Here is a 461,373-nt window from a genome sequence, read left to right as displayed (position 1 = left end):
GTCGATAGCCTGTGCAATCAGCGTACGGCTTTGGATAATATTGGTTACAGTCGGTTCCTAACTGGTTCATACCATCATCTACACGAGCTGCCACAACGGCGTTACCTGCAAGGTTACCCACGCCTATCGCTGTGTTCGCATCAAGTGTATTGTCATCTGGGTCGAGCCCCACAGTGAGCAGCATGGCATCCCAGTCCGAAGCAAATTGTGGCATTAAGCTATTGAGCACTTTATGGCTGGCGTACATGATTGCGATGTTTCTTGCTGAATCACTGTCTCCTGCGTTAAGTCGACCTAAGTCGGAATGTACACCAATCGCGGTATCACTATAAGGTGCAATAGCGTCAAACCAAGCTGCAGTTATTAGTGTGGTCGTTCTTAATATTAGTGGAGCATCACCGGGAGATACCGTTGACAACAATCTTGGCACTGCCGCTTCTATAACCGTTGCGGGTGCGCATATAGGAAAATTCTCCGGGCAGTCAAAGGCATAAGAAACGCCAGAGACTGAAAGCAAGAGGGTGCCGGTGGCTAACTTTAAAGAAAGTGGTTTAAGTTTCATGCTTGATATCCTATCTAATCCAAGTATTGGATGCTTAAAACATCGGGTTAATACTGCGAACTAAAATCCAATCATTATTTTCTTAATATAAATTAGGTTTATTGTTCTAATTTATATGCGATTTAATCCTCCGTTTGGGTAATATAAAATCTATGAATGTCTTATGGCTAAGCAATTAAATCGTAATATGAACGCCTCGATTTCATCCGTTTAATTTTATTTATGGGAGGGTTATCACCAATCTTGAAAGGGTTTCTGGCTCTTTTTGTGGAATTGGATAAGCAATAAAACTGATATCAATCTTAGTAATTAGTTAGTGATTTCTTTTTGTTAAGTGATTGTATAAGCGATATATTTTCATTTTATTGATTTAAATATCAGTAATGAGACGCTTTTTCATAACTATCTCAATGAATTGCTCATACACTTTAAGCGTTTTAAAAACTGTATCACCCCGAATCTATTGTTGGAGCTCGGGTTCCAAGGTAGACAAGTAAATTAGACGATTAAACCTAATTACAGTGACCTGATTAAACTCGAAAATACTGTTTTCCTTATCTTGCCTACTTTAGAAAATGGACGATCTACTTTTTAGCAATATATTGAGGTTTAAGAAGCAGATTATTGTAACTGGATAATAGCTACTCTAAATAAACGTTTAAGTATGAGGAGCTTGGGTGTCTTATTCAATACTCGCAAGTGCTCATGCAAAACGTATGAGGCAACTTGTATGAAAAGTATCGAAAGCGCTAAGGTCGAAGACTTTATAAAACATTTCGGTGGTGAGGCTATTTTACCTGATGATGCGTCTTATGATGAGGTTCGTAAAATTTGGAACGGCATGATAGACCGCAAGCCCGGTATGATCGCTCGCTGTAAATCGGCGGAAGATGTTGTGTTGTCAGTGAATTTCGCTAGAGAAAACAACTTGCTCGTCTCTGTTCGAGGAGGAGGGCACAACATTGCTGGTAATGCCGTGTGTGATGATGGTTTGATGATAGACTTAACTCTTCTTAACGAGGTTCAGGTCTATCCGTCAGCACAAAAGGCGATTGTCGGACCCGGTTGTACCCTTGGTGACATCGATGCGAAGACACAAAATTATGGTCTGGCCACTCCTGTAGGTATTAATTCTACGACGGGTATTGCTGGTTTAACGCTAGGTGGCGGCTTTGGCTGGCTAAGTCGTAAATATGGTATGACGATTGATAGCTTGGTATCTGCGAACGTGGTGACAGCAGATGGGCGTCAATTGCTTGCTAGTGAGACAGAAAATCAAGATTTATTCTGGGCACTTCGGGGGGGCGGTGGTAACTTTGGCATCGTTACTCAGTTTGAGTTCCAGCTTCACCCTGTTGGTCCTGATGTACTTAGCGGCCTGATCGTATTCCCATTTAGTCAAGCCAAGTCCGTCATTAGTCAATTCGCTCAATTCACGAAAACCGCTCCAGAAGAACTCAGTGTTTGGATGGTTAGCCGCAAAGCGCCACCTTTACCTTTTTTGCCTGAAGAGGTTCATGGTAAAGAGGTCGTCGTTCTTGCCATTTGTTATGCGGGAGATCCTTCCGAGGGTGAAAAGCTGATCGAACCGCTTCGGTCGTTTGGTGATGCTCATGGTGAGCACATCGGTGTACAACCTTTTGCCGCATGGCAGCAAGCCTTTGATCCACTTTTAACGCCGGGTGCACGTAATTATTGGAAATCGCATAACTTTACCGAGCTCAGCGAAGGGGTGATAGACGCTGCTATCGAATACGCAGGGAAATTACCGTCACCTCAATGTGAGATTTTTATCGCCTCTCTAGGCTGTGCCGCTTCCCGCCCTGCGCCTGAATCGATGGCGTATTCTTGTCGTGATGCTGAGTACGTTCTTAATGTCCACGGGCGCTGGGATGCCGCGGAGGATGATGAAAAATGCATTACTTGGGCGCGTGATTTCTTCACGAAAACCAGACCTTTTGCCAGTGGCGGTGCTTACATCAACTTCCTGACTCAGGACGAGTCGGAACGCACCGAGTCTGCTTATGGCCCAACGTACGCACGTCTTCAGGAAATAAAGAAAAAGTATGATCCGAATAACTTGTTCAGAATGAATCAGAATATTCCTCCGCAATAATATTTGGTTTCGAATATGTCTAACTCGTTCTGATTCAATGTCCTGATAGCTCAAGGAATTGCGCTATTAGAACCTTGGCTGACTGCAGCGGCACGTCTCATTACTAAAGGTTCCCCCATTACTGTTTATGAATTTATCCAAGTGGTGGGGGACACCACGGCGAGTAAATCGCAATCCAATCCACAGGTTAACTCCTGCACTTAATCACGTCTCAACTCTTCGTTTTTGATGCACTTTATTATTTACTCGGCTCCGTAATTTATTTACTCATCAAACCAGTCATATGCTCTGTGATGCTGTAATTTACACATACAAAAATTTAACAAAATATATTTTTATACATATATATTGCATAAAATACACTTATTGGTAATATTAACGCCCGATGACAATTAATGCGGTATGACAGCATGAGTATTCAGGTTTGCGGGATCAACAAATCCTACGGTGATACACAAGTTCTTCACGATGTCAGTTTTAATTGTGAAAGCGGTGAAACATTGGTGTTATTAGGCCCAAGCGGCGCAGGGAAAAGCTCTCTACTGCGCGTTCTCAACCTTTTAGAAGGTGCAGATAATGGCCAGTTAAACATCGCGAATGACGCTTTCGACTTTTCAACTGAAATTAAAGAAAAGCATGGTTTAGCGCTTCGCCGTAAAGTCGGTATGGTGTTCCAGCAATACAACCTTTGGCCTCATATGACGGTGATGGAGAACTTGATTGAAGCACCAGTCAAAGTCTCTGGCATGGCAAAAGATGAAGCTAAACAGCAGGCGATGCAGATTTTAGCGACCTTACATTTGGCCGATAAAGCGGATGCTTGGCCAATGCAGCTATCCGGTGGTCAACAGCAGCGAGTTGCGATAGCACGTGCTTTGATGATGAAACCAGAAGTTCTTTTGTTTGATGAGCCAACGGCTGCGCTTGATCCTGAGATTACTAACCAAGTAGTTAAGATCATTAAAGATTTAAGTGGCACGGGCATTACTCAGGTTGTGGTGACACACGAAGTGGATTTTGCCAAAAAGATTGCCAGCCATGTTTTGTACCTTGAGAAAGGGCATATTGTTGAGCATGGTACAAACGACGCCTTTACCAATCCGCAGACGACTCAGTTTGCTGATTACTTAAAACACTAAAAATGTATACCCATAAAAGGGTGTAACTATAAACAACCTTCACAGATGAACGGCTGTCATTGCGAGTGTCAGCCCAAGACGTACACACGGAGTATTGCAATGAAAAAGATTTTACTAGCTTCACTAATCGGCCTTATTTCTGCAAATGCAGCAGCTCAAGAAGAAATCAAATTCGCGATGGAAGCGACGTACGCACCATTCGAATACATGGATGAAAATAACCAAATTCAAGGCTTCGATGTGGATCTTGCGAACGCACTTTGTAAAGAAATGGAAACAAAATGTAGCTTCTACAACCAGGCTTTTGACAGCTTGATTCCTGCATTAAAATTCAAACGTTACGATGCGGCTATCTCAGCGATGGACATCACTGATGCGCGTTTAGAGCAAGTAAACTTTTCTGATTCGTACTACGACAACTCAGCTGCATTCGTTTCTGTGAAAGGCAAAGTTGCGGATAAAACTCAGTTAGAAGGCAAGCGTGTCGGTGTACAAAATGGTACAACTCACCAAACATACCTGCTTGAGCAGCTTCCTGGTGTGACTGCGGTTCCTTATGCAAGCTACCAAGACGCATTCATCGATATGAAAAACGGCCGTATTGATTCTGTTTTCGGTGATACAGCCGTTGTCGCTGAATGGTTCAAGAAAGAAGATAACCTAACTTACGTTGGCGAACGTGTAACGAATGCGAAGTACTTCGGTAACGGTTTTGGTATCGCGGTAAACAAAGACAATGAAGAACTTGTAAACAAACTGAATACTGCGCTTAAAACCGTAAAAGCAAACGGTCAATATGACGTGATCTTCAACAAGTACTTCGGTAACTAATATGGTGTTAACGGGTTACTCTTTATCGCTTGTGCAAGCTAGTTGGATGACAGTCCAGTTAGCTTTTACAAGTCTGTTAGTCGGTTTGATTCTGGCAGTGTTATTCGCCAGCGGTGAAATGTCTCGTCGTATATTCGTGAAATGGCCAACAACAGCCTTTGTCACGGTGATTCGCGGATTGCCAGAGCTTCTTGTTGTGTTGTTCATCTATTTTGGCTCAACACAGGTTCTGTTTTTGATCACCGGTGACTTTATTGAAGTTAGCCCGTTTCTGTCTGGTGTGATTGCGCTGTCATTGATCTTCGCCTCTTACGCTTCTCAGACGTTGCGTGGCGCTCTCAAAGCGGTCGGAAAAGGGCAGAGAGAAGCAGCGAGCGCGCTGGGGATCGGTCCGATTCACGCCTTTGTGCGTATTGCTTTGCCCCAAGCGGTAAGGCACGCGCTACCAGGACTCACTAACCAATGGTTGGTGTTGCTCAAAGATACCGCATTGGTTTCTCTGATTGGTGTGACGGACCTTCTTAAGCAAGCTCAGCTTACATCTGCTGCGACACACGAGGCGTTTACTTGGTACGCGACAGCGGCTGCCGTTTATTTGGTGATTACTTTGATAACACAACGAGCGGTGAAGCTAATCGATAATAAGTTTTCGGTTAAAGGAATCAGCATGGGTCAGGAGGCTACCGCATGAACGAACAACACGTTTGGCAATTGCTTGAAGGTCTTGGCACCAGCATCCAACTGACCGCAGCGTCGTTGGTTGTTGGCTGTATCCTTGCGTTATTGATGACACTAACGTTGATTCTGCGTACGCCAGGCTTGCATTGGTTGAGTCGAGGCATCATTACCTTGTTTACGGGAACACCACTGTTGGTACAGATTTTTCTGGTCTACTACGGCCCAGGGCAATTTGATGTCATCAGGGAGAGCTTCTTGTGGTCATGGCTAAGCCAGCCATGGTTCTGTGCCATGTTCGCTTTAGCGTTGAATACCGCGTCATACAGTACTCAGTTGTTTAAAGGTGCTTTCAACGCAATTCCATCAGGCCAGTGGCAAGCTTGTCGTGCGCTCGGCATGAATAAGTCGACTACGTTAAAAGTGTTGCTTCCGTATGCGATTCGCCGCGCGGTTCCGGCATACTCCAATGAAGTGATCTTGGTCTTCAAGGGGACCTCTCTCGCGAGCACCATCACCATCATGGATCTTATGGGGTACGCGCAGCGTATCAACGCTCAAACTTACGATACGCTTACCGTATTTGGTGTTGCTGGTGCATTCTACTTAACGGTCAACGGCATTCTGACGCTGATTTTCCGTCAGGTAGAGAAGAAAGCTTTGGCATTCGAAGCTGCATAACACGCTATTACAAAACGCCATTCAATTTTAAATGCCTCTATTCACGGACTCTCGAATAGGGGCATTTTTTTGTTTCTCATCCTGTAGAAAAACAAATGCTACTTGCCATTTAAAGCGATCGCTTCCCGATGATCTTTAGCTGGGCAATCTTTATTCCTATCCCCAAATTCACTGACTATCATAATAGTTACATGATGTTTTATCGAAAAAACAAAACTGATGTGCCGATTATCATGGACTGAAAAATTTTATACTTATTTATCAAATGTATAGTTAATAAATCAGAAAGCCTTTAATTAATTTGAGGAATAATGATGCAATTACTTGAATCCTTTTTTGGTATTATCGGAGACCTCACATGGGGTTGGGCTCTTGTCCCGTTCCTCGTGATCTTTGGTCTATTCTTTACGATCGTAACTGACTTTGTTCAATTCCGGTTCTTCAAGCGAATGTTTCGCGTATTGCTGACAAAAAACCAGACTTCAGATGAAAAAGCTATCTCTGGTCGTGAAGCACTTTTACTCTCTATTGGTGGACGTGTAGGTGGCGGTAACATCGCTGGTGTTGCTGTTGCAATCACGCTTGGTGGGCCGGGAGCCGTCTTCTGGATGTGGGCGGTGGCATTGGTTGGTATGGCGACCAGTTTGGTCGAATGTTCTCTCGCTCAGCTTTATAAACGAAAGGAAGGCAATGATTTTCGTGGCGGTGCTGCGCGTACGATTATTCATGGTCTTGGTGAGGACTATCGTTGGCTCGCCTACGTTTACGCGGTTTGTCTGATCGCTTCTTTCGCTATCGGATTTAATGCATTTCAGGGCAATACCGTTGCAGGTGCCGCTTCAGACAGCCTTGGCATTGATCGTTTGTACACTGGTGTGTTTCTTTCTATTGCTGTTGGATTCATTATCTATGGTGGTATCCATCGTATTGCGAAAGCGGCCGATGTTATCGTTCCAATCATGGCGGTTGCGTATGTTGCCTTAGCGCTGCTTGTCATCATTATCAACATTGCGGAGCTCCCAGGCGTTATTATGACTATCGTTAAAAATGCTTTCGGTATAGAGGAAGTCGTGGGCGGTGGTATGGGTGCTGCCTTGGCTAACGGTCTACGACGAGGCTTGTTCTCAAATGAAGCGGGTTTAGGTTCAGCGCCTAATGTCGCGGCAACGGCAGATGTATCTCATCCGATAAGTCAGGGTATTACTCAGTCACTATCTGTATTTATCGATACGATTGTTGTATGTAGCTGTACCGCCTTCGTGATTCTACTCGGAGATGTCTATGTGCCGGGAGCCGAAGGTGTTGATGGCGTTGTCCTTACTCAACAGTCTTTGGTGTCTCACCTCGGTCAGTGGTCTCAGTACTATCTAACCGGTGCTATTTTGTTGTTCTCGTTTAGTTCCGTTATCTACAACTACTATCTGGGTGAAAACGCACTAACCTTTATGTCTCAGCGCAAATTGTCGCTGCACATTTTACGTATTGCCGTTATAGCTATCGTATTTGTTGGCGCGGTTGCACCAGGCGCGACTTCAGTATTTTTCTTCTCTGATCCGATGATGGGGATACTCGCCATCGTAAACTTGCTGGCATTGATTATGCTATTCCCAACCGCAATGCGTTTGTTAAAGGATTACAGGAAGAAACTTGCTGCCGGTGCTGAGCATCCGGAATTCAATCCCGATGAGTTCCCTGATTTGGATATTGACCGCACGGCTTGGGTACCTAAAAATAAAAAATAGCAAACGTGGAGCAAACTTCCTTTTCAATCCTGTTGAGATTACTTAGAAGGGGAGATAGCGTTCATCGCGTTTGTCACAGTCACGAGTCAGGGAGCCTATCCCTGACTCTGAAATACCTCATCGATAACTCGATAAGCTAGCTTATTGTCAACGTAGATGCTTTCCATTAGCGCAATTGAATAAACATCAACGTGTTGCGCCTTAACATCGACGTACTTTAGCTGTGTATCGCCAGTATCATGACGAAAAAGCGTAATATGGGGCATATACTTTTTTGCTTCAGTAGCAAAGCCTTGTGCTTTCAGTGCTGTCGTCAATTCTCTTTGTAAATTCATTAATGCGCGATTGCTTGCTATTCCCATCCAAACCAACCGACTTCGTTTTTGGTGAAACGCACCTAAATGATCGATTTGTAGACCATCACATTTTGATTTCAACTGACGCAAGATACGGATTAACTTTTGCTTATGCTCTTGCGTCGCTTCACCGACAAAAGCCAACGTGAGATGGAGGTTCGCTGTACGAGTATGCCGGCCATTTATACCGCTTGAACGCAATAAATTTTGGTACGTCATTAAGTTGCGCTTTGTAGCATCATCAAAGGTCAGTGCAAAAAATAACCGCATAAAACGCCCTCTCAAACCAGAATCGGTGTTTGTGGTCACTGGATTACTTTAAGAATACTATTGATTATACTTTGGGTCTGTTCGTTCATTTTTACAGTAGACGGCAAGCACACGCAGAGTTCTTCTTCTAGTCGTTTGTCTTTCAGTGGCGTAAACGCCAATTCACCATTCATCACTTGTTTTTCAATGTCATACCAAGTCATAAAACTGACTCCGGCACCTTCACGAACCAGGCTAGCAAGCAAATTAAACGAATTGCTTGTGGCAGAAATATCAAAGCTACTGTTCTGTCTCAGGATCTCCGAATAAAGACGCGTATGCACTGATAAGTTTCTGTCAGGAAAGCAAAGTGGCCATTTGAGGCACTCGTGCAATTCTATGGATTTCGTTTTTTCATCGAATAGTTTTGGGAGGTGGACCAGCCCAATCTTAGTCCTGTGCCGCGCTGCAAATTGGATTTTTTCATGTCTGGCGACGTTAAACGCGATAACGAAATCCAATTGATTGTCCAGAAGCAAGTTTGTCAGTGTTTGTGTGTCTCCGGTTGTAAAATGAACACGTAAATTGTCGAATTGAGAGGAAAGCAAATTGTAAAGTTTAGGCAGAACACTGTGGCTTAGGCAATCAACTGCGCCGATACGTAGTTGAATTAAGTTTTGCTGAGCCTCTTCCTTTAAGCTCCGTCGAAAGCGGTTTTCTTCAGTAATCCATTGTTGCGCTTGTTTATAAAGTGCCTGACCTTGCTCCGTTAGATCAATCCCTTTTGGGAGTCTCACAAGTAGTTGGGTACCGAAATCTTCTTCAAGAATATTCATCTGACGGCTCAGCGCTGACGCGGCAATATGCAGCTTTTCTGCGGCTTTACGTAAAGATTTTTCGTGTGCGATGACGACAAACGATCGAATTTCTTTTGTTAATGCAGACATGACTAATATCCGAGAATAAAAATACTGTTCTAAATATTAGCACGCAGTTTTCTAAACGTTCTAGTTTAAACAACGGTTACTCTCTCTTATAGTGTTTTCAGATTCAATAAGGGATTCAAAAACATCAATATATGGAGTTAGTGATGAAATACGACATTGAAAATCTGAAACTCACCATTGAGTTAGCAAAATTGAGTGTGGAAAGTGGGAATCATCCTTTTGGCGCAATGTTGATTGGTCCAGACGGAGAAATACTGATTCGTTCTGGTAACACTTATCAGCAAGATAAGGGAGTCGGTCATGCTGAGTCTAATGTCGCTCGCCTTGCCTCTCGTCAATATCAACCGGAATTTCTAGAGAAGTGTACGTTGGTGACATCAGTAGAGCCTTGTTGTATGTGTGCCGGTTCGATTTACTGGGCTGGTATTGGTAGCGTGGTGTTCGGGCTTACAGAAAAGCGTCTCGCTGAATTAACCGGCGACAACCCTGAAAACTTAACGTTAGATTTAGCCTGCCGGGATGTATTCATGGCAGGACAGCGCAAAGTTGAAGTCCGTGGGCCATACGTTCAGCTAGAGGAAGAGATTGCTGCTGACCATATTGGTTTTTGGTAAGGAGAAATATCAAGAGGCTTCTACCTCTCAGTTCTCTGCATAGCGCGAGCGGAAATCCAAGGCCGACCGCACTACCTGCTATAGTTAAAACGTTTTATCCAACGAGACGGAAAGTCAGCAATGAGTAACATATCCAGGTTAAGGGACTTTATTCACGCCTTCACACATTTGGTCGATAAAGCGGGACAAGATGAAGCGCGTATTATGATGGACGGCAAACGGCTCCTCTCCGAACTTGTCAGCTGCGATGATTGGTTGCCTGATCAGTTCGCTCAACCAAATCCAGAAACGTATCAGCAATACTTATTGTATTGCGACCCATTGGAGCGCTTTTCCGTGGTGAGTTTTGTTTGGGGACCCGGTCAGCAGACGCCAGTGCATGATCACACCGTGTGGGGTATGGTAGGAGTAATGCGAGGTGCTGAGTGTTGTGAAGAGTTTTATTTGGATCCAAAATCGAATAGATTACAACCGAATGGGAAACATCAACTCCAATGTGGTGACATTGACCTAGTATCACCTCGTATCGGAGATATTCATAAGGTATCAAACGCTCACTCAGATCGTACCTCGATCAGCATCCACATCTACGGTGCCAACATTGGGTCTGTGAGTCGACATGTCTATGACTCACAGACAGGGGAGGTAAAGCGTTTTATTTCTGGATATTCAAACAAAGTGCTGCCGAATATTTGGGACCGTTCAACGGAGTAATGAACGATCTGTTGATGAGTATTGACCAATGAGACTAGAAAGGTGCTACGCCGAAGCAGCTGACTTCTTCAACGGTCAATTTCAAGCTCAAGCTTTAGCACGAAGAACATTTCACTTGTACCACGAAAATATCTCTTAATATGTTGCCTCACTTCATTCGTTATTTTGTGCAATAGCGATTAATATTTACCCAACATTCATAAGAATAAGTAGTCTTCGTTTAAAACTAACTCGTAAGCTATTTAAAAATCATGCAGTTTATGGAAGTGAGTGTTTATATAAAGTAGTTGGTCCTGAAATAATACAAAAACTAAGAACTCTTATATCATTATAATTACTATGGACAAATAGTATAAATATTGTCTTCAATAACAGCGGGAATTGTGTACGATCTTCCAACCATTATCTCTGCACTAGCGCCTAGGGTAATAAAATCTTCCTAACTCGGTATCTCATACGCATTAATTAAAATTGCAAAGAACGGTAATCGTTACGCACTAATAAAGGTTGCTGAAATATGTTTAAAAATTAATCTCTGCGCATGGTGCTCAAAAGCTTGGATGAAGCGATTAACGGACGTCGATTTGCGTGTGCATCATGAGCCTATTGAATGAAAGTCTGGTATTTTGTTGTTCTATGCAGCCATTTGTCATGAACGGATTGCCAATGAATCTCTTATGAAAATGATGCAACGTACGTGTAGGAAAATCACTAGTATCCCATTAGTGACTTTATCCATTTAACTCTTCACGTCATTAATTTAGCGGAGTATTATATTTTAAAATAACACCTTTGAATTAAAATCACATTTTGTGCGGTAAATGAATGAAAATTTAAATATTAAAATCATTTAAATATTTTTGATGCGACTAGGCTTTTATTTTGATTTTAAGTGAGATTTTGATGATATTTGAAGTTAAATGTTATCGAATATATTTTTAAAACGACGATTTTATTGAAAGCACTTTGCATTATCTGGCGTGATCTTATCCGCATGTATAGTGTTTCTTGTGTCCATTAATATTGGTTTTAGAGGGTTTATTTAATATAACTACTCTCTGTTTTAAGGAGATAATAAGATTTTTAAACCGTACGCTAGTACGTTTAAATATAAATTTTATCCTCATAAAAACGAAAGTTGACGGTAAAAACACATAGTGATTATCTGGTGTAAATAATGTGGTAGTCATTTTTCTCATACTCAGGAGCTGTATGTACTGTGTTTGAAATAAAAGAGATTTGGTTTGCAGTCTGTAAAATCAAACGATAGCAAACTGTATAAATATAAAAATTTAGATATAAGGGAATATATGAGTAGTCGCTTTAAGCGCAGCAAGATTGCTGTGCATTGTTTAGCGTTATTAGGTGCAAGTATGTCACTATGTACGCAAGCTGAAACGGAATTGGCTGCGGTACAAGGGGGAGCTAAAGGGCTTGAATTCACGTTGATTACTGGCGACAAAGTCAGTGCCGTTGTGAATAATGCCGGTGAACTTGGTGGTATTCGCATGCTGAATAAAGACGGTGTGGAAATTGTTACTTCTGTTTTCAAACGTGGAAACGACACCTACTTGGTGCCAGCCAAAGCACAGCCTTTTGTAGACTCACGTGCCATTGACTTAGAGTTGTTTAATATCAATAAGCTCTATCAGTCAAAGTATGATGACGCGAGCACAGACAATCTTCCTGTGATAATTGAATACGCAGATGGATCGCTTGCAGGTGCGGCAACACCAACTGTAATCGAGGGTACTTCGCTGACCGGTGAAATCGAATTAATCGACAGTGCAGCATTTGGCATCGAAAAAGAGAAAGCCGAAGCTGTATGGGAAAGCCTGACACAGGATGGACGCATTGAAGGAGTTTGGCTTGATGCTGTGATTCATGGTCATAAGCAATCTGTTGGCACCACGTTAACACCTACCGTACCTTTGACAGGCGCGTTGGGCCCTTCAGCCGTCACGTTTAATGGTGAAGGCGTCACAGTAGCGGTATTGGATACTGGCTACGATGTTGAGCATAGTGACTTGAGAGGGCAGGTGATTGGCGCAAAAGACTTTTCATATTCAGCAAACGGTGTTGATGATTTAAATGGTCACGGTACTCACACGGCTTCAACTATTGCAGGTACGGGGTCAGAATCGAATGGGTATTGGGCAGGCATGGCGCCTGGTGCTGATCTTCTCGTTGGTAAAGTTCTGAGCAACAGCGGAGGTGGCAGTACTTACGGTATTATTAATGGCATGATCTGGGCCGTCGAAAATGGCGCAGACATCGTTAATATGTCACTAGGTGGTTCAGCCACAGCCTGTGAAGGCCCGATGGTTGATGTGGTTGAAGCTTTTAGAGATCAAGCTCTGTTTGTTATTTCAGCCGGTAACAGCTTTACCCGTGAAACGGTGGGTTCGCCGGGCTGTGCGCCAAGCGCCTTGACTGTAGCTGCATTGGATCGTGAAAATCAGACGGCTGTGTTCTCTTCGCGTGGTCCATCACCAGATGGTCACTCAGCGAAACCAGATATCGGCTCACAAGGTGTCGATGTCGTGGCTGCTGCATCTGGAGGCGTGGGTAGCAACGCTTACCGCTCTTTGTCGGGGACATCAATGTCGGCACCTCATGTTGCAGGTGGTGCGGCGATTGTATTACAGGCTCGTCCAGATCTATCTCCAGTACAACTCAAACGCGTTTTAACTTCTTCAGTCTTTGATAATGACGCTCATGTGTTAGAGCAGGGCGCAGGCCCAATGGATGTGAACCGCGCAATTACTCAACCAGTTATTGCCGCGCCAAACGTAGAACTAGGTCGCTTTGTTGAAGTGTCATCTGCTGTCAGTGTCGATGCGCATGTGACGCTGACCAATATCAGCAACAGTGATGTAACTTATAAACTGAGCATGGATCTGATCGGCGAAGACGGTATAACGCAATTGCCTGCGACTCTGGCTGGTTTAGGCGTTAAATCAGTGACGGTACCAGCGAATGGTTCAGTCGACGTGCCAGTGTGGATTGAGCCACAAGTGGCGCTGCGCGATGGCGCTTATGGCACCATAACTGGACGTATTAAAGGCGAGGGTACTGGTCAATCGGATGATCAAATTATTGTGCCTGTTTCGTTTTTGATCCAGCCGCCAGAAGTCGAGCTGACATTAAACGCGTACGATAACCGCGGCAAGCCTGCAAACAGTTTCTCTAAAGCCTATATCATTAATGAAGAAGATGACTGGGGGCATGCACTTTCCTTTACCAATGGTCAAGCCAGCATTAGCCTGCCTAAAGGTAACTACAGTGTTATTTCACACATTGTAACTTACGACAATGATTCTGATTTTGGTGGACTACCAGAATCCGCAGCGCAGATGGCCTACCTTGATCACAAAGTCACTTCAGATACGGTACTGACTTTTGATGCTGGTGTGGCAGAAAAAGTGGAGTTTAAAGCGGATAAGCCAATTGATACACAGGGCTTCTCGTTTGGTTTCACCTACGCTCTGGATGACAATAAAGTAGCGAAACTCGCTGCGATTGATTTGATGCCGGATTATGTTGAAAATATGTATCTGTGGTCACAAGGTTACGACAGCCGTTTCCGTGCATTTTTATCTACTCATGCAACCGCTCCTGAAACTGTGCTAACCATGGAAAATGGTCAGCAGTTACATGCCGTCGCACAAGGTCTTGCTGTTGGTTTTGATGGTGAAGGTAGCGCTGAAGTCGTACCTGTTGGTGAAGGTGGTTACAGCACAGATTGGAGCCAATTTGATTTGGCTGGCAAAATTGCTTTGATCCAAAACCCTTACAATGTCACTTCTTACATGGTGAAAGGTGCGCTGGAACAAGGTGCAATTGGTGTACTTTTCTATCGTCCAGGCACTAATGGTCGTTATAAAACAGCCTTTACTGGTATCCCGACTAAGCCGATTGTTGGCTTAAGTGCTGAAGAAGGTGAAATGTTGTTTGCAGAAATCCAAAGTGGTCGCAACAAGGTGAGTTGGTCAGGTACTGCCGTTGATAAGACGCCTTATACTTACCAACTACATCACATCACTGAAGGTCACAACAAAGGTGGCTTAATTCGTGTGCATGATAAAGACATGTATCACATCAGTGCAGCGTACCATGCTCAAGGTGAGGAACGTCCTGTTTTCCGCGACATGATGGCGCAAACCAACAGCACTGGTGAGTTCTATTCAACGGGCAGTCCACAAATGTTAGTGGCGCCGGTTGTGCGTGATGAATATTACACCGCAACCAGCAAAAACACCTGGACCAACATTGTAATGCAAGGCAGCCGCATTCAATCGGATGGCGCCTATTTTGATGGCCCACGAATTATGGAAGCTGGCGCTAAAGAAGATACTACCTGGCTAAGAGGACCAAAAGGCGCAAGCTTGAACACGAGTTCTCATTCTGTTGGTTACCGCGATACCAATTTGATTCGCTGGAACTTCCCGCAGTTTGGGGATGCGTCAGGTCACGATGCTATTGCAGGTTACAATGGTCGAGCAGCCTATGGTTTATGGGTAAATGGTGAGAGCAAGTACATGGACACTGGCACCTTAACCATGCCTGTGGAAAGTGCAGAAGTGCGCCTGGAGCTACGTAATTATAACCGTGGTGTTGCTGAGCGTTCACCGATTGACGACAAGCTAGGTTCGTTTTATCAGGGTATCTTTACCTTTATGACTGACCAAAGCATGCAAGGTGCGCAACCTATTTTGGTACCGAAAATTGATGTTCCAGTCGATATGCACAACAGCCATCCTGCAGGCGAGCCTGCGAAAGTTGTCCTGTCGGGTGAAATGGACAGCAATGAAGATGTGACTCTGGCAGAAGTGACCCTGCAATACGCTTATGGTCAGGAATGTGTAGTGAGCTATGTTTCTGCTTACTCGTACTGTCCGGTTTATGACAAACTGAATGAATCAGATTGGGTCAACGCTCAAGTGGCTTATGAAGATGGCCAGTGGGTTGCGACCGTGCCAAATGACGCTGAAGCAGGTGAATTTGTTCACTTACGTGTAGTAATGAGCGATACAGACTCAAGCTCTGCGCAAGTTACAACATTACGTGCTTACATGCTCAAATAAAGCTCACTTGTGACAGCCACAGTGACAATCTTTGGCACAGTGTGGTTTTCTAAAAAGTAAAAGCCCCGAAAGGGGCTTTTTTATTGTTCCCATTTCCGTATTAGGCAAAGTCTAAGATAACTACAGCAGCACTTTAATGTGAAAGCTCGACATTAAAGATCAGAGATAAATACTTTAGGCCGAATTAATCTACAACGCCTCTAAAATGGTACTGATTTAAAGAATGTTTACTTTGTCATAACTTCTTATCCGACTGATCTAGCAAGACAGAGCTGCTGCTCAATGAATGAACATATCAACACATTTGAACACACTTATCACATATCTAAAAAATAGATAACTTTTAAAAAAACTCTTATTCCCCAGCGCAATATTTTCTGATCTTTATTATTTATCTTATTCTAATTTAAGGGGATTTATCCTTTAAATGCTGAGGTTCTTAGTCGGTGGTGTTACGAATATTGTGTAATATCGGATATTTAACATCACTTAGTAGTGAAATGCTTAAATGTACACAATATCAGCACAAAAATAAGAAACATTCCCATGGAAAAATAGAACGTAGTGAATAGTTAAATGAGAAGTAGGTTATAGTAAAACTACAATCAATTATAAGAGAGGTTATTTTTTTTAATTTAACTATCTGATATATATAGAATAATAATTAAAATTTCTTATGTCTCTTCCATATTGTTTAGATTAAATAAACGTCAATAATCGCACTATACTCTAAGAGTTAAACTTTCAAGAGTTTTAACAAAAAATTAGCAAACTTCCACTTTTGATCACATATAAAACAACACACTATGCAGTTCTGTTAACAGATGTGATACTTATTGCTCCCGCTGTTGTTACATCAATTAACAACAAGTAACCAAAAGAACTACAACTACAACTACAAATACAATTACATAAGTTGATTAATAGTCGACAAGGAGATTTGCCTACCATGTGGAACATTCTTAAAATCGCGAGTGCGTTTATCGGAATTATTGTCGGGGCCGGATTTGCCTCTGGACAGGAAGTATTGCAGTACTTCACAAGCTTTGGACATTGGGGCACAGCAGCCGCGGTGCTGGCAACGGCCCTATTTGCATACCTAGGTATGATGCTGACAATGCTTGGCTCTCAAACCAAGACCATGTCACACAAAAAAGTCATCTACCAAATTAGCGGCCGTTGGGTTGGCGTTATCGTAGACTATGTGATTATCTTCACCTTGTTTGGTGTAGGCGTAGTAATGATTGCCGGAGCTGGTTCCCTTCTAACACAACAATTTGACCTGCCAGGATACGTCGGAAGCGCTCTTCTAACGGTCCTAATCGGCCTGACCGCAATGATGAATGTAAATCGTGTTGTCGCGGTTATTGGTAGTATTACACCATTTTTGATTGTTGCTCTGGTTATTATTTGTGCCTACAGCATCATCACAATGGATCAATCTTTTGATACCTTAGCGCCAATTGCTGAAAGTCTTGAATCAACACTACCTAACTGGTTTATCTCAGCAATCAACTACGTATCTTTCAACCTAGCGGTGGGCGCGGCCATGGCACTGGTTATGGGCGGTGCGGAATCAAACCCTAAAGTTGCAAAACTGGGTGGACTTCTTGGTGGTGCTGGAGTCGGTGTACTAATCGTACTTAGCCACTTAGCACTATTTTCTAAGATTGAAGTGGTCGCAGAATACCCAATGCCACTACTAAAAATCATCGATATGATTTCACCAGCACTGTCAACCTTCATGACATTCATTTTGTTAGGTATGATCTTCAATACCGCAGTGAGCATGTTCTACGCATTTGCAGCTCGCTTTGTACCAATGAAAACGGCTAAAGCGAACAAGTTTATCTTTGCTACCTTGATTGTTGGCTTTGTGGCTAGCTTTGCCGGTTTCACTCAGTTAGTTGCTGTATTCTACCCGCTGATCGGTTACTTAGGTCTGTTCCTTGTTGGTGCACTTATCTATGCTCCAATTAAACTAAGAAAAGACGAAGCACAACTTCAGCAACCAGCTTTTGCTGCCGAATAATGTTGATTAACATTGACTAATAGTAAAAACGGCAGACCGGACCAATCGGGATGCCGTTTTTTATAAGAGTCAGTACATTACCTATCCAAATTTAAAGTTGAAATGGTAATGCCTCCTACCACTCCCAGTAGGATTTTTCTCTACTTTTTCTTGTGTGGTAATCGATCTTTTTCCTAGCCTCTATTCACGTTATCTTTCAATAAACATCTGTGAGAACAATAAGTGTAGGCATTGATGTAAGGGTGATTTTCTATCAGTTGTACGTGTATTTGATGCCCAAATGATGTCGAAATTAATGAATTCTGTTCCCGCAACCTGCATAAATTCTTTACCAAGCACCTTGCTAGGCAACACGTTTGCTACCTTTCTGCTCGTCATTATCTTTAATGCAAAAGAGGCACTGTCAATCTCATGGGCATAGTTGAGATCGATTCCATTGTTATGCAAATGTTCTATAAACTGGAATTTTTGCTCGTTCCAACCAATTGCTCTTTGTTTAATAAAAGGCCAGTGCTTCACTTCATCCCAATGGTACTCACTATGGTGAGCAGCAGACGCGATGATTAATGCGTCATCGCATATATGTTGCTGGTAGACCCCTGAAGATCTTTCAGGGTTGAGAAGGTGAACGCCGAAATCAATTTGTCCTGACACGATTTTATTTTCAGTCTCATCTCCCCAAGAATGAAGAGTGACAGATGTGGAAGGGAACTTTTGCAACAGTTTTTCGTACAACGTGATACCAAACCTTTCTATCACTAAATCAGGCAAGGCAATATGAATAGGATCTGAGTATGTCGATGGTTCAAAGGTGGCTGGTTCGACCGCTTCTTCTAGGTCGCCAATAGCAATTTTTACTTTCGGAATAATGGATTGTGCATAACTGGTCGGTTCAAGCTTACCAGACATTCTAATAAACAGTTCGTCATTAAGTTGCTCTCGAAGGCGAGTCAACTGTTTACTAACCGCACTTTCTGTTAAACCTAAGGTAATCCCCGCTTTTTTCAGGTTTTGCTTTTCGGCAAGCACTAGCAGTGTTTTTAATAGATTGAAGTCGAGGTCAAAGCGCATTGATGGATCCTAATCTCAAGCTAAATTGAAAATTATTCAAGATTGAATTTTCTCACATTCCGGAAATTCCTAATAATATAGCAACAATTAGTTCAAAGGTTCTAATCATCAACTATATTCAATCGGTTGATTAGGTAATTGTTCATATTCTCGGAGAAGAAAATGATTGGTAAAAAACCATTTGTCTCGTTGCTAGTCGCTTCAGCGATGTTAAGCCCTTTTGCTACTCAGTTCGCTTTTGCTAAGCCTATCCCCGATAAGCTAGCTCAAGACGCTTTTATTTATGCTTATTCTATCGATGAAGCTTACAAATTTTTCTACGAAACTGCTGTTGAAACGGATACACCGCTCAATCGTTTTCAGAATATTCGTCATATTGCTGACGACTCATACACTGCACATGTAACCATAAACAATGACACATTACATTTAATGGGGTGGTTAGATGTAGCCGCAGAGCCTGTTGTGGTAAGCGTGCCTGACATGGATGAGGGTCGCTATTGGATTCTACATACTATGGACATGGGTCACTACACTACATCCATGATTGGCTCTCGTTTAAGAGGCAACAAAGGTGGCAGCTTTATGTTTGCTGCCCGTTCGTGGACGGGGGATGTTCCTGCAAGTGTCGATGAAGTTATTTATGTTGATTCCAATATCATTAAGTTAATGGGCCGAATCATGGCTGTGGGCAAAGAAGACGAAAAGGTTGCCCTAAATTATATGGATGATTGGAATATTAGAACGTTATCGGCGTACCTTGGTGTTCCGGGACCTAAAGAGAAAGTCAGAACCTATCCTAAATATGACGAAACGAACTGGTTGCAACGAGTTAATTACGTTCTATGTGACGGTGACATGGGTACCGCTGATAAGAAATGGCTCGATCAATACAAAGACATTGGTTTAGAACCTTGCAAAGAAGACTTTACCAAAGAACAACTCGCCGCCGCCAAAGTGGGTAAAGAGTTAGGGATGAAACATCTTCAAGAACTCGCTCCGCAAATGACCAATGCAGGTAAATTGCTTGGTACCAGAGAGCAATTGGACGATGGTGAACGTGATTTGTTTGCTGAAGGTACATACTTGGGACAGTGGGGATTGCCGCCTGATGAATCTGTTTACCTAAAAGCAGAGACAGGAGGAGATGGCAAGAATATCAACGGCTCAGATGGTAAAAAATACGTGATGCACTTCAAAGCTCCGGATGTGAGTCAGTTCTGGTCGTTCACTGTATATGGGTCTGATAACCGTCTGATGGCTCACAACGAAATTAACCGCCACAGCCGCGGCGACCGTACTCTTAAACCAGATGCGGACGGCATGTATACGATTGAGCTAAGTTCGACTGGAAAAGAAAGTGATACCAATTGGCTGCCAATTCCAGAAAAAGATGCTTACATTATCTTGCGGATGTATGGACCGAGCAAAGAAATACAGCAGGGTGAATATGCATTTCCTACGTTAAAAGTCAGTAAGTAACTCTCAACGACTTATCGAATAAAGCGCCCAGTTTGGGCGCTTTGTTGTTTTGAGGTTTATTGATACAAAAAGTAATCAATTCTACCTGAATTATGGATAATCCCTAACTCAGAGATGCCCCATTCCTTGCCAGTAACCTTCTACCTCACAAATAACAGTGAGGTGGTTTGACCTACTTCTTCTAATCAGCATAGTGTCAATGAAGGTGGGGTCTTACCAACTTAGCCGACTAGTTCGAATAGGCCGTCTTATTTCTATTTTTTAACCTACCGAAGAAACGTGTTCTCTGTTAAAGTCACCGTCAACTACGCTATTGAATAAAGACACCCACAGATCGCATGTCATTGATGGATTTTTATTCACCCTTAGAACTCATTTTAGGAATCCCTAGTGACTAACAACGAAATTTTACGTCGTATCCAACACGCGTTAAACCTTAAAAACGCACAGATAATGAAAGCTTTCGGGCAGGCCGAAGTCACTGTGGCTCACGATAAAGTGGCAAACTGGTTAAAAGATGAAAGCGACAAATCTTGCGTTAAGATGAAGGATCAAGAGTTAGCGGTATTCTTAAATGGCTTTATTAACCTCAAGCGAGGCAAAAAAGACGGCGAGCAACCTAAGCCAGAAGTCGCGTTGACCAACAACATGATTCTCATGAAGCTGCGCATTGCGCTAGACATGAAAGCAGAAGATGTGTTGGACGTATTAGAAGTGGTTGGTATTAGTTTAAGTAAATACGAAATTGGTGCGTATTTCCGCAAGCCAAACAACAAAAACTACAAACAGTGTGAAGACCAACTGCTGTGCGACTTCTTAAATGGTGTGCAGTTTACCAATCGTCCCGATTCTGAAGAGTTTACTGGGTAATTTTTATCTCGAATCGAACGTGGTAATTGATTAAAAAAGCGAGAACCATTTTATTTGGCTACTCGCTTTTATCATGCTAAAGACCGATATTAGAGCTTCACAATCACGTCTACTCTTTGTCTTTCTTCAGTAGATACCTATCAAACCACGCTGAAATCTGGTCGGCTTTTAGAATCAAGACACACACCGCCCCCTATGACCCTACCAAGATAAACCCAAGCTAAAACCTTAAGCCAGTTAGGGGCCACTATTCTGGTCAAGATTACCCAGACATCTTGTAGTGATTAACTAAAACTGGCCACGTATATAGAGTTTTTACATACTTTTGGTAATGCTAAAAGTGGCTATTATACTGCTGGCTATTCACTCCTGATACTGTCTGTTTTCTCGCGCTCTGACTTTAAGCTGATTAGTGAGCCACAACCACTCAACAATACGAGAATACTAAATCATACAATGAAGTGACGAATTCGCATGTGGCTCCTTATTGCGAGTGTATTATTCTTCGTTTAGAGGATTGCTCTTTGGCCCCATAAGAGTGATAGGCCCTAACATAAGAAATATTAGAACTTGTAATTCATACCAACAGACATCAGCAAGCTATCGCTACTATAGAAGTCGATGTTTGAATCATTGATTGTACCGCCAACAAATGAGGTGACACTCCAGTTATCCCAACCTGGGATATTGTTATACTCGTAAGCGAGAAATAGTCGATACACATCATCGCTTCGAGTCTTAGAGAAGATCGGATTTTCCGCCGAAAAGTCTCTTAGTGTATAGCTTCCTGTTAGCACTAGCTGATAGTTGCTTGTTAGGTAGAAATAACTTAGTTCCCCCTTATAGGCATTAAACGATGCAGCGCTGCCATCAGCGTCATGGTCAGTGTAGCTAAAAGCTGTTATGTAGCCTGAGTTGGTGTTAAGCATTGTGCGGTACTGACCTTTAAGGTAATAGGTTTCACTATCTCGTAATAACTCCGCGTGATTAATACCTTCATTGTCAATCTCAGCAGTCGCATATGCCATGTCAAATGACACTCCGCTGTTCCACAGATTCGAGAGTTTCAATCGATATGCGTTGCCTTGGCGATCGGTGGTTTCTCTTTCTTGTCCAGTTAGATATGGGTTTGCCCACACTTCATCGGCGACAACGGTAGGAAGATAGCCGATGTCGAGTCTGGTGCCATTGTGGTAGTCATATTGATAACCAAGTTCAAATGCAAGTGTACCAACGGCCAAATCATCACGCGAAGTACCTAGGTAGACTCGTTGGTTGTTGTTTTCGTTTAGCGCGTAGTAAAGGCTACCTAGGGGCGCGACAAAATTCTGATTAGAACTATCGCCTTTACCTAGGTGATTTATTTGCGCCGAACTATTGGTATCTAAGTTAGAGTTAGTTCTGCTAAAGCCAGAGTTCAAAGACACCTCACCAGAGAAGCGTGAAGTATCAAACGCATTAGCTGAAGCGATAGAAACTGGTAGTAGAGCGAATACAGAAAGTACTATTTTGTTCATTGGTTGTTCTCATCAACATAAGTTAAGCCTTTCCATTTGCGACAAATCCTTAAGTTGGTGAGAAGCTTATATCGAGTTATTCACCCTTGATATGAATTAGAGAAATGCATTTTTGCTATATCTGATTCATTATTGGGGGATCTCCAAGCTATTAAAGTAACTTTGGATGATTTGGTGAAGATGTTGGTTAAGCGGATACCCCCGCTTTGACTGAAGATAGCCACCGCAAACCTTAATTTTCTGCATCTGTGTTGGTAGCTCTGGCAGTGGGTAACTTGCCAGACGATCATCAAGCAAGCTCATGTAACGACTCCCGTACATAATCGCATCTGACGTGCTTAATTTGTTGGTTAGAACTCGAATACTGTGGGTAACCAATGACACTCGGGGTTGAAAACCTTTGGCGAGATAAACTTCTTCAACAGGAGCGCGTTTAGAGTTAATACCGTCAATGATAACTCGCGCAATCGGCAAGTGATGGATAGATGCCCAGTCAGAGGTTTGGTTCAATACTGGATGGTTTTTACGAGCAATGAGACAAAGCTCGACCTCTTGTAACGTATGGTTATAAATCTCTTGTGGTAGGGGATAACCTTCGAAGTGGATCAAATAGTCAATGCCGCCGTTCAACACTTCCGCCAGAGAATGCTCTTGCCAGTAAACTAGACTGAAATTGGCATTTGGAAACTCACGGCGTAGCGTGTCAAAAATTCCCTCCCCGTGTAGCTCCAAGAAGAAAATGTTCATGGCAATTTTGACCTGGCCATTAAATGCTATTGGGTCGAAATTTTGGTAAGACTCTACGACTTTCATGAGCGGCGTTAACATTAAGTCACTCGCCTCGGCTAACTTTTCAGCCAGCTCAGAGGGTTCAACCCCGTGCGCTTTACGAATAAACAGTTGTTCACCAAATACGTCTCGAAGCTTTGCAAGTCCACGGCTAACACTGGTTTGCGAGATACCTAATCTGTCTGCAGCTGCATGTGTGTTGCGTGTTTCTACCACCGCTTTTAAGAGTTTTAATAAGTTTAAGTCGAGATCCTGCAGTCTATTTTTCATGCTAGCTTCACTGAGTTGACAAAGTTTGATTAAAAAAGGTTTGAATCGTTTGATGCAGATACTGACTAAATGGGCTTCCACGTCGTGTTTGTAGGTAGGAACCACCAATATCGAGGACATTGTGTCGCTGGATTGATGGCGGTAGTGGATAGCATTCAAGTTCAGGGGCTATCTGGCAAACGAATCGGCTCGAATAGAGAATGGCATCGCTGTTTTTGACCAATTCAACCGCTGTTCTGACGCTATGAGTGGTCAATAAGAAGTTCGCTTGATAGCCTTGTTTTTCATACAATTGCTCAAGAATCCCTTTTCTTGGGTTAATACCATCGAGATACAGTCGAACTATGGGTAATCGATGAATCGTATCCCAATCACTGCTTTTGGATAGAGAAGGGTGGTTCTTTCTCGCCAGTAAGACATTCTCGATTTTGGCTAGATTTCGACAGAACATATCTTGGGGCATTGAGTAAGACTCAAATTGAATCACGTAGTCAACGCCGCCTTGCAATACATCATAGAGAGAATCTTTTTGCCATTGTGAGATATTGAAACTGGCACTGGGTAAGGCGTAGCGTAGAGCAAGTATTAGACGCGGACCAAAGAACTCGAGTAAAAAGGTGTTGACCAATATGTTGACCTTGCCAGAGTACTTCTTTGGGTCAAAAGCAGAGTAGTCCTCAATGACTTTTTCGATTGGGTGTAGCATATCTACAGAAGCATCAGCCAACATCATTGCCAATTCTGATGGTTCGATCCCGTGAGCTTTGCGAATAAAAAGCTGTTCACCGAAACTCTCTTTGAGTTTGGCTATCGCGCGACTGACACTGGTTTGTGAAATCCCCAATTTTTGCGCCGCAGCGTGTGAGTTTTTAGTTTCAACTATTGCACGCAATACTCGCAGCAAATTTAGGTCTAATTCTCTGATGTTAATAGCTAACTCTCCCTGTAGTCCTTTGCTTAATCCTAGCAAATAACATGTTGCTGTGAGACGTTGATGATCACTTTAGTGCACCTAGCTTGCAAAAATGAATTTCTCTAATTCATACATATCATCAATCAGTTTGTTTATCTTAATGCCATCGAAGCAAGGAGTGCTTTTACATCAAACTGTATAGGTGAAAAAATGAAATCACGTAATCTCTTCCTTACTTTTATCACAACAAGTTTTTTAAGCACTGGCGTCATGGCTACCACCGATAAAGATGCGCTACCTCTCTCAGCACAGCCTGTACCTCTAACCACGGCAGTTAGTCCTGAGTTTTATGAGTTTTCGAAAAACTTTCCGGCAGCTAATGTAGAGGCTCTGCAGAAAAACTTACCCAAAACAGAAAGCGAGTGGCGTGCTTTCGTTGATGCACGTGACACACCAGCCATCGAACGAGCAGAATCGCTAGCTAAGACGCTAGGGGTAACCATTGAAAAAGACTCTATTGGTGGCGTTGATGTATATTGGGTCACGCCAAAGGCGATTACGCCAGAGCTAAAAGACAAGCTCTATGTCGCGGTTCAGGGTGGTGCGTATATGTTGAAGAGTGGTCTAGCATCAACATCAGAAGCCTCTATCATTGCTTCTAAGGTGCAAATTCCAGCACTAGCGATCGACTACACCAAATCGATAGATGCACCCGCACCAGCAAGCCGTAATGATATTGTTAAGGTGTGGAATGCGCTTCTAAAAACGCGCTCTGCAGATTCTATGGTCATGGGGGGGACTTCTGCTGGCGGTGCTCTAACGCTTGCGGTGACACAGGAGCTCAATAAACAGGCTTTACCCGTGCCAAGCGCGCTTTATGTTGGAACGCCGGGTGTGGATATGACCATGACTGGAGACAGCCGTTATGTCAATGAAGGACTAGACCACATATTAGGTAGTTGGCGTGGTATGTCTTCTGCGTTAGTCAATGTCTATGTGGGTGAGCTAGAACTAACAGATCCTATTGTATCGCCAATTAACGGCAGCTTTGAGAACTTTCCGCCAACTTATTTGATCACTGGCACGCGTGACCTGTTATTGAGTGATACTGTACGAGTGCATCGCGAACTTAAGCGTGCAGGGGTTGACGCGGAACTTAATGTCTATGAAGGTCAATCTCATGCCGATTACGCTGTAGCTTTTGGTACCCCTGAATCTGAAGAGCATTATCAGGCACTGAGTAACTTCTTTTACGGGAACTTGGTGAAGTAATGTCACGCTAAGTAGATTAGCAGTTCACACTGCCAAAGCAATAGGTTCAGTTCTGGCGTTGCCACTACCCATACCAAATCGGGCCACTTATGTGGTCCGATTTTTAGTTGCAAACCGAAAGGGTATTGATTGAGGGATATGAGATGAGGGTGATGATGCTACACAGTCAAAACACACGAACTAAATGCAGCGTATTGCGCTATTTTTGCTCAAGCGTAACGGCATTCTTCATAGTACTTATTCTTTCTGATGCTGGCGATTATTAAGCAACAAACGTTACTCATCTGACGATCTGGAGGCTATAAAGGAAGATGTAACATGACAGTGCGTGTACGCCATATTTTTATTAATCCGAGCACTAGAAATTAGAGTAAAAAACCTAAGAAGCTTATGTCCATCTTTGTTTCAGCTTGATCAGTTTCAGCTTGATCGGGCTGAAACATTTCTGCCCCAACTTTTTTAGGTGATAAGTCATCGTCGGTTTTTTACACTGATTATTGGATTAGTTTTTCTCATCATAATGGGTTTAAGTTTTCATATGACTGGCTGGAGATGTACGAGAGCATCATTCACAAGATAGGCTAAGTAATAAGTTAATCAGCCAGTGTACTTTAGGCTCTTTCTCCCTGACCTTGTGCCAATAGAGTTTTATTTGGTAATCCGGTATTGGGAATGGGGGATCGACATAGGCTAATTGCAAAGTATCCGCTAAGGTTTCTATGTATATTTCGGGAATCGCAAGAAAATAATCTGTATTTTTGAGTAAGTAAGGAGCACTAAGAACACTGGGTAATGTAATAGCGACATTTCTTTTCTTGTTTAACTTACCAAGAGTACAGTCAACAATGCCTCTTTGTTCGTTCCAGGGCGTAACGAGCACATGTGGATATTCCAGAAACGCCTCTAGCCCCAGCGATACATTGTTTTTCAGTGCTTCATGTTGGTTGTCCATCGCAATACTGTATTTTCCGCATACCCAGATTTCGTTCCCTATATGACTTGATTGCTCAGTTTCATGATCAAAACCCAGCGAGATATCAATTTCGCCTGACTCAAGTTGCTTGGCTGGTATTTGCTCTCCACTTTGTACAAATCGTACCGTGATATTAGGAAAATACTTGGCGAGATGACCCGTTAACTTCGGCATTAGACACCAAGCACTAAAGTCATATCCGGAAATGACAAAATGGTGCTTACCTACACTAGGATCAAAAGGGGTAGCACTTTTAAGCCCTGAGTACAATAAGTCAATGGCAGGAAGGACGGATTCGGCGAGCAATTCTGCTTGTTGGGTTGGTATCATTCTGCCGCTAATTCGAATAAAAAGTTCGTCATTGAGACGTTCCCGCAATCGAGAAAGGCTGTGGCTACATGCAGATTGGCTGAGGTTAAGTTTTTCAGCCGCTTGGTGAACAGATTGTGTTTTGTAGATGTAGTAGAAGACCTTCATTAAGTTCAGGTCGATATTTTCAAATTTCATTATGAATACTATACAGATTAACAATGCAAACAATGCACTTAAATCATATCAACTCAGTCGGTATACTGCGACCATTACAGTACATAAGGGCCAAAAACATGATGAAAATCAGACCAGCAAATTCTACCGATGCCAGTGTTATTTTGAAATTTATTCGGGAGTTAGCTGAATATGAAGAAGCACTACATTGTGTGAATGCAAGTGAAGAAGATATTGTTTCAAGCCTGTTTAATGAAGATTCTACGGCCAAGGCAATTATTTGTGAGGTTGATAGCTGCCCGATAGGCTACGCCGTATATTTTTTCAATTATTCCACATGGCTGGGAAAAAATGGTCTTTATCTCGAAGACTTGTACGTTACGCCGTCTTTCCGTTCATCAGGGGCGGGGAAATTGCTAATGAAAACACTCGCGAATGAAGCCATTGAAAAAGGGTGTGGGCGCTTTGAATGGTCAGTTTTACACTGGAATCAACCGGCTATAGATTTCTACCATCACATTGGAGCGGAGGAGCAATCTGAGTGGCGAATATATCGCTTAGCCGGAGAAGCCCTGCATAATTTTGCTTTAGAGTCGTGAGCTTATGTTTAGATAACAGTGTTAAAAAGAGTAGGGTAACGTGAAAATGCCCCATTGTGGTTTAGTGTTGAAACTCCAAGTTACGCAGGTAATGCGTATTCGTATTGCCTAAAGTAATCCGAAGAAGTCTAAAAGCCAGCATTTCTAAAGTTATGAACTATCTTGCAATCTAACTTCTCAATCTGTCATTAACCTATTTGACTCTCTCTGGTTGAAGTTCGTCATGAATCTGTGGTTCTGTCTGAGCAAAGGGACACAAAGAGTGGTTTTCAGTATAATTAATGATTATTGAAAATGTATTTATTAATAATTATTGGTTTCTAATTATGCTCAATCCTATTTGGCTTAACACTTTTAAAACATTGGTCGATGTTGGGCACTTCACCAAAACGGCCGAGTTACTCCACATGACGCAACCAGGGGTAAGCCAGCACATAACTAAATTAGAAGCTGCATGCGGTTATCCTCTGATAAAGAGATTTAACAAGAAGTTTGAGTTAACCATCTATGGGCGTAAAGTTTACGATTATGCTGTCAAACACTTTGAAGAAGAGTTTGGGTTATTACAGAACTTGGCACACGATGAACCTTTCCGAGGCCGCTGTACTATTGGCTGTTCGGGAACTTTCGCTTGGTTGATTTATTCAGAATTACTTTCTTTGCAAGCGAGTTATCCAGACTTATCCATTGAGTTAGAAGCAACACCAAACCAACGTATATTTGAGCAGATACTGCAGGGAAAATTGGATATAGGTCTAGTGACAAAAGAGCCTAACCCTAAATATTTCGCGAGCCGTATTGTTGGTGCGGAGTACCTTGCTCTTGTGCTGCCGCTTTCCGCAGACGAAAGCTTGCCGATAAATGAAATGTTAATGGAGTTGGGAGTAGTTCGTCATCCAGATTTGGCTCACTATTTCCAAACTTATGTTGATCAAGCGAATAATGATTTGCTTCGTTTGGTCGATTTAGAGGATGTTTCGACACAAAGCTACATTAACCAAGTGCATCAAATATTGGTTCCTATTGCTAAGGGGATCGGTTTTACGGTGGTGCCTCGATGGTGCGTCAACCTGTTCGCAGACAAAGAACAGCTAAAAATATTCGATATTACCGCTGATATACAAGAGCCTGTTTACTTGATTAGCAAACTTAATTCACCACTTGCTAGGCGTTATGAGCAGATCATTAAAGTTATCGAGAACTCTTTTGAAATAGTTTGATGAGAGTTAAGAGCAATTATTCAGAAGAGATTAGCTTTTTTGGCCTTATATCTGACCTAGGAATGAATACAAAAAAGGTTGGCATCAAAGCCAACCTTTTGCTTTACGTTTTTACTTATTCATAGTCTGAAGCGTAAGTGTCTTCGTAAGAGTGTGAGTAGAACTCAAACAGGTTGCCAAACGGGTCTTCTAGGTAAACCATTTGTGCTTGTTTTAGCTCGTCTTCTGGATGGTAACGCATAATGTCCATACGAACTTTACCGCCATACTCTTCAACACGCTTGATTGCGGTATCAAACTGTTCTTTTGGTAGCTGTAAGCAGAAGTGGAAGATACCTAGGCGAGAGAAGTCTACTTCATGACGTTCTTGACGATCTTTCATCTCAAACAGTTCAACACCGATACCATCTGTTGTTACTAGGTGTGCAATATTGAAGCCTTTGAAGCCCTCACCAAAAACAGCAATACACATGCGCCCAATCGCAGACTCTCGTTCTTCAATCACTTTAGTGTTGTTCATTACAATGCGAAGACCTAGCGCTTTAGTATAGAACTCAACCGCTTTGTCCATATCACCAACCATGATACCTACGTGATTCATTTTCATAATTTGCTCCCAATACCTTTCATTTTGTAACTATCGTTTTGATAGAAAGGAGTATATGGCGGCATTTTTTTAATATAAAATTATCATTATTTATTAAAATAATAATTTTGTATTATAACAAAGGTAAGGTGTTACATATACGACCTCAGTGCGATCTAGGCTTGCACGAAAATGACCAGGGGTATTTCATACATCCCGCCGGACTGCGATCCAAACTGCAACAGTTGTAGTTGATAGCCAGACTTTATGTTGACCAATAGCGCCTATGAGGAGGTCAACATGAGAAAGTTATCTTCCGGAAAATGTAGCGGTATAAAAAGGCCATTTAAGCTTGAAGAAATCTGGCGAATCAGGACCAGGCTTGAGCTTGAGAACGACCTGATGCAGCTTGCTCTGCTAAACCTAGCCATTGATAGTAAGTTGAGAGCGAGTGATTTACTAAAACTGCACGTATACGATGTTTCATCGCAAGGAGTGATTTACGAAAGGGTTCAATGCATCCAGCAAAAAACGGGCACTGATGTACACTATGAAATCACTCCTCGAACACAGCAAAGTATCAGTCGCTGGATCTACTCCGCATCCCTAGAAGCAAGTAGCTTTTTGTTTCCAAGTTGTCGCCGTAAAGGGCAGCCCATTAGCTACTCATTTTATCGTTCGATTATAAGGAACTGGGCTGCAAAACTGGGATTGAATGCTGGCTATTACGGCACTCATTCCATGCGCCGCACCAAAGCCACTTTAATCTATGCCAGAACGAAAAACATCAGGGCCGTACAGATCTTACTTGGACATTCGAAGCTAGATAACACAATTCGATACCTTGGCGTTGAGCTAGAAGACGCTCTGAGGTTGTCTGAGAAAACAGACTGCTGACAGACAGGAGCTGTTACAGGCTTTTCTTCTGAAAAGCCTGTGCCCCATTGTTACTTAGAGTAAATACTCATTCATCATGCGTTAATGCTTTTTCGCAATAAATTTTCTCATTAAGGTGATCTATTATTGGGCTTAACTGTTGTCGATCCTATATATTAAGAATATACGCTTATTGCGATCTAGGTAGCCTTTCACGTTATTCTAATCATCAAGCAATGATTCGACTTTTCTTAGTAGTTGTTTGATTTTTAGCTTGTTATTTTGATCCATTCTTTTACTCTCAGTACTACTACGACGAACGATAAGCTCAACAGGGATATTTATCTGCCTTAATCGCTGATTATTAGGAGAATGTTGATCTTTTAGGTTGATAGCCTCAATGACGGCTTGTTTGCCAATTGCGGTAAAGTCCTGCTTCACGGTAGTAAGGGGAGGAGTAAAATAAGCACTATCAGTAATTCCATCAAATCCAACAACAGCCACTTGGTCAGGAACATCTATCTGTAATTCATCAAGTGCTCGTAATGCGCCTAGGGCCATCTGGTCACTTGCAACTATCACTGCATCAAACGCAACTTGTTTGGCGACTCCCTCTTTTACCGCTAAATAACCGCTGCTCGCCATCCAGTCACCTTGATACTGATAACTTACTACTTTGTTTGCGGCATTTATTTCATGCAGCCAAGTATTCAGCCTGATATTTGATGCGCTAGATTCCGGAGGTCCGGAAATGAGTAAGAATTGTTCGCGTCCACCTTCAACTAAATGTTTTACAACTTCTGCTGATCCGTGCCGGTGCTCGCAGTGGACATAATGAACCGAGGTACCTTCCGGTACGTCAATAAATATTAAGTGTAAGCTCGGAAATTGCTCGTCTAGGTGTTCTGCTTCTTCAGCTGTCAGTGGAACATTAAGAATGACGCAATCAACCTGCTGAGCGATAAGCTCACGCATTGACGCTTGGACATGATTCAGTCCAGGTCCCGCAACAACAGAAAATGCCGTCCCGAGACTTAACTCGTTGGCTTTTCTTCTTACACCATTAGCAATAAGTGCAGCACCATGGAGCGCCATATCAAGCGTTATAAGTCCAATATTGGTTGACTTTGCACGGCTTAACATTTGCGCACCCTTGTTCGGTACGTAGCCGAGTTGTTTAATCGCTTGGTTTACTCTTGCTCGTGTTTTTTCTGCGACATTATCAGATCCGTTGGTCACACGAGAAACGGTTTGAGTTGATACGCCCGCAAGTTTGGCGACATCTTTAAAAGTTACATTCACAGTCATATCCAGTCATTCAGAACCAATCACAATATCATAATGAACTTATCGCTGAATATCTGTGCGATCATTCAAAATTTGTTTCCGAAAACATTTAATTTTGTTTCCGAAAACAGTAGATCTGAAGCATGTTTTAGTACATTAAATCCGTATTTTGATCACATTTACGCGCCATTTTTCTACTAAATTTATACTTATAGAGCAAGATAAGAATCAACTAATGTTTACGAAAACAATATTGGGTTTGCTATGAATAATTTTGTACATCTGCAAAGTAAGAAACACAGTTTAATCATTAAAACAGACAGAGCTCCCGAGCTCCTTCACTGGGGAGCAAAGATTGCACAGATTGATGAAGATCTCCTGCTTGCGACTGAACGTCCAATCTCACAAGCACGTTTAGATGTGGATGTGCCGTTGTCGCTATGTCCTGAATTGGGTAGCGGTCACTTTAATGCGCCCGGGATTGAAGGACATCGTGATGGCTATGACTGGGCTCCGGTATTCAGACTCACTTCGACGCTAGTAAAAGACAACCAAGTGACATTCATGATGAGTGATGATGTTGCTAAGTTGGAACTTATCGTTGAATTGAAGCTAGATTACGACACGGATGTTGTCCAAAAACGCGTAACAGTGAAAAACATCGGCGACAGTAAATACTATCTTGGGAAGTTATCTTCAACATTACCGTTACCAAATCATGCCAATGAGTTAATGACCCTCCATGGCCGTTGGTGTCATGAGTTTCAAACACAGCGTCAGCGTTTTGAACACGGTGGATTCATGCAAGAAAACCGTCGTGGACGTACATCTCATGAGAATTTTCCCGGGTTATTTGTCGGTACGAATGGATTTAGTGAGCAGGTTGGTCAGGTGTGGGGATTCCACCTTGCCTGGAGTGGTAATCACCAAATGCGAGCAGACGTGCGTAGTGATGGTCGCCGTTTTGTTCAAGCGGGCGAGCTTCTACTCTCTGGAGAATCAATTCTTGAAACGGGTAACGAGTATCAAACGCCTTGGCTGTATGGTTGTTACAGTAATTCCGGTTTGAATGGAATATCACAACGTTTTCAGCAATTTGTCCGTAACAACATTGTTAAGTTTCCATTAAATAAACCACGCCCAGTTCATCTGAACACCTGGGAAGGCATCTACTTTGACCACAAGCCAGAGTACATCATGCAAATGGCAACGGAAGCGGCTGAAATGGGTGTTGAACGTTTCATCATTGACGACGGTTGGTTTGTTGGGCGTGATGGCGAGCGTGCTGCTCTGGGGGATTGGTACTTAGACGAGCGAAAATATCCAAATGGTCTAGAGCCTGTTATTGAGCATGTTAACCAACAAGGTATGGAATTTGGGCTGTGGGTTGAGCCAGAAATGGTCAGCGAAGATTCTAACCTTTACCGTAATCACCCAGATTGGGTGCTCGGTCTTCAAGGTTATCATCAGCCATCTGGCCGCTGGCAGTATGTTTTGGATTTACAAAATGAAGATTGCTTTAACTACCTGTTCGGGCGTCTGAATGATCTTCTCACCCGATACAACATTACTTACCTGAAGTGGGACATGAACCGTGAACTTGTGCAGCCGGGTCATCAAGGTCGTCCTGCGGTACATGGTCAGACTCAGGCTCTATATCGTTTAGTGGATGAGCTTAATAAGGTTCATCCGGAAGTAGAGATTGAGTCTTGTTCATCTGGTGGTGGTCGTATTGACTTTGAAATCCTTAAGCGCACACAACGTTTTTGGGCATCAGATTGTAATGATGCGCTTGAGCGTCAAGCTATTCAGAAGGGCATGAGCTACTTCTTCCCGCCAGAAGTAATGGGGGCGCACATTGGCCCTGCTGAGTGCCATTCAACAAATAGACGTCATGCTATCAATATGCGTGGTGTAACTGCTTTGAGCGGTCATATGGGCGTAGAACTTGATCCAGTAAAAGAGCCGAAAGCCGAAAAAGAAGCCTTCTCACGGTATATAGCTCTTCATAAGGAGTACCGTCATCTTCTTCACAGTGGCCGTAGCTTCAGAATCGACCCCGCGGATAAGAATCAGAACATTTATGGGGTCGAGAATGAAAACGAAATGCTCATCACGGTTTGTCAGTTGGCAATGCCAGATCACGCACTGCCTTCTCCTCTTCGTATCAGCTGCTCAGATGTGAATGCAAAGTATCTCGTCAAGCTGGTTGAGATGCCCCAAACCAGTTTCCAATTAATGAAGCAACGTCCTAAATGGTTGGACAAAACTCTAACGCTAGGTGGCGATAACTTGAAAGAAATTGGTTTGAACCTGCCAATTTTAGACCCTGAATCCGCACTGATTGTTCATTTACAAAAAATATAACAAGTGAACAGTAAAACTTAAAAACTATCGGGCAAGGGGCTGTTAATGGCTAACCTGCACCTTTGCCCTGCGAAGCAATAACATTTAAAATCCGAATAGATTAAGGACAACATTATGCCAATGACAATCCTACTGTCGTTCTTTTTCTTCACAGGCTTTGTGGTGTTTTACACCTGGTCACGTGTGAAGAATCAGAAGAATGACTCAAAAGACGGCTTTTTCCTTGGAGGACGGAGCTTAACGGGTGGGCTTATCGCGAGCTCCCTGATTCTGACAAACCTTTCTGCAACGAGTTTTGTAGGGATGAGCGCCTTGTCGTTCAAAGGAAATATGTCTGTGATGGGCTACGAAGTAGCGTCTGGTATTACACTGATCATCATCGCTCTGTTCCTTGTACCACGCTACCTGAAACAAGGCATCACGACGATTCCTGATTTTCTGGAGTCTCGTTATGACCTTTCTGTAAAGCAGTTTGTGACGGTGCTATTCCTATTAAGCTACATCATCAATCTACTACCAAATACCCTTTACGCTGGGGCAATGGTTATTGGCGGTATCTTCGATGTTGAAACAATGTTAGGCATCAATCGCTTCCAGGCTATCCTTCTCATTGCATCTATTATCGGTGTGCTGGGTTTGTTCTATGCAATCTACGGTGGTCTAAAAGCAGTAGTAATTGCAGACACATTAAACGGCGTGGGTCTAATTGTAGGTGGCTTGATGATCCCAATCTTTGGACTGATCGTGCTTGGTGACGGCAGTTTTATGGAAGGATTGGAAGTTATCACAACTAACGCGACAGACAAGCTCCAGGCAGTTGGCGCTGAAGATGATCCAAACGTACCATTCTCAACCATGTTCACTGGTTTACTTCTCGTCAACCTTTACTACTGGGGGACTGACCAGGCCATCATTCAACGTGCGCTTGGGGCGAAGAACCTTAAAGAGGGCCAAAAAGGTGTGATCCTTGCGGGTGCAATCAAAGTTGTTACACCTTTGTTTTTAATCATTCCGGGTATCATCGCATTCCATATGTTTGGTACTGCGGACGCAGCGGGTCAGAGCTATGAAGCTGATACGATGTATACACGCTTAGTTAACGAGGTGTTACCTAAACCACTCGTTGGCTTCTTCCTTGCGGCAATGTTTGGTGCCATTTTGTCTACCTTTAACGGTGTACTGAACTCATCTACAACATTATTTACGCTGAATGTTTATAAACCGTTGTTTGATAAAGAGAACAAGCTTTCTGACGAACAGTTAGTAAATAAAGGCCGAGTATTTGGTCTGTTCATTGCAATCTTATCGGTTGGTATTGCGCCGTTTATTATGTTTGCGCCAAACGGACTGTTCGATCTGTTACAACGTCTAGCGGGCCTGTTCAGTGTGCCAATTTTCACTATCGTGTTCATGGGATATCTCACTAAGCGTTTGCCGGCAATCGCAGCCAAAGTTTCTCTTGCAGTATTTGTCGTGACTTACGGTATTGTCCAGTTTACTCCGGCAACAATGCACGGCTATCTTGGTCCACTAAAGCCATTGGCAGAGTTACACTTCTTCCACCAGTTAGCGGTATTGTTTGTTATCTGTTGTGCGATTATGTACTTCATTGGTAAAGTTCGTCCACGTGACACTGACTACGTTCTGCCAGTGAATGAAGCTATGGATATTAAACCTTGGGAGTTCCGCTTCGAAGCCTCTGCGGTCATTCTCTACATGGTACTTGGGGCATACATTACGTTCTCCGACCTTGGGTTGGTCGCCGGAGATACGTCGTTTATGGTGACGTACGCATTATGTGGCATTGTAATTCTGGGCGGAATTTTTACTCGCATCAAAAAGAAGCAAGCTAAATTGGCGCAATTAGACCCGACACAAGTTTAATGTAGGTAAGTAAAGCTAAATTATGTAATAAAAGAGTAGAGTTTAGCTCTTAAGCAACTCTGCTCTTTTTATTAAGTCATTTCTGACTGAGTTGTTTTACTCTAACTTGGGGTTATTTAAGAATCAAAATACGCTTTTTAAAATCAGTTGAAATGTATCTTATGCTAAAGAGCTTATCCATCAACGCTGGGCATTAGATGCAAGATTTTTCAATAGCTTTAGTAATCCGGATTTAGCTAATTTAGAATAACCATTGGCTCACTTTTGTCCAAACACGTGTTACTTCTCGATGTGCGAACTAAGATGAACCGCTAGCGTTGTTATACAAAAAGTAATGAATTGGAAAACTTAAGCTACGCCGAGCTGATTTACGCACAATATGGTTAAATTCTTCTGCATGTGCCTCCCGGTCGGAATGTAAAAAACAGCAGATTTTGCCCCTTAATACATCACTGGTGGATTGAAGTGTTGGAATGGACAGAGAGGAGAGAGGAACCCCCACGCTCAACCTGACTGACATATCCCATTGAAAGCTGAATACGCTCTACCATCTCAGCTAGAGTTGCGCTTTTAGCCTTACAAAAATCCCGAATCTGGCGCCAATGCGTAGGTTATCGCTATCTACTGTTTCATTTCTTTTTTATTCATATTGTTGGGCTGTAGAACCCGCTCTTATAAATCTCATGAGCCTGAGTTTCAATTCAAGAATTTCATAAGTTCACTTTTGTTGGAAACGGTTATTCATGTATACCGTTTTATAGGTCTTTCTCTCATTGTCTTAAATTCAGGATAGTGTCCAGTTTTTTAGACGGTCATGTGTCCAGCTTTCTGGATATTAGTGAGCAGGGAAGATAATAAATCATTGATTATCAGCTGGTTAAGTGTTTGGCATATATCTTGGATTAGGTTGAGTTACGTTGGATTGGTTCGATTTTTATCCATTCTGAACAACTTAGAAAAACAACAAGACGAGGTTGATATGCAAAGGACTGTTATTTTAACGACTGCCAGCTCACTGGTGCTATCGGGTTGCTTAGGCTCTTCCGACAGCTCAGAAGAAACCACGGATTACAGCGTACTGCCCAGTTATTTTTCTGGTTCGGTTGATGTCATTCAGGTAGATGGTATAAGTGATGATTTGCTCACAGGTATGGCTCTGAATAGCAATACTGGTGCGGTAACACCGGAAACGGTGGGGATAGGTTCTAGCCCGGAACAGATCCGTCGCTACCAGTTAGGAGCCAGCTATAACAGTATGATGGATCCGGTAACGCCCGGTGGCTGGGGGATTCATTGGGGGCCTTTGGTTACAGGAGGGATTAGTTCTCATACGGTAGAGACGTTTACCGGCCAGGTGTCAGGTACGGAATATCAAGCCATTGTGGATGATGGCTCTGGTAAAACCAATGTCAAACTGGTGGTGCAGGTCCCGAGTAGTTTCTCTACCGAGAGCCCTTGTATTATTGCTGGGCCATCATCCGGTTCCCGTGGTGTTTATGGGGCGGCAGGTACGGCAGGTGATGCGGCGTTAAAACGGGGTTGTGCCGTAGCCTATACCGATAAAGGTACCGGTGATGGCGTACACTTTATTGGCAGTCAGCAGGTGATTAATCTGGATGGAAAGGTTGTTGATGCCATCAGTGCAGGCTCCTCTTCTGCATTTACCGCTGAGTTTGCAGAAGGCTTTGCGGATGCTGCTGATCCGCGTACTGCAACAACCAAACACGCTCACTCCCAGCAGAACCCTAGTAAAGACTGGGGCTTGAATACCTTGCAATCCATTGAGTTTGCTTTCTATGCCTTACACCAGGCTTATCCTGATCTGGCTTTTAATCCTGATAATACCACAGTGATTGCAGCCAGTTGGTCCAATGGTGGCCGTTCTGTACTGATGGCTGCAGAGCAGGATACGCAAGGGCTGATTGATGGCGTGGTTGCTGTTGAGCCTAGTACGGCAATGGATCAGCATGATTTTACCATTACTCAGGGGGAGCGCAGCTGGGGGCCTGAATCGGTAGGCTGGAGTTTATACGATATGCATGCCTTTGGTGCGGTGTATCAGCCCTGTGCTAATAACCTGACCGAAAACGACAGTGCCGATCTGGTTAACTCTGCTAAGTCTCCTGAACGTTGTACCCGCCTGCAACAACTAGGTCTGTTAACGTCCTATTCTGCTGATTTGCAGGTACTGGCTCAGGAAGCACAGGATCTGATGAATACTGTCGCGGGGTTCCTGCCTGAGCAAAATCTGGGTATGCCAGCGTTTACTAATATGTTTTCTGAAATCACCAATACTTATGGTAACTCCTACGGTCGTTACAGTATCTCAGACCAGCTGTGTGGTATCAGCTTCGCCAGCTATAATGGCGGGACGAAACAGTTTGAGGTGCTGAGTGATGAAGATAAGGCGCTGCGCTTCCTGGGACAGAATATGATCGCTGGTGGTAGCCGCTGGATTCAACCGGTCAATATGAATTCGTATGATCCTTATGGGGCGACGGCGTTTAACTCCACAGCGGATAAAAATCTGGATGCAGATCTGTGTTTCTTTGCGATGTCCCACTACGGAAAGGCCAAGCTAACTGAGTTGGGTATTCTGGATACTTACAAGGGCAACGGTGATTTTGACCGGGTTCAGGCGGGTATTCAGGAAGCGATAATGAGTGGTGATCTACAGGGTAAACCAGCCATAATTATGCATGGTCGTGCCGATCAGGTGGTTGCACCAAATCATGGTGGTCGCGCTTACTACGCCCGTAATCGTCAGGTCGATGCCCGCGATGATGTCGTGTACTGGGAAATCGAAAATGGCCATCACCTGGAGATGTTTGCCTATCTGTTAGCCCCGAATCTGGGTTTCTATGCCACACCACCTAATATGCAGCACCGTTATGCTTATATTCATCCTTACTTTGAACAGGCGCTGAATCAGATGTTTGCTCATCTGAGCTCAGGCGAGGCGCTGGCTCCGAGTCAGTTGGTTCGCACGACGTCGATGCAGGAAAGCGGTGAAGAGCAGATTACAGATGACATGTTTGGTGAAGTGCTGGCTATGCCGGGTGATGATGCTGTTCGCTGGCAGGATAATACGTTGGTGATTCCTCATTAATCCGCTTCCCTAAAAACAGTACTATTATCGGCTGCCCCGATCAGTTCTCTTGTGCTGGCCGGGGCTTTTTATGTCTACAGGTTAATACGCCTTTTCACCGACTAATTGGGTACGAGTGCCAATGAGTGTTTGCTGTTCATGAGTTCTTTATGTACTGAATATCCAGCTTACGCATCTTTTCATACAAACTTGCACGGGATATGCCCAGCAGCTTAGCGGTTTGTACCTTATGCCCTTGAGTGTAAGCAAGTGCGGTTTCAATAGCTTTACGCTCTGCTCGGGCAATCTGTTCATGCAGTGGTTGTGGTGGAGTGTTGGCTTGAGGCAGAGTGGGGGAAAGTCGGTTAGCTGATGAGAGAGTGTATATAGGCAATCCCGTGTTTGGATCTATTCTCGGTGATATTAGTTGCGTCTGTGCAGCCTGTTGAAACTGTGCTGTTGGAACTAACAGTGACTGAATCAGTTGGACATCAATCTCGGTGTCTTCCTCTGCCATAATCACCGCTCGTTCCAGCAGGTTTTGCAGTTCCCGTACATTGCCCGGCCAAGAGTGCTGACACAGTAGGTTAATGGCATCCGGTGTCAGGTACTTAACTGGCAGATGCAGTCTGATACAGAGCTCATCCAGCAGGCGTTCTGCAATCAGGTCAATGTCTGCCTGACGTTCCCGAAGAGGAGGCAGATGGATCGGCATGGCATTAAGGCGGTAGTAAAGGTCTGCGCGAAACTCGCCGTTTTCCACCATTTTTGGCAGATTACGACTGGTGGCAGCAACGATGCGAATATTGACTTTTTTTACCTTATTGGAACCCAATGGCTCAAACTCTTGCTCCTGGAGGGCGCGCAGCAGTTTACTTTGCAGCTCCAGTGGCATATCGCCAATTTCATCAAGAAACAGGGTGCCGCCATCGGCCAGCTCCAGTTTACCTTTACGCCCCTTGTTGGATGCGCCGGTATAGGCTCCGGGGGCGACACCAAAGAACTCTGCTTCGATCAGGTTATTGGGAATGGCGGCGACATTAAGTGAGACAAAGGCGTTATGGGAGCGGGCTGAGAGTTCATGCAGGGCGTGGGCAAACATCTCCTTGCCGGTGCCCGTTTCGCCGGTCAGTAGAACAGAGATATCAAATCGTGCCGCTTGTCGTATCTGATGTTTGACATTCTGCAGTTGTTCGCTGCGGCCCGTAATCTGAGATAAGCGGTATTTATTTTGTCGTGCCTGATTTAACTCCTGAGTGACATTGTCCAGTTGTTGCTGCATTTGGTTGAAGCGGTTGGCCAGGGAGTGAAAACCTTTGCGTTGCTCCAAAGCAACAAAACCAAAGGCTCCGATCACCTCTCCCTGATCCGATTGCAGAGGAATCACGCTCACCAGTGTCCACTGTTGTTTGACCCATAACAGTTCCAGCAGTACCGGTTCTCCACTGTCGGAGACTCTGGGTAGAAAACTATTATGAATATAACGGGTGATCGGCTCACCTACAGGGTTATGGCTCAGCCCCAGAAACTGACGATAGCCCTTACTTATCCAGGTGATGCGGTGCTGTTGGTCAATAGCGATGGTATTGCTATAAAAGGTGGCAAAGGAATCCGCCAGGGTTTTGAAGGCGGAGTCCTTGAGTGTCGCTGTTGCATGTAGTTCTGTCATAATCAGCTTATTATTTTTTAGAGGCACTCTCTAATTTATATCATGGCCCCGACCATGAGAGAGATCCATGAGAATGACCGGCAGAATCGCCCTGGTGAATGGTATCTTCGGAGTATCGTTATTCATAATCCCTCTTACTCTAGATTTTTGAGTATAAAACTCAAAAGTAACTGAATAAAAAAGATAACATTTCAGTCACAAAAAGAAATAAAATAATTTATATATTTGTAACAACTTTCTTTGTCCCAGGTAACAGAATCTATATTATTTTGGGGTCATGACTCAAAATCGGAAAAGTGGTATTACTGTGTTTTATTGCAGGGTACCATTAGGATTCTTGCGATGAATGCAATTGACTCTCACTTTTCGAATTGAAAAGTTGAGCACCCTGGTAATTGAGTAACGAAGTCAGCGCCCATCAACTTTGACGGCGTGTATACTCCTGCGACTGAATGAGAATTTAATAGGTGTTCAGCAATGGCGAGAGAGCCTGTAACGGTCAGGTCGTAACCATTCGTTGTAAGGATACGTACGGTTTTCTTCATTCCCTCTGCATTTATTGCTTCTCCCCATACATAAGTTTTTGTCTCTCCACGTTGAGCTTCATTAGGTCCTTTTATTTTCTTTCCTATATGAGATTTAAGCAGACTCTGAACCCACTGTGAGCCCAGTAATGGCCGGATTAGATTGGCTCTTTTGGCATTTTTGACCATCTTCTCTGAACTAGGAATATAGACTTCAATATTAGGTATTCCAGTCGTGTGATAGGCTGTTGATACATCTCCCCATGGAATAGTCATTGTCAGCTTTTCGTTATCACCAAAGTCAATTTGGCGTACTTTATAAGCCAATGGTACCGTGACGATGTCACCATCACGACGTATCTTACCGCCTTGTGCTAGTCCCTCAACCGACGTCTTAGCGGTGCCCGGCGAAAACGCAGAACGAGAGTCAAAACCTAAGGCCAGATGAGTTGCATCCGGTAAAGCGGAGCTTAGGGTGGCAGCAACGCAATCCGTCGGAATGACATCAAAACCAACGCCAGGGCAAAGTACGACATTTGTATTTAAAGCGCTTTCTTTTAAAGATTGAGCAAATTCAAATACCGATATTTCGCCTGTGATATCGAGATAGTGCGTGCCTGCATTAATACAAGCTTGCATCATAACCCTAGCAGTGGAAGAAAAAGGTCCGGCGCAATTTAGTACTAGTGAAATATTGGAGAGGTGACTTGCCGTACGTTCTGGATTATCTAGATCAAAAGCAACGGCACGCAAACCTAGTTCATCAGCTAATTCTTGAGTTTTATACTTATCTCTTCCGCCGAGAATTGGGCTAAGTCCCCGTTTCACAGCTTCTCGCGCAATGAGCTCACCAGTGTATCCATAAGCACCATAAATCATCCAATGAGTTAGCTTTGCTGGTTGTTCAGTTTGTGCCATCGCGGTGATTCCTATTTCTTCTTAAGAGAGTAAAAACAACGTATTGTTACGCCACCATAACCTTAAAGATAAGTTTAAGGTCAACCTCAATATTCTTTTGTGCCTGACTCCTAACTGAACACGCAGAATATTCAATAATTTCTCTGTTCAGTATTGACCTTAAACCTTTATTTAACCTTAGAGTTTTTCAATCCGGAAGGTGATGACAGTAATGATTAATCGTCATCTTTTGGGGGAGAAAGAAATCAGCATTTAAATAAAGGTATTCAACATGAGAATAAAACTCACCGTCTTTGCTCTATTGGTGGTTGGCGTTAGTTTGCCAACAATGGCCGAGACAGAAGGTCATAGCCAAATGACAGAGATCAACATCGGCGGTTATCCCGTGCCCGTAAAATCGGGTGGCTTGTACGATCGTTACCGCTCTAACCCGCCACTTTCTGTGATTGCCGATGCGCAACCAGACATCGATTTGAGCTGGTTTAAAACATTGGAGAAAACCAAAGTTGATATCGGTTTTGAATCTTACTCACCTAATTTCTATTACAAAAATGAGCGGATCACCGCGGTGTTTACTGCCGATTTTTCCAAACTTGAGTCATTGATCCCCGCCCAAGTCCTTACTCAAGTTCAGCCACTTCAGATTTGGCCTGACCGTGGGCTTGTTGTACTCACCGCGTATGCCTATCACTATTGTGACAATGACCAATATAACGAGATTGCTTTATCAATCGTGACCAACAAACCCGGAGAGTCAAACTGGGGGCCAGTGACGCTAATTGGACAGTCAATATCAGACGATTACTGGGGCTATGTGCTGAAGCTACCAGTGGATACGGAGTTGGCTCGAGTCCGTGGTGTCGTAGGTTACAACCTTCCTAAATGGCTGACTAAGATTGATTATCAGGGTGACGCAACTTCGGTGACATATACCGTAACAGATAACAAGACGGGAAAGCCTGATCTTACTTTTAGCGCAGATAAACTCACCAATTTATCTCAGGGAGGTGAACTAGTGACTAATAGTTTCACTAACATCAGCCGAGAGGGTGAGCTGACTTATGGTTATGCAGTTTCTCGTCTTATAAGCCATGCCTCAACAACAGATGAACATGCGGTTCGATTAACTTTGGGAGAGGGGAAACTGTCGTCATTCATCAAGTCATTAGATATTGGCTCAATGCTAAAATACGAGTATGTACCCGATTTTCAGAGTGCGCTTTATGCGCCTAAACCGCTTACATCACTCTCTCCTGCTGAGTGATGTAAGAAAATAATAAGCCAGCCCGAGGGCTGGCTTTTTGCTATTGCTGTCTTTCATTCCAAATTGCTTGCAGTCCCTCTTTGAAGGTCGTGACTTTAAACTCCGGGAAACGAGCCTTAAATTTATCAGAGACAAAAATATTTTCAGTTTCATAGCGAGGCAGGAGCTCTGCCGCATCACGAACGGTCTGACTCACTTTACCTGCAAGCCATAATTGCCAGCGTTTAAGCACGCGATATTTGGGTTGAACTTGAAATACCTCTGCTGCTAGCTCGATAAACTGACGGTAATTAAGTCTGTTGTCGTCACATGGCAAGTGCCAGGTCTGCCCGTACGTATCCGGAGTGTTACCGATAAGAGCCATTGCCCGGCTAGCATCTGGCGTATAAATGAGGCTGCGTTTTACATCATCACGCAAAAAGACTTTGGCACTTTTACCTGCAACAAGAGCGTCGATAATGGTCGAGTTCGTAATGCTTTGCGTCTTACCCGGACCATAAAATTCAGGAGCACGACAAATAACAGCTTCGATCGAACCTTGTTTCATCGCATCAAGTAACATGTTAGTGATCTGAGCACGAACTTGTCCTTTACCTCCATTAGGTGCAAAAGGCGCGTTCTCTAATTGAGGTGCATCGGTTTGTGGATACATATAGGTATTGTCGAAATAGACCAGCTTAGTACCATGAGTTTCACATGCCGTGATGACATTTCGCATTAATGTTGGCCACTGTTCAACCCATAACTTGGTATCCATCGGTAACCCTGCCGTTAGGTAAACTATTTCTGATCCTTGTACGGCATCTAAAGTTTGCTGTCGATCGAGAAGGTCTGCCTGGAATAACTCATCAGTGTTGTTTACTTGTTGAGGACGACGGCTGACCAAGCGAATGTCGCTGGTATAGTTTTGTTTGAGGCTGATTGCTAGCTCTCGACCAATCTGCCCGTTGGCACCCAGTATTGTTTGCATAGATTACTTCTCCAGACTTGCGTTTTTCTCTATGAAGCATCCTAAGGTTAAAGCTTGGTTTAAGGTCAAGCAGAAATTGTGCTGCTTTGGTTGGTGGAATATTGCTGGTTGAAGGGCGGAAAGTAATCGCCTTTGAACTGACCTCGCAAGACGACTACTAGAACTAGTTCTAAGTTGTTAGGTTAGGGCTTAGCCTTACTGATCTTCTTTCGTAGAGGATTGGTGAGGCAAAATATCCCAGCCAAATTGAGACATGACTCGTTCGGCGTTGGTTGCGCAATCCATATTTTCTGGTTTTGCTTCAATCTCTTTCAGAACCTTTAGCAACCGAGCTTTATTGCTCGCGATTCTTCGTTCTATCTCTTCCAAATCCGCAACCTTTTGTTTTAGCGTTTTTAGCAAATGATCATGATTCCATTGAGAAAAATCAGCAGGAAGCAATGAGCCTAACTCATCGAGACTGAACCCTGCTTGTTGCCCTGTGGTAATCATTTCTAATACTGCGACTGCTTCAGGAGGATAGGTACGATAACCATTAGATTTACGCTTGACGGTTTTTAACAGGCCAATCTTTTCATAAAATCGGATCTTAGAAGGAGCTAAGCCGGTTTTTTTTGCTAATTCACCAATGTTCATAGTTCTATTAATGGAGTGAAAACACATTTAAACACTACCACACTTTCTATTGATGAATATCACACGATATGAGGTCAACGTGAAAAACTTATCTTTAGTAACGTGTAATGATATTAAAAGGCCATTGAATCTAGAAAGGATCTGGCGAATCAGAACTCCTCTAGAGCTATCACAAGATTTTATGCAGCTTGCACTATTGAACCTAGCCATTGATCTGATCGCAAATTAGAGCGAGTGATTTATAACTTAATGTTTACGTAGTGATGAAAGGAACAATCCCTTTCAGCGCACTATATACTGAAAGGGACGTTAGTCATTAAAACTGTGTGGCTAAAACTCAACTGTCACTGTATCAGAACAGTCACTATTTCCAATGCTGCCAGCGTTACATACGTGATACGTGAATGTGCCCCCACCTTTACCAAGATTGGCGTCAGTATATTCTCCGTTATCAACCACATTTTCGATGAGTGGGCTACCATCCCGGTATATATCTATTCCTTTGCCGTCATCTGTTGCAGTCCATACAAGATCAGCGTACATGGTTCCTCTGACTTTGCGAGGGATAACGGTGAGGTCAATACCATAGTCTGATCCACCACCTGCGTTAGGATCGTCAACCGGAATGTTTTGTGAATAAGTACCTGTTACTCCACCGTCATCAGTTACCGTTAACGTAACAGTGTAGGTACCATAGTCTTGATAGGAGTAACTTGGATTCTGAATAGTCGACGAATTACCATCACCAAAGTTCCAGAACCAACTTCCAATATAACCATCGCTATCATCAGAGACGTCAGTAAAGTTAACGGTTAGCCCGTTAACATCATTACTATCAATCGAATAGGTAAACTCTGCCGTAGGTCCTTGATTAGATCCTTGATCAACTTGAACTAGATTAGGGAACAAGTTACTAACATCCAGTAGCGGCTCTGGATATCCGTCACCCGAATCATCGGTCCAAATATCATTACCTGCAGCTATAACTGCATCATATAAATCATACACATCTGCTGCATTCGAAGGTGGATTAGAGCTCGCCAATAATGCCAAGGCACCGGCCACATGCGGAGAAGCCATGGATGTACCACTAATTGTGCCGTACTCTCCCTGCTCCAGTGGATAGGTAGATCGAATACAGACGCCCGGAGCTGCAATATCAACAGCACTACCCCAGTTACTGAAATCAGCCAGAGTGTCATCTTGATCTGGGCGACAGGTCTGAGAGCCAAAACCTCCAGGCGCACCATCAAAGTCTGCCAGGGCACTTACCGTTAATACGTTATCGAATGCTGCGGGGCTATAATTATTTGCATCATCGCCATCATTACCTGCCGCAACAACAAAAGCGACACCAGCTTCAACGGCTCCTTGAATGGCATCGTATTCAGCCTGGTTGAAACCAGGGCCGCCCAGACTCATATTGGCCACTTCAATATTTCCGTTAGCTGCTATCCAATCGATCCCAGCAACGATCCATGAGGCATAACCGCTGCCTCTGGAATTTAGCACCTTCACTGACCACAGACGGGCTCCGGGGGCAACCCCAACCACACCAATATCGTTATCCAGAGCCGCTATGGTTCCGGCTACATGAGTACCATGATAGTGGTCATCATCACCACCACTACCACAGGTTGTGTTAAATGGCCCTCCAGTTGCACAATTAACGCCTCCAACGACATTCAGATCCGGGTGCTCAAAATCGATGCCGGTATCAAGTACAGCAACATCCACATCTACTCGATAATCATCGTTACTATCAATATCAATGCTAGTATTCGTATCAGCGAAAATTCTTTGGATACCTGTTGGAGGGATCTGAGCTGAAATATAGCGTAGATCATCTGTGGCGACATATTTGACCTTAGGGTTTCTTTCTATAGCCGCAACCGCTTGGGGCGGTACTGTGATAGAAAAGCCTTTCAGGGCGTGCTGGTAGATAAAGCCAATATTGCCGCCAACCTGACGTGATATTTCGTTGGCTGTCGCCGCTGGGTTATCGATATGGTCATGAAAAACGACAATATATCCTCCGGAAGGAGGCGCCGCTATCGTGATTGGTGTAACGCCAATCAACGCTGCCAGCGAGAGTAGCAGAGTAACTAAAATTGGTTTCATCGTAAGTGCTCCAAACTAGGTTAATCTTTTCCAGTGGTAATTAGCTGTCCGGATGATCTTCAATTTAAGCGTAGTAGCTGATAGCGTTATAAATAAACTCAGAAACCATCAAATTTGAGATATATAACTTCAAATAGTTAGCTTTCTGGTTAGAGTAATTGTGATTAAAGGTGAGATATTCTACGCGTTTCTGTCCGATAACAGCCTAGACGCTAAAAGTGAAGTTTGTAATTTCCATCGACTTTGTTGCTTGACTGATTACCGAGGAACATACCGCTAGGACGTTTACACTTAAGTGGAAAATTGCTCTGTGTACACCACAATTAAAGTAGTCAAAAATTAGGGTGGCATCATGGAACGAAGGCATTTTCTAGCTTTATGGACACTACTGTTTGCTCCATCGCTCAAAGCGACGAGTCCAATGAAACCTACACCAGCGCAAACAGAGGGGCCGTTTTATCCGGTTAAGCGAATACCGCTTCGTGAAAACTTGATTTTGCAGCCTGATGGATTAGTGGGTGAGCCCATTGTATTACAGGGTAAGGTCGTGGATACGTCTGGTAATCCAGTCTTTGGTATTAAGGTTGAGATTTGGCAGTGTGACGGTCAGGGCATTTATGACCATCCCAATCAATCGAGCAACGAAAGGTTTGATCCTCACTTTGCTGGCTTTGGTGCCGCTATTACGGACAAAAACGGGCGTTACCTCTTCCAAACCTTATATCCCGTTGCATACGGTTCGCGTCCTCCTCATATACATGTAAAACTGTGGCGAGGAGATAAAGAACTCTTAACCACGCAACTCTATCTGAAAGGCAATACTGGTAACGAGTGGTGGGGCGGTAAAGCGCGCGACTATTTGCAGTTTGAGCCAATAAAAATCGACAATCGCTTAACGGGAGAGTTTACCTTTGTGATTACATAGATAGCAGACTGCTTTTTATTTTACTTAGGCAATACTTTTCTAATTCGACTAGAAATAGCACTGAAGAGGCAACGATCACTATTCGCAGCCATACATCAAACTCCAGTGCTGTCGTTCCAAACAATACCTGCATGAAAGGTAGATAGGTGAAGCAAGCTTGAAAGACGATCAGCACCGCGATCGCTATTAATACGTAGACATTGCCTATTAACCCTTGTCGACAAAAAGCGGTGTCGAGAATAAATCGAGTATTGAACAAATAAAATATTTCAAACATAACCAATGTGTTTACTGCAACGGTACGCGCTCTACTAATGTTTTCTTGCTGTTCCATTTCCCAAACAAACATGCTGAGAGTGCCAAGCATTAATATCAGGGAAACAAATACCACTCGCCAGATCAGGTGTGAAGTTAATAGCGGTGATTTTGCTGAGCGAGGTTTACGTTGCATTAGATTTGGTTCTTTGGGTTCAAAAGCCAAGGCTAAGGCAAGTGTAACGGCCGTGATCATGTTGACCCAAAGAATTTGAATGGGTGTGAGGGGCAAGTCTTTGAACCCCCAAACTACCGCTGCGAGTATAATCAACGCTTCTCCGCCGTTGGTTGGCAGAATAAACAGAATCGCTTTTTTCAGGTTATCGTAGACAGCGCGTCCTTCTTCTACCGCGGCTGTAATCGACGCGAAATTGTCATCGGTGAGCACCATTTCGGCGGCTTCTTTGGCGGAGTCTGTGCCAGTAATACCCATGGCTGTCCCTATGTCAGATCGTTTGAGTGCAGGGGCATCATTCACGCCATCTCCAGTCATCGCAACTATCTGTTGATGTTTTTGTAGCGTGTCGACCAATCGCATTTTATGTTCTGGGCTAACGCGAGCATAAACATCAATGTCTTTGGCAACGGCAAAAAGCTCATCGTCTGTCAGGGCATCGATTTGCTGGCCAGTCAGCGTGTTATGTGAATTGATAAGTCCAATCTGGCTTGCGATTGCTTGTGCCGTAAGCGCATGATCGCCAGTCATCATCTTTACGCGTATTCCAGCATTCTTACACACATTAATTGCGTTGATGGCTTCTTGTCTGGGCGGATCTATAAGGCCAAAAAGCCCAAGCATGATGAGCCCATCTTTGACGTCATCAAAGGTGAGTTCAAGCTGAGTATAATGAGTTGGCCGATATGCAATCGCCAAAACCCGCATCCCTTGTTTGGCCATCATTTCAATCTGCGCGTGCCAGTAATTACGGTCAATTTCAGTGGTCGAACTGTTCGTAGCTGTATCGATATGTTGTTGATTACAGATTTCAATAACTCGTTCTGGTGCACCTTTTATGAAAATAAACGCTTGTCCTTCATGATTATGATGAAGTGTTGCCATAAAGCGGTGTTCCGACTCGAAAGGGATAAGATCAGTTCTTGGAAAGTTTTTCGTCTCTGTCTCAATATCTATGCCCGCTTTCATTCCGGCGATAAGCAGTGCTCCCTCCATCGGGTCACCTTGTATCTGCCACTTTCCATCATGCAGTTGAATGTTGGCATCATTACACAACACCGCAGCTCTGATCGCTTGAATAAGAAAAGGATGCTGCTCAGGGTAAATCGATGTGTTATCAATAGTCACTTCACCATGAGGGTCGAACCCTGTGCCGCCGATTCCGAACTCGCTATTTGTAGTAATGACTTGTTGTACGGTCATTTCATTACGCGTAAGGGTTCCAGTCTTATCGGTGCAGATAACTGAAACCGCCCCTAGCGTTTCTACGGCAGGTAAACGGCGAATAATGGCATTACGTTTGGCCATTCTTTCTACGCCAATAGCAAGCGTGATGGTCATAATTGCGGGTAACCCTTCCGGAATCGCCGCAACCGCTAGGCTGACAGCCGCAAGAAACATATCGGTGATCGGGTAACCTTGAATCAGTAAGCCATAAATGAAGGTAGCAAGGGCCACAATTAAAATCCCAGCGGTTAAAAGTCGACTGAACTGAGCAATTTGCTTAAGGAGTGGGGTGGTGGTGGGTTTTACTCGAGAAACCAGAGAACTGATTTTTCCCAGTTCGGTGTCTATGCCAGTTGCCACAACGACACCTGAGCCTTGTCCGTGAGTAATCATCGTTCCTGAATAAGCCATGCAATAACGGTCTGCTAATTCACTTTCGGGACTGACTGGGTGAGTGGTTTTCTCTATGGTCATTGACTCACCAGTGAGTATCGCTTCAGCCACTTGTAAGCCTTTAGTGCGAACCAAACGAAGATCGGCGGGAACTCGGTCACCTGATTGGAGGATCACAACGTCACCAACAACGAGATCTTCGGCATTGATAGTCGCTTGATGGCCGTTTCGCAGCACTAAAGCGGTTGGAGCAAGCATGGATTGAATAGCATTGAGCGCATTTTCCGCTTTGCCTTCCTGCAGGAACCCAATAATGGCATTAATGATCACTACGCCTGCTATTACTGCTGCATCCACCCAGTGACCAAGCGCAGCGGTGACGACCATAACCACTAACAACACATGAATCAGGACATTGTTAAACTGGCCGAGTAAGCGTTGGAAAATTGAGCGACCATGAGAAGTCGGAAGCTTGTTGGCTCCAAACTTAGCTAGGCGTTGAGATGCCTCTTGAGGCGCTAGGCCGCCTGTTTGGCTTGAGAGCGTAGCAAAGGTATCTTCGATGGATTTATTGTGCCAAAGGTCGCTAATTTTATCCATGAACCTGCCTCTTACTAGTGGCACTTAAGAATATGCTCTTCGTTTTATAATTATAGAATATCGGCTAGATGATGAGATGAGAAAACAGGGGGAGTATCATGACTTAGCTCAGTGATTTTGATTCACTTTATATCAATCAACTTGTGCAAAAAGAGAACTCTATTGAAGTAACGCCTCGCGCGCTACTTTTGGTGTCAGAACGCAACGGGTAACTGTGGACTGCTATAATTTATCTAGGTTCACGTAGCAAGGTTAAGGCTATGAGCTCTCAGCCGAAAAACTCGTCAAAAGCTTCTAAGGCTCCGGTATCTGGTGTGGGCCATTCCATGCCATCAATTCCACTTCTCAATCATATTTCTGTTTGCCCCAAACCGACGCAAACCGTGTGCCCATTTTGCGGTGTAGGGTGTGGGATGCTGCTTTCGTGTAATGAACATGGAAAAGTTTCTGGTATTAGCCCGTTAGAAAGCCATCCTATTAGCGGGGGGAAGCTGTGTGAAAAAGGATGGAGTAGTCTTTATGCCATTTCACCTGAAAACAGAATAACTCAGCCATTAAAGCGCATTAAGGATAAATTTACCCCCATCAGTTGGGACGAGGCGCTAGAGGAAATCAGTTCATCTCTGCTTAGTATTATTGATGAGTTTGGTTCTGACGCGACTGGCGTGATCAGTAGCGCTCGAGCGACCAATGAAGATAACTACGCGGCTCAGAAATTTGCTCGTGCGGTACTAGGTACCAATAACATCGATCATTGCGCCCGTATTTGTCATAGCCCGACTGTCGCAGGCTTACAGCAAGTTCTTGGCTCTGGCGCTATGACCAACAGCATCAAAGATATATTCGAGGCGGAAGTGATCTTGGTGATCGGTGCAGACCCTACGGAAAACCACAGCGTTCTCGGAGGGCAGGTGATGCGTGCCAAACTGGCCGGAGCCAAGTTAATCGTTATTGATCCCCGAGTAACGCGTTTGGCTAAGTTAGCGGATTTGCACTTGCAGCTTACACCGGGCAGTAATATTGCGCTCATTAATGCCATGATTCACGTTATTTTGAGTAATCATTGGCATGATGAGGAATTCATCGCTGGCCGTTGTGAGGGATTTGAATCTTTAGAGAAACACGTTGAAGGAATAACGCCTGAATCCGTGGAGAGTGTTACTGGCGTCGAGGCTAATCTGATTCGGCAGGCCGCCCAATATTATAGTCAATCCGAGCGGGCGATGATTCTGTATGGGATGGGTATCACTCAGTTTGTTAGTGGTACTTCCAGTGTGATTGCGTTGGCGGATTTGGCTCTGATTTGCGGACATATTGGCAAACCGGGCACGGGCATTAATCCGTTACGCGGACAAAATAATGTGCAGGGCGCTTGTGATATGGGCTGTTTACCTAACGTTTATCCGGGATATCAGTCCGTGGAAGACAGTATTGTTCAGCTGCGCTTTTCTGATTACTGGGATTGCGATGTGGCATCGACACCGGGTTTAACATCATTAGGCATGACCAAAGCGGCGTTAGCTGGGCATTTTCGGGCTCAGATTCTTTTTGGTGAAGACCCCGTGGTAACCGATCCGGACCAAAACCACGTTCGACAAGCTTACAAATCTTTGGACTTGCTGGTGGTTGCAGAATTGACCATGACTGAAACAGCAAAACTGGCTGACTATATTCTTCCTGCTGCTTCGTTTGCTGAGAAGTCGGGCACCTTTACCAATTGTGAACGTCGCGTACAGCACATTAACCCCGCGATGACACCTATTGGCGAAGCCATGGCGGATTGGCAGTGGTTGCAAGCTCTGGCAAAGAAAATGGGGAGTGACGCTTTAAATTGGAGTAACAGTGAAGAACTGTTCGATGAGATGGCAGCGATTACCCCTGCTTACCAAGGGATGATCTACGCGAAGCTGGATAAGAACTACGGTCTACAGTGGCCTTGCAACGAAGATGCATCTGAAGGTACCGCGGTGCTTCATGAAAAAGAGTTTCCTATCGGACGGGCTCGTTTGACACCCGTTAAATACATACCGATTGATGAATCCACCGACTCTGACTTTCCACTGCTATTAACCACCAATCGGCTGCATTTTCACTATGGCTGTGGTTCCATGACGCGCAAATCACCGTTGTTGGAACGAGAAATCCCTCCTGGAATTTTGTTCATTAACCCTAAAGATGCTGATCTCCTCGGGATTTCTTTGTATAGCCCGGTCAGTGTTCGATCAAGACGAGGCTATATCGAAACACGAGCGGTGATCACCGATGATGTTGCACCTGGAGTGGTGAGCATGCCTTACCATTTTAAAGAGGCGCCATCGAATCAGCTAACCAATACTGCGCAAGATCCTGTCACTAAAATGCCAGAATTAAAAGCCTGTGCTGTTGAGGTGGAGCTATTGCCTGTTGGGCATAAGCCGCTCGCTCCTTGGGAAAAACCGGGAGAAGGAAAATGACAAAGACTTACCTGTTAGATTCTTTAGATGAACTCCGAATGCATTTACTACAGAGTCGGGCACTGTATCAGGTCGTTGCGAATAGTGAGAATGGGACAGAAGATTATTTTTGGCAACAAGTGCTTGCACAAGACCTACCACCTTTGATCAATCAATTACCGACCCATTCGGCTAAGGGGTTCTTCTTCACTGAAAACGAGCCACTGTACGTATTTGACGGGAAGTTGTTTAAAGAGACACTGCCAAACGTGGAACCGTTTGTTTTGTTTGGTGTGCAAAGTTGTGATTTGGTCGCGATTCGTTATCAAGACGAGTTCTTTGAGCAAGACCCATACTATCAAGCTCGCCGCAAACAAGCGTTGTTGGTCGGTGTGGATTGTACTCACCCATGTAAGCACGGCTTCTGTCCTACCGTTAATGCGGGTCCGAGTGTGCGAGACGAAACCGCGGATTTAGTTATTCATCCTTTAGACGAGGAATCATGGCTATTGGTGGTATTGTCAAAGTTGGGCGAAGAGGCAATACAAGGACTCGATCTTAAAGTGGCGTCGACTCATCATCGGAGCAAGCGCTGGGAAAATATCGCCTATTGTGAGCAGGCTTTCCCCGACGATCGTTATCTTATCGAAGGTATCGAAAAAATAAGTGAAGGCTTAGTGACAGAAGAGTTTTGGCAACACGTGGGCATCCAATGTTTAGGGTGTTCTGGGTGTACGACCCTTTGTCCAACGTGCTCGTGCTTCGGTACTCGTTCAATTACAGAAAAAAATGGTTCTGAAGACCTTCATGCTTCTCAAGGTAACAATGTTTCTCAAGTCAGGTTTTGGGACTCCTGTTTATATGAGGGATTCCAGCGTGAAGCCAGCTTTCACAATCCCTCTAAGGAAGCTGGGAAAAGGGTAGAGCGGTTCTGGTATCACAAATTCAGCATTGATTTTGTACCTGAGTTTGGACGTTATGGCTGTGTGGGCTGCGGACGATGTGAGCAGACATGCCCTGGAGTTATTGGCGTACATTCACTAATGAAAAGGATAGCCGATGATGTTTAACCTCACGCCGGATAGTATCGAAATTATTGATTTTTATGATGATGGCGAAGACACGCGCCATTACCATTTTCGGCTACTCGATTTGGACACAAAATGGATGAAAACCCAAAGTGGTCAGTTTTTCATGCTTTGCGTAGCGGGGAGTGGTGAAGCACCGTTTACCTTTACTCAGCTACCTGACGATAAGGGAAATTTTAGAGCACTGGTACGCAAAATGGGCACTGTCACAACGGCTCTGTTCAGCAAAGAACGTGGGGAAATATTGGGCGCTAGGGGGCCTTTTGGTCATGGGTGGCAAGTAAGTGAACTGGTGGATAAGAAGGTTTTAGTCATAGGTGGTGGGTGTGGCCTAGCGCCTTTGGTTAGCGTTGTTGAACAACTTATCGATCAGCAAAGTTATACTCAGTTGGAAGTGGTTTATGCTGCGCGTAACAAGCAAACTTTGTTACTGAAACCAGAGCGAGAGCGTTGGAAGCACTGCATTCCTATGTTCAACGTTGTTGAAGATCTCACTGGGCTGGATGAGCAAGATTATTATCCCGGTACGGCAATCGGCGTTTTACCGAAAGTTCTGCATTCATTTGGTGAGCAGCCTGATTGTGTACTGGTTGCCGGGCCTGAAGCGATGATGAGTGTGGTGAGCGAATATTTAGTTTCTTACGGTATCGATGCGAAAGACATTTATCTGTCCGTCGAGCGAAGAATGCACTGTGCGGTGGGGTTGTGCGGACATTGTTACCTGAAAAATCATTATGTTTGCACCCATGGCCCAACATTACGTTGGGCCGAGGTGGGTGAATTATTAACTGTATAGTGCTGTTTAAGTTAGCGGTACGGTTTGTTGGCTTGAGAAATTTCCTGTTCCGCTTTGGCTACCACTGTACAGCCTTTGGCGAACGAGTCTGGATTGAGTGAAATTGAATCAATGCCACAAGAGACAAGAAACTCAGCAAATTCCGGGTGATCAGAAGGTGCTTGCCCACAGATACCGACTTTGCATCCTTTGCTGTGTGCGACATGGATGACTTGCTCAATCAGGCTTTTAACCGCGTCATCTCGGGCATCAAACATCGGTTTCAGCTCTGCTGAGTCGCGGTCAATCCCCAACACTAGTTGAGTTAAGTCGTTACTACCGATAGAGAAGCCATCAAATCGCTCTGCAAATCGGTCGGCAAGAATGACATTGGATGGTATCTCGCACATTACATAGACTTGCAGCCCGTTTTCTCCTCGTTTAAGTCCTGCTTGCGCCATTACTTCCAGCACTTTGTCGGCTTCACTGACGGTACGGCAGAACGGGATCATCACGATGATGTTATCGAATCCTATCTCTTCTCTGGCTTTTAAAATCGCCTTACATTCAAGTTGAAATGCTTCTTTGTAACGAGGATGGTAATAGCGAGAAGCTCCGCGTAAACCCAGCATCGGGTTCTCTTCATGAAGTTCAAAGAAATCCCCACCGAGCAGGCCACGATATTCATTTGATTTGAAATCAGACATGCGCACAATGACTGGCCTAGGGTATTGGCTTGCGGCTATTTTACTGACGCCAAGGGCGAGGTTATCGACAAAATAGTCCGCCAGCGTATCAAATCCTTCACACCGTTTTCGAATTTGGTTTTCGACCTCAGGATCGGTGATTTGCTCTGGGTGTAACAGCGCCATCGGGTGCAGCCCTATATGGCTGGATATAATAAATTCGATACGGGTTAAACCAATTCCAGCAGTAGGTAGTTGCCACCAGTGGAAAATACCATCCGGCATGGCGGCGTTGATCATGATTTTCGTTTTAGTCGAAGGCAATGCTTTGAGATCAATCTCTTGCGTGGTGTAACTGACTTCGCCTTCATAAACCTGACCAACTGCACCTTGAGCACAACTCAATGTCACCAGTTGTCCTGATTGGAGTTTCTGTGTCGCGTGTTCGGTGCCGACAATCGCAGGAACTTTAAGCTCGCGGCTGACAATCGCCGCGTGGCTGGTTGGCCCACCTGAGTCGGTGATGATACCAGCCGCTTTACGCATTAACGGCACCCAGTCCGGATCGGTGCGCTCAGTCACCAGAATGGCTCCCTCTGGAAATGAGTCGATATCATCAGGAGACAGCACTGTGTAGGTTTGGCCGATTGCGATGGCACCGCCGACACTGGCGCCTTCAAGCAATACTGGTGCGGAGGTTTTTTCCAGCTTATAGTTGACCAACAGAGCGGCATCTCTATGGGATTCCACAGTTTCTGGCCTTGCCTGAACCATATACAATTGCTGGGTTTGGGTGTCTTTTGCCCACTCCATGTCCATAGGGCAGCCATAATGGCGTTCGATGATCACCGCCCACTTGCTCAGTTGCAATATTTCGTCATCACTTAGTACCAACTGACTGCGTTCTTCGCTACTGGTTGGCAGGGTAATGGTTGGCTGAGTGACGTTTCCTGACTCATTGAACTGCATTTTTTCCAGTTTGTTACCGAGCTGTTTTTCAATGATAGGGCGTTTGTCTGATTGCTCAAGCAGAGGTTTATAAACCATAAAGCGATCCGGCGTGACCGAGCCTTTAACAATGGTTTCACCTAAACCCCAACTACCATTAATCATGACCACATCCGGGAAGCCGTTTTCAGTATCCAAACTGAACATAACCCCTGCGCACTGTGATTCGATCATCTGTTGCACACCAACGGATAAAGCAACTTGTTGGTGCTCGAATCCTTGCTCTTGACGATAAACAATGGCGCGGTCGGTATAAAGGGAAGCGAAACATTGTTTGCAAGCTTCAAGGACTTGTTGATCACCACGAATATTCAGATAACTTTCTTGCTGACCAGCAAAACTGGCTTCAGGGAGATCTTCTGCGGTGGCGGAGCTACGAACGGCAACGGAAGCTGAAGGCACGCCAATTTGTTCGCATAAAGCGTGGTATGCATCTAAGATCGCGTTCTCTTGCTCTGGGGTAAAGCTTGCCTGACTGATTAGGGTGCGTATGTTCCTACCGGCTTCCGCAAGGCTGATCTCTTCACGATTCATCCGGTTGAGAAATTCGCCTATTGGATCGTTCAGTTCATTTTGCGCGAGAAAGTCGCGGAAGAACTGCGCGCTGGTGGCAAAGCCGTCTGGTACCCGAATACCGCTCTCACTGAGTTGGCTGAGCATTTCACCTAAACTGGCATTTTTGCCTCCGACGAGGCTGACATCTGTTTTATGAAGCTGCTGATAGCGATATATCAACGGTTGCGCGTTTTGTGTAGACATAGTCAGCGTCCTTTGTTCTGTTTAAAGGGCTGTCTGCCGTCATTGGCGCGATAGTGCTGCGCCTACTGACACCTTTCTTGCAGATAGCTTTTTAATTGGTTGTAACTGCGTACTTGGGTGTAGTCTCCTTCCGGGATACTAACGCCGGTACTCTTTTTCAGAGACGCGAGGAGATTAAGAAAATCCATCGAATCCAGATCGCACTCTTCGCGCAAATCTTCATCAAGGTCGATTTCGTCCATTTCAATTTCCGGTGCGATGTGTTTTATCGCGTCGGCAATCGTGGTTGGTATATTGATATTGCTCATAAAGCCTCCGGATGTTGAAGTTGCTTCGCCAATGCTTGCAGAAAACGAGCTCCTGTGACGCCGTCACTTACACGATGGTCAGCGGCTAGTGTGACGGTCATGATTTCTCCGACTTCTATTTGATTCTCTCTTATTACTGGAGCCTGACGCTGGCGGCCAAGACCAATGATCGCCACCTGAGGTGGGTAAATCACACCAGTAATACTGTCGGCTCCACGTTCTCCGATACTGGTTACCGTTATGGTGGTCTGGCTAATCTCGGAGCTGCGAAGTCGTCCGCGTCGGCTACGCTCCGCTAAATCGCGTAGTGCATCCATGGTTTGATCCACGGACAACTGGTCCGCATTGAGAATTCCCGGAATAACCAAACCGCCTTCTCGCAGACTGATGGTATTACCGATATTCACCTCCGTAGAAGGGGTGAAGTGACCATCTTGATAAAATCCATTGAGATCAGGGAATTTTACAAGCTGACGGGCGATGGCGTTGAGAATGACAGCTGGTAGTAAAAGCCGTTGCTCTGGTTCACGTTGTTGATTCTGTTCCGCCAGCCAGGTTTGTACTTTAGTCAGGTCAATGTCCAACGCGAGATAATAGTGGGGAATCTCTTTTTTCGAGCGACTCATGGCATCACTAATTGCTTGCCGCATTGGTGATACGTTTTGTCGTACTGATTTTGTTTTGTCAGCAGGTGGCGGTGTTTGTGAATCGGCGTCTTTAGGTAAGTCTCGTAGGAGAACGGCACCATATGGACCACTGCCAGTTAACGTCGAAAGTTCAATGCCTGATAGATGCGCCGTTTTTCTTGCGACTGGCGATGCGTATTGCCGTTGTTGGCTTTCAGAAGGCGAGGTCTCTGAAATGTGTTTTGATAGTTCGGTGTCAGTTACGGTGTCACTTGTTGGTTTTGGCTCATTAACTGAAGTTCGGGTTGTTTTAGGCGCAATGTAAGGTGGCAATTCTTCTGCTTCGGCTACAGGCTGTGATGTATCTGCTGTTGTTGATACTGGTTGTGTGTGCTCAATATCATTGGAAACAGGGGTGTCGCTTGCCATTCGAGCTATAACACTACCAACCGGCAGTTTGATGTCCGGCTCTATCAGAAGCTCAGTGATGGTGCCCGTATAGTAAGACTCCATGTCTATCGCGCCTTTACTGGTCTCAATTATCGCAATGATGTCACCTTTTTCTACATGATCGCCCGGCTTTATTTGCCATTCCATCAGCGTACCATCGCGCATGTCGGCACCAAGTGCAGGCATGGTGATATCAATTAAGGAGCCATCGCGCGTATTGTTTTCCATGAGCTAATACTCCTCATTTATTCTGCCAATCGGGCGACATAAAGGTTGCCTTTGCTGCGCTCACGATTTTTTCCACTTGCGGAATGGCGGCCTGTTCTAAATGGTGAGGGTAAGGTATTGGCACTTCTTGTGTACAAACCCGGCCGACTGGGGCATCGAGTTGCCAAAAGGCGTTTTCCATAATGATTGCGCTGACTTCACCAGCCAGACTTCCGGTATACCAACCTTCATCAATGATGACAGCTCGATGAGTCTTCGAAACACTGGCAATGATGGTGTCGGTATCCAAAGGGCGGAGAGAACGCAAATCAATCACTTCGGCGTCGATGCCTTCGGTTTCTAGCTGATAGGCGGCTTGTAAGGTTTTACCAAGGTTGCCGCCATAGGTAATGAGTGTAACGTCTTTACCATCCCGACGAACCAACGCTTTATCCATTGGCGCATCAGGTGCTTCCGTAATTTGACCTTCTTCATTGAGCAGCATCACATGTTCAAAAATGATTACCGGATCAGGATCGGCCATTGCCTGGTTGAGCATGTAACAAGCATCATTGTGGGTGGCTGGGCTTAACACTTTTAGGCCGGGAACGTGCGCATAGAAATTCTCCCAGCTGTGTGAGTGTTGTGCAGCAAGCTGTTTACCTGCACCACAGGCCATACGAATGACGATAGGAACATTAAACTGACCTCCGGACATATGTTGCAAAGTCGCGGCGGTATTAATGATCTGATCCATGGCGAGCAAGCTAAAGTTAACGGTCATGACTTCTATGATAGGGCGCATGCCACCCAGTGCGGCACCGACACCGACACCGACAAACCCCGACTCACAAAGCGGGGTGTCAATGATTCGGTCAGGACCAAATTGTTCAAGTAATCCTTTGCTGACGGCGTAGCAACCACCATAACGACCGACGTCCTCACCCATTAGGAACGAGCGTGGTTCACTCATTAGAACGTCATTGATCCCAGCACGAAGTGCTTCTCGGTAGGTCATTTTGTCAGGCGCTTGGCTACAAGGTAGAGGTTCTGGTGGTGGCTCGCCTCCCGGACTGTGCACAAAACGGGTAAGTTGTTCGGTGGGTTCTAACTCACCATTTTCTGAGAAAGCGATGGCTTCACTGATTTCTTCGGCAATTTTCGCTTCGATATCAGACAGCTCTTGATCCTGAAAGTGGCTGTTTTTTTGCAGCCAATGGATGAGTTGCTTCACTGGGCCTTTTTCTTCCCACAGGGCGACTTCACTTTTATCCCGATACAATTGCGTATCGAAACTAGAGTGGCCGCGGAATCGGTAGGTCTGACACTCGATAAAATACGGTTTATTCTGCTCGCGGACGTAATCAACCGCTTCACAGGCTGCGGCTTCTACATCAACCACATTCATGCCATCAACTTGAGTAGATTCAATGCCATAACTTCTGGCTTTTTGTGAAATATTGGTGTTTGACTCTGAGAGCGCTAAAGCCGTGCCCATAGCATAACGATTGTTCTCACAAATAAACAAAACCGGAAGATCCCATAGAGCTGCGAGGTTAAGACTTTCATGGAATTCGCCTTCAGCAACAGCCCCTTCACCAAAAAAACACACCGCAATCGCATTTCTCTGCATTTTCTTATTCGCAAGCGCGAGGCCGGTCGCAAGAGGCAGACCACCACCCACGATGGCGTTGCCTCCGTAAAAGTTGTGATTTTTATCAAACAGATGCATCGAACCACCACGGCCACGGCTACAACCATTCGTTCGACCATACATTTCTGCTAAAACACTACCCATGCTCATGCCTCTGGCTAAGGCGTGCCCGTGTTCGCGATAGGTTGCGACGATCTGGTCATCTTTATTAAGTGCAGACATGACACCGGCAGCGATGGCCTCTTCGCCAATATAAAGGTGCAAAAATCCACGAATTTTCTCTAGTGCATAAAGCTCCGCGCATTTTTCTTCAAATCGACGAATTCGTAGCATCTGCTCTAGCTGTTTGAGCAAATGCTCTCGATTGATATGGAGTCTTTTGTTCATTGTTCATCACTCTCCAAAGTCGAAATATCACCTTCAGGCAAGCCCAGCTCTCGTGCTTTAAGTAAGCGGCGCATGATCTTGCCACTGCGTGTTTTTGGCAGGTTGTTACGAAAGACGATTTCTTTCGGTGCGACTGCGGCGCCAAGGCGTTTGCGAGCTAAACCAAGCAGCGATTGCTGAAGTTCTTCATCTGCGGTCACATTTGGTTTAAGTGCGACAAAGGCTTTGACGATTTGACCTGCAACAGGATCGGGTACGCCAATCACACCAGCCTCGGCGACTGCTGGGTGCTCCATGAGGGCACTTTCTACCTCGAAAGGACCAATCAAGTGGCCAGAAGATTTAATAAGGTCATCTTTACGCCCGACGAACCAGAAATAGCCGTCAACATCTTTCATCGCGAGATCGCCGCTGAGGTACCAATCGCCTTTAAAGCAGGACTGATATTTTTCTTCTTGATTTAAATAGCCGCGAAACATAGAAGGCCAGCCGGATTTGAGCGCGAGCTCTCCGACTTGCATTGGCTCGGTTTCTTCACGTAGGGAACCGTCATCGTTTTGATTCACAATGCCAGCTTCAATATCGGGAAGTGGTTTGCCCATTGAACCCGGTTTGACCGGCCTCGAAGGAACATTGGCAATCATGATCCCGCCAGTTTCCGTCTGCCACCAGTTGTCATGAAATGGCATACCAAAGACTTTTTCACCCCATTCAACAGCTTCAGGATTCAGTGGTTCGCCAACGCTGGCCATAAAACGTAAACGAGACAAATCGAATTGCCTAGGCAGCGCTTCACCTATTTTCATCAACATACGAATCGCAGTTGGCGCGGTATACCAAACGGTGACATGTTGATCCTGTAAGATCTGATACCAACGTTCAGCATCAAACTCGGCTTCGTCAATAATCATGGTTACGCCCAAACAGAGTGGGGCGATAATGCCGTAAGTGGTGCCCGTTACCCAACCTGGATCGGCAGTACACCAATAGATGTCATCAGGTTTTAGATCTAACGCGTAAAAGGCCGAATTAATATGATGCTGTACGGCCTGATGAACATGAATGACACCCTTAGGTTTTCCAGTTGTGCCGCTGGTAAAGTGAAGTAGCGCCATATCTTCAGGCTGTGTAGATTCGCAAGGGTGTTCAGGGTTCGTATCAGCCATCATCTCGTGATAGTTGTAGCATCCGGGTTCGCCATCAGCGCCACCATCAATCAGCAATACCGCTTTAATATGATCCAATTCCTGCCACCAGCCTTTGAGTTTTTTCCGGTATAAGCTGCGAGTAGTAATGACGACATTCGCCGAACCAATCTCCATTCTGGAGCGGATAGGCTCGGGGCCAAATGCTGAAAAGAGTGGAGTAAACACACAACCGGCTTTGAGGGTTCCTAACGCCGCAATGTAGAGTTCCGGTCTGCGACCCGCAAGGCTGAACACTCTGCTACCACGAGGTAAATCGAGTGTAGATAATAGATCTGCAAAGCGGTTAGTTTGCTCACTCAGGTCGCGGTAACTGAAATCAATGACCTCGTTGTCTTTACTGAACCAACGAATAGCCAGTTTATTATGTTCCGGTTGGGTAAGGTGTCTATCTAATGCCTCGAAACCTATGTTTAAGCCGCCTTCGCTCAAACCTTTCAGCAAAGGAGGAGAGTGCACTGCGTTACGTGGATCTACTTGCAGGTTGGCATTGTCCGCTAGCGTTTGGTGAAAAATTGTTTTAACCATAATTTGGCATCCCGCACAAAAGTGAACGATTTCCTGATTAGGGAAATAAACCTGCTAAAAGTATGGTTTATCGCAGTAAGTTTGCCACCGAGTAATTAAGTTTTTACTAATGTTTTGAGCTAGCCCAATTCTCTGCGTAATAGGTGTATAAAACTGGGCCAGTTGGCATGCCAATTCCAAATTTAATCTATACTGTGAGGATTCATAAATAACAAAAACATCAATAACGATTCGTGAATTCATGACGCTATCCATCATTCTAATGATTTTTGCTTCCTCACCTTTTTATTAAAGGATTCGGATTATGAAAAAGTTCACAAGAAAGCTGCTGGTTACTGCGTGTGTATTACCATCATTAATGCTCGGTTCTAATGCGCTAGCTTGCAGCGGCGATGGCAACCAACTCCTTGGCAGTATGTGTGCGTTCGCAGGTAATTTTGCTCCGCGCGGTTACACCTTAGCCCATGGTCAGATTTTGTCGATCGCACAAAATACAGCGCTGTTTTCTATCTTGGGTACGACTTATGGCGGTGACGGACGCTCAACGTTTGGTCTACCTGATACTCGTGGCCGTGCACTCATCGGATGGGGAAATGGTCCAGGGTTAACTAACTATCCACTTGGCTCTCGCGGAGGTACTGAGTCAGTCATCCTTTCCGAGGCTCAATTGCCATCTCACTCTCATACAGCATCGACGTTGATGTCTGGTGATATAGATATTGACGGTGTGATCGATCTTCACGCATTTAGTGGCAAGTCAAACACAAAAAGTCCGGCTGGCAATGCACTTTCCGGAACAAAATACGCGACTGAGACTCCGGATGTCGCGATGAGCCCGGATTCGATTTCTTTTAGTTTTGTCGCTGAGAATAACCTGACGGCTTCGACAACAGTATCGAGTGCTGGTGGGAGTCAGTCTCACGAAAATCGCATGCCATATATCGCAATAACCTGGGTCATTGCGCTTCAGGGCATTTATCCATCGAGAAATTAAAGACATGCTAAACGTCACCCTGATACGACTTGCTCTGCTTACCCTAAGCTTGGCTTATCCGTCGTTTTGTGTTGCAGAAAAGCAAGATAAGGAATTGGCACAAGCGTATCAGGCACTCGCCAATGGAGACTATACAGAGTCGTTTGAAATTTTTACTCGCCTGTTAAAAGAAAACTCCGCTGAGGCACATTTTGTCTCAGCCTTGTTTTATAAGCATGGGTGGGGAAAGGTAGAGCAAGATCCTGATAAAGCTTGCGAGTTATTTTTGTATGCTGCTGAAAAAGGAATCCCTGTCGCTCAGCAAGAATATGGCTATTGCGCGATGAATAACGACTCAGACAGTGCAAATGAAAGGCCTGACGATTGGTTTAAGCTGGCGTATGAAAATGGTGTCTATGAAGCAGCCTGTGATATCGGTCGTCTATATTTGGGCACTAGCTGGCAAGAGCAAAATTTGTCACAAGCAATAGAATGGTGTCTGCGTGGAGCGGAGAGAAGTGCAGTCAAAGCTCAGGTAACACTGGGTGATATTTACATCTCCTATTCGGAAGTATTCAATTTAGAGCGAGTCGAATTTTGGTATACGCAGGCAATAAACAACGGCTCCGGGGAGGCTGCTTATAAACTTGGAACTCTCTATCTTAGAGTTGTCGGTCAAAAAGGTGGCGATGACCACGCCAATAATAAAGCCCTTTATTTGATGGAACTCGCCTCATCTCGTCACATCGAAAAAGCCTATGAGCCGACTGCAAAGATGTATTGGAAGAAGTTGCAAAATAGCTCCCATGATAGCTCTAAACTGTTGGCTAAAAGCTATGTATGGGCAAAAGCGGCACACCAAGTTAATCCAACGACTGACACGGCCCGTTTCTTGGGTGAAATTGAAAAGGAGTTACCAAGACAATGGAAGGAGGAGTTAGATTTTCAAGTTGAACAATTTAATGAAAATGTTCCGCAATTTAAGTAGAAACGGCGAAGAGCCGGCGACGTTATGTCACCGACTATTTAGCCAATCAAACCATCAAGATCTTTATGGCTGAGAATGATCTAAATGCGCTCTCAGTACATCAATCACCATGTTGTGGTCTTCTTCTGACGGTAATCCAGATACAGTGATCACACCAACAAGTCCACTTCCTTTGATGCGGACAGGAAAGGCACCTCCATGGGCACAGTATTCTCTCGCATCGATATGAGGCTGACTGTCAAAGTCACGTTGCTTAGATGCATTGTAATGACCAAGATAATGAGAGCTGTGACCAAAGCGCAGAACAGATTGACGCTTGCGCTTTGCCCAGTCTTGCTTGTCTTTGGTGCTGCCTTCCATTGCGTAACTAAACAGCACTTGTTCGAACGCGTACACTTCGATAAAAACGGTAGCAGATCGTCCCTCCGCTGCCGATTTCAATGCGCAGCCGAGTTCCCATGCAGTGCCATGATTAAAATGATTTAACTGTAATTCCGCTTCTTGCTCTAGTAGCTCTGATAAAATGCCTTTACTCATTTCCTTGTTCTCACACATTCTTAATTGGTAATTTTTGACCCAAACGGCTGCTTTCCATCGCTAGTTCAATCAGCTTGATGTTCCATAGCGCATCTTCAGCACTCACTGGTGGAGCCGTTTTATTACGAATTGCGTCCGCCATTTGTAAGAAGTAGTGCTGATAGCCACCCTGTTCGGTTATCACAGGCGCACTGTTATCGGCATTATAAAAGTAGCCATAATTATCAGGAGATTCATCTGCCCAGTCAGGGCTGGTTGGCTCAACACCTTCTATCAGACGTGGTTCCTGAGGGTCTAAGCCTAGCTTTTCGTAGCTACCTTCAGTCCCTTTCAGGGTAAAACGCTTATTTGGTCCGGCACTAAAGAGATCACCATGGACAATAGCTAAGTGACTAGGGTAGTGCATGACAACATCAAAATAATCAACATTTGTCGAGCCTTCACGCATCATCTTACATTCTGCGCTGATGGCATCAGGAAGTCCGAAAAGCTCAAGTGCCTGATCAATTAAATGCGAGCCTAAATCAAACAAAATGCCACCGCCGTCAGTAGCCTGTTCACGCCAACGTTGACGCACTTCAGGTCGGAAGCGGTCAAAGTGTGACTCAAAATGTCGTAGCTCACCAATGCGTTTTTCTTCAATTAATTTCTTAACGGTTAAGAAGTCACCATCCCAACGACGGTTATGATAAACACTTAGAATGAGGCCTTTTTCTTTTGCAAGCGCAATAAGTGCTTCACCATCCGACACATTAGTCACGAATGGCTTTTCAATGATCACGTTTTTGCCGTTTTCAAGGGCTTGCTTAGCGAGATCGAAGTGCACATCGTTTGGTGCGGTAATGATGACCAGTTCTGCATCCGAACTTGAGAGTAAATCTGACGCCGAAGCATAATGCTGTGCGGTAGGCCAGTCTTTGGCTACCACCTCGCCATTACTAGTACTGATGGCAACGAGATCGAATTCAGCTAACGCGCTCACAAATGGGATATGGAAAGTTTTGGCTGAAAATCCGTAGCCGATAACCGCGGTTTTGATTGGTAATAAAGTCATAAATTCAAACTCTCAATTGGTGGATTACATGACGTCCGAGCCGTTTATTCGGAATTACATCACTCGGATGATCTATCACCTTTGGCTACAACATCACATGTACACTACGCGCTAATGCTTATATTCACGTATCAATGCGTATGTAAAACGCGTATGTAAAACACAAATACTGCACGTATACTTACGCACATTCAAGCGTTAAAAGCGATGACCTGCGTATCAATCGCATGGAACCACGTATAAATGTAAGTGATTTTACGCGTATTCAAGTGTTTAACTTCGCGTGAATACGTTACACTCATACAAAACTAAGCAAAGTGTGATTGTAAATGACGCAAGAAGAACGTTTGATAGAGATAGAAGCTCATATAAAAAGCACAGGTAAAGTCACGATAGACGAGATTTGCCTTAAGTATGACATTTCTTACGATTCAGCCCGAAGAGATCTGGTTAAACTCGCTGACCATCCGGGAATATTGCGCATCAGAGGCGGCGCAATTCTGGATGATAAAAAGGTGACGATTTCCTTTAATCAGAGATCGAAATCCAATCCGATTAAACAAAATCTGGCTGCATTTGGAGCATCACTTATCAAAGAGCATGACATCGTATTTTTAGACGCTGGCACCACTTGTGCCGCGCTGGCGTATCATCTCAATGAGCCTTGCAGTGTGATAACAAATTCACTTGAGGCGCTTAGTGAACTTCAGGATAAGGCTGGTATCAAAAAGTGTGTGCTTGGTGGAACGTTTGATGACTTTTCTCACGCCATACTCGGCGATATGACCATTCAACAGATCAGAAAATATCAGGCAAACAAAGCGTTTATTGGTGTGAGTGCTTTATCTGAATCGGGAATCACAACCGACTTAGAGACGGATGCCAACCTAAAGCTGGCGATGGCAGATCAATCTACTCAGGTTATCTGTATTGCGGAAGACAGTAAGTTCAATACCCAACTGATGTTCCAATCCTGTTTGTGGTCAGATATCGACTTTGTCGTGACTAATCGTCGACCTCCCGAGAATATTGCGAAGAAAATGCAAGACCACGATGTCGAACTTATAGTGCTGGATATAGAATCAGAATCTCAATCCGTTACTCTCTAGTTTAAAAAAAAACAATCAGTTAGAGCAGCTTAAGGCAATCAGTGAGCCTGCTCAGGCACGCCGCAATTCACGACTTTTGCTGCAGGTATTGGCTAACTGCGTGCCATATCTGGCTCACCGCAGTGGGTGAGGATCTCTGATCGGGCTTTATCGCGAAGTTCAAGCGCTGCGTTCCAGTCATTACCATTGGGGAAGAGCGGTTCACCAATGGTTACACTGATGTCGCCTCTACGTGGGAAAAGAGAGTTACCTCTGAGTTTAGAGCGCGTGCCACATAAGGTAATCGGGATGACTGGCACTTGTGAGCTTGCGGCAGCAATAAATGCGCCCATATGAAACGGATGAAGGCCAGACATTCGATATAGTGTTCCTTCAGGAAAGACGACCATTGGCTGACAGTCTTCAGCTTCAAAAGCCAGCCTCTTAGCGTCCACAACGCTTTTTTCTACATCAAACCGTTCAACAAACTCCGTGCCGAGTTTGCTTAAGAAAATTCTGGTAAATGGATTATTGAGTAACTCACTTTTTGCCACAAAACGGCAAGGCAATCCTGAAACGGCAACAATCACCAGCCCATCAAGATAACTGCAATGATTCGCGACAAAAATACAGGGGACATTTCCTGCTGGTAAGTGTTCCTTTCCTTCGATGGTGCACTTTGTGCCAGTAAGTCCCATGAGCGCTTTGGCACCAAACTGGGCTATCTTCCAGCACATGGGTTTGTTGGGTAATACGGCAACAAGTAACCAGACGATAGGAGCAAGTATTCCCAATACTAACCACGAATAGGCCGCGTACCCTATGTCTAAAAGGATTCGCATGTATTTACGCAGTTGCGGAATGGCGCCAGCTAAGGCGAGATTCAGGGTTTGTAACCACAAAGCCCGATGCTGCTTCGCAAAGGATCCACGTTCATGCAGATCTTTACACGCACTGCGACGAATTTTCCCACTGGACGTTTTTGGTATGGAGTGAGGCGGGCCGATAATGACATCATCGACGGGATTGCCAAGTAGTTTTAGAGATAGTTTGTTAATTTTACGTTTTAGCTGTTTTACTTTGTCTTTACTGGTTTCTCGGCTTTCCGCCAACACGATCAGTTTCTCCGTACCGGAGTGCGCGTCGTGGCTACCAAACGCGGCCACGCAACCTTTGCGAATACCATCAATACTCCCTACCGCTTGTTCCAGCTCATGGGGATAGATATTACGCCCGGCTTTGATAATGATATCTTTGCTACGTCCGGTGATAAAAAGCTCGCCGCCTAATGTAAACGCGCGGTCCCCTGTTACCAGCCAACCATCATGATATAGCGCTTTGGTTTTTTCTGGGTTTCGATAGTAACCCTGGGTGGCGGACGGGCCCTGAAACTCAAGTGCGCCTTCTTCTCCATCGGGTAATTCTTTGCCCAGATCATCAACGATACGAATTTGATGCTCGGGAAGTGGGTAGCCTAAGCCAATAAACGGAATGGTATCTTCATCTTCCTGTTGGGCGAGCACAGCACGACCAAACTGGCTTAACGATGCTCTTTGGAAATACTCAATACGTGGTTCGCGGATGGTCACTGGGAATGTCAGCCCGACCGAGGATTCCGCTAGCCCATACACAGGCGACATGGTTTCTGGCTTAAATCCATACTTGGCGTATTTTTCAGAGAAGTTTTGGATCGATTGTGGACTCACGGGCTCTGCGCCGTTCCAGGAAAGTCGCCAACTGCTTAAATCGAGCCCTTCGAGATCGCTTTCCTTCACTCGAGAAACACAAAGCTCATAGGCGAAGTTTGGTGCGGGAGAAAGGGTGCCTCGATGATGATGAATCGCCCATAGCCATCGCTGAGGTTTAGTTAAGAAGAGCAAGGGCGACATGATCACCAGTGGGATCGCATGATACAAGCTACCAAGCCATGCTCCAATGAGTCCCATATCGTGGTAGACAGGCAGCCAACTCACAAACACATCGTCCGACTTGGCGTTAATGACTTTACCCATTGCACGGATATTAGCGAGTAAGTTCGCATGGGTAAGGGTCACGCCCTTAGGTACACCCGTACTTCCGGAAGTGTATTGCAAAAAAGCAATATCGTCGGTTTTAGCTTCTCCCATATCTGGGAAGCTGGTGTCTTTTTGCAAATCACTCGCGGTAACGACGGCATCAACAGACGGTACTTGTAATTTAAGTAAGTGGGCGACAGGTTTTGCTTCTGGCACCGTAATCAATAGTTTTGCCTGAGCGTTGTTGAGAATACTGGCGTGACGATTTAAGTGATCTTCGACATGCTCAATTCGGGCTGGTGGATAAATGGGTACTGGCACCGCTCTGGCATAAAGTATCGCAAAAAAGCTGTAGAAGTAGTCGGTACAGGTTGGCAACATGATCGCGACGCAGTCCCCAGCTTCAACTCCCGCATCAATTAGCCCAGCGGAGATTTTGAGTGCTTGTTGTTTTAGTTGTTTATAGCTGACTTCTACCACTTCATCAGCGTTTTGATAAACGTAAAGATGGGGGCGTTCCGGGTGATGTTCCACATGCCAGTCGAGTAGCGCTTGTAGCGTTTTGACCTCAGTTGGTAACTGATGGACTGAGTCGAGTTTGATCGCTTTCGCCGACTCATCTAAGTAGGCTGTTTTATTTGATGATCCTGCCGTTAAAATCTCGCCGATAATATCTTCTGGTGTCGATATGCTGGACAGTGCGTGATCCGGAAGTGACACGTCGAAACGACTTTCTATACGTGTGATTAGCTCAGCACGCGTTAGGCTATCCAAACAAAGGTCATGGTCGAGGTCACTTTTTAAGTGAATAGAAACGGACGAGAGACCTTCGGGGTCTAGTTCAAGTTTTAGGTCCCGAACGATCTCTAACACAGTTTGCGCGATGTTTTCAGAGTCTCTACTTGTAGTGTCATTTTGGTCAGACATGCTGAAGCTTCCTGATCGAAGAAGAGTGCTGCTCGTTTTACTCTGTTATAAACGTTTTCCGTGCTTAAAGCTTAGACCACTCATCAGATGAGGTTACATATTCTGATAATTCGGGCCGCCTCCGCCTTCTGGCGTTTTCCAAGCAATATTTTGGAATGGATCCTTAATATCGCAGGTTTTACAGTGAACACAGTTTGACGAGTTGATCTGAAATGTGGTTTTTCCATCGACTTCAATCACTTCGTAAACCCCAGCGGGACAGTATCGCTGACTCGGTTCATCAAACATCCCAAGGTTCACATCTATCGGAATGTGTGGGAATGTGAGAACGAGATGACATGGTTGATTTTCTTCGTGTTGCGTCCCCGACAAAAAAACGGAAGAGGGCTTATCAAAACTGATTTTTCCGTCCGGTTTAGGGTAGTGAATAGGATGACATTCACTGGTTGGCTTGAGTTGTTCGTGATCATGTGAATTATCTCGAACTTTCCATGGCAATGGCTTGTTAAACAGTGGTCGCCAAACATTATGCTCAAAGCTAGAAAGCGCACCTCCTAGCAGACTGCCAAACTTGTGAATATTTGCGCCGAAGTTGCGTGTCTCGACAAGCTCATCATACAACCATGACCCTTCAAATAGCGTTTGGTAATCAGGCTCAACTGAAGCCATTTGTATCGCTTTGTCGATTGCTTCTGCTGCCAACAAGCCAGATTTCATCGCCGTATGACTGCCTTTGATCTTGGCGACATTCAATGTACCAGCATCACAGCCAATCAAAAGTCCGCCGGGAAATTGTTGTTTAGGAAGCGAAGAAAAGCCGCCTTTCGCCAGTGCTCTGGCTCCGTAGGCAACACGCTGAGCATCTTTGAGGTGCTTTTTAATCGCTGGATGGTGTTTAAAGCGCTGGAACTCATCAAATGGACTTAAGTAGGTATTGTCATAGTTAAGGTCAACGATCAGTCCAACAGCAATTTGATTGTCTTCCATGTGGTAAACAAATCCGCCACCGGTCGTTTTCGTTTCACTCAAAGGCCAGCCAACGGAGTGAATAACTTTCCCTGCTCGTTCCGCATCGCCATCAGGTAATTGCCAAATTTCCTTTATACCCAACGCGTAATGCTGTGGCTGTTTTCCTGAGTCCAAGCCAAACCTACTGATGAGCTCTTTACCTAAATGTCCACGGCAGCCTTCGGAGAATACTGTGTATTTTGCTTTTAATTCGATGCCCGCTTCAAAGTTAGCTTTTTGTTTCCCGTTTTTATCCAGTCCCATATCACCAGTCGTAATGCCTGTAACAGCACCGGATTGGTCGTAATTAATGCTCGCTGCTGCAAAACCCGGAAAAATCTCAACCCCAAGCTCTTCAGCCTGTTTTGCCAACCAACGGCAAAGGTTTCCGAGGCTAATAATGTAGTTGTTTTCATCGTTGTGCATCGGCTTCGGAGTAAGAGCATTAGGTACTTTGACATGGTTAAGTGATGTCGTTAGATAGAGAAAATCATCACTTGTCACGGACGTGGACAGTGGCGCTTCCATAGTTTGCCAATCAGGAAAAAGTTCATCCATAGCACGAGTTTCAAATACGGCCCCTGAGAGAATATGGGCACCGACTTCGGATCCTTTTTCTACCACACAAATAGATAGCGGATTGTCTTGGCGTTGTTGATTCATCTGAGCCAAACGACAAGCGGTACTTAAACCAGCAGGACCGGCACCTACGATCACGACGTCAAACTCCATAATTTCTCGTTCCATATCTCTCTGTCCTTTGATCAATCTGAACTATGTTATTGTCATATAAAGAACTATAGCTCAGTTAACGTAAACGTGATTGAACGTATTTGCTTATGTCAGAACGAACGTGACAGGAAAGACCGGGGGCGGGTTTCTAAGGTGTTTATCAAAAGATAAAACAAAAAAGGCTTCCATCAAGGAAGCCTTTGAGATCATATCAAAGCTAGTTTCCACTTGGCTTTTGCAAATGCTCCGCAAGCACTTTGGTAAACCTTGCCGCTTCGCCACCAGTACATGCACGGTGGTCAAAAGTGATGGATAACGGCATAACTTTAACCGCGACCGCTTTTCCGTTTCTTATCACTACGCGCTCGATGATACGGCCTGCGCCGACAATCGCGACTTGTGGCGGAGAAACGACTGGCGTAGCAAAAATACCGCCGATTGCGCCAAAGTTAGACAAAGTAATCGTGGCGTGTTGTAAATCTTCACGATTGATCTTTCTTTCGCGAATGCCTTCTACAGTTTGGTCGAGCCAGCGACGGACGTCTTTTGACTCATACTCATCGGCATGGCGAAGAACGGGTACGTACAGGCCATGACGACTATCCACAGCAACGCCGAGGTTTACGGTTGTATGAACACAACGCGTCATGGTTTCTTCGTCGAACCAAGCGTTTAGGGCTGGCTCTTCCTGGCAAGCATGAACGATAGCCTGAACAAGACGAATACTGATGTCTTCACCTGAAGCCCAGTTTTCCAACAAGGCTTCTTCGGTGATAGTAACGGCTGCAACATTTTTGTGTGACTCTGCCATAGCAGAAACCATGGTTCGGCGCGCGCCTTTCAGCACCTCGGTGCCCGGACGTTGCTTGCCAGCTTCATCGTAGATATCAGAATCGATTATCAAGCCGTTTGGACCACTGCCAGAAACCGCGTTTAAATCCACACCGAGTTTCTTGGCTAGTAGTCGAGCAGAAGGCAGGGCGGTGATCAAATTGTTATTAGATGTACCGTCGCTACTGCCTACCCAAAAGTCATCGACATTCACGTTTTGAGTTTGGTGCGACACATTACCCACCACAGTAGCCGCATCTGCAGTTTGCCTTTTCTCAGCGGAGACATGATGCTCTGCACCGCTCTCATCGATTTCGAGAAGTAAGGCACCAATGTTGACGATATCGCCTTCTTCACCGTGGCGACTGACTACTCTGCCGGAATAAGGCGCTGGGACATCGACTGTTGCTTTGGCTGTTTCGACAGTAAGGATCACCTGATCAACTTCGACCATGTCACCCACATTCACGTGCCATTTTACAATTTCTGACTCAGCGAGGCCCTCGCCGAGATCGGGTAAGTTAAACGTCTTCATTTCCAATCCTCCACGAGTTCACGCGCTGAGTTCACAATGTCTTCTTCCTGAACCATAAAATAATCTTCGTTACGATAGTAAGGCATGATGGTATCCATTCCGGTAACTCGTTTCGGTGGCGCTTTTAATAAGCACATGGCGTGTTCGGCGGTGCGAGCTAAAAGCTCAGAACCAACACCACAAGTTTTACTTGCTTCGTGCACCACAAGCAGGCGACCGGTTTTCTCCAATGAGCGGAAGATGGTAGTGGTATCAATTGGTTTGATGCTGGCTAAATCCAGTACTTCGACTTCGATACCTTGTTTCGACAATGTTTGAGCTGCTTGCAATGACTCAACAACACAAGCGCCCCACGTAACTAAGGTGATGTCGCGACCTTTGCGTAACGTAAAACAAGTGTCCAGAGGTAATGCTTCACCATTATCGACCACTTCCGATTTTACGGTGCGGTAGATTCTTTTTGGTTCAAAGAACATGACCGGATCATTACTGCGGATAGCAGCAAGTAATAATCCGTAGGCGCGTTGAGGTGATGATGGGACGATGACTTTCAGCCCAGGTGTGTGGGCAAACAATGCTTCCACGCTTTCTGAGTGATGCTCTGGCGCATGAATACCACCACCAAATGGGGCACGGAATACGGCTGGGCAGGTGAGTCGACCGCGAGTTCGGTTTCTCATTCGAGCGGCATGGCACATTAAATGTTCCATCGCCGGGAAGACAAATCCCTGGAATTGAAACTCTGCGACCGGGCGCAACCCTTGTGTTGCCATCCCGACTGCAACGCCACCAATCAAGGCTTCGGCTAATGGCGTATCAATCACTCGCTTCAAACCGAATTTCTGTTTGAGGTTTACCGTAGCTCGGAATACGCCGCCGTTTTCGCCGACGTCTTCTCCCAGCACGACCACGTTTGGATCATGTTCCATTTCATGATGCAGCGCGAGGTTTACTGCTTCAACTAAAGTCAATTCAGCCATGTTTGCCTCCCTGCATGCGCATTGCTTTATTGATGAGTTCATCTCTTTGAGTATGAAGTTCTTGAGGAAGAGACTCATAAAGGTAATCAAACCCTGATTCAGGCGCTTGACTAGGCATATTCAGGTAACGTTTCACTGCTAATTCAACTTGTTGTTTGCACTCTTCGAGCCATTGTTTATCTTGTTCTTCGTTCCAGGCATCTTGGTTGATCAAGAAAGCTTTGAGTCGACGAACAGGCTCAAATTGCCATGCAGTCTGAACATCATCTTCGTTACGATAGCGGGTTGCATCGTCGGCGGTTGTATGGTCGCTGAGGCGATAGCTTACCGCTTCTATAAGTGTTGCACCTTTACCTTTGCGGGCTCTTTCTAGCGCCGTCATAGTGGCGTCGAAGACTGCGACTACGTCATTACCATCGACGGTAATGCCCGGAATACCAGCCCCTTTTGCTTTTTCAGATAAAAACTCAGCGGCACATTGAAGGCTGCGAGGTACGGAAATCGCCCATTGGTTATTGTTAACAACAAACACGAGAGGAATGTTCCAAGCACCAGCACAGTTAATGGACTCGAGGAAATCGCCTTTGGAAGTACCACCGTCACCACACATGACAAGCGCTGCCTCATGGTTGCCCTGAATTTTAAGTGCCGAAGCGACCCCAACGGCGTGGGTACACTGTGTGGCAATTGGGACACAAAATGGCAGATCCCGACTTGGTATCGGGCTACCTTCTGGTGCGAAATCGCTACCGCGTTCATCACCGCCCCAGTATTGCAGGTTCTTTTCCATACCAATACCACGGCACCACATAGCAGGCATGTCGCGATAGTAAGGTACGAAGACGTCATCGGCTTTTAGTGCACGACCGACAGCGATCCCAATAGCTTCAGAGCCAAGATGCGAAGGGTAGGTCCCTAATTTCCCTGTGCGTTGCAAAGCAACAGCTTTATTATCATAGGTACGCGTTAATACCATATCACGGTAAAAACCGACCAATGTTTCTACGTCAGCCCAGTTGGGTAGTTGGCCGACTAGGTTCCCATGATGGTCGATAAACCGATGCATGGGTAATGCCTGAACGTTCATCTCAAGCTCCTTTTGACGCTGCGGGTCTTTTGGACTGCAGCTGTTCATTATCAAACCAAAGTTTGTATGGGTACTCAAACTTTGGCATCAGCGTAAAAGGTTATGCCTCAGGCTGCGTTTGTTTATGACCGTTATAATCCTTTCAGTCATTTATTGATTAACAATGTCGTGTTTGGGTAAAACACAAGGCATTGTTAATACTGATACGTAACGCCTAACCCTTTTAGTCATACCAATCCGAGTAATTGTCTAATCACTGGGTTTGGTAATTCATCTTGGTATAACCAGACACCATAAGTGTAAACAAATTGTTAAAAAATGCTTTATTTTAACAATTATTCAACAGTAAAGTTTTGCTTACACCCCTGATATGCAGAGTAATATGCTGGTTTTTTCGTTCTGTAACGTCGAAACCTGAATCTAATCACTAGTTATTGGGAACTATTTGCAACAAAATTAGGCTGTAAAATTTAACAAACTGGGCCATTATTATTGAATCTCGACGGTTAAGATGATGGGAAAAAGATAATTTCTTCCCTATAGAATGGAATCAAGGTAGTGTTGCGGCACATTGAAGCCGTTTCTATTCCAACCACTTGCGTAAGTAAGTGAGACGATTACTAAGACAGCATTACCTAAACTTAAGGTAGAGTGCATCATGGAGAAGTTATGTATCGCGCCCACGTTTATTTTCCATTGCGACAGCAAGATAAAGCTCAAGCGTTAAATGAGATCATTCGCCAGGAACGTCAGGATGTTCTCAGAGTTTGTCCTTTAGTCGGTCGATTACAAGGCCCACATAAAATGCCGATGTTCGAGATACACCTAGAAACGCTGAGCGAAGAATTTATCGCTTGGTTAGATGTGATTCGCGGTGATTTCTCTGTACTGATCCGTCCGGTGAGTGAGCGAGAGCTACTCGATTACACGGAGCATGCTATTTGGCTTGGTCGAGAGTTAGGTGTATTCGAAGAAAAATTGAATCAATAGTGACTAAGCAAACTGTTGTTCATTGATGAGTAAATAATAATAGGAAGTGCAGTTTACGTTCCAACGCCAAAGGCAGTGAAATCGACAAAATGAAAAGGGGAAGGGTATGCTGACAATACTCCTGGTCGTACTTGCACTGTATATTTTTTGGTTATTGTTTCGTAATGGCCCTGCATTTGACGAGCCAGTTCCTGCCAGAGAGCGAAGTTGGGTTGGCCCGACAGACAACGACGAAGAGTGGCAAGGTTACTGTAACGAAGTATTCCAGCCATTCAGTTCCCAAACCTCCTTTTATGCTATCGCCTATTTCGCTAACTTCGTTGCAGCGGCTAATGCGATTTCCTGGTCAACCGTGTATGAGGGGGAATACCCCTTCATCATCAGCCGATTTGGCAGCTACTTTGCCATTAATACCTACGACTCGTTACTGGTGGCTGGATTTGTGGCGCTGGCCGTCTTTGTGATTAACTGGCAACTTGCGATGCATTGCGCAGGTATTCTCAGCCAATACCTGGTTCGTATTCTGATCATCAATCGAGCCCGCTTTGTGGCGGTAAGTTTGGTGTTCTGTAGCTACTTTGCTTATCTGCTCACCGTGGGCATTTTTTGGCTTTTCCATGATAGCTATTCCATTTGGCATGGGTTAAAGCTGACTCCGGTCTTCTTATTGTTAGCTTTCATTGTCGTTGTCGCTCTGCCATCTGCGAAAAAAGATCCTGAACAAAAACAATAACACGCTGTACAGTAGCAATTCATTCAGTGTTGAGTTAGCATTGCCGACCTTTTTTAGTCAGTGGGAGGATCCATGTTTATCGGCTTTGACTATGGCACTGCAAACTGTTCAGTGGCAAAAATGGAATCAGGTGAGCCAGTATTGCTCAAGCTTGAAGAGAGTAATTATTTCATTCCTTCCACGCTAGCGGCTCCGACGCGTGAATCGGTCTCTGAGCATCTATTTCGACATCGAAATATTAAACCGTTCGACCAGGTCGGAGAGCAAGTACTTCGCCGCGCAATCAACTTAAATCGCGAAGAGAGCATTGAACTGGAACCCGAAGATATCGATTTTGGCCAAGCGGCACTGAATCGCTATTTAGAAGATCCTCGTGACATTTACTATGTTAAATCGCCAAAGTCATTCCTTGGGGCGTCAGGTCTACGTGACGTGCAACTCGCCTTTTTTGAAGACTTGGTTTGCGCCATGATGGATAACATCAAGTCGAAGGCAGAACATGACGCTCAACAAACGATTACGGATGCGGTGATTGGCCGTCCGATTAACTTTCATGGCCGTGGCGGTGAAAAGGCCAATATCCAGGCGGAAGGCATTCTTTTAAAGGCAGCGAAACGCGCTGGATTTAACAATGTAGAGTTTCAATTTGAGCCTGTCGCAGCGGGTTTAGAATACGAAGCGACACTTACCGAAGATAAGACGATCTTGGTGGTCGATATCGGTGGTGGTACCACCGACTGTTCACTGATTCAAATGGGCCCGTCATGGTCTGGTAAAGCAGACAGAACCGCGAGCTTGCTGGCACACAGCGGTCAGCGTGTTGGCGGTAATGATTTGGATATTGCGATTGCGTTTAAGCAACTGATGTTCCCGTTTGGCATGGAAAGCAAAATGGAATCGGGCATCGTGATGCCGACGACTCAGTTCTGGAACCCAATCGCGATTAATAACGTGGAAGCGCAGAATGACTTTTATTCCCGTGACAACCTTGGAGCGTTAAAGCTGCTTCATAAGCAGGCGCAGGAACCGGAAAAGCTTAAGCGTCTGCTTGAGGTTTATCATGAGTCATTAGGCTATAACATTGTTCGTCGTGCTGAAGAGGCTAAAGTCGCGCTTTCTGATGATGCTTCGTATCGCGCAGGCATTAACTTGTTGTCCGAGCTTATCGAAGTGGACGTAAAGCGTGAAGAAATGATTGATGCTATTCAGTCACCAAAAAATAAGATGACCGCATTGGTCACCGAAGCCGTCGAGCAAGCTGGTGTTAAACCGGACGCGATCTTTATGACGGGTGGTTCTGCACGTTCACCTATTTTACGCGAAGCGGTGCAGTCGGTACTGCCTAATATTCCAGTGGTTAGCGGTAATTACTTTGGTTCGGTCACTGCTGGTCTGGCTCGTTGGGCCGAAGTGTGCTTTAAGTAATCGACAATCCGAAAAAAGCCCGACCAATTGGTCGGGCTCTTTGTATTTATAAACCAGTTAGTGATTAATGGTTCATATGCTTTTCCATATGACCTTTATTTTCGACAGCTATCTCTACGTCTACTTTACCTGCGTTTTTAAACGTTAACGTCATCGGGAAGCGGTCACCTTCTTTTAGCGTCTGATTCGGGTTAAAAATCATCAGGTGGAAGCTTCCTGGTTCCAGTGCGACCGTACCTTTTGCTGGTACGCTAATCTCGCTAACCTTCACCATCTTCATCACGCCATCTTCCATAATGTGGTTATGAAGTTCGATGCGCGCCGCAATTGGGCTTTCTGCCGCGATCAATGCGTCTTCTTTTTCACCGTGGTTGTTGAGTTGTAAGAACCCGCCAATAACAGGAGCATTAGGTGGCGCTTCACGGCTCCATGGGTGATCAATATGAATCTGACCCGCTTCATATTCGTGAGCAAGGCTGACTGGGCTCATAACGAGAGCTGCAAAAGTAATAGCAAGGGTTTTAATTTGTTTAAGCATGGGTATTTTTCCTTTTGAATATAGTGACTGCCCTGACCAAACGTAGGTTAGGGATTTTGTTGTTTTTAGCCTGATTCCTTTTTAGGAATTCAGGCAGGAAAAATACAAGGTGGAGATTGTTTTGGGGCGAGATGCTTGTAAACCAATCTTCCGGAGTGCGTAAAGTGATAGGGAATCAGTGCGTGTTTAACACGTCGGAACCAATGGATAGTGCCGAAGTAAAGCCCAATCGCGCACAGCATGAAAAACTGCACGGCTTGAAGCAAAGGACACTCAAACTGAAAACCTTCGTGTAAGTTAAGGTCATGGATAAGTGGTGAAGCTTCGTGGTTATTAGCCGCAATCAGCGTGTTGATGTCAACCCATTTAAAACCGTCCGCAGTACAAAGCAGTACTTTTTCGTTTTGAACTTCGCTTAACCAGTTTGTGTTATGTACATTTCTTGGGTTAAGTACCGCAGTCGAAGCGAGATAGAGTTGAAACAGCACAGCGAAGATGACCGTCAAAGCGGCTGCGCGTTGCGTTCTCTGCGATGTCTGAGTCATTTCCATGTGGCTTTTTTAATTGTTGTCTTTTGGTGCAGGATACTAACAAATATCCCTGAAAATGTAATGGTAAGATAGATAAAAGGTGATTCAACTGTATTTTATTTGTGTCTCGCTGGTGGGGCGAGGGTGTGAATAAGCGTTACCGTTAGCCTAAATCTGTATTTAATCCGTTGTCAGTACAGGGCTTGCGATAATTGGTTGGTGAATTAGCGTGCTGGATTTGCGGGATATCAATTCAAAATGAGCATCTATTCCGCACTTGTTTGCCATTAACGCAAATATGACAGTAATTTAATACAGGATACGGTATTCTCTCCCACCTTTGTTATATCCCTGAGCGTGTCTTAGTAAATTATTGGCCGCGCAATCTTAAGAAATTTCTCCAATGAAATACGAACAACAGATCGAGTTTCGATACCCTAAAGGTCGTTTTGCCATGGTGAGTGTTTACGCATTCACGGGAGCGGCGATATTAGCATCGACCATTTTTTCTCTTTTGCTGTTTTTGTCTATAGACGAAAACCCGATGATGCAGACCTTGTTTGGTGGTCTGGCTATCATATTCGAAGCCGGTAAGTTCTATGCCTGGTATGAGTACGGTGAACGTCGCGCTCACAGAAACTATCCCGGTGCGATTACCGCATTGGTGTTTTACTCTGTGCTCGCTGCTATCTCTATTGGCGGCAGTATCGGTGGCATAAACAGCGCGACCAATAGTGCACAAAGTCATATATTAGTTGAACAAGCAAAAGTAGACGCCTTCAACCGACAGATTGAAGCTATCGACAAACAGATCGAGCTTAACAATATTGCTGCTCAGAAATATATCGAGATGGAACGTATTGCCACAGGTGTTACGCGAATTCAGGAGCAAAACAAAACACTGCGCGAAGAGCAGCAAAAACTGGCTATGGAGCGTGACAGCTTACCGCCAGTAACTCAAGGTTCAGTCATCGGATTGATCGACAGTCTTGCGAAAGCGTTTGGTACGAGCTCTCAGCATGCTCAGCTTGGGCTGGTCGTATTCTTATCCATCCTTCTCGACTTTTTTGCCGCGTTCTTTGTAGGCTTAATTGGTGAAGAACAACGTTTTCGTTACTTCTACCGTCGTTACGATGGGATTAGGCTAGAACGTATTCGAGATATCGAACCAGAGCCTGCGGGCTACCTTCCTCACATTAAAGAAGAACAAGAGCCAGTAGTGCAAGAAGAAAAGGTTGAAGAGCCAAAAGCACCAGAGGAGCCTAAGCCTTTGATAGAACAAGTGAGTGATGCGCTCCGATCGCATCAGATTACTTGCACTAAAAAAGCGGTGGCTAAGGAATTTAGGCTTTCTGCTGAAGAAGTAGACAAGGTGTTTGAAACGCTTGCAGAGCAGGGGCTTGTCGGTAAAAAAGCGAATCACCATTACCACTGGATTGGTGAAAAAGAAGCGGCATAGCGCGCAATCTGAATGGTAAAAAAGAGCGTCAATTGACGCTCTTTTGCTATCTATACTCGAGAGATCTAATCTTTCGTCAACTTTTTAGTCACGTCTTTTACCCTTGTCTTTTCTTTTTCAGGTGTGACCGCATCAACGGCTTTGCCTGCAATCCCGTCATCCGGAACCTTATCAGCTGCTGTATCTTTTAATGCTTCTTTAGGTGTACAGCGCCCACCAACACCAACCACTGCTTTCGTCGCTGCGGCTTTTGCTGCCTTACCAGCGTCACAATCTGGGTCAAGAACACCCGCATAGGTCGCTGTTGAACCGAACAGAAGGATCAGCAGAGCTAAATTACATTTCTTCATCATTGTCACCGTAGGGGTTAAACATACTTAAAGTGTAATTGAGTTATGTGAGTTTGTTAGTCTGGAAAATCGTTATGCGTCTAACATGCAGTGAAACCAGTAAAAACCAGAATTTGAAGTAGACTGAATAGAGCGAAATAGAAACTCAAGGAGTCAGTATGCTTTCATATTTGGTCAGCAGAAGTATTGAAATCGAAAAGTCTCAAAAGGAAATTATCGACTATCTGAAGGATTTTAAGAACTGGCCAGAATGGTCTCCGTGGGTCATTCTTGAACCGAGCTGTGAACTCACTTATCTTGGGGACCAAGGGCATGTAGGAGCGGCGTACGAGTGGAATGGGCAGCGCATAGGTTCTGGCTCTATTGTGTTAGAAAGTACCCAAGAGCACCGATTGGATATGGAGTTGCACTTTTTCCGACCGATGAAAAGTCACGGTAAGGTCACTCTGATAGTGACGCCGTCACAAAAAGGGTGTTTGGTTGAATGGCAATTGCATTCTTCAACTCCGTGGAATCGATTTTTCCTCAAAAGTGTATTTAAGTCGATGCTCGAAATGGATTTTGACCGCGGGCTAAAAATGCTCAAAAGCCAATTAGAAACTGGGAAAGTGTTGTCAGAACTTGTTGAAATAGCTAATCGCAAACAACCAGCCATTCATTACGTTGGCATATCAGGTTCTGGAACGATCCCTGAGTTGGGCGAAATCATCAGCGATCACATGAGTCGATTGAAAGAAATGGTCGCCGTTGAAAACATGTCCGTGAATGGTGCCATGTTTTGTTATTACCTCTCCATGGATATGAAGCTTGGCCGATTCGAGTTTGTCACCTGTTTACCTGTCGACAGTCCAACTTCAGTACCAGAAGGGTTTGTTTCAGGGACAATTCCAGAGTGTGATACTTTTGTCGTTGAGCACTGGGGAGAATATCGACTACTGGGTAATGCCTGGGCGATGGCAATGAACTTAACGCGCAGCAGCGGGGTTAAAGTGAAAAGTAAACCCCTTGGAATCGAGCGTTACTTAAATAGCCCTGATGAGGTTGAGCAAGCGAATTTAAAAACTGAGGTGATACTTTTCGAAAGGTGAGGTTTTACTAACACTTTGATAGATAGAGTGAAGATGTCTTTTATTGTTATCCGTAGGCAATGTTTGCTTCGTTATTTAATGTGATCCAAAGCACAAAGAAAGACTCTATTACCAAAGTTACAACTTACTGTAATAAATATTTAATATAGGTATGAGTTGTAAAAAAACTTTAGTTTAGACATAGTGTTATTAAGTCGTTAAGAAACGGCTTTAAACCGCAAAAAGGAGCTTGCCTATGCACAATGAAATGATTCAACCTTCACACTTCGGCATTATCGGCCGTACTTGCATTGCCTCAATCATCATGATTGCAGGTGTTTTCACTCTTCTTTAACAGAGCTGTAGATTCTAAACTTCTACATAGAAAACGACGCAAAATTCAGGGAATTACCTTAGATGTTTACAAGGTATTCCCCTGAACTCCCACCTAGCTCAACTTCTGTTAGCCAACCAAGCTAAAAATCAAAGCACTCACCGCGACAATACCTGTCACTAAGACAAAGTAAGTAGATAGCTTACCGCGATAATCTTTTAATGATTCAATCTTATACACAGCCATCATTGGCATAATGAATAAAATCATTGCGATAACTGGGCCGGAAAGGGCTTCCATCATACCAAGAATGCTCGGGTTCATGATCGCTGCTATCCAAATCGAAATAAACAGCACAACCACACTAACCTTATCTGCTCGGCGTTGAGGTAGGTTTGAATTTTTCGTCAGTAATCCATTCAGGCTTTCCCTTGCGCCCAAAAAATGGCCTAGGAAAGAGGAAGTGATCGCAACAAAAGCGACCAAAGGCCCCAGCGTTGCAATGAATGGGTTATCAGTCGCATTGGCCAAATAAGACAACACGGATACGTTTTGCGCTTTCGCTTCCGTCAATTGCTGCGGAGAAAGGGACAAAACGCATGAGAAGACAAACAGCAGTACAAACGCGATCAACATGACGCTTGTACGGCGGAGAATGAGCTCGGATTTGAAGTCGGCGTCTTTCCCGTAGTGGCGTCGTTGCACGTTGGCGAAGCTTGATATCGCTGCTGCGTGGCTAAAAGAGAAAATGACCACAGGTACGGCTAACCACATGGTGTTTGCAAACGATCCCATTTCTGGCGCATTTAACTCTGGCATCGTCCAGTTGGGCATCAAATAGAATGATAGGAAAGCAAGGATAGCGACTAACGGGTAAACCATAACCGCAAATGCACGCAACATTACTTTCTCTCCAGCCATCATAATCGCAATCAAGCCAAAAACGAGTACACCAGAAAGAAGAGGACGGGGAATGGACGCCATGCCAGCCTGATTCACCATAAAACTATCAACGGTATTGGTAATGCCTACGCCATAGATCAGTAGAATTGGAAAAATAGACAGAAAATACAGCAATGAAATCGCACGTCCTGCTTTTGCGCCAAAGTGCTCTTCTACCACATCCGTAAAGTCGGCATTTTTAATTTTTGAAGATAAGACAAATCGAGCCAATCCTCGATGGGCAAGATAAGTCATAGGAAAGGCGAGGATCGCCATACTTACTAGCGGCCAAAAGCCACCAATACCTAAGTTGATTGGAAGGAATAAAATACCAGCACCGACAGCAGTGCCAAATAGGCTAAGCACCCAATGTGTATCGTGTTTAGACCATGTTGCTGTGTTTAACTCACTATAACCTAAGGTTTTTTGAGACTCTTTCACTGAGGAATTGCCTTCGTATAAATAATAATGTGGCAGATGGTATATTTTTTAGTGATTGTTATCACATCAGAAAGGTGGTGAATCATACTGTAAAAAAGGTAAATTCATAAATTATCAAACCATGAATATTTTAAAAATGTAGTTTTTTATATAGATCTATGTTTTTAAAATCAGTTGTATATGCCTTTTTTGTTTGTTTTTTTGGAATTTGATTTTGTGCTTTAATTTTGAACATCGAGGAATGATCTGTGGTAATGCCTTCATTTAGAGGATGAGCGTGACGGATAATCTACAACAGCACATCAGTCTAAAACCCGAGAAGTAGACCAGGTTGTGAGCGTATGAGCAATTCTGCACGATAATGAGTGCCATTTGCACTCTATCAGTGCGCAGTAATTTAAAGGATACTTATAAGAAAATCTTCAACGTGTTGTTATTTAAGGCTTTTAAAAGTTGGCACTTAGATTGCAACACTATAAATGTTCATCGTTAACTCGATGCACCGCTCTCCTTAGCAGGCGGAGATGCGGGATAGGGTATTACTTTTGTTAAATGTACTAACAGCGTTTAAGGCAGTGCAGCCTCTCTCGGTTCGAGAGAGGTTTTTTTTTGCTTGTCGCATCGTTCGGTATCATTGCTGACATTGTTATCCGTATCTAATTTGTGAGTGAAACAATCATATATTTGGCGAATTTGCTGAGTAAGCTCGAAAGGTCAACAAACCCTAAGGTATACGTCTAGCATTGATTGTAATGAGAAACGTGGTACAACTACGTTTATTATTTTTAAGACATTAAAAGCCGATAATAAGAGGGAATATGAGCAGTATTTTGGAATGTATCCGCACGGTAGGACGCGGAGAGCGAGGCAGAAAACCTCTGAACTTTGATCAGGCCTTCCAAGTAATGGATGAATACTTAAATGGTGAGTTTGACGATGACCAGATGGCGATGCTTTTGATGCTCATCCGAGTGCAAAACGAAACTCAGCAAGAAATCGCAGGCTTTGTGAAAGCATTTCAGTCTCGTATGCCTGCAATAGGCGCAGATATTGATTGGCCTTGCTACGCAGGCAAACGTCAAGCAGCAGGGCAGCCATGGCACCTTCTATCAGCAAAAATCCTTTCAAATAACGGCTATAAAGTTTTGATGCATGGCTATCATGATCGCCAGTCTGGACGTCGTCATGCAGAAGATTACCTAAACAAGCTTAACATTCAAAAAGCGCAATCAACGGAAGAAGCGAAACGAATCCTAGAGACAGAAAATATTGTCTACCTGCCTTTAAGCGTCTTTGCGCCTCGAGCTGAAAAGATGATTGGCTGGAAAAATCGTTATGGATTGAGAACGCCGATTAACACGGTTGTTCGCGCATTAAACCCTGGTCAAGCGACAATTGGAATTCGTGGCAGTTTCCACCCTGGGTTTCAGCAACTTCATGCAGAAGTCGAGCATGAAATTGGACAGACGCGTCATGCAGTTGTGTCGTTCAAAGGTCAATCTGGTGAATCGGAATATAACCCTAAAGTCAGCCAAACCGTTTGGTTGAGCCAAACCAGTGGCGTCACTTCGCACTACTGGACTGAGCAAATGATTTCTGAAGTGCCTCTGCCATCTTCTTGCCTGTTTGAGACATCAGAGCAAGATTTAACACAAATGGCAAATACGGTGATTGCAACGATGGCGGTCGTACTATTCGCTGAAATGCAAGACCGAGAAAAAGCTTACGAACGAGCTTTTTCGATGTGGGAGAGTTATGTTCAACAAGCGTAACGAATAACGTTTTGCCTGATAGATTAAGCTGATACAAAGATGCGCTATTTTCATAGCGCATCTTCATTATTGCGTTATTGGCTTACAGCGAATCTACCATCAGGCAATCTTAGTCAACCAGTTATGAGTATCTGGTGCTTTACCCCATTGGATATCGTTCAGTGCTTGGCGCAATTTTTTCGCCGCTGGGCCAGCTTCGCCAGTGCCAACTTTAAAATCTTGACCGTTGTGGATAAGCGTACCGACAGAAGTTAGTACCGCTGCAGTGCCTGAAAGCATTGCTTCAACGCCCGGTTTAGCGGCGCGCTCAAGTAGCTCTTCCACAGAGACTTCGCGTTCTGTAACGGTCATACCTAGATCTTTAGCAATCGTTAGGATACTAGAGCGTGTTACACCGTGTAAGAAGCTTGAATCTAGGGCTTTAGTAATGATCTCGTTACCATCAACCAACAGGAAGTTTGCAGCACCTGTTTCTGTAATGTAGCCGTTTGGACAGAAAAGTACTTGGTCTGCCTGGTATTTTGATTTTGCTTCTAACGTTGGTGCTAATGCACTCGCGTAGTTACCACCACTTTTGATCATACCCATGTGTGGCGCACAACGTTGGCCGGTTTCGTCTAGCAGTAGACGTAAGGCGTGGGCACCGCCAGAGAAATAGTCACCTACTGGAGAAAGTAGGATATATAGCATTGATGAGATTGAAGGTGCTGCTGCTTTACCAACGGCTGCCTCTGTACCAATGTGAGTTGGACGAATGTACATTGAGCCTGGAGGCAAAGGCACTTCAGATGAGAACTCAGACACAATATCAACAATCATTTTTGATACTTGTTCTTTATCAATCTCAGGTAGCGAGAGTAGCTGACTACTTTGAGCAAAACGCTCGACGTTTTGATCCATTCGAAAAACGTGTACGCTGCCATCTTCGTGACGGAATGCTTTCAGACCTTCAAAGCAAGTGCTTGAGTAATGCAATACGTGAGCGCCGGGATGAAGTGAAATACTGTCTGATGTAACGATCTGTGTGTCAGACCATTGATTATTTTCAAATGTTGCTAATGCCATCCTAGGCATAAACTCAGTACCAAAAGCCGCCATTATGACTCCTTTCTTATTCAAATTATCAAGCAGATAGCTCTGCCTTGTTCAATATGCGTGTTTGCATTATATGTTTTTCAACTTTGTGCGTTAACAAACAAGTAACGATTGTATGCGTTCTGGAGTGCTAAGACTTAGAGCAGAGTGGCATAAATTAGCATAAAGATAGTTTCAATCAGAATGTTATCTGTATCGCACAAAGTTAGTTTGTAAAACCATGATGAATGGAAAATGTGATAACAGCAAGCAGAATGTCGCATGCGATACGGATAGATATTAAATTACCTCGATCTCGGGTTGATCAAAGCTGAACCACCCAATATTCATACTCTGGTATTGCTTCCTTATCACCCATTCAGGTGATTTTTGAGTGATTGAATTCCTCGTCGCAAGATAAGCTTATTAATAGATCTATAGTTAAGTCGGTTCCCCTATAAAAAGTAAGGAGAAGGCTTATGGGATCGTTTCTCATTTTTAATTTCGACGGAACAGGCAATGAACCGGAAGATGCGAAGCAAGAGGTAAAATATAAAGCGAAACAAGAAGATGACAACATCAGTAATGTTCTCAAGCTTCATTTGATGATGGGAGGTAATCTTTTCCTGAGCGGAGAGCAATATGGACAATGTGATCAAAACACCGTCGATCATTGCTTTTATTATCAGGGTGTTGGCACAAATGGTAGTTGGGTCAAACGCGCAATAAATCAAGGGTTAGCGTTGGAGAGCTGCGATGTGGCTTCGATACTTAACAAAGCCAAAGCCGATTTTAATAAACACTATAAACAAGGCGATATTGTGCTAGCCACTGGGTTTTCTCGCGGGGCGGCATTGGCACGCCGTTTCGTTGGTCTGATAGCGAAAGAGCATCCTAGCGTGACCGATAACACCAAACCATTCGTTTTTCTCTGCGTGTTTGATACGGTCGCAAGCATTGGGTTACCCAACTTGAGTACCGCAAGCAGACCTGACTATGATGTTGTATTTGAATATGGATGCACCTTATCACACATCGTCAAACAAGCGATCCATATGGTTAGCCTGGATGACAAACGTCGGGCATTTCAGCCAACTTTAATGAACCACGATCCGAACAGGATCCATGAAATTTGGTTTGCTGGTGCGCATTCGGACGTTGGTGGCGGCTATTACCGCGACGGTCTGTCGGACATTACGCTAAGTCACGCGATGAAATGGCTTGAGTATATGACCAGATATCATTCTCTCCCTGCAATTCAGTTTAAATTTCCGAGCCAAGCCGATATCGACAGGGCTTGTCCAAAGAGACTAAAAGGGATGATCGGACTTGATGATTTACAGCGAAATCCAAATTCTTTAGGAAAAAACCACCAGCAAGATAGGTGGCCAATCATTGATTGGGTGACTTTAGATGATCGACGTTGTTGCGTGATCGATAGAGATAAAATCAATGATGATTTGTATCCTGTCATTCATTACGCTGTGGCGGAGCGCTTACATCGGGATGATGACTACCGTCCTAAGTCTCTAATGAATAAACGCCATTATCTTTGGTATGACTTTATCAATCCTCCTGTGGACTGCCCTAGCTATACACAGCACATTCATTATGCAGCGGTGAACTGGGAAGAGTTGAGCGTCTCTCAATCGGTTGAGCGTATGATCGACGCTGACCGATTTTACAACTTTACCGGCATAGTGGTTAAACAAGGAGAGGAGTACGAGATTTCGGTTCGAGAAGGAGATAGCTGGCATGATGGAAAAGAGATCAGTTGTGACGGAGATGGTTGGAACTTAAACCATGTACAACTGGGATTAGCTGAGCTGCCGATTCGAGCGATGAAAGGGTTACGTCGAGTGCCGAGTTCTGACTGGTTTACGCTTTGTGCAGTGGTTGATAGTGATGACGATAGCGCAAGAGCGGTTGGACAAAGGGGCGTTTATCGAGTTACCAAAACAGGGGAGTTGCAGTTCTTTGCAAACGACCTGAAGTTTAAGTACGGCAATAACAGTGGCAGCCTTCGAGTTCGAATAGAAAGAATTAAATAAATTATCTGAATTTGTACGCGAAAACGCTATAGGGCTCAGTTGTTTATATTTGATTGGTGGTAAATGAGCCCTATTGCTGATTTTTTAGATCAAAGTATTCAAGTTTGAACAGTTAACATTAACATTAATTTTTTAAATCTTTCACCCCTCTTTATTTATCAGTATGTTGTTGCTTATTTCATGGTAATTACATAGCCGTACAATTAACAATGTGTACTACCAGGTCAGGTATTTTTCTTAAATGAGAAATTAATCATCGTTGGTCAATGCGTTATTTATATGCATTTTTATTTATATAAATATCAACAAGTGGTCTAGAATAGTAGATACCATTTCCTTATTACTTAGTTAAATATATTTAAGCTGTTTACTTTTAAATACATTTCTAGTTAGGTACTAGAGGGTTAATACAATGAAAATTACAGAGTTGTTAACCATTAAAACGCCACTTCCCGTCAGTGAATTAGTTGAAAAACAAGTAGAAGAGTTACAAAAGGCGCTATGTATTCTCGGCTACCCGGTAGGTACAGTCGATGGACTCATAGGGCCTAAAACTCGCAACGCATGGGCCGAGTTCAAAACCGATGAACTACCAGGAAACCCTGGCCTAATCGGCAAGGAGTCGATTGAGCGTTTACAAGTGAGGTTAGATGGTATTACCGCAAATGATACTTATGACTTTACTTGTAGAGAAGGCGTGATAGACGCAATCAAACATGAGTGTAAAGAGCAAGGCTTAGTACTCGACACACAGAAAGCATACGTACTCGCGACAACTCAGTGGGAAACCAATCAAACGTTCATGCCTGTTCGTGAAGCCTATTGGCTTAGCGAAAACTGGCGAAAGAAAAATCTCAGATATTTTCCGTTCTACGGTAGGGGATTTGTACAACTTACTTGGAAGAATAACTACGAGAAGTATTCACAGTTACTGGATATAGATATGACTAATCAACCGGATATTGCCATGCAGCCTAATATTGCTTTATTTGTTCTTATACATGGTTTTAAAACCGGCACCTTCACTGGTAGAAGAATATCTGATTATATTAATGATAATAATACGGACTTTATTGGTGCAAGACGGTGTATTAATGGCTCTGATAGAGCTCATGAAATATCCGAGATTGCAAAGGGATTTCTAAGGAAGTTTTAATTAAACAAATCAAATCGGCAACTTATTGATTGGGCGATGAAATTATTAAAATAAATATTATCGCCCAATTACACTTACTTTGTCAGGTATATTACTTAATTAGTTGAAGTAGTGTTTACCTGTAATTCTGTATATCCGGTGCTTTCATCCATCTCACGGCTAAAGGTGAGTTTAGGGTAACTATGGATGATTAACTCGGCTGTCGTATCAATGATTGTGCCTTCCATTAAGTGTCCACCCCAAACGTGCCCGTCCTCATCGGAAAGCGAAATATGTACATGTTGATGCTCGGGTGTCAACGTCCCCATTACCGATACAATTTCTAAAGGTTCTTGTTTGATTAAAGTTGATTTGGCACCCGCGAGACGAAGCTGGAGTTGTGACACACAGCCAACGCAAGAAGCGATGGAGCCTGCTGTAATGCCTTGTTCCAGCACAATCTGCGCGAGGCTTTGTTTAAGATCCATACCTTTGGTTAGCCTAACTACGATGACGTTTAATGGCATATTATTTCCTTATTAAGGTGAGTAAACACGATAACGCTGTGTCTAAATCGTCATAACGCTTGGCCTTACCAAGTACCCGCATTCCTTGCATATTGTTGAGAATAAAACAGGCTAGTTCTTTTGGTTTGAGCGTTTTAGGAATTAATATTTCCCTTTGTGCGTTTTTTATTGCTTCAGTCATGATTTCGATGAGATGGTCAAACAAAAAGTGCCCCATACGTAATACATCGTTATCTTCACCAGCGTGTTCTACCAACGCATTTTGAACAAAACATCCGTAGCTACTTTTGCGCTGTAGTTGGGCAAAAGACGTCAAAAACGCTTCGATTTCACGCAGGGAAGCGTCATCTTTACTCAAATTCTCCAGAGAGGGTAACGAGACTTTTTTCAGGTATGCGTCTAACGCCTCGTAATAAAGCTGCTGTTTGTCGCCATAGGTATTGTAAAGGCTGAAACGGTTAATGTTCAGTTCGTCTGTGAGATCGGAGATAGAGGTATTTGAAAAACCTTTGCGCCAGAACAGGTTCATGGCGACCAAGAGCTTCTCATCTCGGTCAAAGTTAGCTTTTCTTGCCATATAGGTACCCACTTAAAAATCGTTGCTTTGATAGATTTTTCAATCTTATGAAGTGACGAGTAATTATATTCTTGACTGATCGTTTATAAACTGGCTACAGTATAACCTAACCGAACAGTTAGATAAAGGAATAGGGTGTTACATGAAGCTATATGAAACCGCGATGACGCCAAGTTGCAAGCGCGTTAACATTTTTCTTAAAGAAATCGGTGGAGATGTCGAACGAGTCGCAATAAATGTACGTGACGGCGATAACCTTACGGATTCTTTCAAACAAAAGAGTGTGAATGGAAAAGTTCCGGTTTTAGAGTTCGATGACGGCACCACAATTTGTGAAAGTGTGGCTATTTGTCGCTATTTCGATGAAGAGTTCAGTAACGATCTCAACTTATTTGGTGGAAATCAACGTGAACGTGCTCAGGTTGAAATGTGGCATCGTGTTGTTGAGTTTCAGGGGCTATACGCAGCATTTCAGGCATTCCGTAACATCAGCGCTATCTATAAGGATCGCGAAAACTGCGTAAAAGAGTGGGGCGAGGAGTCAAAATCTCGCGTATTGGAATTTTTACCGGTTTTGGATAAACGTTTAGCGGAAAGTGAGTTTATCGCGACTGATCGATTTACTATTGTAGATATTACTGGTTATCTGTTCGTTGGATTTGCAATTAATGCACTTCAGATTGATGTGCTTTCAACGGCTCCAAATATCGCTCGTTGGTTTGAGAAAATCTCAGCTCGAGAAGCCTTTCAAAGCTAAAATACGCTGATCTTCATCGGGTCATAGAAAGCAGTAAGGATAAAGTGAATCTTGCTGCTTTTGACTTCTATGGTATGAAACACGTTCAAATTGTTGAGTATTTCTCTTCTTTTGTAGTCACTCACCTATAATTAAATGTGTCACTGCTAGATTTGCTTTCTGAACGTATAGAATCCCTTGTTCAGGGGGCGTTGAGCATGGGTTTTATTTGGTAAAGTGCGATAGAGACAAGGAGAGGTTTATGCATATTCAACCTAAAACCATCAATAATGTCCTGATTGCAATGTTGATGATTTCTATCTTCGGATTGATTGCAATGTATAACAACAATACCCAGCAGAATCAGGAGATTGAACAGCTGCGTGGTCAACTGATTGAGAAAGAAAATCAGATTGTTGTCTCTAACGAAGCGTTATCGTATACGCGTTACCAGCATCAATTATTAGCAGAAGATTACAATCGCTATAGAGATGAGCAATCAATGAGTAACGTGTTAAGTCAGTAAACCAAAGGTTCTATTGAGGGGAAGGGGAATCACTTTGGATTGCTGTGGGAGCGTATAACACTTAACTCGTTCTATTGTTTCGCTTAAACATGTCTAACCTGATAAAAAATCTAAAAACCAAGTAAAGCGTTTCTGCTCTACCTGGTTCCTAGCGCTGACGAGCTGTCACTATTTTGATTCTGTTGTTTGTGTTGGAGTAAGCAAAGCTGCCAACTCTTCTTGCGTAAGTAAATCATCAGTTCTGAACATACCGTTTTCGTCATCTAACGACATTTTTGTTCGGCTAATGAGGTACCTTTTCTGAGTTGGCGTTAAATCTTTGAGCGAATCAATAAGCTCTCTAAAGTTGCTGCTGTTCATTGCCATATATCCCCCCGCTTTAAGCCTATACAGATTTGCCATTCATATTGTCTAAGTAAGCAAAAATCTGCTGATTAATCGTTAATAGCTCCCTATTAACTATAGTGATATCTGACACATCTGGTGCAATATTGTTGCGTGTATCCTCTTCAATTTCTTGTAATGCTGTGACGGCGGTGTCTTCGCCGAAGCTTTCAAGTACTCCTTTTAAGCTTTGCGCTAACAAGTGTAGTTCCGGCCAATTTTCATTGTCATATAACTCATTAATGCGTTCCAACCCATTAACGTGTTCTTCTAAATAGGTCGAAAACACGGTGATAATGATCTCTACATCGTTATCCATAGCTTTGTTTAACACGTCAAAATTGATCATTTATTAATCCCTGTAAAGAATACATTGGTTCTATGATGCAGGCAGTCGATTGGTGTAAAAATCCGCGAGATAGCTTTCTAACCAATAAGAACAGTTAGGAGGTATTGCTCGTTGTACTAAGTGTTTGACTCTATGATCGTTTGATGCGTTTGTTACTTCGGCGGTATCAATTGAACTCAGTTTGGGTGTTTTCCCAACTGAATACGTGTGCTTTTTCAGAGTAAAAAGAAGTTTCTGACGCCGCTTCCACGATGATGATTGTTGTTGTGGAATGTTTTGAGCCAACTTAACTGAGGGGTGTTTAAGTATCTTAGCGTCAGAAGATTGAAAGAAAATACGGTATAAACAGGGTAATGCAGAGTCGAGATGAAAAGAGAAGAAAACGAAGCTCCCTTGTGCACTTATTTCACAAGTTGGATTTGATGCCTTTACACCTAATGGGATGAGTTGGTTAACCATCAAAATTGAAGTCGTTAAACGTTGATCAACGACTAACACATTCATCCCATCAAGTGCGACTTCATCCTCAGTCAATGTACGTTTTCCTTGCAGAGTATTACTTTTAAACTAGTAACGCGAATAGATAAATTCAAGGTGGCAAGAGTAAAACAAGATATCGCCCAAACTTTAAGGTCTTTCGTATGGTTAAGCGTAGTTGCTTAATGTGATCTAATAGAAAATTCTAGATTTGGTTTGAATATTCGACGCAACAAGCAGATTTGAGGTGATAAGTCGTCGGTCGTTAAATGGGGTTGTGAAGGCATAGTTCAGGAAGGTTAGCCGAAGCGCTTTTAAAACATTTCGAAGAGCAATTTCTTTTCGTAATACAAAAAAATAGACAAACCGAAGTTTGTCTATTTTGTAGTTTTTTCCAAGTTTTAACTCAGAGATACAACGAAATTAATCTTCGTAGTTCTCAATGCTTGGGCACGAGCAGATTAGGTTACGGTCGCCGTAAACGTTATCTACGCGGTTCACTGTTGGCCAGTATTTCCAAGACTTAGTCGCTTTCGATGGGAAACAGCCTAGCTCACGAGAGTAAGGGCGATCCCATTCTGCTGCTGAAAGATCAACTTGAGTGTGTGGAGCGTTAACTAGAGGGTTGTTCTCTAGTGGCCACTCACCGTTTTTCACTTTTGTCATCTCTTCGCGGATTGCGATCATTGCCTCACAGAAGCGGTCTAGCTCTTCCAAATCTTCTGATTCAGTTGGTTCAACCATCAGTGTACCAGCAACTGGGAATGACATTGTAGGCGCGTGGAAACCGTAGTCCATTAGACGCTTCGCGATGTCTTCTTCGCTGATGCCTGTTTCTTCTTTAAGCGGACGAATATCAACGATACATTCGTGCGCTACACGGCCATTTTTACCACGGTAAAGAATTGGGTAGTGTGGACGCAAACGCTCCATCACGTAGTTGGCGTTAAGAATCGCAACTTTAGTCGCTTCTTGTAGGCCAGCTTCACCCATCATCGCGATGTAAGCCCATGAGATAGGCAGGATAGATGCGCTACCCATATCTGCTGCAGAAACCGCTAGCTCTTTACCTTCAACACCGTTCTCGATGTGACCTGGTAGGAAAGGTGCCAGGTGAGATTTAACACCGATAGGACCCATACCTGGACCACCACCACCGTGAGGGATACAGAAGGTTTTGTGTAGGTTCAAGTGAGAAACGTCAGAGCCGATGAAACCTGGAGAGGTTAGGGCAACCTGTGCGTTCATGTTTGCGCCGTCCAGGTAAACCTGACCACCGGCTGCATGAACCATTTCACATACTTCTTTCACGTGCTCTTCGTATACGCCGTGCGTAGAAGGGTAAGTGATCATGATGCTTGATAGGTTGTCTTTGTGTTTCTCAATTTTCGCTGCTAGGTCAGTCATGTCGATGTTGCCATCTTCATCACATTTCACCACAACGACTTTCATTGATACCATTGACGCTGTCGCTGGGTTAGTACCGTGTGCTGAGCTTGGAATCAAACATACGTTACGGTGACCTTCGCCACGGCTGTCGTGGTAGCGTTGAATCGCGATAAGGCCAGCGTATTCACCAGACGCACCAGAGTTTGGCTGTAGAGAGAAATCATCGTAACCAGTGATTTCACATAGCTTCTCTTTCAGATCTTTCGCTAGCGCAGAGTAACCTGCCGCTTGCTCTAGAGGAGCGAATGGATGGATAGAACCAAACTCAGGCCAAGTAACAGGGATCATCTCTGCTGCTGCGTTCAGTTTCATCGTACAGCTGCCCAGCGGGATCATACCGTGAGTCAGCGAGAAGTCTTTGTTCTCTAGCTGTTTCAGGTAACGCATCATTTGCGTTTCGCTGTGGTGCGTGTTGAATACTGGGTGAGTCAGGTACTTAGACGTACGACGTAGCGCTTCAGGAATAGCAGCAAACTCGTTGGTTGCGATTTCTGAAGACAGAGCGTTAACATCTTGTTGAACACCAAACACTTCAAATAGAGCGTTGATGTCGTCAGTAGTTGTTGTTTCGTCGAAGCTGATACCTAGTTTGCCATTTAGCTTACGCAGGTTGATGTCTGCAGCTTGTGCTTTCGCGTAAAGCTCTTCAGTTTTGCCATCTGTGTTGATCGTGATGGTGTCAAAGAAGCTATTGTGAGCAAGCTCGTAGCCAGACTTAGTCAGACCAGCAGCCAGAATCGCAGTCATGTGGTGAGTGCGACGAGCGATAGTGCGTAGACCTTCTGCGCCGTGGAATACCGCGTAGAAAGATGCCATGTTCGCTAGTAGTGCTTGCGCAGTACAGATGTTTGATGTCGCTTTTTCACGGCGGATGTGCTGTTCACGCGTTTGCATCGCCATACGCAGTGCTTGGTTGCCGTTTACATCGATAGAAACACCGATTACACGACCAGGCATTGTACGCTTATGCTTATCACGAGTTGCCATGAATGCTGCGTGTGGACCGCCGTAACCCATAGGTACGCCGAAACGCTGAGCTGAACCAATAACCACGTCTGCACCCATTTCACCTGCTGGTTTCAGCAGAGTAGAAGCAAGTAGGTCAGTAGCAACCGTTACTAATGTTTTGTTAGCTTGTGCTTTCGCGATGATGTCCGTTAAATCACGTACTTCACCTGTTGTACCTGGGTACTGAACTAGCGCACCAAATACGTCTTGTTCTGGTAGTGATTCAAGTGAACCAACGAGTACTTCAAAGCCAATGTATTTAGCACGAGTTTTTACAACTTCTAGAGTTTGTGGGTGAACATCGTCAGCCACGAAGAATACGTTACTTTTGCTCTTACCCGCACGCTTACATAGCGTCATCGCTTCAGCCGCTGCTGTTGCTTCGTCAAGAAGAGAAGCGTTCGCGATTTCCATACCAGTTAGGTCCATGACCATTTGTTGGTAGTTAAGAAGCGCTTCCAGACGACCTTGAGAGATCTCTGGTTGGTAAGGAGTGTAAGCTGTGTACCAGCCTGGGTTTTCTAGTACGTTACGTAGAATGACATTTGGCGTGAAGGTGTTGTAGTAACCTTGGCCGATGAACGTACGTTTAATTTGGTTTTGGTCAGCGAATTTACGCATCGCAACCAGCATGTCTGCTTCGCTTTTCGCTTCTGCTAATGCTAGTGGCTTTTCTAGGCGAATTTGTGCTGGAACCGTTTCTTCGATAAGTGCGTCAAGGTTAGCAACATTGATCGCATCCAACATTTTTTGTTGGTCAGATTTGTTTGGGCCGTTGTGGCGAGCAACGAACTCATTTTGTGTGCTGAGGCTTTGAAGTAATTCAGTCATTGTCCTTTACCTACTCCATCGTTCGGGTAACGTATCGGGTCGTTACTGATATGGTCCGAACATTGAAAAAAAGCTGCCTTCCAGGCGGGGGCAGCTTTGCAAATCTTCCTAATTACTCTTCTTCAATTGAGTTTAGGTATTCTTCTGCGTCTTTTAGGTTGTCTAGTTCTGATGGGTCAGACATCTTAACTTTAACAATCCAGCCGCCTTCATATGGTTCTTCGTTGATTAGCTCTGGGCTATCTTCAAGCTCTTCGTTGATTTCTACAACTTCACCGCTGATAGGTGCGTAGATATCTGAAGCTGCTTTTACAGACTCAACAAGAGAGAAGCTATCGCCAGCTTCAATTTCGTCTTCCACGTCTGGTAGGTCAACGAATACTACGTCACCAAGCATTTCTTGTGCGTGCTCAGAAATACCGATAGTTACTGTGCCATCGCCATTATCACGTACCCACTCGTGGCTATCTGCAAACTTCAATGTGTTGTCCATTGCTTAATCTCCAAAAAATAACTGCGTTTAAATTGTTTATTGGTAAAGAGGGAATCGGCCGCACAGTGCTTTCACTTCTTTGCGAACGCGCTGTTCTACTTCTGCGTTACCTTCAGGGCTTTCTACTAACCCATCCAATACATCGCCAATCCAATTACCGATGAGCTTGAATTCTTCTGCGCCAAAGCCGCGGCTTGTGCCAGCTGGTGTACCCAAACGGATACCCGATGTAATCATAGGCTTCTCTGAGTCAAATGGGATGCCATTTTTATTACATGTGATTCCCGCACGCTCGAGAGCTTCTTCTGCTTTGTTACCTTTCAAACCCTTAGGACGAAGGTCAACCAGCATTAGGTGAGTATCGGTTCCGCCAGTCACAATGTCGCAACCGCGAGTCTGCAATACTTCAGCTAATACTTTTGCGTTATTGATCACTGAATTGATATAAGTTTTGAACTCAGGGCCAAGCGCTTCACCAAATGCGACGGCTTTTGCAGCAATAACGTGCATTAGCGGGCCACCTTGAAGGCCAGGGAATACCGCTGAGTTGATTTTCTTAATAATGTCTTCGTGGTTGGTTAAGATCATGCCGCCACGTGGACCACGCAATGTTTTGTGCGTTGTTGTTGTTACAACGTGTGCGTGTGGTAGTGGGCTTGGGTGAGCACCAGTCGCGATAAGACCTGCGATGTGCGCCATATCAACCATTAGAATAGCTTCAACTTCGTCTGCAATTTCGCGGAACTTAGCGAAGTCGATAGTACGTGGAATCGCACTGCCACCAGCAATGATCATTTTTGGTTTGTGCTCAAGCGCAAGAGCACGAACATCTTCGTAATTAATTTCTAGTGTTTCGCGGTCAACACCGTACTGAACGGCATTGAACCATTTACCTGATAGAGCAGGGCGTGCGCCGTGAGTAAGGTGGCCACCCGCGTCTAATGACATACCTAAAATGGTGTCGCCTGGCTGAAGAAGAGCCAGTTTTACTGCGCCGTTCGCCTGAGCACCTGAGTGAGGTTGAACGTTTGCGTATTCGCAACTAAAAAGTTTTTTCGCACGTTCGATAGCGATTGCCTCAACCGTATCAACGTGTTCACAACCACCGTAGTAACGACGGCCAGGGTAACCTTCAGCGTATTTATTTGTTAGGCAAGTGCCTTGAGCTTGCATTACCGCTTTAGACACAATGTTCTCAGAAGCGATAAGTTCGATTTGTTCGTTTTGGCGAGCGAATTCCGCCTGAATTCCAGCAAAGACAGCATCATCTGTCGCAGAGAGGTTGGTAGAGAAAAAGTTTTCCAAGCTGTGGTTAGGGTAACTCTTGTTCATGGTAGTTGACCTTCCAAATCTGAAAATGAACCCGCATAGATTGAATTATTGGTTTGCGGTTAGGTTCATTTGTCCTCAAAACAGCTGAACTGCATAGCAGAACAGAGCGAACATCCAGCCCTAAAAGTGGGCAAAAACTCCGTCGAATCGTGCGTTACTAATCCAATCTCTCACGCCTAATCGTTTACGGAAAAGTGCATCTCTACATCTAACAAGGCTGTAACATAACGCTTGGGGCGGGAACAATCAACAAAAAATTTCCTATAGGAAACACGTTTGCGATTTTTGTTAACGAGAGCACACTTTAATTAACCTGGTGGACTTTTATCCATTATAGGGTTCATGCACAATGCATATAGGGAGAGAGATAAGAACAATTACAGAGGGAATTATGGCAGGAAGTATTTATGATGAGTACCCATCGATGACGCTTGCGAAAGACAATCATGATGAGAGTATCGAGCCTTTAAAGCTTGGGCAGCGTATTAAAGATATTCGCTCCAAGCTGGGTATTACACTTGAAGAGGCGAGCCAAAGAACCGGTCTGGCGCGTTCTACACTTAGTAAAATAGAGAACGAGCAGATTTCTCCTACCTTTCAGGCGATGCAAAAATTGGCGCTTGGTTTGCAAATAGATATGCCTCAACTGTTTGAACCACCAAGAAAAAAAGTCGCAACAGGGCGTAGGGATGTTACTCGTAAGAATGAAGGTAAACCTCACCCGACTCAAACCTACGAGCACGAACTACTTGCTACTCAACTTTCCAATAAGAAAATGATGCCCTTCAAAAGCCAGATCCGTGCCCGACACTTTGATGAGTACAAAGACTGGGTTCGTCATGACGGTGAAGAGTTCCTGCTTATCTTATCTGGCGAAGTAAAGTTCTACTCTGAGTTCTATGAACCTGTGGTTCTGTGTGAAGGCGACAGTGTTTACTATGATGCGAACATGGGACACATGTTGACCAGTGTTAGCGAAGAAGATGCACAAATATTGTGGGTCACCGCTAAGTAGTGATAAAAAATTGTAAATTTCCTATAGTGAAAGCAAACGATTGCTATCGGTTGTAAATTCGTTAAAATGGCGCTCAGTTGATGATCTATCACTCAATTGAGCGCTTTTTTTAGCCTTTTGTTGTGATTAAAATGTTAAAAGTCACACTTTTGAAAGCCAACAGTCGTCTTGTTCGTGCAAAATTGGATCAAGCGTGTTTATTATTGGAAACATAGAAAGCGAATGCTGACAGCATTCTCGGGTCTATCTAAATGGAGACGAAAATGACTCAAGAACTTCTGAAAACACCACTGCATGCACTTCATATTGAAGTTGGCGCAAAAATGGTCCCGTTCGCGGGTTACGATATGCCTGTCCAGTACCCACTAGGCGTTAAGAAGGAACACTTACATACGCGTGATGCCGCGGGTCTGTTTGATGTTTCTCACATGGGACAACTTCGTTTGATTGGTGAGGGTGCAGCAGCATTCCTAGAGACATTGGTTCCTGTAGATATCATTGACTTGCCGCAAGGTAACCAACGCTATGCTTTCTTTACCAATGAGCAAGGCGGAATCATGGATGACCTAATGGTAGCAAACCAAGGTGATCATCTGTTCGTTGTGGTTAACGCTGCTTGTAAAGAGCAAGATATTGCTCACCTTAAAGCTCACCTTCCTGCTGATGTTGAACTTGAAATCATCGAAGATCGCGCTCTACTAGCACTTCAAGGTCCAAAAGCGGCTGAAGTACTTAAACGCTTTAATGCTGAAGTAGCAGATATGCTGTTTATGGACGTGAAGAAACTCGAAATTCTTGGCGTTGAATGTATCGTAAGCCGTAGCGGTTACACGGGCGAAGATGGTTATGAAATCTCAGTACCAAACTCTCACGCTGAAGAGCTAGCTCGTAAACTTACAGCGGAAGCTGAAGTTGAGTGGATTGGTCTTGGCGCACGCGATTCACTGCGTTTGGAATGTGGTCTATGCCTGTACGGTCACGACCTAGATACAACGACAACTCCTGTAGAAGCAAGCCTACTTTGGGGTATTCAAAAAGTTCGTCGCATTGGTGGTGAGCGTGAAGGTGGTTTCCCTGGCGCAGACATCATTCTTAAGCAAATTGAGACCAAAGATGTCGCGCGCAAACGTGTTGGCCTAGTTGGTCAAACTAAAGCTCCAGTTCGTGAAGGCGCGGAGCTATTTGATGCTGATGGAAATCAAATCGGTGTAGTGACCAGCGGTACAGCAGGCCCTAACGCGGGTAAACCAGTTTCAATGGGCTATGTGCGTGCAGATTTATCTGCTATTGGTACAGAGTTGTTCGCTGAAGTTCGTGGCAAAATGCTACCGATGACGGTAGAAAAAATGCCGTTTGTTCCTCAGCGTTACTACCGTGGCTAATTAGATTAGATAAAAAAATGCCGGGCTGTTTAGTCCGGCATTTTTTTTACTATTAACGAAGGTTTGAGTTTAATCGCCAGCCAGGGCTGAATTCATTCTTATCCGTCAGCAAATTGTTTAGCTCGCGGCTTCATCAATGTTACAACACATGTCGATAACGATATCTTCCAATCTAGTCGGGTGAAGCATGTCTTCTTTCTTAATGCTGAACTGGCTTGCGATGATCGTGTTGAATAGTTCCCAGTGCTTTAACACCATTTTTTCTCTGTCATCAGCAATTTCTGGCCATGTTTGCTGCATCATTGGTGCTAGTGAAGTTGCACCATGAGCAAACAAGAGCATTTGCCATTTAGATTCCCAGTGATCGACCTGCGCGTCAGGGTATTCGCGGTTGTACTCTTCAAAAATGCCAGAGAAAATCGCGCCAAACTCTTCTTTTGATCGCAAGAAATAATCAAACAGCGCATTGTCATCTTGACGGATAGCATCCGCGATCATTTGTATTGGATGTGGGTTGACTAACGTAAACGCCAACATACGCACCGTAAATAGGTAAATCTTTTTGTTAGAAGGGGTGTCTTCGGGCATTTGGTTGAGCAGTTCGGCCATGTAGTCTTGCAAGTACTCATCCATCGCATCACTAACTGCTTGCCAGATTTTTTCTTTACTGCCGAAATGATGTCGGATCAAGCTATGTGAGACCCCCGCTTTTTCACTGATGTTTCTTAGCGAAACTCGCGAGTAACCAAGTTCGCAAAACATATCTGCAGCAACCTTCAGAATGACACATTTCGTGTGTTCCGCTGCTTCAGCACTTCGTCTGCCTTGCTTTCTCTCATTCATAGTTCGACATTTCCCGAATAATAATCAACGCGTTACTTTTACCAGAAACTTGCCTATTTGACTAATTTATTTACTGCACAAATGGAAAATATGTTGATCTATATCCAAATGAGAATATACTGCACAGCTGTGTAGTAAATTTGAATTTGGAGATAACGGGTGCGTAAACAATATCTAAAACGCATTTTGGTTGGCGCAGTAATGACTATAAGTCTTTCTGGACTGCTGACTGGATGCAATAAAGCCATATCAGAGCCGTCAGAACCTTTGATTAAACCCGTGAAGTTGCTGGCGGTTAAGGATTTGTCTGTGGCTGATTCCGATGCTTTTCTCGCTCAAATAGATGCAACACATCGTGCACAGTTGTCGTTTCAGGTCGGTGGTGAAGTTGAACAGTTGCTAGTCAGAATGGGGCACGATGTCAAAAAGGGCGACGTGTTAGCAACGTTGGATCCGAAAGACCTTCAATTGGCGCTGAATTCCGCCCAAGCACAATTCTCACTTGCACAAACGCAGTGGCAACGAGCTAAGAGTCTATACAAGAAAAAGCTGATCAGTACTGACGAGTACGACCAAAAAGAAACGCAATATAAAGCGGCTTTAGCGAACTTCGAACAGGCAAAAACCGATTTAAGCTATACAAAGATTCATGCACCGTTTGATGGTGTTGTCTCTTATACGTATGTGAAACCTTTTCAGGTTGTAGGTGAGAAACAGGAAATTCTGAATCTGATTGACAACAGTACCTTGGATGTCTCTTTTACATTACCGGTAACTTACGCAGAGTCTGTATCGCTTGCTTCTTTAAAGGAAGCACACATGTGGGTGACGATGGATAGCGAACCGAACAAACGCATTCCGGGTAAATTCAAAGAAATTTCAACTCAACCTAATTCCGATACCAATAGCTATAAAGCGATTGTGACCATCACTCGTCCTTCTGAGCGCAACTTGCTTACAGGTATGACAGGCCAAGTGCATATCGCGAAACAGAATGTCTCTGACTCAGTGATATTACCTCAGTCAGCATGGGTGAGTAAGGGCATTGACCAAGGTGAGGTTTGGGTAATGGACGGTGAAACACAACAAGTAAAAAAGGTGACATTGTCACTTGGCGACAGTGGTAGCGTTGAATCCGGACTAAAAAGTGATGATTACGTTGTTATTGCTGGTGTTGAACACTTAGTCGAAGGTCAGGTAGTTAAAGCTTGGGTTCGAGAGGGAGGTATTTAATGAAAGGTAAGTTGTTTACGGTTTCTGCTATCGCGCTTGCTGTCCTAACTGGTTGCCAAGGCGATACCCAAAAGGCTTCTGAACATTCACTGTATGTTTCATCCGTATCAGTCGGTGCGCCAGTGAAAAGCCAATTCAGAGCTTTTAAAGGGATTGTGGTTCCGGCCGAACAGACTCCAATCGCGTTCCGGCTCGCGGGTGAAATTCAGCATGTTCTCGTAAAAGCGGGTGATGTGGTTAAACAAGGCCAAATGCTCGCCAAGCTTGATGACAGTAAAGAAAAACAAGCAATCAACGATGCGGAAGCTCAATACACGTTAGCCATTCGCCAATTGAAGCGTGGTACAGATTTATATGATCGCCAAATGATTTCAAAAGCGGAACTGGACGAACTGACCGCGAATAAAGAATTAGCAGAAGCCAATTTCTATAGTGCGACCAACCAGTTGAACTACACGCGTCTTTTTGCGCCGTTTTCGGGCAAGGTATCTGATGTTTATAAAGAACGTTTCGAGCAAGTTGGTGCGGGAGAAACGGTACTTAATCTTTATCAAAACAACATGGTGTATGTGCGCATAGAACTCTCAGACAACGTTCTGGCGCTCGTGAATCCGAACACTGAGAATGTGAACTACAAACCTAGTGCGACATTCTCTGGCGATACGAAATCTTACTTGTTGGATTACCTGGAGTATACGAGTGAGCCGAACGCCAATACTCAGACTTATGAAATGTATCTCACGATGTCTCAACCAGAAAAAGAAATCTTACCAGGTACAAGCGTTAGCGTAATGGTTGATATGGTCGAAGCGGGAATCACGTCGATTGATGGTTACAGTATTCCCGTTACGGCGCTGCAAGCAGGCAGTCACAGCAATGAGTTTTTTGTGTGGAAAATGAAGGATGGCAACGTCACTAAGGTGCCTGTTGCTGTTTCACAAGTAAACGGTCAAGGAGCCATTGTCTCATCCGGCGTCAGCAGCGGTGATGTATTGGTTAACTCAAACTTACGTAAATTACGTGAAGGCAAACATGTGGAAGTGGTGGAGAAGGGACAATAATGAACATTGCTGAGTATTCCATAAAAAATAAAGTCATCAGTTGGCTGTTCATTGTTATTCTCGCCATTGGTGGCATCACCTCATTCCTTGAGCTTGGCCGGTTGGAAGATCCGGCGTTCACCATCAAAGAAGCGATGATCATCTCTACTTATCCAGGGGCAACATCGAAGGAAGTGGAAGAAGAACTCACTTATCCGCTGGAAAAAGAGATTCGTAAACTACCGTATATCGACTTTATTACCTCGACGTCGTCGGATGGCATGTCACAAATAATGGTCAGCATGAAGATGGACTATGGTCCAGACGAGCTGCCACAAATTTGGGACGAAATGCGGCGTAAGATTAATGATATGCAACCAAATTTACCGCAAGGGGTGCAATCTCTTCAGATCATTGATGATTTCGGTGACGTGTACGGTGTGATGCTGATGTTAACGGGTGACGACTATAACTATGTCGAACTCAAACGCTATGCTGACCACCTAATCCGTGAATTAGAGTTGATCGAAGGGGTCGGTAAAGTTGATATTAGTGGCGACCAACAGGAGATGTTTTTTGTCGAGATTTCGTTAGATCGCCTTGCGTCTTTAAACATTGATATGAACGTGGTCGCGAACTTGCTGAACCAGCAAAATAGTGTGGTGTCTGCAGGTGAGGTGATGGTTAATGGTGAAAGCCTTATTATCCGTCCGAGCGGTGCACTAAATACCGTAGAAGCTCTGGGAAATCTGATCATTCATGGCCGAGATACTGGCAACCTGATCCGCTTAAAGGATGTCGCGACGATTTCACGTGGCATTCAGGAAAAACCAAGCAACGTGATCTTGTTTAACGGGAAGAAAGCGATCAACATCGCTATCTCTTTTGCGTCCGGTGTCAATGTGGTCGAAGTCGGTGAACGTATTGATGCTGAGCTAAGCAACCTAGAGACCATTAAGCCGGCTGGCATTGATTTGAGCTACTTCTACAATCAGGCACAAGAGGTGGATCAGTCGGTTAAAGCTTTCGTCATTAGTTTGGCCGAAGCGGTTGCGATCGTCATCATCGTTCTGCTGTTTACCATGGGGTTACGTAGCGGTGTCATCATCGGTGCCGTACTTCTATTGACGGTGTTTGGTACGTTTATCCTTATGAACTACTACAACATCGAGCTTCATCGGATTTCTCTCGGTGCTTTGATCATTGCGTTGGGTATGCTGGTTGACAATGCGATTGTTGTTGTTGAAGGTATTCTCGTTGGTCTAAAGAAAGGGCGTTCAAAGGTTCAGTCCGCCGTAGATATTGTAAAGCAGACTCAGTGGCCGCTGTTAGGGGCGACCGTGATCGCCATTACGGCATTCGCACCAATCGGGCTTTCGCAAGATGCGACGGGTGAGTTCATGGGCTCGTTGTTTTGGGTGCTTTGCTTCTCGTTGTTCCTGAGCTGGGTAACGGCTATTACGCTGACTCCGTTTTTAGCCAACCTTTTATTAAAAGAAGAAGATAAAGAAGTCGGTGATGAAGACCAAGACCCTTACAAAGGTTGGTTGTTTGTCGCATTCGGAGCGTTACTCAAAGTTGCTCTGCGTTTTAGGTGGTTGACCGTAGCCGCTATGGTGGCATTACTCGTTGGTGCAGTTGTGGCGTTTGGCAATGTTAAACAGCAATTCTTCCCGCCATCTAACACGCCGATGTTTTACGTGGATATGTGGATGCCTGAAGGCACTGATATTCGCGAAACAACGAAAAAAGCAGAAATAGTTGAAAGTTACATTCAAGAACAAGACGATATAGATTTTGTGTCGGTATCAATTGGTCAAGGTATGCAGCGTTTTGTTCTGACTTACCAGCCCGAGAGAAGCTACGAAGCTTATGCTCAGTTCCAGGTTAGGGCAACGGATCGCGAGAATATGTTCAAGCTTTTGGATACGTTGGATGCCAACTTAGCCAAGAAGTTTAACGAGCCGACATTCCAGTTTAAGTTGATGGAGTTTGGTCCATCCCCAGCGTCTAAAATTGAGGCGAGAATTACTGGCCCAGATCCACAGGTACTTAGAGATTTGGCGGTCAAAGTAGAAGACATTTTACATACCGACCCTGGTGCGAGAAACATTCGTCATGACTGGCGTGAGCGCACTAAAGAGCTCGTTCCGGCATTTAATGAGTCGAAGGCGCGTCGATTGGGAATTTCGAAAGAAGATCTGTCAGGCACATTACAGATGGCATTTGGTGGTCGCGCATTAGGTTATTTACGCGACGGAACACACACTCTACCTATTCTGACCCGACTTCCGGAAGAAGAGCGCGTGGATTTTGAATCTCTGCAAAATGTGAACATTTGGAGCCCATCGCTGCAAACTTACATCCCCGTTGACCAAATCATCGACGGCGTGAAGTTAGATTGGAATGAGCCATTGATTCAACGTCGTGACCGCAAACGTACTCTAACGGTATTGGCTGACCACGATGTTCTGAGTGAAGATACCGCAGCAAGTTTGTTTGCTCGTGTACAACCTAAAGTGATGGCTTTACATCTGCCTGATGGCTACGAAATTACATGGGGTGGGGAATACGAGTCATCGAAAGATGCACAAGATGCCTTGTTCGGCTCACTGCCGATGGGTTATTTGCTGATGTTCATCATTACCATCTTACTGTTTAACTCGGTCAAAAAGCCGCTGGTTATTTGGTTTACGGTGCCGTTATCCATTATTGGTGTGTCATTCGGCTTGTTGGCGACAAATATGCCTTTCAGCTTTACCGCTTTCTTGGGGTTATTAAGTTTGAGCGGGATGATACTGAAAAACGGTATTGTATTGCTTGACCAAATTAACCTTGAATTGGCATCAGGTAAAGATCCTTATCTCGCTATTGTAGATAGTGCGATCAGCCGTGTACGCCCGGTAAGCATGGCGGCTGTGACGACTATTTTAGGTATGATTCCCCTCGTTTTTGATGCCTTCTTTGGCTCAATGGCGATAACGATTATGGCAGGGCTTGGTTTTGCTACTGTACTGACACTGATAGTAGTGCCAGTGATGTTTGCGATTCTTTTTAGGATAAACTCGACCGCTGCATAAGGACTCCTGACTAATATTTAGTCAGACTCCTGCCTAGCCCTGAGAGATTTTCTCAGGGCTTTTTTTGTATCAAAGCCAGATAAAAAAAACGCCTCTCTCAACCGGAACATGAGAGAGGCGTAAGATGCCGGGGGGCTTTAAAAGAATATTAAGCAGTAACTTCTTGCTTTGCTTCTGCTTTGTTTTTTAGGAATGCGTAAGTGAAACCTGTTACCGCAGTACCTGCAGCAATCGCAACCAGGTACATTAGTACTGGAGTGATTGCGTTAGGGATAAGCAGTACAAACAGGCCACCGTGTGGTGCCATAAGTTTTGCACCAAACAGCATAGAAAGTGCACCTGTTAACGCACCACCTGCCATACAAGCAGGGATAACGCGCATTGGATCTTTTGCTGCGAACGGAATAGCACCTTCAGAGATGAAGCATAAGCCCAGTACAAATGATGCTTTACCAGCTTCGCGCTCACTCTCTTCAAATTTGTTCTTAGCAAGGAATGTAGCCAGACCCATACCCAGAGCCGGAACCATACCAGCAGCCATAATTGCCGCCATTGGTGCGTAAGTTTGAGAAGCCAGTAGACCAACACCGAATGCATAAGCTGCTTTGTTTACCGGGCCACCCAAGTCGAAACACATCATTGCGCCAAGGATAATACCTAGCAGAACTGCGCGGTCTGAGCCCATGTTGTTTAGGAATTCAGTCAAACCGTTCATGATCCCTGCAACCGGACCACCAACGATGTAGATCATTACTAAACCAGTAAACAGGGTAGCAACGAAAGGAATGATAAGAATCGGTTTTAGTGCTTCCATAGATTGTGGCAGTGATACTTTATCAGCCAGTAGTTTCGCCGAGTAACCCGCAATGAAACCTGCTGCGATACCGCCTAAGAAACCTGAACCGATAGAACTAGCCAGCATACCGCCAACCAAACCTGGAGCCAGGCCCGGGCGGTCTGCAATTGAGAAGGCAATGAAACCTGCAAGAACCGGAATCATAAGCGCGAACGCAGAACCACCACCGATATTCATCAGTGCAGCGGCCATAGTACCTTCTTCTTTAAAGGCTTCGATACCGAACACGAAGGATAGGGCAATGATCAAACCACCTGCAACTACCACCGGAAGCATGTGCGATACACCTGTCATCAGGTGTTTGTACACGCCTTTTTTCTCTTCCGTTGCAGACTCACTAGAAGAGCCAGAGTGCTGGTAAACCGTCGCCTGTTCAAAGGCTTTGTCCATTTCTTCTGCTGTTTTCTTAAGTGCTGGACCAGTCTTAGTACGGTACATTTTCTTACCGTTAAAGCGATCTAGTGGCACTTCGATATCTGCTGCGATGATTACTAAATCCGCTTCTTCGATCTCTTGCGCGGTTAGCTGGTTTTTAGCACCGACAGAGCCACGAGTTTCCACTTTGATTTGGTGTCCACGACGTTTGCCTTCTTCATCCAGCGCTTCTGCTGCCATAAAGGTATGAGCAACACCTGTCGGACAAGCTGTGATAGCAACAATTTTCTTCACAGAGGACGCGGTGCTTTCTGCTGGCGCTGAAACGGTTGTCGCTTGCTCCAGCACACTTGCGCTCTCTACAGCAGTTTGCAGAAATGCCTCGGCATCTTTTGCTACTGCACCTATCTCGGCTTGATAGACTTTTTTGCCTACGAAACGAGAAGTATCTACCGGCGTATTCGCGGCGATGATGATAGCTTCAGCCTGTTCAATGTCAGCGTCTGTAAGTAAATTAGGTTCGATGATGCTCGATTTACATTCAATCTTTGCATTCCATCCCAGTTTAGTCGCTGCTTGATCGAGTAGTCCTGCTGCCAGGATGCTGTTTGCAACACCACTTGGACAGGCTGTAATAATGGCAATATTCATACTGATAACCTTCTGTTCCTTAGTTATTGTCTAAGTTTGTATTAGAGTTAAGCTCGCTCACTTGAGTTTGTAGCTTAATGTTCTCCAGTTCTTCCTGACTGGTAAGTCCAACGCCCACCTGACTCACTGCTAAAGCAGAAAGTGCTGTGGCGAAGCGTAATAATTCGTTCTTTGGCATGACTTGCATGTGGCCCCAACACAGCCCAGCAACAAGTGTGTCACCTGCGCCTACGGTACTGACCACATTCATTCTCGGTGGTTGTGCGCGTAGCCACTCACCTTGATTGAGCCACATCACACCATTCGCTCCCATAGAAACGACGATGTTTTCAATTCCTTTATCAGCCAGGGATTGTGCCGCTTGTTGACATTGTTCTGGCGTTTCGAGGTGCTGACCAACAAAGTCACTCAGCTCTTCGTCGTTAGGCTTGATAAGCCAAGGGTGCGCATCAATACCCGCACTCAAAGCCGCTTTACTGCTATCAAACAAAACCTTCTTGCCTAGTTGGTGCAGTTTTTCGATCCAAGCGGCGCATAGTTCAGGAGTCACGCCACCCGGAAGGCTACCTGCGAGCACAAAGTAGTCGTGCGTCTCTGCAAGTCGGAAAAGCGTATCTTCGAAACGAGCGATGTCTTCAGCTGTAACCTGAACGCCCGGGAAGTTGATGTCACTGACTTCGCCGTTTGATTCAACGAGTTTTACGTTGATTCGGGTAGAGCCTTCAACTTCGATAAACTCGTCTTTAACGTCAATCTCTGCAAATAGCTGGTGGAAAAGCTCTGGATTATCTTTACCCAAGAATCCGGTTACGGTTACGTCTGCGCCTAAATCACTCAGCACTTTCGCCACGTTCACACCTTTACCGGCAGCATGGAGGTTGCTTTGTTTCACTAGGCTTACTGAGCCCACTTTTAACGCCTCAACCGAGCCTGTAAGGTCAAGCGCTGGATTCAGCGTAATAGTGACGACTTTGTTTGTTTTTGTGCTAGTCATAACCGCCCCTTAACCTTCACCAAGGCCAGATGCAATTGCGTTACCGATTGATTCAAGTGCTTGAGCGGCATCTGGGCCTTCAGCAGAGAACTGAAGCTGGTGGCCGTGTTTCACACCTAAGGCGATAACTTTCATTAAGCTTTTCGCGTTTACTGTTTTTCCGTCACCGTCTAGGTTAGACACCTGAATTTTTGACTCGAATTTTTTAGCTTCTGCAACCAGCATTGCACCTGGACGAGCGTGCAGACCATGCGAGTTTTTGATTTTGAACACTGCTGTGTTTCCGTCTCCGGAAGCAGCAGGCGCCATTTCCTCACCATTAAACAGAGCAAGAACCTGTTCAGCAGATGCGTCGAGTAATTTGCCGTGTTCTTTGTTGAACACAAGCTGAGAAAGCGTATTTAGCATAGGCTGGTGAGCGTTGTTGCAAGCGGCAAAAGCAACCAATGCTCGTACTGGTTGACCTTCGTAGTTACAGTCGTTCGCCGTTGAAACAAAAGAAACGCCTGTACGGGTTACTTGTTTGTTGCTTCCTACTAGCCATAGGCCATTACCAAGGTGAGTTGGCGCTTTAGTTACAAGGTCCGCAACAAATTCTTTGTCCGCACAACCTGTATTTTTAAGTAGTCCGCCAGCGACTGCGCTCATTTGAACCATATCGCTAGCAGGGAAATTGAGCTGAATAAGTGACGCGTCGAAGTCAGCTTCTAGCTGAACATCACCATGAAGTAGGGCAATAATGTCATCTTCGCTTTTTGCTGTGCGCAGGCGTTCTTCGACACCATCAGCACCCAGAACTTTTGTAAGCTGTTTAAGGATACCAAGGTGTTCATCTGACTTGGCAGCGATACCAATAGCAACGAATACGGTATTACCGTCTCCCCATTCAACGCCTTCAGGGAAGTGATGTACCGCGACACCAGTGGTTTTAACCATTGAGCGAGTGTCGGTCGTTCCGTGCGGTATCGCAATGCCATTGCCTAAAAAGGTAGAGTTTTGGTTTTCGCGATTAAGCATGCCTTCTACATAACCTTGCTCAACCAAACCTTTTTCAGTCAGGCTCTGAGCAATGCTTTTGATTGCTTCAAACTTATCTGTTGCAGATTGCGATAGGGTAATGTCGTTCTTACTTAGCTTAAGCATGGTGCTCTCCAGCATTAAGGTGTCAATTTAAAATTCATTTCGGTTGTGCTGCTTTACGTCGTCTTAAAGATGATGGCGTTAGCGCCCAACATTTCTTGTCTAATTTATTTGTTTTTATGTTTAGCTGAAACGATTCAGCAGTGCGTTAAATTTTTTAAGAACTTCAGCAAAACTATTTAAATCAATCGTTAATTTTCGTTCTTATAATCCTAGACCATGTGGCTGATAATTGCCGTGTTTTGGTGATTTAGGTCAATTTTTAGGTTTTTGCTGAATCCTTTCAGCTTTTATACTGAATCGGTTCAGCATATAATTCAACTTATCGTCGGATCATTGATGTATTAATATGATCACGCGCACAGAATAAGGTTAACAATATGACACTGGATGAAATAGCCAAACTGGCAGGCGTTTCGAAAACAACTGCGAGCTATGTAATCAACGGGAAAGCGCAGAAATATCGAATAAGCGAAAAAACGCAAAAGCGAGTCATGGCGGTTGTCGATGAACACAACTACAAGCCAGATCATGCGGCTTCCGCTTTACGAGCGGGTAACTCACGTTCGTTTGGGCTTATCATTCCAGATTTGGAAAACACCAGTTACGCTCGTTTAGCAAAACTTATCGAACAAAACTCGCGTAAAGCGGGGTACCAAATTTTAATCGGTTGTTCTGATGATGATCCGGAAACGGAGCAAAAGGTTGCTGAAGCGTTGATCAGTCGTCGGATTGATGCGCTGTTTGTTGCGAGCGGTATGCCAAACGCCAACGAGTTTTATCTCAAATTGCAAAACTCAGGGACACCAGTGATTGCACTCGACCGTCCCATGGATGACGAGCATTTTTGCTGCATACTGAGTGAAGATTTTGATGCAGCGCTGGAGCTAACCGAATCGGTACTGTCAAACGAGATAAACTCTGTCGGATTGATCGGTGCATTGCCTGATTTACAAATCTCTAAGGAGCGTGAATTAGGTTTCCGTTCAGCATGCCAGCAAGGAAATAAAACGGTTCAGGTCGGCTATGGCCAGCAGTTCTCTCGAGAAGAAGGTAAAAAGGTGTTAGAGAAATGGTTGGCTGATGATCACCTTCCTGACGCTATTGTCACCACGTCTTACACCTTACTTGAAGGTGTTTTAGACATGATGCTGGAACAGCCAGATTTAATGAGCAAAGTGCGTTTAGCTACGTTTGGTGATAATCGTCTGCTGGACTTTCTCTCTGTAAAAATTAACTCCTTGCCTCAGCAATTCGAAGTCATTGCGGACAGTGCAATGGAACTCGCATTGAATGCTTCTGCAAAACGTTATAAGCCTGGAGTGGAGCTAATTCCCCGTAAGATAGTGAAGCGTCAGTAATAATTGGTCCGCCAATACTACAATTTAACCTCTACCGTCAGTGCGACAAATGCATGGTCGCTGGCGTACTTATCCCTCTCAAAAGAGGGATTAATCAAATGCTGATCTAACACTTGATAGTCAACCACGTCGGCGACTGAGACATCAGAATGTTCATCAAACTCTTGTGACAGCAGTATGTAGTCGAGCACATTGCCTTTAGAAAAATGATAGTGGGTTGCAGGGCGATCATTGAGCGTCGGTGACACTTGTAAATCCCAGCCATCTTTGATTTGCAATTCAGTGACGCTGTCACTAAAAGTTTCAGTTAATACGCTGTTTACACCGTTGATTGTGATGGGTTGATTCATATCACCCATTAAAACCGTCGGCATCGGTGCGTTTTTGTATTGATTCTGCATCGAATCTCGAAGCATGGCGGCTTCCCATCCCCGTTGCTGTGTTGATAACCAGCGCGCAAGTACACGGCTTGTGTCTTCAGCGTTATTTGAATCTGCAGGACGTTGCGACTTCAAATGAACAACGTAGACCGCGATATGACCAAGTGTCGGATGCACAATCTGCGCGTAAATTGGCTTACGGCTGAATTCTGGTGAAGCATTCATCTCAAATGGGATGAGCGAGCTTCGATCAAACGTGACGGGTTGAACTTGTTCTATCGGAAAGCGAGAAGCGATCGCGACTACCGGATGGGTGTAAATGTATTCGTCTTCTACTTGAGGTGTATCGACAGTGGCAAAGTAGGGGTACCCAATGCTTTTAAAAAATGACTTCGTTTCTTCGATACTGAACACTTCCTGCAAGCCAATGATGTCAGGTTCGAGTTTTTCAATTTGATTTTGCATCCAGGCAAGCTTTCCTTGCCATTGTTCATGAGAATAAATGTTCTCAAAGTCGTAATAGGCATTAGGTGGAGCAATAAAATTAAATAGGTTCGCCGTAACAAAAGTTATCTGGCTTGGTCTGGACAAAATGCGTTCTCGTTTTAGAAATTATCTGGACAGTATATACATAAGACTTTGTCTGTTGCAGGTTTAATCCGCGAAGTTAACATAAACAGCACGTTAAAATTTAGTCTGTGATTCCTGCAAAATTACGCTGAGGTATCTATTTCCCGGCAATCCGTTTAAACTCCCGATCAACAAGTTAAATGAGTAAACGACATGACCCAAGACTACGAACGCGAAGCCTATTTAGATAACGAAGAGTTAGAAGGCGAAGAGATAGAAATCGAAGCGATAGGTATCGAAGTTGATGCCCACCCAATCGAGTTGTATAAGCTTTTCAAAATCGCAAACTTGGTAAGTGGTGGCGGTGAAGCGAAGCACATCATTGATGAAGGTTATGTCGCAGTCAACGGTGAGCTTGAAACGAGAAAGCGCCGTAAAATGTACGATGGCGATTTTTTCGAGTTCAATCAAGAGTACTACGTTGTTGTTTGCGACGCGCCAGTCACGGAACCTGAAGCGAAAGAAGCAAAGCCTAAGCAAGCTCCGCAAAAGCAGCAAAGTAAACCTCAGCCTTCGTCAAACAAGCCAAAAGCGGCAAGCAAGCCGAATAAATCGAATCAGAATAAAGGCAATAAGGCGACTAAACCGAAAAATAGCAAGAAAGCCGCTACGGAAAACAAGCCAAAACCAAGCCGCGATCCGAAAAGCGGACGTAACTCTATCGATTTCTTCTGATAAGGTTTCGATGATGATGACAAGCGCCGACATTACGTTCGGCGCTTTTTCGTTGTGTGTTTGATTAGTAAGAATATGACTTTGATTTTTTCTCTACATAGCGAAAAAACAGCGAAAGCCCAAAGCAGACGATGAAGTAGGTGAAGCCTACGAACAACCAAATCTCAAATATATAACCTGACGAATTCGCCATCTCAGTTCCAACAAACGTCATCTCCTGGATAGAAATAAGAGAGACAATCGAGGTGTCTTTGACTAACGAAATGGTTTGGCCGGCGAGTGCAGGGGTGATCGCTTTAAGCACTTGCGGGGCGATGACAAAGCGGTATTTTATCCAGCGTGACAGGCCCAAAGAGTCTGCGGCTTCCCATTGACATTGTTCGATACTCTGCAAGCCCGCACGAACGACTTCCGCGATGTATGCCGATGAGAGTAATCCAACACAAAGTACGCCAGATGCGAGATTTTCCCACAGCTGTGCGGGACCAAATAAAACGTGTTGGAGTGAATTAGGCTCACCTTGATAGTTGCGTAATAGCGAATCTAAACCAAGCAGCGGGATCAATTGGTTAGAAATAAAAAAGTAGAAGATAAATACAAACACTAAAGGTGGAATATTTCTAACTAGCTGGATAAACGCGTTGGCTGGCGTGCGTAGCCAAACAGCATTTGAGAAGCGAGCCAATCCAAGCAGCGTTCCCAGCACTAGTGCAAAGGTAAGGCCCCAAAGGCTCAGCCTTAATGTAGAGATCAAACCCTGAAAAAAGTAAGGGAGACTGCCATCAGCTCTTGGGGTAAAGAGTAGATTGAATGCTTCCGACCAGTGCCAAATGTAGTTGATACCAATGGTTGAGCGATAGTAGAGCCAGAAACCGACGATTGCACAAATAGCCACTAACACTACGTCGAGCAAGCGAAAGCGTGCTAATATCGAACCTGATCGAGTTTTGCTTGGTGCCAGTCGAGTGCTCGTTTGTCCGCTCAAATTTATTGTCTCCAATTCTTTTTTATTGTTAGACCGAGGCTCGTTTCATAGTGAGCCTCGTTTCAGCCACGCAAAATTATTGACCTTGTGCGACTTGATCCTGCCAATCTAGTGTTGAGAACCAGTACTCATAACGTTCTTTCAACCAACCATCTTGAGTACGTGCTTCAATCCATTTATTAAAGAAGGCTTTCTTATCGTCTTCACCTAAGCGGACAGCAAAGGCTTCGTTTCCTTTTGAAAGACGCTCAGAAAATGGCAGGAATAACTTGTCGCTGTGCTTAACGGTTTCGTGCTCAGGTTTAGGGCTTGAGGCGATTACCGCGTGAGCGTTACCATTTAGTACTTCCTGAAACGCCTGTGCATCATCATCAAACTGCAAAAGCTTTGCTTTAGGGAAATTTTCTCGTGCAACTTGAACGGTAAATGCTCCGCGACGAACTGCAATATTGACTCGGCGAGAGTCAAAGTCAGACAGCTGAGTAAAACCAGACGCGAGCTCTTTGTTTGCCGCTACCTGTACGCCAGAGTGGGAATACGGTTCAGTAAATAACACGCTTTTTGAACGCTCAGGTGTGATTGACATACCACCGATAATGACATCAAACTTTTTAGCAAGAAGTGCGGGGATGATGCCATCCCAGGCGGTAGGGACAAACTCGACGTTCAAATCAGAATCGGCAGCCAGTCGTTTGGCTACGTCAATTTCAAAGCCGATGAGCTCCCCTTGTTTATTGCGCATTGCCCAAGGTACGAAAGTCGACATGCCAACGCGTAGCGTTCCTCTTTCTTTGATTTGATCTAAATTTGCAGTTGTAGATTCTTCACTTGCTAACGAAGGTAAAGAGAGAGCAAGTCCCAATATCGCTGTGATGGTCGCTTTGAATAACGTCATGTTATCTCCTTATAATTTGCGCCAACTGGCTCCTAATTTGTGTTCCAGCAACGCGGATAGGCCGGATAATGAGAGTGTGAGAGCAAGGTAAATCGCTGCCACAGTAAACCAAATTTCAAACGGCATTGCCGTCTCTGAGACAATATTTCTCGCTTCGGTTGTGAGGTCGAAAATAGCCATCACGCTGACGATGGAAGAGTTTTTTATCAGCGACACCACTTCGTTGGTTAATGGCGGCAATGTACGTTGCAGTACCTGAGGCAAGATAACGTCTTTATAACTATAGAATGATGAAAGGCCGAGCGTCTTTGCTGCTTCAAACTGGCCTTTGGGAATGCTGTTTAACCCCGCACGGAAGATCTCTGCGGTGTAAGCGCCCTGAAAAAGTGATAGTGCTAAAACGGCGGTGCTAAATCTGTCTAGCCCGATAACCGGGCCAAACACAAAGTAGAGTAGATAGATTTGAACTAATAATGGTGTGTTACGGATCAGCTCAACGTATGCGCTGCCAATGACATTCCCGATTTTTGAATCACTTAGCCGGAGTAGCGCTGTGACTAAACCGAAGACTAAAGTGAAAAACAGACTGATGGCTGAGATTTTTAGTGTGACAACTAGACCGCTGTTCAGCTCTGCAGACCACCATTCACCGTCTTCATAAAACGCAATGTAATCCGGCACGCGCTCCCATTGCCACTGATAACCCATGGCTTGTGCGCCGGAGTCGAGTACCCAGACAATTGCAACAAACAGAATCACCATTTGCATGAGCGCTTGTAATGCTGGTTTAAATACTCGTCTTATCATCAATAACTTAAAATCTGGTTTAAAAACGCACGCGTTCTCGGGTGCTGAGGGCTATTAAATAAGGCCGCAGGGGAGTTGATTTCTACGATTTCGCCTTTATCCATAAACACGACTCGGTTTGCTACTTTTTTAGCAAATCCCATTTCGTGAGTCACACAAATCATGGTCACGCCGGTTTGCGCAAGCTCTACCATTACATCAAGCACCTCGTTGATCATTTCGGGATCTAGTGCTGAGGTTGGCTCATCAAATAATAGCAGGTCTGGTTCCATACAAAGGGAGCGTGCAATCGCAACTCTTTGTTGTTGCCCACCTGACAATTGAATTGGGTGCTTCTCTGCTTGCTCTTCAATATCGACACGTTTGAGATAGTGACGTGCGCGCTGTTCCGCTTGTTGCTTTGAAAGTTTTAGTGTTCGTTTGGGCGCGAGCATAAGGTTTTCGAGTACGGTCAGATGTGGAAAAAGGTGAAAGTGCTGAAACACCATGCCTATTTTTCCTGGCTTGATCCCTTTGTTGCGTGCGAGTTGTCCAAAAACGTAAAGCTGACCCTCTTGTATCGACTCTAAGTCGTTAATACAGCGAATAAGCGTTGATTTCCCTGACCCTGACGGTCCACACACAACAACGATTTCACCTGAGTGGACAGAAAAATTGATATCTTTGAGAGCGTGGTAATCACCATACCATTTGTTTACGTTGTTAAACTCAACGACGGGAGTAGTCTCTTTCAAAAGTTCACGCTTTTAGGGTAACGATGACTTAAACATAGCAAGTCATGAACTTGATTTCAGTTAGTGTGAACATATATTTGAACTAAAAAGTGGCACAATGAAAAAGGACCTGCCAGATGGCAGGTCAATTCCCGGTGGAGCAATTGTCGGGGGAGAAATTCAAGATCGATCTTGAATAAGGGTGATGGGTATGGGCTTGTCTAGGCGGCTACGGCTTGTTTAACTTTGGGTGCCGCGCATAATTTAAGTAAGCGACAGGCGTTAATCTCTCCCATGCCTTCAATTGAGTCTAACTGAGTCATCAAAATCGAAGAAATACTCGCGTTTTCAGCCTTTTGGCGTAAACACTCGACAAGTTGTGGAGCAATGTCGGCTGTCTCTTCTGTCACTTTAAAATACAGAGGTTCAACACCACGCAGTATCGTAAGCTGAGCGAGTAGCGACGGGTTATCACTGAGCGCCCAAATCTGGGTTTTACTTTGACAACGAGACATCAACAGAGGCGTTTCACCATCCTTAGTTAAAATTGCGACACCAAGATCTTTATGTACTCGCGATGCGGAAATCATAGAAGATAGGGCGAAGCTTTTACCCGGCTCTGAACACAAATGATGCAGTGTATCCCAACAGTCATTGTTGCATTCGAGTTCTTGCTCCGCGCCACTAGCAATACGTACCATGGCTTCTACTGCTTCTATAGGATATTTACCTGCAGCAGACTCAGCAGATAGCATGACTGCATCAGTACCATCAATAATCGCGTTTGCTACATCTAACACTTCTGCTCGAGTTGGAAGTGGGTTTTCGATCATCGACTCCAGCATCTGAGTGGCAGTAATTACGGGTTTTCCCCAGTATTTTGAGCGCTCGATAAGTGATTTTTGTACCATTGGTAATCGTGCGTCACCAATTTCTACGCCCAAATCACCTCGCGCAACCATGATTATGTCTGATGCTTGAATCACATCGTCCATGGCGGCTTTTGTCTCAACAACTTCAGCGCGTTCAACCTTTGCGACAATTTTTGCATTGCAGCCCGCTTTTAACGCCAGACTGCGAGCGTAATTGATATCTTGAGCGTTACGAGGGAAGGAGATAGCTAGAAAGTCGGCACGTAGTTTAGCTGCGGTGTCGATATCCTGAATATCTTTTTGAGTTAGTGCAGGAGCAGATAAACCACCACCTAATAGGTTGATGCCTTTACGATTTGAGAGTTTTCCACTATTCAGAACCGTTGTTTTAATCGCTTGATTATGGCGCTCTACACTGGTTACTTTAAGTTGAATACGACCATCGTCAAGTAGAAGAATGTCACCCTTAGCGACGTCGTTAATGAGTTCTGGATAGTCAAGGCCAACCATGTCCTGGTGACCTGATTGTGCATCTAACGTGCCGCTTAATGTGAACTCGTCACCTTGCTTCAGTTGAATTGCACCTTGCTCAAAACAAGATATGCGGATCTTTGGGCCCTGAAGATCAACCAGTACACCGACATGCGTATTTAGCTCTGCAGCAATTTCACGCACCATGTTAGCCCGAGCAATATGCTCTTCTGCTGTGCCGTGTGAAAAGTTCAGCCTGACCACATTTGCGCCAGCTTGTATCAGCTTCGTCAGTGTTTCTCGGTTTTCACTCGCAGGGCCTAAAGTCGCCACAATTTTTGTTTTACACATTTCTCACCTCAATCGACACGTAAAATAGAAATTAAACTAGGGGGAAGTTCAATCTCATAAATGCACTTTACGAGCGCACTTATGGCATTGAAGTTATTGCTTTAGGCGTTGTAATGTGAGCCTCATTTGCGTCAAGAAAAAGCGGAAGTGTTACCTCCCGCCAAGAGAGTCATTAGTGACTAGGGCGAGCTTCTAGCTCTTTATCTTCAACTGGATCGATGTCGACAACTTTCTTTGCATTCCAAACCGTGAGTGCAAGAAGTAGTGAAACCACACCAGCTGCTAACCAGAAGTACTGAGCTTGAGCGAAGTCGTACTTAGTTACGCCATCCACTTCAGTGATCTTGATAAGTGATGCAGAGACAAGCTCCTGACCAGAAGCGGCAATGTAAGAGAACAAACCGATAAAGCCTTTCACAGCGCCAACGGCGTTCTTCGGCATCAGGTCACAAGCAGTCAGACCTGCTAGGAATACCACTAGGCCACCAATTGCAAAACCAATTAGACCTAGCGCAACAGCGTCGATAATACGGTTGTCAGGACCAAAGAACATCAAGCACATACCTGCGATGTTCGCCAATCCGTAAAGTAGCGTAGGAATGTGGCGGTTAGAGTTAAACAGTTTGTCCGAAACAATACCCGATAGGATAGCGCCTGCCAGACCCGCGATAGGGTATGTAGACATAGCGAAACCTGCGTCAATCAGTGAGTAACCTTTTGCTTCTTGAAGGTAAAGTACAGCCCAAGAAGACATCGCGTAGCGAGAGATGTACATTGCTGCACACGCTGCTGCAATTAGCCAAACGACAGGTTGCTTAAGGATGAACATTTGCGCGCGGCGAGTCGCTTTTGGATCGTTCTTTTTCTTGATCTCTGGCTCTTCGTCGAATGCTGTTGCTGCATCAGGCAGGCCGTAAGTTTGTGGGCGATCTTTCAAAACAAAGAACATACAAAGAGCAGCTGCAATTGCCGCGATACCAGCACCGATGAAACCAGCACGCCAGCCGAAGTAGCTCACTAGAGAAGCGGTTAGAATCCAAGTGATACCTTCACCGATGTTACGTGAACCACCCCAGATTGAATAACGGCTACCACGTTGCTTTGGCGAGAACCACTGGAACAAAGACACACAAGAAGGCGCTGAGCCAACAGATTGGAACCAACCGTTCAGACCCCATAACAGTACAAAGAAGAACGCACTGGTATTAAGACCCATGAAAACGGCAGTAATACCTGACAAGAGTAAGGAGAACGACATAAATCGGCCAATGTTGGCATAGTCAGAGAGGAAACCGTTCGAGAACTTACCAAAAGCATAAGTAAAGAAGAAAGCCGAACCCATGATACCGAGTTCTTCAATAGTCACGATACCAGCATCCAGCATAGGCTTTTTAACTACACCTAAACTCATACGTACTACGTAGAATACTGCGTAACCAAAAACCAGTCCTAAGAATACTTGCCATTGATAGCTTTTGAAACGCGATTGCATTTCGCTTTTAGACCCATCCGAAAGCGGGAGGTCCGGGCGTGTTTTAAAGAAATTAAACATCTTGCACTCCAAGTTTTAATCACAAATGTTTTGTTGCAGCGCTATCTTGGAGTGACAGGTAGAACAGTACAAAAGCACGGATTTGAGACACAATTGACCCATATTGATATTTTTGTTGGGTCAAAAATGGGAATTTAGAACGTCGGAGCGTAACGAGATACTGATAGAATACACACAGTTTCCGTTGAAGTGCGTCAATAGTGACTCAAAGCCACAGAGTAGAAATTGTTTACTATCTGCCATAGATTTGAGTTGACGCACATTATTTATGGTTTTTGGTGGTTTTGATGGTTGGTTTTCACAAATTTGGACTGAGCTTACTATTCTGTATCGCGCTTTATTCGCCGCTGACAAAAGCAACGGATAACGAGTTGGTGATACTCACGACATTCTCGCAGGCTCCGATCACGGCTTTGGTGAATGACTTTACTGAACATTATCCGCAAGTGGCAGTTCGAGTCGTTCACCGACGTACGCATTCTAGTCTTCAGCTGTTAAGTAAGAGCTACATGCAGGATATTGATCTGGTCCTCAGCTCATCTCCGTTTTTGATGCAGGAATTGGCAAATCAGCACCGCTTGGCGAATATGCCCTCACTTGTTCAAGTTCCTGAGTGGTTATCTTCATACTTACTGCCGAACCAAAATAAGGTAGTCGCATTTGGCTATTCAGGGGCGGGAATTGTATGGAATAAGGACTATTTGGCAGCTAATCACCTACCGGAACCTACCCGTTTCCAAGATTTGACGAGTCCAGTCTACTTTGGTCACGTGACGATGAGTACGCCAAGTCGGTCGGGAACGACACAGTTGATGGTGGAAAGCTTGCTCAGCCAGTACGGATGGCAAGAAGGATGGCGAATATTGCTCAATGTTGGGGCGAATCTTGCGACTGTCTCTTCTCGTAGTTTTGGTGTGGCGGATTACATTGCTAAAGGAAAACTAGGCTTAGGCCCGACTATCGATAGCTATGCGTTAATAGCCCAGAGAAAATTCGATTACGTTGGTTTTTCATACGATAAAGATTTTACACTCATGCCCACATACATTGCGCAAATCAACCGAGGCAAAAGAGACAAATTGGCTGAATCTTTTATCTCCCACTTGCTCTCTCCAAGGGGGCAAAAACAGGTGGAAGCGAGCACGTTTTCCAAAACGGCATTAAATGATTCAGCTCGATATTACGGGGAAAACCCAGTTCTCGATATGGGGCAAGTGCTACCAAGAGAAGCACTAATCAATCAGATCTTTGATACTGCCATTACCAAGCGACTTCCAGAGCTTCAAGATGCCTGGCTTACTCTCATCAAATTGAATCAACAATCGGCAGGAAACTCTAAGAAACAGCAAGCGCTTAAAGAGATTGAGAAAAAGCTATTCGAATTACCACTGACTGTTGAAGCGGTCACCTCAACGGCAAAGAGCTTAAGTTCATTAGATAAAAATTCAGAAGTCGGCATGACACACTATCAGGCATTGCTTGCTGAGTTTTCCCACGATTTGGGCCGGGCGATTTCCGATAAGCTGGATTCAGTGAATAATGAACTTGCTCAATGGCGAGGGAAAGAGAAACAGTGATAGACCCTAAGTACAAGACCATTGGTGCGCGTTTAGTTGCCGCGTTTACCTGCAGTACTCTCTTACTGACTGTTGTATGCTTGGTTGCCTGGGCAACATGGAATAGTTTAGATAATCAGGTACATACTTTGTTAGAAGACAGCGTGCCTAAATATAACGCCAGCTTTTTTCTAGAAAGTAAAACGAGTGAGATTAATCGCCGAGTAGAGGCATTACAGACGGTCGGCAACAAAGTTCAGTTAGGTGAGCAGGCAATGCAGATAAATGCGCTATTGTCATCTATCTCTGCCGCCCTTAATAGCAACAAGATGAGTTCGGAATTTTATCAGCTATTGGATTCGGAAGCCGGGCTGGCGTCTTTGCTAGAGACCTATGTAGGTCTGATCTCTAAACGAATTGACCAAACTCGGCGTGTTGATCAGCTAATGGAACAAATTGATTGGCTACATCAAGATATTCGCTCAGAGCTAAAGCCTGTACGTCAGGAAGTACATTGGCAAATTGAACGAATTAGTGATTCAAAAGGAATTCAGAAGTTACTGGCTCAGCTTAGTACGCTGCAGCGTGTGATTGATATCGAGTCTGCGGTATATGACATGGTACTTGATGTTTCGGCCGCATCCATGCCTGAGCAGGTGGATAATGGCATGAAAGTTATTCATTTTCGTTTGATTGATCTTCAGGAAAGTAGCCAAAGCTTGATGAATCAACCAGCTTCTATTGCTTATCAGCAGTTACTACAAGAACTGGTGGCCGTGCTTGGTACGAATGGTGATTTTGAGAATCAACTTATGTCATTGGTTACTTTGAATGGTGATATCCAGCAGATGCAAGATCAAATTTCTCACAGTATGGAGGCGATTCACCAACAAATTGGCGCATTGGTTTCGACTGCCGATGAAACGTTTAGGCAGGTCAAGAGTGAAACGGCAGAGCGGGTGTCTTATGGCAACCATGTACTTATCGTCTGTTTTAGTCTTTCCATACTCACTAGCTTGTTTTTGACGTATTACTTTATCAACAGACGGATTGTCTCGCGCTTGATTGGATTGGGGGACAGCATTGATGCGATCATCAAAAATGATCACTCGCATCCCGTCGTAGTTGACGGTAATGACGAGATTGGCCGTTTATGTGAAAAACTCATCGAATACGGCGAAAAGGTCCAAGAAATTCAGAGAACCAACGCGCTCAGCCTGATAAACAACACGACTGCAAGTCTTATCACGAGCGACTTAAACGGCGTGGTTGAATCCGCGAACTTAAGTGCTCGTAAACTGTTAAAACTCGGCGACGTAACCGAAAGTCATCCTATCTGGGAGTACTTTCCAGAGCACTGTCGCGACCAACTTATCAAGGTATTTGACCGCTCACATTCATGGATTGAATTGGGAAAAATGCATGTAACTTTGTCCCTTGGTGACGAAAAACCAAAATACGTGCGCTTTGATATTCGTCCATTCACCCACGGCGTTGATAACAAATTGATTATGACGATTACGGATGTCACGTTACAAGAGGTGACTACCCGCACGCTGGAAAGTCGAGTGTTAGAGAAGACACAAGATTTATTGATCAAAAACCAGCAATTAGAGAATGAAATCGAAGAGCGAATTCGTACAGAAGAAAGCCTTAAGAAAACGCAAGACGAGTTAATACAAGCAGCAAAAATGGCTGTGGTTGGCCAAACAATGACGAGCCTGGCGCATGAACTTAATCAACCTCTCAACGCGATGTCGACATACTTGTACAGCGCTCGAATGTTTTTAGACCAGCAGTCGACAGACAAAGTGAGTGAGTCGATTACGCACATAGAAGGTTTAGCTGCACGTATGAGCAAGATCATTAATAGCTTGCGTCAATTTGCTCGCAAACCTGAGGGTGAGAGAAAAGTAAGCCCGGTCTCTATTCATGAAGTTGCGGAACAAGCGGCTACTATCGTCAATACCCGTGCTAAACGTCAACAAATTAAGATTGAAAACCAACTGCCAAATGGGGTGATGGTGCAAGGCGAGATGTTGGCGTTGGAACAAATATTTATCAACCTGCTGGTTAATAGTTGTGATGCGTTAATGGAAAGCACCCGAGAAGAGCACAAGAGGGTGGCGATTGACCTGCTGGAAGAGACGAGTGGATTAACAATGATTGCCATTAGTGATAACGGTACTGGTTTTGGAGAAGACATCGTACAGCGTATTTTCCAACCTTTTGTTTCTACTAAAGAGGTCGGTCTGGGTTTGAGTATGAATATTTGTAAGTCGTTGATAGAAAAACATAATGGAAGTATTTACCTCGCATCCTCGTTAGAGAAAGGTGCAATGGTTGTGTTGGAGTTACCAAATGAGCAATAACTCGTATTCAGTATTGTTGGTCGATGATGATCAGGATGTATTGGACTCATATTCATATTTGATGAATATATCGTCGATTAAGTCAAAAGCGATCAACGACCCGACACAAGCGGCACAGTACCTTACACCTGAATGGGCGGGGGTGGTTATTCTTGATATGTATATGCCTCAAATGCACGGCTTAGAATTGCTCAGAATGATCAAAAACATCGACGAGAGAATCCCCGTAATTGTGATTACGGGACACGGTGATATTCCAATGGCAGTGGATGCCGTCAAGCAGGGGGCGTGTGAGTTTCTCGAAAAGCCAATTAATCCTCCAGAATTATTAGCGTTAGTAAAACAACAGCTTGAAACTCGTACTAGCCAAGTTGAAAGTCAACTTCAAGCCGAGAAATCGATCTCACGTTCTTTGATTGGCAAGTCTGCCCATATGGAACAGATCCGTAAGCTGGTGGCACAGTATGCGCTATTAGATACGCACGTTGTCGTTTATGGTGAGGCGGGTACCGGGCGCCATAGTGTCGCAGGGTTGATCAAAGATATGATGTCTCAAAATAAAGAGACTGAGTTTAAAACACTTTCGTTAAGCAGTGCTTCAACGAAACAGTGTATCGATGAAGCAACGAATACTCTGAGCACGCTGGTTCTTGTCTTAGAAAATTTACCTGAACTGGCGGAGGAAGAGCAGAGGCACTTGGCACAGACGCTGTTAACTCGTGAACGTAATGGTAAAAAGAATCTGCGTGTCATGACTATTTTTGATGCAGAGCCAGAAGAATACATCACGAAGAACCAATTATTACCAGAGTTATACTATTTGCTTAACCAAGGTGTCGTTCATGTTCCTCCTCTAAGACAGCGTCCTGACGACATCGTGACAATATTCCACTATTTCCTGAAGTTGAGCTGTAAGAAATTAGGTAAGCCGTTACCAAGTGTGGACACAAGTTATCTTTCATTACTGAGAAACTATCCTTGGCCTGGAAACATCCGCGAATTAAGAAACATTGCTGAGCTTTATGCGATAGGGATAGTCAAGCTTACAGGGAAGGAGCGCATCTATTCTCAGAACGAAATTCAACTTCCGCTTGATGAACTGGTGGATGACTTTGAAAAGCAGCTGATTGAAGACGCGCTCTTTCTACATTCTGGACGTATCAGCGATGCAGCGAGTCACCTGCAAATACCGCGTAAAAAGCTCTATTTGAGAATGAAAAAGCATGGTATCGAGAAAGGCAATTACAAGCCTCGATAACATAAGGTTTTATGCATTAATAACAGTTAGGTAGGGGGTACGAATCACAATGGCGATTACCGACATTGTAATAAGAGTTTGCGCTGAGTAATAGGTCACCATGACTACCTGACGGGAAAAAATGGATTGACCGTCAAAGCGTCCGAACGCCAATACCATTCCGGATATAACGAAGAGTAAACATCCCAATATAGCAAAGGATGAGGATTGAGTCTGACCACTTAAATAGTATTCCAGTGCCATCCAACTCATCGCCATCAAAACCAGTATATAGATTGCTACGGGTAATTTCTGCTTTCCCAGACTCGGTCTAAAAAACATATAAATACAACCACCTAAACCAAAGATGGCGATGGGTAACCAGGGTGTGATATGCCAAGCGGAGATGAGTGCAAAACTAAAACAGTAGGATAAATGGGCTAAGCAGAATGCACTGAATCCTAGCAGTGACTTGTTTCTGTGTGACATAAGCAAAATGTCTCCAAACAGGGAGAGCGACAGACCTAATAAAATCCATTGGGTGTAGGGTAGATGGGTAGCTTCGGATGTGATCAAAATGCCAATCATTAAGAGAAGCGGGAGCGGTTTTGATGCGTAAAACAGCCACTTCGGACCGTTACGAATACTCATAATATGCAAGGACGCCAATACGACAACGACTAGCCACATAGATTGTTCTCTTGAATAGACAAACTAAGCAGCATGGTGCTATCGCTCGAGCAAGATATCCAAGTAGGACACTAACTCTTTCATATTTTTATTTACGCTAAGCTGCCGCTTTAAAATTAAATTATTTTTAGTATTTTCGAGCTCTTAAGGAGTATTGCTTTTATTAACGTTACATTTAGCCTTAAAAGCCTAGATATCAAAACTCATATTTTTAAAGCGTAGCATAAAAAACGGTATTGTGACTTTGTATGCACAATACCGTAACGCTATATCAGTCGGTGTGAAAAACGCTCTTACGCGATGGCTAAATCAAGAATTTCGCGGCTAGTAGCAAGGTCAATGGCCTGGTTTTCACCAAGGACAGTCATTCCGTGTTTTTCTAATTGCTCGATAACCGTATCAATTGCCTGCTGACGGTTATCACCGTAATTTTCAAGTTTGGTTGCAACACCTAATTGGTGATAAAAATCTTCAATCAACTGAACAGTGCGCTCAGCAAGATCATCACTCGCTTCTAACGCAAATACATTTCGGCCCATTTGTTCTAGCTTCGCTCGCTTGAACTTCATTTGGTTGCGAAGCAGAGATGGTTGAATGATCGCAAGTGATCGCGCGTGATCGACACCCCAAACTGCAGTCAATTCGTGACCGATCATGTGTGTCGCCCAATCGTGAGGCACACCGCTACCAATGAGACCGTTCAGCGCCTGATTCGCTGACCACATAAGGTTTGCACGCCATTTGTCATCATCGCGCTCGGCAAATTGTTCACCTAGTGCTTTTAGCGTTTTTAGCAAGGTCTCTGCGTACCCGTCTTGTACCATTGCACCTGTTGGTAACGTTAAGTACTGTTCACAAACGTGTACCCAAGCATCCACAATACCGTTGATTAACTGGCGTTCTGGCAGTGTTTTCATCACATCTGGGTCAAGAACGGCAAATTTTGGTTGTACCGCCGGTGACATGAACGGAAGTTTATCTTGAGTTTCTGCTTTAGTGATAACAGCACCCATGTTGGATTCAGAGCCCGTTGCAGGTAGTGTTAAAATCGCTGCTAACGGTAGCGCTTCTTCCACTTGATGTTGACCAATCAGGATATCCCAACCGTCACCATCATATTTAGACGCTGCTGCCACGTACTTCGAACCATCAATAACAGAACCACCACCCACGGCAAGAATAAAGTCGACGTTTTGTGCTTTTACAATCTCTACGGCTTTGTCTAACGTTTCTTTGGTCGGGTTTGGCTCTACGCCAGAGAACTCTAACCACTCATGGCCTTGTAGCGCATCCGCTACTTGATCATAAACACCATTCTTCTTGATAGAACCACCACCGTATATGACCAGTACTTTTTGGTCTGCAGGGATGGCTTCTTTAATTGAAGCGATTTGGTTCTGACCAAAGAAAATTTTGGTCGGGTTGACATAAGAAAAGTTCATTACAGGCCTCTTGTTTCTTTGTTGAGGAGATTGAATACGTGCATATTAGTACTGTGTGGTGGGAAGTAGTAGGCTCATTTCTGGAAATAACTTGCCTATTTCTACAAAATTAATCGTTGCCTGATAGAATATATTGCTTAAGTGAGTGTATATTACTCAATATCACCGCAAAATGAGAAAAGTATGGTTACTTGTGGAGGTTTTGGATGAGTTCATTAGCAGAAATTATGAAGCAGTATGTTGATCAGCATGATTTACATGAACTGGAAGGGATCAAACAAACCGCGATTGAAGGGGTATGGTTTTATCGCAGTAGTAAGGGAAACAACCGGCAGCCTTTTGTTTATCAATCTGGGATCATTGTTTTAGGCCAAGGACACAAAAACATCCATATAGGTTCGACACCTGTTCAATATGGTCCAGATGACTATCTTGTCGTTGGTGTACCGATGCCATTGGAGTGTGAAGCGTTTGCATCCAACGACGAGCCATTGTTGGGAATCTCAATTGACATCTCACCAGCGCTACTGAACAAACTCGTCAAAAAACTAGAAGCTCAAAATTACAGTAATACCTGCTCAGATAGCTCTCTATGTGGACTTAAATCCGTCAAAATGAACTCGAGTATGCTGGATGCGTGTAAAAGATTGATGAGTGCACTTTGCAATGAGCTGGACGTGGCAATTTTAGGTGATCTTCTACTCGAGGAAATCGTGTATCGCACCTTAGTCAGCAAGGAAGGGTATGTGTTATTTGAGCTAGCTCATCAGGAGGGCTCCTATGCAAGGGTGGCAAAAGCGCTAACCCGTGTTCATCAGGCATACCATGAACAACTCAACGTACAGACGCTCGCGGAAGAAGCGAACATGAGTATTTCTGCATTTCATCAGGCATTTCGTAGCGTGACGCTTGAATCTCCTCTGCAATACATCAAAAAAGTGCGACTTAATAAAGCTCGTGACTTAATTCAATTAGAAGGACGGAGAGTGAATGATGCGGCTCGACTGGTGGGTTACAGCAGTCCGTCCCAGTTCAGTCGTGAGTACAAGCGCCACTTTAATGAAACGCCAAGAGCAACAAAGTCTTAGTGATCTTGAGTCAAAAATTATAACTTTTTTCGCCTGTTTTATTAATTTGCGACGGACTTATTTATTTGAGCTAAAAAATTAGCGATTGCTGCCAAGTGATTGATACATATTTGCAACATTGTAGTGGATTGTTGAGAAGTGACACCGAAAATTGATCACAGTGAGAGGTGATTTTTAAAAACTGTACTTAAGTTATTTTACTTCGAAATAAAAGTGTAAATGCGTGCTACAAGCACGTTTGTTTATTTTTTAACAATAACTTAAGGAAAAGGGAAAATGCACCTTAAAAACGGGAAAGCAGTGAAAAGTGTTTTTACGCTTAGTACGCTGACGGCTTCTTGTCTCATGGCTTTCAACAGTTATGCTGCCGTTGATTGCTCTCCATTGGAGGTTTGGGAGTCATCAACAATTTATACAGGTGGTGAGCAGGTTAAGTTCGAAGGTAATGGATACGAAGCGCGCCATTGGACACAGAATAATAACCCTTCACAGTCTGGTGAGTGGGGGGAATGGGAAAACTTGGGGGCTTGTGAAAATACAGAACAGGTTGAACCACCACAAAACACCGCCCCAACGATTGCCTTGACTTCACCTTCTGCGTCAGACACCGTTTTCGTAGGGGAAGTTGTAACTTTATCTGCTGATGCGGCAGACTCAGACGGCACAATAAGTAAAGTAGAATTCCTTGTCGATGGTGTCATTGTTGGACAGTCCAATTCAGCGCCTTTCTCAGCCTCTTGGACTGCCACAGAAGGGCAACATAATTTCTCCACATTGGCATATGATGATGCTGGTGCGGTGAGTTCAGCAAGCAGTGTCACCCTCACTGTTCAAAATTCTCAAGCGAGTAACGAAGCACCAACCGTTGATCTCACGCTTTCAACATCCTCAATAGAGCTAGGTGGTAGTGTAACGTTGACAGCCAATGCAGCCGATACCGATGGTACCGTGACTAAAGTTGATTTTTACATTGCAGGCGTATTGGCAGGAACCGCGACAAGTGCACCATACTCTTTAGACGTTACTCCTTCACAATCGGGTTCTCTGGCGGTCTATGCAAAAGCGACAGATGATGCTGGTGCCGCTACAGATTCCTCATTACTCACTCTGAATGTGGATGGTGGCTCTGTGGCATCTAACTGTCGTCCTGATGGCTTATACCAAACTTCTGGTGTCGACGTTCCTTATTGTACGATCTACGACGAAGAAGGGCGTGAGAAGATGGGCGCAGATCATCCTCGTCGTGTGATTGGCTACTTCACCAGTTGGCGTAGTGGTGATGACCCACAGTCTACGTATCTTGTAAAAGACATTCCATGGGGGCAATTAACTCATATTAACTACGCGTTCGTCAGTATTGGCTCTGATGGCAAGGTTAATGTGGGTGATGTCAATGATCCAGCCAACCCTGCAACCGGAAAAACGTGGCCTGGTGTAGAAGTCGATCCTACTTTGGGTTTCCAAGGTCACTTTGGTGCACTGGCAACCTATAAGCAAAAACATGATGTTAAGACGTTAATCTCAATCGGTGGTTGGGCAGAAACCGGTGGCCATTTTGATACCACTGGTGAGCGTGTTGCAGACGGTGGTTTCTACACTATGACAACCAATGCTGACGGCTCAGTTAATCACGCAGGCATTGAAAAGTTTGCGTCGTCTGCTGTGGAAATGATGCGTAAGTATAAATTCGATGGATTGGATATTGATTACGAATACCCAACATCGATGGCTGGCGCTGGCAACCCTTACGATACAGATTTTATGGAGCCAAGACGTGCGTACCTTTGGGCCTCTTACCAAGAGTTGATGAAAGTACTGCGCGAGAAGTTAGATGCGGCTTCGGCACAGGATGGTGTTCATTACATGTTGACCATTGCCGCACCGTCATCAGGTTACTTACTGCGCGGCATGGAAACGTTCGACGTAACTAAGTATCTGGACTACGTAAACATTATGTCGTACGACTTACATGGTGCCTGGAACGACCATGTCGGTCACAACGCTGCACTGTTTGATACAGGGAAAGACTCGGAGCTTGCTCAGTGGAATGTATATGGTACGGCAGCTTATGGTGGCATCGGTTACCTGAACACGGATTGGGCTTACCATTACTTCCGTGGATCTATGCCAGCAGGCCGGATTAACATTGGTGTTCCTTACTACACTCGTGGCTGGCAAGGCGTCACTGGCGGTGAAAATGGTTTATGGGGCCGTGCTGCGCTACCTAACCAGTCTGAATGTGCGGCAGGTACAGGCGAAGGTGAAAGCAACAATTGTGGTCATGGTGCGATGGGTATTGACAACATGTGGCATGATCTAGACCCAGCCGGAAACGAAATGGGGGCCGGTTCTAACCCTATGTGGCATGCGAAGAACTTGGAGAAAGGCATTTGGGGTTCTTACGCTGAGGCATACGGTCTTGATCCTGTAAATGATCCTACTGACCAGCTCGTCGGCACGTACACTCGTCATTATGATGACGTAGCGGTAGCCCCGTGGTTGTGGAATGCAGATAAGAGTGTATTCCTGTCTACGGAAGATAAAGCATCCATCGAAGTTAAAGCGGACTACGTTATCGACAAAGAGATCGGTGGCATTATGTTCTGGGAACTGGCAGGTGACTACAACTGTTATCTACTTGATGAAAATGGTAACCGAACTTCTGTCGATGCAACCGAGCAGGCGTGTGCTGCGGGGAATGGTGAATATCACATGGGTAACACCATGACAAAAGCCATTTACGACAAGTTTAAATCCGCAACACCATACGGTAATAAAGTTGCTACGGGTGCGCTTCCGACAGAAGCCGTCGATATCACAGTGAGCGTTGGCGGCTTTAAAGTTGGTGACCAAAACTACCCAATTAACCCTAAAATTACCTTTACCAACAATACTGGCCAAGCTATTCCCGGAGGTACCGAGTTCCAGTTTGATATTCCTGTATCCGCGCCGGACAATGCGAAAGACCAGTCTGGTGGTGGTTTGAAAGTTATCGCTTCTGGCCATACTCGTGCAAACAACATTGGTGGTTTGGATGGCGTAATGCATCGTGTCTCTTTCTCACTACCTACGTGGAAAGAACTTCCTGCAGGCGGAACCTATGAGTTAGACATGGTTTATTACCTGCCAATTTCGGGGCCAGCGAACTATACGGTTATTTCCGGCGGTAAAGAGTTTGCGTTTAAATTCGAGCAGCCAGACTTGCCAATTGGTGATTTAACCTCGGGCACGGGTGGGGATGGCGGTACGACAGAGCCAGGAACTTGTGACACTGCCGGTCTGGTAACATATCCAGACCTTCCTCAAACGGATTGGGCTGGTAATCCAAGTCATGCCAATCAAGGTGATAAGGTGATCTACGACGGTGTGGTATACCAAGCAAACTGGTGGACGTCTTCTCTGCCGGGAAGTGATGGTAGCTGGTCTACGGTATGTAATATCTAAGACCTTTTATGATAACTAACACAAAAGCGCACGATATCAATCGTGCGCTTTTTTTGATTAAGCAGAAAGAGTCGATGAATTAAAACGTATAACTTTCAGGAACAACGACAATCCCTTTCTCTGAAATTCGGAACCTTTTAGCGTCTTCTACTTTATTTAGTCCAATTTGAGTGTTCGGTGGGATTCGAACGTGCTTGTCGATGATGCAGTTAACTAGCTGGCAACCTTCACCAACTTCAACATCATCAAATAGAATACTGTCTACGACGGTCGCGCTGTCTTTTATGCGAACGTTGGAGGAAATAATGGAGTGCTGGACTGAGCCACCAGAATTGACCACACCATTGGCAATGATAGAGTTGATGAAAATGCCTTCATTACCTGTTGCGGATGATACGGTTCGTGCTGGTGGAAATTGTGGCTCATAAGTACGAATGGCCCAGTTCGACTGGTATAAATTCATTGGCGGAACGGGTTCTAATAAATCCATATTGGCTTCAAAGAACGAGTCAATCGTACCAACGTCTCGCCAGTAGCAGTCCTTATCAACACGTCCTTTGCTGCCGCAAAACTTGTAAGCGTATACCGATTCTGAATCAATTAATTTTGGAATGATGTCTTTACCAAAGTCATGGCTTGAGTTTTCATTATTTGCATCTTCGCGAAGCGCTTCTTTAAGTACGTCCATATCAAAAATGTAAATGCCCATGGACGCAAGACTCTTAGAGGGATCTTCAGGCAGAGTAGGCGGATTTGATGGTTTTTCTATAAAGGACTTAACCAGCCCATTTTCCGCAGTACCAATCACGCCAAACGCCGTCGCTTCTTCTACTGGTACATCCATACACGCGACAGTAAGTTTAGCGCCTTTCTCTTTGTGCTCTTCCAGCATGGCCGCGTAATCCATTCGGTAGATGTGGTCGCCAGATAATACAACGACGTATTTTGCATCATTTCGGGACAACAACCACAAGTTGTGATAGATGGCGTCTGCGGTACCTTCATACCATGCACCACCTTTGCGCATTTGAGGAGGGACGGCGGTGATGTATTCACCAAGCTCTGGGTTAAAGATCGACCAGCCATCACGAAGGTGCTTCTGTAGCGAATGAGACTTGTATTGTGTTAGGACTAAGATTTTTCTTAAACCTGAATTTAGACAGTTAGTTAGAGTGAAGTCGATGATGCGATATTTACCACCAAATGGTACAGCCGGCTTGGCACGGTCATCAGTCAGTGGGCTAAGTCTGGAGCCCACACCTCCAGCTAAAATTACGGCGAGTGCGTCTTGCATAATGTTCCCTTTCCCTTGTAATACATGACCCAAAATAGTGCTGAACCGGGGAGAGGTGGTTCCAAGCAAACGGCATTTTGAATGACAGGTATTAGTGTGTTTATGTTCTAATGCAACTTTAGTACAAGAATCGAGCCATAGAATAAATTTTTATAAATCAATAAGATTAATTTAAACACAGACAAATAATGCCCTATTTTAGGGAAGGGTGAAAATGGCATGCACCATATTGATGCGCTGGAAAGAGTGTTTATAAGTATGAAGAATTTACAATGTAAAGTAATGCCGAAACAACGAGATAGAGAGCGATATACGCTCTCTATAATGAAGTTTAATTTAAATGACAGGACGTAGTGTTGTTATGACAAACCAATAATGTTGCCTTCCTCATCTAAATCCAAGTTCATAAAAGCAGGTTTGTCCGGAAGCCCTGGCATCGTCATCACACTGCCTGATAGTGCATAAATGAACCCTGCGCCAGCGCATAAACGTAATTCACGTATTGGAACCGTAAATCCACGCGGAGCCCCTTTGACGCTGGAGTCGGTAGTGATAGAAAGTGGTGTTTTTGCAATACACACTGCGAGGTCATTAAAACCTAAAGCTTCAAACCTCTTAAGCTGTGAAATGCTCAGATCACTCAATTCGACATTTGACGCGCCATACCCAGCTTCACAAACCGACATTAATTTTTCTTCCAGCTTTTGTTCTTTTGTATAAAGCGGGCGGAAATCCGTTTGAGTATTACATGCTTCTACCACAAATTGAGCGAGCTCTACAGTACCTTCACCACCGTTTGAAAAAGCGGTACTGATGGCCACATTGACACTTGGGTCATAGTCACGAATCTTCTGACGCAGTACTGAGAGTTCCTGTTCGCAGTCTTGCGGAAACTGGTTGATCGCGACAACGGCAGGAAGGCCGTATTTCTTAACGTTATTGATATGCCACTTCAGGTTTTCAAATCCGGCTTCTAGCGCTGGCTTGTCAGGGTTAAATATCGATTCAGGAATAGCAGCACCCGGACGAAGATCATAATGCCCCGAATTCGCTTTTAGGCCACGTAAGGTGGCAACAATCACCACACAATCAGGAGCGTGGTTTGAGGCTGCTGCTTTTATATTGCATGCTTTCTCCAGCCCCATATCCGAGCCAAAACCGGCTTCAGTTACAGTGTAACTAGAAAGTTTTAGTGCAATTTCATCAGCGATGATAGAAGAGTTGCCGTGAGCAATATTCGCAAAGGGACCAGCGTGAATAAGAGTAGGGACACCTTCTAAAGTCTGCATTAGTGTAGGCGCAATGGCTTCTTTCAACGTTACTGCCATAGCTCCCGCCACTTGAAGGTCTTCAGTCGTCACCGGATGGCCATCTAAATCATAAGCAACAACAATTCGTCCGATTCGTTTACGCAGGTCTGCTAAATCTTTGGCGAGTGCAATGATTGCCATGAGTTCTGATGCGGCAGAAATGTCGAAACCTTCGCTTCTTTCGATGCCATTAATGGTTTTACCTGGTTCGTTTAGACCAATTTTTACCATGCGTAGTGCGCGATCATTATGATCCATTACGCGCTTCCACGTGATACTGTCGACATCTATTTTTAATGCTTTTAAACCAGTACGAGCTTCGAATGCGTCGTAGCCTTCACGTTGCTCGTGGTATAGACGGGCATCTAGCGCGGCTGATGCAAGGTTATGAGCAGCGGTAACGGCGTGAATATCGCCAGTTAAATGTAAGTTTAACTCTTCCATCGGTGCGACTTGAGAGTAACCACCGCCGGCCGCACCACCTTTGATTCCGAATACTGGACCCATAGAAGGCTGTCTGATGCAGGCCATCACGGATTGGTTTAACTTTGCTAAACCTTGTGCGAGGCCGATAGTTGTGACCGTTTTACCTTCGCCGAGTGGCGTTGGTGTTATGGCCGTGACTAATACTAATTTACCGTCTTTGTTTTCTTTGAGACGGTTTAAACATCTTGGATGAACTTTGGCTTTGTGTTTGCCGTGTGTATCATATTCATCAGGCTGTAAACCTGCATTCGCGGCAATAGTATCGATTGAGGATAGAGGGGTGTTTCGGCAAATTTCAATGTCGGACTGCATGGATGCTCCCAAAGTGACTAAACCGTAGTGCATAAAGCGAAGGCATTGCTGTTACGCAATCGTTTGCGCGAGAATAATACTGGTAAAAAACCAACTGTAAAGAATTTAATGCGAATCTTTGCGGTGCATATTAGCAAAAACAACTAAACACTGCTCTAGATCAAAACAAAAAGGCCACCAAAAGGTGACCTAAGTGAATTTTTACACTGAAAATCAGGCTATTAGCGATCCCAGTATGCCTCTTCTAAACTGTCTTCGCGTTCAGGAAGAGCACGAGACAGGCGAGGAGAGTGCTGTGTTAATACTTCATAGCTCACTCGGTTTGCGTATTTACAAATTTGGGAAAGCGAAGAGTATGTTAAGCAGCGTACTTCGTGCTTTTCTGAACCTGGCACTTCTTTCTGGTGGAATGAGTTTGCCGCCATATCATGCAGAAGTGCGGAAAGTGCTGCATCGCCAGCACCATTGGTATTCTTAATTTCCAGAGGTCCGCCTAAGTATGGGCCAATGTGAGAGTACACTTTCATTACATTTTTACAGTCAGATTTGCGCATTGCTCGGCTAAATTCGTATTGGTTGAATTCACCAATGCTGCTTTCCAAAATGTCATGCGTGGTTTCACGCTTCACAGTCTCGTCAGTGTAGCCTGCCATGTACAAGCCATTTGGTCCTGCGGTGCACAGAACTAGATCGACCCAATCAAGCGTTTTATCGGCTGCTGCTAGTGGATCGGTTAATCCAGTTAGAGCCGCGCCTTCTTCTTCATTCATAGCAACTACAGATACATTCTCACGAATGTATTCCTGCCACCATTCAGCGTTGCCTTCGATCACGTATTTCGTCCCTAAAGTAAGTACAACCGGAACATCGTGCTTTTTAGCAAAATCGATCGCTTTCTGTACCGCTTGTGGCATTGGATCTTCTTTTTTGCCACGCATTAGATAAGAAGAGACGACCAAAGCGGATGCCTTGCTGAATACTTCTTCTGGGATACTTTCTGGTAGAAGTTGGTTCATGTGCCCTTCGTTTATCGCAAAGGTACGCTCGCCATCTTGAGAAATAAGGGTGTAGCAACGACCAATAGGGCCATCTACTGTTTGTAGATGATTAAGGTTCATGCGAGAAGAAGTCTTACATAGGTATCGGTATGCAAATGAACCTACTTGAATGTTTCTAGACATGACACCCAATAGCACTGATTTACTGTCTGCAAGTACTGAGTAGTTGTGCAGCGTATTACCAATGGTATCTCCAGGATATTGGTGCGTAATCAGGCCTTGTTCAACCAGCTCTTCGTACAGAGCATCGGCTTTGTTCTCTTCAAGAACGAGAGAGTGGCCTTTACTTAAGTTGTACTTCTCTAAAAACGAATCGTCTACACGCGCTTCGATATCGACGATGGTTTGGCCTACACCGACAATCGTTGGACGATATAACTTTGGTGTTTGTCGAATTTGGTTAACGATTGGATCACGAGCGTGAGTTGGAAAGTAGTGTTTAGATTTACGCTGGCCAGGAAACTTCATGCTTGTTCTTGAGTGAGAAAAAAGAGGCGGGATTGTATCACATAAAAATGAAATTAAACTGGTTTTGTTGCAAGAAAACTTGCCCACCAACACATTATGGTGGGCTTTCGAAGGATAATTGAGGAGGTATTAATTGGCTTTTGCTTGTGTCGGCTCGACGTAAGCTTTTGTTCCCCAGAGTGGCACAGTTGATAGACTGTGTTTGAAGCTCCCTGAAGTCTCCTTTGTAGAGTATGAAAGGTACATCAGCGTTTGATTTTCTGGATCATAAATGCGTCGAATCTTCATCGACTTAAAGAAGATACTCTTTGACTTCTTAAAGACGACATCGCCAGATTTACTCTTATCAATCCTGGCTAGCATTTCAGGCGTGATTTCACCGGTTTGGCGACAAGAGATAGAGCTATCACTTGGGTCAGCAAGACTGAAATCCGCTTCAATACTGGCAACGTGACAAGTCACCCCCGGTACTTCGGGATCGACAAGCGTATTGAGTTTGATGTCTTTCATAGTAAACATGCCCAGTGATACATCACCAACTTCATCACTACCACAGCCGGCAAGCAGGGTTAGTAAGCTTAAAGCAAGTATGCGTTTTTTCATTATTTTGGCCTTCATGAGAAAAGTTTGTGGATTTAATCTATCAGACGTTAGCGAGTAAAACAAAATTTGGCGTTACCTCAGGACTTTAGCTAGGTTTGTTATAGGCTTCATGCTAAGGTACAGCCTCAAAACGAAGCTACGCGATACGACTTTTAAGTTCAGAGGTATCCCACACGGATTTTGTTGTCGATACAAGACGCAATTTGCTTTCGCTTTTGACTTGCTACTACTTTGTAGCCTGTGATTGTTAAGGTATGTAAATGAATGAAATACAGTTAGCCAGCATAGAACGCAAGAACGCGTGGCTGCATGATCTGGTCGAAGTCGAGTTTCCTACACCCGAAAGTTTGAAAGGGCGAGACATCTACTTTCAAACGCTAAAACAGCAACAATACCAAATCGTTGATAAAGACTCGTTGTTGGCCGGTGAGGCGGAGTGCAAAACTGACGATATCTTCCTCGTAGATTTCCATCGATTGACCATTATGTTTTCACTTCTTCAATCGCAGCGCTGGGATAAGCAATACGATAAAGACATGGTGGTTGAATACCTGACTCAAATCATTTTGACACCAGATTTTGAACTGTATGTCGGTTTTAAAGACGGAAGTCCTATTGGCGCTGCTATCACTAGCCATTTTGAAGGCAATACACTCATTTCAGATGTCGCTGTTTCTGATGTAATAGAGAAAAGCCAATTTGAGTCTGATCTAGCGAAGCGATTAGATAACGAAGCAAAACTTTGTGAAACAGTAATTATCGAGCGCTAACACTTTCATCACCATCTCTATAACGCAGCATCACTAACCCTTTAATAACTGACGAAACTTTGCAATTAGGCGCCCAAATTCTAACGTTATACGTGTTGCTGCGTTCGAACATTTCCCCCCTTATCTACAGCTCTGGTCATTGGCTCTCGCAATATATCGAACATCCTATTAAAAAGTTCACACTTTTAACGGTAACTAGATAGAAATCGGTGATCTTGATTTAAAAAAAGATAATTCTTCGAATTCATTTTTGCGAAATGCAGAGTTCATCGTTTAAACAATCCTAAACTCAAATATTATTGTTCTACAAAACAAAATAAGCTCAGCAATATTTTTAACGTGTTTGGGGGAAGGTAATGGCAATTAATAATGTTAAGTGCGTGATTTTTGATTGTGATGGAACACTGGTCGATAGTGAGCGTTTGTGTTGTCAGGCTTTAGTTCATGTATTCAACCAGTACGGTGCTGAACTCACTATCGATGAATGCGTGTCTCACTTCAAAGGTGGCAAACTCGCCGACATTTTAAGAGATACCAAAGCGTTAATGAATATTAATGTGCCGATTGACGTACTCGAACCCGAATATCGCCAGGAACTACAAAAGCTTTTCGTTCGACACTTACAACCTATGGATGGTGCCAAACAACTGCTGAACTTTTTTGATTCGCATAACATTGAATATTGCGTCGCATCTAATGGTCCGAAAGACAAAATAGAATATGCTCTGGAACTAACAGGGTTATTGGATTCTTTTAAAGGCAAAGTGTTTTCCGCGTTCGATGCAAATAGCTGGAAGCCTGAGCCAGATTTGCTGATGTATTCAGCAATGAATATGGGATTTTTACCCAGCGATTGTCTCTATATAGATGACACGCCTAAAGGTGTAGAAGCTGGAATAAATGCTGGTATCAAAACAGTGCATCTATTTAATGGTGAAGACATTAACCGTGTCGACGACGAACGCGTAATAAAAATTCAGCATTTTGATGAATTAAAAGAGCAGTTGTTAGGCTGCTCTATATAAGACATACATCGTAATCAAACCAGTAGTTAGTGACATATGCGACTTAAGCTGTGGATGTGTTTAACTTTGGATTGTAAGTAAGGCGTTTGATGTAAGCATTGGATTGAAGAAAAGCTTTTCGTATGAAAACCGCAAGCCGCGCAAGTGAACTTTTCGCCATCCGCAGAAATTAAATATTCATCGCATTGGCATAGTGGACAGGTAAGGTTTTCGTTTTCGTTATTGTTTGTATCTTTGTAATTATTCATATTGTTTTTCCAGCAGCAAATGGAATCTACATGTTCAAGCATAGCGGAACACAATCTTGATGAACATTCTTTCATCAGGTACTAATTGAACTTTCGATTCACTTCAAATATTTCAATTAGGTCGACAGTTTGTAAATGTTGGGTTAACAAAATTGAAATGAAAATAAGCCAGATAAACACACTGGGCTCTTTTTAGGAGCCCAGTCATTATTACTTGGTACGATAACGAAGAAGTACCTCTCCCAAATCAACAGACGCTTTGGTTAAATTCGCAACCCCAATAGTTGACTGTTGCGCCACTTCTCTAATCGTGCTGGATTGTGAGCGAATGTCTGTGAGCTCCGATGCAATGTCGTTGGCCACAGCACTTTGCTCTTCTGCTGAAGTAGAAATTTGGATACTCATGTCCATTAATGAACGCGCTGAATCAGCAATTGAAGAAATGTCATGACCAATTTCATCAATTAGATGGCTACTGGTTCGCGCCTGTTTAACTGTACGTTCAGTGATAGATGCGATGTTTTGGCTTTCAGTATGCAGCTTCTCAATCATTGCCTGAATCTCTACAGTAGCTTGCTGCGTGCGGCTGGCTAGTGTGCGTACTTCATCCGCGACAACTGCAAAACCACGGCCTTGTTCACCCGCTCGAGCGGCTTCGATAGCTGCATTAAGCGCAAGTAGATTAGTTTGTTCAGAAATCGCATTAATGGTTGTGATTACCTCATTAATTTGCGTTGTGTTCTCATTTAAATGGGTAACAGAATTCGCTGCTTGCTCAATGAAAGAAGATAAGGTTTCTATCTCGCCAATAACATTTTGTACGCGGCCACGACTTTGTTCAATTTTGTGCGCATCCTGATCGGATTGTGAGGTCGCTTGTTGCGAAATACTTGAAACTTCTTTTGCAGAAGCCGTCATTTCTTCCATCGCGGTCGCGACAGAATCGAGCGTTTGATACTGATGAGATATCTGAGTTTCGCTCAATAGCATGTCTTTTTCGAAAGCTGAAGACGTTTCACTTAACGTGTACGCGTTATTTTTAACACTATTAACTAGCTCCGTCAGCGTATCCATTGATTTGTCGAGTGCGCAACCAATGGTACCGAATTCGTCTCGGCCCGGATGAAAGCCTAAGCGAGACGTCAGATCACCTTCACCAATTTTTTGAGTCGTAGTGTAAAGAACCCAAAGTGCACCTCCGATGAAAGTGGCAACCCAGTAACAAAACAAGGCAAATGGAAGAACCCAAATAAAGCTAAGCAGCAGCGAGGTTAGGGCATTAGACTTAACTTGTTGATATTCTGTACTTCTATCTTCGGTTAATTTAATCACTTCCCCGTTGTCAGTGTGTGAATAAACAGTGACAGACCCGTCTATGAATAGACTCTGCTGTTGGCTATTTGCTTCTGTGATGCCATCGACTTGATAGATATTGCTTGGTTTTGCGTCGATGATCCCGGAAAGTTTAGCCTGTGCAGAAATGATTGCTTGATGTTCAAACTGGTTGATTTCGTTGTAGTAACGGCTCCCTGCAACCGAAGTTAGAGCCAGCAGAAACAGTAGGAAGATAACCCAGACTTTGTCATTTATAGACATCTTAATAAAGAGTCGATCTATAGTTCTAAACTCAACTTCTCTCATTTAACACTCCGTTTGAGATATAAGGTATTTCATCTCGTTATCGTCAGTGTTGAGGAAAACATGAGACCCAAATCATTAAAAAATGTAATATCTATAACGTTAATTTAATTATATGTGACATAAGTCAACTTATATGGCGGCGCTAGACATTGGCTTTGAGTCATTTGTCCGTTAAAAACAAGCAGTGAGCTGAGAGCTTACCGATATGCAAACGATTACCTTTGATGTTGCTCATAGGAAATTAAATCTTTACTTTTCGCTGTCATGAATGTGTCATATAAAGATTATAAAAAGGATTCACTGACATAGATTGTCAGTAGGAAGAAGCAAGTACGCTTCAAATTAAAACAAAGGAGGTCACAATGAGCGACCAATACCAAAACGATGAGAACCTAGAGCTACTAGATGCAATGGAAATTGGCATCATCTTGTCGGATTACTTTGGCTCAGAAAACGAATCTGAGTAGAGTGTCACTTAATTATCAACGCTGTGCTCAAGACGTTATACTAAGTTCATGTTACATCAAGCCTAACGGCAATATGGCGTCTAATGAACTTTCTTGCCCATCTACACATCGCAGATCACTGTAACAGCCATTTATTGGGGAATTTGCTTGGAGACTTCGTGAAAGGGGATCCAAGCAAACAGTATCAAACTGATATTTCTAATGGCATCAAACTTCATCGGTTTGTCGACCGTATAACAGACCATCATCCTATCGTTGAAGCGTGCAAGCCTCACTTTACTGGTGTTTCGCGACGCTTCGCTCCCATTGCTCTTGATATGTTTTGGGATCACTGTTTAGCTAAACAGTGGTCTGCGTTTCACCACCATTCTCTGGATAAATTTGTAAATGCTGCCTACCAGCGCGTTGACAGAGACGTTTGCGAGCAATTGCCAGAGCGTTTTCTTGTTCTGCATAGCAGGATGTGGACGGGTGGATGGCTTCAGTCCTATCAGGATTTAGAAAATATCGAATTTGCTCTGCATCGTATGTCCCAAAGAAGTCCTAGAATGTCAGATCTGACGACTACGTTCGCAGTATTAGATGAACAATATGAGACCTTAGCGGCTAAGTTTCCGCTTCTATACCACGATGTGCTTCGACAAGCCTTTGAGTTCCACCAGCAATTAATCAATGCATAGAGTGTAAAGGTAGTATGGTCTGGAGTGCTCTGGTAAACTCTGCGCTCCAAAAATTATGAGGTTTATCATGTCCGTTAATTTTGCTGACCTTGGCATTGAACAAAATCTGGTGGAAACTCTGAGCACATTAAACATCGAGACTCCGACACCGGTGCAAGAAAAGTCGATTCCCCATGTTCTGGAAGGAAAAAACCTGCTCGCTGCTGCACAAACGGGTACTGGTAAAACGGCTGCGTTTGGACTGCCTATTATTCAAAGCGTACAGCAAGAAAAACTGAACGGAACGCCAAAAGCTCTAATTTTGGTACCTACGCGTGAACTCGCTCAACAAGTCTTCGAAAGTTTGTCTCAGTATGCGTCGCAGACGGCATTACGCATTGTTTGTGTGTACGGTGGTACCAGTATTGGTGTTCAGAAGAAAAAGCTTGAGGATGGCGCGGACATTCTGATTGCGACCCCTGGACGCTTGTTGGATCATTTGTTTAACGGCAATGTAAACATCTCAAAGACGAATACGCTTGTACTCGATGAAGCTGATCGTATGTTGGATATGGGATTTTGGCCTGATTTGCAACGAATTCTGCGCCGCTTGCCAGATGAAAAACAGATCATGCTATTTTCCGCAACGTTTGAAAAGCGCATTAAAACCATTGCTTATAAGCTGATGGATTCTCCGGTTGAAATTGAAGTTACTCCACCAAACACGACCGCTGAAACGGTTACACAGATCGTTTATCCCGTCGACAAGAAGCGTAAACGTGAATTGCTCGCCTATTTAATTGGTTCAAAAAACTGGCAACAAGTGCTGGTGTTTACCAAAACAAAACAGGGTAGTGACGAACTGGCGAAAGAGTTAAAGCTAGATGGCATAAAAGCTGTGTCTATTAATGGTGATAAATCACAAGGCGCTCGTCAACGCGCATTGGATGAATTTAAACAGGGTAAAGTACGTGCATTGATTGCGACTGATGTTGCAGCCCGAGGGCTTGATATTCAGGAACTAGAGCAAGTAATTAACTTTGATATGCCGTTTAAAGCTGAAGATTACGTACACCGTATTGGTCGTACAGGACGAGCGGGTAATTCTGGACTTGCCGTATCCTTAATGAGCCGAGACGAAGAGTATCTGTTGCATGCGATTGAAAACTTACTGGATCAGCGATTGCCACAAGAATGGCTGGCGGGTTTTGAACCTAGTTTAATCGAAGAGGTCGAGCCTGAACGTCACGGTGGTGGTGGCCGTAAAAGTCGCTCGGCAGAAAAACGAAAACTTAAAGCCAAGTTAGCTATCCATAAAAATCGTGGTAAAAACCGTCGATAACTTAGTTTTTGGTGGGTTAAGTTTATTGATGACTTAGATTCGTTGATAAACTTAAGTAATTGGTTCATTTGGTAAATATCAAATGAACTAGGCTGTTTTCGCTTGATCATAAACGGCTAACGTTTCTGGAAGTGCAAGGTAATAGCCTTGATACATATCGAAGCCGAGTTTCTTCATTAAATTAAGTTGATGCTCGGTTTCAATTCCTTCGATAACGGTTTTCGCGCGTAAGTTTTTTGCCAATAAAAGCGCACTTGTCAGTGAAGACAGGTCGCCATGTTCGTATTTAACCAGTAATGAACGGTCCATCTTAATGATGTAAGGTTGAACAGATTCTACTCGCTCTATTGTCGATGCATTAACCCCATAATCGTCTATCGCAAGCTTAAAGCCGCACTTGCTGAGTTCTTGCGTTGATTGATAAAAACAGGATTCATCGTTCGCATCCAACTCGATTAACTCCAGCACAATCTGCTCTGTTTTCAAATGAGACTGACTAATGGTTTGCTTGAGCGCCTGACAGTATGACATGTCCTGTAACATCATTTCTGCTGCTTTAGGAAGCACATTGAGGAAGAGCTTCTTATGTTGGTAGCGCGATTGGCCAAAGTTCTTTATGTGTATCAAGCGACTTAAACGTTCGACATTAAATTGGTCTGAAACCGGAATGCTTTCTGATTGGAAAAAATAGTCTGGGCGGATCGTCGAGCCGTCAATATCGGTGATTCTTACCAGAGCTTCCAGACCAACAATAGAATGATCCTTTTGATAAATGGGTTGAAATACGCTTTTCAGTGTTAAATTTTGATATTTTGCGATGTACTGTCCATCTGCCTGTTTAGAAATGCAGCAAGTAAGCTGCGAGATACTCATCATTATTACAACCTAAATTAATGCTTATCATCGATGCGAGTACATCAAGCTTCATTGATTATAAGAATCTAAGCGCGCGCGACCTGATGAGGCAAGCTAGTTAGTTAGTGTTAATAAGATTTATCGAGCGGTATCAAACAAATGTATAGATAGATTGATAAGGTACGTATTCCCATCTTTAAGCTACCACTGCAATACGGCGTACAGCTGGAGATATTTTCGAACAAGTTGCTGTTTGTTTGAACGGCGTAATGGGTGGCCAAACTTGATATAGCATGGGTTGATATCAAAGCGAGAATTGAGCGATTGCGTAAGCTGCGACTCACTGGTGTATAAAGTAATACCTTGTTCAGTATATTCATTTATTGGGTCTGGTAACTCACCCATCCACCAATGCAGTAGCTCCCTGCTGGTTTTACTTCTACTTATCCAGTGATCACAAACCAGGAATAGTAAATCGTTGGGCTGTAACGCGTAGCCATATTCACTTTGCCACTCGGTTATCGAAGCAAGCATTTTTTCGCGACAAGGTTTACCCGCACTGACCATGTGATAACTCAAAACCCACACGGTGCCAATCTCTGAAGTAATGCGGTAATGGTGGGGAAGGTCGGGAGCATTAAGTACTTCAAGTGATTTAATGACACTGCTGTGGCCAAAGTGACGAAGTGTATGCTCCATCCGCCTTGAAAACGCGAGACCTAAATGATGTTCACTCATCCCTTGGTTGTGAACCGCAGGGTAGTGCTTTTCGCAGATCTTGAGGCAGTCTTCCTGAAAATCATTAACACTTTGTATTACTAAGTCGAGTAGCAAAGAAAATCCCTTAACGGTTATAAAAACGATGAGCAAAAATTAGCATAGTCTTTTTAGCATAGACTAAGTTGAATCGGCAACTTCTTGATCTAAACATCAAAATTAGGAATTCTATCCATCAATATCTTAGATAGTCCTAGTGATTGTTGGATAGAGTAGGTTGTCGTGAGGTCGATAATTGGATGATGAAATTTAGAGAGCAGTAAATGATTAAATTAGACAGAACACAAAAAGAAACATTATCAACGGCGATTCAAGATTATATGGAAGACGAACTAAGTATTGAAATCGGTCAGTTTGATTGCGAATTTCTCATTGATTTTATCACTGAAAAGCTTGGGGCAGTGTACTACAACAAAGGAGTTGAAGATGCCAAAGCCTTATTCGAGCGCCGTATGCTAGAAGTTTCTGACGAACTTTATGAGATAGAACAGGAAGTAAAACTCTAAAATTCATGAATTCTTACATTTAACTTATTCAAAAAATTCGAACAGGTTGGTAGATGTGCTGTAATTGGCTAGATGTAAATAATGGTAAATAATCTGTTTCATATAAAGTAAATCGGTTAATGTGTTGTTTCTTATTCAATATCAACACAGAAAATTCTTGGGAATTGAGATGGATACATCCGTAAAAAACTACAACCTTCTGACCCGCGCGATGCACTGGTTATCAGCCATCGTTATTGTTGGCTTATTTGCGGTCGGCTTATGGATGGTCGATTTGAGTTATTACAGCGAGTGGTATCGTACCGCACCTCATTACCATCGTTCTATTGGTATCTTGCTTGCGATAGTTACGTTATTCCGATTCGTTTGGAAGCACATTACCGCATCTCCTAAGCCAGAAGGTAAAAGCCATGAAATCATCGCAGCTAAGCTAGCGCATGGTGCGATGTATTTGTTACTTATTACCATTTTCGTAACGGGTTACCTGATTTCAACCTCGGATGGTCGAGGTATCGAAGTATTCGAGTGGTTTACCGTACCTGGCGCAGGCGAGTTGTTCCCAAATCAATCTGATCTGGCGGGTGAAATTCACTTTTACGCAGCTTGGGCTATCGTCCTAATGGCTGGTTTACATGCCGTTGCTGCACTTAAACATCACTTTATCGATAAAGACAACACATTAAGAAAAATGTTAGGAGCTTCAAAATGAAAAAGTCACTATTTGCTACAGGATTAGCGATCGCTATGGCACTTCCGTTTGGTGCGCAAGCAGCAGACTACGTTATTGATACGAAAGGGGCTCACGCTTCGATTAACTTCAAAGTAAGTCACTTGGGTTACAGCTTCATCAAAGGTCGTTTTAATACATTTTCTGGTGACTTTTCTTTTGATGAGAACAACGTTGCTGACGCTAAAGTGAATGTTGTTGTTGATACTACAAGTCTGGATTCAAACCATGCAGAGCGTGATAAGCACATCCGTAGCGGTGATTTCATCGATGCAGGTAAATTTGGTCAAGCAACGTTTACTAGTACAAAAGTAACGGATAAAGGCGACGGCAAACTTGATGTAACTGGTGATTTGACACTTCACGGTGTAACCAAGCCTATCACTATTGAAGCGGAATTCGTTGGCGCAGGTAACGACCCATGGGGTGGTGAGCGTGCTGGTTTCGTCGGTACTACTCGTCTAGAGCTAGCAGATTTTGATATCCCTGTAATGGGTTCTTCTAGCTATGTGGATATGGAACTTCATATCGAAGGCGTTAAGAAGTAATTTATTGTCACTCGTATAATAATATTAAAGCGCTCTTCAAACGAAGAGCGCTTTTTTAGTGCCAACTAACTAAAGTTAGTGTTTTATTGTTATGCGGTTTCTAATTCGTCTTGTTCTACTAGATTCAAACGCTCACCGTAAACGGTACGTAATGCATTCATTATTTCGACACGTGTTACTACGCCGACTAAGAGTCCATTCTCTAATACCGGAAGCACTTGCGGTTTACTGACGTTCATACTCTTGGCACGCTCTTCCAAAGAAAGAGAAGTTAAGCGTGTTGCAATGCCCATATTACTTGTAGGGAACAGCTTTTCTTTGTCGATACACATAAACTCCACCACATCGACTAAACGGTCACCAGCATCAATAGCGACAATGTCACGGCTCATCAAATCAACCACTTTCTGACCGTTAACCGGAATGTAATCCTCGCACCAAAGATCGACCATAATATCGTGCGCCGACAGGAAGCCAACTAAACGATTATGAACATCAACGACAGGGGCGCTGGTTAAGTGATGATCAAGTAAGGTATCAAGTGCTGTGACTACCGGAGTTTCTGCGCTGATAGTCACTGGAGCAGGGTTCATAATGTCCTTAACAAAAGAGCTATTTTTCATGTTGGATTCCTTAACTGACATGAGTGGTGTTGTTTTAGTGATGGTTTGAATGTTGGCGGCTTTTAGCTCAGGTCGACGGAAAATACACCAGTTTGATAAGCCAACTAATACAGCGCCGCCTACTATATTTCCTAGTGTTACCGGGATTAAGTTTGCAGTGACAAAGTGAAACACATTGAGGTCTGCGTATTGGGATGCAGGAACGCCGATAGACAGCCAGAACGACTCTGGCGCAAAATTAGCGATAACAATGCCAAGCGGGACCATGAACATATTGGCGACACAGTGCTCGAAGCCACTGCTTACGAACATAGCGACAGGTAAAATCGTCATTGCCGCTTTTGTCATCGCATTTGCAGAACTAAAGGTTAGCCAGATTGCTAGACACACCAAAAGGTTACATAGAATACCGAGTGCAAACGCCTGAACTAACGTGTGATGCAGTTTGTGCTGTGCGATGTTAAGTGCATTCAATCCCCATTGACCGCCGTCCATTTGGTATAAGCCTGCCGCTGTAACCAGTGCGAGCAACAGCATTGCTCCAATAAAGTTACCCACATAGACTTTGCCCCAAATTGATAGCATTTTTCCAAAAGATATCTGCTTGTTCGCCCAGGATATGCTTGAGAGTACTGAGCTAGTGAACAGTTCGCCTCCACAGATAACGATCAGGATCAAACCCATACTGAAAGCTATTCCGCCTGCAAGACGACTCAATCCCCAACCTGCACCTGCGCTACCCGTTGTCACGGTGATATAGAACAAGAATGCCAAACCGATAAATGCGCCAGCCATTGCGGCAAGACTGAGTGTCATCGAGCTCGTTTTTTGGGCTTTGCTCAGTGCAAACTTCTCTGCTTCAGCCATCATTTCTTTCGGAGAAAAATACTGGTGATTGTCAGAGTTGATCACCGCCATACTGACTCCTTAGTTTTTGATGCCATAAAAACTCCTTGATTTATAAACTCATAACTATTGTTGTTGTATTTTGAACTGCGGTATTCCTGAACCGCACAATCAGGCTAATAGGAAAATTCCGACAGGGAAAATTGATATTGTTTAAGGTTCACATCAATTCAATTGATAACTAATCTAAGATGAGTAAAATGAATGCCGTTGCTTATGTTTTTAATCAGGTGAGGGTATGGGAATACTCGCTCGTAAAGGAGGACACATTGCGCTATTCACTAAAGCAATTAGCGGTTTTTAATGCAGTTGCCGATTCAGGAAGTGTAAGCCAGGCTGCAGACAAGCTGGCTCTGACACAATCGGCGACAAGTATGTCGCTCTCACAATTGGAAAAAATGCTTGGTCGGCCATTATTTGAAAGGCAGGGCAAGCAAATGGCGTTGACCCATTGGGGAGTGTGGCTGAGGCCCAAAGCAAAACGCTTGCTGCAAGATGCTTTACAGATTGAAATGGGTTTTTACGAGCAACATTTGTTGAGTGGGGAGGTTCGCATTTGTGCGAGTCAAACGCCTGCAGAACACTTAGTCCCTGATCTTATCAGTATTATTGATAATGACTTTCCTGAGATGCGCATCTCTTTGAATGTGAAAAGTACCAGAAGCGTCCTTGAAGGCGTATTGGATTACAAGTACGACTTGGGAATCATTGAAGGCCGTTGCGATGACAACCGTTTGCACCAGGAAGTCTGGTGTCGCGACCATCTGACGGTTGTCGCGGCTTCACATCATCCTTTTGCCAAGCGCCAAACCGTAAGTTTAGCCCAGTTAGAACAAGCAAAGTGGGTATTGCGTGAAGATGGTTCTGGTACACGCAAAACCTTCGATAGTTCGATCAGTAAACTTATCGAGGATCTTGATGTTTGGCGTGAATACGAACATGTGCCAGTACTTCGCAGCTTAGTGGCTAATGGCCAGTACTTAACCTGCTTACCTTATTTGGATGTTGAGCGTTATATCCAAGCTGGTCTGCTGGTTGCCTTAGATGTTCCAGAACTCAAAATGGAGCGCACGCTTTCATTCATTTGGCGAGCGGATATGGCAGAAAACCCATTAGTAGACTGCATTAAGCGCGAAGGCTTACGCATGATGAAAGGTAAGCCGACGATTTTATAGCGCCTGATAATATCGCATGAACAACGGTGTTTGTTATTTACTAAATCTGTTGATTTATCGTTTACGTCAAATTTATAGTGTAATAGATGAAACAAAAGTGAGTTATTTGTGATCAATATCACCGATAAGCTGAGGGAATACTTCTAGTATCGGTTCTTGATTTCAATGTTTAAAGCCAGCTATCAAACCAGAAGGGTCTGATACTAGCTAAGCAGGTACGAATACCATGACGACACTATTTGCGATTTCTATTACTACTGGGATTTTGTCCGGCGTTTGGGGATGGATAGCAATCTCTTTAGGCCTACTATCCTGGGCGGGGTTTTTAGGTTGTACTAGTTACTTTGCCTCCCCGACAAGTGGCCTGAAAGGATTGGCAACCAGCCTTATTACAAATTTAACCGGCGTGTTCTGGGCTATGGTCATTATCTATGGTTCAACCTACGTAGGGTTAGAAATTCTGGGCTACGTAATAACGGCAATTGTGGCTTTCTTTATGTGTATTCAAGCTAAGCAAGCTTGGTTATCTTACATTCCTGGTACATTTATCGGCTCATGTGCAACCTTTGCAGCGGATGGTAACTGGCAACTTGTTGTACCGTCGCTGGTATTAGGTGGTGTATTTGGTTATCTAATGAAAGCGACTGGTCTTTGGTTACACTCGAAATCAAATACTACTTCAACTTCTTCGCTCGCAGAGCAAGTGCAGTAGTGACCCCCGATCTAATTGGTATCCACTGAGCACTGAGAGTACTTTTCTTCTCAATGCTATTCATCAAAGTTATTGATATTTGATACAAGCACACTTTAATAGTGTGCTTTTTTTTACTTTTTCCGCCCTAAGTATTACCACTTGCCATAGTAACGATACGTTTTAGGGTCCAGCGCAATAGAACAGGGATACATTCCACGCCGTTCTCTTCACAATGCGAAACAATCGCTAGGGCTAAATCAGGCTTGGCATGTTTTTTTAGCACTCGGTTGACCACTTTTTTCGCGGGAATTTGATGATCGTGAGGAACCTTTATCATGTCTTTAAAGAAAACTTCAAATCCATGGTTGTAAAGGAAATGCTCAATATCTCGATCTGGTAACTCGGTTAAACGGTGGCGCTCCTGGTCATGCTCTAATTGTGAACGAACCGTATGAGCGTACTTTTTACCAGCGGCATCGCCGTCTGTTACTACGTGCCAGTCAATACCAAACTCTTTTGCGACTTTAATTATTGAACGCAAGCCAGACTGAGCAAACTCGACTATCTGAACACCTTCAGCCGCTAAATCATAACCACATTGACGCGCTAACTCATTAAAAAGCCAGACTTCGGTTTCACCTTCCACTAACAACCAGCAACGAGCAAAAAGCGCACCTGCTCGGTGAAAGCGTATGTGGAAACCAATACGCCTTAGTTCATCTCGTCCGAATTTAGATGGATTAAGGCTCTTCGCGATGGTGCGATCAGACAGGCGGTACAGACGCCGTATCGAATAAAGCGGAACGGAACCGAGCAAACTCCCACTGTTAGTGGTCAGAATTTTTTGCATCGGCAGTAGTTGAAGCAAGGACCAGGCTCTCGCTAAATGAGTAGGGTGTAAGCGACCTTCAGGATCTTCAATGATTAAGATTGGCCGTGCACAACGCCTTAGCTCGGTTGGTCCTTTCGCTTGCAGGTACGTGTTAAGCAAGCCCATTAGAAGCAAGCGACTCTGCTTATCGTTAGTTTCTTTTAAATATTGGCTCAGGCCCTTATCGGAAGGGTGGCTATTATAAAACAGGCCGTCTCTAGGCTTCCTTGGGTTCCCTCTGCTGGTACTTCGGAACGCGAAATAGTGATCGATCAACGTTTGCATAGAAGAAAGGCTACTGCGAATTTCCCCCTTATTGACTTGACCTGGCATGGCTAATAGCCGTCTACAAGTGTTGTCGATGCGCTTTTCAATCCGGGAATTTCTATTGTCACCGTTGATATGAGATGGGTGAGGGAAACGACGAGAGTCTCTTAAGCGAATGACCGGATGTAGTGTCATTAATTCAATAGCAAGTTTTTCAGAATGATGGATCTTTATTGTTTTCCCTTCATTATCGAGAAACGTATACTGAGTCGTGATGTCATGATCGACACGAGAGCCACTGATTCTATAGTAGATTACATGCTCTCCATTGTCTTTTGTACACCAAGCAGGCTTAATCCTACGGTAACGGCCCGCTTTTACCTCTTGCCTATCTTGTGCTTTAAAGCAAAGAATAATCTCGATATGCTGAGATTGAGGGTGGGAGATAGAGTAATCAACGTGAAAATCTTTCAGGTCAAACTCATATAGATTCCCGTCTGTTGGTAGTGCAATGGATAGGGCATCAAGTAATGAAGACTTACCCCATGTATTCTCACCAATGAGCGTGGTGAGTTCATCAAAAGAGAGTGAAAGGCGTTTAATGCCTCTAAACCCGGAGATTTCGATGCGTTCTAGTCTCATCTCAATCCTCCTCGCAATTATTTGAATTATAGAGAATTATCTTGCTGTCTTTAAGCATATAGTAATTCTTAAATGTTGCTATAAGCTCAGTTCACAAATTTACGAGAGCCTGCATAGGAAGTGGATCGATGCGTTTATGAAATGTGAGTTCACCTATGCATGGTCACGGAAAAATGAAATGGAAATTCGCTGTTTCATAAAATTCATGATTCTGTCATGATCCACTCCTTATTATTATAAGGAATGAAAAGAGAGAAGATGAAAATGAATAAAAATCATAAGCCAGTAAGAATAAAACTGGCACACATCAATGACACTCATTCCTACTTTGAGCCAACGTCATTACAGCTAAAATTACAAATCAACAAAGAAGTTACGCTAGAGCCATACGTGAGTGCAGGTGGTTTTTCTCGCATTGCCACACGCGTCGAACAACTCCGCGATGATGCTAATCGCCAAGGGCACGGAATGTTATTTTTACATGCCGGTGATTGCTTTCAGGGCACTCTGTACTTTTCTTTATTTAAAGGCAAAGCCAATGCTGACCTGCTAAACGCGCTACAAATCGACGCGATGGCATTAGGCAACCATGAATTGGATATGGGTAATGAACCCGTAGCGCAGTTCTGTCAGCGTACCAATTTTCCATTACTTGCTGGTAACTGGGATCTGTCCAACGAATCAGTTTCTAAAACTCATCGAGTGAGTGATTGTGGCAATGTGCTGAGTTATCAGCATCAAACTCAAAGCGCGCAATATATGGTGAAAGAGTTTGATGGCGTACCAGTGGCCATTTTTGGTCTGTCGATCGATAAAATGAGTGATATTGCGAACCCCGACGCAGATACTCCTTTCGTGGCAGCGATTGATACAGCTAAAGCGACGGTCGAGCAAATTCACGCGGCTGGAATCAAAAACATCATATTGCTTAGCCATCTGGGTTACGAAGGTGACTTAGAACTAGCAGAACAGGTTGACGGCATTGGGATCATCGTTGGTGGCCATAGTCATCGTCTGCAAGGCGATTTCTCATCGATAGGCTTAGGTAAAGACGACCAATACGGGGTGAACGTTAACGGGACGTATGTGGTTCAAGCTGGTTTCCATGCACTGACGATTGGACACTGTGTACTCGAGTTTGATGAAGATGGCAGAGCGACGATGCTAAATGGTCAAAATGAGCTTTTACTTGGCCGTCGTATATTTTGGGATTCTTCACTCAACCAACAACTGGACCAGGGCGTATTTGAAACAGCGTGTGACTTTATTCATGGTCAGCCAAATGTTGTCGTGTGTAAAAAACACCCTGAGACGCAGGCGATTTTAACGGACAAGTACATACCACGCGTACGCGCACTTCAATCGCAGGTTATCGCGAATGTCGAAAATAAAAAACGCCACGTTCGTATCCCTGATGAATTTGGCGGTAGCGAACTCGCTTCCGCGGTGGCGCATTCATTCTTGCACAGCTTAAATCAACGTGGACATGAAATTCAGTTCGCCATTCACAACGCTGGTGGCGTAAGAACGTCACTCAACCCGGGTAAACTTACGATTGCCGATGTTGCCGGACGTTTATTGCCATTTGCCGTTCCTATTGGTTTTTATAACGTGCAGGGAAGTGTGATTCGCCGAGCTTTAGAAGGCGCAATTAATAACGCGTTGAACAATGGTGTCGAAGGCACCGGATCTGGTAGTTATCCGTACACATACAACCTGAACTTTGAGTACAAAGCCCATCTTCCTAAAGGGAAACGCATTACCGTATTAGAGATCTTCAACGAGAATCGCTGGATCAACGTACAAGATGAGGTTTGGTATCGTGGTACCTCATCGGCATATACAATGAAAGGCAAAGAAGGTTACGAAGCCCTATTGGATATGGAAGGTGAGGGAAGTGTCAGCAATCTGTCGATGGCGGATTGTTTCATTGAACTGCTCACTGATGACCCTAACTGCTTGAACCAAAATCACAAATTCTATACTCAGCAGCGTAGTTAGCCATTTTGGGTACCCATCTTGCTTATCTTTCCATGATAAATGGGGTGAAGGTAAAACGGATGTGGAATAAAGACTGGAGTGATGTTGCGGTAGTTGTTGCTTGGGTTGCCGCTTGGTCATTACTAGCACATGTTATGCCTGTGATGGGATATTGAGCTGAGCAAAATATTAAGAAAAGGGAGCACAGTCGTGCTTCCTTTTTTATGGGCATCACATTCATTAATGTAATGCTTTGAATGTCATAAAGTATCTCTGCCTTATCGATAGCTATTCTTTGTTGGAAAATTAAAATGACAGGCGTATGATGGCCCCGTTTGGGGAGTAGTTAGCGCAAGTTTACTTATCGTCATCTCGTTAAGCGTATGCTTATCCGGTAAGTAAAGGTGTCATTGATTCATTTAATTTGGCACTTCAACGAGACCAACGCATTCAACAATTGGCAGACACATGATTCATGTGGCTGTTGGTTTATATTGTATGCGGAAGGTCACCAAATCAGTGGTTCTTCCGCGTAGGAGGAATCATGTCTCTTATTGAAAATACCACCCAAGTTAGTCAATCGGTTCTGCTTCAAGAATCTCTCAATATGTATGCCGTTTTCGGGCTATTTACACTCGTTTTAGTCGCGCTTGATATTTACCAAACGCGCGGTGGCGTTGTGCCGATGAAAAAAGCCATTACTTGGAGCATCTTTTGGTTTTTGTTGGCCTTTGTGTTTGCGGGTTCTACCTACCTGTTCTGGGATTTTTATGCGCCTCATAGCCACTATACCAATACAAAAGCGGCAGTTTCGTTCCTTACCGGGTATTTGCTGGAGAAATCACTCAGTGTTGATAACCTGTTTGTTTTCGCAATCATTTTTGCTCAGTACAACGTGCCTGAACATTTGCGACCGAGAGCACTGCTTTGGGGTGTGATTGGTGCTTTGTTACTTCGTGCCGTCATGATTGCTGTCGGGGCGCAGCTATTGGCTCAATATCACTGGGTATTGTACTTATTCGCGGCATTTCTGATTTGGACCGGTATTAAACTCGCGCAAGGGAGTGGTGAAAACGAAGAGGTTAACCCGTATCCGGAGAAGTTTATCCGTAAACTCATTCCAGTAACTGATGGTTACCACAATAACCACATGATAGTGAAGCAGGCGGGTAAGTGGTTGGCGACACCGATGTTCATCGTCGTAGCGGTGATCGCGGTAATGGATGTGATGTTCGCATTGGACTCAATTCCCGCGATTTTTGCCGTCACACGAGAGCCCTTCTTGGTGCTTGCAGCGAACGTATTTGCGTTACTTGGGCTTCGCTCACTGTATTTTGTATTACAAGCAATGTTAGATAAGTTCGTTTACTTGAAGCCAGCTTTGTCTGTGATCATGATGTTTATTGGTGTGAAAATGCTTTTGGTTGGTACGGACTATGAAATACCGACGATTTGGTCTCTCACATTCCTAATCCTGGTGATGACCTCGGCCGTAGTCGCTTCGGTTTATAAGAACAAAGAAGATGCAGTATCCAGAGTTAATATTACTAATCAAAAATATTGATGTGTTTGGTGTGTTAATTTGATATCGAATATTATTTGGTTAATAAAATGTTGCTAATTCGGGTTGAAATATGAGGTAACTTAAAGTTATTCAAGCATTATTGGGCTAATTTGAATAAATATTCGTCTGGCGAGTATTAGTATATCCAGTGTTTGTTATTGGTTTGTTTTATTAGAAAAAGTAATCCGAAAGGGTAGTTTTTGTCACTTTTTAAACTGAAACGATGTGACTATTATACACCCAACAAAACCTATTACTGCTTTAAAGAGAGGCAATCATGGCACAAGCAATGCAAATGACAAATGTAGCTTTACCAACCTCTATGGATAAGAAGACCTACTCGGTCAACTTCAAAGGATTGATTGCACACTTACTAGACATTCTTTTTGTAGATAACTCAACACCACGTGGTTACTACGCAGAAGATTTGTCAGCTCATATTCAGAAAGACATCGGTATGTATCGTTAATCTGAAGACAGTAATGAACAAAGCCAGCTTAATCGCTGGCTTTTTTGTATCTATTTCAGGGTCACCACGAGGCGGTATGACTAGCCACTTCTATAGCGAGCTAAAACAAAAACAGGGCTCCGACTGGAACCCTGTTTTTAGATAAAAGTAACGTCTATTACTTCTTACGACAGAACTCTGCGATCACATACATAGACTGACCACCGTTTGCCTTACCAGAAACCAATTTTGGATCGTCGCCAAGACTGATACCACGGATAACCGTACCTTGTTTGATTACTTGGTTTGTGCCTTTAACTGGTAGATCTTTAATTACTGTTACATCGTCACCTTTTTTAAGTTCAGTGCCGTTACAGTCAACCGTTTTATCATCAGCAGACATACCCTTCATGGCCCAGTTCATTTGCTCTTCTTCCATGTACATCATGTCAAGAGCATCCTGAGCCCAGCTTTCAGTGTTTAGGCGAGTCAGTTGGCGCCATGCAGTGACTTGTACTGCTGGCACTTGGCTCCACATGCTGTCATTTAGACAACGCCAGTGGTTAATGTCTTTAGGTTCTTCGATCTCGCTTAGACATTTGTCACAAATCATAATAGCGGTATCAACTGTTACGTTACCGTGTGGTGGAACAGCGTAAGCAGTTAATGGAGATTCAGAAGAACATAGTTCACATTTTGACTCGCAGCGTGCAAGCAAAGTAGATTCGATAGACATAAGGACTCACCTTAGTAATGTTATTTTGTGGCGGTATTATCCACTTTATCCTGATAAATAAAAGGGTGTTAGGGAATTTAGGTTTGGTTTTTACAATATTGCAACTTGATTAATGTAAATATGTAAAACATTTGGTAATAAAATTGATGTCGGAATATAAAAGCTCATTGTAACTATAAACAGGCATGAATCTTTTTGCGCTCCTGCCATGCAAATGCCCCCAATAATTGAAGATCAACTATTGAGGGCATAACAATAAGACATAGGGTTTCAGTCTTAGATTTTATATCTGATGTTTATTTCAGAACTGACGTGTTAGAAACACCAGTTAACACATTATCCATTAGGAAATCGGTGTTCTCGGTTTGCATTTCGATGTAGTGATCGAGGTCAGCCAAAGTACCACTTGGTGATGCAAACGTACTGTGTGTCGCTGTCGAGTTGAACTGAACGAAGCTCGCCGTTGCTGACACTGATGGGTCTGAACTATTAACCTTCTTTAAGCCTAGTTTCTTGGCCAGTGGTTCTGTACCTGCGAATAGCGCGTTGTTAACGCTATTCGGAACTACTGAATCACCCTCAGTTTGTGTCATAAAGAATGGTGTTGATAGCGTACCTGAAGACATCAAATCACTAGCGTTAGTGAATGGGTCAACAGTATCTAGCGTTGTCTGAGCAGCGTAGATGAACTGAGAGAAGCCAGAGCCTAGTTCGGTTAGCTGCGCTGCAGTGGCAAGACCTTCAAAGGTCTCATAACAGGCTTTTGCATCTAATTCGGTACATTGTGCATCAGCAAATGACATGTAGCCCGTTGAAGCAGCGTAAGCCAGATTATGCTTTATCTGAGGCCCGAAGTTTGCCGAGCCCAATAACAAGTTACCTATTTGACCACCTGAGTTCTGGATAGAAGCCGCGCTAAACGAATAGAGCGCATCTGCCGTTGGGCTACCTAGAGAATTATTGGCTGCTGCAACCGCAGATGTACCAACGATACCGCCTAGAGAATGACCCAACATCTTAACTTGCGAGCCAGCCATTGGGTTGAAACCCTGAAGAGGCCCAGTTGCTAAAAGACCACCTTGTGCCGATACGACCAAGCTTGCACGAAGGCCCAGAACGTCCAGTACACTTTGACGTAAATTGTCACGAGCTACCGCTAAGTTCGACAGGTTCAGATAAGCTAGAACGTTCGCATTCGCCGAGCGTTGTTCATCAAGGCTACGTGTGCCATGCATAGGCAAGTCGATAGCAATAACGGCTACGCCTGCTTTAACCATGTTGTAGGCAAACGCATAGGCAGTTTCTTTTGATGACGTGATGCCGTGTTGATAAACCACAACGTCAGTGGCAACACCTGATTGAGGCGTGAAGAGAAGAAACTCTACATCTTCAACAGACTTAACTGCAGGAACAGGAGAATAACGCGTAATAATACGTTCACTGTCTAATTGGCTACCGTCGCTCAGATACAGGGTAGAACCAACCAGCTTAAGCTGTTCCGTAGGATCACTTGCCAGCTTCGTTACATCCACAGGGTTCTCTGCGAAAACACCGGTAGAAAGCTGCTGAACCATATTCGCTTGCTCATTTGGATCGGCGAGAGCAGCGCTAAGTTTTGCAAGGCTTGGCATTGCAGAAACCATTGGCTGCATGTTCCAATCTGCACCTTTCTCAAGGTAGTAAGGGAGTTTTACCGAGCCTTGAGTCACATTCACGCTAGCGCCAGAAGCGTTGTAGAGGCCTTTTATCGCCGTCTTAGCTGCGTCTAGGTCACTAACGTATTGATTGAAATCCTGGTCATTATCAAGAGCCGTTACAAAATCCTCGGTCGTGCCAAACGTCATGGTATAAGCGGCCGCGAGATCAACGGAATTATCATTTGAATCTGCTTTATACACGTTATTCAGCGTGTTTGCGCCAGTAGCGAAGCCTGTTGCCGTCACGCCTTTCACTGCGGCCAGAGTATCACCCACAGATTGCGTGCTAAACCAAGATGAGTAGACAATATCATCAGGGCTAACACTTGCTAAGCCGAAAATACCTTCAACTGCCGTTGTCACTGCTTGAACAGAAGCTAAGTCACCGGTTTCGTACACGACTTCCTTGCTTTTGGCGATAGCGTAGTTCGAAGACGTACCGATCGGGTCGCCATTAACATCAGTTATGTCTTGCGTTACAGCAAAAATGTACTCGCTCGATTCGTCCAGAGCATCCATAAACTGGATATAGAGTGAATTACCATTGGTTTGGACAACATAATCTGTGCCGAGTGTCAGAACTTCTTCGATCGGATTGCTGGTGCCATCCCAATCAGTCAGGCGCGTATTGATTTTGATGACTTTTACACCCGACGTCACCATACCTGTAGCAAATCCATCACCGTCGAAGTTTAATACGATAGGCATTGATGTAGACCAACCATCCATAGTGTTCATCGAGGCTCTTGGATTGGTTAATGCGTCATCGCCTTCGGTCGGCAGACCTAAAGTGCCATCGGTCGAATCCATCAGTAGATAGGATGGGGCAGGAACCACAGCATTCGCACCTTGAAGTGTAAATTGTATTGATGTTTGGCGATCAAGTAGTGCCTGAACAGCGGGTTCAAATCCTATTTGTTCCGAGGTGCCTCGACTGGCAGACTCGTCACCACAACCAGCAAGTAGGATGGCAGAACAAAGCAGAGATAATTTAAAAGTGTGTTTCATTGGTTTACTCCGTTAAACCTACTAGTTGAAGGTGTAATTCATTTGTACTGAACTGATGTAAGCCATACCGTCAGAATCGAATGTCAGCTCTTGGCCAGATGCGTTAGTTTCTTTGAAAGAACTGTCTTCACTCTGCACTAAAGTGAAACCAGCATCAAAAGACAGGTTGTCGTTCCATGCGTAAGTTAAACCCGCGCTATACCAGTAGCGATCCGTATCTGGGATGCTCAATGTTGGCTTACCAGCCTGCTCGTCGTATGCAACACCCGCACGGAATGTCCAGCTAGGGTTCAGCGTGTAAGTAGCACCAACTGAATAACGGTTATTATCATCGTATTTTTCTTGTTTGGAGAAACACACGCCGTTGTTACATTGGTCACTGGTCGCTCGTAGTTCAGTAAATTGACTCCAGTTGGTTAGCATCCAGCTGTAGTGAAACGCCCATTGGTCATTGACTTGGTGAAAGCCCGATAGCTCAAAGATAGAAGGAAGCGTGATCTTTATACGTCCGTCGACTTTAGCTGCGGTTGCGATACCAGAGTCGTAACTACGGAATTCACCTTCTTCGAAATCAAGGTCAACTTGTGAACGGTAGCCGATACCAAAACGGTTGTTCTTATCCACTTCATACAGGGCTCCAAGGTTCCAACCCCAGGCAAACGTCTCATCTTCCATGCTGATCAATTTGTCAGACTTTTGGCTTCCTGGTCCAAACAATGGTGCTAGTGAACCTTTATGTCGTGTTAACTCAGCTTCGGCATAAACCAGACTCACGCCGCCAGCAACACTAAATGCATCATTGATACGATATGCAAGGTTTGGATTTATGCTGACCGACATTAGCGATGTTTTACCTGCCAGATCGCCCGCAGAAATATCCGTTGGATACTCCGTTGCAACACCGTACGTTGTAAACATGCCGATGCCCCAAGCAAACTTATCGTTGATAGGACTGACATAGTAAGCAGCAGGAACTGCGGCCAAAGGTGCTATGTCATCAGAGTGTTCATCATAAAAAGTGTCATAAATGTTTATTTCAGGATCAATCACGCTTATAGCGCCTGAAAACTGAGCTTGTTCGAAAAGTGTCATGGCTGCCGGGTTTCGTGCCAGAACACTGGCATTGTCTGCGACAGCGGCTTCGCCTGAAAATGCTCGACCAAGACCAGATGCTGAATGTTCAACAACCTGAAAACCCGCTGATTGGGCATTACACGCAAACAATATCGAAATTGTAAGCAGAGAGCAGCGCTTCTTGTTCATCCTTGACCCTCCTGGGGTGTCTTTAAGCTAGACCGTAGTCCTTTTAATTGTTGTGTAGTGATGAGGCCATTGTTTGTTATGAATTATGTTCACAATGTAAATGCAATGTTAAACGTATGTTTAATTAATTGTCAAAGATTGAGATGAATTTGTTTTTTAAATTTGATGCATAGGTCAAACGTTGGGACGTAAGCTTATGTATTGTCTTTGTATTTTTTATACGAATGGTTAGACCAGAATTATTTCGTAACACTAATGGATAAAAAGCGTTCAAAAGGCTGGCAATTAGGCTTTATGAAAGCCATATAACCTCTGATAAACTTGGTATTTTGAATTTTCAGGTCATTAGGCTAGAGCACGTTGGAATTACTACATATTGAATTTTTAGGCCGATCACTCAGATTGGAAGGATCAATGGCGGGCTGGCAGCAGTTGTATTGGGACAACACACTAGTCTCTCAGATTGATGCCAGTGAGAACGAGTCTGAGCGAAGCTCACATCAGTTTAAACTTATGGCTGGTGAAGAGGTATTGCAGTGTGAGCTAGATTGTGCAGTTCAGTGGCAGCCTTTCAGTTTGTCATATCACGTCAAAATGAATGACACTCTAGTGACTAGTGGTTCTCGAAATGAGAAAGATATTGAACGTCAGAAACCACAAGTCGCCCCTCCAAGTGAAAAGCGCTTAAGCCTAATTGGTATCGTATCGTTAGGTATGAAAGCCTTAAAAAGTGCCAAAGTCATTAAAGTGGCATTAGCTTCCGCTAGTTTGGCCGCATACTCTTGGCTGTTCTCAATCGAGTTTGCCCTCGCACTGATTGCCTGCCTTGTGTTTCACGAATGGGGGCACATTAAAGCGATGAAGTACTTTGGTATGAAAACCAAAGGTATTTACCTGATTCCATTTCTGGGTGGGCTTGCGTTAAGTGATGAAAAAATCAACACTCGCTGGCAAGATGTGGTTATCTCCATCATGGGACCGTTTTTTGGTTTGGTATTGAGTATTGTTTTTACTCTTCTGTATTGGGTAACTGGTGAGATAACGTTTGCTGGTCTCGCCGTATTTAACGCATTGCTAAACCTATTCAATTTATTACCAATTTTGCCTTTAGACGGCGGGCATGTGCTGAAGAGCATAACCTTCTCCATGAATACCTGGGTTGGGTTAGCGGGCAGCATACTCACCGCGATACTTGGTATCGTACTGAGTTACTCACTTGGTTTAACGCTACTTGGCTTTTTATTGATCATGGGGATGCTGGAAGTGGTCATGGAATGGCGAACCCGTCACCACAGTCATTTATTGCCACTAACACGTTATGGGCAATTGTTCTCTTTTGCCTGGTATGTCGTATCCGTTGGTGGTTTCGTGGCTATTATTTGGTATTTCGCGAGCCTGGGAGATAGCTTACTCAGTTTACCGATGCAAATTTTAGGAACTTAAATCACCAGCTCCGAATGTTAAAAAAAGCTCCAAAATGGAGCTTTTTAAGTTTCTTCACACGTCGTTTTCTAAATGGGGCTTAACCACACTTCGGCGCTTTAACGTTGTAATTAGGTAGCTTTCTTATTGTCGCTTGTAGCTCTTTAATACGCGTGCTGTGGGATGGGTGAGTGGAGAAAAATTCAGGCGGCTGAGCACCACCAGATGCTGCACTCATATTTTTCCATAGATCGATGCTCTGGTTTGGATCGAAACCCGCTTTTGCCATGTAATCGAGGCCAACAATGTCGGCTTCGGATTCCTGAGTTCTTCCGTATGGTAAAATCACACCGTATTGGACACCAGCACCTAATGCCGCCATCGTCATTTCTTGATATTGCTTATATTCTGAAGCGCCAATAACAACGTTAGCAAGTGATAAACCCGTGTTTGCTAACTGGCTTTGAGATAGGCGTTCATTACTGTGGTCTGCAAGAACGTGCGCGACTTCGTGACCAATGACGGTTGCCAGCTGATCCTGGTTTTTGGCAACGCCAAGCAAACCCGTATACACACCAATTTTTCCGCCAGGCAGAGCAAAGGCGTTGACCTGTTTACTGTCAAATACAACAACTTCCCAAGTTTGGAACCCTGGTTGCGAGGGAATGACATCTGTTACGTGTTTAGCAACACATTGCACGTAAGCGTTCATCTTTTTATCTTTACTGATTGGGATGTCTTTCTTCATTTGGTCGAAAGATTTCGCCCCAAGAGAGGACATCTCTTGATCAGAAAACATCAGAAGCTGATTACGACCAGTAGGAGATGCACTACAAGCTGTTAAACCTGCGACGGCCAAAAGAGCAGAAGCTTTAATCCATACCTTCATATTTGGTTCCACATATTTATTTCTATTTCGATCAACAGTATATACGTAATTATCGAGTATAAAAGAGCATCTTGCCGTTGTAGTTATGCCTTGAAGTAGAGACGTAATAGAGACTATGCTAGGCAATTCCTAATCCATAGTTACCAACACTTTAAAAATAAGAGCATAAAATGAGCATTTGGAAAAAGCCAATCAGTGTAGAGATACTTAATGCAACGTCTAAAAACACTATGATGGAGCATTTACAAATTGAATATACCGAATTCACCGACGACTCCATTAGCGCAACCATGCCAGTGTGTAGTATTACCCATCAACCGTTAGGGCTGCTGCATGGAGGTGCTTCTGTTGTACTAGCAGAAACGCTGGGGTCGGTTGCAGCCAACTTTTGTGTGGGTGAAGGAAGCTATTGTGTTGGCTTAGACATCAATGCCAACCATGTCAGAGCGATGCGCAGTGGATACGTTATCGGTACAGCAAAGCCATTGCATTTGGGCGTCTCAACTCAGGTTTGGCAGATCAATATTACCGATGAGCGTGATCGCTTAGTCTGTACCAGTCGTTTGACTATCGCTGTGAAACAGCAAAAATCGAAGTGAGTGTAGACTAAGATGGTCATTGAATTCTCACTGGGTAAAATCATCGCGACACAACGTGAAATCGTTATTAAGTTATCCGGCGCTTCCATGGTGACACTACAGGCTCAGACGGATGCCATTCAACTTCTCGGAAGAGGTGCAAACGTGGTGTTGTGTCATGGTGCGGAGTGTAAGTGGTCGATAAAACTCGATAACGAGGAGCAACTCATTCTGATTTCGAAAGAAATTGGTATAGATATTCAATAAATTACCCATCAAAATTTGCACTTTTTCATAAAAATGAGGAAACTTGGTTTATTGACATCTAAACAAGATTTTCCTCTTTATGAGTAGTCCGCGCCTACGTGTTCAGTTTGAAACACTATTTGAAAAATTCTCTGGAAACGATACAGAAGTTCAGCTCGAAGATATTACTGAAGCGCTGTTTTGTACGCGTCGTAATGCTCGCATTGTTCTCAATAAACTAGAAGAAGAGGGTTGGATTGAGTGGCACCCAGCCGCGGGTCGAGGAAAGCTCTCTAAGCTGGTATTCAAACGCAGTCGTAGCGATGTAAGTGAAAATCTGGCAAGACGCTATCTGGATGAAGGAAAAATTGGCCAGGCATTGGAGGCGTTAGATAACGACGCGACCAGACTCACTCAGGTCATTCAAGGTTATTTAGGACTTCAGCACCGCCAAGGTGAGCAGGTTATCCGTTTACCTTATTACCGTCCACTGGCGATGCTGAATCCACAAAAGCCAATGCGTCGCTCAGAACAACATATCGCAAGACAAGTTTTTAGTGGTCTGACTCGGCTGGATGAAAATGAACAGCTTAAACCCGACTTAGCTCATACTTGGGAGTCGTTAAGTGATACACACTGGCGTTTTTATCTACGCCGAGGGGTACGATTCCATAACGGTGAACTTCTCACAACGGATTGTGTGTTGGAAAGCGTTCGTGCACTAAGTGGCTTAAACCTGTTTGCGCATATCTCGAAAGTCTCATCACCTTTGCCTTGGACGGTTGATATAGAGCTTGTACGTCCAGACCGTTACCTGCCTCTTGCATTAAGTGAATCTCACGCGAAAATTCTGTTACCTCAGGCACAACGTTCAGAAGAGTTTGACAGAAAACCGATAGGAACAGGTCCTTTTCAGGTCAAAGTGAACGATGATAAACGCCTTATTTTAACGGCGTTCGATGGATATTTCGGCTTAAGACCTTTGTTGGATCAGGTCGAGGTGTGGGTAATTGACGAAGCTTATTCATCAATGGTTTACCCAAGCTTATCCAAGCCTCAGATGGACAAGCATGCTTCAACCGATGAGGTCGAGCTGGATCCTGGCTGTACATTTCTTTTACTTAACAAGAATACTGGCATAGCCAAAGACCCAAGATGGGCCGAGTTCTTTAGTCAGGTGTTAAACAGCCATCAAATATACGCTCATGTACCACAAGATAAAGTCATAGAGCTTGGTGTGTTACAAGCTTTTGGGATTAAGCCGGGCTGGATTGATTTAAGGCCAACACAAGCTGGTGCTATACCTCAGCAAGGTAAAGTTATTTCAGTTGCATACCAAAAGAAACACCCGATGTTTCCGGTGATTGCCAAAGCGATTAAGAGCCTCTTGAAACCGCATGGTGTCGAGGTTGAGTTCATTCGTTATGATAGCCAGCCGCCAGAGCCAAACGCCGTAGACATTTGGATTAAAGCGATGGGTATCGCTACGAATCGAGACGATGCGCTCGCTGGTTGGCTGCTGGACTACAGTGACATTGAGACGTTTAGCTCCAGTTACGACTTTGCCGATTGGGAGGCGCTCGTAGATCAATGGCGTGCAGGCGTCTATGCGGAATTTCCCGCTCGTGAACTCGGTAGACAGTTAGTCAAAAGTCATCAGGTGGTTCCGATGTTCCATTGCTGGCTGGGTGTGAATAAGGACCACAGCGGCGCATTACAAAATGCGAAATGTAACGCTTTGGGCTGGTTTGATTTTAGTAACGTATGGGTAAAACCGCACATACCCAATAATTTATAATTAACGATGGCAAAACCGAATAAAAAGCAACCGACGAAAACCGTCGATATTTATTGCGCAAAATGCAAAGCTCAGCTGTTTAAGTACCGTAAAGGTGGAAAAGGCGCTTTAGTAAAATGTTTTAAAGAGCGTATCGTAGAGGACTTTACACAAACACCATGTATTTGCCCTGGCTGCCAACAAGAGTTTGCCAGAGATACATTGGTAAGAGGCACGCCGGCATATAAAATGATTGGTGGTAAAGTGACAATGAAGTAGGGAGTTCAGAATGACCACAAAGCATGATTACTGCATAGTGCTAAGTACTACAGCGAATGAACAGAACCGGGATCAAATAATAAAAGGTCTGTTAGAAGCGAAGCTCGCTGCCTGCATTCAAACGATGCCTATTGAGAGTCATTATGTCTGGAAAGGCGAAATTTGTAACGATACGGAATGGCTGTTAGTGATTAAAACTCGGCGTGAGTTGTACGAGCTGGTCGAAGAAAAAATTGAGAACTTGCACGAGTATGAAGTGGCTCAAATAGTACAAGTTCCCATTGTTGATGGTTTTAATCCGTACTTAGAGTGGCTTCGTGAGTCGACGCTGAGCCGACATTAGAATTAACGCGACGATAGCACCGACCGTGTCACATAGAATGTCTTTCTGGGCATCCCATATATCACCTTGTGAACCCAGAAAGGCAATGCCTTCATCGCCACCAGCAATAGCGGCGTACCACCACTCAATGATTTCATAGCCTGCTGCTAAAGACATAATGGCAAATAAGGCAAACCAACAAGAAAACTTAACATTGAGCTTCTTTTTATATATCAAATATTCTGCGATCGGGTAGGCGTACAAACCGATCGAGAAATGGGCGACCCGATCAAAATTGTTTCTTTCTGATCCAATCAAATTATTAAACCAGTCAAACGGAACTTCAGCAAACGTATATTTTGCTCCGACAGTATGCAGACACAGCCAGATAAACATCAATACATAGGCCGTGTTACTAAATTGATATCGAATTGAAATAATCCAAATCGCAATCAGGATACCAATTGCCGGAAAAATTTCGGCAAACCAAACCGCCCGTGAGTTGGGCTCCAATGCTGAAAACAGAAACACGACGGCATAAATAATCGTTAGTCCCAACAGTGTAGAAGTGCTTTTCATAAGTTATTCGATCCTTCACTTGGTTTTTTACGACAAGTCGAACGAAATGAGTATTGCTCAACTTATCGATGTCATAATTACATTTAATTGAACGCTGTGCAATTGTTTGTTTCCAGTGATATTGATAACGATAACTGTTGGATAATGTACAGACCGCGCAACATTGAAGCGTTTGCGCGTGCACATTTCATTAAAGTTTGATTTACAACATGTCCGTACATAGAATCCGTGACTCAACCAAATAAAAAAGAAGTAAAGTCATGAAACTGGAAACTGTCGATTACCTTGCTGATGATGCTGCTCAACAGTTCGTTGCATCTCTACGCGAAACTGGGTTTGGCGTGTTAAAGAACCATCCTATTCCTCAAGAGTTGGTGGAATCAATTTACAATAACTGGCAGGCTTTTTTTAGCTCTGAACAAAAAAATGATTTTCACTTTAACGTTGATACACAAGATGGTTACTTCCCGCCTTCTGTTTCTGAAGTAGCGAAAGGGCATTCAGTAAAAGATATTAAAGAATATTTTCATGTTTACCCTTGGGGTCAGATCCCAGAGCAGTTGAAAGCCGAGATTCTGGAGTATTACCAGCGTGCGGATGCTTTTGCTCAAGAACTTTTGGGTTGGGTTGAGCAGTATGCACCTGCAGAAGTTCAGGAAAGGTTTTCAATCGCGCTGTCAGAAATGATCAATAATAGCCAAAAAACATTGCTTCGAGTTCTACATTACCCACCGATGACTGGTGAAGAAGAGCCGGGCGCAATCCGTGCTGCTGCGCATGAAGACATCAACCTACTTACCGTATTGCCAGCTGCAAACGAGCCAGGTCTACAGGTTAAGAGCAAAGAAGGTGAGTGGATCGATGTACCATGTGACTTCGGCAACTTGATCATCAATATCGGTGACATGCTTCAAGAAGCATCAGGTGGTTACTTCCCATCAACAACGCATCGCGTTATCAACCCAACGGGTGGACGTCAGGATAAATCGCGTATTTCATTACCGCTGTTCTTACACCCGAAACCAGATGTGGTACTTTCAGAGCGTTACACTGCGCATAGCTACCTGATGGAACGCTTACGCGAACTTGGTGTAATTTAAACCTAATCGTTGACTACTAAGGCTGGTGGCTTGATGCTATCGGCCTTTTTTGTTTCTAATTTTAAGGAAGGAAAATTGGCATTACAAAGCGAGCTAACTCAACACAGTGAGATAGATAATCCGTTGCTGTGGCCCATATTGGAGATCCTTGGAAAACACCCTTCAGGTTGGAAAGTACACACTTTAGCCAGTCAGCTACGTGAACTAGGGTACATTCACCAGTTTGACCCATCTCCAGATAAGGACTTGTTTAAAAGAAACTTCCTTATCATGAACGCGTTATATCTGCTTCAAGAGCATTTATATCCGGAACAATGGCTTTGTGTCGATGCAATGAATATTTCCCTTATAGGGGAGGCAGACTCGTCACTTAACGCGATTGATCATCTCGATCCTTTGCGCGACTATTACCTTAATTGGACTCATTTTGAAGCAAGTGAGAGCGAAGTTCGCGGCCTACTCAAAGAATTTTGGCAAACTTATCAACGCTACATTGGTGGGCACTTTACTAGTGATATGGATAAGTCCAAGGCGCTGGCACTGTTTGAGTTAGAAAGCACAGCAACGCAGGAAGAGGTCCGAAAACGTTGGCGTAAACTGGCTTTTCGTTGGCATCCTGACTGTGAAGGTGGTGACGCTGACCGTTTTAGAATGTTATGTAAGGCGTGGAACGTCCTTCGAGACAAGTAATAAAGGCAGCACAAATCGGCTGCCTTTATATTTGCGATGTCGTCGGTTAGTGTGACGGCTTGAATTGAGATTTACGCATACGGTTTAATGCTGCCATCACATCCAGTGTGCGAGGCTTAGCTAAGTCACCTTGTTTTGGTAACGATGCATGCCATTCTGCAGATAACATCTCTTCGATTTCTTTCGCTGGATTTTCACACCAGCCTGGAAGTTGTGCCAACTGGAACCAAAGCCAACCAATCGTGTTCACTTCGTCAGCGGATTCCAACTGTTCCAAAGCACTTAAATCGGTAAATTCCTTACCGAAGCGAAGTGAATCTTTGCCCTTGGCATTCACGCGGAACTTACCATCGGTCAGGATATTCATTAACGCCACACGGTTTAACGCTCGTGGACGGAACGTTTTCAATGCTTCTTCCGATTCGTTATGACGCTGAGTTGGGTGCTGAGCAATGACCTGTTTCGCTTTCTCAGTAACATCGACCGCTTGGTAGTCGTGCATCTGAATAACGGTATCCGCCACATCCAGATAATCACCAGAGCCACCCATTACGATGATCGTGGAAATATCGAGTTCATCTCTGAGTTGTCCGATGCGATCGACCAGTGGTGTAATCGGCTCATCGCCTTTCGCCACTAATGCCTGCATGCGCTCATCACGAATCATAAAGTTTGTTGCCGAGGTATCTTCATCGATAAGCAGAGAGGTTGCTCCCGCTTCGATGGACTCTTGCAGCCATGCGGCTTGAGATGTTGAACCTGACGCATCTTGGGTCGCAAAATCAGCGGTATCTTTACCCATTGGTAGATGATTAATGTAGTTCGACAGATTTAAGTGATGAACACAGCGTCCATCTTCAGCGCGAATCTTCATTGATTTATTGTCAGTAACAACATACTCACGACCATCTTCTGGAATGTGATCGTAAATAGAACGTTCAATAGCATTCAGTAAGGTGGATTTACCATGAAAACCGCCACCAACAATGAGCGAGATGCCTTTTGGGATACCTAAACCGGTAATATAACCTTTGTTTGGAGCATGCAGAGTCACTTGTAGCGATTCCGGTGCCTTAAATTCGACGGCATCTTTCATCGGTAAGTCACAGTTACCAGCCACGCGAGGAAGAACACTGCCATTTGCAACGAATGCAACTAAATTATTGGCTTCCAATTGTTCTCTAAGCGCATCTTGATCTTCCACAACCTGACAATGCTTTATCAGCGCATCTTTATCTAGCTCACGTTCGAGCGTTGCACGTCTAATAAATTTAGGTAAGTGGAAAGTCAGAATGTTATTGGCCTTCTTACCAAGTACTGAGCGGCCTTCAGCTGGAAGATTCACTCGAAAACGCAGTTCAATACCTTCTTCAGTAAACAGAACGGCGGTATTGTCGAGTACCGTTTGGCCGTTCAAAGCAATGGAAACGGAGTTTTCTTGCTTGGCAAAAAGGTCAAAACTGCGAGCGATAAAATCTCGTGCAGCTCGCTGGAACGCCGCGGATTCATTTCTTAACCACTCAAGACCAGTTAGAGACCATTCGCGAGTTGCACGCAAGCGAGAAGCAGAAGCATAAGGGTCACCTTGAATGTGGTCGATAAACAAAGTGAAATCAGTAAAGTCATATTGACCTTTGATTTGCTGGTAAGCACGGTAGTTCTGCTTTTCAATTTTCTTAAGCGTGGCAGTTAACTGATCCATGAAAATATTGGCCTTTTTATTAGAAGCGGGCGGCGATTATAGGAATCGCCGACTATAGAGTAAAGCAGTATACGGCAATACCGGTAAGACTGACCGCTAAACTGGAAAATCCATAGCGAATTTATTTAGGCGCAAACTCGGACGGATAGGTGGGCCGCTCATCTAATGGACGCTGACTGAGTAGACCTTGCTCAAATTCATTACAGGGCATGGGTTTGCCGTAGAGAAATCCTTGTACTACGTCGCAGCCTTCATCAATTAAAAACTGCTCCTGGCTTGTAGACTCAACACCTTCCACGACGACGTGAAGCTCAAGTTTTTTGACGATGTGGATAATGGAGCGAATAATTGCTCGGTCGTTTTCTGATTTATCCATTTGCTGTACAAAGCTCTTATCAACTTTTATGGCATCAAATGGGTACTTCTTCAGATAACTAAATGAGGCGAATCCGGTGCCAAAGTCATCAAGTGACAATGTCACGCCAAGCTGATGAAGTTTATTGAGTGTTGTCACCGCAAGTGTTTCATCGGCGATTAAGGCACTTTCAGTGACTTCCAATTCGATAAACCGAGGTGGGAGATGAAACGCTTCGAGAAGGTGCTCAACCTGGTCGGCAAAGTTGACGTTTTGTAATTGAATAGGAGAGACATTAACCGCAATTTTAAAGTTATCCGTCATCTCTGACCATTGCTTGGCTTTTGCTATCGCGGTACGAAGAACAAATAATCCGACTTCAAATATTAAGCCATTCTGCTCGGCCATTCGGATCAATGCTTCGTTGGAGACGTCACCTAATACCGGATGCCGCCAACGCAATAAGGCTTCAGCGCCAACCCATTCGTGCGTGGTAGGGTTAACCTTTGGCTGAAAGTAGAGCATGAGATCATCATTGCGTACGGCTTGTAATAAATAGCCTTCTAGCTGGCTATGGTTGTTAAGGTCGTTTGAATGACTTTCACTAAAGTATCGGTATGCTTCCCCAGATTCTTTACACAACAGCATGGCATAACAGGCGTTTTGCAGCAGTTGCTTGGCGTTGCTATTTCTTTGGGCCCTGACCACACCGATGTAGGAGTGTAAGTGAACCTCAGTCCTATTATTGTAAAAGTTGCCCACGCTTACGCTGGAAATCTCTTCAAGTAATTGATTGAGCTTGCCCTCTACATCATCCCCAGAGACTAACAGCACCAAGTCATTAGAACTCGGTCTTCCTGTAACAAAACTGGAAACACGTTCGGAAAGGCGCGAATGAAATTCTTTGAGTATTTCGTCAAAGGCTTCGAATCCATATCGTGTTTGTATACTTCTCGCGTTACTAAAGCCGATATTGATGATGACGAGAGATTGCATATCATCTTTAAGCGCTTGAAGAGATTTTTCAACTACCTGCTCTAAAGCGGACCGATTTAAGAATCCCGTGCCTTGATCGTGAGTTTTCTGATAGCTTACTTGTTTCTCTGCAGCTTTGCGCCGATCGATTTCTTTGGTTAATGAATAACTTAGTTGCGCAAGGTCTGTGGTTCTGTTTTCGACACGGTTCTGTAGTTCATGGTTCAGGCGCAATAGCTTGTGCTGCTGAAACACCACCGCAAGCTGAGCTTCGATGGAGTCTTTGAACGTGCTCATTAACTGAAGATACGTTTCACTGAACTTGTTAGCTTTAGAGTCAAGCATACAAATAGTCCCGAATACCTCGCCATTGGGCCAAAGTAACGGAAGGCCAGAATAGGATACCATTCCAAGTTTTATATCGGGGTTGCTGCACCACGCTTCGTCTTCTGGGGCGTAAGGAACTATCAGCTCCTGCTGGTTATTAATTACATACTCGCAATATAAACCGCTGCCGTGTGATTCCTTATCTCCGGGTTTGTAAGGGTTTCCTGGCGTGTTGCTTGAGGTATTTACTTCAAGGTAGTCCTGGTGGGCACGCATGATAAGTGTGGTCGGCACTTCACCTATTTGAGCAAGCAGGTTGACTATCTCTTGCCAACTTTTTTGCATGGAGTCAGGGATTTTATAATCTAATGTCTGAATTCTCCCCATATTGTCGTCCTTTACTGTAGTTTCACATCCTGTGAATTGAAGCCTATTGTGGCATTCGTTATTTATATCACTGCTTATACTCATTAAGTATAGAGGTGGGTCAGCGCGAGATATAAAAAAGTCCTGAAAATGATTCAGGACTCTTAATAGTTGCAAGTTGTCTCAGATCTGAAACACGCGAAATGACACTTAAGGTTTAAGTAACGCTAGGTCTTCGATTGAAACGTCTTGAGAGTAGTCGACATCAGCAAAGTTGAAGCCATTGAGCTTCATGAATTCATCTTTGAAACCCTGATAGTCGCCAACCTGCTTGAAGTTATCGCCGTTCATTTGCTCAACAAGCTGTTTTACCTCTTGCTGTACTTGTGGGTCTAATTCAAGGTCATCGATTCTGATCAGCCTTTCGCCATCCACGGGAACAGTTGTGTGACTGTACAGCTTGGTGGTGAACAAGCGTTGCATCTGCTCAATGCATCGCTCATGCGTGCCTTTTTCTTTCATAACACGGTAAAGTGCCAGTAAATAAGGCGATAAGGCGGGGATGAACACACTCGCTTTGGTAACGAGCGCTTTACAAACGGTCGCATAAGCGCCACCACCAAAGTTAGCCAGCTTGAGGTTTAATGCATGGCTGGTCTGGTGCAGATCGATTTTTGCACGACCTAAAGTACCGTCCAAATAAATAGGGTGAGTGAGTTCTGGTCCCATGTATGAGAATGCGATGGTTTGGCAACCTTCAGCAAGTGACTCTGCATTGATTAACGCATCAATCCAGCTTTCCCAGTCTTCGCCGCCCATCACTTTGATGGTAGCTTCTGCTTCCTCTTCGGTTGCAGGCTGCAGAGTGCTCTCTACCCACTGATCATTTTCCAGCATGATAGACGCGCCAGTGACCGGTTCACCAATCGGCTTGATGACACTGCGCCAGAACTCAGCACTGTTTGGTTTTGGACGAATACCTGTCGCCAGACTGTAAATCACTAAGTCTACTTCACCTTCGAAATAGGTCTCAATAGCCTCAATGACTTCAGTACGTACAGTGTCTGAGAACGCGTCGCCGACAATATTGATTGCAGTACGACCAGCATTATTCGCTTCTTGTTTGAAAAAGATATTGTTGTACCAGCCAGCACTACCAACGCCTTTCTCCGATGGACCATGTTCAAACGAGACGCCAATGGTATCGGCTTCTGCACCACCGAAAGTAAGCGCAATGCGAGCGGCAAGCCCAAAACCAGAAGAGGCACCAATAATCAAAACCCGTTTCGGTCCGTTTTTGATTTGCGGTGCTTGTTTTACGTAATCTATTTGCTCTTTTACTGATGCATGACATCCGTATGGATGTGCAGAACGAGCAACAACACCTTGAATTAAAGGTTCTATTCGCATGTTGTTATCTAACCTCGATGAATGAAATCGTGTTCAGAATAACCTAAAGTTAGATAACACTTATTGAGCTAGACCATTAAAACTACAAATGTTTAATCAATTCTTGAGCAACGAAATCAGCGATCCATGGCTGCGCTTCCGGCTTAGGGTGAAGGCCGTCATTCATCATCCAGTCTGGCTTCGTAACCAGATGCTCCAGAAAGAAAGGCATTAATTGCACTTGCTGATGTTCTGCTAATTTTGGATAGATATCGTAAAACATGTCACTGTAACGTTTGCCGTAATTTGGCGGCACACGAATTTGCATCATGATGACTTCCGCACCAAAATCTTTGATCATAGTAATCATTTTGGAGAGATTTGACGTAATAAGCTTAGGCGGGAAACCTCGAAGGCCATCATTTGCACCCAGTTCAATGAGAACGATGGATGGTGAATGTTGTTCAAGAAGTTGAGGAAGGCGGGCCAGACCATTGCCAGTGGTATCACCTGAGATACTGCCATTAATAACTGTTACAGTTTGGCCATGTTCTAAAAGAACGTCAGGGAGTAAGCTAGGCCAACTCTTCTCAATCGGCATATTGTAGCCAGCACTTAGGCTGTCACCTAAAACCAGCAGTTTTTCGTTAGCGAACGCCGTAACAGAAAAACAAAAAAAGAGAACTAAGGAAAGTAATCGAATCATGCAAACACCTGTACTCAAAGCACCTATTGTTCAAGCGAATTTAGTTTCTAAACAAGTCTCTACTAATAACGAACGTTTAACAATCCTTAAAGATGTAAATATTGACATCAGAAAAGGAGAAAAAATTGCAATAGTTGGCACTTCGGGGGCGGGTAAGTCGACGTTAATGACGCTTCTTGCTGGCCTTGACACGCCGACATCTGGAGAAATTACTTTACTCGGTAACGAACTATCCAAGCTCGACGATGAAGAGCGTGCGAAGATTCGCGCAGATTCATTGGGCTTTGTTTTTCAGAGTTTCTTATTAATACCGAGTCTTACGGCATTGCGTAACGTGACTCTGCCATGTCTACTGCGTGGGGACGTCGAAGATGAATTAAGAGCCTCTGAATTACTTAAAGCCGTTGGGCTAGAGAAACGGCTTGACCACCTTCCTAGTCAGCTTTCTGGTGGGGAACAGCAGCGAGTGGCCCTTGCACGTGCTTTTATGACGCAACCGGAACTTCTATTTGCGGATGAGCCAACAGGCAATTTAGATCACCAAACCGCTGATAAAGTGATTGAGTTGTTATTTGATCTCAATGAACAGCATGGCACCACGCTCATTTTGGTCACTCACGATAGTCATTTAGCTGATCGATGTGACCGTATTTATCGCATGGAGGCGGGTGAGCTTAAGGAGGCGATATAATGTCTGCATTATCTTCAAGTAACCAGAGCTCAGCAGAGCAGAGTGCCGCCCAGAAACACTCTTCAACCAAAAGCTTAATTCGTTGGAGCCTAGGGGAAATCAAACAAGGCAGCCTTTGGCCGATAAGTGTGGCGCTTGTACTCGTTATCGCCAGTATTTTTGCACTTTCTGCGTTGGCATCACGGATGGAGCAGGTGATCGTAAAACAAGGCAAAGATGCGCTGACTGCTGATGCAGTATTTGTCTCTGCCAACCCTTTAACTGAATCCATTCTGAGTGCGACTGAATCGCTCGAAACCTCCCAAATGACGCGCTTTCCAACCATGGCTTTTAGTGATAACGGCATGCAGTTGATATCCGTGCGAGCGGTCGATGAACAATATCCACTCATGGGCGACTTAGTTCTGACTAACAATCCTTCTGGGCGTGTTAAAGCAGGAGAGTTATGGCTAGACGAACGAATTTTGGCACAGTTGGATGTTAAAAAGGGTGACACTGTCACTATTGGCGATGCGGATTTTATCGTTTCAGGCGCCGTTCTGATGGAGCCAGGCTTAAGCTTTAACCCTTTTCAACAAATGCCTTCGGCGTATATACATCAAAGTGATGTTGCGAAAACAGGCGCGATACAAGTCGGCAGCCGAGTGCAATATCGTTTGTTTATCAAAGCAGACAACAACACACTTAAAAAACTACAAGATACCACTGAATTATCACCGAGTGATCGATGGCGAACTCAGGACAGTTCTAGCCGCAGTAACGAAATCTTCGAACGGACAACACAGTATTTATCACTCACGGTTGCGATTGTGATCATCATGGCTTCGACGACGTTGGTTCTGACCTGCCAGAATTATGTAAACAGTCGAACTCAGACTATCGCCATGTTAAAGAGTCTGGGAGCAAGCCGACGTTGGATTGAAAAATGGCTATTTATTCAAGTGGCGATTTTACTCATCAGTGCGAGTTTGGTTGGGTTGATATTGGGAAGTGGCCTCGAGTACCTGTTACGAATTCCATTGAAAGATTTATTACCTGATCCGCTACCTAGTTACGGTGTCACTCCATTTCTCGTTTCTTTCATCTCCGCGGTGTTGATCACCATTCCTGCACTGGGTATACCATTGTTAGGGCTGATTAAAACACCTGCATTAGAAGTGCTTCAGCAAGGCAAAGCGCAACGCTCATGGAAGCGAATGTTGCTTGTTTTAGTGCCAGTCATCCCTTTGTTAATCTTATATGCAAACAATACCTTAGTTTGGATTGTCCTGATTGGTATCGCGGCACTGTTTGTTGTTCTGGCTTTAGTGAGCGTCTCGCTGACTAAGTTATTTGCAAGCGTCTCGACACAACCAGCTATGAAACTGGCGCTTAGCCGGATCAACCGAACACCAGTCACCAGTGGATTGCAATTCGGTGCTTTGGCTCTATCGCTTATGTTGTTATCCATTATCTGGTTAGTACGCAGCGATATACTCGCAGATTGGGAAAGGACGCTACCAGCTGATGCGCCCAATGTTTTTGCTTTAAATATCGCCGAGTATGAACTCGCGAACTATCTGGAAACGCTGGATAAGAATGGCGTTACCCGGTCACAAGCTTTTCCTATCATTCGAGGACGTTTGACCGAAATTAACGGTCAAAATGTGAAAGACATCGAGTACGAAGGCGAAGAGTCTGATGCAATCCGTCGCGAGCTTAATCTAACCTGGGGAGATAGCTTACCAGAGTACAATGAAGTGCTAGCAGGAGCCTGGACGAATCAAGCGAGCGTTTCTGTCGAATTTGAAGTAGCAAACGAACTCGGCCTAAAGTTAGGTGACAAATTACGTTTTGTTATCAACAGCCAAAACTTTGATGTCACAGTCGATACGATTCGACACGTTGAATGGAGAGATATGAAGCCAAACTTCTATTTTATCTTCTCTGAAGACGTTATGGAGAGTTTGCCAGGTTCATATCTCATAAGTTATCGAATCACAGAGGATAACCAAGCGTTGTTGACCACGATGTCGCGAGCGCATCCGACGGTATCTGTTTTAGATATCCGCACTATGGGTGAAAAAATTCAAGCATTGATTCAACAAATCGTATCTGCAATTACGATTCTTGCCTTGTTGGGAGTGGTTGCAGGGTTGCTACTTATCTTCACGTTATTACGTTTAAGCCTATCACAGCGTCAGCAGGAAATTCGCTTGTATCGGACGTTAGGATCCAGCAAAAAACGTATCAGCACCACATTGTGGGCAGAGTATGGAATCATGGCGTTAATTGCTAGCTGTGTGGCTGTATTTGCAGCGGAACTTTGTGTTGCTGCCGTAATGACGTATGGACTTGAACTTAATGCCCAGATACACCCAGAACTGTGGATAGCTTTACCGCTTGCAACCTTTGTAACGTTGGCATTGGTTGTCATGAGTTTACTAAAAAGATTGTTAACACCAATAAACACTTAATTAGTAAAGCTCTCAAACAGTGATAACTCATCCATGACACTTTTATTGTAGTTATCCACAAAAACAGTGGATAACTTTTGGGATAACTGAAGAGTGCAAAAAGTAGGGTATTTCGACAGGCTTTATGCCGTGGGTGTTGTGGTAAATATCTTATTCACACCTGCCTAAAAATTGCTTTTACATAGAACGCAGTCAAGCACTTTTTCGCACTTTTTTTTGTTTTTAAAAACACGTTTTGAGGTCTATGCAAACCCATGAACTTTTTGTGATTTTAATCATGCTCAAAGACGAGTAGAATTAACCACAAGTAAAGAATTTCCCTTATAAAATATTCAGTGAAGCAATGAAGTCTGAGTTTCCAAGTTATAAAGAAAAACACATCGTTGTTGTTGGTGGCGGAGTAGCCGGATCTACAGCAGCCATTCATTTTGCAGAGCTAGGGTTTAAAGTATCCGTTATTGAAAAGGGTGTGTCCTTAGTGAATGGACCCCCAATCTGTCATCTGCACGCTGGCGGTAACTTATATCGAGAGATCTCTGAGCAACAATGTTTAGACTTGCTCTCTCAATCGATTGATACCATTAGGCTGTACCCACTGTCACTGAATATCCGCCCAACTATTATTGCAGTTCCGCATTCTGATGGTGGTGATCCTTCCACTCTTATCCCACGCCTTGAGGTAATTAAAAGCGCGTACCAAACGTTGGTGGATAAGGATGAACGTAACCGAGTACTTGGCGAACCTAGTGAATATTACAAACTGTACTCGAAAGAAGACTTAATCGAACTTTCGAAACGCACTCAACCCGCCGAGCCGGTCAGTTTTGATGACTGGACCATACCGTTTGCTCAACACGCTGATTTAGACTCGTTGAAATACCCCGTGGTATCCGTCCAAGAGTATGGTTGGAGCGTGTTCAGACTGGCTGCAATTGCATCTCTTACCTTAGAGCAGTTACCTAATGCAGATGTACTCACGCAAGCTGAACTTAAACGAGCGGAGTGGACGGGCGATCACTGGCAATTGAACTATCAGCACAATGGGTCGGACTGTGAGTTAAATTGTGACTATCTGGTGAACGCCTGTGGTTTCGAAACTGGCTCTGTTGATAATGCTGTTGGCGCCAAACGTGACCGATTGGTTGAGTTTAAAGCCGCTTACATCACCCAATGGCAAGCGTGTGATCAGCAATGGCCAGAGGTCATTTTTCATGGCCCTCGCGGTACTGATAAAGGAATGGCACAGCTAACGCCATATGGAGATGGTATTTTCCAACTGCACGGTATGACAAAAGGCATCACGCTGTTTGATGATGGGTTGGTTGCAAGCACAAGCACCTCAGCTCAACCAGAGCTACCTAATCTTCTGTTGTCAAAAATTCGTCTGGGTTGGAAAGAAGAAGCGCTAGAGGCGAGAACAAACAATGCCATCCAGCACATGGCTCAGTTTATCCCTGCATATCACACCGCAGTGAAAGGTGGTAAAGCACTATTCGGTGCCCAGCAGATCCCGGGTAGTGATCCTGTATTAAGAGCTGCGGATGTTACTTTTGAACAAAACAACTATGCGCGAGTGGAAATAGTAAAAGCGTCTTCTACTTTGTTGGCCGCACAAAAGATACTGCATCATTGGTTTGATATCGAACCGCAACAAGATGTCGAGTTACAACACCCAGTTGCCATTCATTGGAGTGAGCAAGATGTCGAGAAATATGCAATACAACTGACTCAAGAACGCGATTATCCAAAGTCGCTCGCTGAACGTTACGGCATGTAATCCTGTTCTTTGCATTAATTGGGCTCAGTAGCCAAAAAACTGAGCCCATTGACACCACAAGTCTTGCAACCTCAATCTATCACCTTTTACAAACGTTACCTTTTGACCGGGCTTTGCTTGCGCCAGTCTTGGTAAATCTATTCTTGCTACACATCCAAGCTTCGGGTAACCACCTATGGTTTGATGGTCGTTGAACAGTACAATCGGATTGCCATCATTGGGCACCTGTATTGCGCCAAGAGCGATACCTTCAGACAGTATTCCATCGTACGGCGGTGTAATTGTGTCGCCTTGTAGCCGGTATCCCATGCGATTGGAATCCGGTGAGATGGTAAACTCACTTGAGTAAAGGGCATCTAACGCTTCGACATCAAAGTCATCATACTGGTAGCTTTCTATCACTCTTAACTTAACGGGTAGGTTGTAGTCGGGCTTAAAGCGAAAGGTCATTTGTCTCGGTTTATGCTGGGGTAATCGGTGAGGGGTAAACGGCAATATATCAACAGTTTGCAGCGCACTACCTTTAGCGTCCAGGCCACCAAGTAACTCTCTACAAACCGTTGATGAGCTTCCAAGATGTTCTGCAATATCGAATCCGCCTTTCACCGCCAAATAAGCTCGCAATCCATTTTTAGGCATGCCAAAGTGAAGTTTCTGGCCTGTTTTTAGTATGAAGTCAGACCAATTCGCAATTGGTACTCCGTCAACTTTTGCGTTTAAATCACCACCACAGATAGCGAGATGGCAATTATGTAACGCAACAAACGTCGCGTTTCCTAATGTAATTTCGACGGTAGAACAATTTACTGGGTTGCCGAGCAGGTAGTTTGCCCAACTATACGCGTAATCATCGACAGGGCCACCTTGGGTAATACCAATATGCGCTAAACCAAAACGACCAAAGTCTTGAATCAATGAAAGTGGTCCTGGTTTTTCTACTCGCAATCCCGCGTCACTCATAAAACTCCTCCTAAGTCGATAAATTCCTGTTTAGTAATTGCAGAAAACGTCACCCTGTCACCTACATCAAACGGAATGAAGGGAGGAGTATCAGAAAATAAAGCGAGCGGACTTCGGCCAATAATATTCCACCCGCCCGGACTATCCGATGGATAGACCGCCGTTTTACTGTCAGCAATGCCTACGCTACCGGCAGGAACACGGGTTCTAGGGGTGGTGAGTCTTGGCATAACCAGCTTGTCACAAACATCGGATAGAAAGGCAAAACCTGGCGCAAACCCTATAGCAGAGACGCTATAGACCGTTTGAGTATGCAGGTCTATTACGTCTTGCAAGGATAAACCACAATTGTTAAATCGTTCTAAATCTAATGCGGTTTCTTCTGAGTAATAAACAGGAATCGAAATATTGTTAGGCTGTCGGCGGTCATACAACTCAGGTTCGAACTGGCGGAGAATATGGTTTACTTTATCAATCAGACTGCTTTCATCGATTCTAAAGGGCAGGTAGTCAATTAAGACGGTTCTATAAGAAGGAATAACATTCATGGTAACACTGGCCAGATGTTCCCTTATTTGGCGAGCTACTTCTCCGATGTGCTCCTCATGAATGCACTCCTCAAATCTTACTAGGATACTGGATTCCGAGACAGCTGAAATATTAAACGTTTCCTGTTGCATTAATTCCCTCCAGAATACAGGCTCTGACGAATTTTTTTAATCAAAGCAATGGACTCTTCGTTATCTCCGTGAACACAAATTGTATCGGCTTCGAGAAGAATATAATTACCCGATGCGGTTTTTACACGGCCTGATTCCGCTAACATGCGTACTTGTTCGAGAATGGCATGTTCAGTTTTTAAGACTGCATTTGGCTGCGTTCTTGGCGTAAGCATGCCATTGTCTTGGTAAAGTCTGTCTGCAAATGCTTCGAACAGCAATGGCACATCAAAGTCATCTGCAATTTCTAAGTATTTTTCGTTCTCTTGCGATGCAAGAATCATCAACGGCACTTTGAATAAAGCAGCAGCCTTAACAACAGCTCGAAAAACAGCATCGTTTTTCATCATGTCGTTATACAGCGCACCGTGGGGCTTGATATAGCCAATATCAGTATACTGAGCGCGGCAAAGTGCTTGTAACGCACCAACCTGATAAACAACCATGTTCGTGATCTCATCACCCGTCATACTCAATGAACGACGCCCAAAACCCTGTATATCGGGATAGCCCGGATGAGCACCAATTTCGACATCATTCATATTGGCAAGAGTGATGGTTTCATGCATCACGTTTGGATCGGATGCGTGAAACCCACAGGCGATATTGGCCATATCAACATGAGGCATTACGTCTTCATCGGCCCCCATTTTCCAAGAGCCGTAGCTTTCGCCCATATCGCAATTTAGTGTGAGTTGTTGTTTATTCAGTGTCATACGTTCAATTTTACTCAAGCAATCAACTGACGATGCAGGAAGATACGCCTGGTTTCAGTGATTAAGTTCATTATTTAAACAGTTAAACGAGGTAAGTCTCGTTACAGTATTAACTTTAGATTATTTGAATTGATTCGAATATTTAGGTAATTCATTCTATTTCAATTCATTTTTTATGCCGTTGTCGATGATTTTATTCACCACCGTGTTACGCTTTGCGCCCTAAATAAGGAATGGGTTGCATATTCATCTTCGGTTGTTTGATTGTTATCTGACTACGGGGCATTAAATGTCATTACGAATAAAACTTATTTGGCCAACTTTAGTTTCTATCGCTGCCATCTTCGTCATCAGTAAAGTTTACATCTATCATGCCGTGCATCTGTCGTCAAAGGTCAAACTTGCTGAAGACACGCGGCTTTTAATTAACATCGCCTCACATTCAATTAAAGATGCGCTTAGTGTAAACGACAAGCAAAAGGTTGAATCAATTCTTTCTGAGCTACTGCAGCAATCCGCCATTGCAGCCGTTCAATTAAAAGACAGCGACAAGCGGACAATCACTTTTTTAAGTAAAGATGGAGTAACCCTTACTCAACTGAATGAAATGAAAAGCTCAGGAAGCAATGCGGAATCCGAATACGAGTATATAGAAGTTGCCATTACCCATTACGGCTCTATTGTGGCATTGATAGAAGTAAAGTTAACTAACCCGAGCGTTCTGATGTTGGTAACAGATGGCATAATAGGAACCCTTATCTTGCTGCTGGTTGACGTACTTTTACGAGCCCTTACAGATCGTTCAGCTTTTAAACCATTACTGGATCTTAAACTTGCGGTAGACGATTTCGGCTCTGGCCATCAGTTTAAGGTAGAAAGAGGGCATGATTTACGCGATGAAATAGACGAGTTACTTTGCTCATTTGAAAGTATGGTAACGAAACATCGACAACGTGATAAACAGCGCCAACATAACCTAGAATCCCTGAAACAAGAGAACTGCTTTCTTCAAGATGTTATTGAATCATTACAGTACGCCCTGATTACGGTAGACCGTAAAGGAATGATCATTCACTGTAATTCAGCGACTTATCAAATTTTTAATCGCAATAACCATCACTTATTGCAAACGCATGTTCGCGATCTCATTAAAACAAAAACAGGCCGTGAGCTCGCCCAATTTCTAGAAAAATCCTCGCAATGCAATGAGATGACACTAACGGATGTGGATAGTAGCCGTCAATTTAATGTATCAAGCCGATACCTTTCAGACCAAAGTTGTATGTTGTTCGAGGTTCGGGACGTTACAGAGTTAGAGGCTTCACTGAGTCGAGAACACATTGCTGGGCGAGTGTTTGAAAGTAGTCAGGATGGCCTAATCGTTCTCGATCATAAAGGGGTGATAACAATGATTAACCCTGCGGCTTCAAAGTTGATGGGGGTAGCGAACGACCAGTTAGTTGGAAAGCCGTTAATTAATAATATTCGCCATTTAAAACTGAGGAGAATGGTTCCACATATTGTCCAGTCCCTTACAAATTATGGTATTTGGCAGGGGGAAATCTTAGAGGAGAATCGCCTAGGCAAGCTTATTCCGATGTTTGCGAAAGTAAACTGTATTGTAAAATGCGAAAGAAACAGCCTTTACGATTCAGTGATTGTACTTACCGACCTTTCTGATGCAAAAGAGATGGAACGCTTAGAATACCTGGCGCATCATGACCCGCTGACCGGATTAGCGAATCGTGCTAAATTCAACGCAGAGTTAGAAGATCTGGTACAAAGATCAGCCTACGTCCGAGACGAATTTGCGGTACTTTATTTAGACTTGGATGGATTCAAAGCAATCAATGACACCTACGGGCATGACGCTGGCGATGAAGTGCTGAGAATCGTGAGCAAACGACTTGTATCCGCAACAAGACACGGTGATTTGATCGCCAGGCTGTCTGGTGATGAGTTTGCAATGCTGGTCAACCCAGCTAATCAGACTATCGTCACACGCATTGCGGAACAGTTACTGACCGCAATATGTAATCCGATTCAATATGGTCAAAATGATCTACAAGTAGGCGTAAGCATTGGAGTGAAGCTGGTGAGTATCAATGAGCGAGATGCCGCCCGCGTTTTGAAAAGTGCGGATACTGCGATGTACCAAGCTAAAAAATCCGGAAAAGGGCGAGCAATATTAATGGGATATGAGTTGTAAGAGACAGTTTTAATTAAAGCGTTAAAGCTTTAGACTATCCTTATTCGCGTCAGAAGGAACATAAAATGAAAGTACTTGTTACAGGCGGTATGGGCTATATCGGAAGCCACACTTGTATTCAAATGATTGAAGCTGGTATGACACCAGTGATTTTAGACAACTTATATAATAGTAATCCTGCCGTATTACACCGCATTGAAAAAGTTTGCGGAGTAAGTCCGAAGTTCATTAAGGCTGATATTCGCGATAAAGCAGCGCTAGTTGATGCGCTGCAAAGCAATGATATTGAAGCGGTTATTCATTTCGCTGGTTTAAAAGCCGTTGGTGAATCCGTAGCGAAACCACTAGAGTATTATGATAATAACGTAAACGGTACTTTGGTATTGGTTGATGCAATGCGTGAAGCTGGTGTTAAGTCATTAGTATTTAGTTCTTCAGCAACGGTTTATGGTGATCCAGCTTCTGTGCCAATTACAGAGGATTTTCCAACAAGTGCTACCAATCCATATGGTCGCAGTAAATTGATGGTCGAAGAGTGTCTTACAGACTTTCAAAAAGCGAACCCAGATTGGAGTATCACTCTGTTACGTTATTTCAACCCAGTTGGCTCTCATCCAACAGGTGAGCTTGGTGAAGACCCTCAGGGGATTCCAAACAACCTGATGCCATTTATCTCACAAGTTGCCGTTGGTCGTCGTGAGTTCCTGTCGGTATTTGGAAACGACTACCCAACTCCAGATGGTACAGGAGTTCGTGACTATATCCATGTTATGGATCTTTCTGACGGTCACGTAGCAGCATTAGAGAAAGTAGGTAACAAATCAGGACTGCATATTTATAACTTAGGTACAGGCAAAGGTTATAGCGTCCTTGAAATGGTTGAGGCTTTCCAAGCAGCGAGTGGCAAAGAAGTGCCTTACAAGCTGGTTGAGCGTCGCCCAGGCGATATCGCGGAATGTTGGGCGGATCCGTGTAAAGCGGCTACTGAATTAGGCTGGAAAGCAACCCGTACGCTTGAAGAAATGACGAGTGATACTTGGAGATGGCAATCTCAAAATCCGCAAGGTTATCCTGAGCTGAACTAATGCATTTAACAAGTTTATAACCTAAAAGGCGCAGTTTTGCGCCTTTTTTGATCTAAATCGTAAAAATCGTAAATTTGAGGTTAAAAGCTAGCAACGAATCCTAGACGTGCTAAACTATGCCCGACTTCAAGTTTTGGTCTTTTCTTTCTCATAATCACTGGGGTAGTTCATGGAACTCGGTCTAATCATCGCTTTCATCGTAGCAGCAGCTGTAATGGTGAAAAAAGAGATGGCACAGCAGTAAATTTTCATTTTCCATACTTTTCTTTACCTTTTAGAAATGAAAATTTGATAAAAAGCCAGCATTTAGCTGGCTTTGTTGTATCTAAGGATTAAGTCATCATTTTTAATTAAGTTTCCTTCTGATTCTACTCATCTAACCGTATCTTTAATTCCAAACCGCCTAGATTCGACCCAACTCAGACATGGCTAACCAGCAACTGACGATCGTATAATCAGGAAAACGTTGCAAAATAGGCATTTCTCGTCATTACTAATCAATGTGTTATATTGTTGTTTCTTGATTTATTAACTGTCTGATAAGTCACCACTCGTGTGGTATACATCAGGTAAAGGAAGTTAATGTGCACAGTCCGATCACTTTAGAAGCGCTCCATATTTTGGATGCAATAGACCGAAGAGGCAGTTTTGCTGCAGCCGCCAATGAATTAGACAGAGCTCCTTCGTCACTTAGCTACCAAATTCAAAAACTTGAGCAAGACTTAGATATCATTATTTTCGATCGCTCAGGGCATAAAGCTCATTTTACCGAAGCTGGTAAACTCATCCTTGAACGCGGGCGAGATATATTGAAGGCCAGTGAAAAGCTGGTAAACGACGCTACGGTATTGGCAAATGGGTGGGAATTAGATATCACCGTTGCATTCGATGGCATTATTCCTGTTTGTAACTTTTTTCCTATGGTGGATGCGCTATCTGAAGTCAGTTCTACCCGAGTCAGATTGCAAGAAGAGATTTTGGCAGGTGGTTGGGAATCGCTCAACACAGGCCGTTCTGATCTATTGATTTGTCCATCCCTGGACACGCTTCCTCAAGAAGTGAAGTCAGAAAAAATAGGTAAGATGACCATGCTTTGGGTTGCTGCTGCAAACCACTATGTGCATAAACGCAGCGGTGATTTTGATGAAGCGGCAAGAGAAAAGTATCGTATTATTGCGATCGCAGACACGGCTCGAGAGCAACCAGCGCTTTCAATGAATATTATTCAAAAGCAACCAAGGTTAACGGTCACCAATTTTACAGCGAAGGTTGATGCACTCAGAGCGGGGCTAGGTATCGGAACACTGCCAAGCCAAATAGCTCAGCCGCTGATTGAAAGTGGAGAGCTCAAGTTGATCGAAGGTACGGAGCCAATACCTATGGACGTCATTCTCGCGTGGCGTCGAAACACAATGGGAGAGGCTAAATCCTGGTGTATTCAATATTTGAAAAAAAATTGGGCGTTAAAGTGACCTTGTCACAAAAGTATTGGGTTTTTCAGCACTAAGTTTTGTTTCCAGACAAGACAAAGCCCAGCTTGAACGATTCTATCCATGTAGAAAACGTCGAAAGCTGGGCCTTCATTCTAGTTTAACGCTAAGACCATATCTGCAATACCATCTTCAAACTGAACATCAATATCAAACCCGAGGCTTTGTGCTAACATCAGCATTCCACGATTAGTCGGCATTGTCATTCCTGATATTTGCTTAGTGCCTTTAACTTGGCAATAGCTAATGATTTTTTTCATCAATACCTTGCCGAGGCCTTTTCCTTTTAGATCAGAGCGAATGAGAATAGCAAACTCAGCGTCGCTATTATCGGGCGTGATCAGAGCGCGGGCTACGCCAATAATTGATGGGCCGCTCTTATCAAATGCGACGGCGACAAATGCCATTTCTCTGTCGTAATCGATTTGAGTAAAGTTAGCCAAAGCCTCGTGGTTGAATTCACCAACTTCGGAGAAAAATCGCTTGTAAAGATCTTCTCTGGATACGTTATTGATGAATTGAGCATGTAGAGGCTCATCTTCAGGCAAGATAGGGCGAAGTAAGACTGGTTGACCGTCGCGCAGAGTGACCGTTTCAACAAACTCTGCCGGGAAAGGGCGGATAGCAAGACGCGTTTGAGCATCGCCTTCATATTTTGTTAACGTCAAATCCGCATCAATGATCGTCAAATCGTTCCCAGACACGAGTACTGGATGGATATCCAGTCTGTGTATTTCTGGTAACTCAACCGCCATCTGCGAAATACGAACCAAGAATTTCGACAGTTCGGTAATATCGAAAGCATCTTTATGCTTTTGCAAGCGGATCTTGCCTGATTTCAAAGCAACCACGACTAAATAACGCGCCAGAGTCATGTTTAATGGCGGTAACGCGGCCACGGCATCTTGAGCAATATTCCATTCAGAACCACCTTGACCAAGCAATATCACCGGCCCAAATACTTTGTCTACAGCAATACTGATTCGTATTTCTTCAGCACTGCCAAGTTTAGCCATACCTTGTACCAAAAGGCCGTGGACGTTAGCAGATGGATAGCTAAGTTTTACAGCATCTAGAATCGAATTTGATGCACTCGAGACTTCATTACTGTTTCTCAGGTTGAGGGCAACACCATGAACGTCTGACTTGTGTGGAATATCAGGAGAGCGCAGTTTTACCGCTACCGGATAGCCGATATTTTCCGCCATATGTACCGCTTCTATTGCATCGGACGCGATCCACGTTGGCAGCACATTGAAACCAAACAGTTTAAAAAGTGGGCTAGTCTGGTGTGTATCTAGTGACACTGTGTTTTTATCCAGTAGTCGTTCATTTACCCATTCCATAGCAGAATTGATGCTTCCCGAGTGCAACGGTTCTGCCGTTGTTGGTGTTTCCATCAGTTGCTTTTGGTTTCTGCGGTATTCCACAAGGTGCATGTAGGCAACAACTGCACTTTCTGGTGTTCGATAAGTCGGTATTCCCGCTTGAGTGAAAGCAAGACGAGCCTCACGAGATGTTTGTTCTCCCGACCAGTTAGTCAGGATGTTAAAGTGCTTATGCCTCGGATGGGACTTAATCGCTTCAATCACATCGTACGCCGTATCTAGTGGATCAGAAACAGCAGAAGGGCTGTGCATAATCAAAATTGCATCCGCACAATCGTTGTTCATTAAAGCATTTATGGTGTCGACGTAGCGCTTTTTGGTCGCATCACCAGAGAGGTCGATGGGGTTCACTTCTCGCCAGTTTGGCGGCAGAACGGCTCTCAATTGCTCGGTCGAAGCTTCATCAAGCGTCGCTAAATTACCGCCACGTTCGAAAAGCGTATCCACGGCCATCACTGCAGGCCCACCGCCGTTGGTAATGACCGCTAGTCGTTCTCCACGCAGGGGGACTGAGTGGGTTAGAGTTTCTACCGCTGCAAATAACTCATGAGTATTACTAACCCTCAACATACCTGTTCTGCGGATCGCAGAATCATAAATAATGTCTAAGGTATCGCCGTCTTGCTGCTCAAGCGTATTCATCTCTTTCGACCGTCCTGCTTTTAAAACAAGAATACGTCGATTTCGGGACGCCGCTCTGGCCGCTGATAAAAAGCGGCGAGCATCACTGATCGAGTCAACGTAGAGCAAGATGGCCTCGGTATGTCCGTCCATACTCAAATGATCAAGTAAATCGGCAAAATCGATATCCTGACCTCGTCCAATCGAAATAAATGACGAAAAGCCGATATTTTTGTCGTTCGCCCAATCCAGAACAGTTGTACAAACGGCGGCTGATTGAGAAATAAAAGCAATTTTCCCTGGTTTGGCAGCAACCGGAGAAAACGTACAATTGAAGTTGTGCCAAGGGAGAATAATGCCAAGGCTGTTGGAACCCAAGACCCGAATATTAAGCGAAGACACATCGACGATTTGAGTGTCATCAGAGATTACGATAGCGAACTGAGTTCCACGCTCGTCTAATTCCTTGAGAAGCTTTTCATTACGTGAAGCGTTAGTACAAAGAATCGCGATATCTGGAGTCAAGGGCAGGGAAGCGATGTCAGGATAAGCGATAACGCCTAATACACTTTTATGTTTTGGCGTTACTGGCATAATCGCGCCACCAAAACCACTTTGAAGAAGATTGCGCATGACCACGTGACCCGCGCGTAACTCTCTCGGTGATGCGCCAACTACCGCAACTGAATCAGGTTTAAAAAGCTTATGTAGTTTATTCATGCAGATTCCTTGCCTTTAACACGATATTGTTGAGAGCTTTACTGGATGGATATCAATAATCATAAACGAATACTTCTTAGAGAAAACATGCCAGAGATAAACAACGGAGAAAAACTGTACGAAGCTTGTAGAGTTTGTGTCACTCATCACATCAAAAAGGCAGTTTATTGTATTTGATGCTTGATAATCGAGCCTCCTATCGGCATGATTTATCGTAATATTTGTTCAGAGCGTTTGTTATTCATGAAAAAGACCGCAATCATCGGCTTAACCCTTCTTCTTTCCGCTTGTGCATCTGAAACCTACACTACGGATGTTACCTCAGAGAGTTTTCGCGAGGACTATTCTTCAGATGTCATATCAAAACCAATTATGGCGTCTGAAAATGCCGTCGTTGAGAAAGATGTAGCACCAACAGTGGTGAAAATGACACCTAAACCTGAAGAAAAGAAAGTCATAAAACTGACTCCTAACGATCAGGTAAAACCGGTTAAGATCATGCCACCAAGCAAGGATCAATCAGCAGTTCAACGTTTCGGATACACCATTCAAGTTGTCGCTGTTGGTAGTGAAGATAAAGTGACTCAGTTCACCAACAAACTACCGCAAAGTGAGCAGCCGATTTGGGCTAACTACAAAGTAGTCAATGGCACCAAATGGTACTCCATTTTATACGGAGATTATGCGACAAGTGCGGAAGCACAAAAGGCGATCGCAACGCTTCCAGTTCAATTGCGTCAGTTAAAGCCTTTTGTCAAAAGCATTGATGCGATTAAAAATTCGGCATATCCGACGCTTAATAAACTAAACTGATCAAACTAAGTAGGGGGCATATCGCTCCCTTTTTAATTTGTTCAAATCGTACCCGAACGATACGCCTCACAGTAAAATAACTGTACGTCACTTCTCAAAGGGTTATCATAACAATAAGTATCTTTTGTAGGTCACGGAAAGATTGATTCATGATTAAAAATATTCTTCTATTATGCGGTGGTGGCTCTTCAGAGCACGAGATATCATTGCTGTCTGCTAACTTTGTCGAACAACAACTGAATCTCATTGAGAACATCAAGGTAACGCGTGTAGAGATCAAAAACGAAGGTTGGATGACCGATCAAGGCGAATTGGTTTACTTGGACCTCAATACCAAATGCTTATGTTCTAACGACTCAAATCAGACAATTGACTTCATCGTACCTTGTATTCATGGTTTCCCTGGTGAAACGGGCGATATTCAATCTCTATTTGAAATCGCTGGCATTCCTTATCTGGGTTGCGGACCAGAAGCAAGCAGCAACAGTTTCAACAAAATCACATCGAAACTTTGGTACGACGCACTGGGTATACCGAACACACCATACTTGTTCCTGACTAAAAATAATGAGCAAGCTCATATTCAAGCTCAGCAAGCGTTTGATAAGTGGGGCAAAGTATTCGTTAAAGCAGCAAGACAAGGATCTTCAGTTGGTTGTTACAGCGTAACGGAAAGAGAAATGCTTTCTGACGCGGTTAATGCTGCTTTTGGTTACTCTGATCAAGTTTTAGTAGAAAAGTCAGTTAAGCCTAGAGAATTAGAAGTTGCCGCGTATGAAATGAATGGCGAACTCTATGTGACGAAACCTGGTGAAGTTATCGCGCCTGATGGTACATTTTATTCGTACGATGAAAAATACAGCAGTGCCAGCCACTCATTGACGGAAGTTGAAGCAAAAAGCCTTACACCAGAACAGATAGAGACGATCAAGCAAGAGTCAGAGACCGTATTTAAACAGATGAACCTACGTCATTTGTCTCGTATTGATTTCTTCCTTACTGAAGATGGAGAGATTTACCTGAATGAAGTGAATACGTTCCCGGGTATGACACCAATCTCGATGTTCCCGAAAATGCTTCAAAACAATGGCCACAAATTCCACGAGTTTCTTCAAGACTGCATCAATAGTGCAAAGTAAATAACGTTATTTAACAATAGATTGTGTTAGAAGTGCTTGTGCTGAGCATCTCACTGTATGGATGCTCATTAAATTCTCTTAGACGACTGAAATTGATACAAAAATGGGGCATTTATGGCAGTTGCGACATATAGAGGCTTTAATTTAAAATCCAGTTTGGATGGCAGCCTTTGGAAGGTAAAGATCAAAAGCCACGTCTTGCAAGGTAATCTGACCTCAGTTAAAAAAAGTATTGACTGGTGGTGCGATACTGCTTCAATCATCGATCCAAAAGAATTTGCTTCTCTTGCACAGTCCAGGCAAAGCACCGCAGGAACACAATCAGTTGCTTTTAACGGCTATACTTTAAAAAATGATTCGGGTGAGCCGAATGAATGGTATTGCATGTTTAATGGTAAACTAATCAAAGGCGGTAAGTTGGCCATTCAACGTCATATCGAAGCTTATTTAGCTGCTAAGAAAAAAGCATTGCAGACCCAACAACACAAGAAATAACAGTATGTCCCTAGTATATTCAACGGAAACCGGCCGAATCAAACCGGAAGAAGAGAAAATTGCTCGCCCTAAAGGCGATGGTATCGTGCGTATTCAACGCCAAACAAAAGGCCGTAAAGGTAAAGGTGTTTGTATCGTTACAGGCTTAGACCTTGATGACGCACCACTAAAATTACTTGCAGCAGAACTCAAGAAAGTCTGTGGCTGTGGTGGTTCAGTTAAAGATGGCAACATAGAAATTCAAGGTGATGCGCGAGACAAAATCAAAGCACACCTGGAAAAGAAAGGCATGACCGTTAAACTAGCTGGCGGTTAAGAATCCAGATTGAATTAGAGCGTCTCGAGAGACGCTTTTTTTACATCTGTTTTTCGAAGTTTAGTCATCTGCATTCTTGTTAACTGCTAATTGAAGATTGAGCAATCGCAGATTGATATATCGATATTAGCTATTTTATGGTAAATAGCCTTTATGTTTAATCAGAGCTCTAAAACCTTACAAGTACCTGTGACCACAAATTTAAAATCTGAGAGGGATAGGAGACTTTAAATGATAAGATTTCAAGTAGCACTGCATTTAATTTAACATAACACATATAATGCGCACTGAATTGAGGATCTCACCGGACTCGAAATCACCACCGCCAAACCAGCCGCAGCCATTGATATCCCTGACAATCCAAGCCCGTTATACTTTTTTGCAATGCTTTCCCACATGCTTTTTATAGCTGGATTTTCGTTGCGATCAGCGTGACAACCTAACAAAGCAAGTTCAGGGTCGATACCTGCACCATGTGCAAGAAAAATTGCTTCTTCATCAGACACATAGCGAATGCCTTTTCTTATTTTGCTTATCTTGTTCGGCTGCAAATTCAAATCGTGTGCAATTTGCTTATCTTGTACGTAGTTCTGAGCCTTTTTGTAGGCATTTAATAGTTCATTGGCGTACATGAGCACCTCCTTTTTTTTCCATTCTAGCTCTAAAAGTTCGATTTTTCGCATCTTGTGGATTCGATTTATCGCAATTATAGTTCCGATAAATCGAATTTAGACCGTCTCAGCTTGGGGCGTTTGCCCTTGACGCGTACGTCTTGGCTTTGGCGGTCACTCTTTAGGTTCAACTAAGTCAAGGTGGTTGTTATGAAATACATTCTTCAAGTCGCATCAGGTGTTTTTCCTCGTTTCCTGTCTCACTTCGAGATGACTGATATGGGTCTTACTCCGGTTATTACTGCTCTAAAGCAAGATGCTATTCCTATGTCTCAGAAAGAGGCTCAGTCTCAACTTTTAAAGCTTCAGGCCAAATGGCACAACGCTCAAATTGTGGAGGCGTAATCATGACACGTTCAAAGTTCGTTCTTTGCCAAGACTGTCTCAAAGTCTCAATCTATTCAGATGCTCGTCATAACGAAGACGAACTGTGTTCCTGTGGCGGCCAGTTCTGCGGCTGCTCATCTTGTGACTCCCAAGCGCAACAAATCGTAGATAACGACAAAAATCATGTGCTTCATGGGTTGTCTGATGCTGCGCTTTTTGAGTTGAGCGAGGCATAAGTCATGCGTGAACTGGTTGTCGACTTAGCCTCAGGTAAACAAGAATACATCGAGTTTGTTCAGGTTCATTCGTGGAATTCTACCGAGCATATCGAAGACAACCTGTTCAATCATCGTTTTGATTACGCCGACCACACGCGCCCAGATTACCCAATGGCGGCGCGCGCGATGACTACGCTGGACGCGCAAATCTACTCGCATGATAAGTCAGAATTTATTACGCGCCCTACTTCTAATCCTTGTTTTGACTTACCTAAAACGTTACATCGTAACGGAGCGTTTGCGCCCCATATGACAAGGGCTTACACCGATATCTTAAAGGCTCGCGATGCGATTCAGGCTGCGAGCGCAGTGACTGAGGCGCATGAGCGTTTGACGACTCACGGTTACAGCTATGCAATGTCGGACGATGAGATTACTGACTTAGCAAAACGTAAGTCTCGCGATTTTGCTCGTGTTATTAACGCAATTCCCGAGGAATTCTCACAAGTGCGTTTTGATAAAGTGGTTCAGCTACTCGACTCATTAGGCTTGGCCTTTTCTGAAGACGCAATCAACCATGCCACAACCAACTGTGAACTCTTTGCACTGGTGAATCGTGCGCTGGATGAGCATTGGCTCGTTCGCCAGCTTCGCCGTAAGTGTGCTTACGAGGTTGAATGTGTTGCCCGTGATTTGGCACTCGTTCAACGCCGTAAGCAAGTTTATTGCTCTGATTTCTCGCTACACCGTCAACGTGACCGTAATAGCTCTAACCGTATCGCGTTAGACAATACCGTTGCTTACGACGAAAACGATCTTTCTAACTACTTCACGTTAAGTGAGCTATCGGCCAAGTCGGTTTCTAATCCCGAGGTTCGCCGTTCTGAGATGTTCGTGCGTCTGCGCGGCTTTGAGGAAATCGCACAAGAATCGAATCATGATGCGGTGTTCTTTACCGTGACGGCTCCGTCTCGTTTCCACTGCGTATCGAACGGAAGGACTAACGATAACTGGCTTAACGCAGACAAGCCCGACGCTAAACAGGCTCACGGCCACCTTATGTCGGTCTGGTCAAAGCTGCGTAAGTTCCTCGATAAGAACAAAATCAAAGTGTACGGGATGCGTATCGTTGAGCCACATCAGGACGGCACACCGCATCACCACTTGCTGCTGTTTATGGAAAAGGCGCACCGAAAACTGGTGATTAACGAGTTTCGTCGCTTGGCCATGGTCGATTCACCAGACGAAAAAGGCGCGAAGAAATTCCGCTTTAAGGCTGAGGTGATTGACTGGTCTCAGGGTTCGGCGGTTGGCTACGTAGCGAAATACCTAAGCAAAAATATTGATGGTCAGCATATCGACTCAGATAAGGGCTCGTCTCTTACGGGTTCGGATGCGGCTGAGCGCGTTGTCACTTGGGCTCGCGTTAACCAGATACGCCAATTCCAATTCATTGGTGGCCCATCTGTCACGGTCTGGCGCGAGATGCGTCGTCTACGTGAAGAATTCAAAGAGGATGACGCCTTGTTCACCGACCTAAATCAAGACGAACACTTTCTGTTAGAGAGCGTTCGCCGCGCTGCCGATGAGGGTGACTGGAAAGCCTTCTGTTACGCCATGGGCGGCGTGTTTGTAAAAAGGAATGACCAAACCGTTAAAGCGGAATACACCGTGTCGAATGCGATTGAAAAGCTGATTGCGTCCGGTGGTGAATACTCTCCTACCCGCTACGGCGATATGGCTCAGGCTCGCTTAAATGGCCTGATGTTTCAGAAGGTGTTTATCGCCACTCGTTTCCGTAACTGGAAGACCCAGAACAAAGAGAAATTCTTAAGTGCTCAACAAGGGATCATGTCTAACGTGGTCGATTACTTTGACGCATTAGAGCGCGAACAAGAGTACCAGCGCATGTGTGATGACTTATACAGCCAGTATGAGCAACACCTAGCGATGTATGAAGAAATGGAAGCGTTGCTGCTCACAGCACCAGAGGAAATCATGCCAACCAATAAGGAGGGCGAAGCCCCTCCAGATTGGTGGCACTGATTTCCCTTGGACTTGTGTCAATAACTGTCTTTTCCCATTTAAACCAACAACTAAACGTAAAAATAAGGGCAAACGATTATGAGAATGGAAGGTTTGATTCTGGATGAATCCGATATCACTCAAGAAACCAAGGTAGACCGTAACGGCGAGCAAAAGACGAATGGCAAGTTACGTCTCATCACTACCAATCCGACTGACACGATTGAAGTACGTGTGTCTCCTGAACTGTGGGACAACGGCAAGGCGGGCGAACTGCTTAAACGCACGATTGGTAAGCGCATCATGTTTGACGTTGAGCATAAGAAGTTCAGCTTCGCCAATGACGACGGTAAGCACGTTGCGATTGAAGGCTTCCACCTGTACGCCCTGCCTCAGGCTGGCGACAAGTAAAAGAATACTGAGTCTCGGCAAAGTTTCGGGACTCGTTGTGTGCAATTGGCGTTTATTAAGGGTTCTGTATGTACGTACTCATCTGCGAACAACCAATAGTAAATAACAGTTGTGCATCTGGATTTAGTTCGGTGCTACTCACTGACATTGTGCCGAACTATATGACCACCGCCCAACTCATCGAGGTAATGCCGTACGCAACTGCGTTTTTGGCGCTCTGTTGGTGTTGGAAAAAAATGTCTAAGTAAATAAGGAAACAGACCTATGAAAAACTTCAAAACTCGTGCGCTAGTTGCGGCTGGCGTTCTTATGGCTTCGGGTTCAGCTTTTGCCAGTGGTGGCCCTGATGCGGGTGCAGTAACAACCATTATTACCGGCTTTGGTGCGTTCGTTGCTGCGGTTGGTGGTGCAATGGTGTTAATCAGTGTTGCTAAAAAAGCGTGGAGCAAAATCGGCGGTTAATACCCCTTTTCTTCTTTCTTCTGATTCAAGGGGGCGTTCTTCGCCCCTTTTTTGATCCAAGGGCAAGTTATGACTTATGACACTTTTCTCGTGGTTCTTTTTCTTATCGGCATGTTTGTTCTGTTCGGGTGATGACGATGATTAGAATTCTTCTCTTATGTTTATTCTTATTTCCCTCTTTGACTTATGCGGCGTATTGGGAACGTTATTATCACTACCCATCATATTTCACGAATGAGCCTAACCCGATGTGTACTGCGTCAATTGCAGATTTAATGAAAATATATCGTGAGACGACCCGCGGACACACACTTACTTATGAATTTGTTTCAACTTCTCAGAATGAATTTTGCAGCGGGATTTTGACTATTTACATCTTGCGCGATGGGTATTGTCCGGAAGGTGCGCCCGATTACCCTTCTGTTACCTGTCCTGATGACGAACCGGAAGATCCCTTCCAACCGGAAGAACCGTCTTGTAATGACCCTGAGTTACAAAAAGAAATTCAACACGCGCATCATGCCTGTAAATTATCCATGCCTGAAACTGAGTTCTTCGCCAACGTGTTCAAGTGGTGGTGTGAGAACGGTGACGTCTATACCTATTGCGGCCATGAACCTAAGAACTGTATTCAAGGCTTAACGTGTACCAAACCAGAAGATGATGTTCCCGTTTGTAACCCAGAGAAACAAGAGTGTGAACTTCCAGAACCTGACCCCGACACACCAGGAACACCAGAAACCCCAATTCCTGATATAGAAATCGAAAAGCCAGAAGAACCGCCAGAAGATTTCTGTAAACAGTTCCCAGACCAGTGTATCGACCCTGAGTTACCAGACGACCCAGATTTGCCGAACCCAGACCCAGACGTCCCTAACGAACCGGACGAAACGGCGAATAACCTCTTAGAGAACATTCACGCGACGCTAGATAGTTTCCGCACTAACTCGGCTCTCGATGACGGGAAAGACCAACGTTGGCAACAACACATGTTAGGCCAAGTTCGAGCTTTGCTTAAAGCTCTAAAAGATGGGGTTAAAGTTAACGGCGGTGGCGGCGGTAGTGAGGCTGGCATGGATGCATTGGGCGATAAGTTAGCAGACAAGTTGGATGAAATTAAGTGCGAACTTGCCGAAGACTGTGAGGGCGAAGAAGGAGAAGAAAAGGAAAAGCCAAGCGCGAAAGTCGATTGTGAAAAAAGCATTTTTGAATGTAAGGGCGACATCATTCAGTGCGCTCTATTAAAAGTTCAGTACGAAGATACTTGCCCTGTTGAGCAGCTGGCCGAACTCAAAGACAAAATGAATAAGCTCTTTGTTACCGACAGAACTGGTGAGCTGGTTGATAAAGACACCATCGATTTTTCAAAGATTGATTCGAAATACCTGTCTAACGGTGTCTCTTTTGGTAGCGCAACTTGCCCTGCATCGGAGACTTATACCATTAATCACTTTTATGGAAGCACGACAGTTGAAATCCCTTACGAACCCGCTTGTCACTATGCGCGCGTCGCTGCGCCTATGCATGTCATTTTGGCTTGGGTAATGGGCTTGCTTTTAATTGGTAGAACACAAGGAGCGTTCTAATGGGTTACTTCATTTCTTTTCTTTCGGCAACGCTGCTGCCATTGCTGCCGTCTATCTTCCGAACCATTGCAACGTACGTTGCCATTTCCATTGGTTTTGGTTTGGTCGCTTATACCGGAACCAATCAGTTTCTCGATATGTTGGCCGATTACATCCAAGCCAACATATCGGGCGTTCCTGCCAAACTGGCGCAACTTATGGCACTCGCGGCGATCGATACCTGCATTAATGTGATCCTTTCTTGCCTTGTTTTTTCATTCACGCTTAACGGCTTGATGGGTGCAACCGGTTATCGTCCGTCATGGCGCAAACCGGTTAGTCCAGATTAGGAGATTGACTTATGTTTTTTGGTTTTAGTGGTGGCGTGGGAACGGGTAAAACTCTGCACGCGATTAAAACTCTCATCGAGAAGAACGAGTTTATTGGGCGTCCTATTTTCTATCATGGCGTGCGCGTTCTTCTCTTGGATTACTCCGTTTGTGACAGCTTTCAAGGTTGGTTCTATGGGATTCACTGGCCAGCAAACAATCACAACAAGGCACTAGAAAAAAAGGTACTGCGCATCGAGGATGAGGGAAGACTGGCCGAGCTCGAAGACTTCCCGTATTTGGCCTATCAGTATTCTAAGCACAATCCTGTTGAGCAATGGTTGTTCTGGTACAAAAAGACCGCTTCAAAGAAACGACTCGTGCACCTTCAAGAAGCGCTGGACGTACTTGAAATTGATGAATCCGAGCTTGAAGCCTCGCACATTGTTGAGTTGGGGCTTTCATGGCAAAGCTTTGATAACCCGCTTGAGATTCATAAGCTTCCAGCGGGTTCGGTTATCTTCGTTGATGAAGTTCAGAACATTTGGCCGCCTCGTAGTGGTAGCGCCAAACCAACGGATGCTTTGAAATGGATGACAAAGAGCCGTCACGGTGGTTCGGACTTGTTGTTTGTGTCTCAGGATTTCCGAGACGTTGACCAAATCATACGCCGCCGTATTCAAGCGCACATTCATCTAGAGTTTATTGGTGGTGATGCGCTGCATCGATACGAACACGTTGAAGGTATTGAAACCCCTGCCGATTTAGCCAAGGCCGAAAAGAAAAAGATTCGCCGTGACTCCAACTTTTACGGCGTTTACCTCAGTGCGATTAAACATACTCAAAAGCCAAAGCTCGACCCTCAAATCAAGAAAGGGTTAACCATGCTTGGCTTTGTTGCGGTAGGCATGTCCATTTGTGCGTATGGGTTTTACCACTTCTATCAAAACTCTGTAGTTAAAGCGACTGAGGTGAAACCCGTTGAAGATTTTCAGAACGCGCATGCTTCAGTGAGTGGAATCAGTATAAACAATTTAGTACCTGGTCAAACGAGTGAAAACTATATTACGCGTTTGCTACCTGCTGAAGAGTCACTCCCGTTCTCTGCTCCCGCCTACTACCGCTTAACTGCTGAGGCTTTGCAGTATCCAGAACTGACATGCGTCATTAACTACTCAACGTGTTCTTGCTTCACTCAGCAAATGACCCGCTACGCCATCGACGATAACCACTGCGAGAATATAGCGCGTTACGGATACTTTGATCCTTTTGTTGAGCAAGAAGAAAACACCAGAAGTAGACGCGACCGGAAAACTCACACATCGAATGGACTAAACAAAGGAGGTATTCACAATGGTTAGGTTCTTACTGGTACTCATGCTGATTTCCCCACTGGCGAACGCTTTCGAGTCGAACTTATCCGGTAAGACACTGAACGAGTTTTTCATTATTGCGAGTCAGACTTTCCAAAAGACGATTGTTACCGACCCATCGATTAACGGTGACTTGAAAATATATCAAGCCTCCGGTGCAGCGAACTTTCGGGATGTTTGGTTTAGCGTAATGCGAGCACATAACCTCACTTACATCGAATCGAAAACCGTGATTCGAGTGCAACCGCGTAACCAGCTGGACGCGGGCAACCTCATTACCACTCGAACATATCGACTCGAATACATGGCCGCCGATGATTTGAAAGACTCATTAGCGCAATCACTCCGAGTGCAAGCCTCCGTTCTGGACGTTCCTGACGTTACGCATGTATCGAGCATCATTGCAGGGACAGCGTTAATGGTGACAGCCCCGCAAAACATGCATCCATCTGTCGAGGAATTCATTCGATACATTGATAGGCCAATGCGACAAATCAAAGTAAGAGCTGTCATTGTTGAAACCTCTCGCGGCAACCTATCTGATTTAACCGTGGATTGGAAAGCGGGTGCAGGTGCAGTAAGTGCGGCCTTTTCTGGTGCGGCGGCTGGATTCATGAATGGCGTTCCTAACCTGTCATCTACCAGTGACGACTTCACGGCCTTTATCCAATACATCGAATCGAATGACAATGCGGAGATTCTAAGCCGTCCAGAACTGACTATCTTACACGGCCAAGATGGATTGATTAGCGTTGGTCAAGAGCTACCGTTCGTGACTGGTAGCTATACAACCGAATCGGATTCCAGTGATAAGCCCTTCCAAACCATCGAGCGTAAAGACGTAGGTTTGTCTCTTTTCGTACAGCCGCATATTGGCGCGAACGGGAATATTAAACTTCGCATACGTCAGGAACTGAGCCGAGTCGATAAGTCTGTAGAAGCAAGTGACATTGTAACGAGCAAACGACAAATCGATACGGTTCTGACGGTTAAATCGGGTGATACCATCGCACTTGGTGGCATGACTTCCAAAGAAACACAGAACGTAGAAATCAAAGTCCCCGTTCTTGGCGACATTCCTTTCCTTGGTCTGCTGTTCCGTTCTGAATCGGCAAAGGTATCAAGCCGAACTCTTAGCATTTTGCTTCATGTGGAGGAAGAACAAGGGATGGGTGACATACTTGAACTCGGTATGTCAAAAAATGACGAACTCGCCCCGCAGGGATAAGCAATGCACGAAGTGCAAGCGAGGCACCAAGCCGCCCACTAGACTCAATTGTCCCTCGTAATCGATCGGCGCGGTTAGCTCCCTTAATCCAATTAACGAGCTACCGCCCCTCGCCCTGCTAAGCCCCGCCTTGCAGAGCCTATCAACATCAAAGGCGCGTATTGCAACGGCAACCCACTTATATATGAAGCGCCTCGGAAACCATCATCTCTGATTTGATGTATAACGATAACTCATGCTCAATGAACAGAATACAAATCAAGGGCATGTAAACATGAAAAAACTCAGTAGTATCTTACTCTTATCAGCTTTAGCGCTTCCTAGTATGGCTTATGCGGATGATTCATCAGGAAACAAAGTAGCAGCTACCATCAAGGAAAATCTTATACGGAGTATCCGATACAACTATGAAGGTAACTCAGGTTTTTGTGATGTGATGGTTAAGATGGACCATGTGAAGCATTACGCCATTATAAAACGAGTCTCGACGACTGGTGATGGTAAGCTTTGCAGATTCATCAAGACTCGCTTAAAGAAAGGATCAAAATACAGATATGATCACCCAGAGAAGCTGATTCACATCCATATCTCCCACGCACAATAAACCCAATTTACGCGGAATCTGAAAGGCTATTTCCTTATGTGACGTATTGCTCTAACGTATTTCATTATCTTAGATGCAATCACTAGGTCTGATTCCGCACCAATTTCTAATAGAGCGATACCAGTTAAGATTTCTTGGGGTGTAACAGATTGGCCTGTTGGAAGTTCGAGTTTATCTTTATGCATTTTGAAGCGCTCCCACTCTTCAGAAGCCGCCAGCTCTCTCCCTTTGGTCATCCTCATCAGACGTTTACATTCCGGTGGTATCTCTTCACCCTCATCCCATGATTTGATTACCCTGATGCTCTTAAAACAGAGTTTTGCTGTTTCCTCTAAACTCAAACCACACACAAATTCACGAAAAACGTAATTCTTACTCATCTTTCGAAAGTTCGTCATACACATATAACCCATTAATTTAAAAGGGATTTAAATGCATACTTAATGATAATAACCTCAATGTTGAATTGGAAAGTATGCGGTGCGGTTCTAATTGTGGGATAAATCCGGCTGATATGTATAGATAGATTGTTAATTAATCATGAATGACTCCGTTCTGATTTCCCCTATGGGGCGGCAAACTAAACATTTAATTAACTTTTTATTTATTCACTGGCCATTTCTACGCTCAATCAGTATTGAGTTGTGTAACTAGTATCACTATGCATGGTTTACTACTGCCAACTCTAAGTGATATATTTACAAAAGTTACTTTACTCAGAATGAGACTTTGAATTTCAGTGGAAAATACTAAAGAGAGAAGCCCATATTTCATTAATAAGATTGAAGCCAGCGGTCTACTCGGTAAGCGGAACATAATGTGGGAACTGCAAAAAGTTAGTGTGCTCGTTGGCCCTAATGGATGTGGAAAAAGCACTCTACTAAAACTTATATATGAGGCTTTACTAGGGCCTGATTATGAGGAATCTAGTCAAGGTTTTGCTGGAAAATACGATGATTTCCAGCTCACTTTGAACAATGATATGGTCTCAAAAATAAATGTTAATTCTAGTGATGACACTAACGCAGTGTTAAAAGAACTTATTCAATCTGCGATATCTCACAGAGACTCTATCGATGATGAAAATAAGGAAATATTTTCTAAATTAATAGAAGCATTAGATAATAAATCAGATTCAATTAAATTTAGTGGGAAGCTTTATTCAGGGAAATCAGACTTTATGTCTTTCAATGGTCCTGACGGCTCTACTCTCAATACTTTAACTGATAATATAAATGTTGAGTATATATCTACTTTCGATATGTTAATGCTATCAAAAGAAGAACAAGATGAATATTCTTCAAAAGGAGAGCATTATTCTCAACTCGATGTAATGATTAGAAAGGAACTGAGTAAACTTAGTAGATTAATACTAACGCTAACTAACAAATCTTCTCAAAATTATAATTCTAGTAATTCTATTAGCATAATGGATCACCACTCTCAATATCTAACCTCCGTTAATAGTTTTGTGGTAAAAATAAATGAATTATTTAGTAGTGAAGGTAAAAAAGTTGTCATTGAAGAGGATGGTAATTTAAGTATTAGCTGTTTAGGCGAAAAAATCTCTACAATACACTTATCGTCCGGAGAAAAACAATTAATTTTTGTTTTGTTAAAAGTATTAAATAGTACTAACAAGCCGGCTATTATTATGCTCGATGAGCCAGAGATCTCTATGCATTTAAAATGGCAAGAAGGGCTTTTAGATGCAATAACAACAATTCACCCAAATAGCCAAATAATAGTAGCATCACACTCACCTGCTTTGGTTATGAAGGGATGGATTAATAATCTCGTAGATATAGAAGATATAACAGTAAATCTATAAGGAAATAGGCAATTGGCTAGCTTTTCGGATTATTTAACAAACCCTGATTACATAAAAGCGCATGGGGTTATCCGGCACGGTGACAGTGAAAAAGGCTTTATCTTCATAGAAAATGAAAAAGATATCTCTTTTTGGAAGATTTTTTTTGGTGAGGATATATTAAAAAGTTATGAGTTTAATATGGCGTCAGGACCAAATAACGAGTTAGATGCAACCCGAGGCAAACCAAGATTTGAAAGGTTACTCAAAGACGCAAATAAGCTCGCTATTTTCGCTATAGATTCTGACTTTGACCATTTAACACCGAATCGTTACGAACACTGCAATTACTTAATTAACAATGACTTTGTAATTCACACTTATGGATATGGTAAAGAAAGTTATTTAAATTGTAGAGAGGTATTAAACGATTGTATGGGAGGATATTATTTTTTTAAGCCTAATAGCCATACTTTCTGTGATTTTTTGTGTACTTTTTCTGAAATTATTTACAGACCACTAATTAAGTATTTATATCTATTGAATGAAAACAAAGCCGATCACAATGAAAAGGAATTTCATAATAATATTATTCCTAACAAAGCGGTTCTTTATGAGATGTATTTCAATAGTAACTATGAATCATTTGTTGAATCTGTCGAACAATATGAAGCTCGATTAGATAGCGCGTTAAGTAATACGGATTTAAGTGATTATATTAACATGTGCGAGAAGTATGGTCTAAACACAAAAACATCCTACCAATACATAAATGGTCACACTTTGGAAGATAAGATTATAAATGAAGTTGTACTTGAGATTAAAAATAGAATTCAGCAAGCTGAGCTAAGTGAGTTCATTCGCAGTGGAGCTCAAGGACAAGCAATCCAAGATCGTAGAAATGAACTTAAAAACCACTTTTCTAATAACGTAAATTTCAATACTTTGAAAAACTGCTCTAAGGTTTGGATTGACAACATACTTTACCAAACAGCAAAAGAAAATCAGCTAGCAATTTTTTAACTCAATTAAATACAACGCTCCAAATGGAGCGTTGTATTTATGACATCAAGCCCTTCAGGGCTCTTGCGTATTTAAGTAATTTAGCACCCACTTTTAAATCATCATTCGCCCCAATCTCTAGTAAAGCAATTCCCGTAGTAACTTGTTGAGCCGTGACTAACTTACCATTAGGTAGCTCTAATCTATCATGGTGCATTAGAAACCCTCGCCATTCCTCTGCTGAGCTAAGTTCTCTGCCTTTAACCAATCTCATCAACCTTTTGCACACGGGTGGAATAGGTTTACCCTTATCCCATTCTTTGACGGTCCTCGCAGTTTTCAAACAAAGTTCAGCTGTTTGTTCAATGGTTAAACCGCATTCATATTCTCGGAAAATTAAGTTTTTATTCATGTCGCGACACCTCATAGACGGGGGCGCCAAAACAAGAGCTTTTGTCACATAACGCAATAATTACCTTATTAAACATAAGGATATATAATGCGCATCAATGGTGTAGGAGCAAAGTTGTAATGTCACTATTTAACAAAGTTAAAATGTCTCTTTAGCATACAATTACTAGTCCTTGTTTACTTCGGATTTGTGCTAAGGACATGATGAAGATGCTAGTGACTATGAATGACTCTGATATCAATCGTTTTAAAATAATCCAAGATGTTTGTGATCGTCGAATCCGCCGAGTCGATGCGGCAGACATTCTAAACTTGAGTGTTCGCCAAGTGCAGAGACTTATGAATCGTCTGCGAGAATTTGGCGTTGCAGGACTGACTCACCAAGCTCGAGGTAAGCCAAGTAACAACCGTAGAACGTAGAAATCAAAGTCCCTGTTCTTGGAGGAATACCTTTCCTTGGCCTTCTGTTCCGTTTTGAATCTGAAAAGGTTGCGAACCGGACTCTAAGCGTGTTGCTTTATGTGGAAGAGGCTTAGCTATTGGAGACAATCTATTCACCTTTTTATTGTCTCTAATAATTTGAAAATACAATAAGTTATATTTCTACGATTAGGTGGATTTGTTCGATTCATCAAAAGTGTCCCGAATTAATTTTTATCATATTGACATTATGCTCAATTGATCTCACATATAAGCCAATATGCACTTAGCTTTCATTCTAATCTATGCATTAGTGATATTTTCCGTTGTTCTCTACTTCTCGATGGTCATGGGTTGGAAAGTTATCACTTTACGTTAACGAGCATAGAGACAGAAATTATGAAGAATAGAACTAATGATATTCTAGCTGTTGGGATATGCATGGCCTTCGGGGTCGTGACTGTGGCGAATGCTAAACCACCGGTAGACGACTTGGAAGCAACTTTAAATACGAAAATTAGTGAACTGGAGGCACGCGTACTAACACTTGAGACTAACGAACAACAGACATGTCGGCTGTATCAGACGATTATTGAAAGTCCCAGTTCACCGTCTCTCGACACCGCAGACATGCCCGAATTCTGCGCCGATCATCTAGAACCCAAAATTGTGTTCATCACGAGCGGGCGCGGTTGGAATGGAGAGTTGGGTGGTATCTCGGGCGCGGATGAAAAATGCCAGAATGCCGCTGATGCTGCCGCAGCAGCAGGTATGCTCCCCTCTGGTGGTCAGTACAAAGCGTGGCTCGTGACGTCCACTCTTGACGCGCCAGTAAGTAGGTTCTCGCACTCAATAACCCCTTATGTCCTCAACGACGCCATTGATGGTGCGGGCGCGACCATTGTCGCCAACGATTGGAATGATTTAGTCGACGGTAGTCTTCAGAACCCTATTAGTATCGATGAGTACGGCGGATCTGTTGGTGATACTTTAGTCTGGTCTAACGTAACCACCGAAGGAACCTATGAGCCAAGTTGGAGTGATTACAACTGTGCCGGATGGATAGGGTCATCCAATGTTTCCTATGGAGGACTAGGCAGGGCTACTCTCACAGACACCGGCTGGACGCAAGCTTCTATATTTACATGCGAAGTTCCCTACCCGTTATATTGCTTCCAGCAGTGAGCCTACAACAGGTATGGGGCTTCCCTACTAGCGACAATAGGTTGACCAAGTGCGCCCTTGTGTGGTGGGCGCATGTACTATTAAGCCGAATAGACTCAATACTGGCTTGAAGGACGCTCTGACAAATGTTGCTTACTGGTCTTCATCGATGACGCGACCGGTCGCTTGATGAACCTGCGTTTTAGTGAGATCTAATCCTTCTTCGATTATATGGGCGCAACACGAGAATACCTTAATGAGCGCCGTAAACCGCTAACGTTTTATAGTGATAAACATTCTGGGTATTGAGCAGATTTATGCCAACAGTTCCCACATAGGCGATATGCTGCTAGCTTACCCAAAGTTACATGGTCACAATGTCTAAGAGCTGTTCACATAACGTATTGATATTACGAACAATCAAAATCTGACTTCCCTACTTTATCGTTTCCATGATGCCTTTTTAATCAATCGCTTATCTACATATTTATAGCAGTCTGTTTTGGATTTAAATCATGACTGATTTGTAAGAGTTTCAGTTATTTGGAACTGTCATCAATTAACCTTAATTGACCTTATCACCCTAAAGTACTACTTTTATTTAATTACCCTACAAATAACAAGGATTAGTGCTATGGATAAGCTACTCGAGTCTGCATTACAAATAAAAAAGAGAACAATGGTCACAGGTTTATTCGCTAGAAATGGATTTAAAATCGCAATGACCGATTTTGATGATGTGACATTCGAACGAGAAGGCGTTCAAGTTAACGTACATTTTGATATGGATTCGAATGCAGAGTCGGCTGATATTTTGACCCGAAACGCCAACATATTACTAAGTAATTCTCGTTAGCTAAACCTACTCGCTTATCAGGCCGAGCAACAATAGCTCGGCTTTTTGCTGTTTATCCCCCAGGAAGATAGACAACCCGACAGTCTCTACTCATTTGTCGTTTTCCTGTTCATTTATAGTGTCTTGGTATGAGCGATAATTTGTAACAATAAGTATCTATGCTAATCGGCAGCATTAGCAGTTTTCTATGCCGTTATCACATAAAACATCATGAGTTATTAACAGCCACATTAATTAAGCGTTGTTTCATGTTGTTTGGAGATGTTGGAAGAGTATGCTCGCGAAGACGCTCAAACGACACAATGTTTATTAAATTGATTTCATATACTGTAGGGGGTATGGTTGTTATATATCCCCACAACTCAAAAGGAGAATTACCATGGACAAACTATTGGCGTCTGCATTACAAATAAAACAGCGGACCATGGTTACTGGCCTTTTTGCTAGAAACGGTTTTAAGATCGCGATGACTGATTTTGATGATGTAACGTTTGAGCGAGAAGGTATTCAAGTTAATGTGCATTTCGATCTAAACTCGAATGCTGAATCGGCTAATATCTTGACTAAAAAGACTAGAATCATCCCTCGTATTTCTCGCTAACGCCCTCACAACGTAAATAAATTAAAAGACCGTGACCAGATAGCCGAGCTAATTAAGCTCGGCTTTTTGAGTTGGACTATTCATCATGAAGGTAAACGACCAACAAATCAGCCTCTACTGAGTTAGCGAGTTTAGGCACTGAGGAGAAAAAACGACTTAACAGATTATGGTGATGGCCACACACAACCAAATCTATACCTTGTTGTTTGACGAGCCCTTGCAATTTGATATGAAGATCACCAATTACGACCATGGTGTCAGAAACCGGATACTTACACTCTGATGCAAGTGCTTGTAACTTTCTGTTGTATTCCTCTTCTTCTTTAGGTTCTAAGACTACTCTATCTACATCTACATACACGAAGGAAAGTTTACAGTTTGGGTCCGTTGCCTGACTAATCGCTTTATCAATAACTTTCTTGCTGGAATCAGATAAATCAACCGCGACTAATATATGCGTGTAGCTCATTACTTTTCTCCCGATTAGTTTTCATAGACTTACATTAAGTCTAGCTCAATCAAGGCAATTCAACGCAGTCGTTACACCAAAACATAAGAATCTTCATAAATCTACCTAACCTGAACCTATCACCAAGAAACATCGCGCCCGAGTAAAAATCCAACTATAACCTCTAACCTTTTGATTTGTTTAGTATAAAGAACTTCCACCTGATTGCAGTGATTGAACCTTTCGCCCACTCCTAAACTAATGGTTTTGACACGTTGTATTTGGATTATACGAAAATACTTCCGTGTGACACCGTAACTCAAGCTTGTAGTTTTAACTTCTTGTGAAAAGCACCGTCTACGAGTAAAGAACCGTTAAACGAGAGAATTTTGGTTAGTGTAATTCATACGGGCACCACAACACGTTTTCAAAATATGCAAGCACTTACTGTTTCTACACCCCATGTGTTTACTTGGTTTTAATCTGGCGATATTAACGTGACAACGTAGCTAAGACTAATTTTTAGCATAAACAACTGGCCACATCCGCACTCATGAAGAGACCTGTAATATAATTACAGCCTAAAGTGGTGGCTACCATCAACTCAGACCAATGTTCTACTTTATGTTATTGATATATTGAGAATATTTCCTAAACTCTTAATTTTACCTTAACTTTTAAAGGCTCTAGTCCGAGCTAATAAAGTTTAGTTAGTAAAATTTTACCTAGCATTTATCATGGTGATTCTAACCTTGTGTTGCTTTTAGTGACCCACATGACGTGACAATGTCACACAGTTACGCTTTTAATAATTAGTATGTGGCCTGTCGAGCAGGCACAAAAAAAGCAGAGCGTTTTACTGCCCTGCTTCTTTGCTTATCGTTTTGTTTATTCTTCGTCTTGTCGCTGTTTAGCTGCGTACTCAGCTCGAATATTTTCAGCAACAATTTTTATTGCTTCAGCCGTACTTGTGCCTTGAGACATTAGCTCTTGAATCTTTACCACGGCTTGCTGTTGTTCTTCGTGAGATAGAGGGGGTAGATCGTCAAACATAAAAAAGCTCCTCATTTAGAGGAGCCGACTATAACGATTCGTTTAATAGGTCGCAAGGAAATTAATTGACGCACCCATCGCGTTTTCATTTGTATAACGAGCTGCTATATCCAGCTCAAGCAAGTTAAGTGGCGAGAGCCCTATTCCCGCGGTGATCGTCCCATCATCATGACTTCGAGCTAAGTTTTTCATATAACCAGCCCTCAGTGCCATTTGGCGCAGAATATCAAATTCAACACCGGCGCGAATCATTTGCGTATTATCATCAAAGGATGAAAAGCGTTTTTCTTCATTTAAGTCGTAGTCGACACTCATGGTAAAGTAATCTGCAACGAAGCCTGCACCTATCGTATAAAGTGGTCTCATGCTGTATTGATAGGACTCGATGGTTTTACTGTTGTACTGAAACGACTTAGTTTCTACATCTCTTCCGATTAAGTTCTTTGCCGCAATACCTAAACGGTAGGGCCCAAAAAACCAAAGTGCACCTGCGTCCAAATTAAACATCGTTTCAGCGGTTTCATTTTCACGTAAGTCAGCGGCATCAAAGTTATTGAAGCTTGTTGCGTATGAATAAGTGTAAATGCATTGAAGTTTTGGTGTGATACCAACAGAGAGGTGCTGCCCCATGTAGTTGGTGTATTTTGCCAATGAGATGCCCGCTTCCGCAACACCAATACTCACGCCTTGAACATAAGTATTGTCCATTGGGTTAGCGCCAGAGGTATCAATAGATGGCTGTACAAAAGATTCTGTGTATAATTTTCCGTAAACCGTTGCTGATAAAAATTTGTTAGGGATACCAACAGCAACGACACCCCCAAGGTCAAAGTTTAATTTTTGATTACCTTGAGCAAGTGCATTCAATGAACTCTCTATTTCGGCATCGTCATTAAGCTTGCTGATACGATCAATTTCATCAATCAAATCGTATTGATCATCAAAGCTAATACCAAAACTTGGGGCAATGATACCCGCGTCATCGTTGCGGCGATAGATTGCACTTAAAGCAGGGTTAAAAAATGGTGCGGTAAGGTAACTGGCGGAGACTGTGCCAACACCGCCCATCGCATCACTGCGGGCTTCAATTGAGTAGTTAGCAGCTGAAGCCACATTGGAAAACAGTGCTGCGGTGATGACGGTTGATAATATTTTGAATTGAGTTTTCATACTACACTTGTGATTTAGTTCTTCCTGAACTTATATCGGCACAAATGTAATTTCTTTAGTTAATCTTCTTGCGAAAGATCATAAGTACGGCTTATTGTTTGAGCTTGCTCAACAATGATGTCACCCTGCCAACGGCGACTATTAATGCTTACCGCAAGAACGTAGCGATCATTCGGTACGCCAGCAAGTTCTAGTGACTCAGGATAATTCGACTCATACGTTTTTTTCCACATTTGTTCATACTGGCCTCCGATGTAGTCATAAAGCCCCACTTCAAGCTGTGGTAATGGACAATGAGGATTTCTAAGCGCACTCTTTTCAACTTTCCAGTTTTCTTTAGACGTCCAGCGAACGTACTGACTGGAGTTAGAGTCGCCCAAAATGACCCACGTTCGATACTCAGGTTTATCTTTTGCAACAACGGTTAAATGATACAAACCTGATTCAAGTTGACCAGTTAGGTTGTAACGTTTGAGAAAACTGCGCTCGTTCGCGATTTCAGCCCCATTTGGCGTTTCTTCTACAGCAAATGAGCTATCAGCTGAAATTGAGCTATCAACCCAACGTTTGAATGTGATTTGTTCCACTTCAGTCGTTGCTCTTACTTTAACGACTAAACGGAACGTATCGCGACCTGGGCTTTGAATGGTTTGGCGTATGACGTTAACGCCACTTACCCACTCTGGTAAAGTGACGGCCGTCAGTGATTTTCCACAATCCTTAGTCAGAGACTGACCAAGCAGATCGTTTAAGTGTGAGGTTAAGTCGCGGCTGGGTTCTGTCTGCCATAGTTCAACTAAAGTATTGAACATTCCTGAAAGATCATCTTCAAGCAGATGTTGATGAGCCTGAGTTAGAGGCGTATTAGTTCGAAACCAGTCCATAGCTTGGACTGGCTTCACTAACACTAATGACAAAACTACAGGGAGTAGTATTTTCATTATTCTTTAAGCTTTCATTTTGTATCCGACACCACGAAGTGTCTCAATTTCTAAACCAGGTAGTTTCTGACGTAGCTGCAGTACATGCGTATCAACAGTTCGTGTTGTTGGGAAGTGGTTGTAACCCCAAACATGGTCAAGCAACTCGTCGCGAGTAAATACGCGGCCCAGATTAGACGCTAAGAACAATAGTAAGTCGAATTCTGTACGTGTCAGAGTGATTAACTCGTCTTTAAACAGGACTTCACGAGTAGAGCGATCGATTTCCAGATCCTTTGTGATCACTTTATCTGAACTTGCACCGTCTTGCTCTCCCGAATCTGGAGCACGCAATTGTGCACGAATACGTGCGAATAACTCAGCCTCTGCAAAAGGTTTAGTTAAGTAGTCGTTTGCACCTGAATCCAGTCCTGCCACTTTGTCTTTTACTGTCACAAGAGCAGTCAGCAGAATAACTGGTACATCCTTGAGATTTTTCCATTCAGGAAGATGTTGTACAGAGTCACCGTCAGGCAACTGGCGATCGAGAATCACTAAATCGGCTTTCTTCCATTGCGATTCAACGTCCGCAATACGCTCCACATGTAAACACTCATATCCTGCTTGTTCCAGGCTTACTAACAGGCCATCAGCCAAGTTTTTATCGTCCTCAACGAGAAGCAGTGTCTGTTTCACAAGGTATCTCCAATATAAAGGTTGTAGGTGGTCCTATAAGGGACATTTTTCCGCCCATGCGGCCTACCATAGATTCAACGATTGTTAGTCCAAGTCCTAACCCGCTCTTACTTACGAACGGTTTTTTCAAATTAGTCCAGTCTTTAGCGGTCAAGTCACCAGCATCACGGACTTGGAAAACGATTTTATCTTCACTCGTTTGAACATGAAGTTCAACCGGTGGAACGCCATACTTAAGTGCATTACGTAACAAGTTATCAATACAGGTACCAAGCCAGTACACGTTAACTTTAGCCGCTACGTCTTCATTTACGTTGAGAAGTACAGCATTATCAAATTCTTCTTCAATCTTAAATTCTAACCATTCGACAACAGATGGAACCCAGTCCGTTGCAAGCATTTGGTTATCAGATTGCAAATAATCCTTACTCGCCTCCGCTAATTGGCGTAATCGACGTGTATCTTCGCACAGCCTGCGGAATTCGTCATATACACTTTCTGGTAAGTGCTCAAATTCTCGACGAAACCCTTCAACGGTCATAGACAGAGACGCAATTGGCGTTCTCAATTCATGAGTTAAAATTTGCAATACCAACATACGGCTGCGCAATTCTTCTCGCTTACTGTTCCAGCGGTATACCGCCCATCCGATCACGAGAAGTATGTTCGCGATGACCAAAACAATCATACTGATACGAAGAATCTGTGAATGATCTTCAACGTCCCAGCAAATATTGCCTCGTTTTACGAAACAGCTTTTGTTTTCTGACGCCAGTGAATAGGACAAACCTGCATTCGCGACGTTTTCCTGCCATAACTCTCTTTCGAACACAAAATAGCGATCGCCTCGACGTAACCACAGCTCATTGCCTTCAATGAACATGCTTGCTCCGGCGATCAGTGCATTTATGGCGTCATCGTTCATGTTTTGCAAGCTTTCGAGTAACTCATCACCCTCTTCGTTACCGCGCTCCTTAATATGCATGTATTGAGCGAGCTTTGGTCTAAGATCGGGATGCTTATCGACATAGCGAGCAGCGTAAGTGCCCCCACCTGGGTGAATGAGTCCACTGCGAGAAAACCAGCGTGGAGTAAGCTCTGTGCCTTTACAGATAGCTCGAGTAAACACAAGAGGTTCGGTAATCAACGGGCTGAGTGGCAGTTTACCACGACAAGTCTTATCTAAACTATAAAGCTGCTGTATGTCCTTCAGCGGATAGTCTGACGTTTGCGGAAGTAATGAATCAGGCGCAAGTAACTTAGTTGGATAATTTGATTGCAGAATACGAATATCATACGACTTAAGAGCTACTTCGTAGTTAAATAGCTCTGTAAACGTATCTATTCTTTCTGGTAATGAATCGGCTGCTGCAGTTGCCGAAAAAACCGGCACGATAGATGCTAAACCGAGCAAAATCTTGTTAATCAAACTGTTACCGTTACTTATTAGATTACGCCAAACTATACAGCAATCTAGAATCAATTGACATCAGGTAACTACAGGATTTGCATTACTATAACATTGAACCAGAACAAAAAAGGGCCAGCGATTGCTGGCCCTGAGTAATTTTAAAGCAGTTTAGGGTTATAACGCTTTAAAAATATTTTCTACGCTTTCTTTAGCATCGCCAAATAGCATTGACGTGTTTTCTTTAAAGAACAACGGGTTTTGTACGCCAGCGTAACCAGTATTCATTGAACGCTTGAATACCACTACGTTTTTCGCATTCCAAACTTCCAGTACAGGCATGCCTGCAATTGGGCTGTTTGGATCTTCAAGCGCTGCCGGGTTCACTGTATCGTTGGCACCAATAACAAGTACGGTATCGGTCTCTGGGAAGTCATCATTGATTTCGTCCATTTCAAGAACGATATCATAAGGAACTTTCGCTTCTGCCAGCAATACGTTCATGTGACCTGGAAGACGACCCGCTACAGGGTGAATACCAAAACGAACTTCAACACCTTGTGAGCGAAGTGCATCCGTGATTTCATGCACAGGGTATTGAGCTTGCGCTACTGCCATACCGTATCCCGGAGTGATGATGACTGATTTTGAGTTCTTCAGCATTTCAGCCACTTCTTCAGCGTTAGTTTCGCGGTGTTCGCCCTGCTCTTCATCACCAGAAATGATGATCTCTTGACCAAAGCCACCAGCGATAACGCTAATGAAAGAGCGGTTCATCGCTTTACACATAATGTATGACAGAATCGCACCTGAAGAACCAACCAAAGCACCTGTTACGATCAATAGGTCGTTTGCAAGCATGAAACCTGCTGCTGCCGCTGCCCAACCAGAGTAAGAGTTCAGCATTGAAACGACTACTGGCATATCCGCACCACCGATTGATGCTACCAAATGATAACCAAACGCGAATGCAATCAGTGTCATTACGATAAGAGCGAACATGCTGCCGTCTGCTTTTACGAAGTAAATCATAAGTAGCGTAGACACAACAATCGCAGCCAGATTCATTTTATGCTTATGAGGGAGGTTAAGCGGTGAAGAAGAAATCACGCCACGTAACTTACCAAATGCAACAATAGAACCAGTAAAGGTTACTGCACCGATAAACACACCAAGGAATACTTCAACAAGGTGGATAACGTGTTCCGCGTGCGTTGCCGCTTCAGGTGCGTCCAGGTAGCTATTGTAACCAACCAGAACCGCAGCCAAACCTACGAAGCTGTGAAGAATCGCAACCAGTTCTGGCATCTCGGTCATCTCTACTTTCTTAGCGTAGAAAATACCGATTGCACCACCGATCGCCATCGCGATAATGATCCAGCCAAAACCTTGAGCATCCGGGCTAAAGATCGTTGCGATCAGCGCGATCGTCATACCTGCGATGCCGTAGTAGTTACCATTTCGCGCAGACTCTTGCTTAGAAAGCCCCGCCAAACTCATGATGAAAAATAATGCAGCAACAATGTAAGCTGCTTGTACTAATCCTGCAGACATTGTGACTCCTTATTTATCTTTGCGGAACATTTCAAGCATACGCTTGGTGACGGTGAAACCACCGAATATGTTGATACTTGCAATCAACACGGCGATGAACGAAAGGAAGGATACGACCCCATTACCTTGTCCAATTTGCAGTAACGCACCCACAACAATAATGCCCGAGATAGCGTTAGTTACCGACATAAGCGGAGTATGCAGTGCATGCGTCACGTTCCAAACAACGTAGTAACCTACAACACACGCTAATACGAATACTGTAAAGTGTGAAAGGAACGCCGCAGGCGCAACCGAAGCAACCCATGCAAAGGCACCAACAGCTGCCACTAAACCAATAAGTTTTTTCGTTGGCGAAGTTGGCTCTTCAACTTTTGGCTCTTTCTTAACCACTGGTTCTTGCTTAGCCTGAGGTTGAGCAGAAACTTGAATAGGTGGCGCTGGCCAAGTGATTTCGCCTTCTTTCACGACAGTCACGCCACGAAGTACAACGTCTTCGAAGTCGATATTGATGTTGCCGTCTTTCTCTTTACAAAGAAGTTTTAGAAGGTTCACAAGGTTTGTTGCGTAAAGCTGAGAAGATTGCGTTGGCAAACGGCCTACCATGTCGGTGTAACCAACAATTTTCACGCCGTTGTCAGTCATGATAACTTGATCTTTGACTGTGTATTCACAGTTACCGCCGTTCGCAGCCGCCAAGTCTACAATCACGCTACCCGCTTTCATGCTGTCGACCATTTCTTTAGTGATCAGCTTCGGTGCAGGTTTGCCAGGAATCAGAGCCGTCGTGATGATGATATCAACGTCTTTCGCTTGCTCAGCGTATAGCTCAGCCGCTTTCTTGTTGAAGTCATCAGACATTTCTTTCGCGTAGCCATCACCAGAGCCTGAGTCCTCTTGGAAGTCCACAGTCAGGAATTCGGCGCCCATCGATTCAACTTGCTCTTTTACTTCAGGACGTACGTCAAATGAACGTACAATCGCCCCGAGGCTACCTGCAGCACCGATCGCAGCCAAACCCGCAACACCAGCACCAGCCACAAGAACTTTAGCCGGTGGAACTTTACCTGCTGCCGTAATTTGACCGGTAAAGAAACGGCCAAACTCGTGAGCGGCTTCAACGACTGCACGGTAACCAGCAATGTTCGCCATTGAAGACAGTGCATCTAATGCTTGAGCTCGAGAGATACGAGGAACTGAGTCCATCGCCAGAACGTTAATGTTCTTACTTGAAAGCTGCTCCATTAGCTCTGCATTTTGTGCAGGCCAAATAAAGCTAATCAGAGTTGCACCATCTTGTAGTAATGCAATTTCGTCGATGCCTTTTTCTTCATCTACGAGTGGCGCATTTACTTTAAGAATCAGACCTGATGTCCAAACTTCGTCACTAGAAACGATTTTCGCACCTGCAGCTTCATAAGCGGCATCATCGAAACTCGCTAGCACCCCCGCCTGAGATTCGATAGCGACATCGAACCCCAACTTAATTAACTGCTCAACCGACTTTGGTGATGCAGCTACTCGCGATTCACCCGCGAGTATCTCTCTAGGTACACCGATTTGCAAAACGCATACTCCTTGTATACATATCAATTAATTAGTCCCAAAAAAAAGAGCCGTGCTCTACTCTAATTCTTTTTTATTTCTTTCTGTTTAACTACACAAGATAAATACAAATAAAACACCGATGTTTGGGCCCACCTATTTGCATCGTCATATCTTGTTCAACAGCCCTGTTATATTCTTTTTGTATCTAAGGCGTGCTGTGACTGCAAGTGTTTTGTTATATAAACACTAAATTTCATTACATATAACCTTAAGTAATGAAATTTTCTCTATTTGAACTCGATAAATACGAAAAATATCGCCCCTAGACAGGAGGTCCAACCAGAGCATCACTAACTCCTTAATTAACAGGTATTTAAGCCTTAAAAAAAGAAAGAGCCATCAGCATATATACTAATGGCTCTTATTAAGATGATTCGCATCAAATTACAGTGATTTGTTAATCGAAGATCTTGTCACCCATTTGATCGATGAACATGTGTGATTTCTTCAACATCAGCTCGTTGGCATCTTGTTCCGAACCCAACAAGTCTGAACGAATGAAACGATGAGTCTTTATTTCCCCATCAATCTCTTTTTCTATTCGGCCAGCAATACGAAATTGACCGCCTTCAGCAACGCTTTCCTGGTATATCTGAAAGCCTTTGTATTCCACTGGCTCTACAGTTTTTACTTCGACAGATTTCTCACTACCGCCAAACAAACGAGAAAAGAATCCCACAATTCCTCCTTGGGCCAACACAACTTCTATACTTACATAGCATAGATACGGTGTTGAGCATTCATAACCTATGTTTACTTAAGAATTGGTTTTTCATACCAATCCAGCTCTTTGTGCTCATCATAACGGGTATGTGAAAAAATAACAGGCAGATCATTGTTACGATTTTTTCGTCTATCGTTTTGGAGCATAACGACTGCGTTCTCAACCGCTATCTCAGCGCTTTGTTTAAGCTGGTTAAGCTTGCGTTCAGGTAGCGAAGAGAGAAAGTCGATGTCGTGTCGAATGTAGAGGGGTTTAAGTTGTATCAAAGCTAAGCAAGCGATATCAGCCAACTGATTACTGTCAAACTGCCCGTTGTATCTGTTTGTACAGAGGATTTGACCGACGAAGGTTTCCATATAGTTATGTACTTCGGAACTGATGTGCATGGTGACTCTCCTTTGTCTGATATAAAACAAGTATAGTCATAGTCAGCGGTAGTAATGCGTTGATTTAGCGGCTTTTATAAATGTTGCTCTATCTCCCATAACTGGTACTTAACCACTTTATTGTGTACTTATTATGGAAAATTGCTAAGATACTGAAAGCATATAATCTACAATGATAATATCAACTAGATGCGTATTGTGACCTTTTTATGTATTTAACTAATTTTGTAGGCAATTTTTTCAAATGTCCTCATCTTTAATGACATCATCAGGCTTTAAATTCGTTTTCCCAATAATACTGTTGGGACTCGCGATATCCGGCATGAATAGTATTATTCAGATGACTAAGTCAAACTGGGGAATAGCCGCGAATTTACCTTACATACTGTTGGGTTGTGCTCTGCTGCTTTGCTATTCCTTTAAGCAAGGACGGGAGTCTATGGTCTGCCTCTCAATGCTAGTGGCTTACTTTATTATCCAACAGCGGCTTCAGGTGCCCCTCACTAGTGGAACGGCGCTGATTGAGTTAACGATGCTAGCAACATTGCTGCCGATTTCTTTTCTGGCCGTGTTTCTATTCAGTAAAGACGGTGCAAACTCAAAAGCCATGTTTGTCTATGTGTTGATGTTGGCGATCTTTTTGTTGTGGTCTTACATTACACTGAGATTCCACATTAAAGGCCGGTTTGAGGATTGGACAAATGGTATTTTGTTCATCATACCTAGTATTTCCAAGCTCCCGTTTATTCTCGTCTTATACTGTCTTGGCATCGTCGGCTTTCTGGGAATTTTGGTATTAAGAACCAACAAAATCATCCACGCCATGACCTACTCTGCGATGGCTTTAGCTTCGACGACCTTTATCTTTTTCGATGTTCAATACATATCAAGTACTATGTTTACTCTGGCAGGCTTGCTTATGATTGTGTATTCAACTAGTGCAAGCCATCATCTTGCCTTTACTGACAGCTTGACTCTTATCCCTAGCCGCAGGGCGCTCGATCTTGATTTTAAAGATATGGATGGTAAGTACACCATCGCAATGTTAGACGTTGATCACTTTAAAAATTTTAATGATACGTACGGGCATGATACCGGCGACAATGTACTTAAACTTGTCGCAACGTTGCTAATGAAAACACGTGGTGGTGCTAAGGCTTATCGTTTTGGTGGTGAAGAGTTCACTATCCTATTTAAAGGTAAGTACGCTGAAGACTGTTTAAAAGAATTAGCGGAAGTCCATAAATCAATAGCGAATTATAAAATGGTCTTGCGCGATTCAGCATCTCGCCCAGACGACAATAAGCAAGGCCAATTAAATCGTGGACACGGAGCTAAAAGACGGTCGGTATCAATTACGGTGAGTATTGGCGTTGCTGATAGCCGAGACGCTTCAGATCCAGAAGAGGTTCTGTCACTCGCAGATGAAGCCTTGTATCAAGCAAAAGACTCTGGCAGAAATTGTATAAAATGTTTCAGGAATGAGTTCAGGTCACGTGCTTCGTGATTATCTATGACTCAACTTGTACCTCACCTTAAAGCGCTATTACCAATCGATTGTTTAAAGAGGCTTTTTTGTGACAACGTCACCCAAATCTGGAATGCAGGATCAGAGTCAATTTTGATTAACTAAAGTATGTGTATCGCGACCTCTAGATTTTGATGTGTAGAGTGCTCGATCGACGATTTCATACAAATCTGCTTTTTTTTCTTTGCCCGTAGCCTGAAAAGCAAACACGCCTTGTGACACTGTCACTCTACTTGAAATGCTTGAATACTGATGAGGATAGTCAAGAAAAGCGATCACTTCTTGGATACGCTCGGCTTCTCTTTCTGCCATTTGTCCATCAGTAGTGCTTAGCAGTACCACAAACTCCTCTCCGCCATAACGGCCAACATACTCTCCAGAACGGCAAAAGGTCGCTTTAAGTTGACTTGCGATCGCCTGCAAGCATCGATCCCCTTCTATGTGGCCATAGTTATCGTTAAACGCTTTAAAAAAGTCGACATCTAACAAAATCATCGCCATTGGCATATGGCGGCGGCCGTGCCACGCAACCAAAGATTCAAGCTTTTGGTCAATGTATCTGCGATTATAAAGTTTCGTTAACCCGTCCTCATTCGCCTGTTGGGTTAGAAGTTGATTCACTTTTTCTAGCTGCGCTGTCGCTTGTTTTAACTCACGCCTCATGTGAGCAATACGCTGCATGGCGATGAGCTTGGAATTTAGAACGAGTTTATCAACAGGCTTAATAAGATAATCATCACCGCCTGCTTCTATCGCTTTAGCAATAATTTCAGGTTCTTCATGGCTACTAAGGAAGATGATGGGAATCCAGTCAGGAAAAGCTTCTCTGATCGATAATGAAAGCTCGAAACCGTTCATTTCTGGCATAGAGATATCGAGCAAGACCAATTCGGGGTCGAAACTCTCATAAATATTTAATGCTTCTGCACCACTGCCTACTGTCTTAACGATATGCCCCAGTTGTTTCAAACGAATAGCCAATTGCATTCTGTCTAATTGAACATCGTCAACCAGTAGAATGCGCATTGATGTCCCTTTAGGCTGCATAAGGTATTCCACTATCTTATTTTCTCTTTCTTAACCATATATCATATTCAAGGCTTCGTTGCATCGTGTCAGCTGTTAAGTGCTATATTTTTGTTTAATTGTCGCGTAATCAAAAGACTGTATACCCAAATAACCTCTAGATGCCTGTTTCAGCGAGAGTGACTTGGTTTACAGACAAGGCAACGGTTTGAAAATCTAGTGGTTCTAAATTAAAAATCGTTAACAAAGGCTGTGGACCAAGTCAGCTCGCCCTTTGGGAGCGTGTCATTGACACAATTTTTGCGTCAAATAACTTGGAAAGAGCTCACTATTCCACTGCGTTATTTTCCTTAAACTTGAGCCAGTGACCTTGCTCTGAATTCCGCATCTTGAAGTCATTTGGGTATAATGGTAGATATTTGAAACATTTGATATTACTATTCCCGCCTTTTTGTAATGAGAGACACAGCATGTCAGAAGCAACTAACACCGAAAGCAAAAAAATCGATCTAGAAACCATTTCTCCTGAACTACGTAAAGTTATTGAATTCGACGAAGTTCCAGAGCAAATGTTCGAAATGGTTACCTCTATCCATGAAGTGTCAGAAGAAGCCGTTCGCGCGTCTTGGGACGAAATGCCAGCAAGTGCTCAAAACATTCTGGATAACTTTGAACAGTTCCATGCTCTAGTTTCAGTAGGCCAAGCATTCGCTGGCATTAACGTAATGGAAGAGTTCCCAACTCTAAATCTGCCAGAAAACATGACAGATGAAGATAAAGAAGAGTACCGAGCGCAGCTACTAGACAATGTTCTTCACAACTGCGTGAAAGACATGGTTAAACAAATGAAAAAAGCGCGTCGTGACCCTCTACTAAAACGTGAATTCAAAGAAGTGTTTGCGAAATAAAGCTGACTAACGAAGTGAATAAAGGGCTGCATTGTGCAGCCCTTTTTAGTTATGTAACCTTTGCATCGATCTTTTTAAGCGTGTGGTGCAAAGGCAATATCGCGTTGAGTCACACTCACCCCTTTGACTTGCGCATAGACTGCGTCACCAGGCTTTAAGTTGAGGTCATCAAGAGCCCAAGGGGTAATTTTTGCCCACAAGCAGCAATTCTCATCCAGTTGCAAAGAGACGGTAATGCTTTGCTTATCTTCTCCGACATTCACCTGTTCGATTGATTGGACAGTCGCTGGCAAAACATTTCGAATCGACGTGGCTACCGGACGCTCCAAAGCAATAGAGACATCGCTAGCGCGCACTTGAAGTCGAATTGGCGTTCCAGGCTCGCCCTCAATCTTTTGTACCCAGAGCGAAGCGTTTTGGCCAAGTTCTACAGACGTCAGCGCATAGTGCTCATGATGAGCGGCGATTTTTCCTTCAAACAAGCTACTGTGTTCTGAGAATGACTGCCATGGTCTCATTGCGTGAGAAGCCCAGACCTCTTCCAGCTTGCCTGATGTCACTATACTGCCGTTCTCAATGATTGCTAAATTTTGAGCCAATCTAATGATTTCTTGCAAGCTGTGCGTCACATACACAATTGGTATGTTCACTTTTTCAGATAGGTCCTCAAGAAACGGCATGACTTCCCGTTTTCTGGGCATATCCAGTGATGCTAATGGTTCGTCCATCAACAACAAATCAGGCTTAGACAACAATGCACGCGCTATCGCCACTCGTTGCTTTTCGCCGCCAGAGAGCGACACTGGGAAACGCTTCAGGAGTGGTTTAATGGAGAGAAGCTCAGTCACCTCATCAAAGTACTTAGTATCCTTCTCTTTGACGCCATACATTAAATTCCCTTGTACTGAATAGTGTGGGAATAGGCGTGAGTCCTGAAAAACATAACCAATCTTTCGCTTGTGCGTCGGTAAGTTTATTGCCTTATCACTATCAAATAAGACGTGTTCGCCAATACTGACTTTACCTTGTGTCGGCGTGACCAATCCACTGATTACATTAATGAGCGTTGTCTTACCTGCACCAGAACGCCCAAATAACGCACTAATTCCGTGACACGGTAACTCCAGATCGACATCAAAATCACTTTCACCAAGCAATTGTTTAAATTGAACTTTAATACTCATTGCTTCGCTCCCAATCGACGAGCCGCTTTTCGGTTCATCCACTCAGAGGCCATTAACGTCGATAACGCAAGCGCGATAGAAATGATACAAAGACGCGCCGCTTGCATCTCTGCCCCAGGCGTTTCTATAAAGTTGTACATTGCGAGTGGTATGGTTTGCGTTTCGCCAGGAATATTGGACACAAAACTGATGGTTGCGCCAAACTCACCTAAGCTGCGTGCGAACGACAACATCGTTCCGGTGATTATTCCGGGGATTGTGAGCGGCAACGTAATCGTCATAAATACTTTAAATGGAGAGGCACCAAGCGTCGAAGCGGCATGTTCAAGTTTGGGATCGACACTTTCCAGGCTTAAACGAACAGAACGAACCATAAGCGGCAACGCGACAACAATACAAGCGACAACCGCTCCTTTCCAATCAAAGCTAAATACCAAGCCAAAATGTTCATACAACCAACTGCCAATGAAGCCCTGCCGTCCAAGGGATAGCAGTAGCAAATAACCAATAACAACTGGTGGCAAGACCAAAGGCAAATGAATCAGGCTATCGAGGACAGACTTGCCAAAAAAGGTTTTACGAGAAAGTAACCACGCCAGTAAAACCCCTAAAGGGATAAGCCAAAGTACCGCGAACGCGCCTACTTTGAGACTTAAGATTAAGGCTTGGTATTCCAGTTCAGTCACGCTTATTCCTTATTACTGAAACCGTATTTGACAAAGACCGCTTTGGCTTCATCTGTACTCAGGTATTGGAAAAACTGCTTCGATTCCGTTGAGTCACTGATCATTGCCGCCGGATAGACAATGGCACTGTGCATTTCGCTCGAGAACTCGTCTACTATTGTTACTTTGTCTGTCAGCAACGCGTCGGTTTTGTACACAATACCTAATGGCGCTTCTCCACGCTCTACCAGAGCTAACGCGAGACGAACATTCTTGGCAGGAGCAACTTTAGATTCAATATTTTTCCATACGTCCAGTGTAGTCAGTGATTCTTTAGCGTACATCCCCACAGGTACAGATATCGGATTACCCAGTGCAAGACGTCCATCATTCAACGCAACTAGCCACGCGTTACTATCTGAAAAATTAAAACTCTTCGTGTTAGACGGCTTGGGAGCAATCAAGACCAGACTATTCCCCACCAAATTGGTGACATTGTCACGTAAGATGACCTTTTCATCCACAAGATAGTCCATCCACTTGGTATTTGCTGAGATGAAAACATCGGCGGGAGCTCCGTTCATTATCTGACGAGCAATAGACGAGGAACCACCGTAAACTGGTGTGACGGTTACATCGAACTTGCCTGAGAAATTTTCGCTAATTTCGTTGATCGCATTGGTCATAGAGGACGCAGCGTACACTTTGAGATCGGCTGCGGCATGGGCAGAAAAAACAACGCTTAACAATGCCGTTAAGTAAACATGTGTTTTCCATATTTTCATTAATAGGCTCCTTTACGAGACAAGCTTTAGACTGATATTACGTTCATCAACTGAGTGTTTTATTTGAATAAAAAATCTAAGTTCATGTGTTGCTCTATCGCATCTGCAATACGATTAATCCCAAGCTCTTTAATCTCTTCAAAATTTTGTTGCTTAATTTGAGAGCCATTTACCCACTCGGCAATGAGATTTAACACTTCCACTTCATCAAAGAAACCGTGTAAATAGGTTCCCATAATTTGGTCACATTCACTTAACGCGCCATCAAAAACACCATTGGTGAGTTCAAGTGGCTGAACGCCTGTCACTTCGCTTCGGCCAACATGAATTTCGTAGCCTTTTGCGGTAGCACGTTTACCATTTAGGCTCACGACAGCTTGTGTCTTTGTCAGTTGCTTACTACCGGTAAGGACCGTGTGAACGTCAAGCAGCCCTAAACCTTCACTTTTGCCCGCTGCACTTTCAACACCCTCTGGATCATCAATGGTTTTACCTAGCATCTGATAGCCGCCACAAATACCAATGACTTTTCCACCCAGGCGAATATGGCGCAATATATCCTTATCCCAGCCCTGACTTCTTAAGTACGCTAAATCGTCTCTGACGGACTTTGTTCCGGGTAAGATAACCAAATCAGCTTTATCGATTTTCTCGCCTTTACCCACATAACGTAAGTTAATGTCGGGGTTGAGACGAAGGACATCAAAATCGGTATGATTGCTGATTCGGGTTAAAACTGGTACCACAACATTGAGTTTGACTTCTGCGTTTAACTCTTGCTGATTAGTGATCGCATCCTCGGCTTCAAGGTTGAATCCATGGAGGTACGGTAATACTCCCAAGACCGGCTTACCGGTTTTTTCTTCAAGCCAGTCTAATCCTGATTGCAACAGACGAATGTCACCACGGAAGCGGTTAATGACAAAACCTTTTACCCGCGCTTGTTCTGATTCAGAAAGTAATGCTAACGTGCCGTATAAGTGAGCAAAAACCCCGCCTCGATCGATATCAGCAACAATAATCACCGGGACATCAGCCGCTTCTGCAAATCCCATATTGGCAATATCCCCTTCTCGCAGGTTAATCTCTGCCGGGCTGCCTGCTCCCTCAATCATAATCGAGTCATACTCTTGGGTCAGTCGCGAAAAGGAATCAAGTACAGTATTCATCGCAACTTTTTTGTAGTCATGAAATCCAGCTGCGTCCATATCAGACAACGCTTTGCCTTGCAGAATGATTTGCGCACCCGTATCGCTGTTCGGTTTTATAAGCACCGGGTTCATATGAACTGTGGATTCAATATTGCAAGCTTGCGCCTGAACTTCCTGAGCGCGCCCTATCTCACCGCCATCTTTGGTGACCGCGCTGTTAAGCGCCATATTTTGCGGCTTAAAAGGGGCAACTTTAATCCCTCTTCTCGCTAATACACGGCATAAACCTGCCACAAGTACACTTTTTCCGGCATCCGATGTGGTGCCTTGAACCATTAAAGAAGGGATTGCTGATTTCATGAATATTCGTAAGAGAAGAAATAGATGGGCAATCATAACGTTATCGTTGCAGGTTACTCAAGCAAATGAACCGAATATCAAAGTTTATCGTCACATTTGTTCCACTTGCCCTGTCTGGAAAGAGGGTTGTAAATAGTCGCTCGCGGGTTAAAAGAAGCGATACTGGTTAAAAGTGACACTATTATCATTTATGGTCTGGTTTTTGCTTTGCTGTGTGTAATTTTAATGATCTTGTCTGGAGTTACCATGCTAGGTAAAGCGCTAAAGGTTACGGCCTTTGGTTTGTGCGCGATACTGCCACTTTCCTCTTATGCCAATAATTTTAACTACAATACGTTGGAAGTCCGTATGGGCACCAGCCCAGGAACCTTTGGTGGCGAATTTACAAGCTACTTTACTGAAAACACCCACTTCATTGGTCGCGCTGATAGCGAATTCAGTGGTGACTGGGATGTCGCAGGTGGTATTGGCTTCAATGGCCCTGCTGGACAATTTGCTGATATTTATGGCCAGATGCTGCTGCACAATATTAAGAAAAACAGCAGTGACAAAGTCGGCGATGAGTGGCACGCAGAAGTCAATGTTGGTACTCGTGTCTGGCTGATGCAAAACGTTGAGTTTCACGCGCGTTTAGGCCAATTAATGGACAACGATGATTCCCACACCGTTTACAATTTGGGAGCTCGATTCCATTCGACTCAGCAATTGTCACTTGGTGCCGATTTCAAAAATAACGGGGTTTACGGACAGCAACTCGTGATGTCTGCCCGCTTTGGATTCTAAGCAAGCCAAACCAACATAAAAAATGGCCTCCATAAGTGGAGGCCATTTCAGTTTTAGTACTGTTACTATTTCTTGCTAGGTTTGTCTTGAACGTATTTTTTCGATACATCGACAACAGCAATATCTCTGAAGAAGCTTCTTCCCAAAAGCATTGGGAACTTCATGTGGCCTCTTTCGGCCAAAGTAAATTCTGTCTTCTCTTTGTAATCACCAACCTGAATGTAGGCCACTACAACAGCACGTTTATTGACTTCGTCCGACGAAGACTGTTTTACCTTAGCCCAACGCTCTACTGGTGCTTTAAATTCTTTACTCGCCTTATCGCCGAGGTCGATTTTAAACTGAACCCAGTCTTTACCATCGCGTTCAAATGGTACGATATCTAACGCGCTGATTGACGATGTCGTTGCGCCAGTATCTACACGTGCTTTAAACGTTTCATCAATCCCCGGTGCGTAAACCCACTCTTCCGAGCCAAGAATAAGCATACCGTCAGGCGTTTTTTGTACCTTAACTGGCTTTTCTGGTTTTGGCTCAGGTTTCGGCTCTGGCTTTATTTCCGGTTTTGGTTCTACATCTGGCTTTGGCTCAACCTCTGGTTTAACTTCTGGTTCTACCACGACAGGTTGTTCTATTTCAGGCGTTTCTGGCTCAACAGGCTCCGTCGTCGTTTGCGTTGACGTACAAGCAATTAAACTACCGCTCATCATAAGCGGCAGAATCAGTTTCCAGTTTTTCATCCACACTCCGAATTAAAGTTGAGAGACTTTATTTATCGCGTCAGCTACGTAAGGAATATGTGTTTCGGTCAGACCGGCAATATTAATGCGGCCATCTCCAACACCATAAATGCCATAATCTTCACGTAAGTGCGCCATTTGCTTTTCAGTAAAGCCTAGCACAGTAAACATGCCTTTGTGACTCTCAATGAAGTCAAATTGATCTGTATTATGGTTATTTCTCAATTCGTTACACAAGTTTTGACGAAGGCTAACCAAACGCTGCTGCATTTCGCTCAGTTCTTGCTTCCAAACTGAGGTTAGGTTCGCGTCTTGAAGGATTGTTTTGACCAGTGCAGCACCATGATCTGGCGGCATAGTGTAAGTAGAACGAGCCAACGTTAATAGCTTACCTTTTGCGTTAGTGACATCTTGAGTATTTTTACCGACGACAATCGCAGCACCTGTACGTTCACGGTAAAGACCAAAATTCTTCGAGCAAGACGTCGTGATTAGCATCTCTTCAACGTTATCTGCCATAAAGCGAAGGCCTTTCGCATCTTCTTCCAGACCATCGCCAAAGCCCTGATAGGCGATATCAACAAAAGGGGTGAAACCATTCTTCTGTGATAGCTCTGTAATTGCTTGCCAAGCGGCGAAGTCGATATCTGCACCAGTTGGATTGTGGCAACAACCGTGGAGTAGCACGACATCAGAAGGACCAGCTTTTGACAAATCGTCGAGCATTTTAGCGGTATCAACTTGCTTGGTTTCTGGAGAGAAGTAATGGTAGAACCTTACCTTCAGACCTGCAGCTTCCATCACCGGTTTGTGGTTCACGTAACTTGGATTAGAAATCCATACGGTCGTATCTGGTTGTGCAACTTTCATTAAGTCGCCCAACATACGCAAAGCACCACTCGCCCCTGGCGTTTGAATTGCCGCAACACGATCCATTGCGGAGGTTCCAGATAACAAAAGATCAACCATGCTTTGGTTAAACTCTTCGCAGCCAGCAAGGCCAACGTAAGCTTTGGTTTTTTGAGTTTTTACAACAACGTCTTGCGCCATCTGAATGGCTTTCATGATTGGCGTTTCACCAGCGCTGTTTTTGTACACGCCAATACCAAGATCAACCTTGTTTGGACGTTCATCGCTGCGGTATGCAACGGATAAAGATAAAATAGGATCTAATACGGGAGTTGGTAGATTAGAAAACATGAAAGTCACAACCCTTTGAAATTCAAGTACGGACTTCACGGTAACATTATCATTTGAAATGGCGAAATGATTTTTTACGAATTTCGTCAATTATAGGACAAAATTCTGTATGCAATGGTGCTTTGTGCACTTGGTTGGTTACAAAGAAAGCAAATCACTACTCGATATCTATCTCAAGATGCCCCTTTTGTCTGAACTCTCTCGGTGTCATACCGGACCAAGTTCGAAACCGCGTACTGAAGTTTGCGCTGGTTGGATAACCGACAATCTCACCAATGTGCTGAATCGGCCATTCGGTGGAACGTAATAACCTTGCCGCGTATTCCATTCTCATACGCGTTAAATGAGCCATCGGACTTCGTCCAAATTGCTGCTGCGTAACTCGATAGAAATGAGCTTCTGAACAAGGATATAGTGCCGCTAATTGCTCTACGGTCCACTCTTTATGTAGTTGTCTTTGGACAAGATCAAATACACGGCGCAACTTCAATAGATTACGGGAAACAGATTCGGACTGCGGCATGTTTAGCATCAATTCCAGTTGAGCGACGCTGTGAGCGCCTACCTTACAACCATAGTCAATCGGTAAGTTGATACTGCGTAAAAGTGTTTGAATACACGCGTACATGACTTCTGATGCAGATGTGAACTGGTAACTAATTTCATCACCTATCATTGACCAGTCTGTGTGTTGTGAAAGAAAGATCCACGCTATCTGCCACGTTTCGTCTTCCATACCAAATCCGTTTTCAACGCCTGCGGGAACGATAACCAGAGAACCTGGTTCTAGTTCATAGCGGCATTTTTTGCTTTCTAGCCAACCTTTTCCTCGCACGGTATAGAGCAGCATGTGCTTTTTTTGGTTTTTCCTATACACCGAAAAGAAATCTCTGCATGTTGCGATGCCGCATTGCACGATGCCTCTTTCTTCTAATGCTAAAACACGCGTGTGGTCGATCATCTCCTGATACGTTTTTTCGGAAATGGAGTAACACTCTTGTTTTTCTTCCATATTTCGATGTCTCACACTGTATTTATTGCGTCTTGGCAACATTAGATATAACGGCTCAAATTACTTGAGAGTTTTGCAAAACTATTGGATGCCTTTGAAAAATACAACGTGAAATCATGGGGATAAACTACTCGCATTATTCTTAAAGGAGAAATGCGATGCTGTTAACAAATGAATACATAAACAAAGCATTTTGGAAAAAACTGTACGGTATTGCCCTTCCTGTTTCGCTGCAATCTATGTTGTTTGCCTTATTGGGTATTGTCGATATTTTTATGGTGAGCCAGTTAGGCGAGTCAGCCACTGCAGCCGTTGGTGTGGTTAATCGTATTATTTTCTTTAACCTTGCCGTGATCTTTGGTCTATGTGGTGCAGTAACGATTTTAGCATCCCAGTATTATGGTTCGGGTAAATTTAACGGAATCCGCAGGACTCTGGCGCAATCGTGGTTTATCTCTATTTTGGTCACGGTTCCGTTTATCATCCTTTATGTGATATTTGATCAAGAAATTGTTTCGTTCATGTCCAAGGACCCTGAGTATGTTAACTATGCTCGCGATTACCTTGTAGTTAATGGATTAAGCTTGATTACGACGGCGATCGTTGTGCCTATTGAATCCGTACTTCGATCAGTTGGAGAAGCAAAACTGGCGACGAAGGTCAGCTTATTAGCCATTATCGTCAACGTTATTCTCAATTCAGTATTGATCTTTGGTTTGTTGGGATTCCCACAGTGGGGCGTGTTCGGTGCCGCAATCGGAACGCTTCTCGCACGCGTCTTTCAAACGGCAGTATTGCTGTATTACTTTATCAAGCACTACGCGCACTTCCTTCCGACGAAGTTCGATTGGGCTCAAAGTGCACTAAAGCAGTACCGTAAAAAGTATTTTCAAATTTCACTACCCACGTTCATCCATGATGCATTATGGACTGGTGGTCTGATTGTCTACAGCGTCTTGTATGGTCAATTAGGTGTGTCTGAGCTGGCGATTGTCTCATTCCTGTCGCCAATTGAAGGCGTTTTGATATCCGCGTTTATGGGATTTGCCGTCGCGGCATCAGTACTTCTTGGAAACGACATCGGAGCTAAACAGTACGACAGAGTTGAGAAAACCGCATGGTGGTATGTATTAACCAGCTCAGGGTTAGCGATAATCTTGTATCTGTTAGTGTGGATGTGTTCGCCGTGGATATACGGGCTATTGGAATTTACTCCACTTTCCGACAAAGAAATGGCGTATAACGTCTGCCTTGTTATGGCACTAGGAATGATTTTTCGCGTGTTCAATATGGTGGGAATTGGTGGCGTTCTTAAAAGCGGCGCCGATATTCGGTACAGTATTTTTATCGACACCTTTGGACAGTGGGCAATTGGTATCCCTCTTACCTATTACACAGGCATGGTTCTAGGATTGCCTCTACATTACGTGCTGATGTCTCTGATTGTCGAAGAACTTGTGAAAGGTTTACTGACGACTCATCGTATTCAGTCTAAGCGCTGGATAAACAACATGGTTGATGACGAGGATATGGTAACAGCGTAACCAAAGGTTTCAACAGCCAACAAAGAACTCACCCAAAAGGCACATTTTCAACTCATGAATGTGCCTTTTCTATTTTCCAGCCAGTTTGTCTCTTATTTAAGCATGATCAAAATGGTGTATGACTTGGTTGGAGCTGCCGCGCCATTCCAAATTCAAATCTTTTTTATCTTGCTCAAACTTACCATCGATAAGCACATCGATGTATTTGGTTACTTCTCTTTGTGCATCGTCAAGCTCAGCTAAAGTGTAACCTGTCCAAACCCAGATATCTTTACCCGCACACTCTTCTCTTACCCGCTTAACCAATTTTAGGATGTACGGTACATTTTCCAGATGGAGCGGATCTCCCCCCGACAACGATAAACCCCGGCGTTTAATTCGCGTATCATTTAGATCAGCAATGATTTTGTCTTCGAGTTCTTGAGTAAATACATGCCCAGAATCCACACGCCAAGTCGATTGATTATAACAACCACGACACTGGTGAATACAACCAGAAACAAACAGCGTACAGCGTGTACCCGGTCCATTTACAACATCAATTGGGTAGTATTGGTGGTAATTCATTGTCGTGTCTCATTAGGTTTGGGAAAACAGAAAATCAACCCGAAACAGGTTGATTTTCTGTATGCAGTTTCAATTACTGATTAAAGGTGTTTTACTCGGCGCTTCACTTCTTCCTGTTTACCGAAGTTAAACGGACGTGCATCAGGGCTACCAAGGTAACCGCACACACGGCGTGTTACCGATACTTTAGTTGAATCATGGTTACCACAGCTTGGGCAGGTAAAACCTTTACTGGTACATTCAAATTCACCAGTGTAACTGCACTCGTAACATTCATCGATAGGCGTATTAGTGCCGTAGTAAGGCACTCTGGTATAGCTGTAATCCCATACGTTTTCTAACGCTTCAACGTTGCGCTGCATATTAGGGAATTCACCATAACAGATAAAACCACCGCTCGAGATTTCTGGGTATGGCATTTCAAAGTCAATCTTGTCGTATGGGTTCACCTTCTTCTCTACATCTAAGTGGAAGCTGTTGGTGTAGTAACCTTTATCTGTTACCCCTTCGATCACACCGAACTCTTTAGTATCAATACGACAGAAACGGCTACATAAGTTTTCACTCGGTGTCGCGTATAGACTGAAACCATAGCCTGTTTCGTCTGCCCACTGATTCACTGCGTCTTTTAGGTGTTTGATCACCTCAACCGCTTTTTCACGTAAGACCGCATCGTCGTACACGTGCGCTTCGTTGCCAAACAGTGCGTTAATCGTTTCATGCACACCGATATAGCCTAGTGAAATTGAAGCACGACCATGTTTGAAGATCTCAGCAATAGAGTCATCCGCTTTCAGACGAACACCACATGCTCCTTCCATATATAGGATTGGTGCTACGCGTGCTTTGACGTTTTCCAGACGCGTAATGCGAGTTTCTAACGCTCTGCGCGCTAGACGAAGGCGATCATCAAGTAGCTCGTAGAACTTTTTCTCGCTTCCTTTGGCACGAATGGCAATGCGAGGTAGGTTCAAGCTCACAACACCAAGGTTGTTACGACCTTCATGGATTAGCTCGCCGTCTTCTTCATAAGTACCTAAGAAACTTCTGCAACCCATCGGCGTTTTGAATGACCCCGTCACTTCAACTACTTTGTCGTAGTTCAGAATATCTGGATACATACGTTTAGAGGCACACTCAAGCGCAAGTTGTTTAATGTCGTAGTTTGGATCTTCAGCTTTGTGGTTCAGGCCGTCTTTAATACCGAATACCAGTTTTGGGAACACGGCCGTTTTGCGATTTTTGCCAAGCCCCGCAATCCGGTTTTTTAGAATCGATTTCTGGATCAAACGAGATGCCCAGCTTGTACCTAAACCGAAACCAAACGTAACGAATGGCGTTTGCCCATTTGCGGTATGTAACGTGTTTACTTCGTACTCAAGCGATTGGAAAGCGTCGTAACACTCTTTCTCTGTACGCGCTTTTGCAAACTCTTCCGGCTCAGCAATGTTCCACTCTTTGGCAATCTTTAGATGCTTCTCGTAACTTGTCATTACGTAAGGGGCCAATACTTCATCGATACGGTTGATCGTTGTGCCGCCGTAAATATGGCTCGCAACTTGTGCAATGATCTGCGCCGTGACTGCGGTTGCTGTGGATATCGATTTCGGCGTATCAATTTCCGCATTTCCCATTTTGAAGCCGTGTGTCAGCATGCCTTTCAGGTCGATCAGCATGCAGTTAAACATCGGGAAGAATGGTGCGTAATCTAAATCGTGGTAATGAATGTCACCCACTTCATGCGCTTGTACGACATCGCGAGGAAGAATGTGAGTTTTCGCGTAGTGTTTCGCAACGATACCAGCCAGCAAGTCACGTTGAGTCGGGATAACTTTGCCATCTTTGTTCGCGTTTTCATTGATAAGATCGAGATTACTTTCTTCAATCAGACCTTCAATTTCACGAGTTAGGAAGCTTTGTTTCTCACGAGCAATATCGCGATCATGGCGGTACTCGATGTAAGAACGTGCCAGAGACTTATAAGGACCTTGCATGAGTTCATTTTCAACCAGATCCTGAATCTCATGGATGTGAACTTCATCGTGATCTTTGAGCTGTAACTCGACAGCAAGAGCAACATTGAGAGCATAAATGGCGACATCTTTATCTTTGTTTTCCGCCGCGGCTTCGACTGCTGCTTGAATACGATCCCTGTTGAACGGAGCTCTTGAGCCGTCACGCTTGATTACGATTGGTTTCACTTTCTTCTCCTTACCCCAGCATACTCACAGAGTTATCCACAAACACACTATATGGGGTGATTTATTATTCTTTAGCCACAATATATTGTGGCGTATTTAACGAGAAGCACCAGTTGAAAACATTGATTTTGATCAACAAAAACTGGGTAGCGGATAAGAAGAAATCGATCTTATCGCTGATGCCCTTTATTAAAAAGAAATCAATGAAAATTGCAAAATTGGAACGTAATACACTTGCTTTTTTTAGAGGTCTTATAGGATAAAGGTTACGAAGGGACACGCACTAAAACGGGAGTGAAATAAGCCAATATGCGATCACTTTTTGCTACAGCCATGTTAGTTTTTTGTTCCGCCTCATTTGCGCAAAATTCAATCAACCTAACCAGTTGGAATATTGAATGGCTAGCAATGAACGGTGGAAAAGTATCAAGAACCGAGAACGATTTTGCCAAACTCAATCAATATGTGGGTAACTCGCAACCTGATGTATTAGCATTTCAAGAAGTCGATAGCGAAGTCGCGATTAGGAAAGTCGTGGGAAATGGCTACGATATTTACTTTTCGGATAGAGCTCGGTCCGGCAATAAACATTTGCAGTTCTCAGACACAAACCAGTACACAGGGTTTGCCGTGCGTAAAGGCATCCCGGTATCAGATCCCTCCGATTTTTCAATCACTCGAGGCAATAGCAAGTTACGCTTTGCGAGCTATATTGTGCTAAATCCGAATAAGCGTGATGAAATTCACCTGCTTTCAGTTCACCTAAAGGCCGGATGCAGTGGCGCTTACAAAAACAGTCGCGAATGCAAGACGCTCAAACAGCAAGGCGAAGCTCTGGCAAAGTGGATAACGGCACGTGAAAAGAGCCAAGAAAAGTACGCCATTTTAGGTGATTTTAACCACAACTTGGCTTATCAAGGTGACTGGTTGTGGTCGACAATGACTTCAAATACCAACGCTAGATTAGTCACAAAAGATACTCAAGCAGAATGTAAGGTGCGTTCGAATCGTAACCCTAATAAAACGCATCAGTTCCGTTCTATCATTGACCATATCATTGTCAGCGATAGTCTAGGATCGCAACCAGCCAGACAGGTGACATTTAAGTCTCAAGATGTTCTGGATTACCATCTAAGTGACCATTGTCCAATCAGTACGCAAGTGCGACTCTCTGCAAATTAGTCAGCTAAAAAAACGCCCAGCAAAAATGCTGGGCGTTTTAGTTACAACAAAAATTAAAGCTGTCTCGGATTGAGAATGACGACATCGCCTTGCTTCAATCCTGTCCTTACTCTGTCCAACTCGCCCAACTGAATTAAACGCGTTTCGACTTCACCACCGTCTTGCAACACCTTGACATAATCCAACTGGCCAACTTGATATACGGCGTCTTTCGGTATTCTTAGAACCACGTCGTCCGTTAAGGTCAGCGCAACCTTTGCAAAGGTACCTGGGTACACAGAGGTCGGAGATTCAAATTGCAATTTGACTGTGTAACTGCGTGAATTCGCATCAGCAGACGGTGTCACTTCTTTGATAGTCGCCGAAGCCGTCACATCATAAGAAGGAAATACGGCCTCAACCTGCTTATCGTAGTTCACGTAAGGCATGACTGACTCGGCAAAGTTAACTTCTATTTCAAGCGAGTCAGGATTGTACATCGAGAGCAAAAGTGACCCGGGTGTGGCGGTATCCCCTTTATTGATCGGCTTCTGCGTAATCAAACCGTCGAATGGCGCAGTAATAATACTGTACCCGAAGGTCGTCTCAGCTTCAGAGACGGCAGCCTGAGAGCGGTTGAAGTTGGCTTGTGCGGTTTGCAATGTACTTTCTGCCTGGTCGTACTGCGACTGTGGTATCAGTTTTCTGTTTAACAGCGTCCTAACGCGTGAGAACTCTTTGCGAGCGGCGTTAAGCTGCGCTTGTGCAGAAGACAACGCCTGCTCGCTCTGACGAACTCGTGCGTCTAAGTCGTCACTTTCTAAGCGCGCTAATACGTCTCCCTGTTTAACTCTGTCACCTACTTTAACCAACACTTCAACAACTGAGGCGGTCAATCGTGCGGCAATATCAGCTTGCTGATCTGCGACAACGACGCCCGGAAACTCGCGAACAACAGGCTCACTGGTCAGTATCATCTCGTGCGTTTGTACAGAGTTAACATCAATCACGTTGGTTTTCGCAGAATGCTCAGTGGGTAACTTTTCGGAGAAAAAACCAGCCATATAAAGAAAAAGAAGCGCGAGCAAGATAATTAAAATAATGCCCAGCAATTTGTTATCTAATTTCATTGTTCTTCCTCCATCTGAGGCAATCCATGTCCTTTGGTATTCTGGTATGCGAGGTTATATACCACCGGAACAACAAGCAAAGTAAACACTGTTGAGGCCGTAATCCCGAATATGATTGCCCAGGCGAGGCCATTGAAAATCGGGTCGAGCGTAATAACGATGTTACCCAACAACGTGGTTCCCGCCGTTAACAGTATCGGTCTCATACGAACCACACCAGATTCGATTAGTGCGTCGTGCAAACTGCTGCCAGATTCGAGAGATTGCTGAATAAACTCAATAAGCACTAATGAATTCCGCACAACAATACCGGCTAGTGCGATCATCCCAATCATCGCCGTGGCTGTAAATAACGCAGGATTTGGGTAGTTACCAATGTCATTGCTTAAGACATTTAATATCCAGAATCCCGGCATAATACCGATAACCGTCAATGGAATAGCCAGCATTATGATCCCAGAAACCGCAGGTAAGCCAGTCTGAATCAACATAACCACGAATACGCCCAGTAACGCTGCACCATAAGCAATGCCAAGGTCGCGGAATACATCAACCGTAATCTTCCATTCACCTTCACCACTCCATACGACATTAATGTTCTCCGGAACGCTCCAGGCAACACCAGCACCGTTGTTTAAGTATGTGCGATCCTGCCAATTAACATGTGCATCACTGGCATGATCAATATCTTGATCCGCGATGACATCTGCGATGATCTCACCAGGCACACGCCCTACTACTTCGGCATACACATAAACAACAGGATTAAGGTTTTTATGGAATATCGGTTTATCCGCTGGACGTTTAACAAATTGACCAATTTCTGAGAGCTGAACAACGGGTTGCGGAGCATCCACCACCGCGCCGCCCATTTCCACTTTTGCAATCCCAGGTCTTCCACGAACATACAGTTGTTCTAATCGGTTTAAATCGTCTCTGTCTTCACGACGAAGTTGAACTTCAATCGGCAAAGGATTTAATTCCCGACCATCAGCAATGTGACCAAGAGTTTTAGCATTCGCCGCCGTAATTAACGTGTTATTCACCTCAGCGACAGACACACCGGATAGCGCAGCTTTCTCCTGATCGACCACAAACTGCCACGTTTCTAAGTCACCCTGAACGCTCGTATCTACCTCTGATACTAACTGTTCTTTGCGCAGGCGATCCGCTACTTTCTCAGCTTGAACCATCAACTCCTCATAAGAGGTGGTTTCGTCGCCATAAACTTCAGCCGTAATAGTCGCGATAACCGGAGGACCTGGCGGTACCTCTACTAATTGAATGTCTGCGTTAAAGCGTTTCGCTATTTGTTCTAAATCACTTCGCAGACGAGTAACAATTTCATGTGACTGCATAGAACGATGTTTTTTCGGCGCTAATACAATGCGCAGTTCACCTTGGTATGGCTCGCTGCGCATAAAGTAATGGCGAACCATGCCGTTAAAATCCATTGGTGAAGCCGTTCCTGCAAAACCAGACACGCTGGTTACTTCAGGCACCGTCATCAGATAGTCAGAAAAACTGGATAGCGCATTGGAAGTATCTACAAAACTTGACGTTTCTGGCATGTTTAACACAAGCTGGAATTCGTTTTTGTTGTCGTATGGAAGAAGTTTGAGTGGCACCAAACGTAATGCAGGCAACAACGCGGCGAGTGCAAACAAAAATGCAACTAATCCAAGGAAAGCCCAAGCTTTTTTACGGCTTTCCAATAACGGTATTAATACTCCACGGTATAAACGATACATGGTCGACGATTGGATATCGTAATGACCGCTGTCCTGAGCGCCAGTAAGTATTTTCTTCGCAAGCCAAGGCGTTATCATAAACGCCACAACCGTACTGAACATCACACTGATCGGTACGTTGAAGGCGAGCGGCGCCATGTACGGCCCCATCATTCCTGTGATAAAAAACATTGGCGTGAACACAATAACAATCGCCACGGTAGACATTAATAGCGCGCTACGAATTTCAGCCATGGCCAGAACAATTGCTTTAGTGCGGGTCAAATCCTTACGCTTTAAGTAACGCTCAATGTTATCGATACTGGCGATAGGATCATCAACGATCAAACCGAGCGCTAAGATCAATGCAAACAGCGTAACCCGATTGATGGAGTAACCAAAAAGTAAGTCCATCCCCAGCGCAGCACCATAACTGATCGGAATTGCGATCCCAACAACCAGTGCACTTCGCCAATCTAGGAATAAGCCAACGAATACCACAACGGTTAAAATTGATATACCAAGGCTGGAAACCAAGTTGTTCACTTTTGCGTTTGCGGTTTCACCGTAGTCGCGAATGATGGCAACCTGAACTTGAGGTGGGAACTGATCAGATTCAAGCTGAGCTAATTTATCATTGACTGCTTGAGCGACGTGAACCGCATTGGAACCTTTTTGCTTAGCGACCGAGATAAAGACAGCAGGTAGCGCTTGGCCGCTATTTTTATCTCTATACCAGGTATCGGATGTGGCCTCTCCCGGACCATCATAAATTCTCGCCACGTCTTTTAAGTAAACAGGCTTGCCATTTAGCACCGCGATGACGAGATTCCCAACGTCCTTTGAGCTGGTAAGAAATTGTCCGGATTCTAAAGTGAAATTGCGGCCATTAACCCTAATATTTTCACCCTGAGTTTTGGTGTTACTGTATTGGATGGCTTGCTCAAGATCGTCAATGGTGACTTTAAAATTCGCCATTGCGACGGTATCAAGTTCAATCTGAACTTTTCTAGGTTCTCCGCCAATAACCTCGACTTTATTTGTCGCATCAAGTGATTTGATGCCTAAAGTCGCTTGATCCGCGATTCTTCTAAGTTGATGACGATCTAGCGTCGAAGGGTCAGTCGAATAAAGCGCTGCAACGACGATAGGCACGTCATCGATTTCGACTGGCTTGACTAACCAACTGGCTACAGACGATGGGACTTTATCTTGATTGGAGTAAAGTTTGTTGTAGAGCTTAACTAACGCGTCTTCGCGATTTTCACCCACATAAAAGCGAACAATGACTTGCGCGGCCCCTTCCATCGACGAGGAATAAACGTATTCCACACCATCGATCTGGCTGACAAGTTTCTCTAACGGTTCGGTGATTTGATTTTCGACTTGTGAAGCACTCAAACCCGGCGCGGATACCAAAACATCGGCAATGGGTACCACTATCTGAGGATCTTCTTCTTTTGGCGTGAGCCACAACGCCGCCGCGCCGACCATAAAGGCCAGTAGGATCATGATCGGAGGGAAAAAGCTGTTCATTACAGACTGAACAAAGCTTCGCTCTTTATTTCCGGGCATCCTTTTCCCTCCAATTTAGATTACATAATTTATGCTTTGGCTGTTTTCATCTTCTCTTCGCGAGCATTGATGACCAATTTCGCAAACATTGAGCCTGCTAACATTGCAACAAAGAACAAAACAATACTGACATTACCTAACGCCAAACTTGCCACGGCAGGACCAGGACAAATACCAGCCAATCCCCAGCCTAGGCCGAAAATCGCAGCTCCAGACAACAATCGAGCATCGATCTTTGTGTTCGTAGGAGTGCACATTTCTGCACCACTAACTGATTGTTTTCTCGGCTTGATAAGTAAAAAATAGCTTGGCATAAACACTGCCAGTGCGCCGCCCATCACAAAAGCTAAACTTGGATCCCAGTTTCCTGAAATATCTAAAAATCCAACAACTTTCGCGGGATCGATCATCCCAGAAACAGCCATACCTATGCCAAATAAAACACCGCTTACCAGCGCAGTAATTCGAAAAATAGTGTTGTTCATGGAATCTCTCTTAAACTAGGTGAAGTCGAACAAAAACGGTCAAGCCAGCAACAGCCATAAATACGCATGTTGCAACGATAGAGCGCTTAGACAAACGCCCAATGCCACAAATGCCATGACCGCTGGTACATCCGTTACCTAGTCTGGTTCCAATACCAACAAGTAAACCCGCCGCTAATACCAAACCCATTGAAAGATTTGCTGTACTTGGTACTGCTACGCCGAGTAATAAAACACTCACAAAGCCACCGACAATCATGCCAACTGCAAACAGAAGTCGCCATGAATAATCCCCTTTCTTCGGTGACATAATGCCATTCATAATTCCACTGATACCGGCAACCTTGCCGTTAACCAACAACAAAACCGTGGCAGAAACTCCCAATAAAATGCCACCAAACAACGATTCCCATGGAATAACGTCTAACATTACTTACCTCTATAGATTTTCATTTAATTTATTGATTTTAGGTTATTAACCACCGAAAAGGCGTTTAACGACTTAACTACAAAAAACGCCATGCAGTGCTTTAATTAATGACTCAACTCTCGGTTCAGCTAACGAGTAGAACACCTGCTGTGATGATTTCCGAGCGCTGATTAAATTGTGTTTACGCAACACCGTTAAGTGTTGTGAAAAGGCGGATTGACTCAAAAAGGAGTGTTTTTGTAGCTCCCCTACACCAACCTCTCCTTGGGTCAATTGGCACAACACCATCAACCTTTCTGGATGCGCCATTACTTTAAGTAGATCTGCGGCTTCAACTGCGCTGCCTTTCATCGCCGCTATGTCCATTGCTGTATCGCTCATGACTCACCTCTACATTAAAAACTAAATTAGATATTACTAAATAATAATGTTTAGTCAACACTAAATTAGCTTTTGTGAATTTAGTTAAATTAACATTAGACAATTCTAATTTAGGTGTTTATAGTGAGCATATTAAAGGATGGCTGTTTCAGTTAAACAGTTCTAAGGAGAAGAGTTATGACGTTAGAAAATGCTGTAAGAGTATTTGCCGGCACTATGATTTTAGTTTCGGTTTTACTCACCGTATTCGTTCACAGTAACTTCATTTGGTTTACTGTGTTTATTGGCGCTAACCTAATTCAGAGTGCGTATACCGGAATTTGTCCTGCCGCTTACTTTTTAAAGAAATTTGGTTTTAGATAACCTAGATGTTTCGAGCTGGCTCTACAATGTAAGTCAGCTCATCCTAAAGCTTGGAGTTAATAATGACTAAGATTTTAATCGTCGGTGGTGTCGCTGGTGGCGCATCTGCAGCAGCGCGTGCTCGTCGTCTGAGTGAAGACGCAGAAATTATCATGTTTGAGCGCGGTCCATTCGTGTCTTTTGCAAACTGTGGCCTGCCATACCACATTGGTGGCGATATCCAAGAACGCAGTAAACTCTTACTACAAACGCCAGAAAGCTTCCTAGCGCGCTTCAATGTCGATGTTCGCGTGATGAATGAAGTAATATCGGTAAACCGTCAGGATAAAACCATCGTGGTTAAGAACCTAATTGATGGTTCTGAATACGAAGAATCGTACGACTTCTTGCTGCTTAGCCCAGGCGCAGGGCCTATCGTTCCGCCAATTCCTGGCCTTGATAATCATCTCACTCACTCGCTGCGTAATATTCCAGATATGGATCGCATTATTGAAACGATCCAAATGAACAAACCAGAACATGCGACTGTTGTAGGCGGCGGCTTCATCGGTTTAGAGATGATGGAAGCGTTCCATCAGCTAGGTATCAAAACTTCTCTGATTGAAATGGCTGACCAAGTCATGACGCCCGTTGACCGTGAAATGGCGGGATTTGCTCACGCTGAAATTCGAGATAAAGGCATCGATCTAAAACTTGGCGTGGCACTTGAGTCTGTTCAGTTCGTACCTAACGAACATGTTGCCAGCTTTGACTCCGGTGAAAGTGAAAAGCACCAACACTTAGAAGGCGAACTGGAGCTAACACTTAATAATGGTGAGAAGTTGACGACTGATATTCTCATCATGGCGATTGGTGTTCGTCCTGAGACCAAGCTTGCCCAAGAAGCTGGCTTAGAAATCGGTGCCCTAGGTGGTATCTCTACCAATGAATACATGCAAACCAGCGATCCTTCGATTTATGCAGTTGGTGATGCAGTAGAAGAAAAAGATTTTGTCACTGGCGAACCAACATTGGTACCGCTAGCTGGCCCTGCAAACCGTCAAGGCCGCATGGCTGCAGATAACATGTTAGGTCGCAGTGAAACTTATCAAGGTACACAGGGTACGGCGATTTGTAAGATCTTTGACTTAGCTGTTGCTTCAACCGGTAAAAATGAGAAACAGCTGAAACGTGCGGGTATTGATTACGACAAAGTGTACGTTCATACCGCAAGCCACGCGAGCTACTACCCTGGCGCAGAAGTGGTGTCGTTCAAAATGCTGTTCGATCCAAAATCAGGCAAAATTTTAGGTGCTCAAGCCGTAGGTAAAGATGGTATCGATAAGCGTATCGACGTGATGGCAGTGGCTCAGCGTGCTGGCATGACGGTTGAACAGTTACAGCACTTAGAACTGACCTACGCGCCACCTTACGGCAGTGCGAAAGACGTGATTAACCAGGCGGCATTTGTTGCCAATAACATCATCAAAGGTGATGCAACCGCGATTCATTACGATGAGATGGATTCACTGACTGATGACCAGGTGTTACTTGATGTACGTAACCCGGGTGAGCTTGAGAGTGTTGGTTTTATTAAAGATGCTATCAACATTCCTGTCGATCAATTACGTCACCGTATGGACGAGCTACCAAAAGACAAAGAAATTGTGATTTACTGTCAAGTTGGTCTGCGTGGTAACGTCGCGTACCGCCAGCTCGTCAACAATGGCTTTAAAGCACGTAACCTGATTGGTGGTTACCGCACTTACAAGTTCGCTAAAGCTTAATTGACGCGTCAATAGCGAGTACGAGTAAGTAAAAAAACAAACGGCTGATAGTGATTATCAGCCGTTTTTCTTATCCCGAATTTTGTAGTGCTATGTTAGTTATCTATTCTGTTTCAATAAGCGCTATCTCATCTGATGTGGATTTCTCCAACTTAATTGCAATGAACTTAGAAGTTGGCGTAAAGGTTCTGTCCCCATAGCTATCCAGCGGCACCAATGGGTTAGTTTCTGGATAGTATGCGGCAGCCTGGCCAGCAGGAACATCATACGCAACCAGCGTGAATCCGCTCACTCGACGTTCTACACCATCTTCCCACAATGACACCATGTCCACTTTGTCGCCTGATTCAAAACCAAGCTTTTTGATGTCCGCTTCATTGATGAACAAGACTTCTCGCATCCCAAAAACGCCACGATAACGGTCATTTAAACCATATAACGTTGTGTTGTATTGGTCGTGAGAGCGCATGGTTTGCAGAATAAGATCAGGCTTCTGACCTTTTTCTAATAGAGCTTCACTGATCAACTGTTTTGGTAGTTCGCTGTCGCTAAACTGTGCTTTGCCACTCGCCGTATTCCATCTGCGCTCAGCGGCTGGGTTCACCAAATGGAAACCACCCGGATTTTTAAGCTTACTGTTGAAGTCTGTGAACCCAGGAATTGTGTCAGCGATAAGATCTCTAATTCGATCATAATCTTCTATCACCCAGTTCCAATCAATTGGATGCGTGCCTAGCGTCGCATTCGCAATACCTGCAATGATTGCGGGTTCTGAACGTAAGGCTTTAGAACGAGGTTTCAACTGACCATAAGAGATGTGCACCATGCTGAAAGTATCTTCAACCGTTACACCCTGTGGCCCGTTTTCTTGAGTATCAATTTCAGTGCGCCCCAAGCAAGGCAGAATCAATGCATCTTTACCAGTCACTAAATGCGAACGGTTGAGCTTAGTCGAAATGTGAACGGTCAGATTACAGTTTCGCATTGCATCGTGAGTACGTTCGGTGTCCGGTGTCGCTTGGGCAAAGTTGCCGCCTAAACCAATAAATACTTTCGCCTGGCCTTCTTCCATTGCTTTAATAGCTTGAACCGTGTTGTGACCTACACCACGCGGCACTTCGAAGTTGAATCGACGCTCAATGCTATCAAGCAGTTGGTCGGATGGCTTTTCATCGATACCCATTGTACGGTCACCCTGAACGTTACTGTGTCCACGTACCGGAGAAAGACCTGCGCCCGCCTTACCAACATTACCACGTAACATTTGTACATTGGCCACTTCTTTAATCGTTGGCACGGAGTGACGGTGTTGCGTCAAACCCATTGCCCAACACATGATCACACGCTCAGCGCGTAAATACATGCGAGCGACCGTTTCGATTTCGCTTAAATCTAATCCAGATTGCTCAGCGATGTGCTCCCATGAAGTGGCATCGACTTCAGCTAAGTAGTCATCGATACCAATGGAATGCTGTTCAATGAATTCACGATCGAACACGGCTTTACCACCGGTTTCTAATGCTTCACGTTCCCATTGCAATAAAAACTTAGCCATACCACGAAACACTGCCATGTCCCCACCCAGTGCAGGACGCAAATATGCTGTATTCGTCGGCTCTGAACCATTACTGAGCATTTCTATCGGCATTTGTGGGTTTTGGAAGCGCTCCAAACCACGCTCTTTTAATGGGTTGAAACAGATAACTTGTGCACCGCGTTTCACCGCTTCACGTAACGGCTCCAGCATGCGTGGGTGATTGGTTCCCGGGTTTTGGCCAATAACGAAAATCGCGTCCGCTTCTTCAAAGTCATCAAAGATAACCGTGCCTTTACCTACACCAACTGTGTCTTTCATGCCAAGCGCGCTGGCTTCATGACACATATTTGAGCAATCAGGAAAGTTATTGGTACCAAATGCACGTACGAATAATTGATATAAAAACGCGGCTTCATTGCTGGCGCGGCCGGAGGTGTAAAACTCCGCTTGGTGTGGCGATTCCAGATCATTTAGGTGTTTTGCCACTAACTGAAAAGCCTCTTCCCAAGAAACTGGAACATAGTGATCAGACTCGGCATCGTATTTCATTGGGTGTGTAATACGCCCTTGATATTCGAGCCAGTAATCTGTTTGAGTAGAAAGAGAAGATACACTGTGGTTAGCGAAGAACTCAGGATCAACCAGTCGATTGGTGGCTTCCCAGTTAACAGCCTTTGCGCCATTTTCGCAAAAGTTTACTTTACCGCTTTCTGGTGATTCACCCCAAGCACATCCTGGGCAATCAAAACCGCCATTTTGGTTGGTTTTCATCATGGTGCGGATGTTTTTCACCGCATTTTCGCTTCCCCACCAGCTTCTTGTCACGGCTTTGAGCGCACCCCAACCACCTGCTGGACCTTTGTATTCTTTTATTCTTTCTTTTTGGCTCACGACTTTACTCCTCGTATATAGGAACAACAGCAAACAGGCTGCCCGGGAAAACAAGCGCGCAAAATCGCGGGAGTCATGAAGGGGCGTTTTCAATCTGGACAAGTAAAGGCTCTGTATGTGTAAGACTTTACTTGTCCAGATTGTATGAGTTCTGGTACCCGTCTACTGTTTCAGAATGTTCAGACACAATCTTTAATGCTGTGTTTTGATCTGAATCAAAGGTTAAGTCGTTACTTTGTATGCGTCCAATTGATATCCCTGACCGGCTGATAAATAAAATCTATCACGACTTTAAGACAAGACATTCATCACATTTTTCATCAATTGAATTTATCAGAGAATTCGTTTTATGCGGTATTTAAACTGAGATCTCACGCTCGACTCAGTAATTTCGATGCGATTTACGATAGACATTATCTATCACCCTATAGATACTTTAGATTTGACCCCAATCAGTATCGGGAATAGCCTTGATTTAGATCAATTTTGAGTACATTTTCCCTCTTGACATAAGAAGAGTAGAAACAGGTAACTCAAATATTGATGAAGATAAAGAACGCATAAACATTGCCTTTTAAAATCGCGCTACCCGTTACTGTGACTCACAAAGCAAGGTTAAGTTAGCCAAGATGGATATCAAACAACTTAAATACCTAATAGCACTCGAGCAGACCAAACATTTTGGTCAGGCGGCGGCATTGTGTCACATTACTCAGCCGACACTTTCGATGAGAATTAGAAGTTTAGAGCAAGAGCTAGACTTAGAATTAATCCAAAGAAGTCAACGTTTTGAAGGATTCACGGAAGCTGGAGAGCGTATTTTAGCGTGGGCTAAAACCGTGTTAGCGGCTCACGATGGTTTACAAGCTGAAGCCGCCAACTGCAGAGGACAACTGGTCGGCTCGCTTAGGCTGGGTATGGTGCCTTTAGCCAGTCAAAACCCTATGCAGCTGATTAAACCACTCGCTGAAGCGTTTCCGGAATTGCAATTTCAGATCCTCTCAATGACGACGGAACAGATCATAGACCAGCTCAATCGAAACCAACTCGATTTGGGTATGTGCTACGTCGACCAGGTGAACACGGCCTATTTTGACGTTATTGAATTGGACTCAACAAAGCTGGGGGTGTTGTTTGACGAGCGTTATTTTGATTTTGCCGAATCAGAAGTAATGTGGGAATCACTCAATAGCATCCCGCTTGGCTTACTATCAAAAGGGATGCACTACAGACACTCTATTGATATTAGCTTTATTAGCAAAGGGCTTGTCCCTCAAACGGTCATTGAAAGTAACTCCACCTTTCACCTTGTCCAGGCGGTAACCAGCGGTCTTTGCTGTGCGATTATGCCTAGAAACTGTGGCCTTGAAGAGTTAAACGATACGCTTCGTATTGTACCGATTGAAGAAGCCGCCGTTCATGCGCCTTTAGGCTTACTAAAACGTAAACAAGAGCCTTTTTCTGCACTCACAGATCAGTGCTTTTCAATCGCAAAAACCATATTTAATTAACAACGAATACGCATCAGTTAGACCAGCGTGAGGTGATTTCATGAGATGTACCACTCAATCTTATTTTGAATTGTCGGACTTTAACCAGGCTCCGCCTCAACCAAACGCGTTTAACTATCGTGAAATGAAAGACGGACGCCCTCTGCAGCAAACTTCGCTGGCCAGTGAATCCGCGCTCGCTATCAGTTATAACGGGATTAGCCAAGCCGTAATGATGGTGACTCCGGGGCACTTAGAAGATTTTGTTAAAGGGTTCAGTCTGAGCACAGGAATCATCAACGACTTTAAAGAGATTAAAGATATTGAAATTGGTGGTGACAACGAATCGCATTATGCAGAAGTCGAAATCAGCAACCGAGCATTCTGGTCTCTAAAAACGCAGCGCAGAAACCTTGCAGGGACAACCGGATGTGGCATTTGTGGGGTCGAAGCGTTAGAGCAAGCTTTACCTGATCTAGAACCGCTTTCCCCTTCTCTTCCCCCTCGCCCAGATGCTTTTGAAGGGTTGAGAGAGAAAGTCGCTTTACACCAAAATGCAGCTCGTGAATCAGGAGCGCTTCATGCTGCACTGTTTGCTGATTTACAGGGAAATATCTTGTCCTGTCGCGAAGACATTGGTCGTCACAATGCATTAGATAAACTCATCGGTGCGCTGGCGAATAATCACATCGAATCACAAAATGGGTTTGCGATCATGACTAGCCGTTGTAGTTTAGAATTGATCCATAAAGCGGTACGCGCTCGCATCCCTACTCTGGTTTGCCTTTCCGCGCCAACCGCATTAACTGTGGAATGGGCAAGACGGAATCATCTCAATTTGATTCACTTGCCAAAACACGGAGCACCGAGACTTTATAGCCCAGCGCCGTAATCGAAGAGCATACTCAGTGGAGGTTTGATTAAGTGATAACACCTATCAAGATATTAAACCTATCGCGTATAAACGAAGATTATCCGTGGTATTTGTTGCAAAACGTATAATCAACGTTGTAATCAAGGCTGTAATCACTACAATCTCTGGTTCGATTTTTCAGTGAACGTTTGTATGCCGAAGTTAAACCTAGATAATACCGCCCAACACTCCGCTCTTTCTAATATTGAGACTAGCAGTAAAATCCAATCGGCATTAGAACCGAAATTCCACAAGCCAACGACGCGCCTTTGTTTAAGTCCAAAACTATCGCATGAGCACTTAAACCGTCGCTGGGCAGTCCTGGAACAGACCACGAATAAAGACCTTCTTCTCGACCCTTTTACCCGAGAACATTGTGAGTCCTATTCCAATAATATCGAGCATTTCATTGGCACTGTAAATGTGCCCGTTGGTATTGCTGGCCCATTGCGAGTAAACGGTTTACATGCAAACGACGACTACTTAGTTCCACTTGCAACCACCGAAGCGGCTCTAGTTGCTTCTTACAACCGTGGCGCCAACCTAATCACTGCAGCAGGCGGTGCCAGTGCATTGCTACTTAGTGAAGGTGTGAGCCGTACTCCAGTGTTTGGCTTTAACAACTTAGCTGAAGCAGGACAGTTCGTAAGTTGGGTCACTACCCAGTTCGACACTTTTTGCCAGATTGCAGAGTCGACTACCTCTCACGGAAAACTCAAAGACATCAACATCAATATAGAAGGCAACCATGTCTATTTAGTTTTTGAATATGTCACCGGTGATGCCTCTGGTCAGAATATGGTGACCATAGCGACTAACCAAGTGTTCCATCATATTTTAGCGGTCAGTCCGGTTAAGCCGGTTCAAGCTTTTCTTGATGGCAACCTCTCGGGTGATAAAAAGCCAAATGCCCATACTCTGCGGTCTGTACGTGGTAAAAAAGTTTCAGCCGAAGTCACGATTTCTGCAGAATTAGTCAAGAAGTACCTGCATACAACGCCAGAATCAATGGCTCAGTTTACCCATATGAGTACCGTGGGTGGTTTATTGAGTGGCACTATCGGCGTCAATGCCCATTACGCTAACGCACTCGCCGCACTTTATATTGCCTGCGGTCAGGATGCGGCTTGCGTCGCTGAATCCGCGATAGGTATTACCCGAATGGAGGTTGATTCAAAAGGCAATCTCTACGCGAGTGTCACGTTGCCGAATATCATGGTGGGCACAGTTGGTGGCGGTACAGGGTTGCCAACACAAAAAGCCTGTCTCGATATTCTCGGTTTACATGGCAACGGAAAAGCGAAGGCACTTGCCGAAGTCACGGCTGCATTATGTCTCGCGGGTGAGCTATCAATTATTGGCGCATTTTGTGCGGATCACTTTTCCCGTGCTCATCATAAACTGGCAAGAAAATAACACCATATAGCCAAACAAGGCAGATTTGCTTTCTTTGATGCTTACTCTGCCACAACAATAAATTATCCAGCCCTATTTAGCTCATGTACTTGTTGGTCTTGCCCAAGCAACGAGTACATGCCGCCCTACTCACCTTCAATTACCTAAAATAGTACTAATTTCACCCAGAACGCTTTTTTTAGGCGAATCCAGACCTCTATACTCGCTCACTAAGTTGATTACTTAATACTCTTTCTCAGGTAAGCGAGTCAGTGATGATACGTCATATAAAGAATAGAATTTCTTATTGGTTTTTAGGGTTGTTTGTGGCATTTGCGTGTTCGATACAACCTGTTTATTCAGCAAGTATAACGTCAGATGATACTGCCCGTATTCTTTATCAAACCACGTTTGGCCCCACACCCGCTCTTATAAAAACCGTCGAAAAGCTAGGAGTCGAAGGCTGGGTCAATCAGCAAATAAAGCTCCCTCCTACGTATCATGAACCTCTGTTCAACACGCCTTTTTCCAAAGGTGCACAAGCCAACCGTGAAAATGCATGGTACCAAATCGTCATCAGTTCCGAAGACCAACTCAGGCAGCGAATGGCCTTTGCACTCAGTCAAATATTGGTGGTTTCCCGCTATGGAGGCGTACTGTCTGGCAAACCTGCTGGCTTAGCGAACTATTACGATGTACTCGTAAAAAACGCATTTGGTAATTATCGCGATCTGTTATTTGAAGTCGCAACGCATCCCGTTATGGGAAACTACCTGTCAATGATGGGAAGTGCTAAAGAAAACCCGTCTACCGGTGCGTTGCCAGATGAAAACTTTGCCCGAGAGCTTATGCAGTTGTTCACGCTCGGACTATACAAATTGAATATAGATGGAAGTACGGTCGTTGATAACAATACTGGTAGACCTATCCCGAGCTATACACAAAATGATGTACAGGAACTTGCCCGTGCTTTAACCGGATGGAAAAGCAGCGATGTTGACTTTGTAGAGCCTATGCAAGTCATCAATAAACTGCATGACTCAGGCGAAAAGAAGATCTTAGATACTACTCTCCCGGCAGGGCTCACTGGTCAGGAGGAACTATCCCGCGTCATCGATATTTTAATGTCCCATCCTAATATCGCGCCATTTGTGTCAAAACGATTAATCCAGCGTTTCGTTACCTCCAATCCAAGTCCTGAGTATGTAACCCGTATTTCTACGGTTTTTAATGACAATGGTAAAGGAATCAAAGGGGATCTAAGCGCGGTAATGAAAGCGATATTACTGGATGAAGAAGCGTCGCTGCGGACTGAACGTCAACCTAAAAAAGTCAAAGAGCCTATTTTGGTTCTGACAAATTTTCATCGCGCCGCAGGCTTTACTCTGAAAGGTGCGCGATATGATGATGCCACGACCGTTATGAATATCGCCAACCAAGGTCCACTGCGCGCACCTTCAGTATTTAACTTCTACTCGCCAGATTACCAGCCATCGAACGAATTTATGCAGTCTTCGATGGTGTCACCAGAGTATCAGTTACTTAATTGGTCAGCTTATACCGATATCGTTAATTTTATGCTTACTGATATTCGGGATGGAGGCGATAACACATATTCGCTTAACCTCGATGACCTTTATGCGCTGCTTGATGATCATCCAGCACTCGTCGAACAGATCAATCAACGGTTCTTCGCTGGTACAGCATCTTCTGAGCTAATAACACTCATGCTTAACGTGCTAGACGATTATCCATCCGAGTATGTGCCAAAAGCAAAGCTCTCAATCGTTATCTTCACCGCCATTTCAGGCGAAGAATTTTATCTTCAATACTAGGAGTGAACGATGGATCATTCACGACGTCATTTTATTAAAGGATCTGCATCCCTTGGGGCTTTTGCATCTTTGGGCCTGCCTGCCTATTCACTCGCTTCGCCAACAAACGACTTTCGCGCCCTTATTTGTGTCTACTTAATGGGCGGAAATGATGCCATTAATACGGTTTTGCCATTGTCAGATTTTCACTATAAGCAGTATTCAGACGTGAGAGGCGCTTTAGCCGTTCCCAGAGATGCCATAGTCCCTACCGGACTGAGTGTATTGGACACAAATGGCAGAAAGGTACCTTTGGGTTTACACCCACAGCTTGGTGCGCTTTCTTCACTTTTTGAACGTGGTGACGCTAACATTGCCGTCAATACTGGTATTCTCGATCAACCTCTAACCAAACAAGCTATTGAATCTGGCGAGTTACCCTTGCCTGAACAGCTTTTCTCTCACAACTCTCAGACGGATTCCTGGCTGCGAGGCGGAATGGAGGCATCACGTAATTTGGGCTGGGCTGGCCGCATCTTAGACGTGTTAAATTCAAACGCTGAAGTGACTCCCCTTTATAGTGTCTATGGCGAGTCACTTTGGTTAAGGGCGATGGAGCATCGACAGACAGTATTAAAAAAGGACCGAGTCGTTAAACTGTCCGCGCTCGATAATCTCGTCTACAAGGGGATTTACAATCAATTACTGTCTGGAAGTACAAATAACCCTTTCAGTGATCACTTTCATGTCATGATTAACGAGTCGATGACAATGAGTCACGTACTTTCTGAACAGCTCAACCAAATACAAGATTCTCCCCTTTTCACGTCATCTGAACTTGGCAAACAAATGCAAACGGTATTTAAGCTAATTGCCAGCCAGAATGATATGAACCAAAAACGACAAATATTTTTTGTAAAGCACAACGGGTATGACCTTCACGATTCACAACTCGCAAGACACCCGGTGTTATTAGAGGACTTAGCCACAAATTTATTCGCAATGTATCAGTCGCTCGATAAACTGGGGATGAGCAAAAATGTCACCTCTTTTACGATGTCTGATTTTGGACGTCGAATGACGGGAAATGGAAATGGCACGGATCATGGTTGGGGCGGACATCAACTGCTGTTAGGTGGCGCTGTCAACAGCAACCAGCCTATTGGTACATGGCCCGAGTTAGTTCTGGGTGGACAGGACGACTATTCAAGAGGCAGACTTATTCCGAAAGTAGCGGCGGACCAAGTAGGTGCCACACTTGCTCAATGGATGGGTGTCAGCGATAACGCTGCATTGGAGTATGTATTTCCTAATATCCGCAACTTTGCAGACTCGAATCTTAGGTTTATGTCTTAGAGGCATAAAAAAGGGAGCAGATTTGCTCCCTTAATGAACCAGATTATGCTTCGGTACGGCGACGCTCGTTACACAGTCGGATTGCACGTTCAAGTAATTCTAGTGCGGATTTATCGCACTCTGGTAACGCTGCGTCACTTTCCGCAATTGGCGTTACGCGGTCACCCCATTTAAGAACGGCGGCACCCCATGTTAGACCGGCACCGAAAGCCGCTAAAAGCAAGTTATCGCCTGGCTTGACTCGGCCTTGCTCTAACGCCTCACACAATGCAATTGGCACCGTTGCTGCTGAGGTATTGCCATACTTATGAATATTCACAAACGCTTTCTCTTGTGGGATGCCCGAAAGATCACACAAGGTCTGGATGATTCGAATGTTAGCTTGGTGAGGGATCACAACATCAATTTGTTCGGTTGTGAGCTCAGATTCTTTAAGCACGTTTTTCGCTGCTAAGCCCATGCCCTTCACTGCGCGTTTAAAGATCTCTTGGCCTACAAAGTTGAAGTCCCAGAAACCGTTATCTTCCGCAAAGCGATCCATACAAGAACCGAACTTAGGCACAGCAAGTATGTCGCGTCCTTTTGCGTCACAACCGATTTTAGATTGTAACAGTCCAGTCTCTTTGTAAGTTCTAGATAAAACAACAGCGCCTGCGCCATCGCCAAACAAAACGGCAGTATCACGCATTGCCCAATCGATGAAGAAAGAAAGCCTTTCAGCACCAATAATAATGGCATGGCGGTAATTTCCCGACTGAATCAAACGCGTGCCCGTTTCCAAACCGTATACAAAGCCGGTACAGGCAGCATTTAAATCAAAAGATGCAGCAGAACGAATATCCAGATTTTGTTGAACTTTCGATGCGATATTTGGGATTAGGGAATCGGGTGAGCACGTCGCGACGATAATCAGGTCAACCTCACTCGCATCAACACCAGCACGAGCTAACGCGTGCTTTGCGGCTACTGTTGCCATGTCAGATGTGTTTACGTGACTAATGCGGCGGTTTTCGATGCCAGTGCGAGAGCGAATCCACTCATCAGAGGTATCAAGGAATGTACTAAGATCATCGTTAGAAAGTACAGTTGGCGGTACACATTTTCCCCAACCTGTAATTTCAGCGTAGTAATTTGACATCACAGACCTATTTATTGTTGTAATTTAGTTAAGTTTCTTAGAACCTAAGTAGGTTCAAATAAAGACTTGCCAGTTCGTAGCAAGTACAAAGTAAAGAAGAAAATTATACGCTTTATGGAGCTGACTGATAAGTCAAGTTTTCACAAAGTTGTCATAAAGGAAGAAGTCATGTCATCGTTTAAAACTCGCTGTCCATCATGTGGCGGTTTAAATCGTGTACCCAACGAGCGCGTTGCAGAAAATGCGACTTGCGGAAAATGTAAAAGCTCGCTTTTAGATGGTGCGCCTATAGAAGGGACTACGGAAAACTTTTCCGCGCTATTACAAAGCCCTACACCAGTCGTCGTTGATTTTTGGGCTCCGTGGTGTAACCCATGTGTTGGTTTTGCACCTGTTTTCTCAGATGTCGCAGAGGAAAAAGCGGGAACGGCTCGTTTTGTCAAAATTGACACAGAAGCACAACAACAGCTTGCGGCTCAATTTGGCATTCGCAGTATTCCTACTATCATGGTTTTCAAAAACGGACAGCGTGTTGATATACTCAACGGAGCGCTACCTAAATCTCAGTTCGAACAGTGGCTAAATCAAGCTGTTACTAAGTGACCTATCAAGCCAGCTACCTCTTTTAGCTGGCTTTTTATTCCGCAAAATTCCACCTCTTTTTGATAAAGAATATTTGTCGATACGACTCAAATTTATCGTTTTACTTGCAAAATAATTAGCTTCATATTCGCGCCCATAAACTACCCGTAAAACATAAACTAATAGGCGCAAAGCAGTGGAAAACAAAGCCTTCCTTCCAGCATCACCACGTATCACCGTTCCTGTCATCGCATTATCTCTATATGCGGTAGCTTCTGGCTATTTAATGAGCCTGATACCTTTAATGCTTGGTGAGTACAACATTTCTGCGGACTACGCGAGTTGGTTGGCAAGCGTGTTTTATGGCGGTTTATTAACGGGTGCTATCTTTTTTGAACGCATTGTACGTTCCGTTGGACACAGAAACGCGTTTATTGCTTGCTTGATGGCTTTCTCGCTAACGATTGTTGCAATGCCTGTATTTGCAAACGGCTTTGTATGGCTAGTTGCGCGTTTTATCGCGGGCATCGCTGTTGCTGGCGTTTTTGTGATCGTTGAGTCATGGCTAATGTCTGGTGACGAAACCTCACGTGCAAAGCGTCTGAGCTTGTACATGCTATCACTTTATGGTGGTTCAGCCTTGGGTCAATTCGGTATTGGCGTACTCGGCGTGAGCGGTGGTGTTCCTTTCATCGCCATCACGACGTTAATCTTAATGGCAATACTGGTACTTAAGTTTGTTGACTGTGAACAACCAAACAGCCACGAATCGACTGCGTTGTCATTTAAACAAATTATGAAGCTTAATCATGCGGCAATCATCGGCTGCATCGTTTCTGGTTTAACACTAGGTGCGATTTATGGCCTGATGCCTCTTGAGTTGATTAATCGTCAAATCAGCCACCAAGAAATTGGAACATTAATGGCATTAGTGATCCTAGGTGGTATGGCAGTGCAACCGTTAGTGACAGCGTTGAATAAGTACATGAGCCGTACAGTACTAATGGCATTTTTCTGTCTGTTAGGCATGTTTTCTATCGGTATCACGTTTATTTCAACGTCAACGGCGGTACTTGCTGCATCGCTTTTCTTATTGGGTGCAGCGACATTCGCTCTATACCCGGTTGCGATCAACTTAGGCTGTGCAGGGCTAGACGAGCGCTTTATTGTTTCAGCGACTCAAGTAATGCTATTTAGCTACAGCATCGGGTCAGTAGCAGGCCCTGTCGTAGCTGACAGCTTCATGGGTCAGGTACATGGTTTGTTAGGTTACTTATTTGCCACTTTAGTCGCGACATGTATTTACATGTTGTTGGCGGCGAGTAAAACCAAACAACAAATGGCAGCTGGTCTCTGATCATTTATTACTAAAATCTGAATACAAAAAACGAGAGCAAGTCGCTCTCGTTTTTTAATTGCTCCGCCGCTTGTAACGATTCGATGCATTTGTAGCAGGTTTGTCTGGAACGCCTCGCTTTTCGTGAAGCAAATGTCTGATCGCTAACACAGGATGTTTCAGCAACATCCTCGGGCCGGAATAGCGCATTATTAAGCGCATTTGTTCTTTCGGCTCAGGTTTATAACAGTGGATTGGGCATTTATTGCAAGTCGGCTTATTCTCGCCATAAGGACACCGATCAAGACGCATTTCTGCGTAATCCAGTAAATCACGGCACTCAGTGCAAAGCTCACCTTTCGAACCATGATTAGCCCGACAATACACTTCCACCATCGCTTTGACGGTTTTAAATTCGGTGGCAAGTTTGCCGAGTAAAATATCACTCATTACATTAACCAAATTAAACGTTTAGATATTAGAATCTATTTATACTCAATAGACTTAGTGACGGTCGCTCAGTGGTCAGGTTTTTTAAATCAGAAACCCATTAAAGTTGTAACTTAGTGGAAAAATCACTATCCTGCCTCGCTAAATTAAAGGACCAGCACCATGAACCGCAAGAAGAAAATCAATCAAATCTTAAAGGCAAAACAGAAAAAGCATAACGCTAAGCTACATAAGAGCAATAAGCCTCGCTATATTTCAAAGGCTGAGCGAGCCAAAATGGAAGCTGAAGAACAAAACCAAGTGACCGAGTCAGCTGAACAGAGCGTAACCACGCAAGTCAGTGACGAAGCATAAAAGAAGCCGCTTATAGCGGCTTTTCTATATAGAAAGAACTTATACTAATTAACCATTAACTAAGTTGATTTTCGTCACTTTTCACCGCAATTAGCTTTTTGTTTTCTGCCAATCTAGGGCAATTATCGCACAGTTTTCTACCTTCACATTTATAAACCAGACAGCAACTTTTTCTCACTAATTTCAATGGTAGAGCCACAGACGGTTCATAAAGTGACAGCGCGTTGTTGGTATCCAGATCAAGCGCCTGAAGCCATAACACGGCATGCTCTCTTATCATGGCGTTTGTCATCTGCGGAAAGTGCTGCTGCAATCGCATTAACCCAACCAAAATACCGTCTGAGATTAATTGATGGGTAAACCCCGGTCGAATACGGGTCCATTCACTCATTTGATTTTGATAGTAGTCGAAAAGTGATTTTATCTGCGAACCAGCAGTGTTTATCAGCGTCTGATGATCGCCCTGAACAAGTGATTCATCTTGAAAACGATAACCGCTGACAAAGCAGGGTTTAACGGATTGAGCCATACCATACAGGTTCGGTAGTGAATGAAAGTGGTATATGGATATCAAGGCCACATAGACTGGTTGCCAACATAATAAATCCCATGTTCTGGTCAGCCAGTAAGCTCTGCCCGCTTCTGGAAAAGCTTCAGATAGCTGCTGATATAAATCCTGAATGATTGGGTTAATGTCGTTATCAGTATGAATCTCGCCTTCGCTTATGCTCCCTAAATCACCATGCAGGTACGGCGTTATCGCATTTGTGGCTTGGAAAAGTTGTGGGAAGAATGATTCGGACATGACTATTCCGTTTGATGGTATATGGGCTGTATCTTTATACTCAAACATTAATTCAAATGCAAACCATTCTCTTTATCATTGACGGATAAAGCCATCGAATTCCATGAAAGTGAGTCCCGACAATGACTATCCAGACATACTTGGTTACGAAAAATCAGGCTAAATCACAACATATATTTAAAGTGCGTCGCATTTTTATGCCTTAGCTCGTCAAAATAATAAACACAATGCATACACATCGATAAACGTACATTAACAGATGGAGTCTGTAGCGTGAGTTAATGCTCGTTCTTAAACATTATTTTGCGTCATCTAAGGTAATGTGAACAACATAAAGTACTTTTCCTGAGAATAGATAAACAATGGAAGCAATTGTTTTGAATAAGGAAATCTGCTCATGCTGTATCTAGAGTTTCTGTTTTTGCTCGTGATGCTTTATATCGGCTCACGCTATGGAGGTATCGGCCTTGGGGTCGTTTCTGGTATCGGTCTGGTGATAGAAGTCTTCATTTTTAAGATGCCGCCGACCTCTCCGCCCGTCACCGTAATGTTAATCATATTAGCCGTGGTTACTTGTGCATCGATTCTAGAAGCTGCGGGTGGTTTGAAATACATGCTTCAAGTCGCCGAGCGTGTGCTGCGTAAGAACCCTAAACGCGTGACCTTGATAGCACCTTTTGTTACTTACTTTATGACCTTCTTGTTAGGTACTGGCCATGCTGTGTATTCGATCATGCCGATCATTGGTGACGTTGCACTGAAAAATGGTATTCGTCCCGAGCGCCCAATGGCAGCTGCCTCTGTTGCTTCTCAGATTGCGATTACGGCTTCTCCAATTTCTGCCGCAGTGGTTTACTACTTAGCGCAGTTATCGGATATTCAGCATGAAATCACTCTGCTTTCAATTCTGCTTGTAACGGTGCCAGCTACCTTATTTGGTACATTGCTTATGTCACTTTACAGCTTAAAACGTGGTAAAGAGCTAGAAGACGATGAAGAATACCAAAATCGCCTGAAAGATCCGGTGTGGCGTGAAAAGATCTTAACCACAACCGCGACATCTTTAGATGAAGTGCTTCCGACTAGTGCTCGTAATTCCGTACTTATGTTCATTTCGGCTATCTTGGTTATTGTCGTTATCGCGATGTGGCCGGAAGTTCGTACGATTGTCGATGGTGAAAAGCCAATCAGCATGGCGGTCGTCATCCAAATGATGATGCTCTGCTTTGGCGGTATTATACTGCTGGCAACGAAAACCGATCCTCGTAAAGTGCCTGATGGTGTCGTTTTCAAATCGGGTATGGTGGCTGCCATCGCTATCTTTGGTATCGCCTGGATGTCGGACACATACTTCCAATACGCAATGCCTCAGTTTAGAACGGGCATTGTGGCGATGGTCACCGACTATCCGTGGACGTTTGCACTTGCGCTCTTCATCGTGTCTGTAGTGGTAAACTCGCAAGCCGCAACGGCACGTATGATGCTGCCAGTTGGCTTAGGTTTGGGGCTTGATCCTGCCTTGTTGATTGGTTTGATGCCTGCAGTATACGGTTACTTCTTCATCCCTAACTACCCTTCAGATATCGCAACCGTTAACTTTGATACGTCTGGTACGACGAAGATTGGCAAATGGTATTTCAACCACTCATTTATGTCAGTGGGTCTGATTGGTGTGATTGGTGCTTGTTGCTTAGGTTACGTATTAGGACAAATGATCATCCCATCATAGTTATTGCTATTTGAATAAAGACGAGTCATTGTACAAAGTGTACGCCTGAAATGACTCGTCTTTTTTCATGTCTGGCGCTTGCACTCCAGCCATAATCTGTTGTTTCTTAGTGTTTAAAGCAGAAAATTCTCATCTATTTCAACAAAAGTATCTGCACAGTCAATAAGCGTTTGTGATGTCAGCCTTGGTACGCCATACACTGTCACTTTCTTGTTGTAACGTTGCTGGATACGCTCCACCAGCAAACTAAAGTCACCATCGCCAGAAACAAGAATCACTGTATCGACATCAGGCGCAATCTCGATTGCATCCAGAGTAATACCGACGTCCCAATCGCCCTTCGCACTGCCATCACGTCTTTGGATAAAAGGCTTTAGCATTACCTCAAAACCAACACCTCTGAGGATATGGTGAAACTGTCGTTGCTTAGGATCATTACTCGCAATGGCATAAGCCTTCGCGCTGACAACGTCTTTACCTTGCGTAGCGACATACCAAAACTGGTTGTAATCGAAGTTGCAACGGTAGGCTTCACGGCAGGTGTAATACACGTTCTGTACATCAACCAGAATCGCTATTTTTTGTTTACTTTCCGAAGTCATTTAATTCTATACGTTGTTTATTTGCTGCCTACCCTAAGCCAGTTTGCGAAAAAGCACAATGAGCCATTTCCACTAAACTTAACGTATAAACGAGAGTGTTAGCATTTAAAGGATCAGTCATGAGTAAACCAATCATTTTGATACTACTTTTAGGCTTGGTATCACCGACAACCTTTAGCTACCCCTCTTACGCTCAATACTGGCCGCATCGCAGTGTCCTTTTCTTCGCGCCAGCGAACGATGCCCGTGTTAAACAGTTCCTACTTGAAACACTAATGAACGAATGTGAACTTGAAGAACGTGACATCGTCACTTTGGTCATTGCCGAAGATGGTTTTACGTTTCCTAAGGGGATTAAAGAGGAACTGGATGTCTCTGTTTTGCCGGAGAAATATGATGTGAAACAGGGTGAATACACTGCTATTTTGCTTGGAAAAGATGGCCAAGAAAAGTATCGCTGGGGCGCAGAGACAGACTGGCAATTCATCAACGAGTTAATTGACGAAATGCCAATGCGTAAGCAAGAAATGCGAAGCCAAAGCAGCCCCTGCAAAATTTAATCGTTGACCTCTTGGGGGAACCAAGCCAACTTGTTATGAAGTTGCGTAACGCTTCCAACCACGATCAGCGCCGGACTTTCTGCCTGCGCAGCCATACGAGATAATTCATTCAGTTTGCCAACAAGCACACGCTGCTCTGGCCTTGTACCATTTTCAATAATTGCACATGACATGTCTGGCGCTAAACCATGTGTAATGAGCTTGTCCATGATATACCCACTCTGTTTGAGCCCCATATAAAACACTAAGGTGTTATTTGACTGCGCTAAAGAGTGCCACTCAATTTCACGACCATCTTTCTGTACATGACCAGTAATGAATTGAACACTTTGAGCGTGATCGCGATGCGTTAGTGGAATACCAGCGTATGCCGTTGCGCCAGCTGCCGCTGTGATACCCGGTACCACTTCGTATTTTATTCCGTATTCGGCAAGCTCTTCTAACTCTTCACCACCACGGCCAAAAATGAACGAATCACCACCTTTTAAGCGAACTACACGTTTACCTTCCTGCGCCTTCTGTACCAAGATCTGGTTAATTTGTTCTTGTGGCACACAGTGAAAATCTAGCTTTTTCCCCACGTAAATCATTTCTGCTCGCGCATTCGCCAACGCCAAAATGTCTTTAGATACCAATCGGTCATAGACCACCACATCTGCAGATTGAATCGCTTTCCAACCCTTTACGGTGAGTAAATCCGGGTCGCCAGGCCCTGCGCCAACAAGTGAAACAAAACCGCTGTTTAACGAGGTGTTAATAGTAGTCATAAAATGGCCTATTGAGAAATTTAGATATAAAGAGTAACACTCTCACTATGCTCTTAGGGCTAAAACCACTCTAAGGAGTTATTACTTTTTATCTCTAAACCTATAAAATATATAGCGAAAGTTAAGAGTAAAGAATGGCCCCACCCATCAAGTAGCGGGACCATAACAAGCGAATTACTTAGCCATTGCAGGCTCTGCTTTTACTTCTGTTTCCGCAGTTAGAGAAGGTGCAGTTTTTGCGTGCGTTAAGTACAGTGGCAGACATGTCATCACCAAGCCACCAACAATGTTACCTAAAATGGTTGGGATAAGGTTGAAGTTCAACCAAGTTGCAATACCAAAGTCAGCACCCAAAATCATTCCTAGCGGGAACAGGAACATATTTACCACGGTATGCTCGAACACTAATGCGAAGAAGATGAAAATTGGGAACCACATCATCGCTACACGACCAGATACAGAGCGCGCAGTCATGTTACCAATTACGCCTAGACACACCATTAGGTTACAGAAGATGCCGCGTACAAAGCAGGTGATCCATCCGTCCATGCCCATGTTTTCAAAGCCAAGGCTACGTGCCGTTGATACCGCTACAAATTTCTTCGCTACCGCATTGAGTTCTAATGAGAAGTTACCGGTAAGAGAGATCGCGACGAGGTAAGCTACGATAAGAGAGCCGATAAGGTTACCTAAACCGACAAGACCCCAACAACGGAAAATACGACCCCAAGTAATACCCGGACGGTTTGCAAACTTAGCCAGCGGAGCAAGGCCGAATACGCCAGTAACCAGGTCGTAGCCCATTACACTTAGGATGACAAAACCAACAGGGAAGACCAAAGCCCCTACTACACCCATTCCTGTTTGTACGATGGTCGTTATCGCGACTACAACCGCCAAAGAAAGAATAATACCTGCCATCGTACCGCGTAACAGTAGGTCTCGAGTGCTGGTATTGGTTTTTGCTTCACCAACGTTGATCATAGTTTGCACGAACTCAGCTGGTTTAAAGTCTGTAGACATGAACGTGTCCTTATTCAAAAATGAAAGTTAAAAGTTAGAGATTGAATAGAGAAAGGCTTCCCAATTACGACTCGCGGTTGTCGTGGTCATTTCTCGGTGTCCTCCCAGAAACGACCTCCGGGAAGCCTTTATCTATTCAATCTAAGTATTCAATCAATGCCCTCCTCGTTTGAGGAGGGCATATTCGCTAAGCTTGTATCTCGACGTCACCATTGGTAACACGTGTTTTGTACGCTTTCACACTAAAACCTTCGTCTTCCATGCAAACACCGGTGGTTAGGTTAAAACGTTGCTTCTTAAGTGGACTTGCTACCCAAAGCTCGCCTTGGTGCTGACAAATCAAACCACGCGATAACACGTTTGATTGGAAAAACGGGTCGGTATTGCTGATTGCCAACACTTCTTCCGCTTCAGTCGGGCGAAATACCGCAACTTGCTGACCATTAAACAGTGCACAAACACCGGTACCCGGTACGATTTCGTTGATATGACAGATTTTTTCAAATGACATAATCCACCTTCCCTTAAGCTTCAGTCATGGCTACGTGTAGGATGTCGCCTTTCGCTTCAGGGTGTTTCTCCGTGAAGGTCGCCGGGCGGTGCTGTTCGCGCTCAGGTACAAACACAACGTTTTCATCGCGTTTATCTGAGTTAATAAAGTGTGCAAAGCGAGTCAGTTGTGATTCGTCGTTGATGGTTGCTGTCCATTCACACTCGTACTCATCAACAAGCTTCGCAACGTCTGCTTCTAATTGATCATTAATGCCAAGTTTGTCGTTTACGATCACTTCGCGTAGGTAGTCGACACCACCTTCCATGTTTTCCATCCAAACTGAGGTACGCTGTAGTGGCGCAGCCGTACGGATGTAGAACATCATGAAACGGTCGATGTACTTAATTAGCGTTTCTTTATCCAGATCGCTTGCTAACAGATCTGCGTGACGAGGCTTCATACCGCCGTTACCACACACGTACATGTTCCAACCAGCATCTGTTGCGATGATGCCAAGATCTTTACCTTGCGCTTCGGCACACTCACGAGTACAGCCAGACACACCGAACTTCATCTTGTGCGGAGTACGGATGCCTTTGTAGCGGTTTTCGATGAATGAGCCCAGACCAACCGAATCTTGAACACCGTAACGACACCAGGTAGAACCGACACACGTCTTAGCCATACGAAGGGCTTTTGCGTACGCCTGACCGGTTTCAAAACCAGCGTCGATTAGCTTGCGCCAGATCTCCGGAAGATCGTCTTTTTGAGCACCAAACAGACCGATACGTTGGGCGCCTGTCACTTTGGTGTATAAGTTGTACTCTTCTGCGACTGCTGCTAGCGAGCCTAAGGCTTGAGGGGTTACTTCACCGCCAGCCATACGCGGAATCACAGAGTAAGTACCGTCTTTTTGAATGTTACCCAGGAAGTTGTCGTTGGTGTCGTGTAACTTAACCAGTTGTGGCTTAAGAATGTGCTCACCCCAGCAAGACGCTAAAATCGAACCAGCTAGCGGCTTACATACTTCACAGCCGTAGCCTTTACCGTACTTCTCTAGTAGCTCATCGAACGTTTTAATTTCTTCAATGCGAATAAGATGGAACAGCTCCTGGCGAGAGTACGCAAAGTGTTCACACACGTCGTTCTTCACTTCAATACCAGATTTCGCAAGCTCTGCGTTGAGTACTGAAGTCACAAGAGGAATACAACCACCACAACCAGTACCTGCACCAGTGACGGCTTTAATGTCGCCTAATGTATGGTGACCATCCGCTACCGCTTGTGCGATTTTGCCTTTTGTCACATCAAAACATGAACAGATCACCGCACTTTCAGGCAACGCATCAGCACCTAATGCCGGTTTTTCAGCACCTGCGTGTGCAGGCAGGATAAGCGCATCCGGGTGTTCTGGTAGGTCGATTTCGTTTAGCATGAGCTGCAGTAGATCGCCGTAGTCAGACGTATCACCAACTAGCACCGCACCAAGTAGCTTTTTGTTATCTGCAGAGACAATCAGGCGTTTGTAAACTTCTTGCTCTTCGTTTTGGTAAACGTAACTCTTACAACCTTCAGTACGGCCATTCGCATCTCCGATTGAACCTACTTTCACGCCAAGCAGTTTCAGTTTTGCAGACATGTCTGCACCCTGGAATTTGCTTTCAGTGTTACCTAACAGGTGATCAACTGCGACGGTTGCCATTTTGTAACCTGGCGCGACAAGGCCGTAGAACATGCCATTCCAAGAGGCACATTCACCGATTGCGTAGATGTCTTTGTCTGAGGTCTGACAGTGGTCATTGACTTCGATACCGCCGCGCGCGCCCACTTCCAATTCCATTTGACGAGCAAGTTTGTCTTGAGGGCGGATACCCGCAGAGAAAACAATGAAGTCAGTCTCTAACTCTGTGCCGTCAGCAAAACGCATCACATTGCGTGCGTTTTCCCCTTCCGGAGCAATCTCAAGCGTGTTCTTGCTAGTGTGAACGTTCACCCCCATACGCTCGATCTTTTGACGCAGTTGATTACCACCTGCAAGGTCAAGCTGTTCTGCCATCAGTTTTGGCGCGAATTCAACAACATGCGTTTGCACACCTAATGCTTTTAGCGCACCAGCCGCTTCAAGACCTAGTAAACCACCACCGATGACCACACCAGATTTACTGTTCTTCGCACATGCTTCAATCGCTTTGAGATCTTCAATCGTACGGTAAACAAAGCAATCTTTACTTTCATGGCCTTTGATAGGTGGAACAAAAGGAAATGAGCCAGTCGCTAGAATCAACTTGTCGTATTGAACTTCACGGCCTGTATTTGAATACACAATACGGTTTTCACGGTTAACGTTGATGGCACGTTCGCCGATCAACATATTGATGCCATGTTTCTGGTAAAAACCTTCTTTTACCAATGAAAGTTCGTCGGCAGTGTGATGTGAAAAGTAAGAGGAAAGGTGCACACGATCGTAGGCAACTCGTGGTTCTTCGCAGAAAACGGTGATATCCAACTCGGAGACATCCGCTTTCTCGACTAAGTCTTCAATGTAACGATGCCCTACCATACCGTTACCGATGACTACTAGCTTCAACTTGCTCATTATAATTCCTAAGGGTTAGGTTTTTATCACTGAGCTCATTGTCATTTGTGTAAGAAAATTAATACATGATGTAAATCAATTACAATTTCAAACTACCCTAAAGGGGTAGATGCCTGTATTTACGCTTATTATCAATCAAATACCGTAATTTAAAGACATAAAACTGATGATTGAAATACAGTAATAAGTACAATTTAATTCATTAGTTTTCATCTCCCTTCACACTTATGAACCTTCTGATTTCTTTATAAAAATCAATCTTATCAATAAAAATCTTTTACTAGCTAATAAGCATTATAAGGACTAGAATCAGATTTCATTCATGTGGTTAATTCATGTGATACATACCCTATTCGACATATAAAAGCCGTCCCATATTTATGAGGCGGCCTTTTGTTTTTGGAGTCAGAAAATGTCAGAAAGCAACCCTATCTATATATCAAATATAGATATTAATAGAATCACAGCTATGCTGGACAAGATGCCAAGTGTCGCTGCTGAGTTAGTAAAACTGGAAGAAGAACTTGATAGAGCAATCGTTGTTGAGCCAGAAGAAATGCCAGACAACGTTGTACGAATGAATTCTACTGTTGAATTTAAGTTCTCTGGTGATGAGAAGGTGTTAACCAGAACACTTGTCTATCCGCAAGACCTAAAAAGCAGCGACGATATTTCAATTTTCGCTCCGGTTGGCAGCGCGTTAATCGGACTAGCTATTGGACAAAAGCTCGACTGGCCAATGCCAAATAAACAAACAAAAACCATTGAGATAGTCAATGTTACCTACCAACCTGAACAAAGTGGTGCCCTAACTCGCTAGCCTCAGTTGTCCCGGTGCAAAGGAAAGGAACTCTAATCACTTTGCACCAGGAGCGCTTATCTTTCCAGCCCACTTTTTCGTGCCAATTTGGCAGCATATTCTAAACTATTCGCTTATATTTCCGCTTAATTCAATGATACCGAATAGAAAACTTTCGATATGTTTCGTATATTGAATGCACCGAAAACCGTCATACCCGGAACATGGAAGAGTACTTAAAACGAATAGAGCAATTGGAAAAAGAGAACGAAGATCTCCGACGTCAAAATGCTCGACTGGAAGAAAAGCTCAACGCCGCACTCGATAACAATGGCCTTTGTTTGTGGGAACAACATATCCCCTCCGGCACATTGACGATATTCAACATGCAGTGGGGTAAGATGTTGGGTTATCAGCCTCACGAACTTACTGCCACGGTCGAAACCTGGAAAAACAATCTGCATCCAGAGGATTACGATCTCGCTGTTGGTGCATTTGAAGATCACCTTGCAGGCAAGACTGATCTCTACCAAGTCGTTCACCGCATGATTCATAAAGACGGGACTGACAGTTGGGTTTCCGACAGAGGCCGGATTGTAGAGTATGCAGATGATGGCTCCCCACTTCGTATGATGGGTACCCACATCGACATTACTAATGAAAAACGCTACGAGCAGCAACTGGCAAAACTTGCTAATAGCGATCCGCTTACCGGGCTACTAAACCGAAGTGCCATAGAAAAATGCTTCAAAGAAAATGCGGACCTTTGCCAATCAATTAAACGCTCTCTCATCTTTTTCGATGTGGATAATTTTAAGACCGTCAACGACGAACTGGGTCACCACGCGGGTGATAGTGTATTGATTAGCATTGCAAACAGTCTCAAAGAGCTCACACCTACTGACGCACAAATTGCTCGGATCGGTGGTGATGAGTTCGTAATCCTATGTAAAGAGTCCTCTCGAAAAGAACTGGGTGAGTTGTGTGACCGACTTTTAACCTGCGTGCCTTCCACCATGCAGTCCATCATAAATCTAGATTATGAAAACGCACTGAACGTTGGATTAAGTATCGGCGTGTGTATTTTCCAGGCAAGTACGGGTAACTTCGAAGAGATATATCAAAAAGCCGATGCTGCCATGTACGAGATAAAGAAGAATGGCAAGAATGGTGTCGCGTTTATCGAGCTCACTTAACTTACTGACAAGTTGAGATAGTCATTACTCGATAATTGCACACCTGCATAAAACAGCAGGTACAAAAAAACCAGTCATAAAGACTGGTTCTAAGAATTTTGGAGGCGCCTCCCGGAGTCGAACCGAGGTCCACGGATTTGCAATCCGCTGCATAGCCACTCTGCCAAGGCGCCTTTCTAAATTGTTTGTTCTCTAAATTGATTAGATGGTGCCCCGGGCCGTGCTTGATGGTCCGACACTCGGCCGGTCAGCTCGACGGTGGGATTTTCAATCCACACATCTTTTTGATGGTGCCCCGGGCCGGACTTGAACCGGCACAGCGCGAACGCCGAGGGATTTTAAATCCCTTGTGTCTACCAATTCCACCACCAGGGCAACGCAATCATGCGATGGCAACACCATCTTCTCTACGACCTTTGCCGTGAGAACGAGGCGTACTTTAACCTATTGAGATTAACCGTCAACAAAAAATTTATCTTTTTTATTCAAGTGATTAAAATGCGATCTTTGCGGCTTAATAGTCAAACAATTCGCACAACGATTAAACATAGTTAAGCAAAGAAATCTGAATGCCTATTCTGAATTTAATCTGCAACCTTCGGATTCCAGCAAATCTGCCATTGATATAACACCTCCGATCTCTTGTTTTAAGAAGTCGCATGCCAAACTGTAAACCAACTGTACACCTGTTCACTCAGTACACCTACTTAATGTGATGTTTTATCTCTACCCTAACTGGTTGAATCAAAAGCATATTTAGAATTTACAATCAAACCATTTCAACAACTGGTTAACAAACTGTTCACCACAATCATTAAAAAACAGTCTTTCATACACCCTATTTCCTTAAATATCAGCCAGTTATGTTTTGGTTTGTTTCTTGCTCTGTAGTGTGCAACTGACAGAAGCTTCGAGTTGTCACTATGTACTAATCATTTTGGAGCATCTGTCTTGGGACGGGGGCACATTAGTTAGTGTGTCCAATGATGCCGGATCCAGTGTTGGCATCATTGGATACTCACATCGCCCTTTTATCAACTTTCAATGAAAAAAGAAGGTAGATGATGGAACATTCAATATATAGCCGACATAAAAGATTGCTCAGCGCCATGCTATTAGGTGCTGCAACACTTTATGGGCCAGGAGCATTTGCTCAAGATCCCGGCGTACAGGATTCATGTATGGAGGATCTATATGGTAAAAATTTAAACTGTACCGCGAACGACATTAATATTGCAGAAGCTACAAATATTGTGGTTACAGAAATAGATGGCCAACCTGTTGACCCTGATACAACCGTCTGTGTAGCCGGTAAGGATGTTACTTTTGAAGCAGACTTTAACGTGGTTTCTACCGCAAGTGACCGTTATGACGTCGGATTGTATTTCCAGAGAAATGGAGCGCCGGATGCACTTAACGGGAGTTGTAATATTTATACATTAAGTGGTGAATATTCGACTAACGCGAATAATACCGATGGAGACTCATGTTGGGACGTAGAACAAGCACAAGTAGTTGTTCACTCAACAACAATTACTACACTTTGTCAAGATTCCGACGGTGATGGACAACTCAACCTGCCAAACTGTGTGAGCTGGCGTCAACCGGGTCAAAATGAAGTGTGTAATGACCCAACTGATGCAACTCCGGGTGCCCCATCAAAATGTAATTGTGATGATGACTATAATATTCCAATCTTTATTCAGCCAGATCCGCCAGTTACAGAAAAATCTGTAACTCCTTTAACAGGTTTAGAACCGTATCAAGAGTTCCTTTACACCATTACTATCACCCCTGCTGCTAGCACAGGTAGTTTGGTGAAAGTAACTTATATCGAAGATGAGGTATCATCGAGCACCAATGGTGATGCTCCACAAACCTTCGTGCTGAATGGTGGTTCAGGGGTTAATGATGTAGGTGTTACTAAAGGCAAATACACACTATTGAGCAGTGGGTTATTAAACGCCTGTGAAGCAGTAACGCTGCCTTACATCATTCCACCAGAATCTGTTGGTCTTGAATGTACGTATAAAATTCGGATTGATGACGAAGATTTACCAAACGCCCCTGATCCGGAACTATTTGAAAACTACGTTCGTTCAACCATCGTTGATGAATACGACGATCCAGTAGGGGACAACACATGTGTTACACCTAGTAGTGTGGCAACACCAAATCCAAACTGTAGTAACGAGGTCGTTGTAGAGCTTAACAACGTACTACCGACTATTTCTGTTACAAAATCGGCTAATCCAACTACAGTAGTGGAAAGTATTACGGGTGAGCCTGTTGAATATACCGTCGTCATAACGAATACATCTTCAGTGGATGCAGTTACAATAACATCGATTACTGATGACCAATACAATGTAGCCGTTGAGGCTGCTGCATGTCTGGGTGAAGTATTGGGTCTTGGTGAGACTTGTCAATTTAGTTATACAAGAGATGTCATTGGTAACCTTGGTGATGCACCATTTGTCAACAATGTAACCGCCGAAGCTTTTGACAATGAAAACAGCTCCGACGACGATACTGGTCAAGCTAGTGTCTCCTTCAGTAATAGCCCAGGTGATATTGACCTAGTTAAAACTCCTAACGCATTAGATGAGCCTCCATATTCAGTAACCGAGTCTGGTGCTGATGTAGACTTTACGTTTGAAATTACCAATACATCACCTGTGGATAGTATTACTCTAACAGAGTTGGTTGACGACGAGCTAGGTGTGCTATTTGATGAGTTTGGCTATAAAGGCGACTGTGACTTCTACGGTGACCTCTTAGCTCCTGGAGATACTAGATTCTGTACAGTCACTGAATTCCTATCTGGTGAACCTTCTACACCTCATATGAATACGGCTATGGTAACGGGTGAAACAGATGATGCGATACCTGAAATACTAACAGACACAGACAATGGTAAAGTTGTATTTATCGATGAGCCAGCTGATGTCAACCTAGCTGTAGATCTTGAAATTACTGTGTTCTTGGATATTGCAAACGCGTCTAACTATGAGCCAGTTAACTTGAACTCCGTCAAACTTGGTGGGGCAAATGTTGTAACTGGACTAGCTACTGCAAACTATGAAATCATCGCAAACAACTGTTTCGCTGATTCTATTGCACCTAGCGGTACATTATCATGTTCATTTACCGTTGATATCCTAACGTTTGCCGGATTAAGCGATCTCGGAACTGCGCTACAAATTTCGGTAACAGACGGAGATGGAGGTGTAGCAGCCGAACCAACTGTTACGGTCAAAGCACAGTTAGCAGAGAGTCTTTAAATTGAAGGTAATACAATAAGGATATGACATTACTTCATATATAACGAGAAGGTGCAATGGTTTAACCATTGCACCTTTTTATTTTTAACGGGACAAGATCTTACGAAGGTTATTTTTTACCTTTTCCCTTATTGCTTTCTGTTCCAGAAGAACTCGTCATACCAATATTCACTGACGCTGACGCAGTTAGATCACCATCACTGATGGTATAACTAAAACTGTCACTACCTTTAAAGTTTTTCGCTGGTGTATAAATCAACTGACCGTCACCTGAAATTTGAACTGTACCCTTAGCGCCTTGTGTTACAGAGATAACCGTTAAGATGTCCCCTTCTGGATCACTGTCATTTACTAGTACATTGATAACCACTGGGTCTTTCGCTGCCAGCGTAATTGTGTCATCCAAAGCTATAGGCGCGCTATTTGGTTCAACCAAAGCGGCAATCACAACGCTCTCCATCTCACTAGTACTCAAGCTTGAATCTAGCGAATGTTGCACAGAGATCGTTACATTGTAACTGCCATCTGATGCATCTGAACTAGCTACTGTGTCTAGTGTTACCGATTTACTTTCACCAGGACCCAAAGTGACTGTTCCATTATCTCCATTCCAACCATTAGGAACGCTTAGCGCTACATTGAAAAGAGTAGAATCGCAATTCACACTATCCTGGTTGGTTACTGTCGCTGTGTAACTGATTGTACTACCCGGCTCAAGTTCACCACTTTGCTTTGGAACCACGGTCAATAGCGGAGTCCCCATCTCGCATACTTCAACTGGAGTTTCAACTAAATAACTCGAAGTTGTACTAGTGAAGTAACTGCTATCAACACTATTAAAGGCGTTGAAAGTAATCGTATAAGTACCATCCGTTGCTAATTCGTCCGAAGTGACATCAAGCGTTACCGTATCGCTCGCACCCGGCGCTAAATCGATAGTGGCTTCCGTTGTTGTCCAACCTGCTGGAGCTTCCGCTTCAATTAAGAAATTAGAAGATGAACAGCTATCACTATCGTTATTGGTCACAGATACCGTGTAGCTCTTCAGGCTACCAGGAACCATAGCGGTACTCTGGTTAGAAGTAACAGAAATAGTTGGCTCAAGCTGAGTACACGTCGGCTCTGCAAAACTAACATGAACGCTTGCACCACTGCTGTCTGCCCACTCAGTAGTGATTGTGATGCCTGCATCTGCGTCGGTATAGCTAGAACCTACAGATAATGCTGAGTCGTTCCAATCTGTAATTTGGCTTGCAGGCGTTAGGTCGATAAGTTGGCTACTGTTCATATCAGACTCTGTACCTAATCGCATTGTTACACCGGATGTAAGTGCTGGGTAACTGCCAAGATAGCTATCAAAGCCTGTAGGCTGACGGTACTCAAGATAATACCAAAGTTTTTGACCACTCGTCGCGTCAACGCCACGTTGGATTTTAACCGCTTTGGCTTCACCTGCTGGCGTAACTTCATAAGGCTCAAGCACGTAGCTGCCATCTGTCGTTGCTTCAACAATTTTACCAGCGATTGACGATGAGTCTGTAGAGAACCAACCTAAGCTGTCTTTATTAAAGGCATTGAAATGGCCAGTAAACCCAGGTGTTCCCATAATTTCTAGACTGTCACCATATTCAATCGTATAGCAATCTCCATTAATGACATCCACGCCACATTCAAGCTTTTTAGCGTGATGTAAACCTAAGTTATGCCCTAATTCGTGCGCAACCGTTCTTAAAGTCAAAGAACCATTTACCCAAGTTCTAGATGGCGTGCCTCCAACCGTGCCTTTTCCTGTCCATCCACAATCTGAAATTTGCGGGAATACAAACACTAAACGACTGTAACTATCTATATCCAAGTTGTTAGAAGCCGCAATTTCTTTAGTGGCTGTATAGATTTGAGCGGTATCACAGACAGAATTAATAGGTAATGTGTAATAGCCTTGCACATCACCAGCGAACCAAGTCTGGTCGTTAGAGTTCTCTCTGTAAAAATCATTAACAGATCCAAAGACTAAGTCGGTCACTTCTTCGACCGTCCAAGGTTCTTGTACATCATCTTGGAAATTTACCAGCATGACCAAAGTCGCCTGTTCGCCAAGCGTGTTAGGTAATGTTGATGTAGTGGTGCTTACTGTTGTGGTCGAAACACTACTTCCATCCGCCATTATAGTGAGACTTTGCTGAGAATCTTCAAGCATTAATAACTCAGAATTTTCACCTATCTCTTCAAATTTCCACCCTTTGGCACGCACTTTCAAACCAGATTGCAGTGACTTTACATTTGCATGGTTTGAGATATGCAGCTCTACACTTCCATCGGCTGTTTTAAGTACATGATGTAAACGACTCTTGCTGTGATCTTCATAGTCTTCGTAAAAGACTTCAAGCTCACCTTCAAGCACTTGTTCTTGCTCTAGAAGTTTCTTAACTTCCTTTGGCATACCTTGTTGCTCTTCGGTGGTAATCGCAACACTAGCCACAGATGCTGGAGATGATTTTACTAGTTCAGTTAACAGTTGCTGACGCTCTTCTGCTAGTGAAATCATCTTATTTAGATAGTTACTTTTTTCGCTTTTTGTAGCGTTTTGGTAGGCAGCCATCGCATTCATCAATGCTTTGGTATTTGCTTGAGCATTTTGACGCTTCTCTGACGCGATATTTTGTCCATAGCTATGATGGTGATTTGCATCTAAACCGATACCATAAGTATCGTCCTGAGATACAGCCGATGCATTGAACAAAAGTGCAGAAGCCCCAAACAGGGTTGTTATGGAAAACTTAAAAGCATTAGTAGCCAATATTTTTGAGTTATAGAGGATATTAAACATACGTAAAATTTTCAGGTCCGTTTCGTTTTGGAAGTTAAATTTCATCCCAGCGTAAAATGACAGCCACACAATGGCCGCCGGATCATTAGCCAGCAAGCAATGTTTTTTTTGCATATATTTAGTTTTCTTTAAGTAAAGAAAACCATTAGAGACGAGCAGTTCCCACAATCGTTGAATACAACAAAATCGTGTAATGATTAACGGTAAGCTCTAGGTGATAATAATAGGATCTTGAAATTTAAATTCAAAACAACCAATAAATACGTCATTCAATATTGATGATTGGAATATAATAAATCACATTATTATCGCACCAAAGGTGTCATTGTATAATATTTATACCACTAGCCTAGTATCCCCCACTGACATTTAAAATAGTATTTATGCACTTCTTAGAAGGTCAAAATACTAGCAAATACATAGATTAAATTTCAACCATATTGATAATAAAAACAATAAATTTTGAATAATTTCATTAAAATCATGAATGTAGGAAAACATTACGATTGTTAAAATGTTTACTCTAATAATATGAAATAAGAATAATATTAGAACTTCAGTTCTCTATTATTTACACTTTATCACTATCTATATTAATGACTTGTCATACTCATGACCTTTATCTAACTAAATAATGACAAATTATATTTCACACCATAATTTAACATAATAATTACATTTTGTTATCAATTAAGACAATTTAATGAAAAGTTTGCATATCGTATAGAAATAGTTCCAAGCGGATTATCTGGCCTTTTTATAACGGGAATATTTTCTCTTTTTGTGATTTAAATATAGTTTCTATATATTAAAAAAGGCAGCCAATTCGGCTGCCTTTTTTATTCATCTATTTTTTATTCTTCGGGTTTATTCTTTTCTTTCTCTAGCTCATTAAGTATCGATTCAAAAGCGGGATAGCGCTGAGCGCCCACTACGATTTGAGGTTCGATAAGTTCACCATTTTCTACCCGACCAATAAGAAAGCTTGGAGTACCTCTCACACCGAGTGATTTACCCAGAGTTAAATCCCCTTCAACTTTATCTGCCACCGATTGATCTTTTAAACAGTCAGTAAACGCTTGCATGTCTAAAGATAAATCTGTTGCGGCTTTTTGATAGAACTCATCACCTAGCTGTTTTGCGTTGGTGTATAACATATCTCGCATTGGCCAGTAGGAATCTTGTTTAAAACTGCATGTCGCAGCAATGGCGGCTGGCATGGCTTGGGGATGAAAGTTGAGAGGAAAATCGCGCGCGACGTACTGCACTTTTCCTGTATCGATGAAGTTTTCCTTTATCTGTTTAAACGCATTATCGGTAAAACGTTTGCAATAAGGGCATTGGAAGTCTGAGAACTCAATGATAGCAATTTTTGCTTCTGTACTTCCCAAAACTGGAAGGTTACCATCGTCAGTAAAGTTAGGTTGATTAGGTAGTATTAGTGGCTCTTTCTTTGGCGGTTTGAATGCCAACTCTTTCATATCTTTTACTTCACTTTCAATCTTACCGACTGACTCGGAAAGTTGACTTATCTCCTGTTTAAGTGACTCTATTTCAGATTTCAACTGATCCGTATCTTCTGACTGACAGCCAGAAATTAATGGCAGTAAAACGAACGGAGCTGCCAATCTCACTATGTGCCTTAACATGCTATGCCCCCACTATAAAACAGTGTCGATACGACCTGCTCGTACCTTGCTCTGCAAAAATGAAAGTTGTTCCGTTCCCAGATGTTGAAGATAAGTTGTTTACACCTCACTAGTGTTACATTTATCAGTAATGAATTTTAGATACGACTTTGTCGAGGAATCTCATTACTAGTAATGACCCTAGATGCATAAATAAATTTACAACTTATTATTAAACAGTCACTTCTTTCAATTTGTTAAAAAGTATTGTCAACGTGTAAACATAAGTCAATTTACGTAGTAAGGTTAATTGGCTTATAACGATAAATATGGCTTTTAAATCAGAGTTATACCTCATTAGTACCATAAATAAGATTTGTACCTATTAATCTAGTCATTACATGTGCCACTTTAATAAAATCTAAAAGAATTAATAATCCGGATTACTAGTGGCAATCTCAATTAACAGTTGACTAACTGATAAACCAACATCATATTTCGAACATTTATTGTCTACTGCTTTGATTTAAATCAACTTCTTCTCCGAAGTAAAAAATAAAACCCACTTTTCAACTAACATTAATTATAGAGATTGGTAATTTTACGTTTAACACATGAATTATATCGAATTTTCTGTTTGGTCCGTCACTTTTTATTTATACATGAAATATAGGGAGGATCTATTATGACATTGCGTAATAAAGAACTTACCCTCTTAGTCATCGCGTGCTTAGTATTCTTAGTTTGTATTACACTTGGCCGTTAGATAGATTAGTAGCGCTGAAAGAGCACCTGTCGTGTGCTAACTTAACGTAATCATTTTTAAGCTTTTGTGCTCTTTCAGTTTTCTCAAGTTGCCGTATAAGCTACTAACGCCAAGAATAGTACTCAGGATGCTCGCCCAAACACCTTTCAAGATAAAACCATAAGGCTTAAGACAATCCCCTATCGCTTGTGACAATGGCCCCAAACCTTCTATACGCATCATGAGATGTTATGAACAATACCCTCCCGATTAATATGGTAAATGAACATCATGCTGTGCTAATGTAGCAACTTATGATCGATCGCCTCCAGAACACTACTACTCCAATAGATATGACAAAACTGCAAACTCGGACATTCTTACCGGCTAGGTCATTGATGCGCACTATTACCTGGCTACTATTCGTGATGGTGGTTTCTGTGTTTGGTTGTCTTGTCTACTTCTTAAACTCGTTAGATAGCCTTGCAGCCGATGAATTGTCCCATAGAGTCCAGTTAGCTTTGCAACTTGAGAAGCGTAACGCCAGAGACTCTCTAGAGGAATATTCTTTTTGGGATGAGGCATACCAAAAAATAGAGGTTGAGCGTGACTTGGCTTGGGTCGCAAAAAATTCAGGCGATTATCTCATGGATAAGCATGACTTTGATTTCAGTGTTGCCATTACTCGCGGGGATCAAGAAGTCTACCTAATTAAAAGCGGCGATGCTAAAACCATCAACTATAACGATTTAAAGCAGCCGCTTCTTGAGATGATGGCTGTCTCCAAGCAGCTGAATACTGATAAAAAGCTCACCAACGGCTTGTTCCGTATTGGCCAAGATGTGTATCACATCGTTGGCGGACCTTTTATCAGTGAGCAGAATAAACAAGCGCGCGAAGGGACGTATCTAGCGTTAGGAAAACGTATTGATACCGGTTACCTCAGTGAACTTGAAAGCGACTATCAACTTTTCGGGCTCGATTTAAACAACAGCGCAGATGGGCTTGTCAGTTACAAGACGCTTTACTCGCCTTCCGGTCAGGTAGTTGCTTACCTATCTTGGAAACCTCACGTTCCTAGTAAGGCGATCATCCCAACAATCACACTCATAACGATTTTGTTTGCCTTCCTTATTACCGCAGTGACGATGTATATCTTGAAGAAAGAGCAAGTCAGTCGAGAAGAGTATGAAGGCCAGTTGTTCGAGGAAGCAACGACTGACTCTTTAACCAAAGTGAAAAATAGACGCTATTTTATGATGATGGGTGTCAATGAGTTTAATACCTGCAATCTATTAGAAGAAAAGCGGCTTTCCGTTTTGGTTTTGGATATCGACTACTTTAAAAGTATCAATGACAAGTTTGGGCATAGTGTTGGCGATAAAGCGTTGACGCATTTTACTCAAGTGTGTCGAACTGGATTAAGAAAAGCCGATATCTTGGGTCGAATAGGTGGCGAAGAATTTGCCATTATTTTACCTCTAACAGATGCTAAAAAAGCAAAAGAAATTGCGAACAGAATTCGCGTGCTAATTGAGAAGAGCCCCTGTGTTTCTCATGGTAAGTTGATCAATTTAACCGTTAGTATTGGCATCGCAGCCTTTAATCAGCAAGACAACTTTGAAGCTATGCTTGAGGAAGCTGACAAAGCGTTGTACAACGCGAAACATCAGGGTAGAAACCAAGTCATTATTTATCATGACTATACGCAAGAGCTAGGGTAAAGCACGAGCATAGTAAGTAGGCAAGCTTTTCGCCTCGTCCGCCTCCCCAATCTCGAAGAATTGAGTATTTAGGTATACCATTAACTATCTAAAGCGTCTGCGTTTGGGAGTTTCTGACTATGTCTAAAAGGCCACCGTCTCGTTTGCCGTTATATTCTGATTCTGATCTTAACTTTATCCTTCCTAATTTTCTTATCAGCGAATTTTTCTATGCGAGATCCTTAGAAAAAGACGTCATCCTTGGCCAAGACCCAGAGTTTAACCATCAATACCGTGTCACGTTGAGACGAATGCGTTCACTAAGTCTTTTGTTAAAAGAACTCTTACCGCAATTTGAACGAAAGCTACTCAAGCCAAGCTTAAAACTAGTAATGAAAAAAACCAACTTGTTACGTGATCTAGATGTATTCATCATGGATAAAACACGCTATGTCAACATGATCCCAGAGCATAAGGTATCATTAGAGCGTATGTTTACCATCATAGAAGACTACCAATTTGAAGAGCAGCAGCACGTAGCAGATTGGTTAACAAGTAGAAGGTACCTTAGTACATCAATTTTGATTGAAAATAGCCTACGCCGCGCTTTACGCAGCGAAGGTCAATCCGATCACATTGTTCCGCTAAGTTTTGCAAACAATAAGATCGTGACCCAGTTTCGCCGAGTGAGTAAGTCGATCACCAAGATTTCTGACACAAGTGAGGATAGCGATATTCACGCATTGAGAATCAAATGCAAATCGCTTCGCTACCTCCTTGAATGCTTTTCTGCGCTCTATTCAAAAGAACAGCATAAAGATAACGTTAAACAACTTAAGTTACTGCAAGATAAACTCGGAAACTTTAACGATACCTCCACACAAATCGCTTTTTTCTCTCGCCTGAGAACGACTTCAGCCAAACAAAAAGAAGACAGAAAAGCACTGAAAGCGCTGATCAAACAGATAGAAAACCAACACAAACAAACTCGCCAGACTATCGTGAGTGATGTAAAACGGTTTCATCAATTCCTTCAGGAATCATCCGCTTTGGATTTGTATCGAGTTTGAACAAGCATCGTTCAATAACACTCGTTTCTCTGTAACAGGGCTTTTCACGTATTCTTCATAAACTCACTCTAAAGTATTGAGCTGGGCAAGAATAAGAACGATAACGTGAAACCACTAAAACGATACCAATACGAACGTTACGCCGTGTTATGTAATCTGGCTTATCCTCGCGTTTTTAAACAAACTCGTTACGGATTTGATCCTAACGGTCAGAGAGTCATTAAAAACGAGCACGGAAAAATCATGATTCGTGTCCTCTGGAGTAAAAAGAGCGAAGAGGTCGTTGTGGTAATCAAAGGTTCTCATAGCCTTTCTGATTGGTTACTAAACTTCGCAATGTGGACCAAAAGTTGTCGTCAATTAGGCCTGAAATATCGTATCCACGCTGGCTTCTACCACCTGTTATTCCAAGAAAGTATGCCAAGCAGAAATGAAGACAAGCTAGGTTTGAGTGTAATTGAGCGGTTAGAAGACACCGTTGTCCCTCTGATCTTGCAAGGCAAACGCATTACCATTACTGGGCATTCTTCTGGTGGTGCAATCGGCAGCGTTTTTGCTGATTATATCGAGAGCAAATATCCCAAAAGTATCAAACGCGTCGTGACATTTGGCCAACCTGCTATTGGTGACTGGACATTCAAGAAACGATATCAGTTGGGACACAAAACCTATCGAATCTGTTGTGATATCGATATTGTCACTTTCATGCCACCCGTTCCCTTTCTGTACTGGCACGTTGGCAAAATGCTTTGGTTATATAACGGCAGAATTTACGAAAATACGCCGACCATGATTCGATTAGGGCGCTCATTGATAAGTTGGCTATTACGCCCCTTCTCTTATCATTTGATGAGCAAGTATATCCGTAATAAGGACTTCTTTGACGAAAGGTGAAAGGCCTGAAAAAAGCCGAACTCAATCGGCTTATCGGTAGTATCTGAATTACAAAGATGCGATTTCTTTATCCAATTGATATTTACTGTCAGTGACGATTTTCTCTAATACTTCAACGCGCTGTTTTAATTCCATGACTTGCTTTTTGAGATTGTCCTGGTCTTCTTGGCTCATGGCATTACGCTCAGAGACCTCTAGCGCTCTCAATTCCTTTTTATGGTTCAAGATAAGTTTGACTATCCCGCCGCCAAACAAAGAACCGAACACAATAGCAACCACCAATACATCAGCAACAGATTCCATTCTTTTATTCCTCTAACTTTTGCTTAGATAAAGGTTACTCATTAACCCAATAAATATCAAACAACCCATTGATTAAACTTATAGTTTTAAAGAAAACTGCGTGTGTAATAGTATAATTACCCAGATTGTTTATCGCGTCATGCTAAGAAGAGTAAGAATAGAAAAGTTTTTGGAGAATTCAAAACGACGAAAGCCAGTCCTGAGACTGGCTTTCTAAATAATGGAGGCGCCTCCCGGAGTCGAACCGAGGTCCACGGATTTGCAATCCGCTGCATAGCCACTCTGCCAAGGCGCCTTTCTAAATTGTTTGTTCTCTAAATTGATTAGATGGTGCCCCGGGCCGTGCTTGATGGTCCGACACTCGGCCGGTCAGCTCGACGGTGGGATTTTCAATCCACACATCTTTTTGATGGTGCCCCGGGCCGGACTTGAACCGGCACAGCGCGAACGCCGAGGGATTTTAAATCCCTTGTGTCTACCAATTCCACCACCAGGGCACACAAATATACTTTGTGATGCCTTTACAGAAAAGTAAAACACCATCTGATACCGCTTAACGCCATATCTTTAAATTTTTGGAGCGACACACGAGGTTCGAACTCGTGACCTCAACCTTGGCAAGGTTGCGCTCTACCAACTGAGCTAGTGTCGCCTTGTTCTTTCAGGGCTTTGCCGTGAGAACGAGGCGTACTTTAACGGAATAATTTATCTGGTCAACAATAAATTTTATCTTTTTGATTTAAGTGCTTAAAAAGCGATCCGACCGGTATAAACCGCGCGCAAACTGAAGATAATTCACTCATCACAGTTACCCCAATTCCTTCGCAACTTATTTTCAGTCAGCCACAATGTCTCATTGAGTCGATGTGATGCTGCCACTTCAAATATTGGATCTTCTTATAAACGCCGTTTGTGTTTGAAAACCGCCACAATTGATGATAGAGATACGCTTTACAAAAACATAACAATCATCTTACTTGGGTAATCCCCTTTCCCGCTGGCTAGGTATTTCTATGACAGAAAATCAACAACATATTCAAACTTCGTCGAGTACGCTGCACGAATTTACGCGTATGGATGTATGGAGTGGCTTTACACAACTATTACCCCTGTCCATATTCGTGGTCATATTTGGTCTCGCGTTCGGTGTAGCGGCAGTACAGACTGGCTTAGACGCATTTCCTACATTGCTAATGAGTGGCCTCGTGTTCGCGGGAGCTTCTCAATTTGCGACATTAGAAATGTGGGGAACCGAAGTCCCATTGATTCCAGTACTGATCACTGTCTTCGCGATCAACGCACGTCACCTGCTAATGGGGGCAACACTTTACCCGTGGTTACGTCAACTACCACCCGCTAAACGTTACGGTGTCATGTTGGTTGCGTCAGACGCGAACTGGGCAATGGCAATGAATGCATTTGCTAAAAAAGAACCTGGTCTCGGCTTACTCGTAGGTGGTGGCTTAGCACTTTGGGGCTTCTGGATCGTCGGCACCTGGATGGGCATCTACTTCGGTGGCGCAATAAAAGATCCTGTAAGCCTTGGATTGGATATGGTAATGGGATGCTTCTTACTGTCTATGGTTGTAGTTGGCCCTAAAAATTTGCGTATATTCGCAATTTGGGGAGCCGCAGCTGGGTCTTCTTTACTGGCTTACTGGTACCTACCTGAAAATAGCCACGTGGTGGTTGGCGCTTTTGCGGGTGGCATACTTGGCGCTTGTTGGAAGGAGAAAAAAGCATGAGCATAGAAACAAGTTTTGGCGGTACGCTTCTTATTATTTTCGCCATGGGGCTAGTGACATTAGCGACGCGATGGGGTGGCGTATTTGTGATGTCATTCATTCCTATTAGCGAGCGCGTACAACGCTTTATCACTGCCATGTCCGGCTCCGTGTTAGTTGCTCTTTTAGCACCAATTGCCGTTGAAGGTGACATCGGGGCGCGCATGGCCCTGCTTTCTACTACCGTAGTGATGTTCATCGTCAAAAAACCGCTACCTGCTATTGCAGCCGGAATAGTCGCTGCTGCAGCAGTGCGGGCTATTTAGCCTAACAAGCCTGGTGCTAGGCATCACAAACAAAAAGCCCCTCCACGACAACGCGTTGAGGGGCTCTACTTTTTATACGGACGCACTAAAAACGGAATGAATTAAGCACAGCAGTTACAGTTACGCTTATATTTATCCATTTTACCTATACCCGGATTGAAGGTATTAGTTGGGTCTAATTGATGATAGAACGTCTGCAACGAGTTCTCCGCTTCATACAAATGTCCCACATTATGCTCAGCTGGATATTTCGCACCACGGCTGTTTAGATGCTCTAGCATTAGCTTCTTCATCAGCTTGGTATCTGTGCCCTTTTTGAACACATAATCCTGATGGAACACATAACACATAAAGTGGCCATAATAGAGCGACTGAACCAAGTTCTTGCTCACTTCTTCTGGCAAGGTTTCTAACCATTCTTCATCATTACGACGCAGCGCGATATCTAACGCAACAATATCTTCCACATCTTTACGATGAATGGTCTCATAACGAATCGCCGCTCCGGCCGCAGCAAAACGATGTAAGAACGCTTTTTTGCCTTCGTCTGGGGTACATTCGAAGAAATCGCAGTCGCTTTCAACCGCCCATACTTCTTGCAGATATTTTTGAGCCTCTGCAATACCGCCATCGCTCATTTTTAGTATCAAGTGATGTTCGTACTTGTCACGGTAGTCCAGCATGCGTTCAGGTAAGTGTTGCGGAAACAGCTTACTTGCGTAATACAAAATGGAATCTGGCAGATATTTACTAACAAAAGGCACACGCTCTAAAAAGTTTTCTACTTTCGCTTTCAGCGCGAACATTTTAGGTAATCTGTCCGTACCCAATTTGTCGATGGAAAGAAATACATCCTTGCCGTACTTTTCAGCCATGTTGAAGATATCGCGGTGTAGATACTCCCCCATTTCTGGTAGGTTTTTGAAAGTCGATAAAAAATCTTTTCTTAGCTTAGTTAATTTTGCTGGATCATTCGTACCAAGATAAAAGACCTGCTCTTTGTCAGGTACTGGGTAGCTGTCGACACGAACCGCAAACACACCAAGTTTACCCGCACAACCACTGGCTTCGAACAACCGGCGTTCGTCGGCATTAAAACGAGATGGGATATCAGAGGTAACATCGCGAACACGCTCATCGTACTCTTTATCCGAAGCCATACGATCATCGTGAATGATCTTGGCAGGATCGAAGTTACCTTCCTGCAAGTTTGTCAAAATTTCTTCCGGGGTTTCACCCAAGCCTTCAATACCAAGGTGGTTAACGAGGTTCAGGTTACCCTGCTTATCCACCTGAGCATAAATCGCCAGTTCCGTGTATGCCGGTCCTCGCTTAACTAACGCGCCACCAGAGTTATTGGCGATACCACCCACCACGGTCGCTCCTAACGAAGAGGAACCAATAATAGAATGTGGCGCGCGGTTAACGGCTTTAAGCGATTTTTCTAATGAGTGTAAGCTAGCGCCCGGTAAACAAACCGCCTGCTTGCCGCCATCGAGCAAATGAATTTTCTTAATTTTGGTAATATTGATAACGACAACATCGCGGTCGTAATCGTTACCACTTGGAGCAGACCCTTCAGTCAGACCTGTCTTCGCCGCTTGCATGATGATGATGCAGTTAGCCTCGACACACTGTTTGATGATGTTCCACTGTTCTAATAATGTGTTAGGAAACACGACTGCAAGCGCTGTACCGCTACCAGAGCGAAAACCTGAACGGTAATACTTAGTTTTAACTTGATCGGTCAGGACGTTTTCTTCACCGACGATCGTTTTAAATTTTTCTATCAGCTGCTTTTGTTTCATATCCGTATCTCTAGTTATTTTGCTTCACTCACTCAAACTGGGTTGATTGAGTTTGGCTCACTATAAGCAGTCCATTTTCCTGCGTCTATCGATGTCATTCGAGTAATCTGAATCCAACGACAAACAATCACAATAATGTTCTTAATTATCATAACGTTAGGTATGGTTTATATAAAATTTAACGAAAGAAACAGATTGTTTCCCAAAAGAAACAATAACAAAACCAATCGTTAACATGTGTGCGCACTATCAAGATATTAGGTTTGTGAATATTTTGGCTTAGCCACGTAACGTGCTAAATAGGAAGGAGATTTAAATGGTGTAAACGAAGCACAAACACACCATTCAACAGATTGGGAATGTTGCGTTTATGTACCAAATAGAGAAATTAAAAGCGATGGCTCTGGCTTTGAAAGCAGGCGTATAAGTGGTCAATAAAGATTTTAACCTTTTCTGGCTGCTGCCTTGTATAAGGATACACAGCGTAAATACCGAGACACTTTGCCGTTTCCTCTTTGAACAATTGGATTAATCGGCCTTGTTTTAAATCTTCATAAACCAAAACGCGGGGAACGTAGATTAAGCCTTGCCCTAAAAGTGCGACATTTCTTAGAACCGACGAGTTATTAATACATAGATTGCCATCTACCGTCACTTGATACACGTCTTCGCCATCTTTGAAAGCCCATTCGCGCGCGCCCGTTTCCTGGTAAGAATAAACGAGACAGTTGTGTTTTTCTAACTCAGTAGGCTGCTTTGGAATGCCATGTCTGGCAAGGTATTGAGGTGAGGCACACACTATCCAGTTTGCGTCGACAAGCTTTCTTGCAATCAGACTGGAGTCTGGCAATACGCCCGTTCTTATCGCCAAATCAAAGCGCTCATTCACGATGTCGACGAAACGATTATCAAGTTCCATATCGATCTTGATGTCAGGGTATTTGTTATTAAATTCAGCAATAACACCAGGCAGAATCAATTCGCCAGAAATAGTAGGAACGGTAATTTTGATGTTGCCGGATAAATCCTTACCTAACCCAACAATTGATTCTTCCGCAGTAGCAACAGCCTGATAGACGGATTTTGCGTGCTCAAAGAAATACTGACCCGCTTCACTCAGGGTTATGGTACGTGTCGTACGATAGAGCAATTGAACACCGAGATCCTGCTCGAGCTTCGCAATGCGTTTACTGACCACAGACTTGGTCAGCTCCATTTGCTTAGCCGCACCACTGAACGAGCCCTGCTCGACCAAATGATAAAAAATGATGTAATCGTCGGTGTTTCTCATGCTGCTTCATTAAATCCTTTAGAAGAGCGTATTGTAGGCGGATTATGTAACAGGTGCTGAAAGTAGAGTCACACTTATACCAATCACACCACCTAAACGGCAGATACAAAAAAACCAGCTTTCGCTGGTTTAATGTTGATGCTTTTAGCATCGAGATATCGCTAAGACAAACTTTGATAAGTATGAAGCCATATCTGAATAATTTATGGAGGCGCCTCCCGGAGTCGAACCGAGGTCCACGGATTTGCAATCCGCTGCATAGCCACTCTGCCAAGGCGCCGTCACATTTACGCGTTAAGAGGTCTCCCCCGTTGCGTTGGTTGCTACTTTACGGATTCAGAAAAGATAGTCAAACATAAATCCACTATTTCCTGTTTGTTTGCTTCCTTTTAAGTCAGTTAGATCAAGACTCGAGCAATTTGCGTATTTATTAGCACTCTCGTTTGTTTCTGTGCCTTGCTAACTCTGCAAAAATAAAGCGGCTCAAGTGGCCGCTTTATTATGTTTGATTGGCTATCTAACCGTTGCTTACACGTTTGAGTAATCGCCCAACGACATTTGGATGATAAGACCACACATGGTCAAACATCGACATTAACGCCGGATTACCGTATTTGGACAAACTGATCGCATGAAAACGGTTTTTCTTCGCTTTAAGTGCATTTACTTTTTCGAGTAGCTCATCCTGCTGCTTTGGTGCAATAAAATCCGAAATCACCACCATATCGGCGTTTTTGTACTTGTCACCACTCATCAGATCGATAGATTTGATCAAGGTCGGTTCCAAATCGGTGCCGCCATGGAAGCTATAGGTCAGGAAATCAGCCGCTTCGCGCAAGCCATCTTGTTTAGTCAGCTCGTAAGTAATGTGCTCGGTAGAAAATATGATGACGTAGCAGTCACGTTGCTCTGCTAACGCAATTTGCATCAGTGCGTACGCCATTGCCTTAGCACATTGTTCTGGAAAACCGCTCATTGAGCCTGACGCGTCTACACAGACAATAAATGGACCTTTTTCGATATCCACCGTTTTGTTATCAGGGCGATGCGCTTTCACTTTACGCAGCGTACGAGATTTACCCTGAGTTCGATAGTTCATCAAACGCTTGTCGACAAGATGTTTATAGAACACAACTTCAAGCTCTGGATATGCCAAAAACATGGTTTCATTTGGGAGGAGTTTATTTAAATCGTCACTTTCGTGAATACCAACAATGTCGTCGGTCGCTTCGTCACTCTTTTCCTCAACCATTTGCAACTCTTCAGCCGGAGCACGATTCAGATCAGGATCATTCACCTGCCCTGCCATACGACCAAGTTGTTCAGCGATCTCTTGTAAACCTTTATGCTTTTTCAAAAACTCCGCATGACGCTTCATTACTGTAAGGTCAGTCTTACTCAACTTGGCAGACGCCATATCCCATAATCGACCTACGCTTTCCACATCACCAGACTCGGTCACTTTATCCATATTACGCATGGTTTCCATACGCTGATAAAGGTCATTGAGCACTTTTTCTTTATTCGCTTCCAGTTCACTCACCTGAGCTTGTTTGATGGCATCCGCCAAGCTCTGGTACCACTGGTCACAAAAATAGTGTGGGAACATCGGGTTGTTGACCCCTTTGTTCTTCTCCATCATACGACGCGCTTGCATGTAAAAGGCAGAGTGCCATTCGAGCTTTTTGATTACGTCTTCGATGCGATCAAAAAACTCATCTTCACTCCAGTGAATCACTTCTTGATACAAAGCGAGTTCTTGCTGAAATCGCTCTGTTTCACATACCTTAGTAATACGCTTCTTAACATTGCCACGCCATTTTAACAGGTGACTTTTCACGGAGGATTTTACTCCTCGGTTTTCTGCCATCATCATGACTTGCGAGCGGGCCATAAGATCGTTAACTGCGCTGTCGATGATCCCCGAGTCTGCTATCATCAATGCCAAGTTGAATCCATCTGCACCTAACATGAAGCCTCCTTACGAGAAAAACTGTTGTAAGTTCTTAAAGCGCTGAACAATTTTCTCGCTTTCTCCCTGGATAGATTCAAGCCTTTGACTAACCTGTTGCAGACTCGATTCCATTAAACGCGGCAATTCTGGGTCGACAAAACTGTGTGGCAGCGCATCGTGAAAGTTGGCTTTAACTTTTCGCATGTGATGTTCTGCTTCACTTAACTGACTCACTGCTTTTTCACTCTGAGCAAGCCAATTTTGGTAGCGTTCCATATCTAAACCTTCTTGCGTCACTAGGCCGACAAGAATGCCGCGATTGGCTATATCACGAATCACCAGGTTATTGGCTGCATCGACATCAAAACGTAAGCGGCACATATTGGTGTTTTGGTTAACATAACCGTACACATCACCGTGGCCGTCTTTAATCACGCGGTCTAGTTCGTCCTTAGGAACATACACCCAGCGACTGTCACCTTTCTCAGATTCAGATACCGACATGTTGCTCTGCAAAATCACTAGTTTCACTAAGTTCACCGCCGCGCCGACTTTGTAGCTTTTCGCTTTAGACGTATCAAAACGCATAGTTTCTTTACGCAAAATGCCCGTTGCGGCTTCTGATGTCAGAGTCATGCGGTAGGTATCTTCGAGCTCGTGTTGCACGTCGATTAGTGACTCTCGGCAATATTCGATTTCTTGTTCTGCATCTTGCTGATCGAAAGCGTGTTTCAATGCAAATTCCTGGACGACATTTCGAACGACATCACGAGATTCAGGGCTATTCCACAGACAATCTTGCAGAAGCAAAAGATCGAGCGGGTTTATCTCATCTCGGCCATTAAAGAACGCGCTCGCTTTAAGTAGCTTCACCGCTTTTTTCCAGCGTCGGTCAGAAACGTACATGTCCGTATTCGCGATATCACCAAACTCAGCTTCAACCTTACTTTCTAACATGGTCTTGAGCTGGAACAGCTTTTCGAAAGCATTATCTGTCAACGACAACTTATCAAACTGTTGTTGCCATTGATGATACTCGTCGTCGGTAATCGCCAGGCCTTCTGGTATTTTTGCTTCCTGAGAAGTACCCACGGTTAGCATTGACTTAAAATTCTGTTTGTTCTGAATACGGTTAACAAACACACGTACCAGCATACGGTCATACAATGCGTCTAAGCCGCTGTCTTCGTCTGGGAGTTCATTCGATGCCGACACCAACAAACGCATTGGCACGCGCTCGATGTCACTGCCGTTTTTAAATGTTTTTTCGTTCACTACTGTCAGCAAAGTATTCAGGATTGCTGGACCAGCTTTCCAAATTTCATCTAAGAAAACGACTTGAGCCGTCGGAAGGTAGCCTTCAGTCAGACGAACATAACGGCCGTTATCTTTCAATTCTTGGATACTAAGCGGGCCGAACACCTCTTCTGGGGTCGAGAATCGAGTCATCAAGTATTCAAAATAGCTGCTGTTATCAAACGCCTGAATTAAGCGCTTAGCAATCAAGCTTTTCGCAATACCCGGAGGGCCGAGAAGAAAAACGCTTTCGCCAGCAAGGGCTGCCAGAAGACAAAGTTTGATGGTATGTTCACGTTCGTAAACGCCATCAGTCAACGCTTTCGCTAACTTATTGATACGCTCGGAAAGAAGTGCTTTATCGGCATTAGATGCAAAAGAGGGTTGTATCATGAGGGCTCCGGCTGCTGGACTGATGCGGTATATTTATTTTTATACATTTGTTATCACTTTGTTACAAGTGTAATTTATTCTACCTCCCCTTATAACAGATGCTTACTTACCACATCGCCGAGCAATCAAAGTTTCCATTTATGAGATACATATCACTGAAAATATGTACACTTTTGTAGTGTTAGAATGGCTTTCAGATACAGAACGCAATGATTTCTCGCTGACACAAGCTCAAGAAAATCACACAATAGAATTGTTTACTCTTTCCAAGTTATGGGGTTGTAAACAGATTTTTACTTTTGTTTGATGAAGAATGTCGTTAATGTTCATACAAGCCTTAATAGTTTGGATTATCACTTCATGACTAAAACCATTCATAAATGGAAGCAAATCGCACTGGTAGAAGAAGACGTTGAACTACCCACTGGTCAGGTCATTACACACACCACGATTCATCACCCTGGAGCTGCGGTTATCTTGCCTATAACAGAGAACAATGAAGTCGTACTTGTGAACCAGTTTCGTCCTTCTCTGAAAAAATGGTTGCTTGAACTGCCGGCAGGAACACGCGAAGGTGTTGAAGACCCCTTGTCATGTGCAAGGCGAGAGCTGGAAGAAGAAACCGGGTTTAGCGCACAAAAATTTATTTCGCTCGGACAAGTTACGCCTTTAGCTGGCTTCTGTGATGAAATCCAATACTTATTTATCGCACAGGAGTTAACCGCGACTCATCGCTATGAATGTGATGAAGACGAAGTGATTGAAGTGGTGACGCTGTCACTAAAACAGCTAGAAGAAAAAATTATCGACGGCACGATTACCGATGCTAAAACTATCGCTTGTTTAAGCAAAGCTCGACTTTGCGGATATATTTAGGGATTAAGAGGAGATATTCATGGACTTTCGATCAGATACAGTAACTCAACCGACTCAAGCCATGCGCGAAGCCATGTTTACAGCGCCAGTTGGGGATGACGTTTACGGTGATGATCCAACAGTGAATGAGCTGGAGCAATTCGCTGCAGAGCTAGCAGGCTTTGAAGCAGCCCTGTTTACCACATCCGGCACTCAAGCGAACTTGTTAGGTTTGATGGCTCACTGTGAGCGCGGAGACGAGTACCTTTGCGGCCAACAAGCGCACAACTACAAATACGAAGCGGGTGGCGCGGCGGTTTTAGGCTCCATTCAACCTCAACCAATCGAGAATAATCCCGACGGTACTTTACCTTTTGATAAACTCGCAGCTGCAATTAAGCCCGATGACATGCACTTCGCTCGAACGCGTTTGCTGAGCCTTGAGAACACCATAAATGGTAAAGTTCTACCGCTTACCTATCTTGCAGAAGCTCGTGAATTTGTTAATCAGCACAACCTGAAGTTACACCTTGACGGTGCACGCGTGTTTAACGCTGCAGTGGCGCTTGATGTACCTGTTAAAGAAATTGCGCAGTATTTTGACTCAATGACCATTTGCCTTTCAAAAGGACTCTGCGCACCTGTTGGTTCTCTCCTTCTCGGCAGCAAAGAGTACATTGCAAAAGCACGACGCCTGAGAAAGATGGTTGGCGGAGGAATGCGCCAGGCAGGTATCTTAGCCGCTGCGGGTAAACTCGCGATTACCGAGCAAGTCCTCCAGTTAAAGCAAGATCATATTAATGCCAAAACGCTAGCTCAAGGATTGGCAGAACTTCCTGGGTTCTCAGTCAATCCTGATTTAGTCCAAACCAACATTGTGTTTGCTAAGTTAGATCCTCAAGTGGATATCGTGAGCATCGCTGAGAAACTAAAACAGCAAGACATCATTATCACGCCGGGGAACCCAATCCGATTTGTGACCCATAAAGACATTTCAGAACAAGATGTTGCCACGTTCTTATCTGCGTTAAAATCTGTTCTCTGACTTGATTTTGATCATTGAGCTTCCCCTTAGGGGAAGCTTTAATCTACAGCGAGTATTCGCACCATAAAGAGCTCGCTGATGTTAAAGTACCTGTTGTTTATTTCTGTTATTTTTGCTCCCGCCACCATGGCAAACCCTTCTGGTGACGCAACCAAAGGTAAAATTAAGTCACCCAGTTGTGTCTATTGTCACGGTGCGACGGGCATCAGTGTCAATGAAACTTACCCTAACCTCGCGGGTCAGGACGCTCAGTATCTGTTTAACGCAATGAAGTCCTATCAAAACAGTGAGCGCCAAGGCCCCTTAGCAGAAATGATGGAAAGCCAATTAAAAAAGCTCAATGATGAAGATCTTAGAGACGTGGCTGCGTTTTATGCGGAACAACTAACTCATTGATATTGATGTACTCTAAAATTACGGCGACATAAAGTTAACTTGCACAATTCTACTGGCACTTTCCCCTAGTACTCTTTACCCTATCGGTTATTAGAATCCAATTCAGTAAGCAAGCATCAATACAAATGCTTTTTGGAGTGATCACCTTAATGGCAACACAATTTTCCGATGACGTAATTCAAGGACACAAAGTAATACAAGCCCTAGATGTGGAAGATCTCCCATCCGGTGAACATAAGTTCTGGTTTCGTATTGCAACCAATGCACTTTCGCAATGGCAACACCTGCCTGTACTCGTGTTTAAAGGTCAGAAACCCGGTAAGAAAATAATGATTACCGCTGGTGTTCATGGTGACGAATACAACGGAGTATTGGCAGCACAAAAAACGGCCAGGGAACTGATTGGCGCAGACCTTGCTGGTACAGTAACCATCGTACCGGGGATCAACTTGAGCGGCATGTTGAATAAAAGCCGGGATTTTTGTTCTCCTGACCCGGATGCTGCACGCGCGAACCTAAACCGCTTCTTTCCAGGCAACGAGTTCGGTAATGAAGCGAACCGCTACTTGTACACGCTTTGGAATCAGTTATTAAAGCCAAATGCTGACTTAGCAATAGACTTACACACCCAAACCAGCGGCGCAGCCTACCCACTTTATGTCTTCGCCGATTTCCGCATTGAGGACTCGTTAAAAATGGCGCGCCATATTAATCCAGACGTTATTTTGGATGATCCGGGCGAAAATGGTGTATTGGAAACGGCATGGAACAACGTGGGAGTACCAGCTATCACGGTTGAAGTTGGGACAGGACGTTATACCGATCAAGCTCTGATCGATCGCACGGTAACCGGTATCTTCAATATTCTTAAACAGTTCGAATTGCTTTCTGGTGTTCCAACGCCGATTCAGTCTTGTGTGGAAGGCCGTGAAATAATAAACGTTCGAGCAGAACTGGGTGGTTTCGTTCTACCTCAAGTCAATATTTTGCAATCGGTGGAGCCAGGTCAACTGGTGGCAATCCAATATGATAGTTTTGGAGACGAGATACAACGGTACACTGCTCCTGCTTCGGGCACCGTCATCAGCCATAATGTTGAATCGATTCGAGCCGCGGGATCACTCCTAGTTCGCCTGATTAAATAGCGTTAAACAGTTCTATCATATCCCCCCGATTAAGGGGGATTATTCTATCTACCGTCTGAGCTATTGAGTCTGATCAACCAGAATTAACTCGTCTACAGCAAAGCCTTTATCTCGGGCTACTTGTTTGAATCTTTCAAGCGTTGCTGAATCCACTTGCGGCTGACGTGATAGCAACCAAAGATAGTCGCGATTGTAGCCAGATATAAAGGCGTAATCATAATCTTCACCAAGCTCAAAGATGATATACGACGAATAAAATGGGCCAAAGAAAGAAACTTTTAAATGGCCAGTTGACGGTTCATCAACAAAATACGCTTTCCCTTCCGCTTGCTTCCAACTTTGTTCTTCTTGTGAATAGCCACGGTTTATTACCGTCACACCGCCGTCTTCGCGAAGTTCATATTCAGCGGTTACATTGGATAATCCGCGCTCAAAAGAATGGTCTAATCGCGCAATTTCAAACCATTTCCCCAAATAAGGTTTCAGTTCAAAATTCTGAATTGGCTCAACACCTTCGGGCTTCGAGGTACAACCAAACAAAACAGCGACAGACAGCAACAGAAGCGACTTTATCAATTTCATTACAAGTTCCCATATTAGTTAGTGACTGATTTTACTGAATATGATCCAAAACGGATCATAAACCCTATTTGTTTGTGTATGGGGGGCAAAACAATCATACCTATGTTTTTGGTAATTAAAGTACCGTTCCTACAAATATTCCTACAAATTCAGTTATTTATTTTGCATTTTGACGTCCTGCCTATCGAAAGTTTGCACAACATAGACATTTCTCTTCATAGGAGCCTTTTATAATACGCCCCGATATAAATTGAGGTTATTGTTATGAAGTTTAAGACAATGTCAGCTTGTGCAGTTTTGGTATTGCTTGTTGGTTGCCAACAAAACAGTCCCGAAGAGACGACAGAAATAACAGCCTCGGCAGACGTATGCAGTAGTCAGGGAAATATGCCAGGTGGGTGGAAAATGTTTAAGTCTACACCCGACGTTCAAAAGGCGATGGCTTTTGTACTGACAGAAATGGATTCAGCTTCATCGTTCAAACAAATTATCAATGTTCATGCACAAATCGTCAGCGGCGTGAATTACGCGATTGAGTTTGAAATGGGTGATGGTGTGGTTTGGAACACGATCGTTTATCGCAACTTGGATGGTGACTACTCTATTACACAATCACCACACGAAGGGAAATTCTGCGAACAGTGATTTCAAACCTTGAAAGCCCCTAATCTGGGGCTTTTTAGGCATATAAGACCGCTAGGTTTTAATTTTTAAGTGCGGCTGTAACAATCAGCTCTACTTGGAGTTCTGGACTGGCAAGTTTCGCTTCGCCACATGCTCGGGCAGGCGCATAACCTTCTTCAAACCACTGATCCCATACACCATTCATTTCATCAAAGTCTTTCATATCGGCTAACCACACAATGGTCTGCAGTACGTGCTTGCGGTCACTTCCCGCTTCGATAAGCAGGCTTTCGACTCTTTTCAGCGCTTCTTCTGTTTGCTCCGCAACGCTCGTGCCACGAACGCCAACTTGGCCACATAGGTAAACCGTATCATTGTGAATCACTACTTTGCTCATTCGCTGGTTAGTGTACTGTCTTTGGATCTCGCTCATTGTTCACTCCTTCACTCTTATACTTTTTCATAAATGATTTGTTTGCTGGCGTTAAGCTAGCGAGCTCACCCAGTTTTAACGGTTTTATTGGGTTTCGCAGACGGTAATATCCTACTTGTTCCATCGATTGCCCGATTTTATCGCTAATGATATGTGCCACGGTCGAGCCGCAATATCTGCCTTGGCATGGTCCCATTCCACAACGGGTAAAGGTTTTAATTTGATTGATACCATTTGCGCCATCGACAGCATGCTGTCGAATTTGTCCAGCCGTGACTTCCTCACAGCGGCAGACAATAGTTTTATCAGATGGCACCAGTGCTTGTTTAGGCGGCGTATACAATGTGTCTAAAAACGGTCGCACGGTCAGTTCATGCTGGATTGATTTTTTAAGTGTTGCCGACTCACTGATCTGATGTTGGCTGTCTCCAATAGATAGAGCGCTGAGCACATTCACAGCAACTAGCTCTCCTTGAAGTTCTGCCACCAGCGCACCGCCAATTCCACCGCTATCTCCAGCAATGTAAACACTTTGGCGAGAGCTCATATTGTTTTCATCCAGCGCAGGCTTCCAGCAAACTTGCACCTTGTCCCAGTAATGATCTAAGCCCATCGCTCTGGTTAATTGCACGTTAGGAATCACACCAATATGCGCCAGTACCGTTTCCGTCTCTAACGAGATTGATTTTCCACCACATTTAAAATTGAGGCGTTTCACACTGTCTGAACCCTCAGCCTCAATGTCAGTCACGCCCGTGTAACGCTTTATACCTGCTTTACGTAACTTGGCTAACAGACCAAGTCCTTTGATCAGGTACTTGCGCCCTTTCCACGCATTTGAAGCATAACTGATGGCTTTTACATAGCTGTCCGATTGTTGGGTATCGACAATCGCCTTAGGTGGTGCACCAGCGTCAATCATTTGCGCAGCTAACAGATAAAGCAGTGGTCCGGTTCCAACCATCACTGCCTGTTTAGGTACCAAACCTGATGTTTTCATCATGATCTGACAAGCACCCGCCGTCATCACTCCGGGCAATGTCCAGCCAGAAAACGGAAAAGAGCGTTCAATTGCACCTGTCGCAATAATGATCTGCTTAGCCACAGTCTTTTGTGCTTTTCCGTGTTGACTCCAATACACCGTATTGTCGTCATCAATACGCCACAATGTTGCCTGGGCTATATGTTTGATCGGTGCCTTATTAAAGGCTTTGACTAGCGCAGATCCACGAAGGTAATCAGGACCAAAAACATCGCCGTTAGGATGGCCATTTTCTCGTACCGCTCGATAGATTTGACCGCCTGGACGTGGCTGTTCATCAATAACGGTGACGCTGGCACCTGCCTCAGCACAGCGTACCGCGGCTTTCATTCCCGCTGGGCCAGCACCAATCACGCACACATCTACCACATTTTGTATTTCGACTTGCATGATTTCTCCTGTTAAGTTCTTTGGCGGCTAATCGTCATGCCGTCTTCAATCAAATTCATGCAGGCTTGAACATTCTGTTCACCGTTAACGACTACACGACATTCAAAACAGCTACCCATCATGCAGAACGGTGCGCGTGGTGAGCCTGATTGTGGCGTCTCGCGAGTGTGGTTCACATCAGCAGCTAAAAGTGCCACAGCTATCGTGTCTCCTTCGCAGGCAGAGTATTCTTTGCCTTCCCAATAAAATCGAACTATTCGAGGTCGTGTACCCGAGTTTGAAATCCGTTGAAACTTAGAATCTGTCTTCACTGAACAACTCCAAATTTGGTGCATCAGCCGTTTGCTCTAGCCAATGAGGTAGTAAATACGAATGGACCGCGGCCAACGTAATGCCACTGTGGCAACTAATCAGGTAGGCCCCTGAGTTGGTTTTAGATTGCTGGTAAATGGGCAAACCGTCAGGCGAGATAATCCGGATGGCTCCCCAGCTACGGACCAGTTTGGTTTTCGCCAAGAATGGATACACAGCAATAGCACGCTCTGCAATGGCAGCCGTCATTTCGAGTGTGTCACTGTCATCAAAGCCCGCGTTCTCTTTAGAGTCACCGATTTGAATGCCGCCCTCGTCGACCTGACGAATAATCCCTGAAGGTCGCTTCAAGGTTGGAGCAAGCTTCTCAGTGATCAGAACCTGACCTTTCTGTGGTGATATAGGCGCAATAAAACCGAGTTTAGGACCAAGTGTCGCAGTACCTAATCCTGCAGAAAGGATGACTTTATCGCCTATATACTGGGTACCATCTTCAAGCGTGACCTGAAATTTTCCGCGACTGTCTTTATTTACATCAGATACGTTAACACCCGTGATCAAATTCGCACCGAGATCCTGTATCGCTTTGGTGTATGCCTTGAGTAACTTTAACGGATTAACATGACCGTCTTCTGGGCCATAGATTGCCCCAATCACATCCGGACCGATATGCGGATCTTCTTTAAGTAGTTGCTCTCTGTTCCAAACCTCATAAGGATGGTCGGTACCTAACGCTTTTCTTAAAGCTTCATATTGTTTTGCTTTGGCCGCCATCTCTTTCTCACAAAAATGAAAGTCGTATCCGCCCTGTTGCTTTAGGTTGAGGTCTTCACCCGTCGCTTTTTCTAGCTCATCAGCCAACCCTCTCCACAAGTTAACAGAACGGCGAGTCCACGCTGCATAGTGCGGTGCATCTAACCCTTTACTGGAGAGCCACACCAAGCCAAAGTTTCCACGTGATGCCCGATGTGCGCTGTCTCCACCGTCCAAAACGGTAACTTTATGGCCAGCTTTTAGTAGGCCGTAAGCCACTGCGCAGCCCACAACACCGCCACCGACAACAATGTATTCCGGTTTCATAACATTCTCTTCAGACTGATAGTTTGGGGGCGGTTTGCCCCCTTAAATTTGCGTTTCGCTTAGTTCAGCGCTTTGTCCAGGATTGGTTGGCTCCACTCAGAGCCCATATCATTAATGATTTGTGGCCAAACTGTCGCTCGTACTTTTTCAGCGGTTTTGCTTAGCTGTGCCGGTGTCATTTCAACAATGGTTGCACCCGCCTCAACAAGTCTTTGCTCATTCTCTTTCTGATCGATTTGAGCAGCATCCCAACGACGAGATTCAAATTTCTCGGACGCCGCTTTAAGTGCTTGCTGTTCGTTATCATCAAGGTCTGCAAGGCGCTCAGAATTAATCAATAAATACCAAAGTTCAAAATGCGTATTCAAAGGAATGTACGTTTTCGTCACATCACGGAATGACGCGTAGTAACCTTCAGCACCAGAACCAATTACACCGTCTACTACGCCCGTTTGCACTGCAGTAAACGCTTCAGAAAATGGAAGGGGTGAACCTATATAACCTACATTATCTGCCAGTAGTTGGAAGCTCTTAACTGGTGGTACACGCAGCTTGATCCCTTTCGCTGCATCTGGATCGCCCGCGTCTATCGCGTCACGGTTTAACGAGATGCCCCCGAAGTAAACTGGGTAAGCCGCAAGCAAGGTAATATCTTGTTGTTCAAACAACTCTTCCATGGCTACACGAACAGGAGAACCGGAACCATAAATGTTCTTCGCTTCTTCCCAGTTATTAGCTAGAAACGGCAACACGCCAAGTTGCATTCTTCTGTCTGTTGATGTGGCTGCCGGCTGCAACGCCATGTCGACAGCACCTACAGAGATACGTTCCTGAACTAACGTGTAATCTCCCAAAGCGTTTGCAGCGTATATTCTCAGTTTTACATCACCGTCGGTTGCAGTTTCTAAATCGCTGCTTAGCTGCTTGATATCGTTATCGACAACCGTACCTTGTGGACGAACGTGACTGATTTTTAGCGTTGTTGCCTGAGATGGTATCGCTGCTAATGAAGCAGCAACTAACGACGCAATCACAGTGCATTTTTTCAGTACTTTTGATGGTGCAAACTTACTTGTTTTTGTCATGTTAATTTCCTTTTAATAACCAAACACATTAGGTAGGTACAGAGATAAATCAGACCAGAATGAAGTCAGTATCACGACTGGCAGATAACCTAGTAAAATCAATAGCATTGCAGGGCCGACAACTTCGGAAAACTTGACGTTACCGATACGAGCGCCTAGGTAAAGAATCGATGCGTACGGCGGAGTTACGCCCCCCATCGCGGTGTTCACGCCCATAATGGCCGCAAATTGAATCGGGCTGATGCCAATCGCCGTCATTAGTGGCAATAACAGTGGCGCGATAAGAATAATCGCGGTTAGATCGTTAACCACCATGCCGACTAAAAAGAGCAAAATATTGATGAATATAAGAAGCAGCGCTTTGTTGTCAGTGATGCCGAAGATAGCTTCTACCAGCTGCTGAGGAATATCTTCAACAACAAACATCTGGCTTAGGATCAGGCTGAATAGAATCATAAACATAATTGAACCCACTGCCGTCGCCGATTCTTTTCCAGATTCAAGCAGCGTTTTCCAACTCAACCCTTTGTAGATCATAAAACCAACGGGTACGGCATAGATAACCGCTACCGCTGCTGCCTCAGTCGGCGTCATAATACCGCCGTAAATGCCGCCTAAAATAATCACTGGCATCAACAGTGCAGGAATCGCATTAAAGGTTTTGCTTGAGGCCTGCTTAAAGATCTCTGACACGGTTGGTTTGTCGTCCAGAACCAACGGGAACTTACGTGCCATAAAAAGGTTAATCACAGCAAAGTTAAACGTCACCAGTAAGCCAGGGCCTAACGTTGCCAAGAAACACGCCAGAATAGATGTATCCGTCACCCAACCGTAAACAATCATTGTTACGCTAGGTGGGATCAAAAGTCCCAAGATAGATGAATTTGCAATCAGTGCCGTGGCGTACGCTCTTGGGTAGCCACGCTTTTCCATTTCAGGAATCAGCAAAGGCCCAATTGCAGCCACACCAGTTAAACCGCTGCCCGAGATTGCGCCAATGATTGCGCAGCTTACGGAGGCCACAATGCCCAAACCACCTCGAATATGGCCAACAAATACGTTAACGAAGCCGAGCAAACTAGCAGCTATTCCGCTCCTACTCATAATCGTGCCAGCTAACACAAACAGTGGTATTGCAAGCAGAACCGGATTCATTAATTGTCCTGCTCCCCACATCATATTTCCCTTCATCGACATATCGCCGACAAAGCTCATCACCATTAATGCCCCGCCAAAACAAAACGGTAATGGCACGCCAAACGTTAGCAATACGACTAAAACCGACACTGCTAATAGAGCTACTTCAACCATAATTTAAACCTTACTCACAGTGTAGGATGGAGACTGTTTAAGTTGACGAATCAACTTAACGATGTGTATTGCTATAAAGAGAGTGATAAAGATCAGTCCGATGAAAACAGAGATCTCATGATAGAAAGTTGGTATATAAAGCGTTGGACTCTCTTTCCAGACTCGCCATGCGTACTTTGCATAATCCCACGCCCAATAGGTTAACCAAGCTGAAATGACAAAACTGATCGTTTCACTAATCAGGGCAAGGATGGTGTGTCCGCGCTCCGTCTTTATGAATATCTCCAATACATTTGCACGGATTTGCGTATCTTCCCTAGAAGCATTCACCGCACCAAGCATATAGAGCCAAACAGTGGGGATAACCATTGACTCCTCTAGGCCCATGATAGGAACCTCAAAGACGTATCGCGTGACCACCTGTATAAATTGCATCAATGCAACAGATGCAATCAGGCAAGTCAGTAGATATCTAAATTTTTGCTCCACAGCACATTTCCCTTTTGTTGTATTTGTAAATGTATCGTTAATTTAATGGTGACAATCAATAAAAACAAATTTAAAATTTCTCTAAAGTCATAAATTTTTCTTATAGGGACGCATGAGCAATATTTCGATCAAACAGTTAGAAACATTCCGTACCGTAATGCGCTCAGGATCGGTGACTGTGGCAGCAAAAACACTGTGCCGCACACAACCTGCGATCAGTGCCATGCTGGTGAGTCTTGAGAAGGAACTTGGGTTTGCTCTGTTTGAGCGACATAAAGGGAGATTGATACCAAACCCAGAGGCGTATTTTTTACTGGAAGAGACAGACGCGATACTAGAACGATTATCGCGCTCCACACAATTGATGGCGGAAGTAAAAAACCTCACCAGGGGTAAACTGCGTATCGCTTGCATGCCCGCTGCCGCACTCTTTTTTATGCCTCATTTGATTGCAGAGTTTGTTAAAGGCAGACCAGAAGTAGAGGTATCGATGATGATGAGAAGTTCAACAATGGTACAAGACTGGGTCGCCTCCCAGCAGTACGATATTGGCTATTCAGAACTACCAAAAGATCGCGACTCTTTTCACGTAGAACCGATTCACCTGGAAGGTGTCTGCGCGATCCATAAAGATCATCCTCTTGCACAAAAAGATACGATTATCCCTACCGATCTGGATAACTTCCCTCTCGCAGCCCTCTATGGTCGTCACTCAGTGAGCGAACATATTCGAATGCTGTTCGAGGAGCATGGTGCTACATACCATCCAAGGTTTGAGCTGCAAAACTACATTTCAGGACTCGAATTTGTTGAGCAGAAGCTGTGTGCCTGCATATGTGACCCAATTAGCGCCGCCAGTTACAAGCTATACAAGTCCGGCCATGGTGATATTGTGTTTCGACCGTTTGCACCTTCGGTGATATTTGACCACGCGATACTAACACCAGCTCATAAACCAATGTCTCAACTCGCAAAAGTATTTGCAGAAAACATACGACTGGGTGTCGATAAGTTTGTATCGATGTAATGATTTGGGAGAAGTAACAAGGCAAATAGCAATTGAGTATAGATACTATTACTAAACGTAAAGGAACTTTGTTTTTAAGGTCGCGTATGTCTTAGCTAGCGCGACCATATTTATGTTTTTTGAATTTATTAAATGTAATCAGAGATCAATTGTTCTAATGACTTGGTTGGATGACCAATCAACGCGCTGAGCGTTTTACTATCGTCGTACAAAGCGCCTTGAGATGCACCAGTATCAGAGTTAGCTAACACAGCGGCAAAAGGTGCCGGAAGTCCTGCACCTTCTAATGCTTTTGCAAAATCCGCTTCTTCCATATTGATGTAAGGAATCGCCTTTCCTGACTTCTTGCTGATTAACGCGCTCAGTTCGCTCAAGGTATAAGCTTCATCCCCGGACAGCTCATATACTTTACCATTTTGCTCAGCTTCACTGGTCAACACCGCTGCCGCTGCTTCGGCATAATCTTCGCGAGCCGCAGAGCTAATTTTTCCATCTTGAGCACACCCAATAAAGCCACCATTGGCCAGTGCTGGTGCAACGCTAGCTAAGTAGTTCTCTGTATACCAGCCATTGCGTAAAAGCACATGAGGGACTTCAGCTTGTTTTAAATACGCTTCTGTCTCTACGTGTTCTTCAGCTAAAGCAAGTGGCGACGTGTCAGCATGCAAAAGACTGGTGTATGCAAGTAGCTCTACGCCAGCTTTCTTCGCAGCATCAATAACATTTTTGTGTTGAGAAGCTCGCTGACCTACCTCGCTCGACGAGATTAATAGTAATTTAGCCACGCCGTCTAATGCAGATTCTAAAGTCTCAGGTTTTGAGTAATCGGCCTGACGAACCTGGACGCCCAAAGATGACAGTGATGCTGCTTTTTCTATGTTTCGAACTAGAGCGACTATTTGCTGAGGCTCAACTTTGTTCAATAAATGTTTGATGACCAATTGGCCCAATTGGCCAGTAGCGCCTGTAACTGCAATCATTGTACTTTTCCTCGTCTGTTAATGAAGAGCTTGTTTGTGTATAATCTGCCACACTAACTTACTTTTGGTAAGTACGTACTTTTTAGTAAGTATGAATTATTTTGAAATTTCCAATAAAGGTTATTGAATTTATGAGCGAAGCTATGGGTAATTTGCTATCGGAAAAGTTTAGCCGAGGAAATGTACTCGCGAAGGAATGCCCTTCTCGAAGTATATTGCAAGATGTGACCAGCCGTTGGGGCGTACTTGTGTTGTTCGCATTACTCGGTGGAACACATCGATTCAGTGAACTTAGAAAAAAAATCACAGGTGTCAGCGAGAAAATGCTTTCCCAAACCTTGCAAGCATTAGAGGCTGATGGATTTGTATTACGTACCGCGCATCCAGTCGTGCCGCCTCACGTTGAATATTGCCTGACAGACAAAGGAACGGAGGTCGCACACAAAGTCGAACAATTGGTCGACTGGATTGAATCTAACCTGGGTGACATTTTGAACGCGCAACAACAATATGATGAGGCTAAAGCCAATAACTAGTGGTTTTACAATAGAACCGATAAGCTCACTCACAGAAAGGCTCCATTTAGTAAGCCTGGCAGGAGTACATTTTACGTATTAAAGCTCTAATCGGTTTCGGGGATCATGTTGATTAGCAAATGACTTAGTAGGTAACGCCTGTCGGTAGCGCTGATACGCGCTTGCAAGTATAAGTACATGGATTTGGTTTCCTGATGCTCACCAAGTGTTTTCCAGATTGAGTTTAGGTATGCAGAGGTAATATTTTGCACGATAGGCAAAGGCTGATTTGCGAATACCAAGGCAATAAGCTGCGCCAGTTTCTCATTCACTTCTGCAAAGTTACTGTCTATACGTTGCAACTCCGCGTTGAGAATCGTATCAGCTCGAGTTAACAATGACGCAGCCAACGCGCGCTTCCCTTTGCGCTTACTCCTGCTTGAATTCATTATCCTATCGTCTTGATAACCATCGTCGCAGGCTTCTAACAATCCGCGTAATGATGCAAGAGTCGAAACAAGCGGACAGCGCAGTGGCTCAAGTTTTTGCTCGGTTTGCTTTAGCCAGAGGGCGACATCCATTACATAGCTTGGGTCTTGCGCGAGGTATTTATCACTCAGTGGTGGTAACAGCATTAGCCTTGCGATGATGGTTTCTTTCAGTACCGACTCCATAATCACTCCGGCATAAGCTTGCTTTTGGTTCGTCCATTTTCAATGCTCGTTGCCCACTCCAGACCCTCTTCACGTATAGTGATGTTTAAGCGAATCGCATTGAGCGGCGTCGCGCTTTCTTTGACTTCAGAACTGACCACACTGGTCTTTAATGTGATTGGGATAGATTGAGATTTTAACGCGATAGCTGCTATGCGATGACGTAATTGCTTGCTCACTGATTCAAGCCTGTCAAAAGGAATCTCCTGCGTAGAGCTTGTCTTTTTGAGCGCTTTTTGAAATGCGTCATCAACCGCGCGCACCAGGCTTTCTTTAGTAATCCGAACGTCACCACTGCGTTGACGCTCGGCTATATTTTCCAGAGCGAGTTTGAGCTCTTTATCGAAGTTGTTTTGGAAGGTTTTAGTTCGGCTAAGTATGTCTTCGTCGTCTAGTGACTTGGTTAGCTGAGCCATCAGCGCTTGGTGTAAAACACGCGGGCTGTCGAGCTCTGCAACTTTCGCAGGGATCTGTTTGTCGATGGTTAACGGCATATCAATGGTTAGCTCCGGAACCCGCACTCGCGGGAGACTCATTCCTTCAAGCAGAGGATGATCCTTATAATATTCGGCAACCGCAGCCGTTTCCTCATCGGCAAGCCTGCGCGCATGGACCAGACTGATCATCAGCGCACCCAAGACTTCACTTAACTCAGACATACAACCTCCCTATTTGTTATCGAACTCGTCATAGACTGTTCTAAGCCTGTGACTCAACCTCTGTGATGGAGTTTTCAAGAATACCGAGCAACTTCTCTGTGCCTGCGGGCAATTCATCTTGAACGGCACGAACATTCACGGACATACTGTACGTTCGTTCAATTTTTGATGAGCTAGATGTGGATTTCTTATAAGAGTAACTCGCACTAAGCTTGGCCGATACAGGGCCCCAACCCGCTTTTACTGATAGCTTGGTATTAAGGTCATGTGAAGAAGATGTCGTTGATTGCTGGACTGAATTAATTTTGGCGTTAAATGCAATCGTTGTTTCTTCCACGCGGATAAATGGAATGGGCAACATCGTTAATATTGGAACGGTAAGATCGTACTTTTTAGGCTCTGTGCCTGTGACTTCACCCTGTTCGTTCTTGACTTCAATCGCCTTCATATAACTGAAGGTGATCATCGTTGGTTCATTACTCTCAGCTTCAAAGCCAACAGACTTGATAAAGTCTACGGATGTTTGTGCTGATTGGGCTTGCGCGCGAACCACTGCATTGAGTGGACCGCCGATCATAGATTCAAAATCTATGCTGGATAGTTCGTCGCCGATGGCCATAATTACGCTCCTTTTCAGGCGAAATATGAACCCGAATCTGACTACTTAATCGGGAAGATACGTGCTATGAAACACGTATAATATATAGTTCCAGATTATGCGTGACACAACCATTTGCATATATTTTATTAATATTTTTATCAAGCAGAATGCTAACTGGTTAATATTGCTTATACTTCTTGGCTGCACTAATTAACCATTACTGAATTCTCGCGTTAGCTAGCGGAAAATTATAGAAACGAGGTGTTGAGAAGAGGTGCCTTGCTGCTTGTTGACTAAGTTAGCAGCAAAGCACTTGTAGATTGGATTGATACAGTAATTAGTCAGCTAACACCATTTGAGACTTAACGGAAACGGTAGAACCAACACGAGACGGCTCCACATCAATGCGTTGCGCCATCTGTTCTTTAAGTTCCGAGACGTGAGAAATTACACCGATCATGCGGCCTGTTTGCTGGAGGTCGACTAAGGTCTGAATGGCAAGATCCAAAGATTCAGGGTCCAGGCTTCCGAAACCTTCGTCAATGAACAGTGTATCCAAGCGAATACCACCGCTGTATGACTGCACCACATCAGACAGACCAAGCGCTAAAGCCAGTGCAGCCATGAAAGACTCTCCACCAGACAGCGTCGCAACGTCTCGCATTTTACCGGTGTAGCCATCTTCAACGACGAGATCAAGCCCTCGGCCTGCTGCGCCTTTAAACCCTTCTGTCTTACGTGCCAGAATGTATCTGCCCTTACTCATCAAACTTAATCGTTGCGAGGATTGGATTAAGACATCGTCTAAAAGAACACCGAGTACAAAACGATGTAAACTGATACGACTGCCTGTTTTACCACTCGCCACATCGTAAAGCGTACCAAAGACTTTATACTCATCTTCTAGCTTGCTGTTCTTGTCATGCAAACTCGCTATATCACTGCGCACTTTTTCCAGCCGTTCAAAAATTGACCTGACAGAATCAAGCTTGTTTCTCGATTCAACATAGTGTTGCTGTTGAATGTTTAAGTTGGCATTAATAGCTTCAATGTCGGGTTTTTCAATATCTTGTAATGCTAGTTTAAGATCACTAAGTGTTTGCTCAAGCTTGATTTGAGTTTGCTTAAATTGATCGATTTCCTGTTGCCACGATTGCAGTTCTTGTTCTGTCGCTTTGCTTTGAAGATAAGTTTCTTCATCCTTAAAGCGGCTTTCGCCCAGTGCTTTTTGCCAGTTCGATTTTGCCTCGTTGAGTTTTAGCTCCGACTCCGCTAACCATTGCTTGTTGGTGGTTAGCTGACTTTCAATATTCGACTTGGCTAACATCGCTTGTTGACGCTGCGACTGTGCACTTTCCAGATTGTTATTAAGGCGCTGAATCTGCTCTTTGGTTTGAGTAATTTCCTGTTCTAAAACTTCTACCGAGCCATATTTCGGGTCTATGTTTGCCAACAGTTTACTGAGCTGATCTTGATTTGCCTTGATTGTTGATTCATTCGCCGCCATTTGATTTTGCAGCTCATTGATCTTTGTTTCACCAACAACGCAGCGCTGGTTAAGCTGCTCGACGTTTTTCTCTAACTGAGCAATATCAATGGCTGTCAAACGCTGTAATTTTTCATGAGCGGATTGAAGTTCTGCCTGAATTTGTACCGCTTCAGTCGTAGCGTGTTCACCAAGCTCTTCTGAGAGGTCATCCAGTTGCTTTTGATATTGTCGAGAAACAACATAGTGTTGCTCCAGTTGGTTACTGAGCTGGTTGTATGACGTTTGCGCAGCACGCTCTTGAGCGCGAGCCGTTTGAACTTGCTCTTTTGTCACCTCTTCTTCACTAAACTGTGCAGGATGAGGATGCTCACAACTACCACAAACCGGACACGCTTCCCCTGCTTGCAGCCTTTGGGCTAAAACTGCCGCTTGCGCGTTGTGCCATTTTAGTTCCAGGCGATCAGCTGACTGTTGTGCCGAGACATAGGCCTGTTTATCTTGCTCAAGGTTTTGTTGCTTGCTGGAGGTCAAAGCATCATGCTTAGCAAGCTCTTGCTTCAAACCAGACAGTTTTTGAACATCTTGTAAAAGGCGTTGCTTTTGCTTAATTTCAGCGTCGACACTGGCCACTAACGCGACATCAACACGGGCTTGATCAAGCGTTTTTTGCCCCTGCTGTGCTTCTTGCATCAGTTTTTCTTTTAAAGCGATGTATTGCTGCAGTTTTGTTTCAAATTGCTGTTTCTCTTGTAACCCGTTGGCGATTTTTGCTTCCAAGTCCACTTTTTCAATCAGCTTTTCTTTCATTCCTTCGAGGTTAAACTGCAATTGCGTCAATTGAGGCACTTGTTCAGCATTCTGCTTCGCGGTTTTGAGCTCAGCTTCTTTTCCTTCCGCCACGTTCGTCGCTTCAGTTAAGTTATGGCTAAGTGAACTAATCTTCTGGGTTAACTCTTGTGATTGCGTCTTAGCGTTCTGTACAGCAACATACTGTAACTCGATTTTGCTCGCGCTTTTCGCTTTCTCTAATCGTTGCTGACGCGCGTCTATTGCTTCTGCATTTTCTAAATGTAACTTCAGCGATGCCTCAGCTTGTTCACGGCGAGTAAACTCAGCAGACAATGCCTGCGCTTTTTGTAACTCGGACTTAATGGTGTTGAGCTTTTCCAGACAAGCTTGCTCACTCTTTTTCTCTTCTTCCAGTTGTTCTGAAACGGATTCTTTCTGTTGAATCAATTCCTCTTCTGAACTTACTCCTGCAACCTGCAAAGCGCCGCGAATCTGGTTATCAAACTCATTCTTCGCTTTACTGATCGCGCTCGCTTTATCTTTGAGCGCATACTCAATTTTTTTGTAAATGTCTGTCTGGAACAGCTGGCCGAAAATCTCTTCGCGCTCTTTAGAGCTTGCCAGAAGTAACTCGCGAAACTTCCCTTGAGGAAGTACCATCACTTGGCGAAACTGTGTTTCTGTTAAGCCAATAATATTGGTAATTTCGGTCTTAACTTGCGTGGTTTTGCTGGTAATGAGTTTTTCGCTATCACCCAGCTCATACAGAGAAGCCGTGTGCTTTTTCACGGTCATACCATCACCACGAGCCTTCGGCGCTTCTTGTTCCGGGGCACGAGTAACTCGGTATACCTTTCCGTGCAGTGAAAAATCCAAAGTAACTTCGGTTGGCAGATCGGCGGTGGCCAAATCACATCGCATCTGAATACCCTGACGCTCATTACCTGTAGTTTCACCATAAAGCGCGAAACAAATCGCATCGAGAATCGACGTTTTACCTGAACCCGTTGGTCCATTAATTAAAAATAGCGGGTTATTACCAAGCTTCTCGAAATCGATGGTTTCCGTTTTTGCGAATGGACCAAAAGCTTGCATTGTGAGTTTGATAGGCTTCATTTGGGGTCCTTACAGCTGAGATAATTGCTTGATAATATCGTTGACGGCTCGCTCTTGTTCTTGCGACAACTGACTGTCCTGCGCTTCACTAAAGAAGTCGCGGAACATATCGATTTCACTGCGAGCAAGTTTGGCTTGTGCCATCTCCTGTTCAACCCCGATCAACATGCCAGGTTTCTCTAGGTGCAAAACATTTGGGTAGACCGCACGAAGTTTTTCCATCGGATTTAAAATGGCATGTTTGTCCATCAGACGAACGAGTAAATAGTCCTCGCTTTTCGGGTCCGTTTTTCCTTTCTCAATGACCTGCTCTAAATCACCTTCAATAATTCGCATCTCATGCGGGGCGATCAGCTCAATATGCTCAGCAGACGCAAAACCACTCTCGTTGATTTCCACCAGCGTGAAACCTTTCTTTTGGTTCTGTTCACCAAAACTGTATTTCATCAAAGAGCCAGAGTAACGAATGTATTCTTCACCCTTCTTCTGCGGCTGATGTAAATGGCCAAGTGCGACATAGTCGAAATCCAGGAAGTGCTCATGGCTTACACGATCAGAACCACCAATAGAAAGCGGGCGTTCCGAGTCAGACTCAATCGCCCCATCAACGAAACAGTGGCTGATAAGCACTCTTCTTTGCTTCGGTTGAAACTGCTCCGTAATTTTTTCAACAAGCAGTTTGTGCGCTTCATCATGGGTCGAAACCGATTCTTTATAGGCAAACCTGACCTGCTCAGGATCGTTATAAGGCATGCCGTAAAGTGCCACCTCACCAGCCGCTTTAGTCGTAATCACAACAGGCGAAAGCATATCTTCAAAGTTACTGATGATATGCAAACCCGAGTTTTTCATCTGTTCAGAGCCAAACCCCAAACGCTCTGCACCATCGTGATTACCAGAAATCAAAATCATCGGTGTTTTCAGATCAGTACAAATTCGTTTTACCACACGATTCAAAAGTTCGATGGCAACCGTAGGCGGAACAGAGCGGTCATACACATCTCCCGCCACGACGACTGCGTCGACTGGGTTGTCTTCAATGTAGGAGATCAATTGTTCGAGAACCGCTTGCTGATCATCGAGTAATGAAACGTTGTGGAACTGTCGGCCTAGGTGCCAATCTGAGGTATGGATAAACTTCATTCGAATTCACTTTTTGCCATAACTTTCTAGTATGCCTATGGGGGCTTTCGGAACCTGAGCACAGGCTACTTTATTGTCCCGCTAGGATATCGTGACTTTGTAAGCTTTTCATGTAGTTTGTGCTATTAACGCGACAACTGGCTAACCATTGCCCCGAGCAAAAATAGTGGATGTAAAAAAGCCAGTCAGATTTACTGACTGGCTTTTGTGAATTGACAGTGGTTTTACTTTAGCTAATTAAATTTTAACCAGCATCTTACCTTTGTTTTTGCCTTCGAATAGACCGATGAACGCTTCAGCAGCGTTTTCTAGCCCTTCGTATACAGTCTCTTCAGACTTCACTTTGCCTTCTTTGATCCACTGACCCATTTGCTCAACGAACTCACCAGCAAGATCCCAGTAATCCATTACGATGAAGCCTTGCATCGTCAGCTTCTTGGTGTTGATTTGCAGTAAGTTGCTTGGTCCCGGTTGAGGCTTGTCAGCATTGTAGTCTGCAATCATGCCACATACCGGAATGCGACCGTATGGGTTGATAACTTCCAGCGCCGCTTCTAAATGCGCACCACCCACATTTTCAAAGTACACATCAATGCCTTCTGGTGCAGCTTCACGTAGTGCCTGCGTCAAGTCGTCAACTTTTTTGTAGTTGATAACCGCATCTGCACCCATTGCTTTTACCATTTCAGCTTTATCATCTGAGCCTACTGAACCAATCACTCTACAGCCATGCAGTTTGGCAATCTGACAAACCACGCTACCTACCGCGCCTGATGCTGCGGAAACAAAAACGGTATCTGTCGGCTTAAGTTGAGCGACTTTAAAAAGACCTACCCAACCCGTTAAACCAGGCATACCAATAACACCTAGGAAGTGTTGATCTGGTAAACCAACCGCTGGTAACAAAGTTAAATCGGTGCCGTCACTGATAAAAGTCGTACGCCAACCGCTAATGTTGCTGACTTTTGAGCCTACTGGGAAGTTGTCATTTCTTGATTCGATAACTTCTCCGATTGCCCCGCCTTCCAGTACCTGGTCAATTTCAAATGGTGGAATGTATGACTCTCTCACGTACATACGACCGCGCATGTATGGGTCAACAGACATCCAAGTGTTTTTAACTAGCACTTCCCCTTCTTGAATTGCTGGTAACTCTACTTCAACAGATTTGAAGTTTTCTTTTGTTGGCATACCAACTGGGCGTGATGCTAAATGGATTTGTTGGCTGATCATATTGCTCTCTCTTACTTTTGCTTCAATGTGCGTTTAACCGTTCGTAATAAACAGTTATCACCTCTTAGATAATCAGATTGATTGTCTCGCAATTTAGTTTGTGCACAAACAATTTGCGAGTAAGTTAACTTGAGTTCGAGAGTAAAGCAACCACTTTGCTCAAAAATAATTTGTGCGCAATGGATTTTAAATGACGCAGAATTTGTTAATATTGTCGTCTTGCTCAAAATTGGACTCATCTATGGCCGAGAAATTATCAGATAACGTTTGTTTTGCTTTGTACACGGCGACCAACTCGTTGGTACGTGCTTTCCGTCCTTTGCTCGACGAATACGATCTTACCTACCCTCAGTACATTGTGATGCACTCACTTTGGTGTAAAAACAACGTGAGCTTGAAAGAACTTTCTCAGGATACTCATTTGGATTCAGGGACGTTGACACCGATTGTTAAACGATTGGAATCAAAGAGTTTATTAACCCGAAAAGTTTCTGAGTTAGATGAGCGTAAGAAAGTCATTTCACTGACACCCAAAGGCAGTCAGCTACAGGAAGATGCGCAAGAATTGACCGCAAAGCTAGAGTCGCGCTCAAGTATGACGGCAGAAAGCATTGAAGCGTTGAGAGTGCTGTGTCTCGAATTAGACACAAATTTGCGCAAGAGCGATGACAAATAAAGATTGATTACTGCCGTCACTGTCTATCTTAGACCGGTCACGGCAGATCATGCTAGTTTGTGAGATTAATCAAACAACTCAATCACTAATTGATTGTTTTTGATGACTAAATTAGGGCTTGCCGATTTTAAAAGAATGGACTGCACTTTATCACTTTCTAGCTTATAGACTGGTTGATTTGACAGTGCGTAGCCGATCATCGAAACAGCGGGTTTAATAAGATTGCTAATTTCCGGTGTCAGTAAATTGCTTTTGTCTTCAAATTTCTCCAGACGAAGTGACTGCAGAAACACTTCACCTGTTTTTTGGTCGTATTTAGGAATCGCGCTGAATTCAAGGTCGAGATCTAGGCCTACCGTTCGTTGAGTTAAAAACTGTACATCCGCCGTTGTGTTAGCAAACACCGAAATACGGTCCTTGTCTACTCGGCCAATTTTTACTTCTAGATCATCGACTGACACTTGTGCATACATGACGTTTTCAACCCCAACGGATTGGTTAATTGTCGCTTTGTCTTGGAGATATTGATTCATATCTCGTTCAGTGATGCTGTAACTGGCACACCCGTTAAGCAGCAATGCCGCAGCGGATAAGGCAAAGATTTTTGCTTTTATTTTCGTCTTCAATGGTTAGCTCTTATTTATCCAATGTAATCCATTAAATTTTATACTCGGGCCTGAGATAGAAACAGTCTAAACAGGCTCAAGCTATTGGATTTCACCAAATCCTGACGATAACGTAACGTCGTTGCACGAAGAATCGACAACGTTAGTTTACCCTTCTCCTAGATTAAGCCAGGTTTATGCAATCTCGAAACGATAGCCCACACCATACACGGCCTTAATGCAGTCCAACTCGGAGTTAACGGCAAATATCTTTTTGCGTAAGTTCTTGATATGTGTATCAATCGTACGGTCCGTGACTATCCGCTCATCGTTATAGATTTTATTCATCAATTGCTCGCGGCTGAACACTTGGCCTTCGTGCTGATGAAAATAAGAGAGCAACTTAAACTCCACCGATGTTAGGGTGATCAACTCACCATCTACCCACACTTTCATTTGGCTTTGATCAATGATCATTGGGGCAACCTCGTCGTCGCCTTTTGGTGTATTGATAGCGTTGTATCTTCGTAATACGTTGCGGACGCGTACCACCAGCTCGCGTGGGCTGTATGGTTTACACACATAATCATCGGCGCCGAGTTCCAAACCCAGTAATCGATCTATCTCTTCGACTTTCGCCGTCGCCATAATGGTTGGAATATCGCTGAAGGTTCTTAACTCTCGATAGATACTTAACCCATTTCGATTTGGCAGCATCAGATCCAATAAAATCAATTCTGGTTTGTATTTCTTAACCCATTCGATCACCAGATTGCCGTCACCGATAATATGGGTTTCGAATCCGTTATGAATTAAATAGTCGGAAACAACATTTGCCAATGAAGGTTCATCTTCAACAATTAGTATCATGGTTTTTCTTATTTATCCTAAACACGTATAACTGCAAAACGGGCTCTATTCGATAGGTAAACGCACAGAAACTTTCAAACCACCCAGTTTGGAATGTTCCAGTTTTAGGTCACCGTTATGAGCCTGAATGATGCTTTTACATATTGATAATCCAAGTCCCGAACCACCAAAAGCTCGACTACGCGATTGATCCACGCGATAAAGTCGATCACAAAGTTTTGGCAGTGCATCGTTTGGTACACCTGGTGAGCTATCTTCTATGGCAAGCAAAACTGAGCTTTGTTCCTGCCCTAAATAGATTTTTACCTGCCCTCCCGAGTCTGTATAGCGAAAGCTGTTTTCCAATAAGTTGTTCAGTACCTGACTCAGCTTTTGTCTGTCGGCTTGGATATTTAAGTTTGCATCAATAGCAAAATCTACATCCAGGCTCAGCGACTTTTTCTCAAAGCGATTTAAATGGCTTACCAAGACATTTTCGACGCCACTTTTCACGTTCACAGACTCCGTTTGCAAGCGAATCGTGATGTCTGCTTTTGCAGAAGCGCGTAAGTCTTCCACGAGCTGAGTGAGCGTAAGTACTTGTTGGTGGAGGGATTGAATATAGGCTGGCTCAGGACGACGAATGCCATCCTGAAGCGCCTCAAGCTCCCCTCTGAGCACTGCTAATGGTGTGCGCAACTCATGAGAAATATCCGACAGCCAGCGTTCTCGCATCTCTTCTTGAGTTTTCAGCGAGTCGACCAAGTGATTAAATGCTTGAGTTACATCGGCAATTTCATCATTGCTGTGATATTCAATCTGATAGCTGAGGTTGCCATTTCGTACCGCATTAGCACCTTGATGAAGCGCGCGCAAAGGCGTCAAAAGATAACGCACAAAAACAACAGCAAAAAGTAAACTGACGAAAATAGCAGCAACACTGATGATCATAAGGTTCGTGGTTTGAGACTTTAAGAATTGATCAGCTAAATGATTGTTGAAAGAATCACTTTGCAAGACCGAAATATAGCCGACTACTTTACCTTCAAAGAGAATTTCTACTTTGTGTAGATGCATCCCTTCTTTGACATCCAGGTTTTCATAATGACCAAATAACACTCTTTCATCAGCATCTAACAAATTTAACCTGGCGCTCAATGGTGCCATCATCGGGTCTTTAAAGGGCTTTGCATGCAACAATGGTTGGCGATCTCCCGGCGGAAGCATGTCGTCTCTCGGTGGCGGCATTTCACCAGACAACATCAGAAAATCCTCCCACCAATGGGGAGAATCTTCAAACCGCGACCAATCTTTTGATTGAGAATAATATTGGCTTGCGCGTTCCGCCATTAATCCCACTTTGGCTATTTCTTCCTGGTTCAAATACCGCTGAAATCCATCTTTAAAACTGGCGTTAATTTGTAGTGCCATGATCACTATAACCAGAGCACTACTTAGGAGTAACGCAGAAAACAGCTTTTGAAACAGAGAAATACGCACGGCAGACCTACGGGATGTGATGATAATACTTTTGTTCAATGGGTGAGTTACAACGCTTAATGCTTTTCCACAATAACCGATTCTATCTTAAGTCACCATTACTGAGTGTGATATCACGTAACTCACCTTGCTGCTGTTCGCTTGTCAAACTAACGAAGCGACTTTTATCGAGGCTCTGGTGGCGTCGGTAATTCATCTTCCGTAAGCGAACCACTTCCATCAACATCAAGCTTGTCGAAGTCTTCAAGGAACGGACCTCGAAGCTCGTCCTTAGTCAAAACGCCATCACCGTTAGTATCAATATCACTAAACGATGGTGGCTCTGGACGGTCGCCATTCGGTGGAGGCGCAGGTCGATCGTCTGCGAATACGGACAATGAGCCGAAAGTCATCAATATTGTCGTTGTGACTAGTACAAATTTTTTCATGTTTTCTCTCCAGTTAGTCAGTTCATACTATTTATGCGTACGACTGCCCTATTAAACCGACGCTCAATTTATCGGGAAAATGTGAGTAGATTATGGAGTAATGCGAAATAAATGGGACAAGGGAGATTGACTGCTTTGATTTACAGAAATAGTGAAACGAAAAAGAGCGAACTCAAAGTTGAGCTCGCTTTAAAGTGGCTAAAATGAAATTAGCCAAGCAACAAGATGGAACAATATTTACTGTGTTCTAGTACGTAGGGACGAACTGTTGGCGAAAGTACGGTATCCAAATAAAGCCAAGAGAATAAGCAATCCGAAATAGTTTAAGCTTCCTCCGGAACGGCTTGTGGTTGTCTCTTCCGCTTCATCACTTCGTTCTTCAATATCATCTGCAGTAGCGCCAGCGATAGGAACCAGTTTAACGGCTACCACTTGTTCATCCTCTTCTTCATCACCACAGGTGGCGAAGTGGCTGGTGTCATCGTATCCGGATTCACACTTTAAAGCGGTCGCGGATATTACGCCCGCATCATTTATTCCAGATGCATCTATAATTCGGTAATAGTTGTTATCGTCTGAATAATCACCGCCATTGGTCAAATCATCTAACCACCAAGCTTGATCACTAAACCTTGCGCTACGTGTATCACTGGTACCTTCTCCATCATATGGGTAGATAAAGCCACGCTTTCGTCTCGGTTTGCCGCTACTTTCGTTGGTATTTTCAGCGTCCACTTGTCCAACAATTTCATTGAAGTTATTAATTGCTCGCGCTTTGCCTCCAACACCGTCAAAGAATATACCACCACTCAAGTAGGTCGCCGATAGGGAATTCTCTGATATATCATCGACAACATACATTCTGTTTGATGCGGCATTTTCGTACGGATAACTACCAGAACGCTTGGATTCACCAATCGCGACTAAGTTACTGTTGACGCCAGTTAGTAAGGTATTGCTGTAAATATAATCATCGTCACTTTCGACGCCAGCTCCGGAGATTTTCTTTGTTTCCCAGTTATCTGCGTCAAAAACATCGCTATCTAAATCAACAGAAAATACCGTTGCTTCCATGAAATAGTAGTAAGAATCATGTAGGTAAGTGTTGTAGCCAACGCTATATAACGTATTGTCAACAATAACGAAATCGCGGAGGCTCCCTTGTGCAGTCCTGTTTTTGTATACCGCGGTATCAGACACCGAACTTGCCCAATCCAGCTCAACTAACGAACCTAAAGACGAACTCCACAGCGCCGCCTTTGACGAGTAAAAGTCACCGTAATCATTTGATGCGCTTGTCGATACGCTACCTACCGTGTAATCGCCGTCTGTTTTCCACGCTCTTGACTGCAGATAGGAATCCGTAATTGGGTTTGTATCGTCTAAAGCTTGGGTGTAATTACGCAGATAACTGGTTACATTTCCCAAGTCATGCAGAATACCCACGGGTTCAGCATCTTCAGTTAATGAGTTAATTACGATGTTGTAGCTTTCGTTGTAGGCTGTGCCGGTATCATAGTCACCGAGAAACGCGATTGAATTGGGCTCTGTGCTACCGCTTAGCTCGTCACTCCACTGTGCCCAATGTAAAGCCGCCCATGATTCACAGGTACCATACAGTAACTGTGCATCACAGTAGTCTTCAAAATCACCTTGTTCCTGGACATACATAAAGCGGTTATCAATACCAAATGGCGTTTCTTCACGATAACTCAATCCATCAACGGCCTTCCCTTCACTTGGCTCAACAAGGCGAGTCTCTCCCGCCAATGTATACGCTGAACAAGAGATTCCATCCCCTTCTACATAAGATGATTCAAAGCAGTTGTCACTTTCACCGGTGACTGTGGACGGTTGAATCGCGACACCATAAGCACTTTCATAGCTGTAACTCGTATCAGGCGTCACTTCTATCACCTGATACAAAGCAGCTTGAGTTTGGGCTGACGTTATCAATAAATAACTAATACACGAGATTTTTACCGCTTTCATATTTAATTTAACTTACCAATTTGGGGTAAATTTAATCAGCATGCTCACCAGAAACATCCTTAATTAAACTCAAACATCACAAGAATTATTTAAACTATCGCCACACAAATTAACGAGGCAATGTGAGGGAATTAAGGAGTAAAAAAGGATAAGTGCATCAAGTGACGATAAGACGCTAAACCTTCTTGACGATACACAGGGGTGATAATCCAAATAGGTTAAGGAAGTTAAGACTAATTTTCAGAACCTTGCGTTCCATCATGAATCGCTGCAAAGGAAATTGACAGTACTTAACGCCCCTATAATGTTATAGAGTTGTTACACTAACTTATACATGGAGCGTTAATGAGTCACAAATATAGAGTTTCAAAACTGAATAAGGCCACACTAAGTATCGTGTCCCTGTTGATATTATCAGCCTGTAACGACGACAGTTCTTCCAAGGGCTCGTATGAAGCGACAATTACTTACACCGAGCATAACGTCCCTCACATTAAAGCGGATAGCTATTCTGGCTTAGGATATGGCATTGGATACGCACAAGCTGAAGATAATCTCTGCACGCTTTCCGAGCAATTGATGAAGTTAAAATCTCAAAAATCCCGCTATTTGGGTGTTGGTGAAAACTATTCAAACTTTTTATCCGATGCGGGTTATCTGGCACTTGGCTACCCAGAACAAGCGAACGCTCTTTACGCTGACATCCCTGCCGATGAAAAGGCGTTACTAGAAGGATACGCAAAAGGGTTTAACCAATTACTCAGTGAACGCGCTACAACAAACAATTATCCTTCACCGTGCCGAAACGCAGAATGGGTAACGCCGATTACCGCTCAGGATTTGCTCGCCTATCAGCTTGATATTGCCGCTTTAGCCAGTTCCCGGAACTTCATAGCCGCCATCGCCGCAGCAACTCCACCAGAGGCTATCCAGGCCAGCAGACAGCTAAAAACAAACTTCCATTTACAGTTGGACACAAAGACCGTATTTACCTCAGAGGGTATCGGAAGTAACGGCTGGGCTCTGGGTGAGGATAAAGTTGAGAATGCTAAATCAGCCCTACTCGGAAACCCTCATTTTCCTTGGGATGGCGAGTTGCGCTTTTATGAACAGCATCTGACGATCCCTGGCGAAATGGACGTGACTGGCGTTGGGATGATTGGTTTGCCTGCCGTGGTTATCGGATTCAATCAGAATTTGGGCTGGACGCATACGGTTTCACAATCCAAGCGATTTACTCTATACCAACTCGATCTTCACCCACAAGATCCGCTCCGCTACAGCTATGATGGCGAATACAGAGACATCACGTCAAAAACGTTCAGCGTAACAGTAAAGCAAGCTGATGGTTCCTTAGTCGAGGTCCCTCATACCGTTTATTACAGTCACTTTGGGCCGATTGTTAATTTGGCGTCGATCTCACCTACATTAGGATGGACGAGTTCTAGTGCGATTACTTTCCGTGATGCAAACTCAGCCAATACACGTATGTTGTCTCAATGGTTAGCAATGGGAAAAGCGAAGTCAAAGCAAGAGTTCTTTGATGCTTTTGCTGACAATCAGGGAATTCCATGGGTAAATACATTGATGATATCCGACGAAGGTACCGCGTCTTACATCGATGGAACACAAGTTCCTCAGTTAAGCGCGGCAGCCGAGGGCTATTGGGCGCTTGCATCACAGAGCCCTCAATTGGCACCTATTTGGCAAGATGGCTCCGGCAACGTTCTTTTACCCGGAAACAGCTCGGTTTATGAGTGGGTAGATAGTGGTAATGCCGGTGCTCCGGGATTAGTTCCATTCGCCAATGCTCCTCAACAAACCAGAACAGATTACGAGTACAACGCCAACAGCAGTTATTGGTTAAGTAATCTGGATGCACCGTTAGAGGGGTTCAGTTTGATGTATGGCCCAGACCAAACTATCCGTAGCCCTCGTACTCGCTACAATGCTCAGCTCATTAGTGATGATTCAGGAACTGGCTTATCTGGTGCAGACGGTCGATTCTCTTTAGAAGAGCTTAAATCCGTAGCGACTCATAATGGCTCACTATTTTCCAGAGAATTCCGTAACGAGTTAGTTTCGAGGTGTACACTCTACCCAAGTATTCAGGTAGATGGTCAACCATTTAATCTCACTCCAGCATGTAACGCACTTAGCGCTTGGGATGGCACGTATAATTTGCAAAGTACTGGCGCGCAAATCATGAGAGAGTTTTTAGCAAGTTTCATGGTGTCAGGACATCGATCGCTAAACGACGAATTGTTTGAAGTACCTTTTAACCCACTAACGCCTTCAACAACCCCTTCAGGTTTAAAAGCGATAGACACAAATGATGTGGACAATGACCCGATTCTTCAGGCATTAGCCACAGCAACTAACCGCTTATCAGACGCTGGCATTGCGTTAGATGCACCACTAGGGTCAATCCAATACGTGATTAAAGCGCAAGGCAAAACTGCGATTCCTATTACCGGAGGAAACAGTTACGAAGGCGTGTTCAATATGGCTGAAAGTAGTGTGCCTTCCCGTTCGACCTCTGAGTTAGCAACCGTCGTAGTTGGTGCGCCGCGTAGCGACTCCCCACTGACGGATTTAGATGAAGACGGAAGTGGTTCGACTGCACGCTATCGCATCAATTACGGTTCCAGCTTTGTTTTTGCACTGGAGTTCAATGAAACGGGTCCAAATGCGCAAATGTTTTTGAGCTACAGCCAATCCCATGACCCAGAGTCAGATTTCTTTGACGACCAGACTCAACTTTATAGTGAATTAGAGTGGCGAGACGTACTCTTTATAAATGAAGACATTGAAGCCAATACAATTCGTAAAATTGAGTTAGATTAATCGAAGAAGTACGACACTTTAAAAACGCCTTTGATTTTATCAATCAAAGGCGTTTTTTATATTCCCGTGCTTAACTTAAGCGAATAACGGTATCACAGCACTTTTCAATCAGGTTTGGATCATGACTGACGAGCAGCAACGCACATCCCTGTTCTTTTGCCAGATCAACCAACAAGTCGGTCACCTCTTGAGCAATAATGGGATCGAGCCTTGATGTTGGCTCATCTGCGAACAAGAATACCGGATCCAATAATAAAGCCCTGAGAATGGCAAAGCGCTGAAGTTCTCCGCCAGAGACTTCGGTACTTTTTCTCTCTAACAACTCAGGAGCGAGCTTTAGCTTTTTCATTAATGGCGTGATTTTGTCCCTATCTATCTTATGCAGCTTGACCAAATCATCCAAAAGCACACCAAGTGTCACACTAGAAGTAAACGCAGCCGGAGGATCTTGAAATAGCTTCAACCATTGATACGGCTTTGTATTCGGAGATAATTTGGCAACTTTACCCTCAACGGATGGCAATAAACCAAGTAGGGTATCTCCCAACGTGCTCTTACCACAGCCACTATCACCAACAACACCGATCACTTCACCCGTATGTATCGTAAAGTTAATCTCTCGTGATAAAGCTTTGCGGTTGCGTCCTATCGCAAGGTTCTCAACGTTTAGCACGGGCATCGACTCACTCAAGTACTTTGCCCTTGCAACCCAATGTTTTGGATCGGCGGTAATCAAAGCTTGTGTATAGGCGTGCTGAGGATGATTCAACACTTGGTCGGCCGTTCCCTGCTCAACAACAACACCTTCTTTCATCACAATGATGTCACCGCCTATCTGACGCGCAACTTCGATATCGTGAGTGATCGTCAGAAGCCCGCCTCCTTGAGCACTTTGAAGTAAAAGTCTAACGATGTCGTTGCGGCGGCTGACATCCAACCCTTTAGTGGGTTCATCAGCAAACACAACTTTTGCACCACCAGCCGTAGCAGCAGCGACAGCCAGACGCTGCGCCATACCACCAGAAAGTTGCCCGGGCCGTTTATACGCGCTGCTTTTTAGTCCCATATTGTCTAAATCGTCAATGGCTCGATGAAAGGCAGACTCCTCACTCAATCCATGCAGGCACTCATAAACTTCGGCAACTTGCTTATAAGCAGGCATCAGGGGATCAAGCGCTCGCCATGGTTCTTGCGGCAACATAATGACCTCTTTTCCCCAAAGGTTTGTGAGAGAATCCCTGTCATGGCTATTACCGAATATTTCGACTGTTCCGAATTGTGTTAGTGAACGCGGCAATAGACCAATCACTGCCTGTGCGAGCAGACTTTTACCTGAGCCTGTTTGGCCAAGAATGGTTACCGGTTTATCTTGATATAGCTTTAACGACAGCGGCTGAAGAAGCTCGATATCTTTTGCTTTGATCGATAGATCAGTCAGTTGAATTAAGAGATTCACGGCTCGCTCCTGCTAATAAATGAAAGCCCAACACCAACAATGCCACAACCAATAGTGGCTGAGCTAAAACCCAAGGTGCATCAACATAGAACGGGAACAGCTCGACGCTCATTAGCCCCAGCTCGGCTAACGGTGGCTGGATACCCACTGAGACAAACCCGAGAGAAGCCATCATTAAAATGGCATTGGCCCCACCAAACGCCGCCATCGTAAAGACCGATGAAGAAATCGCTGGCCAGATATGTCGCTTAAACTGATACCATTTGCCAAACCCCATCATCATCGACACTTGTCGCTCTGGGCTATTAATGACAGTGCGAGTGATAGCACGTGTTACTCGGTAATACTCAACCCACTGAACCAGTGAAATCGCCAGGTACATAACCAGGAACGATCCGGGCGCAATGGCTGACAACAGAAGAACTAAGACTAACCCCGGAAGTGCTAGTAGAACATTGACGAGAATATCGAGCCCCTGCTCAACGCGTCCACCAGCCCAAGCCGAACACACTCCTAACAAAACGCCCAAAGTTGATGAAGTGATGACACAAAACACACTCAGTGCGAAAGATAAGCCGATGGCACTCGCAAGGCGCGTCATCATATCTCGACCAAAGTGATCAGTACCGAACCAATGTTCACTGCTTGGTGCCAATAGTCGAGTCGACAAGTTTTGTTCGTCAATTGAATACGGAGACAACCATCCAACAAAAAGCGAAAAGCTAAATAAACCGAGTAAGAGTGATAATCCGAGCTTTTGATTTAATGTAAATTGTTTCATCATTTTTCTTGCTGACCTCTTGGGTCAATCCAGTAGCACAGCACGTCAATAATGCTATTGAGGAGCACAAACAGAATACCCATCGTCAGTGCACAGCCTTGAATCACCGGAATGTCGCGGGCAAAAATCGCGTGTGCGAGACCATGGCCAACACCCGGCCACGAGAAGAGCGACTCAATCATAATGATGCCTTCAATCACACTGACTAGTTGAATACCAACAAATGCGACGATCGGTACTGCCATATTTCGTAAGCCATGGCGGAAGAAAGTCTGCGTTTCACTTAAGCCTTTGACGCGAGAAAATATATAGAAAGGAGAACGAAGAACGCTGCGCACACTATTATGCACAACTCGGTTCGAGACTGCCGCTAAACTAATCGCTAAAGTGATACTTGGTAAAACCAAATGCTGCCAAGTACCAAAACCCGCAACAGGGAACCATTTCCAACTGATCGCGAAAATAAGGATCATCAACAGACCCAATACAAACACCGGCATCGCACGGGTGAAGGTCGAGAACCACACGACAAGAGAATTAACCAGTCCCCCTTTCTTCGCGGACCAGGTTCCTAGCGGAAGCGCTATCAATACAGATAGCGTGATACCAACTCCAGCAAGAAGCATAGAGTGCCCAAGCTGATGCACAACCGCTTCACTCACTGGTAGACCACTCACGAGGGAATTACCTAAGTTGAGCTGTAGCAGATCACCCAACCAGCTGACATAACTACTGAACCATCCTTGGTCTAAATTGAGCTCTTGACGCACCAGCTCAGCCGCTGCGGAATCCACGTTATCCTGCCCATAACGACTGGCCGCAATAAGATATGCCATGTCTCCCGGTAAGCTTCGCATAAGTACAAATGTGAGCGTACCGACTCCCCAAGCCACCAGAATCAGTTGATAAAGTCGCTTTCTTAAAATCCTCAGAAGCATCAGTTAATTTCCATCTGGTTGATGAAGTAATTGCGCTCAAACGGATCAAACCTAAAGTGTTTAACTCGTTTATTCACCGAGGTATGTTGGCTGTAGCTAGAAATCGCAATCACTGGTGCATCCTGATGAATTTCTTGCGCGACGATCTGGCTTAGCTCAAATGCACGTGTCGCATCGTGATTGTGAAGTAAGCGATCAATCGTACTGTCTACCTTTGCGTTTTCCCAATTCATCGTTCCCCAGTCACCGCCTCCGTTCGCAAAGTCAGAGCTGATGATAGGTAGCGGATCAGCGATGAAACCAAAATTACGCGCGATCAATGCCGTTTCTAGTGAGCCATCCTGATGACCCGCTGGGATCATACTTGAGTTTGTGACATCGACTTTTAGGTCAACACCAAGCTTGGCCCATTGCGCTTGAATCGCGGTTGCGACCGTGGTCAATTCAGGTCGATCGGCATAGGTGATCATCGTCAGTTTGAACGGCACACCATCCCGCTCTAGAGTGCCGTTTTCTCCGCGTTTCCAACCTAAATCAGCCAAGGTTGAGCGCGCCAGATCGAGATCGAAATCGTCGTTTTTCGCGTCTTTAATAAACCACTGAGACATGGAACTTGGCATGATTTGCGTGGTTTCCGAACCCGGTACACCAAGCACATTTTTTGCAATCGACGCTCGATCAATTGCCATACTTAATGCCTTTCTGGCTCTCGCTTCATTTAGGAATGGATGACCCGCATTTACTTTTACCAACATGGTTCGCGGGATCAGGTCACTGTGAACTTGAACCTCATTACCACTTTTTAGCTGCCCTAACATGGATGGCTCAAGATTGAATACGATATCGGCTTCGCCAGACTTCGCCTGCAGCAAACGACTTTCTGCACGATGGCCCGTTAAGTATGTGGCGAAATCGATTTTTGCTTCTTCACCCCAATAACCATCAAACTTTTTAACCAAGAACTTGTGCGGCGGTGCAAAGCTTTCCATTTGATATGGCCCCGTACCGTAAAGTGTTTTTACGGCTCCGTTAGGCTCGTAAGATTCAGGCGACAAGATAGCGTTAGAATAGTTGGTCAATAGTGAGGCAAATGCAGCGTAAGGTTTACTCAATTCGATTAGAATCTCATTGTCACTAATCGCGGAAATACTGCGTATCTCTGCCTTGTTAAGTGTACCGTGTTTGCGCTGAGAAATAGCAAGGCTGCGAACAACCGCTTCAGCGTCCAGTTTAGAACCATCATGAAACGTTACGTTGTCTCGTAATGTGAAGTGCCAGGATAAGCCATCTTCACTGCTTTGCCACTTGGTTGCTAATCCAGAGGTAATAATCCCCTTACCATCAACGTTGAGCAGGGTCTCTACTACCTGCATACGAATTAACATATATCCCTGTTTTGAAGGATCTAAGCTGGAGATCTCCCAAGGTCCACTAATCGATAATGTATTACTCTTGTTTGGTGTAACCTGCGACGGTGATGTGTCTAGGTTACTTAATGCGATAGCAGCACCCGCTGCAACTACGGAAGCCAAAACCAGGCCACGAATAAGCTTCTTCTTTTTTGCGATAGAAGCATAAGATATTTCGGTCATAACGATCCCTAACGTATTTTTTAGACGCTATTTTCCCCAAATAACAACTGCACATAGCCGACGCATCGCCGTGAACTTTTTACAAGCACAAGCCAGCATCAACTCGCCCTGACAAAAATTGCGAGGTTATTGGGGTATTAAGTTAAAAAGTGTTGGATTCTCCGAAAAGGAGAAAGCGTTAGACCAGTTGAGGTGGCGAGCGTGTTCGAGGTAACTCTGAAGAGGTAATAGTCGTGAGCTGGATATCGAATCGCTGATAGCACTGAGCTTTATCAGAGAGTATGCTCAGCGAAGATTGTGAGCTTAAAGCATGACAAATTGCTTCGTAGATTTCACAGGTATGGTGTTCGTGAACGTTTTGATCCGTTTCCATCGAGTGCGCAAGCGAGAGCGTACTCAACCCCAAAGGGATTAAGAGCATCGCAAGAAGCAACAATTTCTTTAGTTTAAGATGATGGAAGTAATGCACGACAAGAACAGTGAAACAAACGTAACGTTATACTATTACATTTTGATGCAAATCAAAGTACTTTGTTTGTGATTACTGTTCATTTGTACAATTATTGTTCAACCCACTACTTTCTTTAACGATAGTTAGTGTTCGAAATTAAGCAATACGCTCGCCCACTTCGATAAGCGATTTGTAAAAAGGAAGGCAACCCACCAAAACCGCTGTTTGGTGGGTTAGAAAATAGAACCTGTTTATTACTTCACGGCAGATAAAAAGCTACGCAGTTCTTCGGTTTGAGGATCATCGAAAACTACTTCACTTGGGCCACTTTCCCACACTTTCCCTTGGTTCATGAACACGACTCTATCGCCAACTTCACGGGCAAAGTTCATCTCGTGAGTAACCAGAATCAGCGTCATCCCCTCTTTCTTTAGCTGCTCTAGCACTTTTAATACTTCACCGACTAACTCTGGGTCGAGCGCAGAAGTGATTTCATCACATAACAGCACCTTTGGATTCATTGCTAGAGAACGCGCGATGGCAACACGCTGTTGCTGACCACCAGATAGGTTAGCCGGATAAGCATCAAATTTATCGGCTAAGCCAACCTTTTCGAGTAACTCTCTCGCTTGAGCTTCACAGGCTTTAGCATCCTTTTTCAATACCAGCTTTGGCGCCAACATCACGTTCTCGCCTACGGTCATATGAGGGAAAAGATTGAAGCTTTGGAATACCATACCGACACTTCGACTCAGCAGACGAAGTTTGTAATCGTCATCTTCAACAGCCTGACGATCTACGATGATCGCGCCATCCTGGTAAGTTTCCAGACCATTCATACAACGCAGTAACGTACTCTTTCCAGAACCACTGCGGCCAATAATAGAGACAACTTCACCTGCCTCAACTTTCATGTCCACACCTTTGAGAACATGGTTTTCACCATAGTACTTATGTACTTGATCAACACTAACGAGAGACATAGGTTTTTTTCTCCAAATGACGAGCCAATAATGACAGAGGGAAACAGATAACAAAGTAAAGTACAGCGACCATGGCAAACACTTTAAATGGTTGGAATGTCGCGTTGTTCAGCATGGTTCCGGCTTTAGTTAACTCGACAAAACCAATGATCGAAGCAAGCGCGGTACCCTTAACAATTTGAACCGAGAAGCCAATCGTCGGTGCAATGGCAATTCGATAAGCCTGAGGAATGATGACGTTACGCATGGTCTGCATGTAATTGAGACCCAAAGTACGACACGCTTCCCACTGACCTTTAGGTAACGCCTCAATACAACCGCGCCAAATATCGTGAAAATAGGCGCTGCTGTATAGCGTTAATGCCAACGCAGCGGAGGACCATGCACTGACTTCTATCCCCAGCAGAGATAAACCGAAAAACGCCATAAAGAGCTGCATCAGAAGTGGCGTTCCCTGAAAAAGCTCCACATACAGTTGAATGCCTTTCCCAAGATGAATGTTCTTCATACTTCTGAGTAAGGTAAGGCCAAGCCCGACCAGACCACCACCTATGAAGGCAATAATGGATAGCAGTACGGTCCAACGCGCTGCAAGTAGTAAGTTGCGCAGAATGTCCCAGTCTGTAAATTGCATCATAATCGTCTTCTCCTACAGCGCTGGGTTTTTGAATACGCGAGCTTTGATCAATGCAAACAATTGACGCATTAAGATCGCAAGGACAAGGTAAATCAGTGCAGTAACAGCATAAGATTCAAAACTTAAAAAGGTCCTGGACTGCACAAAGTTAGCCGCAAAGGTCAGTTCCTCGACTGAAATCTGAGATACGACGGCAGAGCCGAGCATGACGATAATGCACTGACTAACCAACGCTGGATAAACCTTCTGATAAGCTGGCGGCAATACGATTCGAGTAAAAATTTGGCGTCTGGTTAAGCCCAACGTTTTACCCGCCTCCCACTGGCCTTTAGGTGTTGCATCGATACCCGCTCGGATGATCTCCGCACTGTAGGCACCAAGGTTAAACACCATCGCGATGAAACCCGCCTCCCACGCGCTTAGCTTGACACCTAACGCTGGTAAACCGAAGAAGATGAAAAATAACTGAACAATAAACGGGGTATTACGTGTTAACTCGATATAAGTCGCACATAACCAACGTAACCATGCTTGCTTACTTGTGCGTCCTGCTGCGCACAACGTTCCCACAGCCAGCCCAGCAACGGTTGAAATAACGGTTAACTCGACGGTTGTCCTTAAACCTGCCACAAACTGTGGCAGGTAGGGAGCCAAGCCAGTAAATTCTAACTGGTAACTCATTGCACTTATTCCTTACGCGCCAAGATCTTTAGGGAAAGGCGCTTTTAGCCATTTTTGCGATAGCTCTTCCAATACTCCGTCTGCTTTCGCTTTTGAAATGAGCTTGTTCACTTCTTCGACAAGCTCAGTTTCACCTTTCATCACACCCACATAACACGGAGAGTTCTTCAGCATGAACTTCGCTTCAGGTGCTTTAGCCGGATAACGAGTAGCGATTTCTGTGACGACAAGGTTACCCGTTGCAATGAGATCAATCTGACCAGATAGGAAAGAAGACAATGTCGCGTTGTTATCTTCAAAACGCTTAATCGTTGTCGTCTCTGGCGCAATTTTGCTTAGTTCAATATCTTCAACTGAGCCACGCGTTACACCAATGGTTTTATCAGCAAGGTCTGCTGCTCCGGCGACGTTCTCATCTGAAGTGCCGAACACGCCGAGGAAAAACGGAGCATATGCTTCGCTGAAGTCGATCGCTTTTTCACGCTCTGGGTTTTTACCCATACTGGAAATAACCAAGTCAACTTTTTGAGTTTGTAGATAAGGAATACGGTTTGCACTGGTAACAGGTACGAGTTCCACTTTTACGTTTAGTTCTTTGGCCAGATATTTGGCCATATCAATGTCATACCCTTGTGGCTTTAAATCCGTTCCGACAGAACCAAAAGGAGGAAAGTCTTGTGGAACCGCAACTTTGAGTACCGCTTTTTCTTTAATGGCTTCCAACTGGTTTGCAGACGCAGCAGAAACGTTGGTCACTAATGCCGCAGCAACAGCGACTAAAGACACTAACTTAGATAATTTCATGGCTATTTCCCTATACATATAAGATACGATTGAAACACTTAGCTAGTACACTGCAACGATCGTACCCATTTAAAACAAATTTATATTTAACTGATTTTTAAAGGAAATATTTTTATTAAACATTTAAAATTGGATAAATTGATAATATTGACCAAATAGTGGGGATCATTTTTGGTGCAATAACCACCATTATGTAGCAAAGCTATTCAAGGTTTAGACGCATACTGGATCGCATCACTTTCTTAGTGATCTTTCTTGTAATTGAGTAGTGAAGAGAAACAAAGGTGAATGAAAATAGCTGTGACTAAATGCAGTCACAGCTATTTATTAAGGAGGAAAGATTGAGTTGGGATCACACGGCTATTAGGCCAATTATTCTAGTTCGCTCAACTGATGATAATTAGCGCTGATCGTTTGACTGAGGTTTGAAGCCTCTTCTTTTAGCAATATAAAAGTTTCATTTACAAAGTAGTGAATAAGACTCATCGGAACCGCGTAACTGTCTAGCGGCAGTTCATTATTCATATAACAAACGAAAACCTCGTTTACCGTCGACGCATACTTCTGTCCCGATTGATCGGTGATCAATAAACAATCGTAGGGTTTAAGAAACTCAACAATTCGCTCAAAGTTCGCTACGCGACGACGAATACCAAACAAAATGACAAAGTCGTCTTCGTTTATCGACGCTAAATCTTCACCAATGGTTTGTCCCGGAAGAGGCAACAGCTCGACGCCCTGACGACATTGGGCTAATTGTTGGCGAAAATGCATAGCTAATGGGTAGCTATTACGATAGCCAATAATTTTTATCCGCTTCGCAGTCGCTAGCTTTGTGATAATGTGCGCAGTGTTTCCTTCCGCTAACTGCATCCATAACTTTTCTAGCGAAATTGCATCCTGGCAAAAGCCTGTATCCTGCAGCTCACCAGTGATTACCGGGTTGCCTTTATCACGCTCAGACATCATCTCATTTCTCAATGCGACATGATCGTTATAGCCAAGTTTGCGAATAAAACGGCTGACACTTGTCTTGGATACCAGGCATTCCTCAGCAATTTCACTGGTAGATAACATCAGTATTTTTTCTGGGTTCACCTGAAGGAAGTCCGCGATGCGTCTATTGCCATCACTGAGTGAAGAGTAATGCTCCGTAATACGGGCACTTAATGAGTTGTTATTCGTCATTAGCTATTTCCGGTCACTCCGTTAACGACCTAGTCGTTAATGTATATTTCTGACTTTCGTGTTCCAAATGAACCATCCTTTTCCAAGCTATGTTCATGCCAGAGAGAAGCAATTGGAACACCACAGCTAAATTACTGCAACGATTGTACCACTCGAAAGAAAAAACAGTAACTTATTGATTTTTATGAGTCTAAATTTCATAAAGTCGCGACTTTTGCCTAACGACAAACTTCTGCAAAAGAATCGTTCGCGTTTACGTGCACGAATCACCAAAATGGGGCGACCGATAACTCTAAACAGCGAGACTGGTTTATCTGCAAACCGCAATGTTATCGTGTCGCTCTCCAACGGTTATCTTCATGACGTTACAAAACTAAGCCGCCATCGACCTTCAACACCTGCCCCGTAATAAAGCTAGACTTGTCACTGGCCAAAAATTCGACGCTATTGGTAATATCTTCTGCGGTCCCCATTCTCCCGAGTGGTGTCTTCTGTTTCATGAGTTCGAGGACTTTTGTAGGTAAGTCGGCTGTCATCGGGGTCTCAATAAAACCAGGAGCAACACAGTTAGCGCGAACTTGGGCACCTTTGCGAGCAAACTCTTTAGCCCAGCCTTTCGTCATCGCTATCACGCCACCTTTGGTTGCTGCGTAGTTAGACTGTCCAATATTACCGTCGGTCCCCACTACCGAAGACATGGTGACAATAGAGCCATAATTGTTTGCCATCATAATTGGTGCAACTGCTTGAGTGAGATTAAAAACACCTTTGAGATTAACGTCGATCACGAAGTCCCAGTCTTGTTCCGTCATTTTTTCCAATAGTGCGTCTCGGGTAACTCCAGCGTTATTCACCAAAACATCGATACGACCATAGGTTTCTCTGATGCTTTCAACCAAATATTGAATCGCCTCTCTATCACAAATATTGATGACGACTGGTTTAACATTTTCGTGGTCACTAAACGCACTTTGCAAAGTTTGAGCGTTGACATCCAAGGCGTAGACACACTGTGCTCCATTGTTGGCAAATCGTTCCACAATCGCTCGGCCGATACCTTGCGCCGCGCCAGTGACTAAGCAGACTTTGTTTTCAAACATATCCTAATCCTTTGGTAGAAATTAAATAGTTATCCAGCACTTATAGAGTAAGTTCGAATGATGGCTGGAAGATGGCATTTGGCATTACTTTCAGTGACGGACTGATGACAGGAGTGAACTCCATCTGCTGAAGGATGTCTTTTTCTAAGTCCACCCCAGGGGCGATTTCAATCAGCTCTAATCCAGACGGAGAAAGTTGGAACACGGCACGCTCGGTAATGTACATCACAGGTTTATTGTTGCTTAACGCTTGGGCTGCGCTGAAAGTGATTTGCTCAACCTGCTTGATGAACTTCTTCTGCTTTCCTTCTTGGACGATATTTACAGCCTGATTGTCCACTTCCACAGCTAAGCCTTGCGCGGTAAAGGTGCCACAAAAGTAAACCTGTTTGGCGTTCTGAGTAATGTTTATAAAGCCGCCACAGCCAGCGATTTTGCTACCGAAGCGCGATACGTTAATATTTCCTGTAACGTCACTTTGCGCCAATCCGAGAAAGGCTTGGTCTACACCGCCACCATCGTAGAAGTCAAACATCTGGTCTTGGCCGATAATCGCCTGAGGCAGACGAGACGCCCCAAAATCGAGACCGCTTTGTGGTATCCCACCTACCGCTCCGGGTTCTACGGTTAAGGTAAATTGATCGAGTATTCCGGCTTGCTTAGCGACCTCTGCGATGTATTCCGGCGCACCAATGCCCAGATTAAGAATGGAGTTGGGTTTTAGCTCCATAGCCGCACGACGGGCAATGATGGTTTTTGCGTCCAGCTTTGATTGGGTCGAAGGGGATGAGCTCGTTGTGAGGTTGTCATCTGAATTTTCAATACCAACAAACTCCGGGTTCATCATGGTTGCGAAAGTTTGCATGTGCTCCGTCGGCTCTTCACACACAACAACCGCATCGACGAAGATTCCCGGAATCTTAACCGCATGCGGATCAAGCTTTCCGGCGGGCACTATTTGTTTGACCTGTACAATGACCTTACCGCCGTTGTTACGTGCCGCTTGTGCCGCCGCCAGACTTTCGACGATCAAGCATTCATCTTCCATGGTAATGTTGCCATTCTCATCTGCAGTCGTTCCGCGAAGAATAGACACCGTCACAGGTAGCTTGTGATAAAAAAGATGCTCCTCACCGCCGAGCTCAATCAGTTCTACCCAATCATCGGACGTCGCCTGATTGATTTTTCCACCCTCTAAACGCGGATCCACAAAGGTACCTAAGCCAACTTTACTCACGGTGCCCAACTTACCTGCCGCCGTATCTCGAAGCAAATGAGAGATGATACCCTGTGGTAAGTTGTATCCTTGTATGAGGTTATCTACCGCTAACTGCTGAAGTTTAGGAACCAGCCCCCAGTGGCCGCCAATGGCGCATTTCACTAACCCTTGTTCCGCTAAGTGGTTGATTGCCCGGCCTTGACCGTCACCTTGACCTGCAGCAAATAACAGCGTTAAATCTCGCGGTGACTGAGTGTCTCTAAAACGTTCGCCTATTGCTCTTTCAATCGCTTCCGGTACTACGCTACCGATAAAACCACCCAGTAAGACTGCGTCGCCATCTTCAATCCACTCTGCCGCTTGTTCTGCTGTCAATTTCGTAACCACATTAACCTTCCTTAGTTACTGTACTTTATTGGTTTTCAGCTTAGTGCGATGTTACCCAGATGTTAATTGCAGAATTAGAGATTGAGAATTTCATATTAGGAATGATCGCATAGCTCTCCTACTCGTCTATAGAGGTATTCTTTGAAACCACTGCAACGCTCTGGCATTGGTGAGCGTGGACGGTAAAACATATTGATATCGAAACTGGCACATTGGTGATCTTGCAGGATATGAACAAGCTCCCCTCGCTCTATTGAGTCAGAGACCAACGAGTGCGGAAGATAGGCAATCCCGGCGTGTTCCAAGGCAAGATCCAGCAGCATTTCACTATTGTCACACTCCAAAGTGTCACAAATGGTCACGATTTCGACATTCCCCTGAAACTCGAAGCACCAACGATTCCCACCCACCAACGTTCGAGCATACAAACAACGATGTTGGCTGAGGTCTTGCGGTGTTTCAGGCATCCCATGCTGCTCCAGGTAGTATTTGGAAGCACACAGATACAAAGGCTCTCGTAACAAGCGGCGCTTAACGAGTAACGAGTCTTGCTCTGGCTCACCTTGATAACTTGCACTGGCACGAAAGGCAAAATCAACATTGAGAGGATCAAATTCCCCCGCTTCAATGAATATTTTGAAATTCACCTGCGGGTGCAGCGTCATATACTCAGCAACAATTTTAGTTAAATATTGCCGGGCGAATAAGGGCGTAGAAGAGAGCTTAATTTCACCCTGTTGTTCCTCTGCCAGATTTTGTACCTCTTCACATAAACTGGCGATATCTGGCAGTAAAGGGGCGAATTTATCATACAGAAGCTGACCTGCTTGTGTGGTCACCAGCTGGCGAGTGCTTCGCTTTATCAACTCAACCGACAGCGACTCTTCGAGCTCTTTCACCCAGCGGCTTCCTGCGGCGGGCGAGATCCCTTGCTGCAACGCGGCTTCTCGAAACGAGCCCAACCGGACAACCGCGCAGAAAAACACAATTTTATCTAGGATCGGCTGACGGCTCGACAGTAAATTTGCAACCATCAGCTCACCAATCCTTTCTGCAGAGCGAGCTTAACCAAAGCTGCTGTCGAAGTGGCTCCGAGTTTCTTTTTGATCCGAAGCCGGTGCGTTTCTACCGTACGAACACTGATATGGAGCGAATCCGCAATTTCCTTATTACAGGCACCATTGGTAATCGCTTTGAGCACATCCGATTCACGTTTTGACAGCGTGTTATCACTCGGCTCAGGTTTTTGATTGATCTGTTCAAGAAGACGATCAGACGCTTGTGAACATAGATAAGAGCGCCCTTCCGCAACTTGATTAATTGCCATGACTAACTCTTCTGAACCAACGTCCTTTAATACGTAGCCCTTAGCGCCAGCTTTGATGGATCGCATAACGTAGTCACGACTATCATGCATAGAAAGCATGATGACTGCCGTTTTGCTTGCGCTTTTTGTCAGCTTCTCTAACACTTCAATCCCATTAAGCTTCGGCATATTGATATCAAGAAGCAGCACATCTGGTTTTAGGGTCAATGTACTGTTCAAAGCATCCTTGCCATTTCCGACGCAATCGAGGATCTCCAAGTTATCTTCTCGTTCTAACCGTGATTTGAGCCCGTCTTGCATTAACCTATGATCATCGGCCAATACCAACTTAATCATATAAACTCCATGTTTAAACTGACACGAATTTCCGTGCCTTGTCCTGGTTCGCTATTGACCTCAAACATGCCGCCAATAGCTTGAATCCGTTCTTTCATGTTTTGCAGCCCCATATGCTCTAGCGTCGATTGCTTGTTCTTATACGCTTTGAGATGGTTCGCAGGGATTCCTACACCATCATCGCTGACGGTCAGAATCAACATCCTTCCTTCACGCTGCATGATGATATCGACACCTTGCGCATTGGCGTGTTTTTCTACGTTGTGCAACGCTTCCTGTACGACACGATAAAGTGTGGTTTCGACTTGAGGAAGAAACTCTTCACCTTCGATATCGTGTTCAAATATCACCTCTAATTGAGTACGCTCACGTAATTCGTTCAGATATGCCTCTATACCTGCTACTAAGCCTAAGTCATCCAGCTGTGGCGGTCGTAAATCTTTTGAGATGCGCCGAACCTCGACAATCGCCTGTTCCATGGCATTTTTACTCGCATCTAACTCAATCTGTTTCTTCTCATCATCCTGCTCTTTAGTCACGTTATCTAAGCGATATTTGGCTGCCACCAGCAGTTGATTTACGCCATCGTGTAATTCGCGCGAGACTCGATGCCGCTCATTTTCCTGCGAATCAATAATCTGCTGGTTTAAGACGCTGAGTTGCTCGTTGGCTAAACGACGCATGTTTAGGTTCAGTGACGCCCCCAGCCCTGCAATAACGGTGATGGCAACAAACATCAGTACAAAAAGCGCACTACTGGTTTTTCCGATATTCTGATCGAAGCCATTTTCCATCTGCGCGACTTGTTTCTCGATATCGTCTATATAGACACCCGTTCCGACCATCCATTGCCACTTATCAAGAGAAATAGCATAGCTCAACTTGGGGAGTGGTTCTTTTGTCGATGGTTTGTGCCAGAGGTAATTCACAAATCCGCCCCCAGCTCGCCCTGCGTGAATAAGCTCCTGAAGCAGCTTTTTGCCCGTAAGATCTTCCACGCCCCACCAATTTCGACCAACCCTTTCAGGTTGATAAGGTAGGACTAAAGCGTCACCTTGCCAGCTGTAGACAAAAAAGTATCCGTCTTCCCCATATGTGAGTTGGCTCAATTTTTCAGCCACGAGTTGCTTAGCAACTTGGGGGGATAATGACTCATCTTCGTAGTATGGCTTGATACTTTTCACTGCCATTTCTACGTACTGCTTCAGCTCTTGCTTTTTGACCGACAAGACATTAAGTCGTGTTAACGCGACTTGGTCATCAACTAACTGTTTTGCCTGACTAAATAAGATACTTGCAACGATGACCACCACCACAATCAATGGAACGATTGAAAGTAATATGATGTTTATTGTAAGCCTGCGGTTGCTAACCAATCCCATTTTCCGAATCCGTTCTTATACGTAGTTTTACTGAATCTTCGTGTCAAAAATTGCACTTAATACCGACTCAATTTGCGCAATTTTGCTAATGGAGAGCATCCAATCTCCTTCCTAAACTAAAGCTCAATGTAACATTGCATTAACATCAATTAATACGCTCTGTTCACATTTAGCAATATTAACAAGGAATACCCAAACAAGGAGATCTCCATGAATCTTAAGAAAGTTGCCATTGCTACTGCGTTAACGCTCACCGCTTCTGGTCTTTCTGTTAGTGCTCAGGCTGCTGATAAGAAGGTACTGCTAAAAACCCCGATTGCTTTTGGTAGCCACCTTCCAGCTCTAGGTACCCCTATCCAATGGTTTGCAGACAGAATTGAGCAAACCTCCGGTGGCACCATCAAAATGAAAATCTACGAGCCGGGTAAGTTGGTTAACCCACCGGAGATTCTCGATGCAGTATCCACGGGTAAAGTGAACGCTGGCTACGCCATTTCTGGTTACTGGCAAGGTAAACTGCCAGCTTCAGCAATTTTCTCGTCTATCCCTTTCGGCCCTGAAGCCCCTGAGTTTATGGCGTGGCTTTTCTTTGGTAACGGCTTGAAGCTCTACCAAGAGATGTACGACCAAGGCGGCTTCAATGTCAAAGTAATGCCATGTGCGATGAACTCTCCTGAAACATCAGGCTGGTTCCGCAAACCTATTGAAAAACCAGAGGATCTAAAAGGTCTCAATATGCGCTTCTACGGACTAGGGGCGTCTGTGATGGAAAAACTTGGTGTGGGTACAGTTCAGATCCCAGGTGGCGAGATCTTTGGTGCACTTGAGAAAGGTGCGATTGACGCCTCTGAGTTTTCACAACCTGCCGTTGATGACCGCTTAGGCTTCCACAAAGTAGCCAAGTACAACTACTTCCCAGGCTGGCACCAACAATCAACGGTATTTGAACTGTTGATCAACAAAGACACTTGGAATGGCATGAGTGCAACTCAACAATCTGCAGTCGAAACCACTTGTATGGCGGCAATGACTTACTCGATCGCAGAAGGTGAAGCGATGCAATACGCAGCCATGGAAAAAGCGAAACAAAATGGTGTCGAGATTCGCTACTGGAACCAAGATATGTTGAATCTATTCAAGAATACTTGGATGGAAGTAGTGGAAGAGAAGAAAGCAGAAGACCCATTCTTCGACAAAGTTTGGACCGACCTAAGCAACTTCCGCAAAGGTTATGCGTTGTGGTCTGCGAACGGCTTCCTGCCTCGTGAAACACAAAACCAATAAACGTCGTTGTTAATAAAAGGCCAGCGTCTCTCGCTGGCCTTTAGGAGTAGCCAATGAGCAAAGTGCTATATTCTTCCCCAACCGTCCCACTCTATTTTCAAATCGAGAGGCTGGTTATTTCCGCGAGTAAAGCGTTGGCCTGGACAAACCTCGCGTTAATAGCGGTGATCATCATTCAGGTCGTAATGCGCAAAGTCTTTTCCAACGGGCAAATTGCGCTTGAAGAACTGCAATGGCACCTCTATGCCACAGCAGTCATGTTCGGAACCGCTTATGCACAGGTGACCAACTTACACGTTCGAGTCGACCTGTTTTATCACAAGTTCTCCGCTCGCAAAAAAGCCCTAGTCGACATACTCGGCATTCTGTTTCTCGCGGCACCATTTGTTGTTATCGTCATTCTCCATTCCTACGACTTCGCTTACGAAGCTTGGCGCGTCAACGAGAGTTCAGCCGCACCTTCCGGCTTACCTTATCGCTGGATGATAAAAGCCGTGATCCCTTTAAGCTTTAGCTTGCTGTTGCTCTCAATGGTGGCGAAATTATTACGCGATCTGGATACGTTAATCAAAGGAGACGACCATGGAAGCGAATGAATGGATTGTGATCGCCATGTTTGGCTCGTTCATCCTGTTGTTATTCACTGGTATTCCGGTAGCGTACGTGCTCGGTGGGATCGGCATCGTCTTCGCGGCAATCGGTTATTTTGCCGATCTCTATCTTGATACGTTTACCGGGCTCGATTACACCACCCTTGGTCTCGTTGTTAACCGTATTTATAAGGTGATGGATAACTGGATATTAGTTGCCCTACCGATGTTTATCTTTATGGGTAACATGCTAGATAAGTCCGGCATTGCAGAAAAACTGATGACCTCGATGCAAGCGCTATTCGGCAAAGTACACGGTGGTTTAGCCATTACGGTGATGGCGATTGGTATCATACTCGCCGCCTCTACAGGCATCATTGGTGCATCGGTTGTGCTGTTAACGGTAATGTCTCTGCCGAGTATGATGCGTCAGGGCTATCATCTTCCTCTGGCACTTGGAACAGTCGCCTCAGCAGGTACATTAGGCATACTGCTTCCACCTTCCATCATGTTGGTGATTATGGCCGACCAACTTGGTTTGTCGGTTGGCGATCTGTTTATGGGCGCGATTATGCCGGGTCTGTTACTGGGCAGTTTATACATTATGTATATCCTTACCGTTGGTAAAATGACACCTAGCAAAGCACCAATTCCAGAAAATGTAGAGCCTGTTGACTGGAACCTTATCTTACAAGTATTCAAAGATATCACACCGACCGTTATCCTGATTTTCTGTGTGTTAGGTTCAATATTTGCGGGTATTGCTACTCCAACAGAAGCTTCTGGCATAGGCGCTTTAGGGGCGACACTACTTGCGGCTTATAATAAAAAGCTCAACTTAAAAGTTCTGAAGGAGGTGATGCTTTCTTCATACGGAACGACTGCCTACATATTCATGATCTTCTTGGGTGCCTCCTGCTTTGCTTTGGTGCTAAGGGAGTTAGGCGGTGACGAACTGATCGAGTCGTTCCTGAGTGGCTTACCTTTCGGTCAATACGGCATTATCGCGTTTATTCTGTTAATCGTATTTTTGCTTGGATTCTTCCTAGACTGGATAGAAATTACCCTTATCGCACTGCCGCTGCTAGCACCTGTAGTAGCAAGTTTAGGCATTGAGCTTGATGGTCATGGCGTGGTGGATAACCCAAGTCTGGTATGGTTTGTTATGCTCGTCGCAATGGCGCTGCAAACCAGTTTCCTTACCCCACCGGTTGGCTTCGCTCTGTTCTATTTAAAAGGCGTTTGCCCTGAAGGTGTTTCCCTGAAGGATATCTATCGCGGTGTGATTCCGTTTATCGCTATACAGCTAATCGCGTTAATCTGTCTGGTTATATGGCCACAATTGGTGTTGTGGTTCCCTAGTGTTGCTTATGGTTAACCTCGTTCGCTGACAAGCAAATAAGAAATCGCGTAAAAATAAAGCCGCTAAAACGTAATATTTTAGCGGCTTTTTATATTTGTTTGAGAATACTCTGTTACTGCTGAAGTTTTTCTTTTGCTTCAACCACTTTTGAAAAGTCCAAACCTAACTCTTCAACCGCTTCTTTAATTAACACAGGATTTTGCATCACTTGCGCCATCAACGCTTGAACCTGCTCCTGAGGTAGACCCAACTGGCTGATAGTTGCCATTGCTGCAAGAGGGTTTTGCGTCAACGCCTGAAATAGCTCATTAATCTGAGCATCACTGATATTATTCTCTTTCAGCATTGCAAGAATCGGGTTCATCAAATTACCTTTAATCACTAAGTAAAACAGACGTGTAGTTTACCATCTGGTTTTGTCTGTTTATAGTACGACTTATGCCAAATGCAGTCCGAACCTGTACGCACCTGTCTCGTCAGATGACGCCCTGTTTGTTTTCTGACTGCTCTGCCAACTCAATACTTAACGCTTCTTTTTGTTTCAATTTGACGTCTTCCCAACTGCTGCCTGATTCGATAGCAGACACGCGTTGTTCGTATTTCTTACAAGCCCTATCGAGAACTTTCTTAGGGTCAATGCCTTTCTCTCTTTCCAGCGCTTTCAGCACATTCAAATAATTCCACAGCACATCGCCAAGTTCATCTTCCAGATAACAAAGACGATCTTCAGCTATCTCTTCACGTACTTCTTCGACTTCTTTACCAATTGCAACCAGATAGGTTTCGACACCTTTAAACCAGGTATTGGTCAAATCAAACTCTGACTTCCTCGTCGCGATTGAGAGTAGTTCATCAAATTCTTTCATATTCCCTCCATGGAATAGTCATTAGCTACGAGTATACGGTTAGCTAACTTTTAGGGCGAATAAATTTTCCCATTGCACTGACTCTGACTTCTTCATTGACACTTAGCTGAGCGACTAACTGATAAACACCCCGCCTTTCCCTTTCACAACGCGCGGTAATTTCAATATGTTCCTTTAAAGCGATAGGCGCGTGATAGCGGACATCGAGCTGAGCCGTCAGTGCTTCAACACCCATCGACAGCAAGCAATTGGTCATCGCGCCATCGAGCAATGAACTGGCGATACCACCATGCAACAGTCCTGTGTAACCTTGATGACGGTTAAGCACATCGAATTCGCCAAAAATGGAATGATCTGATAGCTGTTGGTAATGGACGGATAAAGAGTGGGGATTGTTTTCAATTGGTGCGCACACTGCGCAATGGTCATGGGACTGATGAGGTTTATGATGTTCAGTATCTGTTAGCATAGTGGCACTTTATACGGTCTAAAAATGTGTAATTAGCATATGCCAAATACTCTGAAGGAAGTCGCGAGTAATCTATGTTTGCAGTATGTAGACATGCAACAGCGTATAACAGACTTAGCGTCTTTGACATGACGTGCAGCCTCGACAGGCTGATCGGGTTGTTTTGTCCAGCAAGCTGCGTTGTACTTTGCAGTACGCGTTTTTGAGTGCGCGACGTGCTGAGAACCAATCATCGGGTTTGGTCAAAATTAAATAGCCGTTAAATCGCTTTACTAATTCGGTGCGATGACTCTCGATAAACCGGCTGTCGAACTCGATCTCGAAATAATTCAACGCGTCTTCTATGCGAGAGAAGCTAGCAATTTTTTCTTGAATAGCGTTTTGAGTCATGACTATGGCATTTTGGTTGGTCGTTCGACGCAGTTTAATCGCAATTGATTGCGCTTTCTTTGACTTCCAAAGGGTTAATGTTCAGAACTGGTTTGATTATCAGATGGGATACCTACAGTACCAATAAAAAAACAGGCGAACATTAAATCCGCCTGTATTTATCGTATGACAGTTAATTAAGAGAACTCGTATGTTTTCCTATAGATCAAAGCGATCGGCATCCATCACTTTTACCCACGCTTTGATGAAATCATGAACGAATTTTTCCTGATTATCATCTTGTGCATACACTTCTGAGTAGGAGCGTAAAATAGAGTTAGAACCGAACACAAGATCGACTCTGGTTGCCGTCCATTTCACTGCACCTGACTTGCGATCGACGATTTCGTATTGGTTTTCACCTTTCGGAACCCACTGGTATGCCATATCGGTTAAGTTAACGAAGAAGTCATTAGTCAAGCTGCCGACGCGGTCAGTAAATACGCCATCAGCACTACCGCCATAGTTCGTGCCCATCACACGCATACCACCTACGAGCACGGTCATTTCTGGTGCAGTCAGACCCATTAACTGAGTACGATCCAACATCAATTCTTCTGGTTTGACGACATAATCTTTCATCAACCAGTTTCGGTATCCGTCTGCCAGAGGTTCGAGAACCTCAAATGAGTCGACGTCAGTCATTTCTTGACTCGCATCACCGCGACCTGGCGAGAATGGAACCGTGACATTGTAACCTGCTGCACGTGCGGCTAGCTCAACACCAACGTTACCAGCAAGAACGATAGCATCTGCTACGCTACATCCTGATTCAGCGGCGATTTTTTCGAGAACCGGTAACACTTTACTCAAACGTTGTGGCTCGTTACCTTGCCAGTCTTTTTGTGGCGCGAGACGAATTCGAGCACCATTGGCACCACCACGGCGATCCGAGCCACGGAATGTACGTGCGCTATCCCAAGCCGTGCTTACCAGTTCACCAATGCTTAAACCACTCGCTTCAATCTTGGTTTTGACTGAATCAACATCGTATCCTGTACTGCCCGCAGGCGTTGGATCTTGCCAAATCAGATCTTCAGCCGGAACATCTGGCCCTAGGTAGCAAGATTTCGGCCCCAGATCACGGTGTGTTAGCTTAAACCAGGCTCGAGCAAACGCATCTTCGAAAGCCGCTTGATCGTTTTTGAAACGCTCTGCAATTTTGCGATATTCAGGATCCATTTTCAGAGCCATATCGGCATCAGTCATGATTGGGTTATAGCGTTTCGAGCTGTCTTCAACATCAACGGGTTTATCCTGTTCGTCAATATTGACAGGCTCCCATTGATGAGCGCCAGCCGGGCTCATTTTCTGTTCCCAGTCATATTTAAACAACAAGTGGAAATAACCATTATCCCACTGGGTTGGATGCGTGGTCCATGCGCCTTCCAAACCACTAGTTACAGCGTCACGACCAATTCCACGCGTAGTGTGATTCATCCAGCCAAGGCCTTGCTCTTCAAGGTCCGCAGCCTCCGGATCGGGGCCAACATTTGCGGCATCACCATTGCCGTGACATTTACCGACAGTATGGCCACCAGCGGTAAGCGCAACGGTTTCTTCATCGTTCATCGCCATACGCGCAAAGGTCACACGCATATCAGCGGCTGTTTTTAATGGGTCTGGATTGCCATCAACCCCTTCAGGGTTTACATATATAAGCCCCATCATTACTGCTGCAAGTGGGTTTTCTAGGTCACGCTCGCCTGAGTATCTCGTGCCTTCGCCGCCACTCGGTGCCAACCACTCTTTTTCGGAACCCCAGTACGTGTCTTTCTCAGGGTGCCAGATATCTTCACGGCCAAATCCGAAACCGAAGGTTTTGAAGCCCATCGATTCATAAGCCATGTTCCCGGCCAGAAGGATCAAATCCGCCCAGCTTAATTTGTTACCGTATTTTCTTTTAATTGGCCAAAGGAGTCGTCTTGCTTTATCCAGGTTAGCGTTATCAGGCCATGAGTTTAGAGGAGCAAAGCGTTGGTTACCCGTTGAACCGCCACCACGACCGTCTGCAATACGGTAGCTACCTGCAGCATGCCAAGCCATTCGAATCATAAGACCACCATAGTGACCCCAGTCTGCTGGCCACCAGTCTTGGCTGTCTGTCATCAAATCTTTCAAATCTTTCTTAAGCGCATCGACGTCTAATTTTTTCAATTCTTCTTTGTAATCGAAGTCGTTTCCATAGGGATTAGTTTTGGAGTCATGCTGATGCAGGATGTCTAAATTTAACGCATTTGGCCACCAATCCATCACTGACTTGTCTGTAGATGTTTGCCCACCATGCATTACCGGACATTTACCTACTGAACCGCCGCTTGTGTCGCTCATAAAAACTCCTTTGTTAGGGGCACAGAAGCCGCTAATAAAAATCGTTACTCGATCAAATGAATAGAAATATTCATTTATAACAGCGTAGTCTATACACCAGATTGCTGATGATTTTTTGGTCAATATTTTGTTATGTCTGAAATACGTAAGTGTCACTAAACGTGTATCTATTTAGCCGTTAACATCAATCAACGATAAATATCAGTGACGCCCGAATACTTCACGCCAGATAACTGCGCCATGTTTCTATCCCATGTCGCTAAATCATTTATGTTGAACTGACTAAGCGCATCGTGCCCGCACGCCCTCGCCATCACTTGCATCAGCTCGACAGACGCGTCGAAAAAGTTTTTCAATTGTTTCGATGATTTGTCGATATCAAGACGCTGCCTTAAATCGGCGTTTTGCGTGGCAATACCTGCGGGACAGTTGTTGGTGTTGCAAATTCTCGCAGCGACGCACCCGATAGATTGCATTGCGCTGTTTGCAATAGCGACGCCATCAGCCCCTAATGCCAAAGCTTTAACAAAGTCCATTGGCACTCTCAATCCGCCAGTCACAATTAACGTGACATTGTCACTAACGCCTTTTTGATCCAAATATTTACGAGCACGCGCTAAAGCTGGGATGGTTGGAACACTGATATGATCACGAAACATGGATGGTGCCGACCCCGTACCACCGCCACGACCATCAAGAATGATGTAATCCGCACTGGCATCCAGAGCGAACTGAATATCTTGCTCAATATGATTCGCGCTGAGTTTGAATCCGATGGGTATGCCTCCGGTGATGGCACGTACTCTGTCAGCAAATTTCCTGAAGTCACGTGCAGAGTGGAGGTCTTTAAACGTGGGTGGTGATATCGCGGGCTCGCCCTCAGGAATACCACGTATTTCCGATATTCTACCTACGTTTTTACTGCCCGGCAGGTGTCCTCCGGTTCCCGTTTTCGCACCCTGTCCACCTTTAAAATGAAAAGCTTGTACGCCATGCAATTTAGACTCCTCATAGCCAAATTGTGCGCTGGCAAGCTCATAAAAATACCGAGAGTTTGCGGCTTGCTCTTCAGGCAACATGCCCCCTTCACCGGAACAAATTCCTGTACCGGCTAATTCTGCCCCTTTAGAGAGCGCAATTTTTGCCTCTTCCGATAACGCGCCAAAACTCATGTCCGAGACTAACAAAGGGATCGCCAACTTGAGAGGCTTACGTGCATTCGGCCCCACAATTAACTCGGTTGCGACTGGCACATCTTCCATCAATGGCTGAGTGGCCATCTGAGCGACCATAATTTGTATCGCGTCCCAATGCGGTAACAGGTGTCTTGGTACCCCCATAGCAGCCATGGGGCCATGATGCCCGAGTTTAGATAACCCTTCTCTCGCCAGTTGATGAATAAACTCCAATGTAGGTTCTTCTTGTGTTGACGCTGCCACTGGTTTTCCGCTTTTTTCTTTCTTTGCTTCCGGCGCTTCATGCCCTACCTGCTCTGCCGTAAATTTTTTATGGGTACCATCACAAAATGGAGCGTTAGAAGTCTGTTTGCAGCGACATAAGTAAGCCTCTTCATTCTTTTCGGCGACAAAGCTCATCGGCTTCAGACCGGTCCCTGAATGCGAGCCATCACAATAAGGTTGGCTCTTGGAGCGCCCACAACGACAGAAGTAATATTCTTGCCCTTCCACCAAGTTGACTTTGATTGGCTTGTTATCGGCGATAATTGGTTTACTCATGTTGCCTCCAGTCTGTTACCACCTGTCGTTATCACAGGCGTTAACGTAAGCGTAGGACAGGTGCGTATAAGCGTCATTGAACATAGAGAAAATAAGCGTTTGCTTCACATCTCTCCTATACTTTTAGAGGTGTAATACACGTGGAGGCTTTATGACGATTGCAACCCGATTAGATCAATACCTGACTGATCACAATATTCACTTTCAAACAGTGAATCACAGCCACAGTCATAGCTCGCTTCAAAGTGGTGTATCTGCAGGTATACCTTTGATGAATTTGGCGAAAGCCGTGATCCTTGAAGATCATGAAGGTCATCATATGATGGCGGTATTACCAGCCAACAATAAAATCAGCTTGTCGAGACTCAACGATGAGTTCAACGCTTCTTTCCATTTGGTTAAAGAAAGCATGGTTTATCGACTTTTTACCGACTGTGAACATGGCGCGGTTCCACCAATTGGAAGCCCTTATCACATGGCAACGGTGTGCGATGAAAGATTAGCAAATCTTGATCATGTCTATCTAGAAGCGGGTGACCATGAAACGTTGATCAAACTAGACAGAGAGTCGTTTAAAGAGTTGATGAACGACTGCAAATACCTAAGGTTCAGTAGTGAGGTTCTACATTGATGCTCCCCCTAACCTCGACAAAGGCTCTTTTCGTTCTGCGTTAAGAGCCTTTATTTTTATCTAGAAAACTTAACTTTCTGAGATGTGCTTATTGCGATAAACCCGGGTCGGACGACCTACCTTTCCATGCTCTAGAAATGCCACCAAGTCGCCCTGCTCTACCGCTTTATCTAAGTAGCGGCGAGATGTACTTTTACTGATCGGCAATTGTTCCGATACGCTGGCAGCAGTATGTTCAATATTAATGTGAGTGAACAGATCTATAACCTGCCGATACATGAAAGGGTCTAGCCCTGCTAACTCGACGTGATTCAGTTCAACCTTATTAGACTTGCCTGAATGAAACAGATCATCTAACTGCGACTGACGAAAAGAACCCTGGCTGCTCATGTGATTTTTCACTTTCGCGAATCGTTGTAAGCTTTCGGTAAGGCGAGAATAATCCATTGGCTTAATCAAATAATCAAATGCGCCAAATCGGTGGGCCTTTTGAACCGTATCGGCATCGTTTGCCGCCGTCACCAAAATGCATTCTGGTCTGTGTTCGCTATTGAGCCACTGATACACCAAATCAACGCCCAAGCCGTCGGGAAGATAATTGTCGACGATGACCAAGTCTGGTTGCACTCTCTCCACCAATTGGCGAGCGATATGGACGCTACCAGCGATACCAACCACCTGATACTGTTCGACCTGTTCTACAAAGTGGTGATGCAGCTCAGCTATGCTGGGATCATCTTCTACAATCACAACTTTTATCATGCCATCTCCTTAGAAAAATACACGGTGAATGCCGTTTCTAACTCATCGCTATCGAGTTCCATATGGCCAAGCCCTTGCTCAACAATCGAACGTACAATGTGCATTCCTACTCCGTGTTCCGACTTGTTCTGTTTGCTAGTAAAACCCAGCTCGCACAAGGTTTCCAGTTCACTTTCAACCATCGGTCCATTGTTGACTATTTGGATAGTGTACTCGCACTCAGATTCTGAGATATGAATATCCACGCGGCCATTCTCTCTTCCTTTGACTGCGTCCAATGAATTTTGTGCCAAATTGCCGATCAGACCACACAACTGCTCTTCGGATAAACGCTTAGAGAGCCGACTCAAATCGCTTTGGCAATCAATACTAAACGCAACGCCGAGTTCATTCGCTTTACTTGCTTTAGCCAGAATCAGCGCAGACAAAGCTGGCCGGTTATGAAGGGCATGCAATGAATCCAACTGTGACTGACTGGCTTTCGCTTGAGACAAACACACTGATAGTGCTTTTTCGTAAGCCCCCATCTGGAGTAAGCCAGAAATGGTCGAGAGTTTATTTTGATATTCGTGTCGAGTGACTCTCATGTTTTCCATATACTGGTTTACCTGACTGATTTTCTCTGAGAGTACATGCATCTCATTTTGGTCACGTAAGCTAAACACAGCACCATAAGGTTCTCCGCCAGAGGTACGCAGTGTCACTCGGTTTACCACCAAGTTTTTACCGTTCACGCGAATTAAACCATTGATGTAATCTTCCCCGTCCAGAGAAAAACAGGTCGGGTTATCAATACTCTCGATGAATTCGTCCCCAGGCTCTTTGTTATAATTCAGCATCGAACGAGCGGAATCATTAATTAGGTATAACTGCCCTTGTGAATTTATCGCGACTAACCCCTCGTAAGTCGCTTGCAAAACCCCTTGATAAGTTTTTAATGCCTGCCTAAGCTGCCAGGGTTCCATCTCCTGCATCTGTTTTCTGACATAGTGTGAAAACTTCCAGGATAACCAAATACAGATGCATACAGCACCAAGTCCGAAAATAAACAAAGGTAACAGGCGTTCGCTGGTCCATAAATCCAAAGTATCAATAAGATAGCCAACTTTAATCATGCCAATAACGCTGCCATCGTCAGACAAAATTGGTGAAATGTATCGAATGGAAGGCCCCAAAGAACCAATACCGTACGATAGGTAAGATTCCCCACTACTTAGTGCTCTTTCAATATCGCCACCAGTAACATGAAGACCAATACGTTCCTCAACGGGGTGTGCCAACCTGATACCGTTTTTATCGCTAACGGTAATAAAGTCGGCATCACTTACCGCCTGAACTGCGGTGATGATCTCTGACACCGCTTCGGCTTTTCCAGATGAAACAGCGGTAACGAGGCTGGGTAACTGAGATAGCTGCTGAGACTGGACTTGTGCTCGCAAACTGATTTGATTTGTGAGGATTTCATCCAACTGATACGCGCTGTAGCTCCACCAGCTCAACATACCCAATAGCATTACGCCACTCAGTAAAGCGGCCAGTTGTTTAGTGAAGCTGAAAGAGGTTAAAGACACGTGAGAATTCCTAAAGGTTGCCTAGCCCAAGCTTACCGTAAGTCTGTACCGATTATTGAGGAATACGCGATAAAACTTGACCGATATCTCAATGATGAATTTTATGATTTTTATTATTTTAATGAGTTTATTCTCAATGCATTTGCAGCCCGAATCTACCTCAGCACCCAAGTTAAACAAGTGCAAAAACCACTTCCTCATGAAATTGATTTGCCTCAGTTTTCTTCACCATCCAGACCCTATGATGGAGAAAAATTAACTTGGAGATGGATGTATGAATGATTCCAAAATGAAGATGCTCCTGCTGGTGGCGATAGGCTGTATATTGTGGTTTATCCCAACCCCTGAAGGACTATCTGATCAAGCCTGGCAAATGATGGCAATTTTTGTCACAACGGTACTGAGTTTGATTCTCGCCCCTTTACCTCTTGGGGCAATGGCCTTAACGGGTTTAACCGTAGCGACTTTACTTGGTGTGTTACCGATTAAAACCGCTCTCACTGGCTTTGCTCACCCGACGATCTGGATGATCGCCGCTGCGTTTTTTATCTCGCGTGGCTTTATCACGACCGGATTTGGACGACGTGTTGGTTACTGGTTTATTTCAAAATTAGGCCATAACTCGCTCGGTCTTGCTTACGGGCTTGTTTTAACCGATTTACTGTTTGCACCTGCAACACCAAGTACAACGGCACGCTGTGGCGGCATCATCTCTCCTCTATTCCGTTCTGTCGCCAGCGCATACGATTCTGATCCAGAAAAAGGTACAGAAAACCGCATCGGTGCTTTCTTGGTTCAGTGTATCTTCCAATGTAATGCGATCACTTGTGCGATGTTCCTGACTTCAATGGCAGGTAACCCTCTCGCTGCTAACTTTGCAAAAGAACAGGGCGTCGAGATCACATGGGCGGGCTGGGCAACAGCGGCAATCGTACCTGGCTTGCTGTGTTTGTTCCTGATTCCACTTGTTATGTACTTTGTTTTCCCGCCTGAGTTAAAGAAAACGCCAGAGATGCGCGAAATCGCTCGTCAGAAATTGGCAGAAATGGGCAAGATGACTCGTGATGAAGTCATGGTTGGTATCACGTTCGTTGGTATGGTTTCACTTTGGGTTCTTGGCCCAACACTAGGCATTCATGCAACCGTTACTGCACTATTGGGTTTGGTGTTCTTGCTTATGACACGCACCATTACCTGGGATGCGGTGCTGGGTGAAAAAGAAGCCTGGCATACCATCACTTGGTTCGCCGTTCTGGTAATGATGGCAGCACAACTTAACAGCCTTGGCTTTATCGGCTGGTTCAGCCAGTCAATGAGCGATTCGTTGTCTGGATTTGGCTGGGTTACAACGGTTGTTGTACTACTGCTGGTTTACTACTACAGCCATTACTTGATGGCGAGTGCAATGGCTCATATTAGCGCCATGTATTCAGCATTCCTGGCGATTGCAATTTCAGCAGGCGCACCACCAATGCTAGCCGCTATCGTACTGGGTATTTTCAGCAACCTTTACATGTCAACGACCCACTACTCTTCTGGCCCAGCCCCAATCTTGTTTGGCGCAGGATTCCACAGCCTGCAAAGCTGGTGGAAAATTGGCTTTATATTCTCACTCATCGTTATCCCAGTATTTATCTTCGTGGGCGGCGCATGGTGGAAATTACTTGGACTTTGGTAAGTCTGGCGAAGGCCTTTTCGAAAAACAAAAACCGCCTACTAAGGCGGTTTTTAAATACTTTATCTCAGAGGCAACTCATAAACTCCCAACCGCTGAGAGCGATCCAACATATCGAAATCATGGTCCAGATAGTGTTTCAATTTCGCCCCGGTACGCTCGGCAATTTTGATACTCGCTATATTTTCTTCCAAGCAGTGGAATTGGACAGATTTAGCATTGCCTCTCTTTTTAAGATAAAGAATGAGAACAGAAAGAGCCTGATCAATCAATTTGTTACCTCTGCCATGATCCGCAAGCCAATAACCGATTTCGGTCACGCGCGTCTCTGGATCGACCCCTTTTGAGCCAATCACGCCGGAAAATCGGTCGTCAAAGTAAATGGCAAACCAATACGCATCGACTGCGTTGCTATCCACTCTTTGTGAAATGTAATGGCGAGCTTCACGTCTGTTGGTCACAAACTCAGGCCAGGGTAAATAAACCGTTAGCCTTTCACGATTGGCATTGACGGTTTCTAGCAGCTCTAAGGTGTGTTTCGACGCTAACGGCTCCATCGATATTCTGTCAGATATCGCAAAGCGTTGTTCTAAATCATCGGCTTGCAGCATTATCTTCCTTTAGTCTTGTTCTATGAGTGTGAAAGGCGTCAGTTTGGACTTATCAACGTAATGCATCCACACGTGTTCATAAAGTTTGTGTTGATTTGCAAAAGGCGCCAATTGTTTCGCTTCTTCTAATGTACACCAGCTATATTCAGTATGCTCGTGGTTTAGCGTAACACCTTGATTGGGCTGGCAGAACATAACAAAACAAGGGATCACCATGACACGGTTCTTTTTCGCTTCATAAAACTGCTCTAGGAAGTCGGCGGTATGCAGCTCTACATCGGTTATCTTCGTTTCTTCTTCAAGTTCTCTTAAGATGGTTTGCCATCCTAACTCCCCCTCTTCCACGCCGCCTGCAACGTGGCACCAGTAGCCGCCTTTCACGCGTTTTAAGAGCAACATTTTGATCACGCCATCAATCTCAGAAATGACGACACCTGACACGTGGGTTGCTTGTACTGGAATCATGTTATTTCCTTGTGAGTTAGGCAAATTTATACCAACCATAAAACGTAATGTATCGATGAATTGCTATTGATTGGCGAAGCGGATAGATATCAAAGTGCAATCTCATTTTATCGGCAAATTTCATTTTATCTAGTGGCTTATTTTAACCACTTAGTATGTTAAAGTGAGATCTCACGCAACAATCGAGCATTCTCATGTCTAATTCTTTAAGCGCCATGGTTCCCATTGGTGTTCGCTTTATGGTTCTTTCTGCCTTTGGCTTCGCACTGATGTCCGCGACGGTTAAACACGTCAGTTTATACGGTATCCCCGTTTTTGAGATCGTCGCAGCAAGGGCTCTGGTTTCCTTAGTGATCAGTTACTTAGACGTGAAGCGTAAACGAATTTCTATCTGGGGAAACAACAAACCTTTATTACTCGTTCGTGGTGCTGTCGGTACCGTTGCGTTGGTCTGCGTTTACTACTCTGTTACTACACTACCTTTGGCAGAAGCGACCATATTCCAATATATTCATCCGGCATTTACTGCATTGCTCGCGGTATTTTTCTTAAAAGAGCGGATTCAACCATCAACATTGGTTTGTATCGCGTTATGTTTGCTGGGTATCTATGTGATGGTCCGCCCCGAAACTGGTGCATCAGCCGAACATGCACTGCCTCCATTTAGCGTCATGATGGCACTGTTAGGCGCGTTTGGTAGCTCTATCGCGTATGTAATCGTCAGAAAATTGAGCCGGACAGAAGACAGTTCAGTCATTATCTTCTATTTCCCTCTTGTCGCCCTGCCAGCGTCGATAGTATTGATGGGAGACAATTTTGTTGTGCCTGATCTTTATCTGACCATCATGTTGGTTTTAATTGGTGTTTTCACCCAAATTGGTCAACTTGGTATGACGAAAGCGATGCAGACTCAAGAAGCAGGTAAAGCCTCCGCCTACTCTTATATTCAGATAGTCTTCTCTGGCCTGATAGGTATTGTCGTGTTTGGTGAGCTACCGTCAGTATGGACGTACATTGGCGCAGGGTTAATCGTCACAGGTGCGATGATTAACGCGTTTGGTCGACATATTCGATTACCCTTCGCACGCAGAAGTGCTTAAAAGCGATTAATCAAAATAACAGGCCCGGCAGAAAACATTCATGCTGGGCTTGTTACCAAATCTTGTCGTAAGGTAGATAAATCAAATTCAAAACAACCAACGCAGCCATGATTAGAAAAGTCAGCTGCATCCCTTTAACCCGACCTTTAAATCTCTCTTGCAAAATACCTCGCGCGTGAATAATACGCCCAATCACGAAGATGATTCCGGTGAGGTGTATCCAAACTGGTTGCGCGCCGTTGTACTCCAATAGTGCCATTAATATCAATGTAATGGGAATGTATTCACTCGCATTGCTTTGCGCACTTCGCGCTATTTGAAGCGCTTCGACCCCACCATCTGCGTAAGCGACCTTATTCTTGCGTCTCAGTTTAATAACCTGAATTGCCAGCCAAATCAGTAGTACAGTCAAAATACAAGCGTAGAGAGCGGTAATCATATCCATTCCTTTTGATTTATCGTTCTATCACTATAGTTAATCCACGACGCGGCATCAGACAACCTACAAGTTCACTCCCTGCACAATGGCCGTAAAGCCGCTAACAAAACAGAGTGTCAGCGCACCAACTCGGATTTTTTCTTTTGGTAAAGACTGAGTCGTTTTAATCGCTAGCCAATAGCCAAGTGCCGCTGCAGGCAGCAGAGGAATAGTGATAACTAAATGATTCCACGTGAAAAAGCCAGCGGGTATCTGAACGATCAATGAAATGATAGAGCTGACGACGAAGAAAGCCGATAGGTTACCGCGTAACTGATTAGCTTCTTGATGTTGCAGCAAGAGCGCCATTGGTGGCCCCCCTATCGCTGAACTCGTACCAAACAAGCCAGAAAAGAAACCCGCAAATGTCATACGAGTTGGCGTTGGTTCAATTCTAAAAGGCAAAACACTCACAATCACGGCGAACAATACTAGAATCCCAATCCACAGCGTAAGTGCTTCTGTTGATACAAAGAACAACATGACGCCACCAGCAATAGAGCCCGGAATACGTCCTATCAACGCCATTTTCAAGCCACCAATTTCTACGCTGCTACGGTGTTTAACTGCATTCATCAAAGAAATAAATAAAGCGACTAAACAGATAGGCGCAGGGACATATTCTGGAGACCAAATAATAAGTAAAGGAGCAGCAACAATTGCTAAGCCAAAGCCAATAGCTGTTTGAACGTAGGATCCAAGAAAGATCAAACCTAACGCAACCAAGTTTATCGAATCGAATTCCATCGAGACCATTCTTATTTTTAATGAGACATCGAAAGCGTCACCAAGTCTCTTACGTACGTGGTTCGCTTAACCTCGTGTAGCATTCATGAAAGTAAATGAAAATACAACGTATTTATCCCAATTTACATCGAGAAACCTTACTCAGCGAAAATATCTCAATAGCCACTTATGGGTAGCCTCAAAGATATATGCCCTACAAATATTCCGCTACGAAAATCATGCCCGTAGTCAATATTGTCCTAAACTGCTGTAGGATTACTCCTACATAAAAATTAAACAATATATATCAATAACTTATAAATTAAGACCAATACTGATAACCTTGACCTATCTGGTGAATTTGTACACGATCATAGGCGTTTTAAAACTACCGTTGACCACCAGTTACTATGAATTCTCGCGCTATGTTAAACACACAATGGTTACTCAATTTCCCTAAAGATATGAGAATTCATATGGCGGAAACCTACATCGAAACCATGAACCGCGACGTCACTCAGTTGGAACAGTTGTTATCAATGGGCGCAACAAGTACTCAGGATGCATTAGCCATCTTGCACAAGATAAAAGGCAGCACGGCGCAAATAGGTTTAAGAACCATAAACCAGTCGGCTATTTATACCGAAAAACTCGGCAAGCTTGCCTCACCTGATTACTCGGTCGCCTTATCATCGCTAATGAAAGAGGTGAAACAGAGTATCGTCGATGTCAAAAATTGGAAGGCCTACAACGCACAAAAAGCCAACTCACCTAAGGTTTACTGTTATTAAAATCTCAAGTAGGACCAAAATGTTCATCTCATTCCCTAAGTTTGATGCCTGAGGATAGCGCCATGCTCCCTAACCTTAACAAGAGTAAAGTGCTAATCGCCGACGACTCAAAACTGGTCACCAGCACCATAACGTCAATCCTCAAACAATCAGGAATGGATGACATTAGCTATGCGCACAAACCGGAAGAAATAATCCGTCTATGTGAGCAAACCCAGTTTGATTTGATCCTCTGCGACTATAATTTTCAGGCTTCTCTTAACGGATTCCAGATTTTAGAGGAATTGCAATATTCGAAACTGCTTCCTGCGCATACAACGTTTGTTTTCCTCAGTGGAGAAGATAACCCAAAGATCATCCGTTCCATCCAAGACAGCGACGCTGACGATTACTTTTTCAAACCTTTAAACTTTAAAATCTTTCGCAATCGAATTCTGTCGGCGATGGAAAGACGGGCTGCACTTTTACCTATTTACAAGCAGCTTCAATCGCTGAATTTTAGCGGCGCAACAGAAGCCTGTGACGCATTGCTTCCCCTCTACCCTGAGTATTCTATTGTCATCAAGCAATATCGTGCGCTGGCGTTGGTCAACAGCAAGCAATTTTTTGCCGCCCAAGAAGAGTATCAAGGACTACTGGACGATTACGGTTTCGACTGGGTTAAGATTGCACTGGCAAACACCTTAATCAAATCCAATCAGCTAGAAAAAGCCCAGCAGGTTCTCAACTCGGTTAACGATCAAGTAGAGAACCCTTATTATCACGACGAGATGTCTAAAATCGCGGTTGAAAAAGACGATTTCACAACAGCAATAAAACACCTTAAACAATCGATCGCACTTGTAGATTCAGGGGCAGAACGTGAACTGGTGATCACTAATCTCTCCTTAGCAAACGAGTCATACGATGATGCCGTGACCTATATTAGACGCTATGAAGAAAAAAACGCTCACACCTTCAGAGACGAGATATACACGAAGCTCAATTTCACGCGGTGTTATCTATATCGTGCGCTAAATAACCCTCTGAGTAACTGTTTTGAAAGTTTGTTGTCTGGTTTAAATCCGATAATCAGTGATATACACAGTCACCCTCAATTTAAAACGCATGCTCTTCTGCTCTCAGCACATATTTCACTCATTCGCGGGGACTTAAAATCTGCAACGTCTGGTATAAAACAAGCTCTAAAAACGAATGAGTTAACACACTTTTACGACTTGTATCACCTTTGTGTCTTACTTGAGCGTTGTTCACTTTTGGAGGAAATGGAATCTGTCCTACCGCTCGCTCATTCGGCCATTTCGGATTTACAGCACCCAAGTATTCGCCGAAGTCAGATGCATATGTTAAAGAAATTGAAGGAGCGATTGCTGGAGGCTCAGTTAAGAGTCGATTCAATAAGAAAACAGCTGTCTGAGAAAAAATCTAACGCAACACTTGGAATGACTTCTCACTTTGACCACTATTTCAAATTGCATGATCTTTTTCCTCACTCAGAGAAAATTTGCTTAGCCATCGTAAAACTAGCGTCACTTCGTCCTTTTGCCTATCACGGCGAATACCGAATTTTTACTAAGCTTAATGAGTGTGATCAAGTGGTCACGACTGCATATAGCCGAGAAGAACTGAGCACTATGAGTTACTCAGCGATGTATCAGTCTGCAAAAGATAACATTAGATTAAACAGTTAGGCTGGAATGGACAAAAGCACGTTAGGAATTAGCCGCTAACGTGCTTATAAACACTTAAGATTCTTGCTGTTCTAATTTTAACTCGTCTACCTGAGTAACGACTTTATCAAACTCAGAGCGATCGTTACTCAAGCACAGTCCCGACTCAACGACGCCGATCTCATCATTATTGTAAACGGAAACACGAAGCTCATATTTCTTAGTCAGGAGATAGCTTGAGCCAAACACAATCGTAAATACAACTACCGACAGTATTGGATGTGCTAAAGCAGCGACAAAACTAAATACAAACCCTATTAGCGCAGCGCGTTTTACCTTGCTCTTACGGTCGTACTCTTTAACGTAAATATTTTTTACGTTGGAAATGGCTAATGGTTTTGGGCTGTTTTTACTAACAATAGCCCCACGTTCAATCCAAACTCGCTGTTTCGTCATTCTTACTCCCGCAGCACAATGTATGCTCTACAACTCAAAGACAATTACTCTGACATTTATTATGCAATCTCACCCATAATTCATCTTCATTAAATGTGAGAGTTAACTCGCAGCTTCAAGCAGTCAAATTTGTAATCTAATTACATAAATTATTTTAAAATAGCGTCTTATCGTAAAGCCTCAAATAAGAAAAACCCACCTAACCGCTGATATATAGAATATTTTTTGTGAATTTCGTTTTTCGAAAATGTCATTTTCCTTCAAATAATCAGGAATTTTCCTACAATCATACTCAATCCGATAAGGTTGTATGCGGGCAAACAATTAACTTTAATAATTAAATGAGGTCCACTGTGAAAAACGTTCTTATTATTGATGCACAACCGCTTTACAGTGACGCACTTGCGACACTTGTAAACAATGTAATGAATACTGCAGACGTAAAACAGTCTACAAGCAGCGCAGAAGTGATGGACTTAGTTCGAAATCAACGGATTGATTTAATAATCTTAGACGTGGTCGTTGGCGATAGAGACGGTATGCGTTTAGCAAAAAATATTTTAGCGACCGGGTACCAGGGTAAGATTCTGTTTATCTCTTCTAAAGACTATTCAAGCTTGTCTAAAGCGGCTTACGAGCTTGGCGCAAACGGCTTTTTGAACAAGAACGAGAGTAAACAAACCATTATGGACGCTATTGTCAGTGTTTCTCGTGGTTACTCGATGTTTAAACTGAAACACACACAGTCTTCAAACAGTGTTGCCTTGTCGAAAAGAGAAGCCATGGTGTTCCACTACTTAGCTCAGGGTTACTCAAACAAGCGAATTTCTGAGCAGTTATCACTGAGTGCAAAAACCATCAGTACTTATAAAACAAGAATTTTGAAAAAGTACCATGCGACTTCTCTAATAGAGTTACTGCATACACTTCCGCAATCAGAAAACGCTCGGGTTTTCGGTTAAATCGCCATATGTTTTGCAATGGCACCAGTTAAAATCTGGTGCATTGCATCGTAGCGATGGCTTTGCTTCATCTGCAACACGACTTTCGGCCAACCATCCACGTAGTAAGATTCAGGAACACGTATAAAACGATAACCATCTATTGGTGATTGAAACTCGTGTAATACGGTTGCTGCGCCCATCTCTTTGACGAGCTTCAGGACCGCACTGACGTTATCCAATGTCGCAACCCTGTCGATGGTGAGACCTTTCTCTTCCATCACTCGTTTCGCTATTTGTTCGCGCTCTTTCCAGCCGACTAGCCCAAGCATGACAAAAGGTAATTCGGCGGCATCCTCTAAAGTGGTAATACCCGACTCCTCTGACACAACAACAACCGCTGGTGCATAACCGACAAAGTGCTGGTAAATGGATTTTGGCAGTTCATCATTAAAATAATGCAGTTGAACATCCACTTTACCAAGCAATATGTCCTCAACTGTATGATCATTATTAGTTGTGATCGTGATATGAGCTTTCGGAAACACCGCCATCAATTCCATCGCGAGCAAGTGACCAAACGAGTATTGTGCGACTTGAGGCAAAGAGATGGTGATATCTTTCTCGTAGTTTTCTGGATCAAACTCAGAGCGAAGCAAGCATGTTTCTAATTGATCAAGCGCATCAGCAATCTGAGGCAATTGGCGTATCAGGTAATCTGTGGGTTCAAAGCGATGGGGATGGCGAATAAATAATTCATCATTCAGCTGTTCACGTAAGCGGGCGAGATATTTACTGATTGATGCTTCACTCTTCCCGAGAGCTTTAGCAACGGGTTTGAGCTGACGATGCTTTTCTAGCAAAACCAGTATTTTTAATAGATTGAGATCGAGGTCTTTATTCAAAACGAGGCACCACTTACGTCGGATGTTCTTTATCAGAAAAAGTAAGGCAGCCGACTTTTAAGAAGCGGCTGCCCTAATATAAAAGACTAAAGTTCTCGTTTGGTCAAATTTATCAAATGGTTATGTCATCACACTGTTTGTCGTTTCATATACGCTCAACATTAAACCAGACCTGCGGTGCTAATCTCGTCGCTTTTTCATCTCATACAGCTCTTCGTCCGCACGAATAATCACATCTTCAAGGACTTCGTACTCTTCGCTTGTGGCCAAGCCGGTACAAACACTAATTTCAATATCGAGTGCTTTTAGTCGATTGTCCTTTACGACACCCTGTAATTTTTTAGCAAGTACAGACGCCTGACTTTCGCTGCAACTAGGCAAGATAGCCAAAAACTCATCTCCCCCGGTTCGTACAAGGTAATCGCTGTTTCTGAATACTTTTTTCATCGACTCAGCAATGATAGCGATAGCGTCGTCACCTACATGATGCCCAAAACAATCGTTAATTTTCTTAATTCGGTTGCCGTCTATTGCCATCACCGAGTAAGAGGCTTCAGCTAATCGGTTTTTAAAGGTGTTATCTTTAAATAACCTCCGATTATATAAGCCTGTAAGCTCATCTTTTGTCACATCAGTCAATGCATTAGCAAGCTGCATTTTGTTCTGATTTGACTCATGTGCCTTGGAAAAGTAAGCGAACGCAACAATAAAAAAGATCACATACAGATAGCTATAATCCACCAGCAGTTTACTGAAAGGATATTGGTAAACGATCAGGTTATTGTTGTCTGCCATATACGATTGGGTATAGGAAAAATGCGTCCATGGATAACCCGGAAAGTAGATGATCAACTGTTTATTACCATTATTGATGATCGACTTTACCGCTTTTCCTTCTTGGTAAAGCGCAGTTAAATGCATCTGAGTCGAGAATTCACCCACCAGTTCATCATGATGATACACAGGGCTCATTACGCTTAATGCGTATTCACCTGTAGAGCTGCTCTTAAACGGCTTTGAGAACAACACACGATCTGTTAATTGACCTTTCCATGCTTCCTTTGCACAAGAAATATTCTCTTTACACACTTCTAAATCGAACGCACTTTTGTTGTTTTCCAGCCCTTCAACCGGACGCTCAACGATCAGTTTATTTCCGGTGTAAGAACGAAAATACAGTACCGATGCAGTGTCTTTATAAACATTCGATAAATACTGTTCCGCCTCATGGAACACTTTACGTGCGACTGCTTCAACGTAATTGAGCTTTTTACTGGAATCTAAAGAATATATCGCATCGCGAAAACTTAAGCTCGTTTGCGATTCTATACTTTCAGCGCTGCTATTCTGGTGCTGATCAAGCTGAGATTCTGTCAGCAAGCCTAACAGAATCACTTGCTGCTTTACCTTAGATAAACCCTCGACATAAGAGCGAAACTGCTTGTTCTCGTATGAGAACACTACCGCGCCAATAGTGACGACCGACGTAACAAACAGTAAAGTAGCAATGAAGAATGACAACGAGACATTTCTTAGATTCACGTTCATATCACGTCCTTTAAATCTCCCGCAACCCTTGTCAACTCAACAATATTGTCGACATTAAATTTGTCTAACACGCGACGCTTATACGTGCTGACGGTTTTATCGCTGATAGATAATACTTCTGCGATATCGCGGTTCGATTTACCTTGTAACAGGTACTTCATTACCGAGCTCTCTCGGCTTGAAAGCTGTGGTGCCGCTCTTACTTCGCTGGCCACCTGTTTAAACTTAAAGAATGAGTACCCTTTCGATACCGCTTCGATGGCATCTTTCAGTATTTCGTGATTTTCTGATTTACATACATAGCCATCTGCGCCCGAGCGAAATGCCATCTGGCTGTACATTTGGCTTGTTTCAGCAGAGAAGAAAATCACTTTCCCAGCATAACCGTGTGATTTGATGCGTTTATAGAAGTCGAAGCCGTCACAATCGGATAAATTCACATCTAGTATTAGTAATTCGATGTCGCACTCTTTAATTGCTGTCAGTGCTGCTCTCGAAGAAGTGGCTGTAATCACTTCATTGGCGACGCCTAACTCTTCAAGCAGGTATTTAATGGCAACACAAACAAGTGGATGATCGTCAAAGATTAAGCAGTTTAGTCTATTCATTTTTTAGCTCAGTATGGTTATGGCTTCTAAGGGCATAGGTTTATTGATGTAAAAACCTTGGCAAAGGTCGATTCCGTATTCACGCATCACTTTCATCGTCGCCTCGTTTTCAACACCTTCTGCGACAACGTGAATATTTAAGCTTTTTGCTAACGAGCGAATGGCAACGACAATATTTCGTTTTTTGGGATCGCTTTCGACACCGTGTACAAAAGAACGATCGATTTTGAGTTCGTTAAAAGGCAGTTGCGCTAACTTTTCAAACGTAGACGAGCCAGTGCCAAAGTCATCAATAGACACCGTGACACCGTTCATTCGTAGCTTGAGTAGGTTTTTATAAATTGAGGTACTGGCCTGGAACGTATCACGTTCAGTAATTTCTATCGTGATTTGTTCCGGCTCTATATCATTGTCATGGCACAGGGAAAGAAAACGGCTCGCAAACTGCGGATCTTCTAAGTTGGCGTGATCAACATTGATGGATACTTTTTGTGTAAAGCCACGATGTTTGATGTCGTAAATGACATTGTTAAATACCGCATCAAAAAGCGCTTTCGACAGACCACAGCGTTCAACAATTGGCAAAAAATGGAAAGGTGATAACACGCCATAAATGGGATGATACCAGCGCGCAAGAGCCTCATAACCAAGCACCTCGCCACTTTTCGTACTAACCAATGGCTGATAGTAGTTTTTTACTCGCCCCTCATCCAACGCCCAGATAAACTCATGATCATCGACTTCGATCGGTTGAATAAATGTCGCTTTCTTTTGTGTGTCTTGCTGCATTTTGTCAACAATGTCAGCGACTTCAAGTTGATCGTAAGGCTTTTGTAACTTACCAACCACCTCAAAGCTAAAGTCATTGCACATGGCTTTAACCGCTGAAATGATCGTCAAGTCCATCGCACTCACTATGACGACCTTGCCTTGATAGTTTATATCATCAAGCAACTCCATCATGTCGACCCCATCTCTTCCAGGCATCATGATATCGCAGAAGATGACATCAAATTGCGTGGTTTCCGCACACATAATTGCTTTATCTACGCAGTTAAATGGGGCAACAAAAGCACCATGCTTGCGTAAGGCATGGGTTAGCAAAGTGGTTTGAAGGGGATGATCGTCGATCACCATGGCACTAAATGTTCTGTTCATGTATTTCTGTCCAGTTCTGTACGTTCTCGATCTCCTGCTCGATATGTATAATGAGTTCCGCTGCAAATTTATCCAATTCTGTAGCACTGACCTTCTCTGCCTTAATGCAAAGATCGGTTAACACTGAAATGCCTATTGCGCCTACCGCTCCCTTAATCCCGTGAATCACTCGTTTTTTGTCATTGTCTGTGGTCGCTTTCTTCAACTTAGCCACATCCGTCGCCATCGATTGGCGGAACACTTGAGCAATTTCTCTGGCATCTTGTGAGGTAAACTTATCAATCCAGTTTATTGATGGGCTTTTTTCTTTCTGACCTAAAAAAGGAAGCAATATGGCCTTCAATTTATCCAGGTCGTACGGCTTATAAAGCACACTATCCATGCCTAGCTCGTTCGCTTTCTCACTTGCCAGACGGGAATCTTCAGCCGTTACGCCGATAACTGGCAGCGTTTCAAAAACCTGTGAAGATCTCACTCTCTTAACCAACTCGAAGCCATCCATTTCTGGCATATGAAAATCCGTCAGAAGTGCAGAGACTTGTTCGTTCCGCTGCAGATATTCCCATGCTTCACGACCGTTATTGACGATCACGGGTTCAATACCAAGCTCACGCATCTGCATCAAAATAATGCTCTGGTTGATCGGGTTATCTTCCGCGATCAAAACGGTACCCTTAACCCAAGCGATAGATTCTTGGGGTAATTCCGTTGAAATCACATTCTGATGGCTTTGATCAAACAAGCTTAACAGGGTGTCTGGGTACTGAATCTCACGCAATGAAAGACAAATAGGTGCGATTTCATGCTGACTAAACAGAACGCCTTTACAGCGCCCTTGCTGATCTTTTTCAGGGATTAAATTCGCCGTTATGTCAGAAGATTCATTCGGTGTTTTCATATTCCAGATTTCACACCACTGACGAACAGACAGTGGTAATGCTTCACTGTAAGTTAGCTCTGGATAGTACTCGTAGTTGAGTTCACACAAGGTTACCGGTAGCTTCACAACCATCGTCGTTCCCAGACCATATTGAGAGTCAATCGTGAGGTCTCCGCCCATACATTGGATCAAGCGATCGACAATGCTGAGCCCTAGTCCAGTTCCACCATATTTACGCGTAATCGTGTCATCGGCCTGAACAAAAGGATCTAAAACGCCTTTTAACTGGTTTTCTGTCATTCCAATGCCAGTGTCCGCTACTTTTATGGTCAACTGCGACTCATGCAAAATAACGCTAATCGCAATTTCACCCTCAGAGGTAAATTTGACTGCATTAGACAACAGATTAGTGATGATCTGGATGAGTCTTAGTGTGTCAATTTCCACGAGACGGTGTCTGAAAGGCTTCACTGTTACCTTGTAATCCAGCCCTTTATCTAGCGCTTTTGGCTCAAAGCTACGTAAAACGTCGCAAAGCGTTGATAGCAAATCCGTTTGTACTGGTACGACAGTTAACTGCCCCGCTTCCAATTTTGAATAATCCAGAACTTCATCAACCAGGGTATTTAAATGATTTAGCGCTAGCATCGCCTGAGAGATAAGCTCACGGTTTGACGTATCCTCTACCTGACGCTGAAGCAAATCGAGAATGCCATGTGCCGCTGACAATGGCGTTCTCAACTCATGGCTCATGGTTGCTAAAAAGTTTTCACGTGCCCGCACAGCCGTCTGCGCCTTCTCTTGCGCATCGATAAGTGCCTGTTCACGTTCCTTCTGATGCGTAATGTCTTGTACGACAGTAAGGACGAATTTTTTCTTACCACTCGGAGAAGAGATTGATTTTCGCTCTCGGTAGACATGGTTAATGCCTAACTTACACCCCGCCGACGCAACCTCTTCGGTAATGCGTTCTCCTTCAATAACTCTGCTCAGCTCATCTTCGTTATCGACAAGGCGCAGACCCGTCGCACAACTTTGTAGGCTACAGCCTTGGCATTGACCATGTTTGTGGCGGGCGCAGTTACTCATCTCTAAGTGGTTATTCTCGTCATGGATAAATACCAGGCTGTTGATTTCCTGAATAATTTCCATAAGCCACTGCTTTTCTTTTTCTTCATTATTGGCATTCAGCTCGGCTAAATTTACCTTTAACTTCAAATGAGCTAAGACAAAATACGCCACAACTAACAGCACAATAAACGCCACGACGCCTGACACAACGATTCTTGTCATGTGTTCATCGTCATAGCCATAGACTAAATTGAAGTTTCGGTGTGAACGAAGCAGCTTTTCTATTTCGTTTGAATCAATCGTGTCGATGACACTATCGAGCATGTTTTTCAGCTGCGTATTGTGGTTAGACACCGCAAAAGCGATAGAGAATGTCAGTGCGTCATGCTCGTTAATGACTAAACCATCGACCTGGTCCTGAGCAATCAAACTATGGACAATATCATCAGGGACATACGCAATATCTAACTTACCCGATTTCAGATCCATCAATAGCTGCTTGGGATCATCGTAGCGAGAAAAGCGATCATGCTGCCATGAGTCTAAGTGCACTAACCCTTGCTTTTTCAAACTGATTAAAATGCCAAGCTTCGAGCTTTCGGTCACATCGACATTGCGCTCTTCCGTTCGGATAGACACGAAGTTGTTACGCATAAAGGGCTTTGTCACCAACCAGTCAGAAACCGGTGCATCATCAACATAAGCCACAGGGACAAGATCAGAGTTAAAAGCGGTCAAGCCACTGCTTAAGCTCGTTTTTGGCTTAACAAATTTAAATGATAAGCCAGTTCGGGATTGAATTAACTCGATGAAGTCCGGAAGAAAACCATCCAGATGATCAGAGTGAGCATTCTTAAATAAAAACGGATACGCTTCTTCGCTGCTGCTGTAAGTAATCTTGTGCTCAACACCTAAATGCTTACGATACTCAACTAATAGCTTGTCGTTGATGTGGTAAGGGTTCTGGGAAGCAACAGAACGAATATTTTTCCCGCTCTTTTCCCAACTTAGAATCTTATTGATCTGATTAATAAGGTCCTGATTTTCAGGCGAAGTAATGAAACTCACGTCTTCATAATTCAGCCATTCTGGTATGTCTACCAAACCTTTAACGATATTGTGCTGATCAAGATATTGGTTGATCGCGACATAAGTAGAAATGAGTGCATTCGCTTGACCAGAACGGACCTTTTCAAAGGCTTCTAATCGCGTTCTGGCATAACTGATGTTGTCGAACCCCTGAGATTTAAGGTTGTGACAATATGAGCTGCCTTCAACACAAACCCAGTGAATTTCCTGATTTGATCGTTGCTTAAGGCTGGCATCTTGATACCAAACTGCAATGGTGCTTGAAAAGAATGGCTGCGAAAACAGGAAGCGACCTTCCCGTGCACTTGTTTTGCTAAACCCAACTGCGCCATCGATGACACCGCTCTCTACGTCAGCTAACAAAGGAGGAATATGCTTGTAAGGACGAAGCTCTAGTTTGAAGTTAAGCGCTTTTGAAATGTTGGTCAGGTAATCAAGGTTGATGTCATAGAAAGGACCAATACTATCAAGCATTGAGTCTCCGGCGTTGTGCTGCGTAATCACGCCAACAACCACCGTGTCTTTTTGCTCTTTAATCGTTGAGTCCGCAGGTGCATTAAAAGAAACCGCAACGCTAAATAATGTAACGGATAGCAAGAATAGTTTTCTTAAAATGCTCAACATAAAGACTTCCTCTGATTGGGAAGTCAGATTAATCTGAGAGGCTCAAAAGTCAAATATCAACACCACAACAAAACACATATATTCTATTGATATATAAAGATTATTTTAAAATTAGTAAGTACATTCCTACAGAATCTTCCACCTTTGACTACATTCTTTTTGCGCTCAATATCTCAGCAAATAATATTAACCAGATTGCATCTTACATTTGTAAAGATGAGGATGAATAACTGTAAGCTCAAATATTCGGCACTTAATACTGAGTAAACGGTTTTTCGCCATCATCTTGAGTGCTTAATGGTATTACGTGATAAACTACACGATTAACAGCAGAATGAAGCTCAACTCTGCGGTACATAGGAAAGATACTTACAACTTCCAGTATACTGGCCATATCAAAGCGTTCCGCCAAGTATTCAGGTTAGTAACCGTACCCCGTATGAGCACAGAATTTAAGGTAGTAACTCAAATGGTTAATAACTCAATCCAGTGGTTTCCTGGCCACATGCACAAAGCACGTAAAGAGATCGAAGAAGCGATCCCACAAGTGGATGTGATCATCGAAGTACTGGATGCCCGTATTCCTTTTAGTAGCGAAAACCCTTTGATTTCTCAGATTCGTGGTGACAAGCCGGTCGTTAAGGTATTGAACAAACGCGATTTGGCAGACCCAGAAATGACTCAGCTCTGGATTGATCACCTTGAGCAAGAACAGAATGTGAAAGCGATGGCTATCACAACGTCTGAGCCTCAGGAAGTTCATAAAATTATGGAACTTTGCCGTAAACTTGCACCTCACCGCGAAGAAATCGGCAAAAACATTCGTACCATGATCATGGGCATTCCAAACGTTGGTAAATCAACCATCATCAATACGCTTGCAGGTCGTACGATCGCCGTAACGGGTAACCAACCTGCGGTAACGCGTCGTCAACAACGTATCAACCTTCAAAACGGTATTGTTCTATCTGACACGCCAGGAATTTTATGGCCAAAAGTAGAAAACCCGCACAGTGGTTTTCGTCTTGCTGCAACAGGTGCCGTGAAAGATACCGCGATGGAATATGATGAAGTGGCATTTTACACCATCGAATACTTAGCCGCTCAATACCCTGAGAAGCTGAAACAACGTTATCAAATTGAAGAACTTCCAGAATCTGATATCGAAATCATGGAAGAGATTGGTCGTCGTCGAGGCGCGTTACGTGCAGGTGGCCGCGTTGATCTGCACAAAGTATCTGAAATTCTGCTTCATGAGTTACGTCAGGGAACATTAGGCCAAATCACTTTAGAACGTCCAGAAATGATTACGCAAGAGCTTATCGAAGTGGAAGTTGAAACCGCGCGTAAAGAAGAAGAAAAAGCCAAACGTAAAGAAGAACGACGTAAACGCTACTTGCGTAACAAGCGTTAATTCCACTCTTTAAACCCTATACCGAAAAGCTCAGCCTAATGCTGAGCTTTTTATACCAATCTGGATAAGTAGATGGTCTTTTAATTACGCTGGAAAAATCACTTAGAGCAAGGCATAGATTGCAGTAACTAGTTATTCTAATTTCAAAATCTACAACGCAGCTATCAGCGATTTTACCTAGCAAGAATGATTAAATACTTATTTAGATTGGTATTATACCCAACTAGCTATTTTATCGAGTAAGCGGCTTTTATCGGCTGGTTTCACAATGAAATCAGACATACCGGAAGAGTCAATTTTATCCAAAGTAATGCCTGTGCTATCTCCTGTATAAGCAATAATAGGGACCGACGCATAACGCTTGTTAGAGTTTCGGATCACTCTTGATGCTTCAATCCCATCCATCACTGGCATTTCAATGTCCATGAGAATCACATCGATACTCTCTGTTTCTAACGCTTCGACCGCTTGTTGTCCGTCTTCTTTCTGAATGACATCAAACCCCTGCTTTTCCAACAATATAGCGGTAAACTTTCGTAGTGACTCGTTGTCATCGACCACCATAATTGTGTGTCGGTCCGGGTGCACCGACGGCACGGTTTCACTGTTGTTTGATGAGACCGTGGTATCGTGTGGCTCAAAAAGAATTTGGTCAATGGTATTTGCTGTATTAAGCAACCACGCTTGCGTTTCCACCCATATCGGTTCATTAACTGGCTGATATTCTTTGGGAACTGGATGACGCTCAAATAAGTAAACGATGCGTGCTTCGCGGTAGGCGAACAAGGATTCAAATTGCTGGAGTTGTTCAACAGCGCGGTCTAAGCTATGTAAATCAATAAAAATCGCATCGTAATCACAATCATTTTGCTTGTGATCAAGTGCTTCATTTACTTGCATGCACTTCAGCGAAAAACCCATTTGGCTGCTCGTCTCATAACCTCTGGAGAGAAGTATGTCCTGATTCGACACAACAAGAACCTTCTTCAACATAGTGAGTTCTTGTTTGATCTTTGTGACAACGTCAGAGTTTAAGCGCGGAAAGCTCAAAGTAAACTGAGACCACTCACCGAGAACGGACTTCGCCTCAATGCTACCGCCAAATGAGGACATCACCTTTTTACAGAATGGCAACCCGAGACCATAGCTTTTTGATTTTCCAGTGGTGTAAAAGTCCTGAAAAATATTGGGAATTACATCAGACGCGATACCTGCACCATTATCCGTCACAATGATTTTATTTACCGACTCTTCAGTTTTTAGCTCTACGAGAATATGAAAGTCTTCGGAGCTACGGTGATGAAAAGAATTCTTCAAAAGGTTGTACATAATATATTGAAGCAGTGTATCACTACCTAAGAAGCAGAATTCGTCCCGCACATCCAGAGAAATAACGCGTTTGTCTGTCGAACGCTCATAGCTGAAACTGTCTATCGCCTGCTCTACAACATCACGAGAGGAATACTTTTTGAAAGTGGAACGCGAAATACGATTTTCATCAATAGAAGTAAGCAATAGATCAATCGTCTCATTCGCTGAATGAATAATGCTCTTGGCGTCTTGACTAACTTCATCTAGCAGCGCGATATCTTTACCCGTCATAAGATATTGATCGCTATCGACCATTTGCTTACCTGGCAATATAGAACGAATCAGCTCTATAGACGTTGAAAGACCACTAAGAGGGTTGCGCATTTCATGAGCGATGCCTGCACCAAAATATTTAGCTAATGACACTTTTGATTCATGTTCAACTTGGTTTCGCACATAGAACATATTGCCAAAAACATAGATAAACAAAAAGATAGGAACATGTGCCCAATCCATTGCAATGTCAATTTGGAAACCTTTTGATACCCAGGCAAAAAACGTCGCTAGCGCAACTCCAGTAAAGGTCTGTGCAAACATGACTCTGGTGACATGTACTAACAAAATGTGCAGGAAGATCGCACACATGAACGACATCACCCAAACTTCGGACCAGTCATTCATCAACAACATATAGAAGAAGAAAAATGGCAAGCAGAGTGTGATGGTAACCTGGTAATAAATGGGAATGTAACGGTGCCAAGCCGAAGGAAATCGATTTCTGAAGATAATGCCTAAGAATAATAGTGAGCAGAACAAACGCAGCGGTAAGTTTTCATACGCTTGTGGGAACAGCACTTCCCAAACCACGTAATATAGAGGGAAACCAATAAAACCTAGCCAGCCAACAAGTGTGAGGTTGGGCTCTGCGTACTGATAGACTTTACGCATCGCATCCATATAACTCAACTTACCTGCTTTACTCTGATGTTCCATATCTGTCATTGATTATCATTGTTATTATCTTTTTAGGCGGGTGATTATATAGTACTCAACGACGATAAACAGTATGGAATGGTATAAATATTAAACAACCTTGCTCTTGCCCAACAAAAAGAGCAGCGACCTGCTGCTCTTTATGCATATGACATCATAAGATAACGCGATAACTACGAATAGACAACATGGTCCTCAATGCCATTTACCAAAGCTTGCGCACTCGGCCAACTAAACACTTTTTCCATCACTTCCGTGCCTCCCGGTGCGCGCCAAATACGCTCCTGGCACTCTCGCCCACCAATATGGCGATAAAATTCAATTGCTGAAGTATTTTGTGAAACGACTTCCAGATATAAGCCACTGTCTTTGAAGAATTGTTGCTGCCATTCAGCGGCGGCAAGTAAGAGTTGTTTTCCGATACCACGGCTACGAAACGCGTCATCGACATGCAATGCATCAATAAAAGTTCCACGCTCAAAATCATGGTTACCAAAGATGCAAACAAAGCCAATTAAAAGACCACCCTCTTCTGCAAGTACAATGTGCTGATTAAACGGAGGGTTGGTAAGACGGGTCTGCCAAATCAGCATTTTATCATCCAAAGCATCTTTGTCTAAATAACTGCTACTGAGGATGCCTTGATAGTGACGTTTCCAACTCTCTGCATGCAGATGCGCGATGCGCTCGTAGTCCTTATATTCCGCTAGTCGTAAATCCATTACGTATTCCTATATTCTTATAAATCCTGCTGTTCTGCCATAATTTGGTCTTTTTCACTATTTTAGACCTTATTTACTGGTAGATTTTCCATAGCTTAAGCCAAAGCTCATTTTTTAATACTACTCATTATTTAATTAAAAGCAAAATATGCCGACCAGTTTATCGAGAATACACTACAAGAATCATCACATTTGTATAACTTCAATTTGACTTACACGTGTACGCTGATATTCTAGCGCACAGTTGTTAGCTCAAAGTCAGGAAAACACTGTGACTCAAAACAGACCACCTATTATCTGGTTGAATATATTAATATTTTCGGCCAGCTTCGTTCTTACTTTCATTGTTGCACCTTGGTATGCCTACCGCTTTGGGTTGGGCTGGGAACATTTGATTTGGGGCATTATTGCGTTCAGTTTTACCAACTTGTCGATTACTGCGGGATATCATCGCCTTTGGAGCCACAAAACGTATGAGGCTCATCCAATTTTACGTTTCGTATTTGCTATAGGCGGTGCGTTTTCTCTACAAAACAGTGCATTACATTGGTCGTCCGATCACCGTGTCCATCACAAACACGTGGATAACAACGATAAAGATCCCTATTCAGCTAAGCGTGGCTTCTGGTACTCACACATTGGCTGGATGCTACGTGATTACAATAAGTCCAAGCAAAATGAATACACTAACTGTCGTGATCTGAAACGCGACAAGATTGTGATGTGGCAACACGACTACTATGTCCCACTTGCGCTAGTGACAAATATCGGCTTTCCCGTTGCCTTGGGACTTATTTATGGTGATGTATGGGGAATGCTACTGGTTGTGGGCGCAGTTCGCTTATTTATGAGCCACCACACGACCTTTTTTATCAATTCATTGGCTCATGTTTGGGGTAAACAGACGTTTACTGACAAAAATACAGCGCGTGATAATGGAATCCTGGCCTTTTTTACCTTTGGCGAGGGTTACCATAATTTTCATCACATCTTTGAGAATGACTACCGTAACGGCGTATATTGGTGGCATTACGACCCAACCAAATGGCTGATTAAATCTTGCTCTTGGTTAGGGTTAACCTCGAAATTACGTACAACGCCGACTTTCAGAATAGAAAAAGCGCGGGCGACCCAATTGTTGAAGACAACTAAAGAAAAGCTAGAATCAAGACCGAATACACAACCGATTCTCGATCAACTTCAGCAAGAGTTTGATTCTCTCGTTCATCATATGCAGGAGTACTATGAGGTTCGAAAAGAGCTGTTCAGTCAAAAGACCGCAGACGTCGTGAAAAAGTATGAATACTCACTCTGCAAATTGAAGTATCAGCAGATCAAAGCCGAGTTTGAAAGACAACAGCAGAGCTGGAATCTCATGGTTCGTCAATACGCATAACCTTATCCCGACCATCTGTTAAAAGCTCCGATTCATCGGGGCTTTTGCTTCTTATATCCCTCTTAATTCACAATCCGCTTTCAACTGCCTTTTTTGAAAATTTTCTGGACACTACGCCGTTTTAATTGCAAATCAACCTCAGTGTTTTGTTTCTTTGTTAACCATGAAATTCAGCATATATCACCTATTAATCCATAATTAAACAAAATAATAAATCGTCGTTACTTATTAAATTATAATTTGTTTTAGATCATGTAAGTCCCAGATTCAACTCGTGCCACAGACCAGAATTCTGTACATTCTCTGTCATAAATTGACACAGTTTCATCCTTTTTTTATTACATCTGGAGACACTTATGCTAGAGCTCTTAATTGGCTTAATAGTGACCATTGCCGTGGGCTACTTTATTGTCAAAGGTTATAAAGCAGCCGGCGTGCTTTTAACTGCAGGTATTGGTTTACTTCTCATGACTGGCTTTTTAGGCCACCAAGTTCTGCCATCAAGCATCACTTCAACAGGAAACATGGTAACGGACTCATTAGAATACGTTAAATACATGCTTCAGTACCGTGGTGGTGGCTTAGGCATGCAGATTATGCTGCTTTGTGGTTTTGCGTCTTACATGACACACATCGGTGCCAACAACGTAGTAGTAAAACAGTTCTCGAAACCACTTTCTGTCATTAAGTCTCCTTATGTTCTTTTAGTTGCAGCGTACATCGTGGCTTGTTTGATGTCTCTAGCAGTAAGCTCAGCGACTGGTTTAGGTGTACTTTTGATGGCAACGCTATTCCCGATGATGGTAGCGATGGGTATCTCGCGCCCAGCAGCCGTTGCAGTCTGTGCGTCACCAGCCGCGATCATTCTTTCTCCGACTTCAGGCGATGTGGTTATCGCTGCAGAGAAATCAGGACTGGCTCTTGATGTATTTGCTGTGCAAACCGTTCTACCTGTATCGATTTGCGCCATCATCGTCATGGCTGCGGCTGCTTTCTTCTGGAACAAGTATCTGGATAAGAAAGAAAATACGCCAATGGAAAAAATTGATGTATCAGAAATCAAAGCTGATGCACCGGCGTTTTACGCAGCACTGCCGTTTTTGCCAATCTTCGGTGTCTTTCTTTTCAATGGCCGTACCATCCCAGGCTTAAGTCTGGATATCTATACCATCGTGGTTGGCTCTATTTTCTTGGGTGCGATTATTCATTACGTTGTAAACAAGTTTGACGGCAAAAAGTCTCTGGAAGATCTGGACTCTTGTTATGAAGGTATGGCCGACGCGTTTAAAGGCGTAGTAATGCTGTTGGTTGCTGCTGGTGTATTTGCGCAAGGTCTGATGTCTATTGGCGCAATTGATAACCTACTTCACCTAGCGGATCAGGCTGGTGCTGGTGGCATTGCTCTTATGCTGATTTTGACAGCCCTAACTGTTGCAGCAGCCATTGCTACAGGCTCTGGTAACGCACCATTCTATGCTTTCGTTGAGCTTGCTCCTTCACTGGCAGCGAAAATGGGCCTGAACCCTGCGTTCTTAATCATCCCAATGCTGCAAGCATCGAATCTAGGTCGCACGATTTCTCCGGTATCAGGCGTCATCGTAGCCACATCTGGCATGGCGAAAATAAGCCCATTCGAAGTGGTTAAACGTACCTCTGTACCTGTACTGGCAGGCTTGGTAACAGTAATCATAGGCACAATGGTACTGGTACCAATGAGTGCTTAGTACGTCTGGTGACAACATCTAGTTTCAAAAATCACAAAGGCCCGATGCAACGTCGGGCCTTCTCATTTATAGCAGTGTTACTCCAGTCTTCTATTACCTCTTCCCTGTCTTTCCAATCACTCTCACAACTTATTAACATTATTCAACACGTGACATATTTCGCGTATGTGTAACGGTATTCGCGTTAGAGTTTGCTTGTTGTGTCAGCAGCTTATATAAAAACCTAACTTACTCGAAACTTGGAACTGATTATGACTGCACTGATCGTCTTTATTGTTATTGTTCTACTTATCGCGGCATACGCCATTAGCATCTACAACAAACTGGTGACTCTGCGAAACCGATTCAAAAACAGCTTTGCTCAAATCGAAGTTCAACTCAAACGCCGCTACGACCTAATTCCAAATTTAGTCAACACCGCAAAAGGCTATATGGAGCATGAGAAAGAGACATTCAAACGTGTAATTCAAGCACGAAACCAAGCATTATCTGGTCTTAAGGCAGCGAGTGAAGCGCCAGACAGCGATGCTGCGATAAGCCAACTTAGCCAAGCGGAAGGCATGTTACAAAGCGCTCTAGGTAAACTTAATGTTGTAGTTGAAGCTTACCCAGAGCTAAAAGCCAATGAGACGATGAGCCAACTGCAAGAAGAGTTGACCAGTACAGAAAATAAAGTCGCGTTTGCACGTCAGGCATTTAATGATTCAGTAACCAGCTATAACATCTACAAACAAACTTTCCCTCCCGTCATTTTTGCCAACATGTTTGGATTTCAGGACGGTAAATTGCTCGAGTTTGCTGATAGCGAAGCCATCCAAGAAGCGCCGAAGGTTGAGTTTTAATGGATTTTTTTCACCATCAAGATACTGCACGTCAGCGAACCGGGCTTTTGGTCATGCTGTTTGTGTTGGCAATATTAGCCATCACCAGTCTGGTTAGTATTGTATCGATTGGTATCTATTTTGGCACCACTGGTAAGCCATTTGATACCCAAAACGTCATAACTTATGGTTTGTTAAGCTTTGCCGGAGTAACGTTAGTTGTCTTCGTTAGTTCATTCATTCGGCTTAGCGAGCTAAGTTCAAATGGTGGACGCGGAGTGGCAGAAAGTATTGGTGGCAAACTTATTTCGCCAGATACGTTAGATTCGAAGCACAGGCAACTGCTTAATGTCGTTGAAGAGATGGCAATTGCTTCAGGCATTCCTGTTCCTTCTGTCTACTTGATGGCAGAAGAACAAGGAATTAACGCTTTTGCCGCAGGTATGAGTATCGATGACGCTGTCATTGGCGTAACCCAGGGAGCCCTTGATAGCTTTAATCGTGATGAACTTCAGGGCGTCATCGCTCATGAATTTAGCCATATCCTGAATGGCGACATGCGCCTCAACACTCGACTGATTGGTGTCTTATTCGGCATTACGTGTATCGCTCATTTTGGCCACTTAGTACTGGATAATTCTCACCGTACATCTCGTGGACTTTCACGTAGCTCTTCAGATTCCAGCAAAGGTTATGCCGCCATTCTACTGATCGCTATCGTCTGTCTGATACTGGGTTGGTTAGGCACACTGTTTGGTTCTATGATAAAAGCCGCGATCTCTCGTCAGCGTGAATTTTTAGCCGACGCGAGTGCCGTTCAGTTTACGCGTAACGATCAGGGAATAGCAGGCGCACTCAAAAAAATTGGCAGCAATTCTCACGGATCGACACTTGATACCAAAGCAAGTGACGAAATGAGTCATATGATGTTTGGACAAAGTAAGCTCTCCGGATTTTCTGGTTTGTTTGCAACTCACCCACCGCTTGATGAAAGAATTCGCCGTATTGAGCCTAACTGGGATGGAAACTATTCGCACCTGACTGACAATAGCAGTGCCACTTTTACTGGTGCTCAAATAAGCGGATTTGCGGAAAACGCACCACTAACTCCCAACAAGCCAGATACAGCGCCCGTTCAGTTCAATGACGCAGGCCAGCGGTTAATTGAACAACTACCTTCAGAACTTGTGGACCTTGCTCGTGAGCCCTACAGCGCACGCTTCATTACTTTCCTTATCATCTTCGATGGCAGTGATATTCAACGAGAGATGATAAAATGTCACATACCGCCTTCCTCTCAAACGAAGCTACTCCTTTGGCTCGATTACGATATACCGCTTCATCTCCGCTTTCCTTTGCTTGAATTAGCAATACCCGCCCTTAAATCCCTTAGCGAAGGTCAGCGGAATAGACTTTGTGAAGTGCTGCGTGATCTTTCTCAAACTGATAATGATTACTCGCTGGAAGAATGGTGCGTGATCAACTTGCTGGAAAAACAGTTACTTGTTTCTTTTGGGAATACGAAGCAGAAAAAAACATTAAAACAGCTAAAAGAAAGTGTGTTTTGGTTGCTCAGGGAACTGGCTTGGGTTAGCCACTCCCAACAGGATCATGCACAACGCGCGTACCACTCTGCGCTCGCTTGTTTGGGGTTTCCTAAACATGATTTAGAAAAAGCGAATAACAACTGGAGTTTGAGCCGTGCTGCGTTAGAACTGCTACTGCAGTTAAAACCAAAAGAACGAGAAAGGTTTGTTAAGGCATGCCGACTCGCAATCGAGTCTGATGGTGAAGTTACGGTCGCAGAAGGTGAGCTTTATCGCGTTGTGGCTTGCTTCCTTGAAGTACCAGAACCGCCACTAACAATATCTGGTTAGAAACGTATCTTTGTTTTTCGCCTTTAATACAAAAAGCAAAACGCCAGCGAATTATCGCTGGCGTTTTTCTAACATTATCTTTTTTACGCGGCTTTAAAGCGCTCTGGAACTCGTGTAACGCTTTGGCGGTAACTAAACCACAGATACGTTACTGCCAGAGAGAAGAAGAAGTAAGACAACGCAAACACTATAGGCGAAGTAATCAGTTCCGCAGACATACCCCACATTACACCAGTAACGGTAATTGCCAATTTAGACAGCATGCCACAGATCAACAAGAACAGCGCAAGTTGCGGGAAGCGAGAGCTACGAAAAGCGAAAAAGTAGCAGCTACCAACAGCCAAGGAAGCGATAGAAAGACCTAACATAAATGAATGGAAATGCTCTGCCGATGCCACACCTGCAGAAACAGAAGCGAAAAGCACTAGGAACAGTTTCATAAGTTACCTCACAATAAATCGAAAAAAGCATCCCTTCATAAATGAAAACTCATTTTTCGCTATATTCTGCTCATTTTGCATGCTATTACAAGCACATTTTTTGCTCGCTTTATGTACAACCCACCCAACCAAATAACCTTATTACAAAAGGTTAACAACTTAATTCTTATAAATCCTTTGTATCCAATACTTAGCTTTAGAAGCTCTCATTTTAGGCAATCTTGTCACAAAGTGTTAACACAGAAATGTTTCGTAACTTTTCTCTAAAAATGTGAACTAAATTTCTAAGTTCAACATGTTCACCTAATTTCTTTACAGCATCAAACAAGACAACGACACCACCCAACCCCATTAACGAGTTATTTACATCTATCGCCGTAGAGGTGCACATGGTTTTATAGATTCAAATAAATTTTAAAACTAACCTCAAAAAGAGATTCCAATCACATATTTATTGGTTATAATCCGCGCCAATTGCGTCAAATGTTGAAAAACGCAAACTTATTTTTATAAAAAACACCTTTAAACCCACCACTCTTTAATGCTGGAGAGAAGGAATTCCAAATGCTGATTGTCAGCGATTGGTTCCATACTCCCGACAAAGAGTTAACCGAGAGAAAAAATGAGTAAGATTGATAAAGCGATGCGCATCCTGCTAGCAGGTTTCTGCATCAACCTTTGTCTTGGCATCCTATATGCCTGGAGTGTATTCAATAAGGCACTGGTAACTGAGTCCGGTTGGACAGCTGCAGAAGCTTCTGCACCGTACGCGACTGCAACCATCACTTTCTCTATCTGTCTTCTTGTTGCAGGCATCCTACAAGACCGCATGGGTCCACGTTTGATCCTTATTCTTGGTACGGTTCTAACAGGTTTGGGCATGATCGCATCTGGCTTTGTTGACTCACCTTTGATGCTGAACATCACTTTCGGTGTGATCACTGGTGCTGGTATCGGCTTTGGTTACGCATGTTTATCACCTTCTGCAATGAAGTGGTTCCACGCCTCTAAGAAAGGTATGGTTAACGGAATCATCGCAGCAGGTTTTGGTCTGGCAGCTATTTACCTAGCGCCTGTAACATCTGCATTGATCGAAAGCCTGGGCATCCAAACCAGCTTTATGATTCTTGGTGTTGGTGTCCTAGTGATTGCCGTTCCACTTGCAGCAACCATTAACAACCCACCAGCCGATTACACGCCAGCAGAGCCTAAAGTAAAAGAAGGCCAAGCACCTAAAGCGCTTAAAAAGTCTGACGATTTAACCTGGAAAGCGATGCTGAAAACGCCACAGTTCTACTCACTATGGATCATGTATGCGTTTGCAGCTTCTGTTGGTCTTATGATCATCGGTAACATCACGACAATTGCAAGTGTTCAAGCTAACCTGCCTAACGCGGTTTACCTGGCGTCTATTCTTGCAGTATTCAACTCAGGTGGTCGTGTTGTTGCTGGTATGCTTGCAGACAAAATTGGTGGCGTTCGCACGCTTCTGCTTGCTTTCATCCTGCAAGGCGTCAACATGGCGTTGTTCGCAACGTTCGATTCAGAGTTTACCCTAATCATTGGTACCGCTATCGCAGCAGTTGGTTACGGCACACTTCTGGCTGTATTCCCTACTCTTACAGCAGAATTCTACGGTCTGAAAAATTACGGTACTAACTATGGTGTGCTATACACAGCATGGGGTATTGGTGGCGCTATTGGTGCAGCTGTAGTTGGTTACTCAATGACGAATGGCGAAGGTTACACTCTGGCTTACACCGTTTCTGCAGCAATGATGGCAGTATGTATCGTATTAGCGTTCATCACTAAGCCACTAACTGAAGCAAAAGTTGCGAAGCTCAAAATCGCATAATTGTGGATTGATTTGATGATGAAAAGGCTTAACCTATTGGTTAAGCTTTTTTGTTATCGGTATAAAAATCCTGTCGAATTATGCAAAAACCTGTCGAACTTGCACCAGATTACTATTTAGATAATTTCCTCAAACTAACCCAACATGCTACGCATTGGTACAGTGACTTATTACTAGAGGAAGAGCACCATTGGCTCACAACATTCGAGCAACTTGGCAAACCATCACAATGCCTATTAGTGCGACTATACAGCCGTAAAGGGTGTTGGTTTCGCAGTGATAAACTCAATTATCAGGAAATTCCCTCTCTTCACCAAACCCTGTCAGAGCTCGAACAATCGGAACTTATTGAGCTATCCCCTGCGCTTTCTCACCAAGAGTTGGCGACTCACTTACTGACCAAGTCAGAAATCTCTGCGCTTTACCCTGAGCTACCTAAATCACTGAAAAAAGACAATCTCGTTGAGTGTTTAAGCAATACTGAGTTCAACCAGTTTGATTTACTAGAATTTTCTGTGATCCGGCTGAATGCCGCTCATATGATTGATGTCTTGCTCACGTTATTCTTCGCCAATACTCATCAGGATTTAAGCCAGTTCGTACTCGATGATCTTGGCTTGCATCAGTTCGAACACTATCAGTTAAGCAAAGAGCGCCGATTTTTTGATTCGCGAGAGCAAATTGATAGATTGATTGAACTCAGTCAACTCTCAAACCTGTACTGGCAATTTGATCGTAAAGATAAGACCAACCTTGATCTGCTCATTGAAGCCATGCCAGACGCAGTCAAGCACGACTACGTGGACAGAAAGCGTGAACACATGCTTAACGACATAGCCAGAGACTACGAGCGTATCAATGAACTTGAGATCGCACTGGCGCTTTTTGATCAAACCCACCTCCCACCGAGTAGAGAACGCCGCGCACGCATTTATGATAAATTGGAGCAAAACACGCGATTGAGTGACATTGTCACAAGTATGTTAGAAGCACCTATCAATGCCTCCGAGTTTGAAGTGGCACAAAAGCTAGAACAACGCGTAAAGCGAAAACTTGGACAAAAGGTACCAAGAACACCCAAGCCACAGTGCGATGAACATCGTCTTGAACTGGATTTATCACAACAACGTGTCGAACTTGTCACCAAGGAACACTTTGAAAAATTGGGCTGGCAAGTATTTTATGCAGAGAATACGTTGCTCAATGCATTGTTTGGTTTAACCTTCTGGGACGCCATTTTTGCTCCCGTAGAAGGCGCTTTTATAAACGCCTACCAACATCGCCCACTCGATTTGTATCACAGTGACTTTGCTTCTAAACGCGAACAGTTAATCACATCCGCGTTCAATAACCTCGAAACTGGAAATACAAAACAGTTAATAGAAAAATACGATGCCAAGATTGGGATAAGCAATCCGTTCGTTCATTGGGGCGCGGTAAGTAAAGCGCTTATCGAACATGCACTCACAACCATTCCGACGTCAATGCTAGTCGATCTATTAAGCGTCCAACTCCGTGATCTCAAACTCTACCGTAACGGTATGCCGGACCTAATTGCATTTAAGGGAGATCAATTTGAATGGATAGAAGTGAAAGGCCCTGGTGATAAACTGCAAGACAATCAATGGCGCTGGATTAAAGAGTTTAACCGACTTAAGGTACCGTTTTCAGTCTGTTACGTGACTGCCAAAACAACCACATAGTGAGGATAATAAGGGGATTATCCAGATGTACCAACACACGGACAGTCACTCGGTAGAACTAACTGAATGCTTTGAGGTAACACTTCGAAACGTATTTTACGCGAGCGATATGGCTCCCCATCTAAATTCAGAGGTAATGGATTTGGGAAGTCAATTTCCAACCAGCTTGTCCGTGTGTGCTTAACGAACTCGCCTGTAATCCTTGGGTTATTGATCTCTTCGATCACTTTAGGCAAGTCATGAGGTAAGAATGGACAAACCAGCGTTAAATCCATTAAACCATCATCAATCATCGCGTTGGGAGCCAACGACTGGCCGCCGCCCGCCAAACGGCCATTGCAGAATGCACCGAGTAATATCCCACCTTCGTAGCTTCCGTCATCGACCGTGATGGTTCCATCGTACGGTTTAAAGCCCAAAGCTTTTACCACACCTGTCAGAGTATAAGCTCCGCCACCTAAAAAATTCTTCAATTCGACTGGTGTTTCAGTGGTAATTTCGGCACCAAACCCTGCCGTAGCGACATTGATAAAGTAACGATCATTCGCTTTTACACAATCAACAGAAACGGATTGTCCTTTCACAGCCAAATGCAAGGCGTCAGAAATAGAAACAGGAATACGATTGGCAGTAGCAAAGTCATTGGCGGTGCCAAGTGGAATTATCGCCAGTTCAGGCCGCTGGTCGTCTTCAATTTGAGCAATCGCCGAAACTGCTTCATTGATCGTCCCATCGCCGCCAGCAACAACAATACGCGTAATCCCTTCATTTACGGCTTCCTTAACTAAACGCGACATGTCTTGAGATTCCCAAGTCACACGAACTTGCACGTCGACGCCTTGCTCGCGCGTCTCCATAATTGCGTTTCTTAGCTCGGGTATGCCAGCCTTTTTGCCGTTTAGTATCGCTCGTATTGTTTTCATTGAAATCCGTCTCTGTGGCTTAGTAGCGTTTCTTACTGCTCGGTACTTTCGAGAGTGTAGACAAAAACTCCCTACTTAAAACGGTTAAAGTGGTCTGTTTGATAAATAACTAAGATTTACCCAAATACGGCGTCAAAAACGCACTCACTTCCTCACCGCAAACTCCGACTTCTACTTCAACACCAGCTTGCTCTAAGATAGAGATACCACGGCCGCTGTTGCGAGGATCGGGATCGAGCATGGCAACGACAACCTTTTTGATGCCAGTATTTACCAATGTCACCGCACAGGCAGGCGTTCTTCCAACAAACGAACAAGGCTCAAGTGTCACATAAGCGGTGACCTGCTCTAACGTTCCCTTGTATCCATTCAACGCTTCCACTTCGGCATGATTTCCACCGATAGCCTGAGTGTAGCCCTCGGAGACGATCTGACCGTCTTTAACTAAAACACAGCCTACTGGGGGATTAGGTTGACACGCTGGTAGTGCATTTCGAGAAATCTCCAACGCACGGCGCATAAATTCTTGGCTCATGTAACATCTATTCTTTAATGAAAAACAAAGGACTATAGTAGCGCTCAGCTTTATTCAATTCCATCTCTTTGCTTTAACTTATCCAATTGAGGTAAAGCTTTTGGTATGCGAAGTTTAAGATGATTTTGTTTCGTCTGAATTTTGCGCCACATCGACTTGATCAGGCTAGAACTGCGTTCTCCACTTTGCATTCGAGATGAGCTTTTCTGCCATGAGTCACTGGAATCTGCATGGCGCATCTCCAATTCAGAAGTGTTCACTCGTAACTGCCTGTAAAGGGCGGCTCTCGCCTCTCCCCAGCGATTTTCTTTGAGTAATCGATGCAAGTTCAGCCATGGTGGAATTGGCCTTGAACGGTAATAACGCTTGATGGCTAGAAGGAAAACAAACCCCAAAACCAAAGTGCTCACCAGACCGATAATCCAGACGAAATAGGCTTTAACAAACGACTTTAACGTATGTTTTGCTTGAAATGATTGTCCTTCAATCACGATGCTTTCTAGCTGCTGCGTTTCGCTGTTCCACCATTGGAACTCATAAGCAGGTAACGAGAACTCTCCGCCCTGCTGAATCACATACACACTTTCTTCAGTTTGGGTAGATTGATAGTCTCCACGCGTTTGTGTATCGGTAAGCTGATGAGGCTGCAAGTAAGTTTGATAACTATCGTTAGACTCACCTTTTAGCAGGTCAGGTAGTAACACCGACAAGCTGTCCTGTGCGGTTATCGTTACTTTTCGCGTGATCGCATCGCCAACTTTTAGCGGTTCAGAAGACGTTTCCCACTCTTGATTTACGTCGACATGTGTCGCAGTAAACCACTGGGTATTGTCGCTCAATAAGCCAGACGGTAACGATGCTGAAAACTGAATTGGCTGCGTGTAAAGGGTTCCTGAGACGTTTTTTCCATCAGGCGCTGAAACCTGAACCCTCACAGCAATCGGAGGAACGACAAAATCACCCGATACTTGAGGATACAACGTCACTTCCCAACGTTGGCGCGACCAGGTTTGCCCACCTTTTCTCTCAGTGAAATTGGTTGCCAGTTGGTTACGTTGTTTGGCAATAACATCCGGAATTTCTACAGAGCCAACTCGCGTTCCGCCAGTAAACCAGCGTGGCGTCGCCACCTCTATAGTCAGAATGACTTGCTCGTTGACACTGAAGGTGGGTGAGTTACGATTTTCTTCGTTAATTGTCGCTTTACCAACCCACGCTTTTATCTCCACATCATGATTGCGCTGTAACTGATTGATATCTTGTGCACTCACCAAACCGCTTGTACAGAAACTGGTCAACACTATGAAAAAGCAAGGCAGGTAGCGGCTCATAACGCGTCGAAATAGCTCCATCATTGCGTTATTTCCTCGTTATCATTACCACGTTCATCAGTAGTACCACTCGCTGTCGGCGAGTTGAGTTGAATTTGAAATTTTGCACGCAGAAAGTCCCTTGGATCAGACTCGACACGTTTTAGCCACTTATCTGCCACCTCTTGATTGCCTAATATGTCTGCGGCACTCAGTGTCTCTTTGATCATCATTTCTTGCGACGTTTTCTCTTCCGCCCCTTCTGCTGTTTGCGGATTATCACCAAGCTCAGTCGACATCTCTTGTTCCGTTCCGGCCTGACTTTCACTCATCTGATTGATGTCCTCAACAATGCCACCGATGACTTTCAAATTATGCTCAACATCAGGGCGTAACGCTTGGCTTAGTGTTGGTGTGTTCGCCAATGATTGAAGCAAGTCTCTCGCTGCCAAGTATTCACGTTGACGTGCCAATGCGCTGGCCGCGTTGTATAAACCAAAGTCTCTGACTTCTTCTGAAGGATCATTCTGCATTTCTAAAAACGCGCTATGGGCTAGCTCAAATTCACTGGCATAGTAATAAGCAGTGCCTTTTCGCAACGGATCTGAGAAATGCTTTGCCGCATCCAAATACGCTTGTTTGTTAAACAACCGCTGTCCTTGTTGATCAGGTGTCAACCACAAGTCCCACCACCACTGAGCGGCTTTGTCGAACGTCGTCACTTTTTGTACAACTTGAGGTTCTTCGGCTTTTAGCGATACATTTTCAGCCATTACCTCGCCGGGCATCATCACGCTTCCAGATACCATTGCTATCAAGCACCATTGAACTAACCAACCTTTTCGGAACCAGATCAGCATAATCAGTGCAATAGGAAACAAAAGCACATACCCCATGTCTTTCCATGGCATAGAAGACACACCATTTAGCTGCATATTACGCTCTACATACCGGCTCAATTGCTGAATGTCTGTGTTATCAACACTTACTTCAATAAGTCTTCCATCAGTTTTACTTGCAAGTGTTTGCAGCGAATCGAGATCGATCGGGTTATTACTGACAATATCAGGGTTGCCAGCGGCCAGTATCAACAGCTGATAGGGTTTATCGGCAAAATAATCTTCATACTTACTGATGGTGGCAGGGTTAACACCATCTGTCACTAAGAGCACCGTTGAGCCGGCTAATCCTTGTAATTGCTGGCCAATAAGAGGTAATGCCTGCTCCGCGAGTTTACCTTTAACTGGCATAATTTCGGGATCAATTGCCGCGAGGAATGGGTCAAAAACAGCGCTGTCTTGTGTTATCGGCATAGCGACGTGTGCCGTTCCCGCAAACACCACCAACCCCGTTTTACCACCTTTTCTTGCAGCGAGTAGATCTCGGATTTTTTGTTTAGAACGTTCTAAGCGACTTGGCGGCAGATCTTTTTGCAACATAGAGTCGCTATTATCCAAAACCACCAGCATTGACGCTTTGTCCTCACCAAATGGTGACGCTTCTCGCTGCCAACTTGGGCCCGCACAAATCAAAATAGCGATGAATACATTGACCATCAGGAGTTTTAGTGGCAATTGTTTCCGCCAGCCATGCTCACCTATCGTCAGTACCTCACGGAGATGATCGGGCAAGATGTCTTTCCAGCTGGGTTTGCTCTCCTCATGCCAGCGCAGCCAAATCAGGAAAACCAACGGGATCAGCGCCAATAGCCACAAAGGACGAATGAAATGAAACTGAGTAAAAAATTGCGTTAAGCTGAGAGAATCAAACATCGTGCTCTCCTACCGATACTTTCCCCGTCGAAAAGCGTGCTTTGGTTCTTCGTCTGAGTGTCGCTACGCTGAACGCGAGCAAATGCATCAATACCACCAAGACCATCAGGTAATGGTGCAAACTTTGTTTAGGCCGATAGGTCGTACTTTCATACAACTCTGGCTCAAGCAGGCTGATTTCTTCATAGGCCTTTGCCAACTCGTCCCGGTTGAGCGCTTCAAATGCCTCGCCTCCTGATTCAGCCGCGATTCGTGTAATCGTGTCCATATCAAGCGCCGTTTCACCAATGGTTTGGGGATCGCCCATCGCGATAACGTGCACGCGAACACCCTTCGCTTTTGCCACTTTTGCCGCGTCTATTGGTTCAACAAAACTGCCAGTGTCGTTGCCATCGGTTAATACAATCGCAACTTTTTCACGCTCTGTCGCTTGCGTTAACTCACGACGAGTCTTATCACTCTGCTCAAACACTTTTATCGCTAACCCAATCGCATCTCCAAGGTGCGTACTCTGCCCAGCCATCGCAACGTCAGTTTGATTAAGCAGTTCTAACCACACGCTTTGATCAGCAGTAAAAGGGGTTTGCACAAATGCAGCGTCACCAAACAGCACCAAACCAAGTCGATCGCCTTTACGTGACTGCACGAAATCTGCCAACACTTCTTTGGCGGCTTCTAAGCGTGAGATTTTTTCCCCCGTACGCGAGGTAAAATCAGCCTCAGCCATTGAGCCCGAAAGATCAACCACAACCATGACATCTCGACCAAGGCTTTCACGAACTTGCGGCTCACCCAGAATCGTTGGCTTAGCCATCGCACAGACAACCAATATCCAAGAAAGAATTAACGTCGCGCGCTGCCACCAACTTGGCGTTAGCTGGCTTGCACCTTCTGACGGAGTTTCACCAATGGCTTCAACCAGTTGGGTAAAAAACGGGACTTTAATCGCTGTCTGTTTAGTTCGGTAAGCAGGAACCAGATAATAAACCACGAGTGGCAGGGGTAAAATAATCAGCCATAAAGGGTGCGCAAGCTCAAAGCCAGACAGTCCCATAAAAGAGAGGAGATCATTCATTCTGACCACCTTGCTTCAGCTCTGTTCCTGGCGTTGATATATTTAAGCCAGACGTATGCGAATGCTCTTTGACCCAAAAGTTTGCTTTCTCGATCAAAAGCACTCGCTGTTGATACGTAAGCTCGATTTTGGGGTTAACGATACTCTTGAGCCACAATGTGGAAACTTCATCATTGAAAGGCTGTTTTTTCGGTTCCAGCTCGTCAAGTTTAGAAAGAAAAGCACCATCAAACAGTCTCGCATTGCGACTGTCTATATGAATCAAAACAATTTTTAGAATCGAGAATAGCGTTTTCGGCATCTCCCTGTCGCTTGGATTAATCTGACTGATCATATCCAATGCTTCCTTGCGATAGCGGTTTATCCACCATTTACTCAGAATGCGATAAGCCATGTACACTAAAGCCAGCACGAATATCACAGCTAGAATTTTCCAACCAATAGTTTGAGGATACCAGCTGACACTGGGCGGTACGGTTACGTCATGAAGCTCACTTAGAATGTAAGAGCCAGGAGGCTGCGGAAGATCACTCATCTAGCGCCCTCCTACCAATTTTTGAAACTCTTTGACATGCTGGCCAGTGGTATCAAGCTCAATGTAAGGCAGATGCTTAATTGCCATCAGTTGCGCTAAAGATTGACGCTGCACGTCTGTTTTCGCTTCCAGCTTTGCGCTTGCAGCTTCCACTTTTGCTTTACTGTCCAAATTGAGCTGATATTGACCATCACCAACCACCCATTTTGAAGTTGCTAAGTCATCAGGCAGTGTTTGTTCAAGCGGATCACTGACCATCACGGCGAGAATATCGTTGTGCTGTTGAAGCTGTTTCAGGTGGTCGAGGTGCTGCTCTTCACAGTCACTCCAGTCGCTAATAAAAATCAGCGTGGATTGTTTGAGCTTCATTCGCTTTATCAACTCAATCCAGCGACTAAACGTTACTTTTTCGGAATCGACCGAATCAACGCTAAGGGATTGGTTTGCCCGTGATAAGTGTTTTAGCTGTGTTAAAAGATCGTTTTGCGAACGCTGTGGCTTTGAATGAAACAGGGCTTGATGGGAAGCAATAACAAATCCTACTCGGTCACCATCTTTTAATACTCGCCATCCACACATTGCTGCAACTTCTGCAGCAACTACGGACTTCATCACCTCTGTGGAAGCAAAAAACATCGCACTGCGTTGATCAACACAGACGATGACATTACGATCTTTTTCTTCGGTATAACTGCGCACATGAGGCTTTCCCGTGCGCATCGTCACTTTCCAATCGAGGTTACGAATATCATCTCCTAATTGGTAATGACGCAACTCTTCAAAATTCAGTCCGCGACCGCGAAAAAGAGAGTTGTGTCGCCCAGATAACACACTGCCAGCTTTCAGGTGAGGGAGTAAACTAAACGACTCAGCTTGCGCTTGTAAACGCACGAGCCTTGCGTAATCACAATATAAACGGTGATCTATCTCTTCAGGTTTAGGAGCAAGTGTCGGCTTTGCCATATTGCCACCACTTATCCGATTTCAACGTAATCGAGTAATTCCTCAACGACTCGTTGATGATCCACACCGTCAGCTAACGCGTCATAGGTGAGTGAGAATCGGTGTCCTAATACTGATGGGACCATAGCACGGACATCATCAGGTGTGACATGGTCACGTCCTTGAAGCCAAGCATAGGCGCGAGCACACTTATCCAACGAAATTGAAGCGCGGGGACTGGAGCCAATTTCAATCCATTTAGATAATTGCGAGTCTGCATAACGCTCTGGCTTACGAGTCGCCATCACCAACGCGACAATATAGTCTTCAACTAATTCAGAAACCGCGACATCGGGCAGTTGACGGCGTGCTTCTAAAACCAAATCGGGCTCAATATGCTGCGGCGTAACCAACTCGGAACTGGTTTCCGCCCCAAGTTCTTCACTACGAACCAAACGAATAATCTCGCGCTCAGCAGCATCTTCCGGGTAGTCAACCGTAACCTTCATAATAAAGCGGTCCATTTGCGCTTCAGGCAGAGGGTACGTCCCTTCTTGCTCGATCGGGTTTTGCGTCGCTAGAACCATAAATAGATCGGGTAACACATGCGTTTTATCGCCAACAGTTATTGTGCCTTCAGCCATGGCTTCTAGCAGCGCGGCCTGCACTTTGGCAGGGGCACGGTTAACCTCATCGGCAAGGACAATGCTGTTAAAAATGGGACCCGGCTGAAAATGTAGCTGCGGTTTGCCATCTAACTCCTGATAAACCTCGGTACCCGTGACGTCCGAAGGTAGAAGATCAGGCGTGAACTGAATACGACCGAAACTAGTGTTCAGAAGATTGGCTAATGATTTTACTGAACGCGTTTTTGCGGTACCCGGTAAACCTTCCAACAGAATATGTCCATTGGTCAATAAACCAATCACCAACGCTTGCACCACGTGGCTTTGACCAATGACGCTTTTCTCTGTCTCTTCAATCAGCTTATTAATTGCTTGCTGCGCGTTGTTCATTCGTCTTCCTTACTTAGAATTCTGTTGTTGTAAAATCTGAGATAGACCCACCAGCATAGGTAAGGTGTCATCGAAGAAACGGCGAATACCAGAACAAAGGTAATTCAGCCCTTCTTCACCATCCGGCGTCTTAATAAGGCGATTTTTAGGACATTCGCCCCAACAGTATTTAAGGTAAGGACATTTCTTACAGTAGTCCGGCAATGAATCTCGCTTTGCCATACCAAAGCTAAACTGACGCGTAGAAAATGCCATCTCGTTCAAAGAATGTTCGTGAATATTGGAAAGTTTGTATTCTGGATAAACGTAATGGTCACAACTGTACACATCGCCATTGTGCTCTATCGCCAATCCTTTACCGCAGAACTCTGAGGTAATGCAGAGTTGCGCTGGTTTACCCATCACCTGAGCAACCGCCGTTTCAAACAGGTTGACCAACACACGGCCGAGATCATTGTTCACCCACTCAACAAACATTTCACTAAGGAACTTGCCCCAATCATCAGGGTCCACCGACCAATCCGTTACCACTGACATTGGATGCCCAGGCTTGGCTAACTCGCTCCCCATGACAGGGATCATCTGTTCGTTCCAGAACTGAGGCGCGGTAGTGTGGAAGTCATTCGCTTCAACCACGGGCGCAAGCTGAATATAAGTCACGCCCAACTCGCGAGTGAGGAATCGATAAATTTCCACAGGGTACTTAACGTTGTGGCGGTTAACCGTCACCAGCGCATTAAACCGCACCCCATGACGCTGAAGTTTCTCAACCGCTTTCATCACCAGATGAAAAGTCGGTTTACCACTTCGCGTTTTACGGTATTTGTCGTGCAACTCTTCTGGACCATCGATAGATAAGCCGACCAGGAAGTTATTCGCTAATAAAAATTCACACCACTCATCATTGAGTAAGATACCATTCGTTTGTAAATCGTTTTCAATACGAATTCCGCTAGGTTTGTATTTCTTTTGCAGTTCAACCACTTTACGAAAGTAATCTAACCCAAGCAGTGTCGGTTCACCGCCCTGCCACGAAAATACGATTTGTTCGCCATCTTGACTCTCAATATAACTCTTAACAAACGCCTCTAAGGTTTCATCATCCATCTTGGGTTGTTTTGGTTGATGAAGCAGGTTTTCTTTGTGTAAGTAAAAGCAATATTGGCAGTCAATGTTGCACTTTGCGCCGCCGGGTTTCGCCATCACATGAAAGCGGCGTTCATTTCCCTGCTCGGATTTGAAAGCAGTTTTCATCGGAACAATTGGCATAGCCGTAGAATGACGTGGTGAAGTTTTGCTCATGCAGCCTCTCTTTTGAATGTTGGCTTTTCTACTTTCTTTTTTAAGTATGGCGCTCCTGAGAGCGCCATTCATTTTTATTCTAGTCTTCGCTTAAGTGCAAGGTTACTTAGGAACAAATGAACCTGCTTCCATACGTGGTGGGAACTCTTTAAAGGTATCCATCACTTGTTTTACTTCTTCCATCGCTGGTGCCATTAAGTATGAGCGCTCATACATCCAAGTGTTGTAGCCCATGCCCGTATCACCACGTTCAAATGGGTCAATGCTCAAGTCAAAGATCTTCGGTACACGAAGTTTAGTAAATGGTTTCTGCCAAATTTCTAGTCCCGTTTCATTTTCTTGGATCATAAAGTGGAACTTGAACTTACCTTGACGCAGTGCCAGCAGGTCACCATCATCACTCCAGTAAACAAACTCATTTCGAGCTGATTCCTCTGATTTGCCAGTAATGTATGGTAATTGGTTGTAGCCATCTAAATGAACTTTGTAGTTCATATCGCCAACTTTCTTACCTTTGAGCAATTCGTCCGTTACTTTATCGTTACCTGCCGCAGCAACCAATGTCGGGAAGAAGTCTTCCAGTGACATCATACCGTTAAACGTCTTACCGGCTTCGATTTGCCCTGGCCATTTAATCAGCATAGGAACGCGGAATGCACCTTCCCAGCCCGTATTTTTCTCAGAACGGAATGGAGTCATACCCGCATCTGGCCACAAGTTGATCATTGGACCGTTATCTGTGGTGTAGACGATGATAGTGTTGTCATCAATGCCTAGCTCTTTAATCTTATTAAGCAGGTGACCGATTTGATCGTCATGCTGTTTCACACCATCAGCGTAGAATCCAGCGCCTGTTTTGCCCTGATATTCTTCTGGAACGTGAGTGAAGTTGTGCATACGAGTAGTGTTGAACCAAGTAAAGAATGGTTTATCCGCTTTTACTTGTTTCTCGATGAAACTTTCTGCCGCATCAAGGAATTCACCATCGACGGTTTCCATGCGTTTACGGGTCAGAGGACCGGTATCTTCAATCTTGCCGTCTGCATACGAGTGAATCACGCCACGAGGGCCGAACTTTTTCTTGAATTCTGGATCTTTAGGGTAATCAACATTCTCTGGTTCTTCTTCCGCATTTAAGTGGTAAAGGTTACCGAAGAACTCATCGAAGCCGTGGTTTGTTGGCAAGTGCTCGTCTCGGTCACCCAAATGGTTTTTACCAAACTGACCCGTTGCGTAACCAAGCTCTTTAAGCATGGTTGCAATCGTTGGGTCCTCTTTGGAAATACCTTCAGGTGCGCCAGGCAAGCCTACTTTAGACAAGCCTGTACGTTTAGGCATCTGACCGGTAATAAATGCTGAACGGCCTGCTGTGGAACTTTGCTGGGCGTAAAAGTTAGTAAACTTCGCACCTTCTTGAGCAATCGTGTCAATATTCGGTGTGTTGTAAGCCATCATCCCTTGGTTATAGGTACTGAGGTTCCAGTAACCAACATCATCACCAAAGATAACAAGGATGTTCGGTTTGTCAGCTGCGTATGCGGTTGCAGAAGCAGCACCTAGCGCTAAAGTACATGCGTTAAGTACGAGTTTTTTACTGCTCGTTTTGGTCGCATTTTTCATATTTTCTCCAAAAGTTCGCTGATGCATTAAAATGGCATTCGCATTCCAATACCATTACTGTTATAAGATAAAGCACTAATTTCAGACGATAAATACCGTCAGGATTAGTTGATCTATAAATCTAATTTATGAGTAGCGTTATGGACTTAAACCTTATCCAAACTTTTCTGGTCGTCGCCGAGTTCCAATCCTACACAAAGGCAGCGGAGCAACTTGGGTTGACGCAACCTGCAGTAAGCGCAGCGATAAAGCGTTTAGAACAAGTCGTAGATAAACAGTTATTCGTTAAAAAAGGCCGCGGAATAGCTCTCACTTCCACCGCACATCAATTGCTTCCTCAATTTCAGCAAGCGGTAAGTATCATTGATAGTGCAATATCTGATAAAAACCATTTTGAAGTATGCTGCTCAGAGATTTTGCTACATAGCATGCCTCCTATTGAAAACGTGGTGTTTTATGAATCTCCACCGGAAAAATACATTCTCTTTGAGCTCATAAGGCAACAAAAAGTCGACTTAGCTATCGATACTGTCATAACAAAAGACTCTGCATTTGTTATTGAAGATGCATACTCAGAAGAAGCGGTAGTCATTTGCCGAGAAGACCATTCCAGAATCCAAGGAACACTTTCAAAACAACAGTTTTATGAAGAAAGACACTGTCTATTTTCTGGAAAATGGGAAAACATGACTGGGTTTGAGCAACTTGCTAAAGAAAAGATACAGGAACGAAAAGTCGATTTAGTGACATCTTCGCTAGCTGGCATGGCTTTATATGTTGCCGACCGAGATTGCTTGGGCGTCGTCTCTAAATCGTTTGCAAATAAATGGAGTAAGGCGCTGAATCTGCAAGTGCTCCCTTGCCCTATTTCGATTCACTCCATCCCTTACAAGTTTGTCTATCACAAGCGTGAAATTGACAATCCTGCTCATCTTGCCCTGCGCCAAAAAATTAAAGAGCTACTTGTCGCCGCCCATGGCAAGCCATTCAAGCAATAAAGCCATCATTCAACTAAACGCCGATCTTTGACTTTTGTCCGTTAATACAACTTTTCAAAATACATGCATCGGCTCTACTACTGTATTGACTATTTAGTAACAAATTCTGAACAAACCAAACGCAATGCAACAAAGTTTATAGTATATAAATTAACTATTTGCAACAAATTGTATATGGAGTACCAACCTGTTTATGGAACTAGGATCGGTTTATCTTTTGGGTTGATTTAGGCTCCTTACTCTAAACACCTTGCTGTAATCTTTGGTATTTAATCTGTTATTTTGCTTTAATGAGTTTAAACTTCATTTAACCAAGTAACTCCATGAATTTTCGCCTCATTCTTTTACTCTGCATTGTTAGTCTCTTTGCTGGCTGTGCCACTTATGCTGGTCTGAATTACGACGTGCTTTTTGGCCCTCAACTGGTACGAGAGCGTACCGCGAGTGCTGAAACACAACATGCAAACTTTTTCCAAAACAAAGTAAAGCCGATCGTGGATAATCGTTGCGTGGTTTGTCACGCGTGCTACGACGCACCTTGTCAGTTGAAACTCTCATCGGTTGAGGGCATTGATAGAGGCGCGACGAAAAAGCTGGTTTACGAAGGCACACGTCTTACTGCGGTCGCACCCACCCGTCTTTTTGAAGACGCAGAAACCACTCAAGAATGGCGTGATGCCGGCTTTCACCCGGTCTTAAATGAACGCGAGCAAAGCATGGCTGCGAACTTGGATGCAGGCTTAATCGCAAGACTGTTAGTGCAAAAAGAACGTCATCCTCTGCCCGATCAAGTTCAGTTGGAAGGGTTTGATTTTTCGATAGACAGAGAACAAACCTGCCCGACCATCGAAGAATATGAGCAGTATGAGAAAGACAACCCGACTTGGGGGATGCCTTTTGGCATGCCAAACCTGACAGACTCTGAGTATCTTACATTGATGACCTGGCTGGAAAATGGCGCAGTCATGAATAGCCACACGCCGATTAGCAGGCATGAACAAGCCGAGATTACTAAGTACGAATCGTTACTGAATCAGGATGACTTCAAGAACCAGCTCATGGCGCGCTACATCTATGAGCATCTGTTCTTATCTCATTTGTATTTCTCTGAGCTAAACGATAAGCCGACACGTCGCTTTTTCTCTCTGGTTCGCTCCCAGACCCCTCCGGGTCAGCCTGTAAAACGTATTTCAACTCGTCGTCCATATGATGATCCAAACACGGAACGTGTTTACTACCGAATCATTCCAGAGCAAGGCACTATTGTAGACAAAACACATATGCCATATGCGTTAAATCAACAGCGTATCGACAATTGGAAGAAGTGGTTCATTCTCCCTGACTATACGGTCAATGAGCTACCTAGCTATGAACCAGAAGTTGCCGCGAACCCAATGACGTCATTTACTGACATTCCAGTGAAGTCGCGTTTTAAGTTCATGCTCGACAATGCACAAAATACCATTATGGCGTTTATTAAAGGTCCGGTTTGCCGTGGTCAGTTGGCACTCAATGTCATTAACGATCGTTTCTGGGTATTCTTCCTCGATCCAGATAAAAGCGATATTCCTGAAGTGAACGAGTTTTATCGCTCACAAGCAGAAAACTTAAAGCTGCCAAGCGAGTTAGAAAGCAACACGCTGCCTGTGGCGAACTGGGTTAAATACTCTCGCCAACAAGCTCGCTACCTTGAAGCGAAGTCGGACTTTGCAAACCATTGGTTCAAACATGGCGAGCACCTGTCTACTGACGTTATCTGGGATGGTGATGGAACCAACGCTAATGCTGCTCTGACCGTTTTCCGCCATTTTGACAGTGCTTCGGTTGTGCAAGGTTTGGTGGGCGACCAGCCTAAAACGGTCTGGGTAATGGATTACGTGTTGCTTGAACGAGTCCATTACCTGCTCGTAGCCGGGTTTGATGTCTACGGCAACTTTGGCCACCAATTGATTACGCGTATGTTTATGGACTTTCTGCGTATGGAAGGCGAAAGTAACTTTATCTCATTATTACCGGCAGACATGCGTCACCAGTTACAATCCAGCTGGTATCAAGACCAAAGCCCTCAATTATCGGATTTCTTATTGAGAAATGTTAAGCCGTTTAATCAGCCGACAAGCATTGTTTACCAAACGGATGATCCGAAGTCTGAATTGCTTAACAAGCTGAAAGAAGATCTGTCTCCGATTCTGCATCCTCGTTATGAGATCACCAATACAGCGCTCTCCGAGGGGAATGAGCAGCAAATTAAACGTATCGGACAGGTACGTGGTGAAGGGTTAAAACCGGTACCTCAAATAACAATGTTGATGGTGCGCAGCAAGTCTGGAAAAGATGAACTCTTTACCCTGCTCCACAATAATGCGCATACAAATATCTCCAGCTTGTTCGATGAAGAAAGTAATCGCAACTTCTCAGAAGATGATATGACTATCGTCCGTGGTGTGGTTGGAAGTTATCCCGCTGCGTTTTTTTCGATAGAAGAAGCGCAAGTAAAAGATTTTGTCGATCAATTCAGCAATATTCAAAATGAAGAGGATTACGTTAAGTTATTGGATCGTTTTGCGATTCGTCGTAGCTCACAAAAGTTCTGGCCGTTCAGCGATCGACTTCATCATTGGTACCGTACAAATCAACCGATCGAATTTGGATTACTTGACTATAATCGTTTTGAGAATCGATGACGATTTAAGGGGGTTCTCATGGGTATCCGAGATAACATTGCCGCTCTGGAGCAACAGATTTACGTTGCCTGTTCAGAGGGAGACTACGATACGGTCAATATGCTTGAGCATCAACTCGAATACTTGCGAGGCAGAGTGGATCATCCTTTTGACGATGACCCTTATGCTCTAGACACTCGGTTCGAGTGGGAAGATGACATGAGCGAATAGAAGAAACCTCCGGCACCTTCCGGAGGTTTTTGTTTTTATCAAAGTCATTAATCCGCTATCAGTTCATCAAGCGCGATTATAGATGCGGTTACTTGATCAGTAAGCACTCTTTTCTTTTGCTTGTACGCCTCTAACGGGTTCTCTGCGGCTTCGATGCTCTGCAGCGTTCTCATTAGCGAGGTTAAGCCCAAGCTACCCGAACTTCCTTTGAGTTTATGGCTTAAGGACCTCACCTCACGTGTGTCATCTTTCTCTGCGGCTATCTCTAATTGATTGAGAACATCAAGGCTGCTGGTTCGGAATAAATCAATAATGTGCAGCATTCTTTCTCTACCCAAAATCTTCATATCAGAAAGCACAACGTGTGGTGAAATAATATCTTCAGCAGCAAGCGGGTTTTTATCGATAGATATAGCAACATCGTCTGTGGAAACGGGTTCTTTATGCGATGAACCCTGCTCTCTTTGGCCTAATAACAACGGTTTGCCGTCTAACTGCTCTTGAATCATGACTTCAAGAGATTCTTTCACTAACGGCTTGGGTAAGTAACCATCAAACCCTGCCTCCAGGTAGCGTTCCACTTCCTCTTCAAATACATGAGCAGAAACCGCAACCATCGGTGTTGACGAGTTCGCTTGTCGTTGAGGCTTTTTCTGTTCAATGCACTTAAGACGCTGAATTAAATCGGCGCCGTTGCAATCAGGTAAATTGATGTCGACTAACGCTATATCGAAATCCTGCTTTTCTAATATTTTTTCTGCCTGAAGTCCGTTTTCAGCAATGACGACTTCGTGCCCCATGCTCTGCAGAAAACCTTCCGCAACCACTCGGTTTACTTCGTTATCTTCAACCAGCAATACTTTGGCTTTCACTTCACATGGCGTATTTACAACCGCATTTGTTTTTACTTCGTCGCTCTTTTCGAGTGGCAACGAGAACCAAAAACGACTGCCTTGGCCTTTTTCTGATTCAAACGCCAACGTGCCATCCATTGCTTCAATAATGCGTTTACTGATCGCAAGGCCAAGCCCCGTTCCACCAGTTTGACTCAATCCACCTTCGGCTTGAGTAAAGGCATCAAACAGCGATGTTTGCTCTTTATCCGCGATACCAATACCAGTGTCGGAAATTTCGAACAGAACTTGCGTTTCGTCTTCAGGATTGAGGCACACATAGATATCAATTTCCCCTTCTTGGGTGAATTTTATCGCATTACCAACCAGATTATTCAGCACCTGACTGATCCGTGTTGCGTCACCTTTCCAGTACTTATTCACATCGCTTTCAATATGGTAAGAGAACAACAAGTTCTTTTCTTTGGCACGACTTTCCATTAGCTGGTAAGTGTCTTGCACCAGTTGATGCAAGTCGAAGTCTGAATGACGTATTTCGAGGTGGCCGGCTTCTATTTTCGAGTAATCCAGAACGTCATTGATGATGGCAAGTAGCGTTTTACCACTTCGATTGATGATGTCGGCATAGCGTTTTTGCAGTGGATTCAAGCCTGAATCCATGAGCAAACGTGCGGTTCCTAGTACCCCATTCAAAGGTGTACGTATTTCATGGCTCATCGTAGAAAGGAAAGCAGACTTAGCTCGGCTAGCTTGTTCTGCCTGCTTACGTGCTTTAGCGTGGTTTAATACCTCTTCATTCAAGCGGTAATTGGCTTGCTTCAGCTGAGAAGTACGTTGCTCTACCAATTCTTCAAGGTGTTCTTTATGCTCTTCGAGTTCTTTCTTCGCCTTCGCCTCACCTTCTGCGACGACTTTTAACGCCTGAGCGGTATCTCTTGCGGTAATAATAGCTCGCCCCATATGCGCGAGTTCATCTTTTCCTTTGACTGTCAGATCCACTGCTAAGTTGCCTTGCGCCACCGACAGCAACGCTGATGAATACTCCCCAAGTCGCTTGAGCACCGACACATAAACAACACGCCAAACAATTAAAATAGCCACTATGAGGCCAACTACCGAAATAATCGCCAATGACCATTGTGCAAATGTGAGTGAACTGGTCATTTCATCTATCGCAACCGACGTGGCAGTATTTGAGTCGTCAACCAACTTATTAACGGTACTGTTTAGTTCAGCAAATAGCTCCAGTGTTCTTTGCATTAATTGTTGAGACTGCTCATTATTTTCATATTGATGCATTAAGATGCTAAAGACGACCTGACGTTCACCTAGATCCGTGAGCAGCTGCCCCATTCGCGTCGACAACGTCGGATCTTCCACCGCCTGCACGCGCCTCTTCATAATTCGAAGGTTATTAGCGAAGTCCGCCTGAACTTGTTGGATACGATCTAGATTGGTCAGCGTACGCGCTTCTTCAATTTGGTTGAGAACCTGAAATGCCAGCAGATGAAACTCATGTAGCCGCTCGGTCAGATCCAAATCGACTTCAACCAACGCATCTAGAGCTTGGTAAGCCTGTTCTTTTTTGTTTGCTTCCAGCAGACCATAAATATGAGTCACATTCGCCACAGCGACAGTGCTGGTGTTTTGCACTTGAGTTCGGGTCAGTTGTTCCAGTTCCTCACTGAGCAAGCGCATTTCTTCGACCCGAGTTTCTATCTCTTTGGCGAGATAGAGCTTACGTTCAACCGATGTGCCCAAATCACCCAGGTTATTAATAACCTGTTGAACATGGCTTTCTAATGTATCGAGTAGCTGGGAATCAAACGCGTCCCTTCCAAGCTTTTTGATATGAGAAAGCAACACCTCTAGTTGATCGAAGAGTGCTCGTCCCGCGGCTTGTCGCTCAAATTCATTTTTGGCGTTAGACAGCGTCTGAACAGAAGAAATAATACGAGAACTTAGTTCAGAGACCTGTCGGGCTTCTATCATGGCAGGAATCGCAGAATCAACCACGTTCCTTTCCGTTTTCGACACCATCGAAAAGCCAGACATGCCGATCAATGCAGACAACATGACCAACATTGCCATCGCAATAAAAGAGAGCAAAAGCTTACGACCGATACTTGCGGTTGCTAGCAGCATATTTTAATGACCTTACTATTCGTGTTTGGCGAAATATACTCAAATAATTTCAATATGAAAGCTTCACAGTGATATTGCTAAAATAAATATCCTGAGGATATTTGGGTATAATACGTTATATTTTGCAATGTTTACTCAATCTAAGCCAACGAACTTCATCCATGGTTATTAATCAAAGCTTGCTTCGCTCAATTATCAAACACTTCGTCCTCGCCGGAGCATTATTCACATCCCTACCGTCGCTAGCTGAAGAAAAAATTTGTGCCATTTACCCACATCTAAAAGATTCGTATTGGTTGTCTGTCAATTACGGCATGGTTTCCGAAGCAGAAAAGCAAGGTGTTCACCTTCGCGTATTGGAAGCCGGTGGATATCCGGTAAAACACCGTCAGGAACAACAACTCAAGCTTTGTCATCAATGGGGTGCCGACGCCATCATTTTGGGCACGGTCGACCCTCACGCCTATGAACACAACTTAACCAATTTAGTGGGTAACACCCCTGTATTCGCAACAGTCAACCAGCTCATTCTAGATAAAAAACAGAGTCCTCTGCTAAAAGGTGAAGTCGGAGTGGATTGGTATTGGATGGGACATGAAGCAGGAAAGTATTTAGCCGAACGTCATCCCAAAGGTTCTGGCAATACCAATATCGCTTTGTTGCTTGGCCCGCGCACTCGCGGTGGAACAAAACCGGTAGCGACGGGCTTTTACGACGCCATAAAAGACAGCGATATCCACGTTGTTACTACTCTGTGGGCGGATAACGACAAAGAGTTACAGCGTAACCTAGTGCAACGCGTCATTGACCAAGGCAATATTGACTACATTGTTGGAAGCGCAGTCGCAATAGAGGCAGCGATCAGTGAGCTGCGCAGTGCCGATAAAGCGAGTGAGATTGGCTTGGTTTCCGTCTATTTAAGTCACGGCGTTTATCGTGGCTTACTGCGTAATAAGGTACTCTTTGCAGCTACGGATAAAATGGTTGAGCAAGGTCGACTATCCCTCATTCAGGCAACACGCTATTTGAGAGACTTACCTTATGAAAAACATGCGTCACCGAGCATCATACCACTGACACCAACAACGCTTGACGAAGATACAATTCAGGAATCGTTATCCCCATCCGAATATAGGCCAACATTCAGCGTCAAGCCTATTGATTGATCGATTAAAAAAGTGTTTCATTAACCAATACACCAAAAATAACTTTATCATTTTGAATCGGAAATAACTTGATGCAAAAAACAACTCGTACCATGCCTGCACACAAGCACGTGGCTTTAGTTGCGCACGATAACTGCAAACCTGAACTGCTTCGCTGGGTACAAGAAAACAAAGAACAACTTCAACGCCACTTCCTGTATGCGACAGGGACAACAGGGCATATGTTAAGTAAAGAAACAGGCTTAGCGATTAAAAATATGATCAGCGGCCCTATGGGTGGTGACCAACAGATTGGTGCTTTGATTTCGGAAGGTAAAATCGACGTACTGGTGTTTTTCTGGGATCCATTGAATGCCGTACCGCATGATCCAGATGTAAAAGCGCTTCTTCGTATTGCCAGCGTTTGGAATATTCCAGTTGCGACCAACCGTGCAACTGCAAAATTCATTTTCAACTCTCCGCTTATCGAACAAGAAGTCGACATCGAAGTGCCAGACTATGAAGCCTATCTGAGCGAGCGCACATAATCTGTGCCCGATATTTTAGATAAAACAAAGGCGATACCGAGTATCGCCTTTGTTATTTCAAACGGTATCTATTTTATTTAGCGCGAAGTAATGATTGGGTAGTCCCCTGCAACCAGCTCCTGAATGAACGCAGAGCCAGCGCCTGTATGGGTAATCCAGACTTTTTCTTTCGCTCGGGTAATCGCAACATAAAACAATCGGCGTTCTTCGGCATGCGGAAACTTATCGTTAGATTCCGTCAAGGCACCATCAATATGGACTTGCTTTTTCTTCGCTGGGAATTGCCCTTCATCTACCGACAGGATAATCACGAAGTCCGCTTCACGCCCTTTACTCGCGTGACATGTCATAAAGCGAATATCAAGGTTCGGGAATCGTCTCAACCAGTCATCATATAGATCTGGTTTATGATAATGATTACGTCCAAGCAGCAACACCGATTTAGTTTGCTTCGCCTGTTGGTTTAACTGGTCGAGGATTTTCTCCACTTGGTTACTTGGCGCGGTGTGGACACTTTTTTGCTTACGTTGTTTGTGGCTATTTAGAGTTTTAGGTAACTGCGCCGGGTTTTGCTGCACAAACGCATTGGCCACATTACCAATCTGATTGTTAAAACGATACGTTGTGTCAAGATGATGAACCGTCGAATACGCAAATCTGTCTTTAAAGCCAGTAATCAGATCGACATCAGCGCCGGCAAACTGATAAATGGATTGCCAGTCATCCCCTACTGCAAATAATGTTGCACCCGCTTGTTTCTCACTGGATTCGCACAGCGCTTCTATTAACGCTAAACGATCAGGAGAGATATCTTGATACTCATCGACCATAACAAAGCGCCACGGAGCGACAAACTTACCTTTTTTAACATACTCAGTCGCTCGACTGATCATCGTTGGGAAATCAACCTGATTCGTCTCTTTGAGCATTTTTTGCCAGGCAGTAAAACATGGCCAACACAGTGCGAGCTCACTATTTAATCGAGTGTACTCTTGATGATCGACCAGTTTTTCTTGAACCTGCTTTTTGGTTAATCCAACCGCCGCCAGATGTGACAGCTGTGAGTCTAACCACGCAATCAGTTTAGGGTTCTCAGAATGGCTACCCAGCTCGTCATCCCCTTTCAAATAGGCAATAGGCCACTTGTCCAAATGCTTTTGCCAGCGCTTGAAGTTTGTAGGAGTCATCCAATGCTTTTTAAGCCAATCAATACACCACGCCGTACGTTGGTTATCGTCCAACGCTAATGGGCTGATCTCCACGGACTGTGGTTCGACTTGATTCAGTATGAACAACCCTAATTGATGGAAGGTGTTTACACGAGTGCCCTCTGCCGCCATACCTACTTTTTCAACTAAGCGCTCTTTCATCTCTGTCGCGGCATCACGCCCGAAAGCAAGCATTAGCAGTTCTTCAGATTGTGCCTGATGGCTTTGAAGTAAATAAGCGACCCGTGCAGTAAGGACGCTGGTTTTACCAGAACCGGCACCTGCGAGCACCAGATTGTGATCATCGTTGAGCAGTACGGCATATTGCTGAGACAGGTTCAATGATGAAGACTCAATACGGCTGAACAGCACCTCCCAGTTTGGACGTTCACTCTCCAACCACTCTCGATTTCGCTCTTCTAACGTTTCAGAAGTATCAACAAGCCAAGGTTCAATTTCTGCCATACGGTTCGGCATGCGTAATTTTGCTTCTTCCAAAGTCGTTTTAATTTCCACGAGATCTTGGTTTAAACGCTCAACCCAGGACGTAACCTGGGAGTGTGAAAGATAAGCAGGCAGATGTTTTAACTTATAGAGCTCCTCTTCCCACACAGGAAGGTATTCGGCTAACTTTTTACACTGATTGTTGTGCCAGTCCTGATACTGGCGCACCGCATCAAGCGCGAATTTTCTGCATTGTGGCCATGGTAACCCCTGCACCAGCCAGCTTCGCTGCTTCCCATCTTGTTCGTGAGAAAAGAATTGTAGCGAGCTCCAAAGCAAACCACGCTTGACGTTAACTTTGCCATTCCACACGGTAAACGGAATATGCTCTTCACTGCCTATGGAACTTAATAAAACACTGTTCTCTTTTATTTCGACATGATAATACTCATTTTGAATAAAAAACTGTGCTTTGCTGGTGGCAGTAAGCTGCATGAAATGTGCGCCTTTTCGAGTGATAAGTTTTCGATTTATATCATTTTAGAACATCAAATTGTAGCAATGCGACGCACTGAAATAAGCATCTGGTTTACATTCTTAAATAAAATTCACATTACTGCTGATTTTGTGAACATTACTAACACTAATCAACCTAAAAACATCATGCTTACATAAAGAAATTATCAACTCAGGAAGCCCTAAAGATTAAGCGTTTAACTAGTCACGCTAATATCGAGGCTCTTTCTGGTCATTTCATAAGCAAGCTACCTTTTTTCTTAAATTAAATCATAAAAACGCTATAGTGGAGTTGGTATGATATCCAAACAACCTCGGGATATACGGGTATAACTGTCCGTTTTTTATCGGAAATCTAAGGCGCAACGTGCAAGCAACTTCTAAATTTCGCCTCTATTGGGCTAACAAAACCGTTAACTACAGTATTCTTATACTGATAACTTTATTAGGTGTTGTCATACCTGCCTGGTATTTCGGTCAAAATACATTAATTACGCCGCTAATATTGGGAATTATCGCCGCAGCGCTGGCGGAAAGTGATGACAGTTTTACCGGACGAATAAAAGCGCTAATCTTAACGTTCATCTGTTTTGCTGTTGCCGCGTTTTCAATTGAAATTCTGTTCAACACTCCGTTGTTATTTGCCATCGGACTATTTATCTCTACGTTCGGGTTCATCATGCTTGGTGCAATCGGCCCTAAGTACGCCAGTATTGCGTTTGGATCCTTGCTTATCGCCATCTATACCATGCTTGGCGCCCATGAAAGCCCAAATCTATGGTTCCAACCACTGCTACTGTTAACTGGTGCGGCATGGTATTACTTCATGTCGATGATATGGCAGATTTTTTGGCCGCTGCAGCCCGTTCAACAGAACCTGGCAAACGTTTTTTTCCAAATGGCGAACTACCTGGACGCTAAGGCAAAACTTTTCCATCCGGTGATTAACCTTGAACCGCAGCCCATGCGAATTGAAGCTGCACGCCTTAACGCAGCGACAGTGACGGCTCTCAATGCTTGTAAAGCCACGCTGCTTAACCGCTCGAAACGCGGTCATATCGATGGTCCAAGTGACCGATTTTTAAATATCTACTTTATCGCCCAAGACATTCACGAGCGCGTAAGTTCCAGTCATTATCGTTATCAAGATCTGGCAACTGAGTTTGAACGTTCGGATGTCCTGTTTCGTTTTAAGTACCTGCTGGAATCTCAAGCCCGAGCGTGCCGCGATATTGCTCAGGCGATTCAACTTGGTAACGAGTACACTCACACCAATGAATCCATTCTCGCTTTAGCTGAGGTTCAAAACTCCCTTAACTATCTCGAAGAACAAAAGCAGAGTCACTGGAAAAGACTATTAGGTCAGCTTACTTACCTATTCAATAACTTAGCTACTGTTGAAAAACAGCTGAGTAATATCAACAACCCTGATGCAGAAAGACTTGAAGAAGATATGCTGGACGACACCAATCCACATACTTTAAAAGCCATGTGGCAACGGATTTCAGCGAACCTCCATCGAGACTCCCTACTGTTTCGCCATGCATTACGTATGTCGATTGCATTAACGCTTGGTTATGGAATTATTCAGGCGTTTGATTTTGAACGCGGATATTGGATTCTTTTAACGACCTTGTTTGTATGTCAGCCTAACTACAGTGCAACGCGCCAGAAGCTTACTGCCCGAGTAATTGGGACGTTGGCAGGCTTATTAGTTGGCGTGATGCTGCTCACCGCTTTTCCTTCGCAAGAAAGCCAATTGGTGTTCGTTGTCGTCTCCGGTGTGATGTTTTTCGCCTTTAGAATGAACAATTATGGTTATGCAACTGGCTTTATCACCCTGCTCGTATTGTTCCTTTTCAACCAGCTAGGCGAAGGCTACGCAGTTGTACTGCCTCGACTGGCCGATACAATTATTGGTTGTATGCTAGCGGTAGGAGCGGTCATGTTTATTCTTCCTGACTGGCAGTCCCGACGACTTCATAAAGTCATGTCAGATGCGATTGATGCAAACAAGCAGTATCTTGGACAGATCATTGGTCAATACCGAGTCGGTAAAAAAGACAGCTTAAGTTATCGTATCGCACGTCGTCAGGCACATAATAGTGACGCAACGCTCACCTCCGCTATCAGTACCATGCTTGCTGAGCCAGGGAAATACAGAACCGCCGTTGATGAAAGTTTCCGTTTTCTCACTCTCAATCACGCTATGCTGAACTATATCTCTGCATTGGGTGCACATCGTACACGTATCGACGATAACTCAATTCATAAATTAGTGTTAGACGCCCACCGTTGTATTCATCAGCATTTGGATGTTCTTCATCAGCAGCTTCACCAGCACTGTGAAACATGTGATCTCTCGGATATTGAAGACGCTGGTCTGGAACAACGTTTAAATGAATGGCGGGACGAAGATGACAGCTCGGCTCGAATGGTATTGCAACAACTCCACCTTATTTATCGCATGTTGCCGGAGTTACATTCACTGGCAAGTAAATTCGCTGTCCGCGTGAACTGATTGTATTCGCGACTCACTGATCTGCTCTTTAACTCGGGAAGCTTGTTAGCTTCCCTTTTTTATCGAATAAATACATCAATCAAAGCGAGCGTTCTTGAATTCAACATGTGCTAAAGCCATGCTGGTAACCATTCCTACATATTTACGCACCTTCCTACAAGCCAGTTTTTTCACCTTACAATTTCGTCACATTTTGACTATTCACTTGACACACCCTGACAATATTCGGACAAAAATAATGCGATTGAGCTCTAATCTAGCCTTGTGTGAATAAGTTTGTTGTATGGCCATGGAGGCCCTAAAAATAGGTAATGAAGGATAAACCTGTGTACAACGAGGAATGTGATATGAACAAACAGCAATTTAACGAGCTTAAACAAAAATTGAGTGATTTAACGGACAGTCAGCTTAAGTCTCTTCAGGGTGAAATTAGCAAGACCCTAGACAAAAAACGTTCTCCACTGCTTTCTTCGGAAGAGCGTGAGATGATTTCACAACTGTTTTCTTGATCTTGTTTCCTCGATCTCGCTAATCACGAATTCAATTCGCGTAGTGTCCTGCCGTACTTTACCCTCGTTGTAGCACGTACAAAGTAACGCCTTTTAATACTTAGAGCAGAAGAGACAGTCCTAACCTGCACCTCCGTTAACTCCCCCTCTGCAAATGAATACTCGTTAAGCCTCACTGATTTATTGTCGTATCAAACTCAATTTGTCACCAAATACCGTATTGAAGCTTTAGCTTTCAGGGCAACCCTTTAGACATGCTTGCTTCAGGTGAAAACAAAACTTCCCGATGCAACCAGTAGTGGCAAAAAGCCAAATATAACGCTGTAGAAACTCGTACGCTTAGACAGTTTTATCAGCAAAGGGGATGAGTAAAACGTAACCATAAGATAGGGAATAATATAAATCGGTTGCAGAAACAATGCACAAATCAGATGCGACAGAATATGCAACTCAGCACTCCAAGAACTTGGGTGTGTTCTACGGATTAATGCAAAAGAAAGAATAAGGCTAATAGCAAGGTTCAACATAACAGTACAAATGTAAATAATTATCATTTTCCATTTTAGTGAACCATTCAAGCATCTTCAAATACGTTTTAACTATTGATCTCATCAGCACAATCAATCAAACAAATGAATAATGCTATCAATAATTTTCTTATTAAACGTTTGCGTAATCGCTAACCTTCACTTTCCCCAATTTTGAGGCTTTTATCACGTTATGTACGTTGTTATAGTACGCCCAACATAAAGACCATTCGAGGCACGGAGCTTCCTCAATAATCTCAAGAAGAGAAGAATTGGTACCGACATATTCGGCAGATTTAAAGAGGGTCAAAAAATGGAAATGAATATGGTTGAAATTCTAGGTTATGCGGCTTCTATCATGGTTGCTATCTCGCTTACTATGAAAGACATCGTTAAACTTCGTATCCTTAACTTTATCGGTTGTGGTCTATTTACCGCTTACGGCCTTATGATTGATTCATGGCCAGTTGTACTAACCAACGGCTTTATTGCATGTGTTAACGTGTACTTCCTAGCTAAAATGCATCAGGAAAAAAGCAACCTAGAGCCTGAAAAAGCTCAATAGACACCGATGTCTTAAAAATACAGTATTTAAAAAGCCCGCTACCTCTGTTAGCGGGCTTTTTTGCGTTTTATCATTTCATCAATTGAAGCTCTATGCTCTCTCGACGTGAGAACACACCGACATGAGAAGCATATAGATCATCAAAAACGTTATCTATACCAAAGGGGACAGGCAGGCCATCTTTCGAAAACCTTTAAATAACTCATTAATTTACCGGAACTTACCCCAAAGACCTCACTCTAACTCCTGCATATTGAATCTATTTGGGTATATAATCGCGTTAAGCGCTATCTTGAATGAAGAGGTGAATTATGAATATTGGTGCTGTAGCCAAACTGACCGGCCTTTCCTCTAAGTCTATCCGTCTGTATGAGGATAAAGGGATTATTTCACCACCGGCTCGCAGTGATTCTGGATATCGAGAGTATTCTGACAACCATATCCAAGAGCTCAACCTGGTTTCACGCGCAAAACATGCAGGATTCTCACTGCAAGAGTGCAAAGAGTTTGTTCAACTCGCGCACAACCCAAATCGAAAAAGCAGTGAAGTTAAAGCTCGCACGATGGATAAATTAAAAGAAGTTGAAGAGAAAATAGCGCACCTGCTAGAGATGAAGCAACAGCTAGAAAGCTGGGTATCTTCCTGCCCTGGTGACGCAAAAAGTCGTTGTCCTATCATTGACGAACTGACCAAATAAGTTCATTTGCCCAAATAAACTAAAAGGAGGACACGAGCCCTCCTTTAATAATTCAAACTAGTCGTGCACTTAAGCTACGATTTTGAAATTGGGTATCTTTTCTTAAACGCCGATGCGGATGCAAACAGCCCGGTCGCTGCAAAAGTAACAAAAATCCCTAGCAAGTATGACAGTTCCTCGTGCGCCAGAAGACCGTAACTACTAAACAAAAAGACAAAAAAGACGAGTGCTACACTAATACGATGACACCATGGTCGTTTTACAGAATACTGAGCGTATTTTTGAACTAGAGCAAACCCCATCCAATTACCCCATTAATTACAATATTATTATTTATAGGCGGTAATAATAGATATTTTATCAACTTATGAAAATGTACGTATTCATTTTCTGGCAAAAAGTCACATTTATTGTAAAAATTGTCAATTAACGGACAAAATTAAACCATAAATTTTAAAAATTGATATATATCAAAGATATAATAAACGAACTCATACAGTTAGAGAAATGGAGCTAAAAAAGCATTTTTACGCTCTTTCGCTCGACTAACGCAGGCTCCAATTGGACCACTTCTGCTTCCGCTGATTTGTCGTTTAGCCGTCTGACCAAGGTTTCAACCGCGGCCTGCCCCAATCGATACTTAGGCTGGTGAATGGTTGTCAGTGATGGAGACATGAATTTGGCGATATGTATGTCATCGTAACCAATGAGAGAAAGATCCTCTGGCACGTTGATACCTAGCTCGTTGGCCGCGTTGATCACCCCCATCGCCATCATGTCGTTGGAGACGAAGATAGCAGTCGGTAGCGCTCCCCTTTCAGACATCTTTTTCAGAGCCTGATAGCCACCTTCACATTCAAAATCCGATTCGATGATCCAGTTGGGATTAAACGTCAAGCCTGCTTCAAGCATGGCACGTTTGTAACCTTCATATCGCATTTGGGCCTGATGCTTGATCAGAGGGCCAGTGATACAACCTACCTGCTTATGCCCGCAATCTATCAGGTGCTTCACTGCAAGATATCCGCCACGCAGCGAGTTATCTTGAATCTTATCGCTGGTAAAAAGCATTGGTCCCCAGTCCATAACCACAACCGGGATATCAGGGTATCGCTCGAACACATCAATACGCTCCCCTTCCAATGAATCACACATCAAAATCAAACCATCAACACGCTTTTGAAGCAGCGTACTAATGGATTGACGCATACGTTCGTTATCCCCTTCGGTGTTACATAGGATAAGGCTATAACCTTTTTGGTAACAACTGCGTTCGACACCCTTTACGACTTCACCGAAGAACGGGTTGGTAGAGGTTGTTACCAACATACCAATAGTTTGAGTTCGATTGACCTTAAGGCTGCGCGCTAACGCTGATGGAGCATAATAATTGAGTTCTTTTGCGGCGTTATTAACTCGCTCTGAGATCTCTTCACTAACAAAGCGAGTTTTGTTAATAACATGGCTCACCGTAGAAGTGGATACCCCTGCCAGTTTCGCGATGTCTTTCATCGTTGCCATGTTATAAATTCCTTACTTATTGGTTTTCAGCTAAGAATGCGTCCACCTCTTCACGAGTTGGGATAGACGTCTGTGCACCAAAGCGCGTAACTGAAATGGCTGCAGCTGCGTGTGCAAACTTAATTGCTGATTCTAAAGACAAACCTTCCAATAAACCAGTGACGAATGCCCCATTAAAGGTATCACCTGCTGCCGTGGTATCGGTAGCGTCAACGCGGAAACCAGGGATAATCTCGCCACGACCATTCTGACTTAACCAAACGCCTTTCGCCCCTAGGGTAATCATCACGATTTCAATGCCTTTGCTATGCAGGATGTTGGCCGCTTCCTGAGCACTATCGTTATCCGTCACTGTCACGCCAGTCAGGACTTCTGCTTCGGTTTCGTTTGGAGTGATGACATCGATACACGCTAATAATTCGTCCGATAATTCACGCGCAGGTGCCGGGTTAAGAATCACTTTCGTTTTTGCATCTTTTGCTACACGTGCCGCTTTCTCGATGGCACATATCGGTGTCTCAAGTTGCATCAACAAGTATTCAGCGCGGCGTATGCGCTCCAGATCTGGCTCAATAGCCTCAGCGGTCAGCTTAGCGTTCGCTTCTGCCGAAATACAAATACTGTTCTCACCACTATCTGCTACCTGAATCATCGCAATACCAGTTGGACAATTTGGCTGCATCTTCACCGCGCTAATGTCGATGCCGTCCATCTTAAAATTCTCGCGAATATTGATCCCGAATGAATCATCACCAACACAAGCAATAAAACCAATATCAGAATTCAGGCGTGCTGCGGCAACGGCTTGATTTGCTCCTTTACCGCCAGGAATAACTTGGTAGTTGCGACCATGAAGCGTCTCGCCTGGGCGAGGAAAAGAAGGCACTTGAAGAACATGGTCAGCGTTTACACTACCTAACACTACTAACTTATTCATACGGTTATCCTCGGTTCTGAATGAACCCTTTTTGAAAAACTGTTTTCTGAAAAATACATTAGATGACTTTAACTTCTCGTCTGAGCCGTAATAAAAAGTCAAAGGCATCTATTCTTGCCCTCTCCCCCTAACGACAGATAAAACGGAGGAGAGAGCGAAGAAACTAGGATTATTTATCCAAAGCCGTGATTATTTGGTTACCACTTTTAGAGGAACCGGGATGTAAGCTTCGACTTTTTCGCCTTTAAGGACTTTGTCCGCTGTTTCTACACCCAACGCACCGATAAGGTCTGGTTGCTGTGCGATGGTTGCAGCAAGCTTGCCACGGTTAACAGCAGCGATGCCGTCTTCAGTACCATCAAAGCCTACGATAACCACATCTTTGCCTGATGCCTGTACCGCACGTAGTGCACCAAGTGCCATCTCATCGTTTTGTGCAAACACGGCTTGTACATCTGGATTCGCAGCCAATAGGTTTTCCATAACGTTCAAACCTTTAGTACGGTCGAAATCAGCAGGCTGGCTTGCAAGAAGTTCCATGTTGCTGCCTTTTACTGACGTCATGAAACCTTCGCCACGCTCACGTGCCGCTGATGTACCCGCAATACCTTCTAGCTGGATGACTTTCGCTTTCTCGCCAACCTTCTCCATAATGTATTTGCCAGCCATTTCACCGCCAATCACGTTATCTGAAGCAATGTGGCTAACCACGTCACCACGGCTTGCGCCACGGTCGAGTGTCAATACTGGTACATTAGAGCGGTTTGCCATGCGAATCGCATTAGATACTGCGTCTGAATCTGTCGGGTTAATCAGAATCGCTTTAACGCCTCGGATAGTCAGGTCTTCGATGTTTGATAGTTCTTTACTCGGGTCATTTTGCGAATCAAGAACAATCAGATCGTATCCCAGCTCTTTCGCTTTCGCTTCAGCACCGTCTTTCATCGTTACGAAGAACGGGTTGTTCAGAGTTGAAACCACAATCGCCATCGTATCCTGAGCTTGTGCAGCCACAGATACGGTTGAGGAAAGAAGTGCAGCAGAGATAAGAGTTGCGAGTTTTTTCATCGTTATAGTCCTTTGTGTAGGGTGAGCCAGCACACGTCGACTGGCTCAGTGTTATTCACATCGTTTGGATTGTTATGAATTACTTATTTTTGTTGTCTACCAGTACTGCTAGCAAGATAACCACTGCTTTTGCAATCATTTGGTAGTAGGAGGAAACATCAAGCAGGTTCAGTGCGTTATTCAAGAAACCGATGATAAGCGCACCAATTAGTGTACCCATGATGCGGCCTTTACCACCCATCAGACTGGTACCACCCAGAACTACTGCTGCAATCGCATCTAGCTCGTAACCCATACCTGCTGTAGGTTGTGCAGAAGAAAGACGAGAAGTCACGATGATGCCAGCAAGCGCCGCTAACATACCGCAGATGGCGTAAACACCAATCTTCACTCGGTCAACATTGATACCTGACAAGCGAGTAGCAGATTCATTACCACCAAGTGCGTAAACGTAACGACCAAAGCGAGTGTGGTTAAGTAGGTACCACGCGGCAGCAAACACAATTACCATCAGCCATACAGGAACCGGAATACCCAGCGCATAACCCGTACCGAACCATGCAAATGCATCAGCGGTATCGGTAAAACCAGTAGAAATTGGTCGACCGTCTGTGTAAACCATGGTTACACCGCGTAATAAAGTCATGGTAACCAGTGTTGCGATGAAGGCTTGAACCTTACCCTTAGCGATAATGATACCGCTGATTGCACCAAGCGCAGCACCAGCAAAAAGAGCGGTAGGCACGGCAACCAGCACGGGAACTTCCATTGCAATCAGGCTTGCAGCAAATGCTCCACATAACGCCAGTACAGAGCCTACACTTAAATCGATACCTGCGGTCAGGATAACAAGTGTCATACCTACAGCGATGATCGCATTCACTGAGGTTTGACGAAGAATGTTAAGAATGTTGTCTACCGTGAAGAAGTTCGGGTTCAGGAATGATACGACAACAATCAAAAATATAAGTGCAATCAGTGATTTTTGTTCAATCAGCCATTCTTTGGTGAACAGCTTTTTGCTGCTAGCTTCGTTCGGTTTGCTCATGGTATTGGTACTCATGCTGCTTCCTCATTAATCTTTTTGCCTACGGCACAGGCGAGTAATTTTTCTTGGTCGGCGTCTTTCGCATCGAATTCGCCACTAATACGACCTTCATGCATGACAAGAATGCGGTCACTCATGCCCAGCACTTCTGGCATCTCAGAAGAAACCAAGATGATGCTCATGCCGTCGGCTTTGAATTTATTGATTAGCTGATAAATCTCTTTCTTGGCACCAACATCAACGCCGCGTGTTGGTTCATCCAGAATCAGAACTTTAGGTTTGGTCATCAATCCTTTCGCGATTGCCACCTTCTGTTGATTACCACCAGAGAGGTTGCCAATAATTTGGTCACGCGTCGGTGTTTTGATGTTGAACAGTTTGATGAAGTCTTCTACTGCAACCACTTCTTCACCGTGTTGGATTTGGACACCTTTGGTCAACTTATCCAGAGCACACAAAGACATGTTTTCTTTGACTGACAAACCGAGTACCAAGCCATCGCCTTTACGGTCTTCAGAGATGTAGGCGATACCATTTGCCAGACCATCTTGCGGACTAACTGGGTTAATGGTTTTGCTGTCTAGGTTGATAACACCACGTTCACTCGGTAAAGCACCGTAAATCACCTTCATCAATTCAGTACGACCCGCGCCCATCAACCCTGAAATACCAAGGATTTCACCACGCTTAAGCGTGAAACTAACATCGTGAACACCGGAGCCGGTTAAACCGATCACTTCAAGACACGTCTCACCATGTTTTACATCAATGCGTGGGTACTGTTCTTCAAGCTTTCGGCCTACCATCATTTCGATAAGACCGTCTTCATCGGTATCCGAAACCTGACACTCACCAATGAACTTACCATCACGAAGTACGGTAATGTCGTCACAAATTTCGAAGATCTCTTTCAAACGGTGTGAAATGTAAACAATGCCGCAACCTGCATCACGAAGCTCATTGATCACTTTAAATAGCGATTCGGTTTCCGTATCCGTCAGTGCGTCGGTTGGCTCATCCATGATGATGACTTTCGATTCAAAAGAGATCGCTTTGGCAATTTCGACCATCTGCTGTTCGCCGAGGCTTAAATCGCCAAGCAGCGTTTTAGAGCTGTGTTTTACGTTCAAACGCTTCAAAAGCCTGTCAGCTTCATCGTACATTTTGCTCCACTGAATACGTCCCATCGCACCAGTAAATTCACGTCCTAGATAAATGTTCTCCGCAATGGTCAACTCAGGGATTAAATTCAGCTCTTGGTGAATAATGCTGATACCTGCTTCTTGAGAATCTCTTGGACCTTTAAATGCAGCGGGCTGACCCTGGTACTGAATGCTACCTGAGTCCATGTGGTAAATGCCGGTTAGCACTTTCATCAAGGTTGACTTACCTGCTCCGTTTTCACCCATAAGCGCCATTACCCGCCCTGGATACACATGAAGGCTCGCCTTATCTAGCGCCTTTACGCCCGGAAACGCTTTTTCAATCTCACTCAGTTGTAGAATGGCTTGAGTCATAATCTGTCCTCACATTCCCTGGCTTAAAAAACCACGCCAGCTTGGAAGATAACGTTCGCATACGGTGTACATTCACCCGTGCGAATCACTGCTCTGCTTTGTTCAGTGCGAGCTTTAAACGCTTCGTGCGATACATAACTAATTTCAATAGGCTTGCCTGTGCGCTTGCTTTCTTGGCTTAACTCTTCGACCAGTGCGTTATGCAGGTCTGGGTTAACGTCACAAAACTCTTCTGCAAGGATAGCGCCTTCAATCTGTGATTCAGACAAAATCACTCGAACGGTATCAATAAAGCTTGGTACCCCGTGAGTGAGCGCTAAGTCGATTCGTTGCACATGCTCAGGAATTGGCAAGCCAGCATCACAAATGGTGATTTCATCGGTATGACCCAACGTTGCCACCAAGTAAGAAATATCTGAGTTTATAAGGGTACTTTTTTTCATCTCATAGACCTTTCGGTTACACGTTCATAAAACGATAAGCGTCTGCATTAGGATGTTTTGGTTATTTACAGAAAACTCATCGAAACGTTTCGATGCAATAATAGTTCGCAGGAAAAATTTGAAAAGGGAGCGATTTATAAGGTGTGAGAATGATCTGCAATTGAAGCTTCAACATACATAAAAAGACAACTTTCATCACAACTCCGACATCGAAACGTTTCGATATCAGAGCAATTTCACTTAATTGCATATCTTTAAAAGAGTCAATTGTTAGCAACAAACACGTCTAATTACTGAGAAACAACCCAATTAGGCCATTGAAAAGGATATGCAGCTTCACAATTCTCAGAGAGCTGACAGATTTTCAAGCTCAGTAAACTCAAAATCTAGTTACACTTTGAGAACTTACGTCATCCGTTAACTACCGAATCGGTATGCAACGTTTGTAAGGACACAAACGGAACTGAAGAAAAAGAATGAAATTAAGCAGCAGGGTAATTTTGCTTGTAACGCCAGTGATCTTGTTAAGTGCGGTGGTATCGAGTTACATAATCTATAGCATTCAAAAAGTCACACTCATCAAGCGAGAAGATAGCTATATTCAATTGCAAATGGAGAAACTTGCGGGGCAATTCCGACAAGCGAATGTTTTCCTTCATAGCTACGCTTATACTTTGGGTAAAAGTGACGTTCTACAAGATTATTTAATTAATCACGATAACCCTTACCGTGGGCGAGTTTTGTTTAATCGCTTGGATGAAACAGCGGATGTATTAAGCCATGGCTATCATGGTGATACCAACATGGCTATCCTCAATGGTGAACAAAAACTCCTCTACTACACAGAAAATCAATTTTTTGAATCTTCCGGGTCGATTGATCCTAAAGTAACGGAGTACATTTCAGACAACTTTGCAAAACACGGCGATTATAGCCGTACAGGTTTTATTTATAATTCCAGTGGCCAAAGTATCCTACTTCAATACGATTTGATCGATAAACGCACGGGAGAACACCCGTTAAGTTTCGATCCCAGCAATGCATTTTTTGTTATTGTGACCGTCTCTCTGGAAGCCTTTAGTGATATTAAACACGATATCGAGTTTGACACCCATAGCGTCATTACCTTTTCTGATAAGCCGATTTATCTCGATATTCCTCTTGCTCAAACGATAGAACTGCTGCCGCATTTTTTTGCCATCCTCTCTCCAGCAGAATATCTGATGTGGAATAAAGTCGACAAAGTGTGGCTCGAGCTGGCACTTTCATTTGGGATTGCCGCGTTTTGTACCATTACATTAATCGTTCTGGTTCTATATCGAAATGTATTACGTCCTGTTTCTCGACTCGACAGGCAACTTAAGGAACTCGAAGCAAATAAGCGAGATAACATTGAGAAGTTAGAGACTAACGACGAGATAGGCAGGCTTTCATCACGCTTCTTCGATATGTATGAAGAGCTAAGTATCATCTACAAGAAAACGAAACGTCTCGCAGAAACAGACCAATTAACGCAACTTGCTAACCGTCATCGATTCAATCAACTGGTTACTCAAGAGCTCGCCTCTCCCTCTGATTATTTATGGGTCATCTATGTTGATCTGGATAACTTCAAATATGTAAATGACAAATATGGCCATGAGTTGGGGGATTCGCTATTAAAAGTGTTTTCAACCCACATCAAGAATGTGTGTCAAAAGTTCTCTCATCAATATAACAGCCCTTGTTTTGGCGCGCGCCTTTCCGGAGACGAGTTCGCCATTCTACTTAGCTCTAACGAATACGTAGAAAATCTCCCAGATTTACTCGCGACAGAACTGCTAAAACCTATCAATACACTGAGCCACTCTTGGCCAAATACCTTCCCTGTCACCGCCAGTGTTGGCGTGGCGCGTTTCCCGGAAGACGGTGCAGACATTACAAAGCTTCTCTCTAATGCCGATGCCGCAATGTACCAAGCTAAGCGCGCGGGTAAAAACCAATACGCCTATTACTCTGCCGACTTGAATATAGAGGCACAAAGACGAAGCCAAATTGAACGAGCGTTAAGAAAAACCGATGTAGAAAAAGAATTCCGATTAGTTTTTCAACCCTACCTAAGCCGTTACGACAATGAAATTGAAGGCTTAGAAGTACTACTGCGTTGGGATGCGGAAGGTATCGGGCCAATACCTCCTGCTGAGTTTATCCCTATTGCTGAGCAAACGGGTCTGTTCGATAAAGTTGACCGTTGGGTGTTCTCTACTGCAGCGGCCCAATACCATCAATTGAGAGCAATATTTGATAAAGACATTATTTTATCAATCAACCTATCCTCTGCAGAGCTCAACTCCTTAGAAATGGCGGAGTATATCCACACATATACAACTAAGTACGACGTTGATCCTAAGTTTATTGAACTCGAAATTACGGAGACTTTTGCCTCTGACCAACGAGGGACCGCCCTATTAGACGAGCTTTCTAACCTTGGCTATCGACTGGCAATTGATGACTTTGGCTCAGGGTATACATCCCTGACCCAGCTTGTTCAGTTCCCGGTGCAAAAAATTAAGTTTGACCGCGAGTTTCTACTCACACTGATGAGAACCAATAATGGGCATGTAATCAAGCCGATTATAGACTTGTGCCACGCCCAGAATAAAACCGTCACCGCCGAGGGAATTGAGCATGACGTGATGCGCCAATGGCTATCTGAATACCAATGCGATTTTATGCAAGGCTATCTTTTTGGTAAGCCAATGAGTATCGAGGAATTGGAAATATGGTGGGAATCATCCAACCACATGATCTTCAATCGACAGAATCATACTCAGACCTTTGCTGGCGGGCTTTCCAAACTAGCCAAATAAGACACTGTAGAATTAGCTTTGTTTCGTATCTAGGGCTTTAGTAACGCGTTTTTTTGACGAAATGGTGGGCATAAAAAATTCACAGGCAAACCTTGTCGCTATGGTTGGCTGCCCCCAGGCACCGCATATATCTTTATTGTTTGCCTTTTCTCTCGTAAATTGCCGACACTGTCCACATTTATTAATCACTTTATCTTCCTACTAGCAAATATCAATGTATTGACGAATATTACTAATCCCCTAACTGAAGTTACCTTCCGACAGAAAAACTGCACAAGAGAATTAGCTCATAAAAGTCTAGATGGAAAGTAGCACAAGATAAAAAGCGACAGTTTGATATTTCACAACGTTTGTATTCAAAACTAAATTTTGAACACAAACATTTCTGATATAACTCTCTTCCCATGAGCTTATTTGAAAATAAACATTTAACTAAATCTAATATATTTAATTTTACATTGAACTTAATGTATCTTTTAGTCGTCTAAACTCTTTCAACGCAATAGTATCAACCTCTGTTCCTACAGGAGGATTATTCGGCGTATACCAATCAACAGATTCCGCTTCATAACATTCTAAATTACCTTCCCACTCACTAACGATATAGTAATGTATTAGTTGTAATTCAATTGTGGGATGATAAAGAGAACATAGATATACAAATGATTGAGGTGTCACATTCAACTCTTCTTTGAGTTCTCTAAATAATGTTTGCTTCTGGTCCTCACCTGGATCCATATGCCCGCCTGGAATAGCAATAGTTCCAGGATCAGTTTCTTTGTCTTTGGCTCGTGTTTCCAACAATACTTTAGAGTCTTTCACTAATATAAAGGAAACACATTCATGCACTCTCATTTGAACCTCATACTTGTCATCATTTATTCCAATCTATACTGTGCAAGTGTTTGCATTCAAGATTAAACTCATGTTTTGTTACGACTCGGATCACAGAGTGGGATTTTTATTAGCGTTAGATTATTAAAAATAAACGCATTGAAATTTCAGGGATTTTTTAAAATGTGCAATAATTATACATTGTTTTTAATCTGAAGAATTTCATAAACGTCACTACTCACCATTTTATTAGTTAGCAATTTAAGTTATTATTAAATCTGAAGTTTCTCTTGGTAAAAGAAAAACTTTTTAATATCAAAAAGTTAGCATTAAAAGCTAAACATTAATAACATCCCAATGAGTAAGTGCTTAATGTATAACGCTTAATATTGGGAAAGAATATAATTGATGTGCATGTAGTATTACTGAACGCATGAAGCATTCGGCAAATTTGTAACACCTAGAGTTTTATTTGATCAAAATGAAAAAATCATTTTTATTGTTGATATGGACGTTTTTCTCTGTTTCTCCTTTTGCTTTCGCCAAAGATTCGGACGGCAAAGCTCAAGTAGAGAATCAGATTTCTCAACAACAAGTTAGAAAAACATATAAAGACGCTAAGCTAGAAGGCGTTATCGACTTTAAGCTATTTAACGACGCCTATTTAGCTTACAAGAAAACCAAAAAGCGAAAGAAGCCACTACTTACCATCATCGACTACAGCAAACCTTCAACGGATAAGCGATTTTATGTCGTTGATTTAAACAAGAAGCAGCTGATCTACAACACGTATGTTTCTCATGGTGTAAATAGTGGAAAGAAGACCGCGACGAAGTTTTCCAATATCGTGAATTCACGTAAAACTTCTTTGGGTACGTTTATAACTGATACCACCTATTACGGATCCAATGGCTATTCCCTTCGCTTAGATGGCCTTACTTCTGGACTGAACGACAAGGCTCGTGAACGCTACATCGTCGTACACGGTGCTAAATATGCGAATCCTTCTTTTATTAAAAAGAACGGGTATTTAGGACGCAGTTGGGGTTGTCCGGCTCTGCCAGAGAACCTGTCTCGAGAAATCATCGACACAATTAAAGGCGGCAGTGTCATCTACGCAAGCGCATAATATACGAAAGGGAGCAGTAGCTCCCTTTTATCTTTCTAGTCAGAACACTCTTCCCTGTTTCAATACTGACGCCATTCCTTCAACGTCCTCCCTTAAGATTGTATCGATACTAATCCATTGTTCTGACTAGTCGTCTCTGTGATTGTATTTTGAAACAATTCAAGTTTAAAATTCCGCTTAAGCAGTGAGAAAAGCCTGTTCATCTATCTTTCCTATCGTTACTATACGAAATCATTCAGATACTGATTAAGCATCAAAGCCCCGAGACAAGATGCTCGCCGGTGATGAATAAGTATGTAAAATCGGCAACAAATCTTTGATGTATTAGGGTTAATTTTTGCGTTATCTAATTTGTACGTTTTGGCTAATAGCTCTGTCTCTGATCCCAGATTGTATGCTGTCTGCCTACGCGCATGAATATGACAATCACCAAACAAGCAATACATCCGATCATTTATCAAAGTGGGCTCAACAATCACTTTTAAAGCCAGATTTTGCTTTACCCCAATGGTCTTTAGAAAATAATTCGCCTTCGGTTTCTCATAAGTACTCGCAGCATCATAAACGAGACATATTGGCTCTGGTTTCATGCCGTCGTACTTCTCTGCATGATGATGTACAAAGTTTACGCTTCGAACCCGATTATCAGTTGCTCATCGCTTTTTTATCGCCTCCGCTGCTTTCTCTCGCTTGGGTGACAACTCCATTACCTAGAGATAGCTACGGTAAACTTAAAAACCAACGCTCGCTTTATCATCTCCTCGGAACAAGGGAAGCAAATTTACTTTATGTGTTTAAACATGGCCGTGAATACTTGACGAAAGAAAAACAGAGAAATCAAGAAAACGTGTCAACAAGTGACATGGGTACATTTATATTTACCTGAATCCATTCGAGGCCCAAATTATGACCAGATTCGCAATTCCAACTATCTTAACTTTATTACTCACTGCATTCTCCAATGTCGTTTACGCCGACGTAAATCTTGAACAAATGAGCAACGAAGCCCTTTTGGAATGCGCCAATGTTTCGAACGTACAGAATGCCGTACCAGAGCATAGAGCCTCTTTTAGAAACTATTTGATGTCCGTAAGACATTATAGTTTTAGCACGCTTTCTTCTGCAGAACTGGAGTTTAAAGCAGCAAACAAAAACACAACAGATGTGTTAGAAGTGTATCAGAGCAAGTGTCGTGACCTAGGCGAGCAGCTCTATAGCATCGGGTACTAATTGAAGTTATCGTCCCAAAACAAAAAGGCGCATTCTCTGCGCCTTTTTCGATATGAACATTTAAATCTCGCTACTTAGCGCCGTAAGGAAAGTGTTCAAACATCTTCGCAATTTCTTCTGCAATTAGCTCTTCCCTTTTCTCACTGTCCATTGACGTCGTTAATTTACGGCTAGATATCCCTTTCCAAACAACTTGGTTTGCCTTCATATCAACTAATTCGATAACCAAATTACCGTATTTACGCTCTCTATATCGCTCTGGACTGGAAGTAATCACGCCAAATCGATTCCATCCGTAACCAAAACTGATGTTCGACCCAGAAGAAACAAACTCTGTGTTCTCAACAATGTCATGATGGACATAGATATCACCATCACTCGAAACTTGTGAAAGTCCATTAGCTCCTAATTGAGAGGCAATACTTTGTTCAATACGCCTCGCATCGATGCTTGCGGGCGCACCATTCTGATCTCCAAAATCGAACGTTCTATACGATGAAAAGTCAGCCTGTTTGTCGACATCCGTTGTTACCGTAGTGCATGCGACCATAAACAGCCCCAATGCGCCTAACAAGATCCCTTTCCACATAGATATTCTCCTCTGATTTATCGACAGTATCAGCGTCGCCTTCTTTGTTGTCATTTATACGGCTGAAAACAAAAATGAATCATTATGCTACGACAAGATGTCCAACTCAGTACGTTTCCGAGCTCGTAAGCCATCTCTCTTTTACTGAATCACGCACTTTAAAATAATTAGATAGACATTATTGAGTCTTAACTAAGAACGCCAAGTGTTCAATATCTGAGGTCTTGTTTCACAAAGTCGTAGCCAATTGGGTGCTGATTTTCTCAAGAGAATTACCCACCAGCACTCGAATTGAGTACCTTAGCATCATCTTGAGTGATTTTTACGCAATCGACAAACAATTGAAGAGAAAAGACTTTTCTTTTCGAATTAATGTGGCATATTAGATGAGTCCTTTCGATGCGCGGGCATCGTATAATGGCTATTACCTCAGCCTTCCAAGCTGATGATGCGGGTTCGATTCCCGCTGCCCGCTCCAAGCTTTCTTGCGTAAGTTTTAAATCCTTTTGTTCACCATTCCCAACAAAGCAATTGATTTACTGTCAGTAACGTCATCATGATAATCAGCTTTAATCATATTATCCAAAACCGATACGCTCTATAGAACAAAATTGCATAAAAAAAGCCACTCTCACGACAAGAATGGCGTTGTGCCTATGACAGTTAAGTTCGGCAAAATAACAAAAACCCACAAGCTATCAGTTAATTACTGATATTGGGTTAATAGCTTTATTTTTATTCATAGCTCCATTTCAGCTTTAATCTGCTCAACCCAACCTGCAATACGCTGCTCAGTCAGACTTGATTGATTATCTTTGTCGATCACTAACCCGACAAAGTCATCGCCGTCAACCGCATTAGAGGCCGTAAACTCGTACCCTTCTGTGGGCCAAAACCCAACCATCTCTGCACCGCAGTTGGCGACATGATCGTATAGCTCACCAAGTGCGTCCACAAATTCGTTGCTGTAACCAACTTGATCGCCCAATCCATATAGCGCAACTTTTTTTCCCGATAGATCCATGTCCGAGAAGTTGGGTAGAAACTCTTCCCAACTCTCTTCTTGGCAATCTGCTGATAGTCCTGGAAGTTGTCCCTCTCCTAACGTTGGCGTACCGAGAATCAGATAGTCATAACTGGCAAATTCATCGGCGTCGACGCGATTAATGTTTTTCGGTTTATCCGCAACCTCGTCACCAAGTTGTTTTTGGATCAATTTGGCCATTTTGCGAGTGCTGCCCATATCAGTACCAAAGAAAATTCCCACTTTGCTCATAATTAGCTCCTTGCTTAAATTTTTGTCATGGCAGGTATACGTTGCAAAATATCTACCACACATTTAGTGCTATATTATCAATGAGTTAAAAAATTCCTTTCAAACAATGTCTGACCTAATGTCGCAAAGGTGACAATTAATCGTCATCATCCTCATCTTCGTCGTCGTCAGGCTGCCAAATTAAGGGGCGATATATTTCCACACGGTCACCTTCTTTTAGCTCACTATCCAACTTTGTGGATTTGCCAAAAATACCCACTTTTTGTTTGTCGAGATCGATAGCGGGAAACATATCTAGAATATTCGAAACCTGAATAGCGCTAAGTACGGTTGCGCTATGGTCAACATCGACCGACAACCATACCTGTTCATCCGGTAAGGCGTAGACAACACTTACTTTCATGGTTACCCCCTAGTGCTATGTGCTAACGCTGGTGTTGGGTTTGCCACCATGGATTCGTATTTCTGTTTTAACGCCAGAACCAAGCCCAAAACCAGAAAGCCTCCCGGCGGCAAAATAACCAACAACACCCCTTGGTAATCATCAATAATGACCATTTCCAGAAACGCAAAACGTTCGCCCAAAAGTAGATGCGCATTGCTAAACAGGGTTCCACTGCCAAGAATTTCTCGTATCGCGCCGAGCATAGTCAGTACCCAAGTAAAGCCTAACCCCATAAACAGACCATCCACTATAGAGGGCATGACAGCGCTTCTACTGGCAAACGATTCGACACGCCCGAGGATGGCGCAGTTTGTAACAATCAACGGTATAAATAGACCGAGAACTTTGTGCAGAGAATGGAGGTAGGCGTTCAGCAATGCATCGGTCAGCGTGACCAGTGTGGCGATGATGATGACATTCACCGGAATACGTACGGTTTTGCTGATGACACCTTTCGCCATCGAGTTAAGCGTATTTGCCGCAACCATCACGACCATAGTGGCCAGGCCAAGGCCAAGGCCGTTCGTCGCACTGCTGGTTACGGCGAGTAAGGGACAAAGCGCAAGGGACTGCTTGAGTACAATGTTATTGCCCCATAAACCTTGTGACATAATGCTTTTGTACTGGTTCGATTCACTCATTGTTCGCTCCTTGGTAAGATTCAAGCGCTAACAACGCCTGATGCACGCCTTTTACTACGGCTCTGGGTGTAATTGTTGCGCCGCTAAATTGGTCAAAATCACCCCCGTCCTTTTTCACCGCCCACACACCTGTATTCTCTAAAGTGCGCTTGGCAAAACTGAGTATCCAACTGCTTTTTTCCGCTTCGATCTTGTCACCCAGTCCCGGCGTTTCACTGTGACTGATGATTCGAACGCCGATAATCTCCCCACTGATTTTTAAGCCGATAAGAAAGCGGATCGTGCCACTGTATCCCTCCTGCTCACCCCGGATCACCCAGTTAATCAGTTGCTGATTTTCATCTTCCACTCGATACAGTTCGAATGGCTTACCTTCAAACTCGATTAGCTGGCGGTTCGAAAACACGTCATTCGAATAAGGTTGTCCCGCCAGCACCTCCCTCAATAGCGCGTTCTGATCTTCTAAGATACGCTGAGAGATGATTGGCTTTGTCGCCCAATTCGTAACAAACAAAAGTAATGCAGCGAGCGCACATGCACTGGAAAGCAATATGATTTGATACGAAATACGCTCTTTAAATGGCTGTAATCTGACTTCCATGATTATTTCTCCGTCACTCGGCTAGAACCAAACACATGTGGGCGCAGGTAGTAATCAATTAAAGGGCTGACCGCATTCATAATCAGTACCGCAAAAGCCACGCCTTCGGGGTAGCTACCAAAAGTTCGGATCAACCAAACAAGCAGGCCACACCCCAGCCCATAAATAAGCTGTCCGCGAATACTGGTTGGAGAGGTAACAAGATCTGTCGCGATATAAAATGCGCCCAACATGGCAGCGCCGCTGGTGAGGTGAATCCACGGCGCCAGGTAGGCTTCAGCGTTGATCAAATGACTGACTAAAGCAGGTAGTGCCAGACCAAGCATGAAGGTCACAGGTATCGCCCAGTGAATAATGCGTCGCCAAATCAGATAACCACCGCCACACAAGATAAGGAAAGCACTGGTCTCACCTAGACTCCCAGAATGCTGCCCAAAAAACTGCTGAGTAAACTCAACCGGCAAGGTTCTTTCAACACTGAGAGCCGTCGCCGCCGTCACGCCGTCAAAGCTCAGCCATCCATCCGGTACGGTGACTAAGTTGTTGCTAAGATCTATCGGCGTTGGAGCCGCCCACTGGGTCATTTGAACCGGAAAACAGATCAGTAGCATGACGCGTGCGAGCATGGCTGGATTGAATAAGTTCTGCCCCAGCCCGCCATAGATTTGCTTACCCAAAATAATGGCAAACATACTGCCCAAAACCGCTAAGCTAATTGGGAACGAAGGCGGTAAACTCATGGCCAGTAGCAGCCCGGTCAGAATCGCTGAACCATCAAAACACGCACTAGGTTTCTTTTTCATTGCCAACAAACATAAACATTCGCTTATGATGCTGGTTAAACAACACACGACTATCAGTGCCAAACTGTTGCGACCAAACTGAAAGCCAGCAAATACACAAGCCGGTAATAACGTTAAGATAACGAGATACATGATTCGTGTAGATGAGCTCCCGTTGTGAGCAAATGGGCCAATTATTGAGTCATATTTGATCATAACTGTTGCTCCTTCTCAGCGGCTTTATCTTGACGAGATACTCTCGCTGGACGAGGTGGGCGAGCCGGTCTCTCTGGACGAGTCGGTTTTTCCGCTCGCTCAGGTCGAGCATTGCGGGTTGGTCTTGTGACTTTTTTCGCGGCTTTGGCTTTCTTCTCAGCGGCCTCAAGGGCGAGACGTTGTTTTCTGGATTCATTGAGCACTTTGGTCTGAGCCGCTCTTTGCTCCATAAAGGTATGCGATGCAATCACACCCTTTGCGTGCATAAAGTACTGAACTAAAGGAATCGAAGAGGGACAAACATATCCACATGCACCACAAGACAAGCAATGATTCACACCCAGTTCCTCGGCACGTTTGAAATCGGAAACGCGGGTGTACGCGGCCATTTGAAATGGCATCAAACCCATTGGACAAGCACGAACACATTGACCACAGCGAATACACTCTTGATGTTTGGTTTCAATAAACACTTCGTCTTCGGTTAACGCCAGTATTCCGCCAACCGTTTTATCAACAGGCACCTGCATTGAGGGAATAACCTGACCCATCATAGGTCCGCCCAGAAGTAATCGTTCCGTCGAGTCACTCACCCCGCCGCAATAGTTGATTACTTCGTTCACCGGGGTTCCAATTGGTACCTCGACATTTTTAGGTTCCGCGATCCCTTTTCCACTGACCGTGACAATCCGCGAAACCAAAGGACGACGGAATCGAACCGCGTGGTACACCGCCCTAACCGTGGAAATATTGTTAACTAAAATACCGACCTGAGTGGCACGCCCTCCTGGTGGAACATCTTTTCCAGTAAGCGTTTTTATTAAGTGCTTCTCAGATCCCATCGGATAAATACTCGGCACCTTACGCACGTCAATGGTGTCGACTTCACTCGCGGCAAAATGGAGCGCACTTAAGGCATCCGGTTTGTTATCTTCCACGCCGATAATGGCCCTTTGCGCACCGCTTGCAATCAGCATCATCTGTATCCCAGAAATAATTTCTTCCGGGTAGGTTTGCATTGTTAAATCATCACTGGTCAGATACGGTTCGCATTCACCTCCATTAATGATGATGGTGTCTACGTTGGCGCTTCTTGAAAATCGCAACTTGACCGCGGCTGGGAAACCAGCGCCACCTAGCCCGACTATGCCCGCTTCCGCCACGCGATCAATAATGGTGTCGGCATCTAAGTTATGGATATCTTCACCCGGCGAAGATACCCCCCATTGCTTATCGTCATTCGCGCGAATCACTACCGTGTCACACTTCACTTTCGCCGGGTGAGTTGTGATATGCGGAACAATCGCCGTCACCACACCATTCACAGATGAATGCAAAGGTGCAACGAAGTCCGTAAGTCCAACAGCAACCAACTGCCCTCTGTGCACTGACTCACCAGGACCAACCAATACTCTTAACTTTGCTCCGGAACGCGTCTGCAAAGGTAAGTAGATATTCCGAGGCCAGAAATGGCGATCAATGCGTTGATCTGACGTTAACTCTTTATAGGCTTTGGGATGAATACCGCCACTAAATGGTTTATTCCACAAACTAACACTGCTTAAACTGGACATGATTCACTCCTAAACCGACAATGAAGGCTTTGGCCAATACCATGTAGACACCGACGGCGTCACTTCGGACATGGTCAAGCAACCTCGTGTACAGGCTTTTTCACATAACTGACAACCGGTACACACGTCTTTTAGTACCGTGTGTAACTGTTTCGGCGCACCGACAATTGCATCAAAAGGACAGGCTTTGTAGCAGCGGTTGCACCCGTTACACTGCGTTTCATCAACTCTTGCCACCAGCTCAGTCTCTTGATCACTTGTATCAATAGAAACACCGAGCAACTGTGCAACGTTTTGAGCAAGTAGCGCTCCGCCAGGTGGACAACAAGCCGGGCTTAGTTCACCAGTGACCATTTTTTCGGCGGCCTGGCGGCAACCAGCCTCTCCACACTGACCGCATTGGCCACCCGGCAGTAATGCTTCAACTTTGTCTATCCTCGGGTCGCCTTCCACATGGAACATTTTTGCAGCGTACCCAAGCGCAAGCCCAAGCAATGCTCCGAGCGTGACAAAAAATATAAGCGTCGTAAGTAACATGACTTAGTCTCCTCTATGCCATTCCCGAAAAGCCCATGAAGGCCATCGACAAAAATCCCGCCGTGATGAATGCTATCGGAGAGCCTTTAAATGCTGCCGGAACCTGACTCAACATAAGTTGGCTACGTAAACCAGCAAAAATAGTGATGACGAAAAAGAAGCCCAGAGCAGAACCAAAGCTGAACATCAGGGTGTTGAGAAATGACAAATTGTCTTGAACAGCCAGCAATGCGACCCCAAAAACGGCACAGTTGGTGGTGATGAGCGGTAGAAATACGCCCAGAGACTGGTACAACTCGGGAAATGATTTTTTAACGTATAATTCAGTAAACTGAACGACCGCAGCGATGACCAAAATGAAGGATATGATCCTCATAAACTCCAGATGCAACGGCTTCAAAATCGCAAACTCAATAATCCAGCTTGATACCGTCGCTAAGGTAAGCACGAAAATCGTCGCGATCCCCATTCCCACCGCACTGGTAATTTTGCTCGACACTCCCATGAACGGACACAAGCCCAGAAATTTGGCTAAAACGACATTGTTTACGAATGTCGCACTCAGAAAAATGATCAATCCTTCGGACATAACAGCACTCCACTAGCTTCCTTTCTCGAAGGTGGTGCATAGCGTATGCCACGGAGCGTTTTTGCACTGGAATGAATCAAACAACCCCGTCAATACAGTGCTAGCGCGCAGGCTAAGCGCTTTTCTTTACCAAAATAGCTGTGTCACAAACCCAACAAAGTTCGCTTGTTCGCATGAATAATTGTCCGAAATCAAACAAACCTTCATTTAAGCGGGCCCGTCATACCTGGCTTGAGTGTTTGGAATAGGAAATGCATCGACGGTCTTATATCGCCAAACGTATAAGGAAAGACGTATGGAACAACTTGATAGCCTGCTACCCGATAGCAATTCAACGGTGTTTGACATGCAAGCGTTCGAGCAGATCGTTGCGCATGCTCCTGTCGCCATCAGCATTACCGACAAATATGGCAACATACTTTTCGTCAATAAGACCTTTAATCAGATCACTGGCTATAGTTCACGCGAACTGATTGGTAAAAACTCGTCACTGCTTTCGTATAAGGCAACACCTCAACGCGTATATCAAAATATGTGGCTAGCCATTACCAACGGTGACCATTGGCAAGGTCAGTTGGTCAACAGAAAGAAAAATGGTGAGCCGTATATTGCCGAAATTTCGATTTCTCGGCTAAAAGAGAAAAGTGGCGAGACACGATATTATGCCATCCATCGCGATATTACAGAGCGACACCAACGTATCACTGAGCAAAAAAATCAGTTCACACTCTTTCAAGCGGTGTTGAATGGTTCTTCGACAGCCATTGCACTGGTTGATGCCTCCAACAAGCTGCTAGTCAGCAACAAAAAGTATCAACGAATACAAAACAGTATTCACCACAGCCCTATAGACTTATTGCTGCAAAGCATTCAGAGAGACTATCAACAGACTAGTGTGGTTGAGTTCATCGGCGAACATAAAAACCGTACGCAAAATATCTCTGTTCGAAATGAAGACGGCACATGCGAACGATGGTTTGAATTTACATTGGCGAAAATTCCGGTTTCAACCATCAACATTGAACATTATTTTCTTCCAGACAGTGATGATGACTATAGCGTTATCTCTATCACTGAGCGTACCAAAGAGAAGCTCTTGGTCGAGGAACGACGTATTAATGCTACCAAGCTTATGGCGAGGGACAATAAATACGTCCACGCCATGCAAGAAGCATTAATGGGAACACTGCATCAATTACAGGGACCGTTCAATGTCATTGATTCTGCTGTAAATATTCTCAAACGTACTAATGCCTCCTGCCCCGGTTTAATCGCGATGGATGACGCAATGGCGAATGCAAATGCAGCCATGCAAGAAATCATGCTCGCCATCCCAGAACGAGAAAGAGAAGCGCGGCAACCAGTGAATCTCAATGAAGTGATTCGTGACTCATGCAGCATCAGTAATGATGAATTGATGAGGCTATCGATCAACTTAGAACTTGATCTATCGCCAAAGCTTTCCTCAATCAATGGCACGCCTCATCGACTTATTCTTGCCATAAAACAGCTCATCGATAACGCGTTAGATGCTATCAAATATGCTAAGCCGTCAGATCGGACGCTGTTCATTCAATCTTATGAGAAAAACGGAGAGATAGTGGTTGATATCGAAGACAATGGCTTAGGGGTGAAAGAAGATCTTCGTCTGACCGTATTCCAACCATTTTATAGCACCAAACCAAAGCACCAGTCTGGCTGTCGAGGCATTGGGCTTTCTATCGTGCAACAGGTGCTCAATGAACATTCAGCCACCGTAACGATCTCAGACAGCCGCCGGCTAAACGGCGCCAAAGTCTGCTTAACATTTCCAATCAATAGCGGTAAGTCATTATGATAGAAGATCATTCTCTTTTAGATTTAGAGCGTCAGTTATTGGCGGCAATGTATCGAATATCTAGTGTTCTAAACGCTAGCTTAAATTACGTTGAGTCATGCGACAAAATACTTAAAATTCTGCACGATGAGTGTCGTTTACAGTGTGGCATGCTCACCATTCTTGACCACCAAAAGAACATTTTATTGGTTAAGTCTGTACATAGCCCACTTAGCGATAGTAGCCGAGACCAAAAGAACGTTTACTATAAGACCGGTGAAGGTATTGTTGGAGAGGTCCTCAGCCAAGGGAGCTCTATGGTAATTCGCAATCTCGGTAGCGATATGCGTTTTGCGGACAAATTGGCACTTTATGACTATGACAAGCCTTTCATCTGTGTCCCAATCAAAGACAGTAATAGTAAAGTTCTTGGCGCACTTTCAGCCCAACCACCTAATGTCAGCGACGAGCACCTTACGTTGTTGTCGAAATTCCTCGATATGATTGGCAACTTAATCGCCAAGAATATTCAACTGTCTCAGAACGTTGAGCGAACCGAAAAAGAACTTGTTGATGAGCGTGACGGATTACGCCGTAAAGTTCGCAACAACTACAGTTTTCACAACTTAGTGGGACACACCAAGACCATGAGACAAATTTTCGATCAAATTCGTCTGGTGTCTCGCTGGGATTCAACGGTGTTGGTTCGCGGTGAATCGGGGACGGGTAAAGAGCTTATAGCCAACGCGATTCACTATAACTCTCCTCGTGCTGATCGTCCGTTCATCAAACTCAACTGCGCAGCACTGCCTGATAACTTGCTCGAATCTGAACTGTTCGGCCACGAAAAAGGCGCATTTACAGGTGCGGTCAAGCAGCGTAAAGGGCGATTTGAAATGGCACACAATGGCACTATTTTCCTGGATGAAATTGGCGAAACCAGTGCAGCGTTTCAAGCAAAGTTGTTACGAGTATTGCAGGAGAAAGAGTTTGAACGAGTCGGGGGAACAACAACTATTTCGGTAAACGTGCGTATTATCGCCGCGACTAACCGTCACCTGGAAGAGGAAGTGACGCAAGGTAACTTCCGTGAAGACCTTTATTACCGCCTCAATGTTATGCCAATGCACCTACCTCCTCTTCGCGATCGCATTCAAGACATTCCAGAGCTGGCCGAGTTCATGCGCAAAAAGCTCAGTAAGCAACAAGGCCGTAACCTCACCATCAGTGATGATGCGATACGTGTGATGATGAATCACAGTTGGCCGGGTAACGTGCGTGAACTAGAAAATACCTTAGAACGCGCTTCGGTATTGTGCGAGTCCGGTGTCATTGATGCCAGTTTAATCAAAATCAACCAGTCTGAACCGAGCTTTTCACCGCCGGTCCAATCCGCTTACACACCCCCACTTTCTGCCGCTGCACCACTTCGCGCAACAGAAAGTCAGCTTATACATCGGGAGAAAAGCAAACCGGCTGACGAGAGAGAACTGGTAATCGACGCGCTTGAGCGATCTGGTTGGGTAAAAGCCAAAGCAGCAAGGCTGCTCAATATGACGCCGCGTCAAATTGCTTACCGAATTCAAATATTAAATATCGAGATGAAACAAATCTGACAATTTTTGAAAGCCAGATATTGTCGGCAAACGGACAATTGTTACTAGTTAGAACCCTTAGCTTATGTAAAACAATACTTTAGTTAAGGAACAATGATTGCAATGAAGCTTATTAAAGGCATTTAATCATAAGGGGCAGACATGGAAAGTCCTTCATCAAGTGTAAAAAGTGACGATTGTGCACAAGATAATCTTCATCACTTTTTCAATAAAAAAACGCAGGATAAAATTGCAAAACATCCGTGCTATTCAAAACAGGCTCATCAATACGCGCGTATGCATTTACCTGTAGCACCAGCATGCAATATACAGTGCAACTACTGTAACCGGAAATATGACTGCAGTAATGAGTCTCGCCCGGGAGTCGTGTCACACGTTATGGATAGTGCTGCGGCGCTCAAACAGTTTTCAACCATTAAAAAGCGAGCGCCTAACTTGACGGTAGTTGGAATCGCAGGCCCTGGTGATGCTCTCGCAAACCCGCAAGCCACATTTAAAACGCTTCGCGATATTCATAAAGCCGACCCAAACGTACAGCTTTGTATCTCAACCAACGGACTTGCGCTTGCTGAACATGTTATGACGCTGGCGGTATTGGGCGTTAATCACCTCACCATTACGATTAATTGTATTGATGCTGATATCGGAGAAAAAATCTACCCTTGGATTTTTTACAACCGAAAAAGACTTAAGGGCAAAGTCGCGGCACAAACACTTATCGAGCGTCAATTGCTCGGATTAGAGTTAGCAGCAAAGGCTGGCATGCTGGTGAAAGTGAACACGGTACTTATCCCAGGCATCAACGACCATCACATTGCTCAAGTATCAGAGAAAGTGAAATCTCTGGGCGCGACGTTACATAACATCATGCCCCTGATTTCCGATCCAAGTCATGGTACCTATTTTGGGTTGAGTGGTCAGCGGGGGCCAACCGAAGATGAACTGCAACGCGTCCGCGAAGAATGCGGTGTGCACATGCCGCAAATGACCCATTGTAAACAGTGCCGAGCAGACGCTGTTGGAATGCTTAGTGATGACAAGGCCTCAACATGTGGCTCGTCTTCTAAACCATCGGTATATAAAGTCGCGGTTGCCAGCCATGGAGAGGCCCACATCGGATTGCATTTTGGCCATGCCAAACGCTTTGAGATCTACCAATATGACCAACAATCACAGCAATTCCTTTTTGAGGAATCACGTAACGTTGCTCAATACTGCACAGGCCAAAGTGAATGTGGTGAAGAGTCTGAAAAAGAAGCCTTGTTCGACACAATCGCAGATTGCCAAGTGGTTCTCAGCGCGAGAATCGGAATCTCACCGTGGCGTGAATTAGAGAAACGTGGAGTGATTCCCAATGTTGACTTCGCCTTCCAACCAGTAAGCAGCAGCTTAGAAGCAATCGCCAAACAATACTGTCGTGAAACTCAGCAAGCGGAGACAAAACATGAGCTTTTCAATCAACAATAAATGTGTCGGCTGTCATGCCTGTATGACCGTGTGTCCTAATCAGGCGATATATAAAAGCGACAGAGCAGACAAACCATTTGCGATTCATACTAAGCGGTGTAATGAGTGCTCTTCTTTTTGGCACGAGCCACAATGCGCCAGTATTTGCCCTATCGAAGAGGCGATTGTTGACCACACCAGTCGCCCCCTAAACCCTTTAGGCAGCTTGAGCCCGCAACATGATAGGAGCTAAGTATAGTGAACGCTGAAAAATGCAAACAGTACTGGCGACCAATCGTCCACTCTTATCTGAGTGGGCGATCTTCGCTGCCACTTTACCTCGGATTGAAGAAAAGCCACTTTATTCAACTTATTGAATTTTTTGACCTTGAGGTAAGTTTAGCCAATCTCGAAACCAAACAAGCCAGGTTACGTAGCGAATTAATGGCATTACGAACCGAAGAATACGATCAGCTGCGTCAATTGTTATCTCAGAACTTGGATAACTCACGCCCATTTGCAGAGGAAATGGCCATCGTTATATCAAGTGGCTGTATGGGAAGCCAACACCTCTGGCATGACTTAGGACTACCCGAACGGGCTCTACTGACACAATTATTTTCTGACTATTTCCCCAACTTATCTGCTAAAAATGTTAACAACATGCGCTGGAAACGGTTTTTATACCGTCAGTTATGTGAAAACGGCGGCGACTATGTATGTCGCTCGCCAAGTTGTGAAACCTGCTCAAGCTACAGTGAATGCTTCGATACTGTGTCGTAATCTCACTCAATATCGTTTAAATATTGAGCTACCATTGCCGAACGTGTAAGTTCGCGGCTTTTAACATTCAGAGACGTGTAGATCCCAAAAAAATAAATACAAATAATCCTTTACATGTGATCACTAAAAGACAATAATGGCGCCGCTCTGTTGTTCAGAGTTATTAAATGAGACATCACGTAGTAAAAGTAAAACCCTTAGAAAACCAAGTTGTTATCCTCAGTGTTTCCCTTAGCTTCAAAGATACATTAAATAATTCAAGCTACTAGCGCATTCAAATAATTAATTTTTTCAATTTATATAAGGGACATATCATGTCTAATAAAACAACTGGTTCTGTAAAATGGTTCAACGAAACTAAAGGTTTTGGTTTCCTAACTCAAGACAACGGCGGCGCAGACGTATTCGTTCACTTCCGTGCAATCGTTTCTGACGGTTTCAAAACTCTTGCTGAAGGTCAAAAAGTGACTTTCGAAGTAGAGCAAGGCCAAAAAGGTCTTCAAGCTGCTAACGTTGAAGTAGCATAAGATTTTAAGTAGGCGCAGGCTGTAGGAAACTACGGCTTGCGTCACTTATCTCTGATTATTATAAATACCTCCCCCTTTTAAACTCCTCAATTCTCTTTATCTGATTCCCTTTCTTCTATTGATTTTGCCTTATAGCGAGCATCTTTCACGCTTTTAAGCTATTACATGTCATACCCATACAAAATCCCAATCTTGATGAGTAAATGGTCAGATTATTGTGGGAATTGGTATTATGCCTATATTTAAACACGAGCCCCTGAGGTACAGATCATGACTGATGAAGAAAGAATTGAACTTCAAAAAAACAACCCTCTCCATGGTCTTAAACTAGAGACGATGATCGCAGAACTAGCGGATTTTTATGGATGGGATATCTTAGATGCAGCAATGCGATTTAATTGTTTTCATACCAACCCCTCAGTCGCAAGTAGCGTGAAGTATTTAAAGAAGACAGATTGGGCAAGAGAGAAGTTAGAGAATTTTTATTTGTACCGATTTAAGCGCATGCCGAGAGCATCGAGTGAAGAGTTCGAACTGCCTCCACGCGCCCGTACGTTTCCAAACGGACTTAAACCTAAAGAGCCAATGGAACTTACGGTTGAGTCAATCTTGAAATCACAAGCTAAAGCCGCTTCAGCACATAAAGAGCGCTCGTCTCGAGGCCGTTCTAAACGTTAATATCTGGGTAACTCATTACCGCATAGTGCTGACAAACATAAAACCAATTCGGTTGTTCGGGTTGTTGGAATAGCAAAAAAGTGGAGGAGCTAGAATCTCCCCCACTTCACTGTTATTGAAGCGACAAATACCAGCGATTCTCTACTCCCATACAAGGCCTTCAGGTAAATCAGGAAGCGCCCAATTATGGATATAGTTGATCACTCTTAACGAATCATCGGCCGCTTGTGTAAAGCCTCGCGCATAATCTGTATCCACTTGGTCAACCGTAAAGACCTGAGGGTTTCCTGCTATATCAAGAAGAGGAACCACCTGATATGACAAAGTTGAAATCACCACTGGGGCATTAATATCCGGCTCTACGCCTGGAAGAACTAGCCCCACTTCAATTCCGGAGAACATAACATCACGGTAATAGCTATACCCCATAAAATTGAAATACCCGTTGTCATTAATACCTAGAGTGGTGTTGATATTAATAACTAGATCGAGAGTGATAGATCCAAACTTATCTCCAGCCCCTGCTAAAAGCGCTGCGGCCGTATCCAAGTCTTCCGAACTCAATGTTTCAACACCGTCACCGGCCAAATGTCTAAGACCACCTAACTGCTCATCTGACAAAGTAAGACCAGGAAGATGACCATTTAACATCAGTGCTTTATAGAGTGCCAAGTTTTCCAGTGGCGAATCGATGGTTTTGAATACATCCTCCGTAACCTCCACCTCAATTCGTCCAGCCGGGTCGGTTCTCACACTAATCGCATTGTTAATATTAGACATCGCTTCATTGTAGGATGAGTCGATCACATCAACCGGTGATCTCGCAACACTCAAGCGACCAAAGTCCACTTCTTCAGCGTAACTTGCAAAAACGTAGTCCTCATAACCCACTAAGCTTTCGACAATTTCACAGTCACTGTTAAGTGGAATCAGTGTTAATCCATCTTCTGTTTGAAACTCTTCAGGAAGTAAAGGTAGCGGCTCCCCGGTGAGTACATCGGTAGCCTGTTCATTTGCGATTGGCTGGAAGCAACCATTATCATCTTGTTGCGGTATGTATAACGTTGCGTCCAATTCATCCCAGTCCCAGGTATATTTCACTGGCTCACCATTGTCATTGCGGACAATAATAAGCAAGTCACCATAAAGGTCGCCTTTACTCACGCCCGGATCATTATTACCTCTGCCTGGCTTTCCATCTCTACCTTGATTCCCAGCCCAAGAAGGACGATCTGAGCTATCATCAGCGGACAGAGCGAAAGGAAGCGACAAGAATAATAGTAGCGCGAGCGCCATACTCACAAACATAAGTACATTCATGCTTATGCTTTTAATTGGTGTGTAGTCTTTCATCATCTGCTCCTTAGCGTATGGATACGCTCCCATCGCAATACATTGCTTAAGAGAAAAAAGACTGTCTGACTTAATTAAGTTTTTAACACCACCAAATTAACTGTAGAGTAGAATTCATAAGCAACCGCTAATATACGCAAGCATTTTGATACGGATCAATTGAATATCAATTAAGTTTCTTAGTAGACGCTACAATGTTGATACAGAAACGGTCTCAGAGGATAAAGGTTTCACCTTCAGAAAATCTTGTACAAAGTCCACCAGCCTTGGGCCGCATTAACTTAAGCTTGCTAGCCTTGCTGCAAAGCCCATAAAGAACATGCCTAGTAACCCGTTGCCTAACTTTGCTAACACTTTATTATCTTTGAATAATTGAGTTAATGATGAACCCAGAAAGATCAGCGTACTCAAATAAATGATGCTAAAAACTTCTAAGATAAACGCCAGGATCAAGTATGAAATCCACGTGTGTTCGTACGTATAATCGATAAACTGGATAAAGAAAGAGACGTAAAACAGGATTGCTTTTGGATTGGTCAGACTTAACGTCAGCGACTTAGCAAACACATTTTCGCGTTTCTTAGGGCGAGCGACGTCTGATTCACCATCATCACTTTTACTCATTAACTGATGAATGATTTTCACCCCTAAATACAGCAAGTACGCGGCACCCAAGTAGCGAATAATCGTGAACAGGACGGGAGAAGTTTGAATTAACGACGCAACACCTAGGTAAGAGAGCAAAATTAAAACCGCGTCACCAATAAGCACACCAGAAGCTGCTTTATAACCCGCCTTAACACCCAGCGATGAGCTCGATTTCAACACATAGAGAGAGTTTGGACCCGGAGCAAGAATGATCATGGTCAGACCGACCAAATACGTCCATATATTAATTACGCCAAACATCTCCAACATGACGAACAACCCTTTTACCAAATGACATCGAACAGAATTACGAGATATAACTGAAACAAATAGCAAAGTCTATCTCAGCTCGAAGAATTCCATCGAAAATATATAAACCCTCATTCATAAACAGACATCTCATTCATGTTAGAAACTAATTAAAGATGTTACGGAACGTGATCAAACTCGTAGATTTCAACCGATGTTACCGGTAACTTACGAAATGTTCCCGGTAACATTCGGGCGTAGTAGGAATACAAGTAGATCCGATAATAAATTAAAGGACGAATGAATGAACATCATACAAAAATCCCTAACCTCAGCTATCTCACTAGCGTTGCTATCCACTTCAGCATTCGCTGCTGACTTTAACTTTAAGTTTCAATCCAGTGATCCATCTGGTGACAAGAACTTTCAGGTTCAAAAAGAGTGGACGGAACGCGTAGAGCAAATGTCTGGTGGTCGTATTGAAATCGACCTACTGCCTGTTGGTGCCGTGGTTAAACACACAGAAACCTTAGGCGCGATCAAAATGGGCGTTATCGATGGTCACATTACCGCAACAGGTTACTTTACTGGCCAAGATCCAGCGTTTGGTCTGATCGGTAATATGGTTGGTGCATGGTCAGACACTCGCCAATTACTTCAATACATCAACTACGGTGGTGGTTATGAGTTAATGACTGAGCTCTACGCACCGTACGGCGTGAAATACATTGGCGGTTCAACAACAGGCGTAGAGTCGTTTGTATCTAAAGTGCCACTAAATGGCGTTGATGATCTAAAAGGTCTTAAGCTTCGTGCTCCGGAGGGTCTGGTTCAACAAGTATTTGCGGCTGCAGGTGCGACCCCAGTAAACCTACCAGGTTCAGAAGTCTTTACTGGTTTGAGTAAAGGCGTTATTGATGCTGCTGACTACACCGTTTTCTCTACTAACCATCAAGCAGGCATGAACGATATCGCAACTCACCCAGTTCAACCGGGCTTCCACTCACTGCCAACGATTGATATCTCAATGAGTCAGAAAAAGTGGGACAAACTACCAGCCGATCTTCAAGAGATCATGACGGTATCGGTTCGTGACTTTGCTGAAGATATTACGACTCAACTGCGTATTGCAGACCAGAAAGCCGTTAAAGAAGCGGAAGCGAACCCTAACATTACCATCCACGACTGGTCGGAAGAAGAGCGTAAGAAGTTCCGTCTGATAGCGATGGGCGAGTGGGAAAAATATGCTGAACTCTCTCCTAATGCGAAAAAAGTTTACGATTCTATTACGACTTACCTAAAAGACTCGGGTCTTCTATAAGTTGTTAAAAAAAGGGAGGTTTACTCCTCCCTATTTCATTTGGAATTAGACATATGAAAGAATCAGACACAAATCTAGCGGCTGAAATGCCCCAGAATATTCTCGACAAAGCAATAACCAAAATCAGTGAGCTGTTTAGTTTATTGTTTGTTGCCACCGTCATCATTTCATTTTACGAAGTAGCAAGCCGCTATTTGTTTAACTCACCAACCATGTGGGTGCACGAAACCGCCTCCTTTATTGGTGGAGCACTGTTTGTGATCGGCGGGGCCTACGCTCTCGCAACCGACAAACATGTAAGAGTCGTTCTCGTTTACGATGCGGTATCACAAAAGACAAAACGTTACCTGAATGTCTTTCACCATCTTGCAGGGTTACTGTTTAGCGGGTTATTGATTTATGCAGCGTGGCAAACTGTGGCTAACTCTTGGTTTGCTCCTTGGGGTGGATTGAGATTAGAAACCTCGGGCTCCGCTTGGAATCCACCATTCCCAGCCCTGCTTAAAGGCATCATTTTATTTACCGTTTGCCTGATGTTTATTCAATTCATTTTGCATTTGATTAAAGAAATTCAACAACTAAGGGACGAAGGCGATGAATAACTTATCTTCTACAAAACCTTCTGTTGGGAGCTACAAACCAGTGTTCCTTGTCATCGGCCTTCTGACCTTAGCGGCTGCTTTAGGATGGGTTGGTGTGCAAACCTTCACATCGAACTTGTCATCAATTGGCATCGAGTACGGCAGCTTGCTGATGCTTGTGTTGATGATTGGTCTATTGTTGACTGGTATGCAACTCGCTTTCGTAACAGGCCTTGTCGCACTGATCTTTACCTTAGGCTGGTTTGGCGTCGATGCACTACCGCTTATTACGAGCCGTATTTTCAGCTTCGTCAGCGGTTACGTATTCCTTGCGGTACCAATGTTTGTACTGATGGCTGCGTTGCTCGACCGCTCAGGAATTGCCCGAGACTTGTTCGATGCAATGAAAAGTGTTGGCCGTAAAGTTCGCGGTGGGGTTGCGGTTCAAACCTTGCTTGTTGCGGTGATCCTTGCATCTATGTCGGGCGTTATCGGCGGTGAAACGGTACTTCTTGGTATTCTTGCTCTGCCACAAATGCTAAGACTGGGCTATGACCGTAAGTTAGCAATCGGCACCACATGTGCTGGCGGTGCACTAGGCACCATGCTGCCACCGAGTATCGTTCTGATTATCTATGGTTTGTCGGCTTCCGTATCGATTGGCGAACTATTCAAAGCGGCATTCTTACCAGCGTTTATTCTGGCAATGTTCTACATGGCTTACGTACTGATTCGATGTAAGCTGAATCCAGACCTTGCTCCGTTACCTTCAGAAGAAGATCTGGCTAAAGATGCAGAAGCTCATCCAAGTTACTTCAAAGCGCTGTTCTTCCCTTTGCTATCCGTAGCGACGGTTCTAGGAAGTATTTACACCGGTATTGCATCAGTTACCGAAGCCTCTGCTCTGGGTGTGGTTGGTATTGCTATCAGCGCGGCTATCCGTAAAGAACTTAATTGGAAGATGATCAAAGAGTCTTCTATCGCAACCATGCGTACCTGCGGCATGATCATGTGGATTGGTATCGGCGCTTCAGCTTTGGTTGGCGTATACAACCTAATGGGCGGTATCGACTTTGTTGAGGAAACCATTCTCGCGCTAAGTGGCGGAAACGCGATGTCTACCTTGCTTATCATGATGGCGATTCTGTTTGTTCTGGGTATGTTCCTGGACTGGGTTGGCGTTGCACTACTGACTATGCCGATTTTCGTCCCGATCATCACAGGCCTTGGAATGGACCCAATCTGGTTTGGTGTGGTGTTCTGTCTAAACATGCAGGTCGCGTTCTTGTCGCCACCTTTTGGTCCAGCAGCATTTTATCTTAAGTCTGTTGCGCCTAAAGACATTAGCCTTGGTGAAATATTCACTGCACTACTTCCGTTTATAGCACTACAAGTTAGTGTTCTTGCTCTCGTGATTGTTTTCCCAGAGCTTGCATTATGGTGGCGATAAATCTGCCCATTAAGCCTAATTATGAGTTGATACTATGAATAAAAAATATGTCGTTATGGGTGTTTCTGGGTGCGGTAAATCTTCTATCGGTGACTCGCTGGCAAAATCTCTGAACATCCCTTTTTTCGATGGTGATGATTACCATCCAGCGGAGAACGTTGAAAAAATGAGGAATGGCATCCCTCTTACCGATGAAGACAGAAAAGAATGGCTGTTAACCTTAAATGCGTTAATACAGGAACAGGAAAACTTGGTACTGGCATGCTCTGCCTTAAAACCAGAATACAGAGAAACATTAAGAGCAGGCTGTAATGATCTCACGTTCTGCTATTTAAAAGGTGATTTTGACACGATATGGGCTCGTCTAAAGGCCAGAGAAGATCACTATTTCCAAGGTTCAGCGATGCTAGAAAGCCAGTTTAATACTCTGATCGAACCCACCGAGGAGGAGGCAATCTATATCGATATCAATCAGCCTCCGGAAAAAGTGGTTGGAGATATCCTCGCAAAAGTTTGATCAAAAAGGGCTGGTACTCCAGCCCTTTCTTTTGATCCTACCTGCTAGCTTGTTACAGATGATTATCCGTCATCACTCCACGTCTTATGCTGAACCGACTAAACATGGCGAACTCTGGTTTGCAACAAGTGCTTGAATAACTTGGAAGCAAAGCTATTCATCAACGCAGCAATAATGATGAGTGCAATTCCGACCACCTGATAGATAGAAAAGCTCTCTTCAAAAAACAGCACTTGCCATATCGCGGTGAACAACAAACTGGTGAAGATCAACGGTGCAACTTGAGAGTTATTTTCGGCCAGCTTATACGCTTTAGAGCGGAAAATTTGATTGCCTACGACGGATATCGAGAGCCCGAAAAGGCATATCCACACCATTAGATTCCCCTGCGGTGCTAACAATATCTGCATGTCTGGTTCTGGCAAACCTGATATGAAGGATAACGGTAGCACGCTCAATGCAGCGATAAGAAATGTCCAGCTATTAAGAACAGAGGGCGTCACCTCCCTTTTGCTAGCGCGAAACAGACTCACCTGTGACCCTGCACTGAACAGTCCCGAAGCTAAACCAATTAGCAGCTCCGGTCTAAACTGAATTCCGGACACATCACCAGCCAGCATTAAAACGCCAATAAAAGTCGCGGCTAAACCGAATTTCGTTTCTGTTTTAATCTTTACTTTAAAAAACAGCTTTTCTAAAACGGCAATAAAAAGCGGCCCTGTTGCAAAAAGTACCGAGCTTTCGACCAGGGATAACGTATTCAATGAGGCAATGAAGCACAACTGGCATGCAGCGATGCATAGCCCACGAATAATAATAGGCTTTACTACTTTACGTGGCGGCATAGGTAACTTTGAAGCCACTACAATTGCAAAAAGCAACAAGGTTGGCATAAGAAAACGGAGAAACGTAAGCAGCTCAATACTCATCATTTCGGTAAGTTTTTTTAATAGAAGTCCAGTTAATGACAAACTGAACGTTGAAATTAGCATATAAGGTACAGCGTGGTTCTTCGACAAGATAGTATCCTCCCTATTGACGAGCCCATACTAGTGCAATGACAACAGAGAAAAAAACGAATATATTTAAACAAACCTGTTAGATAAACTTACAAATGAATAAACGACCACCTCTGAAATCTCTTTACGCATTTGTTGCGGTCGCAGAAACCGGCAGCATGACTGAAGCCGCTGGTGTACTTAGCGTGAGCCACTCTGCAATCAGCCAAGCGATAAAAAGCCTTGAGTCACTCATCGGGCAACCATTGTTTCAACGAGTCGGCAGGCAGGTTCAGCTCAATTCCGTTGGCCAGAAGTACTACAATGATATTGCTCCGGCATTAAAAACGATCATTGATGCGACGGAAGCCGTTACTCACCAGCCACAATCAAATCGAATCACACTGAATATGATTAACTCTCTGGCAATCCATTGGTGGGTACCAAGAGTCGATAACTTCCAACAATACGCCCCGAACGCGGACATTCGCCTGTCTAATCTAATCGGTCCTTTTGATTTAAACCAAGAAGGTGTGGACGTAGCAATCATTCACGGTAAGTCCGATGAATGGGAAGACTACTATTGCGAAAAGCTCGGAGATGATGAGCTGTTACTGGTGTGCAGCCCTGACCTGTTGGATTCATCACAAGACTTCCCGTCCGCTGCTGAATTATTGCAACGCTATCCTGCGATTTATGCTGAAAACCTGCGTAGAAAGCAGGACTGGAGTGTTTGGTGTCAGGGTAACTCTCTGCCCGTTCCCAAGAAGCAAAATAATTTGAGTTTTATCGCGTCAATACATGCCGTTCAGGCCGCAATCCGAAAGCTGGGTGTTTTCGTTACACACCGATTATTCGTCCGTGATGAAATTAAGCACGGTTTGTTGGTAGAAATAGGGTCTCCAGTTAAAAATCCGCATTTGGAGTTTTTCTTCGTTTGCAAACCAGAAAAGCTGCGCAACGAAAATGTTCTTAAGTTGAAATCTTGGTTGAGTAAGGAATTTAATAACACGTCGGATGAATGATGACTAAGAGATCGCCATTTGGCACCACACCACCATTCGGTTTAGTTTATCGGCAGTTATAAGAAAAGCCCGGCTATAGGAAACTGTTTACTTCCTGGCCGGGCTTAAGTGGCTGTTATTTAAGTGACATTACTTATCTGGAAGGTAAAACTATCCATACAAATAAAATCAACCTAAAAACCTTCACTTCAATAAACACTTATGTCTTAGTTACCACCTTGAAACCACGGTTTCTTGGGCTTGTTTTTGTTGTCGGACTGGTTGTGTTTATTTTTATGTTTGTTGTGCTTGTTAGGATGATTCGGGTGCTTTCCAGGCTTATGTTTATCATCATTGCCAAATGCAAGCACAACGATCGCTGGATCATGATCAGACGCTCGGTAAATATCAGAATATTTCGGCAAGTCACCTGAGTACTCTGTTGTGTAATCAACATAAGTGGATTCAGGCGAGTTGATATTCCAATCGATAGCTGCAACGACGTTGTTTTCTGCCGTTTCTGCATCTGCCAAAATATAATCTAGTGTTCCTAGAGTGTCATCGTACGAATAGCTGTATGAATTCGGATGCCACTCTCTGATAACATTTCTATAGCCAAAGGATTGTGAGAGGCTTTCAGGTTGAGCACCATCCATTTTTTGATCACCAATAAACGTATCACGAGCTGGTGTCACCGAGTAACCTTCCGGAAGCTCTGTTAACAACAAAATCGGATCTTCGCTGGCGTAAGAGTTCAAGTCACCTAGGATCAACTTGTGTCCATCAATTTTAGCTAACTCAGTACCCAAGTGTTGTGCGGCAGAAACTCGGAAATTTTCACATGATCCCTGTCCATCAACATCTTGCTTGTTCTGCAGGTTTACATCTTCCCAGCAGGTTGAGCCCTTTGACTTGAAGTGATTAACAGATACCGTGATGGTCTCGTCAGTGCCATTGATACGGAAAGTAGGAGTAATGGCATCTCTTTGATAGTTGTCAGTATCCTCACCTTCGGTCGCGTGTTGCTCCGGCATTTCAATCAGTCGGTATGTATCAAGTGTGACTTTAGCAGGTTTAAAAATCACCTGGTTAGTGATGGCATCGGTACCAACATAGTCGTAATCTTCGCTGGACACGTACGAATACTGGTTAGACTCATCTTCAATCAAAAGATTAATTTTATTAACCAGATGCGCTACAGCAGACGCTTCGCCAAAACCGTTGTTTTCAATCTCCATCAGACCAACGATATCTGCATCCATCGCGACGATGGCTTTGGCAATTTTATCACCCTGACGTTCAAACTCATCGGCTGTTTCCGCACCACGGTTGTCACCATATGGGTTTTCAGCCCCGCCAAATGGTGAGTTAAAGTAGTTAAGTACGTTGAAAGTCGCGACGCGCAGGTCCCCATCGACGAGAGCCGGTGTAGAGGTACGGTCATTATTGTGAATAAACGTGTCTTGCGTTGCTTCATTGGTAACGTACAGACGGAAATCACTGTATGAGTACCCCAATACGCCCTGAAGTCCGTTAATAGTGTCGTCGATGCGGATATAGTCATCACTGGTTGTTGTACCGTCTTCCATTGGAACCGCACTTTCTGTCAGAAAATCACTGTACCAAGGCACAACACCGTTAGCCGCTTTTTGGAATGACTCAATATAGATTCGGCGATCTTTATTTTCATTGTCCTTAGCTGCGGCTTCGACGGATCCCGCTACATTTTGCTGGTTCATATGTAGATTAACCCGTTCATACGATGCCATCATGTTGTAGCGGTATGCGTCGTAATCAAAGCTGAACGTTCGCGTGATATGCATATCTGCTGCTTCGTCCAGTTCAACAAGCATGCCTTCATGACGTTCCAGAGTGAAGTCGAAACTGTCATCCGTATCCAGAGTACGTAGTGGCGTTGGAGTTATCGTGATTTGGGTAGGCTCAACATTATTAACATGCGTATCAATCAGTTGAGTCCAGCCATAGCTTTCGTAAGCTTTACCCTGCACCGTAACGGTATTGCCGACCTCAATACCACTAATATCACCTCTGATGAAAATTGCATCAGAGGTATTCTCGTTACCGTCCCCATGTTGATCTTGCAGGAAGAATCCTACTGGCAGGTCATTACCTAGTGCAGACGTTTGAATCGCTGTCACGATACCTGTAACTTCGTAATACCCTTCTGATTCATAACCAGATTCAATCAGAGGTGAACTCCAGGCATCCCCCTGTATTTCCATGATGGTCGTTGCTGTCGCGTCTGGAATGGTGTTATCTACACCTTCATCCGACAAGCTTCCCAAACCGTCAAAGGTATCTTTTGCGTAGCTGCTCCAGTCACTCTCATCGAACACTGTGCTCGCAGAACGTCCTATACGGCGCAGGGTGATGTCTTTTCCCCAACCACTTGTCGTTGGCACATCGCCAACAATATCAACTACATTGCCATCATTAAGAAGCGCAACTGCATCACCACCATTGTGTACCAGAGCAGAAGAAATGATAGTGGCGACATCAGCCGATAGTGACAGCTCTGCCTGACTGTTTTGTACGACCAACAGCTCTTGTGGCGCTAAAGTACCAGTCAAATTCAACATTTGTGTCGGGATTTCAGAGCCATCTTTATAGCGTGCTAACGTGTAATTAGAGAGCAGAACACTTTCCGAGCCATTGTTGTACAGCTCTATTGCTTTATTATAGCTGCCGCCTTCAACATATTCCGTAATCAAAACTTCGGCGTTGGCAACGTTAGAAAGTGCCAGACCCACCGATAATGTAATCAGTGTTTTTTTCATCTTGTATCTCATCCATGTTTTATAGATTGAATGTTTAATATCGCGGAGACTTACTTGTAGTGGTTAACCGTATATTTAATATTAAATTAGCATTTAAATATGACTTTTAAGTTAATGAAATTCATAGAGATAGCTAATTAAGGAAAAGGTAATATTATTGCATTTTAATTAGTTACATTCCGATCAGAGTGTCATTGTTAAGTTAAAATAATATGAACATTTAATTATTCTATCCACTTTAAATTCAAGACAATTAAATATAATAGAGTGTAATCGAATACATTTATTCTTCAGATTTAACGATGAATATTAATTAACATTAAACGTAAATTTCGAGTTAGGGTCGATACAACGGAGCATCAACAAAGCACTGGTTGGGATAATATTTTAAGATTAACAGGAATAGACATAATAAATTAAAGGTTTCTGGCTCATCTATCTACGAGAAGCGTATGAGCAACCTCGAATCTTATTTTTTTATGCACTCAAGCACACACTTGGTGCAAAGATGTTTCATTTCTGTTAGCTTACGCAACAGAACGCAACAATAATTTTGCAACACATTGAGCAATCGATAATCATGCGGTAAAACAACTTACTCATTCCTGAATAAGTCCGCTCGTAACTACGCTAACAAGCTCACGTGTTTTGAAATACCAATCACAGTAAGTAAGTGATCAGAGGTAGCGTAGGAAAAATGCTGGAGAACAAGGCAAAATTTTTCGATAAGTAGTTATCCTACAATCAAAAATTTTAACGCCGTTATCGAGCATTTTAACAAGCTAGAATGACCAGTTATTTACTACGATTGGTATAAGTACCATCATCAATTTGAATCGCACTCGAAAATAATTATGCACACTAGAACCAATACTCCTTTTGGCGTGACTCTCAATATCATCGGGTCGGCCCTCTTCGCCGCTATGTTCGCTTACACGTCTTTACTCGGTGAACTAGATGGAGAAGAAATTTATGGATGGCGTATTTTAATCACTTTCCCTCTTTTAACGGGTTTCATTTTGCTAAACGGCAATTGGCATCAAGTTGTGGGTATCTTTCAGCGATTATTGCAATTTAACTTAATGTTCATCTTAACTCGGTTCTTGACGTCTTTTTTAATTGGAATCCAGTTGTGGCTATTTTTGTGGGCACCCGTGAACGGCTATGGACTTGCGGTATCGCTTGGCTACTTTATTATGCCGATCACGTTAGTTTTGGTGGGACGTTTGGCATTTAACGATCAATTGTCGCGTTTTCAAAAATTAGCGTGCTTTTTTGCCATACTGGGCATTCTCAACCAAATGGTCATCTCGCAGACATTAGCCTGGCCTACACTGGTTGTCTGCTTAGGTTACCCAATCTATTTTTGGCTAAGACAAAAAACTGAGACTAACAATATTGGTGGTGTTTGGTTCGATATGATGCTGAGCCTGCCTGTCAGTCTCTACTTTATTTTTGAAAGCGGCTACATTCTTCAAGAGATCAATGTAAGTTCTGATCTCCTGTGGTTAATTTTCGGTTTGGGGTTAATCAGTACGTTAGCCCTGGCATTTCAATCTTTGTCTGCGCCGCACCTTAACCTCAGTTTGTTTGGTCTGTTGGTCTATGTTGAACCCGTTCTTTTAGTTGTGGTGGCGATTTTGTTAGGTGAGAGTATCACAGCGAAAGAGTGGCCAACGTATATTGCAATTTGGCTCGCTGTTTTTGTACTGATGGTAGAAGGTTACTTAAGTTTGAAGAAAGCCCGGTATTAAATGGTGGGCGTAATAGATCGTAAAAACGCGTCTTGCCCACTCAACGTAATTGACATGACCTAAGTGGGATTTCGCGGGCATCTGTCTGTAAAAACATTATTCAGATAGCGCTGGTTATTTTGTTTCCATCGTTGCCGTTAGGATTGGATCCTGCGACTCTTCTGACTTCAAAATAGCCTGCTCTTGCTTCTGCTTTGCATGCAGTGCTTCGATAAGCTGACTGTCTAACTTCGCAAAATAGAGGTCTTCTTCCGCCTTACCTTTTAGCCGAAGTTTTTCTGTAAAGTCCATGGCAGCCACCTCTCCATCATGACTATCTATTGAAAGTATAGATGAACGAATAAAAGTGGTGTCTCACCAAAAAGTGCGCTACTCGGGTATTTGATCTATTGCTCTTAGCTAATCTATCGCTCTTAACAAATCGCGACAGCTTTAATGAGCGCCCAGACACGCTGGTCTCGCTGTAAGTCGAGTTCATGAAGCGATTTAACCGTTACTCTGGCGAGTAAACGTTGTTGATTAACGAGTTCCAATACAACTAAAGCTTCACCAGATTGAATCGAATTCGACTCAATCTCGATAATCTTTGCCGGTAACGGGTTAAGTACTGTGGTGGAAACAGGTTCATCCAATGCTATCCCCACGTCGCTGGCCAGAATCCGACAACGCTGACGCTCTCCAATGTTCGCTGTTTCGCCGGGCACATAAAACGTGACATCGTCACAACTTAACTCGGTCATTGCGTACTTTTCGCAACGGCTTTTCACCACTGTGTCAAATACGCTCCCCATTTCCTCGCCAAACAGATGACTAAACTGAGCGTCAGACATTACCTGTTGAGCACCACCACTGGCGATAATGTTGCCTTGATTAAACAACACAATATGATCGGCTAACCTTGCTAGTTCCTGTACCGAGTGAGTGACATAGATGATAGGCAGATCCCACACCCTCTGAAGGCGTTCAAGGTAAGGTAAAAATTCTTCTTTTCTGGCATGGTCCAGTGCCGATAACGGCTCGTCCATCAGCAACAATTGGGGCTGTGTCAGCAAAGCACGCGCAATCGCCACTCGCTGTTTCTCTCCTCCGGAAAGTTGTGATGGATAACGACTCAACAAGTGATTGATGCCTAATAGCTGCAAAATGCTGTCACGTTTAAACAGCGTTGGTTGTGTCTTTACCCGCTTCTCGGCATAAGCGAGGTTTTGATCAACGTTTAAATGCGGAAATAGACTTGGCTCCTGAAAAACGTAACCGATTCGGCGTTCAAAAGTAGGAAGAAAAACTTTTCCATCCCAGCTTTGCCACTGTTCGCTGTTGACTCGTACTTCGCCTTGTTCAACTCGGACAAGCCCCGCAATTGCTCTCAAACAGGTAGTCTTCCCACAACCTGAATGCCCAAAAAGCACGGTCACACCTCGACTGGGCAGATTTAACTCTGCCTTGAGCTGAAAGTCTTCATAGTTGATGTTCAGCTTCGCGCTTATTAAACCTTCATTTTCAGTAATTATCACGCCTTCACTTTCAATAACTGTCGCGTTGATCATACGAGTCCTCCTACTCCATTCTGGCTTTATGCAGATTGTTGAGCCAATGAATCAACAACAACGCCAGAAAAGAAAAACCGACTAATCCGGCTGATAAAATATGAGCATTTAGGTAGTCGAGTGCTTCGACATGATTGTAAATTTCGACCGACATAACCCGAGTCTGTCCCGGTATATTTCCTCCAATCATAAGCACCACGCCGAACTCGCCTAGTGTGTGGCAAAACCCCATGACAGCAGAAGATAAAACACCCGGCCATGCTAAAGGCAGAGTGACCGTCACAAACGTATCGAATGGCGACGCTCGTAATGTTGCCGCCACTTCCATTGGTCTTTTACCAATGGCGGCGAACGCGTTCTTAAGCGGTTGGAGGACGAACGGTAGCGAGTGTATGGTGCAAGCTACCGCGATACCCGTGAAAGTGAACGGCAGTTGTTGCCAGCCCAACTGATATAAAATTTGTCCCACACTGCCCTGCGGTCCAAGTAGTACGAGCATGTAAAAACCGAGAACGGTCGGCGGCAGAACCAAAGGTAGCAGCAGAACAGACTCTATCACCGGCTTAAAACGCGATTTACCATGACATAACCACCAAGCTGTAGGTATGCCAATCACCAACAGTGCGCACGTTACGACGAAAGCCAACTTGAGTGTTGTAACAATCACTAAACCATCCAATGGCGTATTCCTCACTCTTTCTTTTAGTCGGTCAAATAGCCATAGCTGCGAATGATCGCTTTAGCGCGGTCGCTTTTCAGGTAAGCAATAAATTGCGTCGCACTGGCTTTACTTTTCCCCAACGTCAGCGTCACTGCATCTTGCTTAATTGACTGGTAAGCACTCGAAGGCACTTGCCAAACGCTCCCAGACTGAAACTTTCCTTGCTGGAAAACCTGAGATTTGGCCAACAGTCCGATTTGTGCATTACCAGTAAAAACAAATTGATAGGTCGCGTTCAACCCTTTACCGATAACCAGTTTGTTCTGCACACCTTGCCACTTTTGATGCTTCTCAAGCATCTGCTGTGCTGCCAACCCATAGGGAGCAAGCTTTGGGTCAGCGATCGCAAGGTATTGAAAATTTGCCGAAAATAGCTCTGATTTAACGTCAAGATTCTCAACAGGCGACCATGCCACCAAAACGCCTCGTGCGTACGTAAAACGGTTATCAGCCAATTGTTGTTCCACCAACAGTTGAGGTCGTCGTTGATCGGCTGAAAAGAACAAGTCAAATGGTGCACCGTTAACAATCTGCGCATAAAGCTGGCCCGTTGAACCAGTGCTAATTTCTACATCCTCGCTATGCAGTTGTGTGTAATCACTCGCAAGCGCTTTCATTGGACGATAGAAGTTATTTGCAACAGCAAGTGTCAGAGATTGGCTGTAGCTGTTGCTCGAGAACAGCATCGCAGCAGCCAAGCAACAACTGAGGGTAGATCTATTATTGGCCATAAAACTATCCCTCTTCCGCTAACAACTGCGACACCCACTGCTTCTGTATGTACGCTTTCGCTCTTTGTTGATGTTTTTGTTTGAGATAGGGATAGGCTTGCTCAAATGGTAAATGACCACTGGGTTTTACTGAGTGGACACGAATCAAATGAAAACCAATTTCCGTCTCAATAACTGAGCTAATCTCCATAAGATCAAGCAGTGGTAACTGCTGTGCGATTTGCGGAAAAAGTTTGGCCTCTTCACACCATCCCAGATAGCCATCATTAACTGCACTCGGGCATTCAGAATATTTCAGTGCGACTTGAGAAAAATCTCTCTCCTTCAACTCTTGCTTTGCTGTCTGAATACGAGCAAATGCAGGTTTACGGTGGTTTTCCTCAATATCGTTATTTACGGTGACCAGTATTTGACTTAGCTCCCACAGGCTTGGGCGTACAAACTTTTCCTGGTTGGCTTGATAATGTTCGAAAGCCGCTTGTTCACTAAGCTCGGGAACATCACTACTGACTTTTTCTAACACTTTATTGCAGCGAAGTTCATCCTTTAATGCCAGCCTGAGATCACTTTCCGACAACTGTTGCCCGTTAAGCGCACGATAAAATTCCTCTAAGCTTGGATACCCTTCCATTACGTCATTTATCGCCTGTTCAAGCTCATCGTCATGAACGTAAGTTTGAATACCCAGACTTGAGCTTAGTACGGCCGACTGAATTCGAAAAAGCAGCTCAACCTGCGTGTTTACATCTTGCTTTTGCTGCTCACTCAGCCACTGAGGATTTAATTGATATCTTTCTGTCGCCACTTTCGCAGTCAGATAGTGACGTTTATATGCTTCCATGCTGTTACTCCTATACCTCTATTGGGCTTAATCGCGTGGCATCTAAGGTAATCGTGTGCTCTCCAAACTTAACTTCGTAGTTAACGGTTCCATCATCTAAATTTCGATAAGCTCGGTGCACTTCTATTACGTCACCTTTGGACGCAAGTGGCTCGCCAAACATGACTAAACTGCAAGTCAATTTTGCTTTATCTAAAGACCGAAACAGGCAAGGAACCCAAGGCAATGTAGCGTCAATAACTTCACTGTCTCTCACGCCAACCACTTTGTTTTCTGCTGCGATAAAAATTTGATAAATGAGCTGTGTCTGCAAAAAATAACCGTAACTCCGAACAATACCGACGCTTCCGGCTTCAACGAGCAAGTCTCCTTTGTCTCTGTCCTGAAAACTGCCATCATTGCGAATATTTCTCACTACTCGAACTTCGTCACCCGATTCAAAACGGGGTATTTCTGCCTGCATAAGGTTACTCCGCTTGGTCACAATCTGACTGACATGTCGCACAAGTGCCTTGATTTACCGTAGGAAGCCTTCCGCGCGTAATTTGTCCATAGGCTATCGATAATGCACTTCGGTAATCATCGTAGTTGTCTGTCACTTTCCTTGCGTCTAAGAGCTGACGACAAAGCCTTAACAGCGGAATGTGCTTGCTCTGTACAATCTGGCTATCGTAGTCAATGGCGAAGTATTCTAAGAAATCCTCCACGCCCTCCAGTTGTTCAAGATCTTCAATAAGCCGACGCTGCTCTCTGGTATCCATACCATTCTCTCCCGAAAGTTTTGAGATTAAGCCGTGTGTAAAATCACTGAGGTGAAACTACGCAACTGCTGAGGATCCGGGACACATTTGTAAGTTTCAGCCCAATTGACGAGTTGTGCTTTTATCAATTCACACTGTGCTGTAGTCAGCCTGATCCCCATCGCTGTATAGATTGACTCAATGGCCTGCATACCTGAGTGCTTACCCAGAACCATTTGATGGTCTCGTCCTACTAGGCTAGGTTCAACACCCTGATAATTCTTAATATCCTTGAGTAAGCCATCAACGTGGATGCCTGATTCATGCGTAAAAACACAGTCCCCAACAATGGCCTTTTGCGGCATCAGCGGACGGCCAGAGGCGACTTGAACATAACGACACAAACCTTCAAGCTTTAATAAATCGACGCCAGTTTCTGCGTGATTAAGCACCTTCAGCGCAACCGCTATCTCTTCCAGCGCGGCATTACCTGCGCGCTCGCCCAAACCATTCACTGTCGTATTAATAGAGTTCGCCCCCGCACGTATTGCCGCTAAAGAGTTCGCGGTCGCCATTCCCAAATCGTTATGTGCATGCATCTCAATGTGAAGACCCGTTTGAGCTCGTAATCCAGATATGGTCTGGTATGTAGAAAACGGGTCGAGAATACCGAGTGTGTCAGCGAAACGAACCCGGCTCGCGCCAAAAGATTCCGCCACTTCGAGTACCCGGCATAACACATCATGATCGGCGCGGGATGCGTCCTCCATTCCCACACAGACTTGCATACCGTTATCTATGGCTTGTTGAATGACGGATTCGCAAGCGCTTATCACCTGCTCCAGTGTCTTATTCAGTTTATGTTTGATTTGCTGGTGCGATACAGGTACCGAAAGATCAAGCCAATCGAGTCCAAGATCAACCGCACAATCCACATCTTCCGCTAACATCCGACACCACCCCATCGTCTTGGAATGTGTGAGACTATGGGTGATAGCCTTAATACCCTCACGCTCCCGCTCACCCATCGCCGGGATACCGACTTCAAGCTCACTGACGCCTGCAGACTCGAGCAATAGAGCAATGTTTACCTTTTCGTCGATGGTAAAGCCCACACCGGGGCTCTGTTCACCATCACGTAATGTTGTGTCATTGATAATGACATTTAACGGTTGCGCTTGCTTATCCATCGCGACACTCCTAGCCATAGACTGGAATAAATTCCGTCTCACTACCCTGTTGTGTTTCTGAGTTCCAATACGGCGACATTTCACGCAATCGTGCGACGATCGGCGGCAAATGTTCGAGCACATGATCGATATCTTCATCGGTTGTAAATCGAGACAGAGAAAATCGCAATGTACCGTGGGCCGCAGTAAAAGGTATCTGCATCGCTTTCATCACATGAGACGGCTCTAGTGATCCTGAGGTACAAGCGGACCCCGACGATGCGGCAATACCAACCTGATTCATCATCAACAAAAGCGCCTCACCTTCGACATACTCCACAGCGATGTTGGTGGTATTGGGAACTCGACGTTTCGGAAAGCCCGTCACAAAGCAATTGGGAATTCGCGCAAGTAGCCCTTGTTCAAGCCGATCACGAAGCATTTGAATTCGATGCGTTTCTGTTTCAAGTGCTACACATGCCAGTTCAGCCGCCTTACCCATTGCGATGACAGATGCTGCGTTTTCCGTGCCAGCACGTCTTCCACGCTCTTGGTGTCCACCACGTAATAACGGACGGAACTTAGTCCCACGTTTTACATATAAAGCCCCAATCCCTTTTGGCGCATGAAACTTGTGCCCCGAAATAGACAACATATCAATCGGGCAAGTTTGTACATTTACCGGGCATTTCCCTACCATTTGGACCGCGTCTACATGAACAGTCACACCAAATGATTTCGCCAGTTGAGCGACTTGTTCAATAGGAAATATCGTGCCGGTTTCATTGTTGGCCCACATGATAGAAAGTATCGCAACATTGCGGCTTAAAGCCGCTTTGAGGGCAGTCATGTCGAGGCGACCTTTTTTATCCACACCTATCCAGTGAACGGTGTAGCCTTTACGCTCCAACATCTGACAAAGTTGCAGCGTCGCCGGATGCTCAACTTGTGTGGTAATGATCTCTTTCTTATCTGGGTAGGCTTCAACCGCAGATAGAATGGCCGTAGAAGTTGCTTCGGTCGCACAAGAAGTAAAGATGACTTCGCTTGCGTGTTCCGCACCAATTAACTGCTGAACTTGTTCGCGTGCTGTCTCCATCGCATGACCGACGGCGGCTCCAAGACGATGAATCGAAGAAGGATTGCCATAAAAAGTATCTAGATACGGTAACATCACTTCGAGCGCTTTAGGGTCAATACGGGTTGTCGCATTGTTATCAAGGTAAACCAGCTTATCACTGCTTAATTTAGCGTTATACGTCATAAGAGCCTTCCTTTTTAATCGTGTTCGATGCGTTTTGTTGAACTGGGAATACCGTATAAGCGTCACCCAAGGCTTGAGTGATTTTTTGTTCCAAGTTCGCCATCGTCAGGCCAGATAAACCACAACCAACACATGCGCCGCTCATTTCAACAAAAATGATATTGTCTTCAATATCGACCAGACTAATGTCACCGCCATCGGATTGCACCGAAGGACGAACTTGTTCAATGATGGACTCAACAATGGCGACGATCTCAGTTTCCGGCTCATCGAGTTTTTTGGATACATCAGTAATCAAACCTTGTTCTGCCATTTCTTTAAGGCAATCTTCTAATACCCACTCAATTTTTTCATGGCAAGAGGTGCATGCTCCGCCCGCCTTGGTGTAGTTGATCACTTCATCAAGTGTGGTGAGTTTATTGGCTGCGACCACGCGTTTTATCATCAAGTCATCAATAGCAAAGCACTTGCAGATTAACTCACCTTCTTCATGGTCATCTTCTAACGTTTCACCACGATAGTTAGCGACTGCCGCATGTAATGCTTCCATCCCCATTACAGAACAATGCATTTTTTCTGGCGGTAGACCATCAAGATATTCCGCGATGTCGTTATTTGTAATGCTCATGGCCTCATCAAGTGATTTACCGATGATCATCTCTGTCAGTGCTGATGACGACGCAATCGCGCTTCCACACCCGAAGGTTTGAAAACCAGCGTCTAAGATCACTTCAGTGTCAGGTTCAACTTTAAGCGTTAAACTCAATGCGTCCCCGCAACTGATTGAACCAACATCCCCACGTGCATTAGCGTCACTAACTAATTTTGCGTTTTTTGGATGAAAGAAGTGTTCCTTCACCTTTTCCGAGTAATCCCACATAGCCACTCCTTGGTTGAATATCTTTCGGTTCTTTCGATATTGTTACCGTTGCAATAACCCAACCAAGATCACAAAAAGGCACAACCATATGATTTTTAAGAAATAAAAAAATGCTCTTGATGTGACATTGGAATAAGAGCGACAAAATTGTCATACCGTTTGTAGGGTTTATAACAAAACAAATTGTCAGCTAAGAAACATTAAGGGGATAAAAAGGACTGACTAAAAAAGGATGAGAACTCATCCTTTTGTTATTTATGCAGAGGGTGCGGTGAACGTCTGACAGTTTTTAGGACAAACTTTGGCGCAGGACATACATCCGATACAGTCCATTTGGTCTTTCAGAGTCATCACCATCATGATTTCGTCTTCATCATAATAGTCATCATCATCATCCGTGGCCTCCTTCTCAATTAAGTCGAAGACATTTCGGGAGCACACTTTAAAACAGCGGCCACACCCTATACATTTTTGTTCATCAATCGCCTCGATAAATTGAGGTGCCCACGGTTCACCACCTCGGGTATAACTGAGTTGCGTCGTCATATTAACCATCCTTGTTTTACAATTACCATTCTTCATCCATTAGCTGAGTGAGCCTCTTTTCGGTGCCTGAGGTGTCGGGCTGCTTATTTTTCTTTAGCGCTCTGGAAAGCCATCCTGTGTGAGCGCTGTCTAACTCAGCCAGGACTTCATTCAATAAAAAGTGAATGTCGCATTTCTCATTTACTTTGACTGGCTGGATATCACACTCCAACAATTGTCGTATCGCCGAAGCACCGCACGCGTTACAGAATATTGCTGCGCACCCCGATAAATCTTCGATACGACTGGGTAACTTATCGTGTGCAGGGCCGCTAGTTCGGTACTCAATGGCTTCCATCAGGTGCCACTCGGTGTGGTAGATACCGTAAATCAATACACCTTTCGCAGAACCAAAGTGTTGGTCAACCGTTTGTCTATCTGACGTAGTAAAAGCAATTTTAACGCGCAGTTTTTCCTGAGTTGGCTCCGGTGGAAGATATAGCCTTCTTTTTGTCGACTTCATAACCCCTCCGTTGTTGGTAACACGTCATTTGCACCAAAACGATAGTAGCTTACGTGGGGTGTTACCTCGTCTTTGTGGTTGCGAAGCAACAAGTTGGCAAGTGCGAACAGTCGTTGACGAGCACCTTCATAGCCTGTTTGTTTGAGCTCCATATTTCCGAACTGGTCAAAACATGGATAGCCGACCCGCATAACAGGGACAACCGGCTCACATACGTTGGCACAATGGCTGTTACCAATCACTAAGGTTAACTCCGGGTTGGACAGATCGATGCACGATAAGTCACCAACAATTACTTCTTGTGCTTCCATGTCTTGCAAACCCGGAACATCTAACGTCGTGACGACCTGACTAACGTTACCACCTGCCATGGTGATTAGGTCAACGTAACCACTCGCCAAGTCGGGTTCAAGTGCGATGGTGTATTGCTCGCCACTGAGCAAAAAATGGACATCGAGTAATGCATCCTGCAGTCGTTGGCGCTCACGTGTTATCCAGCCGGGCACAGCGCGACCACTTAGCTCCGATAACGTCATGATAAATTGGTCGATTACGTCCAGGTTCATTGCCATCCCAAATTGGTGATAGCGAATACCAAACCTCACTTTAAGCCACCTTGCTACCTCATCGAGAGATTCGCCGAATACCAACGTGATCGCGCTGTCAGCCATCAACTCAACTTCAAGGACCGAGGTACCTCCAGTACTGGTCGCGCTAAAATCCTCTCGACCTAAATGACCGTCTAACGAAAGCGATAAGTCGGGCACAATGACAGAGTCCAATTCGAATGCTTCCACGTAGCGTTTAATCGTTTCAATATCCGCAGAAGTCATTCCTATAGAACAAAGGATATTCACTTGTTTGCGCTGTTTGTCTCGACCTGTCGGCCCTTTAACCAATTGCTTCACCACACTACGAACCGTATGCGCGTATCCAGTTTGCATGGAACCGACAAAATCCGGCGTCAGAACAGGAACAATTCTCGTATCCGAATATTGCGGGTGCTTGAGAGTGAATTCGGTAATGGTGTGATACAGGTCAGCCCCCTGCATTTCAGTTAAACCCGTGCTCATAAGTACGATCAATTCTGGCGCGTGTTTTTCACATAATACTTGTAGTGCTTCACTTACATTACCCTCTCCGCCCATAACTGCAGAAACTTGGTCAATTGCCGTGTTCTGCAATGGAATCGGCTCCCTCAAGTGTTGGATAAGGTAAACTTTAGTGAACGCACTACAACCTTGAGAACCGTGCATCAAAGGTATGGAGCCAGCAAAACCAAGGGTCGCCAACGTAGCACCCGTTGCCGGGCTCGTCTTTAACGGCTGAGTAACCAGTGGTGAATTTTGTTTGATTGGAGTAACCATATCAGGCTCCTTTTTCAATGATGGCAGAAGTGAATGTTGCGTCTTCGACGATCCAGGGAGCCTGACTTTGAACGGTTTGCCAAATGGGCGCTTCTATTGTTCTACATAGCTCTTTTGCTAACCTAAGCATGCCCTCGTAACCAGCATAGGCATGTTCCCGCTCTTGGTTAATATCTAAAAAAGGCAGCTTCGCTTTTAATGCGGTGTACATATTTCGGCCACCGGCAATCATGACCTCAGCGTGATGTTGATGATAAGTATCGAGCAACAACCTGGCGCCACCTTCATCCAGCATGAGCGCGTCTTTGCCCATTATCTCCAGAATTTTATTTTTATCGGATTGTGTGGATTTACGGGTACCGGTAGCGACACACTCAATACCAAGCTCTTGCAAGGCGCTCACTACTGACCAGGACTTAACGCCTCCGGTATAAAGCAGCGCTCGCTTACCACGCAACTTTTCTGCGTAGGGTACCAAAGCCGAGCGAATGCGACTTTCTTCTTCTGCAATCAACGCTTCTACTTCTTCGCTCAGTTTGGGGTCACCAAGTAAACGGGCAAATTCTCGTAGTGAATTCGATGTATCTTCGATACCGTAAAAGCTTCCTTCAAACCAAGGTATACCCCATTTTTCTTCTAGTTTTCGTGCAACATTCACTTGTGCTCGGGCACAAACGACCATGGCAGCGTCTGCACGATGCATAGTTTGTATTTGGTGGAACTGAGTATCACCCGCCATACAGCACAACACTCTTAACCCTAAACGCTCAAATAATGGCGATACATGCCAAAACTCTCCGGCAATGTTGTATTCACCAATAAGAACGATATCGTGTACTAGCCGAGTTGAGTCGTGAAGCATTTTTGGTTTCGCTGGAGGCTCGGCGCTGCCCACGACGCGCTCAACCATCACATTCCCGGCGATTCGGTTACCCAGGTTTTTATTACCATAAAAGCCAGCCGCATCGACAGGAATCACAGGGATGTTCCAACGCTCTGTGGCAAGAGAACAGATGGCTTCAATGTCATTGCCTTCGAGAGCAGGTACGCAGGTCATATAAACAAAAACCGCAGGTGGTTGATGTTGTTTAATCAGCTGTTTTATCGCGTGTAGCAGACGTTTCTCCGCTCGCCCCATGATAACGTCCTGCTCATTGAGGTCCGTGGTGAATCCATATCGAAACAGATTACTGCCTAGAGCGCGAGTCCCGCGGTTGTTCCAGCTGTTTCCCGCACAGCCAATCGGACCATGCACAATGTGCCCCACATCCGCTATAGGTAATAAACTTATCTGAGCGCCATCAAAACAACAGCCACCAGCCGTTGCTCCGGGCTTTGGTCGGCTACAACCACTTTTTTCTCCGCTGTTGTGCTCACAGGCGGGTTCATCTTGCAGTAACTTGATCTCCGATCGCTTCATGCGTCTCTCCTTGAGTTGCAACAGTTAAAGTTGAGATACCAAACACTTTGTTAGCTGCAAGCGCCATTCCACCCATAACCTATTGATTAATAAAGACACCAACAAAGATAAAAGCTGACATTGTCGTAAAGCCGACAAAAAACGCGCCGCTATTCGTGAAGAGCGACAACCAAACCGGAGCTCGCTTCCGGGTAATGTGTCAGCGTCAAACATCCCGACGCTTGTTGTGCGTACAAATAAAGATCGTAATGGCCGTAACTCTGATAGGGTTCACGACATCCCATCTCATCTTCGCTACACAACGTAATTCTCACGTTAGGGTATCGTTCAGTGAGTCGCGTTTGCTCATTTACGCCTTGCGCAATCAGCTTATCTATTTCCATACCCAGTTGTTCCAGCAGATTAGCCGTGAGCGGGAATGGCTCGTGGAAAGTGTTTACGTTATTCATAAGCGGGTTCCCCGTGATGCTGAGGAACATAAGTACCAAGCAGTTTCTGAATCCAGGGAGGTGGCGTATTTGCCAGCATAACCTGCAACTCTTCCATCACGGTTTTTGCCTCAACAGCTTGCGGGCGTTTAATTGGGTGGACGTTAGCTCTGGTCACGCGTGCCGCTGCAGGGCCGCCAATCGACAAAGTAAACAGTATCTGGCATCCCTTAATCAGCTCTACTAAATGCAGAGCACGCTCCTCGCCTTGCCACTCTCGGTTCACTTCACTGACCTGAATAAGCTGAAATTCTGTCTCGTTTACTTCGTAAATAAGAATACGAAGGCACGATCCGTAATGCCCGTTTACCATTTCGCCCTGATTAGAGGTTAATGCGACAGTCAGTTTGGGACCGTCCAAAGGCGCAGAAGGTGTCACCCGAGGTGGTTCAACGTCACCAAGTTCTGTACTCGTCAGTATCGTATAAGCGTGACTGATATCTTTACGCGTTTGTTCTCCATCCAGAGATAGAATTAAAAGACGGAACGCTTTGGGAGAAATTCGCATCAGTTCTGTTTCAGTTAATGGCGCACTCACATGCTGCACCAGTAACCCTAATAAACCACTAACGTCAATGTTAGGAAGTGATTTCGCCGCTAGCGCGATACGCAGTGCAACCGAAGGGGTAATTTCTTCGTTCATAACCTGTCCTCCTCTAAGCAGCCTGAAGTCGCTTAGCTCTTACGGTGATCGGTAACTTTGGCTTGTTCATGGGTTCGATGTAATACACCGCGCCACTCGATAAATGAACCTCTCCACCCCATTTATTTTCTTCGTCAAATTCAAAGTGAGTAATGTTTTCTTCAAGGTCTTTCTTAGCGAGGTAAAGGCTAAGTTCTCCAACCTCATTGTATTGAATCATTACGTTGGCCATGCTCTTCTCCTTTATTCAATGAGAAAGGGCTGAACTAAAGCGTGCTAACCTGTTGTGGTTTAATGCTGTCCACATGGAGCCCCCTAGTACCAGCCCTCTGTATCCAATCCTTTATGGCTTATGATTTAGCGAACCAAATCAAAACCAAGGTCGGTTTTACCAAGCGTCATGGTGTCACGGTCAAGTTTGGCTAGTACTTCATTAACCAGTGTCGTCAGGATGTACATCGCACCTTCATACCCAAGCGTTGTGCTGCGATGGAGGTGATGACGGTCGAAGATTGGGAATCCAATGCGAACCAAAGGAACTTGGAACTCTTCACCTTTCGCTTTGGTATCGCGCTCAATGAACTTACCGTAAGAGTTGCCAATTAGCAGATCCGGTTTATCGGTAAACATCAGTGAACGCAGATGCCAAAGATCTTTGCCCACTAGAATTTCTGCTCCCTGACCGTAAGGGCTGTCTGCCAACATAGACTCCAGTGCTTTGCGCCAGCGTTTATTACCGTTGTGACACAGTACATGTTTGATTTCACAGCCAAGTTCCATCAAGAACTTACACATACCAGACAAGTAATCCGGATCACCATAAAGCGACACTTTGACACCATGTAACCAGGTATGAGAGTCGGTCATCATGTCTACCAAACGGCCTCGCTCTGTACTCAATGACTCAGGGATCGGTTGTCCAGTTAGCTCAGAAACTTTCATTAAGAAATTGTCTGTCCACTCTAAGCCCATCGGAATATCCAGCGCTGGCACATCTTGTTTCCAGGTCGTTTCGACAAATTTTTTCGTTTTTGGTAACTGTGTTGGAGTGAGAAGCAGCGTGGCTTTTGCGTTAGGTGCGCGCTTAACTTCATCGACTTTGGTACCACCCGCGTACATGCGATATTCACCATCTGCCGGGGTGTCTAATACCTCTGACGGATCAGAAAGCATCTGATAATCGACACCCATCTCACCCAACATACGGTGAATAACGCGGTAATTACCTAAATAGGTTTCAAAGCCAGGGACAATATTGAGAGCGTTGGTTGAACCTGGTGTATAGGTTTCGCCGCTGTTCACAGTAAAGTAACGTAAAACCCCCTCTAACATTCCATCCCAACCATTGGTATGGCTGCCGACGAAACTTGGTGTATGAGCAAATGGTGTCGGCACAGAAGCAGGTAGGTAACCGCCCTCTTTCGCATTACCAATAAAGGCATTTAAGTCATCACCAATAACCTCAGCCATACATGTGGTCGATACCGCAATCATCTCTGGTTTATACAGGGCATAAGCATTTTGCAGACCATAAAACATATTGTTTTGGCCACCGAATACGGCTGCATCTTCCGTCATCGAGTCAGACACACAGGCAACAGGTTCTTTAAAATGACGGTTAAAATACGTTCTAAAATACGCCACGCAACCTTGTGAACCGTGGACATAAGGCAACGTTTTTTCAAAGCCGAGTGCACACAATACAGAACCAAGGGGCTGACACGCTTTCGCTGGGTCGATGGTAATGTGTTTACGATTAAAGTTAAGCTCTTGGTATTCCTTCGTCGTGGTCCATTCAAACACTTCTTTCACTTTGTTTGCTTCAACAGCTTCCTCAAAGTGACTGCGTTTATTCGCGAGCAACTCTTGGTATTCTGGCTCTTGAAACAGTGAATAACCCGCTTTGATCTCTTCAATATTCTGAGTCATAGTTTCTCTCCTACCGTGCCACTAATCTGTGAACGCCGGTTCGGTTAATACAATTGGAAATCCCTTCCCACATTAGCGTTAAGTGCTTTAAGCTGTTTTCGCTAACTCAACAGCATCTTGGCTTTTCCAAGGAGCGGTTAGGTTGCTCCAACAAGGGTTATTGATTGTCATATCCATATCGCGTGCAAAGATCGCGAAACCATCCACGCCGTGGTAAGGACCTGAGTAGTCCCAGCTGTGCATCTGACGGAATGGGAAGCCCATTTTCTGGAATATGTACTTCTCTTTGATACCCGAGCCGATGAGATCAGGTTTCAGACGTTTCACATACTCTTCAAGCTCATAAGAACTCGCGTCATCGAACAATAAGGTGGCGTCTTTCATTTCCGGTGTGGTTTTGACGTAGTCATCGTTGTGCGCAAACTCATAACCTGCACCGACGATTTCCATGCCCAAATCTTCATAGGCTCCGATAATATGACGAGGTCGCAGACCACCGACGTAAAGCATCACTTGTTTGCCTTCAAGACGAGGGCGATACTTCTCAATTACTGCGTTCCATTGTTCTCGGTAACGGGCGATAACTTCTTCGGTTTGTTGCTGGATTTTTTCATCAAACAACGCTGCAATCTTGCGCATGGATTCTTCAATCTTGGTCGGGCCAAATAAGTTGTACTCAATCCAAGGAATGCCGTGTTTTTCTTCCATGTAACGAACGATATAGTTCATAGAACGGTAACAGTGCACTAAGTTGAGCTTTACTTTTGGCGTATTTTCTAGCTCTGGTAACGTACCATCGCCAGACCACTGAGCAACAACTCGAAGCCCCATGTCTTCCAGGATGATGCGAGATGACCAGGCATCCCCACCGATGTTGTAGTCACCAATAATCGCGACGTCGTAGTCGGTCGATTCAAACTCTTTATCAGCCGAACCGTCGAGAACATAATCACGCAACGTATCATTCGCGATATGGTGACCAAGTGACTGGGAAACACCTCGGAAACCTTCACAGCGAACCGGAACGATTGTCTTGCCTATCTCTTGCGATTTCGTTTTGGCTACCGCTTCGATATCGTCACCAATAAGACCAACCGGGCATTCAGATTGAATACTGATGCCTTTAACCAGCGGGAAAAGTGTCTCGATTTCATCAATCGCGGAAGCCAATTTTTTATCGCCGCCAAAGACAATATCGCGCTCCTGGAAGTCTGTGGTGAAGTTTAACGTGCCAAAACTATCGACACCTGTCGTACCCGAGTAATAGTTTCGGCGACCAGCTCGTGAATATTGACCACAACCAACAGGACCATGCGAGATATGAATCATATCTTTGATCGGTCCCCAAACCACACCTTTGGAGCCAGCATACGCACAACCACGTACTGTCATAACACCAGGTAAGGTCTTACGGTTTGAAGTAATGCATTTACTGCTGTCTGCTGAGCTGTCGTTAACCGCGACATGCTTTTTACGGTCAGCTCTGGCGACTTCCGGATACACCTCCAGCACTTCATCGATAAGCGCTTGAGTTTGCTCTTTATTCATCGTCATAATTTGTCCTTATCCATTAGGATTCAATGTAACGCTCGAGAGTTTTAACGCTTGATTAAGCAGCCTCTTCCTCATCAGCCGTCTTACCGATGATTGATTCATCTTCGACTTCCATGATGCCGAATTCCATAAGCAGATCTTCAAGCTCATCCATGGTGCATGGCTCAGGGATAACGAATTTTTGGTTCTCGATAACTTTCTTAGCAAGAGTGCGGTATTCGTCCGCTTGGTTACATTTAGGATCGTATTCGATAACGGTCATACGACGAATCTCTGCACGTTGTACGATGTTGTCACGAGGAACGAAGTGAATCATTTGAGTACCGATCTTAGCTGCCAGAGCCATGATTAACTCATCTTCACGGTCAGTGTTACGAGAGTTACAGATTAAGCCCGCAAGACGAACATTACCTGACGTCGCATATTTACAGATACCTTTAGAAATGTTGTTCGCGGCGTACATCGCCATCATTTCGCCTGAAACAACGATGTAGATTTCTTCTGCTTTGTTTTCACGAATTGGCATCGCAAAACCACCACATACAACGTCACCCAGTACGTCGTAGAATACGAAGTCCAAGTCTTCCTCGTAGGCTCCTTCTTCTTCCAAAAAGTTGATGGCCGTGATAACACCGCGACCCGCACAGCCAACACCTGGCTCTGGACCGCCTGACTCAACACAGCGAACATCGCCGTAACCGATTTTAAGTACATCTTCTAGTTCGATGTCTTCAACCGTTCCCGCTTCAGCCGCCATCTCCATGATGGTATTCTGTGCTTTGGAGTGTAGAATCAATCGGGTTGAGTCGGCTTTAGGGTCACAGCCAATGATCATGACTTTCTTCCCTGCTTCAGCAAGCGCCGCTACTAAGTTTTGAGTTGTAGTGGATTTACCGATACCACCTTTACCGTAAATTGCACATTGACGAATTGCCATGGTCTATCTCCTTTTTAATTTAGACTCATGACCGTTGTTGCGAAATGCATACCAATCATCAAAAATACATTATTTCAATAGTTTACGTATAAATTCCTGTGTGTAAGAAAAAACAAACAACTGACATTGTTTGTTTTAGTACAAGATTTGTTTGTCGTGATTGAATGACTGAACAGGTTGGAAAAAGAAAAGGGTAACAGAAGACGACTGTTACCCTTGGTGTTCCTATGGGTGCGCTAATTACCCAATAAAGCATGCAGAGAAGAACCCTCGTCAGCGCTGCTGTTGAACAACGCACTCAACGCCTGAACTTCCAGATCACTTGGCTCATCTTTCGTCAGTTTATATAACGAGGTAACTTTGTTTTCGACGACTGCCGCCATTCCTTTTATGGATGAATCATCACGGCAAATGAGCTTATCAGCAGATGACGAACTCGGTAATAGTCGTTCAATTTTCTTCTGCAGCTCGGTAATCTCCATCGGTGAACGAATACGATATAAATAGCCGCCATCTACTTTTTGTCTGGAGACGTACCCAACGTTACTCATCAAAATCGCGTCTTTGACCAATACGGTAGCACTGGTCTGATAGTCATAAGGCTTTATATCTACAGGGGTGTATTTAAACTCAGGTTGACCAGACAAAGTATCCGTTCGCGAATCAACCAGAGCGCAAGGCTTACTTAACGGGCCTGTAATTTCATTCCAGTGAATAGGAACAAACAGCTCGCCTGGCTTCATAGTGTCACTGGTAACAACCTTAACAACACACTCACCGTTGTTATTGAACACAACCACCATTTCGTGATT

400 protein-coding genes, 7 tRNA genes and 1 pseudogene (2 of these 408 running past the window's edge) are annotated in these 461,373 nt (G+C 44.1%); 174 read left to right on the top strand and 234 right to left on the bottom strand.

The window, feature by feature from the left end; translation table 11 throughout:
• Positions 1–562, bottom strand: the 5' portion of a protein-coding gene (locus tag V1U08_RS02540) for a vanadium-dependent haloperoxidase (protein ID WP_330469830.1). The gene continues 953 nt to the left of window position 1, outside the view; the window shows 562 of its 1,515 coding nt (coding positions 1–562); its start codon is at positions 560–562; its stop codon lies beyond the left edge, outside the window.
• A gap of 730 nt (positions 563–1,292) precedes the next feature.
• Between V1U08_RS02540 and V1U08_RS02535 the strand changes: the two genes are divergently transcribed.
• The 6 genes from V1U08_RS02535 to V1U08_RS02510 all read left to right on the top strand — a co-directional run bounded on the left by V1U08_RS02535 (position 1,293) and on the right by V1U08_RS02510 (position 7,746).
• Positions 1,293–2,678 (top strand): FAD-binding oxidoreductase, encoded by a 1,386-nt coding sequence (locus V1U08_RS02535; RefSeq protein ID WP_330469829.1) that lies wholly within the window; start codon positions 1,293–1,295, stop codon positions 2,676–2,678.
• Positions 2,679–3,088: 410 nt separating this feature from the next.
• The gene (gene artP / locus V1U08_RS02530; RefSeq protein ID WP_014234361.1) at positions 3,089–3,817 is read left to right on the top strand and encodes an arginine ABC transporter ATP-binding protein ArtP; all 729 of its coding nucleotides are present in this window, start codon (positions 3,089–3,091) and stop codon (positions 3,815–3,817) included.
• A gap of 99 nt (positions 3,818–3,916) precedes the next feature.
• Positions 3,917–4,648 carry a lysine/arginine/ornithine ABC transporter substrate-binding protein gene (locus tag V1U08_RS02525; protein WP_263839429.1) on the top strand — a complete coding sequence of 244 codons (732 nt, stop codon included), beginning with the start codon at positions 3,917–3,919 and terminating at the stop codon, positions 4,646–4,648.
• 1 nt (position 4,649) lies between these two features.
• A complete protein-coding gene (gene artQ, locus V1U08_RS02520; RefSeq protein ID WP_330469828.1) occupies positions 4,650–5,339 on the top strand; it encodes an arginine ABC transporter permease ArtQ in 690 nt (229 codons plus the stop codon).
• Positions 5,336–6,004 (top strand): arginine ABC transporter permease ArtM, encoded by a 669-nt coding sequence (gene artM, locus V1U08_RS02515; RefSeq protein WP_020335984.1) that lies wholly within the window; start codon positions 5,336–5,338, stop codon positions 6,002–6,004. Before artQ ends, artM begins: the two co-directional genes overlap by 4 nt.
• A 311-nt stretch (positions 6,005–6,315) precedes the next feature.
• A complete protein-coding gene (locus V1U08_RS02510; RefSeq protein ID WP_231113068.1) occupies positions 6,316–7,746 on the top strand; it encodes an alanine/glycine:cation symporter family protein in 1,431 nt (476 codons plus the stop codon).
• 95 nt (positions 7,747–7,841) lie between these two features.
• On the opposite strand, the gene thpR is transcribed toward V1U08_RS02510, so the two are convergent.
• Both thpR and V1U08_RS02500 read right to left on the bottom strand, forming a co-directional pair.
• Positions 7,842–8,372 (bottom strand): RNA 2',3'-cyclic phosphodiesterase, encoded by a 531-nt coding sequence (thpR, locus tag V1U08_RS02505; protein WP_330469827.1) that lies wholly within the window; start codon positions 8,370–8,372, stop codon positions 7,842–7,844.
• A gap of 35 nt (positions 8,373–8,407) precedes the next feature.
• Positions 8,408–9,298, bottom strand: coding sequence for a LysR family transcriptional regulator (locus V1U08_RS02500; RefSeq protein WP_330469826.1), 891 nt, complete (start codon positions 9,296–9,298; stop codon positions 8,408–8,410).
• A gap of 143 nt (positions 9,299–9,441) precedes the next feature.
• Between V1U08_RS02500 and V1U08_RS02495 the strand changes: the two genes are divergently transcribed.
• The 4 genes from V1U08_RS02495 to V1U08_RS02480 all read left to right on the top strand — a co-directional run bounded on the left by V1U08_RS02495 (position 9,442) and on the right by V1U08_RS02480 (position 17,745).
• Positions 9,442–9,912 carry a nucleoside deaminase gene (locus V1U08_RS02495; protein WP_330469825.1) on the top strand — a complete coding sequence of 157 codons (471 nt, stop codon included), beginning with the start codon at positions 9,442–9,444 and terminating at the stop codon, positions 9,910–9,912.
• Positions 9,913–10,032: 120 nt separating this feature from the next.
• On the top strand, positions 10,033–10,626 hold the full coding sequence (locus V1U08_RS02490) for a cysteine dioxygenase (protein ID WP_330469824.1): 594 nt from the start codon (positions 10,033–10,035) through the stop codon (positions 10,624–10,626).
• Positions 10,627–11,936: 1,310 nt separating this feature from the next.
• A complete protein-coding gene (locus V1U08_RS02485) occupies positions 11,937–15,713 on the top strand; it encodes a S8 family serine peptidase (RefSeq protein ID WP_330469823.1) in 3,777 nt (1,258 codons plus the stop codon).
• A 949-nt stretch (positions 15,714–16,662) separates the two neighbouring features.
• Positions 16,663–17,745, top strand: a complete 1,083-nt coding sequence (locus tag V1U08_RS02480; RefSeq protein WP_330469822.1) for a YkvI family membrane protein — start codon at positions 16,663–16,665, stop codon at positions 17,743–17,745.
• A gap of 189 nt (positions 17,746–17,934) precedes the next feature.
• On the opposite strand, the gene V1U08_RS02475 is transcribed toward V1U08_RS02480, so the two are convergent.
• Positions 17,935–18,816, bottom strand: a complete 882-nt coding sequence (locus V1U08_RS02475; protein ID WP_243978299.1) for a LysR family transcriptional regulator — start codon at positions 18,814–18,816, stop codon at positions 17,935–17,937.
• A 162-nt stretch (positions 18,817–18,978) separates the two neighbouring features.
• Here V1U08_RS02475 and V1U08_RS02470 point away from each other — a divergent pair, with 162 nt between their 5' ends.
• Positions 18,979–20,298, top strand: a complete 1,320-nt coding sequence (locus V1U08_RS02470; protein WP_443089728.1) for a DUF1254 domain-containing protein — start codon at positions 18,979–18,981, stop codon at positions 20,296–20,298.
• Between the two features lie 390 nt (positions 20,299–20,688).
• On the top strand, positions 20,689–21,168 hold the full coding sequence (locus V1U08_RS02465) for a DUF1456 family protein (protein WP_088878683.1): 480 nt from the start codon (positions 20,689–20,691) through the stop codon (positions 21,166–21,168).
• Positions 21,169–21,731: 563 nt separating this feature from the next.
• Here V1U08_RS02465 and V1U08_RS02460 read toward each other — a convergent pair.
• From V1U08_RS02460 to V1U08_RS02450, 3 genes are all read right to left on the bottom strand, one after another.
• Positions 21,732–22,685: a DUF2860 family protein gene (locus tag V1U08_RS02460; protein ID WP_330469821.1), complete on the bottom strand. Its 954-nt coding sequence runs from the start codon at positions 22,683–22,685 to the stop codon at positions 21,732–21,734.
• Between the two features lie 129 nt (positions 22,686–22,814).
• The gene (locus tag V1U08_RS02455; protein ID WP_020335973.1) at positions 22,815–23,744 is read right to left on the bottom strand and encodes a LysR family transcriptional regulator; all 930 of its coding nucleotides are present in this window, start codon (positions 23,742–23,744) and stop codon (positions 22,815–22,817) included.
• A gap of 7 nt (positions 23,745–23,751) precedes the next feature.
• Positions 23,752–24,648: a LysR family transcriptional regulator gene (locus V1U08_RS02450; protein ID WP_256722924.1), complete on the bottom strand. Its 897-nt coding sequence runs from the start codon at positions 24,646–24,648 to the stop codon at positions 23,752–23,754.
• 219 nt (positions 24,649–24,867) lie between these two features.
• Here V1U08_RS02450 and V1U08_RS02445 point away from each other — a divergent pair, with 219 nt between their 5' ends.
• Positions 24,868–25,929 (top strand): alpha/beta hydrolase fold domain-containing protein, encoded by a 1,062-nt coding sequence (locus tag V1U08_RS02445; RefSeq protein WP_330469820.1) that lies wholly within the window; start codon positions 24,868–24,870, stop codon positions 25,927–25,929.
• A 565-nt stretch (positions 25,930–26,494) separates the two neighbouring features.
• On the opposite strand, the gene V1U08_RS02440 is transcribed toward V1U08_RS02445, so the two are convergent.
• The gene (locus V1U08_RS02440; RefSeq protein ID WP_020335969.1) at positions 26,495–27,409 is read right to left on the bottom strand and encodes a LysR family transcriptional regulator; all 915 of its coding nucleotides are present in this window, start codon (positions 27,407–27,409) and stop codon (positions 26,495–26,497) included.
• 98 nt (positions 27,410–27,507) lie between these two features.
• On the opposite strand from V1U08_RS02440, the gene V1U08_RS02435 reads away from it, so the two are divergent.
• Entirely contained in the window at positions 27,508–27,987 is a 480-nt protein-coding gene (locus V1U08_RS02435; RefSeq protein WP_330469819.1) for a GNAT family N-acetyltransferase, read from the top strand.
• Between the two features lie 281 nt (positions 27,988–28,268).
• Positions 28,269–29,207: a LysR family transcriptional regulator gene (locus V1U08_RS02430; protein WP_330469818.1), complete on the top strand. Its 939-nt coding sequence runs from the start codon at positions 28,269–28,271 to the stop codon at positions 29,205–29,207.
• Between the two features lie 115 nt (positions 29,208–29,322).
• Here V1U08_RS02430 and V1U08_RS02425 read toward each other — a convergent pair whose 3' ends face one another.
• Positions 29,323–29,814 (bottom strand): VOC family protein, encoded by a 492-nt coding sequence (locus tag V1U08_RS02425; protein WP_065303750.1) that lies wholly within the window; start codon positions 29,812–29,814, stop codon positions 29,323–29,325.
• Positions 29,815–30,093: 279 nt separating this feature from the next.
• Here V1U08_RS02425 and V1U08_RS02420 point away from each other — a divergent pair, with 279 nt between their 5' ends.
• Entirely contained in the window at positions 30,094–30,690 is a 597-nt protein-coding gene (locus V1U08_RS02420; protein WP_330469817.1) for a tyrosine-type recombinase/integrase, read from the top strand.
• A 201-nt stretch (positions 30,691–30,891) separates the two neighbouring features.
• Here the strand turns inward: V1U08_RS02420 and V1U08_RS02415 are convergent, their stop codons facing one another.
• A complete protein-coding gene (locus V1U08_RS02415; RefSeq protein WP_024372981.1) occupies positions 30,892–31,971 on the bottom strand; it encodes a LacI family DNA-binding transcriptional regulator in 1,080 nt (359 codons plus the stop codon).
• Positions 31,972–32,220: 249 nt separating this feature from the next.
• Between V1U08_RS02415 and V1U08_RS02410 the strand changes: the two genes are divergently transcribed.
• From V1U08_RS02410 to V1U08_RS02400, 3 genes are all read left to right on the top strand, one after another.
• On the top strand, positions 32,221–34,323 hold the full coding sequence (locus V1U08_RS02410; RefSeq protein ID WP_243978292.1) for an alpha-galactosidase: 2,103 nt from the start codon (positions 32,221–32,223) through the stop codon (positions 34,321–34,323).
• Between the two features lie 114 nt (positions 34,324–34,437).
• Complete coding sequence (locus V1U08_RS02405; RefSeq protein ID WP_065303679.1) at positions 34,438–36,207, top strand: solute:sodium symporter family transporter; 1,770 nt, start codon at positions 34,438–34,440, stop codon at positions 36,205–36,207.
• A 979-nt stretch (positions 36,208–37,186) separates the two neighbouring features.
• Complete coding sequence (locus V1U08_RS02400; RefSeq protein ID WP_330469816.1) at positions 37,187–39,316, top strand: 3-hydroxybutyrate oligomer hydrolase family protein; 2,130 nt, start codon at positions 37,187–37,189, stop codon at positions 39,314–39,316.
• 136 nt (positions 39,317–39,452) lie between these two features.
• On the opposite strand, the gene V1U08_RS02395 is transcribed toward V1U08_RS02400, so the two are convergent.
• The gene (locus V1U08_RS02395) at positions 39,453–40,964 is read right to left on the bottom strand and encodes a sigma-54 interaction domain-containing protein (RefSeq protein ID WP_237333490.1); all 1,512 of its coding nucleotides are present in this window, start codon (positions 40,962–40,964) and stop codon (positions 39,453–39,455) included.
• A 359-nt stretch (positions 40,965–41,323) separates the two neighbouring features.
• Complete coding sequence (locus V1U08_RS02390) at positions 41,324–42,406, bottom strand: saccharopine dehydrogenase family protein (protein WP_330469815.1); 1,083 nt, start codon at positions 42,404–42,406, stop codon at positions 41,324–41,326.
• A 271-nt stretch (positions 42,407–42,677) separates the two neighbouring features.
• Between V1U08_RS02390 and V1U08_RS02385 the strand changes: the two genes are divergently transcribed.
• A complete protein-coding gene (locus V1U08_RS02385; protein ID WP_330469814.1) occupies positions 42,678–43,670 on the top strand; it encodes a hypothetical protein in 993 nt (330 codons plus the stop codon).
• A 40-nt stretch (positions 43,671–43,710) separates the two neighbouring features.
• Here V1U08_RS02385 and V1U08_RS02380 read toward each other — a convergent pair whose 3' ends face one another.
• From V1U08_RS02380 to V1U08_RS02365, 3 genes are all read right to left on the bottom strand, one after another.
• Complete coding sequence (locus tag V1U08_RS02380) at positions 43,711–44,640, bottom strand: SDR family oxidoreductase (RefSeq protein WP_330469813.1); 930 nt, start codon at positions 44,638–44,640, stop codon at positions 43,711–43,713.
• 195 nt (positions 44,641–44,835) lie between these two features.
• A complete protein-coding gene (locus V1U08_RS02375; protein WP_243978285.1) occupies positions 44,836–45,276 on the bottom strand; it encodes a MerR family transcriptional regulator in 441 nt (146 codons plus the stop codon).
• Positions 45,277–45,606: 330 nt separating this feature from the next.
• A complete protein-coding gene (locus tag V1U08_RS02365) occupies positions 45,607–47,397 on the bottom strand; it encodes a S8 family serine peptidase (RefSeq protein WP_243978284.1) in 1,791 nt (596 codons plus the stop codon).
• Positions 47,398–47,749: 352 nt separating this feature from the next.
• Here V1U08_RS02365 and V1U08_RS02360 point away from each other — a divergent pair, with 352 nt between their 5' ends.
• The gene (locus V1U08_RS02360) at positions 47,750–48,322 is read left to right on the top strand and encodes a protocatechuate 3,4-dioxygenase (RefSeq protein WP_330469812.1); all 573 of its coding nucleotides are present in this window, start codon (positions 47,750–47,752) and stop codon (positions 48,320–48,322) included.
• Here the strand turns inward: V1U08_RS02360 and V1U08_RS02355 are convergent.
• Entirely contained in the window at positions 48,315–51,032 is a 2,718-nt protein-coding gene (locus tag V1U08_RS02355) for a cation-transporting P-type ATPase (RefSeq protein WP_243978280.1), read from the bottom strand. The genes V1U08_RS02360 and V1U08_RS02355 overlap by 8 nt on opposite strands.
• 260 nt (positions 51,033–51,292) lie before the next feature.
• Here V1U08_RS02355 and fdhF point away from each other — a divergent pair, with 260 nt between their 5' ends.
• The 3 genes from fdhF to V1U08_RS02340 are packed head-to-tail and all read left to right on the top strand — an operon-like array spanning position 51,293 to position 55,348.
• Entirely contained in the window at positions 51,293–53,485 is a 2,193-nt protein-coding gene (fdhF, locus tag V1U08_RS02350) for a formate dehydrogenase subunit alpha (protein ID WP_330469811.1), read from the top strand.
• Entirely contained in the window at positions 53,482–54,534 is a 1,053-nt protein-coding gene (locus tag V1U08_RS02345) for a 4Fe-4S dicluster domain-containing protein (RefSeq protein WP_243978275.1), read from the top strand. The genes fdhF and V1U08_RS02345 overlap by 4 nt, the downstream gene beginning before the upstream one ends.
• The gene (locus V1U08_RS02340; protein ID WP_330469810.1) at positions 54,524–55,348 is read left to right on the top strand and encodes an iron-sulfur cluster-binding protein; all 825 of its coding nucleotides are present in this window, start codon (positions 54,524–54,526) and stop codon (positions 55,346–55,348) included. Before V1U08_RS02345 ends, V1U08_RS02340 begins: the two co-directional genes overlap by 11 nt.
• An 11-nt stretch (positions 55,349–55,359) precedes the next feature.
• On the opposite strand, the gene ppsA is transcribed toward V1U08_RS02340, so the two are convergent.
• The 5 genes from ppsA to acsA all read right to left on the bottom strand — a co-directional run bounded on the left by ppsA (position 55,360) and on the right by acsA (position 63,145).
• Positions 55,360–57,780: a phosphoenolpyruvate synthase gene (gene ppsA / locus V1U08_RS02335; protein ID WP_330469809.1), complete on the bottom strand. Its 2,421-nt coding sequence runs from the start codon at positions 57,778–57,780 to the stop codon at positions 55,360–55,362.
• Positions 57,781–57,842: 62 nt separating this feature from the next.
• Positions 57,843–58,088, bottom strand: a complete 246-nt coding sequence (locus V1U08_RS02330) for an acyl carrier protein (RefSeq protein WP_014234339.1) — start codon at positions 58,086–58,088, stop codon at positions 57,843–57,845.
• Positions 58,085–59,392, bottom strand: a complete 1,308-nt coding sequence (locus tag V1U08_RS02325) for a dihydrolipoamide acetyltransferase family protein (RefSeq protein ID WP_330469808.1) — start codon at positions 59,390–59,392, stop codon at positions 58,085–58,087. Before V1U08_RS02325 ends, V1U08_RS02330 begins: the two co-directional genes overlap by 4 nt.
• A gap of 13 nt (positions 59,393–59,405) precedes the next feature.
• Positions 59,406–61,412 (bottom strand): pyruvate dehydrogenase (acetyl-transferring) E1 component subunit alpha, encoded by a 2,007-nt coding sequence (pdhA, locus tag V1U08_RS02320; RefSeq protein WP_330469807.1) that lies wholly within the window; start codon positions 61,410–61,412, stop codon positions 59,406–59,408.
• Positions 61,409–63,145, bottom strand: coding sequence for an acetate--CoA ligase (acsA, locus tag V1U08_RS02315; RefSeq protein WP_330469806.1), 1,737 nt, complete (start codon positions 63,143–63,145; stop codon positions 61,409–61,411). The genes pdhA (V1U08_RS02320) and acsA overlap by 4 nt, the downstream gene beginning before the upstream one ends.
• A 304-nt stretch (positions 63,146–63,449) precedes the next feature.
• Between acsA and V1U08_RS02310 the strand changes: the two genes are divergently transcribed.
• Both V1U08_RS02310 and V1U08_RS02305 read left to right on the top strand, forming a co-directional pair.
• Entirely contained in the window at positions 63,450–64,139 is a 690-nt protein-coding gene (locus tag V1U08_RS02310; protein WP_330469805.1) for a phage tail protein, read from the top strand.
• A 4-nt stretch (positions 64,140–64,143) separates the two neighbouring features.
• On the top strand, positions 64,144–65,106 hold the full coding sequence (locus V1U08_RS02305) for a tetratricopeptide repeat protein (protein ID WP_330469804.1): 963 nt from the start codon (positions 64,144–64,146) through the stop codon (positions 65,104–65,106).
• A 63-nt stretch (positions 65,107–65,169) separates the two neighbouring features.
• Here V1U08_RS02305 and V1U08_RS02300 read toward each other — a convergent pair whose 3' ends face one another.
• Together V1U08_RS02300 and V1U08_RS02295 are read right to left on the bottom strand one after the other, a co-directional pair.
• Entirely contained in the window at positions 65,170–65,643 is a 474-nt protein-coding gene (locus V1U08_RS02300; RefSeq protein WP_330469803.1) for a heme-degrading domain-containing protein, read from the bottom strand.
• Between the two features lie 10 nt (positions 65,644–65,653).
• On the bottom strand, positions 65,654–66,697 hold the full coding sequence (locus V1U08_RS02295) for an oxidoreductase (RefSeq protein WP_330469802.1): 1,044 nt from the start codon (positions 66,695–66,697) through the stop codon (positions 65,654–65,656).
• A 329-nt stretch (positions 66,698–67,026) separates the two neighbouring features.
• On the opposite strand from V1U08_RS02295, the gene V1U08_RS02290 reads away from it, so the two are divergent.
• A complete protein-coding gene (locus tag V1U08_RS02290) occupies positions 67,027–67,806 on the top strand; it encodes a DeoR/GlpR family DNA-binding transcription regulator (RefSeq protein WP_020334969.1) in 780 nt (259 codons plus the stop codon).
• Between the two features lie 92 nt (positions 67,807–67,898).
• Here the strand turns inward: V1U08_RS02290 and V1U08_RS02285 are convergent, their stop codons facing one another.
• The 5 genes from V1U08_RS02285 to pdhA (V1U08_RS02265) all read right to left on the bottom strand — a co-directional run bounded on the left by V1U08_RS02285 (position 67,899) and on the right by pdhA (V1U08_RS02265) (position 75,900).
• Entirely contained in the window at positions 67,899–70,727 is a 2,829-nt protein-coding gene (locus tag V1U08_RS02285; RefSeq protein WP_330469801.1) for an AMP-binding protein, read from the bottom strand.
• A gap of 93 nt (positions 70,728–70,820) precedes the next feature.
• On the bottom strand, positions 70,821–72,482 hold the full coding sequence (locus tag V1U08_RS02280) for an electron transfer flavoprotein-ubiquinone oxidoreductase (protein ID WP_330469800.1): 1,662 nt from the start codon (positions 72,480–72,482) through the stop codon (positions 70,821–70,823).
• 202 nt (positions 72,483–72,684) lie between these two features.
• Positions 72,685–73,833, bottom strand: a complete 1,149-nt coding sequence (locus V1U08_RS02275; RefSeq protein ID WP_330469799.1) for a dihydrolipoamide acetyltransferase family protein — start codon at positions 73,831–73,833, stop codon at positions 72,685–72,687.
• The gene (locus V1U08_RS02270) at positions 73,830–74,813 is read right to left on the bottom strand and encodes an alpha-ketoacid dehydrogenase subunit beta (protein WP_330469798.1); all 984 of its coding nucleotides are present in this window, start codon (positions 74,811–74,813) and stop codon (positions 73,830–73,832) included. Before V1U08_RS02270 ends, V1U08_RS02275 begins: the two co-directional genes overlap by 4 nt.
• Positions 74,806–75,900 (bottom strand): pyruvate dehydrogenase (acetyl-transferring) E1 component subunit alpha, encoded by a 1,095-nt coding sequence (gene pdhA / locus V1U08_RS02265; protein WP_330470225.1) that lies wholly within the window; start codon positions 75,898–75,900, stop codon positions 74,806–74,808. The genes V1U08_RS02270 and pdhA (V1U08_RS02265) overlap by 8 nt, the downstream gene beginning before the upstream one ends.
• Positions 75,901–76,569: 669 nt before the next feature.
• Here pdhA (V1U08_RS02265) and V1U08_RS02260 point away from each other — a divergent pair.
• From V1U08_RS02260 to yegD, 3 genes are all read left to right on the top strand, one after another.
• A complete protein-coding gene (locus V1U08_RS02260; protein WP_014234325.1) occupies positions 76,570–76,890 on the top strand; it encodes a DOPA 4,5-dioxygenase family protein in 321 nt (106 codons plus the stop codon).
• A gap of 106 nt (positions 76,891–76,996) precedes the next feature.
• Positions 76,997–77,623, top strand: a complete 627-nt coding sequence (locus V1U08_RS02255) for a hypothetical protein (protein ID WP_330469797.1) — start codon at positions 76,997–76,999, stop codon at positions 77,621–77,623.
• Between the two features lie 72 nt (positions 77,624–77,695).
• On the top strand, positions 77,696–79,048 hold the full coding sequence (gene yegD / locus V1U08_RS02250; protein ID WP_330469796.1) for a molecular chaperone: 1,353 nt from the start codon (positions 77,696–77,698) through the stop codon (positions 79,046–79,048).
• A gap of 64 nt (positions 79,049–79,112) precedes the next feature.
• Here the strand turns inward: yegD and V1U08_RS02245 are convergent, their stop codons facing one another.
• Positions 79,113–79,586 carry a copper chaperone PCu(A)C gene (locus V1U08_RS02245; protein ID WP_329353441.1) on the bottom strand — a complete coding sequence of 158 codons (474 nt, stop codon included), beginning with the start codon at positions 79,584–79,586 and terminating at the stop codon, positions 79,113–79,115.
• Positions 79,587–79,675: 89 nt separating this feature from the next.
• Positions 79,676–80,137, bottom strand: coding sequence for a hypothetical protein (locus tag V1U08_RS02240; RefSeq protein ID WP_330469795.1), 462 nt, complete (start codon positions 80,135–80,137; stop codon positions 79,676–79,678).
• A gap of 382 nt (positions 80,138–80,519) precedes the next feature.
• Here V1U08_RS02240 and V1U08_RS02235 point away from each other — a divergent pair, with 382 nt between their 5' ends.
• Entirely contained in the window at positions 80,520–81,575 is a 1,056-nt protein-coding gene (locus V1U08_RS02235; protein WP_330469794.1) for a Preprotein translocase subunit SecY, read from the top strand.
• A gap of 65 nt (positions 81,576–81,640) precedes the next feature.
• Here V1U08_RS02235 and V1U08_RS02230 read toward each other — a convergent pair whose 3' ends face one another.
• Positions 81,641–81,925 carry a hypothetical protein gene (locus V1U08_RS02230; RefSeq protein ID WP_330469793.1) on the bottom strand — a complete coding sequence of 95 codons (285 nt, stop codon included), beginning with the start codon at positions 81,923–81,925 and terminating at the stop codon, positions 81,641–81,643.
• A 158-nt stretch (positions 81,926–82,083) separates the two neighbouring features.
• Here V1U08_RS02230 and V1U08_RS02225 point away from each other — a divergent pair, with 158 nt between their 5' ends.
• Positions 82,084–83,013, top strand: coding sequence for an SRPBCC family protein (locus V1U08_RS02225; protein WP_330469792.1), 930 nt, complete (start codon positions 82,084–82,086; stop codon positions 83,011–83,013).
• A gap of 442 nt (positions 83,014–83,455) precedes the next feature.
• Here the strand turns inward: V1U08_RS02225 and V1U08_RS02220 are convergent, their stop codons facing one another.
• Positions 83,456–84,709 carry an aromatic amino acid transport family protein gene (locus V1U08_RS02220; RefSeq protein ID WP_330469791.1) on the bottom strand — a complete coding sequence of 418 codons (1,254 nt, stop codon included), beginning with the start codon at positions 84,707–84,709 and terminating at the stop codon, positions 83,456–83,458.
• Positions 84,710–85,527: 818 nt separating this feature from the next.
• On the opposite strand from V1U08_RS02220, the gene V1U08_RS02215 reads away from it, so the two are divergent.
• Entirely contained in the window at positions 85,528–86,481 is a 954-nt protein-coding gene (locus tag V1U08_RS02215; RefSeq protein WP_014234315.1) for a glycosyl transferase family protein, read from the top strand.
• 99 nt (positions 86,482–86,580) lie between these two features.
• On the opposite strand, the gene V1U08_RS02210 is transcribed toward V1U08_RS02215, so the two are convergent.
• Entirely contained in the window at positions 86,581–87,579 is a 999-nt protein-coding gene (locus tag V1U08_RS02210) for a branched-chain amino acid aminotransferase (RefSeq protein ID WP_014234314.1), read from the bottom strand.
• A gap of 455 nt (positions 87,580–88,034) precedes the next feature.
• On the opposite strand from V1U08_RS02210, the gene V1U08_RS02205 reads away from it, so the two are divergent.
• A complete protein-coding gene (locus V1U08_RS02205; protein ID WP_014234313.1) occupies positions 88,035–89,606 on the top strand; it encodes a T6SS phospholipase effector Tle1-like catalytic domain-containing protein in 1,572 nt (523 codons plus the stop codon).
• 412 nt (positions 89,607–90,018) lie between these two features.
• A complete protein-coding gene (locus V1U08_RS02200) occupies positions 90,019–90,762 on the top strand; it encodes a peptidoglycan-binding protein (RefSeq protein WP_014234312.1) in 744 nt (247 codons plus the stop codon).
• Between the two features lie 95 nt (positions 90,763–90,857).
• Here the strand turns inward: V1U08_RS02200 and V1U08_RS02195 are convergent, their stop codons facing one another.
• Both V1U08_RS02195 and V1U08_RS02190 read right to left on the bottom strand, forming a co-directional pair.
• Positions 90,858–91,268 (bottom strand): PPC domain-containing DNA-binding protein, encoded by a 411-nt coding sequence (locus V1U08_RS02195; protein WP_330469790.1) that lies wholly within the window; start codon positions 91,266–91,268, stop codon positions 90,858–90,860.
• Position 91,269: 1 nt separating this feature from the next.
• A complete protein-coding gene (locus V1U08_RS02190; protein ID WP_330469789.1) occupies positions 91,270–91,845 on the bottom strand; it encodes a TetR/AcrR family transcriptional regulator in 576 nt (191 codons plus the stop codon).
• A gap of 142 nt (positions 91,846–91,987) precedes the next feature.
• Between V1U08_RS02190 and V1U08_RS02185 the strand changes: the two genes are divergently transcribed.
• Both V1U08_RS02185 and V1U08_RS02180 read left to right on the top strand, forming a co-directional pair.
• A complete protein-coding gene (locus tag V1U08_RS02185) occupies positions 91,988–92,602 on the top strand; it encodes a glutathione S-transferase (protein ID WP_014234309.1) in 615 nt (204 codons plus the stop codon).
• Between the two features lie 241 nt (positions 92,603–92,843).
• Complete coding sequence (locus V1U08_RS02180; protein ID WP_014234308.1) at positions 92,844–93,107, top strand: hypothetical protein; 264 nt, start codon at positions 92,844–92,846, stop codon at positions 93,105–93,107.
• Positions 93,108–93,275: 168 nt separating this feature from the next.
• On the opposite strand, the gene V1U08_RS02175 is transcribed toward V1U08_RS02180, so the two are convergent.
• The 6 genes from V1U08_RS02175 to V1U08_RS02150 form a co-directional block, all read right to left on the bottom strand.
• The gene (locus tag V1U08_RS02175) at positions 93,276–93,467 is read right to left on the bottom strand and encodes a hypothetical protein (protein ID WP_014234307.1); all 192 of its coding nucleotides are present in this window, start codon (positions 93,465–93,467) and stop codon (positions 93,276–93,278) included.
• 25 nt (positions 93,468–93,492) lie between these two features.
• Positions 93,493–93,840, bottom strand: a complete 348-nt coding sequence (locus tag V1U08_RS02170; RefSeq protein WP_330469788.1) for an Hpt domain-containing protein — start codon at positions 93,838–93,840, stop codon at positions 93,493–93,495.
• A gap of 30 nt (positions 93,841–93,870) precedes the next feature.
• Positions 93,871–94,374: a hypothetical protein gene (locus V1U08_RS02165; RefSeq protein ID WP_330469787.1), complete on the bottom strand. Its 504-nt coding sequence runs from the start codon at positions 94,372–94,374 to the stop codon at positions 93,871–93,873.
• 366 nt (positions 94,375–94,740) lie between these two features.
• Positions 94,741–97,605: an aminomethyl-transferring glycine dehydrogenase gene (gcvP, locus tag V1U08_RS02160; protein WP_330469786.1), complete on the bottom strand. Its 2,865-nt coding sequence runs from the start codon at positions 97,603–97,605 to the stop codon at positions 94,741–94,743.
• 112 nt (positions 97,606–97,717) lie between these two features.
• On the bottom strand, positions 97,718–98,098 hold the full coding sequence (gcvH, locus tag V1U08_RS02155; RefSeq protein WP_014234303.1) for a glycine cleavage system protein GcvH: 381 nt from the start codon (positions 98,096–98,098) through the stop codon (positions 97,718–97,720).
• 36 nt (positions 98,099–98,134) lie between these two features.
• The gene (locus tag V1U08_RS02150; RefSeq protein ID WP_020334946.1) at positions 98,135–99,430 is read right to left on the bottom strand and encodes a serine hydroxymethyltransferase; all 1,296 of its coding nucleotides are present in this window, start codon (positions 99,428–99,430) and stop codon (positions 98,135–98,137) included.
• Positions 99,431–99,821: 391 nt separating this feature from the next.
• On the opposite strand from V1U08_RS02150, the gene V1U08_RS02145 reads away from it, so the two are divergent.
• Together V1U08_RS02145 and gcvT are read left to right on the top strand one after the other, a co-directional pair.
• Entirely contained in the window at positions 99,822–100,445 is a 624-nt protein-coding gene (locus V1U08_RS02145) for a helix-turn-helix domain-containing protein (protein WP_014234301.1), read from the top strand.
• A 263-nt stretch (positions 100,446–100,708) separates the two neighbouring features.
• Positions 100,709–101,827, top strand: a complete 1,119-nt coding sequence (gene gcvT / locus V1U08_RS02140; protein WP_065301207.1) for a glycine cleavage system aminomethyltransferase GcvT — start codon at positions 100,709–100,711, stop codon at positions 101,825–101,827.
• Between the two features lie 117 nt (positions 101,828–101,944).
• Here the strand turns inward: gcvT and V1U08_RS02135 are convergent, their stop codons facing one another.
• A complete protein-coding gene (locus V1U08_RS02135) occupies positions 101,945–102,670 on the bottom strand; it encodes a TetR/AcrR family transcriptional regulator (protein WP_330469785.1) in 726 nt (241 codons plus the stop codon).
• Positions 102,671–102,829: 159 nt separating this feature from the next.
• On the opposite strand from V1U08_RS02135, the gene V1U08_RS02130 reads away from it, so the two are divergent.
• Genes V1U08_RS02130 through V1U08_RS02120 form a run of 3 tightly spaced genes read left to right on the top strand, consistent with a single transcriptional unit; the run spans position 102,830 to position 108,023 of the window.
• Entirely contained in the window at positions 102,830–103,903 is a 1,074-nt protein-coding gene (locus tag V1U08_RS02130; RefSeq protein ID WP_330469784.1) for an efflux RND transporter periplasmic adaptor subunit, read from the top strand.
• Positions 103,903–104,964: an efflux RND transporter periplasmic adaptor subunit gene (locus V1U08_RS02125; protein ID WP_330469783.1), complete on the top strand. Its 1,062-nt coding sequence runs from the start codon at positions 103,903–103,905 to the stop codon at positions 104,962–104,964. The genes V1U08_RS02130 and V1U08_RS02125 overlap by 1 nt, the downstream gene beginning before the upstream one ends.
• Complete coding sequence (locus tag V1U08_RS02120; protein WP_330469782.1) at positions 104,964–108,023, top strand: efflux RND transporter permease subunit; 3,060 nt, start codon at positions 104,964–104,966, stop codon at positions 108,021–108,023. The genes V1U08_RS02125 and V1U08_RS02120 overlap by 1 nt, the downstream gene beginning before the upstream one ends.
• A gap of 148 nt (positions 108,024–108,171) precedes the next feature.
• Here V1U08_RS02120 and fruA read toward each other — a convergent pair whose 3' ends face one another.
• The 3 genes from fruA to fruB are packed head-to-tail and all read right to left on the bottom strand — an operon-like array spanning position 108,172 to position 112,042.
• Positions 108,172–109,905: a PTS fructose transporter subunit IIBC gene (fruA, locus tag V1U08_RS02115; protein WP_330469781.1), complete on the bottom strand. Its 1,734-nt coding sequence runs from the start codon at positions 109,903–109,905 to the stop codon at positions 108,172–108,174.
• Positions 109,906–109,924: 19 nt separating this feature from the next.
• Positions 109,925–110,899: a 1-phosphofructokinase gene (gene pfkB, locus V1U08_RS02110; RefSeq protein ID WP_014234294.1), complete on the bottom strand. Its 975-nt coding sequence runs from the start codon at positions 110,897–110,899 to the stop codon at positions 109,925–109,927.
• 9 nt (positions 110,900–110,908) lie between these two features.
• The gene (gene fruB / locus V1U08_RS02105; protein ID WP_020334937.1) at positions 110,909–112,042 is read right to left on the bottom strand and encodes a fused PTS fructose transporter subunit IIA/HPr protein; all 1,134 of its coding nucleotides are present in this window, start codon (positions 112,040–112,042) and stop codon (positions 110,909–110,911) included.
• A gap of 377 nt (positions 112,043–112,419) precedes the next feature.
• On the opposite strand from fruB, the gene cra reads away from it, so the two are divergent.
• Positions 112,420–113,400 carry a catabolite repressor/activator gene (gene cra / locus V1U08_RS02100; protein WP_014234292.1) on the top strand — a complete coding sequence of 327 codons (981 nt, stop codon included), beginning with the start codon at positions 112,420–112,422 and terminating at the stop codon, positions 113,398–113,400.
• A gap of 17 nt (positions 113,401–113,417) precedes the next feature.
• Here cra and V1U08_RS02095 read toward each other — a convergent pair whose 3' ends face one another.
• Positions 113,418–114,371, bottom strand: a complete 954-nt coding sequence (locus tag V1U08_RS02095; RefSeq protein WP_330469780.1) for an endonuclease/exonuclease/phosphatase family protein — start codon at positions 114,369–114,371, stop codon at positions 113,418–113,420.
• Between the two features lie 192 nt (positions 114,372–114,563).
• Between V1U08_RS02095 and V1U08_RS02090 the strand changes: the two genes are divergently transcribed.
• Positions 114,564–115,085 carry an RNA-binding S4 domain-containing protein gene (locus V1U08_RS02090; RefSeq protein ID WP_020334935.1) on the top strand — a complete coding sequence of 174 codons (522 nt, stop codon included), beginning with the start codon at positions 114,564–114,566 and terminating at the stop codon, positions 115,083–115,085.
• A gap of 64 nt (positions 115,086–115,149) precedes the next feature.
• On the opposite strand, the gene V1U08_RS02085 is transcribed toward V1U08_RS02090, so the two are convergent.
• The 6 genes from V1U08_RS02085 to V1U08_RS02060 form a co-directional block, all read right to left on the bottom strand.
• On the bottom strand, positions 115,150–116,070 hold the full coding sequence (locus tag V1U08_RS02085) for an amino acid ABC transporter permease (RefSeq protein WP_330469779.1): 921 nt from the start codon (positions 116,068–116,070) through the stop codon (positions 115,150–115,152).
• Positions 116,071–116,146: 76 nt separating this feature from the next.
• Positions 116,147–116,965 (bottom strand): transporter substrate-binding domain-containing protein, encoded by an 819-nt coding sequence (locus V1U08_RS02080; RefSeq protein ID WP_020334933.1) that lies wholly within the window; start codon positions 116,963–116,965, stop codon positions 116,147–116,149.
• Positions 116,966–116,974: 9 nt separating this feature from the next.
• Positions 116,975–117,772 (bottom strand): amino acid ABC transporter permease, encoded by a 798-nt coding sequence (locus V1U08_RS02075; protein ID WP_330469778.1) that lies wholly within the window; start codon positions 117,770–117,772, stop codon positions 116,975–116,977.
• Positions 117,772–118,506 carry an amino acid ABC transporter ATP-binding protein gene (locus tag V1U08_RS02070; RefSeq protein ID WP_330469777.1) on the bottom strand — a complete coding sequence of 245 codons (735 nt, stop codon included), beginning with the start codon at positions 118,504–118,506 and terminating at the stop codon, positions 117,772–117,774. The genes V1U08_RS02075 and V1U08_RS02070 overlap by 1 nt, the downstream gene beginning before the upstream one ends.
• Before the next feature lie 200 nt (positions 118,507–118,706).
• Positions 118,707–120,179, bottom strand: coding sequence for a pyruvate kinase (gene pyk, locus V1U08_RS02065; protein WP_330469776.1), 1,473 nt, complete (start codon positions 120,177–120,179; stop codon positions 118,707–118,709).
• A 172-nt stretch (positions 120,180–120,351) separates the two neighbouring features.
• Positions 120,352–121,731, bottom strand: coding sequence for an MFS transporter (locus tag V1U08_RS02060; protein WP_330469775.1), 1,380 nt, complete (start codon positions 121,729–121,731; stop codon positions 120,352–120,354).
• 287 nt (positions 121,732–122,018) lie between these two features.
• Between V1U08_RS02060 and V1U08_RS02055 the strand changes: the two genes are divergently transcribed.
• The 3 genes from V1U08_RS02055 to V1U08_RS02045 are packed head-to-tail and all read left to right on the top strand — an operon-like array spanning position 122,019 to position 126,917.
• On the top strand, positions 122,019–123,308 hold the full coding sequence (locus V1U08_RS02055; protein ID WP_330469774.1) for an ABC transporter substrate-binding protein: 1,290 nt from the start codon (positions 122,019–122,021) through the stop codon (positions 123,306–123,308).
• Positions 123,305–125,659, top strand: a complete 2,355-nt coding sequence (locus V1U08_RS02050) for an ATP-binding protein (protein WP_330470224.1) — start codon at positions 123,305–123,307, stop codon at positions 125,657–125,659. The genes V1U08_RS02055 and V1U08_RS02050 overlap by 4 nt, the downstream gene beginning before the upstream one ends.
• Positions 125,649–126,917 (top strand): sigma-54-dependent transcriptional regulator, encoded by a 1,269-nt coding sequence (locus tag V1U08_RS02045; protein WP_330469773.1) that lies wholly within the window; start codon positions 125,649–125,651, stop codon positions 126,915–126,917. The genes V1U08_RS02050 and V1U08_RS02045 overlap by 11 nt, the downstream gene beginning before the upstream one ends.
• 9 nt (positions 126,918–126,926) lie before the next feature.
• Here V1U08_RS02045 and V1U08_RS02040 read toward each other — a convergent pair whose 3' ends face one another.
• Together V1U08_RS02040 and V1U08_RS02035 are read right to left on the bottom strand one after the other, a co-directional pair.
• Positions 126,927–127,586, bottom strand: coding sequence for a lysoplasmalogenase (locus V1U08_RS02040; RefSeq protein ID WP_014234285.1), 660 nt, complete (start codon positions 127,584–127,586; stop codon positions 126,927–126,929).
• A 293-nt stretch (positions 127,587–127,879) separates the two neighbouring features.
• Complete coding sequence (locus V1U08_RS02035) at positions 127,880–129,028, bottom strand: iron-containing alcohol dehydrogenase (protein WP_065303638.1); 1,149 nt, start codon at positions 129,026–129,028, stop codon at positions 127,880–127,882.
• Between the two features lie 206 nt (positions 129,029–129,234).
• On the opposite strand from V1U08_RS02035, the gene V1U08_RS02030 reads away from it, so the two are divergent.
• A complete protein-coding gene (locus V1U08_RS02030) occupies positions 129,235–130,116 on the top strand; it encodes an AraC family transcriptional regulator (RefSeq protein ID WP_065298553.1) in 882 nt (293 codons plus the stop codon).
• A gap of 276 nt (positions 130,117–130,392) precedes the next feature.
• Positions 130,393–133,560, top strand: coding sequence for a chitinase C-terminal domain-containing protein (locus V1U08_RS02025; RefSeq protein WP_330469772.1), 3,168 nt, complete (start codon positions 130,393–130,395; stop codon positions 133,558–133,560).
• Positions 133,561–133,639: 79 nt separating this feature from the next.
• Here V1U08_RS02025 and glgC read toward each other — a convergent pair whose 3' ends face one another.
• The 4 genes from glgC to V1U08_RS02005 form a co-directional block, all read right to left on the bottom strand.
• Positions 133,640–134,854, bottom strand: a complete 1,215-nt coding sequence (gene glgC / locus V1U08_RS02020; protein WP_020334926.1) for a glucose-1-phosphate adenylyltransferase — start codon at positions 134,852–134,854, stop codon at positions 133,640–133,642.
• 359 nt (positions 134,855–135,213) lie between these two features.
• Positions 135,214–136,962, bottom strand: coding sequence for a formate--tetrahydrofolate ligase (locus V1U08_RS02015; RefSeq protein WP_330469771.1), 1,749 nt, complete (start codon positions 136,960–136,962; stop codon positions 135,214–135,216).
• A gap of 221 nt (positions 136,963–137,183) precedes the next feature.
• Positions 137,184–138,488: an inosine/guanosine kinase gene (locus tag V1U08_RS02010; protein WP_330469770.1), complete on the bottom strand. Its 1,305-nt coding sequence runs from the start codon at positions 138,486–138,488 to the stop codon at positions 137,184–137,186.
• A 129-nt stretch (positions 138,489–138,617) separates the two neighbouring features.
• Entirely contained in the window at positions 138,618–139,091 is a 474-nt protein-coding gene (locus V1U08_RS02005; RefSeq protein ID WP_020334924.1) for a CreA family protein, read from the bottom strand.
• Positions 139,092–139,351: 260 nt separating this feature from the next.
• On the opposite strand from V1U08_RS02005, the gene V1U08_RS02000 reads away from it, so the two are divergent.
• A complete protein-coding gene (locus V1U08_RS02000) occupies positions 139,352–139,861 on the top strand; it encodes a hypothetical protein (protein WP_014234277.1) in 510 nt (169 codons plus the stop codon).
• A gap of 356 nt (positions 139,862–140,217) precedes the next feature.
• On the top strand, positions 140,218–140,886 hold the full coding sequence (locus V1U08_RS01995) for an HAD-IA family hydrolase (protein ID WP_020334921.1): 669 nt from the start codon (positions 140,218–140,220) through the stop codon (positions 140,884–140,886).
• A 458-nt stretch (positions 140,887–141,344) separates the two neighbouring features.
• On the opposite strand, the gene V1U08_RS01985 is transcribed toward V1U08_RS01995, so the two are convergent.
• Complete coding sequence (locus V1U08_RS01985; protein WP_330469769.1) at positions 141,345–142,775, bottom strand: methyl-accepting chemotaxis protein; 1,431 nt, start codon at positions 142,773–142,775, stop codon at positions 141,345–141,347.
• 550 nt (positions 142,776–143,325) lie between these two features.
• Between V1U08_RS01985 and V1U08_RS01980 the strand changes: the two genes are divergently transcribed.
• Entirely contained in the window at positions 143,326–143,922 is a 597-nt protein-coding gene (locus V1U08_RS01980) for an acyl carrier protein phosphodiesterase (RefSeq protein WP_330469768.1), read from the top strand.
• A 67-nt stretch (positions 143,923–143,989) separates the two neighbouring features.
• Positions 143,990–145,243, top strand: coding sequence for a DEAD/DEAH box helicase (locus tag V1U08_RS01975; RefSeq protein ID WP_330469767.1), 1,254 nt, complete (start codon positions 143,990–143,992; stop codon positions 145,241–145,243).
• An 87-nt stretch (positions 145,244–145,330) separates the two neighbouring features.
• Here V1U08_RS01975 and V1U08_RS01970 read toward each other — a convergent pair whose 3' ends face one another.
• Both V1U08_RS01970 and V1U08_RS01965 read right to left on the bottom strand, forming a co-directional pair.
• Entirely contained in the window at positions 145,331–146,119 is a 789-nt protein-coding gene (locus V1U08_RS01970; RefSeq protein WP_330469766.1) for an EAL domain-containing protein, read from the bottom strand.
• Positions 146,120–146,299: 180 nt separating this feature from the next.
• Positions 146,300–146,932, bottom strand: a complete 633-nt coding sequence (locus tag V1U08_RS01965) for a hypothetical protein (RefSeq protein WP_014234270.1) — start codon at positions 146,930–146,932, stop codon at positions 146,300–146,302.
• A 206-nt stretch (positions 146,933–147,138) separates the two neighbouring features.
• On the opposite strand from V1U08_RS01965, the gene V1U08_RS01960 reads away from it, so the two are divergent.
• The 3 genes from V1U08_RS01960 to V1U08_RS01950 all read left to right on the top strand — a co-directional run bounded on the left by V1U08_RS01960 (position 147,139) and on the right by V1U08_RS01950 (position 148,656).
• Positions 147,139–147,381, top strand: coding sequence for a DUF2164 domain-containing protein (locus V1U08_RS01960; RefSeq protein ID WP_014234269.1), 243 nt, complete (start codon positions 147,139–147,141; stop codon positions 147,379–147,381).
• A 169-nt stretch (positions 147,382–147,550) separates the two neighbouring features.
• Positions 147,551–148,090, top strand: a complete 540-nt coding sequence (locus V1U08_RS01955) for a cytochrome b (RefSeq protein WP_330469765.1) — start codon at positions 147,551–147,553, stop codon at positions 148,088–148,090.
• Positions 148,087–148,656 carry a YceI family protein gene (locus V1U08_RS01950; RefSeq protein ID WP_014234267.1) on the top strand — a complete coding sequence of 190 codons (570 nt, stop codon included), beginning with the start codon at positions 148,087–148,089 and terminating at the stop codon, positions 148,654–148,656. The genes V1U08_RS01955 and V1U08_RS01950 overlap by 4 nt, the downstream gene beginning before the upstream one ends.
• An 89-nt stretch (positions 148,657–148,745) precedes the next feature.
• Here the strand turns inward: V1U08_RS01950 and focA are convergent, their stop codons facing one another.
• Positions 148,746–150,197, bottom strand: coding sequence for a formate transporter FocA (gene focA, locus V1U08_RS01945; RefSeq protein ID WP_330469764.1), 1,452 nt, complete (start codon positions 150,195–150,197; stop codon positions 148,746–148,748).
• 257 nt (positions 150,198–150,454) lie between these two features.
• Between focA and V1U08_RS01940 the strand changes: the two genes are divergently transcribed.
• Complete coding sequence (locus V1U08_RS01940; protein ID WP_014234265.1) at positions 150,455–151,360, top strand: LysR substrate-binding domain-containing protein; 906 nt, start codon at positions 150,455–150,457, stop codon at positions 151,358–151,360.
• Positions 151,361–151,586: 226 nt separating this feature from the next.
• Entirely contained in the window at positions 151,587–152,072 is a 486-nt protein-coding gene (locus tag V1U08_RS01935; protein ID WP_330469763.1) for a DUF1097 domain-containing protein, read from the top strand.
• 127 nt (positions 152,073–152,199) lie between these two features.
• Here the strand turns inward: V1U08_RS01935 and V1U08_RS01930 are convergent, their stop codons facing one another.
• Positions 152,200–153,834, bottom strand: coding sequence for an ATP-dependent endonuclease (locus V1U08_RS01930; protein ID WP_014234263.1), 1,635 nt, complete (start codon positions 153,832–153,834; stop codon positions 152,200–152,202).
• A gap of 258 nt (positions 153,835–154,092) precedes the next feature.
• On the opposite strand from V1U08_RS01930, the gene V1U08_RS01925 reads away from it, so the two are divergent.
• The 3 genes from V1U08_RS01925 (at position 154,093) to V1U08_RS01915 (ending at position 157,847) form a co-directional block, all read left to right on the top strand.
• Entirely contained in the window at positions 154,093–155,835 is a 1,743-nt protein-coding gene (locus V1U08_RS01925; protein ID WP_330469762.1) for a bifunctional metallophosphatase/5'-nucleotidase, read from the top strand.
• 523 nt (positions 155,836–156,358) lie between these two features.
• Entirely contained in the window at positions 156,359–157,378 is a 1,020-nt protein-coding gene (locus V1U08_RS01920; RefSeq protein ID WP_330469761.1) for a TerC/Alx family metal homeostasis membrane protein, read from the top strand.
• 277 nt (positions 157,379–157,655) lie between these two features.
• Positions 157,656–157,847, top strand: a complete 192-nt coding sequence (locus tag V1U08_RS01915; protein ID WP_014234260.1) for a hypothetical protein — start codon at positions 157,656–157,658, stop codon at positions 157,845–157,847.
• 157 nt (positions 157,848–158,004) lie between these two features.
• Here the strand turns inward: V1U08_RS01915 and V1U08_RS01910 are convergent, their stop codons facing one another.
• From V1U08_RS01910 to V1U08_RS01900, 3 genes are all read right to left on the bottom strand, one after another.
• Entirely contained in the window at positions 158,005–158,562 is a 558-nt protein-coding gene (locus V1U08_RS01910) for an alkylphosphonate utilization protein (RefSeq protein WP_330469760.1), read from the bottom strand.
• Positions 158,563–158,858: 296 nt separating this feature from the next.
• Positions 158,859–161,267, bottom strand: coding sequence for a VolA/Pla-1 family phospholipase (locus V1U08_RS01905; RefSeq protein ID WP_330469759.1), 2,409 nt, complete (start codon positions 161,265–161,267; stop codon positions 158,859–158,861).
• 21 nt (positions 161,268–161,288) lie between these two features.
• The gene (locus tag V1U08_RS01900; protein WP_243978210.1) at positions 161,289–162,530 is read right to left on the bottom strand and encodes an outer membrane protein transport protein; all 1,242 of its coding nucleotides are present in this window, start codon (positions 162,528–162,530) and stop codon (positions 161,289–161,291) included.
• Positions 162,531–162,944: 414 nt separating this feature from the next.
• On the opposite strand from V1U08_RS01900, the gene V1U08_RS01895 reads away from it, so the two are divergent.
• Positions 162,945–163,973, top strand: a complete 1,029-nt coding sequence (locus tag V1U08_RS01895; protein ID WP_330469758.1) for a site-2 protease family protein — start codon at positions 162,945–162,947, stop codon at positions 163,971–163,973.
• 79 nt (positions 163,974–164,052) lie between these two features.
• Here the strand turns inward: V1U08_RS01895 and V1U08_RS01890 are convergent, their stop codons facing one another.
• Positions 164,053–164,841 (bottom strand): M48 family metallopeptidase, encoded by a 789-nt coding sequence (locus V1U08_RS01890; RefSeq protein ID WP_330469757.1) that lies wholly within the window; start codon positions 164,839–164,841, stop codon positions 164,053–164,055.
• Positions 164,842–165,011: 170 nt separating this feature from the next.
• Here V1U08_RS01890 and V1U08_RS01885 point away from each other — a divergent pair, with 170 nt between their 5' ends.
• From V1U08_RS01885 to cutA, 5 genes are all read left to right on the top strand, one after another.
• A complete protein-coding gene (locus V1U08_RS01885) occupies positions 165,012–165,440 on the top strand; it encodes a hotdog fold thioesterase (RefSeq protein ID WP_020334902.1) in 429 nt (142 codons plus the stop codon).
• A gap of 12 nt (positions 165,441–165,452) precedes the next feature.
• Positions 165,453–165,686, top strand: coding sequence for a DUF3389 domain-containing protein (locus V1U08_RS01880; RefSeq protein WP_020334901.1), 234 nt, complete (start codon positions 165,453–165,455; stop codon positions 165,684–165,686).
• Positions 165,687–165,765: 79 nt separating this feature from the next.
• Complete coding sequence (locus V1U08_RS01875) at positions 165,766–167,463, top strand: SgrR family transcriptional regulator (RefSeq protein WP_330469756.1); 1,698 nt, start codon at positions 165,766–165,768, stop codon at positions 167,461–167,463.
• Positions 167,464–167,469: 6 nt separating this feature from the next.
• Positions 167,470–167,721, top strand: a complete 252-nt coding sequence (locus tag V1U08_RS01870; RefSeq protein ID WP_014234251.1) for a hypothetical protein — start codon at positions 167,470–167,472, stop codon at positions 167,719–167,721.
• Positions 167,722–167,731: 10 nt separating this feature from the next.
• A complete protein-coding gene (cutA, locus tag V1U08_RS01865; protein ID WP_329353371.1) occupies positions 167,732–168,064 on the top strand; it encodes a divalent-cation tolerance protein CutA in 333 nt (110 codons plus the stop codon).
• Here the strand turns inward: cutA and V1U08_RS01860 are convergent.
• A complete protein-coding gene (locus V1U08_RS01860; protein WP_065301177.1) occupies positions 168,026–168,622 on the bottom strand; it encodes a DUF2238 domain-containing protein in 597 nt (198 codons plus the stop codon). The two genes, cutA and V1U08_RS01860, sit on opposite strands and share 39 nt — an antisense overlap.
• A 260-nt stretch (positions 168,623–168,882) precedes the next feature.
• Here V1U08_RS01860 and V1U08_RS01855 point away from each other — a divergent pair, with 260 nt between their 5' ends.
• Both V1U08_RS01855 and V1U08_RS01850 read left to right on the top strand, forming a co-directional pair.
• Positions 168,883–169,722, top strand: a complete 840-nt coding sequence (locus V1U08_RS01855) for an isopenicillin N synthase family dioxygenase (RefSeq protein WP_118120040.1) — start codon at positions 168,883–168,885, stop codon at positions 169,720–169,722.
• A gap of 33 nt (positions 169,723–169,755) precedes the next feature.
• On the top strand, positions 169,756–170,412 hold the full coding sequence (locus V1U08_RS01850) for a DNA-J related domain-containing protein (protein ID WP_330469755.1): 657 nt from the start codon (positions 169,756–169,758) through the stop codon (positions 170,410–170,412).
• 46 nt (positions 170,413–170,458) lie between these two features.
• Here V1U08_RS01850 and V1U08_RS01845 read toward each other — a convergent pair whose 3' ends face one another.
• The 4 genes from V1U08_RS01845 to V1U08_RS01830 form a co-directional block, all read right to left on the bottom strand.
• Complete coding sequence (locus tag V1U08_RS01845) at positions 170,459–172,114, bottom strand: ABC-ATPase domain-containing protein (RefSeq protein WP_065301175.1); 1,656 nt, start codon at positions 172,112–172,114, stop codon at positions 170,459–170,461.
• A gap of 121 nt (positions 172,115–172,235) precedes the next feature.
• Positions 172,236–174,158 carry a bifunctional diguanylate cyclase/phosphodiesterase gene (locus tag V1U08_RS01840; protein WP_330469754.1) on the bottom strand — a complete coding sequence of 641 codons (1,923 nt, stop codon included), beginning with the start codon at positions 174,156–174,158 and terminating at the stop codon, positions 172,236–172,238.
• Positions 174,159–174,347: 189 nt separating this feature from the next.
• Positions 174,348–175,547 carry an enoyl-ACP reductase FabV gene (gene fabV, locus V1U08_RS01835; RefSeq protein WP_330469753.1) on the bottom strand — a complete coding sequence of 400 codons (1,200 nt, stop codon included), beginning with the start codon at positions 175,545–175,547 and terminating at the stop codon, positions 174,348–174,350.
• A gap of 82 nt (positions 175,548–175,629) precedes the next feature.
• Positions 175,630–176,232 (bottom strand): arylesterase, encoded by a 603-nt coding sequence (locus tag V1U08_RS01830; protein WP_014234243.1) that lies wholly within the window; start codon positions 176,230–176,232, stop codon positions 175,630–175,632.
• On the opposite strand from V1U08_RS01830, the gene V1U08_RS01825 reads away from it, so the two are divergent.
• From V1U08_RS01825 to V1U08_RS01815, 3 genes are all read left to right on the top strand, one after another.
• Positions 176,231–176,923 (top strand): ABC transporter ATP-binding protein, encoded by a 693-nt coding sequence (locus V1U08_RS01825; RefSeq protein ID WP_020334894.1) that lies wholly within the window; start codon positions 176,231–176,233, stop codon positions 176,921–176,923. The genes V1U08_RS01830 and V1U08_RS01825 overlap by 2 nt on opposite strands.
• On the top strand, positions 176,923–179,379 hold the full coding sequence (locus V1U08_RS01820; RefSeq protein ID WP_330469752.1) for an ABC transporter permease: 2,457 nt from the start codon (positions 176,923–176,925) through the stop codon (positions 179,377–179,379). Before V1U08_RS01825 ends, V1U08_RS01820 begins: the two co-directional genes overlap by 1 nt.
• A 343-nt stretch (positions 179,380–179,722) precedes the next feature.
• Complete coding sequence (locus V1U08_RS01815; protein ID WP_330469751.1) at positions 179,723–181,156, top strand: FAD-dependent oxidoreductase; 1,434 nt, start codon at positions 179,723–179,725, stop codon at positions 181,154–181,156.
• A 24-nt stretch (positions 181,157–181,180) separates the two neighbouring features.
• Here V1U08_RS01815 and V1U08_RS01810 read toward each other — a convergent pair whose 3' ends face one another.
• From V1U08_RS01810 to V1U08_RS01800, 3 genes are read right to left on the bottom strand one after another with little or no spacing between them, the layout of a single operon-like run.
• Positions 181,181–182,116: a biotin-dependent carboxyltransferase family protein gene (locus V1U08_RS01810; protein WP_330469750.1), complete on the bottom strand. Its 936-nt coding sequence runs from the start codon at positions 182,114–182,116 to the stop codon at positions 181,181–181,183.
• Positions 182,113–182,796 (bottom strand): 5-oxoprolinase subunit B family protein, encoded by a 684-nt coding sequence (locus V1U08_RS01805; protein WP_330469749.1) that lies wholly within the window; start codon positions 182,794–182,796, stop codon positions 182,113–182,115. Before V1U08_RS01805 ends, V1U08_RS01810 begins: the two co-directional genes overlap by 4 nt.
• A complete protein-coding gene (locus V1U08_RS01800; protein WP_065301167.1) occupies positions 182,796–183,551 on the bottom strand; it encodes a 5-oxoprolinase subunit PxpA in 756 nt (251 codons plus the stop codon). Before V1U08_RS01800 ends, V1U08_RS01805 begins: the two co-directional genes overlap by 1 nt.
• 289 nt (positions 183,552–183,840) lie before the next feature.
• Here V1U08_RS01800 and V1U08_RS01795 point away from each other — a divergent pair, with 289 nt between their 5' ends.
• The 3 genes from V1U08_RS01795 to V1U08_RS01785 all read left to right on the top strand — a co-directional run bounded on the left by V1U08_RS01795 (position 183,841) and on the right by V1U08_RS01785 (position 188,317).
• Complete coding sequence (locus V1U08_RS01795) at positions 183,841–185,760, top strand: diguanylate cyclase domain-containing protein (protein WP_330469748.1); 1,920 nt, start codon at positions 183,841–183,843, stop codon at positions 185,758–185,760.
• Positions 185,761–185,825: 65 nt separating this feature from the next.
• Positions 185,826–186,845 (top strand): UDP-glucose 4-epimerase GalE, encoded by a 1,020-nt coding sequence (galE, locus tag V1U08_RS01790; RefSeq protein ID WP_118120058.1) that lies wholly within the window; start codon positions 185,826–185,828, stop codon positions 186,843–186,845.
• A 584-nt stretch (positions 186,846–187,429) separates the two neighbouring features.
• Complete coding sequence (locus V1U08_RS01785; RefSeq protein WP_020334885.1) at positions 187,430–188,317, top strand: LysR family transcriptional regulator; 888 nt, start codon at positions 187,430–187,432, stop codon at positions 188,315–188,317.
• Positions 188,318–188,430: 113 nt separating this feature from the next.
• Here V1U08_RS01785 and V1U08_RS01780 read toward each other — a convergent pair whose 3' ends face one another.
• Positions 188,431–191,064: a bifunctional acetate--CoA ligase family protein/GNAT family N-acetyltransferase gene (locus V1U08_RS01780; RefSeq protein ID WP_014234234.1), complete on the bottom strand. Its 2,634-nt coding sequence runs from the start codon at positions 191,062–191,064 to the stop codon at positions 188,431–188,433.
• 243 nt (positions 191,065–191,307) lie between these two features.
• Between V1U08_RS01780 and V1U08_RS01775 the strand changes: the two genes are divergently transcribed.
• The 4 genes from V1U08_RS01775 to yciH all read left to right on the top strand — a co-directional run bounded on the left by V1U08_RS01775 (position 191,308) and on the right by yciH (position 193,827).
• Positions 191,308–191,877 carry an SPOR domain-containing protein gene (locus tag V1U08_RS01775; protein ID WP_330469747.1) on the top strand — a complete coding sequence of 190 codons (570 nt, stop codon included), beginning with the start codon at positions 191,308–191,310 and terminating at the stop codon, positions 191,875–191,877.
• A 149-nt stretch (positions 191,878–192,026) separates the two neighbouring features.
• Positions 192,027–193,016 (top strand): D-alanine--D-alanine ligase, encoded by a 990-nt coding sequence (locus V1U08_RS01770; protein WP_330469746.1) that lies wholly within the window; start codon positions 192,027–192,029, stop codon positions 193,014–193,016.
• 114 nt (positions 193,017–193,130) lie between these two features.
• Positions 193,131–193,511, top strand: coding sequence for a DUF3319 domain-containing protein (locus tag V1U08_RS01765; protein WP_330469745.1), 381 nt, complete (start codon positions 193,131–193,133; stop codon positions 193,509–193,511).
• Positions 193,512–193,515: 4 nt separating this feature from the next.
• Positions 193,516–193,827 carry a stress response translation initiation inhibitor YciH gene (gene yciH / locus V1U08_RS01760; RefSeq protein ID WP_014234230.1) on the top strand — a complete coding sequence of 104 codons (312 nt, stop codon included), beginning with the start codon at positions 193,516–193,518 and terminating at the stop codon, positions 193,825–193,827.
• Positions 193,828–194,090: 263 nt separating this feature from the next.
• Here yciH and V1U08_RS01755 read toward each other — a convergent pair whose 3' ends face one another.
• Positions 194,091–194,459, bottom strand: a complete 369-nt coding sequence (locus V1U08_RS01755; RefSeq protein WP_065304024.1) for a DUF3693 domain-containing protein — start codon at positions 194,457–194,459, stop codon at positions 194,091–194,093.
• A 189-nt stretch (positions 194,460–194,648) separates the two neighbouring features.
• On the opposite strand from V1U08_RS01755, the gene V1U08_RS01750 reads away from it, so the two are divergent.
• From V1U08_RS01750 to V1U08_RS01705, 10 genes are all read left to right on the top strand, one after another.
• Positions 194,649–194,843: a hypothetical protein gene (locus V1U08_RS01750; RefSeq protein WP_330469744.1), complete on the top strand. Its 195-nt coding sequence runs from the start codon at positions 194,649–194,651 to the stop codon at positions 194,841–194,843.
• A gap of 2 nt (positions 194,844–194,845) precedes the next feature.
• The gene (locus V1U08_RS01745) at positions 194,846–195,061 is read left to right on the top strand and encodes a hypothetical protein (protein WP_330469743.1); all 216 of its coding nucleotides are present in this window, start codon (positions 194,846–194,848) and stop codon (positions 195,059–195,061) included.
• 3 nt (positions 195,062–195,064) lie between these two features.
• Positions 195,065–197,089 carry a replication endonuclease gene (locus V1U08_RS01740; protein ID WP_330469742.1) on the top strand — a complete coding sequence of 675 codons (2,025 nt, stop codon included), beginning with the start codon at positions 195,065–195,067 and terminating at the stop codon, positions 197,087–197,089.
• Positions 197,090–197,167: 78 nt separating this feature from the next.
• Entirely contained in the window at positions 197,168–197,479 is a 312-nt protein-coding gene (locus V1U08_RS01735) for a chemotaxis protein (protein ID WP_065303605.1), read from the top strand.
• A gap of 264 nt (positions 197,480–197,743) precedes the next feature.
• Complete coding sequence (locus tag V1U08_RS01730) at positions 197,744–197,941, top strand: hypothetical protein (RefSeq protein ID WP_330469741.1); 198 nt, start codon at positions 197,744–197,746, stop codon at positions 197,939–197,941.
• 362 nt (positions 197,942–198,303) lie between these two features.
• Positions 198,304–199,527: a virulence factor TspB C-terminal domain-related protein gene (locus V1U08_RS01725; RefSeq protein ID WP_330469740.1), complete on the top strand. Its 1,224-nt coding sequence runs from the start codon at positions 198,304–198,306 to the stop codon at positions 199,525–199,527.
• On the top strand, positions 199,527–199,856 hold the full coding sequence (locus V1U08_RS01720; RefSeq protein ID WP_065303602.1) for a DUF2523 domain-containing protein: 330 nt from the start codon (positions 199,527–199,529) through the stop codon (positions 199,854–199,856). The genes V1U08_RS01725 and V1U08_RS01720 overlap by 1 nt, the downstream gene beginning before the upstream one ends.
• Positions 199,857–199,867: 11 nt before the next feature.
• A complete protein-coding gene (locus V1U08_RS01715; protein WP_330469739.1) occupies positions 199,868–201,196 on the top strand; it encodes a zonular occludens toxin domain-containing protein in 1,329 nt (442 codons plus the stop codon).
• Positions 201,189–202,436 (top strand): type II secretion system protein GspD, encoded by a 1,248-nt coding sequence (locus tag V1U08_RS01710; RefSeq protein ID WP_330469738.1) that lies wholly within the window; start codon positions 201,189–201,191, stop codon positions 202,434–202,436. The genes V1U08_RS01715 and V1U08_RS01710 overlap by 8 nt, the downstream gene beginning before the upstream one ends.
• Positions 202,437–202,710: 274 nt before the next feature.
• The gene (locus V1U08_RS01705) at positions 202,711–203,040 is read left to right on the top strand and encodes a hypothetical protein (protein ID WP_330469737.1); all 330 of its coding nucleotides are present in this window, start codon (positions 202,711–202,713) and stop codon (positions 203,038–203,040) included.
• A 26-nt stretch (positions 203,041–203,066) separates the two neighbouring features.
• Here the strand turns inward: V1U08_RS01705 and V1U08_RS01700 are convergent, their stop codons facing one another.
• Positions 203,067–203,420 (bottom strand): regulator, encoded by a 354-nt coding sequence (locus V1U08_RS01700; protein WP_330469736.1) that lies wholly within the window; start codon positions 203,418–203,420, stop codon positions 203,067–203,069.
• Between the two features lie 359 nt (positions 203,421–203,779).
• Here V1U08_RS01700 and V1U08_RS01695 point away from each other — a divergent pair, with 359 nt between their 5' ends.
• On the top strand, positions 203,780–204,871 hold the full coding sequence (locus tag V1U08_RS01695) for an AAA family ATPase (RefSeq protein ID WP_330469735.1): 1,092 nt from the start codon (positions 203,780–203,782) through the stop codon (positions 204,869–204,871).
• 12 nt (positions 204,872–204,883) lie between these two features.
• The gene (locus V1U08_RS01690) at positions 204,884–205,873 is read left to right on the top strand and encodes a DUF4435 domain-containing protein (RefSeq protein ID WP_330469734.1); all 990 of its coding nucleotides are present in this window, start codon (positions 204,884–204,886) and stop codon (positions 205,871–205,873) included.
• Between the two features lie 37 nt (positions 205,874–205,910).
• Here the strand turns inward: V1U08_RS01690 and V1U08_RS01685 are convergent, their stop codons facing one another.
• A complete protein-coding gene (locus tag V1U08_RS01685; protein ID WP_443089727.1) occupies positions 205,911–206,264 on the bottom strand; it encodes a regulator in 354 nt (117 codons plus the stop codon).
• Between the two features lie 200 nt (positions 206,265–206,464).
• Between V1U08_RS01685 and V1U08_RS01680 the strand changes: the two genes are divergently transcribed.
• From V1U08_RS01680 to V1U08_RS01660, 5 genes and pseudogenes are all read left to right on the top strand, one after another.
• Positions 206,465–206,683, top strand: coding sequence for a helix-turn-helix domain-containing protein (locus V1U08_RS01680; protein WP_330469733.1), 219 nt, complete (start codon positions 206,465–206,467; stop codon positions 206,681–206,683).
• Between the two features lie 705 nt (positions 206,684–207,388).
• Entirely contained in the window at positions 207,389–207,868 is a 480-nt protein-coding gene (locus V1U08_RS01675) for a DUF1554 domain-containing protein (protein WP_330469732.1), read from the top strand.
• A 102-nt stretch (positions 207,869–207,970) separates the two neighbouring features.
• Positions 207,971–208,147 (top strand): annotated as a pseudogene (locus V1U08_RS01670) (ISNCY family transposase); the annotation flags it as partial.
• Between the two features lie 334 nt (positions 208,148–208,481).
• Complete coding sequence (locus tag V1U08_RS01665; protein WP_330469731.1) at positions 208,482–208,703, top strand: hypothetical protein; 222 nt, start codon at positions 208,482–208,484, stop codon at positions 208,701–208,703.
• Positions 208,704–209,082: 379 nt separating this feature from the next.
• Positions 209,083–209,304 carry a hypothetical protein gene (locus V1U08_RS01660; protein WP_020334879.1) on the top strand — a complete coding sequence of 74 codons (222 nt, stop codon included), beginning with the start codon at positions 209,083–209,085 and terminating at the stop codon, positions 209,302–209,304.
• Positions 209,305–209,380: 76 nt separating this feature from the next.
• On the opposite strand, the gene V1U08_RS01655 is transcribed toward V1U08_RS01660, so the two are convergent.
• From V1U08_RS01655 to V1U08_RS01610, 10 genes are all read right to left on the bottom strand, one after another.
• The gene (locus tag V1U08_RS01655) at positions 209,381–209,773 is read right to left on the bottom strand and encodes a universal stress protein (RefSeq protein WP_020334877.1); all 393 of its coding nucleotides are present in this window, start codon (positions 209,771–209,773) and stop codon (positions 209,381–209,383) included.
• A gap of 867 nt (positions 209,774–210,640) precedes the next feature.
• On the bottom strand, positions 210,641–210,805 hold the full coding sequence (locus V1U08_RS01650) for a YoaH family protein (RefSeq protein ID WP_081280149.1): 165 nt from the start codon (positions 210,803–210,805) through the stop codon (positions 210,641–210,643).
• A 42-nt stretch (positions 210,806–210,847) separates the two neighbouring features.
• Positions 210,848–211,975: a conjugal transfer protein TraF gene (locus tag V1U08_RS01645; protein ID WP_330469730.1), complete on the bottom strand. Its 1,128-nt coding sequence runs from the start codon at positions 211,973–211,975 to the stop codon at positions 210,848–210,850.
• 59 nt (positions 211,976–212,034) lie between these two features.
• Positions 212,035–212,916 carry a DUF2861 family protein gene (locus V1U08_RS01640; RefSeq protein WP_330469729.1) on the bottom strand — a complete coding sequence of 294 codons (882 nt, stop codon included), beginning with the start codon at positions 212,914–212,916 and terminating at the stop codon, positions 212,035–212,037.
• A gap of 6 nt (positions 212,917–212,922) precedes the next feature.
• Positions 212,923–213,591, bottom strand: a complete 669-nt coding sequence (gene vxrB / locus V1U08_RS01635) for a response regulator transcription factor VxrB (RefSeq protein ID WP_014234221.1) — start codon at positions 213,589–213,591, stop codon at positions 212,923–212,925.
• Entirely contained in the window at positions 213,566–215,020 is a 1,455-nt protein-coding gene (gene vxrA / locus V1U08_RS01630; protein ID WP_020334872.1) for a sensor histidine kinase VxrA, read from the bottom strand. Before vxrA ends, vxrB begins: the two co-directional genes overlap by 26 nt.
• Positions 215,021–215,176: 156 nt before the next feature.
• A complete protein-coding gene (gene pntB / locus V1U08_RS01625) occupies positions 215,177–216,553 on the bottom strand; it encodes a Re/Si-specific NAD(P)(+) transhydrogenase subunit beta (protein ID WP_263839574.1) in 1,377 nt (458 codons plus the stop codon).
• Positions 216,554–216,562: 9 nt separating this feature from the next.
• Complete coding sequence (locus V1U08_RS01620) at positions 216,563–218,119, bottom strand: Re/Si-specific NAD(P)(+) transhydrogenase subunit alpha (RefSeq protein ID WP_014234218.1); 1,557 nt, start codon at positions 218,117–218,119, stop codon at positions 216,563–216,565.
• Positions 218,120–218,558: 439 nt separating this feature from the next.
• On the bottom strand, positions 218,559–218,840 hold the full coding sequence (locus tag V1U08_RS01615; protein ID WP_014234217.1) for an HlyU family transcriptional regulator: 282 nt from the start codon (positions 218,838–218,840) through the stop codon (positions 218,559–218,561).
• A 74-nt stretch (positions 218,841–218,914) separates the two neighbouring features.
• On the bottom strand, positions 218,915–219,271 hold the full coding sequence (locus V1U08_RS01610; RefSeq protein ID WP_118120072.1) for a late competence development ComFB family protein: 357 nt from the start codon (positions 219,269–219,271) through the stop codon (positions 218,915–218,917).
• 244 nt (positions 219,272–219,515) lie between these two features.
• On the opposite strand from V1U08_RS01610, the gene V1U08_RS01605 reads away from it, so the two are divergent.
• A complete protein-coding gene (locus V1U08_RS01605; RefSeq protein WP_029791633.1) occupies positions 219,516–220,778 on the top strand; it encodes a GGDEF domain-containing protein in 1,263 nt (420 codons plus the stop codon).
• 108 nt (positions 220,779–220,886) lie between these two features.
• Here the strand turns inward: V1U08_RS01605 and V1U08_RS01600 are convergent, their stop codons facing one another.
• Positions 220,887–221,846 (bottom strand): GGDEF domain-containing response regulator, encoded by a 960-nt coding sequence (locus V1U08_RS01600; RefSeq protein ID WP_065301158.1) that lies wholly within the window; start codon positions 221,844–221,846, stop codon positions 220,887–220,889.
• Positions 221,847–222,295: 449 nt separating this feature from the next.
• Between V1U08_RS01600 and V1U08_RS01595 the strand changes: the two genes are divergently transcribed.
• Complete coding sequence (locus tag V1U08_RS01595; RefSeq protein ID WP_014234213.1) at positions 222,296–222,733, top strand: DUF3069 domain-containing protein; 438 nt, start codon at positions 222,296–222,298, stop codon at positions 222,731–222,733.
• 74 nt (positions 222,734–222,807) lie between these two features.
• Here the strand turns inward: V1U08_RS01595 and modC (V1U08_RS01590) are convergent, their stop codons facing one another.
• From modC (V1U08_RS01590) to V1U08_RS01575, 4 genes are read right to left on the bottom strand one after another with little or no spacing between them, the layout of a single operon-like run.
• Entirely contained in the window at positions 222,808–223,917 is a 1,110-nt protein-coding gene (gene modC, locus V1U08_RS01590) for a molybdenum ABC transporter ATP-binding protein ModC (protein ID WP_118120078.1), read from the bottom strand.
• Complete coding sequence (gene modB / locus V1U08_RS01585) at positions 223,914–224,603, bottom strand: molybdate ABC transporter permease subunit (RefSeq protein WP_065303587.1); 690 nt, start codon at positions 224,601–224,603, stop codon at positions 223,914–223,916. The genes modC (V1U08_RS01590) and modB (V1U08_RS01585) overlap by 4 nt, the downstream gene beginning before the upstream one ends.
• A gap of 2 nt (positions 224,604–224,605) precedes the next feature.
• Positions 224,606–225,367, bottom strand: a complete 762-nt coding sequence (modA, locus tag V1U08_RS01580) for a molybdate ABC transporter substrate-binding protein (RefSeq protein WP_330469728.1) — start codon at positions 225,365–225,367, stop codon at positions 224,606–224,608.
• 59 nt (positions 225,368–225,426) lie between these two features.
• Complete coding sequence (locus V1U08_RS01575) at positions 225,427–226,878, bottom strand: cobyric acid synthase (protein WP_330469727.1); 1,452 nt, start codon at positions 226,876–226,878, stop codon at positions 225,427–225,429.
• A gap of 246 nt (positions 226,879–227,124) precedes the next feature.
• Here V1U08_RS01575 and V1U08_RS01570 point away from each other — a divergent pair, with 246 nt between their 5' ends.
• The gene (locus tag V1U08_RS01570; protein WP_024372991.1) at positions 227,125–227,661 is read left to right on the top strand and encodes a hypothetical protein; all 537 of its coding nucleotides are present in this window, start codon (positions 227,125–227,127) and stop codon (positions 227,659–227,661) included.
• Positions 227,662–227,726: 65 nt separating this feature from the next.
• Here V1U08_RS01570 and V1U08_RS01565 read toward each other — a convergent pair whose 3' ends face one another.
• From V1U08_RS01565 to V1U08_RS01555, 3 genes are all read right to left on the bottom strand, one after another.
• Positions 227,727–228,401, bottom strand: a complete 675-nt coding sequence (locus V1U08_RS01565; protein WP_330469726.1) for a putative ATP-dependent zinc protease — start codon at positions 228,399–228,401, stop codon at positions 227,727–227,729.
• 12 nt (positions 228,402–228,413) lie between these two features.
• Positions 228,414–229,601: an amino acid aminotransferase gene (locus tag V1U08_RS01560; RefSeq protein ID WP_243978161.1), complete on the bottom strand. Its 1,188-nt coding sequence runs from the start codon at positions 229,599–229,601 to the stop codon at positions 228,414–228,416.
• Between the two features lie 157 nt (positions 229,602–229,758).
• Positions 229,759–230,613, bottom strand: a complete 855-nt coding sequence (locus tag V1U08_RS01555; protein ID WP_330469725.1) for an AraC family transcriptional regulator — start codon at positions 230,611–230,613, stop codon at positions 229,759–229,761.
• A gap of 158 nt (positions 230,614–230,771) precedes the next feature.
• Here V1U08_RS01555 and V1U08_RS01550 point away from each other — a divergent pair, with 158 nt between their 5' ends.
• Positions 230,772–232,157, top strand: coding sequence for an MATE family efflux transporter (locus V1U08_RS01550; protein WP_330469724.1), 1,386 nt, complete (start codon positions 230,772–230,774; stop codon positions 232,155–232,157).
• Between the two features lie 96 nt (positions 232,158–232,253).
• On the opposite strand, the gene nrdG is transcribed toward V1U08_RS01550, so the two are convergent.
• Together nrdG and nrdD are read right to left on the bottom strand one after the other, a co-directional pair.
• Positions 232,254–232,724, bottom strand: coding sequence for an anaerobic ribonucleoside-triphosphate reductase-activating protein (gene nrdG, locus V1U08_RS01545; protein ID WP_330469723.1), 471 nt, complete (start codon positions 232,722–232,724; stop codon positions 232,254–232,256).
• An 80-nt stretch (positions 232,725–232,804) separates the two neighbouring features.
• Positions 232,805–234,925: an anaerobic ribonucleoside-triphosphate reductase gene (nrdD, locus tag V1U08_RS01540; protein WP_330469722.1), complete on the bottom strand. Its 2,121-nt coding sequence runs from the start codon at positions 234,923–234,925 to the stop codon at positions 232,805–232,807.
• Between the two features lie 309 nt (positions 234,926–235,234).
• Between nrdD and V1U08_RS01535 the strand changes: the two genes are divergently transcribed.
• Positions 235,235–236,107 carry an endonuclease/exonuclease/phosphatase family protein gene (locus V1U08_RS01535; RefSeq protein WP_243978155.1) on the top strand — a complete coding sequence of 291 codons (873 nt, stop codon included), beginning with the start codon at positions 235,235–235,237 and terminating at the stop codon, positions 236,105–236,107.
• Between the two features lie 53 nt (positions 236,108–236,160).
• Here the strand turns inward: V1U08_RS01535 and V1U08_RS01530 are convergent, their stop codons facing one another.
• The 5 genes from V1U08_RS01530 to V1U08_RS01510 form a co-directional block, all read right to left on the bottom strand.
• The gene (locus tag V1U08_RS01530) at positions 236,161–237,216 is read right to left on the bottom strand and encodes an efflux RND transporter periplasmic adaptor subunit (protein ID WP_020334854.1); all 1,056 of its coding nucleotides are present in this window, start codon (positions 237,214–237,216) and stop codon (positions 236,161–236,163) included.
• A complete protein-coding gene (locus V1U08_RS01525; protein WP_330469721.1) occupies positions 237,213–240,521 on the bottom strand; it encodes an efflux RND transporter permease subunit in 3,309 nt (1,102 codons plus the stop codon). The genes V1U08_RS01530 and V1U08_RS01525 overlap by 4 nt, the downstream gene beginning before the upstream one ends.
• Before the next feature lie 29 nt (positions 240,522–240,550).
• Complete coding sequence (locus V1U08_RS01520; protein WP_330469720.1) at positions 240,551–241,006, bottom strand: YeeE/YedE family protein; 456 nt, start codon at positions 241,004–241,006, stop codon at positions 240,551–240,553.
• Positions 241,007–241,016: 10 nt separating this feature from the next.
• Positions 241,017–241,436: a YeeE/YedE family protein gene (locus tag V1U08_RS01515; RefSeq protein WP_020334851.1), complete on the bottom strand. Its 420-nt coding sequence runs from the start codon at positions 241,434–241,436 to the stop codon at positions 241,017–241,019.
• Between the two features lie 72 nt (positions 241,437–241,508).
• Positions 241,509–241,817, bottom strand: coding sequence for an ArsR/SmtB family transcription factor (locus V1U08_RS01510; RefSeq protein WP_014234196.1), 309 nt, complete (start codon positions 241,815–241,817; stop codon positions 241,509–241,511).
• Positions 241,818–241,994: 177 nt separating this feature from the next.
• On the opposite strand from V1U08_RS01510, the gene V1U08_RS01505 reads away from it, so the two are divergent.
• Positions 241,995–242,180 (top strand): YgaP family membrane protein, encoded by a 186-nt coding sequence (locus V1U08_RS01505; RefSeq protein ID WP_014234195.1) that lies wholly within the window; start codon positions 241,995–241,997, stop codon positions 242,178–242,180.
• 62 nt (positions 242,181–242,242) lie between these two features.
• Positions 242,243–243,946 (top strand): FAD-dependent oxidoreductase, encoded by a 1,704-nt coding sequence (locus tag V1U08_RS01500; RefSeq protein ID WP_330469719.1) that lies wholly within the window; start codon positions 242,243–242,245, stop codon positions 243,944–243,946.
• Between the two features lie 103 nt (positions 243,947–244,049).
• On the opposite strand, the gene V1U08_RS01495 is transcribed toward V1U08_RS01500, so the two are convergent.
• Complete coding sequence (locus tag V1U08_RS01495) at positions 244,050–246,374, bottom strand: FdhF/YdeP family oxidoreductase (protein ID WP_330469718.1); 2,325 nt, start codon at positions 246,372–246,374, stop codon at positions 244,050–244,052.
• A gap of 629 nt (positions 246,375–247,003) precedes the next feature.
• Here V1U08_RS01495 and V1U08_RS01490 point away from each other — a divergent pair.
• The 5 genes from V1U08_RS01490 to V1U08_RS01470 all read left to right on the top strand — a co-directional run bounded on the left by V1U08_RS01490 (position 247,004) and on the right by V1U08_RS01470 (position 253,342).
• Positions 247,004–247,885, top strand: a complete 882-nt coding sequence (locus V1U08_RS01490) for a LysR family transcriptional regulator (RefSeq protein ID WP_330469717.1) — start codon at positions 247,004–247,006, stop codon at positions 247,883–247,885.
• Positions 247,886–247,925: 40 nt separating this feature from the next.
• Positions 247,926–248,756, top strand: coding sequence for a formate dehydrogenase accessory sulfurtransferase FdhD (gene fdhD, locus V1U08_RS01485; protein ID WP_330469716.1), 831 nt, complete (start codon positions 247,926–247,928; stop codon positions 248,754–248,756).
• Between the two features lie 174 nt (positions 248,757–248,930).
• A complete protein-coding gene (locus V1U08_RS01480) occupies positions 248,931–250,193 on the top strand; it encodes a hydroxymethylglutaryl-CoA reductase (protein WP_330469715.1) in 1,263 nt (420 codons plus the stop codon).
• Between the two features lie 254 nt (positions 250,194–250,447).
• Positions 250,448–252,007 (top strand): DUF1800 domain-containing protein, encoded by a 1,560-nt coding sequence (locus tag V1U08_RS01475; protein ID WP_330470222.1) that lies wholly within the window; start codon positions 250,448–250,450, stop codon positions 252,005–252,007.
• Between the two features lie 9 nt (positions 252,008–252,016).
• A complete protein-coding gene (locus V1U08_RS01470; RefSeq protein WP_330469714.1) occupies positions 252,017–253,342 on the top strand; it encodes a DUF1501 domain-containing protein in 1,326 nt (441 codons plus the stop codon).
• A gap of 43 nt (positions 253,343–253,385) precedes the next feature.
• On the opposite strand, the gene V1U08_RS01465 is transcribed toward V1U08_RS01470, so the two are convergent.
• Positions 253,386–254,480, bottom strand: a complete 1,095-nt coding sequence (locus tag V1U08_RS01465) for a ketoacyl-ACP synthase III (RefSeq protein WP_330469713.1) — start codon at positions 254,478–254,480, stop codon at positions 253,386–253,388.
• Positions 254,481–254,648: 168 nt separating this feature from the next.
• On the opposite strand from V1U08_RS01465, the gene trxC reads away from it, so the two are divergent.
• Both trxC and V1U08_RS01455 read left to right on the top strand, forming a co-directional pair.
• A complete protein-coding gene (gene trxC, locus V1U08_RS01460; RefSeq protein ID WP_330469712.1) occupies positions 254,649–255,083 on the top strand; it encodes a thioredoxin TrxC in 435 nt (144 codons plus the stop codon).
• Positions 255,084–255,258: 175 nt separating this feature from the next.
• Entirely contained in the window at positions 255,259–256,419 is a 1,161-nt protein-coding gene (locus V1U08_RS01455; protein ID WP_014234185.1) for an MFS transporter, read from the top strand.
• Positions 256,420–256,473: 54 nt separating this feature from the next.
• On the opposite strand, the gene V1U08_RS01450 is transcribed toward V1U08_RS01455, so the two are convergent.
• Positions 256,474–256,848 carry a nitrous oxide-stimulated promoter family protein gene (locus tag V1U08_RS01450; RefSeq protein WP_330469711.1) on the bottom strand — a complete coding sequence of 125 codons (375 nt, stop codon included), beginning with the start codon at positions 256,846–256,848 and terminating at the stop codon, positions 256,474–256,476.
• 162 nt (positions 256,849–257,010) lie between these two features.
• Here V1U08_RS01450 and V1U08_RS01445 point away from each other — a divergent pair, with 162 nt between their 5' ends.
• Positions 257,011–257,202: a DUF2986 domain-containing protein gene (locus tag V1U08_RS01445; protein WP_065301140.1), complete on the top strand. Its 192-nt coding sequence runs from the start codon at positions 257,011–257,013 to the stop codon at positions 257,200–257,202.
• 55 nt (positions 257,203–257,257) lie between these two features.
• Here V1U08_RS01445 and V1U08_RS01440 read toward each other — a convergent pair whose 3' ends face one another.
• On the bottom strand, positions 257,258–258,007 hold the full coding sequence (locus V1U08_RS01440) for a siderophore ferric iron reductase (protein WP_330469710.1): 750 nt from the start codon (positions 258,005–258,007) through the stop codon (positions 257,258–257,260).
• Positions 258,008–258,404: 397 nt separating this feature from the next.
• Between V1U08_RS01440 and V1U08_RS01435 the strand changes: the two genes are divergently transcribed.
• Positions 258,405–259,736 carry an anaerobic C4-dicarboxylate transporter gene (locus tag V1U08_RS01435; protein ID WP_014234181.1) on the top strand — a complete coding sequence of 444 codons (1,332 nt, stop codon included), beginning with the start codon at positions 258,405–258,407 and terminating at the stop codon, positions 259,734–259,736.
• Between the two features lie 113 nt (positions 259,737–259,849).
• On the opposite strand, the gene V1U08_RS01430 is transcribed toward V1U08_RS01435, so the two are convergent.
• A complete protein-coding gene (locus tag V1U08_RS01430; RefSeq protein ID WP_330469709.1) occupies positions 259,850–260,338 on the bottom strand; it encodes a LabA-like NYN domain-containing protein in 489 nt (162 codons plus the stop codon).
• Between the two features lie 119 nt (positions 260,339–260,457).
• On the opposite strand from V1U08_RS01430, the gene V1U08_RS01425 reads away from it, so the two are divergent.
• Positions 260,458–260,898 (top strand): DUF4174 domain-containing protein, encoded by a 441-nt coding sequence (locus tag V1U08_RS01425; protein ID WP_330469708.1) that lies wholly within the window; start codon positions 260,458–260,460, stop codon positions 260,896–260,898.
• On the opposite strand, the gene cobA is transcribed toward V1U08_RS01425, so the two are convergent.
• The 4 genes from cobA to nirB form a co-directional block, all read right to left on the bottom strand.
• Positions 260,895–261,665 carry a uroporphyrinogen-III C-methyltransferase gene (gene cobA / locus V1U08_RS01420; protein WP_330469707.1) on the bottom strand — a complete coding sequence of 257 codons (771 nt, stop codon included), beginning with the start codon at positions 261,663–261,665 and terminating at the stop codon, positions 260,895–260,897. The genes V1U08_RS01425 and cobA overlap by 4 nt on opposite strands.
• A gap of 174 nt (positions 261,666–261,839) precedes the next feature.
• Positions 261,840–262,688: a formate/nitrite transporter family protein gene (locus V1U08_RS01415; protein ID WP_020334836.1), complete on the bottom strand. Its 849-nt coding sequence runs from the start codon at positions 262,686–262,688 to the stop codon at positions 261,840–261,842.
• A gap of 187 nt (positions 262,689–262,875) precedes the next feature.
• Complete coding sequence (gene nirD, locus V1U08_RS01410) at positions 262,876–263,199, bottom strand: nitrite reductase small subunit NirD (RefSeq protein ID WP_014234176.1); 324 nt, start codon at positions 263,197–263,199, stop codon at positions 262,876–262,878.
• Positions 263,200–263,212: 13 nt separating this feature from the next.
• Entirely contained in the window at positions 263,213–265,777 is a 2,565-nt protein-coding gene (gene nirB / locus V1U08_RS01405; RefSeq protein WP_014234175.1) for a nitrite reductase large subunit NirB, read from the bottom strand.
• Between the two features lie 412 nt (positions 265,778–266,189).
• Here nirB and rnk point away from each other — a divergent pair, with 412 nt between their 5' ends.
• Together rnk and V1U08_RS01395 are read left to right on the top strand one after the other, a co-directional pair.
• A complete protein-coding gene (gene rnk / locus V1U08_RS01400) occupies positions 266,190–266,597 on the top strand; it encodes a nucleoside diphosphate kinase regulator (RefSeq protein ID WP_014234174.1) in 408 nt (135 codons plus the stop codon).
• Between the two features lie 203 nt (positions 266,598–266,800).
• On the top strand, positions 266,801–267,772 hold the full coding sequence (locus tag V1U08_RS01395) for a sensor domain-containing diguanylate cyclase (protein ID WP_330469706.1): 972 nt from the start codon (positions 266,801–266,803) through the stop codon (positions 267,770–267,772).
• Positions 267,773–267,871: 99 nt separating this feature from the next.
• Here the strand turns inward: V1U08_RS01395 and V1U08_RS01390 are convergent.
• Both V1U08_RS01390 and V1U08_RS01385 read right to left on the bottom strand, forming a co-directional pair.
• A tRNA-Cys gene (locus tag V1U08_RS01390) sits at positions 267,872–267,945 on the bottom strand.
• 115 nt (positions 267,946–268,060) lie between these two features.
• A tRNA-Leu gene (locus V1U08_RS01385) sits at positions 268,061–268,147 on the bottom strand.
• An 878-nt stretch (positions 268,148–269,025) separates the two neighbouring features.
• Between V1U08_RS01385 and V1U08_RS01380 the strand changes: the two genes are divergently transcribed.
• Positions 269,026–271,056 carry a hypothetical protein gene (locus V1U08_RS01380; RefSeq protein ID WP_330469705.1) on the top strand — a complete coding sequence of 677 codons (2,031 nt, stop codon included), beginning with the start codon at positions 269,026–269,028 and terminating at the stop codon, positions 271,054–271,056.
• A 109-nt stretch (positions 271,057–271,165) separates the two neighbouring features.
• Here V1U08_RS01380 and V1U08_RS01375 read toward each other — a convergent pair whose 3' ends face one another.
• The gene (locus V1U08_RS01375) at positions 271,166–273,997 is read right to left on the bottom strand and encodes an Ig-like domain-containing protein (RefSeq protein ID WP_330469704.1); all 2,832 of its coding nucleotides are present in this window, start codon (positions 273,995–273,997) and stop codon (positions 271,166–271,168) included.
• Positions 273,998–274,737: 740 nt separating this feature from the next.
• Positions 274,738–275,532, bottom strand: a complete 795-nt coding sequence (locus tag V1U08_RS01370) for a thioredoxin domain-containing protein (RefSeq protein WP_329353267.1) — start codon at positions 275,530–275,532, stop codon at positions 274,738–274,740.
• A 1,122-nt stretch (positions 275,533–276,654) separates the two neighbouring features.
• On the opposite strand from V1U08_RS01370, the gene V1U08_RS01365 reads away from it, so the two are divergent.
• From V1U08_RS01365 to V1U08_RS01355, 3 genes are all read left to right on the top strand, one after another.
• Entirely contained in the window at positions 276,655–277,980 is a 1,326-nt protein-coding gene (locus V1U08_RS01365) for a sensor domain-containing diguanylate cyclase (protein ID WP_330469703.1), read from the top strand.
• Between the two features lie 119 nt (positions 277,981–278,099).
• Entirely contained in the window at positions 278,100–279,029 is a 930-nt protein-coding gene (locus V1U08_RS01360) for a CHAD domain-containing protein (protein ID WP_330469702.1), read from the top strand.
• 105 nt (positions 279,030–279,134) lie between these two features.
• Positions 279,135–279,923 (top strand): lipase family protein, encoded by a 789-nt coding sequence (locus V1U08_RS01355; RefSeq protein ID WP_329353261.1) that lies wholly within the window; start codon positions 279,135–279,137, stop codon positions 279,921–279,923.
• Between the two features lie 48 nt (positions 279,924–279,971).
• Here the strand turns inward: V1U08_RS01355 and V1U08_RS01350 are convergent, their stop codons facing one another.
• The 4 genes from V1U08_RS01350 to V1U08_RS01335 all read right to left on the bottom strand — a co-directional run bounded on the left by V1U08_RS01350 (position 279,972) and on the right by V1U08_RS01335 (position 280,878).
• Positions 279,972–280,226 (bottom strand): nitrite reductase, encoded by a 255-nt coding sequence (locus V1U08_RS01350; protein WP_329353259.1) that lies wholly within the window; start codon positions 280,224–280,226, stop codon positions 279,972–279,974.
• Between the two features lie 221 nt (positions 280,227–280,447).
• A tRNA-Cys gene (locus V1U08_RS01345) sits at positions 280,448–280,521 on the bottom strand.
• A gap of 115 nt (positions 280,522–280,636) precedes the next feature.
• Positions 280,637–280,723, bottom strand: a tRNA-Leu gene (locus V1U08_RS01340).
• Between the two features lie 79 nt (positions 280,724–280,802).
• A tRNA-Gly gene (locus V1U08_RS01335) sits at positions 280,803–280,878 on the bottom strand.
• Positions 280,879–281,239: 361 nt separating this feature from the next.
• Here V1U08_RS01335 and V1U08_RS01330 point away from each other — a divergent pair.
• Together V1U08_RS01330 and V1U08_RS01325 are read left to right on the top strand one after the other, a co-directional pair.
• A complete protein-coding gene (locus tag V1U08_RS01330) occupies positions 281,240–281,971 on the top strand; it encodes an AzlC family ABC transporter permease (protein ID WP_330469701.1) in 732 nt (243 codons plus the stop codon).
• Positions 281,968–282,276 carry an AzlD family protein gene (locus tag V1U08_RS01325; RefSeq protein ID WP_014234163.1) on the top strand — a complete coding sequence of 103 codons (309 nt, stop codon included), beginning with the start codon at positions 281,968–281,970 and terminating at the stop codon, positions 282,274–282,276. Before V1U08_RS01330 ends, V1U08_RS01325 begins: the two co-directional genes overlap by 4 nt.
• A gap of 101 nt (positions 282,277–282,377) precedes the next feature.
• On the opposite strand, the gene dld is transcribed toward V1U08_RS01325, so the two are convergent.
• From dld to V1U08_RS01300, 5 genes are all read right to left on the bottom strand, one after another.
• Complete coding sequence (gene dld / locus V1U08_RS01320) at positions 282,378–284,084, bottom strand: D-lactate dehydrogenase (RefSeq protein ID WP_330469700.1); 1,707 nt, start codon at positions 284,082–284,084, stop codon at positions 282,378–282,380.
• A gap of 388 nt (positions 284,085–284,472) precedes the next feature.
• Complete coding sequence (locus tag V1U08_RS01315) at positions 284,473–285,375, bottom strand: LysR family transcriptional regulator (RefSeq protein WP_065301128.1); 903 nt, start codon at positions 285,373–285,375, stop codon at positions 284,473–284,475.
• Positions 285,376–285,581: 206 nt separating this feature from the next.
• A tRNA-Cys gene (locus V1U08_RS01310) sits at positions 285,582–285,655 on the bottom strand.
• Positions 285,656–285,892: 237 nt separating this feature from the next.
• Positions 285,893–287,347, bottom strand: a complete 1,455-nt coding sequence (gene viaA / locus V1U08_RS01305; protein ID WP_330469699.1) for an ATPase RavA stimulator ViaA — start codon at positions 287,345–287,347, stop codon at positions 285,893–285,895.
• Positions 287,348–287,356: 9 nt separating this feature from the next.
• Positions 287,357–289,018 (bottom strand): ATPase RavA domain-containing protein, encoded by a 1,662-nt coding sequence (locus tag V1U08_RS01300; RefSeq protein ID WP_014234159.1) that lies wholly within the window; start codon positions 289,016–289,018, stop codon positions 287,357–287,359.
• 360 nt (positions 289,019–289,378) lie between these two features.
• On the opposite strand from V1U08_RS01300, the gene V1U08_RS01295 reads away from it, so the two are divergent.
• The 4 genes from V1U08_RS01295 to V1U08_RS01280 all read left to right on the top strand — a co-directional run bounded on the left by V1U08_RS01295 (position 289,379) and on the right by V1U08_RS01280 (position 292,459).
• Positions 289,379–289,894: an NUDIX hydrolase gene (locus V1U08_RS01295; RefSeq protein ID WP_330469698.1), complete on the top strand. Its 516-nt coding sequence runs from the start codon at positions 289,379–289,381 to the stop codon at positions 289,892–289,894.
• Between the two features lie 19 nt (positions 289,895–289,913).
• Complete coding sequence (gene ltaE, locus V1U08_RS01290; RefSeq protein WP_330469697.1) at positions 289,914–290,918, top strand: low-specificity L-threonine aldolase; 1,005 nt, start codon at positions 289,914–289,916, stop codon at positions 290,916–290,918.
• A gap of 78 nt (positions 290,919–290,996) precedes the next feature.
• Positions 290,997–291,314 carry a c-type cytochrome gene (locus V1U08_RS01285; RefSeq protein ID WP_330469696.1) on the top strand — a complete coding sequence of 106 codons (318 nt, stop codon included), beginning with the start codon at positions 290,997–290,999 and terminating at the stop codon, positions 291,312–291,314.
• Positions 291,315–291,463: 149 nt separating this feature from the next.
• Complete coding sequence (locus tag V1U08_RS01280) at positions 291,464–292,459, top strand: succinylglutamate desuccinylase/aspartoacylase family protein (RefSeq protein WP_330469695.1); 996 nt, start codon at positions 291,464–291,466, stop codon at positions 292,457–292,459.
• Between the two features lie 60 nt (positions 292,460–292,519).
• On the opposite strand, the gene V1U08_RS01275 is transcribed toward V1U08_RS01280, so the two are convergent.
• Positions 292,520–293,041 (bottom strand): lipocalin family protein, encoded by a 522-nt coding sequence (locus V1U08_RS01275; protein ID WP_065301123.1) that lies wholly within the window; start codon positions 293,039–293,041, stop codon positions 292,520–292,522.
• A 264-nt stretch (positions 293,042–293,305) separates the two neighbouring features.
• Between V1U08_RS01275 and V1U08_RS01270 the strand changes: the two genes are divergently transcribed.
• Positions 293,306–293,686, top strand: a complete 381-nt coding sequence (locus V1U08_RS01270; protein ID WP_014234153.1) for a cystatin domain-containing protein — start codon at positions 293,306–293,308, stop codon at positions 293,684–293,686.
• A gap of 58 nt (positions 293,687–293,744) precedes the next feature.
• Here the strand turns inward: V1U08_RS01270 and V1U08_RS01265 are convergent, their stop codons facing one another.
• From V1U08_RS01265 to V1U08_RS01235, 7 genes are read right to left on the bottom strand one after another with little or no spacing between them, the layout of a single operon-like run.
• Complete coding sequence (locus tag V1U08_RS01265; RefSeq protein ID WP_330469694.1) at positions 293,745–294,098, bottom strand: RidA family protein; 354 nt, start codon at positions 294,096–294,098, stop codon at positions 293,745–293,747.
• Positions 294,070–295,530 carry an FAD/NAD(P)-dependent oxidoreductase gene (locus tag V1U08_RS01260; RefSeq protein WP_330469693.1) on the bottom strand — a complete coding sequence of 487 codons (1,461 nt, stop codon included), beginning with the start codon at positions 295,528–295,530 and terminating at the stop codon, positions 294,070–294,072. The genes V1U08_RS01265 and V1U08_RS01260 overlap by 29 nt, the downstream gene beginning before the upstream one ends.
• A gap of 11 nt (positions 295,531–295,541) precedes the next feature.
• A complete protein-coding gene (locus tag V1U08_RS01255) occupies positions 295,542–295,865 on the bottom strand; it encodes a (2Fe-2S)-binding protein (RefSeq protein ID WP_065303551.1) in 324 nt (107 codons plus the stop codon).
• Positions 295,825–296,922 carry an NAD(P)/FAD-dependent oxidoreductase gene (locus V1U08_RS01250; RefSeq protein ID WP_330469692.1) on the bottom strand — a complete coding sequence of 366 codons (1,098 nt, stop codon included), beginning with the start codon at positions 296,920–296,922 and terminating at the stop codon, positions 295,825–295,827. Before V1U08_RS01250 ends, V1U08_RS01255 begins: the two co-directional genes overlap by 41 nt.
• Before the next feature lie 59 nt (positions 296,923–296,981).
• Positions 296,982–298,007 carry a TRAP transporter substrate-binding protein DctP gene (dctP, locus tag V1U08_RS01245; protein WP_014234148.1) on the bottom strand — a complete coding sequence of 342 codons (1,026 nt, stop codon included), beginning with the start codon at positions 298,005–298,007 and terminating at the stop codon, positions 296,982–296,984.
• A gap of 12 nt (positions 298,008–298,019) precedes the next feature.
• The gene (locus tag V1U08_RS01240) at positions 298,020–299,318 is read right to left on the bottom strand and encodes a TRAP transporter large permease (protein ID WP_014234147.1); all 1,299 of its coding nucleotides are present in this window, start codon (positions 299,316–299,318) and stop codon (positions 298,020–298,022) included.
• A 3-nt stretch (positions 299,319–299,321) separates the two neighbouring features.
• Positions 299,322–299,807, bottom strand: a complete 486-nt coding sequence (locus tag V1U08_RS01235; RefSeq protein WP_065303548.1) for a TRAP transporter small permease — start codon at positions 299,805–299,807, stop codon at positions 299,322–299,324.
• A gap of 112 nt (positions 299,808–299,919) precedes the next feature.
• On the opposite strand from V1U08_RS01235, the gene V1U08_RS01230 reads away from it, so the two are divergent.
• Positions 299,920–300,834: a LysR substrate-binding domain-containing protein gene (locus V1U08_RS01230; protein ID WP_014234145.1), complete on the top strand. Its 915-nt coding sequence runs from the start codon at positions 299,920–299,922 to the stop codon at positions 300,832–300,834.
• 128 nt (positions 300,835–300,962) lie between these two features.
• Here V1U08_RS01230 and V1U08_RS01225 read toward each other — a convergent pair whose 3' ends face one another.
• Positions 300,963–301,814, bottom strand: a complete 852-nt coding sequence (locus V1U08_RS01225) for an SDR family oxidoreductase (RefSeq protein ID WP_330469691.1) — start codon at positions 301,812–301,814, stop codon at positions 300,963–300,965.
• A gap of 131 nt (positions 301,815–301,945) precedes the next feature.
• Between V1U08_RS01225 and V1U08_RS01220 the strand changes: the two genes are divergently transcribed.
• Positions 301,946–302,350, top strand: a complete 405-nt coding sequence (locus tag V1U08_RS01220) for a winged helix-turn-helix transcriptional regulator (protein ID WP_020334807.1) — start codon at positions 301,946–301,948, stop codon at positions 302,348–302,350.
• Positions 302,351–302,436: 86 nt separating this feature from the next.
• On the opposite strand, the gene V1U08_RS01215 is transcribed toward V1U08_RS01220, so the two are convergent.
• The 6 genes from V1U08_RS01215 to V1U08_RS01190 form a co-directional block, all read right to left on the bottom strand.
• Positions 302,437–303,003: a hypothetical protein gene (locus tag V1U08_RS01215; RefSeq protein ID WP_239947017.1), complete on the bottom strand. Its 567-nt coding sequence runs from the start codon at positions 303,001–303,003 to the stop codon at positions 302,437–302,439.
• Between the two features lie 2 nt (positions 303,004–303,005).
• Positions 303,006–303,701, bottom strand: coding sequence for a hypothetical protein (locus tag V1U08_RS01210; RefSeq protein WP_014234141.1), 696 nt, complete (start codon positions 303,699–303,701; stop codon positions 303,006–303,008).
• A gap of 40 nt (positions 303,702–303,741) precedes the next feature.
• The gene (locus V1U08_RS01205) at positions 303,742–304,320 is read right to left on the bottom strand and encodes a DUF2589 domain-containing protein (protein ID WP_014234140.1); all 579 of its coding nucleotides are present in this window, start codon (positions 304,318–304,320) and stop codon (positions 303,742–303,744) included.
• A gap of 319 nt (positions 304,321–304,639) precedes the next feature.
• Positions 304,640–307,696, bottom strand: a complete 3,057-nt coding sequence (locus tag V1U08_RS01200; protein WP_330469690.1) for an SMC family ATPase — start codon at positions 307,694–307,696, stop codon at positions 304,640–304,642.
• 9 nt (positions 307,697–307,705) lie between these two features.
• Complete coding sequence (locus tag V1U08_RS01195) at positions 307,706–308,839, bottom strand: exonuclease SbcCD subunit D (protein WP_330469689.1); 1,134 nt, start codon at positions 308,837–308,839, stop codon at positions 307,706–307,708.
• Positions 308,840–309,076: 237 nt separating this feature from the next.
• A complete protein-coding gene (locus V1U08_RS01190) occupies positions 309,077–310,072 on the bottom strand; it encodes an NADP-dependent oxidoreductase (protein WP_330469688.1) in 996 nt (331 codons plus the stop codon).
• 241 nt (positions 310,073–310,313) lie between these two features.
• Between V1U08_RS01190 and V1U08_RS01185 the strand changes: the two genes are divergently transcribed.
• On the top strand, positions 310,314–310,748 hold the full coding sequence (locus V1U08_RS01185; protein ID WP_020334802.1) for a MarR family winged helix-turn-helix transcriptional regulator: 435 nt from the start codon (positions 310,314–310,316) through the stop codon (positions 310,746–310,748).
• A 65-nt stretch (positions 310,749–310,813) separates the two neighbouring features.
• Here the strand turns inward: V1U08_RS01185 and V1U08_RS01180 are convergent, their stop codons facing one another.
• From V1U08_RS01180 to V1U08_RS01160, 5 genes are all read right to left on the bottom strand, one after another.
• Positions 310,814–311,374, bottom strand: coding sequence for a DUF1439 domain-containing protein (locus tag V1U08_RS01180; protein WP_330469687.1), 561 nt, complete (start codon positions 311,372–311,374; stop codon positions 310,814–310,816).
• Between the two features lie 174 nt (positions 311,375–311,548).
• Entirely contained in the window at positions 311,549–312,223 is a 675-nt protein-coding gene (locus tag V1U08_RS01175; RefSeq protein ID WP_330469686.1) for a response regulator, read from the bottom strand.
• Positions 312,224–312,268: 45 nt separating this feature from the next.
• Positions 312,269–313,633: an ATP-binding protein gene (locus V1U08_RS01170; protein WP_330469685.1), complete on the bottom strand. Its 1,365-nt coding sequence runs from the start codon at positions 313,631–313,633 to the stop codon at positions 312,269–312,271.
• 233 nt (positions 313,634–313,866) lie between these two features.
• Positions 313,867–314,130, bottom strand: coding sequence for a hypothetical protein (locus V1U08_RS01165; protein ID WP_330469684.1), 264 nt, complete (start codon positions 314,128–314,130; stop codon positions 313,867–313,869).
• 237 nt (positions 314,131–314,367) lie between these two features.
• Positions 314,368–316,122, bottom strand: a complete 1,755-nt coding sequence (locus V1U08_RS01160; RefSeq protein WP_330469683.1) for a DUF3466 family protein — start codon at positions 316,120–316,122, stop codon at positions 314,368–314,370.
• 345 nt (positions 316,123–316,467) lie between these two features.
• On the opposite strand from V1U08_RS01160, the gene V1U08_RS01155 reads away from it, so the two are divergent.
• Positions 316,468–318,969 carry a penicillin acylase family protein gene (locus V1U08_RS01155; RefSeq protein WP_330469682.1) on the top strand — a complete coding sequence of 834 codons (2,502 nt, stop codon included), beginning with the start codon at positions 316,468–316,470 and terminating at the stop codon, positions 318,967–318,969.
• 70 nt (positions 318,970–319,039) lie between these two features.
• On the opposite strand, the gene V1U08_RS01150 is transcribed toward V1U08_RS01155, so the two are convergent.
• From V1U08_RS01150 to V1U08_RS01085, 14 genes are all read right to left on the bottom strand, one after another.
• The gene (locus V1U08_RS01150) at positions 319,040–320,425 is read right to left on the bottom strand and encodes an ABC transporter ATP-binding protein (RefSeq protein WP_330469681.1); all 1,386 of its coding nucleotides are present in this window, start codon (positions 320,423–320,425) and stop codon (positions 319,040–319,042) included.
• The gene (locus tag V1U08_RS01145) at positions 320,400–321,209 is read right to left on the bottom strand and encodes an ABC transporter permease (protein ID WP_065301112.1); all 810 of its coding nucleotides are present in this window, start codon (positions 321,207–321,209) and stop codon (positions 320,400–320,402) included. The genes V1U08_RS01150 and V1U08_RS01145 overlap by 26 nt, the downstream gene beginning before the upstream one ends.
• On the bottom strand, positions 321,206–322,144 hold the full coding sequence (locus V1U08_RS01140; protein ID WP_014234128.1) for an ABC transporter permease: 939 nt from the start codon (positions 322,142–322,144) through the stop codon (positions 321,206–321,208). The genes V1U08_RS01145 and V1U08_RS01140 overlap by 4 nt, the downstream gene beginning before the upstream one ends.
• A complete protein-coding gene (locus V1U08_RS01135) occupies positions 322,144–323,736 on the bottom strand; it encodes an ABC transporter substrate-binding protein (protein ID WP_330469680.1) in 1,593 nt (530 codons plus the stop codon). Before V1U08_RS01135 ends, V1U08_RS01140 begins: the two co-directional genes overlap by 1 nt.
• A gap of 705 nt (positions 323,737–324,441) precedes the next feature.
• Entirely contained in the window at positions 324,442–325,170 is a 729-nt protein-coding gene (locus tag V1U08_RS01130) for an amino acid ABC transporter ATP-binding protein (RefSeq protein ID WP_014234126.1), read from the bottom strand.
• Positions 325,157–325,807 carry an amino acid ABC transporter permease gene (locus tag V1U08_RS01125; RefSeq protein ID WP_330469679.1) on the bottom strand — a complete coding sequence of 217 codons (651 nt, stop codon included), beginning with the start codon at positions 325,805–325,807 and terminating at the stop codon, positions 325,157–325,159. Before V1U08_RS01125 ends, V1U08_RS01130 begins: the two co-directional genes overlap by 14 nt.
• Positions 325,808–325,819: 12 nt before the next feature.
• Positions 325,820–326,488: an amino acid ABC transporter permease gene (locus tag V1U08_RS01120; RefSeq protein ID WP_014234124.1), complete on the bottom strand. Its 669-nt coding sequence runs from the start codon at positions 326,486–326,488 to the stop codon at positions 325,820–325,822.
• Between the two features lie 12 nt (positions 326,489–326,500).
• Positions 326,501–327,292 carry a transporter substrate-binding domain-containing protein gene (locus V1U08_RS01115; protein WP_014234123.1) on the bottom strand — a complete coding sequence of 264 codons (792 nt, stop codon included), beginning with the start codon at positions 327,290–327,292 and terminating at the stop codon, positions 326,501–326,503.
• Between the two features lie 372 nt (positions 327,293–327,664).
• Entirely contained in the window at positions 327,665–328,480 is an 816-nt protein-coding gene (locus V1U08_RS01110; protein WP_330469678.1) for a MurR/RpiR family transcriptional regulator, read from the bottom strand.
• 365 nt (positions 328,481–328,845) lie between these two features.
• The gene (locus V1U08_RS01105; protein ID WP_065301109.1) at positions 328,846–329,580 is read right to left on the bottom strand and encodes a beta-ketoacyl-ACP reductase; all 735 of its coding nucleotides are present in this window, start codon (positions 329,578–329,580) and stop codon (positions 328,846–328,848) included.
• A gap of 40 nt (positions 329,581–329,620) precedes the next feature.
• Positions 329,621–331,186 carry an acyl CoA:acetate/3-ketoacid CoA transferase gene (locus tag V1U08_RS01100; protein ID WP_330469677.1) on the bottom strand — a complete coding sequence of 522 codons (1,566 nt, stop codon included), beginning with the start codon at positions 331,184–331,186 and terminating at the stop codon, positions 329,621–329,623.
• Positions 331,187–331,281: 95 nt separating this feature from the next.
• Entirely contained in the window at positions 331,282–332,220 is a 939-nt protein-coding gene (locus V1U08_RS01095) for a LysR family transcriptional regulator (protein ID WP_330469676.1), read from the bottom strand.
• Positions 332,220–332,849 carry a response regulator gene (locus tag V1U08_RS01090; protein ID WP_014234118.1) on the bottom strand — a complete coding sequence of 210 codons (630 nt, stop codon included), beginning with the start codon at positions 332,847–332,849 and terminating at the stop codon, positions 332,220–332,222. The genes V1U08_RS01095 and V1U08_RS01090 overlap by 1 nt, the downstream gene beginning before the upstream one ends.
• Entirely contained in the window at positions 332,846–334,231 is a 1,386-nt protein-coding gene (locus V1U08_RS01085) for a cache domain-containing protein (protein WP_330469675.1), read from the bottom strand. Before V1U08_RS01085 ends, V1U08_RS01090 begins: the two co-directional genes overlap by 4 nt.
• A 210-nt stretch (positions 334,232–334,441) precedes the next feature.
• On the opposite strand from V1U08_RS01085, the gene V1U08_RS01080 reads away from it, so the two are divergent.
• The 3 genes from V1U08_RS01080 to V1U08_RS01070 are packed head-to-tail and all read left to right on the top strand — an operon-like array spanning position 334,442 to position 337,483.
• A complete protein-coding gene (locus V1U08_RS01080) occupies positions 334,442–335,515 on the top strand; it encodes a TRAP transporter substrate-binding protein (protein ID WP_014234116.1) in 1,074 nt (357 codons plus the stop codon).
• Positions 335,516–335,568: 53 nt separating this feature from the next.
• Positions 335,569–336,111, top strand: a complete 543-nt coding sequence (locus V1U08_RS01075; protein ID WP_014234115.1) for a TRAP transporter small permease subunit — start codon at positions 335,569–335,571, stop codon at positions 336,109–336,111.
• Positions 336,098–337,483 (top strand): TRAP transporter large permease, encoded by a 1,386-nt coding sequence (locus V1U08_RS01070; protein WP_065298706.1) that lies wholly within the window; start codon positions 336,098–336,100, stop codon positions 337,481–337,483. The genes V1U08_RS01075 and V1U08_RS01070 overlap by 14 nt, the downstream gene beginning before the upstream one ends.
• Positions 337,484–337,580: 97 nt before the next feature.
• On the opposite strand, the gene V1U08_RS01065 is transcribed toward V1U08_RS01070, so the two are convergent.
• From V1U08_RS01065 to V1U08_RS01040, 6 genes are all read right to left on the bottom strand, one after another.
• The gene (locus V1U08_RS01065) at positions 337,581–337,832 is read right to left on the bottom strand and encodes a DUF2999 family protein (RefSeq protein ID WP_330469674.1); all 252 of its coding nucleotides are present in this window, start codon (positions 337,830–337,832) and stop codon (positions 337,581–337,583) included.
• A 112-nt stretch (positions 337,833–337,944) separates the two neighbouring features.
• Positions 337,945–338,334: a MazG nucleotide pyrophosphohydrolase domain-containing protein gene (locus tag V1U08_RS01060; protein WP_243978080.1), complete on the bottom strand. Its 390-nt coding sequence runs from the start codon at positions 338,332–338,334 to the stop codon at positions 337,945–337,947.
• 43 nt (positions 338,335–338,377) lie between these two features.
• Positions 338,378–338,803 (bottom strand): PaaI family thioesterase, encoded by a 426-nt coding sequence (locus tag V1U08_RS01055; protein WP_020334782.1) that lies wholly within the window; start codon positions 338,801–338,803, stop codon positions 338,378–338,380.
• Positions 338,804–338,917: 114 nt separating this feature from the next.
• Positions 338,918–339,193 (bottom strand): nitrogenase-stabilizing/protective protein NifW, encoded by a 276-nt coding sequence (locus V1U08_RS01050; RefSeq protein WP_024372936.1) that lies wholly within the window; start codon positions 339,191–339,193, stop codon positions 338,918–338,920.
• Positions 339,194–339,391: 198 nt separating this feature from the next.
• Positions 339,392–341,563, bottom strand: a complete 2,172-nt coding sequence (gene katG / locus V1U08_RS01045; protein WP_014234109.1) for a catalase/peroxidase HPI — start codon at positions 341,561–341,563, stop codon at positions 339,392–339,394.
• Between the two features lie 188 nt (positions 341,564–341,751).
• Complete coding sequence (locus V1U08_RS01040) at positions 341,752–343,299, bottom strand: glutamate synthase-related protein (RefSeq protein WP_020334779.1); 1,548 nt, start codon at positions 343,297–343,299, stop codon at positions 341,752–341,754.
• A 151-nt stretch (positions 343,300–343,450) separates the two neighbouring features.
• Between V1U08_RS01040 and V1U08_RS01035 the strand changes: the two genes are divergently transcribed.
• On the top strand, positions 343,451–343,930 hold the full coding sequence (locus V1U08_RS01035; RefSeq protein ID WP_014234107.1) for an aminoacyl-tRNA deacylase: 480 nt from the start codon (positions 343,451–343,453) through the stop codon (positions 343,928–343,930).
• A 69-nt stretch (positions 343,931–343,999) separates the two neighbouring features.
• On the opposite strand, the gene V1U08_RS01030 is transcribed toward V1U08_RS01035, so the two are convergent.
• Positions 344,000–344,692: a response regulator gene (locus V1U08_RS01030; RefSeq protein ID WP_243978072.1), complete on the bottom strand. Its 693-nt coding sequence runs from the start codon at positions 344,690–344,692 to the stop codon at positions 344,000–344,002.
• A complete protein-coding gene (locus V1U08_RS01025) occupies positions 344,689–346,263 on the bottom strand; it encodes a GHKL domain-containing protein (protein WP_243978071.1) in 1,575 nt (524 codons plus the stop codon). The genes V1U08_RS01030 and V1U08_RS01025 overlap by 4 nt, the downstream gene beginning before the upstream one ends.
• Here V1U08_RS01025 and V1U08_RS01020 point away from each other — a divergent pair, their 5' ends adjacent.
• Together V1U08_RS01020 and V1U08_RS01015 are read left to right on the top strand one after the other, a co-directional pair.
• On the top strand, positions 346,264–346,545 hold the full coding sequence (locus V1U08_RS01020) for a hypothetical protein (RefSeq protein ID WP_330469673.1): 282 nt from the start codon (positions 346,264–346,266) through the stop codon (positions 346,543–346,545).
• Positions 346,538–347,941, top strand: a complete 1,404-nt coding sequence (locus tag V1U08_RS01015) for an anion permease (RefSeq protein WP_020334774.1) — start codon at positions 346,538–346,540, stop codon at positions 347,939–347,941. Before V1U08_RS01020 ends, V1U08_RS01015 begins: the two co-directional genes overlap by 8 nt.
• Positions 347,942–348,000: 59 nt before the next feature.
• Here the strand turns inward: V1U08_RS01015 and V1U08_RS01010 are convergent, their stop codons facing one another.
• Together V1U08_RS01010 and V1U08_RS01005 are read right to left on the bottom strand one after the other, a co-directional pair.
• Positions 348,001–348,549 carry a GNAT family N-acetyltransferase gene (locus tag V1U08_RS01010; RefSeq protein WP_020334773.1) on the bottom strand — a complete coding sequence of 183 codons (549 nt, stop codon included), beginning with the start codon at positions 348,547–348,549 and terminating at the stop codon, positions 348,001–348,003.
• Positions 348,550–348,558: 9 nt separating this feature from the next.
• Entirely contained in the window at positions 348,559–349,014 is a 456-nt protein-coding gene (locus tag V1U08_RS01005; protein WP_330469672.1) for an NUDIX hydrolase, read from the bottom strand.
• Positions 349,015–349,208: 194 nt separating this feature from the next.
• Here V1U08_RS01005 and V1U08_RS01000 point away from each other — a divergent pair, with 194 nt between their 5' ends.
• Positions 349,209–350,114 (top strand): DMT family transporter, encoded by a 906-nt coding sequence (locus tag V1U08_RS01000; RefSeq protein ID WP_014234100.1) that lies wholly within the window; start codon positions 349,209–349,211, stop codon positions 350,112–350,114.
• A gap of 52 nt (positions 350,115–350,166) precedes the next feature.
• Here the strand turns inward: V1U08_RS01000 and V1U08_RS00995 are convergent, their stop codons facing one another.
• Positions 350,167–350,553, bottom strand: a complete 387-nt coding sequence (locus V1U08_RS00995; RefSeq protein WP_020334771.1) for an MAPEG family protein — start codon at positions 350,551–350,553, stop codon at positions 350,167–350,169.
• A gap of 63 nt (positions 350,554–350,616) precedes the next feature.
• A complete protein-coding gene (locus V1U08_RS00990; protein WP_014234098.1) occupies positions 350,617–351,339 on the bottom strand; it encodes a sulfite exporter TauE/SafE family protein in 723 nt (240 codons plus the stop codon).
• A gap of 404 nt (positions 351,340–351,743) precedes the next feature.
• On the opposite strand from V1U08_RS00990, the gene V1U08_RS00985 reads away from it, so the two are divergent.
• Positions 351,744–352,109 carry an Hpt domain-containing protein gene (locus V1U08_RS00985; RefSeq protein ID WP_330469671.1) on the top strand — a complete coding sequence of 122 codons (366 nt, stop codon included), beginning with the start codon at positions 351,744–351,746 and terminating at the stop codon, positions 352,107–352,109.
• Between the two features lie 62 nt (positions 352,110–352,171).
• Entirely contained in the window at positions 352,172–353,800 is a 1,629-nt protein-coding gene (locus tag V1U08_RS00980) for a response regulator (protein WP_330469670.1), read from the top strand.
• A gap of 54 nt (positions 353,801–353,854) precedes the next feature.
• Here the strand turns inward: V1U08_RS00980 and V1U08_RS00975 are convergent, their stop codons facing one another.
• Positions 353,855–354,235 carry a hypothetical protein gene (locus V1U08_RS00975; RefSeq protein ID WP_330469669.1) on the bottom strand — a complete coding sequence of 127 codons (381 nt, stop codon included), beginning with the start codon at positions 354,233–354,235 and terminating at the stop codon, positions 353,855–353,857.
• Positions 354,236–354,588: 353 nt separating this feature from the next.
• Here V1U08_RS00975 and V1U08_RS00970 point away from each other — a divergent pair, with 353 nt between their 5' ends.
• Complete coding sequence (locus tag V1U08_RS00970; protein ID WP_014234094.1) at positions 354,589–355,197, top strand: response regulator transcription factor; 609 nt, start codon at positions 354,589–354,591, stop codon at positions 355,195–355,197.
• Here V1U08_RS00970 and V1U08_RS00965 read toward each other — a convergent pair.
• From V1U08_RS00965 to V1U08_RS00945, 5 genes are all read right to left on the bottom strand, one after another.
• Positions 355,194–356,081, bottom strand: coding sequence for a LysR family transcriptional regulator (locus V1U08_RS00965; protein ID WP_065298735.1), 888 nt, complete (start codon positions 356,079–356,081; stop codon positions 355,194–355,196). The two genes, V1U08_RS00970 and V1U08_RS00965, sit on opposite strands and share 4 nt — an antisense overlap.
• A 180-nt stretch (positions 356,082–356,261) precedes the next feature.
• Positions 356,262–357,623, bottom strand: coding sequence for a GGDEF domain-containing protein (locus V1U08_RS00960; RefSeq protein WP_330470221.1), 1,362 nt, complete (start codon positions 357,621–357,623; stop codon positions 356,262–356,264).
• Positions 357,624–357,625: 2 nt separating this feature from the next.
• On the bottom strand, positions 357,626–358,237 hold the full coding sequence (locus tag V1U08_RS00955; protein ID WP_014234091.1) for a response regulator transcription factor: 612 nt from the start codon (positions 358,235–358,237) through the stop codon (positions 357,626–357,628).
• A 3-nt stretch (positions 358,238–358,240) separates the two neighbouring features.
• Complete coding sequence (locus tag V1U08_RS00950) at positions 358,241–359,395, bottom strand: EAL domain-containing response regulator (protein WP_330469668.1); 1,155 nt, start codon at positions 359,393–359,395, stop codon at positions 358,241–358,243.
• Positions 359,379–363,059, bottom strand: coding sequence for an ATP-binding protein (locus V1U08_RS00945; protein WP_330469667.1), 3,681 nt, complete (start codon positions 363,057–363,059; stop codon positions 359,379–359,381). Before V1U08_RS00945 ends, V1U08_RS00950 begins: the two co-directional genes overlap by 17 nt.
• A 469-nt stretch (positions 363,060–363,528) precedes the next feature.
• On the opposite strand from V1U08_RS00945, the gene ylqF reads away from it, so the two are divergent.
• Positions 363,529–364,473 carry a ribosome biogenesis GTPase YlqF gene (ylqF, locus tag V1U08_RS00940; protein WP_014234088.1) on the top strand — a complete coding sequence of 315 codons (945 nt, stop codon included), beginning with the start codon at positions 363,529–363,531 and terminating at the stop codon, positions 364,471–364,473.
• Between the two features lie 213 nt (positions 364,474–364,686).
• Here the strand turns inward: ylqF and V1U08_RS00935 are convergent, their stop codons facing one another.
• Complete coding sequence (locus V1U08_RS00935; protein ID WP_330470220.1) at positions 364,687–366,741, bottom strand: ATP-binding response regulator; 2,055 nt, start codon at positions 366,739–366,741, stop codon at positions 364,687–364,689.
• 209 nt (positions 366,742–366,950) lie between these two features.
• Positions 366,951–367,499: a GNAT family N-acetyltransferase gene (locus tag V1U08_RS00930; RefSeq protein WP_014234086.1), complete on the bottom strand. Its 549-nt coding sequence runs from the start codon at positions 367,497–367,499 to the stop codon at positions 366,951–366,953.
• A 271-nt stretch (positions 367,500–367,770) separates the two neighbouring features.
• Here V1U08_RS00930 and V1U08_RS00925 point away from each other — a divergent pair, with 271 nt between their 5' ends.
• The 4 genes from V1U08_RS00925 to V1U08_RS00910 all read left to right on the top strand — a co-directional run bounded on the left by V1U08_RS00925 (position 367,771) and on the right by V1U08_RS00910 (position 373,317).
• The gene (locus tag V1U08_RS00925; RefSeq protein ID WP_330469666.1) at positions 367,771–368,895 is read left to right on the top strand and encodes an acyl-CoA desaturase; all 1,125 of its coding nucleotides are present in this window, start codon (positions 367,771–367,773) and stop codon (positions 368,893–368,895) included.
• 356 nt (positions 368,896–369,251) lie between these two features.
• A complete protein-coding gene (gene dcuC / locus V1U08_RS00920; RefSeq protein ID WP_329353173.1) occupies positions 369,252–370,619 on the top strand; it encodes an anaerobic C4-dicarboxylate transporter DcuC in 1,368 nt (455 codons plus the stop codon).
• A 251-nt stretch (positions 370,620–370,870) separates the two neighbouring features.
• Complete coding sequence (locus V1U08_RS00915; RefSeq protein WP_330469665.1) at positions 370,871–371,461, top strand: LemA family protein; 591 nt, start codon at positions 370,871–370,873, stop codon at positions 371,459–371,461.
• Positions 371,461–373,317, top strand: coding sequence for a M48 family metallopeptidase (locus V1U08_RS00910; protein ID WP_330469664.1), 1,857 nt, complete (start codon positions 371,461–371,463; stop codon positions 373,315–373,317). Before V1U08_RS00915 ends, V1U08_RS00910 begins: the two co-directional genes overlap by 1 nt.
• Before the next feature lie 83 nt (positions 373,318–373,400).
• Here the strand turns inward: V1U08_RS00910 and V1U08_RS00905 are convergent, their stop codons facing one another.
• Positions 373,401–373,757, bottom strand: a complete 357-nt coding sequence (locus V1U08_RS00905) for a hypothetical protein (RefSeq protein ID WP_014234081.1) — start codon at positions 373,755–373,757, stop codon at positions 373,401–373,403.
• Positions 373,758–374,379: 622 nt separating this feature from the next.
• Here V1U08_RS00905 and V1U08_RS00900 point away from each other — a divergent pair.
• Together V1U08_RS00900 and V1U08_RS00895 are read left to right on the top strand one after the other, a co-directional pair.
• Positions 374,380–375,612: an L-lactate MFS transporter gene (locus V1U08_RS00900; protein WP_330469663.1), complete on the top strand. Its 1,233-nt coding sequence runs from the start codon at positions 374,380–374,382 to the stop codon at positions 375,610–375,612.
• An 80-nt stretch (positions 375,613–375,692) separates the two neighbouring features.
• Positions 375,693–377,315 (top strand): VRR-NUC domain-containing protein, encoded by a 1,623-nt coding sequence (locus V1U08_RS00895; protein WP_330469662.1) that lies wholly within the window; start codon positions 375,693–375,695, stop codon positions 377,313–377,315.
• A gap of 17 nt (positions 377,316–377,332) precedes the next feature.
• Here V1U08_RS00895 and yegS read toward each other — a convergent pair whose 3' ends face one another.
• The 10 genes from yegS to V1U08_RS00845 form a co-directional block, all read right to left on the bottom strand.
• Complete coding sequence (yegS, locus tag V1U08_RS00890) at positions 377,333–378,238, bottom strand: lipid kinase YegS (RefSeq protein WP_065298741.1); 906 nt, start codon at positions 378,236–378,238, stop codon at positions 377,333–377,335.
• Positions 378,239–378,347: 109 nt separating this feature from the next.
• Positions 378,348–378,773, bottom strand: a complete 426-nt coding sequence (locus V1U08_RS00885) for a bifunctional diaminohydroxyphosphoribosylaminopyrimidine deaminase/5-amino-6-(5-phosphoribosylamino)uracil reductase RibD (protein WP_330469661.1) — start codon at positions 378,771–378,773, stop codon at positions 378,348–378,350.
• A 50-nt stretch (positions 378,774–378,823) separates the two neighbouring features.
• A complete protein-coding gene (locus V1U08_RS00880; protein WP_330469660.1) occupies positions 378,824–380,128 on the bottom strand; it encodes a BatD family protein in 1,305 nt (434 codons plus the stop codon).
• Positions 380,125–381,855 (bottom strand): VWA domain-containing protein, encoded by a 1,731-nt coding sequence (locus V1U08_RS00875; RefSeq protein WP_330469659.1) that lies wholly within the window; start codon positions 381,853–381,855, stop codon positions 380,125–380,127. Before V1U08_RS00875 ends, V1U08_RS00880 begins: the two co-directional genes overlap by 4 nt.
• Positions 381,848–382,930, bottom strand: coding sequence for a vWA domain-containing protein (locus V1U08_RS00870; RefSeq protein ID WP_330469658.1), 1,083 nt, complete (start codon positions 382,928–382,930; stop codon positions 381,848–381,850). Before V1U08_RS00870 ends, V1U08_RS00875 begins: the two co-directional genes overlap by 8 nt.
• A complete protein-coding gene (locus V1U08_RS00865) occupies positions 382,923–383,465 on the bottom strand; it encodes a DUF4381 domain-containing protein (RefSeq protein ID WP_330469657.1) in 543 nt (180 codons plus the stop codon). Before V1U08_RS00865 ends, V1U08_RS00870 begins: the two co-directional genes overlap by 8 nt.
• On the bottom strand, positions 383,466–384,428 hold the full coding sequence (locus V1U08_RS00860; protein WP_268669511.1) for a DUF58 domain-containing protein: 963 nt from the start codon (positions 384,426–384,428) through the stop codon (positions 383,466–383,468).
• Positions 384,429–384,439: 11 nt separating this feature from the next.
• Positions 384,440–385,423 carry an AAA family ATPase gene (locus tag V1U08_RS00855; protein ID WP_014234071.1) on the bottom strand — a complete coding sequence of 328 codons (984 nt, stop codon included), beginning with the start codon at positions 385,421–385,423 and terminating at the stop codon, positions 384,440–384,442.
• A gap of 9 nt (positions 385,424–385,432) precedes the next feature.
• A complete protein-coding gene (locus tag V1U08_RS00850) occupies positions 385,433–386,725 on the bottom strand; it encodes an anaerobic sulfatase maturase (protein ID WP_065301081.1) in 1,293 nt (430 codons plus the stop codon).
• Positions 386,726–386,827: 102 nt separating this feature from the next.
• Positions 386,828–388,345: an arylsulfatase gene (locus V1U08_RS00845; RefSeq protein WP_014234069.1), complete on the bottom strand. Its 1,518-nt coding sequence runs from the start codon at positions 388,343–388,345 to the stop codon at positions 386,828–386,830.
• Positions 388,346–388,485: 140 nt separating this feature from the next.
• Between V1U08_RS00845 and V1U08_RS00840 the strand changes: the two genes are divergently transcribed.
• From V1U08_RS00840 to V1U08_RS00830, 3 genes are all read left to right on the top strand, one after another.
• Positions 388,486–389,343: a LysR family transcriptional regulator gene (locus tag V1U08_RS00840; protein ID WP_330469656.1), complete on the top strand. Its 858-nt coding sequence runs from the start codon at positions 388,486–388,488 to the stop codon at positions 389,341–389,343.
• Positions 389,344–389,666: 323 nt separating this feature from the next.
• Entirely contained in the window at positions 389,667–392,027 is a 2,361-nt protein-coding gene (locus V1U08_RS00835; protein WP_330469655.1) for a fatty acid cis/trans isomerase, read from the top strand.
• Between the two features lie 18 nt (positions 392,028–392,045).
• A complete protein-coding gene (locus V1U08_RS00830) occupies positions 392,046–392,237 on the top strand; it encodes a hypothetical protein (RefSeq protein ID WP_014234066.1) in 192 nt (63 codons plus the stop codon).
• 47 nt (positions 392,238–392,284) lie between these two features.
• On the opposite strand, the gene torS is transcribed toward V1U08_RS00830, so the two are convergent.
• Complete coding sequence (gene torS, locus V1U08_RS00825; protein WP_330469654.1) at positions 392,285–395,236, bottom strand: TMAO reductase system sensor histidine kinase/response regulator TorS; 2,952 nt, start codon at positions 395,234–395,236, stop codon at positions 392,285–392,287.
• 122 nt (positions 395,237–395,358) lie between these two features.
• Between torS and torT the strand changes: the two genes are divergently transcribed.
• A complete protein-coding gene (torT, locus tag V1U08_RS00820; protein WP_330469653.1) occupies positions 395,359–396,402 on the top strand; it encodes a TMAO reductase system periplasmic protein TorT in 1,044 nt (347 codons plus the stop codon).
• 71 nt (positions 396,403–396,473) lie between these two features.
• Complete coding sequence (locus V1U08_RS00815; RefSeq protein ID WP_014234063.1) at positions 396,474–396,929, top strand: methylglyoxal synthase; 456 nt, start codon at positions 396,474–396,476, stop codon at positions 396,927–396,929.
• A 77-nt stretch (positions 396,930–397,006) separates the two neighbouring features.
• On the opposite strand, the gene helD is transcribed toward V1U08_RS00815, so the two are convergent.
• On the bottom strand, positions 397,007–399,076 hold the full coding sequence (gene helD, locus V1U08_RS00810; protein WP_330469652.1) for a DNA helicase IV: 2,070 nt from the start codon (positions 399,074–399,076) through the stop codon (positions 397,007–397,009).
• 388 nt (positions 399,077–399,464) lie between these two features.
• Between helD and yccS the strand changes: the two genes are divergently transcribed.
• The 4 genes from yccS (at position 399,465) to cueR (ending at position 403,917) form a co-directional block, all read left to right on the top strand.
• Positions 399,465–401,618 (top strand): YccS family putative transporter, encoded by a 2,154-nt coding sequence (gene yccS / locus V1U08_RS00805; protein WP_330469651.1) that lies wholly within the window; start codon positions 399,465–399,467, stop codon positions 401,616–401,618.
• A gap of 347 nt (positions 401,619–401,965) precedes the next feature.
• Positions 401,966–402,127 (top strand): hypothetical protein, encoded by a 162-nt coding sequence (locus V1U08_RS00800; protein WP_014234060.1) that lies wholly within the window; start codon positions 401,966–401,968, stop codon positions 402,125–402,127.
• A gap of 840 nt (positions 402,128–402,967) precedes the next feature.
• Positions 402,968–403,219, top strand: coding sequence for a YgjV family protein (locus V1U08_RS00795; RefSeq protein ID WP_014234059.1), 252 nt, complete (start codon positions 402,968–402,970; stop codon positions 403,217–403,219).
• A gap of 311 nt (positions 403,220–403,530) precedes the next feature.
• Positions 403,531–403,917, top strand: coding sequence for a Cu(I)-responsive transcriptional regulator (gene cueR, locus V1U08_RS00790; protein ID WP_014234058.1), 387 nt, complete (start codon positions 403,531–403,533; stop codon positions 403,915–403,917).
• Positions 403,918–404,430: 513 nt separating this feature from the next.
• Here the strand turns inward: cueR and V1U08_RS00785 are convergent.
• The 6 genes from V1U08_RS00785 to rbsD all read right to left on the bottom strand — a co-directional run bounded on the left by V1U08_RS00785 (position 404,431) and on the right by rbsD (position 410,451).
• Positions 404,431–405,438: a substrate-binding domain-containing protein gene (locus tag V1U08_RS00785; RefSeq protein ID WP_020334737.1), complete on the bottom strand. Its 1,008-nt coding sequence runs from the start codon at positions 405,436–405,438 to the stop codon at positions 404,431–404,433.
• Positions 405,439–405,454: 16 nt separating this feature from the next.
• Entirely contained in the window at positions 405,455–406,375 is a 921-nt protein-coding gene (rbsK, locus tag V1U08_RS00780; protein WP_330469650.1) for a ribokinase, read from the bottom strand.
• Between the two features lie 189 nt (positions 406,376–406,564).
• Positions 406,565–407,443: a ribose ABC transporter substrate-binding protein RbsB gene (gene rbsB, locus V1U08_RS00775; protein WP_014234055.1), complete on the bottom strand. Its 879-nt coding sequence runs from the start codon at positions 407,441–407,443 to the stop codon at positions 406,565–406,567.
• Between the two features lie 79 nt (positions 407,444–407,522).
• On the bottom strand, positions 407,523–408,506 hold the full coding sequence (rbsC, locus tag V1U08_RS00770) for a ribose ABC transporter permease (protein ID WP_020334734.1): 984 nt from the start codon (positions 408,504–408,506) through the stop codon (positions 407,523–407,525).
• The gene (gene rbsA / locus V1U08_RS00765; protein ID WP_014234053.1) at positions 408,503–410,008 is read right to left on the bottom strand and encodes a ribose ABC transporter ATP-binding protein RbsA; all 1,506 of its coding nucleotides are present in this window, start codon (positions 410,006–410,008) and stop codon (positions 408,503–408,505) included. Before rbsA ends, rbsC begins: the two co-directional genes overlap by 4 nt.
• A gap of 23 nt (positions 410,009–410,031) precedes the next feature.
• Positions 410,032–410,451, bottom strand: coding sequence for a D-ribose pyranase (gene rbsD, locus V1U08_RS00760; protein WP_065298755.1), 420 nt, complete (start codon positions 410,449–410,451; stop codon positions 410,032–410,034).
• A gap of 476 nt (positions 410,452–410,927) precedes the next feature.
• Between rbsD and V1U08_RS00755 the strand changes: the two genes are divergently transcribed.
• A complete protein-coding gene (locus tag V1U08_RS00755; RefSeq protein WP_330469649.1) occupies positions 410,928–413,300 on the top strand; it encodes an EAL domain-containing protein in 2,373 nt (790 codons plus the stop codon).
• A gap of 453 nt (positions 413,301–413,753) precedes the next feature.
• Here the strand turns inward: V1U08_RS00755 and V1U08_RS00750 are convergent, their stop codons facing one another.
• The gene (locus tag V1U08_RS00750; RefSeq protein ID WP_020334729.1) at positions 413,754–414,155 is read right to left on the bottom strand and encodes an NUDIX hydrolase; all 402 of its coding nucleotides are present in this window, start codon (positions 414,153–414,155) and stop codon (positions 413,754–413,756) included.
• A gap of 460 nt (positions 414,156–414,615) precedes the next feature.
• Between V1U08_RS00750 and V1U08_RS00745 the strand changes: the two genes are divergently transcribed.
• The 3 genes from V1U08_RS00745 to V1U08_RS00735 all read left to right on the top strand — a co-directional run bounded on the left by V1U08_RS00745 (position 414,616) and on the right by V1U08_RS00735 (position 416,493).
• Positions 414,616–415,263: a murein L,D-transpeptidase catalytic domain family protein gene (locus V1U08_RS00745; RefSeq protein WP_330469648.1), complete on the top strand. Its 648-nt coding sequence runs from the start codon at positions 414,616–414,618 to the stop codon at positions 415,261–415,263.
• Positions 415,264–415,657: 394 nt separating this feature from the next.
• Positions 415,658–416,149: a hypothetical protein gene (locus tag V1U08_RS00740; protein ID WP_330469647.1), complete on the top strand. Its 492-nt coding sequence runs from the start codon at positions 415,658–415,660 to the stop codon at positions 416,147–416,149.
• Between the two features lie 20 nt (positions 416,150–416,169).
• Complete coding sequence (locus tag V1U08_RS00735; protein WP_118120235.1) at positions 416,170–416,493, top strand: hypothetical protein; 324 nt, start codon at positions 416,170–416,172, stop codon at positions 416,491–416,493.
• A gap of 70 nt (positions 416,494–416,563) precedes the next feature.
• On the opposite strand, the gene V1U08_RS00730 is transcribed toward V1U08_RS00735, so the two are convergent.
• Positions 416,564–417,082 carry a DUF4136 domain-containing protein gene (locus V1U08_RS00730; protein WP_330469646.1) on the bottom strand — a complete coding sequence of 173 codons (519 nt, stop codon included), beginning with the start codon at positions 417,080–417,082 and terminating at the stop codon, positions 416,564–416,566.
• Positions 417,083–417,485: 403 nt separating this feature from the next.
• On the opposite strand from V1U08_RS00730, the gene V1U08_RS00725 reads away from it, so the two are divergent.
• Positions 417,486–417,560 (top strand) — tRNA-Gly (locus tag V1U08_RS00725).
• Positions 417,561–417,821: 261 nt separating this feature from the next.
• Here V1U08_RS00725 and V1U08_RS00720 read toward each other — a convergent pair.
• From V1U08_RS00720 to rsxA, 8 genes are all read right to left on the bottom strand, one after another.
• Complete coding sequence (locus V1U08_RS00720) at positions 417,822–418,358, bottom strand: flavodoxin (protein WP_020333842.1); 537 nt, start codon at positions 418,356–418,358, stop codon at positions 417,822–417,824.
• Positions 418,359–418,494: 136 nt separating this feature from the next.
• Positions 418,495–418,761, bottom strand: a complete 267-nt coding sequence (locus V1U08_RS00715) for an RnfH family protein (RefSeq protein ID WP_020333841.1) — start codon at positions 418,759–418,761, stop codon at positions 418,495–418,497.
• Positions 418,762–418,763: 2 nt separating this feature from the next.
• Entirely contained in the window at positions 418,764–419,444 is a 681-nt protein-coding gene (locus tag V1U08_RS00710; protein WP_014234043.1) for an electron transport complex subunit E, read from the bottom strand.
• Entirely contained in the window at positions 419,437–420,045 is a 609-nt protein-coding gene (locus V1U08_RS00705) for an RnfABCDGE type electron transport complex subunit G (protein ID WP_330469645.1), read from the bottom strand. Before V1U08_RS00705 ends, V1U08_RS00710 begins: the two co-directional genes overlap by 8 nt.
• Before the next feature lie 2 nt (positions 420,046–420,047).
• Positions 420,048–421,043 carry an RnfABCDGE type electron transport complex subunit D gene (locus V1U08_RS00700; RefSeq protein ID WP_330469644.1) on the bottom strand — a complete coding sequence of 332 codons (996 nt, stop codon included), beginning with the start codon at positions 421,041–421,043 and terminating at the stop codon, positions 420,048–420,050.
• Complete coding sequence (gene rsxC / locus V1U08_RS00695) at positions 421,040–422,617, bottom strand: electron transport complex subunit RsxC (protein ID WP_330469643.1); 1,578 nt, start codon at positions 422,615–422,617, stop codon at positions 421,040–421,042. The genes V1U08_RS00700 and rsxC overlap by 4 nt, the downstream gene beginning before the upstream one ends.
• 9 nt (positions 422,618–422,626) lie before the next feature.
• Complete coding sequence (locus V1U08_RS00690) at positions 422,627–423,154, bottom strand: RnfABCDGE type electron transport complex subunit B (protein ID WP_330469642.1); 528 nt, start codon at positions 423,152–423,154, stop codon at positions 422,627–422,629.
• A 13-nt stretch (positions 423,155–423,167) separates the two neighbouring features.
• Positions 423,168–423,743 carry an electron transport complex subunit RsxA gene (rsxA, locus tag V1U08_RS00685; protein ID WP_014234038.1) on the bottom strand — a complete coding sequence of 192 codons (576 nt, stop codon included), beginning with the start codon at positions 423,741–423,743 and terminating at the stop codon, positions 423,168–423,170.
• Between the two features lie 295 nt (positions 423,744–424,038).
• Here rsxA and nifL point away from each other — a divergent pair, with 295 nt between their 5' ends.
• The 7 genes from nifL to V1U08_RS00655 all read left to right on the top strand — a co-directional run bounded on the left by nifL (position 424,039) and on the right by V1U08_RS00655 (position 430,609).
• Positions 424,039–425,580: a nitrogen fixation negative regulator NifL gene (nifL, locus tag V1U08_RS00680; protein ID WP_239947103.1), complete on the top strand. Its 1,542-nt coding sequence runs from the start codon at positions 424,039–424,041 to the stop codon at positions 425,578–425,580.
• Positions 425,577–427,175, top strand: coding sequence for a nif-specific transcriptional activator NifA (nifA, locus tag V1U08_RS00675; protein WP_118120250.1), 1,599 nt, complete (start codon positions 425,577–425,579; stop codon positions 427,173–427,175). Before nifL ends, nifA begins: the two co-directional genes overlap by 4 nt.
• A gap of 141 nt (positions 427,176–427,316) precedes the next feature.
• Positions 427,317–428,642 (top strand): nitrogenase cofactor biosynthesis protein NifB, encoded by a 1,326-nt coding sequence (nifB, locus tag V1U08_RS00670; protein ID WP_330469641.1) that lies wholly within the window; start codon positions 427,317–427,319, stop codon positions 428,640–428,642.
• Positions 428,620–428,874 carry a 4Fe-4S dicluster domain-containing protein gene (locus V1U08_RS22895; protein WP_443089726.1) on the top strand — a complete coding sequence of 85 codons (255 nt, stop codon included), beginning with the start codon at positions 428,620–428,622 and terminating at the stop codon, positions 428,872–428,874. Before nifB ends, V1U08_RS22895 begins: the two co-directional genes overlap by 23 nt.
• Positions 428,875–428,879: 5 nt before the next feature.
• A complete protein-coding gene (locus tag V1U08_RS00665) occupies positions 428,880–429,404 on the top strand; it encodes a nitrogen fixation protein NifQ (RefSeq protein WP_329353100.1) in 525 nt (174 codons plus the stop codon).
• 314 nt (positions 429,405–429,718) lie between these two features.
• Positions 429,719–429,931, top strand: a complete 213-nt coding sequence (cspE, locus tag V1U08_RS00660; RefSeq protein ID WP_014234032.1) for a transcription antiterminator/RNA stability regulator CspE — start codon at positions 429,719–429,721, stop codon at positions 429,929–429,931.
• A 270-nt stretch (positions 429,932–430,201) separates the two neighbouring features.
• On the top strand, positions 430,202–430,609 hold the full coding sequence (locus V1U08_RS00655; RefSeq protein WP_014234031.1) for a VF530 family DNA-binding protein: 408 nt from the start codon (positions 430,202–430,204) through the stop codon (positions 430,607–430,609).
• 141 nt (positions 430,610–430,750) lie between these two features.
• Here V1U08_RS00655 and V1U08_RS00650 read toward each other — a convergent pair whose 3' ends face one another.
• Both V1U08_RS00650 and leuE read right to left on the bottom strand, forming a co-directional pair.
• Positions 430,751–431,995 (bottom strand): hypothetical protein, encoded by a 1,245-nt coding sequence (locus tag V1U08_RS00650; RefSeq protein ID WP_330469640.1) that lies wholly within the window; start codon positions 431,993–431,995, stop codon positions 430,751–430,753.
• Between the two features lie 243 nt (positions 431,996–432,238).
• Entirely contained in the window at positions 432,239–432,880 is a 642-nt protein-coding gene (leuE, locus tag V1U08_RS00645) for a leucine efflux protein LeuE (protein ID WP_014234029.1), read from the bottom strand.
• 283 nt (positions 432,881–433,163) lie between these two features.
• Between leuE and V1U08_RS00640 the strand changes: the two genes are divergently transcribed.
• The 4 genes from V1U08_RS00640 to V1U08_RS00625 all read left to right on the top strand — a co-directional run bounded on the left by V1U08_RS00640 (position 433,164) and on the right by V1U08_RS00625 (position 436,728).
• Positions 433,164–434,180 (top strand): TRAP transporter substrate-binding protein, encoded by a 1,017-nt coding sequence (locus tag V1U08_RS00640; protein ID WP_014234028.1) that lies wholly within the window; start codon positions 433,164–433,166, stop codon positions 434,178–434,180.
• A gap of 53 nt (positions 434,181–434,233) precedes the next feature.
• Positions 434,234–434,782 carry a TRAP transporter small permease subunit gene (locus tag V1U08_RS00635; RefSeq protein ID WP_014234027.1) on the top strand — a complete coding sequence of 183 codons (549 nt, stop codon included), beginning with the start codon at positions 434,234–434,236 and terminating at the stop codon, positions 434,780–434,782.
• A 151-nt stretch (positions 434,783–434,933) separates the two neighbouring features.
• Positions 434,934–436,211 carry a TRAP transporter large permease gene (locus tag V1U08_RS00630; protein ID WP_049794701.1) on the top strand — a complete coding sequence of 426 codons (1,278 nt, stop codon included), beginning with the start codon at positions 434,934–434,936 and terminating at the stop codon, positions 436,209–436,211.
• Between the two features lie 34 nt (positions 436,212–436,245).
• Positions 436,246–436,728, top strand: a complete 483-nt coding sequence (locus tag V1U08_RS00625; protein WP_330469639.1) for a gluconokinase — start codon at positions 436,246–436,248, stop codon at positions 436,726–436,728.
• Positions 436,729–436,826: 98 nt separating this feature from the next.
• Here V1U08_RS00625 and V1U08_RS00620 read toward each other — a convergent pair whose 3' ends face one another.
• Positions 436,827–437,747 (bottom strand): DMT family transporter, encoded by a 921-nt coding sequence (locus tag V1U08_RS00620; RefSeq protein ID WP_330469638.1) that lies wholly within the window; start codon positions 437,745–437,747, stop codon positions 436,827–436,829.
• A gap of 95 nt (positions 437,748–437,842) precedes the next feature.
• On the opposite strand from V1U08_RS00620, the gene V1U08_RS00615 reads away from it, so the two are divergent.
• Entirely contained in the window at positions 437,843–438,751 is a 909-nt protein-coding gene (locus V1U08_RS00615) for a LysR substrate-binding domain-containing protein (protein ID WP_330469637.1), read from the top strand.
• A 206-nt stretch (positions 438,752–438,957) separates the two neighbouring features.
• Here the strand turns inward: V1U08_RS00615 and V1U08_RS00610 are convergent, their stop codons facing one another.
• Positions 438,958–441,528, bottom strand: coding sequence for an ExeM/NucH family extracellular endonuclease (locus tag V1U08_RS00610; protein ID WP_330469636.1), 2,571 nt, complete (start codon positions 441,526–441,528; stop codon positions 438,958–438,960).
• 854 nt (positions 441,529–442,382) lie between these two features.
• On the opposite strand from V1U08_RS00610, the gene rarD reads away from it, so the two are divergent.
• Entirely contained in the window at positions 442,383–443,282 is a 900-nt protein-coding gene (gene rarD / locus V1U08_RS00605) for an EamA family transporter RarD (RefSeq protein WP_330469635.1), read from the top strand.
• Between the two features lie 114 nt (positions 443,283–443,396).
• On the opposite strand, the gene V1U08_RS00600 is transcribed toward rarD, so the two are convergent.
• From V1U08_RS00600 to V1U08_RS00500, 21 genes are all read right to left on the bottom strand, one after another.
• Positions 443,397–443,573: a hypothetical protein gene (locus V1U08_RS00600; RefSeq protein ID WP_330469634.1), complete on the bottom strand. Its 177-nt coding sequence runs from the start codon at positions 443,571–443,573 to the stop codon at positions 443,397–443,399.
• 122 nt (positions 443,574–443,695) lie between these two features.
• A complete protein-coding gene (gene modC / locus V1U08_RS00595; protein ID WP_330469633.1) occupies positions 443,696–444,829 on the bottom strand; it encodes a molybdenum ABC transporter ATP-binding protein in 1,134 nt (377 codons plus the stop codon).
• Positions 444,830–444,839: 10 nt separating this feature from the next.
• Complete coding sequence (gene modB, locus V1U08_RS00590; protein ID WP_330469632.1) at positions 444,840–445,523, bottom strand: molybdate ABC transporter permease subunit; 684 nt, start codon at positions 445,521–445,523, stop codon at positions 444,840–444,842.
• 8 nt (positions 445,524–445,531) lie between these two features.
• Complete coding sequence (gene modA / locus V1U08_RS00585; RefSeq protein ID WP_330469631.1) at positions 445,532–446,281, bottom strand: molybdate ABC transporter substrate-binding protein; 750 nt, start codon at positions 446,279–446,281, stop codon at positions 445,532–445,534.
• 4 nt (positions 446,282–446,285) lie between these two features.
• Positions 446,286–447,122 carry a peptidylprolyl isomerase gene (locus tag V1U08_RS00580; protein WP_330469630.1) on the bottom strand — a complete coding sequence of 279 codons (837 nt, stop codon included), beginning with the start codon at positions 447,120–447,122 and terminating at the stop codon, positions 446,286–446,288.
• 10 nt (positions 447,123–447,132) lie between these two features.
• A complete protein-coding gene (locus V1U08_RS00575; protein WP_330469629.1) occupies positions 447,133–447,585 on the bottom strand; it encodes a nitrogen fixation protein NifZ in 453 nt (150 codons plus the stop codon).
• Between the two features lie 4 nt (positions 447,586–447,589).
• On the bottom strand, positions 447,590–447,883 hold the full coding sequence (locus tag V1U08_RS00570; protein ID WP_330469628.1) for a nitrogenase-stabilizing/protective protein NifW: 294 nt from the start codon (positions 447,881–447,883) through the stop codon (positions 447,590–447,592).
• Positions 447,884–447,909: 26 nt separating this feature from the next.
• The gene (nifV, locus tag V1U08_RS00565) at positions 447,910–449,052 is read right to left on the bottom strand and encodes a homocitrate synthase (RefSeq protein ID WP_330469627.1); all 1,143 of its coding nucleotides are present in this window, start codon (positions 449,050–449,052) and stop codon (positions 447,910–447,912) included.
• Between the two features lie 10 nt (positions 449,053–449,062).
• Positions 449,063–450,295: a cysteine desulfurase NifS gene (nifS, locus tag V1U08_RS00560; RefSeq protein WP_330469626.1), complete on the bottom strand. Its 1,233-nt coding sequence runs from the start codon at positions 450,293–450,295 to the stop codon at positions 449,063–449,065.
• On the bottom strand, positions 450,285–451,175 hold the full coding sequence (gene nifU, locus V1U08_RS00555; protein WP_330469625.1) for a Fe-S cluster assembly protein NifU: 891 nt from the start codon (positions 451,173–451,175) through the stop codon (positions 450,285–450,287). Before nifU ends, nifS begins: the two co-directional genes overlap by 11 nt.
• A 255-nt stretch (positions 451,176–451,430) precedes the next feature.
• A complete protein-coding gene (fdxB, locus tag V1U08_RS00550; RefSeq protein WP_014234010.1) occupies positions 451,431–451,721 on the bottom strand; it encodes a ferredoxin III, nif-specific in 291 nt (96 codons plus the stop codon).
• Between the two features lie 22 nt (positions 451,722–451,743).
• Complete coding sequence (locus V1U08_RS00545) at positions 451,744–452,223, bottom strand: NifB/NifX family molybdenum-iron cluster-binding protein (protein WP_065298783.1); 480 nt, start codon at positions 452,221–452,223, stop codon at positions 451,744–451,746.
• Positions 452,220–453,590, bottom strand: a complete 1,371-nt coding sequence (nifN, locus tag V1U08_RS00540; protein ID WP_330469624.1) for a nitrogenase iron-molybdenum cofactor biosynthesis protein NifN — start codon at positions 453,588–453,590, stop codon at positions 452,220–452,222. Before nifN ends, V1U08_RS00545 begins: the two co-directional genes overlap by 4 nt.
• A gap of 1 nt (position 453,591) precedes the next feature.
• A complete protein-coding gene (gene nifE / locus V1U08_RS00535) occupies positions 453,592–455,010 on the bottom strand; it encodes a nitrogenase iron-molybdenum cofactor biosynthesis protein NifE (protein WP_330469623.1) in 1,419 nt (472 codons plus the stop codon).
• A gap of 149 nt (positions 455,011–455,159) precedes the next feature.
• Positions 455,160–455,459 (bottom strand): hypothetical protein, encoded by a 300-nt coding sequence (locus V1U08_RS00530; RefSeq protein WP_330469622.1) that lies wholly within the window; start codon positions 455,457–455,459, stop codon positions 455,160–455,162.
• Entirely contained in the window at positions 455,452–456,141 is a 690-nt protein-coding gene (locus V1U08_RS00525; protein ID WP_330469621.1) for a NifB/NifX family molybdenum-iron cluster-binding protein, read from the bottom strand. Before V1U08_RS00525 ends, V1U08_RS00530 begins: the two co-directional genes overlap by 8 nt.
• Before the next feature lie 13 nt (positions 456,142–456,154).
• The gene (gene nifT / locus V1U08_RS00520) at positions 456,155–456,373 is read right to left on the bottom strand and encodes a putative nitrogen fixation protein NifT (RefSeq protein ID WP_014234005.1); all 219 of its coding nucleotides are present in this window, start codon (positions 456,371–456,373) and stop codon (positions 456,155–456,157) included.
• A gap of 125 nt (positions 456,374–456,498) precedes the next feature.
• The gene (gene nifK, locus V1U08_RS00515) at positions 456,499–458,070 is read right to left on the bottom strand and encodes a nitrogenase molybdenum-iron protein subunit beta (protein ID WP_014234004.1); all 1,572 of its coding nucleotides are present in this window, start codon (positions 458,068–458,070) and stop codon (positions 456,499–456,501) included.
• 87 nt (positions 458,071–458,157) lie between these two features.
• Positions 458,158–459,624, bottom strand: a complete 1,467-nt coding sequence (gene nifD, locus V1U08_RS00510; protein ID WP_014234003.1) for a nitrogenase molybdenum-iron protein alpha chain — start codon at positions 459,622–459,624, stop codon at positions 458,158–458,160.
• Positions 459,625–459,679: 55 nt separating this feature from the next.
• Positions 459,680–460,561, bottom strand: coding sequence for a nitrogenase iron protein (gene nifH / locus V1U08_RS00505; protein ID WP_014234002.1), 882 nt, complete (start codon positions 460,559–460,561; stop codon positions 459,680–459,682).
• A gap of 236 nt (positions 460,562–460,797) precedes the next feature.
• Positions 460,798–461,373, bottom strand: the 3' end of a protein-coding gene (locus V1U08_RS00500; protein WP_330469620.1) for a molybdopterin oxidoreductase family protein. 1,914 nt of this gene lie beyond the right edge of the window; 576 of the gene's 2,490 nt are visible here — the last part of the coding sequence; the start codon falls outside the window, past its right edge; it ends in the stop codon at positions 460,798–460,800.

Source organism: Vibrio sp. YYF0003, from assembly GCF_036350715.1.
Classification (GTDB): Bacteria; Pseudomonadota; Gammaproteobacteria; order Enterobacterales; family Vibrionaceae; genus Vibrio; species Vibrio natriegens.
The sequence above is the reverse complement of the archived record's forward strand: the minus strand, read 5'-3'. Positions and strand labels throughout refer to the sequence as shown.

Bases quoted from the DNA above. Each gene is read 5' to 3' on its own strand.
- V1U08_RS02535 (WP_330469829.1), top strand. From the start codon at position 1,293: ATGAAAAGTATCGAAAGCGCTAAGGTCGAAGACTTTATAAAACATTTC.
- artP (WP_014234361.1), top strand. From the start codon at position 3,089: ATGAGTATTCAGGTTTGCGGGATCAACAAATCCTACGGTGATACACAA.
- V1U08_RS02525 (WP_263839429.1), top strand. From the start codon at position 3,917: ATGAAAAAGATTTTACTAGCTTCACTAATCGGCCTTATTTCTGCAAAT.
- artQ (WP_330469828.1), top strand. From the start codon at position 4,650: ATGGTGTTAACGGGTTACTCTTTATCGCTTGTGCAAGCTAGTTGGATG.
- artM (WP_020335984.1), top strand. From the start codon at position 5,336: ATGAACGAACAACACGTTTGGCAATTGCTTGAAGGTCTTGGCACCAGC.
- V1U08_RS02510 (WP_231113068.1), top strand. From the start codon at position 6,316: ATGATGCAATTACTTGAATCCTTTTTTGGTATTATCGGAGACCTCACA.
- thpR (WP_330469827.1), bottom strand. From the start codon at position 8,372: ATGCGGTTATTTTTTGCACTGACCTTTGATGATGCTACAAAGCGCAAC.
- V1U08_RS02500 (WP_330469826.1), bottom strand. From the start codon at position 9,298: ATGTCTGCATTAACAAAAGAAATTCGATCGTTTGTCGTCATCGCACAC.
- V1U08_RS02495 (WP_330469825.1), top strand. From the start codon at position 9,442: ATGAAATACGACATTGAAAATCTGAAACTCACCATTGAGTTAGCAAAA.
- V1U08_RS02490 (WP_330469824.1), top strand. From the start codon at position 10,033: ATGAGTAACATATCCAGGTTAAGGGACTTTATTCACGCCTTCACACAT.
- V1U08_RS02485 (WP_330469823.1), top strand. From the start codon at position 11,937: ATGAGTAGTCGCTTTAAGCGCAGCAAGATTGCTGTGCATTGTTTAGCG.
- V1U08_RS02480 (WP_330469822.1), top strand. From the start codon at position 16,663: ATGTGGAACATTCTTAAAATCGCGAGTGCGTTTATCGGAATTATTGTC.
- V1U08_RS02475 (WP_243978299.1), bottom strand. From the start codon at position 18,816: ATGCGCTTTGACCTCGACTTCAATCTATTAAAAACACTGCTAGTGCTT.
- V1U08_RS02470 (WP_443089728.1), top strand. From the start codon at position 18,979: ATGATTGGTAAAAAACCATTTGTCTCGTTGCTAGTCGCTTCAGCGATG.
- V1U08_RS02460 (WP_330469821.1), bottom strand. From the start codon at position 22,685: ATGAACAAAATAGTACTTTCTGTATTCGCTCTACTACCAGTTTCTATC.
- V1U08_RS02455 (WP_020335973.1), bottom strand. From the start codon at position 23,744: ATGAAAAATAGACTGCAGGATCTCGACTTAAACTTATTAAAACTCTTA.
- V1U08_RS02445 (WP_330469820.1), top strand. From the start codon at position 24,868: ATGAAATCACGTAATCTCTTCCTTACTTTTATCACAACAAGTTTTTTA.
- V1U08_RS02440 (WP_020335969.1), bottom strand. From the start codon at position 27,409: ATGAAATTTGAAAATATCGACCTGAACTTAATGAAGGTCTTCTACTAC.
- V1U08_RS02435 (WP_330469819.1), top strand. From the start codon at position 27,508: ATGATGAAAATCAGACCAGCAAATTCTACCGATGCCAGTGTTATTTTG.
- V1U08_RS02430 (WP_330469818.1), top strand. From the start codon at position 28,269: ATGATTATTGAAAATGTATTTATTAATAATTATTGGTTTCTAATTATG.
- V1U08_RS02425 (WP_065303750.1), bottom strand. From the start codon at position 29,814: ATGAAAATGAATCACGTAGGTATCATGGTTGGTGATATGGACAAAGCG.
- V1U08_RS02420 (WP_330469817.1), top strand. From the start codon at position 30,094: ATGAGAAAGTTATCTTCCGGAAAATGTAGCGGTATAAAAAGGCCATTT.
- V1U08_RS02410 (WP_243978292.1), top strand. From the start codon at position 32,221: ATGAATAATTTTGTACATCTGCAAAGTAAGAAACACAGTTTAATCATT.
- V1U08_RS02405 (WP_065303679.1), top strand. From the start codon at position 34,438: ATGCCAATGACAATCCTACTGTCGTTCTTTTTCTTCACAGGCTTTGTG.
- V1U08_RS02400 (WP_330469816.1), top strand. From the start codon at position 37,187: ATGCAAAGGACTGTTATTTTAACGACTGCCAGCTCACTGGTGCTATCG.
- V1U08_RS02395 (WP_237333490.1), bottom strand. From the start codon at position 40,964: ATGACAGAACTACATGCAACAGCGACACTCAAGGACTCCGCCTTCAAA.
- V1U08_RS02390 (WP_330469815.1), bottom strand. From the start codon at position 42,406: ATGGCACAAACTGAACAACCAGCAAAGCTAACTCATTGGATGATTTAT.
- V1U08_RS02385 (WP_330469814.1), top strand. From the start codon at position 42,678: ATGAGAATAAAACTCACCGTCTTTGCTCTATTGGTGGTTGGCGTTAGT.
- V1U08_RS02380 (WP_330469813.1), bottom strand. From the start codon at position 44,640: ATGCAAACAATACTGGGTGCCAACGGGCAGATTGGTCGAGAGCTAGCA.
- V1U08_RS02375 (WP_243978285.1), bottom strand. From the start codon at position 45,276: ATGAACATTGGTGAATTAGCAAAAAAAACCGGCTTAGCTCCTTCTAAG.
- V1U08_RS02365 (WP_243978284.1), bottom strand. From the start codon at position 47,397: ATGAAACCAATTTTAGTTACTCTGCTACTCTCGCTGGCAGCGTTGATT.
- V1U08_RS02360 (WP_330469812.1), top strand. From the start codon at position 47,750: ATGGAACGAAGGCATTTTCTAGCTTTATGGACACTACTGTTTGCTCCA.
- V1U08_RS02355 (WP_243978280.1), bottom strand. From the start codon at position 51,032: ATGGATAAAATTAGCGACCTTTGGCACAATAAATCCATCGAAGATACC.
- fdhF (WP_330469811.1), top strand. From the start codon at position 51,293: ATGAGCTCTCAGCCGAAAAACTCGTCAAAAGCTTCTAAGGCTCCGGTA.
- V1U08_RS02345 (WP_243978275.1), top strand. From the start codon at position 53,482: ATGACAAAGACTTACCTGTTAGATTCTTTAGATGAACTCCGAATGCAT.
- V1U08_RS02340 (WP_330469810.1), top strand. From the start codon at position 54,524: ATGATGTTTAACCTCACGCCGGATAGTATCGAAATTATTGATTTTTAT.
- ppsA (WP_330469809.1), bottom strand. From the start codon at position 57,780: ATGTCTACACAAAACGCGCAACCGTTGATATATCGCTATCAGCAGCTT.
- V1U08_RS02330 (WP_014234339.1), bottom strand. From the start codon at position 58,088: ATGAGCAATATCAATATACCAACCACGATTGCCGACGCGATAAAACAC.
- V1U08_RS02325 (WP_330469808.1), bottom strand. From the start codon at position 59,392: ATGGAAAACAATACGCGCGATGGCTCCTTAATTGATATCACCATGCCT.
- pdhA (WP_330469807.1), bottom strand. From the start codon at position 61,412: ATGAACAAAAGACTCCATATCAATCGAGAGCATTTGCTCAAACAGCTA.
- acsA (WP_330469806.1), bottom strand. From the start codon at position 63,145: ATGGTTAAAACAATTTTTCACCAAACGCTAGCGGACAATGCCAACCTG.
- V1U08_RS02310 (WP_330469805.1), top strand. From the start codon at position 63,450: ATGAAAAAGTTCACAAGAAAGCTGCTGGTTACTGCGTGTGTATTACCA.
- V1U08_RS02305 (WP_330469804.1), top strand. From the start codon at position 64,144: ATGCTAAACGTCACCCTGATACGACTTGCTCTGCTTACCCTAAGCTTG.
- V1U08_RS02300 (WP_330469803.1), bottom strand. From the start codon at position 65,643: ATGAGTAAAGGCATTTTATCAGAGCTACTAGAGCAAGAAGCGGAATTA.
- V1U08_RS02295 (WP_330469802.1), bottom strand. From the start codon at position 66,697: ATGACTTTATTACCAATCAAAACCGCGGTTATCGGCTACGGATTTTCA.
- V1U08_RS02290 (WP_020334969.1), top strand. From the start codon at position 67,027: ATGACGCAAGAAGAACGTTTGATAGAGATAGAAGCTCATATAAAAAGC.
- V1U08_RS02285 (WP_330469801.1), bottom strand. From the start codon at position 70,727: ATGTCTGACCAAAATGACACTACAAGTAGAGACTCTGAAAACATCGCG.
- V1U08_RS02280 (WP_330469800.1), bottom strand. From the start codon at position 72,482: ATGGAACGAGAAATTATGGAGTTTGACGTCGTGATCGTAGGTGCCGGT.
- V1U08_RS02275 (WP_330469799.1), bottom strand. From the start codon at position 73,833: ATGAAGACGTTTAACTTACCCGATCTCGGCGAGGGCCTCGCTGAGTCA.
- V1U08_RS02270 (WP_330469798.1), bottom strand. From the start codon at position 74,813: ATGGCTGAATTGACTTTAGTTGAAGCAGTAAACCTCGCGCTGCATCAT.
- pdhA (WP_330470225.1), bottom strand. From the start codon at position 75,900: ATGAACGTTCAGGCATTACCCATGCATCGGTTTATCGACCATCATGGG.
- V1U08_RS02260 (WP_014234325.1), top strand. From the start codon at position 76,570: ATGTATCGCGCCCACGTTTATTTTCCATTGCGACAGCAAGATAAAGCT.
- V1U08_RS02255 (WP_330469797.1), top strand. From the start codon at position 76,997: ATGCTGACAATACTCCTGGTCGTACTTGCACTGTATATTTTTTGGTTA.
- yegD (WP_330469796.1), top strand. From the start codon at position 77,696: ATGTTTATCGGCTTTGACTATGGCACTGCAAACTGTTCAGTGGCAAAA.
- V1U08_RS02245 (WP_329353441.1), bottom strand. From the start codon at position 79,586: ATGCTTAAACAAATTAAAACCCTTGCTATTACTTTTGCAGCTCTCGTT.
- V1U08_RS02240 (WP_330469795.1), bottom strand. From the start codon at position 80,137: ATGGAAATGACTCAGACATCGCAGAGAACGCAACGCGCAGCCGCTTTG.
- V1U08_RS02235 (WP_330469794.1), top strand. From the start codon at position 80,520: ATGAAATACGAACAACAGATCGAGTTTCGATACCCTAAAGGTCGTTTT.
- V1U08_RS02230 (WP_330469793.1), bottom strand. From the start codon at position 81,925: ATGAAGAAATGTAATTTAGCTCTGCTGATCCTTCTGTTCGGTTCAACA.
- V1U08_RS02225 (WP_330469792.1), top strand. From the start codon at position 82,084: ATGCTTTCATATTTGGTCAGCAGAAGTATTGAAATCGAAAAGTCTCAA.
- V1U08_RS02215 (WP_014234315.1), top strand. From the start codon at position 85,528: ATGAGCAGTATTTTGGAATGTATCCGCACGGTAGGACGCGGAGAGCGA.
- V1U08_RS02210 (WP_014234314.1), bottom strand. From the start codon at position 87,579: ATGGCGGCTTTTGGTACTGAGTTTATGCCTAGGATGGCATTAGCAACA.
- V1U08_RS02205 (WP_014234313.1), top strand. From the start codon at position 88,035: ATGGGATCGTTTCTCATTTTTAATTTCGACGGAACAGGCAATGAACCG.
- V1U08_RS02200 (WP_014234312.1), top strand. From the start codon at position 90,019: ATGAAAATTACAGAGTTGTTAACCATTAAAACGCCACTTCCCGTCAGT.
- V1U08_RS02195 (WP_330469790.1), bottom strand. From the start codon at position 91,268: ATGCCATTAAACGTCATCGTAGTTAGGCTAACCAAAGGTATGGATCTT.
- V1U08_RS02190 (WP_330469789.1), bottom strand. From the start codon at position 91,845: ATGGCAAGAAAAGCTAACTTTGACCGAGATGAGAAGCTCTTGGTCGCC.
- V1U08_RS02185 (WP_014234309.1), top strand. From the start codon at position 91,988: ATGAAGCTATATGAAACCGCGATGACGCCAAGTTGCAAGCGCGTTAAC.
- V1U08_RS02180 (WP_014234308.1), top strand. From the start codon at position 92,844: ATGCATATTCAACCTAAAACCATCAATAATGTCCTGATTGCAATGTTG.
- V1U08_RS02175 (WP_014234307.1), bottom strand. From the start codon at position 93,467: ATGAACAGCAGCAACTTTAGAGAGCTTATTGATTCGCTCAAAGATTTA.
- V1U08_RS02170 (WP_330469788.1), bottom strand. From the start codon at position 93,840: ATGATCAATTTTGACGTGTTAAACAAAGCTATGGATAACGATGTAGAG.
- gcvP (WP_330469786.1), bottom strand. From the start codon at position 97,605: ATGACTGAATTACTTCAAAGCCTCAGCACACAAAATGAGTTCGTTGCT.
- gcvH (WP_014234303.1), bottom strand. From the start codon at position 98,098: ATGGACAACACATTGAAGTTTGCAGATAGCCACGAGTGGGTACGTGAT.
- V1U08_RS02150 (WP_020334946.1), bottom strand. From the start codon at position 99,430: ATGAACAAGAGTTACCCTAACCACAGCTTGGAAAACTTTTTCTCTACC.
- V1U08_RS02145 (WP_014234301.1), top strand. From the start codon at position 99,822: ATGGCAGGAAGTATTTATGATGAGTACCCATCGATGACGCTTGCGAAA.
- gcvT (WP_065301207.1), top strand. From the start codon at position 100,709: ATGACTCAAGAACTTCTGAAAACACCACTGCATGCACTTCATATTGAA.
- V1U08_RS02135 (WP_330469785.1), bottom strand. From the start codon at position 102,670: ATGAATGAGAGAAAGCAAGGCAGACGAAGTGCTGAAGCAGCGGAACAC.
- V1U08_RS02125 (WP_330469783.1), top strand. From the start codon at position 103,903: ATGAAAGGTAAGTTGTTTACGGTTTCTGCTATCGCGCTTGCTGTCCTA.
- V1U08_RS02120 (WP_330469782.1), top strand. From the start codon at position 104,964: ATGAACATTGCTGAGTATTCCATAAAAAATAAAGTCATCAGTTGGCTG.
- fruA (WP_330469781.1), bottom strand. From the start codon at position 109,905: ATGAATATTGCCATTATTACAGCCTGTCCAAGTGGTGTTGCAAACAGC.
- pfkB (WP_014234294.1), bottom strand. From the start codon at position 110,899: ATGACTAGCACAAAAACAAACAAAGTCGTCACTATTACGCTGAATCCA.
- fruB (WP_020334937.1), bottom strand. From the start codon at position 112,042: ATGCTTAAGCTAAGTAAGAACGACATTACCCTATCGCAATCTGCAACA.
- cra (WP_014234292.1), top strand. From the start codon at position 112,420: ATGACACTGGATGAAATAGCCAAACTGGCAGGCGTTTCGAAAACAACT.
- V1U08_RS02090 (WP_020334935.1), top strand. From the start codon at position 114,564: ATGACCCAAGACTACGAACGCGAAGCCTATTTAGATAACGAAGAGTTA.
- V1U08_RS02080 (WP_020334933.1), bottom strand. From the start codon at position 116,965: ATGACGTTATTCAAAGCGACCATCACAGCGATATTGGGACTTGCTCTC.
- V1U08_RS02075 (WP_330469778.1), bottom strand. From the start codon at position 117,772: ATGATAAGACGAGTATTTAAACCAGCATTACAAGCGCTCATGCAAATG.
- pyk (WP_330469776.1), bottom strand. From the start codon at position 120,179: ATGTGTAAAACAAAAATTGTGGCGACTTTAGGCCCTGCGAGTGAAAAC.
- V1U08_RS02060 (WP_330469775.1), bottom strand. From the start codon at position 121,731: ATGTTTAATTTCTTTAAAACACGCCCGGACCTCCCGCTTTCGGATGGG.
- V1U08_RS02055 (WP_330469774.1), top strand. From the start codon at position 122,019: ATGGTTGGTTTTCACAAATTTGGACTGAGCTTACTATTCTGTATCGCG.
- V1U08_RS02045 (WP_330469773.1), top strand. From the start codon at position 125,649: ATGAGCAATAACTCGTATTCAGTATTGTTGGTCGATGATGATCAGGAT.
- V1U08_RS02040 (WP_014234285.1), bottom strand. From the start codon at position 127,586: ATGTGGCTAGTCGTTGTCGTATTGGCGTCCTTGCATATTATGAGTATT.
- V1U08_RS02035 (WP_065303638.1), bottom strand. From the start codon at position 129,028: ATGAACTTTTCTTATGTCAACCCGACCAAAATTTTCTTTGGTCAGAAC.
- V1U08_RS02030 (WP_065298553.1), top strand. From the start codon at position 129,235: ATGAGTTCATTAGCAGAAATTATGAAGCAGTATGTTGATCAGCATGAT.
- V1U08_RS02025 (WP_330469772.1), top strand. From the start codon at position 130,393: ATGCACCTTAAAAACGGGAAAGCAGTGAAAAGTGTTTTTACGCTTAGT.
- glgC (WP_020334926.1), bottom strand. From the start codon at position 134,854: ATGCAAGACGCACTCGCCGTAATTTTAGCTGGAGGTGTGGGCTCCAGA.
- V1U08_RS02015 (WP_330469771.1), bottom strand. From the start codon at position 136,962: ATGCAGTCCGACATTGAAATTTGCCGAAACACCCCTCTATCCTCAATC.
- V1U08_RS02010 (WP_330469770.1), bottom strand. From the start codon at position 138,488: ATGAAGTTTCCTGGCCAGCGTAAATCTAAACACTACTTTCCAACTCAC.
- V1U08_RS02005 (WP_020334924.1), bottom strand. From the start codon at position 139,091: ATGAAAAAACGCATACTTGCTTTAAGCTTACTAACCCTGCTTGCCGGC.
- V1U08_RS02000 (WP_014234277.1), top strand. From the start codon at position 139,352: ATGAATGAAATACAGTTAGCCAGCATAGAACGCAAGAACGCGTGGCTG.
- V1U08_RS01995 (WP_020334921.1), top strand. From the start codon at position 140,218: ATGGCAATTAATAATGTTAAGTGCGTGATTTTTGATTGTGATGGAACA.
- V1U08_RS01985 (WP_330469769.1), bottom strand. From the start codon at position 142,775: ATGAGAGAAGTTGAGTTTAGAACTATAGATCGACTCTTTATTAAGATG.
- V1U08_RS01980 (WP_330469768.1), top strand. From the start codon at position 143,326: ATGAACTTTCTTGCCCATCTACACATCGCAGATCACTGTAACAGCCAT.
- V1U08_RS01975 (WP_330469767.1), top strand. From the start codon at position 143,990: ATGTCCGTTAATTTTGCTGACCTTGGCATTGAACAAAATCTGGTGGAA.
- V1U08_RS01970 (WP_330469766.1), bottom strand. From the start codon at position 146,119: ATGATGAGTATCTCGCAGCTTACTTGCTGCATTTCTAAACAGGCAGAT.
- V1U08_RS01960 (WP_014234269.1), top strand. From the start codon at position 147,139: ATGATTAAATTAGACAGAACACAAAAAGAAACATTATCAACGGCGATT.
- V1U08_RS01955 (WP_330469765.1), top strand. From the start codon at position 147,551: ATGGATACATCCGTAAAAAACTACAACCTTCTGACCCGCGCGATGCAC.
- V1U08_RS01950 (WP_014234267.1), top strand. From the start codon at position 148,087: ATGAAAAAGTCACTATTTGCTACAGGATTAGCGATCGCTATGGCACTT.
- focA (WP_330469764.1), bottom strand. From the start codon at position 150,197: ATGGCGGTGATCAACTCTGACAATCACCAGTATTTTTCTCCGAAAGAA.
- V1U08_RS01935 (WP_330469763.1), top strand. From the start codon at position 151,587: ATGACGACACTATTTGCGATTTCTATTACTACTGGGATTTTGTCCGGC.
- V1U08_RS01930 (WP_014234263.1), bottom strand. From the start codon at position 153,834: ATGAGACTAGAACGCATCGAAATCTCCGGGTTTAGAGGCATTAAACGC.
- V1U08_RS01925 (WP_330469762.1), top strand. From the start codon at position 154,093: ATGAAAATGAATAAAAATCATAAGCCAGTAAGAATAAAACTGGCACAC.
- V1U08_RS01920 (WP_330469761.1), top strand. From the start codon at position 156,359: ATGTCTCTTATTGAAAATACCACCCAAGTTAGTCAATCGGTTCTGCTT.
- V1U08_RS01915 (WP_014234260.1), top strand. From the start codon at position 157,656: ATGGCACAAGCAATGCAAATGACAAATGTAGCTTTACCAACCTCTATG.
- V1U08_RS01910 (WP_330469760.1), bottom strand. From the start codon at position 158,562: ATGTCTATCGAATCTACTTTGCTTGCACGCTGCGAGTCAAAATGTGAA.
- V1U08_RS01905 (WP_330469759.1), bottom strand. From the start codon at position 161,267: ATGAAACACACTTTTAAATTATCTCTGCTTTGTTCTGCCATCCTACTT.
- V1U08_RS01900 (WP_243978210.1), bottom strand. From the start codon at position 162,530: ATGAACAAGAAGCGCTGCTCTCTGCTTACAATTTCGATATTGTTTGCG.
- V1U08_RS01895 (WP_330469758.1), top strand. From the start codon at position 162,945: ATGGCGGGCTGGCAGCAGTTGTATTGGGACAACACACTAGTCTCTCAG.
- V1U08_RS01890 (WP_330469757.1), bottom strand. From the start codon at position 164,841: ATGAAGGTATGGATTAAAGCTTCTGCTCTTTTGGCCGTCGCAGGTTTA.
- V1U08_RS01885 (WP_020334902.1), top strand. From the start codon at position 165,012: ATGAGCATTTGGAAAAAGCCAATCAGTGTAGAGATACTTAATGCAACG.
- V1U08_RS01880 (WP_020334901.1), top strand. From the start codon at position 165,453: ATGGTCATTGAATTCTCACTGGGTAAAATCATCGCGACACAACGTGAA.
- V1U08_RS01875 (WP_330469756.1), top strand. From the start codon at position 165,766: ATGAGTAGTCCGCGCCTACGTGTTCAGTTTGAAACACTATTTGAAAAA.
- V1U08_RS01870 (WP_014234251.1), top strand. From the start codon at position 167,470: ATGGCAAAACCGAATAAAAAGCAACCGACGAAAACCGTCGATATTTAT.
- cutA (WP_329353371.1), top strand. From the start codon at position 167,732: ATGACCACAAAGCATGATTACTGCATAGTGCTAAGTACTACAGCGAAT.
- V1U08_RS01860 (WP_065301177.1), bottom strand. From the start codon at position 168,622: ATGAAAAGCACTTCTACACTGTTGGGACTAACGATTATTTATGCCGTC.
- V1U08_RS01855 (WP_118120040.1), top strand. From the start codon at position 168,883: ATGAAACTGGAAACTGTCGATTACCTTGCTGATGATGCTGCTCAACAG.
- V1U08_RS01850 (WP_330469755.1), top strand. From the start codon at position 169,756: ATGCTATCGGCCTTTTTTGTTTCTAATTTTAAGGAAGGAAAATTGGCA.
- V1U08_RS01845 (WP_065301175.1), bottom strand. From the start codon at position 172,114: ATGGATCAGTTAACTGCCACGCTTAAGAAAATTGAAAAGCAGAACTAC.
- V1U08_RS01840 (WP_330469754.1), bottom strand. From the start codon at position 174,158: ATGGGGAGAATTCAGACATTAGATTATAAAATCCCTGACTCCATGCAA.
- fabV (WP_330469753.1), bottom strand. From the start codon at position 175,547: ATGCGAATAGAACCTTTAATTCAAGGTGTTGTTGCTCGTTCTGCACAT.
- V1U08_RS01825 (WP_020334894.1), top strand. From the start codon at position 176,231: ATGCAAACACCTGTACTCAAAGCACCTATTGTTCAAGCGAATTTAGTT.
- V1U08_RS01830 (WP_014234243.1), bottom strand. From the start codon at position 176,232: ATGATTCGATTACTTTCCTTAGTTCTCTTTTTTTGTTTTTCTGTTACG.
- V1U08_RS01820 (WP_330469752.1), top strand. From the start codon at position 176,923: ATGTCTGCATTATCTTCAAGTAACCAGAGCTCAGCAGAGCAGAGTGCC.
- V1U08_RS01815 (WP_330469751.1), top strand. From the start codon at position 179,723: ATGAAGTCTGAGTTTCCAAGTTATAAAGAAAAACACATCGTTGTTGTT.
- V1U08_RS01810 (WP_330469750.1), bottom strand. From the start codon at position 182,116: ATGAGTGACGCGGGATTGCGAGTAGAAAAACCAGGACCACTTTCATTG.
- V1U08_RS01805 (WP_330469749.1), bottom strand. From the start codon at position 182,796: ATGCAACAGGAAACGTTTAATATTTCAGCTGTCTCGGAATCCAGTATC.
- V1U08_RS01800 (WP_065301167.1), bottom strand. From the start codon at position 183,551: ATGACACTGAATAAACAACAACTCACACTAAATTGCGATATGGGCGAA.
- V1U08_RS01795 (WP_330469748.1), top strand. From the start codon at position 183,841: ATGTCATTACGAATAAAACTTATTTGGCCAACTTTAGTTTCTATCGCT.
- galE (WP_118120058.1), top strand. From the start codon at position 185,826: ATGAAAGTACTTGTTACAGGCGGTATGGGCTATATCGGAAGCCACACT.
- V1U08_RS01780 (WP_014234234.1), bottom strand. From the start codon at position 191,064: ATGAATAAACTACATAAGCTTTTTAAACCTGATTCAGTTGCGGTAGTT.
- V1U08_RS01775 (WP_330469747.1), top strand. From the start codon at position 191,308: ATGAAAAAGACCGCAATCATCGGCTTAACCCTTCTTCTTTCCGCTTGT.
- V1U08_RS01770 (WP_330469746.1), top strand. From the start codon at position 192,027: ATGATTAAAAATATTCTTCTATTATGCGGTGGTGGCTCTTCAGAGCAC.
- V1U08_RS01765 (WP_330469745.1), top strand. From the start codon at position 193,131: ATGGCAGTTGCGACATATAGAGGCTTTAATTTAAAATCCAGTTTGGAT.
- yciH (WP_014234230.1), top strand. From the start codon at position 193,516: ATGTCCCTAGTATATTCAACGGAAACCGGCCGAATCAAACCGGAAGAA.
- V1U08_RS01755 (WP_065304024.1), bottom strand. From the start codon at position 194,459: ATGTACGCCAATGAACTATTAAATGCCTACAAAAAGGCTCAGAACTAC.
- V1U08_RS01750 (WP_330469744.1), top strand. From the start codon at position 194,649: ATGAAATACATTCTTCAAGTCGCATCAGGTGTTTTTCCTCGTTTCCTG.
- V1U08_RS01745 (WP_330469743.1), top strand. From the start codon at position 194,846: ATGACACGTTCAAAGTTCGTTCTTTGCCAAGACTGTCTCAAAGTCTCA.
- V1U08_RS01740 (WP_330469742.1), top strand. From the start codon at position 195,065: ATGCGTGAACTGGTTGTCGACTTAGCCTCAGGTAAACAAGAATACATC.
- V1U08_RS01735 (WP_065303605.1), top strand. From the start codon at position 197,168: ATGAGAATGGAAGGTTTGATTCTGGATGAATCCGATATCACTCAAGAA.
- V1U08_RS01730 (WP_330469741.1), top strand. From the start codon at position 197,744: ATGAAAAACTTCAAAACTCGTGCGCTAGTTGCGGCTGGCGTTCTTATG.
- V1U08_RS01720 (WP_065303602.1), top strand. From the start codon at position 199,527: ATGGGTTACTTCATTTCTTTTCTTTCGGCAACGCTGCTGCCATTGCTG.
- V1U08_RS01715 (WP_330469739.1), top strand. From the start codon at position 199,868: ATGTTTTTTGGTTTTAGTGGTGGCGTGGGAACGGGTAAAACTCTGCAC.
- V1U08_RS01710 (WP_330469738.1), top strand. From the start codon at position 201,189: ATGGTTAGGTTCTTACTGGTACTCATGCTGATTTCCCCACTGGCGAAC.
- V1U08_RS01705 (WP_330469737.1), top strand. From the start codon at position 202,711: ATGAAAAAACTCAGTAGTATCTTACTCTTATCAGCTTTAGCGCTTCCT.
- V1U08_RS01700 (WP_330469736.1), bottom strand. From the start codon at position 203,420: ATGAGTAAGAATTACGTTTTTCGTGAATTTGTGTGTGGTTTGAGTTTA.
- V1U08_RS01685 (WP_443089727.1), bottom strand. From the start codon at position 206,264: ATGAATAAAAACTTAATTTTCCGAGAATATGAATGCGGTTTAACCATT.
- V1U08_RS01680 (WP_330469733.1), top strand. From the start codon at position 206,465: ATGATGAAGATGCTAGTGACTATGAATGACTCTGATATCAATCGTTTT.
- V1U08_RS01665 (WP_330469731.1), top strand. From the start codon at position 208,482: ATGGATAAGCTACTCGAGTCTGCATTACAAATAAAAAAGAGAACAATG.
- V1U08_RS01660 (WP_020334879.1), top strand. From the start codon at position 209,083: ATGGACAAACTATTGGCGTCTGCATTACAAATAAAACAGCGGACCATG.
- V1U08_RS01655 (WP_020334877.1), bottom strand. From the start codon at position 209,773: ATGAGCTACACGCATATATTAGTCGCGGTTGATTTATCTGATTCCAGC.
- V1U08_RS01650 (WP_081280149.1), bottom strand. From the start codon at position 210,805: ATGTTTGACGATCTACCCCCTCTATCTCACGAAGAACAACAGCAAGCC.
- V1U08_RS01645 (WP_330469730.1), bottom strand. From the start codon at position 211,975: ATGAAAACTCAATTCAAAATATTATCAACCGTCATCACCGCAGCACTG.
- V1U08_RS01640 (WP_330469729.1), bottom strand. From the start codon at position 212,916: ATGAAAATACTACTCCCTGTAGTTTTGTCATTAGTGTTAGTGAAGCCA.
- pntB (WP_263839574.1), bottom strand. From the start codon at position 216,553: ATGTCTGCAGGATTAGTACAAGCAGCTTACATTGTTGCTGCATTATTT.
- V1U08_RS01610 (WP_118120072.1), bottom strand. From the start codon at position 219,271: ATGCACATCAGTTCCGAAGTACATAACTATATGGAAACCTTCGTCGGT.
- V1U08_RS01605 (WP_029791633.1), top strand. From the start codon at position 219,516: ATGTCCTCATCTTTAATGACATCATCAGGCTTTAAATTCGTTTTCCCA.
- V1U08_RS01600 (WP_065301158.1), bottom strand. From the start codon at position 221,846: ATGCAGCCTAAAGGGACATCAATGCGCATTCTACTGGTTGACGATGTT.
- V1U08_RS01595 (WP_014234213.1), top strand. From the start codon at position 222,296: ATGTCAGAAGCAACTAACACCGAAAGCAAAAAAATCGATCTAGAAACC.
- modC (WP_118120078.1), bottom strand. From the start codon at position 223,917: ATGAGTATTAAAGTTCAATTTAAACAATTGCTTGGTGAAAGTGATTTT.
- modA (WP_330469728.1), bottom strand. From the start codon at position 225,367: ATGAAAATATGGAAAACACATGTTTACTTAACGGCATTGTTAAGCGTT.
- V1U08_RS01575 (WP_330469727.1), bottom strand. From the start codon at position 226,878: ATGAAATCAGCAATCCCTTCTTTAATGGTTCAAGGCACCACATCGGAT.
- V1U08_RS01570 (WP_024372991.1), top strand. From the start codon at position 227,125: ATGCTAGGTAAAGCGCTAAAGGTTACGGCCTTTGGTTTGTGCGCGATA.
- V1U08_RS01565 (WP_330469726.1), bottom strand. From the start codon at position 228,401: ATGAAAAACTGGAAACTGATTCTGCCGCTTATGATGAGCGGTAGTTTA.
- V1U08_RS01560 (WP_243978161.1), bottom strand. From the start codon at position 229,601: ATGTTTTCTAATCTACCAACTCCCGTATTAGATCCTATTTTATCTTTA.
- V1U08_RS01555 (WP_330469725.1), bottom strand. From the start codon at position 230,613: ATGGAAGAAAAACAAGAGTGTTACTCCATTTCCGAAAAAACGTATCAG.
- V1U08_RS01550 (WP_330469724.1), top strand. From the start codon at position 230,772: ATGCTGTTAACAAATGAATACATAAACAAAGCATTTTGGAAAAAACTG.
- nrdG (WP_330469723.1), bottom strand. From the start codon at position 232,724: ATGAATTACCACCAATACTACCCAATTGATGTTGTAAATGGACCGGGT.
- V1U08_RS01535 (WP_243978155.1), top strand. From the start codon at position 235,235: ATGCGATCACTTTTTGCTACAGCCATGTTAGTTTTTTGTTCCGCCTCA.
- V1U08_RS01530 (WP_020334854.1), bottom strand. From the start codon at position 237,216: ATGAAATTAGATAACAAATTGCTGGGCATTATTTTAATTATCTTGCTC.
- V1U08_RS01525 (WP_330469721.1), bottom strand. From the start codon at position 240,521: ATGCCCGGAAATAAAGAGCGAAGCTTTGTTCAGTCTGTAATGAACAGC.
- V1U08_RS01520 (WP_330469720.1), bottom strand. From the start codon at position 241,006: ATGAACAACACTATTTTTCGAATTACTGCGCTGGTAAGCGGTGTTTTA.
- V1U08_RS01515 (WP_020334851.1), bottom strand. From the start codon at position 241,436: ATGTTAGACGTTATTCCATGGGAATCGTTGTTTGGTGGCATTTTATTG.
- V1U08_RS01510 (WP_014234196.1), bottom strand. From the start codon at position 241,817: ATGAGCGATACAGCAATGGACATAGCGGCGATGAAAGGCAGCGCAGTT.
- V1U08_RS01505 (WP_014234195.1), top strand. From the start codon at position 241,995: ATGACGTTAGAAAATGCTGTAAGAGTATTTGCCGGCACTATGATTTTA.
- V1U08_RS01500 (WP_330469719.1), top strand. From the start codon at position 242,243: ATGACTAAGATTTTAATCGTCGGTGGTGTCGCTGGTGGCGCATCTGCA.
- V1U08_RS01490 (WP_330469717.1), top strand. From the start codon at position 247,004: ATGGATATCAAACAACTTAAATACCTAATAGCACTCGAGCAGACCAAA.
- fdhD (WP_330469716.1), top strand. From the start codon at position 247,926: ATGAGATGTACCACTCAATCTTATTTTGAATTGTCGGACTTTAACCAG.
- V1U08_RS01480 (WP_330469715.1), top strand. From the start codon at position 248,931: ATGCCGAAGTTAAACCTAGATAATACCGCCCAACACTCCGCTCTTTCT.
- V1U08_RS01475 (WP_330470222.1), top strand. From the start codon at position 250,448: ATGATACGTCATATAAAGAATAGAATTTCTTATTGGTTTTTAGGGTTG.
- V1U08_RS01470 (WP_330469714.1), top strand. From the start codon at position 252,017: ATGGATCATTCACGACGTCATTTTATTAAAGGATCTGCATCCCTTGGG.
- V1U08_RS01465 (WP_330469713.1), bottom strand. From the start codon at position 254,480: ATGTCAAATTACTACGCTGAAATTACAGGTTGGGGAAAATGTGTACCG.
- trxC (WP_330469712.1), top strand. From the start codon at position 254,649: ATGTCATCGTTTAAAACTCGCTGTCCATCATGTGGCGGTTTAAATCGT.
- V1U08_RS01450 (WP_330469711.1), bottom strand. From the start codon at position 256,848: ATGAGTGATATTTTACTCGGCAAACTTGCCACCGAATTTAAAACCGTC.
- V1U08_RS01445 (WP_065301140.1), top strand. From the start codon at position 257,011: ATGAACCGCAAGAAGAAAATCAATCAAATCTTAAAGGCAAAACAGAAA.
- V1U08_RS01440 (WP_330469710.1), bottom strand. From the start codon at position 258,007: ATGTCCGAATCATTCTTCCCACAACTTTTCCAAGCCACAAATGCGATA.
- V1U08_RS01435 (WP_014234181.1), top strand. From the start codon at position 258,405: ATGCTGTATCTAGAGTTTCTGTTTTTGCTCGTGATGCTTTATATCGGC.
- V1U08_RS01430 (WP_330469709.1), bottom strand. From the start codon at position 260,338: ATGACTTCGGAAAGTAAACAAAAAATAGCGATTCTGGTTGATGTACAG.
- V1U08_RS01425 (WP_330469708.1), top strand. From the start codon at position 260,458: ATGAGTAAACCAATCATTTTGATACTACTTTTAGGCTTGGTATCACCG.
- cobA (WP_330469707.1), bottom strand. From the start codon at position 261,665: ATGACTACTATTAACACCTCGTTAAACAGCGGTTTTGTTTCACTTGTT.
- V1U08_RS01415 (WP_020334836.1), bottom strand. From the start codon at position 262,688: ATGTCTACAGACTTTAAACCAGCTGAGTTCGTGCAAACTATGATCAAC.
- nirD (WP_014234176.1), bottom strand. From the start codon at position 263,199: ATGTCATTTGAAAAAATCTGTCATATCAACGAAATCGTACCGGGTACC.
- nirB (WP_014234175.1), bottom strand. From the start codon at position 265,777: ATGAGCAAGTTGAAGCTAGTAGTCATCGGTAACGGTATGGTAGGGCAT.
- rnk (WP_014234174.1), top strand. From the start codon at position 266,190: ATGTCAGAAAGCAACCCTATCTATATATCAAATATAGATATTAATAGA.
- V1U08_RS01395 (WP_330469706.1), top strand. From the start codon at position 266,801: ATGGAAGAGTACTTAAAACGAATAGAGCAATTGGAAAAAGAGAACGAA.
- V1U08_RS01375 (WP_330469704.1), bottom strand. From the start codon at position 273,997: ATGCAAAAAAAACATTGCTTGCTGGCTAATGATCCGGCGGCCATTGTG.
- V1U08_RS01370 (WP_329353267.1), bottom strand. From the start codon at position 275,532: ATGTTAAGGCACATAGTGAGATTGGCAGCTCCGTTCGTTTTACTGCCA.
- V1U08_RS01365 (WP_330469703.1), top strand. From the start codon at position 276,655: ATGCGCACTATTACCTGGCTACTATTCGTGATGGTGGTTTCTGTGTTT.
- V1U08_RS01360 (WP_330469702.1), top strand. From the start codon at position 278,100: ATGTCTAAAAGGCCACCGTCTCGTTTGCCGTTATATTCTGATTCTGAT.
- V1U08_RS01350 (WP_329353259.1), bottom strand. From the start codon at position 280,226: ATGGAATCTGTTGCTGATGTATTGGTGGTTGCTATTGTGTTCGGTTCT.
- V1U08_RS01330 (WP_330469701.1), top strand. From the start codon at position 281,240: ATGACAGAAAATCAACAACATATTCAAACTTCGTCGAGTACGCTGCAC.
- V1U08_RS01325 (WP_014234163.1), top strand. From the start codon at position 281,968: ATGAGCATAGAAACAAGTTTTGGCGGTACGCTTCTTATTATTTTCGCC.
- dld (WP_330469700.1), bottom strand. From the start codon at position 284,084: ATGAAACAAAAGCAGCTGATAGAAAAATTTAAAACGATCGTCGGTGAA.
- V1U08_RS01315 (WP_065301128.1), bottom strand. From the start codon at position 285,375: ATGAGAAACACCGACGATTACATCATTTTTTATCATTTGGTCGAGCAG.
- viaA (WP_330469699.1), bottom strand. From the start codon at position 287,347: ATGTTAGGTGCAGATGGATTCAACTTGGCATTGATGATAGCAGACTCG.
- V1U08_RS01300 (WP_014234159.1), bottom strand. From the start codon at position 289,018: ATGATACAACCCTCTTTTGCATCTAATGCCGATAAAGCACTTCTTTCC.
- V1U08_RS01295 (WP_330469698.1), top strand. From the start codon at position 289,379: ATGACTAAAACCATTCATAAATGGAAGCAAATCGCACTGGTAGAAGAA.
- ltaE (WP_330469697.1), top strand. From the start codon at position 289,914: ATGGACTTTCGATCAGATACAGTAACTCAACCGACTCAAGCCATGCGC.
- V1U08_RS01285 (WP_330469696.1), top strand. From the start codon at position 290,997: ATGTTAAAGTACCTGTTGTTTATTTCTGTTATTTTTGCTCCCGCCACC.
- V1U08_RS01280 (WP_330469695.1), top strand. From the start codon at position 291,464: ATGGCAACACAATTTTCCGATGACGTAATTCAAGGACACAAAGTAATA.
- V1U08_RS01275 (WP_065301123.1), bottom strand. From the start codon at position 293,041: ATGAAATTGATAAAGTCGCTTCTGTTGCTGTCTGTCGCTGTTTTGTTT.
- V1U08_RS01270 (WP_014234153.1), top strand. From the start codon at position 293,306: ATGAAGTTTAAGACAATGTCAGCTTGTGCAGTTTTGGTATTGCTTGTT.
- V1U08_RS01265 (WP_330469694.1), bottom strand. From the start codon at position 294,098: ATGAGCGAGATCCAAAGACAGTACACTAACCAGCGAATGAGCAAAGTA.
- V1U08_RS01260 (WP_330469693.1), bottom strand. From the start codon at position 295,530: ATGCAAGTCGAAATACAAAATGTGGTAGATGTGTGCGTGATTGGTGCT.
- V1U08_RS01255 (WP_065303551.1), bottom strand. From the start codon at position 295,865: ATGCACCAAATTTGGAGTTGTTCAGTGAAGACAGATTCTAAGTTTCAA.
- V1U08_RS01250 (WP_330469692.1), bottom strand. From the start codon at position 296,922: ATGAAACCGGAATACATTGTTGTCGGTGGCGGTGTTGTGGGCTGCGCA.
- dctP (WP_014234148.1), bottom strand. From the start codon at position 298,007: ATGACAAAAACAAGTAAGTTTGCACCATCAAAAGTACTGAAAAAATGC.
- V1U08_RS01240 (WP_014234147.1), bottom strand. From the start codon at position 299,318: ATGGTTGAAGTAGCTCTATTAGCAGTGTCGGTTTTAGTCGTATTGCTA.
- V1U08_RS01230 (WP_014234145.1), top strand. From the start codon at position 299,920: ATGAGCAATATTTCGATCAAACAGTTAGAAACATTCCGTACCGTAATG.
- V1U08_RS01225 (WP_330469691.1), bottom strand. From the start codon at position 301,814: ATGATTGCAGTTACAGGCGCTACTGGCCAATTGGGCCAATTGGTCATC.
- V1U08_RS01220 (WP_020334807.1), top strand. From the start codon at position 301,946: ATGAGCGAAGCTATGGGTAATTTGCTATCGGAAAAGTTTAGCCGAGGA.
- V1U08_RS01215 (WP_239947017.1), bottom strand. From the start codon at position 303,003: ATGGAGTCGGTACTGAAAGAAACCATCATCGCAAGGCTAATGCTGTTA.
- V1U08_RS01210 (WP_014234141.1), bottom strand. From the start codon at position 303,701: ATGTCTGAGTTAAGTGAAGTCTTGGGTGCGCTGATGATCAGTCTGGTC.
- V1U08_RS01205 (WP_014234140.1), bottom strand. From the start codon at position 304,320: ATGGCCATCGGCGACGAACTATCCAGCATAGATTTTGAATCTATGATC.
- V1U08_RS01200 (WP_330469690.1), bottom strand. From the start codon at position 307,696: ATGAAGCCTATCAAACTCACAATGCAAGCTTTTGGTCCATTCGCAAAA.
- V1U08_RS01195 (WP_330469689.1), bottom strand. From the start codon at position 308,839: ATGAAGTTTATCCATACCTCAGATTGGCACCTAGGCCGACAGTTCCAC.
- V1U08_RS01190 (WP_330469688.1), bottom strand. From the start codon at position 310,072: ATGATCAGCCAACAAATCCATTTAGCATCACGCCCAGTTGGTATGCCA.
- V1U08_RS01185 (WP_020334802.1), top strand. From the start codon at position 310,314: ATGGCCGAGAAATTATCAGATAACGTTTGTTTTGCTTTGTACACGGCG.
- V1U08_RS01175 (WP_330469686.1), bottom strand. From the start codon at position 312,223: ATGATACTAATTGTTGAAGATGAACCTTCATTGGCAAATGTTGTTTCC.
- V1U08_RS01170 (WP_330469685.1), bottom strand. From the start codon at position 313,633: ATGGCACTACAAATTAACGCCAGTTTTAAAGATGGATTTCAGCGGTAT.
- V1U08_RS01165 (WP_330469684.1), bottom strand. From the start codon at position 314,130: ATGAAAAAATTTGTACTAGTCACAACGACAATATTGATGACTTTCGGC.
- V1U08_RS01160 (WP_330469683.1), bottom strand. From the start codon at position 316,122: ATGAAAGCGGTAAAAATCTCGTGTATTAGTTATTTATTGATAACGTCA.
- V1U08_RS01155 (WP_330469682.1), top strand. From the start codon at position 316,468: ATGAGTCACAAATATAGAGTTTCAAAACTGAATAAGGCCACACTAAGT.
- V1U08_RS01145 (WP_065301112.1), bottom strand. From the start codon at position 321,209: ATGATGAAACAATTTACATTAAATCAAAAGCTCGGATTATCACTCTTA.
- V1U08_RS01140 (WP_014234128.1), bottom strand. From the start codon at position 322,144: ATGCTTCTGAGGATTTTAAGAAAGCGACTTTATCAACTGATTCTGGTG.
- V1U08_RS01135 (WP_330469680.1), bottom strand. From the start codon at position 323,736: ATGACCGAAATATCTTATGCTTCTATCGCAAAAAAGAAGAAGCTTATT.
- V1U08_RS01130 (WP_014234126.1), bottom strand. From the start codon at position 325,170: ATGTCTCTCGTTAGTGTTGATCAAGTACATAAGTACTATGGTGAAAAC.
- V1U08_RS01125 (WP_330469679.1), bottom strand. From the start codon at position 325,807: ATGATGCAATTTACAGACTGGGACATTCTGCGCAACTTACTACTTGCA.
- V1U08_RS01120 (WP_014234124.1), bottom strand. From the start codon at position 326,488: ATGAGTTACCAGTTAGAATTTACTGGCTTGGCTCCCTACCTGCCACAG.
- V1U08_RS01115 (WP_014234123.1), bottom strand. From the start codon at position 327,292: ATGAAATTATCTAAGTTAGTGTCTTTAGTCGCTGTTGCTGCGGCATTA.
- V1U08_RS01110 (WP_330469678.1), bottom strand. From the start codon at position 328,480: ATGACGAATAACAACTCATTAAGTGCCCGTATTACGGAGCATTACTCT.
- V1U08_RS01105 (WP_065301109.1), bottom strand. From the start codon at position 329,580: ATGTTTGAAAACAAAGTCTGCTTAGTCACTGGCGCGGCGCAAGGTATC.
- V1U08_RS01095 (WP_330469676.1), bottom strand. From the start codon at position 332,220: ATGGTTGCAAATTTACTGTCGAGCCGTCAGCCGATCCTAGATAAAATT.
- V1U08_RS01090 (WP_014234118.1), bottom strand. From the start codon at position 332,849: ATGATTAAGTTGGTATTGGCCGATGATCATAGGTTAATGCAAGACGGG.
- V1U08_RS01085 (WP_330469675.1), bottom strand. From the start codon at position 334,231: ATGGGATTGGTTAGCAACCGCAGGCTTACAATAAACATCATATTACTT.
- V1U08_RS01080 (WP_014234116.1), top strand. From the start codon at position 334,442: ATGAATCTTAAGAAAGTTGCCATTGCTACTGCGTTAACGCTCACCGCT.
- V1U08_RS01075 (WP_014234115.1), top strand. From the start codon at position 335,569: ATGAGCAAAGTGCTATATTCTTCCCCAACCGTCCCACTCTATTTTCAA.
- V1U08_RS01070 (WP_065298706.1), top strand. From the start codon at position 336,098: ATGGAAGCGAATGAATGGATTGTGATCGCCATGTTTGGCTCGTTCATC.
- V1U08_RS01065 (WP_330469674.1), bottom strand. From the start codon at position 337,832: ATGAACCCGATTCTTGCAATGCTGAAAGAGAATAATATCAGTGATGCT.
- V1U08_RS01060 (WP_243978080.1), bottom strand. From the start codon at position 338,334: ATGAAAGAATTTGATGAACTACTCTCAATCGCGACGAGGAAGTCAGAG.
- V1U08_RS01055 (WP_020334782.1), bottom strand. From the start codon at position 338,803: ATGCTAACAGATACTGAACATCATAAACCTCATCAGTCCCATGACCAT.
- V1U08_RS01050 (WP_024372936.1), bottom strand. From the start codon at position 339,193: ATGACTCAAAACGCTATTCAAGAAAAAATTGCTAGCTTCTCTCGCATA.
- katG (WP_014234109.1), bottom strand. From the start codon at position 341,563: ATGAGCGACACAAGCGGCGGTTCAGTAGGTAAATGTCCGGTAATGCAT.
- V1U08_RS01040 (WP_020334779.1), bottom strand. From the start codon at position 343,299: ATGAGTAAACCAATTATCGCCGATAACAAGCCAATCAAAGTCAACTTG.
- V1U08_RS01035 (WP_014234107.1), top strand. From the start codon at position 343,451: ATGACGATTGCAACCCGATTAGATCAATACCTGACTGATCACAATATT.
- V1U08_RS01030 (WP_243978072.1), bottom strand. From the start codon at position 344,692: ATGATAAAAGTTGTGATTGTAGAAGATGATCCCAGCATAGCTGAGCTG.
- V1U08_RS01015 (WP_020334774.1), top strand. From the start codon at position 346,538: ATGAATGATTCCAAAATGAAGATGCTCCTGCTGGTGGCGATAGGCTGT.
- V1U08_RS01010 (WP_020334773.1), bottom strand. From the start codon at position 348,549: ATGCTGCAAGCCGATGATTTAGAACAACGCTTTGCGATATCTGACAGA.
- V1U08_RS01005 (WP_330469672.1), bottom strand. From the start codon at position 349,014: ATGATTCCAGTACAAGCAACCCACGTGTCAGGTGTCGTCATTTCTGAG.
- V1U08_RS01000 (WP_014234100.1), top strand. From the start codon at position 349,209: ATGTCTAATTCTTTAAGCGCCATGGTTCCCATTGGTGTTCGCTTTATG.
- V1U08_RS00995 (WP_020334771.1), bottom strand. From the start codon at position 350,553: ATGATTACCGCTCTCTACGCTTGTATTTTGACTGTACTACTGATTTGG.
- V1U08_RS00990 (WP_014234098.1), bottom strand. From the start codon at position 351,339: ATGGAATTCGATTCGATAAACTTGGTTGCGTTAGGTTTGATCTTTCTT.
- V1U08_RS00985 (WP_330469671.1), top strand. From the start codon at position 351,744: ATGTTAAACACACAATGGTTACTCAATTTCCCTAAAGATATGAGAATT.
- V1U08_RS00980 (WP_330469670.1), top strand. From the start codon at position 352,172: ATGCTCCCTAACCTTAACAAGAGTAAAGTGCTAATCGCCGACGACTCA.
- V1U08_RS00975 (WP_330469669.1), bottom strand. From the start codon at position 354,235: ATGACGAAACAGCGAGTTTGGATTGAACGTGGGGCTATTGTTAGTAAA.
- V1U08_RS00955 (WP_014234091.1), bottom strand. From the start codon at position 358,237: ATGAATAGACTAAACTGCTTAATCTTTGACGATCATCCACTTGTTTGT.
- V1U08_RS00950 (WP_330469668.1), bottom strand. From the start codon at position 359,395: ATGAACAGAACATTTAGTGCCATGGTGATCGACGATCATCCCCTTCAA.
- V1U08_RS00945 (WP_330469667.1), bottom strand. From the start codon at position 363,059: ATGTTGAGCATTTTAAGAAAACTATTCTTGCTATCCGTTACATTATTT.
- ylqF (WP_014234088.1), top strand. From the start codon at position 363,529: ATGGTTAATAACTCAATCCAGTGGTTTCCTGGCCACATGCACAAAGCA.
- V1U08_RS00935 (WP_330470220.1), bottom strand. From the start codon at position 366,741: ATGGATGCGATGCGTAAAGTCTATCAGTACGCAGAGCCCAACCTCACA.
- V1U08_RS00930 (WP_014234086.1), bottom strand. From the start codon at position 367,499: ATGGATTTACGACTAGCGGAATATAAGGACTACGAGCGCATCGCGCAT.
- dcuC (WP_329353173.1), top strand. From the start codon at position 369,252: ATGCTAGAGCTCTTAATTGGCTTAATAGTGACCATTGCCGTGGGCTAC.
- V1U08_RS00915 (WP_330469665.1), top strand. From the start codon at position 370,871: ATGACTGCACTGATCGTCTTTATTGTTATTGTTCTACTTATCGCGGCA.
- V1U08_RS00910 (WP_330469664.1), top strand. From the start codon at position 371,461: ATGGATTTTTTTCACCATCAAGATACTGCACGTCAGCGAACCGGGCTT.
- V1U08_RS00905 (WP_014234081.1), bottom strand. From the start codon at position 373,757: ATGAAACTGTTCCTAGTGCTTTTCGCTTCTGTTTCTGCAGGTGTGGCA.
- V1U08_RS00900 (WP_330469663.1), top strand. From the start codon at position 374,380: ATGAGTAAGATTGATAAAGCGATGCGCATCCTGCTAGCAGGTTTCTGC.
- V1U08_RS00895 (WP_330469662.1), top strand. From the start codon at position 375,693: ATGCAAAAACCTGTCGAACTTGCACCAGATTACTATTTAGATAATTTC.
- yegS (WP_065298741.1), bottom strand. From the start codon at position 378,238: ATGAAAACAATACGAGCGATACTAAACGGCAAAAAGGCTGGCATACCC.
- V1U08_RS00885 (WP_330469661.1), bottom strand. From the start codon at position 378,773: ATGAGCCAAGAATTTATGCGCCGTGCGTTGGAGATTTCTCGAAATGCA.
- V1U08_RS00880 (WP_330469660.1), bottom strand. From the start codon at position 380,128: ATGATGGAGCTATTTCGACGCGTTATGAGCCGCTACCTGCCTTGCTTT.
- V1U08_RS00875 (WP_330469659.1), bottom strand. From the start codon at position 381,855: ATGTTTGATTCTCTCAGCTTAACGCAATTTTTTACTCAGTTTCATTTC.
- V1U08_RS00870 (WP_330469658.1), bottom strand. From the start codon at position 382,930: ATGAATGATCTCCTCTCTTTTATGGGACTGTCTGGCTTTGAGCTTGCG.
- V1U08_RS00865 (WP_330469657.1), bottom strand. From the start codon at position 383,465: ATGAGTGATCTTCCGCAGCCTCCTGGCTCTTACATTCTAAGTGAGCTT.
- V1U08_RS00860 (WP_268669511.1), bottom strand. From the start codon at position 384,428: ATGGCAAAGCCGACACTTGCTCCTAAACCTGAAGAGATAGATCACCGT.
- V1U08_RS00855 (WP_014234071.1), bottom strand. From the start codon at position 385,423: ATGAACAACGCGCAGCAAGCAATTAATAAGCTGATTGAAGAGACAGAG.
- V1U08_RS00850 (WP_065301081.1), bottom strand. From the start codon at position 386,725: ATGAGCAAAACTTCACCACGTCATTCTACGGCTATGCCAATTGTTCCG.
- V1U08_RS00845 (WP_014234069.1), bottom strand. From the start codon at position 388,345: ATGAAAAATGCGACCAAAACGAGCAGTAAAAAACTCGTACTTAACGCA.
- V1U08_RS00840 (WP_330469656.1), top strand. From the start codon at position 388,486: ATGGACTTAAACCTTATCCAAACTTTTCTGGTCGTCGCCGAGTTCCAA.
- V1U08_RS00835 (WP_330469655.1), top strand. From the start codon at position 389,667: ATGAATTTTCGCCTCATTCTTTTACTCTGCATTGTTAGTCTCTTTGCT.
- V1U08_RS00830 (WP_014234066.1), top strand. From the start codon at position 392,046: ATGGGTATCCGAGATAACATTGCCGCTCTGGAGCAACAGATTTACGTT.
- torS (WP_330469654.1), bottom strand. From the start codon at position 395,236: ATGCTGCTAGCAACCGCAAGTATCGGTCGTAAGCTTTTGCTCTCTTTT.
- V1U08_RS00815 (WP_014234063.1), top strand. From the start codon at position 396,474: ATGCAAAAAACAACTCGTACCATGCCTGCACACAAGCACGTGGCTTTA.
- helD (WP_330469652.1), bottom strand. From the start codon at position 399,076: ATGCAGCTTACTGCCACCAGCAAAGCACAGTTTTTTATTCAAAATGAG.
- V1U08_RS00800 (WP_014234060.1), top strand. From the start codon at position 401,966: ATGAACAAACAGCAATTTAACGAGCTTAAACAAAAATTGAGTGATTTA.
- V1U08_RS00795 (WP_014234059.1), top strand. From the start codon at position 402,968: ATGGAAATGAATATGGTTGAAATTCTAGGTTATGCGGCTTCTATCATG.
- cueR (WP_014234058.1), top strand. From the start codon at position 403,531: ATGAATATTGGTGCTGTAGCCAAACTGACCGGCCTTTCCTCTAAGTCT.
- V1U08_RS00785 (WP_020334737.1), bottom strand. From the start codon at position 405,438: ATGGCAACGATGAAAGACATCGCGAAACTGGCAGGGGTATCCACTTCT.
- rbsK (WP_330469650.1), bottom strand. From the start codon at position 406,375: ATGAATAAGTTAGTAGTGTTAGGTAGTGTAAACGCTGACCATGTTCTT.
- rbsB (WP_014234055.1), bottom strand. From the start codon at position 407,443: ATGAAAAAACTCGCAACTCTTATCTCTGCTGCACTTCTTTCCTCAACC.
- rbsC (WP_020334734.1), bottom strand. From the start codon at position 408,506: ATGAGTACCAATACCATGAGCAAACCGAACGAAGCTAGCAGCAAAAAG.
- rbsA (WP_014234053.1), bottom strand. From the start codon at position 410,008: ATGACTCAAGCCATTCTACAACTGAGTGAGATTGAAAAAGCGTTTCCG.
- rbsD (WP_065298755.1), bottom strand. From the start codon at position 410,451: ATGAAAAAAAGTACCCTTATAAACTCAGATATTTCTTACTTGGTGGCA.
- V1U08_RS00755 (WP_330469649.1), top strand. From the start codon at position 410,928: ATGAAATTAAGCAGCAGGGTAATTTTGCTTGTAACGCCAGTGATCTTG.
- V1U08_RS00750 (WP_020334729.1), bottom strand. From the start codon at position 414,155: ATGAGAGTGCATGAATGTGTTTCCTTTATATTAGTGAAAGACTCTAAA.
- V1U08_RS00745 (WP_330469648.1), top strand. From the start codon at position 414,616: ATGAAAAAATCATTTTTATTGTTGATATGGACGTTTTTCTCTGTTTCT.
- V1U08_RS00740 (WP_330469647.1), top strand. From the start codon at position 415,658: ATGCTGTCTGCCTACGCGCATGAATATGACAATCACCAAACAAGCAAT.
- V1U08_RS00735 (WP_118120235.1), top strand. From the start codon at position 416,170: ATGACCAGATTCGCAATTCCAACTATCTTAACTTTATTACTCACTGCA.
- V1U08_RS00730 (WP_330469646.1), bottom strand. From the start codon at position 417,082: ATGTGGAAAGGGATCTTGTTAGGCGCATTGGGGCTGTTTATGGTCGCA.
- V1U08_RS00720 (WP_020333842.1), bottom strand. From the start codon at position 418,358: ATGAGCAAAGTGGGAATTTTCTTTGGTACTGATATGGGCAGCACTCGC.
- V1U08_RS00715 (WP_020333841.1), bottom strand. From the start codon at position 418,761: ATGAAAGTAAGTGTTGTCTACGCCTTACCGGATGAACAGGTATGGTTG.
- V1U08_RS00710 (WP_014234043.1), bottom strand. From the start codon at position 419,444: ATGAGTGAATCGAACCAGTACAAAAGCATTATGTCACAAGGTTTATGG.
- V1U08_RS00705 (WP_330469645.1), bottom strand. From the start codon at position 420,045: ATGGAAGTCAGATTACAGCCATTTAAAGAGCGTATTTCGTATCAAATC.
- V1U08_RS00700 (WP_330469644.1), bottom strand. From the start codon at position 421,043: ATGATCAAATATGACTCAATAATTGGCCCATTTGCTCACAACGGGAGC.
- rsxC (WP_330469643.1), bottom strand. From the start codon at position 422,617: ATGTCCAGTTTAAGCAGTGTTAGTTTGTGGAATAAACCATTTAGTGGC.
- V1U08_RS00690 (WP_330469642.1), bottom strand. From the start codon at position 423,154: ATGTTACTTACGACGCTTATATTTTTTGTCACGCTCGGAGCATTGCTT.
- rsxA (WP_014234038.1), bottom strand. From the start codon at position 423,743: ATGTCCGAAGGATTGATCATTTTTCTGAGTGCGACATTCGTAAACAAT.
- nifL (WP_239947103.1), top strand. From the start codon at position 424,039: ATGGAACAACTTGATAGCCTGCTACCCGATAGCAATTCAACGGTGTTT.
- nifA (WP_118120250.1), top strand. From the start codon at position 425,577: ATGATAGAAGATCATTCTCTTTTAGATTTAGAGCGTCAGTTATTGGCG.
- nifB (WP_330469641.1), top strand. From the start codon at position 427,317: ATGGAAAGTCCTTCATCAAGTGTAAAAAGTGACGATTGTGCACAAGAT.
- V1U08_RS22895 (WP_443089726.1), top strand. From the start codon at position 428,620: ATGAGCTTTTCAATCAACAATAAATGTGTCGGCTGTCATGCCTGTATG.
- cspE (WP_014234032.1), top strand. From the start codon at position 429,719: ATGTCTAATAAAACAACTGGTTCTGTAAAATGGTTCAACGAAACTAAA.
- V1U08_RS00655 (WP_014234031.1), top strand. From the start codon at position 430,202: ATGACTGATGAAGAAAGAATTGAACTTCAAAAAAACAACCCTCTCCAT.
- V1U08_RS00650 (WP_330469640.1), bottom strand. From the start codon at position 431,995: ATGGGAGCGTATCCATACGCTAAGGAGCAGATGATGAAAGACTACACA.
- leuE (WP_014234029.1), bottom strand. From the start codon at position 432,880: ATGTTGGAGATGTTTGGCGTAATTAATATATGGACGTATTTGGTCGGT.
- V1U08_RS00640 (WP_014234028.1), top strand. From the start codon at position 433,164: ATGAACATCATACAAAAATCCCTAACCTCAGCTATCTCACTAGCGTTG.
- V1U08_RS00635 (WP_014234027.1), top strand. From the start codon at position 434,234: ATGAAAGAATCAGACACAAATCTAGCGGCTGAAATGCCCCAGAATATT.
- V1U08_RS00630 (WP_049794701.1), top strand. From the start codon at position 434,934: ATGCTTGTGTTGATGATTGGTCTATTGTTGACTGGTATGCAACTCGCT.
- V1U08_RS00625 (WP_330469639.1), top strand. From the start codon at position 436,246: ATGAATAAAAAATATGTCGTTATGGGTGTTTCTGGGTGCGGTAAATCT.
- V1U08_RS00615 (WP_330469637.1), top strand. From the start codon at position 437,843: ATGAATAAACGACCACCTCTGAAATCTCTTTACGCATTTGTTGCGGTC.
- V1U08_RS00610 (WP_330469636.1), bottom strand. From the start codon at position 441,528: ATGAAAAAAACACTGATTACATTATCGGTGGGTCTGGCACTTTCTAAC.
- rarD (WP_330469635.1), top strand. From the start codon at position 442,383: ATGCACACTAGAACCAATACTCCTTTTGGCGTGACTCTCAATATCATC.
- V1U08_RS00600 (WP_330469634.1), bottom strand. From the start codon at position 443,573: ATGGACTTTACAGAAAAACTTCGGCTAAAAGGTAAGGCGGAAGAAGAC.
- modC (WP_330469633.1), bottom strand. From the start codon at position 444,829: ATGATCAACGCGACAGTTATTGAAAGTGAAGGCGTGATAATTACTGAA.
- modA (WP_330469631.1), bottom strand. From the start codon at position 446,281: ATGGCCAATAATAGATCTACCCTCAGTTGTTGCTTGGCTGCTGCGATG.
- V1U08_RS00580 (WP_330469630.1), bottom strand. From the start codon at position 447,122: ATGGAAGCATATAAACGTCACTATCTGACTGCGAAAGTGGCGACAGAA.
- V1U08_RS00575 (WP_330469629.1), bottom strand. From the start codon at position 447,585: ATGCAGGCAGAAATACCCCGTTTTGAATCGGGTGACGAAGTTCGAGTA.
- V1U08_RS00570 (WP_330469628.1), bottom strand. From the start codon at position 447,883: ATGGATACCAGAGAGCAGCGTCGGCTTATTGAAGATCTTGAACAACTG.
- nifV (WP_330469627.1), bottom strand. From the start codon at position 449,052: ATGGATAAGCAAGCGCAACCGTTAAATGTCATTATCAATGACACAACA.
- nifS (WP_330469626.1), bottom strand. From the start codon at position 450,295: ATGACGTATAACGCTAAATTAAGCAGTGATAAGCTGGTTTACCTTGAT.
- nifU (WP_330469625.1), bottom strand. From the start codon at position 451,175: ATGTGGGATTACTCGGAAAAGGTGAAGGAACACTTCTTTCATCCAAAA.
- fdxB (WP_014234010.1), bottom strand. From the start codon at position 451,721: ATGACGACGCAACTCAGTTATACCCGAGGTGGTGAACCGTGGGCACCT.
- V1U08_RS00545 (WP_065298783.1), bottom strand. From the start codon at position 452,223: ATGAAGTCGACAAAAAGAAGGCTATATCTTCCACCGGAGCCAACTCAG.
- nifN (WP_330469624.1), bottom strand. From the start codon at position 453,590: ATGGTTACTCCAATCAAACAAAATTCACCACTGGTTACTCAGCCGTTA.
- nifE (WP_330469623.1), bottom strand. From the start codon at position 455,010: ATGAAGCGATCGGAGATCAAGTTACTGCAAGATGAACCCGCCTGTGAG.
- V1U08_RS00530 (WP_330469622.1), bottom strand. From the start codon at position 455,459: ATGAATAACGTAAACACTTTCCACGAGCCATTCCCGCTCACGGCTAAT.
- V1U08_RS00525 (WP_330469621.1), bottom strand. From the start codon at position 456,141: ATGAACGAAGAAATTACCCCTTCGGTTGCACTGCGTATCGCGCTAGCG.
- nifT (WP_014234005.1), bottom strand. From the start codon at position 456,373: ATGGCCAACGTAATGATTCAATACAATGAGGTTGGAGAACTTAGCCTT.
- nifK (WP_014234004.1), bottom strand. From the start codon at position 458,070: ATGACTCAGAATATTGAAGAGATCAAAGCGGGTTATTCACTGTTTCAA.
- nifD (WP_014234003.1), bottom strand. From the start codon at position 459,624: ATGACGATGAATAAAGAGCAAACTCAAGCGCTTATCGATGAAGTGCTG.
- nifH (WP_014234002.1), bottom strand. From the start codon at position 460,561: ATGGCAATTCGTCAATGTGCAATTTACGGTAAAGGTGGTATCGGTAAA.